424 protein-coding genes, 3 tRNA genes, 1 other RNA gene, 2 pseudogenes, 4 riboswitches and 11 other annotated features are annotated in these 414,448 nt (G+C 40.8%); of the genes and pseudogenes, 350 read left to right on the top strand and 80 right to left on the bottom strand.

Annotated elements, in window-relative coordinates:
- Nucleotides 1–248, bottom strand: a 248-nt coding sequence (locus H538_RS0105230; protein ID WP_026676713.1) for a transposase, incomplete at its 3' end; no start/stop codon positions are given.
- A 399-nt stretch (nucleotides 249–647) separates the two neighbouring features.
- Here H538_RS0105230 and H538_RS0105225 point away from each other — a divergent pair.
- Nucleotides 648–932, top strand: a complete 285-nt coding sequence (locus H538_RS0105225) for an alpha/beta-type small acid-soluble spore protein (RefSeq protein ID WP_026676712.1) — start codon at nucleotides 648–650, stop codon at nucleotides 930–932.
- A 146-nt stretch (nucleotides 933–1,078) separates the two neighbouring features.
- Here H538_RS0105225 and H538_RS25980 read toward each other — a convergent pair whose 3' ends face one another.
- Together H538_RS25980 and H538_RS0105215 are read right to left on the bottom strand one after the other, a co-directional pair.
- Entirely contained in the window at nucleotides 1,079–1,252 is a 174-nt protein-coding gene (locus H538_RS25980; RefSeq protein WP_154657902.1) for a hypothetical protein, read from the bottom strand.
- A 116-nt stretch (nucleotides 1,253–1,368) separates the two neighbouring features.
- Nucleotides 1,369–2,349, bottom strand: a complete 981-nt coding sequence (locus H538_RS0105215) for an NAD(P)/FAD-dependent oxidoreductase (protein WP_026676711.1) — start codon at nucleotides 2,347–2,349, stop codon at nucleotides 1,369–1,371.
- Nucleotides 2,350–2,656: 307 nt separating this feature from the next.
- Between H538_RS0105215 and H538_RS0105210 the strand changes: the two genes are divergently transcribed.
- From H538_RS0105210 to H538_RS0105190, 5 genes are all read left to right on the top strand, one after another.
- Entirely contained in the window at nucleotides 2,657–3,865 is a 1,209-nt protein-coding gene (locus tag H538_RS0105210) for an NAD(P)/FAD-dependent oxidoreductase (protein ID WP_026676710.1), read from the top strand.
- A gap of 60 nt (nucleotides 3,866–3,925) precedes the next feature.
- On the top strand, nucleotides 3,926–4,411 hold the full coding sequence (locus tag H538_RS0105205; RefSeq protein ID WP_026676709.1) for an NUDIX hydrolase: 486 nt from the start codon (nucleotides 3,926–3,928) through the stop codon (nucleotides 4,409–4,411).
- Nucleotides 4,412–4,551: 140 nt separating this feature from the next.
- Nucleotides 4,552–4,680: a YuiA family protein gene (locus H538_RS26365; protein ID WP_161627195.1), complete on the top strand. Its 129-nt coding sequence runs from the start codon at nucleotides 4,552–4,554 to the stop codon at nucleotides 4,678–4,680.
- 109 nt (nucleotides 4,681–4,789) lie between these two features.
- Nucleotides 4,790–5,107, top strand: a complete 318-nt coding sequence (locus H538_RS0105195; RefSeq protein ID WP_026676708.1) for a YuiB family protein — start codon at nucleotides 4,790–4,792, stop codon at nucleotides 5,105–5,107.
- Nucleotides 5,108–5,220: 113 nt separating this feature from the next.
- Entirely contained in the window at nucleotides 5,221–5,805 is a 585-nt protein-coding gene (locus tag H538_RS0105190) for a 3D domain-containing protein (protein ID WP_035350109.1), read from the top strand.
- 29 nt (nucleotides 5,806–5,834) lie between these two features.
- Here the strand turns inward: H538_RS0105190 and H538_RS0105185 are convergent, their stop codons facing one another.
- Nucleotides 5,835–6,626, bottom strand: a complete 792-nt coding sequence (locus H538_RS0105185; RefSeq protein ID WP_026676706.1) for a cobalamin-binding protein — start codon at nucleotides 6,624–6,626, stop codon at nucleotides 5,835–5,837.
- Between the two features lie 103 nt (nucleotides 6,627–6,729).
- Between H538_RS0105185 and H538_RS0105180 the strand changes: the two genes are divergently transcribed.
- Nucleotides 6,730–7,122, top strand: coding sequence for a DUF309 domain-containing protein (locus H538_RS0105180; protein ID WP_026676705.1), 393 nt, complete (start codon nucleotides 6,730–6,732; stop codon nucleotides 7,120–7,122).
- A 50-nt stretch (nucleotides 7,123–7,172) separates the two neighbouring features.
- Complete coding sequence (locus tag H538_RS0105175) at nucleotides 7,173–8,657, top strand: leucyl aminopeptidase (protein ID WP_026676704.1); 1,485 nt, start codon at nucleotides 7,173–7,175, stop codon at nucleotides 8,655–8,657.
- Nucleotides 8,658–8,699: 42 nt separating this feature from the next.
- Here H538_RS0105175 and H538_RS0105170 read toward each other — a convergent pair whose 3' ends face one another.
- On the bottom strand, nucleotides 8,700–9,473 hold the full coding sequence (locus tag H538_RS0105170) for a polysaccharide deacetylase family protein (RefSeq protein ID WP_026676703.1): 774 nt from the start codon (nucleotides 9,471–9,473) through the stop codon (nucleotides 8,700–8,702).
- A 205-nt stretch (nucleotides 9,474–9,678) separates the two neighbouring features.
- On the opposite strand from H538_RS0105170, the gene H538_RS25975 reads away from it, so the two are divergent.
- Nucleotides 9,679–9,831 carry a hypothetical protein gene (locus tag H538_RS25975; RefSeq protein ID WP_154657901.1) on the top strand — a complete coding sequence of 51 codons (153 nt, stop codon included), beginning with the start codon at nucleotides 9,679–9,681 and terminating at the stop codon, nucleotides 9,829–9,831.
- Between the two features lie 26 nt (nucleotides 9,832–9,857).
- Here H538_RS25975 and H538_RS0105160 read toward each other — a convergent pair whose 3' ends face one another.
- Nucleotides 9,858–11,030 carry a CapA family protein gene (locus tag H538_RS0105160; RefSeq protein ID WP_026676702.1) on the bottom strand — a complete coding sequence of 391 codons (1,173 nt, stop codon included), beginning with the start codon at nucleotides 11,028–11,030 and terminating at the stop codon, nucleotides 9,858–9,860.
- A gap of 345 nt (nucleotides 11,031–11,375) precedes the next feature.
- Between H538_RS0105160 and H538_RS0105155 the strand changes: the two genes are divergently transcribed.
- The 4 genes from H538_RS0105155 to H538_RS0105140 all read left to right on the top strand — a co-directional run bounded on the left by H538_RS0105155 (nucleotide 11,376) and on the right by H538_RS0105140 (nucleotide 13,989).
- Entirely contained in the window at nucleotides 11,376–11,615 is a 240-nt protein-coding gene (locus H538_RS0105155; protein WP_035350103.1) for a hypothetical protein, read from the top strand.
- A 346-nt stretch (nucleotides 11,616–11,961) separates the two neighbouring features.
- A complete protein-coding gene (locus H538_RS23095; protein WP_051291278.1) occupies nucleotides 11,962–12,522 on the top strand; it encodes a signal peptidase I in 561 nt (186 codons plus the stop codon).
- Nucleotides 12,523–12,586: 64 nt separating this feature from the next.
- Nucleotides 12,587–13,300: a hypothetical protein gene (locus tag H538_RS0105145; RefSeq protein WP_026676700.1), complete on the top strand. Its 714-nt coding sequence runs from the start codon at nucleotides 12,587–12,589 to the stop codon at nucleotides 13,298–13,300.
- Between the two features lie 62 nt (nucleotides 13,301–13,362).
- Complete coding sequence (locus H538_RS0105140) at nucleotides 13,363–13,989, top strand: hypothetical protein (RefSeq protein ID WP_026676699.1); 627 nt, start codon at nucleotides 13,363–13,365, stop codon at nucleotides 13,987–13,989.
- Between the two features lie 20 nt (nucleotides 13,990–14,009).
- Here H538_RS0105140 and H538_RS0105135 read toward each other — a convergent pair whose 3' ends face one another.
- A complete protein-coding gene (locus H538_RS0105135; protein ID WP_026676698.1) occupies nucleotides 14,010–14,336 on the bottom strand; it encodes a helix-turn-helix domain-containing protein in 327 nt (108 codons plus the stop codon).
- A 124-nt stretch (nucleotides 14,337–14,460) separates the two neighbouring features.
- Nucleotides 14,461–14,583 (bottom strand): anti-repressor SinI family protein, encoded by a 123-nt coding sequence (locus H538_RS25425; protein WP_154657900.1) that lies wholly within the window; start codon nucleotides 14,581–14,583, stop codon nucleotides 14,461–14,463.
- Nucleotides 14,584–14,607: 24 nt separating this feature from the next.
- Nucleotides 14,608–14,695, bottom strand: a riboswitch (cyclic di-GMP riboswitch).
- A 203-nt stretch (nucleotides 14,696–14,898) separates the two neighbouring features.
- Between H538_RS25425 and kynB the strand changes: the two genes are divergently transcribed.
- The 7 genes from kynB to H538_RS0105090 all read left to right on the top strand — a co-directional run bounded on the left by kynB (nucleotide 14,899) and on the right by H538_RS0105090 (nucleotide 23,166).
- Entirely contained in the window at nucleotides 14,899–15,549 is a 651-nt protein-coding gene (gene kynB / locus H538_RS0105125; protein ID WP_026676697.1) for an arylformamidase, read from the top strand.
- A 4-nt stretch (nucleotides 15,550–15,553) separates the two neighbouring features.
- Nucleotides 15,554–16,687, top strand: coding sequence for a conserved virulence factor C family protein (locus tag H538_RS0105120; protein ID WP_026676696.1), 1,134 nt, complete (start codon nucleotides 15,554–15,556; stop codon nucleotides 16,685–16,687).
- Between the two features lie 405 nt (nucleotides 16,688–17,092).
- Nucleotides 17,093–17,275: a hypothetical protein gene (locus H538_RS0105115; protein ID WP_026676695.1), complete on the top strand. Its 183-nt coding sequence runs from the start codon at nucleotides 17,093–17,095 to the stop codon at nucleotides 17,273–17,275.
- A gap of 460 nt (nucleotides 17,276–17,735) precedes the next feature.
- Complete coding sequence (locus H538_RS0105105) at nucleotides 17,736–19,118, top strand: class II fumarate hydratase (RefSeq protein WP_026676693.1); 1,383 nt, start codon at nucleotides 17,736–17,738, stop codon at nucleotides 19,116–19,118.
- Between the two features lie 185 nt (nucleotides 19,119–19,303).
- The gene (gene asnB / locus H538_RS0105100; RefSeq protein WP_026676692.1) at nucleotides 19,304–21,214 is read left to right on the top strand and encodes an asparagine synthase (glutamine-hydrolyzing); all 1,911 of its coding nucleotides are present in this window, start codon (nucleotides 19,304–19,306) and stop codon (nucleotides 21,212–21,214) included.
- A 117-nt stretch (nucleotides 21,215–21,331) separates the two neighbouring features.
- Nucleotides 21,332–21,730: a S1 domain-containing post-transcriptional regulator GSP13 gene (gene yugI, locus H538_RS0105095; protein ID WP_026676691.1), complete on the top strand. Its 399-nt coding sequence runs from the start codon at nucleotides 21,332–21,334 to the stop codon at nucleotides 21,728–21,730.
- A gap of 77 nt (nucleotides 21,731–21,807) precedes the next feature.
- Nucleotides 21,808–23,166, top strand: a complete 1,359-nt coding sequence (locus H538_RS0105090; protein ID WP_026676690.1) for a glucose-6-phosphate isomerase — start codon at nucleotides 21,808–21,810, stop codon at nucleotides 23,164–23,166.
- Nucleotides 23,167–23,224: 58 nt separating this feature from the next.
- Here H538_RS0105090 and H538_RS23090 read toward each other — a convergent pair whose 3' ends face one another.
- A complete protein-coding gene (locus H538_RS23090; protein ID WP_035350101.1) occupies nucleotides 23,225–23,989 on the bottom strand; it encodes a potassium channel family protein in 765 nt (254 codons plus the stop codon).
- 397 nt (nucleotides 23,990–24,386) lie between these two features.
- Nucleotides 24,387–24,527, bottom strand: coding sequence for a hypothetical protein (locus tag H538_RS25970; protein WP_154657899.1), 141 nt, complete (start codon nucleotides 24,525–24,527; stop codon nucleotides 24,387–24,389).
- Between the two features lie 186 nt (nucleotides 24,528–24,713).
- Between H538_RS25970 and H538_RS0105075 the strand changes: the two genes are divergently transcribed.
- The gene (locus tag H538_RS0105075; RefSeq protein ID WP_026676689.1) at nucleotides 24,714–25,802 is read left to right on the top strand and encodes a CotH kinase family protein; all 1,089 of its coding nucleotides are present in this window, start codon (nucleotides 24,714–24,716) and stop codon (nucleotides 25,800–25,802) included.
- Between the two features lie 42 nt (nucleotides 25,803–25,844).
- Here the strand turns inward: H538_RS0105075 and H538_RS25420 are convergent, their stop codons facing one another.
- Entirely contained in the window at nucleotides 25,845–25,994 is a 150-nt protein-coding gene (locus H538_RS25420) for an anti-sigma factor domain-containing protein (protein ID WP_161627194.1), read from the bottom strand.
- Between the two features lie 264 nt (nucleotides 25,995–26,258).
- On the opposite strand from H538_RS25420, the gene H538_RS0105065 reads away from it, so the two are divergent.
- The 4 genes from H538_RS0105065 to H538_RS0105050 all read left to right on the top strand — a co-directional run bounded on the left by H538_RS0105065 (nucleotide 26,259) and on the right by H538_RS0105050 (nucleotide 29,085).
- Nucleotides 26,259–26,765, top strand: coding sequence for a DUF3189 family protein (locus tag H538_RS0105065; RefSeq protein WP_026676688.1), 507 nt, complete (start codon nucleotides 26,259–26,261; stop codon nucleotides 26,763–26,765).
- A 133-nt stretch (nucleotides 26,766–26,898) separates the two neighbouring features.
- A complete protein-coding gene (locus tag H538_RS0105060) occupies nucleotides 26,899–27,315 on the top strand; it encodes a hypothetical protein (protein ID WP_211235549.1) in 417 nt (138 codons plus the stop codon).
- Nucleotides 27,316–27,425: 110 nt separating this feature from the next.
- The gene (locus H538_RS0105055; RefSeq protein ID WP_026676686.1) at nucleotides 27,426–28,205 is read left to right on the top strand and encodes a DeoR/GlpR family DNA-binding transcription regulator; all 780 of its coding nucleotides are present in this window, start codon (nucleotides 27,426–27,428) and stop codon (nucleotides 28,203–28,205) included.
- 16 nt (nucleotides 28,206–28,221) lie between these two features.
- Nucleotides 28,222–29,085, top strand: coding sequence for a Cof-type HAD-IIB family hydrolase (locus H538_RS0105050; protein ID WP_026676685.1), 864 nt, complete (start codon nucleotides 28,222–28,224; stop codon nucleotides 29,083–29,085).
- 107 nt (nucleotides 29,086–29,192) lie between these two features.
- Here the strand turns inward: H538_RS0105050 and H538_RS0105045 are convergent, their stop codons facing one another.
- Nucleotides 29,193–29,420: a CotD family spore coat protein gene (locus H538_RS0105045; protein WP_026676684.1), complete on the bottom strand. Its 228-nt coding sequence runs from the start codon at nucleotides 29,418–29,420 to the stop codon at nucleotides 29,193–29,195.
- Nucleotides 29,421–30,024: 604 nt separating this feature from the next.
- On the opposite strand from H538_RS0105045, the gene H538_RS25415 reads away from it, so the two are divergent.
- Together H538_RS25415 and H538_RS23085 are read left to right on the top strand one after the other, a co-directional pair.
- Nucleotides 30,025–30,183 carry a DUF1540 domain-containing protein gene (locus tag H538_RS25415; protein ID WP_081412577.1) on the top strand — a complete coding sequence of 53 codons (159 nt, stop codon included), beginning with the start codon at nucleotides 30,025–30,027 and terminating at the stop codon, nucleotides 30,181–30,183.
- Between the two features lie 181 nt (nucleotides 30,184–30,364).
- Complete coding sequence (locus tag H538_RS23085) at nucleotides 30,365–30,841, top strand: hypothetical protein (RefSeq protein ID WP_051291276.1); 477 nt, start codon at nucleotides 30,365–30,367, stop codon at nucleotides 30,839–30,841.
- Nucleotides 30,842–31,025: 184 nt separating this feature from the next.
- On the opposite strand, the gene H538_RS0105025 is transcribed toward H538_RS23085, so the two are convergent.
- Nucleotides 31,026–31,101: transfer RNA gene (locus H538_RS0105025), tRNA-Ala, on the bottom strand.
- Between the two features lie 156 nt (nucleotides 31,102–31,257).
- Here H538_RS0105025 and H538_RS0105020 point away from each other — a divergent pair.
- The 7 genes from H538_RS0105020 (at nucleotide 31,258) to nagE (ending at nucleotide 37,101) form a co-directional block, all read left to right on the top strand.
- Nucleotides 31,258–31,566, top strand: a complete 309-nt coding sequence (locus tag H538_RS0105020) for a hypothetical protein (RefSeq protein ID WP_026676682.1) — start codon at nucleotides 31,258–31,260, stop codon at nucleotides 31,564–31,566.
- 19 nt (nucleotides 31,567–31,585) lie between these two features.
- Nucleotides 31,586–31,918: a spore coat protein gene (locus H538_RS0105015; protein ID WP_026676681.1), complete on the top strand. Its 333-nt coding sequence runs from the start codon at nucleotides 31,586–31,588 to the stop codon at nucleotides 31,916–31,918.
- A gap of 103 nt (nucleotides 31,919–32,021) precedes the next feature.
- The gene (gene nagA, locus H538_RS0105010) at nucleotides 32,022–33,209 is read left to right on the top strand and encodes an N-acetylglucosamine-6-phosphate deacetylase (protein ID WP_026676680.1); all 1,188 of its coding nucleotides are present in this window, start codon (nucleotides 32,022–32,024) and stop codon (nucleotides 33,207–33,209) included.
- Complete coding sequence (gene nagB, locus H538_RS0105005; RefSeq protein WP_026676679.1) at nucleotides 33,206–33,958, top strand: glucosamine-6-phosphate deaminase; 753 nt, start codon at nucleotides 33,206–33,208, stop codon at nucleotides 33,956–33,958. The genes nagA and nagB overlap by 4 nt, the downstream gene beginning before the upstream one ends.
- Nucleotides 33,955–34,680, top strand: a complete 726-nt coding sequence (locus tag H538_RS0105000; protein WP_026676678.1) for a GntR family transcriptional regulator — start codon at nucleotides 33,955–33,957, stop codon at nucleotides 34,678–34,680. The genes nagB and H538_RS0105000 overlap by 4 nt, the downstream gene beginning before the upstream one ends.
- A gap of 68 nt (nucleotides 34,681–34,748) precedes the next feature.
- Nucleotides 34,749–35,657, top strand: coding sequence for an N-acetylmuramic acid 6-phosphate etherase (gene murQ, locus H538_RS0104995; protein ID WP_026676677.1), 909 nt, complete (start codon nucleotides 34,749–34,751; stop codon nucleotides 35,655–35,657).
- Nucleotides 35,658–35,709: 52 nt separating this feature from the next.
- Nucleotides 35,710–37,101 carry an N-acetylglucosamine-specific PTS transporter subunit IIBC gene (gene nagE / locus H538_RS0104990; protein WP_026676676.1) on the top strand — a complete coding sequence of 464 codons (1,392 nt, stop codon included), beginning with the start codon at nucleotides 35,710–35,712 and terminating at the stop codon, nucleotides 37,099–37,101.
- 95 nt (nucleotides 37,102–37,196) lie between these two features.
- Here nagE and H538_RS25410 read toward each other — a convergent pair whose 3' ends face one another.
- On the bottom strand, nucleotides 37,197–37,325 hold the full coding sequence (locus tag H538_RS25410; RefSeq protein WP_081412576.1) for a YjcZ family sporulation protein: 129 nt from the start codon (nucleotides 37,323–37,325) through the stop codon (nucleotides 37,197–37,199).
- Nucleotides 37,326–37,569: 244 nt separating this feature from the next.
- Between H538_RS25410 and H538_RS0104980 the strand changes: the two genes are divergently transcribed.
- From H538_RS0104980 to H538_RS23080, 6 genes are all read left to right on the top strand, one after another.
- Nucleotides 37,570–38,223 (top strand): 3'-5' exonuclease, encoded by a 654-nt coding sequence (locus tag H538_RS0104980; protein ID WP_026676675.1) that lies wholly within the window; start codon nucleotides 37,570–37,572, stop codon nucleotides 38,221–38,223.
- 180 nt (nucleotides 38,224–38,403) lie between these two features.
- Nucleotides 38,404–38,631, top strand: coding sequence for a hypothetical protein (locus tag H538_RS0104975; RefSeq protein WP_154657898.1), 228 nt, complete (start codon nucleotides 38,404–38,406; stop codon nucleotides 38,629–38,631).
- Nucleotides 38,632–38,846: 215 nt separating this feature from the next.
- Nucleotides 38,847–40,733 carry an OPT family oligopeptide transporter gene (locus H538_RS0104970; protein ID WP_026676673.1) on the top strand — a complete coding sequence of 629 codons (1,887 nt, stop codon included), beginning with the start codon at nucleotides 38,847–38,849 and terminating at the stop codon, nucleotides 40,731–40,733.
- Nucleotides 40,733–41,089 (top strand): PqqD family protein, encoded by a 357-nt coding sequence (locus H538_RS0104965; protein ID WP_035350098.1) that lies wholly within the window; start codon nucleotides 40,733–40,735, stop codon nucleotides 41,087–41,089. Before H538_RS0104970 ends, H538_RS0104965 begins: the two co-directional genes overlap by 1 nt.
- A gap of 92 nt (nucleotides 41,090–41,181) precedes the next feature.
- Nucleotides 41,182–41,346, top strand: a complete 165-nt coding sequence (locus tag H538_RS25965; protein WP_154657897.1) for a hypothetical protein — start codon at nucleotides 41,182–41,184, stop codon at nucleotides 41,344–41,346.
- A 100-nt stretch (nucleotides 41,347–41,446) separates the two neighbouring features.
- Nucleotides 41,447–42,178, top strand: coding sequence for a GDSL-type esterase/lipase family protein (locus H538_RS23080; protein ID WP_051291274.1), 732 nt, complete (start codon nucleotides 41,447–41,449; stop codon nucleotides 42,176–42,178).
- Nucleotides 42,179–42,200: 22 nt separating this feature from the next.
- Here the strand turns inward: H538_RS23080 and H538_RS0104950 are convergent, their stop codons facing one another.
- A complete protein-coding gene (locus tag H538_RS0104950) occupies nucleotides 42,201–42,389 on the bottom strand; it encodes a hypothetical protein (RefSeq protein ID WP_026676671.1) in 189 nt (62 codons plus the stop codon).
- A gap of 162 nt (nucleotides 42,390–42,551) precedes the next feature.
- On the opposite strand from H538_RS0104950, the gene H538_RS0104945 reads away from it, so the two are divergent.
- The 6 genes from H538_RS0104945 (at nucleotide 42,552) to ytkD (ending at nucleotide 45,847) form a co-directional block, all read left to right on the top strand.
- A complete protein-coding gene (locus tag H538_RS0104945) occupies nucleotides 42,552–43,250 on the top strand; it encodes a hypothetical protein (protein WP_026676670.1) in 699 nt (232 codons plus the stop codon).
- 153 nt (nucleotides 43,251–43,403) lie between these two features.
- Nucleotides 43,404–43,568, top strand: coding sequence for a hypothetical protein (locus tag H538_RS25960; protein WP_154657896.1), 165 nt, complete (start codon nucleotides 43,404–43,406; stop codon nucleotides 43,566–43,568).
- Between the two features lie 186 nt (nucleotides 43,569–43,754).
- The gene (gene abbA, locus H538_RS0104935; protein WP_026676669.1) at nucleotides 43,755–43,949 is read left to right on the top strand and encodes an antirepressor AbbA; all 195 of its coding nucleotides are present in this window, start codon (nucleotides 43,755–43,757) and stop codon (nucleotides 43,947–43,949) included.
- Nucleotides 43,950–44,318: 369 nt separating this feature from the next.
- Nucleotides 44,319–44,576 (top strand): holin, encoded by a 258-nt coding sequence (locus H538_RS0104925; RefSeq protein WP_026676667.1) that lies wholly within the window; start codon nucleotides 44,319–44,321, stop codon nucleotides 44,574–44,576.
- Between the two features lie 164 nt (nucleotides 44,577–44,740).
- On the top strand, nucleotides 44,741–45,265 hold the full coding sequence (locus H538_RS0104920; protein WP_026676666.1) for a hypothetical protein: 525 nt from the start codon (nucleotides 44,741–44,743) through the stop codon (nucleotides 45,263–45,265).
- Between the two features lie 111 nt (nucleotides 45,266–45,376).
- Entirely contained in the window at nucleotides 45,377–45,847 is a 471-nt protein-coding gene (gene ytkD / locus H538_RS0104910; RefSeq protein WP_035350161.1) for an RNA deprotection pyrophosphohydrolase, read from the top strand.
- Nucleotides 45,848–45,877: 30 nt separating this feature from the next.
- Here the strand turns inward: ytkD and H538_RS0104905 are convergent, their stop codons facing one another.
- The 3 genes from H538_RS0104905 to H538_RS0104895 are packed head-to-tail and all read right to left on the bottom strand — an operon-like array spanning nucleotide 45,878 to nucleotide 48,467.
- Complete coding sequence (locus H538_RS0104905; RefSeq protein WP_051291272.1) at nucleotides 45,878–46,681, bottom strand: ABC transporter permease; 804 nt, start codon at nucleotides 46,679–46,681, stop codon at nucleotides 45,878–45,880.
- Entirely contained in the window at nucleotides 46,659–47,438 is a 780-nt protein-coding gene (locus H538_RS0104900; RefSeq protein WP_026676663.1) for an ABC transporter ATP-binding protein, read from the bottom strand. Before H538_RS0104900 ends, H538_RS0104905 begins: the two co-directional genes overlap by 23 nt.
- 18 nt (nucleotides 47,439–47,456) lie before the next feature.
- Nucleotides 47,457–48,467: an ABC transporter substrate-binding protein gene (locus tag H538_RS0104895; protein ID WP_026676662.1), complete on the bottom strand. Its 1,011-nt coding sequence runs from the start codon at nucleotides 48,465–48,467 to the stop codon at nucleotides 47,457–47,459.
- Nucleotides 48,468–48,623: 156 nt separating this feature from the next.
- On the opposite strand from H538_RS0104895, the gene H538_RS0104890 reads away from it, so the two are divergent.
- Nucleotides 48,624–49,424, top strand: coding sequence for an alpha/beta hydrolase family protein (locus H538_RS0104890; RefSeq protein ID WP_026676661.1), 801 nt, complete (start codon nucleotides 48,624–48,626; stop codon nucleotides 49,422–49,424).
- Nucleotides 49,425–49,427: 3 nt separating this feature from the next.
- Here the strand turns inward: H538_RS0104890 and H538_RS0104885 are convergent, their stop codons facing one another.
- From H538_RS0104885 to pckA, 4 genes are all read right to left on the bottom strand, one after another.
- Nucleotides 49,428–50,069 (bottom strand): TetR/AcrR family transcriptional regulator, encoded by a 642-nt coding sequence (locus H538_RS0104885; protein ID WP_026676660.1) that lies wholly within the window; start codon nucleotides 50,067–50,069, stop codon nucleotides 49,428–49,430.
- Nucleotides 50,026–51,294 (bottom strand): MFS transporter, encoded by a 1,269-nt coding sequence (locus H538_RS23075; protein ID WP_051291270.1) that lies wholly within the window; start codon nucleotides 51,292–51,294, stop codon nucleotides 50,026–50,028. Before H538_RS23075 ends, H538_RS0104885 begins: the two co-directional genes overlap by 44 nt.
- Before the next feature lie 118 nt (nucleotides 51,295–51,412).
- On the bottom strand, nucleotides 51,413–51,664 hold the full coding sequence (locus H538_RS0104875; protein ID WP_026676659.1) for a DUF3949 domain-containing protein: 252 nt from the start codon (nucleotides 51,662–51,664) through the stop codon (nucleotides 51,413–51,415).
- A gap of 113 nt (nucleotides 51,665–51,777) precedes the next feature.
- Nucleotides 51,778–53,361 carry a phosphoenolpyruvate carboxykinase (ATP) gene (gene pckA, locus H538_RS0104870; RefSeq protein ID WP_026676658.1) on the bottom strand — a complete coding sequence of 528 codons (1,584 nt, stop codon included), beginning with the start codon at nucleotides 53,359–53,361 and terminating at the stop codon, nucleotides 51,778–51,780.
- A 274-nt stretch (nucleotides 53,362–53,635) separates the two neighbouring features.
- Nucleotides 53,636–53,763: riboswitch (SAM riboswitch) on the top strand.
- Between the two features lie 149 nt (nucleotides 53,764–53,912).
- Here pckA and metK point away from each other — a divergent pair.
- Entirely contained in the window at nucleotides 53,913–55,118 is a 1,206-nt protein-coding gene (gene metK, locus H538_RS0104865; protein ID WP_026676657.1) for a methionine adenosyltransferase, read from the top strand.
- Nucleotides 55,119–55,185: 67 nt separating this feature from the next.
- Here the strand turns inward: metK and H538_RS0104860 are convergent, their stop codons facing one another.
- The 3 genes from H538_RS0104860 to H538_RS0104850 are packed head-to-tail and all read right to left on the bottom strand — an operon-like array spanning nucleotide 55,186 to nucleotide 56,283.
- Nucleotides 55,186–55,755, bottom strand: a complete 570-nt coding sequence (locus H538_RS0104860) for a manganese catalase family protein (RefSeq protein ID WP_026676656.1) — start codon at nucleotides 55,753–55,755, stop codon at nucleotides 55,186–55,188.
- A gap of 34 nt (nucleotides 55,756–55,789) precedes the next feature.
- Entirely contained in the window at nucleotides 55,790–56,050 is a 261-nt protein-coding gene (locus H538_RS0104855) for a spore coat protein CotJB (RefSeq protein WP_026676655.1), read from the bottom strand.
- Nucleotides 56,051–56,064: 14 nt separating this feature from the next.
- Nucleotides 56,065–56,283 (bottom strand): spore coat associated protein CotJA, encoded by a 219-nt coding sequence (locus H538_RS0104850; RefSeq protein ID WP_026676654.1) that lies wholly within the window; start codon nucleotides 56,281–56,283, stop codon nucleotides 56,065–56,067.
- Nucleotides 56,284–56,457: 174 nt separating this feature from the next.
- On the opposite strand from H538_RS0104850, the gene H538_RS0104845 reads away from it, so the two are divergent.
- Nucleotides 56,458–56,829 carry a VOC family protein gene (locus tag H538_RS0104845; RefSeq protein WP_026676653.1) on the top strand — a complete coding sequence of 124 codons (372 nt, stop codon included), beginning with the start codon at nucleotides 56,458–56,460 and terminating at the stop codon, nucleotides 56,827–56,829.
- Here H538_RS0104845 and H538_RS0104840 read toward each other — a convergent pair.
- A complete protein-coding gene (locus tag H538_RS0104840; RefSeq protein WP_026676652.1) occupies nucleotides 56,819–57,337 on the bottom strand; it encodes a gamma carbonic anhydrase in 519 nt (172 codons plus the stop codon). The genes H538_RS0104845 and H538_RS0104840 overlap by 11 nt on opposite strands.
- Before the next feature lie 78 nt (nucleotides 57,338–57,415).
- Here H538_RS0104840 and H538_RS0104835 point away from each other — a divergent pair, with 78 nt between their 5' ends.
- Nucleotides 57,416–58,195, top strand: a complete 780-nt coding sequence (locus H538_RS0104835; protein WP_026676651.1) for an alpha/beta hydrolase — start codon at nucleotides 57,416–57,418, stop codon at nucleotides 58,193–58,195.
- Between the two features lie 37 nt (nucleotides 58,196–58,232).
- Nucleotides 58,233–59,300, top strand: coding sequence for a tetraprenyl-beta-curcumene synthase family protein (locus H538_RS0104830; protein ID WP_026676650.1), 1,068 nt, complete (start codon nucleotides 58,233–58,235; stop codon nucleotides 59,298–59,300).
- Between the two features lie 33 nt (nucleotides 59,301–59,333).
- Here H538_RS0104830 and mnmM read toward each other — a convergent pair whose 3' ends face one another.
- Entirely contained in the window at nucleotides 59,334–59,906 is a 573-nt protein-coding gene (gene mnmM, locus H538_RS0104825; RefSeq protein ID WP_026676649.1) for a tRNA 5-(aminomethyl)-2-thiouridylate-methyltransferase MnmM, read from the bottom strand.
- On the bottom strand, nucleotides 59,903–60,865 hold the full coding sequence (mnmL, locus tag H538_RS0104820; protein ID WP_026676648.1) for a tRNA modification radical SAM protein MnmL/YtqA: 963 nt from the start codon (nucleotides 60,863–60,865) through the stop codon (nucleotides 59,903–59,905). The genes mnmM and mnmL overlap by 4 nt, the downstream gene beginning before the upstream one ends.
- Nucleotides 60,866–61,061: 196 nt before the next feature.
- On the opposite strand from mnmL, the gene H538_RS0104815 reads away from it, so the two are divergent.
- From H538_RS0104815 to leuS, 3 genes are all read left to right on the top strand, one after another.
- Nucleotides 61,062–62,258, top strand: a complete 1,197-nt coding sequence (locus tag H538_RS0104815; RefSeq protein ID WP_026676647.1) for an MDR family MFS transporter — start codon at nucleotides 61,062–61,064, stop codon at nucleotides 62,256–62,258.
- Nucleotides 62,259–62,373: 115 nt separating this feature from the next.
- Complete coding sequence (locus H538_RS0104810) at nucleotides 62,374–63,039, top strand: site-2 protease family protein (protein ID WP_026676646.1); 666 nt, start codon at nucleotides 62,374–62,376, stop codon at nucleotides 63,037–63,039.
- 97 nt (nucleotides 63,040–63,136) lie between these two features.
- Nucleotides 63,137–63,369: a binding site (T-box leader), on the top strand.
- Nucleotides 63,370–63,455: 86 nt separating this feature from the next.
- Nucleotides 63,456–65,873 carry a leucine--tRNA ligase gene (leuS, locus tag H538_RS0104805; RefSeq protein ID WP_026676645.1) on the top strand — a complete coding sequence of 806 codons (2,418 nt, stop codon included), beginning with the start codon at nucleotides 63,456–63,458 and terminating at the stop codon, nucleotides 65,871–65,873.
- Between the two features lie 150 nt (nucleotides 65,874–66,023).
- Here leuS and H538_RS0104800 read toward each other — a convergent pair whose 3' ends face one another.
- A complete protein-coding gene (locus H538_RS0104800; protein WP_026676644.1) occupies nucleotides 66,024–66,899 on the bottom strand; it encodes a metallophosphoesterase in 876 nt (291 codons plus the stop codon).
- 168 nt (nucleotides 66,900–67,067) lie between these two features.
- On the opposite strand from H538_RS0104800, the gene H538_RS0104795 reads away from it, so the two are divergent.
- Together H538_RS0104795 and H538_RS0104790 are read left to right on the top strand one after the other, a co-directional pair.
- Nucleotides 67,068–67,373: a rhodanese-like domain-containing protein gene (locus H538_RS0104795; RefSeq protein WP_026676643.1), complete on the top strand. Its 306-nt coding sequence runs from the start codon at nucleotides 67,068–67,070 to the stop codon at nucleotides 67,371–67,373.
- Nucleotides 67,374–67,493: 120 nt separating this feature from the next.
- Nucleotides 67,494–67,685, top strand: a complete 192-nt coding sequence (locus tag H538_RS0104790; RefSeq protein WP_026676642.1) for a sporulation protein Cse60 — start codon at nucleotides 67,494–67,496, stop codon at nucleotides 67,683–67,685.
- A 24-nt stretch (nucleotides 67,686–67,709) separates the two neighbouring features.
- Here the strand turns inward: H538_RS0104790 and H538_RS0104785 are convergent, their stop codons facing one another.
- Nucleotides 67,710–68,975, bottom strand: a complete 1,266-nt coding sequence (locus H538_RS0104785) for a BaiN/RdsA family NAD(P)/FAD-dependent oxidoreductase (RefSeq protein WP_026676641.1) — start codon at nucleotides 68,973–68,975, stop codon at nucleotides 67,710–67,712.
- 195 nt (nucleotides 68,976–69,170) lie between these two features.
- Here H538_RS0104785 and H538_RS0104780 point away from each other — a divergent pair, with 195 nt between their 5' ends.
- Complete coding sequence (locus tag H538_RS0104780) at nucleotides 69,171–70,802, top strand: putative polysaccharide biosynthesis protein (protein ID WP_026676640.1); 1,632 nt, start codon at nucleotides 69,171–69,173, stop codon at nucleotides 70,800–70,802.
- A 120-nt stretch (nucleotides 70,803–70,922) separates the two neighbouring features.
- Here H538_RS0104780 and H538_RS23070 read toward each other — a convergent pair whose 3' ends face one another.
- Nucleotides 70,923–71,348: a DUF6884 domain-containing protein gene (locus tag H538_RS23070; protein ID WP_035350093.1), complete on the bottom strand. Its 426-nt coding sequence runs from the start codon at nucleotides 71,346–71,348 to the stop codon at nucleotides 70,923–70,925.
- A gap of 109 nt (nucleotides 71,349–71,457) precedes the next feature.
- On the opposite strand from H538_RS23070, the gene H538_RS0104770 reads away from it, so the two are divergent.
- Together H538_RS0104770 and H538_RS0104765 are read left to right on the top strand one after the other, a co-directional pair.
- The gene (locus H538_RS0104770) at nucleotides 71,458–72,168 is read left to right on the top strand and encodes a pseudouridine synthase (RefSeq protein ID WP_026676639.1); all 711 of its coding nucleotides are present in this window, start codon (nucleotides 71,458–71,460) and stop codon (nucleotides 72,166–72,168) included.
- Between the two features lie 90 nt (nucleotides 72,169–72,258).
- The gene (locus tag H538_RS0104765) at nucleotides 72,259–72,912 is read left to right on the top strand and encodes a PRC-barrel domain-containing protein (RefSeq protein ID WP_026676638.1); all 654 of its coding nucleotides are present in this window, start codon (nucleotides 72,259–72,261) and stop codon (nucleotides 72,910–72,912) included.
- Between the two features lie 59 nt (nucleotides 72,913–72,971).
- Here H538_RS0104765 and H538_RS0104760 read toward each other — a convergent pair whose 3' ends face one another.
- Entirely contained in the window at nucleotides 72,972–73,190 is a 219-nt protein-coding gene (locus H538_RS0104760; protein WP_026676637.1) for a DeoR family transcriptional regulator, read from the bottom strand.
- Nucleotides 73,191–73,652: 462 nt separating this feature from the next.
- On the opposite strand from H538_RS0104760, the gene pepV reads away from it, so the two are divergent.
- Nucleotides 73,653–75,056 (top strand): dipeptidase PepV, encoded by a 1,404-nt coding sequence (gene pepV, locus H538_RS0104755; RefSeq protein WP_026676636.1) that lies wholly within the window; start codon nucleotides 73,653–73,655, stop codon nucleotides 75,054–75,056.
- Between the two features lie 44 nt (nucleotides 75,057–75,100).
- On the opposite strand, the gene coaA is transcribed toward pepV, so the two are convergent.
- Nucleotides 75,101–76,063, bottom strand: coding sequence for a type I pantothenate kinase (coaA, locus tag H538_RS0104750; protein WP_026676635.1), 963 nt, complete (start codon nucleotides 76,061–76,063; stop codon nucleotides 75,101–75,103).
- A 158-nt stretch (nucleotides 76,064–76,221) separates the two neighbouring features.
- On the opposite strand from coaA, the gene thpR reads away from it, so the two are divergent.
- The 4 genes from thpR (at nucleotide 76,222) to H538_RS0104730 (ending at nucleotide 80,851) form a co-directional block, all read left to right on the top strand.
- Nucleotides 76,222–76,788 (top strand): RNA 2',3'-cyclic phosphodiesterase, encoded by a 567-nt coding sequence (gene thpR, locus H538_RS0104745; RefSeq protein WP_026676634.1) that lies wholly within the window; start codon nucleotides 76,222–76,224, stop codon nucleotides 76,786–76,788.
- A gap of 28 nt (nucleotides 76,789–76,816) precedes the next feature.
- A complete protein-coding gene (locus H538_RS0104740) occupies nucleotides 76,817–77,554 on the top strand; it encodes a hypothetical protein (protein WP_026676633.1) in 738 nt (245 codons plus the stop codon).
- Nucleotides 77,555–77,764: 210 nt separating this feature from the next.
- Nucleotides 77,765–79,912 carry a type I pullulanase gene (pulA, locus tag H538_RS0104735; protein WP_026676632.1) on the top strand — a complete coding sequence of 716 codons (2,148 nt, stop codon included), beginning with the start codon at nucleotides 77,765–77,767 and terminating at the stop codon, nucleotides 79,910–79,912.
- Nucleotides 79,913–80,032: 120 nt separating this feature from the next.
- Nucleotides 80,033–80,851 carry a phosphotransferase family protein gene (locus tag H538_RS0104730; RefSeq protein ID WP_026676631.1) on the top strand — a complete coding sequence of 273 codons (819 nt, stop codon included), beginning with the start codon at nucleotides 80,033–80,035 and terminating at the stop codon, nucleotides 80,849–80,851.
- Nucleotides 80,852–80,861: 10 nt separating this feature from the next.
- Here H538_RS0104730 and H538_RS0104725 read toward each other — a convergent pair whose 3' ends face one another.
- On the bottom strand, nucleotides 80,862–81,146 hold the full coding sequence (locus H538_RS0104725) for a YtzH-like family protein (RefSeq protein WP_026676630.1): 285 nt from the start codon (nucleotides 81,144–81,146) through the stop codon (nucleotides 80,862–80,864).
- Nucleotides 81,147–81,299: 153 nt separating this feature from the next.
- Between H538_RS0104725 and trmB the strand changes: the two genes are divergently transcribed.
- The 3 genes from trmB to H538_RS0104710 all read left to right on the top strand — a co-directional run bounded on the left by trmB (nucleotide 81,300) and on the right by H538_RS0104710 (nucleotide 83,584).
- The gene (gene trmB, locus H538_RS0104720) at nucleotides 81,300–81,947 is read left to right on the top strand and encodes a tRNA (guanosine(46)-N7)-methyltransferase TrmB (RefSeq protein ID WP_026676629.1); all 648 of its coding nucleotides are present in this window, start codon (nucleotides 81,300–81,302) and stop codon (nucleotides 81,945–81,947) included.
- A gap of 110 nt (nucleotides 81,948–82,057) precedes the next feature.
- Entirely contained in the window at nucleotides 82,058–82,888 is an 831-nt protein-coding gene (locus H538_RS0104715) for a YtnP family quorum-quenching lactonase (protein WP_026676628.1), read from the top strand.
- Nucleotides 82,889–83,047: 159 nt separating this feature from the next.
- Nucleotides 83,048–83,584, top strand: a complete 537-nt coding sequence (locus H538_RS0104710; protein WP_026676627.1) for a hypothetical protein — start codon at nucleotides 83,048–83,050, stop codon at nucleotides 83,582–83,584.
- Nucleotides 83,585–83,623: 39 nt separating this feature from the next.
- Here H538_RS0104710 and H538_RS0104705 read toward each other — a convergent pair whose 3' ends face one another.
- On the bottom strand, nucleotides 83,624–83,932 hold the full coding sequence (locus H538_RS0104705; protein WP_026676626.1) for a PepSY domain-containing protein: 309 nt from the start codon (nucleotides 83,930–83,932) through the stop codon (nucleotides 83,624–83,626).
- A gap of 146 nt (nucleotides 83,933–84,078) precedes the next feature.
- On the opposite strand from H538_RS0104705, the gene H538_RS0104700 reads away from it, so the two are divergent.
- Both H538_RS0104700 and H538_RS0104695 read left to right on the top strand, forming a co-directional pair.
- Nucleotides 84,079–85,143 carry a M42 family metallopeptidase gene (locus tag H538_RS0104700; RefSeq protein WP_026676625.1) on the top strand — a complete coding sequence of 355 codons (1,065 nt, stop codon included), beginning with the start codon at nucleotides 84,079–84,081 and terminating at the stop codon, nucleotides 85,141–85,143.
- A 45-nt stretch (nucleotides 85,144–85,188) separates the two neighbouring features.
- Nucleotides 85,189–85,683 (top strand): DUF84 family protein, encoded by a 495-nt coding sequence (locus H538_RS0104695; protein ID WP_035350074.1) that lies wholly within the window; start codon nucleotides 85,189–85,191, stop codon nucleotides 85,681–85,683.
- A gap of 25 nt (nucleotides 85,684–85,708) precedes the next feature.
- On the opposite strand, the gene H538_RS0104690 is transcribed toward H538_RS0104695, so the two are convergent.
- The gene (locus tag H538_RS0104690) at nucleotides 85,709–87,802 is read right to left on the bottom strand and encodes a methyl-accepting chemotaxis protein (protein ID WP_026676623.1); all 2,094 of its coding nucleotides are present in this window, start codon (nucleotides 87,800–87,802) and stop codon (nucleotides 85,709–85,711) included.
- A 145-nt stretch (nucleotides 87,803–87,947) separates the two neighbouring features.
- Between H538_RS0104690 and H538_RS0104685 the strand changes: the two genes are divergently transcribed.
- The 6 genes from H538_RS0104685 to murC all read left to right on the top strand — a co-directional run bounded on the left by H538_RS0104685 (nucleotide 87,948) and on the right by murC (nucleotide 95,169).
- Nucleotides 87,948–88,277 carry a thioredoxin family protein gene (locus H538_RS0104685; protein ID WP_026676622.1) on the top strand — a complete coding sequence of 110 codons (330 nt, stop codon included), beginning with the start codon at nucleotides 87,948–87,950 and terminating at the stop codon, nucleotides 88,275–88,277.
- Nucleotides 88,278–88,372: 95 nt separating this feature from the next.
- On the top strand, nucleotides 88,373–89,191 hold the full coding sequence (locus H538_RS0104680) for a DUF1444 domain-containing protein (RefSeq protein WP_026676621.1): 819 nt from the start codon (nucleotides 88,373–88,375) through the stop codon (nucleotides 89,189–89,191).
- Complete coding sequence (ytpR, locus tag H538_RS0104675; protein ID WP_026676620.1) at nucleotides 89,188–89,805, top strand: YtpR family tRNA-binding protein; 618 nt, start codon at nucleotides 89,188–89,190, stop codon at nucleotides 89,803–89,805. Before H538_RS0104680 ends, ytpR begins: the two co-directional genes overlap by 4 nt.
- 73 nt (nucleotides 89,806–89,878) lie before the next feature.
- Nucleotides 89,879–92,383, top strand: a complete 2,505-nt coding sequence (locus H538_RS0104670) for a DNA translocase FtsK (RefSeq protein ID WP_026676619.1) — start codon at nucleotides 89,879–89,881, stop codon at nucleotides 92,381–92,383.
- 127 nt (nucleotides 92,384–92,510) lie between these two features.
- A complete protein-coding gene (locus H538_RS0104665; protein ID WP_026676618.1) occupies nucleotides 92,511–93,608 on the top strand; it encodes a nicotinate phosphoribosyltransferase in 1,098 nt (365 codons plus the stop codon).
- 262 nt (nucleotides 93,609–93,870) lie between these two features.
- Nucleotides 93,871–95,169 carry a UDP-N-acetylmuramate--L-alanine ligase gene (gene murC, locus H538_RS0104660; protein WP_026676617.1) on the top strand — a complete coding sequence of 433 codons (1,299 nt, stop codon included), beginning with the start codon at nucleotides 93,871–93,873 and terminating at the stop codon, nucleotides 95,167–95,169.
- A gap of 49 nt (nucleotides 95,170–95,218) precedes the next feature.
- Here murC and H538_RS0104655 read toward each other — a convergent pair whose 3' ends face one another.
- Nucleotides 95,219–96,334 (bottom strand): aminopeptidase, encoded by a 1,116-nt coding sequence (locus H538_RS0104655; RefSeq protein ID WP_026676616.1) that lies wholly within the window; start codon nucleotides 96,332–96,334, stop codon nucleotides 95,219–95,221.
- 241 nt (nucleotides 96,335–96,575) lie between these two features.
- On the opposite strand from H538_RS0104655, the gene H538_RS0104650 reads away from it, so the two are divergent.
- The 5 genes from H538_RS0104650 to H538_RS0104630 all read left to right on the top strand — a co-directional run bounded on the left by H538_RS0104650 (nucleotide 96,576) and on the right by H538_RS0104630 (nucleotide 99,765).
- A complete protein-coding gene (locus H538_RS0104650) occupies nucleotides 96,576–96,998 on the top strand; it encodes a DUF948 domain-containing protein (RefSeq protein WP_026676615.1) in 423 nt (140 codons plus the stop codon).
- 13 nt (nucleotides 96,999–97,011) lie between these two features.
- Nucleotides 97,012–97,422: a YtxH domain-containing protein gene (locus H538_RS0104645; RefSeq protein ID WP_026676614.1), complete on the top strand. Its 411-nt coding sequence runs from the start codon at nucleotides 97,012–97,014 to the stop codon at nucleotides 97,420–97,422.
- A gap of 95 nt (nucleotides 97,423–97,517) precedes the next feature.
- Nucleotides 97,518–97,856 (top strand): bacillithiol system redox-active protein YtxJ, encoded by a 339-nt coding sequence (ytxJ, locus tag H538_RS0104640; protein ID WP_026676613.1) that lies wholly within the window; start codon nucleotides 97,518–97,520, stop codon nucleotides 97,854–97,856.
- A gap of 172 nt (nucleotides 97,857–98,028) precedes the next feature.
- The gene (ccpA, locus tag H538_RS0104635; protein ID WP_026676612.1) at nucleotides 98,029–99,042 is read left to right on the top strand and encodes a catabolite control protein A; all 1,014 of its coding nucleotides are present in this window, start codon (nucleotides 98,029–98,031) and stop codon (nucleotides 99,040–99,042) included.
- A gap of 21 nt (nucleotides 99,043–99,063) precedes the next feature.
- Nucleotides 99,064–99,765 carry a 5'-methylthioadenosine/adenosylhomocysteine nucleosidase gene (locus tag H538_RS0104630; RefSeq protein ID WP_026676611.1) on the top strand — a complete coding sequence of 234 codons (702 nt, stop codon included), beginning with the start codon at nucleotides 99,064–99,066 and terminating at the stop codon, nucleotides 99,763–99,765.
- Between the two features lie 16 nt (nucleotides 99,766–99,781).
- Here H538_RS0104630 and H538_RS0104625 read toward each other — a convergent pair whose 3' ends face one another.
- The 3 genes from H538_RS0104625 to H538_RS0104615 are packed head-to-tail and all read right to left on the bottom strand — an operon-like array spanning nucleotide 99,782 to nucleotide 102,245.
- Entirely contained in the window at nucleotides 99,782–100,939 is a 1,158-nt protein-coding gene (locus tag H538_RS0104625) for an acetoin utilization protein AcuC (RefSeq protein WP_026676610.1), read from the bottom strand.
- Nucleotides 100,936–101,580 (bottom strand): acetoin utilization AcuB family protein, encoded by a 645-nt coding sequence (locus H538_RS0104620; protein ID WP_026676609.1) that lies wholly within the window; start codon nucleotides 101,578–101,580, stop codon nucleotides 100,936–100,938. The genes H538_RS0104625 and H538_RS0104620 overlap by 4 nt, the downstream gene beginning before the upstream one ends.
- 32 nt (nucleotides 101,581–101,612) lie before the next feature.
- The gene (locus H538_RS0104615; protein ID WP_026676608.1) at nucleotides 101,613–102,245 is read right to left on the bottom strand and encodes a GNAT family N-acetyltransferase; all 633 of its coding nucleotides are present in this window, start codon (nucleotides 102,243–102,245) and stop codon (nucleotides 101,613–101,615) included.
- 165 nt (nucleotides 102,246–102,410) lie between these two features.
- On the opposite strand from H538_RS0104615, the gene acsA reads away from it, so the two are divergent.
- On the top strand, nucleotides 102,411–104,126 hold the full coding sequence (acsA, locus tag H538_RS0104610; RefSeq protein WP_026676607.1) for an acetate--CoA ligase: 1,716 nt from the start codon (nucleotides 102,411–102,413) through the stop codon (nucleotides 104,124–104,126).
- Between the two features lie 45 nt (nucleotides 104,127–104,171).
- Here the strand turns inward: acsA and H538_RS23065 are convergent, their stop codons facing one another.
- The gene (locus H538_RS23065) at nucleotides 104,172–106,727 is read right to left on the bottom strand and encodes a transglycosylase domain-containing protein (RefSeq protein ID WP_051291268.1); all 2,556 of its coding nucleotides are present in this window, start codon (nucleotides 106,725–106,727) and stop codon (nucleotides 104,172–104,174) included.
- Nucleotides 106,728–106,849: 122 nt separating this feature from the next.
- Nucleotides 106,850–107,091 (top strand) — a binding site (T-box leader).
- A gap of 52 nt (nucleotides 107,092–107,143) precedes the next feature.
- Here H538_RS23065 and tyrS point away from each other — a divergent pair.
- On the top strand, nucleotides 107,144–108,403 hold the full coding sequence (tyrS, locus tag H538_RS0104600) for a tyrosine--tRNA ligase (protein WP_026676606.1): 1,260 nt from the start codon (nucleotides 107,144–107,146) through the stop codon (nucleotides 108,401–108,403).
- Between the two features lie 80 nt (nucleotides 108,404–108,483).
- On the opposite strand, the gene rpsD is transcribed toward tyrS, so the two are convergent.
- Complete coding sequence (gene rpsD, locus H538_RS0104595; protein WP_026676605.1) at nucleotides 108,484–109,086, bottom strand: 30S ribosomal protein S4; 603 nt, start codon at nucleotides 109,084–109,086, stop codon at nucleotides 108,484–108,486.
- Nucleotides 109,087–109,438: 352 nt separating this feature from the next.
- Between rpsD and megL the strand changes: the two genes are divergently transcribed.
- The gene (megL, locus tag H538_RS0104590) at nucleotides 109,439–110,635 is read left to right on the top strand and encodes a methionine gamma-lyase (protein ID WP_026676604.1); all 1,197 of its coding nucleotides are present in this window, start codon (nucleotides 109,439–109,441) and stop codon (nucleotides 110,633–110,635) included.
- 41 nt (nucleotides 110,636–110,676) lie between these two features.
- Here the strand turns inward: megL and H538_RS0104585 are convergent, their stop codons facing one another.
- Nucleotides 110,677–111,162 carry a GAF domain-containing protein gene (locus tag H538_RS0104585; RefSeq protein ID WP_026676603.1) on the bottom strand — a complete coding sequence of 162 codons (486 nt, stop codon included), beginning with the start codon at nucleotides 111,160–111,162 and terminating at the stop codon, nucleotides 110,677–110,679.
- A gap of 158 nt (nucleotides 111,163–111,320) precedes the next feature.
- Here H538_RS0104585 and refZ point away from each other — a divergent pair, with 158 nt between their 5' ends.
- Nucleotides 111,321–112,007: a forespore capture DNA-binding protein RefZ gene (gene refZ / locus H538_RS23060; protein ID WP_081412573.1), complete on the top strand. Its 687-nt coding sequence runs from the start codon at nucleotides 111,321–111,323 to the stop codon at nucleotides 112,005–112,007.
- On the opposite strand, the gene hisJ is transcribed toward refZ, so the two are convergent.
- Nucleotides 111,975–112,808, bottom strand: a complete 834-nt coding sequence (gene hisJ / locus H538_RS0104575) for a histidinol-phosphatase HisJ (RefSeq protein ID WP_026676602.1) — start codon at nucleotides 112,806–112,808, stop codon at nucleotides 111,975–111,977. The two genes, refZ and hisJ, sit on opposite strands and share 33 nt — an antisense overlap.
- Nucleotides 112,809–113,038: 230 nt before the next feature.
- On the opposite strand from hisJ, the gene ezrA reads away from it, so the two are divergent.
- The 16 genes from ezrA to H538_RS0104495 all read left to right on the top strand — a co-directional run bounded on the left by ezrA (nucleotide 113,039) and on the right by H538_RS0104495 (nucleotide 128,457).
- Nucleotides 113,039–114,736 (top strand): septation ring formation regulator EzrA, encoded by a 1,698-nt coding sequence (gene ezrA / locus H538_RS0104570; protein ID WP_026676601.1) that lies wholly within the window; start codon nucleotides 113,039–113,041, stop codon nucleotides 114,734–114,736.
- Between the two features lie 103 nt (nucleotides 114,737–114,839).
- Nucleotides 114,840–115,982 carry a cysteine desulfurase family protein gene (locus tag H538_RS0104565; RefSeq protein WP_026676600.1) on the top strand — a complete coding sequence of 381 codons (1,143 nt, stop codon included), beginning with the start codon at nucleotides 114,840–114,842 and terminating at the stop codon, nucleotides 115,980–115,982.
- Between the two features lie 5 nt (nucleotides 115,983–115,987).
- Nucleotides 115,988–117,199 carry a tRNA uracil 4-sulfurtransferase ThiI gene (gene thiI, locus H538_RS0104560; RefSeq protein WP_026676599.1) on the top strand — a complete coding sequence of 404 codons (1,212 nt, stop codon included), beginning with the start codon at nucleotides 115,988–115,990 and terminating at the stop codon, nucleotides 117,197–117,199.
- Nucleotides 117,200–117,303: 104 nt separating this feature from the next.
- The gene (locus H538_RS0104555; RefSeq protein WP_026676598.1) at nucleotides 117,304–117,507 is read left to right on the top strand and encodes an alpha/beta-type small acid-soluble spore protein; all 204 of its coding nucleotides are present in this window, start codon (nucleotides 117,304–117,306) and stop codon (nucleotides 117,505–117,507) included.
- 122 nt (nucleotides 117,508–117,629) lie between these two features.
- Nucleotides 117,630–119,216 carry an acyl-CoA synthetase MbcS gene (mbcS, locus tag H538_RS0104550; protein ID WP_211235548.1) on the top strand — a complete coding sequence of 529 codons (1,587 nt, stop codon included), beginning with the start codon at nucleotides 117,630–117,632 and terminating at the stop codon, nucleotides 119,214–119,216.
- Between the two features lie 65 nt (nucleotides 119,217–119,281).
- Nucleotides 119,282–120,877 (top strand): amidohydrolase, encoded by a 1,596-nt coding sequence (locus tag H538_RS0104545; RefSeq protein ID WP_026676596.1) that lies wholly within the window; start codon nucleotides 119,282–119,284, stop codon nucleotides 120,875–120,877.
- A gap of 90 nt (nucleotides 120,878–120,967) precedes the next feature.
- Nucleotides 120,968–121,972 carry a signal peptide peptidase SppA gene (gene sppA, locus H538_RS0104540; RefSeq protein WP_026676595.1) on the top strand — a complete coding sequence of 335 codons (1,005 nt, stop codon included), beginning with the start codon at nucleotides 120,968–120,970 and terminating at the stop codon, nucleotides 121,970–121,972.
- 10 nt (nucleotides 121,973–121,982) lie between these two features.
- The gene (locus H538_RS23055) at nucleotides 121,983–122,465 is read left to right on the top strand and encodes an RDD family protein (protein ID WP_035350054.1); all 483 of its coding nucleotides are present in this window, start codon (nucleotides 121,983–121,985) and stop codon (nucleotides 122,463–122,465) included.
- 179 nt (nucleotides 122,466–122,644) lie between these two features.
- Entirely contained in the window at nucleotides 122,645–123,319 is a 675-nt protein-coding gene (locus H538_RS0104530) for a DUF2953 domain-containing protein (protein WP_026676594.1), read from the top strand.
- Nucleotide 123,320: 1 nt separating this feature from the next.
- Complete coding sequence (gene ytfJ / locus H538_RS0104525; protein ID WP_026676593.1) at nucleotides 123,321–123,791, top strand: GerW family sporulation protein; 471 nt, start codon at nucleotides 123,321–123,323, stop codon at nucleotides 123,789–123,791.
- Between the two features lie 106 nt (nucleotides 123,792–123,897).
- Complete coding sequence (tpx, locus tag H538_RS0104520; protein WP_026676592.1) at nucleotides 123,898–124,395, top strand: thiol peroxidase; 498 nt, start codon at nucleotides 123,898–123,900, stop codon at nucleotides 124,393–124,395.
- Between the two features lie 80 nt (nucleotides 124,396–124,475).
- A complete protein-coding gene (locus tag H538_RS0104515; protein ID WP_026676591.1) occupies nucleotides 124,476–125,471 on the top strand; it encodes a class I SAM-dependent methyltransferase in 996 nt (331 codons plus the stop codon).
- 145 nt (nucleotides 125,472–125,616) lie between these two features.
- Nucleotides 125,617–126,810 carry an acetate kinase gene (locus H538_RS0104510; protein ID WP_026676590.1) on the top strand — a complete coding sequence of 398 codons (1,194 nt, stop codon included), beginning with the start codon at nucleotides 125,617–125,619 and terminating at the stop codon, nucleotides 126,808–126,810.
- 88 nt (nucleotides 126,811–126,898) lie between these two features.
- Nucleotides 126,899–127,732 carry an EcsC family protein gene (locus H538_RS0104505; protein WP_026676589.1) on the top strand — a complete coding sequence of 278 codons (834 nt, stop codon included), beginning with the start codon at nucleotides 126,899–126,901 and terminating at the stop codon, nucleotides 127,730–127,732.
- A gap of 4 nt (nucleotides 127,733–127,736) precedes the next feature.
- Nucleotides 127,737–128,243 (top strand): MogA/MoaB family molybdenum cofactor biosynthesis protein, encoded by a 507-nt coding sequence (locus H538_RS0104500; RefSeq protein WP_026676588.1) that lies wholly within the window; start codon nucleotides 127,737–127,739, stop codon nucleotides 128,241–128,243.
- A gap of 28 nt (nucleotides 128,244–128,271) precedes the next feature.
- The gene (locus tag H538_RS0104495) at nucleotides 128,272–128,457 is read left to right on the top strand and encodes a hypothetical protein (RefSeq protein WP_026676587.1); all 186 of its coding nucleotides are present in this window, start codon (nucleotides 128,272–128,274) and stop codon (nucleotides 128,455–128,457) included.
- 22 nt (nucleotides 128,458–128,479) lie between these two features.
- Here the strand turns inward: H538_RS0104495 and H538_RS0104490 are convergent, their stop codons facing one another.
- Nucleotides 128,480–128,794 (bottom strand): hypothetical protein, encoded by a 315-nt coding sequence (locus H538_RS0104490; protein ID WP_026676586.1) that lies wholly within the window; start codon nucleotides 128,792–128,794, stop codon nucleotides 128,480–128,482.
- A 240-nt stretch (nucleotides 128,795–129,034) separates the two neighbouring features.
- Between H538_RS0104490 and H538_RS0104485 the strand changes: the two genes are divergently transcribed.
- The 4 genes from H538_RS0104485 (at nucleotide 129,035) to H538_RS25955 (ending at nucleotide 132,854) form a co-directional block, all read left to right on the top strand.
- Nucleotides 129,035–130,240, top strand: a complete 1,206-nt coding sequence (locus tag H538_RS0104485; protein ID WP_026676585.1) for an argininosuccinate synthase — start codon at nucleotides 129,035–129,037, stop codon at nucleotides 130,238–130,240.
- The gene (argH, locus tag H538_RS0104480; protein ID WP_026676584.1) at nucleotides 130,237–131,607 is read left to right on the top strand and encodes an argininosuccinate lyase; all 1,371 of its coding nucleotides are present in this window, start codon (nucleotides 130,237–130,239) and stop codon (nucleotides 131,605–131,607) included. The genes H538_RS0104485 and argH overlap by 4 nt, the downstream gene beginning before the upstream one ends.
- A 207-nt stretch (nucleotides 131,608–131,814) precedes the next feature.
- Nucleotides 131,815–132,606, top strand: a complete 792-nt coding sequence (locus H538_RS0104475) for an alpha/beta fold hydrolase (protein WP_026676583.1) — start codon at nucleotides 131,815–131,817, stop codon at nucleotides 132,604–132,606.
- Nucleotides 132,607–132,695: 89 nt separating this feature from the next.
- On the top strand, nucleotides 132,696–132,854 hold the full coding sequence (locus H538_RS25955) for a hypothetical protein (protein WP_154657895.1): 159 nt from the start codon (nucleotides 132,696–132,698) through the stop codon (nucleotides 132,852–132,854).
- Nucleotides 132,855–132,889: 35 nt separating this feature from the next.
- Here the strand turns inward: H538_RS25955 and H538_RS0104465 are convergent, their stop codons facing one another.
- The gene (locus H538_RS0104465; RefSeq protein ID WP_026676582.1) at nucleotides 132,890–133,990 is read right to left on the bottom strand and encodes a M24 family metallopeptidase; all 1,101 of its coding nucleotides are present in this window, start codon (nucleotides 133,988–133,990) and stop codon (nucleotides 132,890–132,892) included.
- 145 nt (nucleotides 133,991–134,135) lie between these two features.
- On the opposite strand from H538_RS0104465, the gene H538_RS0104460 reads away from it, so the two are divergent.
- The 3 genes from H538_RS0104460 (at nucleotide 134,136) to H538_RS0104450 (ending at nucleotide 136,555) form a co-directional block, all read left to right on the top strand.
- Nucleotides 134,136–134,813 (top strand): metal-dependent hydrolase, encoded by a 678-nt coding sequence (locus H538_RS0104460; protein WP_026676581.1) that lies wholly within the window; start codon nucleotides 134,136–134,138, stop codon nucleotides 134,811–134,813.
- 79 nt (nucleotides 134,814–134,892) lie between these two features.
- Nucleotides 134,893–135,138, top strand: coding sequence for a hypothetical protein (locus H538_RS0104455; protein WP_026676580.1), 246 nt, complete (start codon nucleotides 134,893–134,895; stop codon nucleotides 135,136–135,138).
- A gap of 100 nt (nucleotides 135,139–135,238) precedes the next feature.
- Nucleotides 135,239–136,555 (top strand): DRTGG domain-containing protein, encoded by a 1,317-nt coding sequence (locus tag H538_RS0104450; protein ID WP_026676579.1) that lies wholly within the window; start codon nucleotides 135,239–135,241, stop codon nucleotides 136,553–136,555.
- Nucleotides 136,556–136,584: 29 nt separating this feature from the next.
- Here the strand turns inward: H538_RS0104450 and H538_RS0104445 are convergent, their stop codons facing one another.
- The gene (locus tag H538_RS0104445) at nucleotides 136,585–136,887 is read right to left on the bottom strand and encodes a YtpI family protein (protein ID WP_026676578.1); all 303 of its coding nucleotides are present in this window, start codon (nucleotides 136,885–136,887) and stop codon (nucleotides 136,585–136,587) included.
- 104 nt (nucleotides 136,888–136,991) lie between these two features.
- Between H538_RS0104445 and H538_RS0104440 the strand changes: the two genes are divergently transcribed.
- A complete protein-coding gene (locus tag H538_RS0104440; RefSeq protein WP_026676577.1) occupies nucleotides 136,992–137,939 on the top strand; it encodes a DHH family phosphoesterase in 948 nt (315 codons plus the stop codon).
- Nucleotides 137,940–137,986: 47 nt separating this feature from the next.
- Here H538_RS0104440 and H538_RS0104435 read toward each other — a convergent pair whose 3' ends face one another.
- The 3 genes from H538_RS0104435 to H538_RS0104425 all read right to left on the bottom strand — a co-directional run bounded on the left by H538_RS0104435 (nucleotide 137,987) and on the right by H538_RS0104425 (nucleotide 139,138).
- Entirely contained in the window at nucleotides 137,987–138,172 is a 186-nt protein-coding gene (locus H538_RS0104435; RefSeq protein WP_026676576.1) for a YtzJ family protein, read from the bottom strand.
- Nucleotides 138,173–138,287: 115 nt separating this feature from the next.
- Complete coding sequence (ytrI, locus tag H538_RS0104430; RefSeq protein ID WP_026676575.1) at nucleotides 138,288–138,797, bottom strand: sporulation membrane protein YtrI; 510 nt, start codon at nucleotides 138,795–138,797, stop codon at nucleotides 138,288–138,290.
- The gene (locus H538_RS0104425; RefSeq protein WP_026676574.1) at nucleotides 138,794–139,138 is read right to left on the bottom strand and encodes a YtrH family sporulation protein; all 345 of its coding nucleotides are present in this window, start codon (nucleotides 139,136–139,138) and stop codon (nucleotides 138,794–138,796) included. Before H538_RS0104425 ends, ytrI begins: the two co-directional genes overlap by 4 nt.
- A 146-nt stretch (nucleotides 139,139–139,284) precedes the next feature.
- On the opposite strand from H538_RS0104425, the gene H538_RS0104420 reads away from it, so the two are divergent.
- The 6 genes from H538_RS0104420 (at nucleotide 139,285) to pyk (ending at nucleotide 148,748) form a co-directional block, all read left to right on the top strand.
- Nucleotides 139,285–142,659 carry a DNA polymerase III subunit alpha gene (locus H538_RS0104420; RefSeq protein ID WP_026676573.1) on the top strand — a complete coding sequence of 1,125 codons (3,375 nt, stop codon included), beginning with the start codon at nucleotides 139,285–139,287 and terminating at the stop codon, nucleotides 142,657–142,659.
- A 125-nt stretch (nucleotides 142,660–142,784) separates the two neighbouring features.
- Nucleotides 142,785–144,023 carry an NADP-dependent malic enzyme gene (gene ystJ / locus H538_RS0104415; protein WP_026676572.1) on the top strand — a complete coding sequence of 413 codons (1,239 nt, stop codon included), beginning with the start codon at nucleotides 142,785–142,787 and terminating at the stop codon, nucleotides 144,021–144,023.
- A gap of 28 nt (nucleotides 144,024–144,051) precedes the next feature.
- Nucleotides 144,052–144,915, top strand: a complete 864-nt coding sequence (gene accD / locus H538_RS0104410; protein WP_026676571.1) for an acetyl-CoA carboxylase, carboxyltransferase subunit beta — start codon at nucleotides 144,052–144,054, stop codon at nucleotides 144,913–144,915.
- A gap of 2 nt (nucleotides 144,916–144,917) precedes the next feature.
- Entirely contained in the window at nucleotides 144,918–145,895 is a 978-nt protein-coding gene (accA, locus tag H538_RS0104405; protein WP_026676570.1) for an acetyl-CoA carboxylase carboxyl transferase subunit alpha, read from the top strand.
- A 117-nt stretch (nucleotides 145,896–146,012) separates the two neighbouring features.
- The gene (gene pfkA, locus H538_RS0104400) at nucleotides 146,013–146,972 is read left to right on the top strand and encodes a 6-phosphofructokinase (protein WP_026676569.1); all 960 of its coding nucleotides are present in this window, start codon (nucleotides 146,013–146,015) and stop codon (nucleotides 146,970–146,972) included.
- A gap of 21 nt (nucleotides 146,973–146,993) precedes the next feature.
- The gene (pyk, locus tag H538_RS0104395) at nucleotides 146,994–148,748 is read left to right on the top strand and encodes a pyruvate kinase (RefSeq protein WP_026676568.1); all 1,755 of its coding nucleotides are present in this window, start codon (nucleotides 146,994–146,996) and stop codon (nucleotides 148,746–148,748) included.
- A gap of 29 nt (nucleotides 148,749–148,777) precedes the next feature.
- Here pyk and ytvI read toward each other — a convergent pair whose 3' ends face one another.
- On the bottom strand, nucleotides 148,778–149,887 hold the full coding sequence (gene ytvI, locus H538_RS0104390; protein WP_026676567.1) for a sporulation integral membrane protein YtvI: 1,110 nt from the start codon (nucleotides 149,885–149,887) through the stop codon (nucleotides 148,778–148,780).
- 54 nt (nucleotides 149,888–149,941) lie between these two features.
- Between ytvI and H538_RS0104385 the strand changes: the two genes are divergently transcribed.
- The 31 genes from H538_RS0104385 to H538_RS0104230 all read left to right on the top strand — a co-directional run bounded on the left by H538_RS0104385 (nucleotide 149,942) and on the right by H538_RS0104230 (nucleotide 182,008).
- Nucleotides 149,942–150,403, top strand: a complete 462-nt coding sequence (locus H538_RS0104385; RefSeq protein ID WP_035350047.1) for a DUF441 domain-containing protein — start codon at nucleotides 149,942–149,944, stop codon at nucleotides 150,401–150,403.
- A gap of 245 nt (nucleotides 150,404–150,648) precedes the next feature.
- Entirely contained in the window at nucleotides 150,649–151,764 is a 1,116-nt protein-coding gene (gene citZ, locus H538_RS0104380; protein WP_026676565.1) for a citrate synthase, read from the top strand.
- 154 nt (nucleotides 151,765–151,918) lie between these two features.
- Nucleotides 151,919–153,187, top strand: a complete 1,269-nt coding sequence (icd, locus tag H538_RS0104375; protein WP_026676564.1) for an NADP-dependent isocitrate dehydrogenase — start codon at nucleotides 151,919–151,921, stop codon at nucleotides 153,185–153,187.
- A 67-nt stretch (nucleotides 153,188–153,254) separates the two neighbouring features.
- Nucleotides 153,255–154,193 carry a malate dehydrogenase gene (gene mdh, locus H538_RS0104370; protein ID WP_026676563.1) on the top strand — a complete coding sequence of 313 codons (939 nt, stop codon included), beginning with the start codon at nucleotides 153,255–153,257 and terminating at the stop codon, nucleotides 154,191–154,193.
- Between the two features lie 85 nt (nucleotides 154,194–154,278).
- Nucleotides 154,279–154,755, top strand: a complete 477-nt coding sequence (locus tag H538_RS0104365; RefSeq protein WP_026676562.1) for a MaoC/PaaZ C-terminal domain-containing protein — start codon at nucleotides 154,279–154,281, stop codon at nucleotides 154,753–154,755.
- A gap of 140 nt (nucleotides 154,756–154,895) precedes the next feature.
- A complete protein-coding gene (locus tag H538_RS0104360; protein WP_026676561.1) occupies nucleotides 154,896–155,864 on the top strand; it encodes a PstS family phosphate ABC transporter substrate-binding protein in 969 nt (322 codons plus the stop codon).
- A 93-nt stretch (nucleotides 155,865–155,957) separates the two neighbouring features.
- A complete protein-coding gene (gene pstC / locus H538_RS0104355) occupies nucleotides 155,958–156,914 on the top strand; it encodes a phosphate ABC transporter permease subunit PstC (protein ID WP_026676560.1) in 957 nt (318 codons plus the stop codon).
- The gene (pstA, locus tag H538_RS0104350; RefSeq protein ID WP_035350044.1) at nucleotides 156,904–157,767 is read left to right on the top strand and encodes a phosphate ABC transporter permease PstA; all 864 of its coding nucleotides are present in this window, start codon (nucleotides 156,904–156,906) and stop codon (nucleotides 157,765–157,767) included. Before pstC ends, pstA begins: the two co-directional genes overlap by 11 nt.
- Nucleotides 157,768–157,789: 22 nt before the next feature.
- Nucleotides 157,790–158,656 (top strand): phosphate ABC transporter ATP-binding protein PstB, encoded by an 867-nt coding sequence (gene pstB, locus H538_RS0104345; RefSeq protein WP_026676558.1) that lies wholly within the window; start codon nucleotides 157,790–157,792, stop codon nucleotides 158,654–158,656.
- 35 nt (nucleotides 158,657–158,691) lie between these two features.
- Complete coding sequence (phoU, locus tag H538_RS0104340; protein ID WP_026676557.1) at nucleotides 158,692–159,351, top strand: phosphate signaling complex protein PhoU; 660 nt, start codon at nucleotides 158,692–158,694, stop codon at nucleotides 159,349–159,351.
- Nucleotides 159,352–159,436: 85 nt separating this feature from the next.
- On the top strand, nucleotides 159,437–160,150 hold the full coding sequence (locus H538_RS0104335; protein WP_026676556.1) for a response regulator transcription factor: 714 nt from the start codon (nucleotides 159,437–159,439) through the stop codon (nucleotides 160,148–160,150).
- A complete protein-coding gene (pnpS, locus tag H538_RS0104330; protein ID WP_026676555.1) occupies nucleotides 160,150–161,886 on the top strand; it encodes a two-component system histidine kinase PnpS in 1,737 nt (578 codons plus the stop codon). The genes H538_RS0104335 and pnpS overlap by 1 nt, the downstream gene beginning before the upstream one ends.
- 93 nt (nucleotides 161,887–161,979) lie before the next feature.
- Nucleotides 161,980–164,616: a DNA polymerase I gene (gene polA / locus H538_RS0104325; RefSeq protein WP_026676554.1), complete on the top strand. Its 2,637-nt coding sequence runs from the start codon at nucleotides 161,980–161,982 to the stop codon at nucleotides 164,614–164,616.
- Between the two features lie 59 nt (nucleotides 164,617–164,675).
- Nucleotides 164,676–165,497 carry a DNA-formamidopyrimidine glycosylase gene (mutM, locus tag H538_RS0104320; RefSeq protein ID WP_026676553.1) on the top strand — a complete coding sequence of 274 codons (822 nt, stop codon included), beginning with the start codon at nucleotides 164,676–164,678 and terminating at the stop codon, nucleotides 165,495–165,497.
- Between the two features lie 67 nt (nucleotides 165,498–165,564).
- Nucleotides 165,565–166,203, top strand: coding sequence for a sporulation membrane protein YtaF (gene ytaF, locus H538_RS0104315; protein WP_035350041.1), 639 nt, complete (start codon nucleotides 165,565–165,567; stop codon nucleotides 166,201–166,203).
- 18 nt (nucleotides 166,204–166,221) lie between these two features.
- Entirely contained in the window at nucleotides 166,222–166,821 is a 600-nt protein-coding gene (coaE, locus tag H538_RS0104310; RefSeq protein ID WP_026676551.1) for a dephospho-CoA kinase, read from the top strand.
- Between the two features lie 132 nt (nucleotides 166,822–166,953).
- Nucleotides 166,954–167,988, top strand: a complete 1,035-nt coding sequence (locus H538_RS0104305) for a glyceraldehyde-3-phosphate dehydrogenase (RefSeq protein ID WP_026676550.1) — start codon at nucleotides 166,954–166,956, stop codon at nucleotides 167,986–167,988.
- Nucleotides 167,989–168,265: 277 nt separating this feature from the next.
- Complete coding sequence (gene speD / locus H538_RS0104300; RefSeq protein WP_026676549.1) at nucleotides 168,266–168,649, top strand: adenosylmethionine decarboxylase; 384 nt, start codon at nucleotides 168,266–168,268, stop codon at nucleotides 168,647–168,649.
- Nucleotides 168,650–168,821: 172 nt separating this feature from the next.
- Nucleotides 168,822–169,214 carry a hypothetical protein gene (locus H538_RS0104295; protein ID WP_051291264.1) on the top strand — a complete coding sequence of 131 codons (393 nt, stop codon included), beginning with the start codon at nucleotides 168,822–168,824 and terminating at the stop codon, nucleotides 169,212–169,214.
- Between the two features lie 83 nt (nucleotides 169,215–169,297).
- Nucleotides 169,298–169,759: a transcriptional regulator NrdR gene (gene nrdR / locus H538_RS0104290; protein ID WP_026676547.1), complete on the top strand. Its 462-nt coding sequence runs from the start codon at nucleotides 169,298–169,300 to the stop codon at nucleotides 169,757–169,759.
- A gap of 90 nt (nucleotides 169,760–169,849) precedes the next feature.
- Nucleotides 169,850–171,244, top strand: coding sequence for a replication initiation and membrane attachment family protein (locus H538_RS0104285; protein ID WP_026676546.1), 1,395 nt, complete (start codon nucleotides 169,850–169,852; stop codon nucleotides 171,242–171,244).
- A 25-nt stretch (nucleotides 171,245–171,269) separates the two neighbouring features.
- Nucleotides 171,270–172,208 carry a primosomal protein DnaI gene (gene dnaI / locus H538_RS0104280; RefSeq protein WP_026676545.1) on the top strand — a complete coding sequence of 313 codons (939 nt, stop codon included), beginning with the start codon at nucleotides 171,270–171,272 and terminating at the stop codon, nucleotides 172,206–172,208.
- A gap of 82 nt (nucleotides 172,209–172,290) precedes the next feature.
- Nucleotides 172,291–173,400: a cyclic dehypoxanthinyl futalosine synthase gene (mqnC, locus tag H538_RS0104275; RefSeq protein ID WP_026676544.1), complete on the top strand. Its 1,110-nt coding sequence runs from the start codon at nucleotides 172,291–172,293 to the stop codon at nucleotides 173,398–173,400.
- A gap of 120 nt (nucleotides 173,401–173,520) precedes the next feature.
- Nucleotides 173,521–174,381 carry a putative sporulation protein YtxC gene (locus tag H538_RS0104270; protein WP_026676543.1) on the top strand — a complete coding sequence of 287 codons (861 nt, stop codon included), beginning with the start codon at nucleotides 173,521–173,523 and terminating at the stop codon, nucleotides 174,379–174,381.
- A 68-nt stretch (nucleotides 174,382–174,449) separates the two neighbouring features.
- Nucleotides 174,450–174,673: a binding site (T-box leader), on the top strand.
- A 437-nt stretch (nucleotides 174,674–175,110) separates the two neighbouring features.
- On the top strand, nucleotides 175,111–177,042 hold the full coding sequence (gene thrS / locus H538_RS0104260) for a threonine--tRNA ligase (RefSeq protein ID WP_026676541.1): 1,932 nt from the start codon (nucleotides 175,111–175,113) through the stop codon (nucleotides 177,040–177,042).
- Between the two features lie 12 nt (nucleotides 177,043–177,054).
- Nucleotides 177,055–177,272: a binding site (T-box leader), on the top strand.
- 41 nt (nucleotides 177,273–177,313) lie between these two features.
- Nucleotides 177,314–179,227: a threonine--tRNA ligase gene (thrS, locus tag H538_RS0104255; RefSeq protein WP_026676540.1), complete on the top strand. Its 1,914-nt coding sequence runs from the start codon at nucleotides 177,314–177,316 to the stop codon at nucleotides 179,225–179,227.
- A gap of 143 nt (nucleotides 179,228–179,370) precedes the next feature.
- Nucleotides 179,371–179,499 (top strand) — a sequence feature (ribosomal protein L20 leader region).
- Between the two features lie 66 nt (nucleotides 179,500–179,565).
- Nucleotides 179,566–180,069, top strand: a complete 504-nt coding sequence (infC, locus tag H538_RS0104250; RefSeq protein WP_026676539.1) for a translation initiation factor IF-3 — start codon at nucleotides 179,566–179,568, stop codon at nucleotides 180,067–180,069.
- Nucleotides 180,070–180,093: 24 nt separating this feature from the next.
- Nucleotides 180,094–180,297, top strand: a complete 204-nt coding sequence (rpmI, locus tag H538_RS0104245; RefSeq protein ID WP_026676538.1) for a 50S ribosomal protein L35 — start codon at nucleotides 180,094–180,096, stop codon at nucleotides 180,295–180,297.
- A 30-nt stretch (nucleotides 180,298–180,327) separates the two neighbouring features.
- The gene (gene rplT / locus H538_RS0104240) at nucleotides 180,328–180,687 is read left to right on the top strand and encodes a 50S ribosomal protein L20 (RefSeq protein WP_026676537.1); all 360 of its coding nucleotides are present in this window, start codon (nucleotides 180,328–180,330) and stop codon (nucleotides 180,685–180,687) included.
- A gap of 112 nt (nucleotides 180,688–180,799) precedes the next feature.
- Nucleotides 180,800–181,408, top strand: coding sequence for a TVP38/TMEM64 family protein (locus tag H538_RS0104235; protein WP_026676536.1), 609 nt, complete (start codon nucleotides 180,800–180,802; stop codon nucleotides 181,406–181,408).
- Nucleotides 181,409–181,522: 114 nt separating this feature from the next.
- Entirely contained in the window at nucleotides 181,523–182,008 is a 486-nt protein-coding gene (locus H538_RS0104230) for a dUTP diphosphatase (RefSeq protein ID WP_026676535.1), read from the top strand.
- Here H538_RS0104230 and H538_RS24995 read toward each other — a convergent pair.
- Nucleotides 182,005–182,394 carry a hypothetical protein gene (locus H538_RS24995; protein WP_051291262.1) on the bottom strand — a complete coding sequence of 130 codons (390 nt, stop codon included), beginning with the start codon at nucleotides 182,392–182,394 and terminating at the stop codon, nucleotides 182,005–182,007. The genes H538_RS0104230 and H538_RS24995 overlap by 4 nt on opposite strands.
- Nucleotides 182,395–182,603: 209 nt before the next feature.
- Here H538_RS24995 and H538_RS0104220 point away from each other — a divergent pair, with 209 nt between their 5' ends.
- Entirely contained in the window at nucleotides 182,604–183,689 is a 1,086-nt protein-coding gene (locus H538_RS0104220; RefSeq protein WP_026676534.1) for a M42 family metallopeptidase, read from the top strand.
- Between the two features lie 29 nt (nucleotides 183,690–183,718).
- On the opposite strand, the gene sspI is transcribed toward H538_RS0104220, so the two are convergent.
- On the bottom strand, nucleotides 183,719–183,925 hold the full coding sequence (gene sspI, locus H538_RS0104215; RefSeq protein ID WP_026676533.1) for a small acid-soluble spore protein SspI: 207 nt from the start codon (nucleotides 183,923–183,925) through the stop codon (nucleotides 183,719–183,721).
- 99 nt (nucleotides 183,926–184,024) lie between these two features.
- Between sspI and H538_RS0104210 the strand changes: the two genes are divergently transcribed.
- From H538_RS0104210 to H538_RS23045, 12 genes are all read left to right on the top strand, one after another.
- A complete protein-coding gene (locus tag H538_RS0104210; protein WP_407636373.1) occupies nucleotides 184,025–184,822 on the top strand; it encodes a TrmH family RNA methyltransferase in 798 nt (265 codons plus the stop codon).
- Nucleotides 184,823–184,918: 96 nt separating this feature from the next.
- Nucleotides 184,919–185,150: a binding site (T-box leader), on the top strand.
- 56 nt (nucleotides 185,151–185,206) lie between these two features.
- A complete protein-coding gene (gene pheS, locus H538_RS0104205; RefSeq protein ID WP_026676531.1) occupies nucleotides 185,207–186,241 on the top strand; it encodes a phenylalanine--tRNA ligase subunit alpha in 1,035 nt (344 codons plus the stop codon).
- 14 nt (nucleotides 186,242–186,255) lie between these two features.
- Nucleotides 186,256–188,679 (top strand): phenylalanine--tRNA ligase subunit beta, encoded by a 2,424-nt coding sequence (pheT, locus tag H538_RS0104200; protein WP_026676530.1) that lies wholly within the window; start codon nucleotides 186,256–186,258, stop codon nucleotides 188,677–188,679.
- A 105-nt stretch (nucleotides 188,680–188,784) separates the two neighbouring features.
- Nucleotides 188,785–188,891, top strand: a riboswitch (SAM riboswitch).
- Nucleotides 188,892–189,025: 134 nt separating this feature from the next.
- Nucleotides 189,026–189,172 carry a YezD family protein gene (locus H538_RS25405; RefSeq protein ID WP_322786384.1) on the top strand — a complete coding sequence of 49 codons (147 nt, stop codon included), beginning with the start codon at nucleotides 189,026–189,028 and terminating at the stop codon, nucleotides 189,170–189,172.
- Between the two features lie 168 nt (nucleotides 189,173–189,340).
- Nucleotides 189,341–190,054: a phosphoadenylyl-sulfate reductase gene (locus tag H538_RS0104190; protein WP_026676529.1), complete on the top strand. Its 714-nt coding sequence runs from the start codon at nucleotides 189,341–189,343 to the stop codon at nucleotides 190,052–190,054.
- A gap of 16 nt (nucleotides 190,055–190,070) precedes the next feature.
- The gene (gene cysP, locus H538_RS0104185; protein ID WP_081412570.1) at nucleotides 190,071–191,150 is read left to right on the top strand and encodes a sulfate permease; all 1,080 of its coding nucleotides are present in this window, start codon (nucleotides 190,071–190,073) and stop codon (nucleotides 191,148–191,150) included.
- A 68-nt stretch (nucleotides 191,151–191,218) separates the two neighbouring features.
- Nucleotides 191,219–192,367, top strand: coding sequence for a sulfate adenylyltransferase (sat, locus tag H538_RS0104180; RefSeq protein ID WP_026676527.1), 1,149 nt, complete (start codon nucleotides 191,219–191,221; stop codon nucleotides 192,365–192,367).
- 20 nt (nucleotides 192,368–192,387) lie between these two features.
- Entirely contained in the window at nucleotides 192,388–192,999 is a 612-nt protein-coding gene (gene cysC, locus H538_RS0104175) for an adenylyl-sulfate kinase (protein WP_026676526.1), read from the top strand.
- 2 nt (nucleotides 193,000–193,001) lie between these two features.
- On the top strand, nucleotides 193,002–194,633 hold the full coding sequence (locus tag H538_RS0104170; protein WP_026676525.1) for a nitrite/sulfite reductase: 1,632 nt from the start codon (nucleotides 193,002–193,004) through the stop codon (nucleotides 194,631–194,633).
- Nucleotides 194,634–194,647: 14 nt separating this feature from the next.
- Complete coding sequence (locus H538_RS0104165; protein ID WP_026676524.1) at nucleotides 194,648–194,857, top strand: DUF3906 family protein; 210 nt, start codon at nucleotides 194,648–194,650, stop codon at nucleotides 194,855–194,857.
- 38 nt (nucleotides 194,858–194,895) lie between these two features.
- The gene (cobA, locus tag H538_RS0104160) at nucleotides 194,896–195,681 is read left to right on the top strand and encodes a uroporphyrinogen-III C-methyltransferase (RefSeq protein ID WP_026676523.1); all 786 of its coding nucleotides are present in this window, start codon (nucleotides 194,896–194,898) and stop codon (nucleotides 195,679–195,681) included.
- A 26-nt stretch (nucleotides 195,682–195,707) separates the two neighbouring features.
- Nucleotides 195,708–196,490, top strand: coding sequence for a sirohydrochlorin chelatase (locus H538_RS23045; protein WP_322786383.1), 783 nt, complete (start codon nucleotides 195,708–195,710; stop codon nucleotides 196,488–196,490).
- Between the two features lie 50 nt (nucleotides 196,491–196,540).
- On the opposite strand, the gene H538_RS25400 is transcribed toward H538_RS23045, so the two are convergent.
- Together H538_RS25400 and rnhC are read right to left on the bottom strand one after the other, a co-directional pair.
- Nucleotides 196,541–197,895 (bottom strand): IS3 family transposase gene (locus H538_RS25400; RefSeq protein ID WP_154657894.1). Its coding sequence is split into 2 segments (ribosomal slippage): nucleotides 196,541–197,442 and nucleotides 197,442–197,895, totalling 1,356 coding nucleotides; the frame shifts between segments, so codons are not numbered across the junction.
- Between the two features lie 86 nt (nucleotides 197,896–197,981).
- The gene (gene rnhC, locus H538_RS0104140) at nucleotides 197,982–198,926 is read right to left on the bottom strand and encodes a ribonuclease HIII (RefSeq protein ID WP_026676520.1); all 945 of its coding nucleotides are present in this window, start codon (nucleotides 198,924–198,926) and stop codon (nucleotides 197,982–197,984) included.
- 159 nt (nucleotides 198,927–199,085) lie between these two features.
- On the opposite strand from rnhC, the gene zapA reads away from it, so the two are divergent.
- The 4 genes from zapA to H538_RS0104120 all read left to right on the top strand — a co-directional run bounded on the left by zapA (nucleotide 199,086) and on the right by H538_RS0104120 (nucleotide 204,065).
- The gene (zapA, locus tag H538_RS0104135) at nucleotides 199,086–199,349 is read left to right on the top strand and encodes a cell division protein ZapA (protein ID WP_026676519.1); all 264 of its coding nucleotides are present in this window, start codon (nucleotides 199,086–199,088) and stop codon (nucleotides 199,347–199,349) included.
- Entirely contained in the window at nucleotides 199,350–199,889 is a 540-nt protein-coding gene (locus H538_RS0104130; RefSeq protein WP_026676518.1) for a CvpA family protein, read from the top strand.
- A 70-nt stretch (nucleotides 199,890–199,959) separates the two neighbouring features.
- Nucleotides 199,960–201,675, top strand: a complete 1,716-nt coding sequence (polX, locus tag H538_RS0104125) for a DNA polymerase/3'-5' exonuclease PolX (RefSeq protein ID WP_035350030.1) — start codon at nucleotides 199,960–199,962, stop codon at nucleotides 201,673–201,675.
- 29 nt (nucleotides 201,676–201,704) lie between these two features.
- Nucleotides 201,705–204,065, top strand: a complete 2,361-nt coding sequence (locus tag H538_RS0104120) for an endonuclease MutS2 (RefSeq protein WP_026676516.1) — start codon at nucleotides 201,705–201,707, stop codon at nucleotides 204,063–204,065.
- Between the two features lie 137 nt (nucleotides 204,066–204,202).
- On the opposite strand, the gene H538_RS26420 is transcribed toward H538_RS0104120, so the two are convergent.
- Complete coding sequence (locus H538_RS26420) at nucleotides 204,203–204,364, bottom strand: DUF6254 family protein (protein WP_169729196.1); 162 nt, start codon at nucleotides 204,362–204,364, stop codon at nucleotides 204,203–204,205.
- A gap of 197 nt (nucleotides 204,365–204,561) precedes the next feature.
- Here H538_RS26420 and H538_RS0104110 point away from each other — a divergent pair, with 197 nt between their 5' ends.
- The 11 genes from H538_RS0104110 (at nucleotide 204,562) to bioA (ending at nucleotide 216,907) form a co-directional block, all read left to right on the top strand.
- Entirely contained in the window at nucleotides 204,562–206,244 is a 1,683-nt protein-coding gene (locus H538_RS0104110; RefSeq protein WP_026676515.1) for an AMP-binding protein, read from the top strand.
- Nucleotides 206,245–206,422: 178 nt separating this feature from the next.
- Nucleotides 206,423–207,019: a fatty acid metabolism transcriptional regulator FadR gene (gene fadR, locus H538_RS0104100; protein WP_026676514.1), complete on the top strand. Its 597-nt coding sequence runs from the start codon at nucleotides 206,423–206,425 to the stop codon at nucleotides 207,017–207,019.
- Nucleotides 207,020–207,062: 43 nt separating this feature from the next.
- Nucleotides 207,063–207,836: an enoyl-CoA hydratase gene (locus H538_RS0104095; protein WP_026676513.1), complete on the top strand. Its 774-nt coding sequence runs from the start codon at nucleotides 207,063–207,065 to the stop codon at nucleotides 207,834–207,836.
- A 31-nt stretch (nucleotides 207,837–207,867) separates the two neighbouring features.
- Nucleotides 207,868–208,638, top strand: coding sequence for an electron transfer flavoprotein subunit beta/FixA family protein (locus H538_RS0104090; RefSeq protein ID WP_026676512.1), 771 nt, complete (start codon nucleotides 207,868–207,870; stop codon nucleotides 208,636–208,638).
- Between the two features lie 41 nt (nucleotides 208,639–208,679).
- Entirely contained in the window at nucleotides 208,680–209,657 is a 978-nt protein-coding gene (locus H538_RS0104085) for an electron transfer flavoprotein subunit alpha/FixB family protein (RefSeq protein ID WP_026676511.1), read from the top strand.
- A gap of 90 nt (nucleotides 209,658–209,747) precedes the next feature.
- On the top strand, nucleotides 209,748–210,329 hold the full coding sequence (locus tag H538_RS0104080) for a histidine phosphatase family protein (protein ID WP_026676510.1): 582 nt from the start codon (nucleotides 209,748–209,750) through the stop codon (nucleotides 210,327–210,329).
- A 147-nt stretch (nucleotides 210,330–210,476) separates the two neighbouring features.
- The gene (trxA, locus tag H538_RS0104075) at nucleotides 210,477–210,788 is read left to right on the top strand and encodes a thioredoxin (RefSeq protein ID WP_026676509.1); all 312 of its coding nucleotides are present in this window, start codon (nucleotides 210,477–210,479) and stop codon (nucleotides 210,786–210,788) included.
- A gap of 444 nt (nucleotides 210,789–211,232) precedes the next feature.
- Nucleotides 211,233–213,008, top strand: a complete 1,776-nt coding sequence (gene uvrC, locus H538_RS0104070) for an excinuclease ABC subunit UvrC (protein WP_026676508.1) — start codon at nucleotides 211,233–211,235, stop codon at nucleotides 213,006–213,008.
- A 71-nt stretch (nucleotides 213,009–213,079) separates the two neighbouring features.
- A riboswitch (Lysine riboswitch) is annotated at nucleotides 213,080–213,271 on the top strand.
- 139 nt (nucleotides 213,272–213,410) lie between these two features.
- The gene (locus H538_RS0104060) at nucleotides 213,411–214,649 is read left to right on the top strand and encodes an aspartate kinase (RefSeq protein WP_026676506.1); all 1,239 of its coding nucleotides are present in this window, start codon (nucleotides 213,411–213,413) and stop codon (nucleotides 214,647–214,649) included.
- Nucleotides 214,650–214,769: 120 nt separating this feature from the next.
- Entirely contained in the window at nucleotides 214,770–215,528 is a 759-nt protein-coding gene (gene bioD, locus H538_RS23040; RefSeq protein WP_051291260.1) for a dethiobiotin synthase, read from the top strand.
- 2 nt (nucleotides 215,529–215,530) lie between these two features.
- Nucleotides 215,531–216,907 carry an adenosylmethionine--8-amino-7-oxononanoate transaminase gene (gene bioA / locus H538_RS0104050; protein WP_035350145.1) on the top strand — a complete coding sequence of 459 codons (1,377 nt, stop codon included), beginning with the start codon at nucleotides 215,531–215,533 and terminating at the stop codon, nucleotides 216,905–216,907.
- Nucleotides 216,908–216,922: 15 nt separating this feature from the next.
- Here bioA and bioB read toward each other — a convergent pair whose 3' ends face one another.
- Nucleotides 216,923–217,912 carry a biotin synthase BioB gene (bioB, locus tag H538_RS0104045; protein WP_026676504.1) on the bottom strand — a complete coding sequence of 330 codons (990 nt, stop codon included), beginning with the start codon at nucleotides 217,910–217,912 and terminating at the stop codon, nucleotides 216,923–216,925.
- Nucleotides 217,913–218,010: 98 nt separating this feature from the next.
- On the bottom strand, nucleotides 218,011–218,484 hold the full coding sequence (locus tag H538_RS0104040; RefSeq protein ID WP_026676503.1) for a YslB family protein: 474 nt from the start codon (nucleotides 218,482–218,484) through the stop codon (nucleotides 218,011–218,013).
- Between the two features lie 332 nt (nucleotides 218,485–218,816).
- Here H538_RS0104040 and H538_RS0104035 point away from each other — a divergent pair, with 332 nt between their 5' ends.
- From H538_RS0104035 to yihA, 30 genes are all read left to right on the top strand, one after another.
- Entirely contained in the window at nucleotides 218,817–219,428 is a 612-nt protein-coding gene (locus H538_RS0104035) for a succinate dehydrogenase cytochrome b558 subunit (protein ID WP_026676502.1), read from the top strand.
- Nucleotides 219,429–219,444: 16 nt separating this feature from the next.
- Entirely contained in the window at nucleotides 219,445–221,211 is a 1,767-nt protein-coding gene (sdhA, locus tag H538_RS0104030; protein ID WP_026676501.1) for a succinate dehydrogenase flavoprotein subunit, read from the top strand.
- Nucleotides 221,208–221,966 carry a succinate dehydrogenase iron-sulfur subunit gene (sdhB, locus tag H538_RS0104025; RefSeq protein ID WP_026676500.1) on the top strand — a complete coding sequence of 253 codons (759 nt, stop codon included), beginning with the start codon at nucleotides 221,208–221,210 and terminating at the stop codon, nucleotides 221,964–221,966. Before sdhA ends, sdhB begins: the two co-directional genes overlap by 4 nt.
- 214 nt (nucleotides 221,967–222,180) lie before the next feature.
- Nucleotides 222,181–222,405: a helix-turn-helix domain-containing protein gene (locus H538_RS0104020; RefSeq protein WP_007202417.1), complete on the top strand. Its 225-nt coding sequence runs from the start codon at nucleotides 222,181–222,183 to the stop codon at nucleotides 222,403–222,405.
- 165 nt (nucleotides 222,406–222,570) lie between these two features.
- The gene (glcT, locus tag H538_RS0104015; protein ID WP_026676499.1) at nucleotides 222,571–223,413 is read left to right on the top strand and encodes a glucose PTS transporter transcription antiterminator GlcT; all 843 of its coding nucleotides are present in this window, start codon (nucleotides 222,571–222,573) and stop codon (nucleotides 223,411–223,413) included.
- Nucleotides 223,414–223,566: 153 nt separating this feature from the next.
- Nucleotides 223,567–225,615: a glucose-specific PTS transporter subunit IIBC gene (ptsG, locus tag H538_RS0104010; RefSeq protein ID WP_026676498.1), complete on the top strand. Its 2,049-nt coding sequence runs from the start codon at nucleotides 223,567–223,569 to the stop codon at nucleotides 225,613–225,615.
- Between the two features lie 23 nt (nucleotides 225,616–225,638).
- Entirely contained in the window at nucleotides 225,639–225,905 is a 267-nt protein-coding gene (locus tag H538_RS0104005) for a phosphocarrier protein HPr (RefSeq protein ID WP_026676497.1), read from the top strand.
- Nucleotides 225,905–227,617 (top strand): phosphoenolpyruvate--protein phosphotransferase, encoded by a 1,713-nt coding sequence (gene ptsP / locus H538_RS0104000; RefSeq protein WP_026676496.1) that lies wholly within the window; start codon nucleotides 225,905–225,907, stop codon nucleotides 227,615–227,617. Before H538_RS0104005 ends, ptsP begins: the two co-directional genes overlap by 1 nt.
- A 148-nt stretch (nucleotides 227,618–227,765) precedes the next feature.
- Nucleotides 227,766–228,563 carry a glutamate racemase gene (gene racE / locus H538_RS0103995; RefSeq protein WP_026676495.1) on the top strand — a complete coding sequence of 266 codons (798 nt, stop codon included), beginning with the start codon at nucleotides 227,766–227,768 and terminating at the stop codon, nucleotides 228,561–228,563.
- 91 nt (nucleotides 228,564–228,654) lie between these two features.
- A complete protein-coding gene (locus tag H538_RS0103990) occupies nucleotides 228,655–229,707 on the top strand; it encodes a GerMN domain-containing protein (RefSeq protein ID WP_026676494.1) in 1,053 nt (350 codons plus the stop codon).
- A gap of 116 nt (nucleotides 229,708–229,823) precedes the next feature.
- Nucleotides 229,824–230,597 (top strand): ribonuclease PH, encoded by a 774-nt coding sequence (rph, locus tag H538_RS0103985; RefSeq protein WP_026676493.1) that lies wholly within the window; start codon nucleotides 229,824–229,826, stop codon nucleotides 230,595–230,597.
- The gene (locus tag H538_RS0103980; RefSeq protein ID WP_035350022.1) at nucleotides 230,575–231,180 is read left to right on the top strand and encodes an XTP/dITP diphosphatase; all 606 of its coding nucleotides are present in this window, start codon (nucleotides 230,575–230,577) and stop codon (nucleotides 231,178–231,180) included. The genes rph and H538_RS0103980 overlap by 23 nt, the downstream gene beginning before the upstream one ends.
- Entirely contained in the window at nucleotides 231,177–231,695 is a 519-nt protein-coding gene (locus H538_RS0103975; RefSeq protein WP_026676491.1) for a metallophosphoesterase, read from the top strand. The genes H538_RS0103980 and H538_RS0103975 overlap by 4 nt, the downstream gene beginning before the upstream one ends.
- A gap of 84 nt (nucleotides 231,696–231,779) precedes the next feature.
- Nucleotides 231,780–231,853, top strand: a tRNA-Gly gene (locus H538_RS0103970).
- A gap of 62 nt (nucleotides 231,854–231,915) precedes the next feature.
- A tRNA-Arg gene (locus tag H538_RS0103965) sits at nucleotides 231,916–231,992 on the top strand.
- Nucleotides 231,993–232,354: 362 nt separating this feature from the next.
- The gene (ilvE, locus tag H538_RS0103960; protein WP_026676490.1) at nucleotides 232,355–233,257 is read left to right on the top strand and encodes a branched-chain-amino-acid transaminase; all 903 of its coding nucleotides are present in this window, start codon (nucleotides 232,355–232,357) and stop codon (nucleotides 233,255–233,257) included.
- Nucleotides 233,258–233,276: 19 nt separating this feature from the next.
- The gene (gene ilvD, locus H538_RS0103955; RefSeq protein WP_026676489.1) at nucleotides 233,277–234,944 is read left to right on the top strand and encodes a dihydroxy-acid dehydratase; all 1,668 of its coding nucleotides are present in this window, start codon (nucleotides 233,277–233,279) and stop codon (nucleotides 234,942–234,944) included.
- Between the two features lie 5 nt (nucleotides 234,945–234,949).
- Nucleotides 234,950–235,206 (top strand) — a binding site (T-box leader).
- A gap of 74 nt (nucleotides 235,207–235,280) precedes the next feature.
- Nucleotides 235,281–236,999 (top strand): acetolactate synthase large subunit, encoded by a 1,719-nt coding sequence (gene ilvB, locus H538_RS0103945; protein WP_026676488.1) that lies wholly within the window; start codon nucleotides 235,281–235,283, stop codon nucleotides 236,997–236,999.
- Nucleotides 236,996–237,514 (top strand): acetolactate synthase small subunit, encoded by a 519-nt coding sequence (gene ilvN / locus H538_RS0103940; protein ID WP_026676487.1) that lies wholly within the window; start codon nucleotides 236,996–236,998, stop codon nucleotides 237,512–237,514. Before ilvB ends, ilvN begins: the two co-directional genes overlap by 4 nt.
- A gap of 72 nt (nucleotides 237,515–237,586) precedes the next feature.
- On the top strand, nucleotides 237,587–238,615 hold the full coding sequence (ilvC, locus tag H538_RS0103935) for a ketol-acid reductoisomerase (RefSeq protein WP_026676486.1): 1,029 nt from the start codon (nucleotides 237,587–237,589) through the stop codon (nucleotides 238,613–238,615).
- On the top strand, nucleotides 238,602–240,143 hold the full coding sequence (locus tag H538_RS0103930) for a 2-isopropylmalate synthase (protein WP_026676485.1): 1,542 nt from the start codon (nucleotides 238,602–238,604) through the stop codon (nucleotides 240,141–240,143). Before ilvC ends, H538_RS0103930 begins: the two co-directional genes overlap by 14 nt.
- A gap of 21 nt (nucleotides 240,144–240,164) precedes the next feature.
- Nucleotides 240,165–241,277 carry a 3-isopropylmalate dehydrogenase gene (gene leuB / locus H538_RS0103925; protein WP_026676484.1) on the top strand — a complete coding sequence of 371 codons (1,113 nt, stop codon included), beginning with the start codon at nucleotides 240,165–240,167 and terminating at the stop codon, nucleotides 241,275–241,277.
- A 14-nt stretch (nucleotides 241,278–241,291) separates the two neighbouring features.
- Nucleotides 241,292–242,716, top strand: coding sequence for a 3-isopropylmalate dehydratase large subunit (leuC, locus tag H538_RS0103920; RefSeq protein ID WP_026676483.1), 1,425 nt, complete (start codon nucleotides 241,292–241,294; stop codon nucleotides 242,714–242,716).
- Nucleotides 242,703–243,293, top strand: a complete 591-nt coding sequence (gene leuD / locus H538_RS0103915) for a 3-isopropylmalate dehydratase small subunit (protein ID WP_026676482.1) — start codon at nucleotides 242,703–242,705, stop codon at nucleotides 243,291–243,293. The genes leuC and leuD overlap by 14 nt, the downstream gene beginning before the upstream one ends.
- A gap of 117 nt (nucleotides 243,294–243,410) precedes the next feature.
- Nucleotides 243,411–244,439: a tetratricopeptide repeat protein gene (locus H538_RS0103910; protein ID WP_026676481.1), complete on the top strand. Its 1,029-nt coding sequence runs from the start codon at nucleotides 243,411–243,413 to the stop codon at nucleotides 244,437–244,439.
- A 105-nt stretch (nucleotides 244,440–244,544) separates the two neighbouring features.
- Nucleotides 244,545–245,840 carry a trigger factor gene (gene tig / locus H538_RS0103905; RefSeq protein WP_026676480.1) on the top strand — a complete coding sequence of 432 codons (1,296 nt, stop codon included), beginning with the start codon at nucleotides 244,545–244,547 and terminating at the stop codon, nucleotides 245,838–245,840.
- A gap of 362 nt (nucleotides 245,841–246,202) precedes the next feature.
- Entirely contained in the window at nucleotides 246,203–247,477 is a 1,275-nt protein-coding gene (clpX, locus tag H538_RS0103900) for an ATP-dependent protease ATP-binding subunit ClpX (RefSeq protein ID WP_026676479.1), read from the top strand.
- Nucleotides 247,478–247,635: 158 nt separating this feature from the next.
- Complete coding sequence (lonB, locus tag H538_RS0103895; protein WP_026676478.1) at nucleotides 247,636–249,309, top strand: ATP-dependent protease LonB; 1,674 nt, start codon at nucleotides 247,636–247,638, stop codon at nucleotides 249,307–249,309.
- Between the two features lie 131 nt (nucleotides 249,310–249,440).
- Nucleotides 249,441–251,765 (top strand): endopeptidase La, encoded by a 2,325-nt coding sequence (gene lon, locus H538_RS0103890; RefSeq protein ID WP_026676477.1) that lies wholly within the window; start codon nucleotides 249,441–249,443, stop codon nucleotides 251,763–251,765.
- Nucleotides 251,762–252,346, top strand: coding sequence for a ribosome biogenesis GTP-binding protein YihA/YsxC (gene yihA, locus H538_RS0103885; protein ID WP_026676476.1), 585 nt, complete (start codon nucleotides 251,762–251,764; stop codon nucleotides 252,344–252,346). Before lon ends, yihA begins: the two co-directional genes overlap by 4 nt.
- 22 nt (nucleotides 252,347–252,368) lie before the next feature.
- Here the strand turns inward: yihA and H538_RS23035 are convergent, their stop codons facing one another.
- Entirely contained in the window at nucleotides 252,369–252,833 is a 465-nt protein-coding gene (locus H538_RS23035; protein WP_051291258.1) for a LiaF transmembrane domain-containing protein, read from the bottom strand.
- Nucleotides 252,834–253,034: 201 nt separating this feature from the next.
- Here H538_RS23035 and hemA point away from each other — a divergent pair, with 201 nt between their 5' ends.
- The 9 genes from hemA to ysxE all read left to right on the top strand — a co-directional run bounded on the left by hemA (nucleotide 253,035) and on the right by ysxE (nucleotide 263,259).
- Complete coding sequence (gene hemA, locus H538_RS0103875; RefSeq protein ID WP_026676475.1) at nucleotides 253,035–254,378, top strand: glutamyl-tRNA reductase; 1,344 nt, start codon at nucleotides 253,035–253,037, stop codon at nucleotides 254,376–254,378.
- 15 nt (nucleotides 254,379–254,393) lie between these two features.
- Entirely contained in the window at nucleotides 254,394–255,221 is an 828-nt protein-coding gene (locus H538_RS0103870; RefSeq protein ID WP_026676474.1) for a cytochrome C assembly family protein, read from the top strand.
- Between the two features lie 30 nt (nucleotides 255,222–255,251).
- Complete coding sequence (gene hemC / locus H538_RS0103865) at nucleotides 255,252–256,184, top strand: hydroxymethylbilane synthase (RefSeq protein WP_026676473.1); 933 nt, start codon at nucleotides 255,252–255,254, stop codon at nucleotides 256,182–256,184.
- Nucleotides 256,184–256,933 carry a uroporphyrinogen-III synthase gene (locus tag H538_RS0103860; RefSeq protein ID WP_026676472.1) on the top strand — a complete coding sequence of 250 codons (750 nt, stop codon included), beginning with the start codon at nucleotides 256,184–256,186 and terminating at the stop codon, nucleotides 256,931–256,933. The genes hemC and H538_RS0103860 overlap by 1 nt, the downstream gene beginning before the upstream one ends.
- Before the next feature lie 18 nt (nucleotides 256,934–256,951).
- Nucleotides 256,952–257,920 carry a porphobilinogen synthase gene (gene hemB, locus H538_RS0103855; RefSeq protein WP_026676471.1) on the top strand — a complete coding sequence of 323 codons (969 nt, stop codon included), beginning with the start codon at nucleotides 256,952–256,954 and terminating at the stop codon, nucleotides 257,918–257,920.
- Nucleotides 257,921–258,042: 122 nt separating this feature from the next.
- Entirely contained in the window at nucleotides 258,043–259,326 is a 1,284-nt protein-coding gene (gene hemL / locus H538_RS0103850) for a glutamate-1-semialdehyde 2,1-aminomutase (protein WP_026676470.1), read from the top strand.
- Between the two features lie 638 nt (nucleotides 259,327–259,964).
- Complete coding sequence (spoVID, locus tag H538_RS0103840) at nucleotides 259,965–261,272, top strand: stage VI sporulation protein D (RefSeq protein ID WP_026676468.1); 1,308 nt, start codon at nucleotides 259,965–259,967, stop codon at nucleotides 261,270–261,272.
- An 11-nt stretch (nucleotides 261,273–261,283) separates the two neighbouring features.
- On the top strand, nucleotides 261,284–262,207 hold the full coding sequence (locus H538_RS0103835; RefSeq protein ID WP_035350017.1) for a hypothetical protein: 924 nt from the start codon (nucleotides 261,284–261,286) through the stop codon (nucleotides 262,205–262,207).
- Nucleotides 262,204–263,259, top strand: a complete 1,056-nt coding sequence (gene ysxE / locus H538_RS23030) for a spore coat protein YsxE (RefSeq protein ID WP_051291256.1) — start codon at nucleotides 262,204–262,206, stop codon at nucleotides 263,257–263,259. The genes H538_RS0103835 and ysxE overlap by 4 nt, the downstream gene beginning before the upstream one ends.
- Before the next feature lie 69 nt (nucleotides 263,260–263,328).
- Here ysxE and H538_RS26415 read toward each other — a convergent pair whose 3' ends face one another.
- Nucleotides 263,329–263,523 carry a hypothetical protein gene (locus H538_RS26415; protein ID WP_026676466.1) on the bottom strand — a complete coding sequence of 65 codons (195 nt, stop codon included), beginning with the start codon at nucleotides 263,521–263,523 and terminating at the stop codon, nucleotides 263,329–263,331.
- A gap of 194 nt (nucleotides 263,524–263,717) precedes the next feature.
- Nucleotides 263,718–264,015, top strand: a binding site (T-box leader).
- 48 nt (nucleotides 264,016–264,063) lie between these two features.
- On the opposite strand from H538_RS26415, the gene H538_RS0103820 reads away from it, so the two are divergent.
- The 3 genes from H538_RS0103820 to H538_RS0103810 all read left to right on the top strand — a co-directional run bounded on the left by H538_RS0103820 (nucleotide 264,064) and on the right by H538_RS0103810 (nucleotide 269,919).
- A complete protein-coding gene (locus tag H538_RS0103820) occupies nucleotides 264,064–266,712 on the top strand; it encodes a valine--tRNA ligase (RefSeq protein ID WP_035350014.1) in 2,649 nt (882 codons plus the stop codon).
- Between the two features lie 88 nt (nucleotides 266,713–266,800).
- A complete protein-coding gene (locus H538_RS0103815; RefSeq protein ID WP_026676464.1) occupies nucleotides 266,801–268,096 on the top strand; it encodes a bifunctional folylpolyglutamate synthase/dihydrofolate synthase in 1,296 nt (431 codons plus the stop codon).
- 116 nt (nucleotides 268,097–268,212) lie between these two features.
- On the top strand, nucleotides 268,213–269,919 hold the full coding sequence (locus H538_RS0103810; RefSeq protein WP_026676463.1) for a GGDEF domain-containing protein: 1,707 nt from the start codon (nucleotides 268,213–268,215) through the stop codon (nucleotides 269,917–269,919).
- Between the two features lie 140 nt (nucleotides 269,920–270,059).
- Here H538_RS0103810 and H538_RS0103805 read toward each other — a convergent pair whose 3' ends face one another.
- Genes H538_RS0103805 through H538_RS0103795 form a run of 3 tightly spaced genes read right to left on the bottom strand, consistent with a single transcriptional unit; the run spans nucleotide 270,060 to nucleotide 272,416 of the window.
- The gene (locus H538_RS0103805; RefSeq protein ID WP_026676462.1) at nucleotides 270,060–271,556 is read right to left on the bottom strand and encodes a DUF7305 domain-containing protein; all 1,497 of its coding nucleotides are present in this window, start codon (nucleotides 271,554–271,556) and stop codon (nucleotides 270,060–270,062) included.
- A gap of 14 nt (nucleotides 271,557–271,570) precedes the next feature.
- Nucleotides 271,571–271,963, bottom strand: coding sequence for a prepilin-type N-terminal cleavage/methylation domain-containing protein (locus H538_RS0103800; protein WP_026676461.1), 393 nt, complete (start codon nucleotides 271,961–271,963; stop codon nucleotides 271,571–271,573).
- A 12-nt stretch (nucleotides 271,964–271,975) separates the two neighbouring features.
- Nucleotides 271,976–272,416 carry a prepilin-type N-terminal cleavage/methylation domain-containing protein gene (locus tag H538_RS0103795; protein ID WP_026676460.1) on the bottom strand — a complete coding sequence of 147 codons (441 nt, stop codon included), beginning with the start codon at nucleotides 272,414–272,416 and terminating at the stop codon, nucleotides 271,976–271,978.
- 319 nt (nucleotides 272,417–272,735) lie between these two features.
- Between H538_RS0103795 and H538_RS0103790 the strand changes: the two genes are divergently transcribed.
- The 11 genes from H538_RS0103790 to H538_RS0103740 all read left to right on the top strand — a co-directional run bounded on the left by H538_RS0103790 (nucleotide 272,736) and on the right by H538_RS0103740 (nucleotide 283,572).
- Nucleotides 272,736–273,320, top strand: a complete 585-nt coding sequence (locus tag H538_RS0103790; RefSeq protein WP_026676459.1) for a hypothetical protein — start codon at nucleotides 272,736–272,738, stop codon at nucleotides 273,318–273,320.
- Between the two features lie 27 nt (nucleotides 273,321–273,347).
- Complete coding sequence (locus tag H538_RS0103785) at nucleotides 273,348–274,667, top strand: VanW family protein (protein ID WP_026676458.1); 1,320 nt, start codon at nucleotides 273,348–273,350, stop codon at nucleotides 274,665–274,667.
- Between the two features lie 6 nt (nucleotides 274,668–274,673).
- Nucleotides 274,674–276,335, top strand: coding sequence for a GspE/PulE family protein (locus H538_RS0103780; protein WP_026676457.1), 1,662 nt, complete (start codon nucleotides 274,674–274,676; stop codon nucleotides 276,333–276,335).
- A gap of 9 nt (nucleotides 276,336–276,344) precedes the next feature.
- Entirely contained in the window at nucleotides 276,345–277,400 is a 1,056-nt protein-coding gene (locus tag H538_RS0103775; RefSeq protein WP_026676456.1) for a type IV pilus twitching motility protein PilT, read from the top strand.
- A complete protein-coding gene (locus H538_RS0103770) occupies nucleotides 277,387–278,595 on the top strand; it encodes a type II secretion system F family protein (RefSeq protein ID WP_026676455.1) in 1,209 nt (402 codons plus the stop codon). The genes H538_RS0103775 and H538_RS0103770 overlap by 14 nt, the downstream gene beginning before the upstream one ends.
- Nucleotides 278,596–278,624: 29 nt before the next feature.
- Nucleotides 278,625–279,089: a prepilin-type N-terminal cleavage/methylation domain-containing protein gene (locus H538_RS0103765; protein WP_035350009.1), complete on the top strand. Its 465-nt coding sequence runs from the start codon at nucleotides 278,625–278,627 to the stop codon at nucleotides 279,087–279,089.
- A 207-nt stretch (nucleotides 279,090–279,296) separates the two neighbouring features.
- Complete coding sequence (locus tag H538_RS0103760; RefSeq protein ID WP_026676453.1) at nucleotides 279,297–280,052, top strand: prepilin peptidase; 756 nt, start codon at nucleotides 279,297–279,299, stop codon at nucleotides 280,050–280,052.
- A 29-nt stretch (nucleotides 280,053–280,081) separates the two neighbouring features.
- Complete coding sequence (pilM, locus tag H538_RS0103755) at nucleotides 280,082–281,038, top strand: type IV pilus biogenesis protein PilM (protein ID WP_026676452.1); 957 nt, start codon at nucleotides 280,082–280,084, stop codon at nucleotides 281,036–281,038.
- Nucleotides 281,039–281,040: 2 nt separating this feature from the next.
- Entirely contained in the window at nucleotides 281,041–281,649 is a 609-nt protein-coding gene (locus tag H538_RS24990) for a PilN domain-containing protein (protein WP_051291254.1), read from the top strand.
- Nucleotides 281,646–282,449 carry a hypothetical protein gene (locus H538_RS0103745; RefSeq protein WP_026676450.1) on the top strand — a complete coding sequence of 268 codons (804 nt, stop codon included), beginning with the start codon at nucleotides 281,646–281,648 and terminating at the stop codon, nucleotides 282,447–282,449. Before H538_RS24990 ends, H538_RS0103745 begins: the two co-directional genes overlap by 4 nt.
- Nucleotides 282,450–282,543: 94 nt before the next feature.
- The gene (locus H538_RS0103740) at nucleotides 282,544–283,572 is read left to right on the top strand and encodes an SPOR domain-containing protein (protein WP_026676449.1); all 1,029 of its coding nucleotides are present in this window, start codon (nucleotides 282,544–282,546) and stop codon (nucleotides 283,570–283,572) included.
- A gap of 43 nt (nucleotides 283,573–283,615) precedes the next feature.
- On the opposite strand, the gene H538_RS0103735 is transcribed toward H538_RS0103740, so the two are convergent.
- Complete coding sequence (locus tag H538_RS0103735; RefSeq protein ID WP_026676448.1) at nucleotides 283,616–284,161, bottom strand: hypothetical protein; 546 nt, start codon at nucleotides 284,159–284,161, stop codon at nucleotides 283,616–283,618.
- A 269-nt stretch (nucleotides 284,162–284,430) separates the two neighbouring features.
- Here H538_RS0103735 and H538_RS0103730 point away from each other — a divergent pair, with 269 nt between their 5' ends.
- The 16 genes from H538_RS0103730 (at nucleotide 284,431) to H538_RS0103655 (ending at nucleotide 296,718) form a co-directional block, all read left to right on the top strand.
- Nucleotides 284,431–285,018, top strand: coding sequence for a Maf family protein (locus H538_RS0103730; RefSeq protein ID WP_026676447.1), 588 nt, complete (start codon nucleotides 284,431–284,433; stop codon nucleotides 285,016–285,018).
- 33 nt (nucleotides 285,019–285,051) lie between these two features.
- Entirely contained in the window at nucleotides 285,052–285,723 is a 672-nt protein-coding gene (gene radC, locus H538_RS0103725) for a RadC family protein (protein ID WP_081412582.1), read from the top strand.
- 74 nt (nucleotides 285,724–285,797) lie between these two features.
- Nucleotides 285,798–286,835 (top strand): rod shape-determining protein, encoded by a 1,038-nt coding sequence (locus tag H538_RS0103720; protein ID WP_026676445.1) that lies wholly within the window; start codon nucleotides 285,798–285,800, stop codon nucleotides 286,833–286,835.
- 14 nt (nucleotides 286,836–286,849) lie between these two features.
- Complete coding sequence (gene mreC / locus H538_RS0103715) at nucleotides 286,850–287,725, top strand: rod shape-determining protein MreC (RefSeq protein ID WP_026676444.1); 876 nt, start codon at nucleotides 286,850–286,852, stop codon at nucleotides 287,723–287,725.
- Nucleotides 287,725–288,240 (top strand): rod shape-determining protein MreD, encoded by a 516-nt coding sequence (gene mreD / locus H538_RS0103710; RefSeq protein WP_026676443.1) that lies wholly within the window; start codon nucleotides 287,725–287,727, stop codon nucleotides 288,238–288,240. The genes mreC and mreD overlap by 1 nt, the downstream gene beginning before the upstream one ends.
- Nucleotides 288,241–288,300: 60 nt before the next feature.
- A complete protein-coding gene (gene minC, locus H538_RS0103705; RefSeq protein ID WP_026676442.1) occupies nucleotides 288,301–288,975 on the top strand; it encodes a septum site-determining protein MinC in 675 nt (224 codons plus the stop codon).
- A gap of 39 nt (nucleotides 288,976–289,014) precedes the next feature.
- Nucleotides 289,015–289,809: a septum site-determining protein MinD gene (gene minD / locus H538_RS0103700; RefSeq protein WP_026676441.1), complete on the top strand. Its 795-nt coding sequence runs from the start codon at nucleotides 289,015–289,017 to the stop codon at nucleotides 289,807–289,809.
- Nucleotides 289,810–289,912: 103 nt separating this feature from the next.
- Complete coding sequence (locus H538_RS0103695; RefSeq protein ID WP_026676440.1) at nucleotides 289,913–290,671, top strand: M23 family metallopeptidase; 759 nt, start codon at nucleotides 289,913–289,915, stop codon at nucleotides 290,669–290,671.
- On the top strand, nucleotides 290,664–291,527 hold the full coding sequence (locus H538_RS0103690) for a M50 family metallopeptidase (RefSeq protein WP_026676439.1): 864 nt from the start codon (nucleotides 290,664–290,666) through the stop codon (nucleotides 291,525–291,527). Before H538_RS0103695 ends, H538_RS0103690 begins: the two co-directional genes overlap by 8 nt.
- A 97-nt stretch (nucleotides 291,528–291,624) precedes the next feature.
- The gene (locus H538_RS0103685; RefSeq protein WP_051291252.1) at nucleotides 291,625–293,121 is read left to right on the top strand and encodes an Rne/Rng family ribonuclease; all 1,497 of its coding nucleotides are present in this window, start codon (nucleotides 291,625–291,627) and stop codon (nucleotides 293,119–293,121) included.
- A 48-nt stretch (nucleotides 293,122–293,169) separates the two neighbouring features.
- Nucleotides 293,170–293,239, top strand: a sequence feature (ribosomal protein L21 leader region).
- A gap of 14 nt (nucleotides 293,240–293,253) precedes the next feature.
- Nucleotides 293,254–293,562 (top strand): 50S ribosomal protein L21, encoded by a 309-nt coding sequence (gene rplU / locus H538_RS0103680; protein ID WP_026676437.1) that lies wholly within the window; start codon nucleotides 293,254–293,256, stop codon nucleotides 293,560–293,562.
- Nucleotides 293,563–293,567: 5 nt separating this feature from the next.
- Complete coding sequence (locus H538_RS0103675; protein WP_026676436.1) at nucleotides 293,568–293,912, top strand: ribosomal-processing cysteine protease Prp; 345 nt, start codon at nucleotides 293,568–293,570, stop codon at nucleotides 293,910–293,912.
- Nucleotides 293,913–293,948: 36 nt separating this feature from the next.
- Nucleotides 293,949–294,239 (top strand): 50S ribosomal protein L27, encoded by a 291-nt coding sequence (gene rpmA / locus H538_RS0103670; RefSeq protein ID WP_026676435.1) that lies wholly within the window; start codon nucleotides 293,949–293,951, stop codon nucleotides 294,237–294,239.
- 79 nt (nucleotides 294,240–294,318) lie between these two features.
- Nucleotides 294,319–294,867: a Spo0B domain-containing protein gene (locus H538_RS23020; protein ID WP_051291250.1), complete on the top strand. Its 549-nt coding sequence runs from the start codon at nucleotides 294,319–294,321 to the stop codon at nucleotides 294,865–294,867.
- A gap of 24 nt (nucleotides 294,868–294,891) precedes the next feature.
- Complete coding sequence (obgE, locus tag H538_RS0103660; RefSeq protein ID WP_026676434.1) at nucleotides 294,892–296,178, top strand: GTPase ObgE; 1,287 nt, start codon at nucleotides 294,892–294,894, stop codon at nucleotides 296,176–296,178.
- A 96-nt stretch (nucleotides 296,179–296,274) separates the two neighbouring features.
- Nucleotides 296,275–296,718 carry an ACT domain-containing protein gene (locus tag H538_RS0103655; RefSeq protein WP_026676433.1) on the top strand — a complete coding sequence of 148 codons (444 nt, stop codon included), beginning with the start codon at nucleotides 296,275–296,277 and terminating at the stop codon, nucleotides 296,716–296,718.
- Between the two features lie 45 nt (nucleotides 296,719–296,763).
- Here the strand turns inward: H538_RS0103655 and H538_RS0103650 are convergent, their stop codons facing one another.
- Together H538_RS0103650 and H538_RS0103645 are read right to left on the bottom strand one after the other, a co-directional pair.
- Nucleotides 296,764–297,303, bottom strand: coding sequence for a transcription repressor NadR (locus tag H538_RS0103650; protein ID WP_026676432.1), 540 nt, complete (start codon nucleotides 297,301–297,303; stop codon nucleotides 296,764–296,766).
- A gap of 7 nt (nucleotides 297,304–297,310) precedes the next feature.
- Nucleotides 297,311–298,453 carry an IscS subfamily cysteine desulfurase gene (locus tag H538_RS0103645; protein ID WP_026676431.1) on the bottom strand — a complete coding sequence of 381 codons (1,143 nt, stop codon included), beginning with the start codon at nucleotides 298,451–298,453 and terminating at the stop codon, nucleotides 297,311–297,313.
- Between the two features lie 133 nt (nucleotides 298,454–298,586).
- Here H538_RS0103645 and nadB point away from each other — a divergent pair, with 133 nt between their 5' ends.
- The 12 genes from nadB to yajC all read left to right on the top strand — a co-directional run bounded on the left by nadB (nucleotide 298,587) and on the right by yajC (nucleotide 309,947).
- Nucleotides 298,587–300,152, top strand: a complete 1,566-nt coding sequence (gene nadB, locus H538_RS0103640) for an L-aspartate oxidase (RefSeq protein ID WP_035350003.1) — start codon at nucleotides 298,587–298,589, stop codon at nucleotides 300,150–300,152.
- Nucleotides 300,106–300,990: a carboxylating nicotinate-nucleotide diphosphorylase gene (gene nadC / locus H538_RS23015; RefSeq protein ID WP_051291248.1), complete on the top strand. Its 885-nt coding sequence runs from the start codon at nucleotides 300,106–300,108 to the stop codon at nucleotides 300,988–300,990. Before nadB ends, nadC begins: the two co-directional genes overlap by 47 nt.
- The gene (nadA, locus tag H538_RS0103630; RefSeq protein WP_026676429.1) at nucleotides 300,947–302,050 is read left to right on the top strand and encodes a quinolinate synthase NadA; all 1,104 of its coding nucleotides are present in this window, start codon (nucleotides 300,947–300,949) and stop codon (nucleotides 302,048–302,050) included. Before nadC ends, nadA begins: the two co-directional genes overlap by 44 nt.
- A 150-nt stretch (nucleotides 302,051–302,200) precedes the next feature.
- Nucleotides 302,201–303,859: a LysM peptidoglycan-binding domain-containing protein gene (locus tag H538_RS24985; RefSeq protein WP_026676428.1), complete on the top strand. Its 1,659-nt coding sequence runs from the start codon at nucleotides 302,201–302,203 to the stop codon at nucleotides 303,857–303,859.
- Nucleotides 303,849–304,835, top strand: a complete 987-nt coding sequence (locus H538_RS0103620) for a protein kinase family protein (RefSeq protein ID WP_026676427.1) — start codon at nucleotides 303,849–303,851, stop codon at nucleotides 304,833–304,835. Before H538_RS24985 ends, H538_RS0103620 begins: the two co-directional genes overlap by 11 nt.
- Before the next feature lie 85 nt (nucleotides 304,836–304,920).
- Nucleotides 304,921–305,520, top strand: a complete 600-nt coding sequence (locus H538_RS0103615) for a YhcN/YlaJ family sporulation lipoprotein (protein WP_245595191.1) — start codon at nucleotides 304,921–304,923, stop codon at nucleotides 305,518–305,520.
- 104 nt (nucleotides 305,521–305,624) lie between these two features.
- Entirely contained in the window at nucleotides 305,625–306,221 is a 597-nt protein-coding gene (gene ruvA / locus H538_RS0103610; protein ID WP_026676425.1) for a Holliday junction branch migration protein RuvA, read from the top strand.
- Nucleotides 306,222–306,234: 13 nt separating this feature from the next.
- Nucleotides 306,235–307,239, top strand: a complete 1,005-nt coding sequence (gene ruvB / locus H538_RS0103605; protein WP_026676424.1) for a Holliday junction branch migration DNA helicase RuvB — start codon at nucleotides 306,235–306,237, stop codon at nucleotides 307,237–307,239.
- 2 nt (nucleotides 307,240–307,241) lie between these two features.
- Nucleotides 307,242–307,433, top strand: coding sequence for a DUF2905 domain-containing protein (locus H538_RS0103600; RefSeq protein ID WP_081412581.1), 192 nt, complete (start codon nucleotides 307,242–307,244; stop codon nucleotides 307,431–307,433).
- A 28-nt stretch (nucleotides 307,434–307,461) separates the two neighbouring features.
- The gene (gene queA, locus H538_RS0103595; RefSeq protein WP_026676422.1) at nucleotides 307,462–308,511 is read left to right on the top strand and encodes a tRNA preQ1(34) S-adenosylmethionine ribosyltransferase-isomerase QueA; all 1,050 of its coding nucleotides are present in this window, start codon (nucleotides 307,462–307,464) and stop codon (nucleotides 308,509–308,511) included.
- Complete coding sequence (gene tgt, locus H538_RS0103590) at nucleotides 308,508–309,650, top strand: tRNA guanosine(34) transglycosylase Tgt (protein ID WP_026676421.1); 1,143 nt, start codon at nucleotides 308,508–308,510, stop codon at nucleotides 309,648–309,650. The genes queA and tgt overlap by 4 nt, the downstream gene beginning before the upstream one ends.
- Before the next feature lie 33 nt (nucleotides 309,651–309,683).
- Complete coding sequence (yajC, locus tag H538_RS23005; protein ID WP_035350001.1) at nucleotides 309,684–309,947, top strand: preprotein translocase subunit YajC; 264 nt, start codon at nucleotides 309,684–309,686, stop codon at nucleotides 309,945–309,947.
- Between the two features lie 28 nt (nucleotides 309,948–309,975).
- Here yajC and H538_RS0103580 read toward each other — a convergent pair whose 3' ends face one another.
- Entirely contained in the window at nucleotides 309,976–310,350 is a 375-nt protein-coding gene (locus tag H538_RS0103580) for a TIGR04086 family membrane protein (protein ID WP_026676420.1), read from the bottom strand.
- Nucleotides 310,351–310,526: 176 nt separating this feature from the next.
- Between H538_RS0103580 and H538_RS0103575 the strand changes: the two genes are divergently transcribed.
- Nucleotides 310,527–311,165 carry a DUF421 domain-containing protein gene (locus tag H538_RS0103575; RefSeq protein ID WP_026676419.1) on the top strand — a complete coding sequence of 213 codons (639 nt, stop codon included), beginning with the start codon at nucleotides 310,527–310,529 and terminating at the stop codon, nucleotides 311,163–311,165.
- 26 nt (nucleotides 311,166–311,191) lie between these two features.
- Here H538_RS0103575 and spoVB read toward each other — a convergent pair whose 3' ends face one another.
- On the bottom strand, nucleotides 311,192–312,742 hold the full coding sequence (spoVB, locus tag H538_RS0103570) for a stage V sporulation protein B (protein ID WP_026676418.1): 1,551 nt from the start codon (nucleotides 312,740–312,742) through the stop codon (nucleotides 311,192–311,194).
- A gap of 147 nt (nucleotides 312,743–312,889) precedes the next feature.
- Between spoVB and H538_RS0103565 the strand changes: the two genes are divergently transcribed.
- The 11 genes and pseudogenes from H538_RS0103565 (at nucleotide 312,890) to H538_RS0103520 (ending at nucleotide 326,073) form a co-directional block, all read left to right on the top strand.
- Entirely contained in the window at nucleotides 312,890–313,159 is a 270-nt protein-coding gene (locus H538_RS0103565) for a post-transcriptional regulator (protein WP_051291246.1), read from the top strand.
- Between the two features lie 159 nt (nucleotides 313,160–313,318).
- Nucleotides 313,319–315,506, top strand: a pseudogene (gene secDF, locus H538_RS23000) (protein translocase subunit SecDF).
- A gap of 70 nt (nucleotides 315,507–315,576) precedes the next feature.
- Nucleotides 315,577–317,922, top strand: a complete 2,346-nt coding sequence (gene recJ, locus H538_RS0103555) for a single-stranded-DNA-specific exonuclease RecJ (RefSeq protein WP_026676416.1) — start codon at nucleotides 315,577–315,579, stop codon at nucleotides 317,920–317,922.
- Nucleotides 317,923–317,924: 2 nt separating this feature from the next.
- Complete coding sequence (locus tag H538_RS0103550; protein WP_026676415.1) at nucleotides 317,925–318,437, top strand: adenine phosphoribosyltransferase; 513 nt, start codon at nucleotides 317,925–317,927, stop codon at nucleotides 318,435–318,437.
- A gap of 142 nt (nucleotides 318,438–318,579) precedes the next feature.
- On the top strand, nucleotides 318,580–320,757 hold the full coding sequence (locus tag H538_RS0103545; protein ID WP_026676414.1) for a RelA/SpoT family protein: 2,178 nt from the start codon (nucleotides 318,580–318,582) through the stop codon (nucleotides 320,755–320,757).
- Nucleotides 320,758–320,775: 18 nt separating this feature from the next.
- On the top strand, nucleotides 320,776–321,228 hold the full coding sequence (gene dtd / locus H538_RS0103540) for a D-aminoacyl-tRNA deacylase (protein ID WP_026676413.1): 453 nt from the start codon (nucleotides 320,776–320,778) through the stop codon (nucleotides 321,226–321,228).
- A gap of 62 nt (nucleotides 321,229–321,290) precedes the next feature.
- Nucleotides 321,291–321,464 (top strand): winged helix-turn-helix domain-containing protein, encoded by a 174-nt coding sequence (locus H538_RS26360; protein WP_026676412.1) that lies wholly within the window; start codon nucleotides 321,291–321,293, stop codon nucleotides 321,462–321,464.
- Between the two features lie 52 nt (nucleotides 321,465–321,516).
- Nucleotides 321,517–321,742: a binding site (T-box leader), on the top strand.
- A 73-nt stretch (nucleotides 321,743–321,815) separates the two neighbouring features.
- A complete protein-coding gene (gene hisS, locus H538_RS0103530) occupies nucleotides 321,816–323,084 on the top strand; it encodes a histidine--tRNA ligase (RefSeq protein ID WP_026676411.1) in 1,269 nt (422 codons plus the stop codon).
- 13 nt (nucleotides 323,085–323,097) lie between these two features.
- On the top strand, nucleotides 323,098–324,876 hold the full coding sequence (gene aspS / locus H538_RS0103525; RefSeq protein WP_026676410.1) for an aspartate--tRNA ligase: 1,779 nt from the start codon (nucleotides 323,098–323,100) through the stop codon (nucleotides 324,874–324,876).
- A gap of 74 nt (nucleotides 324,877–324,950) precedes the next feature.
- A non-coding RNA gene (gene ssrS / locus H538_RS25395) (6S RNA) lies at nucleotides 324,951–325,133 on the top strand.
- 172 nt (nucleotides 325,134–325,305) lie between these two features.
- Entirely contained in the window at nucleotides 325,306–326,073 is a 768-nt protein-coding gene (locus tag H538_RS0103520) for a tRNA threonylcarbamoyladenosine dehydratase (protein ID WP_026676409.1), read from the top strand.
- Nucleotides 326,074–326,098: 25 nt separating this feature from the next.
- Here the strand turns inward: H538_RS0103520 and H538_RS0103515 are convergent, their stop codons facing one another.
- Nucleotides 326,099–326,818 (bottom strand): RsfA family transcriptional regulator, encoded by a 720-nt coding sequence (locus tag H538_RS0103515; RefSeq protein ID WP_026676408.1) that lies wholly within the window; start codon nucleotides 326,816–326,818, stop codon nucleotides 326,099–326,101.
- A 127-nt stretch (nucleotides 326,819–326,945) separates the two neighbouring features.
- The gene (locus tag H538_RS0103510; protein WP_026676407.1) at nucleotides 326,946–328,277 is read right to left on the bottom strand and encodes an AAA family ATPase; all 1,332 of its coding nucleotides are present in this window, start codon (nucleotides 328,275–328,277) and stop codon (nucleotides 326,946–326,948) included.
- A 137-nt stretch (nucleotides 328,278–328,414) separates the two neighbouring features.
- On the opposite strand from H538_RS0103510, the gene cymR reads away from it, so the two are divergent.
- The 24 genes from cymR to H538_RS22995 all read left to right on the top strand — a co-directional run bounded on the left by cymR (nucleotide 328,415) and on the right by H538_RS22995 (nucleotide 350,382).
- Complete coding sequence (gene cymR / locus H538_RS0103505) at nucleotides 328,415–328,834, top strand: cysteine metabolism transcriptional regulator CymR (protein ID WP_026676406.1); 420 nt, start codon at nucleotides 328,415–328,417, stop codon at nucleotides 328,832–328,834.
- A gap of 25 nt (nucleotides 328,835–328,859) precedes the next feature.
- Nucleotides 328,860–329,999 carry a cysteine desulfurase family protein gene (locus H538_RS0103500; RefSeq protein WP_026676405.1) on the top strand — a complete coding sequence of 380 codons (1,140 nt, stop codon included), beginning with the start codon at nucleotides 328,860–328,862 and terminating at the stop codon, nucleotides 329,997–329,999.
- A 28-nt stretch (nucleotides 330,000–330,027) separates the two neighbouring features.
- Nucleotides 330,028–331,155 (top strand): tRNA 2-thiouridine(34) synthase MnmA, encoded by a 1,128-nt coding sequence (mnmA, locus tag H538_RS0103495; RefSeq protein WP_026676404.1) that lies wholly within the window; start codon nucleotides 330,028–330,030, stop codon nucleotides 331,153–331,155.
- A gap of 68 nt (nucleotides 331,156–331,223) precedes the next feature.
- Nucleotides 331,224–331,871: a tetratricopeptide repeat protein gene (locus H538_RS0103490; protein WP_026676403.1), complete on the top strand. Its 648-nt coding sequence runs from the start codon at nucleotides 331,224–331,226 to the stop codon at nucleotides 331,869–331,871.
- 20 nt (nucleotides 331,872–331,891) lie between these two features.
- A complete protein-coding gene (gene recD2 / locus H538_RS0103485; protein ID WP_026676402.1) occupies nucleotides 331,892–334,198 on the top strand; it encodes an SF1B family DNA helicase RecD2 in 2,307 nt (768 codons plus the stop codon).
- 37 nt (nucleotides 334,199–334,235) lie between these two features.
- Complete coding sequence (locus H538_RS0103480) at nucleotides 334,236–334,715, top strand: PRC-barrel domain-containing protein (protein WP_026676401.1); 480 nt, start codon at nucleotides 334,236–334,238, stop codon at nucleotides 334,713–334,715.
- A 22-nt stretch (nucleotides 334,716–334,737) separates the two neighbouring features.
- Nucleotides 334,738–334,935, top strand: a complete 198-nt coding sequence (locus tag H538_RS0103475; protein WP_026676400.1) for a hypothetical protein — start codon at nucleotides 334,738–334,740, stop codon at nucleotides 334,933–334,935.
- A 73-nt stretch (nucleotides 334,936–335,008) separates the two neighbouring features.
- A complete protein-coding gene (locus H538_RS0103470; RefSeq protein ID WP_407636372.1) occupies nucleotides 335,009–336,100 on the top strand; it encodes an AI-2E family transporter in 1,092 nt (363 codons plus the stop codon).
- A 29-nt stretch (nucleotides 336,101–336,129) separates the two neighbouring features.
- Nucleotides 336,130–336,342 (top strand) — a binding site (T-box leader).
- A gap of 60 nt (nucleotides 336,343–336,402) precedes the next feature.
- Nucleotides 336,403–339,039 (top strand): alanine--tRNA ligase, encoded by a 2,637-nt coding sequence (alaS, locus tag H538_RS0103465; RefSeq protein WP_026676398.1) that lies wholly within the window; start codon nucleotides 336,403–336,405, stop codon nucleotides 339,037–339,039.
- A gap of 106 nt (nucleotides 339,040–339,145) precedes the next feature.
- The gene (locus H538_RS0103460; RefSeq protein WP_026676397.1) at nucleotides 339,146–339,418 is read left to right on the top strand and encodes an IreB family regulatory phosphoprotein; all 273 of its coding nucleotides are present in this window, start codon (nucleotides 339,146–339,148) and stop codon (nucleotides 339,416–339,418) included.
- The gene (ruvX, locus tag H538_RS0103455; RefSeq protein WP_026676396.1) at nucleotides 339,418–339,840 is read left to right on the top strand and encodes a Holliday junction resolvase RuvX; all 423 of its coding nucleotides are present in this window, start codon (nucleotides 339,418–339,420) and stop codon (nucleotides 339,838–339,840) included. Before H538_RS0103460 ends, ruvX begins: the two co-directional genes overlap by 1 nt.
- 22 nt (nucleotides 339,841–339,862) lie before the next feature.
- Entirely contained in the window at nucleotides 339,863–340,168 is a 306-nt protein-coding gene (locus H538_RS0103450; protein ID WP_026676395.1) for a DUF1292 domain-containing protein, read from the top strand.
- Nucleotides 340,169–340,319: 151 nt separating this feature from the next.
- Entirely contained in the window at nucleotides 340,320–341,441 is a 1,122-nt protein-coding gene (gene mltG / locus H538_RS0103445; RefSeq protein ID WP_245595190.1) for an endolytic transglycosylase MltG, read from the top strand.
- A gap of 44 nt (nucleotides 341,442–341,485) precedes the next feature.
- Nucleotides 341,486–342,139 carry an O-methyltransferase gene (locus tag H538_RS0103440; RefSeq protein WP_026676393.1) on the top strand — a complete coding sequence of 218 codons (654 nt, stop codon included), beginning with the start codon at nucleotides 341,486–341,488 and terminating at the stop codon, nucleotides 342,137–342,139.
- A 31-nt stretch (nucleotides 342,140–342,170) separates the two neighbouring features.
- Nucleotides 342,171–342,818 carry a uridine kinase gene (gene udk / locus H538_RS0103435; protein WP_026676392.1) on the top strand — a complete coding sequence of 216 codons (648 nt, stop codon included), beginning with the start codon at nucleotides 342,171–342,173 and terminating at the stop codon, nucleotides 342,816–342,818.
- Between the two features lie 139 nt (nucleotides 342,819–342,957).
- The gene (gene greA / locus H538_RS0103430) at nucleotides 342,958–343,434 is read left to right on the top strand and encodes a transcription elongation factor GreA (protein WP_026676391.1); all 477 of its coding nucleotides are present in this window, start codon (nucleotides 342,958–342,960) and stop codon (nucleotides 343,432–343,434) included.
- Nucleotides 343,435–343,523: 89 nt separating this feature from the next.
- Nucleotides 343,524–345,245, top strand: coding sequence for a peptidoglycan D,D-transpeptidase FtsI family protein (locus H538_RS0103425; protein ID WP_026676390.1), 1,722 nt, complete (start codon nucleotides 343,524–343,526; stop codon nucleotides 345,243–345,245).
- 103 nt (nucleotides 345,246–345,348) lie between these two features.
- Complete coding sequence (locus H538_RS0103420; protein ID WP_026676389.1) at nucleotides 345,349–345,954, top strand: YrrS family protein; 606 nt, start codon at nucleotides 345,349–345,351, stop codon at nucleotides 345,952–345,954.
- 133 nt (nucleotides 345,955–346,087) lie between these two features.
- The gene (locus H538_RS0103415) at nucleotides 346,088–346,726 is read left to right on the top strand and encodes a class I SAM-dependent DNA methyltransferase (RefSeq protein WP_026676388.1); all 639 of its coding nucleotides are present in this window, start codon (nucleotides 346,088–346,090) and stop codon (nucleotides 346,724–346,726) included.
- An 18-nt stretch (nucleotides 346,727–346,744) separates the two neighbouring features.
- Nucleotides 346,745–347,449 carry a 5'-methylthioadenosine/S-adenosylhomocysteine nucleosidase gene (gene mtnN / locus H538_RS0103410; RefSeq protein WP_026676387.1) on the top strand — a complete coding sequence of 235 codons (705 nt, stop codon included), beginning with the start codon at nucleotides 346,745–346,747 and terminating at the stop codon, nucleotides 347,447–347,449.
- On the top strand, nucleotides 347,442–347,909 hold the full coding sequence (locus H538_RS0103405; RefSeq protein ID WP_026676386.1) for an S-ribosylhomocysteine lyase: 468 nt from the start codon (nucleotides 347,442–347,444) through the stop codon (nucleotides 347,907–347,909). Before mtnN ends, H538_RS0103405 begins: the two co-directional genes overlap by 8 nt.
- A gap of 65 nt (nucleotides 347,910–347,974) precedes the next feature.
- A complete protein-coding gene (locus tag H538_RS0103400; protein ID WP_026676385.1) occupies nucleotides 347,975–348,898 on the top strand; it encodes a PLP-dependent cysteine synthase family protein in 924 nt (307 codons plus the stop codon).
- Between the two features lies 1 nt (nucleotide 348,899).
- Nucleotides 348,900–350,033, top strand: coding sequence for a bifunctional cystathionine gamma-lyase/homocysteine desulfhydrase (locus H538_RS0103395; RefSeq protein WP_026676384.1), 1,134 nt, complete (start codon nucleotides 348,900–348,902; stop codon nucleotides 350,031–350,033).
- A 112-nt stretch (nucleotides 350,034–350,145) separates the two neighbouring features.
- Nucleotides 350,146–350,382 carry a YrhC family protein gene (locus tag H538_RS22995; protein WP_051291244.1) on the top strand — a complete coding sequence of 79 codons (237 nt, stop codon included), beginning with the start codon at nucleotides 350,146–350,148 and terminating at the stop codon, nucleotides 350,380–350,382.
- A 265-nt stretch (nucleotides 350,383–350,647) separates the two neighbouring features.
- On the opposite strand, the gene sigK is transcribed toward H538_RS22995, so the two are convergent.
- Nucleotides 350,648–351,361 (bottom strand): RNA polymerase sporulation sigma factor SigK, encoded by a 714-nt coding sequence (gene sigK, locus H538_RS0103385; RefSeq protein ID WP_026676383.1) that lies wholly within the window; start codon nucleotides 351,359–351,361, stop codon nucleotides 350,648–350,650.
- A gap of 276 nt (nucleotides 351,362–351,637) precedes the next feature.
- On the opposite strand from sigK, the gene H538_RS0103380 reads away from it, so the two are divergent.
- On the top strand, nucleotides 351,638–352,267 hold the full coding sequence (locus H538_RS0103380; RefSeq protein WP_035349997.1) for a nitroreductase family protein: 630 nt from the start codon (nucleotides 351,638–351,640) through the stop codon (nucleotides 352,265–352,267).
- A gap of 37 nt (nucleotides 352,268–352,304) precedes the next feature.
- Here the strand turns inward: H538_RS0103380 and H538_RS25390 are convergent, their stop codons facing one another.
- Nucleotides 352,305–352,454: a YrzI family small protein gene (locus H538_RS25390; RefSeq protein ID WP_161627193.1), complete on the bottom strand. Its 150-nt coding sequence runs from the start codon at nucleotides 352,452–352,454 to the stop codon at nucleotides 352,305–352,307.
- A gap of 531 nt (nucleotides 352,455–352,985) precedes the next feature.
- On the opposite strand from H538_RS25390, the gene H538_RS0103370 reads away from it, so the two are divergent.
- Nucleotides 352,986–354,764 (top strand): M3 family oligoendopeptidase, encoded by a 1,779-nt coding sequence (locus H538_RS0103370; protein ID WP_322786382.1) that lies wholly within the window; start codon nucleotides 352,986–352,988, stop codon nucleotides 354,762–354,764.
- A 39-nt stretch (nucleotides 354,765–354,803) separates the two neighbouring features.
- On the opposite strand, the gene pssA is transcribed toward H538_RS0103370, so the two are convergent.
- Both pssA and sda read right to left on the bottom strand, forming a co-directional pair.
- On the bottom strand, nucleotides 354,804–355,349 hold the full coding sequence (gene pssA, locus H538_RS0103365; RefSeq protein ID WP_026676380.1) for a CDP-diacylglycerol--serine O-phosphatidyltransferase: 546 nt from the start codon (nucleotides 355,347–355,349) through the stop codon (nucleotides 354,804–354,806).
- Between the two features lie 154 nt (nucleotides 355,350–355,503).
- Complete coding sequence (sda, locus tag H538_RS25385; RefSeq protein WP_081412580.1) at nucleotides 355,504–355,647, bottom strand: sporulation histidine kinase inhibitor Sda; 144 nt, start codon at nucleotides 355,645–355,647, stop codon at nucleotides 355,504–355,506.
- A gap of 393 nt (nucleotides 355,648–356,040) precedes the next feature.
- Here sda and H538_RS0103355 point away from each other — a divergent pair.
- The 9 genes and pseudogenes from H538_RS0103355 to H538_RS0103315 all read left to right on the top strand — a co-directional run.
- Nucleotides 356,041–356,559, top strand: a pseudogene (locus H538_RS0103355) (YqeG family HAD IIIA-type phosphatase); the annotation flags it as partial.
- Nucleotides 356,560–356,562: 3 nt separating this feature from the next.
- Entirely contained in the window at nucleotides 356,563–357,663 is a 1,101-nt protein-coding gene (yqeH, locus tag H538_RS0103350) for a ribosome biogenesis GTPase YqeH (protein ID WP_026676378.1), read from the top strand.
- Between the two features lie 10 nt (nucleotides 357,664–357,673).
- Nucleotides 357,674–358,513, top strand: a complete 840-nt coding sequence (aroE, locus tag H538_RS0103345; protein WP_026676377.1) for a shikimate dehydrogenase — start codon at nucleotides 357,674–357,676, stop codon at nucleotides 358,511–358,513.
- A complete protein-coding gene (gene yhbY, locus H538_RS0103340) occupies nucleotides 358,500–358,790 on the top strand; it encodes a ribosome assembly RNA-binding protein YhbY (RefSeq protein ID WP_026676376.1) in 291 nt (96 codons plus the stop codon). The genes aroE and yhbY overlap by 14 nt, the downstream gene beginning before the upstream one ends.
- A gap of 34 nt (nucleotides 358,791–358,824) precedes the next feature.
- Complete coding sequence (locus H538_RS0103335; RefSeq protein ID WP_026676375.1) at nucleotides 358,825–359,415, top strand: nicotinate-nucleotide adenylyltransferase; 591 nt, start codon at nucleotides 358,825–358,827, stop codon at nucleotides 359,413–359,415.
- Nucleotides 359,393–359,971: a bis(5'-nucleosyl)-tetraphosphatase (symmetrical) YqeK gene (gene yqeK / locus H538_RS0103330; protein WP_026676374.1), complete on the top strand. Its 579-nt coding sequence runs from the start codon at nucleotides 359,393–359,395 to the stop codon at nucleotides 359,969–359,971. Before H538_RS0103335 ends, yqeK begins: the two co-directional genes overlap by 23 nt.
- The gene (gene rsfS, locus H538_RS0103325) at nucleotides 359,971–360,324 is read left to right on the top strand and encodes a ribosome silencing factor (protein WP_026676373.1); all 354 of its coding nucleotides are present in this window, start codon (nucleotides 359,971–359,973) and stop codon (nucleotides 360,322–360,324) included. The genes yqeK and rsfS overlap by 1 nt, the downstream gene beginning before the upstream one ends.
- 10 nt (nucleotides 360,325–360,334) lie before the next feature.
- A complete protein-coding gene (locus H538_RS0103320; RefSeq protein ID WP_026676372.1) occupies nucleotides 360,335–361,084 on the top strand; it encodes a class I SAM-dependent DNA methyltransferase in 750 nt (249 codons plus the stop codon).
- A gap of 95 nt (nucleotides 361,085–361,179) precedes the next feature.
- Nucleotides 361,180–362,364, top strand: coding sequence for a NupC/NupG family nucleoside CNT transporter (locus H538_RS0103315; protein ID WP_026676371.1), 1,185 nt, complete (start codon nucleotides 361,180–361,182; stop codon nucleotides 362,362–362,364).
- Nucleotides 362,365–362,456: 92 nt separating this feature from the next.
- On the opposite strand, the gene comER is transcribed toward H538_RS0103315, so the two are convergent.
- Complete coding sequence (gene comER, locus H538_RS0103310; protein ID WP_026676370.1) at nucleotides 362,457–363,281, bottom strand: late competence protein ComER; 825 nt, start codon at nucleotides 363,279–363,281, stop codon at nucleotides 362,457–362,459.
- Between the two features lie 85 nt (nucleotides 363,282–363,366).
- Here comER and H538_RS0103305 point away from each other — a divergent pair, with 85 nt between their 5' ends.
- From H538_RS0103305 to H538_RS22990, 3 genes are all read left to right on the top strand, one after another.
- Nucleotides 363,367–363,993 carry a helix-hairpin-helix domain-containing protein gene (locus tag H538_RS0103305; RefSeq protein ID WP_035349995.1) on the top strand — a complete coding sequence of 209 codons (627 nt, stop codon included), beginning with the start codon at nucleotides 363,367–363,369 and terminating at the stop codon, nucleotides 363,991–363,993.
- A gap of 87 nt (nucleotides 363,994–364,080) precedes the next feature.
- Nucleotides 364,081–364,641, top strand: coding sequence for a ComE operon protein 2 (locus H538_RS0103300; RefSeq protein WP_026676368.1), 561 nt, complete (start codon nucleotides 364,081–364,083; stop codon nucleotides 364,639–364,641).
- A 6-nt stretch (nucleotides 364,642–364,647) separates the two neighbouring features.
- Complete coding sequence (locus H538_RS22990; RefSeq protein ID WP_051291242.1) at nucleotides 364,648–366,945, top strand: DNA internalization-related competence protein ComEC/Rec2; 2,298 nt, start codon at nucleotides 364,648–364,650, stop codon at nucleotides 366,943–366,945.
- A 47-nt stretch (nucleotides 366,946–366,992) separates the two neighbouring features.
- Here the strand turns inward: H538_RS22990 and H538_RS25380 are convergent, their stop codons facing one another.
- The gene (locus tag H538_RS25380; protein ID WP_026676367.1) at nucleotides 366,993–367,124 is read right to left on the bottom strand and encodes a YqzM family protein; all 132 of its coding nucleotides are present in this window, start codon (nucleotides 367,122–367,124) and stop codon (nucleotides 366,993–366,995) included.
- A 343-nt stretch (nucleotides 367,125–367,467) separates the two neighbouring features.
- On the opposite strand from H538_RS25380, the gene holA reads away from it, so the two are divergent.
- Nucleotides 367,468–368,505 carry a DNA polymerase III subunit delta gene (gene holA / locus H538_RS0103285; RefSeq protein ID WP_026676366.1) on the top strand — a complete coding sequence of 346 codons (1,038 nt, stop codon included), beginning with the start codon at nucleotides 367,468–367,470 and terminating at the stop codon, nucleotides 368,503–368,505.
- Nucleotides 368,506–368,564: 59 nt separating this feature from the next.
- Here the strand turns inward: holA and rpsT are convergent, their stop codons facing one another.
- Complete coding sequence (gene rpsT / locus H538_RS0103280; RefSeq protein WP_026676365.1) at nucleotides 368,565–368,831, bottom strand: 30S ribosomal protein S20; 267 nt, start codon at nucleotides 368,829–368,831, stop codon at nucleotides 368,565–368,567.
- Nucleotides 368,832–368,986: 155 nt separating this feature from the next.
- Between rpsT and gpr the strand changes: the two genes are divergently transcribed.
- The 37 genes from gpr (at nucleotide 368,987) to H538_RS0103095 (ending at nucleotide 404,681) form a co-directional block, all read left to right on the top strand.
- Nucleotides 368,987–370,099: a GPR endopeptidase gene (gene gpr / locus H538_RS0103275; RefSeq protein WP_026676364.1), complete on the top strand. Its 1,113-nt coding sequence runs from the start codon at nucleotides 368,987–368,989 to the stop codon at nucleotides 370,097–370,099.
- Nucleotides 370,100–370,211: 112 nt separating this feature from the next.
- The gene (locus H538_RS22985; protein WP_051291240.1) at nucleotides 370,212–370,562 is read left to right on the top strand and encodes a DUF3679 domain-containing protein; all 351 of its coding nucleotides are present in this window, start codon (nucleotides 370,212–370,214) and stop codon (nucleotides 370,560–370,562) included.
- A gap of 182 nt (nucleotides 370,563–370,744) precedes the next feature.
- Nucleotides 370,745–372,571, top strand: coding sequence for a translation elongation factor 4 (lepA, locus tag H538_RS0103265; protein ID WP_026676363.1), 1,827 nt, complete (start codon nucleotides 370,745–370,747; stop codon nucleotides 372,569–372,571).
- A gap of 71 nt (nucleotides 372,572–372,642) precedes the next feature.
- On the top strand, nucleotides 372,643–373,785 hold the full coding sequence (hemW, locus tag H538_RS0103260) for a radical SAM family heme chaperone HemW (RefSeq protein WP_026676362.1): 1,143 nt from the start codon (nucleotides 372,643–372,645) through the stop codon (nucleotides 373,783–373,785).
- A gap of 109 nt (nucleotides 373,786–373,894) precedes the next feature.
- Entirely contained in the window at nucleotides 373,895–374,920 is a 1,026-nt protein-coding gene (hrcA, locus tag H538_RS0103255; protein ID WP_026676361.1) for a heat-inducible transcriptional repressor HrcA, read from the top strand.
- Nucleotides 374,921–374,979: 59 nt separating this feature from the next.
- The gene (gene grpE / locus H538_RS0103250; RefSeq protein ID WP_081412564.1) at nucleotides 374,980–375,573 is read left to right on the top strand and encodes a nucleotide exchange factor GrpE; all 594 of its coding nucleotides are present in this window, start codon (nucleotides 374,980–374,982) and stop codon (nucleotides 375,571–375,573) included.
- A gap of 48 nt (nucleotides 375,574–375,621) precedes the next feature.
- Nucleotides 375,622–377,457 carry a molecular chaperone DnaK gene (gene dnaK, locus H538_RS0103245; RefSeq protein ID WP_026676359.1) on the top strand — a complete coding sequence of 612 codons (1,836 nt, stop codon included), beginning with the start codon at nucleotides 375,622–375,624 and terminating at the stop codon, nucleotides 377,455–377,457.
- Nucleotides 377,458–377,631: 174 nt separating this feature from the next.
- Entirely contained in the window at nucleotides 377,632–378,741 is a 1,110-nt protein-coding gene (gene dnaJ / locus H538_RS0103240; RefSeq protein WP_026676358.1) for a molecular chaperone DnaJ, read from the top strand.
- A gap of 26 nt (nucleotides 378,742–378,767) precedes the next feature.
- Nucleotides 378,768–379,718 carry a 50S ribosomal protein L11 methyltransferase gene (prmA, locus tag H538_RS0103235; RefSeq protein ID WP_026676357.1) on the top strand — a complete coding sequence of 317 codons (951 nt, stop codon included), beginning with the start codon at nucleotides 378,768–378,770 and terminating at the stop codon, nucleotides 379,716–379,718.
- A 12-nt stretch (nucleotides 379,719–379,730) separates the two neighbouring features.
- A complete protein-coding gene (locus tag H538_RS0103230) occupies nucleotides 379,731–380,483 on the top strand; it encodes a 16S rRNA (uracil(1498)-N(3))-methyltransferase (protein WP_026676356.1) in 753 nt (250 codons plus the stop codon).
- A 5-nt stretch (nucleotides 380,484–380,488) separates the two neighbouring features.
- A complete protein-coding gene (gene mtaB, locus H538_RS0103225; RefSeq protein WP_026676355.1) occupies nucleotides 380,489–381,841 on the top strand; it encodes a tRNA (N(6)-L-threonylcarbamoyladenosine(37)-C(2))-methylthiotransferase MtaB in 1,353 nt (450 codons plus the stop codon).
- Between the two features lie 95 nt (nucleotides 381,842–381,936).
- Nucleotides 381,937–382,611 carry a deoxyribose-phosphate aldolase gene (gene deoC / locus H538_RS0103220; RefSeq protein ID WP_026676354.1) on the top strand — a complete coding sequence of 225 codons (675 nt, stop codon included), beginning with the start codon at nucleotides 381,937–381,939 and terminating at the stop codon, nucleotides 382,609–382,611.
- 142 nt (nucleotides 382,612–382,753) lie between these two features.
- Complete coding sequence (gene rpsU / locus H538_RS0103215) at nucleotides 382,754–382,927, top strand: 30S ribosomal protein S21 (protein WP_026676353.1); 174 nt, start codon at nucleotides 382,754–382,756, stop codon at nucleotides 382,925–382,927.
- A gap of 17 nt (nucleotides 382,928–382,944) precedes the next feature.
- Nucleotides 382,945–383,388 carry a GatB/YqeY domain-containing protein gene (locus tag H538_RS0103210; protein WP_026676352.1) on the top strand — a complete coding sequence of 148 codons (444 nt, stop codon included), beginning with the start codon at nucleotides 382,945–382,947 and terminating at the stop codon, nucleotides 383,386–383,388.
- 143 nt (nucleotides 383,389–383,531) lie between these two features.
- The gene (locus tag H538_RS22980; RefSeq protein ID WP_035349990.1) at nucleotides 383,532–384,287 is read left to right on the top strand and encodes an NfeD family protein; all 756 of its coding nucleotides are present in this window, start codon (nucleotides 383,532–383,534) and stop codon (nucleotides 384,285–384,287) included.
- Nucleotides 384,288–384,290: 3 nt separating this feature from the next.
- Nucleotides 384,291–385,292 (top strand): flotillin-like protein FloA, encoded by a 1,002-nt coding sequence (floA, locus tag H538_RS0103200; RefSeq protein WP_026676351.1) that lies wholly within the window; start codon nucleotides 384,291–384,293, stop codon nucleotides 385,290–385,292.
- A 5-nt stretch (nucleotides 385,293–385,297) separates the two neighbouring features.
- Nucleotides 385,298–385,762, top strand: a complete 465-nt coding sequence (locus H538_RS0103195; RefSeq protein ID WP_026676350.1) for a hypothetical protein — start codon at nucleotides 385,298–385,300, stop codon at nucleotides 385,760–385,762.
- Between the two features lie 105 nt (nucleotides 385,763–385,867).
- Nucleotides 385,868–386,182 (top strand): sporulation protein YqfC, encoded by a 315-nt coding sequence (yqfC, locus tag H538_RS0103190; RefSeq protein WP_026676349.1) that lies wholly within the window; start codon nucleotides 385,868–385,870, stop codon nucleotides 386,180–386,182.
- 14 nt (nucleotides 386,183–386,196) lie between these two features.
- The gene (gene yqfD / locus H538_RS0103185) at nucleotides 386,197–387,393 is read left to right on the top strand and encodes a sporulation protein YqfD (RefSeq protein WP_026676348.1); all 1,197 of its coding nucleotides are present in this window, start codon (nucleotides 386,197–386,199) and stop codon (nucleotides 387,391–387,393) included.
- A 1-nt stretch (nucleotide 387,394) separates the two neighbouring features.
- Nucleotides 387,395–388,357, top strand: a complete 963-nt coding sequence (locus H538_RS0103180) for a PhoH family protein (RefSeq protein ID WP_026676347.1) — start codon at nucleotides 387,395–387,397, stop codon at nucleotides 388,355–388,357.
- Nucleotides 388,358–388,470: 113 nt separating this feature from the next.
- Nucleotides 388,471–390,591, top strand: coding sequence for an HD family phosphohydrolase (locus H538_RS0103175; protein WP_026676346.1), 2,121 nt, complete (start codon nucleotides 388,471–388,473; stop codon nucleotides 390,589–390,591).
- A 2-nt stretch (nucleotides 390,592–390,593) separates the two neighbouring features.
- On the top strand, nucleotides 390,594–391,070 hold the full coding sequence (gene ybeY / locus H538_RS0103170) for an rRNA maturation RNase YbeY (protein WP_026676345.1): 477 nt from the start codon (nucleotides 390,594–390,596) through the stop codon (nucleotides 391,068–391,070).
- Nucleotides 391,067–391,438, top strand: a complete 372-nt coding sequence (locus H538_RS0103165) for a diacylglycerol kinase family protein (RefSeq protein ID WP_026676344.1) — start codon at nucleotides 391,067–391,069, stop codon at nucleotides 391,436–391,438. The genes ybeY and H538_RS0103165 overlap by 4 nt, the downstream gene beginning before the upstream one ends.
- A 39-nt stretch (nucleotides 391,439–391,477) precedes the next feature.
- Nucleotides 391,478–391,873: a cytidine deaminase gene (locus tag H538_RS0103160; RefSeq protein ID WP_026676343.1), complete on the top strand. Its 396-nt coding sequence runs from the start codon at nucleotides 391,478–391,480 to the stop codon at nucleotides 391,871–391,873.
- Entirely contained in the window at nucleotides 391,870–392,778 is a 909-nt protein-coding gene (gene era, locus H538_RS0103155) for a GTPase Era (protein WP_026676342.1), read from the top strand. Before H538_RS0103160 ends, era begins: the two co-directional genes overlap by 4 nt.
- Nucleotides 392,779–392,894: 116 nt before the next feature.
- On the top strand, nucleotides 392,895–393,035 hold the full coding sequence (locus H538_RS25375) for a YqzL family protein (protein WP_081412563.1): 141 nt from the start codon (nucleotides 392,895–392,897) through the stop codon (nucleotides 393,033–393,035).
- 36 nt (nucleotides 393,036–393,071) lie between these two features.
- On the top strand, nucleotides 393,072–393,815 hold the full coding sequence (recO, locus tag H538_RS0103145; protein WP_026676341.1) for a DNA repair protein RecO: 744 nt from the start codon (nucleotides 393,072–393,074) through the stop codon (nucleotides 393,813–393,815).
- An 89-nt stretch (nucleotides 393,816–393,904) separates the two neighbouring features.
- Nucleotides 393,905–394,552, top strand: a complete 648-nt coding sequence (ccpN, locus tag H538_RS0103140; protein WP_026676340.1) for a transcriptional regulator CcpN — start codon at nucleotides 393,905–393,907, stop codon at nucleotides 394,550–394,552.
- A 17-nt stretch (nucleotides 394,553–394,569) separates the two neighbouring features.
- Nucleotides 394,570–395,388: a pyruvate, water dikinase regulatory protein gene (locus tag H538_RS0103135; RefSeq protein ID WP_026676339.1), complete on the top strand. Its 819-nt coding sequence runs from the start codon at nucleotides 394,570–394,572 to the stop codon at nucleotides 395,386–395,388.
- Between the two features lie 235 nt (nucleotides 395,389–395,623).
- Nucleotides 395,624–396,094 carry a YaiI/YqxD family protein gene (locus tag H538_RS0103130; protein WP_081412562.1) on the top strand — a complete coding sequence of 157 codons (471 nt, stop codon included), beginning with the start codon at nucleotides 395,624–395,626 and terminating at the stop codon, nucleotides 396,092–396,094.
- Nucleotides 396,095–396,177: 83 nt separating this feature from the next.
- The gene (dnaG, locus tag H538_RS0103125; protein WP_026676337.1) at nucleotides 396,178–397,983 is read left to right on the top strand and encodes a DNA primase; all 1,806 of its coding nucleotides are present in this window, start codon (nucleotides 396,178–396,180) and stop codon (nucleotides 397,981–397,983) included.
- A gap of 85 nt (nucleotides 397,984–398,068) precedes the next feature.
- Nucleotides 398,069–399,187 (top strand): RNA polymerase sigma factor RpoD, encoded by a 1,119-nt coding sequence (gene rpoD, locus H538_RS0103120; RefSeq protein WP_026676336.1) that lies wholly within the window; start codon nucleotides 398,069–398,071, stop codon nucleotides 399,185–399,187.
- A gap of 227 nt (nucleotides 399,188–399,414) precedes the next feature.
- On the top strand, nucleotides 399,415–400,557 hold the full coding sequence (locus H538_RS0103115) for an acyl-CoA dehydrogenase (RefSeq protein WP_026676335.1): 1,143 nt from the start codon (nucleotides 399,415–399,417) through the stop codon (nucleotides 400,555–400,557).
- Nucleotides 400,558–400,587: 30 nt separating this feature from the next.
- Nucleotides 400,588–402,204 carry an AMP-binding protein gene (locus H538_RS0103110; RefSeq protein ID WP_026676334.1) on the top strand — a complete coding sequence of 539 codons (1,617 nt, stop codon included), beginning with the start codon at nucleotides 400,588–400,590 and terminating at the stop codon, nucleotides 402,202–402,204.
- A gap of 227 nt (nucleotides 402,205–402,431) precedes the next feature.
- Nucleotides 402,432–402,785: a cytochrome c550 gene (gene cccA / locus H538_RS0103105; protein WP_026676333.1), complete on the top strand. Its 354-nt coding sequence runs from the start codon at nucleotides 402,432–402,434 to the stop codon at nucleotides 402,783–402,785.
- 74 nt (nucleotides 402,786–402,859) lie between these two features.
- Complete coding sequence (locus H538_RS0103100; protein WP_026676332.1) at nucleotides 402,860–403,567, top strand: tRNA (adenine(22)-N(1))-methyltransferase; 708 nt, start codon at nucleotides 402,860–402,862, stop codon at nucleotides 403,565–403,567.
- The gene (locus tag H538_RS0103095) at nucleotides 403,560–404,681 is read left to right on the top strand and encodes a Nif3-like dinuclear metal center hexameric protein (RefSeq protein ID WP_026676331.1); all 1,122 of its coding nucleotides are present in this window, start codon (nucleotides 403,560–403,562) and stop codon (nucleotides 404,679–404,681) included. Before H538_RS0103100 ends, H538_RS0103095 begins: the two co-directional genes overlap by 8 nt.
- A gap of 10 nt (nucleotides 404,682–404,691) precedes the next feature.
- Here H538_RS0103095 and H538_RS0103090 read toward each other — a convergent pair whose 3' ends face one another.
- Entirely contained in the window at nucleotides 404,692–405,636 is a 945-nt protein-coding gene (locus H538_RS0103090; protein ID WP_026676330.1) for a 4-hydroxy-3-methylbut-2-enyl diphosphate reductase, read from the bottom strand.
- A 110-nt stretch (nucleotides 405,637–405,746) separates the two neighbouring features.
- On the bottom strand, nucleotides 405,747–406,433 hold the full coding sequence (gene vrrA / locus H538_RS24980; protein WP_026676329.1) for a VrrA/YqfQ family protein: 687 nt from the start codon (nucleotides 406,431–406,433) through the stop codon (nucleotides 405,747–405,749).
- A 194-nt stretch (nucleotides 406,434–406,627) separates the two neighbouring features.
- On the opposite strand from vrrA, the gene H538_RS0103080 reads away from it, so the two are divergent.
- Nucleotides 406,628–407,908 (top strand): DEAD/DEAH box helicase, encoded by a 1,281-nt coding sequence (locus H538_RS0103080; RefSeq protein WP_035349978.1) that lies wholly within the window; start codon nucleotides 406,628–406,630, stop codon nucleotides 407,906–407,908.
- A gap of 24 nt (nucleotides 407,909–407,932) precedes the next feature.
- Nucleotides 407,933–408,826, top strand: a complete 894-nt coding sequence (locus tag H538_RS0103075; RefSeq protein WP_026676327.1) for a deoxyribonuclease IV — start codon at nucleotides 407,933–407,935, stop codon at nucleotides 408,824–408,826.
- Between the two features lie 39 nt (nucleotides 408,827–408,865).
- On the opposite strand, the gene H538_RS22970 is transcribed toward H538_RS0103075, so the two are convergent.
- The gene (locus H538_RS22970) at nucleotides 408,866–409,123 is read right to left on the bottom strand and encodes a DUF2624 family protein (protein ID WP_051291238.1); all 258 of its coding nucleotides are present in this window, start codon (nucleotides 409,121–409,123) and stop codon (nucleotides 408,866–408,868) included.
- Between the two features lie 157 nt (nucleotides 409,124–409,280).
- Here H538_RS22970 and H538_RS0103065 point away from each other — a divergent pair, with 157 nt between their 5' ends.
- The 6 genes from H538_RS0103065 (at nucleotide 409,281) to H538_RS0103040 (ending at nucleotide 414,357) form a co-directional block, all read left to right on the top strand.
- Complete coding sequence (locus tag H538_RS0103065; protein WP_026676326.1) at nucleotides 409,281–410,147, top strand: YitT family protein; 867 nt, start codon at nucleotides 409,281–409,283, stop codon at nucleotides 410,145–410,147.
- A gap of 107 nt (nucleotides 410,148–410,254) precedes the next feature.
- A complete protein-coding gene (locus H538_RS0103060) occupies nucleotides 410,255–411,019 on the top strand; it encodes a metal ABC transporter ATP-binding protein (protein ID WP_026676325.1) in 765 nt (254 codons plus the stop codon).
- A gap of 15 nt (nucleotides 411,020–411,034) precedes the next feature.
- Nucleotides 411,035–411,883 carry a metal ABC transporter permease gene (locus H538_RS0103055; protein WP_026676324.1) on the top strand — a complete coding sequence of 283 codons (849 nt, stop codon included), beginning with the start codon at nucleotides 411,035–411,037 and terminating at the stop codon, nucleotides 411,881–411,883.
- Nucleotides 411,884–411,902: 19 nt separating this feature from the next.
- Entirely contained in the window at nucleotides 411,903–412,316 is a 414-nt protein-coding gene (locus tag H538_RS0103050) for a Fur family transcriptional regulator (protein ID WP_026676323.1), read from the top strand.
- Nucleotides 412,317–412,496: 180 nt separating this feature from the next.
- Nucleotides 412,497–412,874 (top strand): hypothetical protein, encoded by a 378-nt coding sequence (locus tag H538_RS22965; RefSeq protein ID WP_051291236.1) that lies wholly within the window; start codon nucleotides 412,497–412,499, stop codon nucleotides 412,872–412,874.
- Between the two features lie 127 nt (nucleotides 412,875–413,001).
- Nucleotides 413,002–414,357 carry an IS1182 family transposase gene (locus tag H538_RS0103040; protein WP_026676322.1) on the top strand — a complete coding sequence of 452 codons (1,356 nt, stop codon included), beginning with the start codon at nucleotides 413,002–413,004 and terminating at the stop codon, nucleotides 414,355–414,357.
- Nucleotides 414,358–414,448 lie beyond the last annotated feature (91 nt).

Genomic DNA, 414,448 nt, shown 5'->3' with positions numbered 1-414,448 from the left:
CCAGAACGTTCCACTAAATCCTCATCCGATAAATCATAAATACTTTTTAACAATAAATATTTAAACATACAGATCGGATCGATAGCAGTTCGACCGTTATCATGACAATATTTATCTTTCAATTCCTCGTAAACAAAGGAGAAATCAACTAGCTCATTTATTTTTCGTAATAAGTGATCTTTAGGAATAACCAAATCGTAAATCCCCATAAAAGGACTGAAAACCATAGATTGTTGTTTTTGAATCATCTTTATACCACCCACGAGAATTTGATAAGTTAATTATTACATAAAAAAAGTGTTACTTCCTTATATATTTTGGGAATCACACTTTTTTCGGGGGACTTTTTCAGTGGCCTCGTCCGGAGACAGAAATCTGTCCGATAGAACCTGTTTCAAGGACAAAAATACAGTCTGGAGACGAAAATCTGTCCGATAGAACCTGTCTCAAAGACAAAAATACGGTCTGGAGACAGAAATCTGTCCGATAGAATCCATCTCAAGGACAATTTTCTCGTTCGGGGTCCTGATTTCGTCTTGCCAGAATCACTATTCACTCAAATCCCGTTTCTCCTCCAAACAAAATTGAGAAGCAATTTTGTTTTTCCTGTAAAAATGGATACATTAAGCGTAAGGGAGGTTATGAAAATGGGAAGACGTAATCGAAATCGGCGTATACTTGTCCCTGAAGCGAGAGAAGGATTGGATCGCTTGAAAGCAAAAGTCATGGCGAAGCAAGGGTATACTGTGGATCCGGATCATCCTGAACAAGTGAAATACGAGGTGGCAAAAGAAGTAGGCGTGCCGCTGGATAAGGATTACAACGGGAATTTAACTGCGAAAGAAGCAGGGAAGATCGGCGGCCCTATTGGCGGAAATATGGTGAGCGAAATGGTCAAAATGGCTAAAGCTCAGCTTGGAAAGAAACAATAAAATAAGCCCGGCAAATGCCGGGCTTATTTTCAATTTGGCCGTATGTAAAAATCCAGTGTGCCGGCACTGGATAAACATTCAATAGTTAACGGCGCTTGTCCGTTGTTTTTAGTATACTACATCGTTTTTCTTTTTGTAACTGGAAATTATTCCTTAAGATAATTCTCGATTTCATCCAGCACTTTTTTCATTTTCGGCAAATGAGTTTGAACATTTTCAAGAAAGGATTCATCGGTATAATGTAGGTGGCCTAAATGACGCTGCAAGTCTTGCAGCAATTCGGCAACATGCATTTCTTCTTCCATTGGTTGACGGTTCATAGAATACCTCCTAATTTTAACAAAGAGCCAATCCCGAAGGAAAGGCTCTTTATTTTAAATAACAGGAATCGGCAATTGACCGATTTTTTACTAAAGTTGCGAAGCCATTTTGTTTTTTAAAACATGCTTGTGCTATGCTGTGGCTGTGTTTTCGCTGAAGGATCAATATACGTTTTTGCATTATTAATGGCAGTAGGTGCTTCTCCAAATCCGGAGGCAATTAATTTCACTTTTCCATCGTATGTGCAAACATCGCCCGCAGCATAAATTCCAGGAATATTCGTTTCCATCTTTGAATTAACGACAATCGAGTTTTTCACGATTTCAAGACCCCACGTTTTAATCGGTCCAAGTGAGGAGACAAAACCGTAATTGACGATAACGGCATCGACATAAAGGGTTTCTGTTGTGCCTTCCGTCTCAAGCGTGACGGCCGTTATTTTTTCCCCGTTACCGACAATCTCTTTAATTTGGTAAGGTGTTTTTATTTCAATCTTCGAATTCATAAGCTGTTCGACGCTATGCTCATGGGCGCGGAACTTGTCACGTCGATGCGTCAGCGTTACTTTGCTGGCAATAGGTTCGAGCATTAAAGCCCAGTCAACAGCAGAATCGCCGCCGCCGCATACAAGAACTTGTTTATCCCTGAAAGCTTGCAAGTCATTGACAAAATAATGAAGATTTTTTCCTTCATATTGCCGGACACCGTCAAGCTCTAAACGTCGCGGTTGAAAAGCTCCGACTCCGGCTGTTATAAGAACGGCTTTTGAATGGTGAATAGCCTGGTCAGTAGTCAGTACAAAATGTTCCCCTTTTTTTTCTACATTTTGTACGGATTCTTCTAAAACAATAGTTGGATTAAATTGATTCGCCTGCTCTTTTAAGTTGTTCACTAAATCTTGCGCAAGCACCTTCGGGAAACCTGCTACATCATATATGTACTTTTCGGGATATAAAGCAGCAAGCTGTCCTCCTAATTGTGGCATGCTCTCGATGATTTTTACTTTCATCTGGCGCATTCCGCCGTAAAATGCAGCAAATAAACCGGTCGGTCCACCGCCGATTATTGTAATATCAAACAATTCTTGTTCCGACATTCTTCCACCCCCAATAGTATAACTTCACGTTTTTATTATAGCTTACAATCCAGGTGAAAAAAAGAATTAACAGGGCAGGCAAAGCGGCAAGAAAACGAAGTGACAGAAAATTGACACATCTATAAAGTGGTTGAAAAAACAAACAAAAAGAATTAAGATGAATATGGATATAAATAGGTATATTTATGGCAATTTGAGAATTGTCTATTCTTTTATGCTACTACGTGAAATTTATCACAAACTTTTCGGGATAATAGTTCTAACGAGAGCGGGTCAAACTAAATAAAAATGAACGGGAAGTGATTGTATGAGTAAGCCGACTATAGTCATCCTTGGTGCGGGATATGGCGGAATCATGACAGCCATCCGCTTGCAGAAAGAGCTAAGCTTAAATCAAGCAAATGTAATATTAGTAAACAAACATAATTATCACTATCAAACGACATGGCTTCATGAAAATGCGGCAGGTACATTACATCACGACAAAACACGCATTCCAATTGAGGATATTATTGATACGAACAAGATTCATTTTGTCCAGGATACTGTGAAAGAGATAAAGAAAGATGAAAAAGTGGTCATCCTTGAAAATAAAGGTGAATTAACTTACGATTATCTTGTTATTGGCCTTGGTTCGGATCCTGAAACATTTGGCATCCCGGGCTTAAAAGAGCATGCGTTCGGTATTCGCAGCATCAATTCGGTTCGCCAGATTCGTGAACACATTGAATATTGTTTCTCTTTATATAATAATACGAAGGAAAATCGTGATCAATTAGTAACGATTGTCGTCGGGGGTGCAGGATTTACAGGTATTGAGTTTGTCGGTGAATTGGCTGATCGCATTCCTGAACTATGCAAAGAGTATGATGTTCCGCGTGAGAAAGTCCGTGTAGTAAATGTTGAAGCGGCTCCAACTGTTTTGCCGGGATTTGATGTGGAACTTGTGGAGTATGCGATGTACAATTTAGAACGCCGAGGCATCGAATTCCTTGTCGGGGTACCTATTAAGGAATGTTACGAAGGCGGCGTGCTGCTTGGAAATGGAGAAGACATTAAAGCCGCTACGATCGTTTGGACGGGTGGCGTCCGTGGCAACCATTTAATTGAAGACGCTGGATTTGAAACGATGCGCGGCCGTGTAAAAGTTGAAAAAGACCTTCGTATGCCCGGACATGACTACATTTTTGTGATCGGTGATTGTGCTCTGATTATTAATGAAGAGATTAATCGTCCCTATCCGCCTACTGCCCAAATAGCGATGCAGCAAGCATATACGGTTGCTAAAAACTTGAAAGCTTTAATTGCGGGCGGATCTCTTGAAGAGTTTCATTATCATAATAAAGGTACAGTTGCTTCATTAGGTAGAGGAGAAGCAATTGGGGTTGTCGGAAACAAAAAATTATTCGGATCAACCGCAGCTGCAATGAAAAAAGTCATTGATAACCGCTGGCTCTATTTAATTGGCGGAATTCCAATGGTTCTTAAAAAAGGAAAGTTAAACTTATTTAAGTAAACAAAGGAACAGAGGCAATCTTCTGTTCCTTTGTTTTTAAATGCAAGGAGAGAGAGTTCAATGGAAAGGAAAAACCGGGGGAAAGTATGGCTGGCAGCAGCAGGTCTTGTTATTCAAGATGGCAAATGTCTCGTTGTAAAAAAAAGCTATGGCGGATTAAAAGGTAAGTGGTCTATTCCGGCTGGTTTTGTTGAACCAGGAGAAACCGTTGATCAGGCGGCCATTCGGGAAGTGTTTGAGGAAACAGGAATAGTATGCAAAACCGTTGGTGTGGTTGGAATTCGAACGGGTGTAATAAACAATGAAATCAGTGACAATATGATTGTTTTTCAATTAGAGGCGATTGAAGGAGAATTAAGGGCGGCCGAAAACGAAATTGAAGAAGTCAAATTCCTTACATTTGATGAACTAAAAACGGATCCGCAAACTTCGATGATGGTCCATTATTTTCTGCAAGACAAAAGCTTAGTTCCGTTTGAAAATGAAACCATCAACCCGGGAAAACAATTTGGCTATACGGCATATAAAATTTTTGATATCCGTTAGAAAAGTAAGAAAATTCACAAAAACATACGATAACTTGTAATGTTTCCGCTTACATGGGGGATTATCGCCCAAATGGTGCCTTTCCAACTTCAAAAATTTTTGATATATTATCAGAAAATTCAAATAAGGGAGTGCATCTTATGAAACAATCAGCGACGAAACAAGCACAAGAAAAGTGCCCGTATTGCGGCGGAAAAGGATACTTCCAATTGCTTTTAGGCGGTTCTGAAACGTGTGCTGAATGTGGCGGAAGCGGAAAAAATAAATAAAAGAAATAGAAATAATTGCGGTTCAATCAAGCGTGCCTGATTTGTGGCATGCTTGATTTTTGTTTGAATTCCCAGTAAACTTAACAGTGATTATAGGGGGTGTACATACGTGAATTTACCACAGGTGATCATTTCTATTCTTCTTTTTATGGTCTTATTTTTTGGAATTGGTTTTTTATTAAATATGCTCCTGCGGCAAACTTGGATTATGGCATTTATTTATCCGATTATTGTGATTATGATCATAGATAAAGTTAAATTTTATCAATATTTTACTGAGCCGGCATATAGTTTCAATCTTTTGGTCCACCGAATCTCCGATATTACCGTCGTCGATGGCGTGATTTTGATTAGCGGTATGATTGGAGCGATTCTTTCGGGAATAGCGATCCGAATGCTTCGTGTACGGGGCTATCAAATGTTCTAGAACCTTCTTTGACATAAAGAAAGGTTCTTTTTTTATTTTTCTCCTCTCAAGAAATTTGCATATTTTTCTCTTACTCAGGAAAAAAATAGAGAAGAGAGGAGTGAAGTGCAAACTTGTTACTGCTAAAATCCATTTGCAGAAGATTGATAATGACGCTTCTCCTTATAGGAGCACTTGTGACGACATTTCAAGCGATTTCAGGAGTAAAAGTTGAAGACATTCATGAGTGGTGGAAGACGATACATTCACAAGGGATCCTTCAAACTTCAGCTCAAGCAAAACCAATTGATTGGTCAAAGTATCCTTCAGTAAAGGTTACGGCGACAGGATATACCGCCGGTGTGGAATCGACTGGAAAAACGAAGCATCATCCAGCTTACGGCATTACAAAATCTGGCGTTCGGGTCAAGCGTGACTTATTTTCTACTATTGCGGCAGATACGAGAATTTTTCCGATTGGGACCGTTTTATGGATTCCAAATTATGGTTTCGGTGTCGTCGCCGACACAGGTTCGGCCATTAAAGGCCATAAAATTGACCTCTATTATAATACGGTGAAGGATGTTTACCGTAAATGGGGGAAGAAAACTGTTACCGTCTATATTATTGAAAAAGGAAAAGGAAAATTAACTGAGCAAGATTTAAAAAGAATGAATGAAGATAAATCGATGCAAGTTTTTCGGCAGCAATTATATTAAATGTATAATGAAGTTGAGGCTTCAAGCATTTATCGCTTGAAGCCTTTCGGTGCGTCTCCCCATAAAAGGAAAGTGAGTTTTTCAAGTCCTTCTAAAAGCCGGGGAGAAGGCCGGCAAAATAGAGCTTCCTCTAAAACATGTATTTTATTTTCCTTTACTGCCTCAAGAGATGGCCATCCCGGGCGTTTATGTACGGCTTCCGGCTTTACTTTTGTCGTTCGTACCCCAACCCAGGCAAGGCAAATTTCATCGGGTTGGCGCGTAAGAACGTCTTCCCATGATGTTTGGACACTGGCTAATTCAACATCTTCAAAAATATTGATTCCGCCGGCAAGCCTCGAAATTTCGGTTAACCAGTTGAATTTCCCCGGTGTAAAAACTGGCTTCGGCCACCATTCCCAATACAATTTTTTTCGTTTTTTTATCGTCGATGTAAATTGTTTGTAAGCATCAAGCGTAGCTTTATATTTTGCAACATACGCTTTAGCCTCTTCTACCTTCCCTGTTCGTTTCCCGAGATCAAGTAAGTTATCAGCGATTTCCTGAAGGGTATTCGGTTGATAAACAACATGGGGAATCCCTCGTTTTTCAAGCTCCTCAACGTTTTTTTCCATACCGGGAACACTTAGCGAAGCAAGCACGAGATCGGGACTGAGTTCTTCAACAAGATCCATGTTGATCGATAAGTCAGGGCCAAGCCGCGGAAGATGCTGAATGCTGTCTGGCCAGTCAGAATAATCATCGATACCGACAAGCTCCGTTGTCAGGTTAAGGTAAGCGGCAAGTTCGGTATTGCTTGGGCATATAGATATAATTCGGATCCCAATCACCCCTTCATTCGAATTTCTTCTATTATCATACCGTTTATCGAAAGTATAAGCCAACATCTTTGTTAAAATGAGAACAAAGGGAGGAAGGGATGATATGGGGACCTCATTTTATCCGGAAGAGTACTATGAATTCTTTATTAAATTCAACGAAGGGGATTATTATACGTGTCATGATTTATTAGAAGAAATATGGATGACCGATAAAGGAAATTACTTTATAAAAGGATTGCTGCAAATGACCGTTGCCATCTATCATTATGAATACGGGAATGTAAAAGGTGCGCGGCTTATGATGAATGCAGCCTATCGCTATTTACAAAATTATCGCCCTTTTTATTGGGGGATTGATTTAGAGGAAGTCAATCGCTTTATCGAGGCTTGTATAGAGCAAATGCCAACCGATATTGACTGCGTACCGTATGAACTAAAATCAACATTGCCTGCTTTGCCGAATCTTATTTTACTATTAAATGATGAATCGCAATAATCGTAATCTTCTTGAGTGGTATGTATAATAAAATAGAGGGGGGAAGAACTATGTTTACAATTAAGCAAAATTGGACCATCCAGCAGCAAGATGAAGCGTTAGTCATTGGATTACCGTCAGAAAAAGAGTATAGTGCAAAATTGAATGAAATTGATCAAACATTGAAAGGGCATATTGCCGAATTAATTCGTGAAGGTGATATATCAACAAAAGTGAAAGCGGTTACGAAAATACATACGTTTGGAATAATGGGGGCAAAACGCCTTTATTTTGTCGGCCTTGGTAAAAAAGATAACATCACGTATGAAAGCATTCGGGATTGCTTCGGCAAAGCGGTTCAGGAGCTATCTCGGGAAAAAAGAGAATCAGTTGGCGTTTTGCTTGATACATTTGAATGCAGCCAAATACCGCTTGAAAAATTAGCGCACGCATTAGCGGAGTCAGTCATTACAGCAAGCTACAAATTCGATGATTATAAAGAAAAATCAAACGAACGAGAAAGAAAAATTACTTCCATAAATATATACAGCAATAAAGGTGGGCTTGAAAATGGACTCGCGAGTGGCCTCGCTTACGGACTGGGGATTAACAAAGCTCGCGATCTTGTCAATACACCCGGGAATTTAATGACACCCTCACATATCGCGCAAGAGGCGATTGAAGTCGCTCAAAAATACAATATGGAATATGAAGTGCTAGAGCAAGAAGACTTGGAACGGCTTGGAATGGGGCTATTGCTTGCCGTAAGCAAAGGATCATCGGAAAAACCGAAACTCATTACCGTGAAATATAAAGGAAGAGAGACGTGGGAAAATGTCCTCTGTTTTGTCGGTAAAGGGGTTACGTTTGATTCAGGAGGATATTCGATTAAGCCTGCGCAAAATATGCATGAAATGAAAGGGGATATGGGAGGAAGCGCCGCCGTTATAGGGGCAATGGAAGTCGTCGGCAAATTAAAGCCTGAAGCAAACATGATGTTTGTCATTCCCACTTGTGAAAACTTAATTAATGGGTCGGCGATGAAACCGGGCGATGTTTTCACTTCATTAAGTGGAAAAACGGTCGAAGTTCGAAATACTGATGCGGAAGGGCGTTTGATTTTAGGAGATGCCATTACGTATGCAAAAGAACAAGGAGCTAACTTTATCGTTGATGTTGCCACTTTAACAGGCGGTGTTGTCGTAGCTCTTGGCGATTGTACGACAGGAGTCATGACCAACAATGAGGCGTTTTATAAAAAAGTGGAGGCGTCCGCAAAATCTGAAGGGGAACTTGTCTGGTTGTTGCCGAGCTTCAAACCGTTTAAAGACATGCTAAAAACGAGTGATGTGGCTGATTTAAATAATTCGACAGGACGGCTCGGACATGCAATTACGGGCGGATTGTTTGTCGGTGAATTTGCCGGAAATACGCCATGGGTTCACCTCGATATTGCGGGAACATCATACAGTTCAAAATCCTCGCCATTAGGGCCGAAGGGAGCGACAGGCGTAATGGTAAGGACATTGTCAACGCTTGCCCGAACCTTTAGCTAATTCACAAAAAAACCGTACACGTTAAACATAAGTGTACGGTTTCTATAAATTAATCCGGTGATACCATTCGTTTTCAAACAAATTTTTATACTTTGGACTTACCTCAAGCAATTCGGAAACCGTAATAAATCGGTACCCCCGTTTTTTAAGTTCCGGCAAAATTTCCTTCAACGCTTCCACTGTTTGTTGCCGCCTGCCGCCGGAGTCATGCATTAAAATAATATCACCATTATGCACATTATTGATGACATGGTTAACAATCGATTTTACCCCGGGATTCGACCAATCTTTTGGATCCTGGTGCCATGACCATTGAATCACTTTGTACCCTTCATCTTTAGAACTGTTAATAATTTCTTTTGTAAGTGTGCCTCCAGGAGAACGAAACAGTTTGACCTTTTTCTTCTGATATCGGCTAATTAATTTATCCGTTTTATGCAATTCGTCCAAAAATTTCTTATGGGAAACTTTATTGTAAAAGGAATGGGTGAATGTATGGTTGCCAAGTTCATGGCCTTCTCTTACTTCCCGTTTCACGATATTCGGATACCATGTCATGCGAGTCCCGACTAAGAAAAAGGTCGCTCTTGCATGATACTGCTTTAACACGTCTAAGATTTGCGGGGTATAAACAGGGTGTGGACCGTCATCAAAGGTAATCGCAACAAGTTTTTCCTTAGTGGATACCTCCCAGATGACCTCTCCCTTTTTTTCATAATAAAAACGATTCGTCTTTGCCCATGCATGAAGTGGGTGAAAACTGAATAAAAGAATACAGGCGAATGTCAGAAAAAAATTCCTGATAATTTTAATCATTTATGTGCTCTCCCTATGTAGTGAAAAATACGTCCATTACTAGTATTTGTATATCGTTTATAAACATGCAAAAAAGCATGAAGATTTCCATGCTTTTATAAGGCCTTTATTCGATTAAGAATTTCTTGAAGTAAAATATTTATTGTATCATGTAAGTTATTTTTAAACATCCTATAAGAGAACTCGAAAGTAAGGAGGAAAATTAATGGGTAAACGAAAGCAGCCAAGAGATGCCGCACGGAACAACAATTTCACGCCGACGGAAAGCATGGATGGTATGGATATAACGGATAAGTCATTTGCGGATGCTGAAATACCGAAAAGGGATACACAAAGTCCGCGTTCAAAGGAAAAATAAAAGAACTGCCGATGATGGCAGTTCTTTTAAAATTGAAAGGAAAGCTCAGGCGTCCATTGGTTCATATGTTTTTTTATTTCTTCGTATGTAGATTTCTTGTCTTTCAGTTGTTTAATCGGCAATATTTCGTAATTGCGGTTCACCCACGTTGGAAGAAACGCCGGGTGCTGGAGCTTTATCTTTTCTTTATTTCCGATCACTGTTTTCTTCACTTCAATTCTTACAATACCGCCAATATCTTTATAGTCCCAACGCTGGCCGGATAGAAAGTTCCCAAGGGAATAAGCGACAAACGTTCGTTGCCCATCTTTTCGTTTTACCCATGCTACCGGTTGAAGAACGTACGGGTGGGAGCCAATGATAATGTCCGCACCGCTATTGGCGGTTTCTTGAACGATCCGCTTCTGTTCTTTATTCGGCATCCGTTCATATTCCAGGCCAAAATGAAGGCTTACGACAACTACATCAGATAACTGTTTTGCTGCTCTAATATCCTGCTGAATCTGCTTCAAATCGATCAAATTAACGAGATACGATTTTTCTCTTGGAACTGTAATCCCGTTGGTTCCATACGTGTAACTTAAGAACGAAAAGAAAATGCCGTTTTTTTTGAGTATGCGGATACGGTCTTGATCCTTCTTCGATTGAAAGGAGCCGGTATAAGGCATGCCAATTTTATTCCAATGGCGAATGGCACTTTGAATGACCTTTTCGCCCCGGTCCAATGTATGATTGTTCGCAAGTGTTACAAGGTCAACGCCATTGTCTTTTAACGCATCTCCAATTTCATATGGAGAATTAAAGCTAGGATAGGATGAAAGCCCAAGCAGCTTTCCGCCGATCATCGTTTCCTGGTTAGCGATCGTAATGTCTGATTTGGCAAGATACGGCTTCACGAATCGGAACATTGGATTAAAATTATAAGTCCCGTCTGGTTGACGGGCTTTATAATACACTCTATCGTGAATCAAAATATCACCGACTGCTGCTAACGTTACGGTGGAAATAACCGGTTTCGGAGGGGAAGCCGGCTCTTTTACAGGTTGTATGCTTCCCTTATTTTCTTCTTCAGGCTTCTTTTTTGCCTCCGCACTTGCGAGGCTTGCTTTTCTATTATTCTTATACTCTTTTAAACTAAATGCCGTGAGGATGCCAATAAGAAGCAAGAAAGTAGCGGCTAATAAAATGATTTTTTTCATGGTCATTTGTCCCCCTATCTCCATACTAGAGCATTTTCTAGTTATTTCAACAATTTTCTGCATATAAAAGTTTTTCGTTGCAATATGGATTCTTTAAAACGAGCAAAGTGTTCGTTATTAAAAACGATATTTTGTGAAAATTAAAGAAAATGGAAGAAAACAGGGTCTCTTGTTCTTATAAAAGAACAAAATAATATAAATTAGGATTTAATAGTACAGATAAACTAGTTTATAATATGTACAATTAGTTCATTAAAAAGAACAAATCGATTATCTTCTTAAAAGGAAGAAGTGACTTGAAGAGTTTTAACAGGCTTAAAGATAAAAGCAGGGATGAGGTGGAAAATGATTAGAATGGATAACGGCATCTATATTAGTTTTCTCGGATGCCGAGTCGTTAAAATCATCTATCAGGAAAAAAATCGCTGTGAATTATACATAAATGATGAATTCAAAGGAATAGGGCCATTTGATTATACAAAAGAAAAAATAAACGAGCTTGAACGAAAAAGAAAAAATCAAAAATTTCCCTATCACCTTTATGAATTTCATCCCATATTGCCTATTATTGATCGTACGATTTAAAATAAGCCGCTTAAACGGCTTATTTGTTTGTCATTCTTTTTTCTTTATTTTAGAAAAATATTATTTCATTTTTAGCAACTGTAACTTGCATAGTTCTTTTAACCCGGGTCTATTAGCATATTTCACGAACTTTGATAAGAATGAAATGTTCTATTTAAATAACAATAATTTAAGAAATTGGAAGATAGATGAAGTATTTGCTAGATTTGTTCACTAAAATGAACGAAATCTATTGAATTTAAAGGTTTTTGATCGACTGGAAACAATATATAATGACAATGTATTGTTCTTAATAAAGAATCACCGGGGTGTGAAGTTAGAGCCAATTCAGAAATGAGGGAGATGAATGCTGAAATTCATTTCGAAAGCATTATCTTTTAGCTTACTTGGAGCAGTTCTAGCCATTATTGTTTTTTTACTGTATGTCACATTTCAATCGAATAAACATCCTGAGAAAGTACCATCCTTTTTTGGATACAGCCCGTTAACTGTTTTAACGAACAGTATGCACCCATACATAAAAGCGGGTGACATGGTCTTTATAAAAAAGGTTGAACCATTAGAAGTAAAAGTAAATGATGTGATTACATTTAAAGAAACACCGACAAAAAAACTGATCACACACAGAGTTGTCAAAATAGTCAATAAACATGGAAAACGGGGCTTTGTCACAAAAGGGGACAACAACAATGTGAAAGATTCCCGTATCGTTTCAGAGAATCAACTTGTTGGAGATTTAGCCTTTAAGATACCAAAAGCCGGTTTAATCGCAAAGTTTGTCAGCGGTCCTATTGGTTTTATACTTCTCATTCTTATTCCTTTTGCGGGTTACATTTGTCTTGAGGTATATGACCGTTTATCTAAAGGTTTAAAAAGTGACCATGCTGAAGCAGAAGTTAAAGGCTAATCTTTGTATTCGAGAAATCCGTTTTATTAAAAATGCCATTCATTAAAAAGGAGGATTTAAATCAATGAACAAGGCAAAAAAAGCACTATTAGGGACTACTTTAGCTGGTGCGTTAGTTGTATCGGCGGGTTTTGGTACATACTCATGGTTTACTTCGGAAACAAAAGCATCAGGTGAAATTACAAATGGAACATTATCGATCAATCATGGACAAGACATTACTGAAAAAGTCATTTCGGGAGAAAACTTCGCTCCCTCTCAATTAAAGTTTGGTGATTGGCTTACGATTGACAATACGGGCAGCCTGAATACGCACTTAAAAGTGACTTTAAATCAATCCCTGGATAAAAATGTTCCAATCGGCAAGTACAAAGTGGGTTACATTGCATTGAAATATAAGAAGAAACCAAATGGTGATACGTTTCAAGCTGCAAAACAAAAGCTTAAAAATCTATTTGAAGGAACGACGAATGAAGCGAAAAGTCTGGCGGCAAACGAACAAGGTGAGGAACTTGCGCCGGGTGTGTATGCTGTAACAGGTATAGTTAGTGGAAATGATGAGAGAGGATTGAGAGCAACGTCAAGCAAGGACTGGGTTCTTGGCGATGGTACAAACGGGAAATTCTGGAGAATAAAATCTGATGAGTATATAGACCTGACGTTTGGTTTCAAGCTTGATGAAAGTGCAGGAAATGATTATCAAGGTGCGAAATATACTGCAAACTTAAACGTACAGGCGAAACAAACAGACGGTGGATCACAGTATGAAAGCAAATAGACAGAAATGAAAAGGCAGCCGGGCTTCTTCGGCTGCCTTCATTCCATCAAGGGAGGATGCGCATGATAAAACGTGTGATTGCAATCGGCATTCCAGCTATGATATTTTGCCTGTCTATGATCGCAAATAAATCAAATACGTATGCCTGGTTCCATTCAGAAACGAAAGCGAGCGGCGAGCTGAGGAATGCGACAACCAATGACTTATTATTGATTGAGAAAGGCGACGTTTCATATAATAGAAGTTGTTCGATCAGGCAAAAATTATCAATTAAAAATATTTCTCATATGCCCATTCCGATAACATTTGAAAATCAACATAAAACATTAGCTCCTGGGGCCGCATTAAAAGCGAATATCGATCGAAAGGTTTCATGCAAAGCAGTTGAAGTTCGTTATAAATTAGTAGGTTTTAATCACTATATTGATGAAATGATCTATGTTCCGCTTGATAAGGAAAAACTTTTGGCGACCGTTGAAAAAAAGAAAGAAAAGATGATACCACAGTCCGGTAGGTTTCATAAGCAAGAGGATGTATTACAACCAGCTGCCGAATCTGATAGTAAAGAACAAAAAAGTGTACCAAAAAAAGAGGATGCCTCGACTGGCTCTGATAAAAAGAAAGTTCTCGAAACAGAGCCAAACAAAAAAGCCCAATTAAGCGTGGGAAAGAAGAGGATAAATAACTAAAGCCGATGTCGAACATCGGCTTAATTATGTTGATTTTTCCATTTATTGAACTCTAAAAATTCTTTAAATTGTTCTTTGCTTACTCCAGAGTTCATTGCTTCTTTTACAAGTTCGGCCCATTCAGCGTCAAGTTCGCTTGTGGTAATTGACTTTTTTTTATTGAGTAAATTTTCTACAGGTATTTCAAGTACCTTTGATAATTTTTCAAGCAATTGAACAGAAGGGTTGGTTTGAATGTTGCGCTCCAGGGAACTGAGGTATGATTTGGCGATACCTGCTTTATCTGCCAATGCTGAAAGGGAAAGGCCTTTTTCTTCGCGGTACTTTTTTACTAGCTCACCAATCATGACAATCCCTCTTTTTTACTAAAATTAATATAGTTATTATACAGGTATATCGGCAATGCTGTAAACAGAGAAATTCGGTTAAAAAGCGAACGTCACTATGACGTCCGCTTTTGTAAGAAATGCTTTATCCTTCTATAGTAGGTTTGTTTAAGAATAAACGAATTTCCTCAATGCTTAAATTCATTTCTTTCGCTTTTAAAATTAAATCGATCCATTCTTGATCTAGTTCTTCTAAAACAGCTGTCATTCTTTCCCTCCTAAACATTTATTTCTAGGTAAACCAGCCGTCATAGATTATGTAATCTTTAGACCTGTGATTTTGCGCCCACGCTTTTCAGCCATGTTTGCCTTTTGCTAGAGGGTGTCCATACGGGCAAGTTGTTATCATTGTCAATACAACTAAAAGTATACAATCACTTTACTGTAAAAGTTGTCAAAATATGTTGCGGGATCATTCGAATTTTCCGTCAATATTCGTCATTTGATAGATTATTCTTTTTTGATTACTATGAAAATTAGAATGAATAAATAAGATACGTAAATTGCATATGGAGGGAATTGAATGAAGCTTTATGATATTTCTCAGCCACTCAGAAGCTCAACACCAGGTTGGCCCGGAGATACTCCTTATCAGTATGAATTAACATGGACGAAAGAACAGTCGGGATCTGTAAATGTAGGTAAAATTATGATGAGTACTCATTTAGGCACACACATTGATGCTCCGTTTCATTTTACGAATGAAGGAGAAAAGGTGATCGACCTTGATCCGGGTCTTTTTGTTGGAAAAGCACTCATTGTAGATATGACAGGAAAAGAAAGTATCGGTGCAAGCGATATGGAGAATATTGATCTTAATGGGATCCCGCGTCTCCTTTTTAAGACGGGTTCGTGGTGCGACCGGTCAACATTTCCTGAAGCAATAACTCCACTAAGGGCGGATCTTGCTCCTTATTTGGCGGAAAAAGGAGTCCGGTTGATTGGAGTTGACGTCCCATCGGTAGATCCGCTCGACAGCAAGGAGCTCTCGGCCCATCATAGTTTGCATAAGAGTGGTATTTCTATTTTAGAAGGGATAATATTAGATCATATAGATGAAGGAGTGTATGAACTAATTGCCCTTCCTCTTCCGTTAGAAGGTGCGGATGGAAGCCCTGTTCGGGCGGTGCTACGTTCTTTGGACACAAGTAACAACTATTTGAAAAAGGAGTGAAAGCATGAAAATTAAATCGATCGAACCAACCCCAAGTCCGAATTCGATGAAAATAAACCTTGATGAAACACTTCCTGGAACGGAAAGGTATAACTATACGAAAGAAACGATAGCAGATGCACCGGATTATATTAAACGGCTCTTTGAAATTGATGGTGTGAAAAGTATTTACCATGTGGCCGATTTTATTGCGTTAGACCGCCATCCAAAAGCAGATTGGGAAGAAGTGCTGGCCGGAGTCCGCAAGGTGTTTGGCGAAACTTCCGCCATTAAAATAGAAGATGAAACGAAGCAAGAGAAAAAAGAAGAGTATGAAGAAATAACGGTTTTCATTCAAAAATTCAGAGGCTTGCCAATGCAAATCAAGTTAACGACGGAACAAGAAGAAGTCCGCGTCGGTCTGCCGGAACGCTTTATGAAGGCAGCTCTTGAAGCACAGAAAGCGTCAACTAATCTCGTAATGGAGAGGAAATGGGAAGAACAAGGGGTCCGTTACGGAACAATGGAACAAATAGGGAGAGAAGTTGCGGATGAAATTTCTGCTGCTTATGACGAAAAACGCTTACAGCATTTAGTAGAGAGAGCATTTACCCTGCATGAAGGAGAAGCCGCTCCTAATGAAGAGGTCTCAACGAGTGAAGTAGCGGAAAAAATGCAGAATGAAGATTGGCAAACACGATATGCCGCTCTTGAGAGAATGAACCCGACGGTTGATGACATTATGGTTTTAAAACAGGCATTAAAAGATCCGAAACCATCGATTCGAAGATTGGCTGTTGTTTATCTTGGAATGATTGAAGATGAGGCAGTACTTCCGTTGCTTTATGTCGCTTTAAAAGATAAAAACGTTGCTGTACGAAGAACAGCCGGCGACTGTTTATCGGATATCGGGAATCCAAAAGCCATCCCCGCTATGTGCGAGGCGCTCGAAGATAAAAATAAACTTGTCCGTTGGCGTGCAGCCCGCTTCTTATTTGAAGTTGGAGATGAAACGGCAGTGCCCGCATTAGAGCAGGCTAAAGACGATCCGGAATTCGAGGTTCGCCTTCAAGTAAGAATTGCCCTCGAACGAATTCAAAGCGGTGAAGAAGCGGCAGGCTCCGTTTGGCAGCAAATGACTAGGCATCGTAAGCAGTAGCATCTACTGAGCCGAATGAGTGAGGCGAAAATGACTAGGCATCGTAAGCAATAGCATCTACTGAGCCGAATGAGTGAGGCGAAAATGACAAAGCATCGTAAGCAATAGCACCCACTGAGCTAGTGAAGTGAAATGACAAAGTATTGTAAAAAATTAACGTAACCAATAATCCCACTATAGCCGGGCTTGAGAAAACGAAAATGACAGGGATCGCAAGAAGGTACAGCCAGAAAGACGGGCATTGTCGGGAAAAACATCAACACATAAGGAGAAGAGCCATTAGATCATCCATTCTAATGGCTCTTTTGCTTGAAAATCCGCTTTTGCCTCTATTCCGCATTTCCCCATCATTACATATTTTAATATGGAGAAAGCATGTTTAGTGAAAGAAGGAGGTTGCAGAAAATGGCCTATGGTGGATTTGGCTATGGCGGTTATGGCGGTTATGGCGGCTATGGATATGGTTACGGCTATGGCGGTGGAGGCAGCTGGTGGACCTGGGCGTTTGCATGGGCTGGATGGGCAATTGCCGTCATCTTATTTATTATTCTCGTCGTCTGTGGATTCTGGTGGTGGACGACAAGATAAAGCGAAGGGCTTGAGTTGGCACCTCAAGCTCTTTCCTATGAATACTTGCGTTACCTGTATGGAATACTAAAGAAAAAAATGGAATTCTAAAGAAAAAATTGGAGAGAAAGCAATGCACAATCGTCATACTGTACTTTATATATGTGAGGAGTATATAAGTGGCAATTGTTATTATTATAAAACCGAACTTATTACACATGACTCATGGAGAAAACCCGAATCAATTGCCTGGTCAACTCCGCGGCCAATTTCAAAAGCTACGTTTTTAAAACAGAAAAAGGCCGGGTTTCGAACGGAACACCGATTTGTAAACAAGCCTCCTGCGACCGTCATTTCCATACATAAAAGGCATGCAAGATCCCCGGAATAAAGCGGGGATATTTTTTTGGATGATAATTTTTAAAAATAGGGAATAAGAAAAATGGAGAAGACATTAAAAATGAAAAGAGGAGAGTAGCATATGTCCGAATATCGAATAGCAAAAGACACCCTTGGTGAAGTAAAAGTTCCAGCAAATGCATATTACGGGGCACAAACACAGAGAGCCGTTGAAAATTTCCAAATCAGTTCACTCCACCTGCCAGGTTCGTTTATTCGCGCTCAAGCAATTATTAAAGCAAGTGCAGCTGTCGCCAACAGAGATTGCGGAGTTCTGGATAAACAAAAGGCGGACGCGATTATTCAAGCGGCTGAAGAAATCATAGATGGAAAGCTTCATGACCAATTTGTCGTAGATGCGTACCAGGCAGGAGCAGGGACTTCGCAAAATATGAATGCGAACGAAGTCATTGCAAGCCGGGCTGTAGAGCTATTAGGAGGAGAAAAGGGAGATTGGAGCATCATTCATCCGAATGACCATGTCAATATGGCCCAATCGACGAATGATACGATCCATGTCGCAATGAACATAGCCATAGCCGAAGAGCTCCATCGCACCCTTTATCCTTCTATCGAAAAAACAATAGATGCATTAAAAGAGAAAGAAAAACAGTTTCATCGAATCGTTAAATCCGGGAGAACCCACTTGCAAGATGCCGTTCCGATGCGTCTAGGAAGTATGTTTGGCGGATATGCCGGGACGCTTTCACAAGTCTTGACATCATTGAAGCAAGCAGAAAGTTTTGTATATGAAATTGGACTGGGTGGCAATGCGGTTGGAACGGGGATTAATGCCCATCCCGATTATGCACGGCGCGCCATTAATGAAATTGCTAGAAGAACAGGATTGCCATTTACGCCGCCTTCTAACCGTTTTACATTTATGCAAAATACAGGAGCCGCCATTCAAATAAGCAGCCATTTAAAAGAGCTTGCGATTCATCTCATCAAAATCTCCAGTGACTTGCGCTTATTAAGTTCCGGTCCGCGAACAGGCATTGCTGAATTAACGCTTCCAGCCGTTCAACCAGGGTCGTCCATTATGCCTGGAAAAGTGAATCCGGTTATTTTAGAAAACGTGTATATGATCTCAGCCCAGGTCATTGGAAACGATGCGTGCGTGGCGACGGCTGGAATCGGCAGCCAGCTTGAAATTAATGTCATGATGCCAGTAATTGCATTTAACGTTCTTTCATCGATTACGATTTTATCGAATGGAATGAATGGCTTTACTGAACGATGTTTAAAAGGTCTTAAAGCGAATGAAGAACGAATTAAAGAGCTTTTGGAACAAAACAGTGCGATCGCAACTGCCCTTAACCCATATATCGGTTATGAAAAAGCGGCAGAAGTAGCGAAAGAAAGCTTCAGAGAAGGAAAGACTGTCAAGGAAGTAGCAATCGAAAAAGGCTATGTGACAAAAGAGGAAGCGGAAAAAGCGTTAAAACCGGAAAATTTAGTTTAGCCCATTTAACCACACTTTTACTGCAAAAATACAAGCCGCAATGTTTTTTATATAATTATAGTGAAAATAGTAGTTAACACTCTCAACACACGTTATAATGAAATATGTTGATTTTGACTTTAATGATTAGGACATAAAGGAAATAGATTGACACGATTGAAAAGGTAAATAGGAGGCAGTAAATTATGTGTGGTTTTATCGGTTATATGCTGGATAAGCCAGAGACAATCGAACAACCGGAAACAGACCAATTAAAGAACATGACCAATATTATTACACACCGTGGTCCAGATGATTCCGGTCATTTTGTAGATCAGCATGTCCGTTTCGGATTTCGTCGTTTAAGCATTATTGACTTAGAAAGCGGAAAGCAACCGTTGTCTTATGAAGATGATCGCTATTGGATTATTTTTAATGGTGAAATATATAACTATATCGAATTGCGCCAGGAATTAGAGGCAAAAGGGTATACCTTTAAAACGTCTTCTGACACTGAAGTCATTCTTGCCCTTTACGCAGACAAAAGAGAAGCGGCGGTTAAAGAGCTCCGCGGAATGTTTGGCTTCCTCATTTGGGACAAAGAAAAACAAGAATTATTTGGGGCGCGCGACCCATTTGGAATAAAACCATTCTTTTATTTAGAAAAAGATGGAATTCTTTATTGTGCATCTGAGAAGAAAAGTATTGTGCTTGCGACTGAAGATCAAAAGGTGGATGTTGAAAGCCTTCACCATTATTTAACCTATCAGTTTGTTCCAGAACCGATGACGATGACGAAACATATTAAAAAATTGGAGCCGGGACACTATTTTACAAAAAAAGTCGGCGGTGCGATGCAAATAAGAACGTACTGGGAACCGACTTTTTATCCAAAAATTGTTCCATTAAACGACGCAATTGAAGACATTCGCAACGTAATGCGCGATTCCGTTAAAATGCATATGCGATCTGATGTGCCGGTTGGCGCGTTTTTGTCGGGCGGGATTGACTCAAGTGCCATTGTGGCTTTAGCGAGCGAATTACATCCGGCATTAAAAACGTTTACGGTCGGATTTGAGCGAGAAGGATTCAGTGAAATAGATGTGGCTGTACAAACAGCGGCAGAACTCAATGTGGAGAACATTCATTATATTGTAAAGCCAGAAGAATACATTAAGGAATTGCCGAAGATTGTCTGGCATTTGGACGACCCTGTTGCCGACCCGGCGCTTGTGCCATTGTATTTTGTTGCCCGTGAAGCAAGCAAACACGTTACCGTTGTCTTATCAGGTGAAGGTTCGGATGAATTGTTTGGAGGATATAATATTTATAACGAACCACATTCCCTTCGTTATTTTAAAAACATGCCTGATGGATTGAAAAAGGGACTGGCATCTCTTGCTAAAATTATGCCTGAGGGAATGAAAGGGAAAAGTTTCTTTGAACGTGGTGCAATGAGCATTGAAGAACGTTACATTGGTAATGCCAAAATGTTTAGCGAAGAAGAGAAGAGCACGCTTCTAAAAAACTATAATAAAGCATTTAATTACCAGAACGTTACACGCCCGCTTTATGAAAAGGCGAAAATTCTTCACGATGTTCATAAAATGCAATATGTTGATATACACACGTGGATGCGCGGCGACATACTTGTCAAAGCCGATAAGATGACGATGGCTCATTCACTTGAGCTTCGCGTGCCGTTCCTCGATAAAGAAGTGTTTAAGGTCGCGTCGCAGCTTCATCCTGATATTACTGTGACAAATGGAACAACGAAGTATGCGCTTCGGGAAGCGATGAAGGGCATCGTTCCTGATTCCGTGCTTTATCGCAGAAAACTTGGTTTCCCTGTTCCGATTCGCCATTGGTTAAAAAATGAAATTCATGACTGGGCTGTAAATCTCATTAAGTCAAGTGAGACAGATCGTTATCTTGATAAAAATATCATTCTTGGTTTACTAGACGACCATTGCAGAGGAAAAGGGGACTACAGCCGGAAAATTTGGACCGTATTAATCTTCATGTTATGGCACCAAATTAATATTGAAAAGATATATTCATTTGGTGAGGAATGGTTAAGCAAAGATCAAGAGAAAACAATGGCTACAAACGTATAATGTTAGAAGATCTGTGTATATTTCTCTAAATGGGAAAAACACTCCATTTGTCTCATTTTGTTTTCTCAAGTGTTTATGTTATAATTAATAAGTTAAAAAATAGTTAGGAGTGTTTTCATGAATTTTGAAGTAGGCAGTATTGTAGAAGGTAAAGTAACAGGTATCAAACCGTTTGGTGCATTTGTTGCTTTAAATGACGAAATCCAGGGGTTGATTCATATTTCTGAGATTTCACATGGCTATGTGAAAGATATTAACGATGTTCTTAAGGTAGGGGATACGGTTAAAGTAAAAGTTTTATCGATTGACGAAGAGGGCAAAAAGATTTCTCTTTCCATTCGCCAAACACAAGAAGCTCCGGCTCCAGGACCTAAAAAAGAACGTCGCCCGGCTAAAAAAGCAGCTGCGGCAAACGATAGTTCAAAAGGCTTTAATACATTAGAAGCCAAATTAAAGGAATGGTTGAAAGAATCAACAGACCGTCAAGCTCAATTAAATAAACGCTTAAAGAAATAAGCGAATCTAGCTCGAAGGTTCTTCACGATGTGAAGAACCTTCTTGCGAAAAAAATACATATTGGAGGTCATGCATACATGTCGAATAAACTGCGATTTGACTACAGTAATGCACTTTCTTTTATGAGCGAGCATGAGGTGTTTTATTTATCTGATGCAGTTCAAGCAGCACATGCTAGCTTGCATCAAAAAACGGGTGCGGGAAATGATTTTTTAGGATGGATCGACCTTCCTGCGAACTATGATAAGCGCGAATTTTCACGCATTCAAAAATGCGCTGAAAAAATTAAATCCGATTCTGATGTGCTCATTGTAATTGGTATTGGAGGCTCTTATTTAGGTGCGAGAGCGGCGATTGAAGCGTTGAACCATTCCTTCTACAATATGCTTGAAAATCGCCAAACACCACAAATCATTTTTGCTGGCCAAAATATCTCATCTACATACGTGAAAGATTTATTCGATCTTTTAGACGGAAAAGATGTCTCCCTTAACGTCATTTCAAAATCAGGGACAACGACAGAGCCAGCGGTTGCTTTCCGTATTTTTAAAACGTTTATGGAGGAAAAGTACGGAAAAGAAGAGGCGAAAAAGCGAATTTTTGCTACGACGGACAAGGCTAAAGGCGCATTAAAAACACTGGCTGATGAAGAAGGATATGAGACGTTTGTCATTCCAGATGATGTCGGGGGACGCTATTCTGTCCTCACTGCAGTTGGCCTGTTGCCTATTGCTGTCAGTGGGGTAAATATAGAAGAAATGATGCAAGGAGCAGCCGATGCTAGCAGGGACTACAACAATGAAGCCCTTTCAGAAAACGAAGCTTACCAATATGCGGCCGTTCGAAATGTCCTTTATAACAAGGGAAAAACGATCGAATTGATGGTCAACTACGAACCTGGTTTGCATTATGTCTCGGAATGGTGGAAGCAATTATTTGGTGAAAGCGAAGGGAAAGACCATAAAGGAATTTTCCCGGCGTCCGTTGATTTTTCAACAGACCTTCACTCAATGGGCCAATATGTTCAAGAAGGACGACGTGACCTTTTTGAAACCGTACTTAATGTAGAAAAAGCTCGAAGAGAAATAACAATTGAAGAAGATCCGCAAAATCTCGATAAATTAAATTTTCTTGCGGGCAAAACGATGGATTTTGTCAATAAAAAGGCATTTGAAGGAACGCTTCTTGCCCATACGGATGGCGGTGTTCCGAATTTAGTCGTCACATTGCCGGAAATGACAGCTTACCATTTTGGCTATATGGTTTATTTCTTTGAAAAAGCTTGCGCGATCAGCGGCTATCTTTTAGGGGTAAACCCATTTGACCAACCGGGTGTGGAAGCGTATAAGAAAAATATGTTTGCCCTTTTAGGCAAACCCGGTTTTGAAAAAGAAAAAGAAGAGCTTGAAAAACGATTAAAAAGAAGCCCGAAGTGATTGCACTTCGGGCTTTTTGAATTGTCTTCGCCAATTCGGATCGCCATTAACGGCCAATTTAAATGTGTCCTTTAAGGATGTCGACCATTGTCTTGCTCGCAAGACGGGTTGTCTCGATCATTTTGTCAACACCGGCGCGAATGCAATTCATTTTTTGTTCTTCGGTTAAAATTTCAGCGACCGCATAAATGTTAGGATTTAATCCTTTGGCAATAAGAATGCTTAACACTGTATGCATATCTGCATCGGCTTCTTTTAAATTTTCATCTGCAGTAATTAAAATCATTTTTGCGTGTTTTACATTCGCCTTCTCCAGAACGGAATCATGTGTGGCATTGCCTTTTATAAAATGTATCTTTCGATCGGGTAATGGGTTTTCATTTAATGAGAAATCAACTAAAACAATTGGAAGAGAAGGCTGTTCATTTACGAGTTTCATAATAGTTGTTTTGGAACGTTCATTATAGCCGACAACAATTAAATGGTCTTTCTTTGTAAACATCACTTTTCCTTCCTTCCATTCATTTTGTTTTTTAAACGTAACGGAAGCAACATGACCGAAAAAAAAGACGATAAAAGCCCCGCCTGATAATACAAGCAAAATCGCCATCCATCGCCCAATGGTTGTCGTTGGTGCGTAATCGCCATAACCAACTGTTGCTGCTGTAATTACCGCCCAATAGATTCCTTCAAAAATGCTTGGGAACGTCTTTGGTTCAATAAAATGAATAATAATCCCGAAACTGATCATAAATAAAACGATAATAATCAGGATCCGAATCATCAATGGAAGCTTTAAATAAAAAAATAAATAATGCCTCAAGTCTTAGACCGCCTTTTCAAATAACACATTACTTTCAGTATGCTCATAACGGCAAAGAAAGAAACTTCATTCGCTATTAAAAAACAAGAAATTCGGTAAGGAAGAAGTTCCTTACCGAATTTTATTTAAAAAAACTTACGATGTTGTTTTCGACAAGTGCATTTAAAAACGTTAGAAGAACGGCGCTTATTACAAGTAGTAAACAATCTTCTATCAAATGTGCCTCTTACTCTACTTGTTCTTCTAAAGTTAGAAGTACGTTTAAAGCAGCTTGTTCTTTTAAAGTTAGAAGTACGTCTCACCCGGCTTGTTCTTCTACCTCTGGAAGTCTGTCTAACATTGGACGTTCTTCTAAATCCTGAAGTTGTCCTGCGGCTGCGTCTCTTGCACCAGCATACTAATGTAGACGATGATGTACGTCTTCTTCTAGAGCTTCTCCTAGAACTTCTCCGACAGCTTGAACGGGAAGTTCTTCTTCGGCTGCTGGAAGTCCTCCTTCGGCTCCTGCTAGTACGGCTTTCTCTTTCACAAGGATCATTGAAAAAATGACTCACAGAATATCCTCCTCAAACATAATCTGGAAAAGAGAATCCTTTGGTGTCCCCTTTTCTCAATCTATCATACGCACCCGTTTTGCAAACGGACTGGACAAATAAACATTCATTGAAAAATAGACGAATGAAGTGACGGAAATGGAACTAAAGTTTCAAAAGGAAGGATGTTCATGACAGAAAAAAAATTGCCGGTATTTGAAGTGTCTGTTCCTGTTAAAGGAGCAAAAATAATTAAATCAGGAAAATGGGCAATAGACCCTATTCAAGGAAATATAAAAGTAAATGGAAACTCGGTTGAAACACTCATTATGACAAGAGGAGCACATATCTTTTCATTTCCAAAAAAGTCTTATGACCTCCTATTTACTAAAAATCAACCATTCTTTGGAGAAAGGGCAATTCATCTTAACGCTGAATACAATGATCCATCCTTTATGAGGAATAAGCTGTCATTTGATTTTTTTGAAAGAATCGGCGCGATAGCGCCATCCTCACAGCATGTGCTGCTTTATATCAATGGGTTTTTTCAAGGGATTTATTTGCATTTAGATTCAGTAGATAAACGGTTTTTAGAAAAAAGAGGACTTCCAGACGGCGGGATTTTTTATGCGGTAGATGAAAACGCCAACTTTTCATTGTATAGCCCGTCTACGAAAAAGGTAAAAGAATCGTTATTATGGGGTTATGAGCAAAAGTATGGGACGGAAGAAGATGTTGAAGCGTTAAAGGGACTGATGGAAATGATTGTGAATGCTTCTGAAGAAGAGTTCCCCGCGAAAGTTAAAGAGTGGTTCAATGTGGATAATTACTTGCGTTGGCTTGCGGGTGTTGTTTGTACACAAAATTTCGATGGATTCATTCATAATTATGCATTATATCGAAACAGAGAAAACGGACTGTTCCATATTCTTCCGTGGGACTATGACGCGACATGGGGAAGAGATGTACATGGAGATATAATGGAATATGATTATGTACCGATAAAAGGGTACAATACAATGACGTCAAGATTATTGTATGTGAAAGAATTCAGGAAACAATATCAGACAATTATGGAAGAGGTGTTGGAGGAACATTTTACTGTTGATGCGATGCGGCCTTTCATTTCTGAATTGTATGAATCGTTAAGGGATCATGTAATCAAAGACCCGTTTAAACACCGCGACCTTGATTGGTTTGACGAAGAACCAGAATTTATTGAGGATTTTATTACAATGAGAAATCAATATTTAAAGGACGAACTGAAGGAACTAAACTAAAACCAGGGTGTACTCCCTGGTTTTAGTTTAGGACCATTTCAATTAAACGTGAACGACTTTTTGGATTGGAATGATAATAGAAGTTCCAACCGTGTATGATCTTTTTTTCTTCTTAAGTTTACGAAATTCGCCGCCTTCTGCCAAAACAATGAGATGCCGTTTCCCCACTTCGATAATTATACCTTTTTTCACAGTTGTTGCCTCCAATTCAGGCAAATAGCCCTAAGATGTTAGGAATCTTCAATGACAACAAGAGCGGTTGTTATGATATATGTCGAATACTTTGACTGGAATTGTTGCTAAAATGAATGACTCTCTATTAAAGTATTCGGCCATTTGTTTGGCGTTTAGGGGTTCATAAAATAACTTTTGAATGCAACAACTCAAGATGTATGTACGATGAATGTATGGAAATAATGGAGATAATAATGAATGACTAAAATAAGGATGAGAGATATGATCTACATCTATAACTGTTATGGCGGTACCCATTCTTCCGTACTTGCTGCAGCCTATCATTTAAATAAATTGCCGATACATCGTGTCCCTACAAAAGAAGAAATATTATCGCTAGATCGTTTTAATCAACTAACTTATTCAGATATGGGTAAAGTTCTTTTTCACGGTGAGGATGAAGAAGGGAATGAAGTGTATACGGTCGGCCGCGGATCTTCAAATGTTGTCATTCCCGCAATGCGAAATATTGATCTGTTGTTGCAAGAAAGGTATGAAATTGATGAACGGACCGTTTTTTCCAATACTTCTCCAACAGTGCCGATTGCAATGACATTTGGTGGTTTTTTCTCAAGAGCGTTAAAAGTTGATACAATTGGTGTTCCCTTACTCGTAAAAGGTGCTAAACAATCACATCGAAACATTATCAGGCTTGTCGAGCATACGAAAAAAATGGCAAAATCAACAAGGGCAAAAGTCCTGGTTTTGGATAATAAAGAATTTCATTGATCCACCTAAAAAAACATTGCTTAAAATTCAAAAAATAGTGCTTAAGGCTCGGATTATTGAAGGATTTTACCGGTTTATATGGAAGTAGTATTCAATTAAAGTTTCTAAAAGCTCATGGAGGGGGCTGATGGGAATGATGGATACTGCGAAAAAAGTGGTTGTCTTTTTACATGAATATAAAAAAGAAAAAAGAATAAGAAAGATAGTGGCCTGGAGAGAGGGGGGCTTCATGATTCTCCTCTTATGTTTATTGCTTTTTTCAATTGAACAATGGATATGGGGCTATTATGTCGTTAAATCCACAAAATCGTCAGAGCACCGTTTAGAAAGAAATTTCAATGAGATGACAGGGCAAGATTGGATGAACCTTGCGAAAAGCGAAAAGTTCAACCTAATAAAATCCAGGCTAAAAAAAGACCATCGTTCTGCAAGTCAATCATCGATCCAAAAAGCTATTCAGGAATTAGATATCTTTGTTAAAAATAAACAATACGGGTCCGAAAATATTGCAGCCGCAGTCGCATTGAAAGTGGAACAGCTTAAGGAATAAAGATGGAGTATGTTACTCCATTTTTCTTTTGCTTAAAAATAATTAATTTCACTTAAAATATTGCATAATAACTTAATTTGACTTATAATTTTTAACAAGGAGTGGAAACGATGTATCAAGATGAACGGATGACAGCCATTTTAAAGTATTTAAGCAATCATGACCGGATAGATATTGAAACGATTTGTGAAATGAACAATGTTTCAAGAGATACTGCAAGAAGAGACCTTGTGAAGCTGGAAGAGCTGGGAAAGATCGTTCGTACACGTGGCGGGGCAAAACTTCCTTCATTTACATATGAAGTGCATAACTATGAGCAGCGTTTGAAAAAAGCTTCGCATATAAAAAGTCAAATTGGCAAATTTGCGGCTACGCTCATTCGAGATGGAGACCATATTATTTTAGATGCATCGACAACCGTTCAATTTGTTGCTGAAAACCTGGCAAGTAGAAACAATACGGTCGTTACCAATTCTATTGATATTGCAAGTATTTTAAGTCAAAAAGAAGATACCACCATCCATTTATTGGGCGGTTCGTTAAACAATAAACACCGGTCGATATACGGCAGTCGAACAATTGAACAAGTTTCGGATTATAAAGTGAATAAACTCTTTCTTGGAGCATGCGGGATTTCAGCCGAAGGTCTGTCTGTTCCGGTTGAAGAAGAAGGTTATCTCATGCGGGAAATGATCAAGCGGTCGGACAAAGTCATTGTTCTTACGGATTCGACGAAATTTAATAAAACTTTTTTTCAAAAAGTGTGTGACTTAGATGCCATCGATATTGTCGTAACCGATGAGAAAATTGATCAAAATATGAAAGAAATAGTTGAAAACTACTCGATTGAATTGATGATCGTTCCGGGTTCAAAATCTGAAGAGAGCTAACACCATGGAGGAGAAAATGAAAGTAATTGCAATAGACTTAGACGGGACGCTTTTATCAAAAGAAGGCGTCATTAGCGGTGAAAATAAAAAAGCAATTAAGGAAGCGCAAAGAAAAGGCCATGTCGTATCCATATGCACAGGACGGGATATCGATGATGTCCGCAGGCTGCTACAGATGGCGGATCTCGATTGTCCAATCATCGCGGGCAACGGTGCGATTGTGTCAGTGGATGGAGCGATTGTCAACAGTACTCCGCTCATTCATGGCGAGGCGTTGGAAATATTACACCAGATTGAGAAACAAGAAATTTTCTATCATGTTTATACGAACGAAGGCATATTCGCTCCGAAAAATGGAGAAAAAAGCGTTGCCGTTGAGTTAGACATCTTTAAAAGCGCTAATCCGGAAGCGGATGAGGAGGAATTGAAAAATGTTGCAAAAATGTATCTTCATCAATTTGGATTGAATACTATTGACAGTGCTGCAGCTTTAAAGAGCGAATCATTGGAGTTTTTTAAAATATTACCGTTCTCTTATCAAACGAAAAAGATGGAGGATTTGCGTAAATCGCTATTGAAAAATCCAAATTTAGCGGTCACCTCATCGGCTGATCATAATCTGGAGATCAACCATATTGATGCGACAAAAGGAAACGGCTTAGCTCAACTGGCCAACCATTTTAATATTCCGATGAAGGACACAGTCGCTATCGGCGATAATTTAAATGATGTATCGATGCTGAAAACAGCCGGCTTAGCCATTGCAATGGGCAATGCGCTCGATGAAATAAAAGAGCTTGCCCACCAAACGACGTTAACGAATGATGAAGATGGCGTAGCCTTCGCCCTTAGAAAATATGTCATAACCGAAAATGAATAAATGCTTACAACACCTTTGCCGGCGTAACCTTTTTGGGCGTAACGGCATGGTTTTCTTAATAAATAAAGAGAACTTTCGCCATTAAGCGAAAGTTCTTTTATTTCTTTTTAATAATATCCGTACCCTCCACAACCGATTGGATGTCCGCAATAAAGGTCTTCTTCACAGACGGACATCGTTTGCGACTGAGTTACCGGGAAAACGTGCTTATGCTGGCATAAAAGGTGGTTCTGATGCTGAATATGAATTGGATGAACATGAACTACTTCTTCCGCATAAAAATGAGGCTGGATACAACATTGAGTCGGGTGAACAATAACATTACATGGGTACATTGCATGACCTCCTATATTTGAAATCCGTTTTCTTTAACAATGTATGTCCTGTCATAAATGATCGACACGGGGGTATTCGTGGATTTTTTGTATGTTTACCCGAGTATGTCTAAAAAGAAAAAGCACTCTTTTGACAAGAGTGCTTTTCAATACGATTAATAATCAGTGAAGTAGTAATCTCCTCTGATATCATTGTCGTTATAGTCATTATCCATATAGAAATCGTCATCCATTGCACCTGCTGTTCTTCCACAGCTCTGGTATGCAGGTCTTTGCCCAGTAGGTCTTTGCACACCCTGGCATCTTAAACAATCGCGCATGCATTGTTCTCTGTTAGAAGAAAACTGGTTACAGAAATTTCGGCAAAAACAACGGCAGCTTGCATTTCTTGATTGTGCGCCTCGCGTAGCCTGCGGTCTCATTCCATTATCATTGCACATACACATGTTTAAATCCCCCCTTTCTTGTACTATAGTATTCAGGGGTAGCGTACTAGAAACGGACGAGTATCTAAAATCTATGAAAAAGGCAAAATTACTAGAATTTTCTAAGAGTATTTTTAAAAATACACTGTCAAAACTAGAGAAGAAGGGAGGTGTGGAATATGGCAAAAGATGTACTTTGTGAAGTGAACAATTGCTCATATTGGGGAGAAGGTAATTTATGTAATGCTGACCGGATTTACGTTGTAAGCCACCAGGGAAAACAGGCTTCGAAAACGGAAGAAACTGACTGTAAAACATTTAAACCATCTGAACAGTAAAATAACATTGCCGGCATCTTAGGAGAAGCCGGCTTTATTATTGTTTTCATCATTACTTTGCGTCTGTTTCCCATTCTAGACATCGTTTTAAACCAATTATTAGTCAGTATAGATGATACCTGAGAGCACATTCTAAAAAAGTGTTCATTACACACACTTTTTAAAATGGGGAGGCAACACTATGGATAAACGAACAGAAAAACGCATTGAATCGATCGCGAAAAAATCTGCTGATACTGAAATCGCTCAAGAACTTAATGCTTTTAAAACACAACTTAACCAATTGCAAAATTCCATTTCCCAATTACAACAACCACAACAAGCGCAACAAATGAGCCAAACGAATGCACAGCAAGGGCAAGCAGGCGGGCAAGCCGGACAACAAGGCCAAAATCAGTTGATGCAACAAATTCAACAATTCAGCAATCAGGCTCTCCAACAGTTGCAGCAAACGGATCAGCAATTGCAGCAAAGTATTCAGCAAGCCATTCAAACACTGAACCAAAGCTTGCAATATGTTCAATCCAATCAGGCTTTAAATCAGGTGAACCAGGCCATTATGCAAGCGCAACAACAAATGAACCAACAGGGTGGCCAGCAGGGGAATCAGCAAGGCCAGGCGCAAAAAGCAGGACAACAAGCTCAACAATTATCGTAACTTGATTAGTTATTTTCTCCTCTTGTTCGGTTTGTTTACGTTTATTATAAGTAGTATTAGCCTTTTTACGCAGGGGATTCGAAAGTGGTTTAAGCCTAAGGCACATTCATCGAGATGAATGTGCCGTTATGTCGTAAAATAAAATCCCTCCTGCCATTTTGCAAGAGGGATTGAAAACTATGTATGGTGGAATCTAGGGGGATCGAACCCCTGACCTCATCGCTGCCAGCGATGCGCTCTCCCAGCTGAGCTAAGACCCCGAGACAAATTAAATTTTATATTATTTTTTGGGGGCTGTCAACACCCAATTTAAAAAGATGGGCTATATTGCATAATCTCCGTTAAAAGGAGGCAATCTATTATAAGATTTAGCGGCTTATTTTTTTATTGGCCGCAAAACTTAAGGAGGCTATGGTATGCAACAACAGCAACAACCGAATCAAATGCAAAATCAACAACAGCCAACGTATCAACAACCGCCAAATGTCATAACGGGAAAAGATTATAACTACTTAAAAGATATGCTTTCCTGGAATTTGCTTGGCTTTAAAAAAGCGCATTTTGCGGCAAGCCAATGCCAGGATCCAGAAATTAAAGCGGCGATTGAAAAGGCCTGTCATATGCACGAAAGCCATTACCAAAGAATATTAAAACATTTAAATCCAACCGCCAATCAAGCATATCAGACCAATCAACCAAATCAAATGAACCAAATGAATCAGTAGGGAGTTGTGTGAAATGAACATGAATCCAAATAAAATCCAAAATCCGAAAACGCAAACACCGAACACACCGCAAATGAACGACCGCGATTTTATAAATGATATTCTGGCCTATGAAAAGTATATGGTTTCGTCTTATGGTATAGCCGGAAATGAGGCAAGCCATCAAGCGCTATTCCAGGAGATTCAATCGCTATGCACCGAAGCTCACCAAATGCAACGTTCACTTTTTGACATGATGTTTAAAAAAGGATGGTATGCGCTGGAAGCAGAAGACCCGCAAAAAATTCAACAAGCTGAGCAGCAATTTACAAAATATACAGCACAGTTTCCGCACACCCCGCCAATGCAATAATTTTTTTAAAAGCCGGATCTTTATATCCGGCTTTTTTAAGTTATCTATACTGGTATAGACAACTAGATTAAAAAGATGTATTCTTTAATAGAGGTGAACCGAGATGAAATCTATACTCCTTTTAAATGGACGGATTTACGCGGAAAACGATGTTTTTGTAAACGGCTATCTTATTATTAATGAAGAAAAAATTATAGAAATAGGTAAAAAACCAGAACACTTGAATGTAGCTGAGTATGATGTGATCCAGCTTCCAGAAGATTCGATCGTTATTCCAGGAATGATTGATATGCATATTCACGGAGCGGCGGGAGCAGATACGATGGACGCTACAACGGATGCGCTGCAAACGATGGCAAAAGTGTTACCTCAAGAAGGAACGACAAGCTTTCTTGCGACTACGATGACACAAGAAAAAGGTGAAATCGAAAAAGCGCTTCAGAATGCTGCCAAGTATATTAACGAGCATACTGCTCCTGGCGAAGCAGAAGTGATCGGGATTCATTTAGAAGGCCCATTTCTATCGCCAAAACGAGCAGGGGCCCAACCGCCGGGCCAAATCATTCATCCGGATGTTGAGCTGTTTAAAAAATGGCAGTCTTTATCGGACAATCATATTAAGCTTGTGACACTCGCTCCCGAAGAAGAAGGTGGACTTGAATTGACTTCTTATTTAAAGGAAACGGGCGTTATTGCTTCTATCGGACATTCTGATGCCACATATGAAGAAGTCGTTCAAGGAATCGAAGCGGGGATTACTCATGCGACTCATTTATATAACGGAATGAAGGGAGTTCATCATCGTGAACCCGGCGTGCTTGGCGGGGTGCTCATGCATGATGAGATCACTTCTGAAATCATTGCCGATGGTATTCATTCCCGCCCTGAAATGGTGAAATTCGCCTATCGAAATAAAGGTAGTGAAAAAATGGTACTAATTACCGATGCGATGAGGGCGAAATGCATGGGCAACGGTTCATTTACATTAGGCGGACAGGATGTGACTGTTCAAGGGAATGAGGCAAGATTAGCTGATGGCACCCTTGCAGGCAGTATTTTAAAAATGAAAGATGCTGCAAAAAATATGATGGAATTTACCGGTTGCGATATTCGGGATGTCATTCAAATGACATCTGTCAATCCCGCGAAAGAGTTAGGTATATATGACCGAAAAGGAAGTCTCTTATCAGGCAAAGATGCGGATATCGTCGTTCTTAATCAAGAGATGGACGTCCTTTATACGTTTTGCCGCGGCAAATTAGTGACTGACAAAAGGAGCTGTAAGCAATGAAAGTTATTGAAGTGAAAAATTATGATGAAATGAGTAAAGCGGCTGCAAAGCTGATCATTGCAAAAATTCGTTCAGCTGAACACGTGACGCTTGGCTTAGCGACCGGCAGTACACCGATTGGGACATATAAAGAACTTATTTTGGATTTTAAAGAAAACGGTACGTCGTATCAACATGTGTCAACCATTAATTTAGACGAATATGTAGGGTTAAGCCGATCTGATGCAACAAGTTATAATCAGTATATGTATGAACAGCTTTTTAAACATATTGATATTCCTCTTAAGCAAACACATTTGCCAAATGGCGCTGCAAATAACCTTGAAGAGGAATGTAGACGCTATGATGAAATTATCGAACAGATGGGCGGCATTGATCTGCAGTTGCTCGGCATTGGACGAAACGGTCATATTGGTTTCAATGAACCAGGAACACCTTTTAGCACAAAAACACATATTGTTGATTTAACGCAATCAACCTTACAGGCAAATGCGCAATATTTTTCTGATCCATCGAAACAGCCTAAGAAAGCGATAACGATGGGCATCGCCTCTATTTTAAAAAGCAAGGAAATAGTATTGCTTGCTTCGGGTGAAAGTAAAGCCCGGGCAATCTATAATTTGCTTTATGGCGAAGTGACGGAAGAAATGCCTGCTTCCAGTTTGAAAAATCATCCAAACGTAACCGTAATCGCAGATAGCGAGGCGCTTCGTCTTGTAAAACAAGAAGAAATGGGACAAAAAATATGATTAACAAACATTCTCCTGTGCCAATTTATTATCAAATTGAACAATCTATCAAAAACTTGATTGATAAAGGGGACTTGAAGCCAGGTGATATGATTCCTTCCGAAAGGGAGTATGCCGAAAACTATCAAATCAGCCGGATGACAGTAAGGCAGGCTATCAATAATCTTGTGAATGATGGGTATTTGATTCGGCAAAAAGGAAAAGGAACGTTTGTCGCAAGTCAAAAAATTGAACAAAAATTGCTCGGATTAACGAGCTTTACGGAAGATATGAAGGCGCGTGGCCACGTGCCTTCAACCCTATTGCTTGATTTTAAAAAGATTGATGCGACAAATGAACTTGCCGTTAATTTAAATGTCCAAATGGGGGATGCTCTTTATGAAATTAAACGGATCCGTTTGGCGGATGGATTTCCTATGGCTTTAGAAACCAACTATATGCCCGTCCAACTTGTTCATCATTTAACGGAAGAAGTTGCGAAAGGCTCTATTTATCAATTTGTCGAGCAACGTCTTGGGCTTGAAATCGATTATGCGACACAGGAGCTTGAATCATCTGTCGCAAGAGAAACGGAGAGCGAACTATTGAATATAGCAAAAGGAGCACCGGTTCTCCATATTAAGCGCCGCACGTTTTTGAAAAATGGATGCCCGTTAGAATTTGTTCATTCCATTTATCGTGGAGACCGTTACAAATTTGTCATTGACATGCATCGTTCTTAAAGAAAATCGATATCTTTAAGACGAATTGAAAGCGTTTTATGACAAATGATAAAAAGAGAGGATAGACAATGGACATAACAAAACTTTCAACGGAAAAAAGGAATAGGAATACATTCGATATTGATGAGCTTTCGATGCTTGAAGTCGTCAGGAAAATTAATGAGGAAGATCGAAAAGTTCCTGAAGCTATCGGCAAAGTTTTACCTGACATAGCAGCCGTCGTTGAGCGCGTCATTCATGCTTTTAAACATGGCGGGCGGCTCATTTATATCGGTGCGGGCACGAGCGGACGCCTTGGCGTATTGGATGCATCAGAATGTCCTCCAACTTACGGCATACCGCCTGAAATGATCATCGGCATTTTAGCTGGCGGGAATAAAGCGATCCAAACCGCGTTTGAAGATGTTGAAGACGATTTAGGGTTAGGGCGAAAGGATTTAGAACATATACAGTTAACCAATAAAGACATTGTCATTGCTATTACGGCAAGCGGGAGAACCCCATATGCTATTGGGGCGATCCAATATGCCAATGCAATCGGTGCAACAACTGTTGCACTTGTCTGCACTTCCGATTCCGAGTTAGAACGAATCGCAAAATATACAATTGCCTGTTTGGTCGGTCCGGAAGTCATCACTGGTTCAACGCGAATGAAAGCGGGAACGGCACAAAAGCTCGTCCTAAATATGATCAGTACGGCTTCGATGATTGGAATGGGAAAAGTGTACAGCAATTTGATGGTCGACGTCATTCCTTCCAATGAAAAATTGGTTGAACGCGCGGTCAATATCGTGATGGAAGCAACCGGTGCAACAAGAGAAGAAGCAAAAAAAGCATTACACGAACAACAAGGGCATGCCAAATCTGCTATATTGCAGCTTTTGACAGATGTCTCATCTGAAGAAGCAAAACGTTTGCTAAGAGCGCATGATGGCAGGTTAAAGCAAGCTATTGATTCGATAAAAAATAAGAAATAAATGAATTCATCTAAGCACAATAACATACTTCATAGAAAAAGGGTGAATCAATATGTTAGGTTTTTTACAACGGATTGGTAAAGCGTTAATGTTGCCGATTGCTGTCCTTCCTGCTGCAGCATTATTAAATCGGCTGGGGGCGGAAGATGTTTTTAACATCCCGTTCATCCATGCTGCAGGAGCAGCTGTTTTTGATAATCTTGCATTAATTTTTGCGATTGGTGTTGCCATAGGGCTCTCTAAAGATAATAATGGTGCAGCCGGTCTTGCAGGAGCTATCGGTTACCTTGTTTTAACAAATGCCACTTCGGCAATCGACAAGCATATTAATATGTCAGTGCTTGGCGGAATCATTGTCGGTGTTGTAGCGGGACTGCTTTACAACCGTTTCCATAATATTAAGCTGCCGGAATGGCTCGGTTTCTTCGCGGGAAAACGGTTTGTCCCGATTGTTACGTCCGGGGCCATGATCGTTTTAGCTGTCATTTTCGGTTTCATCTGGCCGCCTATTCAAGATGGAATAAACCAACTCGGGAAATGGATCATTGATTTAGGGGCTGTAGGTACAGGACTCTTCGGGTTATTTAACCGTTTGTTAATTCCTTTTGGTTTGCACCATGTATTAAATAGTTTTGTCTGGTTTGTCTTTGGCGACTATCATGGAGCAACAGGTGATTTAAATCGGTTCTTTAAAGGTGATCCATCTGCCGGATTCTTTATGGCTGGTTTCTTCCCGGTTATGATGTTTGGTCTTCCGGCCGCGTGTTTAGCCATGATCGCTGCAGCGAAAAAACATCGTCGGAAAGCGATTGCCGGAATGTTGATTGGACTGGCCTTTACTTCATTTTTAACAGGGATAACAGAACCGATTGAATTTTCATTTATGTTTTTGTCCCCTTTACTTTACGGTATTCATGCCGTTTTAACAGGGCTTTCCATGGCTGTTGCAACAATGTTAAATATCCATCAGGGCTTTGGATTTTCGGCCGGCGCAATTGACTTTTTCTTAAATATTGGGAAATCCAATACACAGCATCCATGGCTTTTATTGGGTATCGGAATTATTTATGCGGTTATTTATTTTGTTGTCTTTTACTTCTTAATTACAAAACTGGATTTAAAGACACCGGGACGGGAAGATGAGGATGAAAAAATAACGGAAGATGTGGACAATCAAGAAGAAGGAACGACTACATCAAGCGATAAATATGCCCGTCTTGCTGACAATTATTTAACCGGCCTTGGTGGAAAAGAGAATATAACGAATCTTGATAACTGTGTCACACGTTTGCGTTTAAAAGTAGCCGATATGTCTAAAATCGATGAACCTGCATTAAAACGGGCGGGTGCAAAAGGGGTTATTAAGTTAAACCAGACCGATTTGCAAGTCGTTGTCGGTACGGACGTTGAAGCAGTTGCAGAAGCAATGAGAGAAAAAATGTAAATGAAAAACCCATCTTTTTCAAAAAGATGGGTTTTGTTTATTTGGCGTGCCTGAGTGTTTCTCGCCGTTTGAAGATTGCTTTCGGTTTTTGTTTTTTACCAATATCCATAGCCATATCCGCCGAATCCGCCGTAGCCTCCCCAGCAAACACAGCCGATAATGATAAGCAGGATGAATAATACAACTATTAAGGCAAAATTGTTAAATCCAAATCCTCCTGACATGCTAACTCACTCCCGTACTGATTTTACGAGGTTGAACCTTTTATCCTCACTATATTCTATGTATGAATAAAGAAAGAGAAACAAAGGCATGAGCGGAATTTTATGAGATAAATGAGTGAAACTTTTCTGTTGAAAAAGCAATTATTTCGGTTGGGCTCATAATATAAAAAAGAAGCGGCAGAATTGAATCGGCAATAAGTCGTTACAGCCATGAAGGAGCGGTGAACAGATTGGAGTGAAGGTGATGGATTATATTGTATATGACCTTGAAATGACAAATCGCCTATCCGAAATCATTGAAATTGGTGCAGTCAGGCTTCGTATGATAAGAGGCGAACTCCAAGCAGTGGATCAATTTCAATCTTTTGTGCAACCGAAAATGGATACGTTAAATCATCGAATCATGAGTTTAACGGGGATTACAAAAGGGGATATAATAACGGCACCGCCATTCACTGCGGTGATCAAAGACTTTCAGGAATGGATTGGCGTGAGGGAATATTACCTTTGTTCTTGGGGACCGGAAGACAAATGGGCTCTTATTACGGATGCCACCTATCACAATATACCCATCGATTGGATTATTAACCATAATGATTTACAATTTTTATTCAGTATGCTTCATGAAAGCGAAAAAGGGTTCCGCTATGGGCTTACGAGGGCATTAAATAAATTGAATATAAAGCAGGAAGGATCTCAGCACAGGGCATTGGATGATGCATTAAACACGGCAAAAATTTTTAAAGAAATTTATAAAGATATTACGCTGAAAAAGAATCCAATGTCATATTTGGAATCGAAATTGTTCGAGCCTGAAAAATTAGTTTACCAAACAAAAGATGATGAAGAAGGTTCGAGTCATTCACCTTTCGCTTCTTTAGCGAAGTTGTTTGGGTAAGTGAATGTCGGAAACGAAACGGTTATATTCCAATTCAGCGATGTTTCGAGTTCTTTTGACGGAATAGGCCGTTTTCTACTCCGCTTAATCCAAATAAAGTAATAGGTGTCGGCATTTGACGAATTATTTTTGTAGGAAAATAAACAAGCCCTGCTTAATATTATAAAGGGGGTGGTTAGGTTGATGGAAACGTATTTCATTACGAATGAAAATAATCAACTGTTAGAACTCATCAATACGATCGAGCATTGCGCCTTGGAATCCAGACTTGATGAAATGGACTGTCTTGTGAAATTAAAGGAAGAACTTATCGCAAATGATGGAATTCACATCTCTCCAGAACAATACAATATGATCATCTCGATTTTGCTTAAATTTGTGCCAACATACATAAAAAAAGTCAATTAAAAAGTGCTTTTAAATAAGGACTCGCGATGATTCGTGAGTTCTTTTTATTATTGTGATAAGGCGGTATAGTAATTGCGATAATATTGGTGAAGGCAACAGCATAATAAAATTAAAAATAGTAATAAAATAAAGTATTAAAATAGTTAGAATTTGTAGATTTATGATATACTAATTTTCGTGCATTAACTAGTTTAGTTTTAAAGGCGGTGTACATCATGAGTAATAATGAAGAGAAGTCATCCTTTGTTCCCTACGTCTCTTCTTCACGATCTCTGCCGGAATTAACGGTTACAGCGATTGTGTTCGGGGTTATTCTAGCAGTCGTGTTTGGCGCTGCGAACGCTTATCTTGGGCTGAAAGTGGGACTCACCGTTTCCGCTTCCATTCCGGCTGCTGTCATTTCAATGGGAATCATTAGAGGACTTTTTAAACGAGATTCTATTTTAGAAAATAATATTGTGCAAACGATGACAACAGCCGGTGAAGCAATCGGGGCGGGTGCTGTATTTACCCTACCTGCCTTTTTCATGCTTAATATTCAGCTCTCCCAGGCGGTTATTATTTTCATTATGTTAACAGGGGGGCTTTTAGGTGTTTTCATGATGGTTCCCCTCCGGCAAATGTTGATTGTAAAAGAACATGAAACATTGCCTTACCCTGAAGGAACAGCTTGTGCAGAGGTGTTGAAGTCAGGCGAAAAGGGCGGGGAAAATGCGAAAACGGTTGCTTTTGGATTTCTTTTCGGCGGATTGGTGAAAACGCTTGCTGACGGATTTATGCTGTTTAAATCCGAGATCGAAACAACCGTCTATAAATTTAAAAATGCCGTTATTGGAACGGACATCTATCCGGCCTTGCTCGGAGTTGGATATATTATCGGCCCACGCATTGCAGGACAAATGCTCGCAGGCGGCTTGCTTGCCTGGATTGTTCTTATCCCGGCGATTTCCTTCTTTGGTGCGGATAGTGCTAAAGCGATCTTTCCCGCTAATGTCCCGATTGGCAAATTGGACGCGTGGGGCATTTGGGATAATTATATTAAATATATCGGAGCTGGTAGCGTTGCAGTTGGAGGATTAATCACGCTTATTAAAACTCTACCAACTTTAATAGGAACTGCGGCAACTATGATGAAAGGCCTGGCATCGGGAAATGCCAATTCTCTATCAATTAAGCGAACGGAAAAAGATTTGCCGTTCCAGTATGTGATCATTGGTGTATTGGCGATCATCGTGATCATTGCGTTTACCCCAATTACAAATGTCGGGATCATTGGAGCGATTGCGATTGCCATTTTCGGCTTTTTATTTGTAGCTGTGGCCTCCCGCATTGTCGGGCTCGTTGGAAGCTCTTCTTCGCCGGTCTCCGGGATGACAATTGCCACTCTTTTAATTGTCACACTCATTTATAAAATGGCTGGCCTTCACGGTGTTCATGGAATGACAGCCGCTTTGACAGTTGCCGCTATTGTTTGTACAGCTCTTGCCGTTGCAGGGGATATTTCCCAGGATTTAAAGACAGGGTATTTAGTAGGAGGAACACCATGGAAGCAACAAGTAGCGATGAGTATAGGAGTTGTTGCTTCGGGTACGGTGATTGGCATTATCCTTATCATTTTGAACAAGTCTTACGGTCTTGGGTCGACAGCGCTTCCTGCGCCAAAAGCCTCATTAATGAAAATACTCGTGCAAGGGATTTTTGGAGGTGACCTGCCATGGACATTGATATTAATCGGTGCAGCGGTCGCAGTTTCAATCGAATTTCTCGGGCTAAATTCATTAGTTGTTGCAGTGGGACTTTACCTTCCCGTCCATACTTCGATGCCAATTATGTTTGGCGGTATTGTGCGCTGGCTTGTAGATATTACTAGCAAGTCAAAAGAAGAACGGGAAGCCCGCGGGGATAAAGGGGTATTATTCGCATCGGGCTTAATTGCGGGTGAATCACTTCTCGGTGTGATTATTGCGATTCTTATTTTCTTCAAAGTGCCTATTCCATCAGCCGCGCTTACGGATAATCGGGTCATTCCGCTTGTGATCTTTTTGGCGATTTGCACTATTTTGTATTTCGTATCAAAGAGCGCAAAGGCAGAGAGAAAGTAATGGGATTGTTATTTCACTTAAAGAAAGAAAAAAGGAATTTGCTTTTGATGGTTCCGCGAATAAAAGAAAAATACAGGTTGGAACGACTTGACAATGGAACTGTTTTTCTCGTCATTCCGCGGACAAATCCAATCGAACGATTTTCGGTCCGCTTTTTAAAACAGCCTCAAGAACGCAAAGTAAAGCTTGATCAACTCGGTTCATTTGTGATCTCTCATATTAATGGCAAACGGCCGGTAAATGAACTTGCGGCATTGGTTGAAGAACACTTCGGAAAAAGCGCGGCTCCAGTTCTCCCGCGGCTTGTAAAGTTCATGCAAATTATAGAAGCGAATGGCTGGATAGAATGGAAATGAAACTCGAAGCGGTTTAATTAACCGCCTCGAGTTTTTTTAGAATAAATTCCCTTTCTTCGTCATATGATGGTTGGACAGAGAGGGGGATAAAAATGGCTGGAATTTTTATCGTGACATTGATACCTATTCTTGCGATTTTATTTGCCATTATTTACGGACTAACGCGTTTTGGTGAAACTGATACAACCCGATACGATATTGAGAATTTGTGGGAGAATAACGATTTAAAAGCGAAAGATTATCATTTAAACGGCTAATTCATTCACGATTCTTTGACAATTGTTCCTCGAAACTTGCTATTTCCTTCAATAGTTGTTTAAATAGATAAATAGTATATGGATATAAGAGGGGATCGGTTTGAGAGGGACAAAAAAAGTCATTTTTTTAGGTGCGGCGTCGATGGCTGTTTTGCTGTTTTTCTTCAGCATGCATATATACGGCCGTGACAACCAATCGAATAAATTAAAAATCGTTGCATTAGGTGATTCCTTAACATATGGAAAAGGAGACCCAACGCGAAAAGGATATATCGGCAGGGTGAGGGACGGTTTGGCGAAAAAAAGCGGCCGCCCGGTCATCTTAAATAATTTTGGGATCAGTGGGCAACGTTCAGATCAACTACTTCTTCAATTGAGAAATGAAGTTGTCCTTAAATCGCTCAATGAAGCTGATGATATTTTTCTTTTTATCGGCACGAATGACTTTAGAAAAAGCGCAAGTTGGAACTTTTTTCATCTCGACCCGGAGCGAATGGCTGAGGGACAAAAAAGACTTCAAAAAAATTTAGCGCAAATAACAAAAATTATTCGTTCGCAAAATAAAAATGCCCCCATTTATATAATCGGGTTATATAATCCATACATGGGGAAAGTTGATGATAAACATTGTGGGCCGACGATCCGTAAGTGGAATCGGTCGATTTATAAGATCAGTCAAGAAACTCCAGGAGCTACTTATATTCCCACTTTCGATTTATTTACGCACATTAATAAGAACACTTATTTTTTTGATTATATTCACCCGAACGAAAGAGGATACACTCTCATTTCTAAACGGGTGCTAAAAGTAGTAAAACCCTTGAAGGAATAATTCTTTCAAGGGTTTTTATTTGTTATAGTTTCGCCTGAAGCTTGCCATTCATGTCAATCATAAAGCCGATCTTGCGCCCGAGCAATTGGCCTAATTCTTTTGCCTTTTTATCACTTTCTGTTTTTATTTGTTCTATCGTTAACTCACCTTTTAATTGCGAAGAACCGACAATGATGTTAAGATCGCCTTCTTCGTAGTAGACAATTTTCATAACTTAATCCTCCATTCACACGATTTATTATAAATTTCGACCGTTGCAACTGAAGTAAAGGGGTGCGGTAGCGAAAGAAATAATTAAAGGGAGAATTTACTAGATAAAAATGGTATGATAGAAATAGATATAGAGATCGTTGGGGCAAGGAGGAAACGGCTTGTGGAAGATATCATAAAACTTGTCGTACTTGTTGGAAAACTTATATGGGCAAAGGCCAGTTCCGAATATTTGACAATTAAAGAATTGATTGAAACGGCATTTCAAAATTTTTGGTTTCAGTTTGCCTGGACCTTACTCGTTATTTCTGCAGTTATCGCTGCAATAGAATTTCTTATCCGATATTATTATTTTCATAATTTCATTCACCGCAAAATAAAGAATGATTTAAGCTCCTCATACGAATTAAAATTATTTATGGAAAGTCTCTTAAAGAAAGAAAAATCTAAAGGGATGTTAATGAATCTTAAATATGTACGAAGCCAATTGCTTAGCTTAAGAACAGGAGAATTACGGTTGCTAGAAACGGAATTGGTTGCGTTAAAGCAAAGTGTGAGAAGCCTTAAAACCATTGCAAGCGCAGCGGCAATCTTTCTAGGTCTGCTATCCAGCTTCATTCTTGGAATCTTTCGTATTGATGATTTCATGTTAACACAAGAAAGTGTAGTCAAAACATTGCTATTTATGGTCAGTTGGTTCCTTATCAGCCATGTTGTACTGATAAAGCATCAACGAAGGATTGTGCAAATGCATGAACTCGTTCAAAACTGCATAGACGATAAGCGGTTGGATTCTTATTTTTTTTCCGATGATCACGAGAAGGTTTCGGCCGAGGAGGCTGCTGTTATGAAAGAGCATTAAAATCGATGCTCTTTTATTCGTTTCCGGAAAATTTTTGAACAAGGTTTTGTTCTCCAGGTCATCATTCGACATTCTTGTCAATTATTGCGATTTATTTTTGAAGGATAATTTCTGAAAATCTAGAATTTTAGTATAAAAGATAGGAGGCGATGTATGATGGATAGTATCGTAAACAAAACAGGAATTTACAGAAATCTTTCAAAAAGGCGCTATGAATACTGGTATGTCAACAATAATGGTTTGAAGACAATGGTATCCTGGCTTTGTTGGAATGCACCGCAATCTGTCTATGAAGAGTGGAGCAAGTCCTGCAGCTAAATCAGATGAAAAAGGATAGGGCATAACGGACATCTTTATAGTTTGGAATTGATAGTGAAACGAGAAGAGAGATCTTTTCGTTTCGATTTCCATTAGTTTCATAAAGCGCTTTCCCGTTGTCGCACGTATAATGAAGGTGTCAACCGCTTTAATTTTGGCGGAAAAAGCGGAAAAGGGGAGAGTTGCATGGAAAAAAGAACAATCGTTTTAAGTGACCAGGAAAAAGAGTTGCTTGTTGACGTATTATTAAATCAAAGGTATGCAAAAGAATTGGTGAGTTCAGAGCTGGCGGAAATAGAGCTTGGTTTAAAAGGTTCTGAGGAACGGCGCACCAGGCAGCTAAATGATCTGCTTGTTCGGTTACATAATGCTGGTGTTTAAAAGAATAACGGCCCTCTGCCTAAGAGGGCCGTTATGTGTCTAGTAACCCTTTTCTCCGTGCCTCCATACGCCATTCTGCTTCCTTAATTAATCGTCTTGGAATTTTCCCTTTATTTTTTAAATATGACCAATAAGTCATATATTCATTTGGCCTATTTTCGGGTAACACTTTTCTCGCGTATTCCCACCAAGATAATTCATTAGACTCTAACTTTAGAAGATAAAGATCGTCTTCTTTACACATTCGTACGTTCCACTCCTGTCTTACATGATCTTACGGTTATTAACCTATGTTTAGTATGTGCCAAAAAAAGGCATTACACACATGACACTTCATCGGTGAAAAAAGTCGAGCGAGGAGGAGTAAGAATGGAACAAATGTTGATGTTTGCCTCATTACTGACCCCCCTTGTTACAGGTTTAGTAGAGTTAATCAAACGGACATTAACCGTTAAAAAAAAGTATATTCCATTAATTAGTTTTTTTATCGGAATTTTTGTTGGGATCGTTGCTTACCCGTTTACAGATCTGCAAACGGTGCTTCGCATGTGGTCTGGCGGTATAGCGGGCCTGGCTGCGACAGGCCTTTACGAGCTTGGAAAAAAAACAAGGACAAGAAGGTGTTAAAAATCAGACACCTTTTCATATTATGCAAGCTTTCTACCAAAGTTCCATTCTTTTTATTCAAAAACATGTTTTTTTGATCCGAATAAAAGGAATGGGTAAACTATAACGGTTCATTTTTTGGCAAGCTATTATGAAGAACGAGAAAACTTTATGGGCGGTGATTCATGATGAAATTAGCAGTCAGCAGTATTCTTGCATTTTTAGTAACCTTTTCAGCAACTCCTAACACGCAAGTGCCAGTTGAAAAAACAGAGAAGGTATCTATGGTGCCTGTGGCAACAAAAGATGTAGCGACTAAAGAGAACGTGAAGCCGAAGCCCAATGTAGAACTTTTGGCAAGAGAGTTTATAAAGAAGTTAAATCCTAAGTCGAATAGCCATTATAAAGTACTTGGAGTTTCGTCAAAAAAGGAATTAATTAACCAATTGCAAAAAGTAGCTTCAAGAAGCGTAGCAAAAAAATACGTGGATTTGTTATTCGAGGAGAAGAACGATGGTTTGTACGTAATTCCAACCGATCTCCCTCCGTGGTTTAATCCTGAAGAGAATTATCATTTAAAAAAGACATCAAACACATCATACCATCTAATTCAACATAATTCCAATGAATTAGATGGTATCTATACAATAAAAATGGATTTTTTATGGAACAACGGCCGCTGGATCATTTCTTCAGTTTCTATAAAATAAAGCACATGGAGTGTATTCCATGTGCTTTTCTTCCGTAGAAATTGGACAAATGGCAGCTATTTTCATTAAAATAGAAGAAACTTACCTTGAGATGGAGTTTATCACATGGAAATGATTACGTTTAAAGATTACTACGATAACACCGTTAAACTTTCGTTTGAAGACCATCCTTTTTCGAAGGAGCCAAAACATGTTTGGGTCATTTGCCGTTTTAAAGAACAGTGGCTTCTTACTGAACACCCGAGAAGAGGGCTTGAATTTCCCGGCGGTAAAGTGGAGCCCGGTGAAACGGCCGAAATTGCAGCAAAGCGTGAAGTGTTTGAAGAAACGGGTGGCCATGTAGCGACGTTAAATTATATGGGGCAATATAAGGTGGATGGAAAGGGCGGCATTATTATTAAAAACATTTATTTTGCGACAGTGGACAAAATTTTATTAAAAGACCGTTATTACGAAACAAATGGCCCAGTATTGTTGGATGATCTGCCGAATCAGATGGAAAACAATGAACGCTTCAGCTTTATGATGAAAGATCAAGTTTTAATTCAAAGTATAGACTATGCCCGGAAAAAATTTTTATGAGAAAAAGGCTATTACTTTAGTAAATAGCCTTTAACGATTTTTTATCAGTTTTTTCTCCAGGAAATCGACGAGCTGGTACATGATTGTCGCTAAAACGGCGATGATAAGAAGACTGAGAAGGACAAGGGTAAAATTAAACACCTGAAATCCGTAAATAATCATGTAGCCAAGGCCCTGTTTAGAAACGAGATACTCCCCGACAATCACGCCAACCCATGATAGTCCGACATTTACTTTTAATGTTGAAATGATTGTTGGAAAACAGGCAGGCAGAACGACTTCTTTGAAACATTGAAATTTCGATCCTCCAAAAGAACGGACAACTTTAATATAGTTTGGATCGACATTGTTAAATGCTGTAAAAATGACGATCGTTGTAATAATGACAGAGATTAATATTCCCATCGCCAGGATGGATGAAAAGTTGGGTCCAAGGACGACGATCAAGATCGGTCCAAGAGCAACTTTCGGCATCGCATTTAAAATGACTAAATATGGTTCAAGCACTTTCGAAAGAAACGGTATCCACCATAATAATGTAGCAAGCATTGTTCCGAACAACGTGCCTAAAAGAAACCCGATAATCGTTTCCGATAAGGTCATGCCTATGTGAACAAATAAACTGCCGTCGCTGATTTTTGTTACAAATAGTCCCCAAATTTTTCCCGGTGAACTAAAGAGCAACGGATCGATCCATTTTTGTCTTGAAAACAGTTCCCAACAAACGAAAAACGCGAAGAAGATGAAAAGCTGAATAAGAAGAACATGGCGTTTTTCTTTTTTTATGTTTTTTAAAAAATCAGCATGCGTTTTAGTCACTATTGTTTTCTTCAATGTTCTTCAACTCCTTCCATATTTGCTGGAACATGACTGAGTAATCCGGGTGCTGGCGCGTCTCAAAGGGGGTAAGCTTCTTAAGCGTTTCGGGCATGTTAAACGTTTGATAAATGTACCCGGGATTTTTTGAAAATAAAATGACACGGTCGCTCATGGCGATCGCCTCCCCGATATCATGGGTGACGAGTATCGCCGTTTTATCGTACTCTGACAGTAGAAAAGAGACAAGATCTTCGAGCTTTAATTTGGTCTGGTAATCTAAAGCGGAGAAAGGTTCATCGAGCAACAAGATTTTGGGGTTCGTTGCGAGCGTTCTTACGAGTGCCACACGCTGCCGCATCCCCCCGGAAAGTTGCATAGGATATTGATCGAGAACGTGAGATAATCCAATTTCATCTAAAAGGGATAATGCATTGGATACTTGTTCCTCATTCAATTGGCCACGTAGTTTTAATCCAAGCAAAACATTTTCTTTAATCGTCTTCCACGGAAAAAGATAATCTTGTTGAAGCATGTAGCCTATCTTCGGATGCGGTCCGTTGATCGGCTGTTCTTCAAGGAAAATTTCTCCCTCTGTGGGCGCAAGGAGCCCGGCGATGATCGATAACAACGTAGATTTCCCGCATCCGCTCGGGCCAAGGAAGGAAACAAATTCCCCCTCATGAACCGATAACGTTACATTTTCTAAGGCCGTCGTGGCCGTCCGTTTCGAAAAATACGTCTGACCAATCGACTTTAATTGCAAAAAGGCCACTTCGATCCCTCCAGTTTATTATTTCACTGCTTTCTTAGCAATTTCGGAATTGACTAACGTTTTGTAATCTACTTTTTTCGGTAATTCGCCTGCTTCTTGCATGATCGTTAATAAGTGATTCCAGGCGTTTTCTTCTAAAATCGGGCTTGTTGCATAGCTGTGTTGATTTTTATAACGATCAACAACGGTTTCGATAATGTCCATCGGAGTATCCTCAAAATAAGGAGCAATAACTTTCGCCGTTTCTTTAGCGGAATGGTTTTCCACCCATAATTGCGCCTTATAAAGGGCCCTTGTAAATCGTTCAATAACGTCTTTGTTCTCTTTTAAGTAACCTTGTTTTGCCATATAGGACGTATACGGTAATTTTCCAGATTCCGAGCCGAATGAAGCGACGATGTAGCCAATTCCTTTTTTCTCAAATAAACTTGCCTGCGGCTCAAATAATTGCACATAATCACCGGTACCAGCAGCAAAAGCATTAGGAATATTCGCGTAATCGATGCTCTGGTTCAGCTTAATATCCTTATGCGGGTCAATGCCATGTTTTTTTAATGTGAATTCGCCCGCCATTTCTGGCATGCCGCCTTTTCGTTGACCCAAATATTCTTTTCCTTTAAGCTGTTCCCACGAGAAGACAGCCGGTTTTTTTCGGGCAACGAGGAATGTTCCGTCTGTCTGAGTGAGCGCGGCAAAATTAATGACCGGGTCGCTTGCCCCTTGCGCATAAACATAAATGGAAGTTTCTGATCCGACGAGAGCAATATCTGTTCCATTGGAGAGTAAGGCAGTCATCGTTTTATCCCCGCCCCACGTTGTTTTTAAGTCGACTTTAATCCCTTCTTTTTTAAAAAAACCTTTTTCAATTGCGACATATTGTGGTGCGTAAAAGATAGAGCGAGTGACTTCCGCGACCCTAACCGTTGTTTGTTTTTTAGATATGGACGATTTCGAGCAAGCGCTGATGAGAACACATGATAAAAGCACCAGGGAAACAAGAAGGGAGATCTTTGCTTTAATCCCTTTCATTGTGTTCAACTCCTTTAGATTAGGATGAAGTTATTGTTTTATGTAATACTTTATGTAGGAGCATTTAATTGTGTGTTTGCCTAGAACAAAATAGGTAACGTTATTTTGTTTGAAGTGGAAATGGGAACAAACATTGGAACGGAGGTTCTTACGGTGATACATAGCGAGAAGATCATCTATAAACAAAGATTTCCTTCACCGCATCCGAACATTGAGTTATATAAAGTGACGTATTTAAGTGAAGGATTAAAAGTGAAAGGGATGCTTTCCGTACCGATTGTATCTAAACCGCTGCCAGGGCTTTTGTACTTGCGCGGAGGCATCAAAAAAGTCGGAATGGTCCGTCCTGCAAGACTCATCGAGTTTGCCGCACACGGGTTTGTCGTTCTAGCTCCGTTTTATCGCGGAAACGAAGGTGGAGAGGGGAATGAAGATTTTGCCGGGAAAGACCGCTACGATGCATTCCATGCATATACCGTCTTAAAGTCGCTTCCTCAAGTAAAAGAAAATGATATTCATGTATTCGGTTTTTCAAGGGGAGGCCCGATGGCTCTTTTTACAGCAATAAAGTTTCCGGAAATCCGGTCGGTTGTGACATGGGGAGGAGTGACGGAAATGCGGTGGACGTATGAAGAAAGGGTTGATTTGCGGCGGATGATGAAACGGGTCATCGGCGGCAGCCCTGACAAATACTCGGAAGAATACGAATGGCGCTCTCCTTTATATTATTGTCACGACCTTCAAGTACCCCTCTTAATGATCCACGGCATGTGTGATGAAAACGTGAACGTAGAGCACACATTGCAAATGAAGCGCTGTTTAGCGAAGCTTGGAAAGGAACATGAAGAATGGCTTTACCCGCAATTTACCCATCACTTTCCGCCAAGGGAAAAACGGAAGATAACAAAAGCATTATGCGATTGGATGAAAAGCCATTCTCCAGAGGAAAACGGATAAGCGCTATTTTTGCTTATCCGTTTCTTTCTGGATACCGAGCATATATTTTAACGTTAACAAAAGTGCTTCGATTTGCTCGGCGCGTTTATGATCTTCTGCAGTTATAAAGACACCGGCCATATTCATGCCATCCGTAAAGGTAAACATATATCGGACGATGGTGTCATTTGGAAATATCGGATGAAACTCCTTTTTTTGTACACCTTTTTCAATATAGTTGCTAAATAATTTTACATACTGTTCATAACGCTCTTTTATAAATTGCCGTTTTTCAGGAATATGGCGAACCGAGTAAAAATATTCATTTTGAGCGGCAACCCAGCCTATACTACGATGTTCTTCTTCATTACTTTCATAATGATACCCTTTTAGTAGCTTTAAAAAAAATGTCCAAACAGATGGAGTTTTTTGAATATCCCGCTCCAATTCTAAAAAATTATGATGATCCATTACTTCAAGGACGGAAAGAAATAAATCTTCTTTATTGGAAAAATAGGAATAGACCGCCCCGCGGCTTAAACCTACTTCTTCTATGACATCTTGCATCGTTGCAGCTTCATAGCCTTTTTGAATAAACACTTTCTTTCCCGCTGTGATGATTTCAAGCCGTCGTTGTTCCTTGTGCTGGTGAGATACTTTCGGCATTTAAATCGCTCCGTTCCATCTTTCTTCTCATTATAAAAGCTACCATACCGATAAGAAGAAGTCCAAAGCCGGAAGCGATAAAAACAGGGATAATACCAAATACATTACCGAGAATACCGCCTGTTATGGGACCGATGATCGCGGCAAAATTGACAATGCTGTTAATTACACCCTGGACACGGCCAGTCATCGTTACAGGTGTCTTTCGCTGAATGCTGGCCTGGAAAGGGACGAAAATAAATACGGCTCCAAAGCCTGCGATAAACGTTATAATCGACCCCCATACATACGGATTAGCTATTTGTAAATAAGCAAAATACCCGTCCAAACCGTAACCGAATCCAAGCAGGATGACCCCGAAAGCCATAGCGCGAATAATTGAATTTATTTTTAATTTCGTTAACAATAAACCGGAAACTAAAAATCCGACACCAGATGCTGTAATAAATATACCGACAAGTTTCGGCGAGGCTTCTTTTAATTCTCTGATCAAAACGACAAATTGTGAATCAGCGAGTTGAAGAATGAGCATCGAGATAAACAAGAGTAGCGTACCAAACAGAATGAGCGGAACTTTTTTTACATAACATAATCCTTCTTGAAGATCTTGAAAAAAAGTTCTTTTTTCATCTGTTTTTCTTTCCTTAAAAATTTTACTTTGTGGGAGCATTAGTAATAGAGAAGCGGATAAAAAATAACTGATCGCATCGATGAGAAAAACAACTTGGGCTCCGGCAAGGGCGATTAAAAAGCCACTAATCATCGGACCTGCGATTTTTGTGACACTTTCGATTACCGAGCTAATAGATGCTGCTTCTTGCATATGTTGATCAGGTATAATTTCTTTCAACATGCCATTTTTGGCAGGGAAAAATATGCATGAAAACGTTTGGAGGGCTAATAACAACATGTACACATGCCAAATTTCAGTCGCGAAAATTAAGCCGGAAATGGCAAGTCCACGCAAAATATCAGTTATGATCATAAGCTGTTTGCGATTAAAACGATCCGCAATTACGCCCGTTATCGGTCCGAAAAGAACATTTGGCAAACATAATGCTAGCATGGTTAATGACATTTCGAGGGGTGTGGCGTGCCACTTTAGTCCCATTACCGTAAAAACAGCCATAATACTGAGCCAGTCTCCCAGGTTGGAAACCAATTGTCCGGTAATCAAATAGCGATACGGCTTAATGTGAAATAATGTTTCCGTTTTCTCTTTCACGAGAATCACCTCCGAAAATTAAAAAACGACAACAGTGTCGCTTTCATTATAATCGACACTGTTGTCGTTTTACAAGTAATTTTTTAAAATAAAAAAAGAGCACGTTTTTTTCCGTGCTTTAGTTGTTTCCATGACGTAATTTGTATATGAGATTAGCTACAATCGTTGAAGGTATATTGAACGGATTGCCTTGAATAGAAAAGTGAAGTTGTTCTTCTTCAAATGACATTTTTTCAAATAATTGTTCTTGTGAAAGATTCGTTCTTTTCAACTTGTCTTTTATGCCGGAAATGTAGGAATATTGAACGGGAATCATCACTAAAAAGTAAAATAAAGCAATGCTTCCCAAAAAAACAACAGCCGATGACATAAGCCTTTCACTCCTTTTCCATATTGTAACATAAATAACTAGAAGGAGGAGATAATCAACCTGCTTTTCTTCAAAAAAATGAAGCCCGTCAAGGACGGGCTTCATTTAATGTGTTATACTAATGGGCCGGCGTTTTGAATAGCAGCGGACACATTTTGGAATTTCTTGAAGTTTTCTTTGAATTTGTTGGCAAGTTCTCTTGCTTTCTTGTCATATTCTTCAGGATTGTCCCACGTTTTCTTCGGTTGAAGGACTTGGTCAGGCACGCCAGGGCAACGAAGCGGAACGTGAAGGCCGAATACAGGGTCAATCGCTGTTTCAACCGATTTTAATTCGCCTTCTAATGCTGCTTGAACCATCGCTCTCGTATAGTTTAAGTTCATGCGTTTTCCAACACCGTATTCTCCGCCGGACCAGCCAGTGTTCACTAAAAAGACTTCAACGTCATGCTGATCGATCTTTTCACCGAGCATTTCCGCATAAACAGTGGCTTCAAGCGGCAAGAATGGAGCTCCAAAGCAAGTTGAGAATGTTGCCTGCGGGGAAGTGATTCCGCGTTCTGTTCCTGCAAGCTTGCTTGTGTATCCGGATAGGAAATGGTACATCGCCTGTTCTTTTGTTAATTTGCTGATTGGCGGCAATACGCCAAAAGCATCAGCCGTTAAGAAAATAATCGCATTTGGATGGCCTGCTACACTCGGTTGAATAATATTATCAATCGCATCAATCGGATAAGCCGCACGCGTATTTTCTGTTAATGTTGAGTCGTTATAGTCAGCCACTCTCGTTTCAGGATCAAGAATGACATTTTCAAGAACCGTTCCAAAGCGAATCGCATTCCAAATTTGTGGTTCTTTCTCTTGAGACAAGTTGATGCACTTCGCATAGCAGCCGCCTTCAATGTTAAATACACCGGTATTGGCCCAGCCGTGTTCATCATCACCGATTAATCGGCGGTTCGGGTCAGCAGAAAGCGTTGTTTTTCCAGTGCCGGATAATCCGAAGAAAAGGGCAACGTCTCCTTCTTGACCAACGTTGGCAGAACAGTGCATTGAAAGGATTCCTTGTTCAGGAAGCAAATAATTCATCACGGAAAAGATGGATTTTTTCATTTCTCCTGCGTACTCGGTTCCGCCGATTAATACGACACGTTTTTCGAAAGAAACAATAATAAATGTTTCAGAATTTGTTCCATCAACTTCTGGATCTGCAAGAAACCCCGGAGCGGAAACGATTGTAAATTCCGGCTCTAATTCATTTACTTCTTTTTCGTTTGGACGGACGAACAATTGATGGGCAAATAAATTATGCCATGCATATTCGTTGATGACTTGAATCGGTAAACGGTATGCATGATCCGCACCGGCAAAACCTTTAAAGTGAAACAGTTCTTCTTTTTCACTTAAGTACTGAAGGACTTTCTTATATAATAGATCAAATTTTTCCGGGGCAATCGGCTGGTTGACATCTCCCCAGTCAATCTTGTCTTTGACGCTTTCATCCTCTACAATAAATTTATCTTTCGGTGAGCGGCCAGTGTATTTCCCGGTAACAGCCTGAAATGCACCAGTGGAAGAAAGCTTTCCTTCATTGCGCAGCAACGCCTTTTCAACTAAGATAGGAACAGGCAGATTATGATATGTTTTTGAACTATTTAAGATATCATTTAATGTAGTTGTGAATTCAACGGTATTCATGAACGCAAAACCATCCTTTTAAGAGAGTTTTTTAATGACTTGTTTAAGTTGGAATTAGTATAACACATTAAAACAAATGATGTATACTATTTTATTGTGATTTTTAAAAAAAGGTTCATGATTTATGGCGAAATGGTGAATGAGTAGAGACATATATAATAAGTAAAAATTAAATACAAGCATATAAAAATAATTTTCGCTTGTGATGCAAATGCTATTCATGTTTAGGTTGACATCACTATATAACTACGCTATTATAATTCGGGAACGGCTACTCTTATTCCGAGTAGGTGGAGGGACAGGCCCTATGAAACCCAGCAACCGACACTAAAAACGAAGGAGATTACTTCGAAGGTGAAAAGGTGCTAACCTGCAAGGTAACTTTACCTTGGAAAATAAGAGGTTGAAGGCTTTAAAGAATGGACCTTTTCCTCAAGTGGTTTTGTAATGGAAAAGGCTTTTTTTATGTCCATTAGAACGTTTTAAACTGTTGATATATAGGAATGAGTACCGTATCTTATATTCCCTTTTCGGAGAAGGAGGATCCTCAATTGTCAAAAAAGGTAAGTCGTCGTCTTTTTACTTCAGAATCTGTAACAGAAGGACATCCGGATAAAATTTGCGATCAAATTTCCGATGCGATCTTAGATGAAATTTTAGCAAATGATCCGAATGCCCGCGTAGCTTGCGAAACGTCTGTAACAACCGGGTTGGTATTAGTTGCCGGGGAAATTACGACATCTACGTATGTCGATATTCCAAAGGTTGTCCGTGAGACAATTAAGGCAATCGGATATGATCGTGCAAAGTATGGTTTTGACTCTGAAACGTGCGCGGTTCTTACATCCATTGATGAACAATCAGCGGATATAGCAATGGGTGTTGACAAGGCCCTTGAAGCACGTGAAGGTTCAATGACGGATGCAGAGATTGAAGCCATCGGAGCAGGTGACCAGGGGTTAATGTTCGGATTCGCGTGCAACGAAACAGCTGAATTAATGCCGCTTCCCATTTCTTTATCTCACCGTTTATCCCGCCGATTAGCTGAAGTGCGTAAATCGGAAGAAGTGCCTTATTTGCGTCCGGATGGAAAAACACAAGTAACAGTTGAGTATGATGAAAATGGAAAGCCGGTTCGTATTGATACGATTGTCATTTCAACCCAGCATCATCCAGAGATTAGCTTAGAGCAAATTCAAGCGGATATGAAAGAGAAGGTTATTAAACCTGTCGTTCCAGAGGAGTTAATTGATGAGAAAACAAAATATTTCATCAATCCGACTGGCCGCTTTGTAATCGGCGGACCTCAAGGGGATGCAGGGCTTACTGGGCGTAAAATTATTGTTGATACGTATGGCGGTTATGCTCGCCATGGCGGCGGTGCATTTTCCGGTAAGGATCCTACAAAAGTGGACCGTTCTGCTGCTTATGCGGCCCGCTATGTAGCAAAAAATATTGTTGCAGCTGGCCTTGCTGAAAAAGTTGAAGTTCAGCTTGCTTATGCGATCGGCGTTGCGCAACCGGTATCCATTTCTGTCGATACATTTGGCACTGGCAAAGTGTCCGAAGAAGTTCTCGTGGAACTCGTGCGCAACAATTTTGACCTTCGTCCGGCAGGTATTATAAGAATGCTCGACCTTCGCCGTCCGATTTATAAGCAAACGGCTGCTTACGGTCACTTTGGCCGCACGGATGTTGAACTTCCGTGGGAAAAAACAGATAAAGCGGAAGAACTAAAGAAACAGGCAAATATTTAATGTTTAAAACCATGGCTTTTATAAAAAGCCATGGTTTTTATTTTAAAAAAACCGCCTAATTGGCGGTTTAGAAAAAGACCTTCCGATCGCGCTCTTCTTTTAAAATTTCCACGGCTTCCCGGAAACGCTGGGAATGAACGATTTCTCTTTCCCTTAAAAAGCGAAGCCCGTCATTTAAATCCGGATCATCTGACATGTTGATCAACCATTGATACGTTGCCCGAGCTTTTTCCTCTGCCGCGATATCTTCGTAAAGATCGGCTATCGGGTCGCCCTTTGCCTGAATGTAAGTGGCTGTCCACGGTATTCCAGCTGCATTATGATAATGAAGCGCACTGTCATGATCTGCATAATGGCCTTCAAGGCCGGCGTCACGAAGTTGCTGTGGCGTTGCATCTTTCGTTAATTTATAAACCATTGTCGCGATCATTTCGAGATGGGCGAATTCCTCTGTACCGATATCCGTTAATAATCCAATAACTTTATCCGGAATGCTGTAACGCTGGTTTAAATACCGCAATGCAGCGGCCAGCTCTCCATCAGCCCCTCCATATTGCTCAATTAAAAATTTTGCCAGCTTCGGGTTGCACGTACTTACTCTAACGGGATATTGAAGTTTTTTTTCATAAATCCACATTGAAAACTAGCCCCCCTTGTTGTTGAATCAGAAGTTAAAGTTGCCACGGCCATGGTGGGCTGTCCCAGTTCCACGGGGCACCGGCATAGCTGTTGCCAAACTGTTGAAGCGGGCCGTATTTCGATTCAATTGCGCGTTTCAGCTTTTTTCTCGTTTGTGCAAATTGATTAAATTGATGAATGGAGTTTGTATCTTCAGGGTGTGTATCAAGATAAAGAGTTAATTCCACTAATACAAAATCAACGGCTTGCAGTTCTTCCATCAATTGATAAAATTCTGCAGGTAATTGGGCCATGTCATCTCACCCCTTTACGATTTTCTTTCATAAGGATTTTCATAATAATCATAAAAGGCGGGCCATAACGTTCCTTTTTTTAATGCTTCTTTCGGGGAGAATTGTTCAAGATTATAAGGCTGAAACCCCATATAAAGGTTTGGCGGGGTAGAATAATACTTTTTTCCGATCGGATCACACGGATCATACGGACTATGATAGGGAATGTACGTTTTTGTTCCTTTAGTGTTCATGCCTGGCTTGCACCTCCTGTTTTACACTCTCTATTATTTCTATTAGGAAGGACTTTTCCAACATGACAAAAAATCGCTAACAAAAGATTATTGAGAAGGTAAAAATTCAATCATTTATATGGAAGTATGGTAAAATAAGTGATTACCAGGGTTGGAAAATAAGGAGTGGATGGAATGTACGAAGGAATTCATCATGTGTCATTGCTTGTTACCGACTTGAAAAAGGCATTGTATTTTTATGAAGGTATACTTGGATTCAAGCAAAGCAAGGAACGTCCCCAATTCGACTTTCCGGGTGTTTGGTATGATTTTGGCAACACACAATTGCATTTAATTGTTCATCCAAAAGGAAAAGCGCGAAGGGGGACGACGGACCTGGACAGCCGGGATGGCCATTTTGCCATACGGGTGAAGGATATGGATAAGTTATTGAAAATTCTTGATCATCATCAAATTCCTTATTTAAATAAAACGAACAGCCAGACAGGATGGCATCAAGTGTTTGTTTGTGATCCTGACGGCAATCAAATTGAGTTTAACGCTTAGATTGCAATGATTTATAATATTGACCTTTTTCCTTGTATTCACGGCGAATTCGGTTCATATCCTGTATGTCTTCCGAGGTTAATTCACGAATAACTTTTGCCGGGCGTCCGAAGGCCAATGTATTGGGCGGGATTTTCTTTCCTTGAGAAACAAGGCTCCCCGCTCCAATAAAGGCACCTTCACCGATTTCAGCGCCATCCAAAATGAGTGAACCCATGCCAATTAAGGCGTTTTGTCTGATCATGCAGCTATGTAATATAACACTATGTCCAACCGTCACACCGTCCTCGAGAATAAGCGGATTGTTCGGGCTCTGGTGAAGAACGGAATTGTCCTGGACGTTGACGCCATTTCCAATAATGGTCGGGGCCACATCCCCGCGAATGACAGTATTGAACCAGATCGAGCTATAGTCGCCAATGGTGACATCGCCTGTAATTGTTACATAATCAGCAATAAAAGCGGTTTTACTAATAACAGGATTTTTATCATGAAAAGGGTAAATCATCGTCTCACATCCTCAATTTTTTTTGACTCTTATATTAGTTTACCAAAGTGAAAAATATAACAGAAGGGGGTAAAGAATATGTGGCGATGGGAATCAAAAGAACAAGCGAAAGGAGTCGTTGTGATTGTTCATGGTGCTGGAGAGTATCACGGCCGCTATGAATGGGTTATAAGAAAGTTGAATGAGTCAGGGTTTCATTGCATTATGGGCGATTTGCCCGGCCAGGGCACGACAACAAGAAGGAGAGGGCATATTGATTCATTTGATGAATATATAGAGACGATTGAACAGTGGATGCTTGAAGCTAATAAATACCAATTGCCAGTTTTCCTTTTTGGACATAGTCTCGGGGGTCTTGCAACGATCCGTGCGATTACAGAAAAAAGGTTTACAGTCAATGCCGTCGTTCTATCTTCTCCATGTCTTGGACTTGTCAATCCGCCATCCAAAGGGAAGGAAGCATTATCGAGAGTGCTTAATAAAATTGCTCCGTCCGTACGGTTTGCAGCCAATATTGAGCCTGAAAGTGCAACGAGAAATGAAGAAGTAAGGTTAAGGGACGCGGAAGATACGCTACTTGTAAAAAAAGTATCGGTTAGATGGTATAGAGAGTTAGTTCAAGCAATGAAAATCGCCAATGAAACGGTGAAGCGTTTCCCGGATGTTCCGCTTTTAATCATGCAGGCGGGAGAAGATCGCATTGTCAATAAATACGAAGTGCGCGGATGGTTTAATCGGTTAGAGTTAACAGAAAAGGCGTATAAAGAATATCCAAAGCTATATCATGAAGTGTTAAATGAGCCGGAGCGCGATGACGTTTTTCGTTATTTTGTGACGTATTTATCCATGCATTTATAGTAGGGAGACAATTGGTTTGGAGCAAGGAGTGAAAAGAATGAATGTACCAGAGCAGCCATGGACACTTATGTATAGAATTTACCGCGATATCTTTCCAACTGTCTCCTTTTATCTTAGGAAATGGAAAGAGCGAGCGAATACGATTCCGAATGAAGAATTAAGAAAACAAGCACTCGCCAGCATTGACACAAAAACGTTCCACTGTGAAGGCGGTTCCATTTTTGCATTGCTATCCGGCGAACATAAAGATGAGGTTATTCGTTTTGTCGTCGCTTATCAAACGATCAGCGATTATCTTGATAATTTATGTGACCGCAGTACGTCTCTTGATCCGGTTGATTTTGAAGCATTGCACGAGTCGATGATTCATGCGCTAACACCGGGCGCCATTCATGTGAACTATTATCGATATCGTGCGGAACAAGATGATGGCGGTTATTTATCAGCACTTGTAGAGACATGCCAGGATGTTTTAGAAAAAGCACCGAAGTTTCATTTCATACATGATGCATTAATTGAATTGGCCCGTTACTATTGCGACCTGCAAGTTCATAAACATGTGAAGGTTGATGAACGGGTTCCTCGATTAAAGGCGTGGCATTCGAAGCATCAAAAGTCTTTGCCGGAAATGAGCTGGTATGAGTTTTCGGCCTGTGCCGGCTCTACACTCGGAATTTTTTGTTTAGTGTCATATGCATTTGGCAATCAATGTTCGAAAGAGTTGGTACATACAGTTAAGGAAGGTTACTTCCCATGGGTTCAGGGCCTCCATATTTTGCTTGATTACTTAGTCGATCAAGAAGAAGATCGATTAGGAGGGGATTTGAACTTTTGTTCATACTATGATAACAATCAGCATTTACTGGAGCGTTTTACCCACTTTGTCAAACAGGCCGACAAAAGCATTCGCACTCTTCCGAACTATAAATTTCACCGGCTGATCAATCGCGGCCTTCTTGGCATATACTTAGCGGATCAAAAAGTAAGGAAAGATCAGCAAACGAAAGAAGCGGCAGATAAAATTATTCGACTTGGCGGCGGCTCAACTTTATTTTTTTATTTAAACAGAAAACTGTACGAACGACTGAAGATGTCATCAGGATAAGAAAAGCTCTTTCCTCGCCCAAAGGAAAGAGCTTTATCTTTTTTCAATCGCCACGATAAACGGCGGATTGTTTTTTTGATTAATGAATCCGTATTGGAGAACGTGAACAGCTTGTTGATCAAGGCTCTTGACATATGCCATTACTTCATCCCGTTCGACCTTCCCCTGTTCATGTCCATGATAAATGACAAGAACGATAACCGCTTCTTTTCCCATTAGCTCAAGAAGACTTTCAATTGCAGAAATGGTCGAGTCGCCTTTTGTTACGATCGTTTTATTCCCGCCGGGAAGATAACCGAGATTAAACACAGCGCCTTTTATTTTCCCTTTCATCGTGTCAGGAATATAGTTTTTTAATTCGGCGTGTGAAGCGTGGAATAAGGTTACGTTCTGGCGGCAGTTATTAACTTCCAGTTTATGATTCGTGGCCGCGATTGCCTCAATTTGAATGTCGAATCCGAAAACATGGCCATCTTTACCGACAAGTCTGGCTAAAAAGAGTGTATCATTGCCGTTACCGCAAGTTGCATCGACCGCAATATCACCTTCCCCGACAGCTGAGGCAAGCAACGTTCTTGCAAAAGGTAATATTCCTTGTAGCTTCATTGCACTTTCACCGCAGGTTGATAAAATTTGCCTTGAAAACTATCTCTTCGTTTTAATTCATCTTCAATCGCATTCAAGACTTCCCATTTCTTTAAGCTCCACATCGGTCCGATCATCAAGTCGGGAGGTCCGTCGCCTGTCAACCGGTGGATCATCATATCCGGCGGCAAAATTTCAAGCTGGTCACAAACAAGCCCGACATACGTATCGAAATCGAGAAACTCTAATAGTCCTTGTTCGTACTGTTTGACCATTGGCGTTTTCTTTAATAAATGCAAAAGATGAATCTTGATTCCTTGAACATCCAATTTTGCTACTTCACGGGCCGTTTCCATCATCATTTCCGGTGTTTCAAGCGGCAGGCCGTTAATAATGTGGGAACAGACGCGAATGTTATGCTTTCGGAGTTTATTGACGCCTTCAACATATGTTGGATAATCATGTGCCCGGTTAATAAGGAGAGCTGTACGCTCGTGAACGGTTTGAAGGCCAAGTTCGACCCAGAGGTACGTCCGTTTATTTAAATCGGCAAGATATTCGACCACATCATCAGGAAGACAGTCCGGGCGCGTTGCGATTGAAAGGCCGACGACACCTTCTTGTTCGAGAATCGTTTCATACATCTCCTTCAGCTTTTCTACAGGAGCATACGTATTGGAAAACGCCTGAAAGTACCCGAGATATTTTCCTTTTTTCCACTTTTGATGCATTCTCTCTTTTACGGTATTAAATTGAGTAATAATATCGTCCCGGCGATCTCCGGCAAAATCACCGGATCCACTCTGGGAGCAAAAGGTGCATCCGCCATAAGCTACCTTGCCGTCCCGATTCGGGCAATCAAAACCGCCATCAAGCGGAATTTTAATAATTTTTTCACCAAAGTGCTCCTTTAAATGTTGATTCCATGTATAAAAACGCTTATCGCCAAAGTGTGCTGGAACTTTTGTTACGTGAGCCACAACAAACAACTCCTTTCCATAGTAATGCTTTTGTTGAAAATAGAAAAAAGCACTACCTGCCATTGTAACATGCCAGTCTCCATATTCCAAACGGATGAGAACGAGATAATTTTTGGAAATGGAGTAAAGTTAATTGTCATTGAATAGAAAAAGAACTACAATACAGAAGGATATTGGAGAAGTGGGGGAGAGCATCATGCCAAAAGCAGTCTGGCTCTTAGTGATCGGAATGATGATTAATGTAACAGGAACATCGTTTTTATGGCCGGTAAATACGATCTACATGCATGACCATCTGGGAAGATCATTAACGGTTGCAGGAATTGTTCTTATGTTGAACTCGGGTGCGGGAGTAATCGGCAATTTAATCGGAGGAACGTTGTTTGATAAATTTGGCGGGTATAAAACCGTTATCATTGGATTAAGCATTACTACGGCATCATTAATTACTCTTGTATTTTTTCACAGCTTTCTACCGTATGCGATATTGCTCACCATTATCGGGTTTGGAAGCGGCGTTACGTTTCCGGCGATGTTTGCCATGGCGGGAACGGTTTGGAAAGAAGGGGGAAGAAAAGCTTTTAATGCCATATATGTTGCGCAAAACGTCGGCGTTGCGGTCGGTGCCGCAATTGGCGGTTTAGCAGCTTCAATTTCTTTTGAATGGTCTTTTATCGGCAATACGCTATTAGTGATCGTCTTTTTGCTTTTGGTCATTTTTGGTTATAGGGGCATGGGAACTGCTCTCCATGCGGTATCACCGGAAAGTGTGCTTACCCAAAACAAACGAATTAAAAACAAAAGCGTATTCAAAGCATTGCTTGTTTTATGTACAGGGTATTTGTTGGCTTGGATTTGTTATGTTCAATGGACTTCCTCTATAGCCTCACACACTCAGGAAATTGGCATCGACCTTAAGCAATATAGTTTATTATGGACGGTCAACGGTGCTGTTATTGTGCTCGGGCAGCCTTTTTTGAATGTAGTCTTGAAAAAGTGGATTCATTCATCAAAAGCACAAATTATGATAGGTTATTCTATTTTTATCGTCTCGTTTATCGTCGTCAGTACCGCTCACGCGTTTAGCGGATTTTTAATAGCCATGCTGATTTTGACAATTGGGGAAATGTTTGTCTGGCCGGGCATCCCTTCTATCGCAAATGAACTTGCACCTGACGGACGGGCGGGATTTTATCAAGGAGTTGTCAACAGCACGGCAACCGCTGGTAGAATGATCGGCCCGGTTTTTGGTGGATTTATTGTTGACCAATTTGGAATGAATACACTTTTTGGCATCATTTTTGGATTTTTTATTCTATCGATGCTAGTAACCCAGGCGTTTGATCGCCTGATCCCTTCTATCAAAGTAAAAGAGAAGCCTTTGGATATTTAAATAATGAAGTCCGCTGTTTCATTTAACAGCGGATTTTAATTTCGTATTTTGTCAATAGGAATATAGAAGGTGATCGCTTATAATAAATAGGAAACTAAATCGTTGGGAGAGAATTATGGAACAATTTTTAGCTTTTTCGTTGCAAGAGTTGCCTTATGTAATTATTGCTTTTGTCATCGGTTTTACCGTCCATGAATACGCCCATGCACTCGTCGCTTATAAATGCGGGGATCCGACGGCAAAAAATTTAGGAAGATTGACGCTCTCGCCGGTGTCACATATCGATCCGATTGGCACGATATTGATTCTAATTGCAGGTTTTGGCTGGGCAAGACCTGTTCCGGTTGACCGCCGAAACTTTAAACGGCCGCACCTTCATAGCATTCTTGTTTCCATCGCTGGCCCTTTAAGCAATTTAATCGTTGCGTTCATCGGTATTATTGTGTTTTATGCCCTTTTTCATACTGGCATTTTACAAAACGTATCATTAGATAAATTGCAAATGATCAATGATTTAATTACGAATATTATTAAATTGAATGTCCTTTTATTCGTTTTCAATTTATTTCCGCTTCCACCGCTCGACGGTTATCGCGTGCTGGAGGAACTGGCCCCGGATACAATCAGGCAGGCGATGATGCGTTTTGAACACTTTGGTATTTTGCTTTTCTTCATTATCATCATAACACCATTAAACCAATATTTTTTCAATGTTTTGCAAAACGCGATCACAGTCGTCATTAGCAGCTTGACTTCGATTGTATATCCTTTCTTTAGCTGATGTATAAAATATGCTAGTTCAGGCGATACTGTTTTTAAATTTTCTTGACATTTTTCTGTAACATTCATAAAATACTAATTAATAATAATGATGAATTGAAAAGACGATGATGAGGAGTAGTAAATAAGAACAGGGAAGTAGAGAATTGACGGTCGGTGCAAGTCAATCCCGGATCTTTTTGAACTCGCCTCGAAGTTGCAAGTGTGAAAATGCAAAGTAATGCTTGCCGTATATCCGCGTTAAGGGAAATTGAGCGAGCGCTCAGCTTGAGTGCTAATGTGGGTGGTACCGCGGCAGGTTTTTTGAATGAAACAACCTTTCGTCCCTATTATTGGGACGGGAGGTTTTTTTAATTCTAACAAAAAGATCGCTCGCAAGGAGCAGTGTAAGTCAATAAGATGGAGGAGAGTTTACCTATGTATTACAACCACAGAAAAATAGAGGCGAAATGGCAAGCCTATTGGGAAAAAAATAAAACGTTCAAAACGAAGGATGAGATCGGCAAAAAGAAATTTTATGCGCTAGACATGTTTCCTTATCCTTCTGGTGCCGGACTTCATGTCGGACATCCGGAAGGCTATACGGCGACAGATATCGTTTCTCGTATGAAGCGGATGCAAGATTATAATGTCCTTCATCCAATGGGGTGGGACGCATTCGGTCTTCCTGCCGAACAATACGCGCTTGATACCGGGAACAATCCGGCAGAATTTACAGAGAAAAATATAAATACGTTCCGCCGGCAAATTAAAGAGCTCGGTTTTTCATACGATTGGGACCGCGAAATCAACACGACAGATCCAAATTATTACAAATGGACGCAGTGGATTTTCATTCAATTGTTTAAAAAAGGCCTTGCTTATGTGGACGAAGTGCCGGTGAACTGGTGTGAAGCATTAGGAACGGTTCTTGCAAATGAAGAGGTCATCGATGGGAAAAGTGAACGCGGCGGACATCCGGTCGTTCGAAAGCCGATGAGACAATGGATGTTGAAAATTACCGCTTATGCTGACCGGCTACTTGAAGACCTTGAAGAACTTGACTGGCCGGAAAGCTTGAAAGAAATGCAACGCAATTGGATCGGACGTTCTGAAGGGGCTGAAGTGCACTTTGCGATCGACGGCCATGACAAAGAAGTGACTGTATTTACGACCCGTCCGGATACATTGTTCGGAGCGACGTATATGGTGCTTGCACCGGAACATCGTTACGTTGATGAAATTACGACAGACGAGCAGAAAGAAGCTGTACAAACGTATAAAGAAAAAGTGGCGTCAAAATCCGATCTTGAACGGACTGAGCTTTCAAAAGAGAAGACCGGCGTATTTACCGGGGCTTATGCGATTAACCCGGTAAACGGCAAGAAAATTCCGGTTTGGATCGCCGATTATGTGCTAGCAAGCTACGGAACAGGCGCAATTATGGCGGTCCCGGCGCATGATGAGCGTGACTATGAATTTGCGAAAAAGTTTGACTTGCCTATTATCGAAGTCGTTAAAGGCGGGGACGTTTCAAAAGCCGCTTATACGGAGGACGGAGAACTCGTTAACTCTGAATTCCTTAACGGTCTTAGAAAAGATGAAGCGATTCAAAGAATGATCGCCTGGCTTGAAGAAACAGGAAAAGGCGAAAAGAAAGTCACATACCGCCTTCGCGATTGGTTGTTCTCGCGCCAGCGCTACTGGGGCGAGCCCATTCCGGTCATTCACTGGGAAGACGGAACAATGACAACTGTTCCTGAAGAAGAGCTTCCGCTTACATTGCCTCAAGTGGATGAAATTAAGCCTTCCGGAACCGGAGAATCGCCACTTGCAAATGTTGAAGATTGGGTGAATGTCGTTGACCCGGTAACCGGTAAAAAAGGCCGCCGCGAAACGAACACAATGCCGCAATGGGCGGGCAGCTGCTGGTATTACCTTCGCTACATCGACCCTAATAATAGCGAAAAGCTGGCCGATCCAGAAAAATTAAAGCACTGGCTTCCGGTCGATATTTATATCGGAGGTGCTGAACATGCGGTCCTTCACCTATTGTATGCCCGTTTCTGGCATAAAGTGCTTTATGATCTTGGTGTAGTTTCAACGAAGGAACCGTTCCAGCGTCTATTCAACCAGGGCATGATTCTTGGTGAAAACAATGAAAAAATGAGCAAATCGAAAGGGAATGTCGTCAACCCTGACGAAATTATCGCGAGCCACGGAGCAGACACGCTAAGATTGTATGAAATGTTCATGGGACCGCTTGACGCATCCATCGCCTGGAGCACGACAGGGTTAGATGGTGCCCGCCGATTCCTTGACCGTGTATGGCGATTATATGTAACTGAAGAAGGTGAGCTTCATCCGGCGATTCAAGAGGTCGAACCGACTGAAGCGTTCGAGCGAGTGTATCATCAAACGGTGAAGAAAGTAACGGAAGATTTTGAAGGACTTCGCTTTAATACAGCTATTTCACAATTGATGGTATTTATCAATGAGGCAAATAAGCAAGAGCGATTGCCGAAAGAGATCATGGAAGGTTTTGTGAAGCTATTGTCCCCAATCGCTCCGCACATTTGTGAAGAGCTATGGGAGAAGCTAGGGCACAATGAAACAATCGCCTATAGCTCATGGCCAATCTGGGATGAGTCGAAGCTCGTTGAGAAAGAAATCGAAATCGTTGTACAAATTAACGGGAAAGTGAAAGCGAAGATTAATGTTCCTGCTGATTTGAAGAAAGAGGAAATGGAAGAAGTTGCGTTGAACCATGAAAGCGTACAAAGCAACATTGAAGGAAAAACGGTTCGTAAAGTGATCGCCGTACCAGGCAAACTCGTCAATATCGTTGCGAATTAAGTCCAAAAGACCGCTTATAATGAGCGGTCTTTTCCTTTGGCGGAATACTGCCTTAAATCGGCGGAATTATGACCAATTTCGGCGGAAATATTATTGGAATTGGCGGAATAATGAGTAGAAGATGGGTTTCCTGCAAACTAAAAAGACCGCTCACCTGCGGTCCTTAGCTTTTTCAAGGGTAATGAGCGTGATCTCGGGGCGGCATAAAAAACGAATAGGCAAATGGGTCGTTCCTATTCCCCGGTTCGTGTACACTTGCAAGTTAGAATGTTTCACCCGGTATAATCCTGAAACGTAATTTTTTCCGAGGTCAGGAGTAAGAATTGGCCCGACAAAAGGAAGACGGACTTGTCCGCCATGAGTATGGCCGGAGAGCTGAAGATCAATCCGGTATCGGCTACTAATCTCGGCAATATCAGGTTCGTGGGATAATAGAATGTGGCACGCATTATCCGGAACGTTTGCTGTTGCTTTTTCAAGAGATGGATACCCGAACAGGCTGTCATCAATCCCGCTTATAAATAGAAGATCTCCCTTTTTGCTAACTACCGTATTTTCATTAATTAATAACTGAAATCCCGACTGTCTAAGTCCTTGGGATACCCGATCAACTCCGGCCATATAGTCATGGTTCCCTAAAACAGCTAACTTGCCAAAAGGAGCATTTAGGTGCTGAAGTGAAGAAATAGAATTAGGCAATGCGTCTAGTGAATGAATAGTATCTAGTAAATCGCCGGTAAAACAAATAAGATCGGGTTCTAATCGATGAATCATATTTACGATTTTCGGCAAGTGTCCGGGCTGAAAATGAAAGCCGAGATGAATATCGCTAAAATGGATGATCTTAAATCCATCAAAAGCAGGAGGAAGGTTATTTATTTTAATATGAACTTTTTTTATTTCAATCCAAAACGGCTCGATTAAAGTAGAATAAGAGCCGGTTGCTAAAATAACAGCTGCACCAAGAAGCAATTTTTTACTTTTTTTTAAAAACTGTCTGCGTGTAATTCGTGGTTCGGGATTCATTCCATCCTCCGGGGAAATTAATGATTGTTTACATTATATCAACAAAACTAATAAGAATGTTCGAATATGAATAGTTTTAAAAATGAATTCAAACTTCAGCTGCAAACTTGACTTTCATCCTCTGAACATGAAAAATAAAGGAATGAAAACAAATGGAAGGATGATAAAATGGAACAACAAGTACCGACAATTACAACAGACGAAGTAAAAGAACTTTTGAAAGAAGGTAAAAAAGTATCTCTTATCGACGTTCGTGAAGATGAAGAGGTAGCGGAAGGGAAAATTCCGGAAGCGAAGCATATCAAAATGGGCGATATTCCGGAACGTTTGGATGAGATCGACAAAGATGAGGAACATATTATCATTTGCCGTTCCGGTGGACGCAGTGAACGGGTATGCCAGTTCTTGCAGGATCATGGTTATAAGGTAAAAAACATGGTTGGCGGCATGCTGAAATATAATAAAGCGGAGTAAGTTGAAAAACACCTTCTGTAAAGTTAGCCAGAAGGTGTTTTTTGATTGCAAAACTAGTCAATTTCCTACAAAGGATTCGACAGGCTCCTGGTTGAAATTTTCATGCAGGAGGTGCTGAAAATGCTCAAAGTGAAGCTGTTTGACGAGGAACATGAGGAAGACCTTGAAGAAGCGGTTAACGCGTTTCTTGAGACGATAACAGAACCCCAGCTTAAAGAGATCCAATACCAGGTTGCCATTAGCGATAGTTTAAAAGACGACGAAGATGAAACGATTTACTCGTATTCCGCAATGATCATTTATCGAGAATAGGGAAATCGAATAAGCCGACTTCCCTTACATGTTCTTTCCTAACGCTGCATTTGTTCCGGCCAAATGCCCGGTGACGAAAGCGACGGTAATGTTGTATCCACCAGTATAGCCGTGAATGTCGAGAATTTCTCCGCAAAAATAAAGCCCGTCTTTTATTTTGGATTCCATCGTCTTCGGATGGATTTCTTTAATCGACACCCCGCCACCCGTCACAAACGCTTTTTCAATGGAAAGCGTACCGTTTACTTGAAATGGAAACTTTTTTAAGAAAGCGACGAATTGGCGCAAGTTTTGTTTCGGCAAATGCTCAAATGTTGTTTCATGCCCGATTTCCGCCCGGTTTAATAAAAACAACAAATAACGTTCAGGCAAAAATCCTTTCAACACGTTTTTGACCGCTTTTTTCGGCTCGTTTTTCAATAGCTTTGTCACTTCTTGAAACAATTCTTCCTCATTCTTATCCGGAAATACATCGAGGCTCATCGTGATCTCATCCACATTGAATTTTTTTCGCGCTTTTACGACAAATTGGCTGCATCTGAGCGCTGTTGGGCCAGAAATGCCGAAATGGGTGAACAACATATCCCCGCGATGCGAAATGATTGGTTTGCCTTTAGGATTCCAGACGGATAACTGAATATCTCTTAATGACAATCCTTGCAACTCTTTTTTCATTATAAATTTCTCTTTTGATGTGATTGGAACTTCTGTCGGATAAAGTTCCGTAATCGTATGACCCGCTTTTTTCGCCCACGCGTAGCCGTCACCCGTCGATCCAGTATGTGGAACGGACTTGCCCCCGACAGCAACGATAACGGCCGAAGCGGATAACACTTCGCCGCTTTTTAAGACAACTTCTTTTTTTCCGGTTTCTAAAAAGTTAATCGTTTTCACAGGAGCATTCGTACGAATTAGTACATTGAGTGATTTTACTTTGTCGAGCAGTGCATCAACGACATCCTTCGCTTTATTGCTGACGGGAAACATCCGCCCATTATCTTCTTCCTTTAACCGCATTCCAAGCCCTTCGAAAAATGCGATAATGTCCTCATTGTTGAAAATTGAAAACGCACTGTATAAAAAGCGGCCATTTCCCGGAATGTGTTTAATGATTTCAGCGACAGGAAGCCGGTTTGTTACATTGCACCGCCCTCCGCCGGAAATGGCAAGCTTTCTTCCAAGTTTATCTCCTTTATCAATGAGCAGCACACGGGCTCCTTGAGTTGCTGCGGCAACGGACGCCATCAACCCTGATGGACCTCCGCCAATAACAATAACGTCTGTTTTCATTACAATCCCACCTATGTATATATAGACAAACGATATCATAGTTTCGCCAAAAAAAGAAATCGACATCTACCGCTTCCAACTAATTTTTTTGTAAGAATTATCGACATTTTTCTCGAATGCGGGAAGATGTGATACAATACTAGTATTGCCTTAAAGAAGACTTCAAGCAGTTTGGTAGTTGTAGGAGAGGAATCAATGTCTCGATTATTAAGAGGAACATTTATATTAACGATTGCAACTTTCTTTTCAAAATTCATTGGGATGATCTATATCGTTCCGTTTACGTATTTAGTCAAATTGAAAGGTGTAGCACTATATACGTATGCGTACAATCCTTATACGATTTTGCTAAGTATTGCGACAATGGGCGTCCCGCTAGCGGTTTCAAAATTTGTTTCCAAGTACAATGCGCTGGGCGATTACAATACAGGGAGAAGGCTTTTAAAAACCGGGTTATTGTTAATGACCTTAACGGGCTTTTTAGCCTTTATCGTTCTATTTACAATTGCTCCATTCCTTTCTTCGCGGATTGTCGGCGGAAGCGGAACGCAGGGGAACAGTCAGGAAGATATTACGTTTGTCATTCGGATGGTCAGCACGGCATTGATCATCGTTCCATCGATGAGCTTAATCCGCGGGTATTTCCAGGGGTTTCAGTCGATGGGTCCGACAGCGGTATCACAAGTTATTGAACAGATCATTCGGATTGTCTTTATCATTGTTGGAAGCTTCGTCGTCATTAAAGTGTTTCATGGTGAAATTACGACGGCTGTAGGGCTTGCTACATTTGCCGCAACGATTGGAGCGGTTGGCGGATTAATTGTGCTTCTCTGGTATTGGAAAAAACGAAGTCCGCATTTGCAAAAACTTTATAAAGAGAATAAAGTAAATTCTAACATTTCACTTGCGCAAATGTATAAAGAAACGATTACTTATGCCATTCCATTCGTTGCGGTCGGCATTGCAATTCCGCTTTATAAAATGGTCGATCAATTTACAGTAGTGAGGGCGCTTGAACAAGACGGATATAAGCAAAGCGCGGCAGAGAATGTTGTCGCCATTGTGACGCAGACCGCTCATCAACTGGTGATGATTCCTGTATCATTGGCAACTGCGTTTGCTCTTACACTGATTCCTATTATTACACAGGCGTATGTAAAGGATGACTATAAGGCTTTAAATAAAAACATTTCGCAAACCTTTCAAATCGTCTTATTTTTAACCGTACCGGCTGCAATTGGCTTGTCTGTCCTTGCTTATCCTGCATACGGCACATTATTTTCGATTAAAGATATGAACCATTTTGGTGGGCAGCTGCTTCAATGGTACTCGCCGACAGCGATCCTTTTTGCATTGTTTACAATTACAGCGGCAATTTTACAGGGCTTGAATAAACAAAAATTTGCATTATTAAGCATGCTGCTCGGTGTTTTATTTAAAATGGTATTTAATGAACCGTTCATTCATTGGTTTGAAGGAATCGGTTCATTAATGGCGACAAATGGCGGTTATATCGTATCAGTCGGCCTGAATTTAATCGTCATTAAAAAGTATGGGAACTTTTCGTATAAATGGGTGTATCGGAGAACAGTGCTCATCCTGCTCTTTTCGTTTATTATGGCGTTCATCGTGTGGCTCGTGAAAATACCGCTTCTTGCGATGTTTGGCGGGGAATATACAAAATGGAGCTCCATCTTCACTTTAATTGTAGGAGCTGGGCTTGGTGCTCTCGTCTATTTTTTCTTAAGCTACCGATCAGGCTTGCTCGGAATTATATTTGGCGATCGGTTGGCATTTTTGAAAAAAAGAAAACAACAGCGAGGGTAGAAAGCAGGTCGGAGCATCGACCTGCTTTCTTAAAAAGTGAAAAATTGGCATTTCACCAATTTAGTCTAATCCAACCTCTCACTTCTCACCTCGTAAGAGAAACAAGTGCTATGGTCTTTCTTACTTAATATGTAAGTCATACCAATTAAGCTGTTTTCCTATGCCTAATCCTTCTAACGGAACTTCATAGGCATACCCGTTCTTTTCGAGTTCGGGCTGCAGGAATTCACGGTACACCCAGCCGCCATGAAGGTAGATGATACAAAGATCCGGTCTCTCGAATTCACGGAGTTTGGAAATGACCTTTTTTGCCCATTCTTGTTTTTCTTTTAAGCTGAAATTTTTAATCGAAACATTATAAGGATAAATAAACTGGTTTTTCTGTAAGAGCCCTTCTTTTGCGCTAAATAAATAGAAATCATCATAGTTTTGCACGGCATATCGAACCGACTTTTGAAACAAAGGACTTATGTATAAATCGATAGCGGCTGCAGGCTCGTCCGCTTTTTTTCTTGCCGTTGCAAGCAACCCGATTTTGCGTTTCATAGTTCTTTCCCCCTTATAAGAGTAAAATACCACGTTTCATCCAGTATAAAACATAATTTTACAAATTTATAGGAAAAAATAATCATGACTTATGTATGAGGTGAGATGAGTGCGTCTTGATAAACTTTTATCGAATATGGGCTTCGGCAGTAGAAAAGAAGTCAAGCAGCTTTTAAAGTCAGGGGCCGTACAGGTTGAGGGGACTGTCATAAAAGATGGAAAGACACAAGTCAACCCCGTTGAGCAAACGATTTTTTTACTTGGAGAAAAAGTTGTTTACAAAGAGTTTATTTATTTAATGATGAACAAGCCACAGGGCGTGATCTCTGCAACGGAAGACGTGCAACAAGAGACCGTTATTGATTTGCTTTCAGAAGAGGATAGACATTTTGCCCCATTTCCTGTTGGCCGGTTAGATAAAGATACGGAAGGGCTATTGTTATTAACAAACGATGGGCAACTATCCCACGCTCTTTTATCACCGAAAAAACATGTGCCAAAAACGTACTACGCGATCATTGAAGGACGTGTCGATGAAAATGATGTGTCCGCTTTTAAAGAAGGGGTTCTATTGGACGACGGCTACAAAACAAAGCCGGGAGATTTAACGATCTTGCGTTCGGGGGGGACATCGGAGATTGAACTTGTCATAACTGAGGGGAAATTCCATCAAGTAAAGCGAATGTTTGCGGCCGTCGGAAAGAAAGTGCGATATTTAAAACGAATAAAAATGGGGAATTTGTCCCTTGATGAGTCACTTGAATTAGGGGAATACCGCGAGTTGACAGAGGATGAAGTGGAAGCGTTAAAAGAAAAGTAAGTTTGTAAAAATCTTTTTCGGGGTATATCTTCTTTAAGAGAAGCGATGGGAATGTAAGGGCTTCTGATTAGCTTAAAGGAGGAAAGGTTCATGTTGATCAAAGGGAAAGATCTGTTAAATATGAAAGTTGTACATCAACATACCGGTAAGACAAATATTGAGTTAAGCAGTATTTTACTTAACAAAAATGACTATTCCTTATGTTGTCTGGCCTTTACAGAGAAAGCCCTGATTGAAGAGAGAAAAAAAGAAGCCTTAAATGAACCGGATAACCGATTGGTTGAAAACGTGATCGCAGCGACGAATGGATTAGGTGCAGCAAATGCTGGAATTCCAGGAAGGATGCCGCCGATTGCCGGTCAGGAATATGTAAAAGAGACGTTCTATATACCAGTGGATGAAATCGTTTCGATTGATAATGTTATTTTATATAAAGGGAATGAACGGCAAACCGAAGAAACGGAAAATTGTTTCCCTGCCGGACAATTGAAAAATTGGGAAATTGAGATGGCCGATGGCGAAAAGATTGGGAAAATTAAAGATATCCTGTTTGAAACAAGATCGATGAAAGCGGTCGGATTTGAGCTTTCCGAAGGGTTCTGGTCGAAATTGTTGGGAGAAGGAACCAAATATATGCCACTGGAAGGAAAAGTGGATTGGCTCAATGAAAAATGGATCGTTTCACCGGTTATGAAGGATCAGTTAGTAGAAGAGATCAATGATATTCCGCTAAAGACAAGATAAGGAAAGCTCCCTGTGTAAAGCATAGGGAGCTTTCCTTAGTAGAAAAACGCTTTAGCGGTTTATGATACTTTAACTTTTTTTGAAGTCGGTTGCCAGATGCCCCGACTAGGACTTTTCACTAAATTATTGTATGCTAATACATTTAAATCGCGTTGGATGGTTCGTTGCGTGATTCCAAATTCTTCAACTAGTTCTCGTGTTGTAACAGTTCCTTTCTTCCGGATAAAAAGATACATGGCTTTAACACGGGTTAACATTCGGTCAGTTGAAGGACTCAAAAAACCACTCCCTACGTTTTTAATGGTTTCATACTACAGTATAGACGCTCTATTGTTAAATAAGTATGAAAAAACTGTTTAATTTTTCTTGCAATTTCATTATATTTTTTAAAAGTATTAAAAAAGCGAAGAAACCCTCTGTCGGTTCTTCGCTGCTATAGCCCACATCAATGTTCAAAACAAATTAGAGCTAGTATTGACCATTTTTGAACACGTTATTTTCGTAAATTGCATCTCTGGTGATTGTGGCTTGGCAGCTAAAACGACATCCCCGATTATGGAGCATCTGTTCATCCCATAGACCACACCTCCTATTTACGCGATATTATACAACATAATTAAAGTATTCGCAAATATTATCGGCAAATTTCTACAAATTTTCACAAAAACATTTGAAATGAGGTAAAATAAACTAGAAATTGATGATTTTCGTTACAACACTGTAAAGAAAGGAAGAGATCAATGGGGAAAATCAACTGGCGCGATGAAGTCGAGCAACGAAAAGGACAATTATTAAAAGATTTGCAGGGGCTTCTTCAAATTAAAAGTGTGCTGGATGAGGAAAATGCAAGTGAAGGAGCACCGTTTGGACCAGATATTAAAAAAGCGATGGATTATCTTTTATCCCTCGGTGAACGAGCGGGAATGGGTTCCAAAAATGTAGATGGGTATGCCGCACATTTAGAAATCGGACAAGGTGAAGACTTAATAGGCATCCTTTGTCACCTTGATGTCGTTCCAGAAGGGGATGGCTGGTCTGTTGACCCTTATAAGGGAGTAATAAAAGACGGGAAGATCATCGCACGGGGAGCAAGTGATGATAAAGGTCCAACAATGGCCGCCTTCTATGGAATGAAAATTATTCAAGAGCTTAATCTTCCATTATCCAAGCGGGTTCGCATGATTATTGGCGGCGATGAAGAAAGTAAATGGCGCTGTGTTGATCATTATTTTAAACATGAAGAAATGCCGTCTATGGGTTTTGCCCCTGATGCCGATTTCCCAATTATTCATGCGGAAAAAGGAATATGCAATGCTCAAATTACATTAAAAGCCACTAAAGAAATTCAATCGGAAACACCTGCATTATTATCATTTTTATCCGGCCGCCGCTTAAACATGGTACCGGATTTAGCGAAAGCCGTACTTTCCGACATTTCAGGAATCGAAGAAAAGTATCAAGAATTTCTTACTCAAGAAAACGTAAAAGGAACCGCCTTTCGTGAGAACGGAAACCTCGTCCTTCACCTTGAAGGAACTTCCGCCCACGGTAGCACTCCGGAATGTGGTGTCAATGCAGGTGTTATGCTAGCAAAATTTTTATCTAATATTACGCTTGATCAAACGGGAACAGCCTATTTGAAATTTATAACAGATTCCTTTTTAGATGACCATTACGGAAAAAAGTTAAATGTAGCAGCTGAGGATGAGGTAAGCGGCAAGTTGACTGTCAATCCGGGTGTATTTTCGTATACGCGGGGAGATGGCGGGCAGGTTTCGATTAATATTCGCTATCCTGTCAAGCATCGCAGTGATGTCTTGATTAGCCAATTGGACAAGGCGGCGAAAGAAAAAGGATGGAGCTGTGAGATCTTGAGTAACAGCAATCCACATTATGTAAGTGAGGATCATGTTCTTGTACAAACGTTGAAACGGGTTTATGAAGAACAAACAGGTGAGGATGGCAAGCCTATCGCCATCGGTGGTGGTACATATGCACGGTCACTTGATGCGGGAGTGGCGTTTGGCGCATTATTTCCAGGGCGGGAAGATGTCGCCCACCAGAAAGATGAATATATGTATGTGGAAGATTTAATCAAGGCTGCAGCGATTTATGCCCAGGCCATTTATGAGCTTGCTAAATAAAGGGGGGAGAAAACAGCCACTTTCCAGTTGGCTGTTTTCTCGTTTTACATTTTTCTTAACTTTACGCCGGTTACGGAATGGTCAAATCCTTTTTCTAAAATCAGTTGCGCGCGGAATTTCGTAGGCAAAATATTTTTTTGCAAGTTTACTTCATTGATGTCTTTCCAAATTTGCCGGGCTACTTTTAATGCTTCTTCATTTGATAATTGGGCATAGCGGTGAAAATAAGAAGCTGGATTTTGAAAGGCTGTTTCTCTTAAAAGTTTGAAACGCTCCGTATACCAGTGCTCTAAATCCTCTTCTTTTGCATCAACATAAATCGAAAAATCAAAGAAATCCGAAACGAAGACTTGCGGAATAGAAGCAGATTCCCCCCCTTTGGATACTTGGAGGACATTGATTCCTTCGACAATTAAAATATCGGGTTGATTGATGACTTGCATTTCATCTTGTAAAATATCGTACGCCAAATGGGAATAAATAGGAACTTCTAAATGGGAACATCCCGATTTTACATCGGATAGAAATTTTACAAGACGGCGAATATCATAACTTTCGGGAAACCCTTTACGGTTTAAAATGCCTCTTTCCTCTAAAATCCGGTTCGGATAAAGAAACCCATCTGTCGTTACAAGTTCAACTTTTGGATGATCCGGCCAGCGGGAAAGGAGAGCCTGGATGATTCTTGACGTTGTGCTTTTTCCTGCCGCAACACTGCCGGCAATCCCAATAATATATGGCACTTTTTCCGTTTTCCGCGAAAGAAACGTATTAGATACTTGATGAAGCCGCTGCGAGGCTGTTGTATAAAGATTTAAGAGCCTTGACAGCGGCAAATAAATATTTTTAACCTCTTCTACCGAGACTTGTTCATTTAATCCTTGAAGTTTTTTGATCTCCTCTTCAGTTAATGGCATCGGCGTTACATCGCGCAAACTTGCCCATTCTTCCCGTGAGAAAGAGAGATAAGGAGAGAACTGGTCTTTTGTTAAAAGTTTTTTATTCATCGTTTCACCTATATGATTAACCTAAATGTTTGATTTTTTTTTCACGCTCATAAAGTATATCAAATAGGAAACGTTATTGAAAAGAATGTCGTTTTAATCAAGTGTGTTTTCGCCGCTTTTTTTTTGCTAAAATTTAAATGAGGGAAAGAGGGATTACAGTGAATCGGCATATATTTGTAGCAATTGAACTTCCATTACTAATAAAAGAAAAAATATCATTGCAATTAGAAAAAGCAAAAAGGGAGTTGCCATTTAAACAATGGGTTCATTCAAGCGATTTACATATTACGCTATCTTTTTTAGGAAAGACAGAACCGGACCGTATTCATTCTCTTTGCCAAAACTTGCGCAGGGCGGTTATTGATCAGGAACCATTTTCTCTCCAACTTTCAGGAATCGGAACGTTTGGAAGAGAAAGGGCACCGAGGATTTTTTGGGGAAGCGTGGAACATGAACCTTATTTATACTCATTACAGGAAAGAGTCCGCCAGGCTTGTAAGCAATCCGGATTTGTGCTTGAGGAAAGAGCGTACAGGCCGCATATTACCTTTGCTAAGCGGTGGAATAGCGAAAAGGCAACGTTTGATGTGAAATGGATTGAAAATCAGCTGCTCCCCCTTAAAGGGTTAAGCTTTGAAGTCCGACATATCGTTTTATATGAAACTCACCTTAACCGAACGCCGAAATATGAAATCCTCGAAAAAATTTGCTTCAAAGGAAATTAAAAGTTCAAGAAAGGAAAGGGTTTTATAGATGGCGCAGCTCGTTAAACTTGAAGATTATGTATCTCGCTATGAATTAGATCTTTATCGCTATCAAGGGCAGTTTATTCGTCTAAAGAAAAAAAGGCTGCAACAGCTCGAGAACAAAAATGAAAAAACAATCGAGCAATTTAAAAATCAACTATATCATTTTCAATTAAATTGGGCGAGTTCAACCGTTCGGGAAATTTCGAAAGTCGATCCCCGATATGCACATAATAGGCTGTTGAAGTGGCTTACGACCGAACTGCCCGACAACTATTTTTTATTTTTTAATCCTGTATTTCTAGTAAAAAATGCTCCAGTTCAGCTCGATATAATCGTAGTAGGTCCTCGTTTGATCTGGATGATTGTTTTTCTCGAGGGGAATGATGCCATATTCCAGGAGCAATCGAAACGCTTTTGGGTCAAGCTAGATAAAGACCGAAAGTTAAAAATCGTTAATCCGCATCTTTCTCTTCAGCGAATGCACTATTGCACAAATGAATGGATCGCAGCGTTTAAAGAACAACTTCGAGTAAAAAAGGCAATTGTTGCGAAAGATGGATTTATCGATAAGCCATCAGGCTGGGAAGGGACTGAATATGTGGATAAGCGGACGTTTTCCGATTGGCTCGTTTCGGTAAAAAAAGAACCAAGCCCGATAAAAAGCCATCAGTTGAAGCTTGTTGACAGAATGTTAAAGCACTGTGTAACAAATGCACTCCTTCGTCCGGAGTGGTTGGAATAAAAAAAGATTGCCGTTGGCGCGCGTCATTGTTTAAAATGAAATAAATTTAAAATGGATTAAAGTCTTTAGTATGAGTGTATCATGTAAATAGATACACTTTTTTTACTTTTGGGCAAAAAATAGATTTTATATATGGGGCAATAACCATTCTAACAAGCAAGCAATATATTAAAAGTAAAGGTCATACATGGGGAGGGACCCTCTGTTGCTATGCAAAATGTTAAGAAACCAATACAACTTGAAGCCTATTTAGATACGTTTTCAAAAGTGACGTTAGTCATTCATGCAGATGATATAGGTGAATCCTCCTTTTTTGTAAAAGATGATACAAAGGTTTATCCTCTTCTAAAATTAGCGGAGGAAAGGGGAGATGGACGTCTTTTGCTTCATATGTATGTTCAGGAAGAACTTCCATTAGGCAAAGATTATTTTATTGTAGGATCACATGGTGAAACGTACCCGCTAAATACAGGAGCGATAGTCAGGACAGAAGAATTTGACAAGAGGTTTGCTTATGACGGAGCTGATTTAGGAGCGGTTTATACGCCCGAATGGACACAATTTAAAGTATGGGCGCCGACGGCAACGAATCTCCGTTTAAAAGTTTGGGAGTCGCCCGGGGCGGTAAAGGAATATCCAATGGAACGAGGGATTCGTGGGGAGTGGCATATTAAACTGCCTGGTGATTTCCATTTAAAAGAATATTGTTATATCGTCCGGGTTAATCATCAAACGAATGAAGCTGTTGACCCTTATGCTAAAGCGGTTACCGCTAATGGAAGAAGGGGAGTTGTAATGAACCTGGCGAAAACGGATCCGGAAAATTGGAAGCGTGCTCATCGTCTTCCCTCTATTTCAAAAACCGACAGCATTATTTATGAAGTCCATGTCCGTGATTTTTCTATCCATCCTGAGAGCGGCATTCAGTCGAAAGGGAAGTTTCTCGGGTTTACGGAAGGAGGGACGACCGGGCCAAATGGAACGGTTACAGGGCTGGATTATTTAACTTCCCTCGGGATTACACACGTAGAATTATTGCCTGTCAATGATTTTGGAAGCGTAGATGAATTGGGCAAGTACCCGAATTATAATTGGGGATATGATCCCGTTCATTACAATGCCCCAGAAGGCTCGTATTCTACTGATCCGATTGATCCGGCTTGCCGCATTAAGGAATTGAAACAATTAATTTTAGCCCTTCACGAAAGAGGCTTACGCGTCATTTTCGATGTTGTTTATAACCATACGTATATCCGCGAGGCATCTTCTTTTGAAAAAATTGTTCCGGGTTACTATTTTCGGTACGATCGTGGAGGAAATCCGATCAATGGGACCGGTGTTGGAAATGATACAGCGTCGGAACGGGCTATGATGAGAAAATTTATGATCGATTCCGTCAAATATTGGGCGACGGAATACAAAGTTGATGGTTTCCGCTTTGATTTGATGGGGATTCATGATATTGAAACGATGAATCTCATTCAAAAAGAGCTGTCAAACATTAATCCTTCGATTTTTCTTCTTGGTGAAGGATGGAATATGAATACCCTTTTGGATGAAAATAAAAAAGCGAAAATCGATTTAGCAAAAAAATTGCCTGGCATTTCCTTTTTTAATGACCGGTTTAGGGATACAGTAAAAGGAAATGTTTTCACGACTTCACGAGAAGGGTGGATTGATGGGAATCCCTCTCAAACGATCGACCTTAAAGAATGCATGACAGGAAACTGCAACTCCTTATTCCTTGACCCGGGACAGAGCATCAATTATATTGAATGTCACGATAATCATACATTATGGGATCGACTATCCATCATTCATCCGCATGAAGAGGAACAAATAAGAAGGAGGCGCCAGCGGCTCGGAATGGCTTTTGTCCTTCTTTCACAGGGGGTTCCTTTTATCCATGCCGGACAGGAATTTTTCAGAACGAAATTCGGCGATCCGAACAGTTATCAATCGGGGGATACAGTCAATCGGTTGGATTGGATGCGAAAAGCGCACTATGAAAATGATGTGCACTTCTTCAGGAAACTTATCCAGCTCAGAAAAAATCACGCCGCTTTTCGGATACGTTTCTCTGAACAAATCAAAAAGCATGTCTCTTTTTTAGAAAACGAGCAGGACGGAGTCATTGCGTATTGGATTCGGTCTGTCCAATCCATTGACAGTTGGAAAGAGATTATCGTTCTTTTTAATCAAACGCTGGAAGAAAGGACGGTCAAGTTGCCGGGGGAGACAAAGTGGATCATTGCAGTTGAAGGAGACCGGATAAATGAGGCGGGTTTATATAAACTGGATGAACCACGTATTACCGTATCCCCATTAAGCTTTACGATTGTCTTTCTGCCTTCTTAACAGCATAGATTTCGCTATTGATAAGAAAAGTGTACGATTTTGCATCGATTTATGATAAAATAATGAATTTGTAGAGGAATCTTGCTGTTAAGTAATTGGATAGAAATTTTCCGCAAAAGATTGAAGGTGAACGGGTTGGAATATATATTAGGTGAAGATTGGGAAGTTGTATCTGCAGGTGGGGCAACAGGAGAAGCTTATTTGGCACAGCAAGGAGAACAGAAATTATTTCTTAAGCGTAATTCGTCACCTTTTCTCGCTGTATTGTCTGCGGAAGGCATTGTTCCAAAGCTATTATGGACGAAACGTTTGGCCAATGGGGATGTCATTACAGCACAAGTATGGTTGGATGGAAGAGAGCTAAAGGCATCTGAAATGTTGAAAAAGCCTGTTGCGGAATTATTAGGAAAAATTCATCGTTCAACTGAGTTGTTAGGAATGTTAAAAAGACTTGGCAAAACACCGCTAAGTCCCGATCTTATTCTTAAAGACATTCAAGCGAGAATGTCGGGAATTGAGAAATTGCCGGAAGATATTCATAGCGCTTTCGATTTTTTAGCACGTGAAAAAGATCATATCGAATATGAACATAAAGTCGTTTGCCACTGCGACATTAACCATAATAATTGGTTAATTAGCGAACAGGAAGAGCTGTTTTTAATCGATTGGGATGGGGCGATGATTGCCGATCCCGCTCTTGATCTTGGAATGTTATTGTATTGGTACGTTCCGGAAGTTGAATGGAAAGCATGGCTTCATAATTATGGATTAGAGCTGACGGAAAATTTACAAAAACGCATGTTCTGGTATGTTATTGTCCAGACGATTCAATCTATTTTTTGGCATACAGAACGGGAAAAAAGTGCCGAAAAACAGTACTGGATGAATTTTTTACGTCAGCTTATGTCCTCAAAAATGATGGCGAACCATAAAAGCTGACGTACGCTTGTTAAAATGCATGGTGGGAATCAATGGTGTCTACCCAATTTTTAAGATGGGTCTGATGTTGATAAATATGGTCATCTAACTTTTGGTGAGTTGCGCCCACATAACTGTAATCATGGACGGATTGCAGTGTTTCTTTAATTTTTTCATGAACATCGCCATGGTTCATTAACTGTCTGGCTAATCGTTGCAACTGGGCGCATTCGGCTGCCGTTCCGTTGCAATCGGTTTGATGATCTTGTAATAAGTCTCGAAGTAAATTTAGTTGATGTTGGTAGTCAAGAGGCATTGTATACACCACCTTTTAATTATTGATAATAGATTATGGAATATGCAAATGTTTATTCAAAAAAGGGCCGGTAAAGATTTACCGGTTCTTTTGTTTCTCTTTTTTTCATGTTAAAATGCGAAGGGAACTGTAATGTAAAAGGAGATATGATGAATGCGTCAGCGTTTTAAGCCATGGGCGAAAGATAAATTAAGACAACATCCTGAAATTGTTGCACAACACCTTGAAGAGAGAAGAGGGAAATGGAAGGAATTTTTCTCTAATCAACATCCGATTCACCTTGAAGTCGGAACGGGAAAAGGCCAGTTTATTACTGGTATGGGCAAGTTGCATCCGGAAATTAATTATATTGGAATGGAAATTTATGATAGTATCCTCGTTTCAGCTTTAGATAACATTTTAAATGCCGGTATTCCGAATGTGAAGCTTATTCGTGAAAATGCATTGAAGTTGCCGGATATATTTGAGGCTTCTGAAGTGGATCGAATTTATTTGAATTTTTCTGATCCATGGCCAAAAAATAAACATGAAAAGCGGAGGCTTACTTCAGAAAATTTCTTAAAAATTTATGAACACATTTTAAAGGAAAATGGAGAAATTCATTTTAAAACCGACAATCAAGGTTTATTTGAATATTCATTGCACAGCTTTTCAAAATACGGAATGATCTTAAATAATATAAGCCTCGATCTTCATAAAAGTGATTTTGAAGGTAATGTCATGACCGAATATGAAGAAAAATTTTCACAAAAAGGCTTTCGCATTTATCGAGTGGAAGCTGTCTTCCGTTCAAAAAAATAATCCGGCATTCCGGATTATTTTTTTTATCGTAAAACTGTGTTACACTTAATTCAGAATTTTCTATAGAGAAAACGGCTTATTTTGAAGCCGGTGAGCCGGAGGGAAGAATGATGGATCAGTGGACGATAGGGAAAATGACGGTAACTTGGTTAAATGGAGGCGTCACTTTTATGGATGGCGGTGCCATGTTTGGTGTCGTTCCGAAGCCGTTATGGAGCAAAAAATATACGGTGAATGAATTAAACCAGATCGAACTTCGTACAGACCCTTTGTTACTTCAAGGGTTCGGAAAGACGATTTTGGTTGAATCGGGTATTGGCAAAGGAAAATTAAACGATAAGCAAAAGCGGAACTATGGGGTCATCGAAGAATCGTCGATTGAAGGAAGTCTCGCAAAGCTTGGCTTAACGCCAAAAGATATCGATATTATTTTGATGACACATATGCATTTTGACCATGCGTGCGGCCTTACGAAATGGGAAGATGGAAAGCTAGTTCCTGTTTTTGAGAACGCTGTCATTTACACTTCCAAGACCGAATGGGATGAAATGAGAGAGCCTAATATCCGTTCGAGAAATACATATTGGGAAGAAAACTGGAAGCCGATTCAGCATCAAGTAGAACCGTTTACGGATGAACTGGAAGTGGCCGATGGATTAAAGATGATTCATACCGGCGGTCATAGTAATGGCCACAGTATTATTTCAATTGATACGGGTGGTGAGAAAGTGATGCATATGGCCGATTTAATGCCGACTCATGCTCATTATAACCCGCTCTGGGTACTAGCCTATGATGACTATCCGATGGATTCCATCTTCGCAAAGCAAAAATGGATCAAGCCAAACGTTTGGTATATGTTTTACCACGATGCGATTTATCGGGCGGTCAAATGGGACGAGGATGGAACGATCATTGATCAAGTAACCCGATCACGGTAAAGAAGGCTTTATTTTATCATATTTTAATGAATGGTTTATAAAACTGTCACATTTTTTCCAGAAAACTGTTAGTTAGAAAATGATAAATTTGTGGTATGATGGAGAAGTACAAAGAATGGTAGTATTTTGATTTTATATATATATTTGAGGGGGATATGTATGAAAAAGAAATTATTTGCAGCTCTTTCTGCATTTGTATTTATTTTTTCATTTGTATCAGTAGCATCAGCAGCTTCAGTACCTGCCGGCATGGAAAAAGCGATTGAAAAAGGACTTAAAGCAGAACACTATGATTTGAAAAAAGGCTCCATTACGTTTGACAACGTACAAACCGTTTCCAACGAAGATAAAGAGCTAAAAACTGATCAAGTCGTTGTTGCGGTTGCTCATTATAAAACGGTTCGTGACAACATTTTTGTAACATCACATACTGATATTGTTGCGTATAATCCGGCTAAAAAATTAATGTTAACCGATCAAGAAACAGCGAAAATCGGTTCTGAATTTAAAAGCTATGTAAAAGCGCATGAAGACCAAAAAGGGGAACACCGTGATTCCGTTGTCATCTGCTTATTGTTAGCTCTTATTCTTATCGTGCCGATTCTCTTAATGACAGTATGGGAAAAACGTCAATATCTTTCAACGGAATGGAAGATTAAAAACAACGTCTATAACCAATCTAAATCGTTTAATTAACAGGAAAAAGCACCGTTTCACGCTAAACGGTGCTTTTTTCTAATTGATAGCTGAAAGTTCCAGGATGGATCCGCTTTTTGCATCAATAAGGAATTCATATTGGTTTAACCGGTTATTTTCCAAAGTGGAAATTCCGCCGCGATAAACGGTATAAGGGAGTTTGAAGCGCTCAATCGACTCCGGCTTAACATGAATCCATGAACCGGTTACTGTGAATTTCTTCTGGGCGGATTCTTTTAATCGTTTTAATGCACGTTCTGGAGAAATAAGCTCCCGATTTTTTTGAGCGATTGTATAGCCAATTGCGAACCCCAGTGCTCCGGCTATAAGCCATTTTTTAGTGTTCATCCCATGTTCACTCCTTTTTAAGCAAGTAGCCTGCTTTTTTTCAGTATACCAAAGTCGAAGATTCTCCTGTAGCAAATCAATAGTAAAAACTTTATAAGGAAGTTAAAATAAGTGTATACATACTTCCGTAAGGGAAAGGAGTCACTATGAATAGCGATACTTTACAATTATTTAAAACGTTAACTGAACTGCCGGGTGCACCAGGTTTCGAACATGAAGTTCGGAAGTTTGTCCGCACAGAATTGGAAGCGGTTGCGGATGAGGTCATTCAGGACGGACTTGGCAGTATTTTCGGTGTGAGGCGCGGGAAGGGTCCGAAAGTAATGGTGGCAGGTCATATGGATGAAGTCGGGTTTATGGTTACGAATATAACGAAAAATGGAATGCTTCGCTTTCAAACGCTTGGTGGATGGTGGAGCCAGGTATTGTTGGCCCAGCGGGTTCAAATCATTACAGATAACGGCCCTGTCATCGGTGTGATTGGTTCGACGCCGCCTCATTTACTGCAGGAAAGCCAGCGGAAAAAACCGATGGATATTAAAAATATGTATATTGATGTGGGAGCCGATGACAGGGAAGATGCAAAAAAGTTAGGCATTAAACCAGGTCAAATGATTGTCCCGATATGTCCATTCACACCAATGGCCAATCCGAAAAAAATAATGGCAAAAGCCTGGGATAACCGTTACGGTGTAGGACTTGCTATTGAGCTTTTAAAAGAATTGAAAGGAATAGACCTTCCGAATGAACTGTATTCGGGTGCAACTGTGCAGGAAGAGGTAGGCTTGCGCGGGGCACAGACGGCAAGCACAATGATTGAGCCGGACATTTTTTATGCGCTTGATGCGAGTCCTGCTAACGATATGACGGGGGATAAAGATGAGTTTGGCCAACTTGGCAAAGGAGTATTATTGCGAATTCTTGACCGTTCGATGGTGACCCATCAAGGAATGAAAGATTTTGTATTGGATACGGCCGAAACGCATCATATCCCTTACCAATACTTTGTTTCCCAGGGCGGAACGGATGCAGGGCGCGTCCATTTGACTGGCAGGGGAGTTCCTTCAGCTGTTATAGGAATTTGCTCCCGTTACGTTCATACGCATGCGTCTATCATTCATGTTGACGACTATGCGGCAGCAAAAGAATTATTAATACAATTAGTAAAATCAACAGACAAGGCGACGGTCGACTCCATCCGAAGCAGATAAAGGGGCCGGCCAATGGTTATCTTTTCTAGAAGGAGCTCGAAATCGATGATTGCAATAGGATCAAAAAATCCCGCAAAAGTAAAGGCAGTCAAGCAGGTCTTGAATCAAGAGATAGTTTCCTTTGAAGTTCCATCAGGCGTTTCCGCTCAGCCGTTTTCCGACGAAGAAACGAAACGTGGTGCTGTAAACAGGGCGAAGAAGTGTGTAGAAAAGGGTGCCGAAATAGGGATTGGCCTGGAAGGCGGGGTTACCAGAATGGGGGACGTGCTTTATCTGTGCAATTGGGGAGCGCTTGTCGACAGTTATGGCAATACCTTTGTTGCAAGCGGTGCAAAAATACCTTTACCTGAATCCATTGCGGCTGCACTTTATAATGGGAGCGAACTAGGAGATGTTATGGCCGAGCTCACTTCTGATCAAAATGTGAGTAAAAAAGAAGGGGCAATCGGCATTTTTACAAACGGAATCATCTCTCGTGATGAAATGTTTGTTCATATTGTAAAAATGCTATACGGGCAATATTTATGCAAAATGGGCTGACCATTCAATCAGCCCGTTTTTTACTTTATTCATTGGAAGGATTTACGGAAGCTACAGCCTCTTCTTCCCTCTGCCTGGCATCAAGAAGCAATTCGTTAGAAGCCGCCGCCTCATTCATACTATCCTCTTCTTTTTGCAGGCTGGAATCTTCAAGATTCTCGCCGAGATAAAATTGTTCTACTTCCTGTTGAAGGACGGAAGCAATTTGTTGTAATCGATTCGCGGATTGGCTAACTTCATTAATCGCTTCTTTTTGATAAATGCTTGAAGTTGTGACATGTTCACTTGTCGCTGCCGATTCTTGTGAAATCGCGCTTACTTCATGAAGCTTATTTGTTAAATCGTTATTCGCATGTTGTACCTTCGATTGAGCAAGTTGCACTTCTTGAATTCGTTTATTGATCGCTGTTACGTTCGTTAATATAGTTTCGAACGCATTTTTTGTTTTCTTTACCGCTGTTAACTGAGCAGAACGTAATTGTTCGAAATGATCCGTTTCTTTTGCGAGATTGTCCATCTGCTGCCCGATTGATTGAACAAGCTGCTGAATGCGGCGTGCTTCGTTTTTTGACCGTTCCGCAAGGTTTCGAACTTCGGTTGCAACAACAGCAAATCCCCTTCCCGCTTCCCCTGCTCTTGCAGATTCAATCGCCGCATTGAGGGCAAGTAAATGGGTGCTATCAGCGATTTCCTGAATGGTGGAAACAATCGTGTGAATTTGCTTCGATTGTTTACTTGCCCTTTGAACTTCGGCAATAATCGTATTCGCAAGTGATAGAAACTGCTCAGAATGTTCATTCAGCTGCTCGACGATTTCCATAGCTGCTCTGCCTTTTTCCTTTGCCTGATTTGAATCGTTAGCAATTTGTTCACTAACTTTAGCCGTTTCATAAATGGCTTCGGTTACTCCGTTTAAAAGAATGGTGCTTTCATGCAAATGTTCAGCTTGAGTTTGAGCACCTGCCGCTACTTGCTCCACTGATGCGGAAACCTCTTCGCTTTGTGCGGTCGTTTCTTCAGAAATGGCTGCCAGGTGGTGGGAACTTGCTGCAAGTTGTTTGGCCGCAAGTTGAACCTCACGCATGGAACGTTGCATTTTTTTCGCCATGATATTAAAGGTTTCTGCCAGCTCTCCCATCTCGTCTTTTGTCTTTGTTTCGACCCGAAAGGCAAGATTCCCTCCGCCTATAACCATTGCCCCTTTTTTTAAGGCTGCAATTGAAGAAGTGATAGAGCGGCTAAGTTTAAAGCCGACAAAGAATAAACCTGCAATCATTAAAACGCTTAAACTAATGAGAATAATAACTAACACCATTTTTGTAATGTTCTGTTTGTTGATCAATTGAGCATAACGTTTCTCATTGCTTTTTTGAATCGCGTCGACCATTTTTTCAACATTTTTCGCGGTTGCTTCAAATCGGGTTTCCATCGTTTTTATCGTTTTTGAAGACGTTTGAATTGTATCAGCTGCCATTGTATACTTTAACATTTTCGTTTTAAATTCCGATAATTGTTTTTGTGGAACCGATTGAATCGTATCGACTTTACGATCAAACTTGCGAGCTGTCTTTTTAAATTGCCCGATCGCCTGATCATCAACCGTTAACAAAAAATCTTTCTCATCATTTTGCAACATTAAATAGAGGGTTAACAATTCTTTATTTTTGATCGTGTGAACAGCCTTTTCAAAGTCAGTTGAAATTTGCTTCATGGATGCCTTAAGGCGGTCGATTTGTTTCGACATTGATGCGGTTGAGTTAAACGATTGTTCATATTGATTTAGTTCGTCTACTACCTTTTTAAAGTTTTTCTGATCCTCACGATTAGAAGTGTTTGCATAGTTTTGCACGTTTTTTTGCAAAGTAAGAAGAGCATCTTTCACCTTTTTTTGTTGCTCTTGTGAAGGGTGGTTCAAAAATTCTTGTTCCATTTTTCTTATCTTTGAAAGTTGAAGGTCTATATTTTTGCTATTTGCGTTAGCTTTTTGAAATGATGCTTTTTCCTGTTCCATTTTTGTGCTGAAAAGAACATAAATACCGATAAATAAAAGCAATACAAGCATTCCGCCGAGCCCCATAAGCAGCATCATGCGAACGCGTTTTTTTATCGTCTTGTCCATGATGATCCCTCCCTTTAATAATATCGGTATTTTTGAAATCTTCTTGATAACAATTTCGGAATTTCGTTGCAAATGAGTGGATTATTCCCGGTTGTTTTGGTACTGTCAAAGTATAGGATAAGGAATTTTGAGAGGAGTAAATAATATGAAAACGATTGAATCCAGAGAGGAATTGCAATCTTACTTAAATAGCGATAACGTGACGGTCATCTTATTTTCGGCTGATTGGTGTCCGGATTGTGTTTTTATTAAACCTTTTTTGCCTGAAATTGAAGAACAATTTTCAGACTTTACGTTCGTTTATGTCAATCGGGATGAACATATCGAACTTTGCCAGGAAATGGACATTTTTGGCATTCCAAGCTTTGTCGCATTTAAAAGCGGGAAAGAAGTTGGCCGCTATGTGAATAAAGAACGAAAAACAAAGGAACAAATCACTTCATTTTTGGAAGGATTATCAATTCCCGCTGAATAAGCCCGCAAAAGAATGGTATAATGAAGGTATTTAAGATCCAAATAAAACCTCCTTATAGGGGGTTTTATTCGTTTGAAAAAGGGGAGGTTTTAGTAATGAGTTCTCCAATCCAGTTGAAAAAGGCGTTAGAGGAAAGACTTTGCCGTCCGGAATGGACGATAACATATGACCGGGAATCGGAAAAGCTTCGAGTTGAAAATAAAGAAACGAAAACAGGAATCACCCTTTCACTTTCAGGGCTTGTCGTTAAATGGGAACGACAAAAAGACCGTTTTATCGACGAAATGGTATACACAGTAGAAGAGGCGTTAAATGCAAGCAAACAGCAAATGACAAACGTTAGCCGAAAGAATATTTATCCTGTTATTCGATCGACTTCGTTTCCAACAGAAACAACCGAAGGAAAAGTTTTGCTTTATGAAGATCATACGGCAGAAACCCGCATCTTTTTTGCTCTTGATCTCGGGAAGAGCTATCGTCTTTTAACAAAGGAAATGGCAGATCAAGAAGGTTTAACATTAAAACAGCTGAAAGAAATGGCGTTATTCAACATCCGCTCACTCGAAAATGAAATGAAAGAAGACGTTGTCGCCGGGAACACCTTTTATTTTATTAACTATAACGACGGCTATGATGCAAGCAGGATCATTAATTCTTCCTTGCTTGAGAAAATGGAACAGAAGGTCTCGGGCACGCTTGCGGTCAGCATCCCACATCAGGACGTGTTAATTTTTGCTGACATTCAAAATGATCAAGGGTATGATATTTTAGGGCAGATGGCGATGCAATTTTTCATGAATGGACGCGTGCCAATTACTGCATTGCCGTTCATCTATGAAAAAGGCGAGTTAGAGCCGATATTTATACTTGCAAAAAATAGACCTGTTGATGAAATGGAAGGAGATCGTAAATGAACATTTACTATAACAAAGATGGAATAGGAGACACGTTACTCATTCAATTAAAAGCTATCGAACTTGACGACCGTGCGACAGAACAAAAAGGCGATGTCGTCCGCATATTCCATAAGGAAACCAATGAAACGGTGGGCTACAATATTTTTCACGTATCCAATTACGGTCATGTGGAAGGAAACGGTCCCGTTGAGCGGATGGAAGATGTAGTTCAGTTATCCAATCGTATTTTGTCTGAAAATGGATTTGATGACCAATTGAAAGCCGACTTACGTCCGAAATTTATTGTCGGGTTAGTAAAAGAAAAAGAAAAACATCCGAATGCCGATAAATTAAGCATTTGTAAAGTTGATATCGGTGAGGAAACGCTGCAAATTGTTTGCGGGGCACCTAATGTGGAGCAAGGGCAGAAAGTTGTCGTTGCCCGGGTCGGAGCGATTATGCCGAGCGGCTTAGTAATTAAAGAAGCTTCTTTAAGAGGAGTCGATTCATCTGGTATGATTTGTTCGGCAAAAGAACTAGATTTACCAAATGCTCCTCAAGAAAAAGGGATTCTCGTGCTTCCAGAGGATGCTCAAGTAGGAACCGATTTTTTTCAATCGAAAAACCGCTAGAGAAATCTAGTGGTTTTTCTTAAAATTAACATTCAGTAAACAAAAATAAACGGTACGAAAAGAAGGTGAAAAAATGCCCTGGTATAAAAAATTAATGAATCTGCTATTTGGTGACGAGCCTTCAGAGCCGGATGAACGAGATCAAGCGATACATAAAGTAATGAAAGTGAAGCCGAATCAGCCCCGGGTTACCCGGAGTATTGGAAGGATTCAAAATCAAGAAAAACAAGCAAAGGCAAAGATGGTCCATCATTACCCAAACGGAAATTTCCGGTTTCCGTTAATTCCTGATGAAAAAAGAATTCCGTATCGTCCAGAGCCATTAGAAAAAAAGTATGAGGCGCCGGAAAAAAAAGAAAGTAAAATCGAACATAAGGAGACTAAAAAATACTCCGGTACGAATTTTAAGCCGACAGAAATTCCGTCTCCGGTATATGGATTCGGCAACCGTAACTTAAAAAGAGTCGAAGACAGCAAAGAACTAGCCAATGATTTATCCAGTGAAACTAAAAAACGAAGGGCTTTATCTCCCGTCTATGGATTTCGCCCAAGGGAGAACGGAATCCAATCAACAAATGATGTAAAAACAAGTTTGGAAGAAACTACCCTGGACGAGTTAAATAAAGATAGAGAGCAATTCGAAGGTTTGCTCTTTGAAGCCGAACCTGCCGATGAACGTAACGTCTTTGATGAAACGACCGGGGGAGATGAAGAGCGGGTTGAGGAAATTAATAACAAAAAAGAGGATGGAATTTCTGTTACAAAAGACGAGATCCCCGAAGCAGTGAAGATGGCTCGTGTTGAAAGTGAGCCACACGCAGAAGAAATTCAACAGGATCTATCCAAGAAAGAAAAAGTGGTATCCGGGCAGAACATACTTCCATTGGCTAAAAGGATGGAAGAAGAGAATAATGGCGCCAATGTCATGCATTCCGGAGAAATGAAGAAATCTGCCGTGAATAATGAAACGAAAGAAGAATCCTCTTTAATAGCCAAAAAAGAAGAAAAACGGGACCAGCCGAAGCGCGGTGGAACGAACATTCCATTTAACGTGATGATGTTAAAAAAAGACCGGCAAATCCAAAAACAAAAACAAACAGGTGAGGAAATAACCGTTCCATTTAAAAAAATGAGTGAAAGAGAAGTCCCGAAAGGCCATTTTCCTTCACTTGAACTGTTAAATGTTCCTCCAAAGCAGGCGGAAGATGACGCCATTTGGCTTGAAGAACAAAGGGAATTGTTGCAATTGACGCTTGATAACTTCAATGTTAATGCAAAAGTCGTTCATTTAACGAAAGGTCCATCAGTAACAAGAATGGAAGTTCAGCCGGCCCCGGGGGTGAAAGTGAACAAAATTACGAACTTAAGCGATGATATTAAATTAAGTCTCTCAGCCAAAGACATCCGGATAGAAGCGCCGATTCCGGGGAAAAACACGATAGGGATCGAGGTGCCAAACCGGATCAGCCAGCCGGTGTTTTTACGAGAAATTATCCAGAGTGAAGAATTTCGCCGGAGCGATTCGCCTTTGACAGTAGCTCTAGGGCTTGATATTTCTGGCAAGCCGATTGTGACCGATTTGCAAAAAATGCCGCACGGTTTAATTGCCGGGGCGACCGGGTCCGGAAAGAGCGTTTGCATTAATTCCATTCTTGTGTCACTGATGTATAAGGCGTCTCCGGATGATGTTCGCCTTCTTCTTATCGATCCGAAAATCGTAGAGCTCGCGCCTTATAACCAAATTCCGCATCTCGTTACACCAGTCATTACAGATGCAAAAGAAGCGACAATGGCACTCAAATGGGCCGTGGAAGAAATGGAACGCCGTTACGAGGAATTCGCAAAGACAGGGGTTCGAGATATTAAGCGGTACAATGAAAAAATGAAAGCCGAGAAGCACGAGGCCAATAAAATGCCATTTATCGTAGTTGTTATCGATGAGCTGGCGGATTTAATGATGGTTTCACCTCATGATGTAGAGGAGGCGATTTGCCGGATTGCGCAAAAAGCAAGGGCCTGCGGCATTCATTTGCTTCTTGCAACTCAGCGTCCATCCGTAGATGTCATTACCGGACTCATAAAAGCGAACATTCCTACACGTGTCGCCTTTGCCGTTTCATCAGCCGTCGATTCGCGTACGATCATTGACATGAGCGGAGCGGAACGTCTCCTTGGCCGCGGGGATATGTTGTTTATGGAAAACGGCTCAAACAAAGCGGTTCGCATTCAAGGGAATTTTGTTTCGGACGAGGAAATTGAGCGCGTCACTGAATATGTAAAAAAGCAAACGCATGTAGAATACTTATTTAGCAGGGAAGAATTAATTCAAACCAATCAAACGGTTGATCAGGAGGACGATTTATTTGAAGAAGCTTGTTATTATGTCCTTGAAATGGGGACAGCTTCTTCCTCCAGTTTACAACGAAGATTCCGAATCGGGTACAACCGGGCGGCCAGGCTAATTGATATGATGGAGGCGTTTGGCCTCGTTTCAGAAGCGATGGGAAGCAAACCGAGGAATGTCCTCATTAGCCAGGAAGAATTTGAAAACAAATTGTACAGTGAAATGGAAGTGTAAAAAGCTGGTTGTATTTACAATCAGCTTTTTCTTGTTTTCTTCCCGCCAGTTATATATCATAAGAAGGATGAAAGTTTTTAAGAAAAAATAAATGCGTTACGTTGCGATAGATAATGAGGAGTTTATGATGAAAGAAATAGAAATGAAGCTTCAAGGAAAGATAAAGCGGCTTACCAATCGGACATTTAAGTTTGATGAGCGTGTAGGTGATGGCTGGTTTTCCGCGGTATATTTTTTGAAAACGTGTGAGATTGTAAAAAAATTTAAACCGGGCAATGTTGTGACCATGCAATTTTTTCAAAAAAACGATGCTGTTCTTTGCGGAACAGATGAAGCGATTGCTCTTGTTAAAACATTTGCCAAAAATCCAGAAGAGCTAGAAATTTATTCTTTAAAGGATGGGGACAAAATTTCACCGTTTGAGACGGTGATGACGATTACCGGCCCATATGAATATTTCGGTTTCCTTGAAGGAATGATTGACGGGATTCTTGCCCGTAGAACTTCGGTGGCGACGAACGTGTATAATGTTGTAAAGGCGGCAAGTATTTCGGGGGTACAAAAGCCGGTCATTTTTATGGGTGATCGGGATGACCATTTTTCGCAACAGGCTGGCGATGGTTATGCCGCATATATTGGCGGCTCGACGGCCCAGGCAACACATGCGATGAACGAATGGTGGGGCAAACAAGGGATGGGAACGATGCCCCATGCTTTAATTCAGCTTTTTGAAGGGGATATCGTTGCAGCGACAAAAGCCTACCATGAAATGTATCCAGAAGATGAGCTTATTTCACTCGTCGATTATAACAATGATGTCATTACAGATAGCTTAAATCTTGCTAGAGAGTTCGGGGATACGCTTAAAGGAGTCAGAGTCGATACATCAAGGACGATGGTCGATCAATATTTTTTCCGGAACCAGCATGTTCTTGGTGACTTCGATCCGCGCGGCGTCAATCCACAGCTTATTTTCGCTCTTCGAAAAGCACTGGACGACGAAGGATATCACCATGTGAAAATTGTAGTGAGCGGAGGATTTACAAAAGATCGAATTACTCAATTTGAAAAACTAAATGTTCCCGTTGATATTTACGGCGTTGGCAGTAGTTTGCTTAAAATCAACATCGCCTTTACAGGGGATAATGTATTGTTAAACGGGATTCATCAAGCGAAATCGGGGAGATTTTACCGGCCGAATCCTCGGCTTGAAAAAGTCGAATAGCATCTTTAGCTGGATGCGTTCCATCATCGTATGGTGATGGACTTTATTTTTTGCTATAATGATAAATAGTGAGTTGTTCACTACATATCGAATATCATTATACTTTTGGCAGTCATATACTAAAGAAAAAGTAAACGGTTTTATATAACGTAATGCTGCCATTACTGACGCGTGAGTCCTTTTTATCAAAACGGGCCGCGTCTTATTTAACACATATAAATTAGACCTTTTGAGAAGGTGTGTAACTGCGGAGGTCCTTTAAATGACACAATACCATTTTGTTGGAATCAAAGGTACAGGAATGAGTGCACTGGCACAAATTCTGCACGATATGAAACATGATGTTCAAGGTTCGGATGTTGAAAAAGTATTTTTCACACAACAAGCTCTGGAAGAGAGAAAGATAAAGATACTTCCATTTCAGAAAGAAAATATAAAAGAAGGGCAGACGATTATCGCGGGAAATGCGTTTAGCGACGATCACGAAGAATTGATTGCCGCAAGAGAGCTTGGTTTACCGATTTACCGTTATCACCATTTCCTCGGGGACTTTATGAAAAAGTTCACAAGTATAGGTGTTGCCGGTTCTCACGGAAAGACGTCTACAACCGGGCTATTGGCCCATGTGCTGGAATGTGCAAAACCGACATCTTTTTTGATCGGCGATGGTACCGGTAAAGGGGTAAAAGACAGTGACTTTTTTGTGTATGAAGCCTGTGAATATCGCCGGCATTTTCTAGCGTATGAGCCATCGTACTGCATTATGACGAACATTGATTTCGACCATCCCGATTATTTTAAAGATATTGACGACGTGTTTGATGCGTTTCAGCAGATGGCGATGCAAGTGAAGAAAGGAATTATCGCTTATGGGGATGACCCATATTTGCAAAAACTTCACGCACAGGTCCCTATTCTTTTTTACGGTCTTGAGGACGATAACGATGTTCAAGGGAAGAATATTCGCCGCGGGGCAGAAGGTACGACATTTGATGTCTACATTCGCAATTCGTTTTTCCATACATTTACGATTCAAGGATATGGCACCCATAATGTGCTGAATGCTCTTTCAGTCATTGCGCTTTGCCACTATGAACATATACCGGTTGAAGCTATAAAAGATGGGCTCTATACATTCCAGGGAGTCAAACGGCGTTTTTCCGAGAAGCCTGTGGGGGCTCAAGTAGTGATCGACGATTATGCCCACCATCCAACGGAAATTAAGGCGACGATTGAAGCGGCCAAATATAAATATTCCGGCCGTCCGGTAGTGGCTATTTTTCAGCCGCATACCTTTACAAGAACGAAAACGTTCCTTGATGAATTTGCAGAGAGTTTAAAACAGGCGGATGCTGTTTATTTGTGCGATATTTTTGGCTCCGCCAGGGAAAACGCTGGTGCTTTAACGATTTACGATCTACAAAAGAAAATTCCGAATGCTGAAGTGATAACAGAAGAAGGAATCGATATTTTGAAAAAATATGATGCTGGTGTCCTTTTATTTATGGGCGCGGGAGATATTCAAAAGTTCCAAAAAGCTTATGAAAAAGCATTAGCATAATCCAAAGGGAAGAAGGACCTATGTGCATTGTCTTTCTTCCCTTTTATTGTTATTTTAGATTTTCCGGGTTGAGCCCCTCAAGTTCTGGGATGACAAAGCGGCCATCTTTACGGATGAGACGGTCATCAAAATAAATTTCACCGCCACCATATTCCGGACGTTGTATCATGACCATATCCCAGTGGATGTTTGAATCATTTCCGTTGTAGGCTTCGTCATATGCCTGGCCAGGTGTGAAATGGAAGCTGCCATCGATTTTTTCATCGAATAAAATATCTTTCATCGGATGTAAAATGTAAGGGTTTACACCGATCGCAAACTCACCAATGTAACGGGCACCTTCGTCTGTATCAAAGATTTTGTTAATTCGTTCCGTATCATTTGCGGTCGCCTTAACAATTTTTCCATTTTCAAAGGTTAATTGAACGCTTTCAAAGGTAAATCCATGATAAGGTGAAGGCGTATTATAGGAAATCGTTCCATTGACAGAATCTTTGACCGGAGCTGTGTATACTTCGCCGTCCGGGATATTCGCATGTCCAGCACACTTAATGGCAGGGATACCCTTGATCGAGAATGTTAAATCTGTTCCAGACCCTTTTATGTGAACGCGATCCGTTTTTTCCATTAATTCAACAAGTGCATCCATTGCCTTATTCATTTTGCTGTAGTCAAGATTGCAAACATCGAAATAGAAGTCTTCAAAAGCCTCGGTACTCATACCTGCAAGCTGGGCCATTGACGCGGAAGGATAACGAAGAACACACCATTTCGTTTTCGGAACGCGAATTTTGCGGTGGACCTTTTCGCCAACCGTTTGTTCATAAATTTTCATTCGTTCTGGCGGAACATCGGACAATTCTGCGATGTTGTCTCCGGAGCGCAATCCGATATACGCATCCATTTGCGCCATTAAATCCGCTTCTTGCTTCGCAATCAATTCAAATTGTTCTTCATTTGCGCCAAGAAGCTGTTCGCGCAATACGGAGTTATCTTTTAAAAGAACGAATGGATGGCCGCCAGCCGCATATGCTTCTTTAACAAGGGCATTAACAAGTTCCTTTTGCAGGCCGAAGTTCTCAATTAAAATCTTTTCCCCTTTTTGCAGACGTACGGAATATGTAATTAAATTTTTGGCTAATTGCCCAATGCGTGGATCTTTCATTCTATTGCCTCCCCATAGTGAAATAAACATACATTTCTATTTTATCTTAATTTAATAAATTTGTAATGTTTATTACGAATAGTTGGCAGGATTTTAAATTTATCGATAGAATAATAATGAATAAGGTTTATCGGACTGCATATGGGGTAATAGTTGAATATACTGTTGCTTTCTATTGTTCACCCAGGAAGCCTTTTTATTTTAATGTCATTGAAAAGAAGTATGGAGGTGTCTCGTTAGAATGATCATTTTATACGTAAGTGTCGCAGTTATCGCCTTAGCTTTTGCCGTACTAGTCTACTTTATAGCTAAAACATTAAAATCATTGACAGGCACATTAAACAATGTTGCAAAAACAGTCGAAAGATTAGAATCGCATTTGGAAGATGTAACAAGCGAGACGGCTCAATTGCTGAACAAAACAAACAAATTAGCGGAAGACATTCAGCAAAAATCAGAAGCTGTAAATTCAGTCTTTTTGGCGGTAAAGGATTTTGGGAATTCATTGAATCGAGTGAACCAATCTGTCCGCAGGGTCTCTGATCAAATTTCAATAGGGGCCGAGCGGCAGTCAAATCAAGTTACCCAGGTGGTTCAATGGGGCAACGCAGCTATAGAGTTATGGGAGAATTGGAGAAAGAAAAAGAAATCCGATCAAATTTAAAAGGAGGAGTTTGATGAGCGACAATCAAAACAATCAAAAAATTGACAGCAAAGATTTTTTAATTGGTGCACTGGTAGGTGGTATTGTAGGAGCAACAACTGCATTGCTCTTGGCTCCAAAATCCGGAAAAGAGCTGCGCACTAACATAGGTGAACAAGCGACTCAAATTAAAGATAAAGGCAGTGAAATTACTTCACGAGTTCGCGAAAAGTCATCTGCAATTGTTAATACCGTTTCCGAGCAATCTAACCAGGTAGCCGGAAAGGTGAAAGAATTAACTTCAAACATTCGCCGCGACATCAGCAATTGGCGGTCAAAAGGCGAAGAAGTGAAAGAGAAAGCAAATGACGCTTATATTGAAGTAGAGAATAAGATTGAAGATGAGGTCTCTCGTGAGAAAGATCTTGTTGAGCAAAAGTATTGATTTATCCTGAATAAATGTGGAATGATAGGTGAGGGAGATTAATTTCTTCCTCACCTATTTGTATTTATAAAGTCTATGGAGGGAATTAAAAAGGAATGGCTTTACAAAAATTACTTTCATCTGAGGAATTTAATCAAGCAGTAAACGAAAAAGACATTGTATTCGTGCTTAAAAATAGTACAACTTGCCCAATTAGCCAGGCAGCTTATGATGAGTATGAAAAATTTGCAAACGATCATGAAGGTATTCCGTTTTACTATCTTAATGTCCAGGATGCAAGACCGCTTTCTAATGAAATTGCCGAAACATACAAGGTAAAACATGAATCGCCTCAAGTGCTCTTGTTTAAAAACAATCAAGTGATATGGCATGATTCTCATTGGAATATTACATATTCGAAGCTTGGCAAAGCAAAAGAAGAGAAAATAGGTTAAAAAGGGGATATATTCCTCTTTTTTTCGTTTAGACTATAAATTAAAGGAATAAAAATATGGAGAAATCGTTAAAAGTGTTGGCTTTACGTTGCTACCACTACTACTTTACTGTATGATATCAATAATATTACATACGGTTGATTGGACCTGAATGTTTAAAGGAGGATTATTTTTGAATACAACGATTTATGATGTAGCGCGTGAAGCAGGTGTATCAATGGCAACTGTTTCTCGTGTTGTTAATGGAAACCCAAATGTAAAACCTTCAACAAGAAAGAAAGTGATGGAAGCTATTGAACGGCTTGGTTATCGTCCTAATGCGGTGGCAAGAGGGCTTGCCAGCAAAAAAACGACAACAGTCGGTGTCATCATCCCCGATATATCAAGCATTTTCTTTGCAGAATTAGCACGGGGGATTGAAGACATAGCGACAATGTACAAATACAATATTATATTATGTAACTCGGACCAGAACAAAGAGAAAGAAATTCATTTACTTAATACGCTGCTTGGTAAGCAAGTGGATGGAATCGTCTTTATGGGCGGGAAAATTATGTCTGAACATGTAAATGAATTTAAGAAATCTCCGGTTCCGATTGTATTAGCGGCAACAGTTGATATGAATGAAGAAATTCCATCAGTGAATATCGACTATGAACAGGCGGCATATGATGCAGTGAAATCATTATTGGATGCCGGCCACGAAACGGTGCATCTCGTCGCGGGACCTCTTGATGACCCAATTAACGGGCATTATAAAATGATGGGCTACCGCAGAGCACATGAAGATGCCGGAAAACCTGTTGACGAAAAACATATCTTTGTTGGTGACTATACGTACGATTCAGGTATTGAAGCGATCGAAACATTTTTACAAAGTGATGATAAGCCGACTGCTGTCTTCGTTGGTACCGACGAAATGGCTCTTGGTGTAATTCATGGTGCACAGGATAACGGATTGACCATTCCTGGTGACCTTGAAGTGATTGGATTTGACAATACAAGGCTTGCAACGATGGTCCGCCCTACTTTGACAACGGTCGTTCAGCCTATGTACGATATCGGGGCAGTCGCCATGCGTCTCTTAACAAAATTTATGAACAAAGAACATGTGGATAATGCAACGGTCGTTCTGCCTCACCGCATTTTGTTTAGAGGTTCAACTAAAAGGCAAAGTGAAGAATAAGGAAACATGGAGGATCGACGATTGAAAATTGGCATCATTGGCGCAATGGATGAAGAAATCGCATTTATGCAAGAATCCATTGATTGTTATGGGGAAAGTACGTATGCAAAAATTAAGTTTTATGAAGGAACGTTTGAAAATAAAGAAGTTGTTTTATGTAAATCAGGGGTAGGAAAAGTAAACGCTGCGATCACGACACAGCTATTAATTGATCGGTTTCAAGTCACACATATCGTATTTACGGGAGTGGCGGGAGCCCTTCATCCGAATCTTGAAATAGGCGATATTGTTATTTCAACTAGCTCCATGCAGCATGATATGGATGCCTCACACTTGAGTCCCGAATTCCCGCAAGGAACCATTCCGATGTTTGCTTATGATTCCGACTTTAAAGCGGATCCACGCTTAATCGAACTTGCTGAACAGGCAACCGCCATTTTTCCAGATATTAAAGTGTTAAAAGGGCGGGTATTAAGCGGTGATCAATTTATCGCCAACCCGGAATTGGTGCAAAAGTACCATGCTCAATTTGATGGAGTTTGCATTGAAATGGAAGGCTCAGCGGTAGCACAAACATGCTTTTTAAATGATATCCCATTTGTCATTATCCGTTCGATTTCGGATAAAGCGAATGGAGAAGCCAATGTGAATTTTGTTGAGTTTACAAAGCTTGCCGCACAAAGATCATCAACCCTTGTGGAACAAATCATTAAAAGAATGTAAGAAAAAAGAACCTAAATCAGGTTCTTTTTTCATTTCTAATTAGATAGAGTGCTTTTGACAAGGTTAGTGCGTTTTTTTCTGTAATTTCCTGTTTGCGCGGAATCGGTTTATAGGCGTTTTCCCTGTCCTCCCAGGTTTCTGGAAGTGTGACGGGGGACTTTTTCTGCCATTTGTTAAGCCATGTTGACGGAAGGGGGCCACTGGCTTCTATGCCATTCATGACAAGCCATATTCGCGCCCATGCCCGCGGGACGGCCCGCCAAATATCATAGCCTCCTCCGCCGACGGCAATCCATCTACCTCCGCAATATGCATCCGCAATCGTTTTGGCAAGACGAGGAATAGTATCATACGTTTTCATCGTTGAGCAAAGGTGGGTAAGCGGATCAAGGAAATGGGCATCGGCTCCATTTTGGGTAAAAATGACGTCAGGTTTAAAATAATCGGCGATCTCCAAAAGGCTTGTTTTATAAAGCTCAATCCACGATTCATCCTCAGTAAAAGCATCAATCGGGAGATTAAAGGAGAAGCCATACCCCTTCCCCTGTCCTTTTTCGGTAATTTGGCCGGTCCCGGGAAATAAATACCGCCCGGTTTCATGAATGGATAATGTACAAACATCGGCATCATCGTAAAACGCCCATTGGACACCGTCACCATGATGAGCGTCCGTATCGACGTATAGAACTTTAACTCCATACTTCCGTCTCATATATTCAATGGCGATTGAACAGTCGTTGTAAATGCAAAAGCCAGATGCTTTTCCGCGAAATCCGTGATGCAATCCGCCGCTTAAATTTAACGCGTGGGTTGCTTTGCCATCCATAACCATGTCAACTGCCTGCAATGTCGCTCCGACAATAAGTGCGCTTGCTTCATGCATATGCGGGAAAATCGGAGTATCTTCCGTTCCGAGTCCAAACGTTAAAGAAGCACTTTCATCATAATCCCCTTCTCCGGCTTTTTTCACCGCTTCAATATATGCTCTATCATGAATGAGGGCGAGTTGCTCATCGCATGCCTCAAGCGGGGGAATCACCTGCTCTTCGGTTAAAGCACCCATGCTGTTTAATAAGTCGTACGTCAGCTTTACCCGAAAATGATTGAACGGATGATCGTCATTAAATTTATAGTTCAATAACTGCTCAGAATAAATAAAGACCGGTTTTTTCATTGCTGCACTTCCGCTTCTTTTGGCCAGAGGACGTCATAGCCGGCGTTCTTTAATTCAGTTACAATTTTTTGCGGGTTGATCGTGTTGATTCGCAAGACAAGAATTTTATAATTTTCTTGTTTGGAAGGATACACTAGAACACTATTAATATTCGTTTTATGATGTTTAATGAGCGAAGCAACTTCCGCAAGCTGGCCGGCAATATTTTTGACCTTTACTTCAAGGTGAGAACTTGGTTGAAGCGCTCCTGTCAGCTGGATTAATGTATAAAGCATGTCCCGCTCTGTAATTATTCCGACTAGTTTTTTCTTTTCTAGAATAGGAATGCAAGCAATTTCATGTTCATAGAAAACGGTCGAAAGCTCCTCAACAAAATCTAGCGGGTGGGCAGTTATAACGTCCGTTACCATAATTTCAGATACAGGTTTTTGAAGTTCTTCCAAATTCCGATTTTCGTGAAAAATCGATGGGGTAGCATCTCTTAAATCGCGGTCGGAAATAATCCCGATTAACGTCCGATCTTCTTCAATAATCGGAATATGGCGAATCCGATGTTTTCGAATAAGCTTCCAGGCCGTTTCAATGGTTGCCTCTTTATGAAGGGTTACGACATCTGTTTTCATCATCTCCTGAACAATCATAGCGATTCTCTCCTCTCTATATACTTTAATAGCTAATACATCAACCGATTTTGAAACCGGAGACGATCAAATTGCTGTATGGAGTCATTATCAACACGGCTTCCAATCCGCACCATTAAACAATTGGCCGGATGAGAACTGATTTCCGGATCATCTGTTGCCATATACTGAAGGCCGCCTGCATTCATCATCTTCTCCATCATTTTTCGATAGTCCCAGACGGACAATCCGGTTCCTTTTAAATCCCAATGCCAGTAATATTCCGTCGTAATGATAATATAATCTTCCATCGCATCATCCATCATGGCTACCTTTAATAGATTTTTCCCGATGGAGCAGTTTCGATAGTTTGAAATGACTTCAATTGCGCCAAGTTCTAATAGATTTTCCAGCTTTCCCTCCGACCATCTTTCCATCGGATCAGGATAAACAAAGGTGACATAACCGATAATCGTGTCTTTGTTTCTTGCAACAATAATTCGGCCTTCATCCAAACCGGCGATTTCAATAAGTGCCTTCTTTTGAAAGGCAGGAGGTCTGAAGGCTTCAAGACCGATGTCAAAATCGTAACATGCAAGTGTTTCAGGGGAGATTGGGCCTTCAATAATGACTTTTCCTTTAACCGTGTTTAATGCAAGGCAATTGTATGTTTTAACATGAATCATCAATTCACCACCTATATAGAGTTCATTTTCTATTATTGCATAAAGTAATCCAATTGTAAGTGCTTTCAATACAGATTTTCGCGACTTTTTCTATTTCTTTAAAAATTTTGAACTGTTATGGTATAATAGACTCGAGATAGATGTACTTAGGAGGGGATTTGGCTCATGAAAGTGGAAACGCTTCCGGTAATTAAAGATGATTTTAACTTACAAGACTATGCTTCAACCTATGAAACATTTGATTGGAAAGAGGTTGAAAAAGAATTCTCCTGGTATGAAACGGGACGTGTAAATATGGCGTATGAGGCCATTGACCGCCACGCCCAATCCGAAAGAAAAAACAAAGTTGCATTATATTTCTCAGATCAAACGAGGGACGAGAAATACACGTTTAAAGAAATGATGGAACTATCGAATAAAGCGGGGAACATGTTCAAACAAATCGGGGTGGAAAAAGGAGATCGCGTCTTTATTTTTATGCCTCGATCACCAGAGCTTTATTTTTCTGTATTGGGAGCAATTAAAATCGGAGCGATTGTCGGCCCGTTGTTTGAGGCGTTTATGGAAGGGGCCGTGCGCGACCGTCTTCAAGATAGCGAAGCGAAAGTGCTAGTTACAACTTCAAATTTACTAGAACGGGTACCTGTAAATGAACTTCCACATCTTAAAAAGGTCGTTATAGTCGATGAAAAAGCGAGTGAAGAAGGACCTTACGTCAATTTCTATAAACGAATGGAACAGGCGGATAAGGAACTGGAGATCGAATGGGTAGATCGGGAAGATGGATTAATTCTTCATTATACTTCCGGTTCCACAGGGAAACCTAAGGGCGTTTTGCATGCGCACAATGCCATGATTCAACATTATCAAACAGGGAAATGGGTATTGGATTTAAAAGAGACGGATGTATATTGGTGCACGGCTGACCCTGGATGGGTAACGGGGACAAGCTACGGAATTTTTGCTCCATGGTTAAATGGCGCATCCAATGTGATTCGCGGCGGCCGGTTCAGTCCGGAAGATTGGTATTCTACCATTGAAAAATATGGCGTTACTGTCTGGTACAGCGCTCCGACTGCATTCCGCATGCTCATGGGCGCCGGTGATGAAGTCGTGAAACGCTTTGATCTATCTTCGCTGCGTCACGTATTAAGTGTTGGAGAACCGCTGAATCCGGAAGTCGTACGCTGGGGAATGAAAGTCTTTCATTTGCGTATTCATGATAACTGGTGGATGACGGAAACCGGGGGACAGTTAATCAGCAATTATCCTTGCATGGAAGTCAAACCAGGCTCCATGGGTAAGCCGTTCCCAGGCATCGTCGCTGCCATTATTGACGATCAGGATAATGTCCTTCCTCCGAATCGAATGGGGAACCTTGCTATTAAAAAAGGCTGGCCGTCCATGATGCGCGCGATTTGGAACAATCCGGAAAAATATGAATCATACTTCACTCCAGGCGGATGGTACGTTTCCGGCGACTCGGCGTACATGGATGAAGACGGCTACTTCTGGTTCCAGGGCCGCATTGATGATGTCATTATGACTTCTGGTGAGCGTGTCGGACCGTTTGAAGTCGAAAGCAAGCTGGTCGAACATCCGGCAGTAGCAGAAGCCGGGGTAATCGGTAAGCCAGACCCTGTACGCGGTGAAATTATTAAAGCGTTTATTGCGTTACGAGATGGATATGAACCAGGTGACGAATTGATTGAAGACATTCGCTCCTTTGTCAAGCAAGGACTGGCGGCTCATGCAGCTCCAAGAGAAATTGAATTCCGCGACAAGCTGCCGAAAACAAGAAGCGGTAAAATCATGAGACGTGTGCTGAAAGCGTGGGAATTGGATTTACCTACCGGTGATTTATCAACGATGGAAGATTAAAGAAAAACCCCTCTCGTAAAGTTTTCGAGAGGGGTTTTCATGATTCTATTGACCCGGTTTATCTTTCGGCTTTTCTTTAGGATGGCCGTTTCCCTGGCCATGGTCTTTATTTTCATTGCCGCTACCGTTACCGCCATTATTGCTGTTATTATTCCCGCCGTCATTACCACCATTATTATTTCCATTGTTATTTCCGTTGTTATTTCTATCGTTATTGCCATTATTGTTATTGTCGTTCTGACCCGGATCTTTTTTATGGTCGTTGTTTTTACCATTGTCATTCGAATTATTGTTCTCTTTTTTCTTTTTATTATTCTCGTTTTGTTTCTTTTCGTTTTCTTTCCGTTTAGCAGTTTCTTCTTTCTTTTTCTTTTGCTCCTCAACGATTTTTGCCCTGGCAATTTCACCTGCAAATGGATTCAAGTGAGCAGGGAATTTAAGATTATATAAGTCTCCGCTTCTTCCGATACCTGCAGGCATTTTAAAGCGTTCATTCGGCGCCATTAAATTCGGCGCGTATTTATAAGCATCGTTCGCAAAAGCGGCCCAAAGAGCAAGATGAAGATGGCGATCCGGAACAGGGGCTGGTGTATCATAACCATGCCATACACCAAGTGTTACTTTTGGGTTCGATGCGACAAACCACTCATCTTTATACTCCTGAGATGATCCTGTCTTACCGGCCCAATCGGCGGAGAAATTTAACTTTCCTGGGACGATGGATGCCGTGCCCCCTGGTTTTAATACATCTCGCATCATATCAATCAACAAGTATGAAGTTTGCGGCGAGTACACTTGGACTGGCTTCGCTTTATGTTTATAAATCACTTTGCCATTTCTGTCCGTAATTTTATCGATCATATAGGCGTCGACAAATTTGCCATCATTCGCAAACGTCGTAAAGGCATTTGTATTTTCCTCAACAGTGACACCTTTATAAAGTCCTCCGATGGCAGGAGAAGCAAGAGCTGAACGATCAGTATCGGTTATAGAAGTGATGCCCATCTTCTCTAAATTATTAAATGCTTGTTGATGATTAACTTTCAAAAAGAGTCGAATGGCCGGTATATTATATGAATGCGCCAGCGCAGACCGGGCTGTTTGAATTCCGTGGAATCGGTTATCGAAGTTATTCGGTCCGCCATTTTGGTAACCTGGTAATTCTAACTTTGTATCAGGAATTTGAGTCCCGGGCTGAATAATTCCTTGTTCCAAGGCAGGTGCATAATCAAGAAGCGGTTTCATTGTCGATCCATTTTGTCTATATGCTTGTGTCGCATGATTAAGCTGTTCTCGATGATAATCGCGTCCGCCGACAAAGCTTAAAATCGCCCCTGTCTTATTTTCGATTAAAATCGATCCAACTTCTTGCGGCTCACTCACCGTAACATTTTTACCTTTGGAATTTTTTACAGTAACGTAATGATTTGGACCGAAGTTGTAATCATTTTGCGCCGTCTTTTGCATCTCGTCATAGATTTTTTTGTTGATCGTCGTGTGAATTTTTAATCCGCCGCGCCTGATTTGCTCACGGGCATTATCTCTATATTCCTGTCTTTCACTCTTTTTAAGCTTTTTATAGGTTTTGCCGTCCTTTTTCGCATTTAACTGCGCGAGCAAGTCGATCGTTCGATCTTCAACTTCCATCACTAAATAAGGATAGCGTTCATAAGTCGTCTTTTTCCGTTTCGTTAAATGCTTTTTAATGTCATATTTCAATGCGCTGTCATATTGTTTTTTCGTAATTTGCCCGTTCGTCAGCATTCGGTTTAAAACCGTTTTCATTCTCCGGAGGCCCGGGCTTATGTCTTTTTTGACCGTTCCCTGGCTCGTAAATGGGGTATAAACGAACGGATTTTGCGGCATACCTGCTAAATAGGCGGCCTGCGGCAAATTCAGTTTATCCGCATCAACGCCAAAAACGCCCTGGGCCGCTGCCTGGATTCCGGCAATATTTCGTCCGGATGAATTTTTTCCAAACGGAACGACATTCAAATATGCTTGAAGAATTTCATCTTTCGTGAAAAACCGTTCAAGCCTGAGTGCAAGCAAAATTTCTTTCGCTTTTCGCTCAAAAGAGACTTCGTTTGTTAACAGCTGGTTTTTAATCAATTGTTGGGTCAGCGTACTTCCGCCTGTTCGTACGTCCGCCCCTGTAGCTTCTTGAAGCATCGCACGCAAGACCGCTTTTGGTACAACACCGTGGTGTTCATAAAAGTATTCATCCTCAGTTGAGATAATCGCCTTTTGAACATATGGCGAAATATCTTTCAATTTGACTTTTTCCCGGTCAAGGTCTGAACGTAATTTGCCGAGAAATTGATTGCCGGCAAAATAAACCGTACTTGTTTCTTCATAGTTGTAAATATCGTTTTTCATTGACGCATATGTACGGACCGGTTCATCCTTTACAAGCGAAGCAAAGTATCCTGCCCCTATACCGGCGCCAAAGAACCCGACCAGTATGCCGAGGACGAGCAGAACGAGAAAGGTGTTCCATGCAATCGTATATGTAAGGCGTGCTGTATGAATGATTTTTTTCTCATGCAATAGCTCGATCAATTTCTTCCATTTTTCTATAAGAGCTTCTCGTTGAGACATAAACTCCCCCCTTATTTTAATCATTATAGCATAATCGCCATTTATCGTAGAAAAAGAATTTGTGAGCGAACGGTTGACATTATTTGTTTCTATATGGTAAAAAAGAATTTAAGTAAAGATGAACGCAAACGATGATGGGAATAAGTAGTAACTGTCTCCCTGTTTTAGAAAGCTGGTGGGTGATGCAAACCAGTACAAAGGCCAGTTATGAATTACCTCCTGGAGTTTTCTTTGTGAAGAAAAAGACTGCTTCAAAAACAGTCTCTTTAGTAGCAAAGAACGGCTAAGACCGTTATTCTTTTGAGCGGAAGGCGAATCATGCCTTCAATTAGGGTGGTACCGCGGAATCAATCACGTCCCTTCTTAACGGAAGGGGCGTTTTTTATTTTTTATACGAGTGGAAGGAGAATGGATGAATGAGTATTTTACAAGAATTAGAATCAAGAGGCTTAATTAACCAGATTACGGATCGTGAAGGGCTTGAGAAACAGCTAAACGAAGGGAAAGTTACATTTTATTGCGGTTTTGATCCAACGGCGGACAGCCTGCATATCGGCCATTTGTTGGTTATTACGACGATGCGCCGCATGCAGCAAGCCGGGCACCAGCCAATCGCGCTAGTTGGCGGGGGGACAGGATTAATCGGTGACCCGAGCGGGAAGAAAAGTGAACGCACGTTAAATGAACAACATGTTGTCGAACAATGGAGTGACCGCATTAAAGACCAGCTTTCTCGTTTTCTCGATTTTGAAGCGAAAGACAATCCTGCGGTCATTGCTAATAACTATGATTGGATTGGAAAGTTAAATGTCATTTCTTTCTTGCGTGATATCGGCAAAAACTTTCCGCTAAATTATATGCTCGCGAAAGAATCAGTTGAATCGCGGCTCGAAGCAGGAATTTCGTTTACAGAGTTCTCGTACATGATTTTGCAATCGTATGATTTCCTCCAATTGTATCAACAAAAGGGCTGCAAGCTTCAAATTGGTGGCAGCGACCAATGGGGAAACATTACAGCGGGTATGGAATTAATCCGTAAAACAGGAGAAGAAGAAAAGGCGTTTGGACTGACGATTCCGCTTGTTACAAAAAGCGATGGGACAAAATTTGGGAAAACAGAAGGCGGCACGATCTGGCTAGATGCCGAGAAGACAACGCCTTATGAGTTTTATCAATTCTGGATTAACACAGATGACCGCGATGTCGTCAAATTTTTGAAATACTTTACATTCTTAAGTGATGAAGAAATCGCCGAATTGGAAGAAAAGGTGAAATCCGAACCGGAAAACCGCGCCGCGCAAAAAATGTTAGCGGAAGAAGTAACAAAGCTAGTGCACGGGGAAGAAGCGCTGAAACAGGCATTGAAAATTACAGAAGCGTTATTCAGCGGTCAACTGTCCGATTTAACAGCGGCTGAAATTGAGCAAGGCTTTAAAGATGTCCCTTCATTTACAATGGAGACAAAAGAAGAAATCGGGCTTGTCGATTTGCTCGTAGCAAGCAAAGTATCGCCATCAAAACGCCAAGCGCGTGAAGATATTTCAAATGGAGCGATTTATATCAATGGTGAGAGGTGCCAGGATCTGAATAAAGCGATAGGTGCCGAGGACCGCATTGAAGATCGGTTTGTCATTATCCGCCGCGGGAAGAAAAAATATTTCTTAATCAACTATTAAGCAAAAATCCGTTCCATTATATGGAACGGATTTTTGCTCGTAAAGAAGCCCGAAACGGAAAACCGTTTCGGGCTGTTTGCTTAACGGGAATAGAATTCAACGATAAGCTGTTCAGTGATTTCAGCAGGCAATTCAGAACGTTCTGGTAAACGAGTGAAAGTACCTTCTAATTTGTTTTCATCAAAAGTCAAGTATTCAGGAACAAAGTTATTTGCTTCAACAGCTTCTTTGATCACTTCAAGATTACGTGACTTTTCGCGAACACCAATCACTGATCCAGGTGCTACGCGGTAAGATGCGATATCAACGCGTTTTCCGTTAACAGTGATATGGCCGTGGTTGACTAATTGGCGAGCAGCACGGCGTGTGCGGGCTAATCCAAGACGGTATACAAGGTTATCTAAACGAGTTTCAAGAAGAATCATGAAGTTTTCACCATGAATTCCAGGCATTTTACCAGCATCGTTGAAAATGCGGCGGAATTGGCGCTCGTTTACACCATACATATGGCGAAGCTTTTGCTTCTCTTGTAATTGCAAACCGTATTCGGATAATTTTTTGCGTTGATTAGGACCATGTTGTCCTGGAGCGTAAGGACGCTTTTGTAATTCCTTACCTGTACCACTTAAAGAAATGCCCAGACGACGTGAAAGTTTCCACGTAGGACCAGTATATCGAGCCATGAATGACTCCTCCTTTTCACTTTGTTTTAGTTTGTAAACATAAGTGACTCTAACCTTTTCATAAGATTATTTTGCATTTATACACCTTCACTCTAGCAGCCATAGAGCTACGCGGTATACCTTTATTTTATAAAGGAACAAAATAAGAACTTATGACGGTTACAGTGCTGCCTTATTTTACACAAAGTACAGTATATGTTTTTTATTCATGAAAGTCAAGCCGGTAAATGAAGAACACGGTGGGAGATCGACATGAATATAATGGTAGCAGGAATTGTGAAAGGAATCGAGAAGTAATAAATGTAAATAGTAAGCGCTTGCATTAAAGACGAGAAAGGAGTCGGATGAGAATATGAAGTCGAAGGAATTTGAAACAGAAGTGATTCACGGTGGATTTGATAGTCTGAGGCATAAAGGGAGTCTTGCGCCGCCTCTTTATCAATCATCAACATTCGTGTTTGAAAATGCTTCTACAGGCGAGAAACGCTTTAGCGGCGAAATGGAAGGGTATGTCTATTCGAGATTGGCAAATCCAACAGTAAGCATTCTTGAAGAACGGATCGCCACTTTGGAAAACGGAGAAAAAGGGCTGGCCTTCGGCTCGGGGATGGCAGCAGTTTCAGCTGTTTTATTAGGCATGACAAAAACAGGGGAACATATTTTATGCTCGGAAGGGGTTTACGGTTGTACATTCGGATTATTAAACTTGATGAAAGAACGGTTTCAAATTGACCATGACTTTATTTCAATGGATTCAGCAGTTTCGATTCGTTCTGCGATCAAGCCAAATACAACATTAATCTATATTGAATCACCGATTAATCCGACGATGAAGCTCGTGGATTTAGAAATGGTGGCAACGGTTGCAAAGGAAAAAAATATTCCGGTTGTCGTTGACAATACTTTCTGTTCGCCATATATTCAACGTCCGCTTGACTTTGGGTGTGATATCGTCGTTCATAGCGCGACGAAATATTTGTGTGGCCATGGGGATGTGATTGGCGGCCTCGTTGTCGGAAAAGAAGAACAAATGAAAATGATCGCGATGACGACCCAAAAAGATATCGGCGGAATTATGTCGCCCTTTGATGCATGGCTCCTTCTCCGCGGATTAAAAACATTGCCGATACGGATGGACCGGCATTGCGAAAATGCGGACAAAATCGCACAATTATTAAAAGTTCACCCGGCAGTTGAACGGATCTATTATCCAAATGATTCGGATTTTGAACAATACACAATCGGCAAAAAGCAAATGAAAAAAGCTGGAGGAATGATTAGTTTTGAAGTGAAAGGTGGAAAAGATACTGCCCAAAAATTGATGGATTCTTTGCATTTAATAAAAATCGCCGTCAGTCTTGGAGATGCTGAAACGTTAATCCAGCATCCGGCAACGATGACCCATTCAGTTGTTCCGGAAGAAGAACGGGCGAAGATGGGAATTGGCCCAAATCTTTTAAGGCTGTCCGTTGGCCTGGAATCCTGGAAAGATATTTGGGAAGATCTCGAGAAGGCTTTAAATAAGATATTAATTTCGGTTAAACAATGAGCAAAAGCGTTGCGGCTTTATCTGCAACGCTTTTGCTGCTCTTAAAGATATGAAATAAGTTCGGCGACAAACTGCTCTAAATATTGTTTGTCTTTTTCATCAAAGCGGTTCGTTATCGGACTGTCAATATCGAGAACACCGATTAATTTTCCTTCTTTAATGATTGGGACAACAATTTCAGAGCGGGAGGCGCTATCACATGCAATATGTCCCGGAAATTGATGGACATCAGCCACTACGTACGTTTTTTGGTCTCTGGCTGCTGAACCGCAGACACCTTTGCCCAGTGGGATCCTGACACATGCAGGAAGACCCTGAAATGGTCCAAGGACAAGTTCATCCACTGCATCTTCATATAAATAAAAGCCTACCCAATTTGTATTGTCCAAAAATTGATTCAACAAGGAAGAGGCATTTGCTAAATTTGCGGTCACGTTCCGCTCCCCTTCAAGAAGTGAATGAAGCTGCTTAATTAGGAATAAATACGCCTCATCTTTATTTTGACTATACTTTTCGACTGTAAACATTGAAATCTCCCCTTAACTGTCAATTTAAAATATAATGATAAGCAAAATTTGTAGAAAGAACTAGGAATAAAGACCTATTTGTCGAGCGATTATTAAAGGAAAAGACAAAGAGAAGAAGAAGTCTTTTACTTGAAGCAGACAAAAAGGCGGTGCGAAATATGAAAATCGAATCTTCCGAAACGAAGAAAAAAATTGAAGAGGCGGCCATTGAGCTATTTACAACAAAAGGTTACCAGGGTACAGCGGTTCGCGATATTGCCAAAAAGGCTGGGGTAAATGTATCCCTTGTCTCCTATTATTTTGGCGGAAAAAATGGCCTTTTGGAAGAATTAATTACGTCCTTTTATGAAGGATACTTGCGTGAAATTGAAATTATTTATCATACGTATGAGGGGCTATCGGTTAAAAAAATGCTGCTTGAAATGATTGATAATGTTCTTACGTATCAACAAAAGCAACCACTTTTATCCCGGTTTGCCCATCGTGAAATGACGCTGGATTCGACTCTCGTTCGGGAAGTGATGACCACCTACTTAGCAAAAGAAAAATTTATCTATGACAGCATCTTTGAAAAGGGCATAAAAACGAAAGAATTTCAAAAACAACCCGTTATGCTATTAACTATGCAATTAAGGGATCTTCTTATTATGCCGTTTTTACATCCGCTCTATATCTCGGAAGTATATTACAGCACGCCGCATGAAACCTATTTTATTGATAAGTACCGAAAAACGATGCGCAAATGGGTCGAGCAGTTTGTTTGCATTCCGTCAAAAAAAACGCCTTTTCTATCTACTGTCCAAACTCCATTATTAGCGACTGTGCATAGTAAATGGAGCAGTTAATGTTTCTTTATACAAAAGCCGCTCAAATCCTTGACCTAATCCCTTAGTGGTATGGGCATCTGACCCATAAACGAGAGGGATTTTTCGTTTGTGCGCTTCATTTATGACCCAATCAGGAGGATAAGGTTCCTTGCAGTTTGGTTTTATAACGCCAGCTCCATTATAATCAAGCGCCATGTTTTTCTCCTTAACCATATCAAGAATAGTTAAGATTTCAGGTTCAAACGCATTTTCACAAGGGAAAACACGCTGGAATTTTTTCACTAACGTTAAGTGGCCGACCCGTTTCGGCTTATATTTTCCTAGATCCGTTTCAATTGAGAGAAGAACAGTTTTATAGTAATGCTCGTAAACGTTCTCGACGGAACCAAATAAGTGAACAAGTTCGCCAAACACTTCTTCATTAAAATCAATACAGGTGAAGTTTCCTGAATGTTGCAGAAAATGAACGGATAAAATGGCATCATCAAGCTCCGGTCCTACTTCATTTAAAAATTGTTTCGTTTCCGCTTCATAGCCCTCAATAAAATCGACTTCTAAGCCGATATTAATAGTAATGCTTTTTTTATAATATTGCTTAAGCTGTTTGATGTCGTTCAAGTAGGAAGATAAATCTGAATAGGACATGGCGCTGTCTTTTTCCGGAGAAGGATCCGTAAACCCTTTAGGCAGCGGCGCATGTTCAGTAAATGTCATTCCTTTATAGCCTGATTTCAAGGCTGCCTCGACGTAAGATTCAAGCGTGTCATCGGAGCCGTGAGGACAGTATGCTGTATGAATATGGCCATCATAAACAATCATTTAAATACTCCTCTCTTGCCAAAGAAAATGGTTAGTTACTTCTTTATGGTAAAATCTTATTTAATTTTGCATTTTTTTTAGTCAAAATTCGTGTTTACATGTTATCATAAATACATTAAGTTTTAGTGGTTAGATGCTGATTATTTAACGATACGTTTAAAATTGTATCATAAATTCAAATTTTTTTTACATAGATCGCGATAGAAAGAAAGGAAGAAGGGGTGCTTCCTATGACATATGCCATCATAATAAGCTGTATTTGTATTTTGTTTGTACTTATTGTAGTTGGATCGGTGCTCAGAAAACGAATTTATAACGAGATTGACGAATTGGAAACGTGGAAAATTGAAATAATGAACCGTCCGCTGACCGAAGAAATTTCAAAAGTAAAAGGATTAAGCATGGTTGGTGAAACCGAAGAAAAGTTCGAAGCGTGGCGGAACGAATGGGATGAAATTGTCACGGTTTCTCTTCCGAATGTCGAGGAACTTTTATTAGATGCAGATGATACTGTAGACCGCTATCGTTTTACTAAAGCAAAAGGGATATTAAAAAAGGTCTCAGATGAACTCGATCGGATTGAAAACCGAATCAAGACGATTGCAGAGGAGATCGATGAATTCATTACGAGCGAAGAGTTAAATCGCGGTGAAATCGTTGAGGCAAAAGAACAATACAATGAGGCGAAAAAGTATTTTCTAAAACATATACGTTCATTAGGAAAAACAACGGATCTCTTTGAAAAAGAATTTAACGAGATTTATGAAACCTTTACTGAATTTGATCAACAAACAGAGCAAGGTAATCATTTAGAAGCCCGTCATATTTTAGTGAGTGGGATGGAAAGGTTGAAAGCGGTTCGTGAAAAAATGGAAGTCATTCCTGAGTTGCTCGTTATGCTGCTCTCAGACCTCCCCGCCAATCTGAAGGATTTGCGTGACGGTTTTGAAGAAATGGAAGAACAGGGATATGTGTTAAACCACATTGTTATTGAAAAAGAAATTGAAGCGATGCAGGAAAAAATAAAAACATTGTTGGACAGCGTCTATCAATTGCAGACGGATGAAGCCCAGCAAGGAATTGACGCTTTAAATAGTGAAATCGATCAATTATATGACATGCTTGAAAACGAGGTTGTTTCCAAAAAGTATGTGCTCAATGAAAAAGAATTATTGGCTGCTTCCTTAGCCGATATTCGAAAAGATTTAGGCATGCTAAGAGAAGAAACGGAAATGGTATCGCTTAGCTATCAAATTGATGAATCCGATCTTGAAATGCAAAAACGATTGGAAAAAATGTATAGTAAATTGCAAAAACGTTTTATGATTATAGAACAATCCATTGAAGACAAAAAGGATTCGTTTTCCGTCATTCGTGAAATGATGGAGGAGCTGGCCGTCCAACTTGAAAGTCTAAAAAAATCAAACGTAGAATATAAGGAAATTCTTATTAACCTTCGTAAAGATGAATTGCATGCAAAAGAGAAGCTAAAAGAGCTTCGCGCTAAATTACATAAAGCGAGAAGAATGGTGCAAGAGAGCAATTTGCCAGGGTTGCCTGATCACTATTTGAATACGTTAAGTAAAGCGGAAGGCTATATTCATGAAGTATCGAAACAGCTTGACGAAAAACCATTAGATATGGGAAAAGTAACGCATGTTCTTGAAAAAGCGCTGGAGGCTGTTGAAGAAGGTTATGACGAAACGAAAGAAATAATTGAAAATGCCTTGCTGGCTGAAAAACTGATTCAGTATGGAAATCGTTATAGAAGCTCAAATCAAACCGTATCGATCCGATTGATCGAAGCGGAAATTGCTTTCCGAAATTACCGCTATGAAGAGGCACTCGAAATTGCAGCAAGTGCTGTTGAAAGTGTTCAGCCCGGCATTACAAAAGAATTAAATATTAAGTTGAAGCAAGGAATATAATCAATCCTCCAGTTGAACGCTACAACTGGAGGATTATTTTCTTTCAGGTAATTAGCCATTATGATATGATTGAGTATTGTAGACTGCCATTCGAGGTGTAGTGATGATTTACTTTGATAATAGTGCAACGACGAAACCATTTAAAGAAGTTCTTGATACATATGTCACCGTTTCTGAAAATTATTTTGCCAATCCGTCTTCTATTCATTGTAAAGGGGGGGAGACAGAACGTCTTATCCATCAAGCAAGGAAAATGACTGCCTCGCTTTTGCATGTGAAACCGTCGGAAATTATTTTTACTTCGGGAGGAACGGAAGGGAATAATCTCGCGATAAAGGGCATTGCGTTAAAACATAGCGAGAGAGGGAAGCATTTAATTACGACAATGACAGAGCATGCAGCTACATTTGAGTCATTTAAATATTTAGAATCAATCGGATTTGATGTCACCTATTTACCTGTCGATGAAAAGGGCCGCATTTCTCTTGAAAAGTTGGAAAAAAGCATGAGAAAAGATACGATCCTTGTGTCCATCATGCATGTAAATAATGAAGTGGGTACGATTCAGCCCATTTTGGAAGCGGGAAATATTATCCGGAAGTATCCAAAAGCCTTTTTTCATGTCGACAATGTCCAGGGAATTACTAAAGTTCCTCTTTCCCTTAAAGAAGCTCACATTGATTTATGCACAATGTCCGGCCATAAATTTCATGGGCTGAAAGGAACCGGCATTTTATACGTAAGGGAAGGAGTGACACTTTCTCCGTTATTTACTGGCGGTTCGCAAGAAGGAAAATTGCGGGCCGGAACGGAAAATGTGGCTGGCATCGTTGCTACCGTTAAGGCGTTGCGTATGTCATTCGATCAAATGAAGCCCGGAGTAAAAAAAATGGAGCAAATTAAAAGGTTTTTAATAAACGAGTTGTCACATATTCCAGGGGTATTGGTCAACACCCCTGAAACGTATTCGGCTCCTCACATTGTCAATTTTTCTGTTGAGAATATGAAGCCTGAAGTACTCATTCACAGCCTTGAAGAAAATAATGTATTTGTTTCGACCAGATCTGCCTGCTCCTCAAAGCAAGGGGGAGCTAGCCGCGTGCTAGTGGCAATGGGCTTTAATGAAACCCGCGCAACAAATGCAATAAGAATCAGCTTGGCTTATCAAAATACGATGGAAGAAGCGGAACGTTTTATAGAGCTACTTAAAGAATCAATTTCGAAATTACAAGAAGTGATGAGGTAAAAACGATGAATTATGATCATATTGTCGTTCGTTACGGCGAACTCGCTTTGAAAGGAAAAAACAGGAAATACTTTGAAATGCAGTTAAAAGATACAGTGAAAAGGAAACTAAAGCCTTTTCCAAAAGTAACTGTGACGAAAACCCGTGACCGGATTTTAGTGGAGTTAAACGGAGAAGAATATAAGCCAATTATTGAAAAACTTCAAGAAGTATTCGGAATCCATGCCTTAAGCCTTGCCCTTAAAGCGGAAAATGAAATCGAAGCGATTAAAAAAGCGGCATTAAAAGCATTTGAAGAGCTTGAGCCCAATCCAAAAACTTTTAAAGTATCAGCAAAACGCAGCTATAAATCGTTTCCGATTAATTCCCAGGAATTGAACCATCATATCGGCGGCTATATTTTAAGTCATACGGACAACATTACAGTGGATGTCCACCATCCTGATGTAGAAGTGAAAGTAGAGGTCAAAGATGACGGCACGTACATTAGCTGCCTTACGTTTCCTGGCCCGGGGGGCTTGCCGGTAGGTGTTGGAGGCAAAGCAATGCTTATGCTTTCGGGCGGAATCGATAGTCCTGTTGCGGGTTATTTAACGATGAGGCGCGGCGTTCGGATTGAGGCCATTCACTTCCATAGCCCGCCATTTACAAGTGAACGGGCAAAACAAAAAGTTGTTGATTTAATGCAAGAGCTGACTCGTTTTGGAGGCAGAATGAAGCTTCATATCGTTCCATTTACCGCCATTCAAAAAACAATTAAAGACAAAGTTCCAGCGAGTTACTCGATGACCATTATGCGTCGAATGATGCTTAGAATTTCAGAACGTCTTGCCATCAAACAAAATGCATTGGCCATTGCCAATGGCGAAAATCTTGGACAGGTCGCCAGTCAAACGATCCATAGCATGTACACAATAAATGAAGTAACGAATGTCCCTATTATTCGCCCTTTAATTACAATGGATAAAATTGAAATTATGGAAATTGCAAGAAATATCGGGACGTACGATATTTCGATCAGGCCTTACGAAGATTGCTGCACAATCTTTTTGCCGTCAGCGCCAAAAACAAAACCAAAGCGGGATCGGGCCAACTACTATGAACAGTTAATTGAGAATATCGATGAGCTTATTGACGAAGCCATTGAAAATATCGAAGTCCTTTATTTTGATGAAGCTAAGAAAGAACAAGATCAAGAATTCAATGACCTTTTTTAAAGGTCAAAAAGCCGAAGTGGGAGTTTCCACTTCGGCTTAATTTTACCACGGATGACTTCGCTCTAATGGAAGCAATCTATAAGTACAGAGGGGGTGAAACAATCATGGCAGATAGAAATTCTAATCAATTATTAGTTCCTGGTGTCGAACGAGTGATTGATCAAATGAAAAACGAAATTGCTTCTGAATTTGGTGTTCATTTAAGCGCTGATAACACATCTCGTTCAAATGGATCTGTTGGCGGTGAAATTACAAAACGTCTTGTTGCATTAGCTCAACAACAAATCGGCGGCGTTCAAAATAAATAATATGGCTTAAAGAGCGGTAAATCACCGCTCTTTTATTTATCTCTTTTTAAAGCTGACTATTAAAAATTTTCAAAAATTAGTTTATAATAGAACATAGACCATCTTTAAAAGGAGGAACAATTATGGCTCAGCTGCTGAATTTACAAGCACCGAACATGTATAATGCGACAGAAGAGATGGAGAAGTTTGCTGAAAATCCTACGGCAAAAGCTCTTGTCTGGAAAAATGAAAAGGGAGTTACAAAAGAACTTACCTATCGAGAACTTTTCGACGCATGCAACAAAACGGCAAATGCCTTGACGAAAATCGGATTAAAGAAAGGCGAAAAAGTTCTTGTACTTATGCCGCGAAAAATTGAAACGTATTACGTTTATCTTGCTTGCTTAAAATCGGGCTTAGTTGTGATCCCAAGTTCGGAAATGCTCAGGCCGAAGGACTTAAGCTATCGAATTAACCATAGCGAGGCAAAAGCAGTTATTGTGGACGCTGCCTTTACCTCGAGCATCGACCAAATAAAAGAAGCTGTGCCAACGTTGCAATTTAAGTTAATCGTTGGGGGAACGAAGGAGAAATGGATCTCCCTTGATGAACTCATCCAAAGTGAAAGCGCTTTATTTGAACGTGTGTTAACGAATAAGGATGATATGGCATTTTTATCATATACTTCGGGTACGACAGGGCAGCCAAAAGGAGTTGTACATACACATGGATGGGCATATGCTCATTTACGGACGGCTGCAAAAAGCTGGTTAAATATTAAAGAAGGCGATAAAGTGTGGGCTACTGCCGGGCCAGGCTGGCAAAAATGGATTTGGAGCCCGTTCGTCTCCGTGCTTGGGTGCGGGGCGACCGGTTTTGTTTACGCGGGAAAATTTGATCCGAATGCGTACTTGTCACTTTTAGAAGAACAAGAAATTAATGTTTTATGCTGTACGCCTACGGAATACCGATTAATGGCGAAAGTGGACAACCTTTCAGAATACAAGCTCCCACATTTACGAAGCGCCGTTTCAGCGGGTGAGCCGCTTAATCGAGAAGTCATTGATACGTTTAAACAGCATTTTAACATTCTTGTAAGAGACGGTTATGGCCAAACGGAAAATACCCTTTTAGTTGGAACCATGGAAGGAATGGAAATAAGGCCCGGCTCGATGGGGAAACCAACACCAGGGAATATGGTTGAAATCGTGAATGAAGAAGGAGAGCCGGCAGGCGTTGGCGAAGTCGGTGATATTGCCGTCCATAAAAGCTCTCCAGCACTTTTTAAAAACTATTATAAAGATAATGAACGGACAAAAATGGCATTCCGTGGAGATTATTATTTAACGGGGGATAAAGCTAAAAAAGATAAAGACGGCTATTTTTGGTTTGAAGGACGTGGCGATGACATTATCATTAGCTCAGGCTATACGATCGGTCCATTTGAAGTTGAGGACGCCCTTGTTAAACATCCTGCCGTAAAAGAATGCGCCGTTGTTGCAAGCCCTGATGAAATTAGAGGGCATGTCGTCAAAGCATTTGTCGTTTTAAAAGGGGCGATACCGGATGACCAGGAACGGTTAATTAAGGATTTACAGAACCATGTGAAAGAATTAACAGCACCTTATAAATACCCGAGAAAAATAGAGTTTGTGAAGGAGCTCCCGAAAACAACTTCAGGAAAAATAAGAAGGGTGGAATTGAGGCAAAAGGAATTGCAATCCAGTTAAACGTAAAGACAGGTATAAAGCCTGTCTTTATCTATGTGATGTAAAGCAGGAAGGAGAGAGTAGAAATGGGTACGCTATATAAAGGCGGAACGATTTATACGATGAAAAACGAAGGGGATACGGTTGGAGCCGTCTATGCAGATCACTCTGGAATTATAGATATTGGCTCCGAAAAGGATCTAGTTTCGAACTATCAAGATGAGATCGAAGAAGTGGTTGATTTAAAAGAAGGAGTCATGTTTCCCGGCTTTGTCGACAGCCACCTTCATTTAATCGGACACGGGGAAAAGCTGATTCGTCTTGATTTATCGAAAGCAACTTCCGCAGCCGAAATGGTCGAATATTTAGAGGAAACGGTTAGCCATACGGGATTAGAAGAGTGGGTAATTGGAGACGGATGGAACGAAAATAATTTTCCCGATCGCAAAATCTTTCATCGCTTGGAATTAGATGAAATAGCGCCAAACCGTCCGATGTTTTTATCGAGAGTATGCCGGCACGCATTTTTAGCAAACACGAAAGCGCTTGAACTCGCAGGGATTACAGCAAAGACACCGGATCCGCCAGGAGGTGTTATCGTTCGGGATGAAAAAGGAGAAGCAACAGGTCTGTTGCTCGATAGCGCGGCGGAGCTTGTGAAAAAAGTGATTCCGCCTGTAAGTGATTCGTATTTAAAACGAGCAATAACAACGTCGGTCGATGATCTTCTTTCTGTTGGATTAGTAGGGGGGCATACGGAAGATTTAAATTATTATGGAGGGTTTGAACGAACAGTTTCGGCATATAAATCATGCATTGGTGGCAGAGCGCGAAAGTTTAAAGCCCATCTTCTCGTTCATCATGAAGTTGCAGATCAATATAAGGGGTCCAATAAAGGCGTTTGCAGCCATTATCTTGAATTTGGCGCCATGAAAATTTTCTCGGATGGGGCTTTTGGAGGTCGTACGGCACTTTTAAGTAAACCATATAATGATTTGCCGGAAACGTCAGGTGTCGCGATACATACGCCCGGGCAATTAAAAAAGCTTGTTCAAAAAGCCAGGGAACATAAAATGGCGGTTGCCGTTCACACAATTGGTGATCTTTCTCTTCAATATACGATTGAAGCGATTACCTCCTGCCCACCGACAACGGATGCCCGTGATCGAATTATTCATGCCGGGCTTGTTCGCGAAGATCTTATCGGACAGTTAAAAAAGCTTCATATTATCATTGATATACAGCCAGGGTTTGTTGCCTCTGATTTTCCATGGTTAATTGAGAGGTTAGGCGAAGAACGGGTGAAATGGGCCTACCCTTTTAAAACGATGCTAGAAAACGGCTTGCATTGTGCAGGAGGATCGGATGCACCGATTGAGCCTGTTAATCCGCTGTTCGGGATACATGCGGCCATTACCAGAAGAAAACCGTACGAATCGCATGAAGGATACGTAAAGGAACAAAAATTAACACCGTATGAAGCGATCGGGCTGTATACGACTGGAAGTGCCTATGCGATCAACAAAGAAAGCAAACGCGGAATGATTGCTTCGGGGTATGAAGCGGACTTTACCGTTTTTGACCGTGATTTATTAACCATTAGCCCGGATGACCTTTTAGAAGCAAACGTATTATATACGATTGTAGACAACACAATAGTTTATAAAAAAACGAATGTTTAACACATTCGTTTTTTTATTTTTGTAGTATGAAAATTGGGTTATATGTTAAACTTTGGAGGGAATATAATGAGGGGGCTAAAGGAGGATTTCATGAGCACAAAACGTTGGGTAGCATTATTGATCGCAGCGGCCTTATTTTTCACTTCGATTCTTTTTAAAATAGCTGTATCCATTACAACAGGGACGTTCAATAATTGGGAAAATGTAGTAATGCCTGAAGATGAATTTGAAGAAAAAGTAATTGAAAAAGGAAATGCGGATAAAAAAATCGTAGTACTGGACATTTCCGGTGTCATTCAAGATACGGGCGAAGTATCAGGCCTCCTGCAAAGTTCTGAATACAATCACCGCGAATTTCTAAAAATGTTGAAAAATGCCGGAAGTGATCATGATGTTGCGGGAATCATTTTACGGGTCAACTCACCGGGCGGCGGTGTCGTCGAAAGTGAAGAAATTCATTCGAAAATCGAAGAAGTGAAAAAGAAATATAAAAAGCCAATCTATGTTTCTATGGGCAGTATGGCAGCATCTGGAGGATATTACATATCGACGCCGGCAACTAAAATTTTCGCCAGTCCTGCGACAATGACCGGCTCGCTCGGTGTCATCATTCAATCAATGAATTACGGTGAACTGGCGAAAAAGTTTGGCGTCAAATGGAATACCATTAAAAGCGGCCCATATAAAGATATCATGTCTCCTGCACGGGAGATGACGAAGAAAGAGAAAGACATCATGCAAAGCATGGTTAACAATGCTTATGATCAATTTGTCCATGTCATTTCAAAAGGAAGACATATACCGGAAGAAGAAGTAAGGAAAATCGCCGATGGTAGGATTTATGATGGTCTTCAAGCGAAAAAATTGCATCTCGTAGATGAGATTGGATCGTTTGACGATTGTCTTCAAGCGATGAAAAAGGCAACAGGCAAAAGAGATGCCAGGGTTGTAAGCTATGAACAGTCTATTGGATTGAATTCCTTACTTTCAATGGGAATGCAGAAAATGATTTCGCCAAATAAAGATTTGCTTGGTATCAAGGAACTGTTAAGCAAACCACAGGCTCCGACGATTAAATATTTGTATACGGAATAGAGGTGATAAGATGAATAAAATCACGTTAGATGAAGAGCCAAAAGACGGGTATACGATTTTTCTCCCATTAAAATATGCCGGTTTTTGGATGAGGTTTTGGGCATTTCTCATTGACTTGATTGTGGTAGCAAGTTTAAATCGATTCGTATTGGCGCCATTTTTTAAAGTGGAAAACATTACGTTTGGGCCGTACGATATTTTTTCAGTGGAAGGGCTTGTTACAACCATTGTTCTTTATCTCTATTATGTCATTATGACAAAACTGACGGGCCAAACGCTTGGGAAAATGATTATGAATATCAAAGTGTTAAGTACGACAGGTGAGCCACTTACATGGGGAACGGTATTTTTTCGTGAAGTGATCGGAAAAATGATCAGCAAGTTCCTTTTTATCGGATATATCTTCGCCGCTTTTTCAAAACGAAAGCAAGGATTTCATGATTATTTTGCGGATACATATGTTGTCCATAAAGATGTGGCAGCGAATGAATAGAAAAAATAAAAAAGCTTACATTACTAGAAAAGGGTCATTTTTCTTTTGAAAAATGACCCCTCCTTTTTGCACCAGGAAGCGGCTATACGCCCCCTTTCGCAAATTGAACTTCGCGCTTTTAGATTGATGTTTATTTCTTTTCAATGACGTTCATAATGGGTATGAAAGGAAGATTTTGTATGAACGTCCTATTCATTATAATTAGTGCCATCATTGTTTTTTTCTTTGTTTTGTTATTTTCAAAATTAACCGTTCAAGTTTATTTTTCACGAGAAAAAAACAACGATCATCTCCGTATAAAATTAAGATTATGGGGAATTCTTTCCTATACGCAAGAAATTCCTATTATAAAATTCGATCCAAAAGATAAGGCGGTTGTATTGAAACAAGAGAAACATGCCGGCCAAAAAACAATTGCCGAGAATAAAAAGAAAATTACGATTGCGGAGATTATTGATGGAATAGAACAATTTAAACGATTTCTCACACATATTGCCGGATTTTATACGATTATAAAACGATTTTTACAAAAGGTCACTGTGAAAAATATTGAATGGCATAGCCGGATAGGGTTAGGCGATGCTGCCAGTACGGCTATTGCAGCTGGAGCGATGTGGGGAGTGAAAGGGAATGCACTCGGAATGCTTTACCGACTTGTAAAGGTAAAGGGAAGACCCAATCTTTCTGTTCATCCCCTTTTTCAAGGCACTACCGTCCAAACAAGAATGTCTTGTATGATTTCCTTTAGAATCGGGCAAGCTATTGTCGTTATGATTCAATTGTTAAAACATTGGAGAGCAAGTGGAGCTCCTATACGTTCAAGTAACTCAAAATACATGACAGGAGGTACATAACATGTCCGAACATCCAATTCAAGGGTTAATGAAAACAGCGATGGAAAATTTAAAAGAAATGATTGATGTCAATACTATTGTTGGTGATCCTGTTGAAACGCCCGACGGAAGTGTCATTTTAACCGTTTCAAAAGTAGGCTTTGGATTTGCGGCAGGCGGAAGTGAATTCCAAAATCAACAGCAACACTCTTCCAATCATGGCGATCAAAGCCATCAAGGACAAGGAGAAGAACTTCCTTTTGGCGGCGGTAGCGGCGGAGGCGTATCCATTACGCCAATCGCATTCCTCATTGTAAGCAACAATGGCATCAAAACGATTCATTTAGACAACAGTACACATCTTTATGAACGTTTATTGGATCTCGCTCCAAGTGTTGTCGAAAAAATCCAACAGATGATGGGCTCAAAGAACAACAATAAAGGAAATCAAAACACTACGACCTTTATGAAGAAGGATAATGTTGATTTTTAGTTAACTGCTTTTCGCAGTTAACTTTTTTATGTGCGTTTAAGTTGCAAGATCCGCTAAAATAGAGATATGATGAACATGTACATATATCTTAAAGGGAGGCTTTTACATGGGAGTAACGTTTAAAGAAAAACCAGTTACATTGTTAGGAAGCCAGGTTAAGGTAGGGGATAAGGCGCCGGATTTCAAAGTGCTTGCCAATGATCTTTCAGAAGTGACGTTAGCTGACACAAAGGGAACTGTCCGTATTATTTCTGTCGTTCCTTCCCTTGATACGGGTGTTTGTGATGCACAAACTAGACGGTTTAACGAGGAAGCTGCCAGGCTTGATAATGTCAAGGTGTTAACGATTTCCGTTGATCTTCCATTTGCGCAAAAACGCTGGTGTGGTGCAGCAGGCGTTGAAAATGTGCAAACTCTTTCCGACCATCGTGACCTTTCGTTTGGCAGGGCATATGGTGTTGCGATTGAAGAATTACGTCTTCTTGCACGGGCGGTATTTGTCATTGACAGTTCAGATACGGTAACATACGTAGAATATGTCGATGAAGTGACAAACCACCCGGATTACGAAGCGGCGATTGAAGCGGCTAAACAGGCAAAATAAGAAAATGCCCCGGATTTCTTCTCCGGGGCATTTTTATTTGATACAATGGATCCGTAATGTTATGAGCGGAGGAAAAAAGTATGAATTCATTTTCGAAAGTGGAACAGCTCTTTACAGTCCTTGACAAGACGACAGAAAAAATAAAAAACGACTTAGATCTTACCTATTTAGATGCGCTTGCCGAAAGCGGGGAAAATCTTGTATGTAACGAAATATCTGAGCGGCTATCTCCCCTTGTTAAACAATATGTGGAGCAAAAATATCATTCGGTTCAACTCGATCAACTGTCCAGAGAAGAAATCAGGAAGGCTTTTCAACTAGCCGTTTTAAAAGGAATGAAAGAAGCGATTCAGCCACATCACGCGATGACACCGGATTCAGTCGGAATCTTTGCAAGTTATCTCGCCGGTAAGCTTGTAGAAGAAAGAAGCGAACTAACCGTGCTTGATCCGGCTGTCGGATCGGGGAACTTGCTTACAACGGTTTTAAATCAGCTGCCAATGAAAAAGCAACAAAGCTATGGTGTGGAAATTGATGATACATTACTTCGGTTAGCATCAGTCATTTGCAATTTGCAAAAGCATTACGTCGAATTTTACCATCAAGATAGCATAAGGCCATTGTATGTGGATCCGGTTGATCTCGTTGTGTCGGATTTGCCGGTCGGCTATTATCCTGATGATGATGTCGCGAAAAGTTTTGCCGTTCATTCGGAGAAAGGGCATACGTTTGCCCACCATCTGTTGATTGAACAAAGTATTAACTATTTGAAAGAATCCGGTTTTGGGGTTTTATTAATTCCTAATTCTCTATTTACAAGCGAACAGGCGCCTCTTCTGCAAGCATTTCTAAAAGAAAATGCGGTGATTTTAGGAGTTGTGCAGCTTCCTTTAAGTCTGTTTAAACAAGAAAGCCAGGCGAAAAGTATTTTATTGTTGCAGAAAAACGGCCCTAAAACAAAAAAACCAAAACAAGCGCTGCTCGTAGAACTCCCGTCATTTTCAAAAAAAGACGCACTTAGAGGTGTGATGAAGCAGATGGATGAATGGTTTCAAAATGATTGGAGAAACTCTTAATACAAACATTTAATTATTACAAATCTGTTAAAATGCTTTAAAGTCTCGAAAAATGATGGTATAAGTATGAAGTTAAGATTTTAGCGAAAAAGAAGCACTTGCTCTTTAGTAAGTACTTCTTTTTCTAATGTTAGGAGTGTCAAGTATGTCTAAAATAATGGCAATTAATGCAGGAAGTTCCTCATTAAAATTTCAATTGCTTGAAATGCCTGAAGAAAAAGTATTGACAAAGGGCATTGTTGAGAGAATTGGACTGCAAGATTCCATTTTTACGATAGAAGTAAATGGAGAAAAAATAAAAGAAATCACCACAATTAAAGATCATTCTATTGCGGTTCAAATGCTCCTGGATAAATTACTTAAACATCATATTATTTCATCTTATGATGAGATTGAAGGACTCGGCCATCGGGTCGTCCATGGTGGAGAACGATTTAGCGATTCAGTTCTCATTACTGATGAAGTAATAAAGGAAATAGAAGATTTATCCGATTTAGCGCCGCTTCATAATCCGGCCAACGTGACGGGGATCAAAGCATTTAAAACCATCCTTCCTAACGTCCCGGCTGTAGCTGTATTCGATACGGCATTTCACCAAACGATGCCGGAACAATCGTTTTTATATAGTTTGCCTTATGAGTATTATGAAAAGTACGGCATTCGAAAATATGGGTTCCACGGCACTTCTCATAAATATGTTTCAGAACGTGCGGCTGAACTTCTGGGCCGTCCAATTGAACATTTGCGGCTTATTTCTTGCCACCTTGGCAATGGAGCAAGTATTGCCGCGATTGAAGGCGGCAAATCGATTGATACATCTATGGGATTCACGCCTCTTGCAGGGGTAATGATGGGAACTCGTTCCGGAAATATTGATCCAGCCTTAATTCCATATATTATGGAGAAAACAGGGCAATCTGCTGAGGAAGTAATTGATGTTTTAAATAAACGAAGCGGAATGCTCGGTATATCAGGATTCTCTTCAGACTTGCGCGATATTGAAGATAAGGCATCCGAAGGTAATGAGCGTGCCGAATTAGCGCTAGAACTATTTGCATCAAGAATCCATAAATATATTGGGTCGTATGCGGCACGGATGGCTGGCATTGATGCGATTATTTTTACGGCAGGAATTGGCGAAAACAGTGATGTAGTCCGCGCGCGAGTTCTTCGCGGCCTGGAATTTATGGGAGTTTACTGGGACCCTAGCCTTAACAAAGTACGCGGCAAAGAGGCATTTTTGAACTACCCTCATTCGCCTGTAAAAGTCCTTGTCATCCCAACGAACGAGGAAGTTATGATCGCAAGAGACACGGTGCGGCTATCAAAAGAAAGTTAAAAATGGGAGCGGAATATACCGCTTTCATTTTTTTTATGCATATAAAAAGGTATAATAGAAACAAAACGGTTGTACTTGGAGGAATGTTATGAGCTGGACACCGCGAGAAGAAAAAGTTTGGCAAGACATAGAGAATTGGGAAGCGCGCTATTTTACATATGAACCGACAGATTTTGAAATGACATATGAACGATGGATTAACGGACAATTAGAAAGAATGAATCCTGGAGTAATCGAAAAATTAAATCAAGCGATTGATACATCGTTATTTCATATCCATTCTTTCATTCAAAACTCAAGACAACAAATGGATTTGCGCCAGCGGCTGCTGACAGGGGCGCGCACGTTCCGGGAAGATATAGAAACGATTGAAGATATGAAACGATGTACAATTGACCAGCTTGCCTTTATCGCAGAACAACAAATCGCAAGAAACCGTCTTCTCTCATTGGCGCAAGGAGGACTGTCGGGAACGGGAGGACTGCTTTTTCTAGGCGCCGACATTCCCGCTCTTATAACGATTCAAGTTCGTTCGGTGCAATATATTGCGATGAACTATGGCTATGATATTGACCGCCCGTCAGAAATGATGATGTCATTAAAAGTGTTTCATGCAGCGACTCAGCCGAAACGATATCAGGCAGAAAGCTGGCGGCAATTGCTGGAAGAAATTCAAAGAGAACGTGATCCTCTCTTTTATGAGGGGGATGATACGGTAGCCGATCTTTCCTGGATGTCGTATCCTTTAAAGCAAGGGATAAAAGGGATGGCAATTATGCTATTGCGCAAAAAAATCGTTCAGGGTATTCCGCTCTTTGGCATTGCTTTTGGGGCGGGGATGAACTACCAGCAAACGCGAACAATTACGGAATTTGCCCATAAATTTTATCAAAAACGTTTTTTGCTAGAGAAGCGAGGATAGATCAATGAGTGTTCAAGAACATAAGGCACTTGCTCCTACGTCCGTTGGCTGCAAGGTCATTACAGTTAGTGATACAAGGACTGAAAAAACGGATAAAAGCGGGAATTACATAGTAGATAAACTTAAAAGCGAAAATCATTCAGTCATCAACTATTGCATTGTAAAAGATGATCGGGTTGAAATTATGAAAGCCATTCAAGAGGGAGCGAGACATCCAGAAATTCAAGTGATCTTATTGAACGGAGGAACAGGGATCTCAAAACGGGACGTTACGTATGAGACAGTTCAAAGTCTTCTCGAAAAAGAAATCGTAGGGTTCGGTGAATTGTTTCGGATGTTAAGCTATACAGAAGATATCGGGGCAAGCGCTATGTTAAGCCGGGCCATTGCCGGTGTTTACGAGAATACCGCCATTTTTTCGATGCCGGGGTCGACAGGCGCGGTCAGGTTAGCAATGGAAAAATTAATTTTAAACGAAATCGGTCATGTTGTTCGAGAATTAAGTAAATAACCGGGTATTTCTTTCGAGGAGGCAGTTGATGAACAAACAACGAAACTTCCATTGTTGTGCCTCATGTATTCATTATCACATCGAAAAGATAGATGGACGTACTATTTACATGTGCGCAAGGCTTGGATATGAGACGAAGCCGACGTACAAGTTTAATTGCTGGACACCGAAAGAAAACGTTAAAAAGTTAATCGCAAAATATGAAAAATCCTAAACGGCACTTCGTTTAGGATTTTTCACTGATGAAATTTCAATGATAGATTCTGGTCGATTCGATACCAGAGCCACAAATCATTGATGATGGAAGCAAGCTCCGCGATCTCTGTATTTAGCAGGCACGAACGGTCGAAGTCTTCCTCACATGCGAGTTCTTCCTGTTTTTGATTAATCACTTTTTCAATGGAAAAAATTCGATCCGGTATCGTTCCCCTGATCGTTTCCCAGCGGGCGAGAATCATCTCCTGGACATTTTTCGGGTACTCTTCCCATAAAGACTCAAGTGAGGGCAATTCAATGCCAAGCCGTTCATTGTACAAAAAAGAAAAAGTCACTCCAACCACCTCTAACTTATTGTATAACAAATGATTAAAGAGGAGCCAGCCATAATTAAGGTAAGCCTGTTTTTATTAATTTTTATACAAATTTACTCATAAATATTGAAATTCAATTCAATTCTTGTTATAGTGTGCATAGAATAATTTGAAGAGGCCATTGGATGCTTCTTTTTATTTAAACATAAATGTATAAAAATACATTAATAAGAATGTATATTCATAAAGGAGATGGGAGAAATGGCGAAGAAAAAAGTGGTCCTTGCATATTCCGGAGGATTAGACACATCAGTTGCCATCAAATGGTTGCAAGAGAGAGGCTATGATGTTGTTGCATTGGGATTGGACGTCGGGGAAGGAAAAGACCTTGAGTTTGTCAAACAAAAGGCCCTCCAGGTAGGCGCTGTTCAGTCATATATTTTAGATGTAAAAAAAGAGTTTGCAGAAGAGTATGTTCTACCAGCATTACAAAGCCATGCACTATACGAAGAGAAATACCCTCTCGTATCGGCGCTGTCAAGACCGCTTATTGCGAAAAAATTAGTAGAGATTGCAGAAGAATGCGGGGCACAGGCAGTAGCTCATGGCTGCACAGGGAAAGGAAATGACCAGGTACGTTTTGAAGTATCGATAGCAGCGTTAAATCCAAACCTTGAAATCATTGCACCTGTCAGAGAATGGGCATGGTCCCGCGAGGAAGAGATTGAATATGCGAAAAAGAATAATATTCCGATTCCAATTGATCTTGATAGCCCGTATTCGATCGATCAAAACCTCTGGGGAAGAAGCAATGAATGTGGGATTTTGGAAGATCCATGGGCGGCGCCTCCAGAAGATGCGTATGAACTGACTTCTTCTATTGAAAAAGCGCCGGATACCCCGGAAATTATTGAAATTGAATTTGAAAGCGGAGTGCCTGTTGCCTTAAATGGCGTGAAATATGAGCTTGACCAATTGATTTTAGAGCTGAATAAAATCGCAGGGCTTCACGGAGTCGGACGCATTGACCATGTCGAAAACCGATTAGTCGGCATAAAGTCGCGTGAGGTGTATGAATGTCCTGGCGCAATCACACTCTTAAAAGCCCATAAAGAATTAGAAGATATTACATTAGTAAAGGAACTTGCTCACTTTAAACCGGTAATCGGGAAAAAGTTGACTGAGCTTATTTATGAAGGATTATGGTATTCCCCGCTTCGCAACGCGCTTGAAGCGTTTTTGAAAGAAACGCAAAAAAACGTTACCGGCGTTGTGAGAGTAAAATTATTTAAAGGCCATGCCATTGTTGAAGGGCGAAAATCACCTTTCTCATTATATAATGAAAAATTGGCGACATACACGACGGAAGATGAGTTTGACCATCAGGCAGCGGTAGGATTTATTTCCTTATGGGGACTGCCGACAAAAGTAAATAGCATGGTTCAGAAAAATGAGGTGAAAGCATGAGCAAATTATGGGGCGGCCGTTTTACACAAACAGCAGAACAATGGGTAGATGAATTCGGCGCTTCCATTTCTTTTGATCAGCAATTAGTAAAAGAAGATATTACTGGAAGTATCGCTCATGTTACGATGCTCTCTAAATGCGGTATTCTTGCGGAAGAAGAGGCTGAAACGATCAAAAAAGGTTTAGAGACACTTCTTGCAAAAGCGGAAAATAATGAGCTTGATTTTAAGGTTGAATACGAAGATATTCATTTAAACATTGAAAAAATGCTGACCGACGAGGTAGGCGCTGTCGGCGGCAAGCTCCATACAGCAAGAAGCCGAAACGATCAGGTTGCGACTGACATTCATTTATACATGAAAAAAGAAGTAACATCTATTATTGAGCAGCTAAACCGATTGCAATCTGTTCTCGTACAACTCGCTGAAAAGCATGTCGAGACGATCTTTCCGGGATACACTCATCTTCAGCGGGCCCAGCCGATTTCATTCGGCCACCATCTGCTTGCTTACTTCTGGATGTTCGAGCGCGATAAAGAACGATTAAGCGAAAGTTTAAAACGGATTAACGTTTCTCCTCTTGGCGCAGGAGCGCTTTCAGGTACAACGTTCCCGATTGATCGTGAGTTGACAGCAAAGCTTCTCGATTTTGGTGCGGTTTATAAGAACAGTTTGGATGCGGTTAGCGATCGCGATTTTCTTATCGAATTTTGCAGCAATGCTTCTATGATTATGATGCATTTGTCCCGTTTTTGTGAAGAGCTTATTTTATGGTCGTCACAAGAATTTCAATTCGTTGAAATAAGCGATAAATATGCGACAGGCTCGAGCATGATGCCGCAAAAGAAAAATCCGGACATGGCTGAATTAATCAGAGGGAAAACGGGCCGGGTCTATGGCAGCTTAATGACATTGTTAACAGTCATGAAAGGATTGCCACTTGCCTATAACAAAGATATGCAAGAAGATAAAGAGCCAGTTTTCGACAGCGTCAAAACGCTTAAAGGTTCGCTTGCTATTTTTACAGGAATGATGGAAGAAATTACGGTCAATAAAGATAAAATGGAAAAAGCAGTCTCGCAAGACTTTTCCAATGCGACAGAACTTGCTGATTACCTCGTCAATAAAGGCATTCCGTTTCGTGAAGCTCACGAAATTGTTGGCAAGCTCGTTCTAAGATGTATTGAAAATCATATATACTTATTGGACTTGCCAATGAACATATATAAAGAAGCTTCCTCTTGCTTTGAAGAAGATGTGTATGATTTCCTTCACCCATACAAAGTGGTAGAGCGAAGAAATTCTTTAGGAGGAACCGGTTTCAGTGCGGTCCAGGCAGCCATTGAAGAAGCAAAAAAACGAATCTAAAAATCTAAAAAGATGAGGCGTATATGCCTCATCTTTTTTGACGATACGAAGTTGAATTCGGAGAATAGCCAATTTTATCTTATTCAACAATTAACTTCAACTAGTGGCTTTAGCTATTGTTTCGTGTTTACATTTCAATTGAATAGGGTAAAGATACAATATACCCAACACCTGGATGAATTCATAAGATGAAGGAGACGATCGAAGATGGATACAAAAACACTCCTATTACCGAACTTGGAAATGGCATATGTTGATGAAGGGGAAGGAAAGACTATCGTTCTTCTTCACGGTTTTTGCGGAAGTCATAAATATTGGACAAAACAAATTGAAGAACTGGCAAAAGACTACCGCGTCATTGCACCTGATCTTAGAGGTCACGGGAAATCGACAATTACAAATGAAACAACAACAATAGAAAGCATGGCGGATGATATCAAGTGGCTACTTGATAAGCTGAACATCGAAAAAATAACGATGTTTGGCCATTCGCTCGGAGGATACATTACTCTGGCATTCGCCGAAAAATATGAAGAGATGCTAGAAGGCTTTGCGCTTGTTCATTCGACCGCCCTCCCCGATTCAGAAGAAGCGAAAAAAGGAAGAATGCTTAACATTGAAAGAGTCAAACGAAATGGTATTCATTCGTTAGTGGATCACTTAATTCCGAAGCTGTTTTCTGCAAAAAATGTAGAGGAGAAGCCAAAAGCGGTGGAAGTGGCGAAGGAAATCGGTTATGTAACTTCTCCGGAGGGCGCGATTGCCGCACTGGAAGCAATGAAAGACCGCCCGGATCGAAATAGCCTGCTTGAAAATACATCTTTGCCTGTATTATTAGTTGCCGGTAAAGAAGACAGTGTGATCCCGTTGGAAAATGCGTTTTCTGCAACAAAAGAAACCATTATTCAATATACGATAGAAAAGGCAGGCCATATGAGTATGTATGAAGAGCCGGACGAATTGATTCATGTGATGCGGAGCTTTTTGCGATCCCATTAATTGAGATGACTGTGGAATATTGGAATAGTAACATTTCCTTCGTTGATAAACAATAAGTGATGATGTCACTTTTGAGGAGGAAATGGAGAATGGAAAAAGATAAAAAAAATCAAACGATAGAATTTGATGCTGAGGGTGTTGAAACTGTCAGCCAACAAATTCAAGAAGCTTATCAAAGCGGTGTTATTGATCCAATCGGGCAAAATGAAAGAAGAACACAACTTGATGAAGAAGAAAGCTTTGATTAAAGCTTAAATAAAGAATCATCCGAAAGGATGATTCTTTATTTGATAATATGAAGTTCTTTAGGAAATTTAGTCAGGCTTTCAGGACCATTTTCAGTCACGTAAATGTCGTCTTCAATACGAACACCGCCGATATCTGGCACATAAATGCCCGGTTCAATCGTAAAGGTCATTCCCGCTTTAACTTGCTCATCATTATTTGAACTCATTGATGGGAATTCATGAACTTCCAGTCCTAAACCGTGGCCGATTCGGTGAGGGAAGTATTCGCCATAACCTGCTTCTTCAATCACTTTTCTTGCCGCCAGGTCAATGTCACCAAGCCGGGTTCCCGGTTTTGAAACAGCGATTGCAGCTTCTTCAGCTTTTTTTACAATTTCATAAATTTCCCGTTGCTTTTCGCTTACACTTTGGTAAGCAAACGTACGGGTAATATCTGAACAATATCCGTCTACTACAACACCGAGGTCAAACAATACGAAATCGCCCGGTTGAATTTCCCTTAACCCCGGGGTGCCATGAGGCCGGGCGGACTTCTCGCCAAAAAGAACCGTCGTTGAAAACGACATTTCCGATACACCTTTTTTCTTTACTTCAAATTCGATTTGTGCCACAATTTCTTGTTCCGTTTTCCCTTTTGCAATAGTAGACATGCCAACTTCTACGGCAAAATCGGCTAATCGAGCTGCTTCTCTCATCGCTTTAATCTCATCTTCAGATTTAATGATTCTCATTGCATTTAACTGATGTTCAGCAGAAACGAGCTCAGCATTTGGGAAAAGCGATAAAAGATTCAATCCGCGCTCGTACGAAATCTGTTCTTTTTCAACCGCAATGGACTCAAGGGCCCTTAAATTACGTTTGCTAACGGCTTTACCAAGCAAGTCCCATGGATTTTCAGAATCGGAATAACCGATAATTTCGTCTTTAAATCCAGCTGCTCTTGCCTGAGGAGCTTCCATGCCAGGACAAACAAGGATCGGTTCTTGATCCGGGAAGACCATTACCCCGAGCAATCTTTCATGAGGATGGCAAAGAAAGCCTGTCAAATAATATACATTTGCTGTGGAAGTAACGAAAGCACAGGAAATGTTTTGTTCACGTAACGAATTCGCAAATAATTGAATGCGTTCTTTCATGGAAATGTACTTCCTTTCTTTTAAAATAACTCCATAGTTACTGTACCACTTAGAAAATAGGTTGTAAAATGAAGCTTATTTAATACAAAATTTGCAGGAAATCGGGTATGATGGACAAAAAGATATAAGCGAAGGAGTTGATTGTATGAAGGTCACTTATCACGGCCATTCAGTTATTGAAATTCAAACGGAGAAACACAACATTTGGATCGACCCGTTTATTTCGGGAAATAAACTTTGCGATGTAGAAGCTGATCAAGTGAATCCGGATGTCATTTTATTAACTCATGGACACGGAGATCATGTTGGAGATACATTTGAAATTGCAAAGAGAACGAATGCTCTTGTCGTAGCTCCAAATGAACTTGCGAATTATATCGCAAGTAAGGGGATTGATAGTCATCCGATGCACATTGGTGGCGGCTATCAGTTTGAATGGGGCTATGTAAAACTGACTCAGGCTTTTCATGGGTCAAGCTATACGGAAGAGGACGGGACGATTATTTATACCGGAATGCCCGCCGGACTTTTGTTTACCGCCGAGGGCAAAACCATATACCACGCGGGTGATACCGCCTTATTTTCCGATATGAAACTCATCGGTGAGCGAAACAAAGTGGATGTGGCATTTTTGCCAATTGGCGATAATTTTACAATGGGTCCTGAAGACGCTTTAACCGCAGCCGAATGGATAAACGCCGGTCTTACTGTCCCGATCCACTATAATACGTTCCCGATTATTAAACAAGATCCGAATGACTTTGTATCGCGTTTAAACGTGAAAGGCAAGGTGATGGAACCAGGAGAAGCTTTGGAACTTTAAAACAAAGTTGCTAATGGCAACTTTATTCGTCTACCTCCCTCTGGACTTGCATAAAGTACTAATAGGGAGGTAATTTCATATGATCAACATGTCAATGTTTCGTATTTTAGCGATGATCGTCTTGCTTTATTATGCAATCCCTCGTTTAGATTTCTCCGGAAATGGCCTTTCATTTGCTTTTTCGGTAACCTGGTCAATTTATGCAGTTCTCGTCATCGGTGGACAAGTGTTGGCGATCAAAGAAGCCTCTAAGAAGCGGCTAAACGTCCAGTCCGGTAAATCGAAGGAAAATAAGCCACAAAAATACCGTTCGTATAGTAGATAGAATTGTCTTTCCGTTCAAATATCTGTATACTTAAACCTGTATCAGTACACTAAAGTATAACAGGTTATACAGATAGTAAACTAAAGGAACGGTGAGAAGTTTGGCAACCAAACACGAACAAATCCTTGAATATATTGAATCGCTAACGATTGGTGAGAAAATTTCGGTAAGGCAAATCGCAAAAGCGCTTTCCGTCAGTGAAGGGACAGCATATCGTGCCATTAAAGAAGCGGAGAATCAAGGCATTGTCAGCACAATTGAACGGGTTGGTACGATTCGCATTGAACGAAAAGTAAAAGAAAATATTGAGAAACTTACCTTTGCTGAAGTCGTTAATATTGTAGAAGGCCAGGTTCTTGGCGGACGTGAGGGCCTTCATAAAACGCTGAATAAATTTGTAATCGGGGCAATGAAACTTGATGCCATGATGCGTTATGTGGATCCTGGCAACCTGCTTATTGTTGGGAACCGTACAAATGCCCATCAACTTGGTTTAAAAGCGGGTGCAGCCGTTCTTATCACAGGTGGTTTTGATACGGATGATGAAGTAAAAGAACTGGCAGATGCGCTAAAACTTCCTGTTATTTCTACGAGCTACGATACATTTACAGTCGCAGCTATGATTAACCGGGCGATATACGACCAATTAATTAAAAAGGAAATTGTCCTCGCCTCCGATATCTTAATTCCCATTTCCAAAACGTACTTTTTACATGCAACGGATCGAATAGAAAAATGGCATGAATACAATCAAAAAACGAACCATAGCCGCTATCCTGTTGTGGATGACAATTTAAGGGTCGTCGGTGTTGTTACATCGAAAGATATTATTGGAATGGATAAACACCTGTTGATTGAAAAAGTAATGTCGAAATCGCCGATCACAGTCAATGAAAAAACGTCGGTCGCCTCATGTGCACATATGATGATTTGGGAAGGGATCGAACTCCTTCCGGTTATCAATCAATCACATAAATTGCTTGGCATTTTGACGAGACAGGATGTATTAAAATCGCTTCAAATGATTCAAAAGCAGCCTCAAGTTGGAGAAACGTTTGATGACCTTATTACAGCAGGTTTAACAGAAATAAAAGATTCTCATGATGTGAAATACCGCTGTGAGGTAACTCCGCAAATGACGAATTATTTAGGAACCGTTTCTTATGGCGTCATAACAACATTAGTGACAGAAAGTGCAAGCAGGGCACTCAGAAAAGTAAAAAAAGGGGACCTCGTCGTCGAGAATATTACCTTTTATTTTATTAAACCTGTCCAAATTGAACATACGATTGAGATTGTTCCAAAAGTGCTTGAAGTAAGCAGGAAATTCGGAAAAGTGGATGTCGAAGTTCATCATGAAGGGGTTGTCGTTGGAAAGGCTCTTCTAATGGCGCAAATCATTGACCATCGATCATAAGAAAACCATGCTCAGGTACATGGCTTTCCTTATGATTTTGCTTTAGTTGCTTCCTCAATCGCAAGAGGCAACAGGTGGCGGTACATTTTATAACCGAATATCATCATGACTAGCCCATATAAAGAAAAGATAATCGCTACCCATAACTGTATTCGGCCCTCCAACATGGAAAGTTGATTAAGGCCAAAAGAGAATAAGAAACAGCCTAAAGCGATTTTTCCTTTTGATCCGACCCATCTTTTTTCAAAAGGAGCTTTCGTTCGGAATTCCTTCGCTTTAAAAAAAATATAGAGACTAAAAGAAATAACGATGAGAATTACAAAAACCGGCATTCGATAACCTCCATTTCTTATTCTATTGTATAGGTTCTTAAAAAAAAATGCCAGATTCCAAAAAAGGATTTTATTAATCGCTTGCGGAAGTTAGGGGGATGCAAATGAAAGAAAAAATACTGAAAGAAATTCAAAACTATGAAACGATTATCATTCACAGACACGTTCGTCCTGATCCAGATGCTCTCGGGTCACAAGGGGGACTTGGGAAAATTATTCAAGCGAGCTTTCCGGAAAAGAACGTCTATTTGGTTGGCGAAGAGGATGAATCGTTAACCTTTTTAGTAGAAATGGACCATATTGCCGACAGTGCCTATGATGGCGCGCTTGTCATTATTTGCGATACGGCAAATGTTCCGAGAATTAGTGATGATCGCTATACGTTAGGAGACAAACTTATTAAGATTGACCATCATCCGAATGAAGATCCTTATGGCGATATTATGTGGGTTGATCCTACAGCAAGTTCGGTTAGCGAAATGATTATGGAGTTTTATGAATTTGGCAAAGATAAGGGGCTTGTTTTGTCCGATGATGCGTCAAGACTGTTATATGCAGGAATAGTTGGAGATACCGGAAGATTTTTATATTCCAACACGAGCGAAAGAACGTTCCAATATGCTGGAAAACTGATCCAAAAAAATTTTTCTCCGCAAGCGATTTATGACAATATGTATGAAGTAAGAGAAAATGTTGTACGATTAAACGGATATGTTTTGCAAAATTTTTCAATCATTGACGGGTGTGTTGGCTACATTTATCTTTCGAAAGAAATCTTAAATGAATTTAATGTCACTGTTAGTGAAGCATCACAGCTAGTGAATAGCTTTTCGAATGTGGCAGGACTTAGGGCATGGGTGTTTTTTGTAGAAGAGCCCGATCAAATTCGGGTAAGGCTCAGGTCAAAAGGGCCGGTAGTCAATAAACTGGCAGCGAAGTTCAATGGAGGAGGCCATCCGCTGGCTGCAGGAGCGACCGTTCATACGATGGATGAAACGAAACAAGTGCTCGAGGAATTGCGAATGGTATGCAAGGAATATTATAAACAATAAAAGACCTCTCAAGGTTTACTCTTGAGGGTCTTTTTTACGTGATGATTTTAGTTCTTCTCTTGAGGAATGAACCAGGAACCAAGATCTGTCACATCCTCATGAACAGGGATTTGAAGTTTCTCAATCTCCTTTTTGATTAATTGAGCTTCTTCTTTTGTATCAGCAAAAGCGGAAAACCCATTTTGAAGTTCTTTTACTTTTGCCCGGGCAATTTCTTTACGATTAATAATCATACAATTTACCCCCTTTTAAATGAGTTACTTTTATTTTATACAATAACAACTTGAATTGCTATTAATCTGTTTGAATTGTCACAAAATAGTAAAGAAAGTCTGCCAATAATCGCAATTATTTTATGAGGGGGATCACTTTCACATGAACTTCCATCGTTGTGTATAAAAATAAATGTTGGACGACCACTCTGTATTTGTTATCATCTACAATGAATTCTTTATTTTGCAACGTTCGGATCACAAGATCTTTCATTGCTGCAAGAGATTCGATATTTTGGCCAAGCAAGTTTTCTAATTCATCTTGCACTTCCTGGGAAATTTCATACATTGTGATGCCGGGCAGGTGCAGGTCGTTTTTGTTCGTAATTTGAACTTGAATTTCCTGCAGCTTTAATTTTTTTTCTTGCTCCTTGTTACTTTTTTCATATTCGCCGATCCAATGTTTGATTTTACCGTTTAAATCTTGAATTCGATCCTGGTACATTTTGATTTCGCGAATGTAATATTCCTGGAGATTGCCGAATTGAATTAAAAAAAATACCCAGCCAATTAGAAAGCCCAGGAGCACACCGGCAAAAAAACGCTGATATCCCTTTCTCGTAAAAAAGTAAGACGGAATCCTCATAAATTCAAACTCTCCTGTGTCAGCCACTTAATTAATAGCGTCGCCGTATTGGCTCCGGCCATCGCAACAAGTATAATGATGATTTGTTTAATGATTTCAGTGGAAACGCCATGGAAAAAATTCCGTTCAAATAGATTAAATGTATCAAATGTTCCGCCAATCGCTGAAACAATTGCCCAAATTTTTAGCTGATCGGCGATTTTCACCGTTTCTAAAATAGGAGCTTTACCGACTAAAAACGCTGCAAGGCCTCCAATGATTGCACCGCCAAGAATGACGCCGAATGATGTAAAGAAACTTATCACTACTTTCGCTACATAATTCGCTATCGATTCTTCCATACATCATCCCTCTCTCTTTTAAAAAGATGTTTCGTGTCTCTAGTTTATAAGTATGGGACAGGGAGAGTGAGTATGCTTGTTTTATATGTGGGCCAAAAAGTTGTACAATAGTTGTTAGAGATGCAAGAATATAAGGATGTGTACAAATGGGAATGGTTCCATTGCATATACATAGTGAATACAGTTTACTTGAAAGTTCATGCCGGATTAAAGAACTTGTCTCCCGTGCAAAATCACTCGGATACAAGGCGCTTGCCATTAGCGATAAGCTTAACATGTACGGTGTTATCCCTTTTTATAAGGAATGTGTTAAGCAAGATATTCAGCCGGTTATTGGCTTAGAGGTAAATGTGCTTTTAACGCCTGGCGAAAATCACCTTAAACCAGCAGAGATAGCGAAATTGCTCTTTTATGCAAAAAATCAAAAAGGATACGAAAATTTGTTGCAGATGAGTTCTCTTTTGTTATCGAATCCCTCTTATCGCGAGCCTTACTTGCAAAAAGAAACCATTTTTCGGCATAAAGAAGGTTTAATTGCTATTTCTTCGGGAATAGAAGGAGAAATTCAACAGCTTATTCTTCGCAACAAAAAGGAGCGGCTGCAGGAAGTATTAGAGCTTTACAAAGAGTGGTTTAAAGAGGACTTTTATCTAGGGCTTGAAGATCACGGGAGCGGAAAAGAGAGAATGCTAAACCTTGAGCTTGTCAAACTGTCCAGGGCGAATGGCATCCCGCCTGTCGTTTCAAATGAAATCTATTATTTAAAAAAGGAAGATGCGCAAGCTCATGATATACTTCTTTGCATTAAAAATGGGCAGAAAATAACCGAACAGAACCGAACATCCTTGCCAGGGAACGAGTTTTATTTAAAATCAGAAGAAGAGCTTTTTGAAAGTTTTGAATATGTACAAGAAGCGATTGATAATACAAGGAAAATTGCAGCTTCCTGCCAGCTTAACCTGGCATTTGGACAGAAGCTATTGCCAGAGTATCCGCTTCCTCCCGAAGTTTCTGCTTCCGATTATTTACGCAAGTTATGTTTAAACAATGTGAAGGAGCGCTATTCCCATGTTTCAAATGCCGTAAGAGAGCGGTTGGACTATGAATTATCGGTTATTGATAAAATGGGGTTTGCCGATTATTTCTTAATTGTTTGGGATTTTATGAAATTTGCCCATGAGTCCGGAATGATCACAGGACCAGGAAGGGGATCGGCAGCAGGATCGCTTGTCGCCTATGTGCTCTATATAACTGATGTTGATCCTCTTCAACATGAATTGCTGTTTGAGCGGTTTTTGAATCCGGAACGTGTTACGATGCCGGACATTGATATAGATTTTCCCGACACGAGGCGGGATGAAGTCTTGCAATATGTAGCTTCGAAGTACGGTAGAGATCGGGTTGCGCAAATTATTACGTTTGGGACGTTAGCTGCTAAAGCTGCTGTAAGGGATGCAGGAAGGGTGATGAACCTGCCCGCTTCATTAATCGATTCCGTCTCAAAACAGATTCCTTCTCGTCCGGGAATGTCGTTAAATCAAGCGATAGAAGAATCACCCGGGTTAAAAAAATTAATCACCGAGTCTAAAGAAGTTAAAGCATTGATGGATATCGCCATGAGCCTTCAAGGACTGCCAAGGCATGTTTCGACACATGCGGCCGGTGTCATTATTAGCGGGAAGCCATTAACGGATATTGTTCCCGTTCAATCCGGACATGATGGCATCAGCTTAACTCAGTATAGTATGGAATGGCTTGAGGAAATCGGCTTATTGAAGATGGACTTTCTCGGCCTTAGAAACCTTTCTTTAATTGAAACGATTTGTACGCTTATTGAGTCAGGCACTGGAAAAAAAATTGACCTTAAGTCCATCCCATTTAATGATCAAGCGACTTTTGAATTATTAAGCCTTGGAGATACAACAGGCGTTTTTCAACTTGAATCCGATGGAATGAGACGGGTCCTGCAGCAGCTTAAGCCGACAGAATTTGAAGATATTGTTGCGGTCAACGCTCTTTATCGGCCCGGGCCGATGCAAAACATACCAACATATATTGCTGTCAAACATGGGAAGAAGAATGTTCAATATCTTCATCCGGATCTTGAACCGATTCTCCGTTCGACACATGGGGTTATCGTTTACCAGGAGCAAATTATGAAAATCGCATCAACGATGGCAGGTTTTTCATTAGGTGAAGCTGACCTTCTGAGACGGGCCGTCGGAAAGAAAAAGCGTGAAATTCTTGACCGGGAACGCACCCATTTTGTTACGGGGTGTTTAAACAAAGGGTATGATGAGAAAACGGCGAATGATTTATATGATTTAATCGTTCGATTTGCAGATTATGGCTTTCCTCGCAGCCATGCGGTCGCCTATAGTGTCATCGCCTATCAGCTCGCCTATTTAAAAGCGAATTTTCCGCTTTATTTTATGGCTGCACTACTTTCGAGCGTAATTGGCAATGCTGATAAAGTCGAGCAATATGTCAAAGAATGCAAGGAAAAAAATATACGTGTACTTCCGCCTTCCATTTTGCATAGCCATTCTTATTTTTCGGTAGAAGGCAACAACATTCGATTTGGTTTGCTCTGCATAAAAAACGTGGGGCATCAGGCGATCGGTCATTTAATACGTGAACGGAAAAAACAACCTTTCAAAGATCTATTTGATGTTTGCGCCCACTCTCCTGCGAAGATGGTGAATAAGCGAACGTTGGAGTCCTTAATTTTCGCCGGAGCAATGGATGATTTTGGAATAGACCGGGCGAGTTTAATTGCAACATTAGATACTGCTATTGAATATGGGGAAACGGTCCAGAACGCATATGAAGAAAACCAAATGCGGTTGTTTAACGATCGTGAAAACATGAAAAAGCCGTCCTACATTGAGGTACCTCCTTTTTCAGAAACAGAACGTCTCCGTTTTGAACATGAGGCGCTGGGATTTTACTTGACAGGCCATCCAATCGAAAAGTTTACCGAAAAGATCAACCAGCTTGGCGCAATTACTGTTCGAGACGCCGTACAGTTTGAGAAAAAGGTGATGAGGATGGCAGTTATGATTATAAAAACAAGAATAATTAAAACCAAAAAAGGTGACATGATGGCGTTCTTGACAGGTAGCGACGAGACCGGGGAATTGGAAATGGTTGCATTTCCCGAGCAGTACCACATGTACCACCCCCTTTTGCAGAAAGGCGAATTTCTTTTGCTGGAAGGGAAAATAGAAACAAGAGGTGGTTCGGCCCAGCTTGTCATTCAGAAGGCAGCCCGTCTTGAAGAAATTAACATACAAAAAAAGCCGACATTATATTTAAAAATCAGAGAGCAATCGACAGACCATTTAAATAAACTTAAATCTTTGTTAGAAAATTCTAAAGGAAATACAGAAGTTGTGTTGTATTATGAAGTTAATAGAAAAACTGTGAAACTAAAAACAAAGATTCACATTTCGCAAACGTTGCTTTATCACATAAAAGAGTTAATTGGCAAAGAAAATGTCGCTTTAAAGGAGCAATAACTTCTTTACAGCAAAATGTCATCTGTTATAATGATAAGGTCAATCGTGGTTAGATCACTTTCTGTGCGAACTTGTTTACTATTAAACAAAAACAATACAAATAGATCAATTTAGGAGATGAAATAATGTCTACTTTACGCGAGGAAGCATTGCACATGCACAGGGTAAATAAAGGGAAATTAGAGTCAAAATCTAAAGTTCCTGTACGTAACGCAAAGGATTTAAGTTTAGCCTATTCACCCGGCGTTGCTGAACCGTGCAAGGATATTTATGATGACAAATCGAAAGTTTATGAATATACAATGAAAGGAAATACTGTAGCTGTAGTATCTGACGGTACAGCCGTTCTCGGCCTTGGAAACATTGGACCTGAAGCTGCGCTTCCTGTAATGGAAGGAAAAGCGGTATTATTTAAAAGTTTTGCGGGTGTTGACGCATTTCCTATTTGTTTAAATACTGCAGATGTGGACAAAGTTGTTGAAACCGTAAAATTGCTCGAACCAACTTTTGGCGGAGTTAACCTTGAAGATATTGCCGCTCCAAGATGCTTTGTAATTGAAGAACGATTGAAAAAGGAAACGAACATTCCTATTTTTCATGACGACCAACATGGAACGGCAATTGTAACGCTTGCCGGACTTGTTAATGCCTTAAAATTAACCGGCCGTGAAATAACCGAAACGAAAGTGGTGATTAACGGAGCTGGTGCTGCGGGAATCGCGATCATTAAGCTATTAAACCGCTTCGGTGTGAAAGATATCGTCATGTGTGATACGAAGGGCGCGATCTATGAAGGCCGTCCGTACGGAATGAATGCGGTAAAAAGTGAAGTGGCGAAATTTACTAACCGTACAAGGAAAGAAGGAACGCTTAAAGACGTAATTGCTGGAGCTGATGTATTTATCGGGGTTTCGGTAGAAGGAGCGCTCACTCCTGAAATGGTCAGCTCAATGAATGAAAATGCCATCATTTTTGCAATGGCCAACCCGACGCCGGAAATTATGCCTGATAGCGCAAGAGAAGCAGGGGCGAAGGTTGTTGGAACCGGGCGTTCGGACTTCCCTAACCAGGTCAACAACGTTCTTGCATTCCCGGGCATCTTTAGAGGGGCGTTAGATGTCAGGGCCACCCATATCAACGAAGACATGAAAGTTGCGGCCGTTCATGCGATTGCAAACCTTGTTTCAGAAGATGAGCTTCGTCCGGATTATGTAATTCCTGCACCATTCGATCCACGGGTAGCGCCTGCGGTTGCTGCTGCAGTTGCAAAAGCTGCTATGGAAACGGGTGTTGCGCGTATTCAAGTGGATCCGGAACAAATAGCTGAAAAGACGAGAACTCTTGCGATTATCGGAAAAGAGTAAGACGGAGTTTGAAAAAGGTGGTGTTACCTTGCTAAAAGATTTTTTCTCTAAAAACGCCAAAAAGAAAAAATATGCCACAATTCCTACAGCAAAAATAAAACATGATGTTCCAGAAGGCTTAATGTCAAAATGTCCGGAATGCAAGCACATCATGTATACGAAAGAATTAAAAAAGAACTTGCTTGTTTGCCAGTCTTGTGGCTATCATTACCCAATGAATTCATATGAGCGAATTAACAGTTTGCTCGATGAAGGCAGTTTTATAGAGTATGATAAGGAAATGATCTCTGATAACCCATTGAATTTTCCCGGCTATTTGGAAAAGCTTGAAGGAGATCGAAAAAAAACCCAATTGAATGAAGCAGTCGTTACAGGTGAAGGAACGATTAACGATTTCCCGCTTGTCATAGCGGTCATGGATTCCCGTTTTCGGATGGGAAGCATGGGGTCCGTGGTCGGGGAAAAGATCACAAGAGCCATCGAGAAAGCCGTAGAAAAGAAACTTCCTTTTATCATCTTTACGGCTTCCGGCGGCGCACGTATGCAAGAAGGCATTTTGAGCCTAATGCAAATGGCCAAAACGAGTGTTGCCTTAAAGCGATTAAGTGAAAACGGGCAGTTGTTTATATCCGTGATGACCCATCCGACTACAGGAGGGGTATCCGCAAGCTTTGCCTCGGTAGGCGATTATAATTTTGCCGAGCCGGGCGCTTTGATCGGATTTGCCGGCAGACGAGTCATCGAACAAACGATTCGCCAGGAGTTGCCGGAGGATTTCCAAACGGCTGAATTTTTATTTAAACACGGCCAATTGGATAAAGTAATAAAAAGAAGCGAATTGAAAGAAACGTTGACGAAAGTCTTGAAAATCCACGCAGGAGGGAGGGAATAGGCATGACGACGGAACTGGAATTTGAACGTCCGATTCGTGAACTGAAAGACAAGATTGCGGAATTGCAATCGTTCATGAAAGAGAAAGACATTGATTTAACCGAAGAAATTACCCGCCTAGAAGAAAAGTTAAACAATCTAGAGAACGAAACATATGAACATATGAAACCGTGGGATCGTGTGCAAATTGCCCGTCATGCTGAACGCCCGACGACCCTTGATTATATTTCGTATTTGTTTACGGATTTTATTGAGCTCCATGGAGACCGCCTGTTTGCCGATGATGAAGCGATTGTCGGCGGCATTGCCATGTATGAAGATCTGCCAGTAACAGTTATCGGTCATCAGCGGGGGAAAGATACGAAAGAAAATATTCGCCGCAATTTCGGAATGCCTCATCCTGAAGGCTACCGAAAGGCATTACGTTTAATGAAGCAGGCGGAAAAATTCAACCGTCCGGTCATTTGTTTTCTTGATACAAAAGGAGCTTATCCAGGAATGTCTGCGGAGGAGCGCGGTCAGAGTGAAGCCATTGCGCGAAACCTTGTAGAAATGGCGGGACTTACAGTGCCTATTGTCTGTATCGTTATCGGTGAAGGGGCAAGTGGTGGAGCTCTTGGGATTGGAGTAGGAAATCATGTACATATGCTTGAAAATTCATGGTATTCCGTTATCACCCCGGAAGGAGCAGCTTCTATTTTGTGGAAAGATGCGACGAAAGCGAAATTAGCGGCCGAATCATTGAAAATTACCGCACCTGATGTAAAGGAACTAGGTATCATTGATGAAGTGATTGAAGAAGTTAAAGGCGGCGCCCACCGTGATCCAAAAGAACAGGCCGAACGGATTAATGTTGTTCTTAAGGCATCTCTTCAAGAACTGTTAAAATTATCAAAAGAAGAGCTTGTTGAACAACGTTATGAAAAATACAAAAATATGGGACAATTTACGTTTGTAAACGATTCCATTGGTGTAAATTAAAGAATGTGCTTTCTCCCGGCGGAGAAAGCACATTCTTTATCGTTTTCGTTTGTTGTGTTAAAGCAGTGAAAGTGATATTTTAAAAACATGAGATTACATAAGAGGTGAAAGGATTTCATGAAACGAATTGGCGTATTGACAAGCGGCGGAGATTCTCCGGGAATGAATGCTGCCATCCGGGCGGTTGTTCGTAAAAGCATTTATCATGGCATCGAAGTCTACGGCATTTATAATGGGTATTCGGGTTTAATTTCCGGCAATATAAAAAAATTGGAGCTCGGTTCTGTCGGTGATATTATTCATCGCGGAGGAACAATGCTTTATACGGCCAGATGTGAGGAATTTAAAACAGAAGAAGGACAAAAAAAAGCTATCGAACAATTAAATAAATTTGGCATTGAAGGTCTTGTAGTCATTGGTGGGGACGGGTCCTTTCAAGGTGCGAAAAAACTAACAGAACATGGCTATCCTACTATAGGAATTCCGGGTACAATTGACAATGATATTCCTGGGACGGATTTTACAATTGGTTTTGATACAGCTTTAAATACGATTATTGAAGCGATTGACAAAATCAGGGACACAGCAACTTCCCATGAACGGACATATGTGATTGAAGTAATGGGCAGGGATGCCGGGGACCTCGCTTTATGGTCGGGACTCGCTGATGGCGCTGAGTCCATTCTAGTACCTGAGGAAAACTATGATATGAACAATATAGTCGAGCGCCTGTTGAGAGGCCATGAACGCGGCAAAAAACATAGTATCATCATCGTAGCGGAAGGTGTAGGAAGCGGTGTTGACATTGCGAAACAAATTCAAGAAGCGACAAAGTTTGAAACGCGAGTGACCGTTCTTGGCCACATTCAACGAGGCGGCTCTCCGACGGCTTTCGACCGTGTGTTAGCAAGTCGGTTTGGCGCCCGTGCAGTAGAACTGTTGCTCGAAGGAAAAGCCGGGCGTACAGTGGGCATTCAAAATAACCGGCTTGTTGACCATGATATTACGGAAGTATTAGCTAAAAAACATAGCATTGATCATCAATTATATCAATTGTCACAAGAACTTTCTATTTAATAACAAAACAGGAGGCTTTTTATGAGAAAAACGAAGATTGTATGTACGATTGGCCCGGCAAGCGAAAGTGTTGAAACATTAACGGAACTGATAAAAGCTGGTATGAATGTCGCCCGTCTGAATTTCTCTCATGGTGATTATGAAGAACACGGGGCAAGGATTGAAAATATACGAAAAGCGGCCAAACAATTAGGAAAAACGGTTGCCATTCTTTTAGATACAAAAGGCCCTGAAATCCGGACGCAGAACCTGGAAGGGGGAGAAGCACACCTTAAAGCAGGTGAAGAACTGATCATTTCGATGTCCGAAGTTTTGGGAAATGAGAAAAAAATTTCCATTACCTATCCTGGTTTAATAGAAGATGTCCATGTCGGTTCTAAAATTTTGCTTGATGATGGATTAATCGAACTTGAAGTTACAGCAATCGGAGATAATGAGATTACGACGAAAATTTTAAATAGCGGTACATTAAAAAATAAAAAGGGCGTCAACGTTCCGAATGTGAGCGTAAAATTGCCCGGGATTACGGAAAAAGATGCGAAGGATATTGAATTTGGAATTGAACAGGGCGTTGATTTTATCGCTGCATCGTTCGTAAGAAGAGCAACGGATGTGCTTGAAATTCGTGAAATTTTGGAAAAGCATAACGCAACGGACATTCAAATCATTCCAAAAATAGAAAACCAGGAAGGTGTCGACAACATTGAAGACATTCTGGCGGTATCCGATGGATTGATGGTTGCCAGAGGCGACCTTGGCGTCGAAATACCGGCTGAAGAGGTGCCGCTCGTTCAAAAAGAATTGATCAAAAAATGCAATGATCTTGGAAAACCGGTTATTACAGCAACACAAATGCTTGATTCGATGCAACGTAACCCGCGTCCGACCCGCGCTGAAGCAAGCGATGTAGCTAATGCGATTTTCGACGGAACGGATGCGATCATGCTTTCAGGAGAGACAGCTGCGGGCAACTATCCGGTTGAAGCGGTTAAAACGATGCATAAAATTGCAGAACGGGCCGAGTCTGCCCTCGACTATCGTACTATTCTTCAGCAACGAAGCAAAGAAAGCAAAACGACAATTACGGATGCCATCTCTCAATCGGTTTCGTTTACGGCGCTGAATTTGGAAGCAAAAGCGATCATTACGGCGACGGAAAGAGGGCTAACCGCACGAAATACGGCGAAGTACCGTCCGAAAGCTCCGATTATTGCGGTAACGAGCTATGAGGAAGTCTGCCGGAAATTAGCGCTCGTATGGGGGGTTAATCCGGTTCAAGGAGAAAAGGCAAAGACGACGGACGAAATGTTCCAAATTGCGGTTGAAACGGCATTGGACAACCAATTAATCGATCATGGTGATTTAGTCGTCATTACTGCTGGTGTTCCTGTAGGCGAAACAGGCTCAACGAACTTAATGAAAGTCCATGTCATCGGGGACGTATTGGCAAAAGCGCAAGGAATCGGTCAACAATCCGCGTCAGGAAAAGTTGTTATTGCAAAAAGTGCAAAAGAGGCTGTTGAAAAAATGGAGGATGGCGGGATCCTTGTAACGATAGGCACAGACCGGGAAATGATGCCTGCGATCGAACGGGCCTCTGCAATTATCACAGAGGAAGGCGGAATTACAAGCCATGCCGCCATCGTTGGAGTCAGTCTTGGCAAGCCTGTTATTGTAGGTTTGAATGATGCAACGAGGCTGTTTAAAGACGGTCAAGTGATAACCGTTGATGCTTCTAAAGGCGATATTTATGAAGGCAGGAAAAATATATTGTAATATATAAAGAAGGGAGTCCCCCTTCTTTTTTATTTTTTCATAATAAACGCATACAATTCGTGAAAAACGTTAGCCAAATATAAAGCGCGGATAACGACAAGAAGGACAGGACCAATAATGAGACCGAGAAACCCATACCATTGAAATCCGACAAAGAGTGCTATTAATGTGGCCAGCGGATCGAGGCCAATGGAAGAGGATAGAATTTTCGGCTCCATAATTTGCCTTTGCACAATAACGACACCGTATAGTATCGCAAGACCGATCGTAAGCGGGTAATCGCCGGTAAAAAAGCAATAAGCGATCCAAGGAACAAAAACAGTGCCGGTTCCGAGATAAGGCAATAAATCGACTGCGCCAATAATGATCGAGATGGTAATGGCATATTCGATCTTTAAAAGTAAAAGTCCAATCAATACAATACACGTTGTAAACGAAATTAATGTTAGCTGCGCTTTTATAAATCCAACTAACGCTTTTTTTAATTCATTGAACACACTCTGGCTGCTTTTCATCACCTTATCGGAACAAAATTTTTGAATGAGGCCAAGCAACCTGTACCAATCTTTTGAAATAAAAAAGGCGGCAAGCAATGAAAAAACAAAAACTGTTAAAAAATTGGGAAGGCTGACGATTATCGAAGAAAGGCCATTAATAACAGCTTGGGCAACATTGCCGACAGTAGTTGAAATATTGGTACCGAATCTTCCGATATTGTCCATAATTTTTTGCTGATGGCTTTCCTCTAAACTGTTAAACAATGAATGAATATTTTTATAAAGCGGCAAAATGTGGCTTTTGAAAAAATCTTCAACAAATTGCGCAAGCTCCCTAATGTAGGCAGGAAGGCTGCTTGCGAGATAGGCGAAACCTGTCATCATTTCCTTAACGAGTAGAAGAACGATTCCGGAAAGAGCCGCCATTAAAACGACAAGGGTAATCAATACAGCAATTCCCCGCTTAAATTTTGCTTTTTTTTCAAGAAAATTTACCATCGGGTTAATAAAAAGCGCAATTATTCCTCCGATGATAAATGGATAGGCTACTTTTGAAATGGAATAGATAATAAATAGGAAAAGCATGCAAATACATACAATAAGGAGAAGGCGTAAAAAACGATAGAGATACTCTATATTCAATGAACATCACCGTCCATCTTCAGCTTTCGATAATTAACAGAAAGGTTGTGGAACATGGTTGAATCGAGCTTATTTTTAATTGCATTGCTCGTTGTTGGTTTTATTGCGAAAAACCAATCGCTTATGATCGCTGTCGGTCTATTGCTTGCTCTAAAATTTACCGGCCTTGGAGAAAAAGTTTTTCCTTTTATCCAACAAAAAGGAATTAACTGGGGAGTTACGATCATCACTGTAGCAGTCCTTATTCCAATTGCTACAGGAGAAATCGGAATGAAACAGCTTCAGGAATCATTAAAATCGGTATTTGCGTGGGTGGCGCTTGCTTCAGGAATTATTGTCGCCATACTTGGAGCAAATGGCATAAAACTATTGCAAAGCGATCCGCAAATAACAACAGCTCTTGTCGTCGGAACGATCCTCGCTATCGCGGTTTTCAATGGAGTCGCGGTCGGTCCTTTGATTGGAGCGGGAATCGCTTATTTTATAATGAGTATTGTCCGATTTTTTGGATCGTAATTTTCATCATATTTTGAGTAATTATGATATAAAAGTGCATAATCGTTCACAAAGTTTATTTTTTTGTTTATAATTAATATGTATGTTGATAACCCTTTAAATAGTCTTAAGTTTTGTTGATGTCGACATGTAAGCTCTTACTTTTAAAGAGGTTACTTTTAAACTTTCTCAAATGGGGAATAGTAATTTAGACACATTTTGAATTCCCTCTTTTTGAGAAAATGATAAGAAAGGGAGAGAAAGCCATGACAACTACAAAAGGATTAGAAGGAATTGTAGCGACAACATCCTCAATAAGCTCTATCATTGACAATGTACTTACATATAGAGGGTATAGCATTGATGATCTTGCCGACCACGCAAGTTTCGAAGAAGTGGTGTACTTATTATGGAATGGCAGCTTGCCAAATAAGAGTGAATTAGAAAAATTTAAAGCGCAGATCACCGAAGAAATGGAAGTTCCGAATGAATTGTTAGAACATTTGAAATCACTTCCGCTTAAAGGCGTACATCCAATGACCGTTCTTCGGACAATGGTTTCAATGCTTGCTTTTTATGATGAAGATGCAGAAGATATGTCACCTGAAGGAAATTATAAAAAAGCCATCCGCTTGCAAGCAAAGCTGCCTACGATCGTAACAGCGTTTACTAGAATTCGTGATGGGAAAGAACCGGTTTCCCCGCGTAAAGATTTAAGTTTTGCTGGGAATTTCTTATACATGTTAACTGGAAATGAACCTGATACGATTGCTGAAACAGCTTTTAATAAGGCGCTTGTCCTTCATGCAGATCATGAATTAAATGCGTCCACTTTTACAGCGCGTGTCTGTGTAGCGACATTATCAGACATGTACTCTGGAATTACAGCCGCAATCGGCGCTTTAAAAGGTCCGCTTCACGGTGGTGCGAATGAACAAGTTATGAAGATGCTTTCAGAAATTAAAGAAGTGGAAAATGCTGAAAGCTACCTTCGCAATGCAATCGCAAATAAACAAAAGATTATGGGCTTCGGGCACCGTGTTTATAAAAATGGCGATCCGCGTGCAAAACATCTTCGTGAAATGTCTAAACAACTTACATCTATTACCGGTGAAGAAAAATGGTATAAAATGTCAGTTAAATTAGAAGAGTTAATGAAAGAAGAAAAAGGGCTATTGCCAAACGTCGATTTTTATTCCGCAAGCGTTTATCATAGCCTCGGGATTCCGCATGATATTTTCACGCCAATTTTTGCCGTAAGCCGTGTATCCGGTTGGAACGCCCATATTCTTGAACAATATGAGAACAATCGTTTAATCAGGCCGCGTGCGGAATATACAGGGCCATCTAAGCAAACGTTTATTCCTCTTGAAGAACGCTAATTTCGCATTTTTGAGTTTTTTTAAGAGAAGGGATTCCCCCCTTCTCTTTTCCTCGGAAATTCAGTAGGATAGAAGAGTGAGTTTTATACAGGTAAGTGTTTAAAAAGCCCGGTCTTTTTGAACAGCCTTAATAAAGAGATAGGAGTGACTACATATGTCTATTGGAGAACGTATTACAGTTGATAACGGGAAGTTAAATGTACCTGATCAGCCAATTATCCCTTTTATTGAAGGTGATGGGACGGGCCCTGACATTTGGGCAGCAGCTTCGCGCGTTTTAGAAGGAGCTGTAGAAAAAGCATATAACGGTAAAAAGAAAATCGTCTGGAAAGAAGTTTTAGCTGGAGAAAAAGCATTTAATCAAACAGGTGAATGGCTACCGAATGAAACACTTGAAGTCATCCGCGATTACATCATTGCGATTAAAGGGCCTTTAACGACACCGGTTGGCGGTGGGATTCGCTCATTGAATGTTGCTCTTCGCCAGGAATTGGATTTATTTACATGCTTGCGTCCAGTTCGATACTTTAAAGGTGTTCCTTCTCCTGTAAAACGGCCTGAAGATACAGATATGGTCATTTTCCGCGAGAACACGGAAGATATTTATGCAGGTATTGAATATGCAAGCGGAACCGAAGAAGTAAAGAAAGTCATCCGCTTCCTTCAAGAAGAAATGGGAGTAAAGAAAATCCGCTTCCCTGAAACGTCAGGAATCGGAATTAAGCCGATTTCATCAGAAGGAACAAACCGTCTTGTTCGTGCGGCTATTCAATACGCAATCAATGAAGGCCGTAAGAGCGTAACGCTCGTTCATAAAGGGAATATTATGAAATTCACAGAAGGTGCTTTCAAAAACTGGGGATATGAACTTGCTGAAAAAGAGTTTGGCGATAAAGTGTTCACATGGGCCCAGTATGATCGTATTGCTGAAAAAGAAGGTAAGGAAGCTGCGAATAAAGCACAGGCTGAAGCTGAAGCAGCTGGGAAAATTATCGTTAAAGACTCGATTGCAGACATCTTCCTTCAACAAATTTTAACGCGTCCGGCAGAATTCGATGTTGTGGCAACGATGAACTTAAACGGTGATTATATTTCTGATGCGCTCGCTGCTCAAGTTGGCGGTATCGGAATTGCACCTGGAGCAAACATCAACTATGAAACAGGACATGCAATCTTTGAAGCAACGCACGGAACTGCTCCAAAATATGCTGGTTTAGACAAAGTTAACCCATCATCGGTTATTCTTTCCGGTGTGTTAATGCTTGAGCATCTTGGATGGCATGAAGCAGCAAAATTAATCATGGCTTCAATGGAAAAAACGATTGCAAGCAAAGTAGTTACGTATGATTTTGCACGTTTAATGGAAGGCGCTACTGAAGTTAAATGTTCGGAATTTGCAACTGAGCTCATTAAAAATATGTAATGCCCGTAAAGTCAATTTGTATCCAGAGTTTCAAAAAATAGAGCGTATTGACATGGAGGGAAATAGAATGGGAACCCAACGTAAAAAGATTTCGGTAATTGGAGCAGGTTATACAGGAGCAACTACAGCGTTTCTCGTAGCCCAAAAAGAGCTCGGAGACGTCGTTCTTGTTGACATCCCGCAAGCGGAGAATCCTACAAAAGGCAAAGCGTTGGATATGCTTGAAGCAAGCCCTGTCCAGGGATTTGACACAAACATTATCGGGACGTCCAATTATGAAGAAACAGCAAATTCCGATATTGTTGTTATTACTGCCGGAATTGCCCGCAAGCCGGGAATGAGCCGTGATGACTTAGTGAACACGAATGCAAAAGTAATGAAAAGTGTAACGAAAGAAGTCGTCAAATATTCTCCAAATTGCACGATTATCGTTTTAACAAACCCTGCTGATGCAATGACCTATACGGTACTTAAAGAATCCGGTTTTCCGAAAAACCGTGTAATTGGCCAATCCGGTGTTCTTGATACGGCTCGTTTCCGTACATTTGTCGCTCAAGAATTAAAACTATCTGTTAAAGATATTACGGCATTTGTTCTTGGTGGACACGGTGATGATATGGTTCCGCTGATTCGCTATTCTTTTGCCGGTGGAATTCCTTTAGAAAAATTAATTCCACAAGAACGTCTGGAAGCGATTGTTGAACGCACGCGAAAAGGCGGCGGTGAAATTGTCAGCCTTCTTGGAAACGGAAGTGCATACTACGCTCCGGCTGCTTCTTTAACTGAAATGGTAGAAGCCATTCTCAAAGATCAACGAAGAGTACTTCCAAGCATCGCATATCTAGAAGGAGAATATGGATACGAAGACTTATGCTTAGGTGTGCCAACAATTCTTGGTGGTAACGGATTAGAACAAATCATCGAACTTGATTTAACAGATGAAGAGAAAGCTGCTCTCGATAAGTCTGCAAATTCTGTTCGCAATGTAATGAAAGTATTGTCATAAGGAAAGAGATTCGGGTTTCCCGAATCTCTTCTTTAGACCAAAAGGGAAAACGCTTTCAAAAGTGGACTTCAAAGGGGGGCTTGCTATGTTATTAGGAAAAAAACGAAAGTTAGGCCGTAAACTGGAAGAAATAAAAGTAGGAGAAAAGCTCCAGATGTCCGAAACGGTTGAAGATAAAGACCTTCTTCTTTATCTTGGCTTAACCGACGATAATAATCCGCTTTTTATTCAGCATGACTACGCATCCTTAACGCCTTTTAAAAAGCCGATTGTCCCGCAAATAATGCTTACTGGTTTTGTAACGTCAGCCATATCAAAATATTTGCCGGGGCCGGGAAGCAGCATTCGCTCTCACACTCTTTCGTTTCCGAAACCCGTTTACCATTATGAAAAAGTGAACTTCTTTTTTGAAGTAGTAAACATTCATACCGAATCTCACACGATTGAAATCGAAGTGGAAGGAAAAAATGAAGCTGGAGAGACGGTTTTGAAGGGGACATTGGACGTTTGCCCCCCGTATCCGCCAAAATCGATCACATCAACAACATTTGATAATTTTTAAGGAAATAAAACCCGGGGAGACTTCAACTCCCCGGATTTTATTTGTCTTTACAATATCTTAACAATTTGTTAAAACGAAATTCATAAAGAACCAGTATCCTTAATTTGTAGAGAGAAAAGAAGCTCAGGGGGACTTTAAAAATGAAAATAAAAAAGATGATGAAAGTAGCTTTTCTACTATCATCTTTTGTCTTTCTTTTGGCAATAATCACAGCTTGTACTAACGATGGAGTATTTAATTCCGACAAAGAAAAGATGGAGAGCGGCCGAATTAAAATTGATGGTTCATCGACCGTATTTCCGATCATGGAAGCTGTTTCAGAAGAATTTCGTTTAAAATATCCAAAGGTTGAGGCACCTGTTGGAATTTCCGGAACGGGCGGAGGTTTTGAAAAGTTTGTGAAAGGTGAGACGGATATAAGCAACGCTTCCCGCCCAATGAAAAAGAAAGAAAAGAAAGCGGCAAAAGAAAACAAGATCAACTACACCTCATTTGAATTGGCTTACGATGGTCTATCTGTTGTCGTAAACAAAGATAATCATTTTATTAATCATTTAACAATAGATGAGCTTAAAAAGATCTTTCTTGAAAAAAATAAAGCAAAAACGTGGGCAGATGTAAGAAAAGGATGGCCGAATAGAAAGATTGAGGTCTTTAGTCCGGGTACGGATTCAGGGACATATGACTATTTTGATGATGTCATTCTTCAAGGAAAGCCATTGCGCCGGGATGCCGAGCTTTCAGAAAATGATAACATACTCGTTCAAGGTGTATCAGGTTCAAAATATGCGATTGGATTTTTCGGGTTTGCATACTATGCAGCAAACAAAGATAAGTTAAAAGCAGTTCCGATCGATGGAGGCAGGGGGCCAGTTGAACCAGATGCAGAGACGATTAAATCAGGGAAATATTCCCCGCTTTCCAGGCCGCTGTTCACATATGTCAATAATCAATCGCTGAAAACGAATAAGGCCGTTTATGATTATATTGAGTTTACACTTGAAAATGCAGGAAGACTCGCTTCATCAGATGATATTGGCTATGTTGCGCTGCCAGATGAGAACTACAAAAAACAGCTCAAGATATTAAATGAGCTGGTGAAAAAATGAGCTTTAATAGTTTAGCCGGACAACTCATACAATTTTAGAGATGAAAGATTTCTAATCATCCTAAAGTTGCTAAAGAAGTGGAGGTCCTGGCCATTGTCCAATGACATAAGAAATTATTCGATAAAAGAATTAATAGAGAGAAAGAAAAAAAGGCGGGCAAAAGTATCATTTGTTGAAAGTTTAGCGCCGAAGCTATTAGCGTTATGTGCGATCATTTCAGTTTTAACGACTCTGGGAATTCTCGTTACATTATTAAAGGAAACAGCAACATTTTTTAGTAAAGTTTCAGTTGTGGAATTTTTAACGAGCCATAAATGGTTTCCCTTTGCATCCGGGCCGTATGCGGAATTTGGCATTTGGCCGCTCGTCTTAAGCACGTTGAAAGTAACGATGATTTCGATGTTCATCGCGATTCCGGTCGGTCTTTCGTGTGCCATTTATTTAAGCGAGTATGCATCCGTTCAAACAAGAAAAGTCATTAAACCGATACTTGAAGTATTGGCTGGTGTTCCGACAATTGTATTTGGCTTTTTTGCTTTAACGTTTGTCACACCGTTATTAAAAATGTTTATTCCGAGCCTGTCACTTTTTAATGCGCTAAGTCCCGGAATTGTTGTTGGGGTAATGATTATTCCGATGATCGCCTCACTTTCGGAAGATGCGATGAAAGCCGTTCCGGAAAGCATAAGGGAAGGAGCCTTTGCGATTGGTTCAACCCGTTTTGAAGCCGCCATAAAAGTGGTGCTTCCTGCAGCAAGCTCCGGTATTATCGCTTCATTTGTCCTTGGAATATCCCGTGCCCTTGGTGAGACGATGATCGTCACTATTGCAGGAGGTGCCAGGCCAATTGCTTCTTTGAATGTCACAGAATCGATTCAAACAATGACAGCCTATATTGTTCAAGTAAGCCAGGGGGATGCCGGGTATGGAACAACCGTATATTACAGTATATATGCAGTAGGTATGGCCCTTTTTATCTTTACATTGCTTATGAATCTATTCGCACAGTATATTTCTCGCCGTTTAAGGAGGAATCAGCATGATTCATAAGAAGGTCAAGAGGCGAAAGGCTATAAACCATCTGGCGAAATTTATGTTTTTACTTGCCACTTTGCTCACATTAAGTGTGCTTGGAATTCTTCTTTGCCAAATTTTTTTAGATGGGAAAGAATATGTAACGCTTGATTTTATAACGAGCTTTCCTTCCAGGTTTTATGAGAAGAGCGGCATTTGGGCAGCAATATGGGGAACGATCTGGGTAATGGCCGTGACTATCCCGCTATCTTTTATGATCGGAGTCGGGACTGCCATTTATTTAGAAGAATATGCAAAAAAAACGATGTTCGCCACGTTCATCCAAATGAATATTGCCAATCTGGCCGGCGTTCCATCCATTGTTTTTGGATTGTTAGGATTAACCATTTTCGTTCGTTTCATGGGGTGGGGACAAAGCGTTCTCTCCGGTGGATTGACGATGACGCTCGTCGTTTTGCCGATAATTGTCGTAGCTGCACAGGAAGCTATAAAAACAGTGCCAAAAGAACTTAAAGAAGCATCATTTGCAATGGGAGCGACAAAATGGCAGACGACTATCCATGTTGTTTTGCCTGCCGCGCTTCCCGGGATTTTAACCGGTACGATCCTTGCCATCTCCCGGGCAATCGGAGAAACCGCCCCGTTATTAGTCATTGGAGCAATGGCGTATGTCGCCTTCGTGCCGGATGGGCTTCTTTCCGCATTTACTGTACTGCCGATTCAAATCTTTAATTGGACGACGCGGCCTCAGGAGGAATTTCACGGTCTTGCTGCCGCCGGAATTATTGTCTTAATGATTATATTATTCATTATGAACGGACTGGCCATTTGGCTTCGGAATAAATTTCAAAATACGTCGAGGAAGTAGAATTACGAGGAGGATGAACAAAATGGAAATTACGATTAATCGTAAGCCGCTTGATAAAGTAACTGAATCAGAAAATGAGGGGAGACAGGCTGTCCATTCAATAAAACTTGAACAAGCGAATACAACGGAGGAACTGCCTGCGGTTTTTAAAATTAACGAGCTTAATTTATGGTACGGACAGGACCATGCATTAAAAGATATCCAGTTTACGATTCCTGAAAAACAAGTGACAGCAATCATCGGGCCGTCCGGCTGTGGGAAATCGACCTTTATTAAAACGTTAAACCGAATGGTGGAGATGGTGCCATCCGTTCGCATGTCTGGAGAAATCTTGTATCGCGGACGCAATATTTTTGACTCAAAGTATAATGTTGAGGAATTGAGGACAGAGGTCGGAATGGTATTTCAAAGACCTAACCCGTTTCCAAAATCAATTTATGAAAATATCGCCTATGGACCAAAAATCCATGGCATAAAAAATAAAAAAGTATTGGATGAAGTTGTGGAAAAAAGTCTTCGCCAGGCTGCCATCTGGGATGAGGTAAAGGATCGACTTCACGAAAATGCGGTTGGGCTATCAGGAGGGCAGCAACAGCGACTATGTATCGCCCGATGCCTGGCGGTGGAACCGGACGTCATTTTAATGGACGAACCGACTTCTGCCCTTGACCCTATCTCAACATTAAAAGTCGAGGAACTTATACAAGAACTTAAGAAAAATTACAGTATTGTCATTGTGACGCACAATATGCAGCAAGCAGCAAGAATATCGGATAAAACCGCCTTCTTTTTAAATGGGGAAGTAATTGAGTTTCGCGATACGGGCACGTTGTTCTCTACGCCATCTGATAAACGGACGGAAGATTATATAACCGGACGTTTCGGATAAAAAATAGAAACTACAAAGGATAGGAGCTTAAAAACATGGTTGTTCGTGAAAATTTCCAAACGCAATTGGATGACTTGAAAAACTCGATAGTAGAATTAGGAAAGCTGGCTGAAAAGGCATTAAGAGATTCAATCCAGGTGTTGAATTTTCAAGACTTTGACCTGGCGCTTGAAATCATTGAGAATGATCAGCGCATTAATCATCTTGAAGAAGAAATTAATGATACGGCCATCCTATTAATTGCTAAACAAGCGCCTGTAGCTTCAGATTTAAGAAAAATCATTTCGGCGATTAAAATTTCTTCGGATGTCGAAAGAATGGCTGATTTTGCCGTCAATATTGCAAAATCGACGATTCGTATCGGGAAAACAGAACGGATTAAGCCGCTTGAAGAGATTGCTATTATGGCGGATTTGGCGATACAAATGCTGTCGGATGCGATCACTGCTTACTATAATGAAGACGTCGTGCTTGCGAAACGTCTGGCTGATATTGATGATCAGGTCGATGAAATGTATGGCAAAACCATTCATGAACTTCTTACGATCATGACAAAAAATACGGAATTAGTCCCGCAGATCACTCAGCTTTCATTTATATGCCGGTATATTGAACGTACTGCAGATCATGCGACAAATATTGCCGAAAGCGTCATTTATCTCGTAAAAGGAAAGAGATATGGCTTAAATGAGTAGAAAAAGCCGCGGCTTGTTCACTTTAAACATTCGCTATAGTATGATATACGAAAAAATAGTTTTTTGATAAAAGGATGGGAAATGAATGAGCCAAAAAATTATGGTAGTAGAAGATGAACAATCAATCGCAACATTGCTGAAATTCAACCTGGAACAAGCGGGGTTTGAAGTAATCACTGCCTCCGATGGCAAGGAAGGTTTAAGCCTTGCGGAAATGGAAAAACCTGATTTGATCATTCTCGACCTTATGCTTCCAGAGATGGACGGAATGGAAGTTTGTAAGCAGCTCCGTCAAAAGCATATTTTTGTCCCCATCTTAATGCTAACAGCAAAAGATGATGAATTAGATAAAATATTAGGATTAGAACTTGGTGCGGATGATTATATGACCAAACCTTTTAGTCCACGTGAAGTGCTTGCACGGGTAAAAGCGATCCTTCGGAGAATGACTCAAATTCCCGGTGAACAAGCGGCTCCAAAGCATGCAGAACATGAAAAGATTGTAATTGGCGAAGTTGAAATTTTCCCGGATAACTATGAAGCTTTTTATAAAGGGAAAGAGCTTGAATTAACACCGAAAGAATTTGAACTGCTCGTATATTTAGCGCGCAATAAAAAGCGGGTATTAACACGGGAACAGCTCTTATCATCGGTCTGGAACTATGATTTCGTCGGGGATACGCGAATAGTCGACGTTCATATTAGCCATTTAAGGGATAAAATTGAAACGAATACCCGAAAGCCAATGTATATTAAAACGGTCAGGGGACTTGGCTATAAGTTAGAGGAACCGAAATAATGTATGATCTTCGGAATCGAGTGCTCTCTTTTTTCTTAATCGGCATTATGCTCGTTTCCATGCTTCTTGCGATTCTTGTTGGTAATAGTATGCACCATATGGTGAAAGAAAAGCGGGAACATTTCTATGAAGGAGAGCTCAATCTGTTAGCACTGGCGGCGAAATCGGAAAATACCGCACTTCTGGCCAATCAAATTACAAAAGCGGAGGAAGATTTGAAAGGAAGCGTCGTTTATTTATCCCCTGCAGGAAACGTGCTCGTATCTTCCGGCAGGAAAAAGATCAACGTTTCTGAATATCCGCTTTATGCCGATGAGAAACTGGAAAATTCAAAAGTGTATAAGACGAAAAAAGCAGGAAATGTATTTTATACACTGCCGATTAAACAATCGGGTGATGACCGCATGCAAGGTTATATGCAGCTCATTATCCCAATTCATGTCGCAGAAGCTGCTGAACATTCCATCTGGCAAACGATGTCCGTTGGCTTTTTGCTATGTTTCGTTCTCGTTCTGATCATATCCATACGTGTGATTAACCGGCTTGTGAAACCGGTAACGGATGCGGTCTTAACCGCGAAGGAATTGGCAAAAGGAAACTTCAAAGCGAGAGCATATGAATTCAAGGAAAAAGATATTGGCGAGTTAAATCATTCGCTCAATGTCCTTGCCCGAAACCTGGATCAAATGACACAAAGCTATGAATCGCAACAAAACCGGTTAACGACGTTGATTGAAAATATGGGGAGCGGATTGATTTTAATTGATGCGAATGGGTATGTAAATTTAGTGAACCGCGCCTTTAAAGAGATATTTCAAACGGAAGATTGGACTGGCCAATTATTTGAAAAAGTTTTCCCTTACCAGGAAATAAAGGAACTTGTGGAAGAAACGTTTATTGTTGAAAGCAATGTCCGAAAACAGGTCGTATTGCCAATACGGATTGTCCGGAAGCATTTTGACGTTTATAGCGCCCCGGTCCTTGACAGCCATGAAAAACTAACAGGAATTGTCCTCGTCTTTCATGATATTACGGAGTTAAAGAAGCTGGAACAAATGCGCAAAGACTTCGTTGCAAACGTGTCGCATGAATTAAAAACGCCAGTCACTTCATTAAAAGGATTTGCTGAAACATTGCTCGATGGAGCGGCGGAAAATCCTGAAGTCCGCACTGAATTTTTGAAAATTATTTGGCGTGAAAGTGAACGCTTGCAAGAATTGATTCAAGATTTACTGGAACTGTCCAAGATTGAACAAAATTTCTCACTAAATTGGGAGGAAACTGACATCGTCTCTATTGTAAACGAAGTCGTCGTCATGCTTGAACCAAAAGCGAGAGAAAAAGAAATCGAGTTAAATGTTGTGACTGAAGGAGATGCAATCATTGAAGGAGATTCGTCACGTCTCAAGCAAGTATTTATCAATTTAATTAATAATGCTCTTGTTTATACCTCAAAAGGCGGAAAAGTGACAGTCGGTTTAAAAGAAGAAAAAGAGACGGTGAAATTTTACGTAAAAGATACGGGAATCGGGATTAAAGAAGAAGAAATCCCCCGCATTTTTGAGCGTTTTTATCGGGTTGATAAAGCCCGGAGCCGAAATTCCGGCGGTACAGGACTTGGCCTTGCTATTGTCAAGCACTTGATCGAAGCCCATCATGGCCGAATTGATGTAAAGAGCAAGCCCGGCGAAGGTTCTACGTTTACCATTACGTTTAACAAAAAGAGAAAAAGTTAATAGATGTCCCCCTGATAATGAACTTATTTTCCCTTTTCACTTGTAAATGGTACAATGGAGAAAGGAAAATAAGGACTTGGGGGTTTTTTTATTTTGGCAAATAAATTAATATTAATTGACGGGAACAGTATCGCCTACCGGGCATTTTTTGCCCTTCCTTTGCTGAATAACAACAAAGGCGTATATACGAATGCAGTGTACGGATTTACGACGATGCTTTTGAAAATATTAGAAGAAGAAATGCCGACCCATATTGTTGTTGCCTTTGACGCGGGGAAAACAACATTCCGCCACAAAACATTTAGCGATTATAAAGGAGGGAGGCAAAAAACGCCGCCGGAATTATCTGAGCAATTCCCGTTCATTCGAGAGCTATTAGATTCGTTTGGGATTACACGGTACGAACTTGATAACTATGAAGCGGATGACATTATCGGAACACTTTCAACACAAGCGGAAAAAGACAATTGGGAAGTTAAGGTTTTCACAGGGGATAAAGACCTTCTTCAACTCGTGACGGACCATGTGAAAGTCGCATTAACCCGAAAAGGGATCTCTGAAGTCGAGACATATGATGTGAAGCAAGTTGATGAACGATACGGTTTAACACCGGAACAAATTATTGATATGAAAGGACTGATGGGTGATCCGTCCGACAATATTCCGGGTGTTCCCGGTGTCGGTGAGAAAACGGCCATAAAGCTTATTAAACAGTTTGGTTCGCTTGAGAAAACCCTTGAATCGATCGATCAAGTATCCGGTGCCAAATTGAAAGAAAAGCTTATGGAACATAAAGAGCAGGCGCTAATGAGTAAAAAGCTTGCAACGATTACCCATGAAGTGCCTCTTTCTATAACGCTTGCCGATTCGGAATATAAAGGGTATCAAACAGAAAAAGTGCAGGCGCTGTTTAAAGAGCTTGAATTCAACTCATTACTTGAGAGGATTGGCACAGATGCTGCGGGTCCGGAAGCTGCTGGCGAAAAGAAAGAACTTTCGTTTGAAACGGTAACAAAATGCACGAAAGAAATGTTCATTTCCCCGTCTAGCCTCATTGTTGAAACGATGCCGGAAACGTATCATAAAGCTGAAATTCTTGGGTTTGGCCTTGTAAATGATAACGGTCATTTTTATATTCCAACCGAAGTTGCCCTCTCGTCTGGCTTGTTTAAAGAGTGGGCAGAAAATAAGGAGCAAAAAAAATATGTGTTTGATGCAAAACGGGCGTACGTTGCGCTTGGCTGGAACGGTATTTCTTTAGCTGGAGTCGAATTTGACCTTTTAATTGCATCTTACTTATTAAACCCGTCTGAATCCGCCGATGATGTTGCCAGCGTGGGAAAAAGGCATGGCATTTCGGATGTCGACAGCGAGGAAGCGGTCTACGGAAAAGGGGCAAAGCTGAAAGCACCGGAAGAAGAAGTGTTAAAGGAACACATCGTTCGCAAGGCAAATGCGGTCTATCAGCTTAAAGAGGAATTTGTCAAAAACCTGAAAGCAAACGAGCAATTTGACTTATTTGCCAACCTCGAACTGCCGCTATCGCTTGTTCTTGGCGATATGGAGACAACCGGGGTAAAAGTGGACACTGACCGTTTAAAGAAAATGGGCCACGAGTTAACCGATCGCCTTCATGCATTGGAAAAAGAAATTCATGAGCTGGCCGGAGTTTCGTTTAATATTAACTCGCCGAAACAATTAGGAGAAATTTTATTTGAAAAATTGAACCTTCCTGTCATTAAAAAAACGAAGACGGGCTACTCCACATCGGTTGATGTACTTGAAAAACTCGAAGGCAAGCATGAGATCATTGGCAAAATCCTCGTTTACCGCCAGCTTGGCAAATTGAGCTCAACTTATATTGAAGGCTTGCTGAAAGTAGTGGACAACGATACGGAAAAAATTCATACCCGCTTTAACCAGGCATTGACGCAAACAGGAAGATTAAGTTCAACGGAACCGAATTTGCAAAACATCCCGATCAGGCTTGAGGAAGGTCGCAAAATCAGACAGGCCTTCGTTCCATCCAAACCTGATTGGATGATTTTCGCGGCAGATTATTCCCAAATCGAATTGCGGGTGCTGGCGCATATTTCTCAAGACGAAAACTTAATGGAAGCCTTTAAGAAAGAAATGGATGTTCATACGAAAACAGCGATGGATGTATTTCATGTTGGTGAAGATGAAGTCACACCGCAAATGCGCAGGCATGCAAAAGCTGTTAACTTCGGAATCGTATACGGTATTAGTGACTATGGATTGTCGCAAAGTCTTGGCATCACGAGAAAAGAAGCGGCTGACTTTATTGATCGCTACTTAAAAACATTCCCGGGTGTAAAGCAATATATGGAAGAGATTGTACAGAAGGCGAAACAAAATGGATATGTAGAAACATTGCTTCATCGCCGCCGCTATTTACCGGAAATTACGAGCCGCAACTTCAATTTAAGAAGCTTCGCTGAACGGACCGCGATGAACACGCCTATCCAGGGAACGGCTGCGGACATTATTAAAAAAGCGATGGTTGAAATGGATAAACGGTTGAAAGAAGAAAAAGTAGAAGCAACAATGCTTCTTCAAGTGCACGATGAGTTGATTTTTGAAGCTCCCGAACACGAGATTAAATTATTGAAACGGCTTGTACCGGAAGTGATGGAATCAGCACTTAAGCTCGATGTTCCGTTAAAGGTAGACATCAATTATGGAAAGACATGGTATGACGCGAAATAAAGAAAGAAACCAGCGCTGCTTTCTAGTAGCGCTCATTTTTTTGGCAAGGAGGAAGGAAGATGCCGGAATTACCAGAAGTGGAAAATGTCAAAAATACGTTGAATCGCCTCATTCGAGGCAAAACGATCGCTGATGTTAAAGTTTTATGGCCGAATATTATAAAATACGAAAACCTTGATGAATTTAAGCTGCGTCTTATCGGGCAAACGATTGAACTCGTCGAACGCCGAGGAAAGTTTTTGAAAATCCATTTAAATGAAGATACGCTCGTTTCCCATTTGCGGATGGAAGGCAGATACGGGTTATATGAGGCGCAAGAAGAATTTGATAAACATACACATGTCTTTTTTACCTTTACGGATGGGACAGAATTAAGGTATCGCGACGTAAGGAAATTTGGAACGATGCACTTGTTTGTTCGCGGGGAAGAGGAAAGACAGGCCCCGCTTTCCAAACTCGGGTATGAGCCATTTTCAAATGAGTTTACGGTAAATGTGTTAAAACAAGGGCTTTCGAAAACAAATCGATCGATTAAAGCCGCCCTTCTCGACCAATCAATCGTCGTTGGGCTTGGGAATATTTATGTTGACGAAGCCTTATTTAAAGCGGGCATCCATCCTGAAACAAATGCAAATAAATTATCATTGCCAAAAGTAAAAACGCTTCATCAACACATTATTGAAACATTGAAAGAATCTGTTGAAAAGGGCGGAAGCACGATCCGATCCTATGTGAATTCCGTTGGAGAAGAAGGTTCGTTTCAACTAGAGCTGTTTGTTTATGGAAAAAAAGGCGAGCCGTGCAAAAAGTGCGGCACCATGATTTCTAAAACCGTCGTAGCAGGACGTGGAACCCATTTTTGCCCGAAATGTCAAAAGTGAAAATAACAGAATAAAGGCTCCTTTCATATAATACTAAACGTTAGTAGAGAAAGGAGCTATTTGTTTAATGATGATTTCCATCTCAATGCTGTTATTAGCCGTAGCCGTTAGCCTGGATAGTTTTGGTGTAGGACTCACATATGGAATAAAAGGAATTAAAATCCCGATAAAGTCAATCCTTATCATTTCTTGTTGCTCCGCATCGACGCTCTTGATCTCGATGGGATTTGGGCATATCATTGAACAATTTCTTTCGCCAAAAGTTGGGGAAGTTTTTGGGGGACTCATTCTATTTTTAATTGGCACGTACTTTTTATTTCAAGTACTTAAACCGAAAAAAGAAAACGAACAAGTTGAACAAAGTGAAAAAACAATAGTAAAATTAGAAATAAAAAAGCTTGGGATTATGATCCAGATTTTAAAAAAACCTGTCATTGCTGACCTTGATCAATCAGGTTCGATTAATGGATGGGAAGCAGTATTATTAGGTGTGGCGCTTTCTCTTGACGCTTTCGGAGCAGGTATCGGGGCAGCTCTTATTCACCTTCCTCCGATATGGACGGCTGTTTTTGCAGCGGCCATGAGCTCGATCTTCGTCCTATTTGGAATGCGTCTTGGCTTTATTTTTTCAAAAGTAAAATGGGTGAAGAAACTTACAATCCTTCCGGGGATACTATTAATGATCATCGGATTATTGAAAATGTAGTTAAATGAAAAAGGGGATATAGTTTTGATTATTGGATTAACAGGCGGTATTGCCAGCGGAAAAAGCACGGTATCAAACATATTTAAATCGTACGGCATCCCCGTCGTCGATGCGGATGTGATCGCGAGACAGGTCGTTGAAAAAGGAATGCCCGCATATAATGAAATTGTAGCTTCATTTGGGAAAGAGATCCTTGATGAAAATGGCGACATTCATCGAAAAAAGTTAGGCAGCATTGTTTTTCATGATGACGAAAAACGCATGCTCCTCAACAGCATTGTCCATCCGGCTGTACGGCAAGAAATGAGGCGTCAAGCGGATCAGTTTTTAGCGGAAGGATATGAGACAGTCGTTCTTGATATACCTCTGTTGTTCGAAAGTAAGTTGACACATATGGTTGATGTGACACTGCTTATTTACGTCGACGAAGAAGTCCAATATGAACGATTGATGGCAAGAGATCAAATGACGTTTGAAGAGGCGAAAGCAAGAATCACATCACAAATCCCGCTAAAAGAAAAGCGTCAACTGGCCGACGCCGTCATCGAGAACAACGGAACATTGGAACAATTAAAAGAAAAAGTGATCAATCAACTGCATGAATGGGGTGTACGATAGACTCGGGATGAACCGGGTCTATTTTTGCGCCTATTTTTTTAAAAAGTATGTTCCATTTCAGTTGAAATATGTTATACTAATTACAGTCAAAGAGAGAAAACAGTATAACATATATATGGAAGGAGCAACACCATGAAAGCAAAAGTAGCGATTAATGGACTTGGACGTATCGGAAGAATGGTTTTCCGTATTATGATGGAGAAAAATGAACTAGATGTAGTAGCGATAAATGCAAGCTATCCGGCAGAGACACTTGCTCATATGATAAAATACGATTCTATTCATGGGGTTTTTAACGGTGAAGTGATTCCGTATGACGGCTATTTAATGGTAAATGATAAAAAAGTGCTATTATTAAATTCAAGAGACCCGAGAGAACTTCCGTGGAAAGAACTCGGTGTCGACATCGTCATCGAGGCAACGGGGAAATTTAAATCAAAAGAAACAGCTGGCTATCATCTTGAAGCGGGTGCGAAAAAAGTAATCATTACCGCTCCTGGAAAAGAAGAAGATATTACGATCGTAATGGGCGTCAATGATAACGATTACAATCCTGATGAACATCATATTATTTCAAACGCTTCTTGTACGACAAATTGTTTAGCGCCGGTTGTGAAGGTGCTTGATGATCAATTTGGCATTGAATGCGGCATGATGACAACGGTTCATGCGTATACAAATGACCAAAAAAATATTGACAACCCTCATAAAGACTTGCGCCGTGCACGGGCTTGCGGACAATCCATCATCCCGACTTCAACAGGTGCAGCGAAGGCGATCGCTAAAGTATTGCCGCATCTTGAAGGCAAATTAAATGGAATGGCATTACGCGTGCCTACGCCTAACGTATCTTTAGTTGACCTCGTTGTTGATTTAAAAAGAGAAGTGACGGTTGAAGAGGTTAATACTTCCTTGCAAATGGCTGCTGAAGGATCTATGAAAGGTATTCTTGCATTCAGCGAACTGCCGCTCGTTTCCATTGACTATAATGGAAATGGACATTCATCGATCGTAGATGGACTTTCAACAATGGTAATGGAAGGGAAGAAAGTTAAAGTTCTTGCCTGGTATGATAATGAATGGGGTTATTCTTCCCGTGTTGTTGATCTCGCGAACATGGTTGGAGCTCGTTTGATCAAAGGATCAAAAGTATCCATGATCTCCTAATAAGAAAAACAGAGCGCGTTTTTCTTATTTAAAAAATCAGGTGTCGCCAGCGATACCTGATTTTTTTTATAATGTCAAGAATAAAATATTAAAACTAGATGTTGCAAAACATTATAAAAGAAAGTATACTATGTTTCGTGAACTTCAATTAAGGCAATTAAGGCATTGAGTTCTACTTAAAGGGTTAGGACCTCTTTGGACTAACTTTCCCCCGTGGTAGATATTCTTTTGCCGCATGCTTGAAGGCATGATTATTATTTAAAGGGGGACTATGCGAATGGATACAATGGGAAGACACGTAATTGCTGAACTATGGGGATGCGACAGTGAAAAGCTAAATGACATGAAATTTATTGAAGAAACGTTTGTAGATGCTGCTCTTAGAGCTGGGGCAGAAATACGTGAAGTTGCTTTTCATAAGTTTGCGCCACATGGTGTAAGCGGAGTTGTTATTATTTCTGAATCACATTTAACAATTCACAGTTTTCCAGAGCATGGTTATGCAAGTATTGACGTTTATACATGCGGGGATCGAATTGATCCGAATGTAGCGGCTGATTATATTTCACAGGCTCTCGGAGCGAAAACCCGTGAGAACCTTGAGGTGCCACGCGGTATGGGTCCTGTAAAGGCTGCTAAGACAAAAGTATCAGCTCAATAAAAAATGAATGACGAAACGACGAGAGGTGTGGATAGCACCTCTTTTAATATTTAAACCGAAAGGATTGTCCCTTCGGTTTTTTTAAATGCTTTCATTTCAAAAGCAATTCTATTGGTTGAATGGGTCATTTCGGGTTACAATTATTGAAAACAATCTTTAGGAGTCGATTTCAATGTTGAAAAAAATGCGAACTTTTTTGACCAATAGTGCAGAAACGCGCGAAAATCATAACGACCCCGAATTTCAAACCCATTATTTTAAAGCGCGGCAAGCGGATGTGATGAAAGCGATAAGCGGAATCATTCAGAAAAAGCCGAGTTGCCGGTTATTGGGAATTTCTGAAGAGCGGGGGGAAATTGCTTTTGAAATGACAAAGCCAAGAAAATCCTTCGTTGTGATTACGGTAATTACCGTCAAACCTTTTAGGGTGGCCGTTGATTTAAACGTATCTACGGAAACCTCTCTTCCGTTTGATTTTGGCAACTCAAAAAAGATTATTTCTAATTTTTATCGTGAACTAAAAGAGGAACTTGAATTTATTGGCACCTCTCTTGCAGAAAAATAATAAGAGAACAACCTTGTCACATACCGTTCTTTTGACTAAGATAGAAGTAGATAAAATTGATTTCAAATCTGGGGTTGATGCAATTGCGTTGTCCGTCCTGCCAACATAATGGCACAAAAGTGCTTGATTCTAGACCTGTTCATGCGGGCAGATCCATAAGAAGGAGAAGAGAATGTGAAGAGTGCACCTATCGCTTCACAACCTTCGAAACCGTTGAGGAAATGCCTTTAATTGTTGTGAAAAAAGAAGGGACAAGGGAAGAATTCAGCCGGGAAAAAATTTTGCGAGGTCTTATTAGAGCGTGTGAAAAGCGGCCGGTTCCGCTAGAAGTTCTCGAGGACATTGTTGACAATATTGAAAAAGATTTACGTAATCAAGGAACTTCCGAAGTAAAAAGCAAAGAAGTCGGAGAAAAGGTCATGGATTATTTAGCCAAAACGGATGAAGTCGCTTATGTCCGGTTTGCTTCCGTTTATCGGCAATTTAAAGACATTAATGTTTTTATCCAGGAACTGAAAGAATTGATCAAAAAAGAAAACAGTTAAAAAGTGCGTGAGACGTGTTCGGAAGGTTTTACGCTCTTTTTTTACGACCTTTTACAAAGAGAGTTCGCTTAAAAAAGAAAGGTGAGTTTAATGAGTATACACTGGAAAGAAGTTGTACCGGTGGATACGTATGTCATACAGATGAACGGATTGCTTCATGAATATGACAGAAAAGTATTGACCTTATTATATCAGCCGCTCATAGGAGGATTCGCATATAGTCTTTATATGACGTTTTGGTGCCTTGCACAAACAAGTGTTGACGAATATACACATCAATATTTAATGAATATGACCCAGTTTTCATTAAAAGACATTATCCAGGCAAGAAAAAAATTAGAAGCGATCGGCCTTTTAAAAACATATAAAAGAGAAGACGCGACGAGCCGCAAGTATATTTATGAACTACACGCACCACTGTCTCCCCATGATTTTTTCAATGACGGAATGTTGAACGTTTATTTGTACAATCGGCTTGGAAAAACAAAATTTGTAGAGATGAAGGAAGCGTTTCTTCTTCCTGATATAAAGAAGGAAGGATTTATTGATGTCACTTCATCTTTTAGTGATGTTTTTACTTCCCTTCACCCATCCGAAATGGTTGCAGGTGTCTATTCGGAAATGAATGAAGGATTGGGAGGCACGGAAGGAAAGGTGGCGAAAAACGCCGAATCAAGCCCTCCTTCTATTGGAATGGACGAGTTTGATTTTGATTTGCTCTATGCGAACTTGTCCAGTTTTATTCTGCCTAAAGAAGTAATTACAGCATCAATTAAAGAAGCGATTATAAAATTGGCCTATGTTTATCAAATGGAACCGCTCGAGATGAGCAAACAAGTGCAAAATGCCTATTATGCAAACGGTGAATTAACGGTTGAAAATTTGCGTAAAGAAGTTCAAAAATGGTATCGGATTGAACATCAAAATGAATTGCCAATATTGGCTGAAAGGACGCAGCCATTAAAGTATAGGATGATGGCAAATAAAGAGCCTGTTAGTGAAGAAGAAAAATTAATTAAATTTTTTGAAGAGATCTCTCCGTATAAATTGTTAGAACTTCATGAAGGAGGAAGGCCTGCTAGTAGTGATTTAGCCATTGTCTCTCATTTAATGCTCGAGAAAAAAATGAATCCGGGTGTCATTAATGTTTTGTTAGATTATGTATTAAAAACAATTGATGATAAATTGCCTAAAGCTTATATAGAAAAAATAGCAAGTCACTGGGCACGCAAAAAAGTGGTTACCGTTAAAGAGGCGATGGAACTTGCGAGGAAGGAATTTAACACGTATAAAGAGACGCAAGCAAATAAAAAGAGGATGTCTGCTAGAGGCAACCAAAAAAGATCAATGCGTTTGACGGCATTGCCGGATTGGCTTCAGGAAAAAGATGACGATCAACAAGGGAATCCAAATGATGTGAACGAATTAACCGAAGAAGAGAAAGAAAATCAAAAGTGGCTTGAAGACTTGCTTAAAAATTTTTAACAACTTCAAGGAAGGAGGAACTTAGATGGAATCAATTAAAGAATCCTTCAAACAAATACCAGGGTATGCAAAATTCCAAAAGGACTATAATGCGTTAAAGTTTAAAGTCTTGAACGACCCGACAGTTGCTTCGTTTATTGAGAGCCATCCGGAACTTACGCAGGCAAGCATTGAGAGAAGCTTGCCAAGGCTTTTTGAATATATACAGGAACAGGCGAAATGTGCCAATTGCCCGGGGCTCGCCAATTGCCCGAACATGATGAAAGGCTATCAGCCAAAGCTTGGCGCAGGCAGAAATACCATTGATTTGTCGTATGAAAAATGTGAATTAAAGCTGCAAGAGGATAAACAAAAGTCGATCGTATCACTTATCAAAAGCTATTTTATTCCGAAAGAAATTTTGGAAGCGACTTTTGATAAATTGCACCGAATTGATAAGGAGCGCAAGGAAGCGATCTTTTATGCGACCCAATTTGTTACGGATGTATGTTCTGGGAAAGAAACGAAAGGACTTTATTTTTACGGCAAGTTCGGTGTCGGGAAAACATTTTTGCTTGGAGCGATAGCGAATAAACTTGCAGAACGGCAAGTGCAGTCATTAATTGTTCATACGCCGGAGTTTTTACGAGAGATTAAAAATAGCCTTTCAGAGGGAACATTTCAAGAAAAAATGGACCTTTTAAAAAAGGTGCCTGTTTTGATGCTTGATGATATTGGCGCGGAGAATATGTCGCCATGGATTCGCGATGAAGTGTTAGGCGTCATCCTTCAATTTCGTATGATGGAAAAGCTTCCCACACTTTATTCTTCAAACTTTGATTTTGATTTGCTTCAGGAACATTTTTATTGCTCGGAAAAAAGCGGCTTGGAAGAAGCAAAGGCGAAACGGATAATGGAACGTATCCGCCACATCACCATTCCTGTTTTTATTGGCGGCAGCAAGAATTTTAGAACGCTATCCTAGGAAAATCGTTACAGACGATTTTCCTTTCTTATTATGATAGAATGGAGAAGGAGAGGATGTATCCTTATTGGAGGTAAGATAAATGAGTATTGATGTCATATTACAAAAAGCATTAGACGGTATTCGTTTGACCGTAGATGATGCGATAAAGCTGTATGAGAGCGATGAAGTCGAGAAGATGGGCAAAGTCGCCGATACGATTATGAAACGCTGGCATCCCGAGCCGATTACAACGTTTGTTATTGGAAGAAATGTCAATTATACAAACGTATGTGATACATATTGCCGGTTTTGTGCTTTTTATCGGGCGCCAGGAAAAGAGGGCGGCTACGTGCTGGACGATGATGTGATTTTGCAAAAGATCCAGGAGACGGCTGATGTTGGTGGAACCGAAATTTTAATGCAGGGCGGTACGAATCCGAATTTGCCTTTTTCATATTATACCGATTTGCTAAAAAAAATTAAACAACGTTTCCCGGGAATTACGATGCACTCATTTTCTCCCGCTGAAATTTGGAAAATGGTTGAAGTGTCAGGCTTATCGCTTGAAGAAGTGCTACGCCAATTGAAAGAGGCGGGATTAGATTCACTTCCCGGAGGAGGTGCGGAAATATTAGATGATCGCACACGTAAGCGTATAAGCCGTTTAAAAGGTTCATGGACGGAATGGATCGACTGCATGAAAACCGCTAAAAAAGTCGGATTGCACTCGACAGCGACAATGGTTATTGGATTTGGTGAAACATTTGAAGAACGCGCCCTGCACCTTCAGCGGGTCCGCGATGCTCAGGACGAAACGAACTGCTTCCTGGCGTTTATTTCATGGACGTTCCAACCGGATAATACAAATTTAAAAGGTGAAAAAACCTCGCCAAGAGAATATTTAAAAAATGTAGCGATTTCTCGCATCTTTCTTGACAATATACCGAACTTCCAATCTTCGTGGGTCACAATGGGACCAGAGGTTGGAAAGCAATCGCTCCATTACGGTTGCAACGATTTTGGCAGCACGATGATGGAAGAAAACGTCGTATCAGCCGCAGGAACGACGCATAAAGTAAATACGAATCTGACCCTTCGCCTCATTCGTGAAGCCGGAAAAATCCCGGCACAACGAAATACAAAATATGAAATTCTCCATATTTTTAAAGAAGGCGAAACGGCCGAAAAAGACTTCGTCATGCAAAATTAATTTTAAGGCTTTCTAGCTCCGAAAAGAGTTAGAAAGCTTTTTAATTCTCTGTGAAAATAGTTCATGTTTTATGCTTCTATCCCATATATATTATCAAAGAAGTGAGAGGGAGGGGCAAGATTGATTGAACTCATTTTTACAGATCAAGAAGAATGTTATCAAGTACGTAAAAAAATATGTAATCAGGCGAGCCTAAAACAGATGAATCCTTCCTTTGTAGAAGTTTTACATACAGACCCGCACATTTTACATATAAAAAGCTTCGAGCATATGAATGTTATTATCGATATAGTGGCCGGCTATATCCAGGATAAAGTAGAGGAAGATCATCTTTTATATTTGATAGAAAATGTGTTTTTCTTTAAGGACAAAGATGAACAACAGGAAATTTTAGTTATCGCTAAATCGATAATGAATGGCGAAATTGAAGATATTCCAGGCACGAGCAGCATGGTGCCGGGTGAACAGTTAATTAAAAAGGAACTCAGTAAACTATTTTTAGAAAATCGAAGGAAATTTACAATTGATTCATTTATCCAGTTTCGTCTAAAAGATTATTTTCAACAGTTGCTAATGTATGTAGAATGGGCGATTGATGAATATAAAATGGAATTGGAATATCAGTCGTTTATCGATCATTTGAGAACATGTGTCAGTACCTACCAGACAAAAGTAAACGCCATTCATGTAACGTTTGATGGGGAAATTCGGATTTATGATGAGGTGCTAAATCCTTTTTCGTCTGAAAAGTTGGAAAAAATGTATGAAAAAGCACTGGTGATGACGGAAGAATTGGATTTGGACAGGATATTACTCGGTCCTTTGCTCGGGATTTCACCTAAAATGATTTATTTTTATAGTAACGAAGCCGATCATGCGATTGTACATACGATTCAAAATATTTTTGAAGAACGTTTGATTCATCAGCCATTATCATCATTTGCGGCGCTAAAGCAGCGTATAAATTCATCTAAAACATGATATACTGTCATTTGACTACTTGATTTTCAAATTTTTCACGCATATAATAGAATTACATTTTAAAATGATAATTAGCGTTGATAAGGACATGAGTTATTTATTACGGTTTACAGAGAGGGGAGCACTAGCTGAAAGCTTCCTAACACGGATAAATAATTTACCACCTTGGAGCTTCAGCGGCGAATTGAAGTAGCCGCATGACGGACAAATTACCGTTATCAAGACACGAGTGCCATAGCTTTCTTTGCTATGGAACGAGGGTGGAACCGCGAGTAGAACACTCGTCCCTTTATTAGGGACGGGTGTTTTTTATTATGCCCCGGCTTTTTGTTCAGAAGCGGAAAATAAGGTGTAATTCCACTCTAAAGGACAATTTTCCGCTTACGGATGAGGTCACTGAAAAAGTCCAAGAAATTTTCAAAAATGCTTTTTCCTAAAAAATACATCCCCACTTTGGTAAGCGAAATGCATTGTAAACACGATGCTATCCCCCACTTCCTAAGTGAAAAATACTGTTTTTTTGGGTTTTGGTTTTTCAAAAATTTTAGTTTTTTATTAAAAGGAACTTTTTCAGTGGCTTCCTTACGGATCGCATTTTTGTCCAATAGAAGCGATTCTATAGGACAGATGGCTGTTGTATATGCCCTGGCATTTTTCCTAGAAGTGGAAAATAAGAGGTGTATTTACGCTAATTTTTGTAACATGTAGATTTAAAAGGAGAGAAAAAAGATGTCATCTATTCAATTAACATTTCCAGACGGTTCGGTGAAAAGTTTTCCAAAAGGGGTAACAGCCGAACAAGTAGCCGAATCGATCAGTCCAAGTTTGAAGAAAAAGTCCATCGCCGGTAAAGTCAACGGTGAGCTTTATGATTTTACACGGCCGATTGAAGAAGATGCTTCGATTGAAATTATTCCGCAAGACTCCGAAGAAGGGTTGGAAATAACCCGCCACAGTACGGCCCATTTAATGGCGCAGGCGATTAAACGCCTTTATCCTGATGTAAAGCTCGGAATCGGACCGGTTATTGAAAACGGCTTTTATTATGATATCGATATGCCGCATGCTTTAACTCCGGAAGACTTGCCGGCGATTGAAAAGGAAATGCAAAAAATCGTCAATGAAAACTTGCCGATCGTTCGTAAAGTAGTTAGCCGTGAGGAAGCGATTAAAATTTATCAACAAATCGATGATCACTTAAAGCTTGAATTGATTCGCGATCTTCCGGAAGATGCAGTCATTACGATTTATGAGCAAGGCGAATTTTTTGATCTTTGCCGCGGGCCGCATCTTCCCTCGACAGGAAAAATTAAATCGTTTAAATTGATGAGTATCTCCGGAGCCTATTGGAGAGGTAAAAGTGACAATCAAATGCTTCAACGGATTTACGGAGCGGCGTTCCTCAATAAAAAAGATTTGGATCAACATTTAAAATACCTTGAAGAAGCGAAAGAACGTGATCACCGTAAATTAGGAAAAGAGCTTGGCATATTTACCGTTTCGCAAAAAGTCGGGCAAGGTTTGCCGCTCTGGCTTCCAAAAGGCGCAACGATTCGCCGTATTATCGAACGCTATATTGTCGATACAGAAGTCCGTCTTGGCTATGACCATGTGTATACGCCTCATTTAGGAAGCGTTGAGCTTTATAAGACATCCGGCCACTGGGATCACTATAAAGATGATATGTATCCTGCAATGGAAATGGATAATGAACAATTGGTACTTCGTCCGATGAACTGTCCGCATCATATGATGGTTTATAAAAACTCGATGCACAGCTACCGTGACCTCCCAGTCCGAATTGCCGAACTTGGCACGATGCATCGTCACGAAATGTCCGGGGCACTTGCCGGCCTGCAGCGGGTGCGTTCAATGACGTTAAATGATGCTCACATTTTTGCGAGACCTGATCAGTTGAAGGACGAATTTATTCGCGTCGTGAAACTCATCCAACGCGTCTATGAAGATTTCGGGATTAACGATTACAAATTCCGCCTATCGTATCGCGACCCTGAAGACAAAGAAAAATATGTCGATAATGATGAAATGTGGGAAAAAGCGCAAAGCCTGTTGAAAGAAACGATGGAGGACATGAACCTCGATTATGTCGAAGCTGAAGGCGAAGCGGCGTTTTACGGACCGAAACTTGACGTTCAGGTAAAAACGGCACTGGGCAAGGAAGAAACGTTGTCTACTGTTCAATTGGACTTCCATTTGCCGGAACGATTTGATTTAACGTATAAAGGAAGCGACGGCCAGGACCACCGTCCAGTCGTTATCCACCGCGGAGTCGTTTCGACAATGGAACGCTTTGTTGCCTTCTTGATCGAGGAATATAAAGGGGCTTTCCCAACATGGCTCGCGCCTGTTCAAGTTCAAATCATTCCGGTATCGAGCGTCCATGAAGAATACGCAAGAAAAATAAAAGAAGATTTACAAGAAGAAGGCGTAAGAGCGGAACTCGATCTTCGCGATGAAAAACTCGGCTACAAAATTCGCGAAGCGCAAATGCAAAAAATTCCGTATATGCTCGTTCTTGGCGACAATGAAATTAGCGATAATGCCGTCAATGTGCGCAAATATGGCGAGCAAAAATCAGAAACTGTTCCTTACGAAGAATTTAAAGCGGCAATCCTTCGCCAAATTGCTGAGCGTAAGTAGACATGTGAATAGAGAAAAGTGATGATAAGGACATGAACTATATTTTACGGTTGATAGAGAGGGAAGTCCCGGCTGAAAGCTTCCTAACACGAAAATATAGCTTACCACCTTTGAACTTCGGCGGTGAAACCAATTAGCCGCTGACGGAACTTACCGTTATTAAGCCAAGTGCTATAGCTTATTTGCTATGGAACGAGGGTGGAACCGCGAGATAAACACTCGTCCCTGTATGAGGGACGAGTGTTTTTATTTTTTATAAAGGAGAGGAACCATGATGTCATCTATTCAATTATCATTTCCAGACGGTTCGGTGCGTAAATATCCGAAAGGGGTAACGGTCGAACAAGTCGCTGAATCGATCAGTCCAAGTTTGAAGAAAAAGTCCATCGCCGGTAAAGTCAACGGTGAGCTTTACGATTTTACGCGGCCGATAGAAGAAGATGCTTTAATTGAAATCATTCTAACTGAATCTGAAGAAGGATTAAAAATTATTCGCCATAGTACGGCCCATTTAATGGCGCAGGCGATCAAACGTCTTTATCCGGATGTGAGACTCGGGATCGGGCCGGTCATTGAAAACGGTTTTTATTATGATATTGATATGCCGCACGCCTTAAACCCGGAAGATTTGCTGGCGATTGAAAAAGAAATGCAAAAAATTGTGGATGAAAACTTGTCGATTGTCCGCAAAGTGGTTAGCCGTAAAGAAGCGATCAGCATTTATCAAAAAGTCGATGATCATTTAAAGCTTGAATTGATTCGCGACCTTCCTGAAGATACGGTCATTACGATTTATGAGCAGGGGGAGTTTTTCGATCTATGCCGCGGTCCACATGTTCCTTCCACAGGCAGGATAAAAGCATTTAAATTAATGAACATTGCCGGCGCCTATTGGCGAGGAGACAGTAACAACCAGATGCTTCAACGCATTTACGGGGTGGCCTTTTTAAACGAAAAAGATTTAAAGGAGTATCAGCAGTTTCTTGAAGAAGCGAAACAACGAGACCACCGTAAGCTGGGAAAAGAGTTAGAGTTATTCATGTTCTCTGAAGAAGCTCCGGGTATGCCGTTTTACCTGCCGAAAGGGCAGACGGTTCGATTAGAACTTGAAAATTTTTCGCGTGAACTGCAAGAGCAGGCGGGCTATGAAGAAGTGAGGACACCGTTTATGATGAATCAAAGGCTGTGGGAACAGTCCGGTCATTGGCACCACTACCGCGAAAATATGTATTTTTCAGAAGTAGATGAAACACGTTTTGCAATGAAACCGATGAATTGCCCCGGGCATATGTTAATTTTCAAAAATAAGCTTCGTTCTTACCGGGAATTGCCGATCCGTATCGCTGAATTCGGCCAGGTCCATCGCCATGAATTCAGCGGTGCTTTAAACGGAATGCTGCGGGTCCGTACATTTTGCCAGGATGATGCGCATATTTTTGTAAAGCCTGACCAGATTGAAAGCGAAATAAAAGCCATCTTTCAATTGATCGATAAAATCTATCGTACATTCGGCTTTAAATATTCAGTCGAACTTTCCACTCGGCCGGACGATTCGATGGGCGATGACCGGCTCTGGGAACAGGCGGAGAGAGCACTTCAAAACGTGCTGGAAGATCTTAAGCTAGACTATCACGTAAATGAAGGAGACGGCGCGTTTTACGGACCGAAAATCGACTTTCACATTAAAGATGCATTAAGGCGTTCCCACCAATGCGCGACCATTCAGCTTGATTTTCAAATGCCGGAGAAATTTGATTTATCGTACATTGATGAACATAATGAAAAGGCGCGTCCGGTCGTCATTCACCGTGCGATTTATGGATCGATTGACCGTTTCTTCGGTATTCTGATCGAACATTTCGGCGGTGCGTTTCCAACATGGCTGGCTCCGCTTCAAGTGAAGTTGATTCCGGTCTCCGGCGTACATGCCGATTATGCTAAAAAGCTAAAAGAAGATTTGCACGAGCATGGTGTTCGAGTAGAAATCGATGATCGGGATGAAAAACTAGGCTACAGAATTCGTGAAGCGCAATTGCAGAAAATCCCTTATATGCTTGTGCTTGGGGACAAGGAAGTAAGGGAGGATGCGGTGAATATACGTAAATACGGTGAACAAACGTCAGAATCTGTTTCCTATGATCAGTTTAAAGAACGAATAGTAGAGGAAATTCAAACACGAAAATAAAAAACTGCGAATTGCTCGCAGTTTTTTATTGCACAAATCCATAGTTTTACGTTATAATCAAATTCGTTGTTGTGAAACTTTTATTATTTGACAATGATGAAAAGTCATGGTATAGTAATCTAAGTAACTAAATAAATGGAAGTTTCGATAAGCAGAAGCACCCGCTTCTCACCTGATTGACGCGAAAAGCTGTTAACTGGTAGAACGAACATACAGGCATGAATTGCCTTGTTTAGTGTGGGTGTAGTATGCACCGACGCTTTTTTTATTGGTTTACAAAAGCCTGAGCATACTTGGCTCACGTAAATTTTTGGAGGTGACTTACTATTAGTAAGGACATGTCTGTCAATGAGGGCATTCGTGCTCGTGAAGTAAGGGTCATAGGACCGGACGGAAGCCAGTTAGGAATCAAGACGCGCTATGAGGCGCTCGAGCTTGCGCAAAAATCCAACCTTGATCTTGTGCTTGTTGCCGCAAACGCAAAACCACCAGTATGCCGAATTATGGATTACGGTAAGTTTAAGTTTGAGCAACAAAAGAAAGAGCGGGAAGCTCGTAAAAACCAGAAGGTTATTACGACAAAGGAAATTCGCTTAAGCCCGACCATCGAGGAGCATGATTTCAATACGAAATTGAAAAATGCCCGTAAATTCCTTGAAAAGGGCGACAAAGTTAAAGCAAGCATTCGATTCCGTGGACGTGCGATTACACATCCTCAAATCGGACAAAAAGTTTTGGAACGATTGGCTAAGGAATGTGAAGATCTTTCCAACGTTGAAGTTAAACCAAAAATGGAAGGACGCAGTATGTTCCTCATTCTTGCACCAAAAAACGACAAATAATGATTACCAGGGAGGAATCCGATCATGCCTAAAATGAAAACACATAAAGGTGCTGCAAAGCGCTTTAAAAAGACTGGAACAGGTAAATTAAAACGTGGCCGCGCATTTACGAGCCACTTATTCGCGAACAAGTCTACAAAAGCAAAACGCAAGCTGCGTAAAGCTAAGCTTGTTCACAGTGGTGACTTCAAGCGCATTAAAACATTATTAACGTATAAGAAAAAATAATCGCGATTTAAAATATAGGAGGTTTTAATTATGCCAAGAGTAAAAGGTGGCTATGTGTCACGTCGTCGTCGTAAAAAAGTATTAAAATTAGCTAAAGGTTATTTCGGTTCGAAACATAAATTATTTAAAGTTGCTCAACAACAAGTATTTAAATCCCTTCAATATGCTTACCGTGACCGCCGTCAAAAGAAACGTGACTTCCGTAAGCTCTGGATTACTCGTATCAATGCAGCAGCGCGTACAAACGGACTTTCTTACAGCCGTTTAATGCACGGATTAAAAGTTGCGGGTATCGATATTAACCGTAAAATGCTTGCTGAAATTGCAATCACTGATGAAAAAGCATTCGCTGAATTAGCTTCTAAAGCAAAAGAAAGCTTAAACGCTTAAATGATAAGACCATTTCCACGATAGGAAATGGTCTTTTTTTAAATAAAAAAAGTGGACACAGCATAAACGGCTCGTCTCCTGTCATAAAATGACGTCAAAGGAGGGGAGGACAATGGAGCAAAAGCTTAATGAGATTATTCACATCTTACGGTATGCAGGATTGTTTGCTCCGCTTATCTTTATCGCTCTTCACGTTTTACGCCAGTTTTTATTTATTCCGATTGGTTTGATTTGTGTTATCGGCGGGTTGTTATTCGGGTCTTTGTCGGGTTCCCTGTATTCCATTATCGGCATTACATTATCAAGCATTATGTTTTATGGTCTGCGCAGGGTGATGCCAAAAATGTTTAGCAAAATTACAGGTTTGAAAAACAAATGGATCGGAAAAAGAATACCTTTTTCACTCGGGCAAATTACAATTTTAAAGCTTATTCCGTTTGTTCATTTTCAATTGCTGTCCTATTGTTTAATCGAAATGACATCCGATTTTAAAGAGTATACAAAAGCAAGCCTTATCTCAAATATACCAGTAGCCATCGCGTATACAACGTTTGGAAACTATATTTTACATTTATCGCTTCTCTGGGGTGGAGCGGCTCTTGCAGTATTATCCATATTGTTTTATTTGCTGCGGAGAAAAGAATGGATATTCAAGTGGAACGAATTTTTCGAACGGGAAGATAAAGAAGAAGTCAAACATGTTAAAGTCAGAGGTGCGTAAACAGTCGGCAGATAGCCGGCTTTTTCTTTTGGAAAAAAGCTTCTGTTTGACATATGAAAGGAAGTAATGTATTTTTTCCATGAAGCAAAAAATGAAAATATAGAAGGTGAATCCATGGGATTTGATAAATTGTTCGAACTGCAAAAAAGGCTGAACGAACGGATTGTTCGCGAGCATCATCTGGAAGAACGGTTTTTATTTGAAGAACGAATTTTAGCTTTACTAGTAGAGCTCGGAGAACTGGCGAATGAGACACGCTGTTTTAAATATTGGAGCTTAAAACCTCCTTCCAAACGCGAAATCATCCTTGAAGAATATGTGGATGGATTGCATTTTATCCTATCGGTTGGACTCGATTTAGGAATAGATTCTTATAATGGCTCTGTACATTACAGTAATGAAAGGCTAGTTCAACAGTTTTTGTCCATTTATGAAATCATTCAAAAGCTGCGGTTGTCTAAGGAAACCGCTCATTTTGAGCAACTGTTTTCAGAGTATCTTGGGCTTGGAAAATTACTTGGTTTTTCTTCAGAGGAAATTGTCGATGCATATTATAGAAAAAACGAAATTAACCATATTCGGCAGGACGAAGGATATTAAACTTGATCTGTTGAAATCAATCGTTCCTGTAAATTGTAAATTTCTTTTTCGTGTTTGACAAATCGGCTTTCAAGAAATTTGACTTCTTTATCAAGCTTCGAATGAATACTTGCAAGTTGGCTAGTTACGTTATTTTCAAGAGAATCAATGCGACCGTGAAGTTCTTTTTCAACCTGGTCAAAATGATTGTCAACCTCGTCAAAGCGTTTATCAATAGCTGTAAAACGCTTGTCAACCTCGTCGAAACGTTTATCAATAGCTGTAAAACGCTTGTCAACTTCTGCAAAACGCTTGTCCATCCGTTTGTCCATTTCTTCAAGAAGTTTCTTGTTGTTTTCTTCCAACGCTAATTTCATGGCCTCCATAATTTCTTTTAAATACTCCATTTTATAGCCTCCTTTCTACAATGGAACCGGCTGCTACTGCTGGTTCTATTTTTTATTTTAATTCATGCAGCGTAAAATAGTAAAGTTGTTAACATGCGATATGATTCATGGTCATGATATACTAAACTTGAGCAAAATTCATATTGCTCTGATAGTTTTTTGGACATACTACTTATCTATACATAACAAATGTGAAAGGAGAAAATCCAATGGCAAAGTTAGATGAAACATTGACGTTATTGAAAGATTTGACCGATGCAAAAGGGATTGCCGGGAACGAACGCGAGCCCCGTGAAGTGATGAAGCGATATGTTGAGCCTTATGCCGAGGAAGTGGTGACCGACAATCTTGGCAGCTTGATTGCCAAAAAAACAGGGGACGGAAGCGGTCCTAAAGTTATGCTCGCCGGCCATTTAGACGAAGTCGGTTTCATGGTATCGCAAATTACCGATAAAGGATTCCTCCGCTTCCAACCGGTTGGTGGCTGGTGGGGGCAAGTCATGCTCGCGCAACGAGTAACGGTAGTGACGAAAAACGGAGAAATTCCAGGTGTCATCGGTTCTAAGCCGCCGCACATTTTATCGCCTGAAGCGCGAAAGAAACCGTTTGAAATTAAAGATATGTTTATTGACATTGGAGCAACGAGCAAAGATGAAGCGCTTGAATTCGGTGTTCGGCCAGGAGACATGATTGTCCCTTATTGTGAATTTACCGTTATGAAAAATGAAAAATTTTTACTGGCTAAAGCCTTTGATAACCGTGTCGGTTGTGCCATTGTCGTTGACGTCCTTCGCCGGCTCAAAGAAGAAAAGCACGCGAATACCGTATATGGGGTAGCTACCGTTCAAGAAGAAGTCGGCTTGCGCGGAGCAAAAACAGCTGCCAACTATATCGAACCAGACATTGCGATTGCTATTGATACGGGCATTCCTGGCGATACTCCGGGAGTAACTGAAAAGGAAGCGCTATCCAAATTAGGAGATGGGCCGCAAATTATTTTATACGATGCATCTATGGTTTCCCACAAAGGGCTGCGTGATTTTGTCATTGCAACAGCAGAAGAATTGAACATTCCATATCAATTGGATACTACTCCAGGCGGTGGAACAGATGCAGGAAACATTCATTTAACAGGTACAGGCGTTCCGACCCTTGCGATGAGCGTGGCAACCCGTTATCTTCATACGAATGCCTCGATCATCCACCGTGATGACTATGAAAACAGCGTAAAATTAATCGTCGAAGTGATAAAACGTCTCAATGCCGAAAAAGTAAAAGAAATTAAATTCAGTTAAGTAAAAATCCCGGGAGAGATCCCGGGATTTTACTTTAATCCATTTGACAACGTATCGAGCATTTCATCTTTTTTTGTTTCATTGGAATTATTCCAGATGACCTCAAATAATACACCAAGGCCAGGAAGCATTTTTTCTTCGCCGCTTTGAATCGCTTCAACAATTGTACTTTCAAGTTCTTGTTTGTTATTACCCGAAACATTTGCCAGAATGGCCTTTCGTAAATCGATATTCATAGTCGTCACCTCTACGTGAAGATAATCAGTACTTCTCTAGTATGTACTTATACTTTATTTTTCATTAACAGTGAATGGATTATGCATGGCGAAAAAGATATAATAAGAAAAGATTTGAAGGTGGAGGGAATTATGAAACGAATTGAGTCAGAACAAAATGCATCGGTAAAACAATGGAAAAAGCTATATACAAAAAAAGAACGTGAAAAAACGCGTACATATTTAATTGAAGGACCCCATTTAATTGAAGAGGCGATCAAACATGATGTACCGGTCATTCATTTGATTGTGGAAGAGAGTTTCGAACTTCCAGGTACCTGGGATGCTTACGCGTTAAATACGTGGGTCGTTACTAGAAAAATTATGAAGGGCTTGAGCGACACGGAACATCCGCAAGGTATATTAGCCGTTTGTGAAATGCCGGCCGAAGAAGAAACGTTGGAACCGAAAGGACGTTTTCTTTTAGTGGACGGCGTTCAAGATCCAGGGAATTTAGGCACCATTATTCGTACAGCTGACAGTGCGGGTCTTAATGGAGTCATTCTTGGCGAAGGAACGGTCGATCTTTATAACAGTAAAGTTCTCCGGGCGACTCAAGGATCATTGTTTCACCTGCCTGTTATAAAAGGTCATTTATCAAAATGGATTTCTTCATTTAAAGAAGAGGGTGTCCCTGTTTATATAACTGCATTAAAAGGAGCGACTTCCATGAGAGAAGTGGCTTCACCGGAACAGTTTGCCCTTGTCATCGGAAATGAAGGCAGCGGTGTCCGCTCGGAAATTATGAAAGAAGCAGATGAGCTGGTTGCCATACCAATATACGGTCAGGCGGAATCTCTTAATGTTTCGGTTGCAACTGGAATACTGCTATATGAATTACAGCGGAATCGAAAATAAATCGGCATGTTTTTTTAGATAAAGAATACTATAGATGTCAAAATTTATTTGCTTCAATGACTGGATTTAGATATAATAAAAAACAGTTAAATAGGGAATAAAGCGTTGAAGGAGAATAGTAAATAACCCCTCGCCAATCAGGGAGGAAATGCCGTGACTGAAAGCGTTTCTTTGGCTCGAGCTTATTGAATTCACTCCGGAGCTGTCGCCTGAACTTTTCGCATGGCCTGAAAAAGTAGGGTGGACCGGCAAATCTGTCGTTATAGAAATGAAGTGAACAATAATGAATTGTTAATTTGGGTGGTACCGCGAAATCCTCGTCCCTTGTTTGGACGGGGTTTTTTATTTTTATAAAGAAATTGTGTTTCAAAGGAGGAACATGTTATGAAGGATCGATTGCAGGCATTAAAAGAAGAGGCATGCTTAAAAATCGAGCAAACAGAAGACTTGAAAGAATTGCAAAACATTCGAGTCGCGTACCTTGGAAAAAAGGGACCGATTACTGAAGTGCTAAAAGGGATGGGGAGACTTTCGAGCGAAGAGCGACCTATCATCGGCGCTTTTGCCAACGAAGTTCGTGATGCTATAACTGCCGCCCTTGAACAGAAGCAAGAGGAACTTGGAAAACTTGAAATTGAAAAAAAATTAAAAGCAGAATCGATTGATGTAACGCTTCCGGGCCGCCCGGTGAACAAAGGAAATAGCCATCCGCTCACAGCTGTCATTGATGAAATCGAAGATCTATTCTTAAGTATGGGCTTTACCGTTGCAGAAGGGCCAGAAGTAGAAACCGATTATTACAATTTCGAAGCGCTAAATTTGCCAAAGGGGCATCCGGCACGCGACATGCAAGATTCTTTCTTTATCACGGAAGATCTTTTATTGCGTACGCAAACGTCGCCAGTGCAGGCGAGAACAATGGAAAAGCATGAAGGAAAAGGTCCTGTTAAAATTATATCGCCGGGCAAAGTATACCGCCGTGATAATGATGATGCGACGCACTCCCACCAGTTCATGCAAATTGAAGGGCTCGTCGTAGATAAAAATATCCGGTTAAGCGACCTTAAAGGAGTGCTTACGGCGTTTGCGAAAAAAATGTTCGGTGAAGAGCGGAAAATCCGACTCCGGCCAAGTTTCTTCCCATTTACCGAACCTTCCGTCGAAATGGATATATCTTGTTTTAAATGCGGCGGAAAAGGTTGCTCGATCTGCAAGCAGACTGGTTGGATTGAAATACTCGGAGCGGGCATGGTTCACCCGAACGTTTTAGAGATGGCAGGATTTGATTCGAAAAAATATACCGGATTCGCCTTCGGAATGGGGCCTGAACGGATTGCGATGTTAAAGTACGGCATTGATGATATCCGTCATTTTTATACGAACGACATCCGTTTCTTAAAACAATTCAAAAAGGCTTAAATGGAGGGGAGCACATGTTAGTCTCATATAATTGGTTAAAAGAATTTGTGAAAATTGATATTTCTGCTCATGAATTAGCGGAGAAAATAACGAAGAGCGGCATTGAAGTAGAAATAGTAGAGTCATTAAATAAAGGAGTATCCGGGGTTGTCGTTGGTTCCGTTCTAGAATGCGTCCAGCATCCGAATGCAGATAAGCTCAGGGTTTGCCAGGTCGACATCGGTGAAGAAGCACCGGTGCAAATCGTTTGCGGCGCGCCAAACGTTGCGGCAGGTCAAAAGGTGGCAGTTGCAAAAGTCGGGGCTGTGCTTCCAGGAAACTTCAAAATTAAAAAAGCGAAACTTCGCGGCGAGGAATCGAACGGCATGATCTGTTCTTTAGAAGAGCTCGGGGTAGAAACGAAGCTCGTTCCAAAAGAATATACGGATGGAATTTTCATTATGCCGGGTGATGCTGAAGTTGGAGTAGATGCGCTTGAACTTTTGAATCTAACGGATTTTGTTCTTGAACTTGGCCTGACACCGAACCGGGCAGATTGTTTAAACATGATTGGTGTAGCCTATGAAGTGGCCGCCATTTTAAACGAGGAAGTAAAGATTGCGGACATTGAAATTACGCCGACAGCCGAAAAGGCATCCGATTATATTTCCGTTCAAATCGAATCAGAGGAAGACAATCCGTACTATGGGGCGATGATCATTAAAAACGTCCATATCGAACCATCCCCGTTATGGATGCAAAACCGTTTAATGGCTGCAGGAATCAGGCCGATTAATAATGTCGTTGATATTACCAATTACGTTTTGCTTGAGTACGGCCAGCCACTTCATGCTTTTGATTATGACCGTCTTGGTTCGAAGGAAATTGTCGTTCGTCGTGCTAAACAAAATGAAGAGATTGTTACATTGGATGATGTGAAACGACAATTAAACGAAAATCATCTCGTTATTACAAACGGTAAAGAGCCCGTCGCTGTAGCCGGAGTAATGGGAGGGGCAACATCGGAAGTTCAGCAAGATACAACGACGATTCTTTTGGAAGCGGCCTATTTTAATAGCCAACGTGTTCGTGCCGCTTCAAAAGACCTTGGTCTTCGTAGCGAGTCCAGCACCCGTTTTGAAAAAGGAATTGACCGTAACCGCGTGTATGATGCCGCTCGCCGGGCCGCATCTTTAATGGCGGCCTATGCCGGCGGAGAGGTTGTCAGCGGGATTGTTGAAGCGGGAAGCCGCATCGTTGAGGAAATCAACGTAAGCGTAACACAAACGAGGATCAACGGACTGCTTGGCACGAACATTTCCCTTGATGAAATCGGTGAAAAGTTAAGCCGCCTTAAGCTTCCATACGAACAGAGTGGTGAAACGTTCACAGTAACGGTCCCGACCAGACGACCTGATATTACGATTGATGCGGATCTTGTGGAAGAAGTCGGGCGAATCTATGGCTACGATCGTATTCCGGCCACTTATCCGTTAAGTGAAGCAAGGCCGGGCGGATTGACACCATTTCAAGAGAAACGAAGAAAGGTTCGTCGTTATTTAGAAGGAGCGGGGCTTTACCAGGCTGTCACGTATTCTTTGACAACCCCGGAAAAAGCAAAAAGTTTCTCTTTTAAGAAGGAAGATGTTTATCCGATTTCGGTTGCGCATCCGATGAGCGAAGATCGGAGTACATTGCGTTTGTCCCTCATTCCACAGCTGCTTGAAGTGATTTTATACAATCAAAATCGGGCGCTTGAAGACATCGGCTTTTATGAAATTGGCTCTGTTTTTGTGAATAAAGAGCAAGAGCTGGTTAATTTGCCTGAGGAAAGAGTTTATCTTGCCGGTGCTTTATCGGGAATGTGGAACGAACACCCGTGGCAGGGGGAAAAGAAAAAGGTCGACTTTTTTGTTGCTAAAGGCATACTCGAAGGACTGTTTGCCGAACTTGGCCTTAGCACCCGGATTAGTTTCGAGAGTGGGGACGTCAGCGGAATGCACCCGGGAAGAACAGCTATTATTAAACTCGATAGCATTAAGATTGGATTAGTGGGCCAAATTCACCCGGCAACACAAAAGGAATGGGACATTAACGAAACATATGTGTTCGAGCTCGATTTAGGAAAACTGTTAGAAGCCGAAGTAGAACCGACTGTTTATTCCACATTGCCGCGCTATCCTTCGGTAACGCGCGATATTGCCTTAGTGATTGATGAAGACCTTCCGGCGGGTGACTTATATACGGTCATTCAGGAAGCCGGCGGAAATCTTTTAAAAGAAGTGAATTTGTTCGATCTATATCAGGGAGAGCGGATGGAACAAGGAAAGAAATCGCTCGCGTTTTCATTAAAATATTTCGACCCTGAACGGACGTTGACGGACGAAGAAGTTCTAAAAGCACATGAAAACGTATTGAAGAGCCTTGAAGAACGTTTCGGCGCTACATTGCGTAAATAAGGAAAAGTGTGACGAAAAGTCACACTTTTTTATTTTGAAAAATAAATCCGATAGAAATACTTGACTTTCTATTTTGAACAAATTAAAATGTTAAACAACAAACCAAACTTATCAAGAGCGGCAAAGGGAACTGGCCCGATGATGCCCGGCAACCTGCAGATTATGTAAGGTGCCAATTCCAGCAAAATGGTTGCCATTTTGAAAGATAAGGGAAATAGATTTTGCCTTAGCCTTTCCGAAATGGGAGGTTTTTCTTTTTTTTAACGAAGTTTTCGGTTCGATGAAATAGCTTATTCTTTGCGGTTTAAATAAAGCAATTCGAATAGATCGATTGGGAGGAATGGGCATGGGGAGCAAACAAGAGCATACAGAAACCATTTTTGAGCGAATTAAAGAGATGTTGGAGACGATGAAATTTGGCTCCATTACACTTGTCGTTCAGGATGGCAAAGTCATTCAATTGGAGCGAAGTGAAAAAGTAAGAATTAAATAATGTTGCGCTGACTAGACAAACTAGAGGCGGTTTTAACCTAATTGATTTAAAGGCGAAAAGTCTAATGTGGGAACTAAACAATTTGATGCATATAGGCTTGGAAGACCACCGGATCCTATTAGGTTAAGATCGCCTTTTTTGTTTAAAAAACAAAGGGGAGAGAGCACAGTGAAAAAGCAATTAACGTATGATACTTGGAGCGGAGAACAACTTAAAATTCCGTTTGAAGATGATACAAAAGGGGCGATCGAAGTTCTTCAATGGGCGTATGACGAATACGGGAAATCAATCGTTTATGCGTGTAGTCTCGGAGCCGAAGGGATGGTTCTTATTGATTTAATTTCAAAAGTGAAGGATGATGCAAAAGTTGTTTTTCTCGATACGAATGTCCATTTTAAAGAAACGTATGAGTTGATTGATAAGGTGAAAAAGAAATATCCAAAGTTGAATTTTGTTGTTGTAGAGCCGGAAATCACACTTGATGAGCAAGCGCTTCAGTATGGGGAAGAGCTCTGGAAGACCAATCCGAATCAATGTTGCCATTTGCGAAAAGTAATTCCGCTGCAAAAAGCGCTCGAGGGCAGTACAGCATGGATCACCGGATTGCGCAGAGACCAATCACCGACAAGAAGCAAAACGGAATTTATTAATAAAGACGAAAAGTTTAAATCCATCAAAGTTTGTCCATTAATCCATTGGACATGGAAAGATGTGTGGAGATACATCTATAAACATGATCTTCCATACAATCCATTGCATGATCAAGGATATCCGAGCATCGGATGTGAAAAATGCACGCTCCCAACGAATGATGCAACAAATTTACGTGCCGGAAGATGGGCATCTCTAGAAAAGACGGAATGTGGGCTGCATCAGACGTAAACAGGAGAGATAAACGATGATCGTAACGTATATAGCTTTTGCGGTAGGTTTCTTTTTTGCGATGAATATAGGGGCAAGTGGGGCAGCTGCGTCAATGGGGATCGCATATGGAGCGGGTGCCGTCCGGCGAAAAACCATCGCCCTTTTGATTTGCGGAGGGGGCATTTTCCTTGGGGCGGCAATTGGCGGGGGAGAAGTTGTCAAAACCATCGGATCGGGAATTGTTCCATCATCTTTATTAACGGTCAAAATCGTTGTCATTATACTTGCATCAGCGGCAGTATCTCTGTTTTTTGCCAATGTGATTGGGATCCCATTATCAACGAGTGAAATTACGGTTGGATCTGTAGTGGGAGTTGGAATTGCGTACAAAGCTTTATACCTGACCAATTTAGTAACGGTTATGTTTTTCTGGCTGTTTATCCCCGTTGTCGCTTTTTTGCTCGCATTCGGTGCATCAAAATTAATTAGCAAGATTGAGAAAACGTATCCGGTGATGAAAGCAAAACAACCGAAACGCTGGCTCGCTGTTTTGCTTATTGGTGCCGGCTTTCTTGAAGCATTTTCGGCTGGAATGAATAATGTAGCTAATGCAGTGGGCCCTCTAGTTGGTGCCGGATTGTTGTCCGTATCCGCAGGAACATTAGTTGGCGGGTTATTTGTTAGTTTAGGAGCGGTTTTTTTTGGCGGCAAAGTGCTTGAGACGAATGGAAAACGGATAACTCGGTTTTCCCTTTTAGAAGGATGCGCCATTTCCGGAACGGGAGGGATATTGGTCATTATCGCCTCTATTTTTGGTTTACCGGTTCCGCTAACACAGGTCACGACATCAGCGATCATCGGTCTCGGAACGGCGCAGAACGGATTTTACTTATGGCAAAAAAGCATTATTAACCAAATGATGAAAGTTTGGATCGTGTCACCTGTATTTTCACTTGTCATCTCATATGCGATGGTAAAGGTGTTCCTGGATAGTGATTTTTACACGTTTATCGTAATTGCCAGCGTGTTTTTGGCAACAATCGGATCTATTAGTCTTTTAAAAACGATTCGAAAAGAAAAACGTACATTTCATGAAGAAGGAGGTGGCATTTGATTCGTATTGCAAGCGACGATAAAAGATTAATAGCAAGTCTCAAACATAAACAAACGGAGGGAAAATAAATGAGTTTAATTGATCCGCATGGAGGTACATTAATTAATCGCTGGAACCCCGGGTATTCCTATGAAAAAATTGAAAAGGAAATTGAGTTAGACCAAATGGCGCTTAGCGATTTAGAGTTGATTGCGATCGGTGCCTATAGTCCATTGAAAGGATTTTTGAAAAAAGAAGATTATGAATCAGTCGTACACGAAATGCATCTTACTAGCGGCGAGCCGTGGACGATTCCGATCACTCTTCCGGTTGAAAAAGAAAAGTCAATACAGTTATCCGAAGGAGATGTTGCAAAGCTCGTCAAGGACGGAAACGTTTATGGCGTCATTGAAATTGAGTCCATCTATGAACCGGATAAGATTGTCGAAGCTGAAAATATTTTCCGAACCTCGGAAGTTGCTCATCCCGGTGTGAAAAAGTTATTTGAACGGCCAGAAGTTTATATAGGCGGCCCAATTACGCTCGTTCGCCGCCCGGAAAAAGCGCGGTTTAACGAGTATTATCTTGATCCGGTTGAAACGCGTGAACAGTTTGAAGAACGCGGCTGGAAGACCGTCGTTGGCTTCCAAACGAGAAATCCGGTTCATCGCGCACATGAATACATTCAAAAATCGGCGCTCGAGATCGTCGATGGATTATTTTTAAACCCGCTTGTCGGCGAAACAAAATCTGACGATATTCCGGCAGATGTACGGATGGAAAGCTATCAAGTGCTGCTTAAAAACTACTATCCGAAAGATCGTGTATTTCTTGCTGTTTTTCCGGCAGCTATGCGCTATGCCGGTCCTAGAGAAGCCATTTTCCATGCGCTCGTCCGCAAAAACTTTGGCTGTACACACTTTATTGTCGGCCGTGACCATGCGGGTGTTGGAAATTATTATGGTACTTATGATTCACAAAAAATCTTCAGCCATTTTACGAAAGAAGAACTTGGAATAACTCCACTGTTTTTCGAACATAGCTTTTATTGTACAAAATGCGAAAATATGGCTTCGACGAAAACGTGCCCGCATGATAAAGAACACCATGTTATTCTTTCAGGAACAAAAGTTAGAGAATTGCTAAGAAACGGTGAAATGCCGCCGAAAACATTCAGCCGGCCTGAAGTGGTCGAAGTGCTAATTAAAGGATTAAAGCAGGGTACGGTAACAACGTAAACAGGCAAAGGAGATTTAACATGACGAAAAGTTTAAATATCACCTGGCATGAAGCAACGATTAAACGGGAAGACAGGCAAAAATTAAACAATCACTTAAGCAATGTCATCTGGTTCACCGGGCTTTCCGGTTCGGGAAAATCAACGATAGCCAATTTTGTAGAAAGGAAGCTTCATGAGATCGGCGTAAGAAGTTACGTGCTTGATGGAGACAATATTCGTTTTGGATTGAATAAAGATCTCGGATTTTCAGATGAAGACCGGAAAGAAAATATCCGCCGCATCGGCGAAGTGGCGAAATTGTTTGTCGACAGCGGCCAGATGGTCTTAACTGCCTTTATCTCTCCTTTTCTTGAGGATCGGGACAATGTTCGAAAATTATTTGATCAAGGTGACTTTATCGAAGTCTATGTAAAATGTCCATTAAACGAATGTGAAAATCGAGATCCGAAAGGGTTGTATAAAAAAGCGAGGAATGGAGAAATCCGTGAGTTTACCGGAATTAGTTCTCCATATGAGGAGCCATTGAACCCGGAAATTGTCATTGAGACAGATCAATACTCGATTGAAGAGTGTGCAGACAAAGTGATTGCTTACTTAATAGAAAAAGGAAGAATTAAAGGAGGGCTGTGAGGATGTCTTATGTGAAGACATGGGCTACCAATGAAAAATTGAATAAAACAGAACTGAAAAAATTGGAAAAAGACGGATTGGAAATTTTTGAAGACATCCCGGCCTATGCAAAAAATGGATTTGATTCTATCCCAAAAGAAGAGTGGGACTTATTTAAATGGGCTGGCCTTTATCTCCAACGGCCGAAAGAATCCGGTTACTTTATGATGCGCGTTAAAGTGCCTTCCGGTGTATTAAACTATGAACAAATAAAGGCGCTTGCCGGAATTAGCAAAGACTATGGCAGAAGCATATTTGACATAACGACACGCCAGGCGATTCAGTTTCACTGGCTAACGATCGAACAAATTCCGGATATTCTTGAGCGGCTACAAAAGGTTGGATTGTCAACCGCTGGAGCCTGTGGAGACATTACAAGGAATATTATCGGAAATCCGCTTGCGGGGATCGACCGGGATGAATTATTTGATACGACACCGGTCGTCAAGGAAGTGTTCGACTATTTTGAACGAAACGAAGATTTCTCAAATTTGCCGCGGAAATATAAAATCTCCATCAGTGCAAGCATTCATAACGCGGGCCATGCGGAAATTAACGACGTTGCATTCGTTCCTGCAATAAAAGAACTTAATGGAGAAATTGTGAAAGGATTTCATGTGAAGGTTGGAGGGGGATTATCGGCTGCCCCGCATTTAGCGCAAACGCTTGATGTCTTTGTGAAAAAAGAGCGGGTAAAAGATGTCGCCATCGGGATAACGACGATTTTCCGCGACTTTGGCTATCGTGAAAAACGTCACCGCGCCCGGCTGAAATTCCTTGTTGCTGATTGGGGAGTAGAAAAATTTAAAGAAAAGCTGCTTGAATATACCGGGCCTCTTCCAGAAAAAGGCGAGGAACAGACGAAGGATTGGAATGCGGGGTACTTTTACGGAGTTCATCCGCAAAAGCAAGAAGGGTTGAATTATATTGGCTTTAACGTCCCTGTCGGACGGCTCGATGCAGATGAAGTGTTCGAGATCGCGGAAATTTCGAAAAAATACGGAAATGGGGAAATCCGTACATGTAATTCGCAAAATTTCATCATCCCTAATGTTCCAAACGAAAATGTAGAAGCTTTGTTAAATGAAAAGATTTTTGAACGGATCACGATCAACCCGCCGAAATTTACCGCCTATTCGGTATCATGTACAGGGATAGAATTTTGCAACCTGGCACTTGTTGAAACGAAAGAGAAAATGCGCAGAGTTGCAGAATATTTGGATAAACATGTAGCCATTGACGTACCGGTCAGAATCCATATGACAGGATGCCCGAATTCGTGCGGCCAGCGGCAAATTGCCGACATTGGCGTTCAAGGAATTAAAATGAAATCAAAAGATAAAAGAATGGTTGAAGCCTTTGAAATTTATGTCGGCGGGACGTTGCATGATGGCGGCAAATTTAACGAAAAGCTAAAAGGGAAAGTTGAAAGCAGCCATTTGGAGCCAGTGCTGAAAGATTTGTTAACATATGTGGCGGCTACAAAACTGCCAGGTGAATCCTTTTACGATTACGTTAATCGTGTCGGCATCGCCCCGCTGCAAACGGAATTAGATCATATATTAGGGAACCTTGTTGAGTCTGTTTCATACTAAAGGTGGGGAGCCGGATGAACTTGTATCGATTCGAAGTCGTTTTTAAAACGGGGAGCGCAAACGTTGTCATTGCCGCCGAAAACGACGAATCAGCTTTTTCCCAGGTCGAAGTGGAATTAGAAAAACATTTTTTGAAAGTGCCGGAAGTCAAGGAGATTTCGTTATATGAAAAAAAGAAAATAAAAGAAGCAACGGGATTTGTTTTTTCTCTAGAACCCGTTTAAAACGAAATCATTCTGTCGCGAGAGGGGAGATCATGGACATGGGGAAGGTATATCTTGTCGGGGCGGGACCCGGCGATCCTGAACTGATTACGGTAAAGGGATTGAAATGTATTCAAGAAGCGGACGTTATTTTATATGATCGTCTCGTCAATAAGGACTTGTTAAAATATGCGAAAGAAAATGCAGATTTAATTTATTGCGGCAAGCTGCCAAACTATCATATGTTAAAACAAGAAACGATCAATCATTTCCTTGTCAAGCATGCAAAGCAAGGGAAAGTCGTCACCCGGTTAAAAGGTGGAGACCCTTTCGTATTCGGAAGAGGAGGCGAGGAAGCAGAAGTGCTGGCAAGGAACGGATTAGAGTTTGAGATTGTTCCAGGGATCACTTCAGGCATAGCCGCCCCCGCTTATGCCGGTATACCTGTTACCCACCGCGAGTTCAGTTCAACGTTTGCATTCGTTACTGGTCATCGCCGGAAAGGGCAGGAAGATGATCTTCGTTGGGAAAGTTTGGCGAAAGGGATTGATACGTTGGCCATCTATATGGGGATAAGCAATTTGCCTTATATTTGCAAGCAGCTGACGAAACATGGCCGTTCACCTGAAACGCCAGTTGCGCTAGTCCATTGGGGAACAACGGAAGACCAGCAAACGGTTATTGGAAATCTAAACACGATTGTTGACCTGGCTAACCGTCATCGTATTCAAAATCCGAGTATGATCGTTGTTGGGGAAGTTGTGAAACTTCGCGAAAAGCTAAAGTGGTTTGAACGAAAATTGGCATCAGGGGCAGCAGACATTCCATATGTCCAGGCGTATTGAAGCGTAGGTAATGAAGAGGGAGAGTGATGGGTGTGCAAGCTATATTGTATATTTGCCATGGAAGCCGGGTCAAAGAGGGGATCATTCAGGCCACTGGCTTCATCAATAAGGCGAAAAAGAAAATGGACTGCCCGATCCAGGAAATTTGCTTTCTTGAATTGGCTGAACCTACAATTGAAGAAGGTATTAAGCGCTGCATCCATCAAGGAGCGACAAAAATTGCGGTCGTTCCCATTCTTCTGCTTACTGCGACACATGCCAAAGAGGATATACCAGGTGAAATTGAAAAAGCGATGAATAAATATCCTGATGTTCAATTTTCGTACGGGCGTCCGTTCGGAGTTCATTCAAAAATAATAGACGTATTAATGGAACGAGTAAAAAGTCAAAAGGCGAAAATCGATGACGATGCAATGGTCCTCCTTGTCGGAAGAGGGAGCAGTGATCCTGACGTACGGCGGGATTTAAACAAAATTGCGAATGCACTTTATGGAAAGTTTCCGTTTCAAAAAGTGGAAACGTGTTTTTTGGCCGCAGCCGAACCGACATTTGAACAAGGGCTAAAGCGGGCGCAGGAAACCGGACATCGGCAAGTATTCGTTCTCCCATACTTGCTTTTTACCGGCATCTTAATGAAAAGTATCGAAAAAAAGCTGAAAAAGCTTTCCACGCCAGAACAAGAATTTATTCTTTGCGATTATTTAGGATATCACCCTCATTTGCAGGAAGTGTTATATGAGCGGGTCAGAGAATTGATTCAAGATGCGGTGACGGAAAATGATACACGTGAGGCATTATGTGTCATCTGAAAAAGCAATGGTTTTGAAGTGACCCCAAAAAGTTAGACACGGTTATTTCATTAGGCAGCTTGTTCAAAATGAGTTCGGTATTGTACCGGACTCATTTTGAATTTTGCCTTCATCCGTTTCGTATTATAATATTCCATATATTTTTTTAACTCTTGTTTAAAATGCTCTACACTTTCGAATTCCTTAAAGTAAAGGAATTCTGATTTCATAATCCCAAAGAAATTCTCCATTACCGAATTATCGTAACAGTTTCCTTTACGAGACATACTTTGTTTAATCCCTCTTTCTTGGAGGGCATGACGGTATTGTTTCATCTGATAATGCCAACCTTGATCTGAGTGCATCAGTAGGTTATGCTCTTCTGGCAAGCGCTCTAGAGCTTTCTCTAACATCTCTGAAACAAGTGAGTATGTTGGTCTAGAGCCGATTGTATAGGTGATAATTTCTCCATTAAATAAATCTAATACAGGCGATAAATAAAGCTTCTCACCAAATAATTTAAATTCTGTAATATCCGTTACCCACTTCTGATTTGGGGCATCCGCTGTAAATTGACGATCTAAATGATTGGGCGCAATTTTTCCTACCGTTCCTTTATACGATTTATATTTTTTCATCCGGACCAAACATTTTAAGCCAAGTTCTTTCATAATACGTTGAACCTTTTTGTGGTTTACCTTTTGCCCCCGATTCGCTAGCTCGTCACGGATTCGACGGTAACCATAACGACCTTCATGTTCCTCATAAATGGACTTGATTTCAGCCTTCAAATCGCTATCTGGATCTGGTTGATTCATTCTCTTCACTAAAACATAATATGTGCTACGTGGAATATCAGCGAGCTTCACGAGTTCTTTCACCGGGTATTTATGCCTTAATTCATAGACTACTAGTGCTTTGTCTTTTTTGGTGACTTTTCCTTGTTTTGAACTAAGGCATTCAACTTTTTTAAATATTCATTTTCCATTTCTAGTTGTTTAATACGAGCTTCAAGTGCCTCTACAGATCCCTCAACTGGTGGTTGTTTAAGTTCTTTATTAGATTTTTTCTTCATAAATAAACGCCCCTTTTGACTCGGTTCTAGGGCTTCTAAACCACCGTTCTCCATCTTTTTCTGCCAATCATACACCATTGTATAACTAGAGATTTTAAAGAGAGCTGCGGTATCCATTAATGACGCACCAGTTTGAACCATGTAGTTTAGTACGTCTAGTTTAAATCTAGTAGAACAGTTTGTACAGGTGTTTTTAAACCCATCTTCCCCATGTAATTCATATAATTTCAACCAATATTGCAATTGAGCTCTGGGAATACCCGTTTGTATTGCATATTCTTTTTGAGATATTATTTTCGCATTATAGCCTTGAATAATATTTAATTTTATATCACTTGTATATTTAGTCATAAATAAAAACTGCACCTCCAATTGTTAGATCTGTGTCTAACAATTGGGGTGCAGTTCATTTCAACATTGAAACCATTGCTTTTTTCTTACCATCGTTTTCCTGATGCTAGAGCTTCTGCCTTTTTTGTGTTTGCAAAATGAAGCTTTGCGATTTCTCTTAATTTTTCCTTTCCAAATTTACGGATGAGTTCGGCCGCCTTCACATCCACTTGTGCACCTGCCCCTTTAGGAATCGTCATACCAAGGCTATCGCCGATTTTGTCCATTTCTTTAATAAAGGAGTAGCGGGCCAGAATAGAGGCGGCAGCTACAGAAAGGTGCAGTGATTCCGCTTTTGTAGCAAAGTAAATCTTTTCTTTTACCTGCTCTTTTTCTCTTGCAATATGATTGAAATAGATTGCCGGTTCGCAAAACTGGTCGACGAGAATTCCGTCCAACGGTTTACCTTCTAACTTTTGCATCACATTTAAAAGCGCTTTATTATGTAAGACAGCTTTCATTTTCCCCTGGCTCATCCCTTTTTCTTGAAGCGAATTGTATTTTTCGTTTCTTAAAACGAGCAAACTGTATGGAATGGTATGTAAAAGATCTTTAGCGATCGAAACAATTTGTTTATCGGTTAAATGTTTAGAATCCTTGACGCCAAGTTCCCGGAGCAATTCCATTTGCTCTTTTTTTACATAGGCTGCGACTACCGTAATCGGGCCGAAATAATCCCCCGTTCCGACTTCGTCGCTTCCAATGATGGACAATTCTTCAATGTTTTCCGGAGGTGCGAATAAATGTGCGGTCTTTATTACAGCTTTTTTCTGTTCAGCTGGTAAAGCGGCATTCTCCCACCTGTAAGCTTCGTCTAGAGCCGTTTTTCCTTGAAACAAAACTTTTCCGGATTTATATGCGGTTATCGTGCATCCAGGAGGTTTTGCGACAAATATGCTGCCGGGAGGGGTAGCCGGTTGAAGGCAGGAACGATAATGTTCTTTCATTTTTTCAATGGTTATGGCAGACAATTTCAATACGCTATTTGACATGTTTATAGTCCTTTCAAAAAATTTAATGAATGATCAACAAATATTTTCATAACTTCGTTGTTTCTGATAAGATATAGGTTAGAGTTTTCTACATCGCTGTAGTAAAATAGTCCAACAAATACGTTATAAATCGATCCGGGTTGAATAGGAGGTAGTTTCGTGGCGGAAGAAAAGAAAAAGACACGGACCACAGTAGATATTTATGGTCAGACGTATACAATTGTAGGTACCGAGACTTCCAGCCACATTCGTTCTGTCGCTGCGATGGTTGACCGAAAGATGAGAGAAATACAAAGCTTCAATTCATATCTCGATACAAAGCAGCTCGCTGTATTAACAGCGGTTAATATAATGAACGAATACTTAAAGAGTAAAGAAGAGCTGGAGAAATTGCAAGAAAAGATAAAGGATGAGGATACGTAAATGCTTAGTTTAATTATAATCGTACTATTAATTATAGGTTTTTTCGTCGGGTTAAAACGCGGGTTAATCATGCAAGTTTTTCATCTTACGAGTTTTATTATTGCTTTTTTTATTGCTTATCACTTTTATGATAACATTGCTCCGCAAATCAAGCTGCTTGTTCCATACCCGTCTGTTTCAAGCGACAGTTCCATGGCGTTAATTTTAAAAAGCGTTGAAACAGAAAAAATGTACTATAACGCGATTAGTTTTGCCATTTTATTCTTTGGCACGAAAATCATTTTGCGCATTGTCGCTTCCATGCTTACATTTCTCGCCGACTTGCCGATTTTACGGACAGTCAATCGATGGCTTGGCGGTTTACTGGGATTTGTCGAAGTGTATTTAGTGTTGTTTATTCTATTGAGCATCGCTTCCCTTATTCAAACAGGACAAGTGCAGCATTATTATGAGAGTTCGTCTGTAGCCCAGGCGATGGTCAATCATACCCCTTATTTTTCCGATACAGTAAAAGAGCTATGGTCTAATCATTCGGGCTAAAACTTCTCCCCGCCGGAGAAGTTTTTTTCAAATAACGAAACGCATCGAATTAAAAGCAGGTGACTTTTTTATGGTGAATAAAAAGCAAGTCGTTAAAACATTAGAGCTAATCGCGATTTACCTTGAAATAAAAGGAGAAAATTCTTTTAAAACGTCGGCTTACCGGAGGGCTGCTCAAAGTTTGGAATCGGATGACCGAAGCCTGGAGCAAATCGGGGACCCGGCCGCACTCAAAGGGATTGGGAAAGGGACGGCAAGCGTTATTGTTGAAATGATGGCCACCGGAAAATCGTCTTTGTTAGAAGAATTGCAAGAAGAACTTCCATCCGGTTTATTGCAGTTATTAAACGTCCCTGGACTTGGCGGAAAAAAGATCGCAAAGCTTTATCAAGAGCTTGGCATAACTGACATTGAGTCTTTAAAAGTGGCATGTCAAGAAGAACGAGTGAGGGGCCTTGCCGGATTTGGGGCAAAAACGGAAGAGAAAATTTTGGCGTCACTAGAGGGGATTGGGAAGCGGCCGGAGCGGCTGCCAATCGCCTATATGCTTCCAATCGCAAAAAAAATTGAAGAGCAATTGGAAACCTTTGATCATATCGAGCGGTTTTCGAGAGCGGGAAGTTTGCGCCGCTCACGTGAAACGATTAAAGACCTGGACTTCATTATCTCAACTTTGGCTCCAGCTTCCGTCAAAGAACAGCTTTTAAAGCTTGAAGGCATTAAAGAAGTCATTGCAAAAGGAGATACAAAGGTTTCCCTTCAACTGGATTATGACTATCCGGTATCTGTCGATTTTCGAATTGTCACGCCCGAGCAGTTTGCCACTACTCTTCATCATTTTACCGGATCGGCTGAACATAATGTAAAGATGCGGCAATTGGCAAAAGAACGAAATGAGAAAATTAGCGAGTATGGAGTGGAAAATACAGAGACTGGCGAAGTGACAACATTTGCCAATGAGTCGTCGTTTTACCGCCATTTTGGGCTCGAATGGATCCCGCCGGAAGTGCGTGAAGGAGAAGAAGAAATTGAGCTGTTTCAAAAAGCCCGGCGGCTCATTACGCTTGATGACATTAAAGGCGATCTTCATATGCACTCCACTTGGAGCGACGGGGCAAATACTATTGAAGAAATGGCAGAAGCAGCAAGAAAGAGGGGCTATTCGTACATTGCCATTACGGATCATTCCCACTATTTGAAAGTTGCAAACGGGCTTTCGCCAGAGAGAATCCGGATGCAGAGAAAGGAAATTGAACGTTTAAATAAAAAATATAATGACTTTACGATTTTAGCAGGAGTGGAAATGGATATACTGCCGGATGGAACGCTCGACTATGACGATGAGCTGCTGGAGGAAATGGATCTTGTCATTGCCTCGATCCATTCTGCTTTTTCACAAGATCGAAAGACGATCATGAAACGGATGAAACAAGCGCTTGAAAACCATCATGTCGACATTATCGCCCATCCGACCGGGCGCCTCATTGGCAGAAGAGAAGGCTATGACATCGATGTAGAAATGCTCATTGAACTCGCGGCCGAAACAAATACCGCATTGGAATTAAATGCGAATCCAAACCGGCTAGATCTAAGTGCTAAGTGGCTGAAGCTTGCCCAGGAAAAAGGGGTGAAGCTCACGATAAACACAGACGCCCATTATAAAGAAACGATGGAACATATGGAGGTCGGTGTATCCTCAGCAAGAAGAGGGTACATCCGTCCTGAAAGTGTGTTAAATACGATGAACTTAAAGGAACTTAAAGCGTTTTTACATCGCCATGATTGACAAGCGCTTTACCTTGAGGGGGAATTATTTTGCAAGAACGTATTTTTCGAGTACTTGAATATACAAAGATTATTGAACAATTAAAAAAACATGCCAGCTCATCACTCGGGGTGCAGCAAATTGAAAACTTAAAGCCGTCGACCAGGCTTGATGAAGTGAAACATTGGCAAAATAGCACGGATGAAGGAGCAAAAGTCATTCGCCTGAAAGGACAGGCGCCGCTTGGCGGAATTCGGGATATTCGCGCATCGATAAAGCGAGCCCAGATTGGCGGGATGCTAAGTACGGAAGAGCTGCTCGAAATTTCGACAACAGTATACGGTGGCCGCCGGTTTAAACGGTTTATCGAGAACATGGTTGAAGATGAAATTGAACTGCCCATATTGGACGCGCTTGCCAGCCAGATTGAACCGTGTACAGAGCTCGAGCAAGAAATTAAAGCGTGCATTGATGACAACGGCCATGTTCTTGACAGCGCAAGTCCTGAACTAAGAACGATTCGCCAGCAGCTTCGAACATATGAATCACGTGTACGGGAAAAGCTTGAGAGCATTGTCAGATCGTCAAGTTACCAGAAAATGCTCTCAGACGCGATCATTACGATTCGCAATGATCGGTTCGTTATTCCGGTGAAACAAGAATACCGTGGGAATTTTGGCGGCATGGTTCATGATCAGTCCGCTTCAGGAGCAACCCTTTTTATTGAACCCCAGGCTGTTGTTGCTATCAACAATCAATTGAAAGAAGCAAAAGCAAAAGAAGCGCGGGAAATCGAGAAAATTTTAAAAGAACTTTCAGGAAAAGTCGGGGAAGCCGCTGATGTTCTTGATCAAAATATTACAGTTCTCGCAGAGATTGATTTTATATTTGCAAAAGCGCTTTACGCAAAAGAACTGAAAGCTTCTAAGCCGATCATGAATGATAAAGATTATATCCGCTTAAAAAGAGCCAGGCATCCGCTAATTGACCAAAAAGTTGTCGTTCCGATTGATGTTGAACTTGGAAACCAGTTTCAATCGTTGATCATTACGGGTCCGAATACCGGGGGTAAAACCGTTACATTAAAAACGATCGGCTTGCTTTCGCTAATGGCCCAATCCGGTTTGCATATCCCTGCCGATGAAGAATCGGAAATGGCTGTATTTGAAGCAATTTATGCGGACATCGGAGATGAGCAGTCCATTGAACAATCGTTAAGTACGTTTTCTTCCCATATGGTCAATATTGTCGACATTTTAAAAACGGTCAATCATAAAAGTCTTGTTTTATTTGACGAGCTTGGCGCAGGAACCGATCCGCAAGAGGGTGCGGCTTTGGCCATTTCGATCCTCGATAATGTAAGGAGCCGCGGGGCGAGAATAATAGCTACAACCCATTATAGTGAATTAAAGGCTTACGCTTATAATCGCGAAGGTGTCATCAATGCAAGCGTAGAGTTTGATGTGGAAACATTACGTCCGACCTACCGGCTTTTAATTGGTGTACCGGGACGAAGCAATGCGTTTGAGATTTCTCGCAGGCTTGGTTTAGATCCAAAGATAATTGATATGGCAAAAGCGCAAATTAGCGATGAAGAAAACCAGATCGATAATATGATTCGTTCCCTTGAAGATAATCAGAAATTGGCCGAGAAAGAAATGGAAGAGGCCCGGAAAATTCGCGAGGAAGCAGAACAATTGAAAGCCGACCTTGAAGCTGAGATGGAGAAATTTAATAACGAGCGGGATCGCTTGCTGCAAGAAGCGGAAATACGAGCGGAAGAAGCAGTGGCCAACGCAAAGAAAACGGCTGAGGAAGTCATATCAGAATTAAGGGAATATCAGAAGAATTTCGGAAATGTAAAAGAACACCGATTGATTGATGCGAAAAAACGGCTCGAGGACGCCGCACCGGGACTTCGGAAAACAAAGAAAAAAAAGGCGGCTGTCCCATCTCAAAACGTTGATTTTAAACCTGGTGACGAAGTGAAGGTCCTAAGTTTTGGACAAAAGGGCCATATTATCGAGAAAGTCAATGATAATGAATACCAGGTGCAAATCGGCATTTTGAAAATGAACGTTTCGAAAAATGATTTGGAGTTCATTAAACAGCCCAAGCAAAAACAAGAGCCTCGTTCTTTTGTGAAAGTTCAGGGAAATGAAGGGACGGTTCGTCCAGAACTTGATTTGCGTGGAAAACGGTATGAGGATGCGATGCTCGAAGTCGATAAATATTTGGATGAGGCAATGCTGGCTGGTTATCCGCAAGTATCGATTATTCACGGTAAGGGAACAGGTGCCCTAAGAAGCGGTGTGCAAAACTTATTAAAATCCCACCCGAATGTGAAATCGATGCGGATGGGTGCTGCAACGGAAGGCGGAAGCGGCATTACTGTTGTCGTTTTAAAGTAAAGGCAAAGTAATGGGGAGAGTATTATGGAAACATTATGGAAAGTGCTATTTGTTGTGAGCGGAATCTTTATTTTGTCTGGAATAATATACATGGTCTTTTTTGCATAAAAAGCTGTTGGGATATCCCAACAGCTTTATTAATATTCAATTTCGTCGACATCTTTCGGTTGAATGGTAGGCTTGTTTTCGGTCAATTCGTTCGACAATTCTTCAAACGATTTTACTTTTCCATGTGTCGGGTGCATTCGCTGTTTTTGTCCTTTAAACGCTGCTACACGTCTTGCTTTAGAGTGAGCCATTATAATCCCCCCTTCAACATTAGTTTGATAAAACGTAAAACAAATATACTGGCAAAATAAAGCGAAAGATGTAAAAAAAATGACCCTATTTATTCAAATTTTTAAAAAAGTATATAAAATTGAATCCGTTTTCATTATAATAGAATGTAGAAGAGAAAATTTGAAGGAAAGGCGTGAATCAAAGGAGGAGACATCCGATGGAAAGAAGATGGTTAAACCATTATCCGAAAGAGATTCCAGGTCAACTTGACTATAAGGAGAAACCTTTATTCACGTACTTGCAAGAGGCGGCCGAAGAAAAACCAGACAACGTCGCCATCTATTTTTACGGTAAAGAAATAACGTTTAAACAAGTTTACGAAAGTGCGCTTCGCTTTTCAAATGCGATTTTATCATTGGGCTTAGAGCGCGGTGACCGTGTAGCGATTATGCTTCCTAACACGCCACAAGCGGTAATTGCCTATTATGGGACATTAATGGCCGGGGGAACAGTAGTTCAAACCAATCCGTTATATACAGAAAGAGAATTGGAGCATCAGCTGAATGACAGCGGGGCGAAGTTCATAGTCTGTCTGGACTTGCTTTTTTCAAGAGTCATTTCTGTAAAAGAACATTCAAAACTCGAGCATATCATTGTTACTGGGATTAAAGATTACTTGCCATTTCCGAAAAATTGGCTGTACCCGATCGTTCAAAAAAGGCAGAACCCGATGATTGTAAACATTTCATACAACGGCTTTATTCATTCATTTATGGAATTGCTTAATCAATCTTCGAAAGAATTTGTACCGGTTTCCGTCAATCCGAAAGAAGATCTTGCATTATTGCAATATACAGGAGGGACAACTGGACCGGCCAAAGGGGTTATGCTCACCCATTCCAATTTAGTGGTAAACGCAAAACAATGCCAGGCATGGATATATAACGTAAAAGAAGGCGAAGAAACTGTTCTTGCTGCATTGCCTTTTTTTCACGTTTATGGAATGACAGTCGTCATGAATTTGGCCATTATGCTGAAGTCAAAAATGCTTATCGTTCCCCATTTTAAAGCAAAAGAAGTTCTGCAGCTTATTCATAAGCACAAACCGACGTTGTTTCCGGGGGCTCCAACGATGTACATCGCCTTGTTAAATCATCCCGACATTAAGAAATATAATTTGACATCGATTAAAGCTTGCATTAGCGGATCTGCACCTTTGCCGATCGAAGTACAGGAAAAGTTTCAATCGATCATATCAGGAAAGCTAGTCGAAGGATACGGTTTAACAGAAGCTTCGCCGGTTACTCACTCCAATTTAGTCTATGGCCGTCAAGTGAAAGGAAGCATTGGATTGCCATGGCCTGATACAGAAGCTGCCATCCTATTGGAAAACGGCGAATTTGCGGAGCCGGGCGAAGTGGGCGAATTGGCTGTAAAAGGTCCGCAAGTGATGAAAGGGTATTGGAACAAGCCGGAAGAAACGGCTGCCGTTTTCCGTGACAATTGGCTATTGACAGGCGATATGGGATACATGGATGAAAATGGGTATTTTTACATTGTTGATCGGAAAAAAGATATTATTATCGCAGGTGGTTTTAATATATACCCGCGTGAAATTGAAGAAGTTTTATATGAGCATGAAGCGGTAAAAGAAGCTGTGGTTGCCGGCGTTCCCGATCCATATCGCGGGGAAACGGTTAAAGCTTATATTGTTTTAAAAGAAAATGCTAGATGTACAGAGGACGAATTAAATCAATATTGCAGAGAGCATTTAGCCGCTTTCAAAGTTCCCCGGGTTTATGAATTTAGAGATGAACTTCCGAAGACGATGGTTGGCAAAATTCTTCGCCGCGCGCTTATCGAAGAGGAGAAAAATAAATTAAAGCAAGAAACAAGGTAAAGGTGCGGATAACCGGGATCGGCAATTTGCCGATTCCGGTAAACCTACGTCCAATGCCTTACTTCCAAACAAGCTGCAAAAGCAAATCGTTCTCAATTGACAGAAAAGGGGGATTTATTTTACAATTAAAGTATGAATGAACAATCATTCATTTTATGAACCAAGTGAGGAGATTCAATTGAAACGTAAAGGTCCGAAATATGAAAAAATTATTGATGCGGCAGTTAGTGTGATCGCAGAAAATGGTTATCACCAATCTCAAGTGTCAAAAATCGCTAAAAAGGCACAAGTAGCAGATGGGACGATCTATCTTTATTTTAAAAATAAAGAAGATTTGCTCGTGCAAGTTTTTAATGAGAAAATGGGCAGCTTTATTGAAAAATCAAGAAAGCAATTAGAGGAAAAATCAACTGCCAAAGAGAAATTGTTAACACTCATACAATTGCATTTTAAATTATTAAATAACGATAAAGAACTTTCAATTGTCACACAATTGGAGCTGCGTCAAACAAATCGGACATTAAGGGCTAAAATTGGTGAAGTATTAAAACAATACTTAACCTTAATTGACAACATTTTAAAAGAGGGCATAGAAAAAGGTGAATTTACGAAAGATTTAGATTACCGCCTTGCCCGGCAAATGATATTTGGAACCATTGATGAAACAGCAACGAACTGGGTCATGAATGAACATCACTACGATTTACCATCACTTGCAAAGCCCGTACATCAAATGTTGATTAACGGGTTAAGCAATGGTGCTTTAAAGCAATAATTGCACCAATAGATACCATAAATGGAAGGAAGGAGAGCTTAGAGTGGAATTTTTGCAAGTTCAAAAAGAAAATCATATCGCTGTTGTCCAGCTTAATCGTCCACCGGCAAATGCCCTTTCATCACAGCTTTTGAAAGAGCTTTCCATCGTGTTTTATGAGTTGGAAAATGACAGTGAAGTTAAAGTGATTCTTTTACGAGGAGAAGGAAGATTTTTCTCAGCGGGAGCTGATATCAAAGAGTTTACAACTGTAAAAGATGAATCTGGGTTCGCTAAACTCGGGGAATTCGGTCAACAGTTATTTAACAAAATTGAAAATTTCCCTAAACTCGTTATTGCAGCGATTCACGGGGCAGCGCTTGGCGGAGGATTGGAACTTGCGATGGCTTGCCATATCCGGGTTGTTTCAGAAGATGCAAAGCTTGGATTGCCGGAACTTACGCTTGGTCTTATTCCTGGATTTGCTGGAACGCAACGTCTGCCTCGTTATGTCGGCACGGCGAAAGCTTGTGAAATGCTTGTAACAAGTGAACCGCTGACGGGAAAAGAAGCTGTAAAGTGGGGGCTTGCAACTCGAGCTTATCCTGAAACGGAACTTTTTGAAAATGCTTACAAGTTGGCAGAAAAAGCCGCCCAAAAGAGTGCTCTTTCTGTAAAATATGTACTCGAACTTCTTCAATATGCGGCTCGCGCCGAATTTGAGGAAGGAACGAAAAAGGAAGCAGAATATTTTGGTAAAGTGTTCGTCTCAAATGATGGACAAGAAGGCATTAAAGCCTTTATCGAAAAACGAAAGCCACAATTTAAAGATCAATAAGTAACTAAACAATTTAAATGGAGGGGTAGAAATGAACATTTTTGTCATCTTAAAACGCACGTTCGATACAGAGGAAAAAATTTCAATCAACAATGGGAAAATTTCAGAAGACAGCGCTGAATTTATTATTAATCCATATGATGAATATGCTGTGGAAGAAGCAATTGTACTACGTGATCAACACGGCGGAGAAGTTACAGTTGTTACTGTTGGCTCTGAAGAAGCTGAAAAAGAACTTCGCACCGCGCTTGCGATGGGGGCGGATAAAGCGGTTTTAATTTCGAATGAAGATCTCGATAGCCAGGATCAATTTACAACCTCTTCTATATTGGCAACGTATTTTAAAGAGCAAGAATTTGATTTAATTCTTGGTGGAAATGTAGCGATTGATAACGGTACAGGACAAGTAGGGCCTCGTCTTGCCGAGCTTCTTAATATCCCATATGTGACGACCATTACATCAATTAAAATCGATGGTTCAACTGTATCGATTGATCGTGATGTAGAAGGAGATGTGGAAAAAATAGAAACCTCCCTACCTCTTCTCGTAACGGCACAACAAGGTTTAAATGAACCACGATACCCTTCATTGCCTGGAATTATGAAGGCGAAAAAGAAACCACTTGAGACGCTGGAACTTGACGACCTTGATATTGATGAGGACGATGTAGAAGCTAAAACTAAAACGGTTGAAGTATTCTTGCCTCCGAAAAAGGACGCCGGAAAAATTTTAAGCGGAGAAATCGCCAGCCAGGTGAAAGAACTTGTTTCCTTGCTTCGTACGGAAGCGAAAGTTATTTAATGTAGACAAAAAAGAAAAGTTGATTAAGGAGGAAATCATCCATGGGGAAAAAAGTACTTGTTCTTGCGGAAGTTCGTGACGGTGAACTAAGAAACGTGTCCTATGAAGCGATTCGAGCAGCAAAGGAAATTGCTTCAGATGGAGAAATAGTAGCCGCTATTGTTGGTGCCGGAGTTCAATCTCTAGCCGAACCGCTTATTCATTACGGGGCGGACCGCGTTTTAGTTGCTGAAGACGAAAAATTGAAAAACTACACATCAGATGGCTATTTTCAGGCACTTCTTCAAATTGTTGATGCTGAAAAACCTGAAGGAATCGTGTTCGGCCATACTGCACTTGGTAAAGATTTATCGCCAAGATTGGCGGCAAGGCTTCAGGCTGGTCTCGTATCAGATATTACGTCGCTTGAAAAAGTCGGCGAAAATGTTGTATTTACACGTCCGATTTATTCTGGTAAAGCGTTTGAGAAAAAGACAATCACTGACGGCATTGTGTTTGTTACTGTACGTCCAAACAATATTCAACCTCTTGAAAAAGATGAAAATCGTTCGGGGGAAGTTACGCCATTTTCAGTTGAAATTAAAGATTTGCGTACAATCGTAAAGGAAGTCGTTCGTAAAGCATCGACTGGTGTTGATTTATCGGAAGCGAAAATTATCGTATCGGGCGGTCGCGGTGTGAAATCGGCGGAAGGCTTCAAACCGCTGCAGGAATTAGCTGATGTTTTAAGTGCGGCAGTGGGTGCTTCGCGCGGAGCGTGCGATGCCAATTATTGCGACTATTCGTTACAAATCGGTCAAACTGGAAAAGTTGTTACACCGGATCTTTATATTGCTTGCGGTATTTCAGGCGCAATTCAGCATCTTGCCGGCATGTCCAATTCAAAAGTGATTGTAGCGATTAATAAAGATCCTGAAGCGAGCATTTTCCAGGTTGCGGACTATGGAATTGTCGGAGACTTGTTTGAAGTTGTTCCGTTGCTTACAGAAGAATTCAAGAAAGTATTAGTTAAATCCTAAATGACATTGGCTCAATCCAACCGATTGAGCCAATTGTTTTTCTAATTCATCATTATCGTATAAGATGATGAAAAAGAGGTGGTAATAGGGATGACGATGATCGCATTTGTACGACATGGTGTGACAGACTGGAATAAGGAACAACGGGCGCAGGGAACGCTTGACATACCGCTGAATAGCGAAGGAAAAGAACAGGCACTAAAACTTGCCAACCGTTTTAAAAATGAACATTGGGATAAGGTCATTTCGAGCGATTTATCACGGGCAAGAGAAACAGGTGAAACAATAGCAAATACATTGCACATTCCGTTTAGTACCGACGGTCGGCTTCGTGAAATTAGTTATGGCCGGTTGGAAGGAACGAACCATAAGGAACGTGAAGCAAAGTGGGGAGCCAATTGGCGGGAGCTCGATCACGGAATCGAAAAAGATGAGGAAGTTTTAAAAAGAGGGATGGAATTCGTTTGTGATGTGGCAGAACAATATCCGGGTGAAAAAATTATCGTTGTCAGTCATGGCGCGTTTATAAAAAAACTATTAAATGCTTTAATTGAACAAGAGGTAAGTGACGAACCTCTTCACAATACATCGGTCAGCATTGTAACGTTGAATGATAAAACATGGGAATGCAAGTTGTTTAATTGCGCCGATCATTTGAATCGAAGTTTTTAAAAGCCGCAATCTGGGTACGATAATGTTGAGCAAAGAAATAGAAGTACAATAAAAATGATGGTATACTTTGGCTAATGCAAGATTATGCGGCTTTAAATTACATATATTTTATTGACCGCAAAGCTATTTTTAAGGAGGATTTTACAAATGGCAATTGTAAACGTAACTGATCAAACATTCAATACAGAAACAAACGAAGGACTGGTTCTTGCTGATTTCTGGGCACCATGGTGCGGACCTTGCAAAATGATTGCACCTGTATTAGAAGAACTTGCAAATGAAATGCCAGATGTTAAAATTGTGAAATTAGATGTTGATGAAAATCAAGATACAGCAAGCAAATTTGGCGTTATGAGCATCCCGACTTTAATCGTTTTTAAAGACGGAGAAAAAGTCGATCAAGTTGTCGGTTTCCAACCAAAAGAGAAATTGGTTGAACTCTTGAACCAACATAAATAAAAATAAAAAAGTGTCCGGTTATGCCGGGCACTTTTTATTCGTGCGGCTATATCTTCATAAAAAGCTTCTTTTTCATCTACGGTTACATAAAGCGTTTTGATTTTTCTTTTGATTCCATACAATCCGATTGCCGTAACAGGTTGTTTAAATATAATTTCAAATTGAGGCCGTGCCTCTTCCAGCAGCTGTATGGTTCGAACATGGAAACAATGCCTATCATTTTATTCTAATACAATACTTTGCACTTATTTTTTGTGTCAATTTGGTTATGATGAGTTAGTGCATTTTAGCCAAAAAAATCTATCAATTTTAAGTTGAGGTATTCAGTAAAGTTTGACGATTATCTTATGGGATAATCGCCTCTTTCTGTTTTCCATAACTGCAAGAACGGGTGTTTCGTGCTATGATGGAGGGTAGAGAAGAAAGAAGAAAGGAGGGCGTAGCGTGAATACGATTAAAGAAAAGCTCGCTATTTTGCCGGCACAACCGGGCTGTTACTTGATGAAAGATCAATTTGGCCAAATCATTTATGTCGGCAAGGCAAAAGTATTGAAAAATCGTGTCCGCTCCTACTTTACTGGAACTCACGACGGGAAGACACAACGGCTTGTAAGTGAAATTAAAGATTTTGAATACATTGTAACCTCTTCGGAAATTGAAGCCCTTCTGTTAGAAATGAACTTAATCAAGAAGCATGACCCGAAATACAATGTTATGCTCAAAGACGATAAAAGCTATCCTTATTTAAAAATTACCGCGGAAAAACATCCCCGCCTTTTGTATACGCGCAAAGTGAAAAAAGACGGCGGGAAATATTTTGGGCCGTTTGTCAATGCCGGGGCGGCTCAAGAAACGAAAAAACTGCTCGACCGGCTTTTTCCGCTGCGTAAATGCAACACCATCCCTGATCGTGTTTGTCTCTATTACCATATTGGGCAATGCTTAGCTCCTTGCGTGAATGAAGTGAGCAAGGAAGAAAACGCGCAAATGGTGGAAGGGATTAGTAAATTTCTTGGCGGCGGGTATAAGGAAGTGAAAGAAGAGCTGACGGAAAAAATGCTTGCTGCATCCGAACAATTAAACTTTGAGCGGGCAAAAGAATTAAGGGATCAAATTCATCACATTGAAGCTGTTATGGAAAAACAAAAGATGATGACGGCTGATCTCATTGACCGTGATGTATTTGGATATACATTTGATAAAGGCTGGATGTGTGTACAAGTATTTTTTATCCGTCAGGGAAAACTGATCGCACGTGATGTTTCACTTTTTCCATTCTACGGGGAAGCCGATGAAGATGTTGTTACCTTTATTGGTCAATTTTATTTGCAAAAAAATTATCCGCTGCCAAAAGAAATTTTGTTGCCGGCTGAAATTGATGGCGAATTAGTAAAAGAATTGCTTGGCATAAAGGTGATTCAACCAAAAAGAGGCCAGAAAAAAGAACTTGTCGAGTTGGCGACAAAAAATGCAAAACTTGCTTTAGAGGAAAAATTTGCCCTTATTGAAAGGGATGAGGACCGAACAATTCGTGCGATTGAAAACCTTGGAAAACAGATGAACATCGCTCCGCCATATCGGATCGAGGCCTTTGATAATTCAAACATTCACGGAACGAACCCTGTATCCGCAATGATCGTCTTTACGGATGGGAAACCAAATAAAAGAGAATACCGGAAATACAAAATTAAAACGGTTGAAGGTCCGGATGACTATGCATCCATGCGTGAGGTCATTCGAAGACGGTATTCAAGAATGTTAAAAGAAAATGGCCCATTACCTGATTTAATCATTATCGACGGAGGGAAAGGGCAAATCGCAGCAGCGCAAGATGTTCTTGAAAATGAGCTGAACTTGTTCATTCCAGTAGCAGGGTTGGCAAAAGACGATAAACACCGCACCTCGCAATTGTGGATGGGCGATCCCCCAAAATTTATTCCATTGCCCCGGAATAGCCAGGAATTTTATTTATTGCAGCGCATTCAGGACGAAGTTCACCGTTTTGCGATATCATTCCATCGCCAGGTTCGAGCAAAGGGAATGTTTTCTTCAAGTCTTGACAATATTCCCGGGGTTGGCGAAAAGCGTAAAAAAGCATTATTGAAACACTTCGGCTCGATTAAAAAAATGAAAGAAGCGAGCATAGAAGAGATTCAGGCTGCGGGAATACCGGGGCCGATAGCAAAAACAATTTATGAGGCGTTAAAAAAAGATTCATAAAATGAATTGAAATTTGGATATAAGTTTGCTAAACTATAACCAATTTAATATATGTGCCATGCTTCAATTGAAGTGATGGTAGAGGAGCAAAAACCAACAGTATCCCATTTGAAGAGTAAGGAGCTCTTATGATAGTGGGGGAAAGGGGATTTTTGCCGAAGTTTGATGAAACTCCTTCGTTCATCAGGCTGGACCTGTATCTGAATAAGTGCAGGGCTGTCATGCATCCTTACCCAAAGGGTGTATGGAGAACTATCTCACATGAGGGGAAACAAAACTGGCTTACTGTTGCATATTCAAGCAACAATAAGGTTTTTTCCTTATTGTTGCTTTTTGTTTTCTCTAAAGAGATCGATTGGTAAAAAATACGGAAAGTAAGAGCGGGAAGAGAGGATGAAAGTAATGGCAGTAATGGTGCAAAAGTTTGGAGGAACAAGTGTAGGCAGCGTAGAACGCATTCAAAATGTTGCCAATCGCGTCATTCAAACAGTAGAAGAAGGTCACAGTGTTGTCGTTGTCGTTTCAGCAATGGGCAAAACGACGGATACGCTCGTTCGTTTGGCGGGGGAAATTTCACAAAAGCCTTCGCAAAGAGAAATGGATATGCTCTTATCAACGGGTGAGCAAGTAACGATTGCCCTTCTTTCGATGGCGCTTCAAGAAAAAGGGTATGAAGCAGTATCATTAACAGGATGGCAGGCAGGTATTGAAACAGAGAAAGTTTTTGGAAATGCGCGAATACGTAACATTCATACGGATCGAATTTGCCGTTTATTGGAAGAAGGCAAAATTGTCATCGTTGCCGGCTTTCAGGGAGTTGTTTCGGGAGCGGATGAAATAACGACACTTGGAAGAGGCGGATCGGATACGACGGCTGTTGCATTAGCTGCTGCATTGAAAGCCGAGAAATGCGATATATTTACTGATGTAACAGGGGTGTTTACAACAGACCCAAGAGTCATTGACGGGGCGAGAAAACTGGAATCGATCTCATATGATGAAATGCTTGAAATGGCTAATCTAGGTGCAGGGGTATTGCATCCAAGAGCGGTGGAATTTGCGAAAAATTATGGTGTAAAACTGGAAGTACGTTCAAGTTTATCGATGGAAAGCGGAACGATTGTTGAGGAGGAATGTACGGTGGAAAATCAATTGGTCGTAAGAGGTCTTGCATTTGAAGGAAATGTGACAAAAGTAACGGTGGAAGGCTTGCAGAACGAGTTAACAACTCTTTCACATTTATTCACAATGCTTGCAGAAAACGGGATTAATGTTGATATCATTATTCAAAATGTGAACGAGAATGAATCGATGAATATTTCATTTTCGATCGATTCAAATGTATTGGACGATACGATTTCCGTTTTGGAAACTAATCGTCACAGGCTTGGTTATGAATCGATTGTTCACGAGGATCAGCTTGCTAAAGTGTCGATTGTTGGATCAGGCATGATTTCCAATCCTGGAGTCGCCGCAAAAATGTTTAAATCATTGGCTGATCAAGGCATTATGATTAAGATGGTAAGCACTTCTGAAATTAAAGTATCGACAATTGTTGACCAGGAATTCATGATTAAAGCAATTGAAACATTACACGACGTTTTTGAATTAGATGCGAGAGAGCCTGTAGCTTACAAATAAAGTCCGGTGACCACCGGACTTTTTATTGTACCTATTGTTAACCTTATTGTTTTATAAGTTGACAATAGTCCTTTTTTTCTTTACGATAGTTTAAGAATATACTAGAAAGGAGCCTACGGAATGACTAACGCTCTTTTTATCACGGGAGTTGACACAGGCGTTGGAAAAACAGTTGTTACGGCCTATTTAACGGCTTTAATTCAAAAAGAAGGGATGAAAGCCGTTCCTTTTAAACCGATACAAAGTGGTGGAATCGAAAACTCCGGGAAGCTTATTGCCGAAGACGTTCAATTTTATAAACAGTTGGCGGCATTGTCGTATTCCCAGGAAGAATTATGTACATATTGCTTAAAAGATGCCGTTTCGCCGCACTTAGCGGCTAATCGTTCAAAAATTGAGATCGACCGCAAACGGATAATCGAACAGTTCCATCAACTGCAAAAGGAAAATGATTTTGTATTCGTTGAAGGAGCGGGGGGTCTTGTCGTTCCACTTGCTGAAGATCGAAAGGGTGTCTATATGACTGCCGACCTGATCTGCGATTTACGGTTGCCGTTATTGATCGTCACTCATCCGGAGCTTGGAACGATTAATCATACATTGTTGACCATTGCTTATGCAAAGTCTAAAGGAATTCCGATTGTGGGGCTAATTTTTAACCAGATGCCCGAAGAGCCAGGTTTTATGCAAGAAGATAACATAAACATGATCCAAAAACTAAGTGGAGTACCGGTAATAGGCTGTATTCCATCAATTGCCGCGCCTCTCATTCCCGAGATGCAAAAGAAACTCGCTTCTAAAGAACCATTGATTAATAGAGACATATTTTTCAAGCGCTTAAAACAATGTCAAAACGAGTTTATGGAGGTCACCAATTGAAAATGCATGAGTTAGAACAATGGGATAAAGAGTATGTATGGCATCCATTTACGCAAATGCAACAATACAAGAAAGAAAAACCACTCATCATTGAGCGGGGAGAAGGAAATTATTTAATCGATATCGAGGGAAATCGTTATTTAGATGGATACTCTTCTCTCTGGGTGAACGTTCATGGACATGCTCATCCGCTGCTGAATGAAGCGCTTAAGGAGCAGCTTGAGAAAATCTCTCACTCCACATTGTTAGGAGCAGCAAATGTCCCTTCGATTTTGCTCGCAAAAAAATTAGTCGAGCTAACCCCTCCTGGATTAAATAAAGTGTTTTATTCGGACTCAGGATCGACTTCTGTTGAAATCGCATTAAAAATGGCGTATCAGTATTGGAAACTGGTGGATCCCGTACGCTATGAAAAAAAGAATAAATATATTTCCTTCAAAGAAGCGTATCACGGCGATACGATCGGTTCGGTCAGCGTTGGCGGCATGGACACATTCCATAAAATATTTAAGCCGATTTTAATTGACCGTATTGAAGCACCGACACCATATGTTTACCGGATGACAGGTGTCCGAACAGAAGAAGAGGCAAAGAAGCAATGTCTTGATGCATTAGAAGCGATTTTAGCGGAACATCACGAAGAGGTGGCAGCATTAATTATCGAACCGCTTGTACAAGGAGCGGCGGGAATGATCACCCATCCTAAAGGCTTTTTATCGGGAGTTCGAAAGCTTTGCACGAAATACAATGTTCTGATGATTGCCGATGAAGTTGCCGTTGGGTTTGGCAGGACAGGAACGATGTTTGCTTGTGAACAAGAAAAAGTTCAGCCTGATTTTCTATGTGTCGCAAAAGGAATAACGGGAGGCTATTTGCCGCTCGCTGCGACAGTTACGACAAATACCGTATATGAGGTATTTCTCGGGGAACCGGAAGAGCTGAAAACGTTTTTCCACGGACATTCTTATACAGGAAACCAGCTTGCCTGCGCAGTCGCCTTAAAAAGTATTGAACTATTAGAATCGGAAGGCTTTATTCCAGCACTTGAGGAAAAAATAGATAGGCTTAAGTCGGAACTTCAAAACTTTTGGAAACTGCCATATGTAGGAGATATACGGCAAAAGGGGATGATGGCAGGCATTGAGATTGTGCAAAATAAAGAAACAAAAGAACCCTTTCCCCTGTCGTTTCAAGTCGAACATCGAATCATTTTAGAGGCTCGGAATAGGGGTGTCATTATTCGTCCGCTCGGTCCTGTCATTGTATTAATGCCACCGCTTTCGATTGAAATTGAAGAACTTCAAAAGCTGGCAAAAGTTACATACGATGCAATCAAGGCGGTCACAGAGAGTATAGGGACGGCAAAAGGAGCGGTTTAACCGCTCCTTTTGCCATTATATCGTTTGCAATGTTCCATGAAGATCGATTTCAAATCCCATGTCTTCAATCATTTGATGATCCGCTGTACTTTCCTGCCCTTCTGTCGTCAGGTAATCGCCGAGAAAAATGGAATTGGCCGCATACAATCCAAGAGGCTGAATGCTTCGGAGATTGACTTCACGTCCCCCGGATATGCGAATCTCCTTTGATGGGTTGATAAATCGGAATAATGCGAGCACCTTTAAACAAAATCTAGGATTTAATTCATCCAAATGTTCCAAAGGGGTGCCGGGAATTGCATGAAGGAAATTTACCGGAATGGAGTCAGCATCGATTTCCTTTAATGCGAAGGCCATTTTTACAATATCTTCATGCTTTTCTCCCATCCCAATGATGACACCGGAACATGGAGAAATCCCGGCCTCTTTTATCTTTGTGAGCGTTGCCACCCGGTCGTCATATGTATGAGTGCTCGTAATGTTTGAATGGTGGTCGCTTGATGTATTGATATTATGATTATAGCGATCGACCCCGGCTTCTTTTAACGCTTTCGATTGCTCATCCGTTAAAATCCCGAGACAGGCGCAAACTTTCATATTGTAATTCGCCTTTATCTCTTTTACGGCATCAATCACCGTGTTTAAATCCCGATTCAGTGGCCCTCTTCCGCTTGCGACAATACAATAGGTGCGAACGTCCTGGTCGTATGCTTTTTTGGCCCCTTCTACAATCGTTTCTTTATCCAGCATCACATATTTTTCAATCGGAGCCGTTGAAACGGATGACTGAGAGCAATACCCGCAATCTTCAGGACAGTATCCCGATTTCGTATTAATAATTTTATTAAGCTTTACTAATTTCCCAAAATAATATTTACGAATGAGAAACGCACCATGCAAAAGAGGAAGAATATCATCATCATCACTGTTCAAAATGCTTAAAGCTTCTTCATTTGTCAACTCTTTTCCCTGCAAAACTTCTTGAGCCAGTAAAGTCCAGTCCATCAAACCCCTCCAAATGTCAACTGTTTTTATTTATAAGTTAACATTAGTTGAAGCGAATAAACTTGTCAAATAAAAAAACCGGGATTGCCCCGGTTCTTCTATTCATCTGTTTGATCTTTTCGATCCCACTGCACCGTAAAGACGACTTTGTTCTTCCGTTTAATGGTTTCAAAGGTTTCGGTAATCCATTTCTTTTGCAGTTGAACCTGTTCGGCAATAAATCCGGCCTCAAGTCCGAATACAGGATTAACGTGATTTTGGAATCGTTCAGAAATCATCGGTGAAGACAATTCGAGCGTCATTTCTTTTTTGGTTGTTTCGATGATTTCTAAATTGCCCCATCCCGCTTCATGAAAAAACGAGATAACTTCCTCCATGCTCATTAATGGAAACTTTCTTGCCAGGTTCCTTCCAGCCCAATATAGTATATTCCGCTCTTGACTTCCTAAAAGTTCGGGTAATAGAACGCTTCTTATAAGCTCGTAACCGAAAGCAGGCACTTGCAATGACGGTTTTTCTTCTGGCTTTTCCTCGATCGTTTCTTCAATATTTTCCTCAAGTTTCGTACTCATGTTATCCCCTCTTTCTCTTCCTTTATTATATCTCGAAAAATACGATAACACTATATATAGCGAGTGTGTCGAAAAATATCGAAATTTAGAATCCGCATAATGGCTAGTTTTATCAACGGTTTTCGCCTATTTCTTGTCGATGTTTCCTTGACGGTGTCAAACGATGAGAGTAAAATGTACATTGTTACATAGTTGCAATGTTGGTAAAACTATTTTTTAAACGCATCTGTTTACAACACACATGAAGGAGAACCTGCTTATAAGCGCTACCAACTTATAAGTAACGCGAAACCACTATTCCACAGTAATTTTTAAAAGGGGGCAAAAAACGTATGGCAGGCAGCCGAGATTTTTTTAACAGAAGACTTCACTCATTACTCGGAGTGATTCCAGTCGGTCTTTTCCTATTGGTGCACTTAACGGTAAACCATTTTGCGACTAGAGGTGCGGGTTCCTTTAATAAAGCGGTAAACTTTATGGAAAACCTTCCGTTCCTCATCGTATTGGAATTTCTTTTAATTTATTTACCATTACTTTTTCATGCGATTTATGGACTTTATATTGTTTTTACAGCGAAAAACAATGTAGGCAGATTAAGCTATTTTCGCAACTGGATGTTCCTTCTCCAACGTGTAACAGGTGTAATCACTTTAATTTTCCTTGCTTGGCATGTGTGGGAAACGCGTATTCGCTATGCACTTGGTCAAACGGAATTAAACTATGACATGATGCACGACATTTTAAGTTCTCCCGTAATGGTCGTTATTTATTTGATCGGGGTTCTTTCAACTGTGTTTCATTTTGCGAACGGACTTTGGTCATTTATGGTAAGTTGGGGGCTTACGGTTTCGCCTCGTTCACAGAGAGTATCCACTTACTTCACAATGATCGTCTTTTTAGCGCTTGCGATTATTAGTGTTCGAACCATTTTCGCATTTATTTAAGAAGGGGTGAACCAGCATGAGTAAAGGAAAAATTATAATTGTCGGCGGAGGTCTTGCCGGGTTGATGGCAACTATTAAGGCAGCTGAAGCCGGTGTGAACGTAGATTTATTTTCACTCGTACCAGTAAAGCGTTCTCACTCTGTTTGTGCACAGGGGGGAATCAATGGTGCCGTCAATACAAAAGGTGAAGGGGATTCTCCATGGATCCATTTTGATGATACAGTATACGGTGGTGACTTCTTAGCCAATCAGACTCCAGTTAAAGGAATGTGTGAAGCAGCACCAGGGATCATTCATTTAATGGACCGTATGGGTGTTATGTTCAACCGTACACCGGAAGGTCTTCTCGATTTCCGTCGGTTCGGGGGAACACAGCATCATAGAACGGCGTTTGCCGGGGCGACGACTGGACAACAATTGCTTTATGCGCTAGATGAGCAGGTGCGTCGCCATGAAGTTGCCGGTCTTGTAACAAAATATGAAGGCTGGGACTTTTTATCCGCTGTTCTCGACGATGAAGGGGTATGCCGGGGAATTACAGCGCAAAACCTAAAAACAATGGAAATCCATAGTTTTGCTGCTGATGCCGTTATCATGGCTTCAGGCGGGCCTGGAATCATTTTCGGTAAGTCGACGAACTCCGTTATCAATACGGGTACAGCTGCATCGTCTCTTTATCAACAAGGCGTTTATTATGCAAACGGTGAATTTATTCAAATCCACCCGACGGCAATTCCTGGGGATGACAAACTGCGTTTAATGAGTGAATCTGCCCGCGGTGAAGGTGGACGTATTTGGACGTACAAAGATGGAAAACCATGGTATTTCCTTGAAGAAAAATATCCTGCATACGGTAACCTTGTGCCACGTGATATTGCGACACGTGAAATTTTCCATGTGTGCGTAGATATGAAACTTGGACTGAATGGGGAAAACATGGTCTATCTTGACCTTTCTCATAAAGATCCGCATGAGTTAGATGTAAAATTAGGCGGAATCATTGAGATCTATGAAAAATTCACGGGTGATGATCCGCGTAAAGTTCCGATGAAAATCTTCCCTGCTGTTCACTATTCAATGGGCGGCATGTGGGTTGACTTTAATCAAATGACCAACATTCCTGGACTTTTCGCTTGTGGAGAATGTGAATATCAATATCATGGAGCCAACCGTCTAGGTGCAAACTCGCTTCTATCTGCAATCTACGGTGGTATGATTACTGGACCAAATGCGGTTAACTATATTAATGGTCTTGAAAAATCGTCTGATGATATTTCTTCTTCCGTGTTTGAGCTGCAAGTCCGCAGGGAACAAGAGAAGTTTGATAACATTATGAGCATGGACGGCAATGAAAATGCTTATGTTCTTCATAAAGAGCTCGGAGAATGGATGACCGACAACGTAACGGTTGTACGTTATAATGATAAACTGCTTAAAACAGATGAAAAAATTCAAGAATTAATGGAACGTTACCAAAAAATTAATATTAACGACACTGCTAAATGGAGCAACCAGGGTGCAGCGTTTACACGCCAGCTTTGGAATATGCTTCAATTGGCCCGCGTTATCACATTAGGAGCTTATAACCGTAACGAAAGCCGTGGCGCCCATTACAAACCGGAATTCCCGGAACGTAATGATGAAGAATGGCTAAAAACAACGAAAGCGAAGTTTAATCCTGCGAAAAATGGCCCTGACTTCGAATATGAAGAAGTCGACATTCAATATATTAAACCTCGTGTACGTGACTATTCTAAAAAAAGCGAAGGGGGTAAAAAATGATGAGCCAAAAAACGGTTAAATTTATCATCACCAGACAAAATAGTCCGGAAACTGCCCCGTACCAGGAAGAATTTGAAATTCCATATCGTCCGAATATGAACGTTATTTCCGCATTAATGGAAATTCGTCGTAACCCGGTAAACTCAAAAGGTGAAGCGACTACCCCGGTATATTGGGAAATGAACTGTTTGGAAGAAGTGTGCGGTGCATGTTCAATGGTTATTAATGGCAAGCCGCGCCAATCTTGTACGGCTCTTATTGATAATTTAGAACAGCCTATTCGCCTTGAGCCGATGAAAACATTCCCTGTTGTCAGAGACCTTGCGATTGACCGGAGCCGTATGTTTGATGCGCTTAAGCGAGTAAAGGCATGGATTCCAATTGACGGTACTTACGATTTAGGAGAAGGGCCGCGCATGCCGGAGCCGAAGCGTCAATGGGCGTATGAACTTTCGAAATGCATGACTTGTGGAGTTTGCTTAGAAGCGTGTCCGAACGTTAACAGCAAATCCGACTTTATCGGTCCTGCACCACTTTCTCAAGTTCGTTTATTTAATGCCCATCCAACTGGAGCAATGAATAAAGCGGAACGCTTAAATGCTATTATGGGTGAAGGCGGTCTTGCATCGTGCGGTAACTCGCAAAACTGCGTGCAGTCATGCCCGAAAGGTATTCCGCTTACAACTTCAATCGCATCATTAAACCGTGAAACAACGATTCAATCGTTCAGAAATTTCTTTGGTAGTGATAAATAAAACGAAGGTCTCCTCTTTGAGGAGGCCTTTGTTTTATTAAAGGAAGCCCGTTTTCTAAAAAATGGGCTTTTTTTCATGAGAAATAGACACAAATTCCCGACTTTTTCGGGATTACAAGTCACTCCTAAAAACGAATTTACATACTATATGTTGACTAAATACTTCCAATCTACGTTGGCAGTTCTTTAATCCCTAGCAAGGAGGGGTGAAATCATTGAAAGAGAAACACTACCGACCGAAGCCTCTACTTACAAAAAGAGAGAGAGAAGTTTTCGAACTCTTGGTCCAGGATAAAACCACAAAGGAAATAGCAGAACAGCTGTTTATAAGTGAGAAAACAGTCAGAAACCATATTTCCAACACGATGCAAAAGCTTGGGGTGAAAGGGCGCTCTCAAGCCGTTGTAGAACTTTTGAGGCTTGGAGAACTTGAGATTTAGTCGGAAAACGGCTTTCCTTGAAAGCCGTTTTCTTTCTATTCGATCTTTATAAAGTTCATCCAATTTCCTAATTCCACGTTTTGCATTTGATAAACAAAGACAGTTAAGCTATGATGAAACCATTGTGATATTTTTTCAGGTAGATCGGGGAAAGGGTTGTATGGGATGAATGGATCATTTCAAGTGAAAAAAGTGTTAAATAACAATGTTGTTATCGCTGGCAACATGCAGTATTCGGAACTGATCATGATAGGAAAAGGAATCGGCTTTGGAAAGAAGAAAGGCGATACGATTTCAGAGGAAATGGTGGACAAGCTGTACGTGTTAAGTACGCAAAAAGAAAAAGAGCAATATTTGAATTTAATTCATTCCATCGACGACAAAGTTTTGGACGCCATTAATGAAGTCATTACCCTTATTGAAACAAGATTGCAGACGAAACTATATAAACATATTCATATTGCCTTAACCGACCATATCGCATTTGCCATTAAAAGAATCGAACAAGGGATGGATATTAAAAATCCGTTTCTTGCAGAAACAAAAACGATCTATCCAACCGAATATAAGATCGCGAAAGAAGTAATTGATATGATATGGCAAAAAATTGGGATCAGGCTTCCAGAAGGGGAAATTGGCTTTATCGCACTTCATATCCATAGTGCAATTACCAATAAAAATATTAGTGACATTAATCACCGCTCCCGATTAGTGAACCGGCTCATTCAAGTGATTGAGGATTCTCTTCAAGTCGAAATCGATTATGAAAGCATTAACTTTCTTCGGCTAGTCAGACATTTACGTTATGCCATTGAACGAATTGAGCAGGGAGACGATTATACAGAAAAACAAGAAAAATTGGCAAAGCTGTTGAAAGAAGAATATCCGATATGCTATAATCTTGCGTGGAAGCTAATGAAGATTATGCAAAATGAATTAAATAAACCAGTATCTAATGCGGAAGCGGTTTATTTAACATTGCATTTGCAAAGGCTTTCACCCCAATAAAATAAACAATCTTTATTTGCGTGTTACTGATTCGATCAGGCATGAGTGAAAAGACGATGGTGATTATTTAATGGGTAAATCAATGCCCGTTAAGTAATGACGTCTATTCATTCATGCCTTTTTTGTTTACATTACAAAAAAGGAGGATCCTAGATGTGGAAGAAGTTTTTTGGAGTCTTGCAACGTGTAGGTAAAGCATTAATGCTCCCTGTTGCGATCTTGCCTGCGGCTGGATTATTGTTAGGATTCGGCAACGCGATACAAAATCCTGCAACATTAGAAAAGTTTCCTGCCCTTGATGTTCATTGGGTACAAATGATCGCCCAGGTAATGGAACAATGCGGCAACATTGTGTTTTCAAACTTAGCGCTTCTCTTTGCCGTAGGGGTAGCGGTAGGGCTTGCCGGTGGTGAAGGGGTGGCCGGGCTTGCAGCCATTGTCGGCTTCTTAATGATGAATGTGACAATGGGTGTTTTGAAAGGGGTTACCCTTAAAGCTGCAGAATCCGGACATGATCAGGCAATTGCCTCGGTATTAGGCATTCCAACATTGCAGACGGGTGTCTTTGGAGGCATTATCATCGGTATTTTGGCCGCATCTTTATATAAACGGTTTCATAATATCGATTTGCCCCCGTATTTAGGTTTTTTTGGAGGAAAACGATTTGTTCCGATTATTACAGCGGTTACATCCATTGCATTGGGAATTATTATGATCTTTGTTTGGCCGCCTATCCAAAATGGCTTAAATGCATTTTCGCATGCCATGATTGACCAAAATAGAACACTCGCAGCTTTTGTTTTTGGTGTCATTGAACGGGCACTTATTCCTTTTGGATTGCACCACATTTTTTATGCCCCGTTCTGGTATGAATTTGGCGAGTATGTAAACAAAGCAGGACAAGTGGTTCATGGTGACCAGCGAATTTTCTTTGAGCAATTAAAGGATGGCGTTCCGCTAACTGCTGGAACATTTATGACCGGCAAATTCCCGTTTATGATGTTTGGTCTGCCAGCCGCAGCTCTCGCGATTTACCACGAAGCGCGGCCAGAACATAAGAAAATGGTTGCTGGTATAATGGGTTCCGCCGCTTTAACATCTTTTTTAACCGGGATAACGGAACCGATTGAGTTTTCATTTTTATTCGTCGCACCAGTGTTATTTGGCATTCATTGTATTTTTGCTGGTCTTTCATTTATGATCATGCAAATCTTAAATGTAAAAATTGGATTGACATTCTCTGGCGGTGTCATTGATTTTCTTCTTTTCGGCGTTTTTCAAGGCCGGACAAGATGGTGGCTCGCCATTATCGTAGGTCTCGTATTTGCAGTGATTTATTATTTCGGATTCCGGTTTGCCATTCGGAAATTTAATTTAAAAACGCCGGGACGAGAAGTAGTGGAAGAAGGAGAGGAAACAAAGGGCTCCGAATCCGAAAAAGATTCACTTGCCGCTAACATTCTTGAAGCACTTGGCGGAAAGGAAAATTTGACAAATCTTGATGCTTGTATTACTCGTCTTCGCGTATCTGTAAAAGATGCAAAAAATGTCGATAAAAACCGCTTGAAAAAGCTTGGTGCATCGGGCGTCCTTGAAATGGGAAATAACATTCAAGCCATTTTTGGAACGCGTTCTGATACGATTAAAAGTGAAATTAAAGATATAATAGATGGTAAGGTGATTATCGCCAAAAAAGATAAAGAAGAGGGAGACGAAACTGACGTGTTTTTCAAAAAGAAAAAAAAGCAAGAAAGTATTGCAGCACCGTTAGACGGAAAATTGCTTCCGATCACGGAAGTCCCGGATCAAGTTTTCTCCGAAAAAATGATGGGTGACGGCTTTGCTGTCGAACCTACAAATGGTACAGTCGTATCACCGGTTAACGGCAAAGTAGTGAACGTCTTTCCGACGAAGCACGCGATTGGACTCGAATCCGAAGATGGCCGTGAAATTTTAATTCATTTTGGAATTGATACGGTTAAATTAAATGGAGAAGGTTTTGAAACGTTTGTAAAAGAAGGCGACACGGTTAAACAAGGGCAGAAATTGTTGGAAGTGAACATTTCTGAAGTGAAGGAACGTGTACCTTCTATCATTACACCGATTGTCTTTACCAATCTGTCAGAAGGGGAAGCGATTCAACTCGAAAAAACAGGAAATGTGACAAAAGGTGAAGAAAATATAATTGCAATTAAAAAATAATGAGTGGAAAGAGGTTTTTAATTATGGCAGAAAAAACATTTAAAGTAACAAGTGATTCTGGAATTCATGCGCGTCCCGCAACATCTCTAGTAAATCAGGCGGGGCAATTCAGTTCTGATATTACGCTTGAGTATAACGGGAAAAGCGTCAATTTGAAATCGATAATGGGAGTTATGAGTCTTGGCATCCCAAGCGGTGCAGAAATTGTTGTGAAAGCGGAAGGCGCTGACAGCGAAGAGGCAATTTCAGCGATTGAAGCAATTATGAAGAAGGAAGGACTTGGTGAGTAATGTCTGAAATCATTTCAGGTATTGCTGCATCAAATGGAATTGCGATTGCTAAAGCATTTCTGCTCGAACAACCTGATTTAACGATCGAGAAAAAAGAAATAAGCGATGTGCAAAGCGAAATCGATCGCTTTACAAATGCAGTTCAAAAGGCAAAGGGAGAGCTTGAGAAAATAAAAGATCAAGCGTTTAATGAACTTGGAGAGGATAAAGCAGCGATTTTTGCTGCTCATCTCCTCGTTCTTGAAGATCCGGAGTTAATTGATGCGGTAAAAGGAAAAATCGAAAATGAAAAAGTAAATGCCGAAAGTGCGATGGATGATATTTCTTCGATGTTTATTTCCATGTTTGAACAAATGGATAATGAATATATGAAAGAAAGAGCCGCCGATATTCGCGATGTTTCTAAACGTGTGCTTGCTCATCTTTTAGGCGTGCAATTTATGACACCGGCAAATATTTCGGAAGAAGTCATCGTCATCGCCGATGATTTGACACCGTCTGATACTGCCCAATTAAACAGAAAGTTTGTAAAAGGCTTTGCGACGAATATTGGGGGCAGAACGTCACACTCCGCAATCATGGCGCGTTCAATGGAAATACCGGCGGTCGTTGGCACAAAACAAGTAACGAAGAAATTGTCTAACGGCAACATCGTCATTATCGACGGCATTAATGGAGAAGTTATCATCAACCCGAATGATAATGAAATCGCTCTTTACGAAGAAAAACAGAAAGAATATGATGCGCAAAAAGCCGAATGGGCCAAGCTTCTTCACGAAAAAACAGTGACAAAAGACGAAAAGAGAGTTGAGCTTGCTGCTAACATTGGCACACCTGAAGATGTCAAAGGGGTATTAAACAATGGTGGTGAAGGTGTCGGCCTTTACCGTACAGAATTTTTATATATGGGAAGAGACCAGCTTCCAACTGAAGAAGAACAGTATAACGCTTATAAAGAAGTACTCGTGGCGATGGAAGGAAAACCTGTTGTCATCCGTACCCTGGATATTGGCGGCGACAAAGAGTTGCCGTACCTCGATCTACCAAAAGAAATGAATCCGTTCTTAGGATTCAGGGCCGTTCGGCTATGCCTGGAAGAACAGGAAATATTCAGAACGCAGCTAAGAGCATTACTAAGGGCAAGCAGGTATGGCAATTTGAAAATTATGTTCCCGATGATCGCGACATTGGATGAGTTCAGGCAAGCAAAGGCTGTCTTAATGGAAGAAAAAGAGAAGCTCATCAATGAGGGAGTAGAAGTATCCGATTCATTTGAAGTTGGAATGATGGTAGAAATCCCTGCAACGGCCGTAATGGCTGACCGCTTTGCGAAAGAAGTGGACTTTTTCAGCATTGGAACGAATGACCTTATACAATACACGATGGCTGCAGACCGTATGAATGAACGGGTTTCATACCTTTATCAGCCATACAATCCTGCAATCCTCAGACTTGTAAAAATGGTCATTGATGCTGCCCATAAGGAAGGAAAATGGGTTGGCATGTGCGGGGAAATGGCGGGTGATCCGATCGCTATTCCAATATTGCTAGGACTTGGTTTAGATGAATTCTCAATGAGTGCTTCTTCCATTTTACCTGCAAGAAGCCAGATTTCCAGGCTTTCAAAAGCGGAAGTCGAGAAGCATATCGAGACGATCTTGAATTTAAATACAAATGAAGAAGTAATTACTTATGTCAAGGAAACGTTTTAAAAATAAGAGCTGCATTTCGCAGCTCTTTATTTATAAGACTTGAAGAATAACCAGATACATAGTTTAATTAAAAGCAGTGATGTGAAAAAGTGGGCTAAACAACCCGGAAAAACATCTAAGTATGGCGATAGAAAGAAGAGAAGAGATAATGGATAAACCAATAGGAGTAATTGATTCAGGTGTTGGAGGTTTAACGGTAGCAAAAGAAATTATGCGCCAGCTTCCGAAAGAAGAAATTTATTATTTAGGGGATACCGCGCGTTGTCCGTATGGGCCAAGACCGCTTGAAGAGGTTAGGAAATTTACTTTGCAGTTAGTGGACTTTTTGCTCCACAAAGGAATTAAAATGCTTGTCATTGCCTGTAATACAGCGACAGCGGCCGTTCTTGACGACATTAAAAAAAGCCTTCCGATCCCTGTAGTGGGAGTTATTCATCCCGGAGCCCGGACTGCTTTGAAAATGACGAAAAACAACCATGTGGCGGTAATAGGCACTGTTGGTACAATCAACAGCAAATCTTATGAAAATGCTCTTAAAAGCATTAATAGCGATGTGAAAGTGGAAAGTTTGGCCTGCCCAAAATTTGTTCCGCTTGTTGAAAATGGGGAGCTTGACAGTGAGAACACGTTCTCTGTTGTTAGCGAAACGCTGCAGCCGTTAAAAACAATGTCAATTGACACGCTTATTCTCGGTTGTACGCATTATCCTTTATTGCGGCCTGTTATTCAACAGGTGATGGGCAAACATATTCGTCTGATTTGTTCAGGTGCGGAAACAGCCCGCGAAGTTTCCACCATTCTGGACCATAGCGGGTTGCTTTTTACCGGAGGGCGCTTGCCGCAACATCAATTTTTTTCAACTACCGATAACGGACATTTCCTGGAAATTGCGAATCATTGGCTGGATATAAAAGTAAGTAAAGTCGAATTTATAACGCTGGGATAAAATCTTTAAAGATTTTATCCCTTTTTTTACTGGTCTAAATCGATCGATAGCTCGTATACATAGTAGTACAAACACTCAGGGAGGGAAACGTATGTACAAAAAGTTCCGGGTAGGGGCACCGCTCGCCGTTTTATCAGTTTCATTGCTGATATCAGGTTGCGGGTTTGGGGGGGAAAAGGCAGGAAATGAACTAGATCCCCCAAAAAAAGTGAGCTATGAAAATTCATTGGACAATAAAAAGGGGTCAAAAACAGCGGTAAAAAGTAACATGGTCAAAAGGCAGTTGTTTTTAATGGACAAAAACGGTCTCGTTGTTCCGCAAATGCTCGAACTGCCAAAGTCAAAATCACCAGCCGAAAAACAGGTGCTCGAATATTTAGTGAAAGACGGACCGGTTTCCAATATGCTGCCGAACGGTTTTCAAGCAGTTTTGCCGGCGGATACCGAAGTGTTGGGCGTCAATGTGAAAGGTGGGACGGCGACCGCTAATTTTTCGAAAGAATTTAAGGATTATGAGGCAAAGAATGAACAAAAAATATTACAGGCGATCACGTTCACCCTCACACAATTTCACTCGATTAAAAATGTGAAAATCCAAATCGAAGGCAAAGACTTGAAATCAATGCCTGTAAATAATACGCCGATCGGTAATGGTGTAAGCAGGGCGGATGGTATCAATATTGAAGCGGGAGATGTCGTTGATCTAACAAACAGTGAAAGTGTAACTCTTTATTTTATCAATGAAGATAATAATCAAAAATATTACGTTCCGGTAACGAGACGAGTTGCGAAAACAAGCGATGAGGATCTCGTAACTGAAACGGTTAATGAACTCATTAAAGGCCCTTCTTTTACAAGTAATCTCCAGTCCGACTTCCGTGAAGATGTCAAGCTTTTAACGAAACCTACTGTAAAAAATGGCGTAGTTACCTTAAATTTTAATGAAGCCGTACTGCAAAATAAACGGGATCATACGATTGCGGATGATGCGTTAAATTCCATTGTATTATCGCTGACTGAATTACAAGATATTCAAAAAGTGGCAATTCAAGTTGACGGGAAAGAACGTGTCATGAAGGAAAACGGAAAAAAACTGACTACTCCTGTTTCAAGACCGAAAATGGTAAACACGCGTGAATTTTAAATAAAGATAGAGTATGATACGATAAAGAGGTGGCTTATCGCTATCTCTTTTTCACATGATTGGAAACAGGAAGGCAATACTAAACGAAGCAAAGAAACATAACAGGAGGTTGCCATATGAGAGTAGACGGAAGAAATGGAAATGAATTAAGAACGGTTTCGATTGAAAAAGATTACATAAAACATCCGGAGGGCTCGGTATTAATCTCAGTCGGAAATACGAAAGTGATTTGTTCTGCAAGCATTGAAGAACGAGTTCCTCCTTTTATGAGGGGCCAGGGGAAAGGCTGGATTACAGCAGAATATTCGATGCTGCCTAGAGCAACGGAACAACGCACGATTCGCGAATCAAGCAAAGGAAAAGTGTCAGGACGAACAATGGAAATACAGCGCTTAATCGGAAGGGCTCTTCGCTCGGTTGTCGATTTAGACAAAATCGGCGAACGCACCATTTGGATTGACTGTGATGTCATTCAAGCAGATGGCGGGACACGAACAGCTTCCATCACAGGAGCGTTTGTTGCGATGACGCTTGCTTTAGGAAAATTATTGGAAAATAAAACGCTTGCTGAACTTCCTATTAAAGATTATCTTGCCGCTACATCAGTCGGGATTGATCCTGAACTTGGCCCGATTTTGGACTTAAATTATGCAGAAGATTCAAATGCGAGCGTTGATATGAACATCGTAATGACGGGAAGTGGTCAATTTGTAGAACTGCAAGGAACGGGGGAAGAAGCTACGTTTTCTTATAATGAGCTGCAAATATTGCTTGATTTAGGTAATAAAGGTGTAAAAGAACTTATAAATATTCAAAAGGAAACATTAGGGGAACTCGTAAATTTAATTAAAATAAAAGGTGAAGAAAATGAAAGTGATCATCGCAACTAAAAATAGAGGGAAAGTAAAGGAATTTGAGGCGCTTTTTGAAGAGAAGGGGATTCAAGTCGAATCGCTTTTAGATTTCCCGGATGCGCCGGACGTGGAAGAGACAGGGGCGACCTTTGCTGAAAACGCAAAAATCAAAGCCGAAACAATCGCAATGAAATTAAATGTGCCAGTCATCGCTGACGATTCGGGGCTTGTTATTGATGCGCTGGATGGCAGACCGGGTGTTTTTTCTGCCCGGTATGCGGGGGTAGAAAAAAACGATGAAAAAAATATAGACAAAGTTCTAAAAGAGATGGAGTCTGTGGAAAATAGCAAGCGCACGGCCCGCTTCGTCTGTGCCCTTGCTGTTGCTATTCCCGGAAAAGAAACATTGATTGTCGAAGGACGCTGCGAAGGGCAAATTACAAGAGAACGAGTGGGAACGTATGGATTTGGCTATGATCCAATTTTTTATGTGCCAAAATTGAATAAAACAATGGCAGAGCTTCCGAAAGAAGAAAAAAATAAAATCAGCCATCGAGCAATGGCTATTCAAAAGCTTGGTGAAAACATGAGTTTCCTTTTAAAGGGGACTTCAGCATGAAAGTCTTAATCGTAAGTGACAGCCATGGTCTGCATAAAGAGTTATTGGACATGAAAGAGCGGCATAAAGATGAGGTAAAGGCAATGATCCATTGTGGTGATTCCGAATTATCCGTTCATGATAAGGGATTGCAAGGTTTCATTGCAGTCAAAGGAAATATGGATTTTAGAGCACCTGAACTACCAGATGAAGCGATTGAACATATTGGTGAAACTTGTTTTTATATTACTCACGGCCATTTATATAATGTCAAAATGTCGTTTCTTTCGATTAGCTTTAGGGGAGAAGAAATTGGCGCGGACATCGTTTGTTTTGGCCACTCCCATGTTGCCCAGGCTTTTGAACGGAATGGACGGATTTTCATTAATCCGGGTAGCATTCGCCTCCCTAAAGGGCGTCAAGATAAAACGTATGCCATTTGCGACATTCAAAATAAAGAGGTCACTGTGCATTTTTATACGATAGAAGGCGAAGAGCTAACAGAGTTGCGAAACACTTTTTTTCGGGGAGAATAATTTTCCTCGAAAAAAGTGTTGACATCTAATATAAGATGCTGTATATTAAATTATGTCGCTGATAGTTATACGAAATAACAACTTGCGGGTGTAGTTTAATGGTAAAACAAGAGCCTTCCAAGCTCTGGTCGTGAGTTCGATTCTCATCACCCGCTCCATATTTTAATCTATAAGAAAATCTATACGTTTTCTAGTTAAATGAATATCATATTTTGTTCTTGTCCCAGTAGCTCAGCTGGATAGAGCATACGCCTTCTAAGCGTACGGTCGGGAGTTCGAATCTCTCCTGGGACGCCATTAACTATTACATAATCAAACCCCTTGAAACATTTACAAATGTTTCAAGGGGTTTTTTATTGGTTTTAAACACATCAGTTTCAAAACCAATTATGTTCCAAACATCGCATCTCAACGCGGCTTGGAAATTATGAAACCGCTTTAAAAATCTTTACAAATAAAAATGTTTAAACGTAAAAACCGCTTGAAATCAATAATGAAAACGCTACCAAATAACCTGAATTGTCTAAATAATTAAAAAAAGATGAAAAAGGTGGTTGACCCAAAGCGAAAATGGGCGTAAGATATTCAGCAATTACAATTCTTTTAAACTTTCATACAACTTGTGGCAACTTATGTTAGATCGGATGAGGAGGATCGAAATGGAAACACAATGGGTTTATGTAAATGGCGAATTTGTCGCTAAAGAAGATGCGAAAATATCCGTTTATGACCATGGTTTTTTATATGGAGACGGGGTGTTTGAAGGAATTCGCGTCTATGATGGAAACGTGTTTCGACTGGATGAGCATCTTCAGCGACTATACGATTCGGCTAAATCCATCATGTTAACGATTCCTCACACGAAAGAGGAACTTACAAATATAATTATCGAAACATTGCAACGAAACCAATATAGAGATGCTTATATACGTCTTGTTGTTTCCAGAGGAAAAGGAAATCTCGGCTTAGACCCATTTACGTGTCCCACGCCCGGTGTCATCGTCATTGCGGAACAATTGGCGCTTTTCCCAAAACAATTATATGAAACAGGAATTGAGATCGTGACGGTTGCGACAAGAAGGAACCGTTCTGATGTTCTTAGCCCGCAAGTGAAATCGTTAAATTATTTGAACAATATTCTTGTAAAAATCGAAGCAAGTTTAGCCGGAGCAAGTGAAGCATTAATGTTAAATGACCAGGGCTATGTCGCCGAAGGATCAGGCGATAACGTTTTTATAGTAAAAGGGAATGTAATTAAGACGCCGCCTGGCTATTTAGGGGCGCTTGAAGGCATTACACGAAATGCGATTATCGAAATCGCCGCTAATTTAGGATATGACGTACGCGAAGAAACGTTCACGAGACACGATGTTTATAACGCTGAAGAAGTTTTCTTAACAGGCACTGCGGCTGAAATTATTGCCGTTATTAAAGTGGACGGAAGAGTAATCGGAGACGGGGTTCCCGGCCAACATACAAACAGGTTGCTCGAAGCTTTCCGTAAAAAAGTTGTGGAAGATGGAGTGAAAATCTTTCCAGTATCAGAACCACAAGCGATTTAAGCAATAGGAGATGTATAGTATGCGCAGTGATATGATCAAAAAAGGAATTGACAGGGCACCACATCGAAGCCTTTTATACGCCGCTGGTGTCCGGCCGGAAGATATGGATAAACCATTCATTGGTGTTTGTAATTCATACATCGACATTATTCCGGGACATATGCATTTAAACAAACTAGGAGAAGTTGTAAAAGAAGCGATCCGGGAGGCGGGAGGCATTCCCTTCGAATTTAACACGATTGGTGTGGATGACGGGATTGCAATGGGCCATATCGGAATGCGCTATTCACTGCCAAGTCGGGAAGTGATTGCTGATGCTGCTGAAACGGTCATTAACGCCCACTGGTTCGATGGTGTATTCTTTATGCCGAATTGCGACAAAATCACGCCGGGAATGTTAATGGCAGCTGTAAGAACGAATGTGCCGGCAGTATTTGTATCCGGCGGTCCGATGGAAGCTGGCAAGACGAAAGCCGGAAAGTCGCTATCACTTAGTTCAGTTTTTGAAGGGGTAGGAGCCCATCTCTCCGGAAAAATGTCCCGCGAAGAGCTGCTGGAAATTGAAACAAGCGCATGCCCTACATGCGGGTCATGTTCCGGGATGTTTACCGCAAATTCAATGAATTCAATCATGGAAATGCTCGGGATGGCACTGCCGGGAAATGGGACGATTGTTGCGACATCAAATGAACGCCACCAATTAATTAAGGATGCGGCCCGGCATTTAATGAACTTAATTGAAAAAGATATACGTCCGCGCGATATCATCACAAAAGAAACGATTGATGATGCATTTGCATTAGACATGGCGATGGGCGGTTCAACAAATACAGTCCTTCACTTGCTCGCCATCGCGAACGAGGCGGAAGTGGACTACGACTTAAGACGAATAAATGAAGTCGCAGAACGGGTGCCATACCTTTCGAAAATAAGTCCTGCTTCTGATTATTCGATGCAGGACGTACATGAAGCCGGAGGGGTAAGTGCAATTATTCGGGAGCTTTGTGAAATTGAAGGAGCCATTCATAAAGATCGGATTACGATTACAGGAAAAAGCATTTATGAAAATGTGAAAGATGCGAAAATTCTTAACGATGATGTCATTCGCCGTAAAGATAACCCGTACAGTCCGGTTGGAGGCCTTTCCATTCTATATGGCAACCTTGCTCCTGATGGCGGTGTCATTAAAGTTGGTGCCGTTGATCCATCCATTACGTATTTTGAAGGAGAAGCCATTATTTTCGATTCGCAGGACGAAGCCATCGAAGGAATTAATAATGGTACGGTAAAAGAAGGACATGTCGTTGTCATTCGCTACGAAGGGCCAAAAGGCGGACCTGGAATGCCAGAAATGCTCGCTCCTACTTCAGCGATTATCGGAAGAGGATTAGGAACGAAGGTTGCGCTCATTACAGATGGAAGGTTCTCCGGCGCATCGCGTGGAATTGCAATCGGGCATATTTCTCCGGAAGCGGCAGAAGGTGGGCCGATCGCCTTTATTGAAAATGGAGATCGAATTTTTATCGACTTAAATCACCGTACCATTAATGTTTTATTAACCGATGAAGAATTAGAAGAACGTAAAAAGCATTGGAAACAACCTGAACCTAAGATTAAAAAAGGTTATCTCGCCAGATATTCAAAACTTGTTACATCTGCGAATACGGGTGGTATTTTAAAAGTTTAAAACCGAAAAAATCGATGATGGGGAACATTGAAGAAACAGTAGTCTGCAGAGAGCCGGTGGTTGGTGAAAACCGGTGATACGATCTTCAGGACATCACCCCGGAGAGTCTCCTTGAACGCTTCTACGCAAGTAGGGGAGGCCGAGTGTGAGCGACATACTCGTTATCAAAAGAACGATCAATTCGTTCATAAGGCGGACATTTGCAAAAATGTTCGTGAAAAAGGGTGGTACCGCGAAAAGTAAAGGCCTTTTCGCCCCTTTGATAGCAGGGATGCTGTCATTGTTGGGCGGACGGGTCTTTTTAATTGAACCAAAGTAAAGGGGAGGAGTGTAAAAATGAACACCGAAATGGTGGTTGAAGAAGAAAAACAAACAGTAAAAATGATGAACGGTGCGGAAATGGTACTTCAAGCCTTAGAAGAGGAAAAAGTAGAAGTATTATTTGGATATCCGGGCGGGGCGGTATTACCGATTTATGATGCCTTATATAAGAAAAACTTGCGTCACATTTTAACACGTCACGAACAAGGTGCCATCCATGCGGCTCAAGGATATGCAAGGGTAACTGGCAAAGTTGGAGTCGTTCTGGCAACTTCAGGCCCAGGTGCCACAAATCTCATTACAGGTATTGCAGATGCCATGATTGATTCACTGCCACTTGTCATTTTAACAGGGCAAGTCGCTACTACCGTGATCGGAACGGATGCCTTTCAAGAAGCGGATGTACTCGGAATTACGATGCCAATCACTAAACATAATTATCAAGTAAGAAGCGTCGAGGAACTTCCCGGCATCATTAAGGAAGCCTTCCATATTGCAAGAAGTGGCAGGCCGGGGCCGGTATTAATTGATATACCGAAAGATGTTTCTAACGCGATTGGCACATTTTCTTACGATAAAGAGGTTCATCTTCCGGGCTATCAACCGAAAATGACACCAAATATTTTGCAAGTTCGGCGATTAAATGAAGCGATCGCCAATGCGAAAAAACCGGTTATTTTAGCCGGAGCAGGAGTGCTCTTTGCTAAAGGGCATAATGAACTTTTACAAATGGCCGAAACGCTTAATATTCCGGTTACCAATACGTTGCTCGGCCTCGGAAGCTTCCCTGCAGACCATCCGCTTTTCTTAGGAATGGCAGGGATGCACGGAACCTATGCAGCAAATATGGCATTGTACGAATGCGATCTTTTAATTAATATAGGCGCTCGTTTCGACGACAGACTTACAGGAAATCTCAATCATTTTGCGAAAAATGCGGTCGTTTCCCACATCGATATCGATCCGGCCGAAATTGGGAAAAACGTAAAAACCCATATTCCGATTGTGGCTGACGCGAAAAAAGCGCTGGAAGCGATTCTTGAAGAATGCCAGACTCCGGCAAAATGCGAGGGATGGATTGAAGAATTGGGTGCGAAAAAAGAATCCTACCCGCTCTGGTACGAAAAAGATGGGGAAACATTAAAACCGCAGCGATTATTGGAAATCATTCATGAGGTTACAAAAGGTGAAGCGATTGTTACTACCGATGTTGGACAACATCAAATGTGGGCAGCGCAATATTACAAATTTAAAAATCCTCATCGCTGGGTAACCTCAGGCGGATTAGGTACGATGGGCTTTGGATTGCCGTCAGCAATCGGAGCGCAAATTGCCGAACCGGATTCAACGGTTGTTGCAGTTGTCGGAGATGCCGGCTTTCAAATGACGCTCCAGGAATTATCGATGATTCAGGAATTGAGCCTCCCGCTGATCGTTGTGATCGTCAACAACCTTGCTCTCGGAATGGTCCGCCAGTGGCAGGAAGAATTTTATGAAAAGCGCTATTCTGAATCGTTACTCCCGGTTCAGCCGGATTTCGTTAAACTGGCGGAAGCATATGGCATTAAAGGGGCAGTTGCGGTGAGTGAAGAAGAAGTTGAAACCCATTTGCGCACCGCTCTTGAAACGAAAACTGCATTATTGCTTGATGTCCGCGTTACCCCTGATGAGAAAGTATATCCGATGATTGCACCGGGAAAAGGATTGCATGAAATGATAGGGGTGAAACCATGAGAAGAATCGTGACAGCAACAGTCTATAATCGGAGCGGTGTTCTTCATCGCCTTACCGGGCTATTAACAAAGCGAAATTTTAACATTGAAAGCATATCTGTCGGACCTACGGATGAACCAAACATTTCAAAGATAACGCTTATTGTTCACGTTTCAGACGATACAAAGGTGGAGCAGCTTGTTAAACAAATGCATAAGCAAATTGACATTTTAAAAGTAAGCGACATTACGAATTTCTCAGTCGTCGCCAGGGAACTCGCCTTAATAAAAGTTATGAGCACCCCTGAAACAAGAAGTGAGATTACGGTGCTAATCGAACCGTTCCGGGCATCGATTATCGATGTCAGTTTAGACAGCATCACGATTGAAGTGACGGGGGACGGCGACAAGATTGAAGCGTTAATTGAGTTGCTCAGGCCATATGGGATTAAGGACCTATCCCGTACCGGGGTAACGGCCTTTACTAGAGGGATACAAAAACCGGTTTCTGATATAAAACAGTATTCATTTGTTTAAAATTTCCTTAATGGAAGTTAAAAATATACAATAATCATCTTAATTTCAATGAAAAAAGGGAGAGAGTAAATTATGGCAAAAGTAGTTTATAACAAAGATATTCAAGAAGGATTTTTAACTGGAAAAACGATCGCAGTTGTCGGTTATGGATCGCAGGGGCATGCACATGCACAAAACTTGCGTGACAGCGGATATTCAGTTGTAATCGGACTTCGTCAAGGCAAGTCATGGGAACAAGCCCAGGAAGATGGATTTTCCGTTTATTCTGTTAGAGAAGCCTGTGAACAAGCGGATGTTATTATGATTCTTTTACCTGATGAACATCAACCAGCTACGTATAAAAATGAAATTGAACCAGTATTAACAGCCGGCAAATCGCTTGTTTTTGCACACGGATTTAACGTTCATTTCCATCAAATCGTTCCGCCAAAAGACGTTGATGTATTCTTAGTAGCACCTAAAGGTCCGGGACATCTTGTAAGAAGAACGTATGAAGAAGGTGCTGGCGTTCCTGCTCTGATTGCTATTTATCAAGATGCGACAGGACATGCAAAAGAAACTGCATTGGAATATGCAAAAGGAATCGGAGCGGCACGTGCCGGTGTACTTGAGACGACGTTTGAAGAAGAGACAGAAACAGATTTGTTTGGTGAGCAGGCTGTACTTTGCGGAGGGGTGTCTGCTTTAGTAAAAGCCGGTTTTGAAACCCTTGTTGAAGCTGGCTATCAACCTGAAGTTGCTTATTTTGAATGTTTGCACGAGCTTAAATTGATCGTTGACCTTATGTACGAAGGCGGGCTTGCGGGAATGAGATATTCCGTTTCCGATACTGCACAATGGGGGGATTTCCAATCAGGACCGCGCGTAGTGACAGATCAAACAAAAGCGGCAATGAAAGAAATTTTGAAAGATATTCAAACAGGCCAATTTGCAAAAGGCTGGATTTTAGAAAATCAGGCAAATCGCCCGGTATTCAATGCAATTAATGAAAAAGAGAAGAAACATCCAATTGAAGTAGTTGGACGCGAACTTCGTGAAATGATGCCATTTGTTAAAGCGAAACAAAAGTCGAAGGAAGTGGTCGGCAGTGCGAAAAATTGATATCTTTGATACGACATTAAGAGATGGAGAGCAAACAGCCGGTGTAAACCTTAACCATAATGAAAAGCTTGAAATCGCAAAACAGCTTGAGCGTCTTGGTGTAGACATTATTGAGGCGGGGTTTCCCGCCGCCTCACCAGGCGATTTGGAATCGGTAAAGAAAATCGCGCAGACGATTAAAGGCAGCTCAGTGACAGGCCTGGCCCGGGCGAACGCTAAAGATATTGATGCCGCCTGGGAGGCTCTGCAATATTCTGAAGAGCCGCGGCTTCATGTATTTATCGCAACATCACCGATCCATATGACGTACAAGTTGAAAAAGACGCCGGATGAAGTCCTTGAACAGGCTGTAAATATGGTGAAATATGCGAAACAACGTTTCCCTATCGTTCAATGGTCTGCGGAAGATGCCTCCCGTACGGACTTGCCATTTCTTGTGAAAATTGTGGAAAAAGTAATCGATGCAGGAGCGAATGTCATCAACATTCCTGATACGGTCGGTTATACGACACCTGAAGAGTATGGCGCCATTTTTCGCTATTTAAAAGAAAATGTCCGGAACATCGACCGTGTGAAACTTTCAACCCATTGCCACGATGATCTTGGAATGGCAGTAGCGAACTCTTTATCAGCAATTGAAAATGGTGCGGATCAAGTCGAATGTACACTTAACGGAATCGGGGAACGGGCCGGAAACGCATCACTCGAAGAAATCGCAGTTGCCTTAAACATTCGCCGAGACTTTTATCAGGCAGATACTCGTTTAACTTTGCAGGAAATTAAACGAACTAGCACATTAGTAAGCCGTTTTACAGGGATTTCTGTTCCGCCTAATAAAGCGGTCGTCGGGAAAAATGCGTTTGCTCATGAATCAGGCATTCACCAGGACGGCGTGTTAAAAGAAAAATCAACGTATGAAATTATTACACCGGAACTTGTCGGCGTTGCTTCCAATGAGCTGGTACTCGGCAAGCATTCAGGAAGACATGCGTTCCGTGACCGCATCAATTCACTAGGATTTTCACCAACTGAAGAAAAGCTAAATGAAATGTTTGCAGCATTTAAACGTTTAGCCGACCGTAAAAAAGAACTGACGGAAGAGGATCTGTTTACTTTGTTGCTAGAGCACCAAATTGAGCCGCCAACGCCGTTGTATAAATTACTAGATTTCCATGTGTCGTATGGAACAACGAACATTCCTACAGCGACGATTTCCTTAAAGACACCTGAAGGAAGCGAAATTCAAGAAGCCGGAACGGGATCAGGAAGCGTTGAAGCTATCTATAACACGATTGACAAAATGTTGTCGATGGACGTTCACTTAAAAGATTACCGAATTCAATCTGTTGGCGCAGGAAGAGACGCTCTTGCACAGGTATATGTGTCGCTCGAGTTTGACGGACGTGAATTTAATGGAAGAGGAACATCTCAAGATGTATTAAAAGCATCGGCTAAAGCTTATATTCATGCAGTAAATCAAGTATTGCTCGGTCATGAGCAAAAGGAATTAATCGAGGTAAGCTTGTAAATGAATTAGGAGGGATGAACAATGAAACGTACAATCGCTGTATTGCCAGGTGATGGTATTGGACCGGAAGTTATGAAAGGAGCCATTACAGTATTAAAAGCGATCGAAAAACGCTTTCATCATCAATTTGAATTTACCACATTGCCAATCGGCGGTGACGCGATTGACAAAACAGGTGAACCGCTTCCCGCTGAAACATTAGAAGCATGTAAAAACAGTGATGCGATTCTTTTAGGGGCGGTCGGAGGAAGCAAATGGGATTCCCTCCCTCCTGAAAAAAGACCGGAAAAAGGGTTGCTTGGGCTGCGTAAGGCATTGAATGTGTTTGCCAATCTTCGCCCGGTTTCTGTAATTAATAGTTTGCAAGATATTTCGCCTTTAAAGAAAGAAAACATTCAAGGTGTTGATCTCTTATTTGTTCGCGAATTAACGGGAGGCCTTTATTTTGGCCAACCGAGCGAAAGGCGCGGGCAAGATCGCGAATTTGTTGTCGATACGCTGGAATACTCAAGAGAAGATATTAAGCGGATCGTTGAAAAAGCCTTTTCTCTTGCGCAGAAAAGAAATAAAAAAGTAACATCCGTTGATAAAGCAAATGTTCTTGAATCAAGCAGAATGTGGCGGGAAATTGTTGAAGAAACAAAAGAACATTATCCCGACGTGCACGTTGAACATATGCTTGTCGATAATGCTGCCATGCAATTAGTGAAAAATCCGAAACAATTTGATGTCATTGTCACTGAAAATATGTTTGGCGATATTTTAAGCGATGAAGCGTCGATGATTACAGGCTCATTAGGAATGCTGCCATCTGCTTCACTAAGTGAGGACGGACCGGCGTTGTATGAACCGATTCATGGTTCGGCACCTGACATTGCCGGTATGAATGTCGCCAACCCGCTTGGAATGATTTTATCCGCAGCAATGATGCTTCGCCATTCATTCCATATGGTTAAAGAGGCAGAGGCGATCGAAATGGCCGTTCAGGAAGCGGTAAATGCCGGCTATCGGACGGCGGATATTTGTACGGTTGATTCAAGCATAAGTTCAACGGAAGACATGATTCAACAAGTTGTTTATCGTTTGGAAGAGAATGCGGCAACAGCCACGATTTTGGAGTGTTATGTATCATAGGAGGTGCCGGAAGTATGGCAAAAACAATTATCGATAAAATATGGGAGAAGCATACTGTTGTAAAAGAAGAAGGAAAACCGGATCTATTATATATTGATTTACATTTACTTCATGAGGTTACCTCCCCTCAAGCTTTTGAAGGATTAAGAGAAAAGAATCGAACGGTTCGCAGGCCGGAGCTTTGTTTTGCGACAATGGATCATGCCATTCCAACCGCGAATCGAATGGTTATACAAGATTCGATAGCAAAAAAACAAGTGGAGACGCTTGAGAAAAATTGCAGGGAGTTTGGAATCAGGCTGCAAGACTTGAACTCTGAAGACCAGGGGATCGTCCATGTCATTGGGCCGGAATTGGGGCTCACGCTTCCTGGTAAAACGATTGTGTGCGGCGACAGCCATACTTCGACTCACGGAGCGTTTGGCGCCCTTGCTTTTGGAATTGGAACGAGTGAAGTCGAACACGTTCTTGCGACACAAACCTTATGGCAATCTAAACCGAAATCTTTGCAAGTCCGTATTAGCGGGAAGCTTGGCTTTGGCGTCACAGCAAAAGATATCATATTAGCACTTATTGCAAAATATGGTGTTGGCTTAGGAACGGGTTACATTATTGAATTTACGGGTGATACGATCAGAAGCCTCACGATGGAAGAGCGGATGACGATTTGCAATATGTCTATTGAGGCAGGGGCAAAAGCCGGTTTAATCAGCCCTGATGAAGTGACGTTTGACTATATTAAAGGGCGGAAATATGCGCCTCATGGCACGGAATTTGAGCAAAAAGTAGAAGAATGGAAAGCGCTGGCGACAGATAGCGGAGCGGTCTATGACAAAACGCTTGAATTAAACGCACAAGAGATTGAACCGATGATCACATGGGGGACAAATCCTTCAATGGGTGTAGGAGTAAGTCAAAGCGTTCCATCCCCTGGCCAGTTTGAGAGTGAATCGGATCAAAAAGCTGTCGGGCAAGCTTTAACTTACATGGGGCTTGAGGCGGGAACGGAAATGACGGATATCGAAATTGACCGTGTCTTTATCGGATCGTGTACCAACTCGAGAATTAGTGACTTGCGTGCAGCGGCTAAAATCGTTCAAGGGAAGAAAGTGCATCCGCGCGTGACAGCCATCGTCGTTCCAGGTTCCCAACGAGTTAAAAGGCTTGCTGAACAAGAGGGACTCGACCGCATTTTTATTGAAGCTGGTTTCGAATGGCGTGATTCGGGATGTTCTATGTGTTTAGGCATGAATCCTGATATTGTCCCTTCAGGAGAAAGATGCGCCTCGACTTCCAACCGAAATTTCGAAGGAAGACAGGGGAAAGGGGCAAGGACGCATTTAGTGAGCCCACCGATGGCAGCAGCGGCTGCTGTTTCCGGAAAGTTCGTCGATGTTCGCACATTTGAAGAAAGGGGAGCTTACTATGCGGAAGTTTAAAACATTTACAGGGAAGCCGGCCGTATTGGATCGAGTAAATGTGGATACCGACCAAATCATCCCGAAACAATTTTTGAAACGAATAGAAAAATCGGGTTACGGACAATTTTTATTTTTTGATTGGCGGTTTGATGATCAAGGAAAAGAAAATAAAGAGTTTGAATTAAACAAGCCACAGGCGCAAGGCGCCAACATTTTAGTAACAGGACCTAACTTCGGTTGCGGCTCATCGCGGGAACATGCCCCGTGGGCGTTAAAAGATTACGGGATTGATTGTATTATTGCACCGAGTTTCGCTGATATTTTTTATAATAACTGTTTAAAAAACGGCATACTCGTCATCAAATTGCCTGAAGAAGTGATAAAAGATTTAATGCAAAGAGCAAATGCATCAGATTATCAATTGACGGTAAATTTAAGTGAACAAGAAATCTCAGACGGGCAAGGATTCAACTATCCATTTGATTTCGACCCATATTGGAAAGAAATGTTGATGAATGGATGGGATGAGATTTCGCTGACTTTGAAACATGAAGATGCAATTTTACGATATGAAGAAACTAGCGGAGTGCTGTAATCTAAAACGATGAGAACCCTGTCCAATAAAAAGGACGGGGTTTTTACGATTCGCTTGTTTTCCCGCTTTGAAATTTGTTACACTAGTGCAAATAGGATCTTCAAGTGAGGAACTACCATGAAAAAAAGCAAAAATGAAAAAGGAAACGATAAAATCGTCCATTTTCCGAACTTGTCCAAAAGATTGATTGAAAAAGGTATGGCTGCATTAAAAGCAAAACAGTTTAAAGAAGCGCTCGTTTGTTTTAATCAGCTGTTACAATCAGATTCAGGGCATCCGCAGGGAAATCTGGGAGCGGTTCTGAGCTTAATTGAGCTAGGAGAGCTTCACGAAGCGAAAAAAAGATGCGAACGTATGTTAAAGCAAGGAATTGGAGAATATTTTGATGTATTGCAAATCTACTTGTCAATCCTTGTCCAGCTCTCTGAATACGAAACCGTTGTTGCGAGTATCGAAGCTGTGTTGGAAGAACAGAAGTTGCCTGCCAGCCAGGCAGAGTCTTTTTATCAATTGCTTCACTTTGGAAGGAAAATGCTTGAGCAGCCGAATGAACATAAACTTGATACTACTGGAAAAAAGGCAGTAGCAACAGAGGAAATCGAGCAACTAGAAAAGATGTTATATAATGAAGAAATACATACTGAATGGATAGCTGTTCAACAATTAAGCCATTATGATGATCAAGTTATTTTACCGATATTTCGTGAATTCCTTCGCTCAACATCCGGTCATCCGGCAGTAAAAACAATGATACTCCAATATTTTAAAGATAACGAGATTCGTGAAAAACTTATTATACATAAATTCGGCCAGACGTTGGAGTTCGATACGGAAAGGCTGTATAATATTTACGAGAATTCGTTTAATGCGGGCGTAAAAGAGAAAATAGAAGATTTATTGGAACATGAAAATCCGACGTTGGCCGAATTTGCATTGACCATATGGTGGGATTATGTCCTTGCTTTATATCCTTTAATGCCTGAGCCGCAAAATGTCTTATTATGGGCGGCGGCACTCTATAAAGCGGCAGTAGAACTAAGCGGAATGGAATGGACGGATGAAGATTATGAGAAGTTTCAAATAGAAAGGCGAATGATTGATCAAACGGCAGAGAAACTACGAAATAGCTTGATGTCCAAAAGGTGATGGGATAAGGATAGACAGTTGAAATACATAGATGGTATGTTATAATAGAGTGGTTGTAATAGACACGAATGTAATTATATTTAGAAGAATGTTGGAGGGAAATTCATGAGTGCTAAATGGGAAAAGTTAGAAGGGAATCAGGGAGTCTTAACCGTTGAAGTTGAGGCTTCTGAAGTAGATACAGCCCTTGACCAGGCATTTAAAAAGGTCGTTAAAAAGATAAACGTTCCTGGATTCCGCAAAGGGAAAGTTCCACGCAAAATGTTTGAAAAAATGTATGGCGTAGAATCTTTATATCAAGATGCACTTGATATATTATTGCCAAAAGCATATAGCGATGCAATTGTTGAAACTGGAATTGAGCCAGTTGACCGTCCAGAAGTGGACATTGAAAAAATGGAAAAAGGATCCAATCTTATTTTTACAGCTAAAGTAACGGTTAAACCTGAAGTTAAGCTTGGAGAGTACAAAGGGCTTGAAGTTACTGAGTTTGACACAACGGTTACTGATGAAGACGTGGATAATGAATTGAAACGGCTTCAAGAGCAACAAGCGGAACTTGTCATTAAAGAGGAAGGCACTGTTGAAAACGGCGATACAGTTGTCATCGACTTCGACGGGTATGTTGACGGTGAAGCATTTGAAGGCGGCAAGGCGGACAACTATCCATTAGAAATCGGATCAGGTTCATTTATCCCTGGCTTCGAAGAGCAATTAGTCGGTGAAAAAGCGGGTGCGGAAAAAGACGTAAACGTTACGTTCCCAGAAGAGTACCATGCTGAAGAACTAGCTGGAAAGCCTGCGGTATTTAAAGTGAAAATTCATGAAATCAAGACGAAACAACTTCCTGAATTAAACGATGACTTTGCGAAAGAAGCAAATACAGAAGTTGAAACACTTGACGAATTGAAAGCATCCATTCGTACGAAGCTTGAAGAAAGCAAGAAGCATGAGAAAGAACATCATGTTCAAGACTCTGTCATTGATCAGGCGGTAGAAGGAGCAGAAATTGATATTCCTGAAGCAATGATCAATACAGAACTTGATCGCATGGTTCAAGAATTTGGACAACGCCTCCAAATGCAAGGCATGAATCTTGACCTGTACTTCCAATTCTCGGGAACGGATGAAGAAGCTCTTCGTGAACAAATGAAAGCAGATGCTGAGAAGCGTGTTCGTACAAACCTTGTACTTGAAGCTATTGCAGAAGCAGAGAAAATTGAAGTAACAGAAGAAGAAATTAACGAAGAACTTCAAAAAATGGCTGATATGTACAAAATGGAAGTTGAAAAAATTAAGCAAATGCTTGCTCTTCAAGGCGGAAATGAAGCAGTTGAAGCTGACCTTAAGCTTCGTAAGGCAATCGATTTTCTTGTCGAGAACAGCAAAACTGTTGCATAATATAGTATAAGAATAAAAACAAGGCGCGGCTTTCGTGCCTTGTTTTTACTAAAAAAGCAGGAAAAAAGAGAATTTATATTGAAATAAGTAATAAGATCTCCTGGAAATGAATTTAAGGTTTTAAAATGAATAGGAATGTTCATACTTATATAAAGCAAAAGTTTTTTCAATACATACCAAAACGATGGCTTTAAGGTTTTTTATTTTCGTTTTCATAAGGAAATATGATACAATCCAATACATATACTGAAGCCCTATTGAACGGGTTTTAAGTAGAAAAAGAAAACGTTGACAGGGATCTTTTGCTTTACTTTTGTTTTTTCAGTTGGTTTCATCCATATTAATGGTTAGGGGTGATTTTGTTGTTTAAATTCAATGATGAAAAAGGGCAATTAAAGTGTTCTTTCTGCGGAAAAACGCAAGATCAAGTTCGTAAACTGGTTGCAGGACCGGGTGTATATATTTGTGATGAATGCATTGAATTATGTACAGAAATAGTGGAAGAAGAATTAGGTACAGAAGAGGATGTTGAACTTAAGGAAATTCCAAAACCGATGGAGATCCGTAAAATTCTTGATGAGTATGTAATCGGTCAGGAACAGGCGAAAAAGTCCCTTTCCGTTGCGGTTTACAATCATTATAAGCGCATCAATTCTTCGCAAAAAGCCGATGACGTCGAATTGTCAAAAAGTAATATTGCGATGATTGGACCGACAGGAAGCGGTAAAACATTGCTGGCACAAACCCTTGCCCGCATTTTAAATGTTCCATTTGCGATTGCAGATGCTACTTCATTAACGGAAGCAGGTTATGTTGGTGAAGATGTCGAGAATATTTTATTAAAATTGATTCAAGCTGCTGATTATGACGTCGAGAAGGCAGAAAAAGGCATCATTTATATTGATGAAATCGATAAAATTGCACGCAAATCGGAAAACCCTTCAATTACGCGGGATGTATCAGGCGAAGGCGTTCAGCAAGCGCTGCTGAAAATTCTTGAAGGAACGGTAGCGAGTGTGCCTCCTCAAGGCGGCCGCAAACATCCGCATCAAGAATTCATTCAAATCGATACGACGAATATTCTCTTCATTTGCGGCGGTGCATTTGACGGCATTGAACAAATTATTAAGCGTCGTTTAGGGAAGAAAGTTATTGGATTTAGTGCCGAATCAAGACAAGCTGAATTAAAAGCAGGAGAATATTTATCGAAAGTTCTTCCGGAAGACTTGCTTCGTTTCGGTTTAATACCAGAGTTTATCGGACGTCTGCCGGTAACAGCAAGCTTGACCCCGCTTGATGAAGAGGCGCTTGTTGAAATTTTGACAAAACCAAAAAATGCGCTTGTTAAACAGTATCAAAAACTGTTAGATTTAGATGGTGTTGAGCTTGAGTTTACGGAAGATGCATTGAAGGAAATCGCTAAACAGGCGATTGAACGTAAAACAGGTGCCCGTGGACTTCGTTCCATTATTGAAGGAATTATGCTGGATGTTATGTTTGAACTTCCTTCGCGTGAAGATGTTGCCAAATGTATCATCACAAAAGAAACCGTCACAGATAAAATTCCGCCGAAGCTGGAGCTTGAAGATGGCACCATTATCGAGGCGCCAAAAGAAACGCCAAAAGAAAGTGCATAATGTTTCGTACAATCGTAAATTTGTTTAAAAGCGGGAATCAGTCTTGCCGATTCCCGCTATTATATTGAAAAAAACAGCCTTTATGGCTGTTTTTTTGTTTAGTCTACGAACCTCTCGGAGATACTAGAAGCATAAATAAGAACTTATGGGAGGTAACAATGAACTGGACAGGTATCGCACTCATCATTCAGCTGTTTTTCGGAATCGTGATCGGACTATACTTTTGGAATTTGTTAAAAAATCAGCGCACACATAAAGTTAGTATTGATAAAGAATCGAAAAAAGAAATGGACCAGTTGAAAAAAATGCGGGCTATATCATTAACGGAACCTCTTGCAGAAAAGGTCAGGCCGGGGAAATTTTCTGATATTATCGGGCAGCAGGATGGCATTAAAGCATTAAGCGCTGCATTATGTGGCCCTAACCCGCAACATGTCATTATTTATGGACCGCCTGGTGTCGGCAAAACTGCCGCAGCGCGTTTAGTGCTTGAAGAGGCAAAACGGAATCAAAAGTCTCCTTTTCGCCCAACCGCTGTTTTTGTCGAACTTGATGCGACAACTGCTCGTTTTGATGAACGTGGAATTGCTGATCCTTTGATCGGTTCTGTTCATGACCCTATTTACCAGGGGGCCGGTGCAATGGGGCAAGCAGGAATTCCGCAACCAAAACAAGGAGCTGTCACAAATGCCCATGGCGGCGTTCTATTCATTGATGAAATCGGAGAATTGCATCCTATTCAAATGAACAAGTTATTAAAAGTGCTAGAAGATCGCAAAGTTTTTTTAGAAAGTGCCTATTATCATGAAGAAAATAGCAACATTCCTCCGCACATTCATGATATTTTTAAAAATGGGCTTCCGGCTGATTTCCGTTTAATAGGTGCTACGACAAGAACGCCGGAGGAAATTCCTCCTGCAATACGTTCAAGGTGCCTTGAAGTGTTTTTCAGAGAATTACAGCCAAATGAAATTAAGCAAATTGCAATGAGGGCAGCAGAAAAAATTAAAATGAAGGTACAGGATGAAACGGTCGATTTGTTATCCCAGTATGCGAAAAATGGACGTGAAGCCGTTAATATTATGCAAATTGCTGCAGGGCTGGCAATCACGGAAAACCGAAATCACATTAAAACGGCGGATGTTGAATGGGTCATCCATTCGAGCCAATTAATGCCGCGTCCGAATAAAAAAATCAACGATCAGGCGAAAGTTGGTTTAGTGAACGGTCTTGCCGTTTATGGACCAAATAGTGGAGCTTTGCTTGAAATCGAGGTAACGGCATTAAGAGCGAAAAAACAAGGATCGATTAACATTACTGGCATTGTAGAAGAAGAAAGCATCGGAAATAATGCCAAATCGATTAGAAGAAAAAGCCTTGCAAAAGGTTCGGTTGAAAACGTCATTACTGTATTGAAATATATGGGTGTTGATGCATCACATTATGATATACATGTTAATTTTCCAGGCGGGGCGCCTGTTGACGGCCCATCTGCGGGGATTGCGATCGCTACAGCCATTTATTCCGCTATTCACGAAATACCGGTTGATAACGAACTGGCGATGACTGGCGAGCTTAGTATACATGGAAGGGTGAAGCCTGTAGGCGGGGTGATGGCGAAAGTTTTAGCTGCGAAACAAGCAGGGGCTAAACGGGTTTTAATTCCTAAAGACAATGACCAGGCCATGTTGAAAGAAATCGAAGGAATAGAAATTATCACCGTTTCAAAAATAGCGGAAGTGTTTGAATTTGCATTTAATGAATTCGATACCAAGGAAGAGCAGGTTGTTCCTGCATCGTCATTTCTTCAGTCCCCTCCGACTTCAGTGTAATGAGGAGGGGGCTTTCCTTCGCAAAATGCGATTTTGAAAATAGACAAAAACGCGCTTTATAGGTAGAATTGTACAAAGACTAGGGAATTTGCAATAGCAACAAGCAATAAGCACTATTTGGAGGTGTTAATATGGGCGAAAAAAATACCCGCATCCTTCCTCTTCTTCCGCTTCGGGGCCTATTGGTTTACCCGACAATGGTGCTTCATCTTGATGTAGGAAGGGAAAAGTCAGTTCAGGCACTGGAAAAGGTGATGCTTGACGATCAGGAGATTTTTCTTTCCTCGCAAAAGGAAGTAGCAGTTGAGGAACCGACAGAGGAACAAATATATGAAGTAGGAACATTATCGAAAGTGACACAAATGCTGAAACTTCCAAATGGAACGATTCGTGTTCTCGTAGAAGGTTTGCAAAGGGGAAAAATTAAAAACTTCATTGAAAATGAAGAATACTTTGAAGTTGAAATTGAGCTTCTTGAGGAAAACAATACGGTCGATGTAGAAGGACAGGCTCTTATGCGTACCGTTCTTCAGCAATTTGAACAATACATAAACCTTTCGAAAAAAGTGACGCCGGAAACGTTTGCGTCTGTACAAGACATTGAAGAACCGGGACGATTAGCTGATGTTATTGCTTCACATCTATCACTGAAAATAAAAGAAAAGCAGCAAATCCTTGAAATCGTTGATGTGAAAGAACGGTTAAATCATTTAATATCCATCCTTAATAATGAAAAAGAAGTGCTCGGTTTAGAGAAAAAAATCGGGCAACGTGTTAAAAAAGCGATGGAAAAAACGCAAAAAGAATATTACCTGCGCGAACAAATGAAAGCCATTCAAAAAGAGCTCGGCGAAAAAGAAGGAAAATTAGGCGAGGTTTCAACATTAAAAGAGAAAATTGAAGCCGCGAATATGCCCGAAAATGTCTTGCAAGTCGCATTAAAAGAATTGGATCGGTACGAAAAAATCCCATCGACGTCTGCCGAAAGCGGGGTCATTCGCAATTATATTGAATGGCTTATCAATTTGCCGTGGAAAAATGAAACAAAAGATCAATTGGATATCCGCCGGACGGAAAAAATACTAAATGAAGATCATTACGGCCTTGAAAAAGTGAAAGAACGGGTGCTGGAATATTTAGCGGTCCAACAATTAACGAAATCTTTAAAAGGACCAATCCTTTGCCTCGTCGGACCTCCGGGCGTCGGGAAAACGTCTCTGGCCCGTTCCATCGCCCGCGCTTTAGGGCGTAATTTTGTCCGGATTTCCCTTGGAGGCGTTCGGGATGAAGCGGAAATTCGCGGGCACAGAAGAACATATGTCGGCGCCATGCCAGGAAGATTGATTCAAGGGATGAAAAAAGCCGGAACGATCAACCCTGTGTTCCTATTAGATGAGATTGATAAAATGTCAAGCGATTTTCGCGGGGATCCTTCCGCTGCTCTTCTTGAAGTGCTCGACCCTGAACAAAATAATACGTTTAGTGACCATTTCATAGAAGAGCCTTACGATTTATCGAAAGTCATGTTTATTACGACGGCGAACAGTCTGACAACGATCCCTGGCCCGCTTTTAGACCGGATGGAAGTCATATCAATCGCAGGCTATACGGAAGTGGAAAAGCTTCACATTGCGAAAAACCACCTCGTTCCAAAACAAATTAAAGAACATGGCTTGCAAAAATCAACCTTTCAGCTAAAAGATGATGCGATTATCAAGCTCGTTCGAAATTATACTCGGGAAGCGGGAGTTCGTAATCTTGAACGCCAAATCGCTGGCCTCTGCCGAAAAGCGGCCAAACAGCTTGTATCTGAGGAGAAAAAGCGTGTTGTGATCACTGCGAAAAATCTCGAAAATTATGTTGGCAAGCCAAGATTCCGTTATGGTCAGGCAGAAATGGAAGATCAAGTAGGGGCTGCAACGGGACTTGCGTATACAACGGCCGGAGGTGACACGCTTTCCATTGAAGTTGCGCTTTCACCTGGGAAAGGAAAGTTAATTTTAACTGGTAAACTGGGAGATGTGATGAAAGAATCGGCTCAGGCGGCATTTAGTTATGTCCGTTCAAAGGCTGATGAGTTAGGCATTGACCCTGATTTTTATGAAAAGACCGATATTCACATCCATGTTCCTGAAGGTGCTACTCCAAAAGACGGTCCATCTGCCGGAATTACGATCGCAACGGCTCTCGTATCTGCATTAACGGGCAGGCCAGTACGTAAAGACGTTGGCATGACCGGGGAAATTACGCTCAGAGGAAGAGTCCTCCCGATTGGCGGATTAAAGGAAAAATCGCTCAGTGCACACCGTGCAGGAATCCTTAAAGTGATTTTGCCGGAGGAAAATGAAAAAGATATTGACGACATTCCGGAAAGCGTTCGAGAGGATCTTACATTTATTCCGGTGTCGCATTTAGATGAAGTTTTAAAACATGCCTTAGTGGGAGAGAAGCAATGAAAGTAACGAAAGCAGAAATTGTCATTTCGGCAGTTAAACCGGAACAATATCCGGATGGAAACTTGCCAGAAATCGGACTTGCCGGCAGATCAAATGTCGGCAAATCGTCCTTTATTAATAAAATGATCAATCGGAAAAGCCTTGCGCGGACGTCTTCAAAACCGGGGAAAACACAAACGTTAAACTTTTATTTAATTAATGATCAAATGTATTTTGTCGATGTACCTGGATATGGATTTGCGAAAGTGTCCAAATCAGAACGGGAAGCATGGGGGAAAATGATTGAAACGTATATTTTAAAACGTTCTCAATTGAAAGCGGTCGTTCAACTGATTGATGTCCGTCATGCCCCGACAAAAGATGATGTATTAATGTATGATTGGTTAAAACATTATCAAATTCCGGTCATTATCGTCGCAACGAAATGCGATAAAGTGCCTAAAGGAAAATGGGACAAACATGTAAAAATTATTAAAGATACTTTAAATAAAGAACCAGAAGATCCGATCATATTATTTTCTTCAGAAACGGGTCATGGGAAAGATTCTGCATGGAGTACAATTGAAAGCTATTTAAAATAAACGAGGGCAAATTTGCTCTCGTTTATTTTTTGCGGATAAAAACATAATAAGCGCCTAATACTAGTAAAACATAAGGACGAAACTGTGTAATGGTCGAATACCAGACTTCTGGAAATGAATGGCTGTGAAAGAGAAGGGTTGCTCCGGAAACAATAAGAAGAACAATCCCAGCAACCAATCCATCTTTCGTATTTTTATATTGATAAAGAAAAGCTAATGAAATAATCAGGATCATCATTTCGATCCCGCCTGGCCAGCCAGCGACATTTTTCACAGCGTAAAAATGGATGCCAAGGCCAAGCAAAAGCACGCCGGAAAAAGAAGCATCTTTAGAATTTTGTTCTAATAAAAATGCAACCCCTATTAGTACAAGAATTGTCGGCCATGTTAAAAACGGTTCTAAAACTGACATATGTAATTGAGGAATGAGATAAAATAAGCCGATTCCTAATAATATGATTCCAGAAAAAATACCTTGACGTTTCATAATATCCTCCATAACAAACACCGATTTTGCTGCATTGACTCGCGTTTTTTCGTGGGGTAAACTATGATAAGAAAACGCGATTCATTTACTTATCATAGCACGTTTCAAAGTCTTTTCACATTTAAATACAATATCGATCGACAAACATGGTATAATACTCTAGGAGAATGAATTCATACATATTTAAAAGGGGGTGAGTGGATGCACATACTAGTTGTTGGGATCAATTATAAAACTGCACCAGTAGAAATTAGAGAAAAAGTTTCATTTAGCCCTGAACAATTATCAGAGGCGATGAAAGCACTTAAAGAAACCAAGAGCATACTTGAATGTGTCATCATTTCAACCTGCAATCGAACGGAAGTTTATGCAGTCGTTGATCAAATTCACACCGGCCGTTATTATATGAAAGCTTTTCTTGCGGATTGGTTTAAAATCAATAAGGACGAATTGTCGCCGTTTTTACTTATAAAAGAAAGCGATCATGCAATTGAACATTTATTTAAAGTGACATCGGGCCTTCAGTCGATGGTATTAGGAGAAACGCAAATTTTAGGACAGGTTCGTGACAGTTTCTTACTCGGCCAAAAAGAAGGAACGACAGGAACGATTTTTAACCATCTGTTTAAACAAGCCATTACATTTGCAAAACGCTGTCATTCAGAAACGGAAATTGGCGAAAATGCAGTTTCAGTGAGCTATGCGGCCGTGGAGTTGGCAAAGAAAATTTTCGGCGGATTGAATGATAAAAATATCCTTATTATCGGTGCCGGCAAAATGAGTGAATTAACCGCTAAACATTTGCATGCAAATGGAGTCGGCAAGGTGAATGTTATAAACCGGACCTTTGAAAAAGCGGAAGAGCTTGCCGGGAAATTTAAAGGCACCGCTCACCCTATGGAGAAAATGGCAGACGTTTTAATTCATACTGATATTGTAATTACATCTACGGGTTCCAAATCGTATGTCATCACGAAGGAAATGGTCCAATCGATTGTGAAGCGCCGCAAAGGAAGACCGCTATTTATGGTCGATATTGCGGTACCGCGTGATCTTGATCCGACTTTAAATGAAATCGACAGTGTTTTCCTTTATGATATTGATGACTTAGAAGGAATCGTTGAAGCAAACCTTGCTGAGCGTAGAAAAGTAGCTGAAGAAATCGAGATAATGATCGAAGAGCAAGTTGTAGCGTTTCAAAGCTGGGTCAATACGCTTGGCGTTGTTCCTGTCATTTCAGCTTTGCGAGAAAAGGCACTTGCCATTCAGGCGGAAACAATGCAAAGCATCGAACGGAAAATGCCTAATTTAAGCGACCGTGAGAAGAAAGTATTGAGCAAACATACGAAAAGCATTGTCAATCAATTATTGCGCGATCCGGTCATGAGAATAAAAGAATTAGCGGCAGAAGCCAATTCTGATGAATCGTTAGAATTATTCATTAAAATCTTTGCACTTGAAAATGATATAGAGAAACATGTGGTGGAAACGAAAGAAGTTAAGGGTCAATTAGCCCCCTTACAAGAAATTCCGCTTCGCTCCTAGGAGAGGAGTTTAGACGTGCAAAATTTAAACTGGATTTATGATGTAACGATTGTTTTATATGCATTAAGCATTACAGGATATTTTATTGATTTTCTTGAAAACAACCGGAAGGCGAACCGTTTTGCCTTCTGGTTGCTTTCTATTGTCTGGGTGTTGCAAACGATTTTTTTTGCACTAAGGATGATTGAATTTGGACGGGTTCCGATCTTTTCTCCTTTTGAAAGCCTATTTTTTTATGCCTGGATACTCGTAACGTTTTCGCTAGTGATGAACCGATTTTTTCGTGTTGATTTCCTTCTCTTTTTTACGAACGTTCTCGGGTTTGTCATCATGGCGTTAAATCTGTTTATTCCAAGAGCACAAATTAGCTGGATTTTGAAAGAGCATTTAACATCGGAATTAATGGTCATCCATATTACGATGGCGTTTCTATCTTATGGGTTGTTCAGTTTGTCCGGTGTGTTTTCATTGATGTATTTAATCCAGCATGACATGTTAAAACAGAAAAAATGGAGCAAACGGCTACAGCGGTTCGGCAGCTTATCGCAGCTTGATCAATTATCGTTTATTTTCAATATGCTCGGGGTGCCTCTTTTGCTTTTAAGCTTAATTTTAGGATTAACATGGGCATTCTTGAAAGTAAAAGCATTCTCTCTGCTCGACTTTAAAGTGGTCATGTCTTTTATCGTGCTGCTCGTTTACAGTTTTTATTTGTATGAAAAAGTTGCGAAAGGAAGGCAAGGGCGCACGCTTGCTTTTATGAATGTAGCTGCTTTTTTGATCGTACTCATTAATTATTTTTTAGCGTCAACGTTTACAGAATTTCATTTCTGGTATCAATAAATAGAGGAGAACGTTCTGGAGGTTTAGAAAATGAGAAAAATAATCGTAGGCTCTAGAAGGAGCAAGCTTGCCCTTACGCAGACGAATTGGTTCATTGATCAAATGAAAAGCCTGGGCTTACCATATGAATTTGAAGTGAAAGAAATTGTTACAAAAGGCGATGTCATTCTTGATGTAACCCTTTCAAAGGTTGGCGGAAAAGGACTGTTTGTAAAAGAAATTGAACAGGCGATGCTCGATGAAGAAATCGATATTGCTGTACATAGTATGAAGGACATGCCGGCAGAGCTTCCTGAAGGGCTTATCATCGGCTGCACGCCGAAACGGGTAGATCCGAGGGATGCGTTTATTTCGAAAAAATATGCGTCGCTTCAAGAATTGCCTGAAGGCGCGGTTGTCGGGACAAGCTCATTAAGGCGCGCTGCACAAATCTTAAATGTCCGGCCTGATATTAAAATTAAGTCCATTCGTGGCAATATTGATACGAGACTCGCTAAACTCGAATCCGGAGAATTTGACGCGATCATTTTAGCGGCTGCGGGCCTTGAACGAATGGGCTGGTCAAAGGAGATTGTTACGGAATATTTGCCTGTTACAGTCAGCATTCCTGCGGTCGGACAAGGGTCACTCGCCATTGAATGCCGTCAAAATGATGAGGACGTAAGAAACCTTCTCGAACGATTAAACGATGACGCAACGTATAAAACCGTTATGGCTGAACGCGCCTTCCTTCACACGTTGGAAGGCGGTTGCCAGGTGCCGATTGCAGGATTTGCCGAGCTTTCGGGCACGTTTGAAATCACATTAACGGGACTTGTCGCAACACCTGACGGAAAAACCATCATTAAAGAAACGGCAAAAGGGGAAAACCCGCACAAACTGGGTACCGGGTTAGCTGAACTTTTAAAAGAAAAAGGCGCCGAAGCCATTTTAGATGCGGTAAAAGATGAGTTGAATAAGTGATGGAACGTTCTGTCTTATCGGGAAAAAAAATCGTCGTGACCCGAGCAAAAGAACAAGCGGCTTCCCTGTTAAAACGAATTGAAGAAGCCGGCGGTGAGCCGATTCCGTTCCCTTTGTTATCCTTTACCGAGCCGGACGACAAAGCCGCACTAAAAACGGCCATTTGCCAGCTTAGTTCGTATGATTGGATCGTCTTCACAAGCGCAAACGGAGTGAAATTTTTTCTGAAAGAATTGCGAGACACAGGCGGTGCCATCAGACGGCAAAAAATTGCCGCAGTCGGCAAAAAAACGGCGGAGCTTTTAAAAAAAGAAAATGTAAAAGTCGACTGCATGCCGAAACGGTTTGAAGGAACTGAATTAGCAAATGAGCTTAAGGGGATCGTTCAGCCTGGTGAACGAATTTTGGTTCCAAAAGGGAATCTTGCAAAATCAACCATTTTAAACAAACTTGGTGATACATGTGAAGTAACCGAAATTATCGTTTATGAAACGAATCAGGAAGTGCCGGAAAGTCGGATGATTAGCCAGGTTGAAACAGTCGATGTTATTATTTTTATGAGTCCATCTGCAGTAAACTACTTTTCGGCATTGGGCATTTCTTTCAAAAAAACGCCGCTAGTCGCATGTGTCGGGCCAGTGACGGAAAGAGAAGCTTATAATAATGGATTCGAGCGCGTCATAGTCGCTGAAGAGTACACCGAAGAAGGTATTATTGAAGCGATATGTGATTATTTTGAAAGCGATTGAAGAGAGAGGGGCATTTCTATGATGTTTCAAAGACATAGAAGATTAAGAAGTTCGGAGAGCATGAGGGCATTAGTAAGAGAAACATATCTTCATAAAGAAGATTTGATTTATCCGATCTTTTTTGTAGAAGGGGAAAAAGTGAAAAAAGAAGTGGCCTCCATGCCCGGGGTGTTCCAACTTTCATTAGATTACTTAGAAGAAGAAATGCGGTCGATCGTTGAGCTTGGCATTCGTTCCGTCATTGTTTTCGGAGTGCCAGATCATAAGGATGAAGAAGGAACATCTGCATTTGAACAAAACGGTATTGTACAGCGGGCCATTCAGCGAATTAAAGCGGGATTCCCGGAATTAACAGTCATTGCTGATACGTGCCTTTGCCAATATACAACACATGGCCACTGCGGGGTAGTACGAGGGAATGAGATCGCCAATGACGAATCACTCGCTTTGCTGGCGAAAACGGCGGTTTCTCAGGCAGAAGCGGGAGCCGACATCATTGCGCCTTCCAATATGATGGACGGGTTCGTTATTGCGATTCGGACGGCCCTTGATGAAGCAGGATTTGCACATATCCCGATCATGTCGTATGCGGTGAAATATTCGTCTTCTTTTTACGGACCATTCCGTGATGCCGCACATGGCGCACCGCAATTTGGTGACCGAAAAACGTATCAAATGGATCCGGCGAATCGATTGGAAGCGCTGCGCGAAGCAGAATCAGATATTGCTGAAGGCGCGGACTTTTTAATCGTAAAACCGGCATTAAGCTATCTTGATATTATTCGAGAGCTTAAAGACCGTTACCCGCTTCCGCTCGTTGCCTACAATGTAAGCGGGGAATATTCAATGATGAAAGCGGCGAGTCAAAATGGCTGGATTGATGAAAAAGGTGCCGTCATGGAAGCTTTAACAGGAATGAAGCGCGCAGGAGCCGATTTGATTATTACGTATCATGCAAAAGATGTTGCCCGTTGGTTAAGCGAATAAGCAATACGCTATGTGTTTTTTCTAGATGCCACAAGCAAAAAGTCGGATAGAGTAAATTGGCGAAGGGCCAATTTATTCTTCTTAAAAAAATATATGTGATTCTTTAGGACGGAGGACTTCAAATGAGAAGTTTTGAAAAATCAAAAGCGGCATTCCAGGAAGCGAAGAAATATATGCCGGGCGGGGTAAACAGCCCTGTTCGCGCATTTAAATCCGTCAATATGGACCCGGTTTATTTTGAACGGGGAAAAGGTTCAAAAGTGTATGATATTGATGGAAATGAATATATCGATTATGTTCTATCATGGGGACCTCTCATTTTAGGGCATGCAAACCCAAGAGTTGTTGAAAGTTTGAAACAAACAGCTGAAATGGGGACGAGTTTCGGGGCGCCAAACGAATGGGAGACAAAGCTCGCTAAGCTTGTCACAGACCGCGTTCCTTCTATCGAAATCGTCCGGATGGTTAACTCGGGAACTGAGGCGACGATGAGCGTGCTTCGCCTTGCGCGTGGTTATACCGGACGAAATAAAATTTTAAAATTTGAAGGCTGTTATCATGGACACGGAGATTCGTTATTAATTAAAGCAGGATCTGGTGTTGCGACACTTGGTCTTCCGGACAGCCCGGGTGTTCCTGAATCTGTTGCACAAAATACAATCACCGTTCAATACAATGATTTGGAAAGTGTCCGCTATGCCTTTGAACAATTTGGCGAAGACATTGCCTGCATTATTGTCGAACCGGTTGCCGGCAATATGGGTGTTGTTCCGCCGCAAAAAGGGTTCCTTGAAGGCTTGAGGCAAATTACAAAACAATACGGTGCATTGTTAGTCTTTGACGAAGTCATGACCGGCTTCCGTGTCGATTACGGATGTGCACAAAGCTATTTCGGCATTACCCCGGATTTAACGTGTCTCGGCAAAGTGATCGGCGGCGGTCTTCCAGTAGGAGCTTATGGGGGCAAAAAAGAAATTATGGAGCAAATTGCCCCGAGCGGCCCGATTTATCAGGCAGGAACGTTATCCGGCAATCCGCTGGCAATGGCGGCAGGATACGAAACGCTTGCTCAACTTACGCCTGAACATTATAAAGAGTTTGTTAAGAAAGGCGATCTTCTTGAAGAAGGCTTTATGAACGCTGCGCAAAAATACAACATTCCGCTCACTGTTAACCGTGCGGGATCGATGATCGGCTTCTTCTTCACCGATCAAAACGTCGTCAATTATGAAACGGCGAAATCATCTGACCTGAATCTCTTCGCCAGATATTTTAAAGGTATGTTAGAAGAAGGAATCTCGCTTCCTCCTTCCCAGTTTGAAGGGCTGTTCCTTTCAACTGAACATAGCAAGGAAGATATCGAGAAGACGATCGAAGCTGTGGAGAACGTATTTGCCAAACTGTAAAGCAAATGTGGCTGTCCAATAAATCTTTAAAATGAACCAGAGGAGAAAAACGACTCGATATCGTTTTCTCCTCTGGTTTTTTATATTTTTTTATTTTCTTTGAAAATAGCAGGCGGGCGAAATTTTGCCTCCGATTCTCACTTTTGTCCTTGAGACAGATCCTATCGGACAAAAAAGAGCCCCAGCATGAGGCCACTGAAAAAGTTCCTTTTAATAAAAAACTAAAATTTTTGAAAAACCAAAACCCAAAAAAACAGTATTTTTCACTTAGGAAGTGGGGGATAGCATCGTGTTTACAATGCATTTCGCTTACCAAAGTGGGGATGTATTTTTTAGGAAAAAGCATTTTTGAAAATTTCTTGGACTTTTTCAGTGACCTCCCCCAGCATGTAATTTTTGTCCTTGAGACAGGATGTCGCGAGCCCGTAAAAATAAACAGATCCCCGGCTACTAAATGCACCACAGAAGGATGCTCCGTTTTTTGGAATAGACGAAATTTAAATCCCTCCGAAGATTACTACATTCTACAAACCTGTTAAGCGTTCAGAAAAATTGTAATGTGTTTTCTCAATCATATTTTGAAATTAATGGTCATAAACCTGTAATGTATGATATTTGTCTGAAAGGAGGAGAAGGGCGTGAATCAATCGAAGCTGCGTTTCTCCATTGAAGAATCGGTCTGGTTGAAGAAAGGACAGGAAGTGGCTGAAGTGCTTTCGATGTCACTTGAACCTGATATCGCCATTACAGAAGAAAACGACCATGTATACATTAAGGGAGCTTTAAAGCTTGTCGGGGAATATCGTCCATATGCTCAAGCCATTCCACCGGTAGATTTTGAAGCGGGATCGTTGCGGGAACAAGTATCCTACCGTTCATTGACGCAATTAACAATGAAAGATGATGGCATTGCTGAACTTGAACACCGTTTTCCCGTAGATATTACGATTCCTGCATCAAGAGTAACCGATTCGAGAGAAGTTTATGTTGCTGTTGAATCTTTTGATTATGAATTGCCAAACCCGACCTGTCTCGAACTGTCTGCGGCAATTTCCATTTCCGGCATTTATGAAGAAAATGTCGTAAATCAAACGGAAGAAGAGGACCCGACTAACGATGATGAAGCTCTTTATGGATACGAAGAAGAGGTGCCGGTTAATGAACCTGTAGAAATGGAAGAAGTAGAAGAGGAAGCAGAAGAGGTACCGATTGCGTCCCCACATCGGGAAGACGAGCAAATGTTCAGCACGTTTCAATTTGAAGCGAAAAAGTTCTATGACGATTTCCCGGTCGAACCGCTTACTCCGAGTTTTTTAGAACCGCTGGAAATTCCTGAGCGACCAAGAGAGACGACCGTTGAGTTTAAAGCGATGGAAGAACCCGCACGGCAAGACCAAACGGATGAATCGGTAAGCACTGAAACTTGGAGTACGCTTAAATCAATCGCTTCTGAATCGAAAAACGAATTAGAAGTACAAAACGAATTACCGTCGGAACCAAGGCCCGAAGAAATTGAAGTGGAAGAACAAGAAACTGCAATTCAGGAATCGATGGCTCATGAAGTAGAAGTAGATGAAGAAGTAGAAGTAGAAGAAAGCGTACCAGAAGCGGTAGAAGTTTCAGGCATGGTTGAAATTGAGGAAGAACCACCCGCGCAATATTCGGAACTTGCAGAAGACATTGAAGTACAAGAAATAGAGGAGAAAGAGCATGGAGCGGCCGGAAGAGATGAAAATGCACTTTATTTAACGAAAATGCTATCTGGAGGAAATGAAGAAAAATTTGCGAAAGTGAAAATGTACATTATCCAACGGGGAGATTCGTTAGATAGTGTTTGTGACAAATATGATATCACTTTGAATACATTATTACGCGTCAATCGAATTAAACAAGAAGAGGTTACGGAAGGACAAATTATTTACATTCCTGTAGCTCAAACCCGTTAGGATAACAGGTGATGACAATGGCCATTTTGGAACAAATCGCCGAGCATTATCAATTGGATCATGCCGAATGGAAAGAAGAAAATAAAGTCATTTCAACAAATTTAGGGGATAAGCAAGTAAGGTTTTGGGCGGAGGAACAACTTTTAAATTGGCATATCGAATGGCGGGATGAAGTTGCACTTGGAATGAACGTTGCCACGGATCGAATGTTACGCACAGCCAACCAGAATCCGTGGATCGCATCGGGAACTACGTATATTACGCTGCATGACCATGTGACAACGACTGTTCCGTGTGCGGGGTATGAGGAAAATTGGGGGCAATTGATCGGAGGGCTATTACAGACCGGCATAAAATTACACGATAAATATAAAGAAATAGCAGTTAAGAATGATTATTCGTTTAAAAAGTGTCTCGAGAGGTTGAGGAAGTATAAAGAAGAAGGGGCATCTTTTGAAAGTGTGAAAAAGTGTCTGCTTGAAGCGGATAAACGGCAAAAAAGAGCGCTTGAACTGACAGAAACCTTTAGAGGAATTCCCTTACCACTACTTGATCGATTGGATGGGCGGAAGGGAAAAGAAATATTTAATTTATTTTTTTATGAAGGGGGAACGGCTCGTCCGGAGCTCGGATATAGATCGTTACGCATTTTTTTAATAAAATGGCTGAACAACTCGAGCCCTTACTCGTTAAAGAAGCTGTTAACATGCATTAATGACCATTTCTCGTTAGAAACGGAACATGGCTTTTTGCTTCTTGCTGAAATATTAGCTCCGATAGAATTGTATGAATGTTTAGACCGGCTTCAAGAAAGCGAACTGTCCGAAATGATGACGATTCTGCGAAATTTTGAACAAGACTGGGAACGAAATCGGGTATTGCTGCACCATTATACGGATTGGCTGGATGAAAAAAGAAGGAAGGTGGCCCTATGAGTTTTCCAAATGAGGTTCAAAACTATGGGCCAATTCTTTTTCAATATGATCTTTATCCTGAAAGAATTGAGGCCGTTGGAAAAGTAAAGAAAGTTATTACGAAACGTGGAACATTTGCCTTAAAAGAAACAAAAATGAACGAAGAAGAACGCCGTTGGTTTACGCATGTCATTCAGCGGTTATCAGAAATTGGCTATCATCGAATGGTTCCCCTGTACCCTACGAAATATGGGGATTACACGGTTCAGTATGGAAATAATGTGTATTATTTAATGCCATGGTTTTCGGGAACACCGCGCACAAGTTTAAGCAGGGAAGATGATCTTATTGGAGAGATCGCGAAAATACATGTACTGACATTAAAAGAACAAGACTTTTCACCGGAAGTCGTGGAACAGTCATACCACTATTTAATGAATCGGTGGGAAGGGCGTCAGCTGGAAATGGAACGTTTTGCTGAAGAAGCAGAACGGAAATTGTATATGTCCCCATTCGAACTAACGTATTTAAGCCATTTTCACGAGATGATGAGGATGGCGGAAGAAGCGAAGCAGCGGTTAGGCGAATGGTATAATACATGTCAAAGTGAAAAGAGATATCGAAGTGTGCTTTGTAATGGCAAGGTGTCAAGAAATCATGTCCTTTTCAGTCATCATGGGGAAGTGCATTTATTAAACTTTGAAAAAGCCGTCCTCGATACACCGGTAAGGGACCTGGCCATTTTCTTTCGGAAAGCCGTTCATAGTCCTACCTGGAAGATTGAAGATGGAATGCGGTATTTCGGAATTTATCAGGCAAGACTGCCTTTGTTAGATGAGGAAAAAAGCCTTCTAGTCAGTTATTTAAGTTTTCCTGAGCCTTTATTTCATTCGGTTGATATGTATTTAAATAATAGAGGTAGGTTTACTCAACTTGAAATGGTTCATCGATTGGAGCGAAGAATTTCCGCTTTAAAACGTATTACCGAACTGTGCGGCTTTATTTTAATGCCGCCACCGCCTCCAGAGAACGAGGCCAATCCAAACGAACAGACGAATCAAAATCCCATATAGGGCAACCTATATGGGATCCTTTAATTTGCCGAGAAAAAAGTCATGTGCCTCCTTACAGCACATGACTTTTTAAAAAACTTCAAGCGTAAAGCATAAATGAAGGACCAACAAGATTAGTATGAGAAAAAAGTCGACCGCGGATGGGAAGATAATGGTTCTGATCAATTGAAAGACGATGAGCGGGATTGTAAATTGGGCTACAACATCTCGAATGTTTTGCAGCCAGTTCGGCATTCGATATTTCCGAAAAGCTCTCCTTGCCATCGATACCCCTCTTTTCATGTTGAATCGATCCAGGAATCTAGGTTAATACCCATTTTATGCACGATTATTTCAATGGTGAACAAAATCGAGGCACCATTTTTCCCTTAGAAGAATAGTATAATTGTTACAATCGATGGATAAGCTATTGACGATAAGTAGGGAAGAAAGTTAAAATATCTTTAAGTTTAATATAAAGGTATGCGAAGAAAGGGAAGAGTACATGTCCGGCCTTTAAGAGAGGGAAATCAGCAGCTGAGAGATTTCCTAAGTGTTCCGGTATTGGAAGGTCGCCCTGGAGCAGCTTCTTTGAAAATTTTTAAATGTGTTCACTTTTGTGAGACATCGGAAAGTAGAAGAAGCCGGGAAAACCGTTATCAAATCGAGTGTGCACTTAGCTGGTTTCGTGTTAGGGACCAAACTCCAATCCTCACATCTAACCTCTAAGCTGCAAACAAAGGTGGTACCGCGAAAATAACTTCTTTCGTCCTTTGAGGGCGGAGGGAGTTTTTTATTTGTACAATTTTTAAGGAGTAGATGAAGATGCCGACAGAGAAAAAGGAAATTTCGATGCCTACGAAATATGACCCGAAGCAGGCAGAAGCCAATTGGTATCAATTTTGGCTTGATGGGAAATTTTTTGAAGCGACAGGTGATGAGCAAAAGGAACCCTATACGATCGTTATTCCGCCGCCAAACGTTACTGGAAAATTGCATTTAGGGCATGCATGGGATACAACGCTTCAAGATATTTTATCTCGCGCAAAGCGAATGCAAGGCTATGACGTACTATGGCTTCCGGGAATGGACCATGCCGGAATTGCTACACAGGCAAAGGTAGAAGGGAAACTTCGTGAACAGGGAATTTCCCGCTATGATTTAGGGCGTGAAAAGTTTCTTGAAAAGTCATGGGAATGGAAAGAAGAATATGCTGATTTTATCCGTAAGCAATGGGCAAAATTAGGGCTCTCCCTCGACTATTCCCGTGAACGTTTCACTCTTGATGAAGGGTTGTCTAAAGCGGTTCGTGAAGTTTTCGTTACCCTTTATGAAAAAGGCCTTATTTACCGCGGGGAATATATCATTAACTGGGATCCAGAAACGAAAACGGCGTTATCCGACATCGAGGTTATTTATCAAGATGTTCAAGGTGCTTTTTATCATATGCGCTATCCGCTTGCTGACGGCTCCGGTTCGATTGAAATTGCGACAACACGTCCGGAAACGATGCTTGGTGATACTGCGATCGCCGTCCACCCGGATGATGAACGCTACAAGCATTTAATCGGGAAAAAAGCGATCTTGCCAATCGTTGGCCGTGAGATCGAAATTATTGGAGACGACTATGTCGATATGGAGTTCGGTTCCGGGGCGGTAAAAATTACTCCGGCACATGATCCGAACGACTTTGAGATCGGAAACCGCCATAACCTTGAGCGCATTTTAGTCATGGATGAATCCGGAAAAATGAACGAAAATGCGGGTAAATACCAGGGAATGGATCGCTTTGAATGCCGCAAGCAAATCGTAAAAGATCTTCAAGAATTGGGTGTTCTCTTTAAAATTGAAGAACATATGCATTCCGTCGGCCATTCTGAACGAAGCGGGGCAGTTGTTGAACCGTATCTTTCGACGCAATGGTTTGTTAAAATGAAGCCGCTCGCCGAAAAAGCGATTGAACTGCAAAAATCCGAAAACAAAGTTAACTTTGTTCCGGAACGATTCGAGAAAACGTACTTGCGCTGGATTGAAAATATTCGCGATTGGTGCATTTCCCGGCAGCTCTGGTGGGGCCACAGAATTCCTGCCTGGTACCATAAAGAAACAGGTGAAATTTACGTTGGTCGCGAACAGCCGAAAGACATTGAAAACTGGGAGCAGGATACAGATGTTTTGGATACGTGGTTCTCATCCGCGCTATGGCCTTTTTCAACGATGGGCTGGCCTGATCAAGCCTCCGAAGACTTTAAACGTTATTATCCAACCAATGTACTCGTAACCGGTTACGATATTATTTTCTTCTGGGTAGCGCGCATGATATTCCAGGGGATAGAGTTTACAGGTGAACGGCCATTTAAAGATGTATTAATCCATGGATTAGTTCGCGACTCGGAAGGAAGAAAGATGAGCAAGTCGCTCGGCAATGGTGTCGATCCGATGGATGTCATTGAAAAATACGGTGCCGATGCATTAAGGTTCTTCTTATCTACCGGAAGCTCGCCGGGGAACGATCTTCGCTTCTACTGGGAAAAAATTGAATCAACATGGAACTTCGCGAATAAGATCTGGAACGCTTCCCGTTTTGCGCTTATGAATATGGACGGAATGAAGGCGGAGGAAATCGATTTAACCGGAGATTTATCATTAGCGGACAAATGGATTTTAACCCGATTCAATGAAACGGTTGCCGATGTTACACGTTTAATCGATGCTTATGAATTCGGCGAGGTTGGCCGTCTGCTTTATAACTTTATTTGGGATGACCTTTGTGATTGGTACATCGAAATGGCGAAGCTACCACTATATGGGGAAGATGAGGCGGCGAAGAAATCGACTCGCTCGGTTTTAGCTTATGTTCTTGATCACACATTGCGATTGCTTCATCCGTTCATGCCGTTTATTACAGAGGAAATCTGGCAGCACTTGCCGCATGAAGGTAAATCCATCACGGTCAGCAGCTGGCCGAAACACCGGGAAGACTTGCATTTCCCTGAAGCGGCGAAAGAGATGAGTCTTATTACCGAACTCATCCGTTCGATCCGCAACATTCGCGCTGAAATGAATGTAGCCCCAAGCAAGCCGATTGAAATGCAGCTTAAGCCAAAAAGTGAAGAAGTATTAAAGGCGCTTCGTGCGAACCGGAACTACATCGAACGTTTCTGTAACCCGAGTTCGCTTGTGATCGCAACCGAATTATCGGCTCCAGACAAATCGATGAGCGCCGTTCTTACGGGGGTTGAAATGTATTTGCCATTAGAAGGCTTAATTAACATTGAGGAAGAAATTAAACGTTTAGAAAAAGAATTGGAAAAATACAACAAAGAGGTCGAGCGTGTTCAAAAGAAATTAAGCAATGAAGGATTCATAAAGAAAGCGCCTGAAAAAGTGATTGAAGAAGAGCGTGCAAAAGAAAAAGATTACCTCGAAAAACGTGCGAACGTTGAAGCAAGAATTCAAGAATTAAAAGGATAATGGATGTAAGGACGGGTTCTTCGTAAAAGGATTCGTCCTTCTACTCGTTCAAAAAGACCAGCGGAATAGTAAGAGAGGAAGGTTTTAAATGAACACATTTGAAGAAGCACTAAATTGGGTTCACGGATTGTTGACATTTGGAATCAAACCAGGATTGAAACGAATGGAATGGATGCTTGAACGTCTCAATCATCCTGAACGGCACATTAAAACAATCCATGTGGCCGGAACGAACGGAAAAGGATCAACCGTCACCTACTTGCGCCATATGCTGGAGGAAGCGGGCTATACAGTAGGTACGTTTACGTCGCCTTATGTCATTACGTTTAATGAAAGAATCAGTGTAAACGGGCAGCCGATCAGCAATGAAGATTTTCTGCAGCTGGCTAATCAAGTGAGGCCGCTTGCAGAAGAATTGGCCGAAACAGAACTGGGCTCGCCGACTGAATTTGAAGTGATCACCGCAATTTCGTTATTGTATTTTGCAAATATTGCTTACCCGGATGTCGTTATTTATGAAGTTGGGCTTGGAGGCTTGCATGATTCGACAAATGTCATTCACCCGATTCTCTCTATTATTACGAATGTCGGTTATGACCATATGAACATTCTAGGAAACACAATTGAAGAGATTGCCGGGCAAAAAGCGGGGATCATTAAATTTGGCATTCCCGTCATTACCGGTGCTGAAGAGCCAGCTGCCTTACAGGTCATTAAAGAAAAAGCGAAACGCCAACATGCGAATTGTTTTGTACTGAATGAGCAATTTTCATATGAGAACCGGACAGTAGAAAACGGGGAAGAAGTCTTCTCCTATGAATCTCTTTTAGTCAGACGGGAAAATCTCCATCTTTCCATGAAAGGTGAACACCAGGTAAAAAACGCGGCACTTGCACTTATGGCAATAGACTATTTGAACTTCTATTACGCGTTCTGTGTAGAACAGGAAGCGGTTCAAGAAGGGTTGAAAAAAGCGAAATGGCAGGGGAGATTTGAACTTGTTTCTTCAGACCCGACCGTTATTTTAGATGGGGCCCATAATCCTGAAGGAATAAGAAGCCTGCGTGATACATTGCAATCCCATTATCCGGAGAAAAAGATTCATCTTTTATTTACAGCATTAGCGGATAAAGAGATTGATGAAATGCTTGCGGAAATTTATGGGCTTGTTCAAACAATTACCTTTACGACATTCTCGTTCCATCGATCAAGTAGTGCAAAAGACCTATATGATCGAAGCCAATTTCCAAACAAATTTTATGATGAAAATTGGAGACATGCCCTCCAAAAACTTATGGAAAGCGCTGGAAGAGACGACATCATCGTTGTAACAGGTTCCCTTTACTTTATTTCAGATGTTCGAGGCTATTTTACAAACTCATAAAATATCGATTCCAATTTTCAAAACTATTTGATAAAATAGAGAGTGATATAAATGACCTAGTAAAATTCCGTATTATACCAAAAATATAGGTATGAAGTAAGGGGAGAGGCTTGAGTATGGTAAAGAAGAAATCGCAATATCAAATTATCCTATGTTGGCTCTTGCTCTATCCCCTTGCCCTCTGGTTAGGATTCGCCTTAACGGATTTTCCGAACACCGTCCATTTTCTTGATCTTTCTATTTTTGTCATTTTAACAATCATTGTCTCCATGTTTCCGCTGAAAATAGTAGATACGAATATTTCGCTTCTGCAAGGAATATCAATTGCGGTTTTTCTTTATTTCGGTCTTTTTACCGCTCAAATAATGATACAACTTTCAATAATTTGTGTTCTTATTGTTGTAAAGGTTCCGTTTAAAGAGTATTTCCGTTATTTGGCGATGACTTTAATGTTTGCCTGGATTTCATTGCTTGCGGGGCTAGTATACGATGCTTTAGGCGGCGAGACGGGGCCATATCAACATGAACATTTTGCCTGGATCGCTATAGTGGCATATTTTATTACATACTTTGCATTAAATCATATCCTTCTTTATTTTGTTCGAGTTTATCTCTATAAAGAGCAAAGTGTCGATTTAGTTGATAAAGATACATGGTGGGATTTAGTATCTGAATGCCTTGTTATCCCCGGGGGACTTTTGCTTTATATGCTATATTCACAAATGGGAATACCGGGTATCTTTTATGTAAGTATACCTTTTGTGGCAATTACGATTATTATTAAAATGTACCATTCAAGCCAGCAAATTAATTATTGGTTGAAGCAGGCAAGTGAAATTGGACAGCGAATGACGAAGCATTTAAGGGTGAATGACATTCTTGATGTATTTATAGAAAGTTTAGGTTCCCGGCTTCCGGTGGATGTTGCATATATCGTAGACTCGGAATCAGGGGAATATTTCCATCCGTTACGACTTTATGAAAAAACGGAAGGCATGATCGTCAAAGGAAAACGATTAAGGAAAGACGAAGGGCTCAGCGGCATCGTTTGGCTAACGCGAAAAAGCATCATGTTTGACAGGAAGAGCCGCTGGCAATCCCTTTCCGACCAATATTTTAGCGGTAAAGCGGAATCCGTCATTTCCGTGCCAATGATGCATAATCATATTGTGGTCGGGATCATTACTTTCGTTTCGAAAAAAAAGAGAGCTTATGAGAAACACCATTTGCTCATTTTGGAAATTTTATCAAACTACTTAACAGTCGCCATTGCGAATGCAAAAAACTATGAATTAACAAAACGAAAAAGTGAACAATGCCAGCTGACGGGTCTTTATAACTACCGGTTTTTCGAAAATGTATTAACGGAAATGTATACGGAATATGAGTACAAGCAACAAGATTTCTCAATTATTTTGCTGGATATTGACCATTTCAAAAGAGTAAACGATACATACGGGCACCAGAGCGGGAACGAAATCCTTATCCAACTGGCCCAACTTTTGCGGAAGTTAGTGGATACAAATGGTACAGTGGCTCGCTATGGCGGAGAGGAATTCATTATTTTATTGCCGATGACTAACATGCTTAAAAGCTATAAATTTGCAGAAGAAATCCGCATGTGCATTGCAGAAACTCCATTTACGATTAACAATGACCTGACCGATAAGAAAGAGGTTACGATCCACATAACGGCAAGCATTGGCGTCGCCACGGCACCCCATCAAGGTGAAGACCCGATGGAGTTGATCCGCAACGCCGACCGCGCCATGTACACAGGAGCGAAAAAAGCTGGAAGAAATAAAGTGGCCGTCTACAGCTAAACCCACCCAACAATTCGAGATTCGAATCTGTTGGGTGGGTTTTTTTCTTTTTTCAAAACACCCTATTCTATACAATGAAAAATTGTAGCTTAAGATCTAAATAAACCCTGCTTTCGCTTTTTCAGACCAAACTGGATAAACTATTTTTCACGGGACGGTTGAACGGAAATAATATCTTTTGCTGACAAAGGGCCACCTGTTGTTCCGCCCATGTTTGGTGGCAAGTCAGTCGCGTCAAAATTATCGAGTGTAATCGTACTTCCGCCTGATCCGGTATATGTTTTACAAATAATCGAACCTTTTATATTTCCTCCGCCGGACATATTTACATCCGCATTCGGAGCATAGAACAATTGAGTGATTGCATTTGCGCCACCACTTATATCTATCATTTTTCCACCGGTTATGATATATCCCTGAAATCCTGAGCCACCGGACATAGATATATCGGCGTTTAACGCATATAAAGAACCATATATTTTTTGATCCCCTGCCAAATTAAGATGCGAACCTTTATAATAGATATCAAGTGTTTTTATCTGTGCCTTTATCGAATTACTATTATTAGAATTTATTGCATTAATTTTACTTCCTGCGCCCATTGTTATATTAGTATTAACATAGATGGTTAGTTTTCCTGTACCAATAATATTAATTTTCCCATTCGGAATGTTTAAGGAATTGACTACTATATTTCGATTATTATTGCCAAGATTAATATTTAATGTGTAATTAGAAGAAATATAAATTTCAGTAAATTGGAGATCCTTTGTCAAATTTAAAGTATAATTATCAGCTTTATAATCATCGATCCGTAAAGCACCGTTATTAATGACATAATAAGTACTGCCATCTTTCTGTATTTTTTCGTTTGGGGGTATCGGATTACTTGGAAAAGCAGGGAATGGCGGCATATCAAATGTTTTTACAGTTTGTAATTTCACGATTTCATTATTTAATGTCATCCATTTCGGTTTATTAATGACACTATTTCCCGATTGAGGACCAACATAGATTTTATCGGAAATACCCGCACCCCCATCAAGAGCAATTGAACCATCGATTGATGAGTTTGTTCCAGCTCCACCTAAAATTTTTGCTCCACCGGATAAACTAATTATTTCTTTAACAAAAACGGCTGTATCTGGAATGGTTATGTTATTTTTGGGAACCCAATTCACTTGGATTTGTTTTTCTACGGTTCTTGAACGATTATTAATGGTACCTGTTGAAATGATTTTGTAATCTTGGAAGGTTACGCTTGAGTAATCGACCTTTTCTATTGATATTTTCGCTTCGGGTGCATACCCGAAAGAATTTTCGAAACTTTTATACGGAGGTTCTTTGTTTATAGTCGAAATCATACTTTCAATTTTTGAAAAGAAATCACTTTCATTATTGGAATTATTATAGATATCAATGATATTCTTGGTAATTTTATCCATTGTGTAAGTGATACCGGATTCAGCAATATAATAAGCAGATTGATAGGTTCTTTCGGAAGAACTCAATTTCACATTGTTAAGTGCAAATCCCATAATGGTTAAGCCTAACAATGAAATCACTGTAAGAACCAATAAAACTGTTACAAGGGCAATACCTTGTTCATTCTTTCTTAATTTTATGCACTTTTCCATAGCATCCTCAACACCTATTCTCTTAAATAAATAGTGGTTTCAGGCAGGCTGCCTATTTTTAATTTAATTTGATTCCCCGTTTTTGAAACAGTAAAATAGTTTATATTTGAAATGCACGGGTCATTATTTCTTTTTAATATGGTTCCATCAAGTCTATATACAGTTGTTCCATTAATGATTAACTCGTTAGGAGTTTTTATCTCTACTGTCCGGGCTTTTCTAATTTCTTTAGTAATAATATTGATAGCCAGCCTTTCATCGGATTGAGTTTGAATTTCTTTTGTTTGTGAATTCATTTGTTTTTGGACAAATATGTGAACGGAACTTGCAAGAAGAATGATCATTGATAAAAGCGAAAGGGCCGCCAGAAGTTCAATTAATGTTACACCTTTCTCATTCGTTTTCATTCATAACACCTTTCATTTCTGCCACGATAAAAGCATCTCCATCTGAGCTTCCTGCCTATTTTTTTTATCATCTCTATAGATTTTCAAGATGACCTTTCCTAGATCACTTGATTGATTTTTTATTTGGATGAAAACATAATGGCCATTTTTGTTTATTCCATAACAATTACTGCAAGAGGCATCATTACTATAGCCTTTTTTTAAAATTTGATTTGATAAATCCGTTATGGAAGGGGAAACAGAATTATTATTCATATTTATAATTTCTTCCATTTCTTTTTGGGCCAGGTAAGTTGAGTCCATAATATTCTTTGAAATAGCATTTGACTTAGCCGATTGAATGAACATCGGTATCATAGACACAATAATAATGGATAGTATGACGATGGAAACTAATATTTCAACAAGCGTTAACCCTTTTTCTGAGGAAGAATTTGTTGAAATGCGCTTCATTAAATTTCCTCCCTGGAGAGCGAATTTTCTAAACATCATTGGATAACCACATCATCTTGTTTCGCGTAAAATTTTTCCCAGTTTGATAGTTGAGACTATCAGGCAAGTTCTTACTCAACATTTCTTTCGCCCTGTAAACGACCAGTAAACCTTCATCATTGGATCTATTACATAAAATGGGTTGCCCCAAAAGCTAAAAAAACAATAAAAACAACCGATAGAATAGATAAGGTAGTAACCCTTTTGGAGTTATCAAAGTCGATACCTCCTCAGGGAAAAATGAATAGAGTTTTTGGCTGATGATGAAAGGGTGCTATTGATGCTTACATTTCTTTTATCGGTAGTTGTCGTCATTTTGTTAATTCCAATTCTTTATGTGCTTCCTCTCGGCAAAAGGAAGCGGGATAAATGGGTTCTTTTCGGATTGGCCGCCCTTGTTTCATGGATGGGCCTATTGGTGAAAAACTATGTTTCTTTATGGCTAACTCTCCTCTTAATGCCCGGTTTAGCGTTTATCGTGACTTTCATTTTTGAAAGGTGGATGTTTTCTTCCGATGAAGCGGAAGAGGATGATTTTGAAGCTATTTATTTCCCGCCAATAAAAGAAGAGCCGGATCGATTTATAGAGCCTCTTGACGATCAAGAGGAACCCTATAAGACTATGGAAAGTGTGGATAGCAGTAATCCGACAAATGTCTACCTTATTCGCGAAGACGAACGTAAGCTTACAGATGAGTGGGAAGATATTAGCGAATTTGACTTCTTGAGCCGCAAACATGTTGCGAATTCTGAGCGATCTTCAAACGATAAAGATATAGAACAAGAAATCATTGACCCGGGCCCATCCAACTGGTTCGATAAGCTTCAAAAGATGGAAGTAGAGGTACGATTTGCAAAGGAATAAGCTAATCGATAGGAGGAAGAGGCTGAATTGGAACAGGCTGCGATTAAACCGGTGAGTTTTTTAAAACATTTTGCGATTTTAACCGGCCTCGTTTTTATCATTTTTTCATTAACGATCGGCGGGACAACACTTTTTTCTCATTTCTTCGAAGAAAAACGGATCGCAGAAGGAACGGAAGTCGCTTCGATTCCATTAGGAAATTTAACGGAAAAAGAGGCCGTTGAAAAACTGGGCGCACAAGTGCAGCTCTGGCGTGAAAATAGTGCAATCTATCTGCAATATAAGCGGAAAAAAATAAAGATCGATCCAGCCATTTGGACATTTCATATACAGGAAACTGTAAAAACAACCGAAAGAAGCGCATTGCCCCGGCTTCTTGTTGAACTGAATGAAAAAAAGCTCAACAACGTAGTGGAGGGATTCAATGATCCAATCCTGCTAAAAAACATCGACGAAGCGCTTCTGAAAAGTAAGTTAACGGTGCTGGCGGCTTCCCTTGGCAGAACCGCAACTATCCAACTAACCAATTACGTAAAGGAAAGTCCGCTTCCATCAAAGGTCATTGCGAGTACGTCAATTCCGTATGTAGATGAATCTCCCGAATTGAAAGAGTGGGTTCATTCTTTAAATGGGACCGTGATTGATGCTGGAAAGCAACTTTCCTTTGTTTCACAAATAGAGAAAAAACGACTTAAACCTTATGAATCGCAAAGATTGAACTTATTGGCATCAGCCATTTATTCTGCCGCTTTAAAAACCAATTTTCGGATTGTCGAACGGCATATTGGGGAAACGATGCCAACCTATATCAAACCAGGACTTGAAGCCGCCATCGTACCGGGAAAACAAGATCTTGTCATTGAGAATCCGAACCCTTATCCGTATACGTTAAAGCTAGAAACAACGGGCGGAGTGATTACCGCAACGATTGAAGGGCCGCCACTACATTATCGTTATCATATCAAAATTAAGGAAGAATGGATTCAGCCGCGGACGATTGTTCATTATAATCCGGCGATTTCACCAGGGGACAAAATTTTGATCAATGAAGGAAGCTTTGGCTATGTGAGAACAGTTTATCGTAAGATGTTGGACAAGTATGGAAAAGCCGTAAAAACAACAAAAATAGCGGAAGATTATTATCCGCCACAGTACAAAATTGAAGAACGGGGGCTTCCAGTCGCAAAAGAGCAGCCATCACCAACTAATTCAGAGGATCAAGATACCACCCAAACGGCTGATAACGCGAAGAATGATGAGACTACCACTGATACGGGTAAAAAACCGGACAAGCAAACGCCGGAAAGTTCTTCAGATAAACGCGGCAATGGAACAAATAAGGAGTAGGGGAAGATGCAACATACGCGAAAACGGCTCGGGGATATATTGGTTGAACATCAACTAATTACAGAAGAACAACTGGAACTGACGTTAAAAGAAAAAAGCAAAGGCCAGAAGCTCGGAGATGCGTTAATTGAACGTGGCTACATTACAGAGCAGCAATTAATTGAAGTGCTCGAGTTCCAAATCGGGATTCCCCACATTAGCCTGTACCGGTATCCGATTGATGAACAAATCGTATCGATCGTATCAAGAGAATTCGCAAAACGAAATCAACTTATCCCGCTTAAAAAAGAAGGGGACAAGCTGCTTGTTGCGATGGCCGATCCGATGGACTTTCACGCCATCGATGATCTTCGTCTATCTACAGGCTTTCAAATTGAGCGGGCGATTGCGACGAAAGATGATATTTACCGCGCACATAAAAAGTATTATGACATGGATGATTCTATGAACGATTTACTGGAGCTTCTTCCAAAAGGCATTGATTCACTTGAGGAAAAGATGGCGGAAGAAGATTCACCTGTCGTACGTCTCGTCAATCAAATTGTTTTAAATGCGGTCGAACAAAAAGCGAGCGATATCCACTTTGAGCCGCAAGAATCAAAGTTGAATATCCGCTACAGAATTGACGGCATGTTAAGGTTTGAGCGAAGCTTGCCGAAGCATATGCAAAATGTCATTACAGCGAGAATTAAAATCATGACCAATCTTGATATTACGGAAAACAGAGTTCCTCAGGACGGAAGAATGCGGTTAAATGTAGAGTTTCATTCGGTTGATATTCGGGTCTCAACACTTCCGACCATCTATGGTGAAAAACTTGTTTTACGTATTCTTGACCTTGGCAGTGCACTAAATCATGTCGAGCATTTGGATTTCAATAAGCTGAACTACCAGCGTTTTATCAAAATGATTGAACAGCCTAATGGGATGATTTTAATTACCGGACCAACCGGCTCGGGAAAGTCATCGACGTTGTATGCGGCGTTAAACCGGCTTAATACCGAAGAAGTCAATATTGTGACAGTTGAAGATCCGGTTGAGTATCAGCTCGAAGGAATTAATCAAATTCAGGTCAATCCAAATGTAGGCTTAACTTTTGCAAGCGGATTAAGGGCGGTCTTGCGGCAAGACCCGGATATTGTAATGATCGGTGAAATTCGTGACACCGAAACGGCGCAAATTGCCGTAAGAGCATCCCTGACAGGGCATCTAGTCTTAAGCACGATCCATACGAATGATTCCATCGGAACGATTTCACGGTTAATTGATATGGGCGTGGAACATTTTCTTGTAGCGGCTTCCCTTACAGGGGTCGTCTCTCAGCGCCTTGTCCGCCGTGTTTGCCGGGACTGTCAGGAAAGACATGAAGCGACGGAAAGTGAAAAGGAAATTTTTAAAAAGCGCGGGCTGGACGTTGACTTTATCATGCGCGGCAAAGGCTGTCCAACGTGTAATATGACGGGTTATAAAGGCAGAATCGCCATTCATGAACTACTTGTCATCGATGAACCGTTGCGCAAAATGATCATGAATAACCACCCGGTATTGGAACTACGATCCTATGCTTATCAAAATGAGACGATTTTTTTACTTGATGATGGTTTATTGAAAGTAAAAAAAGGATTAACGACAACGGAAGAAGTTTTACGTGTCGTTGCCTATGAGTAGGTGCGAAAAATGAAAGAGACAATAGATAAATGGCTAACTGCTGCATTTCAAATGAAAGCATCAGATGTCCATTTGACGGTTGGAATGCCGCCTGTCATACGCATTAATGGTGAATTGAAGAAATACGGCGAACAAAAGCTTACTCCGGAAGATACAGAAGAAGTGGCAAAAGCCGTCATTCCTCCCGGACAATATGACCGGTTTGTTGAAAAAGGGGAACTTGATTTTTCGTACAGCATTCCGGGAGTATCCCGGTTTCGGATGAACGCCTATCACCAGAGGTCCTGCATTAGTCTGGCCGTTCGGATCATCCCTACCAGCATTCCAACACTTGAGGAACTCGATTTGCCGGTCGTCCTTCGGCAGCTCTCGCGCAGGCCGCATGGTCTCGTTCTCGTGACCGGTCCGACGGGAAGCGGCAAATCGACAACGCTTGCGGCGATGATTAACGAAATGAATCATACGATGAAACGCCACATTATTACATTGGAAGATCCGATCGAATATCTTCACAAGCATCAGACGTGTATTATCGATCAAAGGGAAGTAGGATTTGATACGAGAAATTTTGCAAATGGCCTTCGGGCTGCACTAAGGCAGGACCCGGATGTCATTCTCGTCGGGGAAATGCGCGATCTTGAAACGATATCGACGGCTATTACCGCAGCGGAAACGGGGCATCTTGTATTAGGAACGCTTCATACCTCAAGCGCTCCGGCAACGGTTGAACGGATTATTGACGTTTTCCCGCCAGAACAGCAAGGACAAATCCGGATTCAGCTTGCCTCCGTTCTTGTCGGAATTATTTCGCAACGTCTCTTCCCGACACCAGACCGAAAATCCCGAAAAGCGGTAACCGAAATTTTAATTAACAATTCAGCAGTAGCCAACCTAATTCGCAATGATAAAATCTATCAAATTCATAATGTCATGCAAACAAGCCGGGCAAGCGGCATGCACACCTTTGAAATGTCCATCCTCCAGGCCTTTGAGAAACAATTGATTTTAAAAGAAGAGGCGCTTGTCTACTTAGAGGAGAGAGGTCTGGCGTATGGCACAGTTTAATTATATTGGCCGCGACAGGACGGGCAAAAGAAAGAAAGGGTCACTGGCAGGAGGATCGAAACGGGAAGTCGTTTTAAAGCTTCGTGAAAAAGGAATTGCTGTTCTCGAAATCAATGAAGTGAAACAAACTCTTCTGCACAAAGAAATTCATTTCGGAAAAAGGGTGAAATCAAGAGATTTTGTTATCTATTTAAGGCAATTTGCGACATTGCTTAATGCCGGCGTTTCCGTTGTTGACTCAACGAAAATACTGGCTGAACAAACGGAAAGTAGACCATTACAAAAAGCTTTAAATGATGTAGAAAAGGAATTAAGGCAAGGGAACCCGCTGTCACAGGCTCTGGCAAAGCATAGCCGGATTTTTCCGCCGATGGTGACGAATATGATTGCTGCAGGAGAAGTCGGGGGCAGTCTAGATCAATCATACAAGGAGCTCGCAGATTATTATGAAAAGCAGCATCAAACGAGGCAAAAGATTGTGTCGGCGATGATTTATCCGATGATCCTTGGGATCGTTTCGATCGGTGTCATTATCTTCTTGCTTGCAAATGTCGTACCAACATTTGCAGCTATGCTTAAAGATGCCGGCGGGAAATTACCCGGAATTACGAGGTTCGTTCTTAGCGTCAGCAATTTTGTCCAACAATGCTGGTGGGTCTTAGTGCTTGCTCTTTTTTTAGTTCTTTTGACCTATAATTTTTGCCGAAAAAATAAAACTAGTAAATATTACCTAGATTATGCTATATTAAAAATACCCATATTCGGCAAATTACAGCAAAAATCAATACTTGCAAGAATGTCGAGGACATTAAGCTCTCTTTTTTCCAGCTCTGTGCCTATACTTCAAGCGTTATCGATTGTTGAGAGAGTCGTAGAAAATGAGGTGATAGCAAGGGTCATCATCCAGGCGAGAGGTGCCCTTGAAAAAGGACAACGGTTAACCGGGCCGATGAAAACACACTGGGCCTTCCCGCCGCTCGTCACTCAAATGATTGCAATTGGTGAAGAAACGGGATCACTCGACGCAATGCTCGCAAAAGTAGCAGATTTTTATGAAAAGGAAGTAGAGAACACAGCGGACCGCCTAAAATCGCTCATCGAGCCGGTCATGATTATCTTTCTCGCTTCTATCGTCGGAACAATCGTCATCTCCATCATTGTCCCAATGTTCAAAATTTACAATACCGTCGGCTAATAAACGGCTAAAGGGGAGAGGAAGAAAAAATGAGAAAATTACTGAAGAAACATTTACAAAATGAGAAAGGTTTAACACTCATCGAGCTGCTTGTTGTTGTTGTTATTTTGGGGATTATTGCAGCGATTGCGATTGTGGCTATTGGTAATATTTTGGATAACTCGAAGAAAGATGCGCATATCGCTAATGCAAAAACAATGGTTGATGCAGCAAGGATGTTTGTTGCACAAAATGGCACTGATGGAGTGAATGAATTAACCATGCAAAAATTAGTTGACGATGGATTTCTAGAGGGTGTCCCTAAATCTCCAGGTAAAGCTGGAGATTATGATACTGCAAAATCAAAAGTGTCAATAACAGTTGATCAAAATACCAACACGAAGGTAACATACACAGTTACACTAGTGTCTAAAGATACAGGTAAAGCCTATATTAAACCAATTGAACCTAACGATCTGGATAGATCAAAAGTATTCTTAAAAGGTGACCAATAAAAGTTATTATGGATAGATTGAGATAACCCTCCGGAAGGGTATTAAACTATATTATATTTAAAGCATAAGTGCCTCTAGCGACATCTTCATCGATAGTACAGTAGATAAACACTCATGATTTGAAAAAAGAAAATGCGAAATTGAAATAATTGTAAAACGATAACCCTCTATTCGAGGGTTATCAAACGTTTAAAAAGGGGTTTCTCTATGAACCTATTACTGTATACACTTACATTCCTATTTGGCTTGATTCTCGGCTCGTTCTTTAATGTTGTCGGGCTTCGCGTACCGAACAAAGAGTCGATCGTTCGGCCGGGGTCTCATTGCGCAGTTTGTGATCGTCTATTAACGGCGTTTGAGCTTATTCCTGTTCTTTCTTATCTTTTTCAAAAGGGGAAATGCAGAGGGTGTGGAACGAGAATTTCGCTGCTTTATCCGGCTGTCGAGCTATTGACCGCCGTTTTATTTACAGTTGCCACCATCTTCATCGGATGGTCAAAGGAATTATTCGTTGCCTGGGCATTCATTTCTCTTTTAATGATCGTATTTGTATCCGATATAAAGTATATGATCATTCCAGATAAAGTCCTGTTTTTCTTTTTACCGCTTTTTATCGTGCTCCGTCTCATTATTCCCCTTGATCCGTGGTGGGATATGATCGTTGGAGGCGCCGTCGGGTTCGGCCTTTTGTTTTTCATCGCTGTTCTTTCGAAAGGCGGCATGGGCGGCGGGGATATAAAATTAATGGGCACCCTCGGGATCGTTTTAGGATGGAAGGCGACATTGCTTACGTTTTTTTTATCAACGGTATTGGGTTCATTGATTGGTGTTGTTGGGCTATTTTTAGGTAAAGTAAAACGTGGCGTGCCGTTTCCGTTTGGCCCATTCATCGTTTTTGGAACTATTACCGCTTACTTTTTTTATGAGACGATATTAAGCTGGTATATCGATCTTATGACATAATGGTCGTTACATAGACAGAGGTGGAATCGATGGGAATTACAATCGGCAGGAAAAACAGAAGGGTTAATTTGCTCATCGCAGATCATGTCATTCGCTTTCTTGAAATGAAAGAAGCCGGTATCGTGAAAAATTATGGAGAACGCTACCTTCCGGACGGAGTCATTTCTAGAGGCGAGATAATGGATGAAGAATTGTTTGTCACCATTCTTGAACAATGCGTTGATGAATGGGGGATTAAAAAGCGTGAAGTTCAATTTCTCGTTCAGGATTCACATATTGCTCTTCGCAAACAGCTGATTCCTGTGACCATTCCCGAACATGAAATTAAAGGATACGTTTATATGGAGCTCGGCCATTCGATCCATTTGCCGTTTGAAGATCCTTTGTTCGACTATGAGGTGATTGGCAGAAATGAAGAACAGCAGGAAATTCTTTTGTTTGCCGCCCCTGATAAGGCGGTGATGGGCTATGCCGACTTGCTCGAGGAAGTGAAGCTGAAACCGGTTGTAGCCGACATTTCTTTTCTTTCGCTCTATCGCCTCTTCCACTTTACGGGACAAAGTCATCCGGGAGATCATCTGCTATGTTTACAATTTGACCTCAGCGCTATTCAATTAAGTATTTTTCATGACGACAAGCCGCTCTTTTCCCAGCATTTCCGGATGAATATCGAGATGAAAGAATGGCAAAAGCGGACAAATGGTGTCCTATACAAAAACGACGAGACCAGCTTAAATGGAGCATTGGAAGATAGCATGGTGGAGATAGAGAGGGTTCTCAATTATTATCGTTTTACGGTTCAACAAGGCAACCAGGGTGTAACCAAAATTTTGCTCACGGGCGATTTTCCTGATTTAAAGCTCGTGGAAAAGCGTTTGACAGAGACGTTTTTCCTTCCGGTGGAACGGATTGCGTTACAGGTGAATGTACCGATTGAGCCGGGCTATGAAGTGATTTTCGGCCTCGGGTTAAAAGGAGCGGTATAGCTATGTTAGTCGACATTAATTTACTGCCAAAACATGAGCGTAAATCCTTCCACTTCACCTTCTTGATCCTTTCTATAAGTCTACTAGTGCTAATTGGAATGGGAGTATGGTTGCTTCATGCGACATATAAAATGAACCAAAAACTTTCTATTGAACAGCAAAAAGTTGATACTGCCACACGCCTGATTGAAATGGCACAGAAAAAAAAGAACGTTCAAGTCAAACCGAATGCAGCTCAAATCTTGCAAACGAATATCGATTGGGTTCATTCCAATCAACGTTCGACGGTCAAGCTGTTGGACCATCTCGTTTCGTTATTGCCCAAACGGGGATATTTCATCAGCTACGAGTATATAGATGGCGGTACGGTCGATCTTTCGGTTCAATTTGATACGCTTGATGAGACTGCACAATATTTACATGATCTGACAGAATCGCCCTTTATTCATGAGGCTACACTTCTGGAAGTCACTACGGCTTCATTAGAACAAGATGAAAATAATGCAGGCTCAAACACATCTACTGATCCATTCTCGGTGCTGCCGCGATATATTGCCAAATACGAACTAAACATGAACACGAACGCGCTTCAAGCAAGGAAGAAAGGATGATTCGTTTGGCAAGACGCTTTAATTTAACAATAATCTTGACGATAAGCTGCCTCATTCTTTTACTTGGCTTAGTCAGCTATTTATACGTTGGGGTATACCGGCCGTTACATCATCAGTTAAACGAGGCGAAAGCAGAAGCGGCGGATAAGGAAAAGGAATTGCAGCGATTGGAAAATAGCAAACATAAGAAAAAGAAGGTTGCTCCAATCCACATTGCTTTGTTGCAACAGGAAGTTCCCGTTAAACCGTTAGTGGATCAGTTTTTATTGCAGTTAAAGAGAGCTGAAACCGTTTCAGGCTGCTCGATTGCAACGATGAAATTTGGAGATGGAGAAGCGGAGCAAGTGCAGCCGGATCGAAATACGGCCGAAAATAATCAGCCGGCTGCTGATCAAAACAACAAGCCGCAATCAATCACTGTAAATGGCGTGAATGAAGCGGTAACAACGAATGGCACGGAACAAAAGAAAACAAAGCTTGAGGGCATGCCTGAAGAGTTAAAGCAAGTCAACGTAAGCCTGGAAGTGAAAGTCCCTGATTATAACGCGTGGAAAAAGTTTCTCTCCGAGATCGAATCATCCAAACGGATTACCTACATTACGGCAATGAAGTTTGCGGGGCCTCAAGAGTCGACCGGGACGTCTACTGCAACGGAGCCATTAACGTACTCTGTCGAGCTCTCGGCCTTTTATTTGCCGAAACTGACGGAATTGGTTAAAGAGTTGCCAGAGTCTCATTACGAACTGCCATCAGGTAAAGAAAATCCATTATTCACTACGCCTAAAGCCGCTAATCAATAGCAAGAGGATTTAAACCTCCTGCTATTTTTCTTGTTCTATTAACTACTTCTTTTACATACGATTTAGTAGATGATAGATAAAGGAGCGGGTTTGATTGAAGGATCATCGGCAAATTACAGTGCTTATTAATGGGCAAGATAAGCCGCTTAAAGAGACAGGAGAAGGATCCGTGAATACGGCAGAAGAATTAGCTGCATCCGTTTATTCGGATTCTGTGCCTAAAACATTCACCGCCGAGGAAGAAGGGAAAGTTCTTGATTTTCAAGCGATTCTAGAGCGGAAGTCGTCAATCGAATTTCCACAAGTGAAACAAAAAAAGAAAAAGAAAATGACATGGAGACCGGGACGGTTACCGGTAAAGAAAAAAAGCACTTCTCGTTTTTCAAAGCAATTGCTTATGGCGGTTATAGGAGCGGTTGTCATCGGCTCAGGGTTCGGTGCCGTCCTTTTAATGTTATTTACGGGTGAACTTTCCGGGGCAAAAGGAGAAGTGACCGCAAGCCTGCCAGCAAGTGGTGTTGTGCAAACTTCGAAAGTAGCCATACATGATATCGCGCTTGATTTTCATGTCGCACAGGGCGGGATTTATCAATCGAAGGAGACGGCAAACCGATTGGCGAGCAGCATTCGTGCGAAAGGATATGCCGCGACTGTTTACGAACTGGATAGCCGTTATTTTGTTTATATTGGGGTGGGAAATAATGAAGAGCAGGCAAAATCGCTCGCTGACATGTATAAAAACAATGGAATTGACGTGTACATGAAGCCGTTAAATGTGACGTATAAACAACTGAAGGCCACGAACAAGCAGGATGAAGCGTTTTTTGTGAATGGGAAAATTTTGCTTCAAAACATGATAACACTGGCGAAGGCGCCATCTTCCAGCAAGGGAAGTGAACAATCGATCCAAAAAGATTTTTCCAGCTGGAAAGATTATTTAAATCAACAGAAGGGCAGCTGGAACACAAAGCAGAAGCAAGCCGCTTTACATTATGAAAAGGATCTTGAACAGACGTTGAAACAGTTAGGAAGCAAATCAAATGGGGAAGTAAATTGGAAATTCCAACAATCTGCGTTAAACAGCCTTGTCTCCTATACGAAGCTTCTTGATACGTTGAAATAAGCTCTACCGGGTAAAAAATAAATTTTACCCGGTCGCTTTAGTTTTAAAATGAAGTTTTTATTTTCGTTTCGAATTCCTGGACTGTTAAATCGTTTAATTCATTAAAACCGGAACCTTCAAGTGCAATCGTTTTACCACCGATAATCGGGTAAACCCCTTGCCATCCGCCAACAAGTATATACTGTTTCGTTCCTTTTAACGGTTTAAGGAATGCGATATATTCTCCTTCTGCCATTGGTCCAGGATACACTTTATTTAACGGATTTTCCGGAGCGGGTAGTGGATCAATGCCGGTCGATACGACAGAAATAATCTGTGGTCCGCTGCCTTTGATATATCTTTTCGTTTGAAAGCTTTGAACGAAATTTACAAGCTTGCCGCCTTGTACCGATTTCCCCAGCGGACGCTCCTGATGGGCTGTATTAAACCAGCCAAATGCGATGATGGTCGACTCATTCCGCAATTCTTTCAAATTTGCCATTGGCTTCGTATCGACAACAACTGTAGGAACGCCAGGTTGCCTGGCGTTTGCGTTTGTGTGAAAACCTAAAAAAATGAACAGACAAATAACCGTTTTCAACAGTTTCATAACGAATCACCTCTTTTTCTATTGTTCATAACCATCAGCGCCATTATGTATTACAAAGTGGTTACAATTGAAAAAAATTAGTCATAAACCGGCAGAAAATGACGAAAGACTAAAAGAAGCAATTTAACGATACAAATGATTGTCTAATTTTAGGGGATTTGATATGCTAAAGGTAAGCCCTTTTCAATTAGACATGATGTAATAACGTTTAAAAGGAGATATTTTTTCCTCAATCCTTTTAAACAACTTCTAAAAAAGGGTGAGATTTCATGCCAAACCTCATTTTAGCCTCTTCTTCTCCTCGGAGAAAAGAACTTCTATCTATGGCCGATTTTCTATTTGAAGTGATTCCAAGCCGTATTGAAGAGGTCATGGATCCTACTTTATCCCCGGACAAACTCGTTTGTTCACTTGCCGAACAAAAAGCCAGAGATGTGTTTGAGTCCCATCCGGAATGTGTCGTTTTAGGTGCGGATACGATTGTCGTCTTTGGCGGCCAAATGCTTGGAAAGCCGAAAGACCGGGAAGAAGCGATAGCAATACTTACAATGTTATCCGGACAAACCCACTCGGTTTATACGGGCAATTGCATCATTTCAAAAGACAAGATTAGTTTGTTTTCCGACCGGACGGAAGTTACTTTTTGGCCATTAACGGAAAAAGAAATTTTGCACTATGTGAATAGCGGAGAACCAATGGATAAAGCGGGAGGATACGGCATTCAAGGAAGAGGTGCGACTCTCGTTCAATCGATCAACGGCGATTTTTACAATGTGATGGGGCTACCAATCTCGAAGGTTGTTCGAGAACTTGAATCGTTTGGTATCAGCGCAGTCAGTCAAAGAGATATCAAATAAGGAGGAAAGACGTAAGTGGAAAGTACACCGCTTATGATTCGAGATTATCCCGCCCATGAAAGACCGCGTGAAAGAATGCTGAATGAAGGCCCTGAAGCATTATCGAATCAAGAGTTGCTTGCGATATTGCTAAGGACTGGAACAAAGAAGGAATCGGTTTTGCATCTGGCAAACCGAATCGTTCAACATTTTGAAGGATTGCGTATGTTGAAAAATGCGACGATTGGGGAATTAAAAGAAATTAATGGCATTGGTGATGTAAAAGCGGTAGAATTAATAGCGGCAATTGAACTTGGAAGAAGAATTAGCCGGCTTCAATTTGATGAACGTTATGCCATTCGTTCACCGGAAGATGGCGCCAATTATTTAATGGATGAACTTCGCTTTCTTGAACAAGAACATTTCGTCTGTCTCTACTTAAATACGAAAAACCAGGTCATTCACAAGAAAACGATTTTTATTGGCAGTTTGAATTCTTCTATTGTTCATCCGCGGGAAGTATTTAAAGAAGGAATTCGCCGGTCCGCTGCGTCATTGATTTGTTTTCACAATCATCCAAGCGGCGATCCCTCGCCAAGCAGTGAAGATATAGATGTGACAAAGCGATTGGTCGAGTGCGGAAAGATTCTCGGAATCGAAATGCTCGATCATATTATTATCGGTGATCGAAAATATGTCAGTTTAAAAGAAAAAGGGTATGTTTAACATTGTCTTTTTTGCCCCGCTTGTCGTATAATCATATTTATGAGTTTTGCTTGATATGAAAGGAGTTTACATAAATGTTTGGTGGATTTTCAAAAGACTTAGGGATTGACTTAGGAACAGCAAACACCCTTGTATACGTGAAGGGGAAGGGTGTTGTTGTGCGTGAACCTTCCGTTGTTGCGCTGCGTACAGATACAGGATCAATTGAAGCTGTAGGTAATGCCGCAAAAAATATGATCGGGCGTACACCCGGAAACATCGTTGCAGTAAGACCGATGAAAGACGGGGTTATTGCAGATTTTGAAACGACAGCTACAATGATGAAATATTTTATTCAACAGGCGCAAAAGAACCGTTCGGTGTTTGCTAGAAAACCAAACGTTATGGTATGTGTGCCTTCAGGCATTACAGCTGTTGAAAAGCGTGCCGTAGAAGATGCGACAAAACAGGCCGGGGCAAGAGAGGCTTTTACCATTGAAGAACCTTTTGCAGCCGCGATCGGAGCGGATCTTCCTGTTTGGGAACCGACCGGAAGCATGGTTGTTGATATTGGCGGTGGAACGACTGAAGTTGCAATCATTTCTCTTGGTGGAATTGTAACGAGCCAATCGATCCGAGTCGCCGGTGATGAAATGGACGACGCGATTATTCAATATATTAAAAAGACGTACAATTTAATGATTGGGGAACGTACAGCTGAGACATTGAAACTTGAGATCGGTTCCGCCGGTTCGGCTGAAGGTGTACAAGATATGGATATCCGTGGGCGAGATTTGTTGACGGGTCTGCCGAAAACGATTACGATTACAGCTGAAGAAGTTTCCGGTGCACTTCGTGACACGGTAAACAGCATTATGGATGCGGTTAAAGTGACGCTTGAGAAGACTCCTCCGGAACTTGCGGCTGACATTATGGACCGAGGCATTGTATTAACAGGTGGCGGGGCGCTCTTGCGTAACCTTGATAAAGTGATTAGCGAAGAAACGAAAATGCCTGTCATTGTTGCAGAAAATGCCCTTGACTGTGTAGCGATCGGAACAGGCCGCGCGCTTGAGAACTTACACCTTTTCCACTCTAAAGCGGGGATTACCGCACGTAAATCAAAGGTTTAAGAAGGTGTTAAATCATGCCACAGTTTTTTTCCAATAAGCGGCTTATTATTCTTCTCGTAAGTATTATTATTTTAGTGGCACTGATTGGTTTTTCAATGAAAGATCGTGAAGAATTAACATGGCCGGAGAAATTTTTAAAAGATACGGTAGGATTCACCCAATCTATCTTTTATAAACCCGCTAACTTAGTAGCGGGTTTCTTTGAGAATATCGGTGAAATGAAAAATATGTATCATGAAAACAAGCTCTTGAAAGCTAAATTGGACGAATATGCCCAGATGGCTGTCGATGTCAAACGATTGAATAAGGAAAATAAAGACCTCAGAAAGCAGCTAGGGATTCAAGGAGATCTCTCAGACTATAAGGTGAGACAGGCGACCGTCATTGGCCGCTCCCCTGATAAATGGAATAAATTTATTTTCATTGATAAAGGGTCAAATGCCGGTGTTCAGCCGAAAATGGCCGTTCGGACGACGGAAGGGTTCATTGGCAAAGTTGTTAAGGTTGGAGCGTTTTATTCAACCGTCCAACTGATAAGCGATAACGATCGAACCAACCGCGTTTCCGCCATTGTTCAAGGAAACAAACGTGTTTTTGGTACAATTGAAGGCTATGATGACAAAAAACGAAGATTGCTTTTAAAGAAGATCCCGATTGAAGCGAAAGTTAAAAAAGGGCAAAAAGTCGTGACGAGCGGATTGGGCGAAGTGTTCCCAAGCGGTTTATTGATCGGGGAAGTAACCGATGTGAAACCGGACGAATATGGCTTGACCAAAACGGCTTATGTAAAGCCTGCAGCTGATTTGTACGATCTCGACCATGTGATGATTTTAGATCGAACAGCGCAAAAGTTAGATGAAAACGTGTTGAACGAGAAGGGGGAAGAATAATGTACCGCATTCTTCTTCCTTTTCTTACCTATATTGCTTTTGTTTTTGAAAGTACCGTAATGCAAGTCGTTAATCCCAAACAGGATTGGGGAATTCTATTAATCCCTCATTTTTCACTCGTAATCATTATTTTCGTAGCGAGTTATTTAAAGCCTTCTTATGGGATTGTTTACGGATTGATATTTGGGTTGTTAACTGATTTAATGTACACAGATTTAATCGGCATTTACATGTTTTCAACCGCACTGGTCGCTTATATTACCGCGGTTTTATCCAGATTTTTGTTTGGGAATCTATTTGTAACGCTCGTTCTTACGATATTAGGTGTTGCCGTGCTTGAGTTTTTAGTTTATGGGCTTAATACTTTAGTTGGGGTTGCAAATGAGAGTGTCGATCTTTTCCTTTATAATCGACTAATCTCAACTCTCATTTTAAACGGAGTATTTGCGATACTCATTTATTATCCACTCGTTAAATTTTTGCGAAAAATGAAAGATAGCATCGGTGAAAATTAGGTGTGCAGAAGGTTTTTTAACATTTTCGTCGAATGTTAACATGTTGAGGTGAACGATAGGATGCAAAAACAACTCCAACATCATGTAACCATTAAAGGAACGAAAGATGGCCTCACTTTGCTCTTGGATGATACATGTTCGTTCGGGCAGCTCGTTGAAGAGCTTGAAAATAAATTATCGGCGGACCATGGTCAATTATTTAACGGGCCGCTTATTACTGTAAGGGTAAAAACGGGGAATCGCTATTTAACGGATGAACAGTGTGATACCATTCGCAAAATTATCGGTCAGAAGAAAAATTTACTTGTCGATCAATTTGAATCGAATGTCATTACGAAGGCCGAAGCCGAAGAAATGAAAAAAGATGCTACAGTCGTCACCGTTTCAAAAGTGATTCGTTCCGGCCAGGTTTTAAGCGTACAGGGGGATCTCCTTTTAATTGGAGATGTCAACCCGGGAGGTATGATTAAGGCGACGGGAAATATATTCGTGTTAGGAGCGCTCAATGGGATGGCCCATGGCGGATGCACCGGTAACAGGCAGGCAGTTATCGCGGCATCCCTCATGAAACCATCACAGCTTCGGATTGCAGAGTTGATTAATCGGGCACCGGATCATTATGACGAAGCAGGTCACGAAATGGAATGTGCTTATATTCCTGATGATGACGAGCGCATTGTAATTGAACGATTAAGTATCGTACATAAAATCAGACCCAATTTGAATCGTTTGTAGCGGATGGACTTCGCATTCATATAGAAAGGGGAATAAAGCATGGGAGAGGCAATCGTTATTACGTCTGGAAAAGGTGGAGTTGGTAAGACGACAACTTCTGCTAATATTGGTACATCTCTTGCCCTTTCAGGCAAAAAAGTTTGTTTAGTGGATACAGATATCGGTCTTCGCAATCTTGATGTGTTAATGGGTCTGGAAAACCGAATTATTTATGATCTCGTTGATGTTGTGGAGGGACGCTGCAAGCTTCATCAAGCTTTAATTAAAGATAAACGTTTTGAATGCCTGTATTTGCTTCCAGCTGCACAAACAAAGGATAAATCGTCCGTTCAGCCGGAGCAAATGAAACAAATTATTCAAGAATTAAAGCAAGATTATGATTATATCATTATTGACTGTCCTGCCGGAATTGAACAGGGATTCAAAAACGCGGTTGCCGGTGCGGATAAGTCGATTGTCGTTACCAATCCTGAAACAGCATCTGTTCGTGATGCGGACCGGATTATCGGGCTCCTGGAACAAGAAGATGTTGAGCCACCGAAACTCATTGTGAACCGCGTACGAAGCAATTTGATGAAAAGCGGGGACAGCCTCGATGTCGATGAAATCGTCTCCATTTTAGCGATTGAATTAATCGGAGTTGTTGTCGATGACGAAAATGTCATTAAAGCAGCAAATAAAGGAGAGCCAATTGCGTTAAATCCAAATAGCAAAGCATCGATCGCCTACCGCAACATCGCAAGGCGGATATTGGGCGAATCGGTTCCTTTGACGCCAATTGAAGAGGAAAAAGGCTTCTTTTCTAAGATTAAGATGCTATTAGGAATGAAGTAAGAAACGGAGAGGAATTCCAATTTCTCTCCGTTTTTTTGTAATAACTTCTCCGGACAAGTCATAGGATGAGGTAAACACTTTATGGACGGGGGGGTTGCCGGTCGTGAGAAATCGTGCTGATGAAATACGACAGCGCTACAGGGATCGAATAAAATCAAGTTCAGTAGTCGAAAATCATTATTCATATCCAAAAAACATTCATTTCGAAGAAGATGATGATCAAGAAAAAAAGAAACATCCGCTTTTTCATTTTCCATTCTTCTTATTTCAAATACTCGTTTCTATTTGTTTGTTTTTAGCAGTGGGGATTGCATTTAAAAATCATAATGATGAGGCCATAAAAGCACAGCGATTTGTGAAGAAATTATATAACGAGGAATTTCAATTTGCGTCCGTGAAAAAATGGTATGAAAACCAGTTTGGAAAACCACTTGCTCTTTTTCCGGATAAACAAAAGACATCGACATCCAACGATAAGACGAAATTGGCAAAGAAAAATGATTTTTCTGTACCAGTTAACGGAAGAGTATATGAAAGCTTCCAAAAAAACGGAAAGGGTATTTTAATTGAAACGGGCAAAAATTCAAATGTTGATACGTTGAAAGATGGCTATGTTACGTTTGTTGGCGATAAAGGGAATTTAGGGAAAACAGTCATCATCCAGCATAGCGATGGAGAAGAATCGTGGTATGGAATGCTTGATAGTGTGAAGCGCCAGGTTAAACTGTACAGCTACATTAAAAGCGGCATAACGCTTGGAAAAGTGACGCCAAATAAAGATGGGAAAACGGGTACGTATTATTTAGCGATTAAAAAAGGAGATGAATTCATCGATCCAAGCAAGGTGATCAATTTTGAATAATTTCTTTTTTTCTTATTTAAAAAAGGTGAAAATTAATCCTTTATTCTGGCTTGTCATCGGGCTTGCGCTAATGACTGGCCACTTTCGGCAAATGATTCTTTTGTTTCTGATTGTTTTTTTTCATGAGATGGGTCATTTTATGGGGGCTCATCTTTTTCAATGGCGAATTAAAAAAGTAGAATTGCTGCCATTTGGGGGCGTCGCGGAAGTAGATGAACACGGAAATCGGCCTTTTCAAGAAGAGTTTATCATTACCATTCTCGGACCCTTGCAGCACATATGGATGATTGGGGTATCCTTTCTTTTATGGCATTTTGGCGTTTGGACGAATAGCGAACATGAATGGTTCCTCCACATGAATATGACAATCGTTTGTTTTAATTTATTACCGATTATGCCACTCGATGGCGGGAAACTGCTTTTTATTTTCTTTGCCCGCTATCTCCCTTTTAAAAGAGCGCATTCTCTATTTCTTATCGTTTCATTTCTTTTTTTGCTTCTCTTTTTCATTGTGTTCGTTTCACGCAATCCGCTTCACTTAAATTCATGGATCATTTTTATTTTTTTAGTCATTACCCATTTTTTCGAATGGAAGCAGCGCCCTTATGTATTTATGCGTTTTCTGATGGAACGAATTTATCACGCTTCTTCTTCCTCACGTAAAGAAAAAAAGCTTATTTATGTTGATCGGAATACCATTGTTTCCGATGTTCTTGCCCTGTTTCAAAAAGGGGTTTACCATGTGATCGTCATAAAAGAGCCGCTTCGAAAAAAAGAGATTGAAGAAAAGCAATTGTTAGATGTCTATTTTGCTTCCAATCAAGTGCAATGTGCGATCGGCCGCCTTTTTCGATAAACGAAAAAGAGGGGTCTTTCTTTGTATTGGTCTGTTCGGCCGGAATGTTTTATTATGATAAAATAAAAGCAGTATGATTGAAGTGAGGTCTTGAAGTTTGGATATAAAAATTATTATCGATGCCCGAATGATTGAAAAGCGAATCGCTATATTGGAAAATGGCAAGCTTGTTGATTTAAAGATAGAACGGCCAAGCAGTCAGCCGATGCCAGGCTCCATCTATAAAGGGCGAGTGACAAAGGTGTTGCCCGGTATGCAGGCGGCCTTTGTCGATATTGGAACGGAAAAAAACGGATTTATTCATCGCGATGATTTAGTTTCTTTTCAACGATCTTCTTATGATCATGGAAAAAAACAGCAAATGAACATTTCATCGTTTGTTAAAGAAGGGGAAGAACTGCTCGTTCAAGTTGTGAAAGAGGAGTTTGGCACAAAAGGCGCGAAACTGACGGGAATGCTTTCAATTCCAGGCCGTCATCTTGTTTATTTGCCTAAATCCGCCCATGTAGGGGTTTCAAAGAAAATAAAAAGCAGCGATGAACGGGAAAAGTGGCGGGAAATCGGCCAAAAGTGGGTCGGAGATGAAGACGGGATGATTTTTCGGACATCAAGCGAAGGACAGAATGACAAAGCGTTGAAAATAGAATATGATCATTTAGCCCGGCAATATGAAGCGATCATTCAACAGGTGGAAGCGGCAAAATGCCCATCCCTTATTCATCAAGAAAATAATTGGTATGAGCGGATTGGCCGTTACATCGTCACTAAATCCGTTGAAGAAATAATTATAGATGATCGTGATGGATATGAAACATTATTGAAATGGGCAGAAAATGCCTCCGGCTTGAAAGAAAAAATAAAATTATATACAGGGAAAGAAAATATTTTTGCTCATTATGCTATTGAAAGTGAAATTGAAAAAGCCTTATGGCCTCACGTCTGGTTAAAAAATGGCGCTTCATTGCGAATTGATCATACGGAAGCGTTAACCGTCATCGATGTCAATACGGATAAATACATAGGAAGAACGAACAGACAGGAAACCGTGTTAAATACAAATTTGCTTGCAGCAGAAGAAATCGCCAGGCAGATCCGTCTTCGTGACATTAGCGGTATGATTGTAATTGATTTTATTACAATGAAGGAAAAAGAAGATCAGAGCAAAGTCATCGCCGCTTTAAAAAGATGGCTAACGAATGATCCAATGACAACGGTGATTTACGGTTTTACCGCAATGGGCGTCCTTGAACTTACGAGGAAGAAGGAAAGGCGCCCGCTATATGATGTATTATCAAGTAAATGCCCTGTCTGTTCGGGGACGGGTAATGTTCTTTCGGCGGAAACTATAGCGTATCAACTCGAACGTGCCTTATGGGAGCGGCGCTATATGGATGAAGAAGGAATCTGGATAGAATGCTCGGGGCAAGTGGCAGGGCTCCTTAAAGAAAAGTATGGTGAAGAGCTAAATGAGCTCGAAAATATATTAAATTATAAAATCACGATGACAGAGACGGAATATCCTTATGCGAAATTTGAAATTCGTCATGTCGGCACAATCGATGAAATACAAAAAAGAATCAACCGATATCATTGACAATCATGGATCAAACGTGGTATGATTTTTCCGTTAGTGTTTTTGGAGCACCCGCTCCAACCGCGCAGATCAGGTTTTAAGCATTGATGCACCTGTGATGGCGAGTCTGAGTTTAAGAGGAGGTGCACATCGATGTACGCAATTATTCAAACGGGTGGTAAACAACTTAAAGTTGAAGAAGGTCAAGCAATTTACGTTGAGAAGCTTGATGTTGAAGCCGGCGAAACTGTAACATTTGAAGATGTTCTTATGATTGGCGGAGACAACCTTAAAGTAGGTTCTCCTTTAGTGGAAGGTGCGACTGTAACTGGCAAAGTTGAAAAGCATGGTCGCGAAAAGAAAGTGATCGTTTACAAGTTTAAAGCGAAGAAAAACTATCGCCGCAAACAAGGTCACCGTCAACCGTACACTAAAGTTGTAATCGAAAAAATCAACGGTTAATTCCAATGATTAAAGTTTCGATTATTCGAAATCAAAATGGCGTTATCCGCTCCTTTATAATGAAAGGACATGCGGAGTCCGGACCCTATGGACAAGACCTTGTCTGTGCCGGAGCATCTGCTGTATCATTCGGAACGATTAATGCTATTGAAGAGCTCTGTCAGTTTACTCCAGATGTAGAAACACGCGAAGATGGCGGTTTCTTGCGGATGGATTTACCTGATATGGCTTGCGATGAACCTTTTCGTAAAGCTCAGGTTTTATTAGAAGGTATGATCGTATCGTTAAAGACGATAGAACGTGACTATAGTCAATATATTCAAGTCAATGAAGAAAAAAAGCGGATTTGACCGCTGAAGATACTCAAATAGCAGGAGGTGGAACAAATGCTTAAATTGAATCTTCAATACTTCGCATCTAAAAAAGGTGTTGGTAGCACAAAGAACGGTCGTGACTCCATCTCTAAGCGTCTTGGTGCGAAACGTGCAGACGGACAATTTGTAACAGGTGGTTCTATTCTTTACCGTCAACGCGGTACGAAAATCTACCCTGGAACAAATGTAGGTAAAGGCGGAGACGATACTCTTTTCGCGAAGGTAGACGGTGTCGTTCGTTTCGAACGTCTTGGTCGAGATCGTAAAAAAGTAAGCGTATATCCAATCGCAAACGAAGCGTAAGGAATTTAGCTCTAACCTGATTGGTTAGGGCTTTTTATTTTTTAAGACTTAATAAGCAATTCATGAGAAGAGGGACAATATGGCTAAAAAATGGACGACAGTTGAAGTTTTGCGCCATGCGAGACATGACTGGATGAATGATCTCCAATTAATTAAAGCGAATTTGTCATTAAATCGAATCGAGAGGGCAAATGAAATTATTGATGAGATTATTCGTTCCGCCAGAAATGAATCCAACGTAATGAATTTGAACACACCGGAGCTTTTCGAGTATTTAATTACATTTAATTGGAGCAAACATCCGATTGACTTAAAATTCCAAGTGGATGGAAAAGTCAGGGATTTGCATACATACGAAGAAACATTGCTAAATGGATGCCGGTTGATTTTGTCTTTACTTAATAGCCATGCAAGTATGAAGACGGAAAATAAAATTCGATTAACGATAGCGACTGATCCACTCCTCCTATCGTTTCATTTTACGGGTGGCTTAGAGAACCGTGAAATGATGGAAGATGCCCTGGAAGATTTCAAAAAAACACATAAAACGTTTTCCATTATCGAAAGCTATATTCGTCAAGATGAATTGTTTTTGAGTCTAACGTTTGTCGATGAAAAACATATATAGTTTTACAGAAAAGAGGTGAGGAACATGTTTGTCGATCAAGTCAGAGTATTTGTCAAGGGCGGTGACGGAGGAAATGGCATGGTTGCGTTTCGTCGCGAAAAATACGTTCCAAACGGAGGTCCTGCAGGAGGCGATGGCGGACGTGGAGCAAACGTTATTTTTGAAGTTGAAGAAGGGCTCCGTACGTTAATGGACTTTCGCTACAATCGCCATTTTAAAGCTCCCCGGGGCGAACATGGAATGTCAAAAGGGATGCATGGAAAAAATGCGGAGGATATGATCGTTAAAGTGCCTCCGGGTACCGTTGTTACAGATGCGGAAACAGGACAGGTCATCGCCGACCTGGTTCATCATGGCCAGCGCGCCATCATCGCAAAAGGCGGCCGTGGCGGAAGAGGAAATACCCGTTTTGCGACGCCGGCTAACCCGGCGCCTGAAATTGCCGAAAATGGAGAGCCCGGTGAAGAAAAAGAAGTCGTTCTCGAGCTTAAGGTTTTAGCAGATGTCGGACTTGTCGGCTTTCCGAGTGTAGGAAAATCAACACTATTGTCCGTTGTCTCAGCTGCGAAACCGAAAATCGCCGCATATCATTTTACGACGATCACACCAAATCTTGGCGTAGTCGCGGTAGAAGATGGCAGAAGCTTTGTCATGGCCGACCTTCCGGGATTAATTGAAGGCGCCCATCAGGGAGTGGGCCTCGGTCACCAATTTTTGCGGCATATTGAAAGAACGAGGGTTATTCTTCATGTGATTGATATGTCCGGCATGGAAGGCCGGGATCCTTTTGACGATTATGTGAAAATCAATCAAGAATTAAAAGAATATAACCTGCGCCTGACAGAAAGGCCGCAAATTGTTGTCGCCAATAAAATGGATATTCCGGGAGCGGAAGAAAACTTAGAGCGCTTTAAAGAGCAATTAAAAGAAGAAGTGCCGGTTTTCCCAATTTCCGCTGTAACGCGAGAAGGCTTGCGCGAAGTGTTATTTGCTACAGCTGACCTATTGGAGGAAACACCTGAATTTCCGCTTATTCATGAAGAGGAAGAAGGGACGAATCGCGTCGTTTACAAACATGAAAAAGAAGAAGCAGGGTTTTACATTACAAGAGACCCTGACGGCACCTTCGTTTTAAATGGCCCGAAAATTGAAAAACTGTTTAAAATGACGGATTTCTCCCGGGATGAATCGGTTAAACGTTTTGCAAGGCAAATGCGGTCACTCGGTGTTGATGAAGCATTGCGTGAAAGAGGCGCCGAGAATGGTGACACGATACGAATCTTAAAATATGAATTTGAATTTATTGAATAGATTGCACATTTGTGCAGTCTATTTGTCTTTTTGAGATAGACATTTTTGACCGAAATCGTTTATACTAAGGGTGAAGAATGATGGGGGTTAAAAATGATGAAGGAACACCAATTTTACATGGTTCGAGAAGATGTTTTGTCGGAATCGATGCAAAAGGCATTGGAGGCAAAATCGTTAATTGAAAGAGGAAAAGTGAAAACGGTTGCAGAAGCGGCTGCGCAGGTTGGTTTAAGCCGCAGTGCGTTTTATAAATACCGAGACGGAATCTTCCCTTTCCATACGATGGTGAGGGAAAAGATCATTACATTGTTCATTAATTTAGAAGACCGCTCAGGTGCACTATCCAGCCTGCTAACGGTAGTGGCCAGCATGGGATGCAATGTTCTTACAATTAATCAAACCATTCCGCTTCAAGGAAGGGCGAATGTCACCTTGACTATCGAAACAAATGCATTAAAAGGTGAAATTAATGACCTGTTAACAACCCTGAAAAAAATGGAAGCCGTTGAACGAGTCGAAGTGATTGGCTCAGGGGCATAAAAAAGAAGCTTAAATACAGCCTCTTTTTTATGCCCTTTGTTCTCATCAGCTTTGTTCAAACAAGTAGCCTTTTACCCTTAATGCCTCACATGCTGCATCCAGTTGCTTTTTAGAAGGTGCTTCAAGCGTATGAAGGTGGATGCCTTCTGTCAATGCGCTTAAAAGAACGGCATTGGTCTCTTTTAAGCGTTCCATGAAATCTTCCACTTCCTTGCGGTTGCTTAACATAAGAGAGGCTGTTAAATCTCCGTATATCGGATGTTCAACCATTACATCTTTTACCGTTACGCCATGATCGACGATCGTGAAAAGCTCATCTTTTGTTTGCCCGGGTGTATGAATGGAGGCGATAACTTGAATGTATGGTTTATCCTTCGGTTCGTTCTTTATATAGACATACCCTTGTGAAGTAGCGATAATCGGCTCCTTTTTCGCTTTTAAAAGAGATATGTCTTGGACAATCACTTGTCTTGATACATTCGTTTTGGAAGCTAATTCGCTTCCTTTAAGAGGCTTGTCGCTTTCTTTAAGCCATTTTAAAAGCAGCGACCGCCTGTCCTCTCCTAAAATCTTTTCTTCTTTCAATGAATGGTCAACTCCTTTTCGCTAAATAACTTTGAGCTATATCTTGAAATGCTTGTGTGACCACTTCTATATCTTCTTTCGTCGTTTGCCATCCAAGTGTCATTCTAATGAGTTCGCGTGCCTCGTCAGGTGTTCTTCCGATCGCTAGAAGAGAGGGGGAAGGGTTTTGTTTCCCGACCTGGCATGCAGAACCGGTTGAGACGGCAATTTGGCGCAGGTTTAATTCAAGCATAGCAAGCTGCCCTTCCATTCCTATAATTCGAATCGGAATATAGTGAGGTAACGAATAGTCGTTATGCCCTTCATAAAAAAATAGCTCGTCTTTATCCATTATACGCGATAAAAAATAGGAGCGCAGTTTTTCAACATGAGTTTGCCACTCCTTCATCTTAGCCACCATCGATTGGGCAGCGGTTACGAAAGAGACGATTCCCGGTGTATTGAGCGTTCCGGGGCGCATCCCTTTTTCATGGGTAACCCCGGAAAGAAACGGCCGACTGGAATGTTCAGGTGAAATATAAAGCGCCCCGACCCCTTTTGGTCCGTAAATTTTATGAGCGGAGAGAGTGATGGCATCCAGATTCATTTTTCTTACATCTAATGGAATCTTTCCGAACGTTTGGACACAGTCGCTATGAAACAATATGCCTTGTTCTTTTAAAAAGCGTCCGATTTCTTCAAGAGGTTGGATCGTTCCAATTTCACTGTTTCCATGATGAATCGTGACTAGAATTGTATCTTCACGCAGGTGCTTCTTTACTTCCGAAAGAGAAATACGCCCATCTGAACCAACATTGATATAGGTCACATCAAAACCTTGATCTTGTAAATAGCCGAGTGTATGTTTAACCGAGCTATGTTCAAGGTGGGTACTGATGATATGTCTTCCCTTATGTTGATAGCCGCGAACAAGGCTCGTAATCGCCAGGAAGTTTCCTTCTGAGCCGCCGCTTGTAAACGTAATTCCTTCCGATGTGCCGCCAAAACAGCCCGCGAGTTCCCTTCTTGCATATTCTACTAAGTCATGAGCCTTTGTTCCGATATTGTGAAGGCTTTCTGTATTTCCAAAAAAGTTTTTCGCAGTTTGAGTGTATGCATTAAGGGCTTCTTCTGACATTGGCGTCGTCGCAGCATAATCTAAATAAATCATTTTTCATCCTCTTTTCTTAAACGATGGAATTTCCAACCTTTCTTAAAAAAACTCTTGTCATAAGTTTAAATCTGTGTAAAGATAAGTGTCAAGACAGGTGTTAACTAAACCAAAAATTGGTGGTGGGATAGGCATGAATGTAACTCAAAGTGATGTACTCATCATCGGCTCTGGTGTTGCCGGTTTAATGGCAGCAGATTTTTTGCGTACGAAATTAAATGTGACAATTATCACAAAGTCAACCTTTCAACAAAGCAATTCGTATTATGCACAAGGGGGCATATCGGCTTCCATTGATCCGAATGACCATTGGACCGATCATTTTCTCGATACGATAACAGCAGGATGTTTTCATAATGAAGCAACGTTAACCGAGTTATTAGTCCAGGAAGCACCGGATATTATCGAACGGCTTGTTTCGATCGGCGTTCCTTTTGATAAAACCGCGAGTGGCGGTCTTTCTCTCGGCAGGGAAGGGGGGCACCGCTATCCGCGAATCATCCATGCCGGCGGGGACCAGACCGGTGCTTTTATCGTCAAGACGCTCTACGATCGGCTCAGGAAAAGCATAAGAATAGAAGAACACGAATTTGCTGGTGACTTGATCATACAGGATGGCAAATGTATCGGTGTTTGGACAAAAAATAAAGATGACAATATTCATTTTTACTATGCCAAACATATTATTTTGGCAACCGGGGGGATGGCCGGATTATATGAAGTGACGTCCAATGACGAAACGATTACCGGGGACGGGATAGCAATGGCTTATCGGGCCGGTGCAGCTTTATCAGATTTAGAATTTGTCCAGTTCCATCCGACGATGCTTTATTCTCAAGGAAAAGCGCACGGTCTTGTTTCTGAAGCGGTTCGCGGGGAAGGTGCACGTCTTGTGACGGAAGATGGGACGCCAATTATGGAAGGGAGGCACCCTCTTGAAGACTTAGCTCCACGCGATATCGTGGCGCGGGCGATATTCAAAAAAATGGAAGAAGGTTTGCCCGTATATCTTGATATTACGGCAGTAAAAAATTTCGCAACGCGATTTCCTTCGATTACAAAACTTTGTGAAAAAGCTAACATACCGATTAAAAACGGACGTATTCCCATTAAGCCAGGGGCCCATTTTTCGATGGGCGGTGTCATAACCGATGAATGGGGAGAAACATCGATTCCGCATTTGTACGCGATCGGAGAAGTCGCACGCACAGGGGTTCACGGCGCAAATCGGCTCGCAAGTAATTCACTGTTAGAAGGAATGGTATTTGCCAAACAGACGGCAACGCATATTTTATCTGCTGATTGTGACATGCCACAACCGGATTATCCGATTCCATCAACGTATTCGCCATTAATTCTTCCTGATAAACAGGCGATTAAAAAGACAATGGGCGAAAAGGCTGGCATCGTTCGTCATCCCGTAGAATTAAAAGAAGCGATTTCATGGTTTGAAAGCTTTGACTTTAGTAAATGTAATATGTTTTGTTCGACCTATGATCTTGAAGTGATCAATATGCTTACTGTCGGATGGCTTACCGCAACATCGGCACTTATGCGGACGGAAAGCAGAGGGGGGCATTATAGGAGCGATTACCCTGTTCCAAATGATCAAGAATGGCTGAGACGACAACTAATTAGAAAGAAGGTTAACGATGAATACGTTACAAGTGAAAAAGAAATTGCAAGAGTTCTTTCTTGAAGATATAGGAGAAGGCGATTTAACAAGCTCCACCCTTTTTTCCGAAAATGATTGGGCGGAGGGCCGGTTGATCGCCAAACAAAAAGGAGTGTTTTGCGGAGTTGACGTTTTAGGTGTAGGTTATTGCCTGCTTGATGACCGCTTTGAAATCACTCCATTCATAAAAGACGGAGATCCAGTAGAAGAAGGACAGTTGCTCGCACTAGTAAAAGGGCCGGTTCAGGCTTTGCTCACGGGAGAACGTGTCATTTTAAACTTAATACAGAGGATGTCAGGTGTGGCAACATTGACAAAAATAGCGGTTGATACCGTAAATAGTGAGCATACAAGAATTTGTGATACGAGAAAGACGACGCCAGGTCTTCGAATGTTTGAAAAATATGCGGTCACATGCGGAGGCGGCTTCAATCACCGATTGGGACTATATGATGGCGTCATGATTAAAGATAATCATATTGCGCACACGGGAAGCATTACAAATGCCGTTCGCCAGGTGAAAGAAAAATTAGGCCACATGGTGAAAATTGTAGTCGAAACAGAAAAAAGAGAACAAGTTGAAGAAGCTGTCCAGGCCGGGGCAGATGTCATCATGTTTGATAACCGTTCTCCGGAAGAAATTAAAGAATTTATAAAGCTTGTGCCTGAATCGATTATGACAGAAGCATCCGGAGGAATTACGCTTTCAAATTTGGCCGAGTATGGAAAAACGGGTGTTGATTATATTTCTTTAGGAATGTTAACCCATTCAGCTGTTTCGCTTGATATTAGTTTAAATATAAGTGGAGGAATGAAAGATGAGCGTATTGGAAGCTTTTCAACTAAAATCCAGTCTTCCTGACAACTATCTCTCAATGAATAATCGCCAGATGGAAGAGCGGGTACGAGAAATTAAAGAATTGTTCGGTGCACGTTTATATATTCCGGGCCACCATTATCAAAAAGATGAAGTGATTCAATTTGCCGATGCTACGGGAGATTCACTTCAACTTGCACAACTTGCCGCTCAAAATAAGGAAGCCGAGTATATTGTCTTTTGTGGCGTTCATTTTATGGCAGAAACGGCGGATATTTTAACTGAAGAGAGGCAAAAGGTCATTCTTCCGGATATGCGGGCGGGCTGTTCAATGGCGGATATGGCTGACATTTATCAAACCGAACGGGCGTGGGAAAAGCTGCAAACCCTTTTTGGCGACACAATTTTACCATTGACATATGTCAATTCAACAGCGGCTATTAAAGCGTTTTGCGGAAAACATGGCGGTGCAACGGTCACTTCTTCGAATGCGGAGAAAATGGTTCGGTGGGCATTCACCCAGCAAGAACGTATCTTATTTTTGCCAGATCAGCATCTTGGAAGAAATACCGCTTATCAAATTGGAATCCCGCTTAACGAAATGGCCATTTGGGACCCCATAGCCGAGCAATTAGAATATGATGGAGATGTCCAAAATATAAAAGTCATTTTATGGAAAGGACATTGTTCGGTTCATGAAAAGTTTACGGTCGAAAACATAAACGACATTCGCCGGAAAAATCCTGATATGAACGTGATCGTTCACCCAGAATGTAGCTGGGAAGTAGTTCAACAAGCTGATTTCGCAGGATCAACGAATTATATCATCCAGCAATTAGAAAAGGCTCCGGCAGGCAGCAGCTGGGCGATCGGTACGGAAATGAATCTTGTTAACCGTTTAGCAAAACACCACACGGATAAAACAGTCATTTCCCTCAATCCAAACATGTGCCCTTGTTTGACGATGAACCGAATCGATCTTCCGCATTTACTGTGGGCACTTGAATCGATTGAAGAAGGAAAATTAATAAATGAAATTAAAGTAGATAAAGAAACGTCCGAGTATGCTATTTGTGCATTAAACCGCATGCTTGATCGTGCATAATTTCGAAAAGTGAAGGCAGTCGCCTTCACTTTTCTTATGTCATAAGGGTAAAAAAAGAGGCATAAATTTGTAGAGGACGAAATGTGAGTAGCAAAATGCCTAATTTTTCATATACTGTAAAGAAATTTGGCAGGAGGGAGTTTTGTTCTCGTGAGAATTCACATTGTGCAAAAAGGAGATACGTTAGAGAAAATTGCAAATAAATACAATGTCTCCGTTGAAGAAATTAAAAATGTAAATATCGGTATTGGCACAGGGGAACTTGAACGCGGTTCGAAAGTGAAAATACCGTCACCGGAAGTTGTGATCAATCGTTATGAAAAAAAGAAAACGCCATTTAAAATGCCGGGGTTTAAAAAAGAGGCACCGAAAGAAATGCCTAAAAAGGAAATGCCGGTAAAAGAAATGCCTAAAAAGGAGATGCCGATAAAAGAAGCACCGAAAAAGGAAGTGCCAAAAAAAGAAGCTCCGAAAAAGGAACAGCCTCTTAAAGAGTTTCTAAAAAAAGAAGTGCCAAAAGCAGTGCCGAAAGTTATTCCAAAAGTTGTGCCAAAATTTATGCCGAAAAAAGAAGTGCCGAAAGAAGTAAAAAAAGAAGTACCAGCAAAAGAAATTCCAAAAAATATACCGATAAAAGAAGAGATTCCTAAAAATGTCCCACTGAAAGAAACAGTGCCTCCTAAAAAAGATGTCGTTGTTCAAAAAGAAGCGGCTAAAAAGGATATCCCTCTACCAATGCCGCCAATTGCTCATCCAATTCCGGTCATGCCAGGTAAGGCGGAAATGCCCGCCGCGCCAATTCCGGTTATGCCAGGGAAAGCAGCAATGCCCGCTGCACCGGTGCCGGGAAAAGCCGAAATTCCTGCTGCGCCGATTCATCCTTCTAAAGATATGCAGCCAATGTATATACCGAAACCATTAACACCTATGCATGAAAAAGATTTCATCGGACTTGCGGAATCTTCATCCATACCACCAAACTTGCACTGGAGTCACCCGAATCCCGCTCCTTATCCACAAAATATAAATTATGTTCCACCTATGTATATGGCGCCAAACCAGGAATATGGGAAAGATGGGATGGATCTTCATCTCGCAAAACATCCATTTCTTATTGAAGAATCTTCGACAATGATGAATCAAATGTACACAGGGATGCCAACAATGTTTGGCCAGCCTTATGGACATCTTGACCCGCCGCAAGAGTATACGATGCCTGGTCATGACTATCAGGCAATGCAGACGCCGGGAATGGATCAGGGAATGACACATGTTCAAAGCGGCCAGCCAGCGTATTCAGGAACTGCTCCTTATATGCCGCCTGCACCTTATGGAGGAGGTGCTTCACCTTATGGAACAATGGGAACAGGTCAGCAACAGGCAGGATCACCAATGGGAAGTCCATATATGCCGCAAGGGCCGCAGCAAATGTCCCATAGTCAAATACCGGGTGGACCATCATATGGCCAAATGCCGGCACCGACACATGGATCGATGTATTCTCCATCCGGACCGCAATATGACATGTATGGAAGCTATCATCCACAAATGATGCCGGGGCAAATGCCTTCAGGCGAAACGAGAATACCAATGGATTATTACGGCGGTTACCAAATGCCGTTTATGTCCCAATATAGCCAGGTTCCACAGATGTATGAACCAATGCCGACCTCTCCTGATGTGACGATGCAGCCGAGAGGATTCGCGGGAATGCATGCAAATATGTCCGAAAACATGCCAAATCCATACAGCCAGGCTCAAGCGAAAAATGAACCAGGTAAAATGCATGGAGAGAACGATGAACAATAAAGGATATGGAGACGGTTTCGGGCGAAATCGTCTCTTTTTAAACAGCTTAATTTCAATGGGATTAGATGTTCAGTCGTATTATTTTATCAAATGGAATGTTTGCATGGTTGAAACGAGATTTCAAAATTTCGTATTAAAAGGTTTTCAATCAAAAGATGAGTGCAAAAATCAATTGGAGTTATCCAATTGGTTTTCCCAATTCAAAGATCCTTCAATCGGGACATATACAATCTATCCAAATCGAAAAAGAATCATGTATTCAGAAAATATGTATTGGGGCATTATGCCTTATTATTCGGGAAGTGGTCTTGATTTAAAATATTTTCGTGATGTTAAGCACGGTCTAAGGTGCATTCATGAATTTCATAAACAAAGCACGTTGCATGGCACCGGCCCCCTTTTAGCATCGCTGCCGACTTATAATTTGTATAAAAAATGGAAGAAGCGCCATAATAAATTTGTTGAAAATGTAACGAAAACAAGAGTATCCGATTCGATGCGAAATGAATTAAAGGAAATGATGAAATGGGGGAAATGGTCGTTAGAGCATCTTCCAAAAACGGAATTAATTGAGCTTGAAAATTCCGCAAGACAACATGGGTACGTCTGTCATGGAGATGTCGCACCTCATAATTTCATTCGTCTTTCGGAAAAAAAAGTGATTCTTATTGATTATGATTTATTATCGGTTGTTCCTCACGAATATGATTATCTTCAATACGTTAATCGATGCATGCCTTATTGGAACTGGTCAAACCAACTTTTGAAAAAATTAAATCATGCCGTACTTGAATCTTGCCTTGAAAAACGCTGGTTTTTAATTGCCCTGGTTTTCCCGACGGATTTGTACCGGGAATGGAACCGCGTATTGGAAAGAAGAAATAAAAACGAATTAAGTGAAATGATCCGTTTTACGAAAGATGATTTTGGCTACCGGAAAAAATTTATAGAAAAACTCATGAAAGAATTGTCATGAGGAAAAGTTACCTAAAACTAACAGTGTAAGAAAGGTCTCCAAAAGCCATTCTATTGGTGAAAGGAGGTTTTTTGCATTGAAGAAAATGGTTTGTGGTTTAACGGTTTTAACATTGGCAGCAGGACTTGCGGGATGTAATACGAAAAAAAATGCGTTAAATACGCGTTACAATAATGATGTAAGACCGATTGGATACTATACAAATGAACCAGATAACCGTTATGATTTAACAAAAGGTCCGATTACAGATATGGCGGATAATGACCGTTATGATGTAACAAGAAGACCTGGCACAACGATTACGGATAACCGTATGAATGTCACTTCTTATGACAGGAATTATAACGGGGCCCTTGCCAAACGAATTACCGATAAAGTTACGGCTATGAAGGATGTAAACGATGCACACGTTATTATTACTGATAACACCGTCATTGTAGGATATACACCAAAACATATTCGTAACCGAACATTGGATGATAAGGTTCATGATGCGGTAAAACGTATGGTACCGAATCGAGATGTTGATGTCGTTTCCGATAAAGCGGTTGTCAATCGAATTAAAAATGTGGATAAAAGACTGCGCCAGGGACGACCATACAATGAAGTGTCTTCTGATGTCAATGCGATTTTAAATGATATAACAAATGCGGTAAAACGTCCTTTCCAAAACAACGTTAGATAAGAGAACAGTTTCGAGCTGTTCTCTTTTTTTCTTTTGTCCGAACTTCCTCTATGGTATGATAATATAAAAACATATGCTCGGCATTTTGTGGGAGAGAAGAAATTTTGATTGAAAATATAAGAGGAACGATTGAATACATATGTGCAGAATATGCTGTAATTAAAACCGGGGGAATTGGATATAAAATTCTTTGCCCTAATCCGTTTATTTATCAATTGGACAATGAAGAGACGATCTATACTTATCAATATGTCAGAGAGGACATTCTTGCACTTTACGGATTTAAAACAAGAAAAGAGCGGGATCTTTTCATTAAATTGTTAAATGTTTCGGGAATCGGGCCAAAAGGGGCTTTAGCTATTGTCGCTTTCGGTCGGCCGGAACAAGTCATTTCGGCGATCGAAAAGGAAGATGAGGCCTTTTTAATCAAGTTTCCCGGAGTAGGCAAGAAAACGGCGCGGCAAATGATTCTTGACTTAAAAGGGAAGTTATCCGATTTTGCCTCCGACGTTCCTGAAGAAGGCCTTTTTGCTAATGTACCGGTTGAACCATCGGAAAGTCTTGAAGAAGCGATCGAAGCGCTGGCGGCTTTAGGGTATGCGAAAAAAGAAATTAACAAAATATTACCTGAGCTGAAAAAAGAAGAAATGACAACGGACCAATATATCCGGTTAGCGTTACAAAAGCTTGTGAATCGTTAGGAGTGTGATTCATATGGATGAGAGGCTTTTATCTTCTGAAGGAAATCATGAAGAAGAATTATATGAACTAAGCTTAAGGCCGGAATTTTTGCATCAATACATTGGCCAAAAAAAGGTTAAAGAAAATTTGCGGATTTTCATTCAAGCGGCGAAAATGAGAAATGAGCCGCTTGATCATTGTTTATTATATGGACCTCCAGGATTAGGAAAAACGACACTGGCTGCCATTATTGCAAATGAGATGAATGTCAACTTTCGATCGACGAGCGGTCCGGCCATTGAACGGCCGGGGGATCTTGCCGCCATTTTAACTTCTCTTGAAGCGGGAGATGTTCTTTTTATTGATGAAATTCATCGGCTTTCGCGGGCGATTGAAGAAATTCTTTATTCGGCAATGGAAGACTTTTGCCTTGATATTGTAATTGGAAAAGGGGAGACAGCAAGATCTGTCAGGCTTGACCTTCCTCCATTTACGCTCGTTGGCGCAACAACAAGAGCCGGGTCCTTGTCCGCACCGTTAAGGGACCGATTTGGGGTAATGGCAAGACTTGAGTATTATACAAATGAAGACTTAACCGAAATTGTAAAACGAACCGGAGAAGTGTTTGGAATGGAGATTGAACATGAGTCTGCAAGCGAAATAGCAAGAAGGTCGCGGGGAACACCACGTATTGCCAATCGCCTGTTTAAACGGATTCGTGATTTTGCCCAGGTCGAGGGGAATAAGGTTGCAACACTTCCGCTTACCATTAAAGCGCTTGAATTGTTGCAAGTCGATCGTTTAGGATTGGATCATATTGACCATAAATTATTAAAAGGGATCATTAACCATTATAAAGGCGGTCCTGTTGGTTTAGAGACAATTGCAGCAACAATTGGGGAAGAGGCGCACACGATTGAAGATGTATATGAGCCTTACCTTTTGCAAATCGGTTTTTTGCAGCGGACGCCAAGAGGGAGAATGGTAACGGCTAACGTGTATGACTACTTTGGAATGGAGGCGCCCAAATTGCAATGAATATGTCCAAATTATTGATTCTCGTTGGTATAATCTTTATTATTATCGGGGGACTATGGACATTTATAGGAAAATTGCCAGGTGACATCGTATTCAAAAAAGGGAACACAACTATATATTTTCCCATTGTGACAAGCATTGTCGCCAGTATATTGTTATCATTGATTTTTTACATTATCGGACGTTTTAAGTAACAGAAAAAAAGTAAGGTGAAGATTAAAAATGGACATCAATTTATTTGACTTTCACTTGCCCGAAGAGCTAATTGCGCAAACGCCGCTGAAAGACCGGACTGCTTCCAGGCTGATGGTGTTGGATCCGGCGACAGGCGAAGTAATGCATGACCAATTTAAACATATTATTGACTATTTCGAGCCGGGCGATTGTTTAGTATTGAACGATACGAAAGTATTACCCGCAAGACTTTACGGTGAAAAAGAAGATACGAAAGCAAAGATCGAAGTCCTTTTATTGAAAGAAATTGGAGACGATCAATGGGAGACGCTTGTGAAGCCGGCAAAACGGGTAAAGGCCGGAACGGTTGTTTCTTTTGGAGATGGTCGTCTTAAAGCGACTTGCATAAAGGAAACCGATCAAGGTGGAAGAATTTTTAAATTTAGCTATGAAGGGATTTTTTATGAAATCCTCGATTCATTAGGAGAAATGCCTTTGCCGCCATACATAAAAGAACAGTTGGAAGAAAAGGACCGTTATCAGACCGTTTATGCCGTTCATCAGGGTTCGGCGGCGGCTCCAACTGCTGGATTACATTTTACGACCGAATTGCTGGAAGACATTCAAAAGAAAGGTGTTCATGTGACGTTCATCACCCTGCACGTCGGACTCGGTACATTCAGGCCAGTTTCGGTTGAAAAGATTGAAGAGCATGATATGCATGCGGAATTTTATCAAATGACAAAAGGAACAGCAGACCTTTTGAACCGCGTAAGAAAAGAAGGAGGACGGATCATTTCTGTCGGGACGACAAGTACAAGAACGCTCGAGACGATCGCGCAAAAATTTAATGGCGAATTCCATGAAGATTCAGGCTGGACCGATATTTTCATTTATCCGGGCTACACATTTCGAGCGATCGATGGAATGATCACAAACTTCCATCTGCCGAAATCAACATTGATTATGCTCGTTAGTGCACTTGCAGGCAGAGAAAATGTATTGAGGGCATATAATGAAGCCGTTAAAAATAACTATCGATTTTTCAGTTTCGGTGACGCCATGCTTATTTTGGAAGGGAGAAAGAATCACGAATGACAGCCGCTGTCCGCTATGAATTAATTAAAACATGTAAACAATCAGGAGCGCGTCTTGGGAAGCTCCATACCCCGCATGGAGTTATCGAAACACCAGTCTTTATGCCGGTCGGGACACTTGCCACTGTAAAAACGATGAGCCCGGAAGAATTGAAAGAAATTGGTGCCGGAATTATTTTAAGCAATACGTACCATTTATGGCTAAGGCCGGGACATGAAATTGTTCGCGAAGCCGGTGGTCTTCATCAATTCATGAACTGGGATCGGGCGATTTTAACCGATTCTGGCGGTTTTCAAGTGTTTAGCCTGAGCGACCTTCGCGAAATAACTGAAGAAGGCGTTCATTTCCGCAATCATTTAAGTGGGGAAAAGCTATTTTTAAGTCCAGAAGGTGCAATGGAAATCCAAAATGCTCTCGGGTCGGACATTATGATGGCGTTTGACGAATGTCCGCCATATCCAGCTGAATTTGAGTATATGAAGGCTTCTGTTGAACGGACAACAAGATGGGCGGAGCGCTGCCTTAACGCACATAAACGGCCTGAAGATCAAGCGTTATTCGGAATCGTACAGGGCGGGGAATATGAAGAACTTCGTAAATTGAGCGCGGAATCTCTCGTATCTCTTGACTTCCCTGGATACGCCATTGGCGGACTATCCGTTGGCGAACCAAAAGACATTATGAACCGCGTCCTCGAATTTACGACACCATTATTGCCGCAAAATAAACCGCGTTACTTGATGGGGGTTGGGTCTCCTGATTCTCTCATTGACGGTGCTATTCGCGGTGTTGATATGTTTGATTGTGTTTTGCCTACCCGCATTGCAAGAAATGGGACATGCATGACGAGCAAGGGACGCCTCGTCGTTCGAAATGCGAAATATGCCCATGACTACAGGCCGCTCGATGAACATTGCGATTGTTATGCGTGCAAAAACTATTCACGCGCATACATTCGCCATTTAGTGAAGTGTAATGAAACGTTTGGATTTAGACTTACAAGTTACCATAACCTTTATTTTTTGGTAAACTTAATGGAGCAGGTAAAACAAGCTATTCGCGAAGACCGCTTGCTTGATTTCCGTAACGAATTTTTTGAACAATACGGATTTAATAAACCTGACGCTAAAAACTTTTAATAATCATTGGACTGCTTGAAAGGGGGGAATAAAATGGGAGGCTCGTTAGTAAGCTTGTTGCCGATTCTTTTAATGTTTGTCATTTTTTATTTCTTGTTGATTCGGCCAAACCAAAAAAGACAAAAGGCCGTACAGCAAATGCAGGCTAGCCTGAAAAAAGGGGACAAAGTTGTCACGATTGGCGGTTTGCATGGAACGATTGAAGCGATTGAAGAAAACACAGTCGTCATCCGTTGCCATAACGCAACATTAACGTTTGATCGAAATGCGATCAGGCAAACAGTAGAACAATCATAAAAACTAAAACCCGCGAGTAGCGGGTTTTTTATTTTTGGCTTGAATTAACGCCCATAATGCCGCCAAGTATGCTTAAAAGCAGAAAAATGCCGTGATACATATATTGCTTGGAATTAAACGTGCTATCAAATCCAAGAAATTGAACGAGAAAAACGAGAAGAGAAAAGACAATGGCGGTCGTAGCGCCTAAAAGCCAGCCTTTTTCCTTTCCGCTTTTCCCTGAGACAAACCCGCCTATAAACCATGAAATGAGTGATAAAGCTAACGTCACCCAGTTAAGCTTCGATTCGGTAACTGAAGAAAAGCGAAGAATTAATGAAAGTATAACGCTGCTTAATAATATTAAAATAAGAATTGTGATTAAGCCTCTGACAATAGCTGATCCCATATGCCTTGTCTCCATTTATATTTCCTCCTCATTTTTTGTTTAAAAACTTGTCCTTTGTATAACCATATTCGCTTGTTTGAAAAATAGAAGTAAATATCGCCAATTTACGATTTCCAAAACCTGCGACTTATGAATAGATGTTGCAATGGTCACACTAACCATTGATATGAAAAAGGAAAGGAGGGTAGGCATTGGAATATTATACAATTATTTTGCGAACGCTTGTCATTTATTTTCTAATCATTGTCGTCTTTCGAATTATGGGAAAACGTGAAATCGGGAAATTAAGCATCGTCGATTTTGTTGTTTCGATAATGATTGCCGAAATAGCGGTCATTGCTATTGAAGACCCAAAGCTTCCAATGTTATACTCTCTAATCCCTATTTTTGTCCTGATGGCGATTCAACTGATTCTTGCTTTATTTTCTTTAAAAAGTAAAAAAGTGAGAGAACTGGTGGATGGAAAGCCGTCGGTCATTATCAACCATGGAAAAATTGATGAGCATGAAATGAGGAAACAGCGATATAATTTCGATGATCTAATGATCCAACTGAGAGAAAACAACATTAAAAATTTAACGGATGTTGAATTCGGCATTTTAGAATCGACGGGAAAATTATCCGTCATAAAAAAAGATGAAACATTAATGCTTCCCGTTATTTTAGATGGGTTAATTCAGGAAGATCATTTAGAAAAATTCGGGAAAACCCCCTTCTGGTTACGGCGCGAATTAAAGAAATTAGGAATAAAAGATATAAAAAACATCTCTTTTTGCGTAATTGATGATCATGATCAATTGATTATTGATCTAAAGGATGAAAAAAAATAACCTTTTTGTCCAAAAAAGGTTATTTTTTATATCCATCTTTTAATGATCGGGAAATGGCCTAAATCTTCGCGTTTAATTAATTTAAAGAGGAAAAGGCAAAGTAGATAAAAGAATGTAGTGATTGAAACGCACAATAATGTTCCGATGAGCTGATTATACATCGGAAATATATAACGATAAAGAAAAGCGGCAAATAAAGCAGTTACGACAATACATAAGAAGCCTTTTATATAGTCTTTTATGACAATCGTATAACTTATCGCTTTTACAACGGTTGCAAAATGAAGCAGGGTGACCACGACTGTCCCTAAGGCAATGGCAATCGCTGCTCCCATAATTCCGAATTCAGGTCTTGAAGCGATGACGAATATCGCCGCTAATTTAACGATCGCCCCAATCAAGCTATTGATCATCGCCGCTTTCGCAAGATCTAATGCCTGTAATACAGCCTGGAGCGGCCCTTGAAAATAAAGAAAAATGAAAAGCGGCGTCATCACTTTTAAATAAGAAGCGGATGAGGGTGCATCATACATTAAATCCATAATTGGAACGGCAAATACATAAGTGACAATAACTGCGATTCCACCTGAAATGAGCGAAAGACGAAGCGCCTGATTTAAACGATGTTCGATTAAAACGAAATTTTTATTTGCATTTGCTTCACTAATGGCAGGGACTAGCGAAATTGATAACGAATAAGTAATGAATGTGGGTAATAACAATAAAGGCATGACATAGCCTTCCAATTCACCGTATTGGCTCGTGGCAACGGCAGTGCTAATGCCGGCAATGGCTAAACTGCGGGCAACGACAATCGGCTCGAAAAAATAAGAAACAGAGCCGATAAGCTGGCTTCCAGTTGTAGGAAGGGCGATGTTAAGTAATTCTTTGAATGTTGATTTTCCTCCTTTCAACTGGTTGAAAAACCCTTTTCTTACTTTCATCGTCTTTTTCATTTTAAACATGGAAAACATATAAAGAAGAGAGGCTGCTTCTCCTAAAATAACGGAAATCATTGCACCTGCTGCAGCATACTCAACACCATACGGCAAGAACAGGCTGGATAATAGGGCAACTAATGTAATGCGGACAATTTGTTCAATGACCTGTGAATAAGCGGAAGGACGCATATTCTGCAATCCCTGGAAATAACCGCGCAGGACCGAAGAGACTGCAATAATAGGGATGACAGGGCTGATCGCGATCAATGGGTAAAAGGTGCGCCGGTCTGTAAAGAAATAGTTTGCTAAAATAGGGGCAGCCGAGATCATGATCGTTGTAAAAATAATACTAAGTACACCGGTAATGGCTAAGGAAACGACTAAAATCCGTTTAATTTTTTTACGGTCACCCTGTGCGTCGGCTTCGGCGACTAATTTTGAGATAGCGACTGGAAGTCCGAGCCGTGTTAATGTGATCGTTAAAAGAAAGGTGGGGACGGCCATCATATAAAGTCCAACACCTTCGCCGCCCATAATGCGGGCCATGACCATTCTATTAATAAATCCAAGCACTTTTGTAATTAATCCTGCTAAAATTAATAATAAAGTCCCTTGAACCAATGTTTGTTTTGACATGCAAACTCCCCGCCTTTAACAAATAGGAAATCTAAAGAATAGGACATCTATCCTTAACCTATTTATATGGATGAGTGGGACAAAGCATGACAAGTAGTTTTAATTTCACGGAAAGAAGCCGATGATAAATAAAGAGGGGTGAACCTGATGGCTGTAGATGAGATGGATCAGATGAAAGAGGATGTAAAGCCTGCGATTATAAGTAAGCTAGAGGAATTCCACAGTTTAGGGTATGAAAGTGTTACCGAAGATGAATTATGGGAATTTATCCTTCATCAGTCAAAAAAGAAAAAGCTTCAAGGAAGATTGTATGAAGTCGTTAACTGTATACTTACATTAAAGATCCATGATTTTATGAATTGGCTAACATTAGAGGCTTATAAAAAAGATGCGGAGCTCTATCGAGGTCAGCCGTAGGGAGGTGATCTCTTTATTTTTGCTTTAAGAGCAAAAATTGTTCATCAACCGACATAAAATTGACAGAAAAAAACACCAATCGATATAATAGTTTAGGTTACTACAATACATAATGGTTCGTATTTTAGTAAGTTCAGCATGAAGGGGGAAAGTCAGCTAATGAAGAAGAAAAAAGGCAATATCGTTACGTTTTTTATCCTTTTAGCCGCCTTTGCAATACTTATCGCATTTACAACAGGGCCAATCGTTAAAGGGATTAAGCTTGGCCTCGACCTTCAGGGAGGATTTGAAGTCCTCTATCAAGTCAAGCCGGCAAAAGAAGGCCAGAAAATCGATAAAGAAACGTTGAACAGTACTGTTCAGGCGTTGAATAACCGGATCAACGTCCTCGGCGTATCCGAGCCGAACATCCAGATTGAAGGAAAAGACCGGATACGGGTTCAACTCGCGGGTGTGAAAGATCAAAACGAAGCGAGGAAGATTTTGTCCACGCAGGCGAATTTAACGTTTCGTGATGTGAACGACAACGTGCTCCTCGACGGTTCTGATTTAAAAGGCGGCGGGGCAAAAGTCGGATATGACCAGGCCAACCGACCGATTGTTACGTTGAAATTAAAAGATGCGAATAAGTTCGCTCAAGTGACGAAAAAGGTAAAGGATATGGGTCCTGGAAAAAACTTGCTCGTCATCTGGCTTGATTTTGAAAAAGGAGATTCCTATAAAAAAGAAGCGGCGAAAAAAAAGCCGAAATTTATTTCAGCTCCCAGGGTGGATGAGGTGTTAAACACGAAAGATGTTCAAATTACGGGTGACTTCACCTTAAAAGAAGCGCAAAATTTGGCGGACATTTTAAATGCCGGTTCGCTGCCTGTAAAACTATCTGAAAAGTACTCGACGTCAGTAGGCGCGAAATTTGGACAGGAAGCATTGCATGACACATTATTCGCTTCGTTTATTGGCGTAGCCGTCATTTATTTGTTTATGTTGTTCTATTACCGTTTTCCAGGCTTTATTGCCATTATTACCTTAACGATTTATACGTGGCTCATTCTCGTTCTCTTTTATGCGATGGGCGCCGTCCTTACATTGCCAGGAATTGCGGCGTTAGTGCTCGGGATCGGGATGGCGGTCGATGCCAATATTATCACCTATGAACGGATTAAAGATGAAATGCGGAGCGGAAAATCGGTTATGAGTGCCTTCAAGGCAGGGAATCGCCGCTCGTTTACGACGATTTTTGATGCAAACATTACGACGATCTTAGCGGCAGCCGTATTATTTGCTTTTGGGACAAGCTCTGTTAAAGGATTCGCGCTCGTCTTGATCATTTCCGTCCTCGCCAGCTTTTTGACAGCGGTCTATGGAACGCGTATTTTCTTAGGACTCTGGGTGAAGAGCCGGGTTCTTGACAAGAAGCCGGGTTACTTTGGCGTAAAGGAGCGTGACATCCGTGAACTTTAAATATGATTTTGTGCACCATCGAAAAATTTTCTTCATGTTCTCTGCGATCATAACGATTGCCGGCATTTTATGCTTGTTCATTTTTAAATTAAACCTGGGGCTCGATTTTTCGAGCGGTACCCGTGTGCAAATTACGAGTGATCATCGGCTAAACGATATCGATATAAAAAATGATTTTGAAAAGATGGGATTAAAACCCGAATCGGTTGTTTTATCCGGGGCAAAAGATAATATTGCCAGTGTCTCGTTTAAAGGGGTATTATCGAAAGAAGAAATCGCGAAAGTGAAAGAGCAGTACGGGGATAAAAATACGAATGCCAACACCGTTGACCCGATGATCGGAAGGGAATTGGCACGAAATGCGCTCTTTGCCGTATTGATCGCTTCGATCGGAATCATTATTTATGTTTCCATCCGCTTTGAATGGCTTATGGCGTTAGCTTCAATCATCGCTTTATTGCATGATGCCTTTATGATCATCGCTATATTTAGCATTTTGCGACTTGAAGTTGATCTTACATTTGTTGCCGCCGTTCTAACGATCGTTGGTTATTCGATCAATGATACGATCGTTGTTTTTGACCGGATTCGGGAAAATATGAAGCTATCGAAAGTGAAAACATCTGAACAACTGGCAAAAGTGATCAACGACAGCATTCTCCAAACGTTTACACGGTCGATCAATACCGTTTTAACCGTTGTCATCGCGGCATTGGCTTTGCTTATTTTCGGAAGCGAATCGATCCGCAATTTCTCGATCGCCTTATTAATCGGCTTAGTGTTCGGAGCGTATTCATCGATTTGCATCGCTTCGCAAGTATGGTTTGTCTGGAAAAGCAAACAAATGAAAAAACAAAAATTAAAGCCCGCAACGAATAAAGCATAGGTTTCAAAACATTGTCCATTGTCACCTCCTAACTCGTCTAGTATAATAAACGAGTTAAGAGGTGATTTTTATGTTAAAGGCGAAGACGAGGTGGAATGTTCTGCCCGTTGATGAAGGAAAAGCAGCAACTATAGCCTCTTCACTAAAACTGCCAGAGCTTCTCGCAAAGCTTTTAGTGTCACGGGGAATCGACACACCGGAAGATGCAGAGCATTTTTTATTTGATGGATCGGATCATTTGTACGATCCTTTTTTAATGGACGGTATGGATGTAACTGTTAAACGTATACATAAAGCCATTTCCGATAAAGAAAAAATTCTCGTTTTCGGAGATTATGATGCTGATGGTGTCTCGAGTACATCGGTCATGGTATTTACGTTAAAGGAATTACAAGCGGATTTTGATTACTATATCCCGAATCGTTTTACAGAAGGATACGGCCCTAATGAAAATGCCCTTCGCTGGGCAAAAGAGGAGGGCTTTCAATTAATCATTACGGTCGATACTGGTATTAGCGCTGTTCATGAAGCACAAGTCGCAAAAGAACTTGGGCTGGATTTTATCGTGACGGACCATCATGAACCACCGCCTGTGCTTCCCGATGCCTATAGCATCATCAATCCGAAAAAGCCGGGCTGCCCTTACCCGTTTAAAGGTCTTGCGGGTGTTGGTGTCGCTTTTAAAGTATCACATGCGCTTTTAGGTCGAGCGCCGCTTAAGTTGCTAGATATTGCCGCCATCGGAACGATCGCCGACCTTGTTCCGCTTATTGGAGAGAACCGGATATTAGCGCGCGAAGGAATCAAGGCACTAAAACAAACGGATAAACCGGGTTTAAAAGCATTGTTAAAGGTAGCGGATTTGCATGATAAAGATTTAAATGCAGAACATATCGGTTTTGCGATCGGGCCGCGCGTCAATGCTGCTGGTCGCCTCGATTCGGCCATTCCCGCTGTTGAACTGTTTACTACTGATGATCATGAGGAAGCGAAATTGTTAGCCGAAGAAATTGATCAAATGAACAAAAGCCGCCAGACGATTGTCAATGAAATGACGAAGGAAGCGATTGATGTCGTCGAATCTAATTTTCCGCTGGAAGAAAACCGCGTGCTCGTTGTCGCAAAAGAAGATTGGAATCCTGGCGTCATCGGAATTGTCGCATCAAGGCTTGTGGAAAAATTTTATCGGCCGACGATCGTCTTAAGCATTGATCAAGAAAAAGGGGTGGCGAAAGGATCGGCGCGAAGCATTGAAGGATTTGACATGTTTGAAAATTTATCAACGTGCCGTGATATTTTGCCGCATTTTGGGGGACATCCAATGGCTGCGGGGATGACGCTTGCCATCGATGATGTTGATGAGTTGAGAGAACGTTTAAACCGGTTGGCATTTGAAAAATTGGCGGAAGAGGATTTAAAGCCAATTACACAAGTTGATATTGAATGCCGGTTGGAAGATATTACGATTGAAACGATCGAACAAATGAACAAACTTGCACCATTTGGAGTCAGTAATCCTGTTCCGAGAGTGCTGCTTAAAGACATGCAAATCCGGGAAATGAAAAAGATTGGAAGCCAGTCTAATCATTTGAAATTGCAGTTTACCGATGGACAAGCAGTGCTTGATACAATCGGGTTTCAAAAAGGAGACCTGATGGATGAAATGACATACCATTCTACTGTATCCGCCGTTGGTGAACTTTCCATTAATGAATGGAACGGTTACCGCAAGCCACAGCTAATGATTCATGATATGGCGGTTAATGAGTGGCAGCTCTTCGATTTTCGCGGAATAAGGGATGTTAAAAAGAGGATTCATGACATTCCTGAAGAAAAAGCGGTCTATATCGCTTTTCGTGAAGAAAGTCTTGAACGGTTTGGGCTTCATGAATGGAAGGGACGCGTCATTATGCCGCAGTCAAATAAGGAAGCGGCGTTTGAAGGCAAATATGTCATTTTTCTGGATGTCCCGAATACGAAAGAAGAACTCGATTGCCTGCTAGAAAACACGGCTGTGCCAGAGCGAACTTACGTCGTTTTTCATCAAGATAACGACCATTTTTTCTCGACGATTCCGTCTCGTGACCACTTTAGCTGGTATTATAAATTTCTTTACAAACGAAAAACATTTAATTTGCAAAAAAACGGAAACGAATTGGCTCGATTAAAAGGGTGGTCGGCTGAGACGATCCAATTCATGTCCAGGGTGTTTTTTGAGCTGGAATTTGTTACAATAAAGGATGGTGTGATTTACTTAAATGACCATCCGAAGAAAAAAGATTTACAAGAGTCAAATGCATACAGGAGAAAATTAGAACAAGTGGAAATCGAAAATGAACTAGTTTACTCCTCCTATAACGATTTGAAAAATTGGTTTAAAAATAAACATGCTTGTAAGATGAAACAGGAGGTTTAAAAATGAATTATAAACAGTATATTTCTGTCGTAGAAAATTTCCCGATGGAAGGGATTCGCTTTAAAGACATTACGACTTTAATGCAAGATGGAGAAGTTTACAAAAAGGCAATTGACGATATTGCCGCATATGCAGAGAAGGTCCAGGCGGACGTTGTCGTTGGACCAGAGGCGAGAGGATTTATCGTTGGCTGTCCGGTCGCTTATAAGCTAGGTATCGGTTTTGTTCCTGTACGTAAAGATGGAAAGCTTCCTCGGGAAGTGGTGAAAGTAGACTACGGGAAAGAGTACGGAAAAGATGTGTTGACGATGCATAAAGACGCGATTCAACCGGGACAGCGCGTTCTCATCACAGATGATCTTTTGGCGACTGGCGGGACGATTGATGCAACCGTTCAACTAGTAGAAAAACTTGGCGGGATCGTAGTTGGGATCGCTTTCATGATCGAGCTCACGTATCTTGACGGCCGCAATAAACTTTCAGGTTATGACATTTTTACGTTAACACAATATTAATATAATAAAAAAAGGCACTCCTCAAGTGCCTTTTTTTATTATAGGATAAAGAAAAATCGACAAATTTCGTTGTTCTCCTTTACAGCCTACAAGATTTTGAAGATAATAGAAGCTATATACTATTTCTAGACAAGGTGATCCGATGACGATTGAAGAAGTGTTACAAAAAGCGGGGAACTATTTATCTGATGAAGATTTACAATTAATTGAGCGTGCTTATGAATACGCAAAGGATGCACATGAAGGGCAATTGCGTCATTCGGGCGATCCTTATATCCAGCATCCTGTTGAGGTAGCCGGCATTCTCGTAGACTTGCAAATGGATCCGGTGACCGTTGCAGCCGGATTTCTTCATGACGTAGTGGAAGATACGCCTGTTACTTTGAAAGATATTAGCGAAAAATTCAATGAAGAAGTAGCCATGCTTGTCGACGGGGTTACGAAGCTGAAAAAAATTAAATTTAAATCAAAAGAAGAGCAGCAGGCGGAAAACCACCGGAAAATGTTTGTCGCCATGGCTCAGGACATTCGCTGCATTTTGATCAAATTAGCTGACCGCTTGCATAATATGCGGACATTAAAATATATGACGAAAGAAAAACAGATCCAAAAAGCGAACGAAACGCTTGAAATCTTCGCTCCGCTTGCCCATCGGCTAGGGATTTCAAAAATTAAGTGGGAGCTTGAAGATATTGCGCTTCGATACTTAAATCCGCAGCAATATTACAGGATCGTCAATTTAATGCAACAAAAGCGAACCGAACGGGAGCAATATGTCGAAAAAGTCATGGATCAAATCCGCGATCAATTGAAAGATGTAAATATTAAAGCGGAAATCTCCGGACGACCAAAACATATTTACTCCATCTACCGCAAAATGGCAAAACAAAACAAACAGTTTAACGAAATTTATGATCTCCTTGCCGTTCGAGTCATCGTTAGCAGCATTAAAGACTGCTATGCGGTCCTTGGAATCATCCATACATGTTGGAAGCCAATGCCGGGAAGGTTTAAAGACTATATTGCGATGCCGAAAGCAAACATGTACCAGTCCCTTCATACGACCGTTATTGGGCCGAAGGGCGACCCGCTCGAAGTGCAAATTCGAACGGCGGAAATGCATAAAATTGCCGAGTACGGTATTGCTGCACACTGGGCCTATAAGGAAGGCGTGAAAAAAACACCGCAAAACAGCTTTGAAGATAAATTGACATGGTTCCGCGAAATTCTTGAATGGCAAGACGATGCGACGGATGCTGAAGAATTTATGGAATCGCTAAAAGTAGATTTGTTTTCAGACATGGTCTTTGTTTTTACGCCAAAAGGAGACGTGTTCGAACTCCCGGCCGGATCTGTCCCGATTGATTTTGCCTACCGGATTCATAGTGAAATCGGCAATAAATGTATCGGGGCAAAAGTAAACGGAAAGATGGTAACCCTTGATTATAAATTAAAAACGGGCGATATTGTTGAGATTTTAACGAGTAAACATAGTTACGGACCAAGCCAGGATTGGCTAAAAATAACGCAAAGCTCGCATGCGAAAAATAAAATCCGGCAATTTTTCAAACGGGAACGGCGCGAAGAAAATGTCGCAAAAGGAAAGGAACTCGTTGAAAAAGAAGTGAAAAATCACGGGTTCGAATTGAAAGATGTCTTTACAAATGAAAACATCGAGGCCGTTGTCCGCAAATTTAATTTTTCAAATGAAGAAGACATGTATGCTGCGGTCGGTTATAACGGCATTACTGCCGCGCAAATTGCGACAAGGCTGACGGAAAAATTACGCCGGCAAAACCAGGCGGCGCAAAATGACCAGGTCATTGAAAAGGTTGTTGAATCAAAAAATTATCCTGCGAAAAAGAAAACGGATACCGGCATTGTCGTGAAAGGGATCGACAATTTGCTCATTCGGCTGGCCAGATGCTGCAATCCTGTGCCCGGTGATGAAATTGTCGGTTTTATTACAAAAGGACGCGGCGTTTCTGTCCATCGTGCGGATTGTGTCAACGTCAGTACAGAAGACGTGGAAGACCGGCTTCTCTCCGTTGAATGGGAAGGCGATTCTGAGCAGCCGAAAAGCTATAATGTCGATATTGAAATCAATGGTTTCGACCGCCGCGGCTTGCTGAATGAAGTCTTGCAAGCTGTTGCCGAGACGAAAACGAACATTACGGCCGTCTCGGGACGCTCTGACCGCAATAAAATGGCGACAATCCATATGTCGATTTCGATTCATAATGTAAACCATTTGCAGAAAGTGGTCGAAAGAATTAAGCGGATACCGGATATTTATGCCGTCACACGGATTATGCAATAAATGAAGAGGGGATCGGTTATGAGAATCGTTTTACAGCGTGTAAAACAGGCATCGGTAACGGTAGGCGGCCAAATTGTAGGAAAGATCAATCACGGCCTTTTACTTCTCGTCGGTGTAACCCATGATGATACAGATGACGATGCCAGAGTACTGGCTGAAAAAATTCCTAATTTGCGAATTTTTGAAGATGACGAGCAAAAAATGAATCTGTCTCTCATCGATGTTGGAGGAGAAGTATTATCCGTCTCCCAATTTACGTTATATGGGGACACCCGAAAAGGGCGCCGTCCGAGCTTTATAGGCGCGGCTAAGCCAACATATGCACGTGCTCTCTATGAAGCTTTTAATGAAAAATTGCGTGAAAAAGGCTTGACAGTAGAAACCGGAGAATTTGGTGCGATGATGGACGTTTCGCTTATCAATGATGGTCCTGTTACGCTTATTTTAGATACAAAAGAATGGCTTAAATAAAACGCTCCGTTTGAAAATTCACCTTTTGGAAACACTAAAGAAAAAGGTGAAGGAGCGGTACAATGCGTCAAGGTGATCGAGAAAATCAAACAACTAACGGACTTAATCAGATGATGGGCGTTGACTTTCATGATTTTTTACAAAAAGAACAGGGCTTAACGAATCTTGAACTTGCCGAAGAATTTAACCTGTCACTAAACCATGTCCGAAAATTAAAGAAAAAAATTAATCGCTAAAACTATTGACAGATTTCTGCTTCATGAGTAAGATAAAAGACAATTCTAAAAAATACTGCCAATGACGGAGAAAAGTAATTAAACCCCACATGTTAAGAGAGGAAATGCCTTAGGCTGTGAGCAATTCCCATGATGATTTAATGAAAGACACTCCAGAGGTTTCAATTCGAACGGATTACCTTGTAGAGTTGGACGTAAGCAAACGTTACTTGCAAGAGCGGAAGCGTAGAAAGCTTCAATTCAGGGTGGCACCGCGGGTAAATACTCTCGTCCCTATTTTTTCGGAAAATAGGGGTGGGAGTTTTTTTGTTGCTATAAAAAACCCTTTAGTAGTATCAGGAGGTTATAAGAGTGAACATTCAAATTCCAAGAGGTACGCAAGATTTATTGCCGGGTGTAGTTGAGCATTGGCAATATGTCGAACAAAAAGCACGTGAAATTTGTGCCCGTTTTAATTACAAAGAAATACGGACGCCGATTTTTGAACATACCGAACTTTTTAAACGGAGTGTTGGAGATACAACGGACATCGTTCAAAAAGAAATGTATACTTTTACGGATCGTGGGGACCGGAGTTTGACGCTTCGTCCAGAAGGGACTGCGCCTGTCGTTCGCGCATTTGTGGAAAATAAATTATTTGGGGCACCACAGCAACCGGTGAAATTATATTATAATGGCCCGATGTTCCGCTATGAACGACCGCAGGCAGGAAGAATGAGGCAATTTGTCCAGTTCGGTGCTGAAGCGTTAGGAAGCGCCGATCCTTCTATCGATGCCGAGATAATCTCACTTGCGATGACCGTTTATGAAGAGCTCGGTTTAAAAAGCTTACGTCTTGTCATTAACACGCTCGGGGATTCAGAAAGCCGGAAAGCGCATAGAGAAGCGCTGATTGCTCACTTTAAACCGAGAATTGAAGAGTTTTGCCACGATTGCCAAAATCGAATTGAGACAAACCCACTCAGGATTTTAGACTGCAAGAAAGACCGCGATCATGAGTTAATGGGAAGTGCTCCTTCCATTTATGATTACTTGAACGAGGAATCTCGCCACTATTTTGAGGCAGTTAAACAGGCACTTGATAGCATGGGAATGAATTATGTCATTGATCCAGCGCTTGTTCGCGGGCTCGATTACTATAACCATACCGCTTTTGAGATTATGAGTGAGGCGGAAGGATTCGGGGCGATTACAACGTTATGCGGCGGCGGCAGGTACAACGGACTTGCCGAAGAAATAGGCGGGCCAAAGACGCCGGGAATTGGTTTTGCGATGAGCATTGAGCGTCTGCTTTTGGCCCTTAATGCTGAAGGTATTTCGCTTCCGATTCGTGAACAACTTGATGTATTTTTAGTCACGATGGGGGAAGAGCCAAAAGCAAAAGCGCCAGGTTTGCTTTACCAATTCCGCAAAGCGGGCCTCTCGGCTGATAAAGATTATCTTGATAAAAAAATGAAAGCACAATTTAAAGCGGCCGATCGGCTGAATGCAAAATTTGTTGCAGTACTTGGTGATGACGAGCTAAATAGCGGAGTCATTTCTGTAAAAGAAATGGAAACAGGGGCACAGGAGGAAGTGCCGCTAACGAAAGTGATTCAGTTTATAAAGGAACGGATGTAGGAGGAGAAACAATATGCCAGCAAGAACACATCAGTGTGGAAAGTTACACGAAAAACAAATCGGGCAAGTCGTCCAGCTTCAAGGGTGGGTGCAAAAGCGCCGCGATCTTGGAGGGCTTATTTTCATCGATTTACGGGACCGTTCAGGAATTGTTCAAGTCGTGTTTAATCCAGAAGTGTCTAAAGAGGCAATAGAGCTTGCGGAAAAAGTCCGCAGCGAATATGTGCTATCGGTTAAAGGAACGGTTGTTGAACGGGCTCCTGAAACCGTCAATGAAAAACTAGCAACGGGTAAAATCGAAATTCAAGCGGAAGAACTCGAAATTATAAATGCCGCGAAAACACCACCGTTTTCGATTAGTGATGACATTGAAATCAATGAAGATGTGAGATTAAAATATCGCTATTTAGATCTTCGTCGCCCTATGATGCAAGAGACAATTAAGCTCCGCCATCGAGTAACGAAAATGATCAGGGATTACCTTGACAAAAACGAGTTTTTTGAAATTGAAACACCGATGCTCACCAAAAGTACACCTGAAGGAGCGCGGGATTATCTTGTTCCAAGCCGGGTGCATCCAGGCCAATTTTACGCATTGCCGCAATCGCCTCAGCTCTTTAAGCAATTATTGATGGTCTCCGGTTTTGAACGGTATTACCAGATTGTTCGCTGTTTCCGTGATGAAGACTTGCGCGCCGACCGTCAGCCTGAATTTACGCAAGTCGACATTGAAACATCGTTCATGACACAAGAAGAACTTTTAAACATGATGGAAGCGATGATGGTTGAACTCGTGAGAGAAACGAGAAATGTAGAGATCGAAACGCCGTTTCCGCGTATGACCTATAAAGAAGCGATGGACCGATACGGATCAGATAAGCCAGATACCCGCTTCGCAATGGAACTTGTCAATGTCTCAGAACTTGTGAAGGAGTCAGGTTTCAAAGTATTTGCCGATACGGTTCAAGCGGGCGGAGAGGTTAAAGCATTAAATGTGAAAGGACAAGCTGCTAACTATTCCCGAAAAGATATCGATCAATTAACCGAATTCGTGAAACGTTATGGGGCTAAAGGCCTTGCCTGGCTAAAAGTCGAAGAAAATAGCTTAAAAGGGCCGATCGCCAAATTCTTTACGGAAGAAGAGACTGTAGCTTTATTGCAGGCACTCGCAGGTGAGGCAGGCGATTTGTTTTTATTTGTCGCCGACAAACCGAAGGTAGTAAGCGACAGTCTAGGGGCACTTCGTCTGAAGCTCGGAAAAGATTTAAACTTAATTGACGAGAATCAATTAAATTTCCTATGGGTATTAGACTTCCCGCTATTGGAACATGACGAAGAAGAAGATCGTTATGTGGCGATGCATCATCCTTTCACAATGCCAAAAGATGAGGATATTCCACTATTAGAATCTGCACCCGGTGAAGTTCGAGCGAAAGCATATGACCTTGTGTTAAATGGTTATGAGCTTGGTGGCGGTTCACAGCGGATTTACCGCCGCGAGATTCAAGAGAAAATGTTTGCGGCACTTGGATTTACTCCGGAGGCAGCACGTGCGGAATTCGGCTTTTTAATGGATGCATTTGAATATGGCACACCGCCGCACGGTGGAATTGCCCTTGGATTAGACCGTCTTGTCATGTTGCTTGCCAAACGAAACAATCTTCGTGACACGATTGCCTTCCCGAAAACGGCAAGCGCAAGCTGTTTGATGACAAACGCACCATCCAGTGTCAGTGACAAGCAGTTAAATGATCTCCATCTCGAGGTGAAAATAGGAGAAAAGAACGAATAATTAGAATTTTATAAAATAAGACGCGTTTTGTCTTGTATTTCACCTTTATGTATGCTATGATTCAACCATAAGAAAGAGTCCTGAGGTGCTCGTCGCTACCGAATGTTTTGAGCCAACACTTTTTAAATGGGAGCCTGGTGTTTCTGAATGGCGTATATGCCTCTTACCTACATAGGGGACATACAAATTTCAGAACAGGGCACCCACCTGCGAGAGCAGGTTCAAAACTAGGGAATGGCGGCACAGTTGGGACTCTTTTTGTTCGTTTAAAATCCACCGGATCAATTCCGGTGGGTTTTATTTTTTAATGCTAAATCCTGCCAGCAAAAAACAAAATAGCTTTAGAATTTGTTACGCAGTTGATTTTACATAGCAAAATGGTTTATTCTTTAAAAATGATAATGGATAGACGTTTGAAAGGAGAACTATATGTTACATCAGTTTTCACGTAATGAGCTTGCTGTCGGTGAAGACGGCTTAAATGCATTAAAAAACAGCACGGTAGCAGTGCTCGGGGTCGGTGGTGTCGGTTCATTTTCGGCAGAAGCGTTGGCGCGCTCCGGAGTCGGTAAATTGGTTCTTGTTGACAAAGATAATGTAGATATAACGAATATTAACCGCCAAATCCACTCGCTACTTTCGACAATTGGACAATCAAAAGTAGAGTTAATGAAACAGCGCATTGCTGACATCAATCCTGATTGTGAAGTGATCGCTTTACAAATGTTTTATACGGAAGAAACGTATGAACAATTTTTTGCGTACGATCTTGATTATGTTGTCGATGCATCCGATACGATCACATACAAGGTTCACTTGATGAAAGAATGTCTGAAACGAAACATTCCGATCATTTCAAGCATGGGCGTGGCGAACAAATTAGATCCTACAAGGCTAAAGATTACAGATATTTCAAAAACAAGCCATGATCCAATTGCAAAAGTCGTCCGCGCCCGCCTGCGTAAAGAAGGAATCCATAAAGGAATTGATGTCGTCTTCTCGGATGAAACGCCGGTTCAAATCAGGGAAGATATTCGTGAGAAAATTGTTCCGGAAGACGCGCCCGGAATTCGCAAGGCTAAAATGCCTCCTTCATCCAATGCTTTCGTTCCGTCCGTCTCAGGACTTTTTATGGCGGGACACGTCATTAACAAGCTGCTAGAAAAACATCAAATCAAGATCAATCGTCTTCATTAAAAAAGGCCGCAACAGTGCGGCTTTTTTATTTTGCTAATTTTTCTAAATTCCCATTTTTATCCATACGGAAGCTTTGTGCAGGTTCAGTATCGTCCTGAAGAAGAACCATTCTCCTGGCCCGGTCCATAATTTGCAATAAAGCTTGATAATCTTCCTGGACGGTTTTAAACTCTTTTTCAAGCTTCAGCAATTGGTCGGTCAATTCTTTATTCTTTTGCATAAGTTCATTTGTTTGTCTGCGAAGAGTGTTGTTTTCATCTTCGAGTTTTCCGGATGATAAGCCGTTTTGACGGATATTCTCCAAAAATTGAATGCAATCGTCAAGTGTAATTTCATTTTTCGTTGATGGTTGATGAACGCTTGAGAATTCGCTCGTGTAAACGGATGATTGTGGCATGGGCCGTTCAATATAAGGCGTCTTGAAAAATTCATCCGGATTATATGTTTCTTCATCAAGCGGAGCCGTTTGCTTGACCGCCCCTTTCGGTTTTGCCTGCTGGGCTTTCGCAAGCGCCCGTTGCCGTTCTTTCCGTTGCTTTTTCGCTATTTTTAATGCTTGCTCATAACGTTTTCGAACGATTGCATTCCATCTGAAACCGACCGCAGCACTCGTCCGATCAAGCTTATCGCCAACTTCCTCAAACGCGTGAAGCTGTGTGCTTCCTTCCCGAACATGGCGAAGAACCGTTTCGGCAAGCAGTAAATCGTCTTCTTCCGACCATGCATCTTGTCTTACTTTTATCACGATTCGATCTCTCCTTATCTGGTATTGATTCATAATTTTCAAGTTTATAGTTTCATTTTTTGCCAAATAGGAGAAATCTATACGTGATTAGATAAAAAATTGCTAGATTGGATAAAAGACTGCTAGATTATTCATTTCGCTTTCGTTCATTAAAATAATCAAGGCGTTTTTGAATATTTTTTTCATACCCGCGTAAAGTCGGTTCATAAAACGTTTTTCCTTCCATATGATCTGGCAAATATTGCTGAACGACATAACCGTCCTTAAAATTGTGCGGATATTGATAACCTTCCCCATGTCCTAAGCCTTTTGCCCCTTTGTAGTGGGCATCCCGCAAGTGAAGCGGAACTTGTCCGGTTTTTTCATTTTTTACCGCATCCATTGCCCGGTCGATCGCCATAATCGTCGAATTGCTTTTTGGGGCGGTGGCTAAATAAAGGACAGCTTCTGCAAGTGGTATTCTTGCTTCGGGCATGCCGATAAAATCGACGGCATAGGCTGCGGCCTGTGCGATGAGCAGGGCATTCGGATCAGCTAGGCCGATATCTTCGGCTGCATGGACATAAAGCCTTCTCGCAATGAAACGTGGATCTTCGCCTGCATAGATCATTTTAGCAAGCCAATATATGGCGGCATCCGGGTCCGAACCACGGATGCTTTTAATAAAGGCGGATATTGTATCATAATGGTTGTCCCCTTTTTTATCATATTGGAGGACACGCTTTTGAATCGATTCTTCAGCGATTTCAAGCGTAATGTGAATCTCTCCATGTTTGCCCGGTCTAGTCGTTAAGACGGCCAATTCAAGCGCATTTAATGCCGTTCGTGCATCGCCGTTGGCAACAGATACAAGGTGGTTTAACGCGTCTTCGTCCATTTCAATATCGTATTTACCATAGCCTCTTTCTTTATCTTGTAAACTTGTAATGATAATTTGGCGGATATGATGATCCGTCAATGGCTCGAAACGAAACAGGCGGCTTCTGGAGAGAAGAGCGGGATTGATTTCGAACATAGGACTTTCTGTCGTCGCGCCAATTAAAATGATGGTTCCATCTTCGACAAACGGAAGAAGTGCATCTTGTTGACTTTTGTTAAACCGGTGGATTTCATCGATAAATAAAACCGTTTTTACCTTGTCCATCATTAATCGATCTTTCGCTTCTTGAGTGACCCGCTTAATGTCAGCGACGCCACTTGTTACGGCATTCAATTGCGAGAAATAAGCAGACGTTGAATTAGCGATAATTTTTGCAAGTGTTGTTTTCCCTGTACCCGGCGGGCCGAAAAAAATCATCGGGGTTAATTGATCGGCCTCAATCGCGCGACGAAGCAGTTTTCCCTCGCCGACGATGTGGGATTGCCCGATAAATTCATTCACTGTACGCGGCCGCATACGATTGGCAAGCGGCCCCATCTTTTCTTTTTCATTTTCATGATGTGCCGAAAATAAATCCATGTCGCTCCCCCTTGATTTAAAAACGTTATGCAAGTTTAATTTCGCTTATTGACTCTACTATACACTTCTTTTTTATGCAAGGAGAAGTCTTTCATGCTATAATAGTACGGATTTATGTATGGAACGGAGTGAGCAATATGAAAATTTCTACAAAAGGACGTTACGGATTAACGATTATGATGGCATTGGCGAAAAAGTACGGTGAAGGGCCCGTTGCGCTGAAAGTCATTGCCAAGGAGCATCATCTATCAGAACACTATTTGGAGCAGTTAATTGCACCATTGCGCAATGCAGGACTTGTGAAAAGTATAAGGGGGGCATATGGAGGTTATATTTTAGCTAAAGATGCTAAATCGATAACTGCCGGAGATATTATTCGAGTTTTAGAGGGGCCAATTACCCCGGTTGAAGTGATGGAAGATGAAGAACCGGCAAAACGGAATTTATGGATGAAGATTCGCGATGCGGTTAAAAATGTACTTGACAATACAACATTGGAAGACCTGGCAACGTATCAAGATGACGGCAGCCAAGAAGGATATATGTTCTATATTTAAAAAAATGTGAAAGGATTAGGAACAGATGAACCATATTTATGTCGATCATGCCGCCACATCTCCCGTACATCCGGAAGTTGTAGAGGAGATGCTTCCCTATTTAACAGAGCATTTTGGGAATCCTTCGAGCATTCATTTTTTTGGCAGAAAAACGAGACAAGTTCTCGATGAAGCGCGGATGATTTGCGCGAGGAGCATTGGGGCCACTGCAAATGACATTATATTTACAAGCGGCGGAACGGAAGCTGATAATGCTGCATTATTTGGAGTAGCGAACGAAAATAAGGCACGCGGCAAGCATATTATTACAACACAGATCGAACATCATGCTGTACTGCATACGTGCCATGAACTTGAAAAAAGAGGGTTTGAAGTAACGTATTTGCCTGTCGACCAATTCGGGCGCATCGCGCTTTCTGATTTACAGGCTGCACTGCGGGATGATACGATACTTGTGTCCATTATGTATGGAAATAATGAAGTCGGGACACTCCAGGATATACCGGCTATCGGAAAAATGCTGGAGGAACATCCCGCTTATTTTCATACGGATGCTGTTCAAGCATATGGTCTTGTGGACATCGATGTGAACGAACTGCATATTGATTTATTAAGTATATCAGGTCATAAAATTAATGGTCCTAAAGGAACGGGATTTTTATATGTGCGTGAAGGCATCGCCTTTCGCCCTCATCTTTTTGGTGGGGAACAAGAGCGCAAAAAGAGGGCAGGAACTGAAAATGTGGCCGGAATTCATGGACTCGCTAAAGCGGTTTCCATCATGTCCCAACAACGCCATGAACGGTTGAAAACGTACGAAAGTTTCCGAGATAAGATGTTATCGATCTTTAATGAAGAAGGAATTCAATTCGAATTAAATGGAGACAAGGAGCACTATCTCCCTCATATTTTAAACGTCAGCTTCCCGGGTATAAAAGCGGAAGTGATGCTTGTCAATCTTGATCTTGCCGGTATTGCGGCATCGAGCGGTTCCGCCTGTACGGCAGGTTCCGTCTTGCCTTCACACGTACTAGTTGCGATGTTTGGAGAAACAGACCGTGTAAAAACGGCTATTCGCTATAGTTTCGGGCTTGGCAACACACTCGAGAAAATCGAACAAGTCTCACGTGAGACAGTGAAAATTGTTAAACGGCTGCAAAAATAAAATACTTATATGAAGTGAGGTGAATCGCATGGCATCGAGAAACTTACAAAAGGCGCCTCAAGATACCCGGGTCGTTATCGGAATGTCCGGCGGTGTTGACTCCTCTGTTGCCGCACTTATGTTGAAGAAACAGGGGTTTGATGTTGTCGGCATTTTTATGAAAAACTGGGATGATACCGACGAATTTGGCGTCTGCACGGCTACGGAAGATTTTAACGATGTAATTAAAGTATGCAACCAGATCGGCATCCCTTATTATGCGGTTAATTTTGAAAAAGAATATTGGGACAAGGTGTTTACCTACTTTTTAGAAGAATATAAGGCGGGACGGACACCGAACCCGGACGTTATGTGCAATAAAGAAATTAAGTTTAAAGCGTTTCTTGAGCATGCGTTAAACCTAGGAGCTGACTATGTGGCGACTGGCCATTATGCCCGTATTCAAGAGATGGGCGATGAAGTCCAAATGCTCCGGGGAATCGATGACAATAAAGACCAGACCTATTTTTTAAACCAGCTTTCCCAAGAACAGCTCTCGAAAGTCATGTTCCCTATCGGTGAGCTGACAAAACCAGAAATTCGCGAGATCGCAGCTGAAGCTAATTTAGCGACGGCAAAGAAAAAAGACTCGACCGGCATATGCTTCATCGGCGAGCGAGACTTTAAAGAATTTTTAAGTCATTATTTGCCTGCACAGCCAGGGACAATGCAAACACTTGATGGAGAAGTGAAAGGCAAACATGACGGGTTAATGTACTATACGATCGGCCAACGCCATGGTCTTGGCATTGGTGGAAATGGCGATCCATGGTTTGTTGTCGGCAAAAATTTAAAAGAAAACATTCTATATGTCGAACAAGGGTTTCATCATGAAGCGTTATACAGTGATCGTTTAACGGCCATTAACGTGAATTGGGTGAGCGATAAACCGATGAAAGACTCGTTTCATTGCACGGCCAAATTCCGTTATCGCCAGCCGGATAGAGGGGTGACGGTTAAGGTCGGACAAACGAATACGGTAGAGGTCATCTTTGATGAACCACAACGTGCAGTCACTCCGGGACAGGCTGTCGTTTTTTACGATGGCGATGTATGCCTCGGAGGAGCGACCATCGATCAAGTGTTTAAAAATGATAGGCGCATTCCTTATTTGTAAAACCAACCTTAAAATGAAGGTTGGTTTTTTGATATACTTATTGTGAAACAAAGTCAGGAGGGTCAGTTGTGTCAGTAAATGACTATTTGAAAAAAGGTAAATTTGAAGAAGCCGCTAATATATTAAATGAACAAATTGAAAAAGACCCGGACAACCCGGTTCATTATATCAATTTTGGCAATTTACTTACAGCTGTTCATGAGCATGAAAAAGCACTCGTTTTCTTTGAAAAAGCGCTGGAGATCGATCCAGCTGCCGCCAGTGCCCATTATAGCGCAGGCATTACTTTCTATAAATTGGAGCGGTTCGATGAAGCGATTCAAATGTTTTTAAAAGGAATTGAAAAAGGCCTGAATGACGCAGATAGTTATTTTATGCTCGGCATGTGTTATGTACATAAAGAGGAATCCATCCGCGCATTGCCCCATTTTTTACGAGCTATCGAGTTAAATGATGAAGATGTTGATTCGTTATTTCAATACGGATTATGCCTGGCTCGTGTCGGTCAAGTCGACCAGGCTTCCAGTATGTTTAAAAAAGTGATTGACAAAGATTCAAAGCATGCAGATGCGTATTATAATCTTGGCGTCGCTTATTCCTTTTTTGAAAACGAAGAAGAAGCACTCGACATGTTTAATGCGGCTCTCCGAATTCAGCCCGATCATTATTTGGCAGCAAACGGGAAAAAGAAAATGGAAGAAAAGTTAGGAAAATGATGAAAATGGAGTTTTGAAGGATGGAAAAACAGCCTTCTTTTGATTTATTTGGCGAACACGGGCGTTATATTAAAGGAACATTGCTGGCAACCGTTTTTGTCAATCATGAAAATTTATATACTGTAGCTAGAATTAGAGTCCGTGAAACGAATGAAAATTACGATGAAAAAGAAGTGATGATCGTAGGAACGCTTCCGCCTTTGCATGAAGATGAAACATATATTTTTTTCGGTTCGTTTAAAGAACATCCGAAATACGGAAAGCAATATACAGTCACACATTTTCGCAAAGATTTGCCGCAATCGCGAGAAGGGATCATTCACTATTTGTCAGGTGATTTTTTTCAAGGAATCGGGAAAAAAACAGCTGAGGCGATTGTCGATACGCTTGGTGAAAATGCGATTACAAAAATACTTGAAAATCCCGATGTTTTAAATTCGATACCGAAATTAACGGAGGAGAAAGCGCAAAAGCTTTATGCTTCGCTCATCGAACATCAAGGTCTCGAGCAAGTGATGATTACATTGAGTCAGTACGGCATCGGCCCACAATTGTCGATGAAAATTTATCAAACATACGAAGAAAATGCGCTTTCGATCATACAGAACAACCCCTATCAATTAATTTATGATATCGAGGGAATCGGTTTTCAGCGGGCAGATGAAATCGGAAGGGGAATCGGTCTTTCCTTATTGCATCCTGACCGGATACGGGCGGCCTGCCTTTATATTCTTCAGGAAATCGGAGCGGAATTTGGACACGTTTACCTCCCGATGCAAACAGTCATCAAGGAAGTTCAAAAACTGCTCGGGAGCGGAAAGGACACGATTGAAGAATCGACAGTTTTTCGCGAAATTGAAGGATTGCGCGAAGAAAAGAAAATCATCATTGAGGAAGACAGGTTGTATATCCCATCGCTTTACTATGCGGAAAAAGGACTGGCAAACATCATCCGTTCCATTTCGGCTCAAGATGAATATAAGGACGCGTTTGCAACATCCGAATTTCTAAAAGCGCTCGGAGATTTAGAAGAACGACTTTCGATTGAGTACGGAGAGTCACAAAAAGAGGCCATCGAAACCGCGCTATATTCACCGATAATGATATTGACAGGTGGTCCAGGAACGGGGAAAACGACCGTTATTAAAGGAATTGTTGAGCTTTACGGCGAGCTTCACGGCGTATCCCTGGATCCTTCTATGTATAAAAAAGATGAACCTTTCCCCATTTTGCTCGTTGCCCCTACTGGACGGGCGGCAAAACGAATGACCGAATCGACAGGTATTCCGGCCAGTACCATTCACCGATTGCTTGGATGGAAAGGCGGTTCGGGATTTGAACGGGATGATGATCATCCGTTAGAAGGGAAGTTGCTTATCATCGACGAAATGTCAATGGTTGATATATGGCTCGCCTATGCATTATTTAAGGCGTTGCCAAAACAAATGCAAGTCATTATTGTCGGCGATGAAGACCAACTCCCGTCTGTTGGACCGGGGCAAGTGTTAAGTGACCTCATTTCGTCGGGTGTCATACCTACTGTTGCTTTGTCTGATATATACAGACAAGCTAAAGGGTCCTCCATTATTGATTTGGCCCACCATATTAAAAATGGCGAAGTACCTAACGATTTACTGGGCAAACACAGTGACCGGCGTTTTTTTCCATGTACGCAAAACCAGGTGATGGATGTAATCAGGCAAGTTTGTGAAAATGCGTATCGAAAAGGATATTCAAAAAAGGATATTCAAGTGCTTGCCCCGATGTACAAAGGGAATGCAGGGATTAATCAGTTAAACGAACAGCTGCAACAATTATTTAATCCAAAATCCGATCAAAAGCGGGAAATTGTAATTAATCATCTCGTATATCGGGTTGGCGATAAAGTACTCCAGCTCGTGAATCAGCCAGAAGACCATGTATACAATGGAGATATTGGTGAAATCGCATCCATTATTTATGCGAAAGAAACAGTGGATAAGCAAGACCAAATTGTCGTCCGTTTTGATGAAGTTGAAGTCGTCTATAACCGACAGTCTTTTCATCATCTTACACATGCTTATTGCTGTTCCATTCATAAATCGCAAGGAAGTGAATTCCCTATAGTCGTATTGCCGATTGTGAAAAGTTACTATCGAATGCTGCGGAGGAATTTAGTCTACACGGCTGTTACAAGAAGTAAAGAATTTTTAATATTATGCGGTGAAATTAACGCCTTTGAAATGGCCGTTAAACGAAATAATGAGGCGAATCGATACTCAATGCTAAACGAACGGCTGAAAAAACAGGGCATGGAAAACGTTTCAAGCATGAACAACCAACCATAGAGGAAAGCTAAGAAATGTTCGGAAGGGTGGGGGTACTTTGCGAACATTTTCCTTATTAAAAAGGATAAGCGTCATCGATCAAAAGAGCCAGAAGTCAGCAGGAAAAGTGGAAGACATTTTCATTGACCAAACTGGAAAAGTCCATGGCTTTGTCATATGCAAGCAAGGATTTTTTGCACGAAAATGTTTCGTTTCTTTTTCCGACGTTTCTTTTCCTAATGACCAGACGATGTTCGTTTCTGAGTGCCGAATGTCGCCTAAAGGGTTTAAAGAACAAAGATTAAAACCTTTCTTTACGATGACACTAAAGCCGCGATTTTTCCTTAAACAACCGATATATTCAAACGAAGGGGAAACGGTAGCTGTCATTGAGGATGTATATTTTTCCACTGATTGGGGCACCATTGTAGCTATTGAGGTGACGGAAGGATTGTTTTCAGATTTAATGGAGGGCAGGAAACTTAAATATGCCAACCAACCTCTATTAATTGGAAAGAATTCCTTTTTCGTCCGGTAGTTATAAAGGAGGCCTTCAATCAATGGTTTGTCCGAACTGCGGTCGAAAAGACATCGGTAAAATTGGTGTTAACCAGTATTATTGCTGGAATTGTTTTATTGAACTTTCCATTATCAACGGGCGGCTCTCTTTGCATCAAGTGGAAGAAGATGGCTCGCTCACAACACTCGATGATTTATTTGAAGATTATGATTTAACGATTGATGGACAAGCGCCATAAAGAGGGGCTCATGCCGAACATGAGCCCCTCCTTCATAGAAACATTTCCATAAGGTTAAGCTAACAGGTAGGAGGTGATCAAATTGAGTCGCCAGGAAGGGATAAAATGGATGACCCGCTTATCTGTGATGCTGCTCGCCTTTTTATGCTTTTTTGTTTTTTTGAAGCTTTCGCCGATTTGGAAGCCCATTTTATCGATTATTAAAGCCGCATTTATTCCGTTTTTTATTGCCGTATTTATTACGTATTTGCTTCATCCTCTTGTCGAAAAGCTATATGCAAAAGGATTTCCAAGGACGTTAGCTATTCTGCTTATTTATATTTTATTTTTTGGCGGAATTGGATTGGGTCTTTACAAAGGAATTCCAAATATGATCGCTCAAATGAGAGAGTTGATGACAAATATTCCTGATATAACAAAGACGTATGAGCAATGGCTCATGGAAGTAGATCATCATACATCTAAACTTCCGCATACCATCCATGTTCGGATTGAAGAATATATTCAATCGATTGAAAAATATGTCGAAAAAATGGCCTCGACAGCTGTAGATTCGATTAGAAAAATTGTTGACTATTTTTTTGTATTCATTATTATCCCATTTCTTGTGTTTTACTTTTTAAAAGATATTGAAAAAATTAAGCGAACCATCTGGTATATCACGCCCAGGAAATGGCGAAAAGAAGGAAAACGGCTTCTGCATGATATTGATGAATCGCTGGGTGGATACATACGGGGGCAAATTCTTGTCGGACTGATCCTTGGTGGAGCAGCTACACTGGCATTATGGGCAATTCATATGCCTTATCCGATATTGCTAGGAGCGCTAATAGCGGTCACGGATATTATTCCTTATTTTGGACCTATTTTAGGAGCGATTCCTGTTATTTTTATCGCATTGACGATTTCTGTAAAAATGGTCATCGTTGTTATTGTCATAATGCTCGTACTTCAATTTATCGAAGGGAATTTGCTCGGGCCGTTTATTATCGGCAGAAGCTTACAAATACATCCGGTACTGATTATTTTTGCCCTTTTAGTAGGCGGTGAAATTGGCGGAATACCCGGCTTGATTCTTGGCGTTCCGGTGTTTGCCGTTTTAAAAGTTATTTTTATGCATATTCGCAATTATCGATTGTCATTAAAGTTTGACAAAGAAAGTTAAGAATGCTTATACTACTAATTAGATATGCAGTAAAAACGATGAGGGAACTTAGTATGTGCAAGGCCTTTTTAAGAGAGGAGTGCCCGAGGCTGAAAGGCATTCTAAAAGAAGCGGCACAGAAGCTATTCCAGAGTGCAGCTAATCACTGCCGTCACCCTGCGTTAAAGGGTTTTAAGGTGATGAATGATTTTTTATTATTCATAACCAGGGTGGTACCGCGTGAAACAACTCTCGTCCCTGATTTTAGGGCGGGAGTTTTTTGTTTTCCGAATTTGTATTCAATTAAGAAGGGAGATAGGGAAATGAAACAATTAACTTCAGCACAAGTAAGGCAAATGTTTTTAGATTTCTTCCAGGAGAAAGGCCACCATGTTGAACCAAGTGCATCACTCGTTCCGCATGATGACCCGTCGCTATTGTGGATTAATAGCGGTGTCGCTACATTAAAGAAATATTTTGACGGCCGGGTCATTCCGGAAAATCCCCGTATCGTTAATGCGCAAAAATCGATCCGTACGAACGATATTGAGAATGTCGGGATTACAACGAGGCACCATACATTTTTTGAAATGTTGGGGAACTTTTCGATTGGCGACTATTTTAAGGAAGGCGCTATTCTCTGGGCATGGGAGTTTTTAACGAGTGACAAGTGGATTGGCTTCGATCCATCGAGGCTGTCAGTAACCATACATCCGGAAGATGATGAAGCATATGACATTTGGCTAAATAAAATCGGTATCCCGGAAGAACGTATTATTCGGTTGGAAGGAAACTTCTGGGATATTGGTGAAGGCCCGAGCGGACCAAACAGTGAAATTTTCTATGACCGAGGCCCGGCTTACGGAAATGATCCGAATGATCCAGAGCTTTATCCAGGAGGGGAAAATGACCGTTACTTAGAAGTTTGGAACCTTGTTTTTTCTCAATTCAACCATAATCCCGATGGTACATATACTCCGCTTCCGAAGAAAAACATTGATACGGGAATGGGTCTTGAACGGATGGTATGCGTCATTCAAGATGTGCCAACCAACTTTGATACTGATCTATTTATGCCGATCATCCGCAAAACAGAGGAAATTTCTCATGTCCAATACGGTCAGAGTAAAGAACAGGATACTGCGTTTAAAGTGATTGCAGACCATATTCGTACGGTGACGTTCGCGGTATCAGACAATGCGCTTCCGTCCAACGAAGGACGGGGATACATTCTTCGCCGCCTCATACGCCGGGCAATCCGGTTTGCGAAAAAAATCGGTTTAGATCGTCCGTTCATGTTTGAACTCGTACCAGTTGTTGCTGATATCATGGTTGATTATTATCCGGAAGTAAAAGAAAAGGTGCCATTTATTCAAAAAGTCGTGAAAAATGAAGAAGAACGCTTCCATGAAACGATTAATGAGGGTCTGGCAATTTTAGAAGAAGTGATTGCAAAAGAAAAGAAAAAAGCCAGTACGGTCATTAGCGGCGAGGATGCTTTTAAATTATATGATACATTCGGTTTCCCATTTGAATTGACCGAAGAGTATGCTGAAGAACATGGCATGACGGTTGACCGAGAAGGATTTGAAACAGAAATGGAAGCTCAGCGCGAGCGGGCGCGAAAAGCAAGACAAGACATTGATTCCATGCAGGTGCAGGGCGGCGTGCTTAGCGAGATTAAAGTCGAAAGCGAATTTGTCGGCTATGATCAGGAGAAAAGTTCCTCTGTTATTTTAGAACTCTTGCAAAACGGCGAAAGGGTTGAAGCACTTGGCGAAGGGGATGAAGGTCAAATCATTCTCGATGTCACCCCATTTTATGCGGAAAGTGGGGGCCAAATTGCCGACCAGGGAACGATTACTGGTGAAGGGCTTGAACTATTTGTAAAAGATGTCCAGAAAGCGCCTAATGGCCAAAACCTTCATACGATCGTTGTGAAAAAAGGAATCGTTCAGCCGGATATGAAAGTGAGAGCTCATGTGAACGAAGAAAAAAGAGCATCCATTGTGAAAAACCATACGGCCACACACCTATTGCATCAGGCGTTAAAAGATGTATTAGGCAAACATGTCAATCAGGCGGGCTCGCTTGTCGCACCTGATCGCCTGCGTTTTGACTTTTCGCACTTTGGCAGCATATCTCCTGAAGAATTGGAACAAATCGAAGAAATTGTAAATAAAAAGATCTGGCGAAATATCGCTGTCACGAAAATGTACAAACCGCTTGATGAAGCAAAAGCAATGGGTGCAATGGCGCTTTTCGGTGAAAAATATGGCAAAATCGTTCGTGTCGTGCAAATTGGCGACTATAGTTTAGAGCTATGCGGCGGTTGCCATGTGAACAATACAGCGGAAATCGGATTGTTCAAAATTGTTGCTGAAACAGGTATCGGTGCAGGAACGCGCCGCATTGAAGCTGTTACAGGCGAACATGCCTATCGGTTGTTAAAAGAACAAGTAAACCTTTTGAAAGACGTTTCGCAGCTTTTAAAAACAAACATGAAAGAGGTTCCTTCAAGAGTCGAAGCCTTGCAAGGTCAACTGCGCGATCTTCAACGTGAAAAAGAGTCTCTTGCAGCTAAACTCGGGTCAATGGAAGCAGGAAACCTTCTTAATGAAAAACAAGAAATAAATGGTGTTTCCGTTCTCGTAAAAAAAGTAAATGCAGCGGATATGAACAGCCTTCGATCAATCGTTGATGATTTGAAAAATAAACTCGAAAGCGGAATTATTGTTCTAGGTAGCGTCAATAATGAAAAAGTAAATATTGTAGCCGGGGTGACAAAAGATTTAATCGCGAAAGGCTATCATGCAGGAAATCTTGTAAAAGAAGTCGCAAGCCGCTGCGGAGGTGGCGGAGGTGGCCGTCCAGATATGGCTCAAGCCGGCGGGAAAAATCCGGAAAAATTAGAGGAAGCCTTGCAATCTGCAATAAATTTAATTAAAACTGTTTCCTAAATTTTCTTAGATAGGGTACAATGTGAGTATAATCTTATATTTTGTATAAAATTTAAATGAAATTTGTACAAAAAAAGGGAGAAGCTAGAGAAAGAGGTGTTGGCGTGTGAGTTCAATGGACAAGACGATGAAGTTTAGTTTTAATGATGATTCAATGGATACGAATGTCAAAAAAGTGCTGTTAACTGTTTATAATGCATTGCAGGAAAAAGGCTATAATCCAATTAACCAGATCGTAGGCTACCTTTTGTCCGGGGATCCCGCCTATATTCCTCGCCACAATGATGCAAGAAGCATGATCCGTAAACTCGAACGAGACGAGTTAATTGAGGAGCTTGTTAAATCTTATTTAGCCAATCAAAAAGAAGGAACGATGTAATGGCAAGAATTCTTGGGCTAGATGTCGGCTCGGCTACGATTGGCGTCGCGGTAAGCGACGAACTAGGCTGGACCGCACAGGGAATTGAAACGATTAAGCGAAAAAGCCATCTCCCTGATGAAGCATTTGACCGCATCGGTGAATTAATCAACGATTACGCCATTGAAAAAGTGGTCGTTGGTTTACCGAAAAACATGAATGGGACGATTGGTCCCAGCGGCGAGGCGTGCCAGGCATTCGCCGGGCAGCTGAAAGACCGTTTTGGGCTACCTGTTGAATTATGGGACGAGCGATTAACAACAATGGCCGCCGAAAGAACGTTAATTTCGGCAGATGTCAGCCGGAAAAAACGAAAAAAAGTGATAGACAAAATGGCAGCCAGCTTAATTTTACAAAGTTATTTAGATCATAGCGGTCGATAAATTGAAAGAGGTGACGAAAATCATGGCAACTGAAGAAAGAGAACAAATTGTGATTCCTGGCGAAAATGGAGAAGAAAACTTATTTGAAGTGCTGCTAACGATTGATGGAAGTACGACACCAACGGGACATTCGTATATGCTGCTTGTACCTGTCGGAGAAGACCATGACAACGATGATGAGGAAGAACAGGAAGTTTTTCCTTTCCGCTATGTTGAAAAGGGCGAGAATGACGACGATTTAGAGCTTTACCCTCTTGAAACTGAAGAAGAATGGCAAATGGTTCAAGAAGTGCTTGATGCGTTGTCTGATGAAGATTTAGAGGAATAATCGAGAAACGGCCAATGGAAAAGATTTTCCATGGCCGTTTCTTATTAAAAAAAGATCCTGTATTCTTCTGACATTTTTCGATTTTTTCTTATAAAACTAGACATGTTACCGACTTATAGTATAATAAAGCAGAATGAAAGGGGAGAATATGGTGGTTCAAGGCGACTCTTTTAACTCTGCTAAAATCCAAAAGAAACGACCTGTTTGGAAGATCTTGCTATTCGTATTTGTAGCGATTATCGGGGTCATTATCCTTTTATGTATCGCCGGATCGATTTATATAAAAAATGAACTTGGTCCAGTTGATCCTGGCAATAAAAAGCCGGTTACAGTTGAAATTCCAATTGGTTCGTCAACCCAGGATATCGGGCACCTTCTTAAGGAAAAAAACTTAATTGAAAGCAGCACGCTTTTCCGTTACTATATCCTTTATAAAGAAGAAAGCGGCTTTAAAGCAGGGGTTTATGAACTGAACCGATCGATGGACGCCGATCAAATTATTGCCGCATTAAAAGATGGGAAACATCTTAAAAAGCAAAGAAAGGTGACGATCCCTGAAGGATTTACAGTCCCGCAAACGGCTGAAGCGATTAGCAAAGCAACGGGAAAAAATAAGAACGATATTTTAAAAATAATGAATGATGAAACGTTTTTAAAAGACTTAAAAGCGAAATATCCGGTACTTGGAAAGGAAATTTTCAATAAAAAACTATACTATCCTTTAGAAGGATATTTATTCCCGGCTACCTATGAGATTGACACGAAAGGCGCAGATCCAAAAAAAATCATCGAAAAAATGGTGAAGAAAACAAATGATGTCGTAAATGAATATGGTGCTGATTTTGAGCAAAGCAAAAAATCGACGTTTACCATTCTTACACTGGCTTCGCTTATTGAAGAAGAATCGCAACGGCCGGAAGATCGCACCAAAATTTCGGGTGTGTTTTATAACCGATTAGCCAAAGGAATGAAGCTCGAATCAGATCCTACTGTTAAGTATGCAATGAAAAAATTCAATGTGAAAGTGTATTATAAAGATTTGAAAATTAATTCGCCATATAACACGTATAAATATAAAGGTCTGCCTGTCGGTCCTATCGCTTCCCCGGGAGAAGAATCCATTAAGGCGGCGCTGCACCCGACGAAATCAGATTACCTTTTCTTCTATGCAAGACCGAACGGTGAAGTAATTTATACAAAAACGTTAAAAGAACATGATGAAGTGTATAAAAAATATCACCATGAATGGGACAAGATCGCAAGGAAAAGCTAACATAGAAACAAAATGGTACGTATCTCAGAAAGAGGAGGCTTCCTATGGTCAAAACAGATGTAGAACGTTATATTGAACAGTTGATCCCGAAAAGGGGAGCTCTTATTGAAGAGATGGAAGAGTATGCGAAAAATAATGGTGTTCCGATTATGGATATTGTCGGAATCGAAGCTTTGTTACAGGTGCTTCGTTTATATCACCCAAAAAAAATTCTTGAAGTCGGAACAGCCATTGGCTATTCTGCCATTCGAATGGCTCTCTGCTTGCCGGACTCCATCATTTGGACGATCGAACGGGATGAAGAACGGTATGACCTTGCGCTTGCCAATATTAAAAAGGCAGGCTTAGATGGAAGGATCGAAGTATTATATGGTGATGCAACCGATCTAGTGGATGAAGTAGCCGAAAAAGGACCGTTCGATTTTATTTTTATTGATGCGGCCAAAGGACAATATGAACGTTATTTTGAAAATTATGGTAATGCGCTTGGGGATAAGGGAGTCATCGTTTCCGACAATGTCCTGTTTAAAGGGTATGTAGCCAATGATGAAAATCTGGAAAGCAGACGAATGCGCTCCCTTGTGAAAAAAATCCGAAATTATAATGATTTTATAATGAAGCATCCCGGATTTGTGACAACAATACTGCCTGTAGGAGACGGAATGGCAATCAGCATTAAAAAAGAAAAAGCAGATTAGACCTGAGGCCAGGGCTGGAAGGAGAAGATAAATGGCAAGAAAACCAATTATAATCGGAGTAGCTGGCGGCTCGGGTTCAGGAAAAACGACGGTAGCAAAAGAAATTTACCGCCAGTTTTCGGATCAATCGATCTTGATCATTGAACAAGATTCCTACTATAAAGATCAATCCGAAAAAACGATGGAAGAGAGATTAAAAACGAATTACGATCATCCTCTTGCGTTTGATAATGATTTGCTTATTGAGCAAATTAACCGCCTTTTGGAATATAAAACCATCGAAAAGCCAGTATATGACTATACAGTTCACACAAGAAGTGATAAAATTATTCCAGTTGAACCGAAAGACGTCATCATTTTAGAAGGAATTTTAATACTGGAAGACGAGCGGTTACGCAACTTAATGGATATAAAGGTATTTGTCGATACTGACGCAGATGTGCGTATAATACGTAGAATGGTTAGAGACATCAGGGATCGCGGGCGAACCCTGGAATCGGTAATTGACCAATATATATCCGTAGTTCGTCCGATGCATAATCAATTTATTGAACCTACAAAACGTTATGCTGATATCATTATCCCTGAAGGTGGACAAAATCGTGTCGCTATCGACCTGATGGTAACGAAAATTCGAACCATATTGGAAGAAAAGGCGATTTTGGGAAAAATGAGGTGAATGTTGCCTCATTTTTCCCATATAGTAAAGCAATTCCCGTGTAACCGCTTTATTTTTAAAGGATTGCTATACATATCTAACCGTTTGAAAAATATATAGTAATCAAGGACATTCAATTATCGAAGGAGTGAATACGCCGATGGCAGAGGAAAAAAAACACTACATGACATTAGAAGGTAAAGAGAAGTTAGAAAAAGAACTTGAATATTTAAAAACCGAAAAGCGTAAAGAAGTTGTTGAACGCATTAAAGTAGCTCGCAGTTTCGGTGATCTTTCGGAGAACTCTGAATATGATGCAGCGAAAGATGAACAAGCTTTCGTTGAATCAAGGATCGTTCAATTGGAAAAGATGATTCGCAATAGCGTGATCATAGAAGATTCGCAGGAAGCGCCGGATACCGTTACGATTGGTAAATCCGTTAAATTTGTTGAACTTCCTGATGGCGAAGAAGAAACGTACATGATCGTCGGAAGCGCCGAAGCCGATCCTTTTGAAGGGAAGATTTCAAACGACTCCCCAATGGCAAAAAGTTTATTGGGGAAAAAGATTGGTGATGAAGTAGCTGTTCAAACGCCTGGCGGGGAAATTCTCGTAAGGATTTTAGAAGTGAAATAACAAAAATAGCAGTTTCACGATTTGTGAAGCTGCTATTTTTTGTTTTAACCGAATGGTATTCGACCACAATAGTAAAAAGAGGTGGTCGGGTGAATATTCAAAAACGTCTAATCCTATTAGGGGTCATTTTTTTATGCTGCATGTCCTTGTTGATTGCGAGGCTTATGCAAATTCAACTCATTTCTACCGAGTCATTTTCTAAACATCAAATCAATTTAATAGCTGAAAGCGTGAAACAAAGGACTCATTCGTTAACGATTAACGATGGGAGAGGGCAGTTTGTTGATCGTAATGGCTTACTTATATCTGCTGAAATGAAGCCTGCGATCGTTTTATTTCCGTTTTTGCAAAATAAGCATTGGCCGATTGATAAAATAGCTGAAATATTACGTATTCGTCCGTCCTTTTTAACACAGTCATTGAAAACAAAAGATCGGCCGTTTATTTTAGATTGTCAGTTAACAGAACAGCAAATGGAACAGGTGAATGATTTGAAAATACCTGGTGTTTATGCACAATATATCGCCAGAAAAAAATCAGCCCCATTTGCCAATCATCTCCTCGGGGTCACAGGGGAAGATCCGGATTATATTCGCAAAATGTATCCTGAAAGACTAGAAAAAGGAGACATTGCCATAAACACGAAAATAGGGAAGACAGGTTTGCAAAAAGCATTTGATCCTTTTTTGCTTTCTGAAGGGGAAACGAAACTGATTTACCATGTTGATAGAGCAGGTGGGCCATTATTCGGGCTTGATGTGAAATATGCTGCACAGGCTAACCCGTATTACCCGGTTACTGTTCAAACGACCATTGACAAAAGAAAGCAGCAAATTTTAGAAAAGGCGATTGACCAACAACGGATTACGAATGGTGGGGCTGTTCTGCTTGATGTGGCAACAAGTGAATTACTTGGGATGGTAAGCCGCCCTGTAACCGATGGTTTAAGCGCAAACGAAATGTTACGAAGGCATTCACCAGGCTCTATCTTTAAGATTGTAACAGCCGCCGCCGCAATTGAAAATGACACAGTTTCATCTTGGCGGACGTTTAATTGTGATCTTGGAATCGATCAAAAAAAGGCGCGAATTCCAGCGGGCAGGCTATCGTTCAATGAAAGCTTTGCCCAAAGTTGCAACGCGACATTCGGCATATTGGCGAACGAGTTGATTTTAAAGAAACAAAACGTTATTGAAAATTATGCGAAGCGGCTCGGATTGTTAGGGATATCCGGATGGACGGGTGATATTTACCACTTTGAGCATTTTCGCCAATTTCCTGAAGAAGAGAAAGGAGTCGTATGGAAAAGGAAAAGAGATAAAACGATCCCGCTCGCTGTCAGCCAAACAGCGATTGGCCAGCTGAACGTTCAAGTGAGCCCGCTTGCCATCGCTAATATGATGGCGACCATCGCCAGGGGAGGTAAAGGTAAAGAAGTACGAGCTGTAACGTCCATTCGTTATAAAAATGGCTCAACATTGGCGAGTTTCCCTTCCCATCAATTGCACAAAGAAACGATTTCAAACTATACAGCGATGAAGCTTCAGGAACTTCTCCGCCTTGTCGTTACCCATTCTAAAGGGACAGGTAGGGCACTGAATGGTCTTCCTTATGCTGTTGCGGGTAAATCCGGGACGGCGGAAAAAGGCAAAGGTAATTCAAAAAATAATAAATGGTTTGCCGGATATTTTCCGTTCGATCGCCCAAAGTATGCTTTAGTTGTCGTTGATCTCGATCAAAAAACGGAAAACCGAACGATTAAAGCATTCTCCCAAATCGTGACTGAACTATATAAAAGTGACAGTAAGTAGTGCAGGGATCTTTCTAAGAAATCACAATGTCCGCAAAATATTTTGTTGAAAGGATGTATCGTGTTAAAATTGGGGTAGCAAATTGAAGGGGGTAGCTATCCATATGGCAAACAAACTACGATACCAATCACGACATGAAAAACGGAAACAAAATCGGATGTTAAATATAGCGATTGGAATTGTGGTCATCTTAATTCTTATTGTAGGTACCAGCATTTTTCTGGGTGGAAATAATGATTCCGCGACAGATAACAGTCATAAAAATGTCACAACGGCTACTTCACCTCGCGAGAAGGATAAAAGCAAAGATGATTTCGTCGTAGATGAAGGAAAGAAGCAAGAGGAAAAGAGTGACAAGTCGACCGATGATAAAAAGTCGAAAGATGAAAAGGAAAAGTCGAAAGATGAAGTAAAAGGAGGAGGACCCGAGGGACCGTGGGAACCTATCGGCACTTCGCAAAAAGAACCGCATACGAAATCATACGATATGAATTCCGAAGACTGGAAGGAAATGACGAAAGCATTATCTTATGCTTCGGGAATTTCCGAAAGTGACATGACCATATTATGGCTTGGGAACGGAGGGGGTCCCGATAAATCGTTAGGACGTGTAAAGTCCAAATCGGATCCATCAAAAAAATATACGATTATGCTTCAATGGGTGCCTGAAAAAGGTTGGCAGCCAACAAGCGTTGAACCTTTACAATAAACCTGCCTCAATTTGGCAGGTTTATTTCATTCTTGAAATAATAAGAAATCTATGTTATCTTGTAACCTGTAAACGATTAAAACATAGTATATTGATAGGAATTATAATATTAATTATACTGGAGATGGACATCATGGGCAGAGAATTTATCGATATGTTTGATGAGTGGGCGGATTCGTATGACTTATCCGTTACAGGCCACGATAAAGAATATAGAGAAGTGTTTGATCGTTATGATGATATTTTAACGACGGTAGCATCTAAATCAATTGGGACCGTTGTTGAGTTTGGCGTCGGGACAGGAAACCTCACCGAAAAGCTGCTTTCGTTTGGAAGGACCGTATATGGCATTGAGCCATCAAAAGCAATGAGGGAAAAAGCGAAAGCCCGCTTTCCGCAGATTTCTTTTTTTGACGGGGATTTTTTACAATTTCCTGCTCTGCCGGAAAAAGTAGATTCGATTGTAAGCACATATGCTTTTCATCATTTAACAGATGAAGAAAAGGATCAAGCCCTCCAATTATATAGCCAGCTTTTAAATGAAAATGGTAAAATTGTATTTGCAGATACGGCTTTTCTTCATGAACAAGACAGACAGGAGCGTCATGAAATGGTTAAACGGCAAGGGTATTACAATTTGTTGAACGACCTTAAAACGGAATATTATACAACCATTGATATATTGCATGACCTCTTTACAAAAAACGGATTTGACGTTTCATTTAAAAAATTGAATGTATATGTCTGGTTAATGGAGGCCGTAAAAAAATAACGTAAATGGAGTGTAATGATGAGAATCGGTATTATTGGCGCAATGGAAGAAGAAGTAATCATACTTCGCGATCAACTACAAAACAAAGAGGAAAGGCAATTGGCCGGTTGTGAGTTTTATGCAGGGCAAATTAACGGGATCGATATCGTTTTGCTTAAATCCGGAATCGGCAAGGTGAATGCGGCGATTGGAACCACCTTGCTGATTCAATTGTATCGTCCAGACTACATTATTAATACTGGTTCCGCAGGAGGATTTCATAAAGAATTAAATGTTGGGGATGTTGTCATCTCGACAGAAGTCCGTCATCATGATGTCGATGCAACGATTTTTGGCTATGAATATGGCCAGGTGCCGCAAATGCCTGCTTATTATAAGCCTGATCGCTTATTGATTGATATTGCCAAAAAAAGCGGCGAAAAGGTTAGCGGTATTCAAGTCGTAAAAGGACTCATCGCCTCAGGAGACTCGTTTATGAGCGATCACGAGCGAGTGGAATTTATCCGGACAAAATTTAACGACTTGTACGCAGCGGAAATGGAAGCGGCTGCGATCGCACAGGTATGTTACCAGTTCAACTTGCCATTTGTGATCATCAGGTCGCTTTCCGACATTGCCGGAGTCGATGCTAGATTATCTTACGACCAATTTTTAGAAACGGCTTCCAAACATTCGGCTGAGCTCGTACTATTAATGATAGAGGAGTTGAAGAAGCATGGTTAAAAAAATGAATGTAGAAAGTTTTAATTTAGATCACACAAAAGTAGCGGCGCCTTATGTTAGGCTCGCCGGGATAACGGAAGGGAAAAACGGCGATATCATTCATAAATACGATATTCGTTTTTGCCAGCCGAACAAAGAGCATATGGAAATGCCGGCTCTTCACTCATTGGAACATTTAATGGCCGAAAATATTCGCAACCATCACTCTACTGTTGTTGATATAAGCCCAATGGGGTGCCAGACAGGATTTTATTTATCGGTTATCAATCATGACAATTATGAAGAGATATTAGAAGTGCTCGAAAAAACATTGAATGATGTACTTGAAGCTGATGAAGTCCCTGCATGCAATGAAGTACAATGCGGGTGGGCGGCAAGTCATAGCCTGGAAGGCGCAAAAGATATCGCCCGAAAAATGCTTTCAAGGAAAAACGAATGGACAAAAATTTTTGCAGACTAATTTATCGGTTCGAAAAACCAGGGTCCCAGGCCCGCTTTTTGGACCTTCCATAAGGAGTCGTTTTTATGACGGTATACAAAAGCATACATGACGTCATCGGAAATACACCGCTCTTAGAAATTACTCAATTTAACTTGCCAAACAGTGTCCGTCTTTTTGCGAAACTGGAGTATTTAAATCCGGGCGGCAGCGTGAAGGATCGATTAGGAAAAGAATTAATAGAGGATGCAATGCGGACTGGAAAACTGAAACCCGGCGGAACGATTATTGAACCGACTGCGGGAAATACAGGGATTGGACTTGCACTTTGCGCCATTAATAAAAATATTTCAGTCATTTTTGTTATCCCCGAAAAATTTAGCAGTGAAAAGCAAGAATTGATGAAAGCATTAGGTGCACAAATTGTCCATACGCCGACTGAGTTAGGAATGAAGGGTGCCATTGAAAAAACAAATGAGCTGCTGGCCGAAATTCCCGGATCATACTCACCCGCACAGTTTTCCAATCCCGCCAATCCCCTCGCGTATTACAAAACGCTTGGGCCTGAAATTTGGAGGGATCTACAAGGAAAAGTGGATATTTTTGTTGCCGGTGCCGGAACTGGCGGCACATTTATGGGCTGTGCCAGCTTTTTAAAAGAAAAAAATCCGAGAGTAAAAACAGTCATTGTCGAGCCGGAAGGATCAATCTTAAATGGCGGCAAGTCCGGACCGCACAAAACCGAAGGAATTGGAATGGAGTTTTTGCCGGAATATATGGATCCAGCTTTTTTTGATTCCATTCATACCATTTCTGACAGCCATGCTTTTCAACGGGTGAAAGAGCTTGCTGAAAAAGAAGGATTGCTTGTAGGCAGTTCATCTGGCGCTGCTTTTCACGCCGCATTGATCGAAGCGGAAAATGCACCCATCGGATCAACTATCGTTACGATTTTTCCTGATGGCAGTGAACGATACTTAAGCAAAAAAATATACGAAGGGGGCATTTAATATGAAACGAAAAACAAAATTAATTCACGGTGGAATTGACGGAGATTCTCATACAGGTGCCGTTTCTGTACCGATTTATCAAGTAAGTACGTATAAACAAGAGGAAATCGGAGTTCATCGCGGCTATGAATATTCGCGAACAGGGAATCCTACCCGTTTTGCGTTAGAAGAATTAATTGCCGATTTAGAAGAAGGAAAACGAGGATTTGCTTTCGGATCCGGAATGGCAGCAATAACAGCTGTCATGATGCTTTTTAATTCAGGTGACCATGTTGTTTTGACTGATGACGTATATGGTGGTACGTATCGTGTGATGACAAAAGTATTGAATCGGCTGGGGATCGATTCAACGTTTGTCGATACAACCGATTTAAGCGAGATAGAGCGGGCGATTAAGCCAAATACAAAAGCGTTATATATCGAAACGCCGACAAACCCGTTATTAAAGGTAACGGACATTAAGGCGGTAGCGAAATTAGCCAACGAGCGGGATCTATTATTGATCGTTGATAATACGTTTAATACCCCTTACTGGCAAAATCCGCTTTCATTAGGTGCTGACATCGTTCTCCATTCCGCAACGAAGTATATCGGGGGCCATAGCGATGTTGTCGCAGGTCTTGTCGTTGTAAACAACGCTGATCTTGGAGAAGACTTGCATTTTATTCAAAATTCAACGGGAGGCATTCTTGGTCCTCAAGATTCCTGGTTGCTAATTAGAGGATTGAAAACACTCGGTTTACGCATGGAAGCACATGAAGAAAATACGAAAAAAATTGTCGAATTTCTCGTGCAACATCCATCTGTTAAAAAAGTTTACTATCCGGGACTTGAAAGTCATCCGCAGCATAAAATAGCGAAATGCCAGGCCGACGGTTTCGGAGGGATGGTCTCATTTGATGTCGGAAGCGAAGAGAAAGCGGCAGAAGTTCTAAAGAAAGTACGCTATTTTACTTTGGCTGAAAGCCTCGGGGCAGTTGAAAGCTTAATTTCCGTTCCGGCAAAAATGACCCATGCATCTATTCCAAAAGAGCGCAGGGAAGAACTTGGCATTACAGATGGACTAATAAGAATCTCGGTCGGAATAGAAGACGTGGATGATTTAATCGAAGATTTAACTAATGCTTTAAATTAATGCCGGCTCCCTTATTCGTTAAAGAATAAGGGAGCTTTATTTTGACAGTATTTACTTGACGGCAAACGGGTCGATTTATGTTATCGTAGTGGTAGAGTAGGAGGTTAAGAGCATGGAAGCAAAAACAAGACAAGCATTAAAAGCGAAAATAGCCGATTTCCGCCGATTTGGATTTATCCTTTTGGCCCTTTCCGTTATCCTTTATCTTGGACTCGTTATTCCTTTTGACGGGAAGGAAATAGGAGGATCGATCGTACTTGGCGCATCTTCGTTTGTTGTACTCATCTTTAGCATAATCATGTTCCTTGTCGAACGAAAGCTGAAAAACAAATTAAAGAAATATCAATAAACAACCGGAAGCTGAACGATTCAGCAGCCGGTTGTTTTATAAAAAGAAAACCTCTTCAATCATGAAGAGGCTTATGATTCGGCAATGCACTCATACATAAAAAATATCATTAAGATAATGCTTAATCCATAAAGTAAAGCTTCCTGCATATGAGGCGACCTCCTTTATGTGTACTTTTTCTTCTTTACCCGGATTTTTAAAATATTAATCATTATTTTGATAAAAGCAGCCCGAAAAAGGTCATTGTCAAAAACAATAGCCTTTTTTAAGCATGTTCGTTATATTGCTGCTTTCGATAAAACTCATGAAACAATTTCATTAACGCCCTTTTTTCAATCCGCGACACATAACTTCTAGAAATCCCGAGTTGCTTTGCAATTTCCCTTTGCGTTTTTTCTTTTTGCAAATCCAGGCCAAACCGTCCGATAATGACTTCTTTCTCCCGCTCATCCAGAACATGGATGTAATCGTAAATCTTCTTTTTTTGCATTTTCAATTCGATTGTATCGACAACATCTTCGGTCTCTGCCTTTAAGACATCAATTAAGGTAATTTCATTCCCCTCCTTATCAGTTCCGATCGGATCATGCAAGGAAACGTCCTTTTTTGTCTTTTTAAGTGCCCGTAAATGCATAAGAATTTCGTTTTCAATACACCGGGCTGCATATGTTGCCAATTTCGTCCCTTTTCCATGTGAATAGCTTTCGATCGCCTTGATTAAGCCGATCGTTCCGATAGAAATTAAATCTTCCGTATCTTCTCCTGTATTTTCGAATTTTTTTACGATATGTGCGACCAACCGCAAGTTATGTTCAATTAAGCGGCTTCTGGCAACTTCATCACCTTCAGCCATTTCAATTAAGTACTTTTTTTCTTCACTTTCTGACAAAGGTTGTGGGAATGCATTGTTTTTGACGTAGGAGACAAATAGCATCACTTCTTTAAAAAAATATGCAAACACGGCAAGTAAACCTGACATCATGACACCCCCCTTAAGTTTTGTTCTACGTTTTTACTCTATGTCATTCTGGGCTAGGCCGTGTCTGTACAAAGAACAATTTTGCTTTGGCGAATTTGTTCTAAAATGAAGGGTGGAAAGATAAGATATGTGCGGATACTGGAATTTATTTCGCTGAGGGCGTGTAACGTTGTCAGGGTACAATATAGTAAGAAGCAAATTATTTGACTTAAATTTAATTATTAAGTCATTATATATAAGTAACTTTTAAATAGAGGAATCAATGGAGGTAAGTAAATGACAATCTCTGCTACAAAAGCAAAAGACTTTTTTACCGTTGCAAAAGAAAGAGCTTCTGTTCGTCTTTATGATAAAAACTTCAAAATGAGTAAGGACGATATTGAAGAATTGCTCGAACTAACGATGCATGCGCCATCAGCATGGAATTTACAACACTGGCATTTCATGGTATTTCACGGAGATGATGTTCAACAAAAGCTTTTGCCGATTGCGTATAATCAGCAACAAGTTGTTGATGCGTCTGCGGTCATTGCTGTATTAGGAGACCTTGAGGCGAATAAAAATTTTGATCTTGTAATAGATATGGACATTCAAGCAGGAATGGCAACAAATGAAGTGAAGGAAACATTGGGGCGTCAAATTGCGGGTGCATATGAAAACAAACAATATGCAAGAGATGCGGCATTTAGCAATGCTTCACTTGCTGCAATGCAACTAATGCTTGCAGCGCAGGCAAAAGGATATAGTACTGTTGCGATGGGCGGATTCAATAGTGAAGCATTTATGAAAGAATTTTCCGTTTCCTCTCGTTACGTGCCAGTCATGCTTATAGCGGTTGGAAAAGCTGCTGCACCAGCCCGTCCTACACAGCGATTAGACATTAATCAGCTAACAACATGGGTTTAAAATAAAATCACCTGCCAAAAATCGGCAGGTGATTTTATTAAAATATGGTCATTGAACGATTCATTTTTTCACGCGTCGATTCATATAAACGATCGATACGTTTGTTATCCAAATATTCTTCATATGACATTTCTTTTTTCCGTACAGAAATGCTAATAGTTACAAAGAATAAGTTTAAATGTAACATACGATTCCCTCCTTTACCCATTTATTTGCCTTTCAGGTCGTATCTTTCTCCGTTAAAATCCATGCAAGTACTGCGATTCTGCTCATCATTTGTACTCCTCCTTTAACGAATTTTTAGCCGCTTTTCAATTCCCGGAAAAGCTGAAAGGTTAAGTAGCATACACTATAAGAAAAAACGCAAAAAGCCACAGGATCCCCCTGCGGCAAATCGTAAAAAGGCACAAAAAAACCGCAGGCATCGTTCGTCCTGTGGCTAACTTTTTCTCATTCATTAAAAAAGCATTCTACGCCCGCTTACGGCCGAACAAAAAGCTCATATCCAATTGTACATCTGTTGAAATTGTAAAAACGTTCATCATTTTGTTCGACCTCCTTCTTTTCCAATATTTTATGCTACGCACCAATTATAACCATTAGTTCACTATTTGTAAACCCCTGTTAAAAACATTTTTTACTAAAAATTTATCTCGATTTTTATTTGAATATTTCTTATAATGGAAAAAGACTTGGAACTTAAAAGGAGGAAACCATCTTGATCATCGAAGGGTTACGCGAAAGCTGGGATCTTGAATCGATTTTTCCAGGTGGAAGCGATTCAAAAGAGTTGCTTGCAGCTATAACGAAAGCAGAACAAGAAATCGCAACGTTAAAAAGCACGATAAAAGATTTTACATATTCTCAAGAAGGTTTTATCCAGTTCATAAAAAACATTGAACAAACATCAATGTTACTATCTGAATGCATTTCTTATGTAGGCTGTTTAGCCGCGCAAAATGTAAAAGATAAAGCCGCCTTATCTCTCCGTGGAAAATTAGAAGCGATGTTTGCTCAATTTGAAACGATTATGGTAATGCTTGATGAAGCAATCATGCAAATTGAGGAAGACGATTGGAAATCGCTTACAGAAACTGAATCGTTAAAAGGTATTGCCTTTTCGTTGAAAGAGCGCCGAAAAAACGCAGCAGATAAGCTTCCTTTTGAACAAGAAGCATTAATCAACGATCTATCAGTTGATGGCTACCATAGCTGGTCAACGCTCTATGATCGGGTTGTTGGAAGAATGAAGGTTGAGACAAAAATCGAAGGAAAAGAGGAATCCCTTTCAATCGGCCAGGCGGAAAATCGGATGACTGACCCGGATCGAAAAGTGCGTGAACACGTTTTTCAAAGCTACAGCAAGGCGTGGGAGGAAGAAGCGGAATTTTGCGCTGAGGCATTAAATCATATTTCCGGCTTTAGAAACAGTGTTTACAAAAATCGCGAGTGGTCATCTGTTTTGAAAGAACCTCTTTCGATTAACCGAATGTCTGATAAAACCCTTGAAGCGATGTGGGAAGCCATCGTGAAAAGCAAAGAAGTGTTTGTCGAGTATCTCAAAAAGAAAGCTGAGCTATTAGGAATTGAAAAATTAAGCTGGTATGATGTGGAGGCTCCGATTTCAAAAACAAGCAGTAAAATGACGTACGATGAGGCTGCTAATTTCATCATTGAACAGTTTGCTGCCTTTAGCCCGAAAATGGCAAAGTTCGCTGAAATCGCTTTTGTAAACGGTTGGATTGAAGCGGAAGATCGTTCTGGAAAACGTCCGGGAGGTTTTTGTACTGGTTTTCCGCTTAAACAGGAGTCGCGGATATTTATGACGTTCTCTGGTACAGCGGATAATGTTTCAACGCTTGCCCATGAATTAGGCCATGGATTTCATTCATATGTGATGAAAGATATGCCTTATTTTGCGCAAAATTATGCGATGAACGTGGCGGAAACGGCTTCTACGTTTGCAGAAATGGTTGTTGCTGACGCCGCAGTAGGAAAAGCAAAATCGAAAGAAGAAAAAATTGCATTATTGGAAGGAAAATTGCAAAACGCTGTCGCCTTTTTTATGAATATTCATGCGCGTTTTTTATTTGAAACGAGATTTTATGAAGAAAGGAAAAAAGGCCTTGTCCCGGTTGAGCGGTTAAATGAATTGATGCTTGAAGCGCAAAGAGAAGCTTATTGCGGTGCCCTTGATCAATATCATCCGTATTTCTGGGCTTCGAAACTTCATTTTTATATAACGGATGTGCCATTTTATAACTTCCCGTATACATTCGGCTATTTATTCAGCGCCTCAATTTATGCGAAAGCAAAAGAAGAGGGGGAAGGCTTTGAGGATAAATACATTGCCCTTCTTCGGGATACCGGAAGCATGACGGTCGAGGAGCTTGCATTGAAGCATTTAAATGAAGACATAACGAAACCGGAATTCTGGACGAAAGGCATCAAGCTTGCGGAACAAGATGTGAAAGAGTTTTTAGAATTAACCAGATAAAAAGAAAAACCATGACCAAAATAAATTTGGTCATGGTTTTTAACGTTTTTTGATCGAAATATTACTTATCATGAGAAAAGCCATAATGAGTATTAAAAACATGAAGAAAACAGTAGGCAAAAAATTGATGAATAAAAAACTCATGGCAACAATACAACCTGCAACGGTGATAGGAACACCGACAAACGATCCGGTAAATTCGGTTATATTAAATCGTGCTAAACGAATGGCACCGCAAACGATAAATAAAATCGTAAAAATAATGCCTGGTACGCCAAATTGATGCAAGCTTGCCTCATAAATTAAAAAAGATGGCGCAATCCCAAATGATATTAAGTCACAGAGGGAATCCAATTGTTTCCCGAATTCGGACTCAATGTTTAGCTTGCGTGCAACCATTCCGTCAAATCGGTCAAATAAGCCAGCTAGAAAAATAAGAATAAATCCAACCTTTAACGCATCTTTAAAAATAAATAATAGTGCCAGAGCTCCGAGCGAAAGGTTAATAATTGTTAAAACATTAGCCGTTTGACCTTTCATTTTTTTCACAGTAGAATCTACACGCTCTCTTTCAATCATAAACATCCATCATCACACTCCCTTTTTACTCTCTTTTAATAAGGGATGGAGAGCATCTTTTAGGAAATATATTTGGTTTCATTTCATTATATGTTATATTTGTCAATTTTGAAAGGGGTAAATACGAAACAAAAGTCCATTACTTTCATAATGGACTTTGTTACGGTATAGTCTTGATAAGCCTATTTTGCAATGATCGACGCTCGATTTCTTGTCTGATAAGTTGGATAAAATCTGAACTAAGCCGGAGTTCCTTCGCTTTATAATAGGATTCAATTAATAAGTCGTCAGATAAATTTTCCATAAGGTATGCCGCTGGCGGCAACTTCACCTCCCTTACTTCTTTTAAATGACGTAAAAAAATTATTTGTTTTTAACATTACCTGTACGAGGTAAGCATAAAATAGTAAGTACTATTTCTTATTTGTAGATTAACATGAAATGGGAACAAGAACAATCGTTCGAATATCCACAATAAATAGTGGATAACTTGTGAGTAACCCGTTAATAACATGAATGATGTAAGGACTACCTTATTGAAAGTATGTGTACAAAGTTATCCACAAGGTTGAAGAAGCAAAGAAATTGTCGAAAACTTTTTGTTCTAATCCTGAATCCATCGTAAAAAAAGTTGTAAGTGGAATATTTATTGGTAAAATAATTAAGTAAAGTCGAAGTTCACTTTAGAGGTGCTGTAAAAATGTTAAAACAATTTTTGCCGAATGAGCATGTGAAAAGCATATTAGATATTTCACCAGAGAAGCTCGTGGAAAAAGGAATAAAAGGAATTATTACAGATTTAGATAATACCCTTGTTGAATGGGATCGGCCTGAAGCAACCCCTGAATTAATTCAGTGGTTTAAGGCTATTAAGGAGAAAGGGATTTTAATTACCATTGTCTCAAACAATACACAGGCACGTGTAAGTTCATTTTCAAATCCGGTAGAAATACCGTTTATTTATAGTGCACGAAAGCCGATGTCGAGAGCTTTTAAACAGGCGCTATCCGATATGAAATTAAAACGCGAAGAAGTTGTCGTGATCGGTGACCAATTATTGACCGATGTGTTAGGGGGAAACAGGCTCGGTCTCCATACAATTCTTGTTGTCCCGGTTGCAAGCACAGATGGAATATGGACAAGATTCAATCGGCAAATGGAGCGTTTTTTACTTGCACGAATGAAACGAAAAGGCATGATTCATTGGGAGGAATAACGATTGGAAAAGCAGTATACATGTATCGGGTGTGGGGTTACGATCCAAACAGAAGATAAAAACGCTCTTGGCTATGCGCCGCCTTCTTCACTTGAACGCGATGTTGTTATTTGCCAACGATGTTTTCGCTTGAAAAATTATAACGAAATTCAGGATGTCTCTTTGACGGATGATGATTATCGAAAAATATTGATGGGAATCGGAGAACAAAATGCTCTTGTTGTAAAAATCGTAGATATTTTTGACTTCAATGGAAGTTGGCTCCCTGGATTGCAGCGGTATATTGGGAAAAATGAAGTCCTTCTTGTTGGCAATAAAGTGGACTTGCTTCCTAAATCGGTCAATAAAACGCGTCTTTTACATTGGATGAAAAAAGAAGCAAAAGAGCTTGGGTTGAAACCGGCAGATGTCCATTTAATTTCGGCAAGCAAAGGATATGGGATTGATGAATTGGCGGAAAGCATCGATCGCCATCGTCATGGAAGAGACGTGTACGTTGTCGGTTGTACGAATGTTGGGAAATCGACGTTCATTAACCGGCTCATTCAACAATTTGGAGCTGAAACAGATCAGCTTATTACAACGTCCCATTTTCCGGGTACAACATTAAATTTAATTGACATACCGCTGGATGATGAAAGCACGCTTTTTGATACGCCGGGTATTATTAATCATCATCAAATGGCTCATTTTGTAAATAAAAACGAATTGAAAACGATTATGCCGAAAAAAGAAATTAAGCCGATTGTTTATCAGCTTAATGAAGGACAAACTTTGTTTTTTGGCGGATTAGCGCGTTTTGATTACATAAAGGGCGATAGAAGATCTTTTGTTTGCCACGTATCAAATGATATTAAAATTCATCGGACGAAATTGGAAAACGCAAACGATCTTTACGAGCGTCACCTCGGCGGGATGTTGACACCTCCTTCCGACCCTGAATCGTTTCCTCCTTTAAAACGGCATGAGTTTATGATAAAAGAAGGAAAGACAGACATCGTTTTGTCAGGTTTAGGTTGGATCACGGTTCCCGAGGCGGGAGCGAAAATCGCAGCGTACGCGCCTGAAGGAGTGGCTGTCACCATTCGAAGATCACTTATATAGGGGGGAGAACATGAATATTGGATTAATCGGATACCCGGTCCATCATTCCTTGTCGCCGGAAATGCAAAATTCGGCGTTTCGGGAACTCGATTTAAATTACAAATATGAAAAGTTTAATGTCGAGCCCGGCAAGCTAGGAGATATCATTTGCTATTTTCAAGCAAACGGCTTTAAAGGATTTAATGTAACCATCCCACATAAGGAAACAGTGATGCCGTTTTTAGATGAAATCGATGAGGAAGCTTTAGCCATCGGAGCGGTAAATACGGTCGATATAAAGGATGGGAAATTAATCGGTTACAATACAGACGGCAAAGGCTTTGTCAACGGGCTTAAGCAAAAATTAATAAAGCCAATTTCTGAAAGCCACATTCTTATATTAGGGGCGGGAGGGGCTGCAAGGGCGATTGCGCATTCATTATATTTGCATCAACCGATGTCGATCGTGATTGCGAATCGTACAACCCGGCGGGCTGAAAAAATTATCCAGGAATGCTTAAAAGGAGACGGAAATGCCCTTACTCTTCAAGAGGCAGAGCATATGCTCAGCCGTTTTGATATTGTTGTGAATACAACGCCAATTGGAATGCATCCTAATTATAATGAGATTCCGCTAGATTTAAGAAGGTTAAACGAAGGCACGGTTTTATCAGATATTATTTATAATCCGTTAAAAACGAAATGGCTTAAACTTGGAGAACAAAAAGGAGCTATTATCGATAACGGACTGTCCATGTTCGTTCATCAAGGGGCACTGGCGTTTGAAATTTGGACCGGAAGGAAGCCAAATGTCGATTTAATGAAAGAAACGGTAATAAAGCAATTAGGAGGAAGTTATGTTAACAGGTAAACAAAAACGGTATTTGCGTTCCGAAGCGCATCATCTCAATCCTATTTTTCAGGTCGGAAAAGGCGGCGTGACCGAAAATATGATCAAACAAATAAATGAAGCATTAGAAGCGCGAGAATTGTTAAAAGTGAGCGTTCTTCAAAATTGTGAAGAGGACCGCGAAACAGTGGCTGAAGCTTTAGTCAAAGGAACAAAAGCGGAGCTTGTTCAAATTATCGGGAATACAATTGTTTTATATAAGGAATCAGTGAATAATAAAGAAATCGAACTTCCGTAAGTAACTGGCAAAGCGAGAGAGGGATAATCAGAAAATGGCGAAAATCGGTATTTTAGGTGGGACGTTCAACCCACCTCATAACGGCCATCTATTAATTGCCCAGGAAGCATTGGCCGCCTTTTCCCTTGATGAAATCTGGTGGATCCCAACAAACATTCCACCTCATAAAGAAACGAAGGATCTTGCGAGCAATGAAGCGCGAATTGAAATGATTAAGCGGGCGATTTCAACGAATGAGCAATTTGCCCTTTCATTAATCGAGTTTGAAAGGGAAGGTCCTTCATACACTATTGATACGATAAAAGAATTAAAGAAGAGGTATCCTTATCATGACTTTTTTTTCATTATGGGCGGAGATATGCTTTATACCTTACATAGCTGGCATAAAATCGATCAGTTAAAACAGTTAGTTACCTTTATCGGTGTGAATCGCCAAAATTATCCCGTGGACCAATTTGAAAATCCGTATCAAGTAAAATTGCTGACGGTTCCATTATTTGATATATCTTCTTCCATGATAAGAGAGCGGTTCGCCACCGGGAAAAACACAAAATATTTAGTGCCGGATGAAGTGAGAGGGTTTATTGAGGAGAGTGAACTATATGGAGCGGGAAAAAGCACTTGAATTAGTAAAGCGGCAACTAACCGACCACCGCTATGAACATACGTTAGGCGTTGTTGATACAGCGGTGAAATTGGCTGAACATTACAATGCGGATAAAAAAAAGGCGGAAATAGCCGCTATTTTTCATGATTATGCCAAATTCCGCCCAAAAGAAGAAATGCGGCAAATTGTCCGCGACAAACAAATGCCGCTTGACTTGCTCGAATTCGGAACGGAATTGCTCCATGCTCCTGTTGGCGCCTATCTTGTCGAGCAGGAAGCGGGTATTTATGATCAAGAGATTTTAAATGCGATCCGTTATCATACAACGGGCCGACCAGGTATGAATTTGCTTGAGAAAATTATTTTTATTGCGGATTACATTGAGCCGGGCAGACGTTTTCCGGGTGTCGAAGAAGTAAGGCAACTTGCATTTGAAAATTTAGATAAGGCCTGCACCCAGGCTTTGAAAAATACGATGCAATTTCTTATGAGACAAAATCAGCTGATTTACCCTTTAACGGTAGATACATATAATGATTTCATCTCCACCATAAAAAAACGGGAGGAAACGTAATGAAGGAACAAGAACTAGTTGAACTTGTCGTAAAAACAGTTGATGATAAAAAAGCAGAAGACATTATCGTCCTTGATATGAAGGGAATTTCATTAGTGGCGGACTATTTCCTAATTTGTCATGGGAATTCTGAAAAACAAGTTCAGGCAATTGCGAAAGAATTAAAAGATGTATCGATGGAACATCAAATTCCTCTTCGCCGAATGGAAGGATTTGACCAGGCAAGATGGGTTCTTGTTGATTTAGGCGATGTAGTTGCACATATCTTTCATCGTGATGATCGTTCCTATTATAATCTTGAAAAACTCTGGGGTGATGCGCCTCAGCTAAATATTAATAAAATGCTTTCGTAAAGGAGATTGTATGAGTTATCAACAATTTGCGTATTATTACGATCGGCTGATGCAAGATGCTCCTTATGAAAAGTGGATTGATTTTTTGGAACGTACGGCGGATTGCAAAGCCGCCCGCATTCTTGATATCGGCTGTGGGACAGGGGCCGTATCGATTCGTCTGGCAGAAAAGGGGTTTGATGTTACGGCTGTTGATTTATCCGAGGACATGCTGGCAATGGCAAGAGAAAAAGCGGAAAATCAAAAATTAAACGTTCGTTTCTTTCACCAGGATATGCGGGAGCTTGACGGATTAGGGGTTCATGACATTGCGGTTATTTTTTGTGACTCGTTAAACTATCTTCTATCTGAAGAAGATGTTTATCAAACCTTTCAATCGATCTATAACCATTTACATATGGATGGCAAACTGTTATTTGATGTCCATTCGCTTTATAAAATTCACCATATTTTTTCGGGGAATACATTTGGGAGCAACGAAGAACATCTATCCTATATTTGGCAATGCTTTGATGGCGAGTTGCCGGATAGCATTGAACATGAATTAAGCTTCTTTGTCCAGAAAGATGGAGCGTATTATGAAAGATTTGATGAAATACATATTCAACGTACATTTTCGATAGAAACGTACGAACATTTGCTTCAAAAAGCAGGGTTTGTTGTCGAACGAGTAACGGCCGATTTTTTGGAAACGCCACCGGATCATCAATCCGAACGATTATTTTTTGTCGCGAAAAAAGCAGAAAAACCATCTTTTTGATGGTTTTTTGTTTTGAAGAAATCTATCGCTGCATTTTTAAGGTGAAAAAGACGCATTCTAAAGAAAGAAGGCATACGCGATAGAGGAGGATAAAAATGAGTGTCGTTTTTCTTCTGACGGGCCTAGCTCTCGTTTTCATACTAGCCTTTTTAGCAAGTTACAATCGGAAAGGAATTAAATATAAAGCGATTGCAGTTATGATTGTCATCCAGCTCGTATTATCATTTGTTTTATTAAATACGAGGATAGGGGTAGCAATCATCCGGTCAATATCGAAAGCTTTTGACCAATTAATGAAAATTGGGATCAGTGGTGTCGATTTTGTTTTTGGAGGACTGGAAAATAAAGGGGTTTCCACTTTCTTTTTGGATGTTTTATTACCGATTATTTTTATTTCGGTTTTAATCGGCATTTTGAATTACTTTAAAATTCTTCCTCTAATTATTAAATATGTAGGGCTTTTGTTAAGCAAAGTGAATGGAATGGGCAAGCTGGAAAACTACATCGCGGTTTCTTCCGCATTTTTAGGGCAATCTGAGGTTTTTTTAACGACAAAGGAACAATTGCCGCATGTTTCGAAACGGCGTCTTTATACATTATGTACTTCTGCTATGAGTGCCGTTAGTATTGCCATTGTCGGTGCATATATGACAATGATTCCTCCAAAGTATGTTGTAACGGCCATAGTGCTTAACATATTGTCGGCCTTAATTATTGCCAATATAATTAACCCATACGATTTAAAAGAGGAAGAAGATTTATTGATTGTCGATCATGACAAAAAAAAGCCGTCCTTTTTTCAAATGATTAGCGAAAGCATTATGGACGGATTTAAAGTAGCGGTCATTGTCGGGGCGATGCTTATCGGTTTTATTGCCTTAATCAATTTAATCAACTATTTATTCGATTTTATTTTTGGGATTTCATTCCAAAATCTATTGGGATATGTATTTGCGCCAATTGCGTTCTTAATGGGCATTCCATGGGCAGAAGCGGTCAAAGCGGGAAGTGTGATGGCGACAAAATTAGTAACAAATGAATTTGTCGCTATGGGTGATCTTGGGAAAATGGCACATTCGCTATCTGAAAAAACGCTTGCGATTACATCGGTCTTTTTAGTCAGCTTTGCGAATTTTGGCTCGATCGGAATCATTACAGGATCCGTTAAAGCATTAAGCGAAAATCAAGGGGACATCGTCGCAAAGTTCGGACTAAAGTTATTGTACGGTTCCACTCTAGCTTCTATTTTATCTGCAACCATCGCGGGCCTGTTTTTCTAAAACGCCAAAAAACCATCAAATATTTTTTTGATGGTTTTTTGGTTTTTTAGAAGGAAAATAAATGTTTATGTCGAATCAAAATAATCGACGGGTTATATTTTTTTAAATTGTTCTCTAATTTTCTCCCGTTCTTCATCGTATTTTTCATGCGTGCGGGCAATCAGTTTATTAAATACATCACCGATTTCCTCGTTTAATATTTTTATGCCTTCTCCCGTTATACCGCCTTTTACACAAACTTTTTCGATAAGAGTAGGGAATGTATAAATATCTTTTTCCAACAATTTTCCGAGCCCAATGAGCATTTCGCTGGCCAATTTTGTCGCTTTGTCTTCCGAAATGTTTGTTTCGCTTGCTGCGCTTTTGATGAAGCATTGAACGATGAACCCGATAAATGCGGGCCCACAACTGGCAATATCGGATGAAATTCTCGTAATAGAATCATCGATAATGACCGGATTAGAGATGGATTTCATTAATTGAAGCAGCTTCTTTCGGCAGTCTTCACTGCAATTTTTTCCGAAAGTGATAAGAGATGATCCAGAAAGTGCCTGGTTCGTAATGCTTGGGATGGCCCTTGCAATGTTGCAGCTTAATTCATCTTCTAATTGTTCGCACGTAATGGGACTAGTAATCGAGACGATCAATTGGTCTTTTGAAATGTTGCTTTTATGCTTGGACAATAAAGGATAAAACTCATGCGGTTTAACACAGAGGAATATAATATGGGCAAAGTTTATGACATCTTCAATTGAAGAAGTAATTTGGATTCCAGGATATGTTCTTTTTAAACGCTCCGCTTTCGAAATCGTTCGATTTGTGATCATCAACTGCGGGGGCGCAACGGCTGAAGAATCGATAAAGGAAGAAATCAACATGCTTCCCATATTACCAGTGCCTATTACTCCGATATTCAAAACGAGCTCCTCCTTTCCCCTGCTATTTCTACCTTCAAATGTATGACGGGAAACTTTCTTTTATGTTTAAAAAAGGGTGGATGAGATGAAATTGTGGTTCAAGCAAAATCTCCGTTACATTATTCCAGGTCTTTTATTGTTCGTTGTTTTTATTTTTGCTGTATCAAAAACGGCAACGAAAGAAGAAAAAAATACACTGCCGGTTGAGTTATCGGGAGAGAAAACGATCAGCAATAAAGCGAATGCCTCATCTTTACACGGGAAAAATGGAAAAGAAATTATGGTCGATGTTAAAGGGGCCGTTGTTCATCCGGGCGTTTATAAAATGAGCACTGGAGACCGGACAATTCATGCGATTCACCAGGCCGGCGGTTTTCTAAAAGAAGCGGATGAACGAGCGGTTAATTTAGCCGCCGTCCTTCAAGATGAAATGGTCATTTATGTCCCGAAAAAGGGGGAAGTGCAGCATTCAACCCCCTCCGAACCTGATGCCACCAGGGCAAATGAAAGTCAATCGGCGAAAATTAATGTCAATATCGCTACAGCGGAAGAGTTGCAAAAAATTACTGGAATCGGTCCTGCAAAAGCTGCCGCCATCATTAGTTATCGCGAAGAAAACGGGCCATTTCAAAAAGTTGAAGATTTATTAAATGTTACTGGAATCGGAGAAAAGTCGTTAGAAAAAATGAAAGATGAAATTACGATAAATTAAAACGCAAAGAAAAAAAATTGACTGTAAGACGAGCCCATTCTACACTTATAGAAGTGAGCTAAGCTTTTATGGAAGAAAGGAGATAAAATGAGCCGAATCTCTTGGAATGAATATTTTATGGCACAGAGCCACTTGCTTGCCTATCGAAGTACATGTACAAGGCTGGCGGTTGGAGCTACCATCGTTCGAGATAAACGAATTATTGCCGGAGGATATAATGGATCAATTTCTGGTGGAGTTCACTGTATTGATGAAGGCTGTTATGTCATTGACGGACATTGTGTCCGCACCATCCATGCCGAAATGAATGCCCTCTTGCAATGTGCAAAATTTGGTGTCCCAACTGCCGGAGCGGAAATGTATGTTACCCACTTTCCATGCCTACATTGCTGTCGTTCGATCATTCAAAGCGGCATAAAAAAAATATATTATGCGAAAGATTATAAAAATCATCCATACGCGATTGAGCAATTTAAAGAAGCCGGCGTCTACTTGGAGCAAGTAGAATTTAATGAATATCAACTTCACCCGGCCTATAAAGAACAGGCAGAATTAGTTAAAGAATTGCTTGAAGCTTTGAAAGAACAAACAAGCGGGGAAAAATATGAAAAATTCAAGGAAAAAGCGAACCAACTTTTTCCGAATTAATACGATATGTTTCCCTACTTATATGTTTATGCTCTTTGTGCCATTTTCGGAATTGTGTCTGCAAGATTCGAATGGTTTTGGGCAATTTTTATAATTGCCCCTTTTTATTTTTTAAAAAAATATTCCCCGCAACAAACGACAATCTGCATCTGTTTTTTTCTCTTGTTCTATGCTTACTTTCAGTTCATCGATACTCATAATCATACGGGTTTATCTCCTTCAACCACTTCATTTAAAGGAACAATCGCTTCGATTCCTGAAATTAATGGCAATTTTTTAACCTTTCGATTTCAAGTTCAAAGCGAAACCCTCCAGGTAAACCATTCGATTCATTCAGAATCTGAACAAAGACTTCTTAAAAAACGCCTTAAAATGGGCATGATCTGTTCATTTACGGGACGATTAAAAGAACCGCGGGCAAAAGAAAACTTTGCCGGAATGGATTACAGGCTCTATTTAAAACAGGAACATATTCATTGGCTCGTTCAAACGACAAACGTTCGCCTGTCCAATTGCACTCTTTCCAATCCGGATCGATTCGATGAAATATGGAAAATTAGAGAAAGCGGCATTCGTTACATTGAAACGAATTTTCCTGAAGAGATGTCAGGACTTATGAATGCCCTCATTTTTGGGTATAGAAATGGGATTAGTCGTGAAGTAATCAACGCTTATCAGCAAATGGGGCTGACTCATATTCTTGCCGTATCGGGTTCAAATGTTGCTATTTTAGCGGCGGCTTTCTTTTTTGTATGTATTCGATCAGGACTAACACGGGAGGCAGCTATCCATCTAATTGTGGCAATTATTCCGGTTTATATGCTTTTAACGGGTGGGGAGGCATCGATTATACGGGCCGGTTCGATGAGTATATTTGTCCTTCTTTTTGTTAGATTAAGATGGAAAATGCACCCTTTAGAAGCGATTAGCTTTGTTTGTCTTCTAATGCTGCTTTATAACCCGTATTTTGTTTTCAATCTTGGTTTTCAGCTTTCTTTTTTAATTTCGATGGGCTTGTTGCTTTCAGCGAATTCGATTATGAAACATTGTCGCTATTTTCTTTCGAAGCTAATCGCTACTACTTTTTTATGTCAATTGATCTCGTTTCCGCTTCTTATTTACTCTTTTTACGAATTTTCTATTTGGTCCATTCCGCTAAATGTATTGTATATCCCATTAATTTCAATTGTTATCTTGCCTTTTTCGATTGTAACATTCATCATCCATCTCATCATTCCTCAGGTGAGCTATCTACTTGTCATCTTGCTCAAGTACCTCATTCGCTTGTCCAGCGAATTTCTTCTTTATATGACTGAACATACGGGAACTTTTATTTTTGGCAAACCGCCTATTTTCTTTCTCCTTTTGTACTATGTCGCCATTCTATATTATCTCATCCAATGGGAAGCAAACGGAGTAAGCAAAAAACTTGTGCGGCCGGTCTCTGCCATTAGTTTAGTGCTTCTTTTACACTGGTTTTATCCTTTTTTACTTCCGTTTGCGAACGTAACATTTTTAAACGTTGGCCAGGGGGATAGCATATTAATTGAGCTTCCTTTTAGAAAAGGTGTGTATTTAATTGATACAGGGGGGACGGTTTCTTTTCAAGAAGAGAAATGGGAAGAGAAAAAATCAGAGTACAACGTTACCGAACAAGTTGTACTTCCCGCATTAAAGTCGCGAGGGATCCGCGCGGTCGACAAATTGATTTTAACACATGGCGACCTCGACCATATCGGCGGGGCAAACATTATCTTATCTGAATTGAATGTCAAAGAGGTATTGTATCCAACAGGAAAACTTAAAGAAAAAGTGGAAAAAAAGGTGTTGCAATATGCAGTCAATCAACATATCCCTATCCAAGTGGCACGTAAGGGATTGTCCTGGAAAGAAGGTAACGATCAATTCTTCATTTTATCGCCTTATGGCAATGAAGAAAAATCGAATGATCGCTCAATTGTAATTTATGCCAGGATCGAAAACGTTTATTTTTTATTTACGGGAGATCTTGAAAAGAGTGGAGAGAAACGTATCGTTCAGGATACAAAACCATTTAAAGTAAATGTTTTAAAGGCAGGACATCACGGCAGTAAAACTTCTTCATCGTTTGAGTTGATAAAGCATATCGGACCCGATTATGTAATTATTTCGGCCGGGAAAAATAACCGCTATGGACATCCTCATGAAGAAGTTTTAAAGCGATTGAAAGAGCAAGGTACAACTATTATACGAACGGATGAATCAGGCGATATATCATTTAAACTTGAAGGGAAAAGAATGAAAATTATAACAACAAAAAAGTAAAAAGGGATCCGAACCTATTGGGATCCCTTTTATGTATGAACTTAGTATTAACTTAAAGCTTTCATAAGTACACCAATTGCAAAAATGATCGTAAAGAAAAGAAAGGAAAACGTAAATCCATTGCCGGCATCAATTAAATCATTCCGTTTACATTGAACGTCTTTTTCAAATTCATTCATTTTTCAGACCCCTCCTATTTCGATTTTAGTATAAGCTATTTTTTCATAAAAATCCATAAACAAAAATGGAAAATTAGAAGATCCGATATCTGGTCTCCGGCTTTAGATGCAAAGTTTCGGCTTTTTAAATTTGTTCTTCCTTTTTTGCTAAGAGTTGTCACCAATAGATTGAATTTGCATAGGATATCCTAACATATAAGAAGCTATAATTCGCTAACGGTCGGGAGTCCCGGGGTCTTGGCGGTTAGCGTTTATTATAAATGAAGGGATGGCGAAAGCCATTCCTTCTTTTATCTTGAAATAATGTGGCAGAACGACTACGATTAATGTAGAGGTGAAGACATTGTCACTGTCCAATATAGTAAAAAAATTAAAACAACAGAAAGTTGCCCCATTTTATCTTATTACCGGAACGGAAGGATACATTATCGATGAGGCGCTATCGTCTATAGAGAAGGCCGTTTTAAATGATGAAGAAAAAGATTTTAATTTATCTGTTTACGACTATCAGGAGACGCCAATCCAGGTGGCGGTTGAAGATGCGGAAACACTTCCTTTTATGGGCGAAAGGCGCATTGTCATTTTAAAAAATGCAATTTTTTTAACAGGCGCAAAAGAAAAAAGCAAAGTGGAACATGATTTGACATCATTTGAACAGTACGTCAATCATCCTGTTGATTATACGATATTCATCATTGTTGCACCTTACGAAAAACTAGATGAACGAAAGAAAATAGTCAAATTATTAAAAGCAAGGTCTGAAATGATTAATGCTTCATCCGTTGGTCATGATGCGGCTAGCGATTGGGCAAAAAATCGAGCGGCGGAACAAAATGTTCAAATGGAAAATGATGCCGCCCAATTCCTTATTTCAAAAATTGGCACGGAATTAAGTTTACTGGCGCAGGAAATTGACAAAATGGTATTGTATGTTGGTGAGAATGGGGTAATTTCCGTAGATACAGTTAATGAACTTGTAAGCAGAACGCTTGAAGAAGACATTTTTTCTCTCATTGACGACATTGTACATAAACGGATTGATCAAGCGTTACGTACGTTTTATGACCTTTTAATCCAGAATGAAGAGCCGATCAAAATATTATCGTTAATGGCAAGGCAATTCCGCATTATTTTCGGAGTTAAGGAACTTTCCCAGAGAGGCTATGGAGAAAAACAAATCGCGAGCATGTTAAAGTTGCATCCTTATGTGGTAAAGCTTGCGGGAGGGCAAGCTCGTTTATTCACTGAAAAAGAATTATTGTCGATTTTAGACCGGCTGGCAGAAGCAGATTACGAAATGAAGACGGGAAAAATGGATAAAGTGCTGCTATTAGAATTAATTATTATGGAAATGAATCATGTAAAAAGCAACGGAGCATAACGTCCGTTGCTTTTTTGCAATAAAAAAACGACCTTTAAATAGAGGTCGTTCTTTCATATTTAAGCAGTAATCCCGTTTAATGATTTTGCAAGACGAGATTTATGACGAGAAGCTGCATTTTTATGGATAAGTCCTTTAGTTGCCGCTTTGTCAAGCTTTTTAGTCGCAACAACAAATGCTTCTTTTGCACCTTCAACATCGTTGTTTGCAACTTTCACTTCGAAGTTTTTAATCGCTGTGCGCATTGCAGATTTAATAGATGCATTATGGGCACGACGCTTTTCGTTCGTTTTTACGCGTTTAATTGCAGATTTAATGTTAGCCAATCCATTCACCTCCCTATGCCATTTGCAACCGAGATTGCCAAAAAAATAGGACACACAGTATTCTATCAAAGTCGCCTTTTAATTGCAATACAAGAATGAAAAGGTTCGTACACGGAAAGAATATTAACAGTTTGGAAAGGGCGGTGTTTTTCGGAATGAATAAAGAGTTAAACCTGGATAAATATGCTGTGCGAACTGATCTTGCCATCGAAGCGCGGGAAATGTTGATTGACGAACAAAAGCTTGAAGAAAAAGAAAGTGCGATCCAGGGAATTATTATTAAAGAACGTGACGAGGAAGGCATTAAATTTACACGGGTTGAAATTGATGAAAAAGGGGCGGAGGCAACGGGTAAAAAAGCGGGGACGTATTTAACCTTTGAAGTGCAGGGTATTCGTGAAAAAGATTCCGCCTTGCAGGAAAAAGTGCAAGAAGTATTTGCTCACGTTTTTCATTCGTTTTTGAAAGAGTTAGGAATTACCGAAGAGCAAACATGTCTCGTTGTCGGTCTTGGAAACTGGGCAGTGACACCGGATTCGCTTGGTCCTCATGTTGTTGAAAACCTTTTAATAACAAAGCATTTATTCGATTTAGCCCCGGAAAATGTCCAGGAAGGGTTCCGGCCCGTTTGTGCGATTGCTCCGGGAGTTATGGGAACGACGGGTATTGAAACGAGCGACATCATTGATGGTGTAATAAAAAAAGTAAATCCTGATTTCGTTATTGCCATTGATGCTCTTGCCTCCCGTTCCATTGAGCGTGTCAACACAACGATCCAAATTTCTGATACCGGCATTCACCCGGGTTCCGGAGTCGGGAATAAACGAAAAGAACTAAGTAAGGAAACACTCGGAATTCCAGTCATTGCAATTGGGATTCCAACTGTAGTGGATGCCGTCACAATAGCGAGTGACACTATTGATTTTATTTTAAAACATTTTGGTCGTGAAATGAAAGAAATCGATAAACCATCAAAAAAGCTGACACCTTCGGGAATGACATTCGGAGAGAAGAGAAAGCTGACAGAAGAAGATTTACCGCCTGAGGAAGAGCGGAAATCGTATTTAGGTATTATTGGGACGTTAGATGATGAAGAGAAGAGAATGTTCATTCGTGAAGTGTTAAGTCCGCTCGGGCATAATTTGATCGTCACTCCGAAAGAAGTAGATATTTTTATTGAAGATATGGCCAATGTCATTGCCGGAGGATTAAATACGTCGCTGCATGGACAGGTAAATCAAGGAAACAGTTCATTATATACACATTAAGCGGCCTTTTTAAAAAAACACCTCAGCGTTTTTCTTAAGTCATAATTGGACAAGCGTTGCATAAGGTAAGAGTAATACTGTTGTACAACCCAATAAAGTGAGGGTAGTCGCGATGATTAAATTTATGATGATTTGCTTTATGCTGACATCCATACTGTTATTTGGTGTCCTATTAGGTATGCAAAAAGCGAATGAGGGAATAAAGCATTTAAAAGGAAGCACAAGCGAAATGGACGCTTTGACGATCGAAAAAAAAGACGGAAAAATGGAAGCGGAAGTGCTAGGGAAAAATATTTCAAGCCACGAACTGGAAGAAAAACAAAAAAAACTTGAAAAACTGCATTCATATAATTTTTTCTCGAGCATTGGCGAAAAAATTTCAAATGCGGTTAGTGCACTCGTTAAAGGCGTTGTTTCATTGATTGTTACTCTATTCGAATTCGCCTTTGACTCGGTATTATAAGGTCATTTCCCGGACAAGGGGAATGACTTTTTTATGATTGAATAAGAACGGGGGTATTGCTATAATCAATGCCAGTAGTACTTTGCTTAAATGTGGTTGTTTAAAAAGTCCGGGAATATAAAGCATTATGATCTCGAAGGAGCTAACTTTTTAAACACGCACTAATTGTAGGAGTGAATCGAATGAATCGAGAAGAAAAATTAGCCCGGCAATCGCGTATTCGGAATTTTTCCATTATCGCACACATTGACCATGGGAAATCCACGCTTGCAGACCGGATTCTTGAACAAACAAGCGCGTTATCACAGCGGGAAATGAAAGAACAGCTTTTAGATTCGATGGATCTTGAGCGTGAGCGCGGAATAACGATTAAATTAAATGCTGTTCAATTAAATTATAAAGCGAAAGACGGGGAAACTTATATTTTTCATTTAATCGACACCCCGGGACATGTTGATTTTACGTACGAAGTGTCGCGAAGCCTTGCCGCTTGTGAAGGAGCACTGCTTGTTGTAGATGCGGCCCAGGGTATCGAGGCACAAACGCTTGCCAATGTCTACCTGGCTTTAGAAAATGACCTTGAAATCGTACCGGTCATTAATAAAATAGATCTTCCAAGTGCTGAGCCGGAACGTGTTCGCCAGGAAATTGAAGACGTGATCGGTCTTGATGCATCAGATGCGGTTTTAGCTTCTGCGAAAGCGGGAATCGGGATTGAAGAAATTTTAGAGCAAATTGTTGAAAAAGTGCCAGCGCCAACAGGCGACCCGGACGGCCCGCTGAAGGCCCTTATTTTTGATTCTCTTTATGATCCTTATCGCGGGGTAGTAACGTATATTCGGATAGCAGAAGGGACCGTCCGTGTAGGAGACAAAATCAGGATGATGGCAACTGGCAAAGAATTTGAAGTAGTGGAACTCGGCGTTTTCACGCCAAAAGCAGTACAGAAAGATTTCTTGACCGTTGGGGATGTTGGATTTTTAACAGCATCAATCAAAAACGTAAGCGACACTCAGGTCGGGGACACGATTACAAGCTCGAAAAACCCGGCAACAGAACCGCTTCCTGGCTATCGCAAAATGAATCCGATGGTTTATTGCGGTCTATACCCAGTCGATACGGCAAAATATAATGACTTGAGGGAAGCTCTTGAACGTCTTGTCTTAAATGATTCTGCCCTGCAATATGAACCGGAAACATCGCAGGCGCTCGGCTTTGGATTCCGTTGTGGATTTTTAGGGCTTCTTCACATGGAAATTATTCAAGAACGGATCGAACGGGAATTTAATATTGAATTGATTGCGACCGCACCAAGCGTAATTTATAAGGTGAATTTGACCAGCGGGGAAGATATTATTGTAGACAACCCTGCCAATATGCCGGAATCACAGCTTATCCAGCGCGTGGAAGAACCTTATGTCAAGGCATCTATTATGACACCAAATGATTACGTTGGAACGATCATGGAAATATGCCAGAAAAAGCGCGGAAACTTTTTAACGATGGATTATTTGGAAAACAATCGCGTCAATGTTATTTACGAAATTCCGCTATCAGAAATCGTTTATGATTTTTTTGACCAATTGAAGTCTAATACAAAAGGATATGCTTCATTAGATTATGAACTTATCGGGTATAAGCCTTCGAAGCTTGTTAAAATGGATATTTTGCTAAATGGAGAAAAGATTGATGCACTCTCGGTGATTGTTCACAAAGATTTTGCTTACGAGAGAGGGAAAGTAGTCGTTGAAAAATTAAAAGAGCTTATACCGCGTCAGCAATTTGAAGTGCCTGTTCAAGCGGCAATCGGGAATAAGATTATTGCCCGGTCTACCATTAAAGCGCTCAGGAAAAATGTCCTTGCCAAATGCTACGGTGGAGATATTTCGCGTAAACGCAAGTTGCTTGAAAAGCAAAAGGAAGGTAAGAAGCGGATGAAAACGATTGGCCGTGTCGATGTCCCTCAGGAAGCGTTTATGGCCGTTTTACGCATGGACGATGATAATTGAATAATCGGATGAAAAAGACCGCGATTGCTTAGCGGTCTTTTATAAATCATAGCAGGAAAAGAGGGAGAACAATGCCAGAAGCGGTTTATCTCCATATTCCGTTTTGTGTGAATATTTGTCATTATTGTGATTTTAATAAAGTTTTTTTACAAGGTCAGCCGGTTGCTCGGTATTTAGAAATCATGGAAATGGAAATGAAGAATACGGTAAAAAAGTACCCTTATGACTTTATTGAGACCATTTTTGTCGGCGGAGGCACACCTACTGCGTTGGATGAGAAACAATTAGAATACTTTTTGCAATCGGTTAAAAACCACTTTATAACATCTAAATTAGCGGAATTTACAGTAGAAGCAAATCCGGAGCAAACGACGAAAAAGAAACTTGAAATCATGAAAAAATACGGCGTCAATCGATTAAGTATAGGGGTGCAGGCGTTCCAAACATCATTGTTGAAAGAACTTGGAAGAACGCACCGGCAAGAAGATGTATTTGCGACGATTAAAAATGCGAAGGAAACCGGGATTGAAAACATTTCGCTTGATATAATGTTCGGGTTGCCGAATCAAACGGTTGATATGTTAAATGAAACGCTGGACATCGCATTTTCACTTCAGATCCCTCATTTTTCTGCGTATTCATTGCAAATAGAAAAGAAAACAGTCTTTTATAACCGGTTCAGAAATGGAAATTTGCCGCTTCCAACCGAAGAACAAGAAGCCGAAATGTACAAACTGTTAATTCATAAAATGCAGCAAAATGGGTATCATCAATATGAAATCAGCAATTTTGCCCGTCCAGGTTATGAAAGCAAGCATAATCTCCAATACTGGAATAATAACGAGTATTATGGGATCGGTGCTGGTGCCCATAGCTATGTTGAAGGCGAGCGCAAAGTCAATGCAGGTCCGCTGAAAAAATATATGGCATTAATTGAGGAAACTGGATTTCCTTATATAGAGAGCCATAAAGTGAGCTTTCAAGAAAAAATGGAAGAGGAGTTGTTTATGGGCCTGAGAAAAATAGCAGGCGTGTCTGACTCAACATTCAAAAGAAGATATGGAAAATCGATGTTTGAAATCTTTAAGCAGCCCATCCATTCTTTAATGCAAAGAGGCTTGCTTAAAAAAGAAGGCGACACAATTGCGTTGACAAAAAAAGGAGTATTTCTCGGGAATGAAGTATTTCAGGAATTTATAACGTTGGAATCGTGAGAGGAATTTTCATCATGCCTAAATCATTGACAATTTGATTTCAGGTTGGTAACTTTATAATAGATTTAGCACTCAGAGTTAAAGAGTGCTAACAAAGGGAGGTGGAGGGATGTTATCAGAAAGACAATTGTATATTCTTCAAGTATTAATTGATGACTATATTCAACACGTTGAGCCCATTGGTTCAAGAACAATTTCTAAACGCGATGATATTCCTTATAGTCCGGCCACGATTCGAAATGAATTGGCTGATTTAGAGGAGATGGGATTTCTTGAGAAACCCCATACTTCTTCAGGAAGAATTCCGTCAGAAAAAGGGTATCGGTTTTATGTCGACCATCTGCTTCCTCCACCGGCTTTATCACCAGTTGATGTGCAAAAGATGCGGTTACTATTTAATAAAAAAGTGGAAGATACGGAAAAAATCTTTGAACAATCAGCCAAAATATTATCGGAAATGACGAATTATACGTCGATTATTCTCGGCCCGGAAGCGCTCGAAACAACGTTGAAACATATGCAAATTATTCCATTAACGACGCATTCTGCGGTCGCGATATTTGTCACGAGCACCGGACATGTGGAAAACCGGCAATTCACTTTGCCTGAAGGAATCGAACTAAATGAAATTGAAAAACTCGTCAATATTTTGAATGAGCGGTTAAGCGGGGTTCCGCTTTCAGAGTTAAGCTCAAAAATCCATCACGAATTAGCTGTGGTGTTTAAAAACCATTTGACGAATTATGAGAAAATCGGAAAAGTTCTTGACGGCATTATGAAATGGGGCAAAAAGGATAAAATTTTTTATGGCGGAAAAACAAAAATTTTATCACAGCCCGAATTTCGCGATGTTGATAAAGTAAAGAGCCTCCTGGAAGCATTAGAAGAAAAGACGATCGTTGAACGATTAATTTCTTCTGATACTGACGGAGTCATTGTTACGATCGGTCATGAGAATAAGATTGAAGCGATACAAAATTGCAGTATTATAAAAGCATCTTATTCAGTCGGCGGAAATCATGTCGGTTCGATTTCGTTAATTGGTCCCACACGAATGGAATATAAACGTGTCATCAGTTTAATTGATACGCTTGCTAACGAATTCTCCAAAGCATTTAGCGATCAGTATAACTAAATTCGGGGTGGATATTACATTCGCCTCGGCTATTCATTCCTTTTAGGGAGGTGACAACAATGGAAAAGAAAGAATTGGATGAACAGTTAGTGTCTGAGGAAACGACCCAAACCGATAACGTTGAATCGGAACAAGAAATAGAGGTGTCGGAAGAAGTTGAATCAGCTGTCCAGGAAGAAAAGGAAGAAGAACTTTCTGAAGAACAGCAGAAAATTAATCAGCTAGAGCAGCAGCTTGAGGAAACGACTCAGCGGATGCTTCGTATTCAAGCAGACTATGAAAACTTCCGTAGACGAACACGGGAAGAAAATGCGAAACAGCTCAAATATAAATCGCAAAGCTTAATTGAACAAATTTTGCCTGCTTTAGATAACTTCGAAAGAGCGCTGAACGTAGATGCCGGTCAAGATCAAACTAAAACGCTCCTGCAGGGAATGGAAATGGTATATAGGCAGCTTAAAGAGGCGCTTAAAAGTGAAGGCCTTGAAGAAATTCAAGCAGTGGGAGCAGCATTTGACCCGAACCTTCATCAGGCTGTTATGCAGGTCGAAAGTAATGAACATGAAGCTAACACGGTAGTGGAAGAGCTTCAAAAAGGTTATATGCTAAAGGATCGCGTGATACGGCCGTCGATGGTAAAAGTAAGCAGTTAAAAGGCAATTGAAGAACAGCACTACATATTGACTTGGAGGGAAAAAGGCATGTCTAGAATTATTGGTATAGATTTAGGTACAACAAACTCATGTGTAGCTGTAATGGAAGGCGGTGAAGCTGTTGTTATCCCGAACCCTGAAGGGAACCGGACAACACCTTCCGTCGTAGCATTCAAAGATGGGGATCGTACTGTAGGTGAAGTTGCAAAACGTCAGGCGGTAACGAACCCGAATACAATCATTTCCATTAAACGTCACATGGGAACAAACTATAAAGTAAATGTAGATGGAAAAGAATACACACCTCAAGAAATTTCCGCCATCATTTTGCAAAAGTTAAAATCCGATGCGGAAAGCTATCTTGGTGAAAAAGTAGATCGTGCCGTTATTACGGTTCCTGCATATTTCAATGATGCTCAGCGTCAAGCGACTAAAGATGCGGGTACGATTGCCGGATTGAAAGTAGAACGCATCGTGAACGAACCGACTGCTGCTGCCCTTGCATATGGACTTGAAAAAGGCGAAGATCAAACAATTCTAGTATTTGACCTTGGGGGCGGAACATTTGACGTTTCTATCCTTGAACTTGGCGACGGCTTCTTTGAAGTAAAAGCAACTTCGGGGGACAACCAACTTGGCGGCGATGATTTTGACCAGGTGATTATTGATTATTTAGTGGATCAATTTAAAAAAGAAAATGGCATTGATTTATCGCAAGATAAAATGGCGTTGCAACGACTTAAGGATGCTGCGGAAAAAGCGAAAAAAGACCTTTCCGGCGTTTCTCAGACGCAAATTTCATTACCGTTCATCACGGCGGATGCAACCGGGCCGAAGCATCTTGAGTTAACGCTTTCCCGCGCAAAATTTGAAGAATTATCTTCTCATTTAGTTGAGCGTACGATGGGACCGACTCGTCAGGCGTTAAATGATGCTGGTTTATCGCCAAGTGACATCGACAAAGTCATCTTAGTCGGCGGTTCTACCCGTATTCCTGCTGTTCAAGAAGCGATCAAGAAATTTATAGGTAAGGAACCTCATAAAGGTGTAAACCCTGATGAAGTTGTGGCACTTGGAGCAGCCATCCAGGGCGGAGTGCTCGCAGGTGATGTGAAGGACGTTGTCTTGCTTGATGTTACCCCGCTTTCACTTGGGATTGAAACAATGGGTGGTGTATTCACTAAATTAATTGAAAGAAATACAACCATTCCAACATCGAAATCACAAATTTTCTCCACAGCCGCTGACAACCAAACATCGGTTGATATCCATGTACTTCAAGGGGAACGTGAAATGGCTGCGGATAATAAAACGCTTGGACGCTTCCAATTATCCGATATTCCGCCAGCACCTCGCGGGGTTCCGCAAATTGAAGTTTCCTTTGATATTGACGCAAACGGCATTGTTAATGTTCGCGCAAAAGATCTTGGAACGAATAAAGAACAATCGATTACGATTAAATCTTCTTCAGGACTTTCAGAAGAAGAAATTGAACGTATGGTGAAAGACGCTGAATTAAACGCAGAAGCGGATAAAAAGCGCCGTGAAGAAGTGGATCTCCGCAACGAATCGGATCAATTGATTTTCGCAACGGAGAAAACGTTAAAAGAACTTGAAGGAAAAGTTGACGATGCGGAAGTCAAAAAAGCGAACGATGCGAAAGAAGAGCTGAAAAAAGCGCTTGAAGGAAAAGATATCGAAGATATTAAAAATAAGAAAAATGCATTAAATGAAATTGTGCAACAACTTTCCGTTAAGCTTTATGAACAAGCCGCCCAGGCAGCCGGTGCCGCGCAGCAAAACGGAGCGGAAGAAGGAAAAAAAGCCGGCGACAATGTTGTAGATGCTGAATATGAAGAAGTAGACGATAACGATAAAAAATAAGTTTTCTTTTAAAAAAGAAAGTCAAAGTCAGGCGGTTTCTTGGCTTTGACTTTTTTAATGATTATCACTTATGTTTTACAAATAATGACATGTTACGAATCGTTGTCGCATCTTGCATCGTGATAAGTGAAAATGATATGATAATTTTTATGTGAATAGTCGGGAGTGGAATGGATGAGTAAACGAGATTACTATGAAGTGCTCGGTTTAACGAAAGGTGCCTCCGCAGACGAGATAAAAAAAGCATACCGGAAATTAGCTCGGCAATACCACCCGGATGTTAATAAAGAACCGGATGCGGAAGCAAAATTTAAAGAAGTGAAAGAAGCGTATGAAACGTTAAGCGATCCTCAGAAAAAGGCGCATTATGACCAGTTTGGCCATACGGATCCAAATCAAGGATTTGGTGCGGGTGCCGGGGATTTTGGCGGTTTCGGCGATATTTTCGACATGTTTTTTGGCGGAGGAGGTAGACGAAATCCGAATGCGCCAAGACAGGGAGCAGATCTTCAGTACTCCATGAGGCTAGAATTTGAAGAAGCTGTTTTTGGCAAAGAGACGGAAATCAGCATTCCGAAAGAGGAAGATTGTGATACATGTCATGGAACGGGAGCCAGGCCGGGAACGAAACCGGAAACGTGTAGCCATTGCGGTGGATCGGGACAATTAAACGTGGAACAAAATACGCCGTTTGGCCGAATTGTAAATCTCCGTGTTTGTCATTATTGCAGTGGAAAAGGAAAAATCATTAAAGAGAAATGTATGACTTGCCATGGCACTGGAAAAGTGAAAAAGACGAAAAAGATTAGCATTAAAATTCCAGCTGGCGTCGATACTGGCCAACAAATTCGAATGGCAGGGCACGGAGAGCCGGGTGTGAACGGAGGTCCTCCTGGAGATTTATATGTCGTCTTCAAAGTTGCTCCGCACGAATTTTTTGAACGAGACGGGGATGACATATACTGTGAAATGCCGTTAACGTTTGCGCAGGCGGCGCTTGGAGATGAGATTGAAGTTCCAACATTATATGGAAAGATTAAATTGAAAATTCCTGCCGGGACGCAAACTGGAACAAATTTCCGTTTAAAAGGAAAAGGAATTAAAAACGTTCACGGACGAGGTCAGGGAGATCAGCATATTCAAGTGAAAGTCATCACACCGACAAGATTAACCGAGAAACAAAAACAATTATTGCGTGACTTTGCGGATATAAGCGGTTCGGTTCCGGATGAACAGACGGAATCCTTCTTTGATAAAGTAAAAAGAGCATTTAAGGGCGAATAACGAAATTAGGAGTGGAGTTGATAGATATGAAATGGTCTGAAATTAGTATTCATACGACACAAGAAGCGGTTGAGCCGGTATCTAACATATTGCATGAAGCGGGTGCAAGCGGAGTCGTTATTGAAGACCCACAGGACCTCGTTAAAGACAGAGAATCTGTTTTTGGGGAAATCTATCAACTCGACCCTAATGATTATCCTGAAGAAGGGGTCATCGTTAAAGCTTATTTGCCGGTAACAAGCTTTTTAGGGGAAACAGTTGAGGAAATTAAAGCATCTATCAATAATTTAGTGCTTTATGACATTGATCTTGGATTTAACAAAGTAACAATTAGCGAAGTGAATGAAGAAGAGTGGGCAACTGCCTGGAAGAAATATTATAAACCTGTCAAGATTTCCGAAAAGATTACGATTACCCCTACGTGGGAAGATTATACACCTGTCAGCTCGGATGAAGTGATTATTGAACTTGATCCGGGAATGGCTTTTGGAACAGGGACACATCCCACGACGGTCATGTGCCTTCAGGCCATTGAAAAGTATATTAAAAATGGAGATACGGTCATTGATGTTGGCACGGGGTCTGGAGTATTAAGTATCGCTGCCGCAAACTTGGGCGCAAGCAAGGTAAAGGCATATGACCTGGACGAAGTTGCCGTCAATAGCGCCAGGTTAAATGTGAAATTAAATAAGGCACAAGACCGCGTTGAAGTCGGGCAAAACAATTTATTGAACAATATTGACGGACCCGTAGACATGATTGTCGGGAATTTGCTGGCTGAAATCATTCTTCGCTTTGTTCAAGATGCGGCAAGGGTGCTTAAAAAAGGCGGATTATTTATTACTTCAGGAATCATACAGGGGAAAAAGCATGAAGTGAGAGAAGAACTTATAAATAGTGGCTTTTCAATTGTAGAAACGCTGGAGATGGAAGATTGGGTAGCGTTTATTGCAAGAAATGAAAAGCGATCGATTTAGGCGGTGGGGGTTTTGCAGCGTTATTTCGTTAAACCTGAACAAAAGAGTGACACTTTCGTCACGATTGCCGGCGATGATGCAAACCATATTGAAAAAGTAATGCGAATGTCAATTGGTGATAAAATCATATGCAGTGACGGTAAGTCGCCGGCAGTACTGTGCGAGATTGCAAACATAAACCGGGAAGTTGTCAATGCCCGGATACTTTCGGAGATTGAGCAAATATCGGAACTTCCTATTTCCGTCACTATCGCTCAAGGGTTGCCAAAAGGGGACAAGCTCGACTTCATCGTTCAAAAAGGAACGGAACTCGGAGCCAGTAGCTTTTTGCCATTTTCATCAACAAGGTGTATTGTAAAATGGGATGAAAAAAAAGGTGAGAAAAAGACGGCAAGGCTGCAAAAGATAGCGAAAGAAGCAGCCGAACAATCTCATCGCAGCTTCATTCCTGACGTGCTCTTGCCAGTTTCATTTCAACAATTGCTGAAGGACGCACAAAGGTATGATATAAAAATCGTTGCTTATGAAGAAGAGGCAAAAACAGGTGAGACTAGACAGCTTCATAAAACATTAAATGCCGCAAAAAAGGGGCAATCACTACTTTGTGTGATTGGACCTGAAGGGGGGCTGACCGACAATGAAGTGCAGGCACTTCGCGAGAGCGGCTTTATTGCATGCGGATTAGGCCCCCGCATTTTACGGACAGAAACAGCAAGTTTATATTTATTATCAGCATTATCTTATCATTTTGAACTAATGGGGTGATCATTATGCCACTCGTTGCTTTTCATACACTTGGCTGTAAAGTCAATCATTATGAGACGGAAGCTATTTGGCAGCTGTTTCAAAATGCAGGCTATGAACGAACGGACTTTGAAAATATGGCAGACGTCTATGTTATCAACACTTGTACAGTAACCAATACAGGGGATAAAAAAAGCCGCCAGGTCATTCGACGTGCGATCCGAAAAAATCCGGATGCCGTTATTTGTGTAACGGGTTGTTATGCCCAGACTTCACCAGCGGAAGTTATGGCCATTCCCGGAGTAGATATTGTTGTTGGAACACAGGACCGCTCCAAAATGTTAGCCTATATTGAGCAATTTAAACAGGAGCGTCTGCCGATTAATGGGGTAAGCAATATTATGAAAGCCCGCGTTTATGAAGAACTTGATGTGCCTCAGTTTACTGACCGCACACGGGCATCGCTAAAAATCCAGGAAGGCTGCAACAATTTCTGCACATTTTGCATTATACCGTGGGCAAGGGGACTCTTGCGCTCCCGCCAGCCGGAGGAAGTTATTAAGCAGGCGCAGCAATTAGTAGATGCCGGGTATAAAGAAATTGTTCTTACAGGCATTCATACGGCCGGTTATGGCGAAGATATGAAAGATTATAGCTTCGCTAAACTTTTATCCGATCTTGATGAAAAAGTCGCAGGCCTTAAACGACTCCGCATTTCTTCCATTGAAGCAAGCCAGATTACGGAAGAAGTGATCGAGGTGATGAATCGATCTGAAAAAATCGTTCCGCATCTTCACATCCCGCTTCAATCCGGCTCGAATACAGTTCTTGAGCGTATGCGCCGCAAATATACGATGGAAATGTTTGCAGAACGTTTAAACCGGTTAAAAGAAGCATTGCCCGGGCTTGCCGTTACTTCTGACGTGATTGTCGGATTCCCGGGAGAAACGGAAGAAGAATTTATGGAGACATATAATTTTATACGTGATCATAAATTTTCCGAGCTTCACGTCTTCCCGTATTCGAAACGAACGGGAACTCCGGCCGCGCGTATGGAAAACCAGGTGCCGGAAGACGTTAAGAATGAGCGCGTGCACCGTTTAATCGCTCTATCTGATCAATTGGCGAAAGAATATGCTTCACATTATGAAAATGAAGTTGTCGAAGTCATTCCGGAAGAAGAATATAAAGATGAGCCAAATACTGGATTGTATGTCGGTTATACGCCAAATTATTTAAAAGTCAAATTCCCGGCAACAGAGGATATGATCGGGAAAATTGTAAAGGTAAAAATTACGAAAGCAGGGTACCCTTATAATGAGGGACAATTTGTAAAAGTAGTCGATGAGGATTATTTGAAGCAAGCTGCTAATGCATAAAAAGTCCGGGTTTACCGGACTTTTTTTTGTATCTGTCTTTTGATACAATACTTGTGAGAGGTCTGACAACTAATTGAATGAAAAGGATGGGAACTATGTCGAATTTAAATATCGCCCGAATGATCGATCATACTGCACTTAAACCAGAAACAACAAAGGAGCAAATTATAACGCTTTGCCAGGAGGCAGCAGAACATCACTTTTTTTCAGTATGTGTTAATCCGACATGGGTTAAAACAGCTTCTGAGCAATTAAAAGGGACGGGCGTAGCTGTTTGTACTGTAATCGGATTTCCGCTCGGCGCAACGACTCCTGAAGTGAAAGCGTTTGAAACGAAAAATGCGATTGAGAACGGTGCAACTGAGGTTGATATGGTTATTAATATCGGCGCTTTGAAGGACAAAAATTATGATCTCGTTGAAGAAGATATTCGTGCGGTAGTTGAAGCCGCAAAAGGGAAAGCATTAACAAAAGCAATCATTGAAACCTCTCTTTTAACCGATGATGAAAAGGTTAAAGCGTGTGAAATTGCTGCAGGCGCAGGGATCGACTTTGTCAAAACGTCAACAGGCTTTTCTTCAGGAGGAGCAACAGTCAAAGATATTCGATTAATGCGAAAAACAGTCGGTCCTGACATCGGTGTGAAAGCTTCTGGCGGAATACGTAATCGTGAAACTACATTGGCCATGATTGAGGCCGGGGCAACGAGAATCGGTGCAAGCGCCGGAGTTTCGATTGTCAAAGGAGAAGAGTCCGATTCTAGCTATTAATGAATTCGTACGTCCTAATATTCCCTCGAAGTCTTCCAAATTAAGTTGACCACAAACAGTTGTTATATTATAATTGCAAAAGATATGTGACGCATTCTTAACATGATTTATTGTTAAGGTGGTCTGGAGGGAGGGAAAGAGAATGGCAGAAACCCGTGTTCGCAAGAACGAATCCATTGATGATGCTCTTCGTCGTTTCAAAAGATCCGTTTCCAAAGAGGGAACGTTGGCTGAAATTAAAAAGCGCAAGCATTACGAAAAGCCAAGCGTGAAGCGTAAGAAAAAGGCTGAGGCAGCAAGAAAGCGCAAGTTCTAAGAGAGGGTGTAGGTTTTATGAGTCTTCTTGAACAACTCAATCAAGATATGAAACAAGCGATGAAGGACAAAAATAAGCAAAAACTATCCGTGATTCGAATGTTGAAGGCTTCTCTTCAAAACGAATCCATTAAATTGGGACATGAATTGAATCCGGAAGAAGAGCTCACTGTCCTTACACGCGAAATGAAACAAAGAAAAGACTCCCTCCATGAATTTGAAAAAGCCGGCCGGGATGATCTCGCTGCCGGTGCAAAGCAAGAAATTGCTGTATTAACAGAATATATGCCTGAGCAGTTATCGGAAGACGAACTGAAAGACATTATTTCTGCAACGATTCAAGAAGTTGGAGCTACTGCGCGTAGCGATATGGGGAAAGTCATGGGTGCTTTAATGCCTAAAGTAAAAGGCAAGGCAGACGGCGCCGAAGTCAATCGCCTCGTCCAACAATATTTATCTTAAATGTGAACAACGCCTTGAAGGGCTTAGCCCATCAAGGCGTTTTTAATTTGTTCAGGAAACGAAGTAATATGATTCCAACAAAAAATGAAACTGTTTAACATTTCTTTCGTAATATATAATGAATTGGAAAGGAGGGAAAATAAATGAAAAAGTGGAGAGGGCTCATTCTTTTATGTTTCTTCGTTTGTCTTCTGTTTGTGTACATAGGTATATCGGAAATGACAGACGGTGGCTTTGTCCATTTCAATAACGAGATCGCCGAATTTGTCACTCATCCGATCGTTGTTACGGTTTTATTATCGTTAGGCTGTCTTGGTCTCGTTCTTGAATTGTTTACGTCCGGTTTTGGCATTCCAGGGTTTATCGGCCTATCATCACTATTTTTATTTTTTTTCGGACACGCTCTAAAAGGGCTTGCCGGGTGGGAATCGTTCATTTTTTTCGGAGTCGGTTTAATATTGCTTGCTCTAGAAGTGTTTCTGCCCGGGGGAATGGTAGGGATGATTGGCCTTATTTCTGTAATCACAGGACTTGTCATGGCGGCTGGATCGCTCACGACCATCCTCATTGCATTATTCATTGCCCTTTGTGTGACGGCAATAGGTTCTTATTTATTTTATAAAACTTTCGGATACAATGGCCCTCTTAAAAAAATGGTATTGTATGATAGAACAACAAATGAAAAGGGTTATGTTTCAAATGAAAGCCGGATTGAACTCATCGGGAAATGCGGTGTTGCCATAACGGACTTAAGACCGGCTGGCACGATAACGATGGGCCAGGAACGCCTGGATGTGGTGACAGAAGGAAGCTATATTCGAAAAGGGATTGTCGTTGAAATTATTAAAGTGGAAGGTTCTCGGATTGTTGTCCGTGAACAAAAAGAAGAGGAGGAATAAAAAATGGAACCGGGTTCAATTGCAACACTATTAATAATCGGACTGATCATTATCGCATTAATTATTCTTTTTACTTTTGTGCCTGTAATGCTCTGGATCTCTGCATTAGCAGCAGGCGTACGTGTCGGAATCTTTACATTAGTCGGGATGAGGCTTCGCCGTGTCATTCCATCACGTGTTATTAATCCATTAATTAAAGCGGTGAAAGCGGGGCTTGATTTAAGTACGAACCAGCTTGAGAGCCATTATCTCGCAGGAGGGAATGTCGATCGCGTTGTTAATGCGTTAATTGCCGCACATCGCGCAAATATTGAACTTTCTTTTGAGAGGGCGGCTGCAATCGACTTAGCTGGCCGGAATGTTTTAGAAGCCGTTCAAATGAGCGTAAATCCAAAAGTCATTGAAACTCCGTTTATTGCCGGTGTAGCGATTAATGGAATTGAAGTAAAGGCAAAAGCAAGAATTACAGTACGGGCAAATATTGACCGACTTGTTGGAGGTGCGGGCGAAGAAACCGTCATTGCCCGTGTCGGTGAAGGAATTGTAAGCACGATTGGCAGCTCAGATAGCCATAAAACCGTATTGGAAAATCCAGATACCATTTCTCAAACAGTACTTGCAAAAGGACTTGATTCCGGAACGGCGTTTGAAATTTTATCAATCGACATCGCCGATATTGATATTGGAAAAAATATTGGGGCTGAATTGCAAACCGATCAGGCATTAGCGGATAAAAACATTGCACAAGCAAAAGCGGAAGAGCGAAGGGCGATGGCTGTTGCGACAGAACAAGAAATGAAAGCGAAAGTACAGGAGATGAGGGCAAAGGTGGTGGAAGCAGAAGCAGAAGTGCCGTTAGCTTATGCAGAAGCGCTTCGTTCCGGGAAGTTGGGTGTAATGGATTATATGAATTTAAAAAATATTATGGCTGATACAACAATGAGAGATGCCATCAGCAAATCCACCGATCCAAAAAATACGGATGATACACCTGGAAGGAAATAAAGCATATGAATATCGATCAATGGATGGAAAGAGTGTTTGACCTTTTGGATCATTTTATTCCTTTCATCATCGTTATCCTTGCCGGTATTTTCAGCTTTATAAAAAAATGGTTTCAAGATAGCACGGCAAATGAACGCAGCAAGACAGGCACTTTGCGGGAGAAAAGAAAGAAAAGCCCAACACGTCATCCGAACTATAAAATAAAACAAAAAACAAAAACGATTGACCACCATGCCCATATCCATGATGAAGTAAGCATGATTACAAATGCAGATCATGACCCTCATCGCGCTTCATTGAAAAAGGAAGCATTAGAAGCAACGGGAATAGGCGAGATGAGGGAACGCTATACCGATCGAAGTGAAGAAATTCTTGTTCCATCGATTCAAATTGATCCGAAAAACGTCCGTGAAGCAATCATCTGGGCAGAAATAGTAGGGAAGCCAAAAGCATATCGAAAAAATAAGTAAACGAAAAAATCGAAATGGGAAATAAGATCCATTTCGATTTTTTCGTTTGTAAAGTGATAGTTTAACTCAACCATTCATAAAAATGAGATGAGAGGGGGTTCGCAAATGGTGAAATGGCGGCAACAAGTATCGAAATGGATGATGCAAAAATTAGAACTTCCTGCTGATATCGTGATGGATCTGCCTCGTATTACGATGATCGGCCAGCTCCATATTTATATTGAGAATCATAGAGGGGTAAAGGCATTCTCAAAAGAGGAGCTGCGGCTTAATTTAATCAATGGAGTATTAATCGTAAAAGGTAATGATTTTGTCATTAAAACGATCTTGCCTGAAGAAATACTGCTCGAAGGGAAGATCGATGGTGTTTATTATGAAGAATTAAACAACAAAGATCCTGCTCAAAAAAAGACGAAGTAATACAGGAGGCCAATATGAAAAAATTCCCGATTGAGCCGATCTATGGGTATGTGAAAATTGGAATCATTGGAGAACACGGGGAAAGCATTATCAATGAATGCGTCGCGCGGGACATTCCAATTTGGGAAATTGAGCGAAAAGATGATTATTCAATGACGGCTAATATTTTCGTACGGGATATAAAACAGGTGAAACAACTGCTTAAACAGAAAAAGTGCAAAATCCGTTTCCTTAAAAAAAGAGGGTCCCCGTTTTTTCTTCTCCGCCTTTGGAGGCGAAATGGTTTTTTGCTTGGACTTGCAGGCTTTATTCTAATTATTTTCCTATTGTCAAACATGGTATGGAATATAAATGTAACTGGTGCAGATCCTAAAACAGAGTTCGAGTTACGAAAAGCTGCCGCTGAGCTAGGCATTAAAAAAGGGCAATTCATTTTTCTCTTGCCTAATAGCAGGCAAATTCAGCAAAAACTGACGGATAAAATGGATAATGTCACATGGATTGGTGTGACCCAAAAAGGGACGACCTATCAATTTCAAGTAGCGGAGAAAGAAATACCTGAGAAGGCAAAACGGCTCAAACCAAGAAATTTAATCGCGAAAAAGAAAGCAATCATTCATGATATTTTTGTGAAAAGAGGACAGCCTCTTGTTTCGCCAAACGATTATGTTCAAAAAGGACAAACATTAGTATCAGGATTTATCGGAAAAGAAGGGGAGGAAAAACTCGTTCCTGCTGAAGGGACTGTCCTTGGTGAGACGTGGCACGTCGTCCATGTAACGGTTCCGTTAGAAACTAATTTTAAGACGTATACAGGAGATAGCAAGAAAAGGCATTATGTTTCTATTTTCGGTTTGAAAGTTCCGGTCTGGGGACTTTCTAACGGGAATTTTAAACATAGCAAAACGGAAGAAAATAAAACTCCGTTTCGGTTTATTAAATGGGAGCTGCCGATCGCTTACGTCAAAAAAGATATTCGTGAGACCGATGGAGTGAAACGAATATATACGAAAAATGAAGCCATTTCAGTAGGAAAAACGATGGCGAAAAAGGAATTGCAAAAAAAATTGCCTGATGATGCAAAAATAATTGGGGAAAATATTTTGCAAGTCTCGGTTTCGAATGGTAAAGTTAATTTATCGATGCACTACCAGGTTATAGAAAATATTGCATCTGAACAACCTATAACATCCAGCAAGGAGAATGAATAGTTTGTCAGAACCAATTAAATTGCAATCATTACAACTAGAAAATCAAAATGAGGCACTTTCGTTATTCGGTCCAAATGATGCGCATTTGAAAATCATTGAAGACGTCCTTCATGTGACGATCGTCACGAGAGGAGAGGCTGTTTCGGTAACGGGAAATCCTGAATCGGTACAGGTAGTTGAAGAAGTGCTGGCTGCCCTTCTCGTTCTTGTGCGTCGCGGAATTCATCTTTCAGAACGAGATATTGTTTATGCGCTAAATTTAGCCGAAAGAAATATGCTCTCTGTCTTAACGGAATTGTATGAAGAAGAAATTGCAACAAATGTAAAAGGGAAACCGATCCGGATTAAAACGTTGGGTCAGCGTCATTATGTATCTTCGATGAAGAAATATGATCTCGTGTTTGGAATAGGGCCTGCAGGAACGGGAAAAACCTTCTTAGCCGTGGTTATGGCAGTTAGCGCATTGAAAGAAGGTAGTATAAAGCGAATTGTCTTAACACGCCCTGCCGTTGAAGCGGGGGAAAGCCTCGGCTTTTTGCCGGGAGACCTGAAAGAGAAGGTGGACCCTTATCTCAGACCTTTATATGACGCCCTTCACGACCTATTTGGCGTCGAACATACGGAGCGTTTAATCGAGCGAGGTACTATTGAAATTGCTCCGCTTGCCTATATGAGAGGGCGTACGTTAAACGATAGTTTCGTCATTTTGGACGAGGCGCAAAATACGACTCCAGAACAAATAAAAATGTTTGTCACTCGCTTAGGTTTCGGTTCCAAAATGGTGATTACCGGTGATTTAACGCAAATTGATTTGCCTAAAGGAAAAGAGTCCGGCTTAAAAGTTGCCGAGAGAACACTTCAATCCGTACAGGGCGTAGACTTTATTTATTTAAAAGAATTGGATGTTGTGCGCCATCCGCTTGTACAGCGTATTATTACGGCATATGATGAAAAGGAACGGTAAGAATGGACCTCATTTTTTGAGGTCCATTCTATTGAAAGGCAAGTTTTACGGTATCTTATTTGTCCATATTTTGTTAATATACATATAAATATGGTACCGCAAAGGAGGAACCGATTTTGAAACGGCTGAAACCAATATTGAAATCAAAACCAAAATTGAATTTGAATAGCATATTATTTGGTTTGGTGGCCGTCGTACTTTATCTTCTTCTTTTAAGCAATGTAACGCCAAATACAGTCAATGTTGACATGTATTCCATTTCTCCCCGCGATATTCAATCCCCCATCCGGATTGAGATGAAAGAGGAAACGCTAAAAAAGCAAAATGAAGCCGCGGAAAAAGTAGAGAACCGATATACGTATAAAGAAGATAATGCCCTTCAGCAGGCAGAAAAAACAATCGATATTTTTAAAACCATTCAAAAAATAAATGAAGAATCTGATAAGAAAACGAATAAAAAAGATGCGTTAACACTTGATGAAAAGATTGACCAATTAAAAGGGATGGTCAATTTTGACGAGGTGTCGCCGGAAGCGTTCAAGGCGCTATTTAATGCTACGCCAAATGAATTGGAAACGGCAAAAGATTTAACAAGTTCTGTTATAAATGACACGATGAGCAATAAAATTAAAGTGGACGAGGTAGGACTGTATCGGGAAAGGGCGGAAGAAAAGATTCGCCAGAATACAAACTTTTCAGGCGCATTAAAAAATGCTGTTATTGAACTAACAAGAGCGGCGATCGTTCCAAATTATGTCTTTGATGCTGAAAAAACGAGAATTGCAAGGCAAAAGGCAATTGATGATGTTGACCCGGTTGAGATAAAAGAAGGGGAAATTATTGTTCGCGAAGGAGAAGTCATTACTCCTGAAATATTTAAACAGTTAAAATTAGTTGGTCTGCTTGATAAAGATTTATCGGTTTATCCATATATTGGATTGCTCATTTTTGTTATTGTTATCGTCAGCGGTTTATATTATTTAACAAAGGATCATTTAAGCGATCAGAAAAAACAGGCAAGCCTTACTATATATACGATGTTATTTGTTTTCTCGCTTTTGTTGATGAAACTTGTAAGCTTAACAGAAAAAATGGATGTGTCCGGAATTTATTATGTCGTTCCGATCGCCTGTGGGACGATGATGATTAAAATCCTTCTTGACGAACATGTCGCAATCATTACAAGTTTAGTTTTGGGAATTTGTGCAGCCCTTATTTTTAATGAAAGCACATCCGGCACGTTTAATTTTACGATGTGCTTATATGTGGCATTAAGTGGCGTTGCGGGTGTCATTTATCTCGGCAAGCGGCATCAGAAAGCAAAAATCGTCAAAGCCGGCTTATTTGTCGCTTTAGTGAACATATTGTCGATCGCCATTATTTTGCTATTGCAAAACGGGAAGTATTCACTCATTCAAGTGGGGATAGACGTTGCTTTTGCGATTTTATCAGGCTTTTTAGCTTCCATTTTAACGCTTGGCTTTATGCCGGTAATGGAATCCTGGTTTAGCATTTTATCGCCGACGAAATTGATCGAGTTATCCAACCCAAATCATCCTTTATTGAGAAAAATATTAACAGAAGCGCCGGGGACGTATCATCATAGTGTTATGGTCGCAAATCTTTCAGAAGCAGCGTGCGAATCAATAGGCGCCAACGGTCTTCTTGCCAGGGTTGGATCGTACTATCATGATGTAGGCAAAACGAAGCGGCCGCATTTTTTTATTGAAAACCAGATGAACATGGAAAATCCTCATGATAAAATCGCTCCGCAATTAAGCAAGACAATTATTATTGCACATCCTTATGACGGCGCAGAAATGTTAAAAAAATATAAAATACCGAAAGAAATTATTGATATCGCGGAGCAGCACCACGGAACAACGTTATTAAAGTTTTTTTACCATAAAGCAGAGCAACAAAGTGAAAAAGAAATTCCTGAATCGGATTTCCGTTATCCGGGCCCGAAAGCGCAAACGAAAGAAGCAGCTGTCGTTGGAATTGCGGATAGTGTGGAAGCGGCTGTTCGTTCGCTTTCCAAACCGACACCGGTTAAAATTGAAAGCATTATCCGGAAAATTATAACGGACAGGCTGGAAGATGGGCAATTTGATGAATGTGATTTAACATTAAAAGAGCTGGATACGGTAGCCAGAGCCTTATGCGAAACATTACAGGGCATTTTCCATTCACGAATTGAATATCCAGAAGAAGGAAAGAAAAAGGTGGAGTAACAATGGCACTACAAATTGATTTTACCGATGAAACAAACTTAATTTCTGAAGAGCAACTACACACACTTAGAGAGCTGTTTGATATAGCCGCTCGGATGGAAGGGATTGCAGGCGATGCCGAGCTTTCCGTAACATTTGTAACGGATGAGAAAATACAAGAAATCAATAAAGAATATCGCCATAAAGACCAACCGACAGACGTTATTTCATTTGCATTAGAAGAAATGGTGGAGGATGAAGTTGAGATTATCGGCGCAGACTTGCCGCGAATGCTTGGAGATATCATTATATCGGTTGAAACTGCTAAAAGGCAGGCTGCGGAATATGGCCATTCAATCATGCGCGAGCTCGGGTTTTTAGCTGTTCATGGATTTTTACATCTGATAGGCTATGATCATATGAACGAATCCGATGAAAAAAAGATGTTTGCCCGTCAGGATGAAATTTTAAATGAGTACGGATTAACAAGAGAACAATGAAATTTTCTTTCGCTAAATTTCTTAAAAGCTTTGGATTTGCTTTTGAAGGAATTGTTTATGCCTATAAAAATGAACAAAATTTCAGGATTCATCTTGGAGCAGCTACGATTACCATTCTTTTAGCATTCTGGCTTGACTTTTCATCCATTAGAATGTTATTGCTTTTTATCGTCATTGGCGTCGTACTTGCTTTAGAGCTTGTTAACACCGCAATTGAACGAGTGGTTGACCTGGTGGCTAAACATCATCATCCTCTGGCGAAAGAGGCAAAGGATGCGGCATCAGGCGCAGTTTTGGTTTTTTCCATAATTGCTGTTATAATCGGAGTACTACTGTTTATTGAACCATTAATAAACAGAATGAAATAAACTGAATATTGTAGGATTGGCGAAAGGTGGAAACAAAAAATGGATAAGGAAATGCTAATAGAAGAGGCAAAACGTGCTAGAGAGATGGCATATGTCCCTTATTCGAAATTTAAAGTTGGAGCAGCGCTTCTCACGAAAGACGGAAAAGTATACCGCGGGGCGAACATCGAAAACGCAGCATACAGCATGTGCAATTGCGCCGAACGAACCGCGCTTTTTAAAGCGTATTCAGAAGGTGACAAAGATTATAAGGCGATGGCTGTCATTGCCGACACCCCCCGTCCAGTTCCTCCATGTGGCGCTTGCAGACAGGTGATGAGTGAACTTTGTCCTCAAGAGATGACCGTTTTCTTAACGAACTTAAATGGAGATGTCAAAGAAGTAACGGTTAAAGACCTTCTCCCGGGCGCATTTTCACCGGAGGATTTAAAATGATGAAAGAAGGGTATAAGTCAGGTTTTGTTTCCATTATCGGCAGGCCGAATGTTGGAAAGTCAACTTTGCTTAATTACATTGTTGGACAAAAGATCGCGATTATGAGTGATAAGCCACAGACGACGCGAAACAAAATCCAGGGTGTTTATACGACGGATGAAGCGCAAGTCATTTTTATCGATACACCAGGCATTCACAAACCGAAGCATCGATTAGGTGACTTTATGACGAAAATCGCTCAACAAACATTAAACGAAGTTGACTTAATATTATTTGTTGTGAATGCAGACGAGGGCTATGGCAGAGGAGATCAATTTATTATCGACCGATTGGAAAAAGTGAACAAACCGATTTTTTTAGTCATTAATAAAATTGATCTTGTCCATCCTGATGAGCTACTTCCGTTGATCGATTCCTACCGTTCAAAAGTCGATGTGGATGAAGTGATTCCGATCTCTGCAGCACAGGGGAATAATGTCAATACATTAATGGAGCAAATTATTCACTATTTGGACGAAGGTCCGCAATATTATCCGGAAGACCAGGTAACTGATCATCCGGAACGATTTATTACGGCTGAATTAATCCGCGAAAAAGTGCTTCATTTAACACGAGAAGAAGTTCCCCATTCCATTGCGGTAGTTATTGAACAAATGGAAAGACGAAAGGACAGCGATGTCGTTTATGTCAATGCGACCATCATTGTTGAACGCTCTTCGCAAAAAGGAATTGTTATTGGAAAGCAAGGCAAAATGTTAAAAGAAATTGGAGCCCGGGCAAGAAAAGACATTGAAGCGTTATTGGGATCGCGTGTCTTTCTTGAATTGTTTGTCAAGGTGCAGGCAGATTGGCGAAATAAGCTGAGGAATTTAAGAGAATATGGCTTTAATGAAGATGATTATTAACTTCCTTTTCTGTTCGCTGAATTAAAATGTCAAATTTTCCTTCACATGAAAACCGTATTAAAGGTCAACCTATTAACACGAGAGTTAGACAACAAATAGAAAGGTGGAGCATTCCCATGAAAGAATTTACCTGGAAGGTATTTTGTGAAACGGGCAGCATCGATACCTATTTGTTATTTAAAGAACTTGAAAAGGATGGTACTGGGAATCCATTAGATCCGGATATTTCGGTACAAACGGACTCTCCCATTCAGTAAAATTAGGTTGCCTTCATTAAACTGGTGGTGATGATATTGCTGCAAAAAGTTGAAGGAATAGTGATGAAAACCATTGATTACGGTGAATCCAACCTAATTGTCACAATGTTTACAAGAGAAAATGGAAAAATTGGTGTAATGGCAAGAGGGGCGAAAAAACCAAAAAGTCGCCTCTCTTCTGTTGTGCAATTATTTACATATGGACAATATGTTTATCAAAAAGGCTCGGGGCTCGGGAGTTTAAGCCAGGGAGAAATTCTTTCTACATTTCGCCATGTGAAGGAAGATTTATTTAAGACCGCCTACTGTGCGTACATGCTCGAATTTCTTGATAAAGTAACAGAGGAGAAAAAAAGGAATCCGTATTTATTTGAATTGCTCCTTCAATCATTGCAATTGGTCGATGAAGGAGTTGACCCTGAAGTGATCGCTTTTATTTTTGAAATGAAAATGCTTAGAGTCGCTGGAGTAGGCCCTGAGGTGAACCAATGTGCAAATTGCGGAAGCCGGGAGGGACAATTCTCATTTTCGATCCGGGAAGGTGGCCTGCTTTGTGAACGCTGTGCTGAAATAGATCCTCACCGGATAGTCATCTCCTCTCAAGTGGCCAGGTTACTCAGGCTCTTTTTTCATTTTGATTTAAACCGGCTTGGCTCCATTTCTTTAAAAAAGGAAACGAAGAAACTGCTGCGGATGATTTTATCACTCTATATTGAAGAATTTACAGGGATCACATTCAAATCGAAACGCTTTCTTGATCAATTATCGAAACTTGAATAAGAACACTTTTTTCAAGCTAGTTATTTCGCTTGTTCCACTTATTAGTATATAATGTTTAGTAAAGAGTATAACACATTTCATTGTGTAAGGTGGTGCGAACGATCGAACTGAATAAAAGACAAGAAACGATATTGCGTATTGTTAAAGAAAATGGACCTATCACCGGCGAACATATTGCCGAACAATTGAAGTTAACCCGGGCCACTCTCAGACCAGATCTGGCGATTTTAACAATGGCGGGTTATTTAGATGCAAGACCACGTGTCGGTTATTTTTATACTGGGAAGACCGGTTCTCAATTATTAACTGAAAAAATCAAAAAAATCAAAGTTCACGAATTTGCTTCAATACCTGTCGTAGTAAGCGAATCGGCAACCGTTTATGAAGCAATTTGTACAATGTTTCTTGAAGATGTCGGTACATTGTTTATTGTTAACAAAGATGCCCATCTCGTCGGCGTTGTTTCGAGAAAGGATTTGTTGCGGGCAAGCATGGGAAACCAGGATTTAAATTCAATTCCGATCAACATTATTATGACAAGAATGCCCAATATTACGTATTGCTTTAAAGATGATTATCTTCTTGATATTGCGCAAACGTTAATCCAAAAACAAATCGACGGTGTCCCGGTCGTAAAAGCTTCTGAAGATCAAGACGGTTTAGAGGTCGTCGGCAGGCTAACGAAGACGAATATTACGAAAGCCTTCGTAGAACTTGCATCTGATGAAATTATATAATTTGAATGGAGGTTACAATGACCAACACACGACGAATCATTTATTTAGTCTCTGATTCCGTAGGGGAAACGGCAGAACTAGTCGTTAAAGCGGCAGCAAGTCAATTTAACTCTCAACAGCTAGAAATAAGACGTATTCCTTATGTCGAGGATACAGGAACTGTCCAAGAAGTTATTGACCTTGCCAAAGAACAAGGGGCGCTGATCGCATTTACACTGGTTGTTCCGGAAATTAAATCCTATTTAGTTGATCAAGCTCATAAAGAAGGCGTTATTGCGGTTGATATTATCGGACCAATGATGAATCAAATGGAACATTTTCTTGGTCAGGTACCCCGATATGAACCAGGAATTGTCCATCAATTGGATGATGATTACTTTCGCAAGGTAGATGCGATTGAATTTGCTGTTAAATACGATGACGGAAGAGACCCGAGAGGAATCTTAAAAGCGGATATTGTTCTTATCGGCGTGTCCAGAACTTCGAAAACTCCGCTTTCCCAATATCTCGCCCATAAGCGATTAAAGGTCGCCAATGTTCCTTTAGTGCCTGAAGTGGAGCCGCCAGAAGAAATATTCAACGTTCCGAGCGAAAAATGCTTCGGTTTAAGTATAACACCCGAAAAGCTAAATGATATAAGAAGAGAAAGGTTGAAAGCACTCGGGCTTGATTCAGGGGCAAGTTATGCGAATATTGAACGGATTAAAGAGGAATTAGCGTATTTTAAAAAAATCGTAGATCGAATCGGCTGCAGGGTAATCGATGTTTCAAATAAAGCTGTCGAAGAGTCTGCTAATTTGATCTTTAATATCTATCAAGGTAAAAGCTACCGGTAGCGTGTAACGTACAAAATTCATTGAATTTTGTACGTTTCTTCTTGATCAAAAAAAATATAAATTAGTGGAATTATTATTTCTTTTTGATTATAATATAACATTGTGATTAAAAAGTATAACATTGATCTAAAATAGAAGATGATTAACGAAAAACAGTAGATCTGTCAAAATCAGGTTTTGTTCGACAAATTGAAAACATAGAAGGATTCCGGTAAAGGATGTAGAAATTAAAACTATGACGAAACGAAATCCATTAGTGTTGATTGATGGAGATGCGTGTCCTGTTCAAATCAAGCAATCAACTTTTGAAATTTGCAATGACTATCAATTAGAAGCAGTAATGGTCATTTCTTATGCACATATGTCAGAACAAACATACGGTATGCGATATGTATTGGTCGATTCAAACAGAGAGGAAGTCGATTTATACATCATGAACCATGTTAATCAAGGTGATGTCGTCATTACCCAGGATCACGCACTGGCAAGTATTTTAGTAGCGAAAGGAGTTTACGTCATCTCTCCAAGAGGGAAAGTGTTTCGTGAGGAGGAGATGGAGAGGATGCTGTTTGAACGTTTCGTTTCTGCAAAACAAAGGAGGGCAGGGAATCGGACAAAAGGACCTTCCAAATTTACAGAAACAGACCATGGCAATTTTTGCTTCGAATTTAAAAAAATATTGTCGAATCTTGAAGGATTTTATTAATTTATAACGAATAAGTATAACTTGTCTGCTTTTTTTCTTTATTTTTTAAGGGCTAGAAGCAGGAAGTAAGTACGGTGATGAACATGGCTGAACGGATTCCTGAAGAAACTATCGAACGAATAAGAACATCAATGGATATTGTTGACCTTGTCAGTGAATACGTTCCATTAAAAAAGCAAGGCCGAAATTATTTCGGACTGTGCCCGTTCCATGGGGAAAAATCCCCATCTTTTTCTGTCTCGCCTGAAAAGCAAATATATCATTGTTTCGGTTGTGGGGCAGGTGGAAATGTATTTTCGTTTCTAATGAATATTGAAGGGTATACTTTTATTGAAGCCGTCCGACATATCGCTGAAAAGAACGGCATCGATTTGCCTCAGTTAAAGGTTCAAGAGTTTTCCGATAAAGAAGACTTTCGAACCAAAATGGTCGAAGCCCATGAACTCGTTGCAAAGCTTTATCATCATTATTTAGTCAATACTAAACAGGGGATAAAAGCTCTTGGCTATTTAAAAAATAGAGGGTTTACGGATGATGTGATTCAAACCTTTCAAATCGGCTACGCTCCTGATTCATGGGATGCTGTTACCAACTTCCTCGCCAAACGGGGGTTTTCCCTCGAAGTTGTCAAAAACGCAGGTCTACTTGGCAAACGGGAATTTGACGGTAAGTTTTTTGACCGTTTCCGAAACCGCATTATGTTTCCGATTTGGAATCGCAATGGCAAGGTAATCGCATTCGGTGGAAGGGTATTGGGAGAAGGTGAACCGAAATATTTAAACAGCCCGGAAACGAAGATTTTTAATAAGGGCAAAAATTTATATGCCTTTCATTTAGCCAGAGCCGAGATGAGAAAGAAGCAACAGGCGGTTTTATTTGAAGGATATGTTGATACAACAAGTGCTTTTAGGGCCGGAATAACAAATGGTGTGGCTACACTTGGAACTTCATTAACGGAGGAGCAGGCGGCGCTGCTCGCAAGAAATGTTCAAAGCGTCACAATATGCTATGATTCTGACCATGCAGGGATTGAAGCGGCATTTCGAGCCGCGAAAATATTAGAAGAAGCGGGCTGTTTCGTAAAGATAGCCCAAATGCCAGGCGGATTAGATCCCGATGACTACATTCAGACCTATGGACCTGAGAAGTTTCAAAAGGATGTAATAGGGACGAGTTTAACCGTAATGGCCTTTAAAATTCAATATTACCGCAAGGGAAAAAATCTCAATGACGAAGCGGAACGAATGCTCTATATCGAAGAGGTAATCAATGAGATAAGCAGGCTTCCGAAAGCTGTTGAACGAGACCATTATTTGCGGCAGCTTGCTGATGAATTTCATCTTTCCCTTGAAGCGTTAAAGCAACAACAATCCCAAGTCTATAAGCAGATAAAGCGGCAAAAGGATAACGTTAACCAAAATAGGAATAATAATTCTAGGTTTCATTCATTTATTAATAAACCTCTATTGCCAGCTTATCATAATGCTGAAAGAATTCTTCTTGCCCATATGCTGAAAGACAGAGAAATTGCTTTTGCAATTCAAGAACGTCTTCCCGGAGCATTTAATATAGAAGAGCACAATGCGATTGCAGCATATTTATATGCCTTCTACGAGGAAGGAAATTTGCCGAATGTCGGCCTTTTGCTTGAGCGCATTGATGACGAGAAGTTACGTAAGATTACGTCTGAACTGGCGATGATGACAGTAACTGATCACCTTTCTGACCCTGAGTTAAACGATTATGTTAAACAAATCAGTTCCTATCCAAAAAAATTGGAAATACAGGAAAAAGAAAGGCAAAGAAAAGAAGCGGAACGACAGCGAGACTACACCCTGGCAGCCCGCATTGCAATGGAAATATTGCAAATGAAAAAAGCATTGAAATAAGTGCTCGATAAGGCAGAGTTTAAAAATCTTTTAACGTTTATAAGGTTTATAATTTGTTGGTTGAAGTGTGGAAGGAGGGGATCGAATGGCTGAGAAACCGAACCGTGAAAAAACGGAAGGCGAATTAACCATCGATCAAGTTAAAGAACAATTAATCGAAACAGGAAAAAGACGAGGTGCACTCACTTATTCAGATGTGACAAACAAATTAGCGCCGTTTGATCAAGATTCTGAGCAAATGGACGAATTTTTTCATTACCTTGAAGAACAGGGCATTGAAGTTATTGACGAGCCGGATGACGATGAAGAGCCGAAATTTGAAGAAAAAGACGAAGAAGAATTCGACCTTAACGACCTTAGTGTACCGCCCGGTGTTAAAATCAACGATCCGGTAAGAATGTATTTAAAAGAAATCGGACGGGTTGATCTTCTCTCTGCAGAAGAAGAAATTGAATTGGCGAAACGGATCGAAGAAGGCGATGAAGAAGCGAAGCGCCGATTGACCGAAGCCAACTTAAGGCTTGTCGTCAGCATCGCCAAACGTTACGTAGGGCGGGGCATGTTGTTTCTTGATTTGATCCAGGAAGGAAATATGGGCTTAATTAAAGCCGTTGAAAAGTTCGATTATGATAAAGGGTTTAAATTCAGCACATATGCAACATGGTGGATTCGCCAGGCGATAACAAGAGCGATTGCTGACCAGGCGAGAACCATTCGTATTCCAGTTCATATGGTCGAAACGATCAATAAATTAATTCGAGTTCAACGTCAACTCCTTCAAGATCTAGGGCGTGATCCATCACCTGAAGAAATTGGAGCGGAAATGGACTTATCGCCAGACAAGGTAAGGGAAATCCTTAAAATTGCTCAAGAACCTGTATCGCTTGAAACACCAATTGGTGAAGAAGATGATTCCCATCTTGGTGACTTTATTGAAGACCAGGATGCGCTTGCCCCTTCTGAAGCTGCAGCATATGAATTGTTAAAAGAACAGCTTGAAGATGTTCTGGATACGTTAACGGACAGGGAAGAAAATGTGCTCAGACTCCGCTTTGGACTTGATGACGGCAGAACGCGAACGCTCGAAGAAGTAGGAAAAGTGTTTGGAGTAACGAGAGAGCGTATTCGCCAAATTGAAGCAAAAGCATTGCGGAAATTACGCCATCCTAGCCGAAGCAAGCGTCTGAAAGACTTCCTTGAATAATTGTTGAAAAATAAGTCTGCCTTTTGAGCAGGCTTATTTTTTTATGTCTAAGTTCCTTTAGTAACTTTCGTCTTTGTATATATTTTACTGATTCTTTTTCTGTAATGCAAATGGCCTTCTAAAAAAAGCTTATTAGAATAAAAATATTGTAAAAATTCAGCCTTTAACTCTATAATAAACTTGAAAGCGTATACAAACAATATTTTTTTTACAAAAAGGAGGTCAATATGAATTTTGCTTTAACGGATGAACAATTGATGATCCAGAAGATGATTCGCGAGTTTGCAGAAGAAGTAGTAGCCCCCGATGCAGAAAAACGGGATAAGGAGAAAAGGTTTCCGAAAGAAGTGTTTCATAAACTATCCGAATTAGGGATGATGGGGCTTCCTTTTCCTGAAGAATACGGAGGAGCCGGGGCTGATACCGTTAGTTTTGCAATTGTTGTCGAAGAACTGAGCCGTGCCTGCGGATCTACAGGCATTACATACGCGGCACATATTTCTCTCGGCGGTGCTCCTTTGAATATGTTTGGCACAAAAGAGCAGAAAGAAAAGTATCTCGTTCCGATTTGTACCGGGGAATCACTTGGAGCATTTGGATTAACGGAAGCGGGGGCGGGATCTGACGCCGGCGGTACGGAAACAACGGCAGTGCAGGAAGCGGGTGATTGGGTCATTAACGGAAGCAAATGTTTCATCACAAACGCAAGTTATGCAAAGCATGTGGCCTTAACAGCTATTACAGGACGGAATGGCGGAAAAAAAGAAATAAGCGCCATTATTGTTCCAACCGATACGAAAGGATTTTCCGTTCTGGATAACTATGAAAAAATGGGACTTCATGCCTCCAATACGACAGAACTTGTTTTGGAAGATGTCAGGGTGCCCGCAGACCATCTTCTCGGCAAACGGGGCGAGGGCTTCAAACAATTTTTAGTGACGCTTGATGGGGGAAGGATCGGAATCGGTGCAATGGCGGTTGGGATCGCCCAGGCGGCCTATGAAAAAGCGATTCAGTATGCAAAGGAACGAAAACAATTCGGCCGTCCGATTTCCAACTTCCAGGCGATTCAATTTAAACTGGCGGATATGGCGATGAAAATTGAACTGGCAAGAATGATGGTTTATAAGGCAGCATGGTTGAAGGATTCGGGCAAGAAGTTTTCAAAGGAAGCCTCTATGGCGAAGTTGTTTGCTTCTGAAGCATGTACATCTATTTGTTCAGACGCTGTTCAAATTCATGGGGGGAACGGCTATATGAGAGACTACCATGTTGAACGTTATTATCGAGATGCGAAGCTATTAGAAATCGGAGAAGGAACATCGGAAGTTCAGCGAATGGTTATTGCGAGAGAAATTGGCTGCCGATAATAAAAAAATTGTTCCAGGTAGAGGTGAACTATGGGGGATCTATGGAATAAAACGGTTGGCGAATGTTTAAAAGAGCAAGTTCAAAAGTATGGCGGACAAGAGGCGGTTGTATATAGCAGCTTAAATTTACGGTACACGTATAAAGCGTTTTATGATATGACAACAAAAGTGGCAAAAGGACTGTTGGCGTTAGGTATACAAAAAGGGGATCATATCGCGGTGTGGGCGACCAATGTTCCGGAATGGCTCCTTTTGCAATTTGGATCGGCCAGAATTGGCGCCGTTCTCGTCACGGTAAATACAAATTACCAATCTTCAGAGTTGCACTATTTATTAAATCAATCGGATACGAAAGCATTATTTTTAATCGAAGGCTACCGTAATACTTCCTATGTAAAGATCGCTCTAGAAACAAAGGAGCAGGCTGAGAGGTTCCCGTATCTCGAACATTTAATCTATCTTGGAAAAGGTGCGCCTGAAGGAATGCTCGGTTGGGAAGAGATGCTCAAGAAAGGGGAACAGCTTTCGGATGATGAGCTCATGCAATATGAGAAAACCCTTCATCCTGATGATGTCATTAACATGCAATATACATCAGGGACAACCGGCTTTCCAAAAGGGGTAATGCTCACACATAACAACATTGTAAACAATGCCCATCAAATAGCCGAAGCTATGAACTTAACAAATGACGACCGACTATGCATTCCTGTACCTTTTTTTCACTGCTTCGGCTGCGTGCTCGGAGTGCTGGCGGCCGTTTCAGTCGGGGCGACGGTAGTTCCTCTCGTTCAATTTGATCCGGAAGAAGTGCTTGAAACCGTACAGCGTGAAAAATGTACAGCGCTCCACGGTGTTCCAACGATGTTTATCGCCGAATTAAATCATCCAAGATTCAACGAATTTGACCTATCTACATTAAGAACGGGGATCATGGCAGGATCTCCTTGCCCGATCGAAGTGATGAAAAAAGTTATTCATTTAATGGGAATGGCGGAAGTTACAATTGCTTACGGACAGACGGAATCGTCTCCTGTCATTACGCAAACACGAACGGATGACCCAATTGAACGAAAAGTAGAAACAGTTGGCAGAAAACATCCAAATGTCGAAGTGAAAATTATTGATCCTGTTACCGGAAAAGAAGTTCCCTTTGATGTACAAGGAGAACTTTGTACACGAGGCTATCATGTCATGAAGGGCTATTATAAAATGCCGGAAAGCACAGAAGAAGCAATTGATCAGGACGGTTGGCTTCACACCGGTGACCTTGCAACAATGGATAAGGAAGGTTATATAAAAATAACAGGACGGCTGAAGGATATGATTATCCGCGGAGGAGAAAATGTGTATCCGAGGGAAGTGGAAGAATTTTTGTACACTCATCCTGATATTCTCGACGTGCAAGTCATTGGGGTTCCAGATCCGAAATATGGGGAAAAAGTAGCCGCCTGCATTCGCTTAAAAGAAGGCGCCAATTTAGAAAAAGAAGCAATTAGAGATTTTTGCAAAGGTCAAATCGCAAATTTTAAAATTCCTGAATACATCTTTTTCGTTAATGAATATCCGATGACAGCTTCAGGGAAAATTCAAAAATATAAGCTCAGGGAAAGTGCCAAAAAGTGGGTAGAAGAAATTAATGTTTAATTGAAAATACCGCCAAGAATGGCGGTATTTTTTCCATTCAATAGGAAAGGATAATGATAGCAGATAGATTTTCTGGGAAATGATAGAATGTTGTGACAAAACGAGTAAAAATCGTCTTGCCTCTTTTCTTTGAAACTTATTTCAGATACAATAGGAAATGGATTATATTTTACATAACCAGAGCAAAAGAGAATCAGCAAAGTGTGACAGTTGAAGGAGGAAATAAGATGAAACGTAATCCGCTTGTGCCTTTTTATGTAATCGCAATAATAGGAATTGTTGCCATTATTTCGGTATCCGGTTGGGGAATCCATAATAAAAATGAGGCACAAAAAGCAAAAGAAAAAGCGGCATTAAATCCGGAAACAATTGTTAAGAAAAATTGTACTTCATGCCATGGACAAAATTTGGAAGGTGCAGTCGGACCTAACTTACAACACATCGGAAAAGAGCTGTCAAAAGATGATATTTTAAATACCATTAAAAACGGTAAAAAAGGTGCAAAAGGGCAAATGCCTGCCGGTGTAATCCAGGGGGATGAAGCGAACATTGTGGCTGACTGGCTCTCAAAGAAAAAATAAGAGAGAAAGCTTTCTGTTTATTTCGACAGAAAGCTTTTTTATTCAATACATTATTAAAATTCAGGTGAAGAAAAATGAATGTTGAAAAACTATCATTACGTTTGGAAAAAGTGGCGAAATATGTTCTTGATCACTCGATTGTTGCTGATATTGGATCGGACCATGCGTATTTGCCATGTTACCTTGCCGTAAATAAGCGAATAAAAGGTGCCATTGCAGGCGAAATCAATGAAGGTCCGTATCAATCGGCTAAAAAGCAAGTGGAAGAATCGGGACTCGAACATGTCATTACTGTTCGAAAAGGAAACGGTCTTGCGGTTATTTCCGCAAATGAGGCAGAGGTCATTACCATTTGCGGAATGGGTGGACAATTAATCGCCACTATCCTTGAAGAAGGAAAAGAAAAGCTCGAGGGTGTAAAACGTCTGATTCTACAGCCAAATGTTGGATCAGAGTCGGTAAGAAAATGGCTGTTAAAAGAAAATTGGATTTTAGTTACGGAAGAAATATTAAAAGAAGACGGAAAAATTTATGAAGTTCTTGTGGCCGATCGAACCGGGGTACAGCCTTATAGCGGAAATCCTACATATGAGTTACTGTTAGGACCATATTTATTAAAAGAAAAAAGTGACGTTTTTCGCGAAAAATGGCTTGGAGAAATTGCCCAATGGACTAACATTTTAAAGCAAATGAAGAAAAGCGGTTCACCAGGGGTGGGGTTGAAAATCGCAGAGTTGAAAGAAAAAATAGAAACAGTAAAGGAGTTGATTAATTATGGTTAAACCAGCGAATGGACAATGGATCATATCAATTATGGAAAAGTTTGCGCCAAAATCATTGGCTGAAGAAGGAGACCCGATCGGACTACAAGTTGGAACATTAAATAAGCCGGTCAAAAAAGTGATGATTGCGCTAGATGTGCTGGAGACTGTCGTTGATGAAGCGATCGAAAAGGGTGTCGATCTCATTATTGCACATCATCCGATGATTTATCGCCCGTTAAAGCGGATTGATACGTCCCGTTCGCAGGGGAGGGTCATTGAAAAGTTAATCAAAAATGATATAACGGTTTATGCTGCCCATACAAACCTTGATGTTGCTCAAGGGGGGGTTAATGATTGGCTGGCTGAAGCATTAAAGCTTACCAATACGACTGTATTAAAGCCAACGACCATGGCTAAATATATAAAACTTGCTGTATTCGTTCCAAAAAGCCATGTGGACAAAGTGAGAGATGCGATTAGCTCCGCGGGTGCCGGCCATATCGGAAATTACAGCCACTGTACATTTAATTCAAGCGGGCTAGGAACTTTTAAACCTTTAGAAGGCACGAATCCGTATATTGGCAAACTAGGGGAATTAGAAATCGTAGATGAGGTAAAGATTGAAACAATTGTCCCTGAAGCATTAAAAAAAGCTGTTATTTCGGAAATGCTTCACGCACACCCATATGAAGAAGTAGCTTACGATGTATACCCACTTGAAAATGAAGGGGAGTTTCTCGGAATTGGTAAAATCGGCCAATTGGAGAAAGCGATGACACTTGAAGAATTCGTTCAGCATGTGAAAAACAGTCTTCATGTAAACGCGTTAAGGGTAATCAAAGGACACAATCGCCCGATTCAAAAAGTAGCCGTTGTCGGAGGAGATGGAAATAAATTCATATCAGCCGCTCAATTCAAAGGAGCCGATGTCCTTGTTACAGGTGATATTTATTACCATAATGCACATGATGCACAGGCAGAAGGGTTAACGATTATTGATCCAGGGCATAACATCGAGAAAATCATGAAAAAAGGATTGCAACAAGTCATCGCCCAATCTGTAAAAGAAAAAAAATACGATACGGAAGTCATTTGTTCTGAAGTCAATACTGATCCATTTATGTTTATGTAAAAAATCCCCTTTATAGGGGATTTTTTACTTTAGGTAAAATTCGATCAAGGCTTACTTTACGTTCGCGTTTCCATGTGGATGGATCATTTTCATCATATTGGGTAAGAAATTGAATAACTTCTTTTGTGATCGGTGTTGGGGTTGATGCACCGGATGTCACTCCGACTTTTTGAACTCCTTTTAACCAATCGAGCTCAATTTCTGTAACATCTGCAATACGATACGCTTTTGTTCCGGCAATTTCTTCAGAAACTTGTGCTAGCCGGTTCGAATTATTACTTCTCGGGTCTCCTACAACAATGACAAGATCACAGTCTTTTGCCTGCTCAGCTACCGCTTCCTGGCGAACCTGTGTGGCTAAACAAATTTCTTTATGAACTTCGGCATGTGGATATTTCTTCAAAAGCTGTTTAATAATTTCTGCAACATCCCATTGGCTCATAGTCGTTTGGTTCGTGATTAAAATTTTCTCGCTAGTAATTTTAAGATGATCAATATCTTCAGGTTTCTCAATTAAATGCACAATCTCCGGAGCGATGCCGATTGCTCCTTCAGGTTCGGGGTGGCCCTTTTTCCCGATATAAATGACTTCATACCCTTCACGTTCTTTTTCACGGATAAGGTCATGTGTCTTCGTCACGTCAGGACATGTTGCATCAATTTCATACAATCCTTTTTCATGGGCGATTCTTCTCACTTCGGGTGAAACCCCATGTGCGGTATAAATAACTGTTCCGGAATCAATGTTTTTGATTAAGTCAAGCCGGCTTTCGCCATCAAGTGTAATAATTCCCTCTTCATTGAAGGCTTCGGTCACATGCTTATTATGGACAATCATACCCAATATATAGATAGGTCTTGGTAAAGTCGGATTTTTCGCTGCCTGTCTTGCGAGTACCATGGCGTCAACGACACCGTAACAATAGCCCCGAGGAGATATTTTGATGACTTCCATTATGATCTCTCCCTTATAGTGAAAACTTTTCGTACGATATAAATTTATGGTTTACTTATGCATCTTCACTTCATTATAAAGGAGAGAGAGGTTGAACACAATGAATGAGATTATATATAGAGCTTCGGACGGGGCTGAGATTTTTCAATTATTCCTTTTGCTTCGATTTTACGTGATAAAGAGGGTGCTTTATATCCTTTAGGACCCGTGATTTTCATTAATTCATTTTCATCACTTTTTTGAAATTCCTTATTTTTATTCTCGTCTTTAATGTTGCTTGTTTTTTTGCGTTTTTTATGCGTTACAATGTTTGTATCCGGCAAGCTTTTCCTCTTCGTTTGCTTCGTTTGGATCGTTTCCTCATTGATAGAAATTGACTCATTTAAATTTTTATTTTTTTCAGGCCGGCTACGATTGATTTTTTCTTTTAGTTTTTCTTTAAAAGATAGACTCTCTTCAGCTTTTGGACCGTCGCTTTGACTTTCACTTTCTTTTTCTTTTGGCATAAAACTTGTTAGGCCGTTTTGGAATTTTTTCACTAAATTCGGCAAGTTTTTTACTGCAGGTCCATACTGTCTGAACATTGGCCCCATTGTTTCAGCCACTTGAAGCATTTTTTGGACATTTTCAAGCACCGTCATAATATTGACAGGAGCTCTTGCAGCACCCCCTGTCCCGATTAATCCGGGGGCACGGGCGAAATTAGTAAGTCCGCCAGTTCGTGCGGGAAACATTTGCCCTGGAGGAAAAGAATTAGGTGCTCTCATTTGTGGGCCGGGTGAAGGAAATGGATTCATCTTGCATAACCCTCCTTTCGAAAAAAATACTCTCATTTAAGGATATGAAAAATCAGGCTAAAGGTGTGTCTTTCATTTGGGAATGGGTATTTACCTGGTTCAATCGGTCAAAAATATTATTCATAGCTTATTTTTACTACTTCCTCTATAATACTTAAAGGAGCAGCACAACAAGAAAACAGGTGATAAAGAAAATGAGTAGTCCTTTTGAACGATTAAATATATCGGATTTTTTAATTAAAGCGCTGGAAAAACAAAATTTTAAAAAACCGACTGAAATTCAGGAAAGGGTAATTCCCGGTGCGATTAATGGCCACGATATAATCGGACAATCACAAACCGGATCGGGAAAAACATTGGCCTTTTTGCTTCCGGTCATTCACCGGGTTGACCCTTCAAAAGATGAAATACAGGCGATTATTACAGCGCCGACTCGTGAACTAGCGCGGCAAATTTATCAAGAATATGAAAAGCTGGCACAATATTTCCCGGAAGATCAATATGTAAGGGCCAAGACAGTAGTTGGTGGTACGGACAGGAAACGAATGGTGGACAAGTTGAAAAATGTCCCGCATGTGTTGATCGGAACCCCCGGCCGCATTAAAGACATGGTCATAAACGAAGGTATCAATGTTTATACCGCTACTGCTTTAGTCGTGGATGAAGCCGATCAAATGCTTGATATGGGCTTTATTGAAGATGTTGACCAGGTGGCAGCCCGAATGGCAGCTAATCTGCAAATGCTTGTTTTTTCTGCTACGATACCTGAAAAATTGCAGCCATTCTTGCGTAAATATATGGAAAATCCACGTTACGTGCATGTAAATCCGGAACAAGTGACGGCACAGGACATTAAACATGTACTCATTCCAACGAAGCACCAGGATAAAACGAAACTTCTGATTAAAGTAGCAAAAGCGTATAATCCGTACCTGGCAATTATTTTTGTAAACACGAAAAAGACAGCCGATGAGGTGGCGGATGCAATGCTTGCCGAAGGAATGAATGTTGAACGCCTGCATGGGGATGTGCCGCCAAGAGAACGAAAGAACATTATGAAACGGGTCCAAAATGCGGAGTTCCAATATCTTGTCGCGACCGATCTTGCCGCAAGAGGCATTGACATTAAAGGAATCAGCCATATTATTAATTATGAATTACCCAGAGATCTAGACTTTTACATTCATCGAACGGGCCGTACAGGACGTGCGGGGATGTCGGGAATTGCGGCTACCCTGTTTGAGCCTTCGGATCAATTAGCCATCCAAAAGCTTAAAAGCTGCAACATTCATTTTGTACTGGAAGAGCTAAGAGGCGGTGAATGGGTAGAAATAAAAACGCGGACGAGAAAAAACGCATCCAATCGCGAGAAAGGGATTGTTCTCCCAAAACCAAAGAAAGTAAAGCCCGGCTATAAGAAGAAATTGTTAGAAGAGAAAAAGAAATTGGCGAAAAAACGTAAAGGTTTTAAATAGAATTTTGGGGGAGAGGGGATTAATATGCTTAAATTAGGTTCACATGTATCAATGAGCGGTAAAAAAATGCTTCTTGGAGCTAGCGAGGAAGCCGCATCATACGGTGCCAACACATTTATGATTTATACCGGAGCGCCGCAAAACACAAGACGCAAGGCAATTGAAGATTTAAATATTGAAGCTGGAATCCAGCATATGAAAGAACATGGGATGGTCGATATTGTTGTGCATGCACCTTACATCATTAATATCGGCAACTCTGTAAAACCTGAAACGTTTCAATTGGGTGTCGATTTTCTTCGTTCAGAGATTGAACGGACAGCGGCAATCGGGGCAAAACAAATCGTCCTGCATCCCGGAGCCCACGTTGGTGCAGGATGCGAAGAGGGAATTAAGAAAATCATTGAAGGATTAAATGAAGTATTAACGCCTGATCAAGATGTTCAAATTGCATTGGAAACGATGGCTGGAAAAGGCTCGGAATGCGGAAGGTCGTTTGAAGAATTAGCAGCCATTATTGATGGCGTTACACATAATGAGAAATTGTCAATCTGTTTTGATACGTGCCACACACACGATGCAGGTTATGACATTGTTAATGATTTTGATGGCGTGTTAAATGAATTTGATAAAATTATCGGCATTGATCGGATCAAAGTTCTTCATATTAATGATAGTAAAAACGAGCGGGGAGCGGCCAAAGACCGCCATGAAAATATCGGGTTTGGAAAAATCGGCTTTGAAGCATTAAATTATATTGTGCATCATCCGCAATTAATGGAGCTACCGAAAATTCTTGAAACGCCTTATGTCGGTACAGATAAAAATAACAAAAAGCCGCCTTATAAACTTGAAATTGAAATGTTGAAAAATAAAACATTTGATGAAAGCCTTCAGGAAAAATTGCTAACGGTTTAAAGAAAGAGCCGAAGTGAACGTTCACTTCGGCTTTCCCTGTTAATTTAAGTAGTTGTCAATTAAATATTGCACCATGTTCGCTTTTTCTCTGCTAACCTCTCTAGCGATCGTCTCAACAATCATTTTTCGTTGTGTTACATTTTTAACATCTATTTTTTGTCTTCTTAAGATGGCCACTACTTTTTGTGCCTCTGCCTGCGTAATGTGGACATTATATTGTGCTGCCAGATTCATCAATTCCTGTGGAGTCAAACTATTAATTTTTTGGTTTAAAAAATGAAGTGTTATTGGATTCATTTTATAATAACCTCCCATCTTCCATATCATATGAAGGAGCCCAGAGAATGTGAACTTAAAAAATCACTGTTTTGCAAGGACGGAGCACCGGGAAAGGAATTGATTAGTGTTTTATGTCATAATGGATAGAGAAGCTAACTTTACGAGGGGGACTAGAATGACAAAAAAACAACATAAAAAAGAAAGTCTTTCGCATTTGATTTATCGTTTCATTATGATATTGCTAGGTGCAGCGCTTGCGGCTGTCGCTATCGAACTTTTTTTAATTCCAAATAAAATCATTGATGGTGGAATTATCGGCATTTCCCTCATATTGGATTATTTAACACCTCTAAACTTCGGAATTCTCGTTTTCCTTCTGAATTTACCGTTTGTTCTTTCGGGCTATAAACAAATTGGAAAAACGTTTGTCATTTCGTCATTATTCGGCATCCTTTGTCTTGCTGTTATCGAAACGTTTTTACATGGCGTTCAACCGTTTACCGATCAGCCTGTACTTGCTACCGTGTTCGGCGGACTGCTTTTAGGAGCGGGCGTCGGAATTGTTATCCGACATGGCGGAGCAATGGATGGGACGGAAATGCTCGGCATTATGTTGACGAAAAAAATTCCATTTTCCATCGGCGAGTTTGTTATGTTTATCAACATTTTCATTTTTGCCTGGGCGGGGTTCGTGTTTGGTTCAGAACATGCAATGTATTCAGTCATGACGTATTATATTGCCTTTAAAACGATTGATACTGTTATTCAGGGGCTTGATGAAACGAAGGCTGTTCTTATCGTGTCAGACCATTATGAAGAAATTTCAAGTGGCATACTTGACCGTCTCGGCCGGGGAACAACGAAGCTAAAAGGAAAGGGCGGCTATACGGATGAAGAGAAAGAGGTGATTTATGCTGTTGTAACCCGCCTTGAAGTGACAAAATTAAAAAATATTGTGTATGAAATTGATAGCAATGCATTTATTACGATTATGAATACACAAGAAACGAGAGGGGCAAAGTTCAAATCCCCAATCCATTAGCGTATCTATTATGGATACGCTTCTTTTATTTACAATAGGGTCAGCGTAATGTATACTAAATGCGGAATATAAATCGTAATTATTACTATTTATTGTTGGAGGAATATATGAAAGGAAAAGAAGAGGCAGCCATTTCAATAAGAAACCTTTCGTATCATTATGGTGAGCGAAATGTGCTTGAAAATATATCATTAACTGTGCAAAAGGGGGCATTTTTAGGGCTGGTTGGTCCAAACGGTTCCGGAAAATCAACCTTGATTAAATGTATTCTTGGCTTTCTTAAGCCGCAAGAAGGAAGCATTTTTTTGTTTGGCGAAAAGGTGGAGCGGTTTAAGGAATGGAATAAAATAGGGTACGTTTCACAAAAAGCTAACAGTTTTAATACGGCGTTTCCGGCAACCGTATTCGAAGTCGTATCGATGGGTCTCGTGGGCAAACTCGGGCTTTTTCGCTTTTTTAAAAAACAGGATAAAGAAAAAGTAATGAAGGCGATTGAAGCGGTAGGGATGGAAGAGTTTGCCCGCCGTAACATTGGAGAATTATCAGGCGGTCAACAACAACGTGTTTTTATTGCAAGAGCGCTTGTAAGTGACCCTGAGCTCTTGATTTTGGATGAGCCGACAGTTGGTGTCGATGCACAATCGGCAACTGATTTTTACGGTATGCTAAAAACTTTGAACGAAGAGCGGCATATGTCGCTGCTTCTAGTGACCCATGATGTCGGGGTTATGAGCGACTACGTAACGGATGTTGCCTGTTTGAATCAAACCATTCATTTTCATGGAAATAAAGAAGAATTTAAGAAAAACAAAGAAGAAGGATTATCCGGCGTTTACGGGCACCATGTTCATGTTTTAAACCATCAACATTAAGCGAGGTCATTTTGAATGGATTTACCGTTTTTAAAATATACGTTTTTACAAAATGCTTTTTTAACCGGTGTAATGATTGGTCTTTTGGCACCTATTCTCGGCGTCTTTATTGTCGTAAGAAAACAATCGCTAATTGCCGATGCGCTTTCCCATATTTCATTGGCTGGGATTGCAGCAAATTTAATGCTTGGAAAAAAATATTCATTTTTTGACGGATTGAACCCCATTTATATGGGAATGTTCTTTTCGGTCGCCGGTTCATTATGTATAGAAAAATTGCGAAAGGTATACAAACATTTTGAAGAGTTGGCGATTCCGATTATTATGTCAGCTGGAATCGGGTTAAGCGTCATTTTTATTTCGATTGCACAGGGATTCAATACAGATTTGTTTAATTATTTATTTGGGAATGTTCTTGCGGTTAAGCAATCGGATGTTATAACGATCTTTTTCATATTGATCGCCGTTGTGCTTGTGATCTTTTTATTATATAAGGAGCTATTTGTCTTATCGTTTGATGAAGAGCAGGCTGTTGTATCTGGAATAAAGGGGAAATGGATTCAATTCGCATTTATTGTAATGGTCGCTCTAGTTATTGCCGCTTCTATGAAAATTGTCGGGATCTTGCTTGTTTCTTCACTAATGACATTACCAGTTGCTGCAAGCATCCGGATTGCGACAGGATTTAAACAAACCTTTTTTATTGCTGTTTTGTTTGGCGAAATAGAAGTAATTGGAGGATTAATTTCTTCGTATTACCTCGATTTAGCCCCTGGTGGAACGATTGTCATTCTCGGCGTGTTGATCTTACTGCTATCAATTTTATGGAAAAAAAGAAAAGTAACAAGAAGATTATCACATTAACCGTTTGGAGGATACCTTCATGGATGTTTTGCGCGCGATCAAATTGCTAAAAGAGGAAGGCTATAAATATACAGATAAACGAAAACATATGTTGCAGTTATTTGCAGATGAAAAAAGATATTTATCGGCGAGAGAGGTGCAGGAGTTTTTAAAGACGAATTTCCCTGGTTTAAGCTTTGACACAATCTACAGGAATTTATCCATTTTTGTTGATCTTGGGATATTGGAAGAAACTGAACTCGATGGGGAAAAGAAATTTCGATATACTTGCCCCTCAGGAAAGCATCACCATCACCTGATTTGCTTGAAATGCGGGAAGACGAAAGAAATTGATGCATGCCCGATGGAAAAAGTGACGACCGATTTGTCCGAATTTCAAATTACCGGCCATAAATTTGAAATTTACGGGTATTGCAGCCAGTGCACCGCATAAAAAAACCGGATTCTCAACGTAAGGAGAATCCGGTTTTTTTTATTTATTTATACTGATTTCAGATCGAACTGCCAACAATGCCCACCTTTACCGGTGAAAAGATGGTCATTGTTTTTATGAAAAGGAGATATATCGGTCATACTAAAAACGCTCCTTATTCTTGGAAAGAGAGGGATCTACATGGCTGATGATACTCGAGATTTAAACCGCAATGAAGATGAGAGAACAAACGATTATCGCGAGGAAACGGCGGCTGAAGTTGTACCGCTTACTGGAACAACATGGGATAGAGTAAATGACCGCCGGGAAGAGCGAGAAGAAAATATAGAAAGAAATGAAGTTGAAGATCGGGAAGAAGTTGGAGGAAGAGGACTTGGAGTATTTTCAATTATTGCTTCGATAGCGTCCCTTTTCTTTTTACCCGTCATATTAGGTGCAACAGGGATTATACTCGGATTTTTTGCTGTAGGCCGAGGAGCGCGTACTTCTGGATGGTGGGGCATTGGCATTGGAATTGCCTCTATCGTTATTTCCTTATTGTTTGCACCTTTCTTTTAACACACAAGGAGCAAAAAAACGGGACATTTTGTCCCGTTTCAGCTTGTAGACAAAGTCCATAATGTGGACTATGTCTACAAGCTTTTTTTATAATTAAAGTAGAATTTTCTTTGTGGGGGTTAGGTAGATGTTATCAAAGCGAAAGGAAAATAATCGTCATCAAATTGAAATGGTGGCTCTAGATGAATTGGTACCAGAGGATCATCTGGTTCGAAAAGTGGAACAAGCCATTAACTTTGATTTTATTTATCAACTAGTCGAGGATAAATATTCACTTGATAATGGCAGACCAAGTATAGATCCCGTTGTTCTCATTAAAATGGTGTTTGTGCAATACTTGTTTGGGATTCGTTCCATGAGGCAAACCATTAAGGAGATTGAAACCAATTTAGCTTATCGTTGGTTTTTAGGCTACGGATTCACAGAGAAGATCCCCCATTTTTCAACGTTCGGTAAAAACTATGAGCGACGCTTCAAGGATACGGATCTGTTTGAACGAATCTTTTATCGAATCCTAAAGGAAGCGATGGATAAAAAATTAGTCGATCCATCCGTAGCCTTCATTGACTCTACACACGTGAAGGCAAGTGCCAACAAAAAGAAATATGATAAAAAAGTGGTTCGAGTGGAAGCGAAAAGTTACCAAAAACAACTCGAACTTGAGATTAATGCTGATCGGGAAGCACATGGAAAAAAGGAATTTCCCCTACAAGATAAAGAAGAGACGAAAGAGGTCAAGGTAAGTAAGACGGACCCTGACAGTGGTTACTATGTGAAAGATGAACGTGAAAAACTTTTTGCTTATTCTGTTCATACGGCGAGTGATTCAAAAGGTTTCATTTTAGGAACCAAGGTAACGGGTGCCAATGTTCATGATAGTTGTATGTTGGATACGTTGTTGAATGAAGTGATAGAAAAGGTCGGAAAGCCGACAGCCGTTGCCGTAGATGCCGGATATAAAACCCCTTTTATCGCGAAGTATTTGATGGATCAAGAGATAAGACCCGTAATGCCGTATACGAGACCTCGCACAAAAGATGGTTACTTTAAAAAGCATGAGTATGTCTATGACGAATATTATGATTGTTACATTTGTCCGGAACAACAGGTTTTACCTTATAGAACCACTACCAGAGATGGATATAAACAGTACGCCTCTGACCCTGAAATCTGTAAGAATTGTCCATTTTTAGACAAGTGCACCCAAAGTAAAAATCATCAAAAATTAATTCATCGACATCTTTGGGAAGAGTACATAGAAGAATGTGATCATTTAAGACATACACCTGAAAATAAATATATCTATGCCAAACGTAAAGAAACGATTGAGCGGGTCTTTGCGGATGCAAAGGAGAAGCATGGCATGCGTTGGACAACCCTAAGGGGGCTTAAAAAATTGTCGATGCAGGCGATGCTTACTTTCGCTGCCATGAATCTTAAGAAGATGGCATGCTGGACGTGGAAGAAGCCATGTCCAGCATAAGATGACTACAGAAAAAACGTCAAAAGTGATGAAAAAAACAAACCCGTTCTAAAATCAAAGATTTAAAAACGGGTTTGTCAACAGTCTGAAA

It is taken from the genome of Fictibacillus gelatini DSM 15865 (assembly GCF_000430745.1).
Classification (GTDB): Bacteria; Bacillota; Bacilli; order Bacillales; family Fictibacillaceae; genus Fictibacillus_A; species Fictibacillus_A gelatini.
The sequence above is the reverse complement of the archived record's forward strand: the minus strand, read 5'-3'. Positions and strand labels throughout refer to the sequence as shown.

Bases quoted from the DNA above. Each gene is read 5' to 3' on its own strand.
- H538_RS0105225 (WP_026676712.1), top strand. From the start codon at position 648: ATGGGAAGACGTAATCGAAATCGGCGTATACTTGTCCCTGAAGCGAGA.
- H538_RS25980 (WP_154657902.1), bottom strand. From the start codon at position 1,252: ATGAACCGTCAACCAATGGAAGAAGAAATGCATGTTGCCGAATTGCTG.
- H538_RS0105215 (WP_026676711.1), bottom strand. From the start codon at position 2,349: ATGTCGGAACAAGAATTGTTTGATATTACAATAATCGGCGGTGGACCG.
- H538_RS0105210 (WP_026676710.1), top strand. From the start codon at position 2,657: ATGAGTAAGCCGACTATAGTCATCCTTGGTGCGGGATATGGCGGAATC.
- H538_RS0105205 (WP_026676709.1), top strand. From the start codon at position 3,926: ATGGAAAGGAAAAACCGGGGGAAAGTATGGCTGGCAGCAGCAGGTCTT.
- H538_RS26365 (WP_161627195.1), top strand. From the start codon at position 4,552: ATGAAACAATCAGCGACGAAACAAGCACAAGAAAAGTGCCCGTATTGC.
- H538_RS0105180 (WP_026676705.1), top strand. From the start codon at position 6,730: ATGGGGACCTCATTTTATCCGGAAGAGTACTATGAATTCTTTATTAAA.
- H538_RS0105175 (WP_026676704.1), top strand. From the start codon at position 7,173: ATGTTTACAATTAAGCAAAATTGGACCATCCAGCAGCAAGATGAAGCG.
- H538_RS0105170 (WP_026676703.1), bottom strand. From the start codon at position 9,473: ATGATTAAAATTATCAGGAATTTTTTTCTGACATTCGCCTGTATTCTT.
- H538_RS25975 (WP_154657901.1), top strand. From the start codon at position 9,679: ATGGGTAAACGAAAGCAGCCAAGAGATGCCGCACGGAACAACAATTTC.
- H538_RS0105160 (WP_026676702.1), bottom strand. From the start codon at position 11,030: ATGAAAAAAATCATTTTATTAGCCGCTACTTTCTTGCTTCTTATTGGC.
- H538_RS0105155 (WP_035350103.1), top strand. From the start codon at position 11,376: ATGATTAGAATGGATAACGGCATCTATATTAGTTTTCTCGGATGCCGA.
- H538_RS23095 (WP_051291278.1), top strand. From the start codon at position 11,962: ATGCTGAAATTCATTTCGAAAGCATTATCTTTTAGCTTACTTGGAGCA.
- H538_RS0105145 (WP_026676700.1), top strand. From the start codon at position 12,587: ATGAACAAGGCAAAAAAAGCACTATTAGGGACTACTTTAGCTGGTGCG.
- H538_RS0105140 (WP_026676699.1), top strand. From the start codon at position 13,363: ATGATAAAACGTGTGATTGCAATCGGCATTCCAGCTATGATATTTTGC.
- H538_RS0105135 (WP_026676698.1), bottom strand. From the start codon at position 14,336: ATGATTGGTGAGCTAGTAAAAAAGTACCGCGAAGAAAAAGGCCTTTCC.
- H538_RS25425 (WP_154657900.1), bottom strand. From the start codon at position 14,583: ATGACAGCTGTTTTAGAAGAACTAGATCAAGAATGGATCGATTTAATT.
- kynB (WP_026676697.1), top strand. From the start codon at position 14,899: ATGAAGCTTTATGATATTTCTCAGCCACTCAGAAGCTCAACACCAGGT.
- H538_RS0105120 (WP_026676696.1), top strand. From the start codon at position 15,554: ATGAAAATTAAATCGATCGAACCAACCCCAAGTCCGAATTCGATGAAA.
- H538_RS0105115 (WP_026676695.1), top strand. From the start codon at position 17,093: ATGGCCTATGGTGGATTTGGCTATGGCGGTTATGGCGGTTATGGCGGC.
- H538_RS0105105 (WP_026676693.1), top strand. From the start codon at position 17,736: ATGTCCGAATATCGAATAGCAAAAGACACCCTTGGTGAAGTAAAAGTT.
- asnB (WP_026676692.1), top strand. From the start codon at position 19,304: ATGTGTGGTTTTATCGGTTATATGCTGGATAAGCCAGAGACAATCGAA.
- yugI (WP_026676691.1), top strand. From the start codon at position 21,332: ATGAATTTTGAAGTAGGCAGTATTGTAGAAGGTAAAGTAACAGGTATC.
- H538_RS0105090 (WP_026676690.1), top strand. From the start codon at position 21,808: ATGTCGAATAAACTGCGATTTGACTACAGTAATGCACTTTCTTTTATG.
- H538_RS25970 (WP_154657899.1), bottom strand. From the start codon at position 24,527: ATGATCCTTGTGAAAGAGAAAGCCGTACTAGCAGGAGCCGAAGGAGGA.
- H538_RS0105075 (WP_026676689.1), top strand. From the start codon at position 24,714: ATGACAGAAAAAAAATTGCCGGTATTTGAAGTGTCTGTTCCTGTTAAA.
- H538_RS0105065 (WP_026676688.1), top strand. From the start codon at position 26,259: ATGATCTACATCTATAACTGTTATGGCGGTACCCATTCTTCCGTACTT.
- H538_RS0105060 (WP_211235549.1), top strand. From the start codon at position 26,899: ATGATGGATACTGCGAAAAAAGTGGTTGTCTTTTTACATGAATATAAA.
- H538_RS0105055 (WP_026676686.1), top strand. From the start codon at position 27,426: ATGTATCAAGATGAACGGATGACAGCCATTTTAAAGTATTTAAGCAAT.
- H538_RS0105050 (WP_026676685.1), top strand. From the start codon at position 28,222: ATGAAAGTAATTGCAATAGACTTAGACGGGACGCTTTTATCAAAAGAA.
- H538_RS0105045 (WP_026676684.1), bottom strand. From the start codon at position 29,420: ATGTACCCATGTAATGTTATTGTTCACCCGACTCAATGTTGTATCCAG.
- H538_RS25415 (WP_081412577.1), top strand. From the start codon at position 30,025: ATGGCAAAAGATGTACTTTGTGAAGTGAACAATTGCTCATATTGGGGA.
- H538_RS23085 (WP_051291276.1), top strand. From the start codon at position 30,365: ATGGATAAACGAACAGAAAAACGCATTGAATCGATCGCGAAAAAATCT.
- H538_RS0105020 (WP_026676682.1), top strand. From the start codon at position 31,258: ATGCAACAACAGCAACAACCGAATCAAATGCAAAATCAACAACAGCCA.
- H538_RS0105015 (WP_026676681.1), top strand. From the start codon at position 31,586: ATGAATCCAAATAAAATCCAAAATCCGAAAACGCAAACACCGAACACA.
- nagA (WP_026676680.1), top strand. From the start codon at position 32,022: ATGAAATCTATACTCCTTTTAAATGGACGGATTTACGCGGAAAACGAT.
- nagB (WP_026676679.1), top strand. From the start codon at position 33,206: ATGAAAGTTATTGAAGTGAAAAATTATGATGAAATGAGTAAAGCGGCT.
- H538_RS0105000 (WP_026676678.1), top strand. From the start codon at position 33,955: ATGATTAACAAACATTCTCCTGTGCCAATTTATTATCAAATTGAACAA.
- murQ (WP_026676677.1), top strand. From the start codon at position 34,749: ATGGACATAACAAAACTTTCAACGGAAAAAAGGAATAGGAATACATTC.
- nagE (WP_026676676.1), top strand. From the start codon at position 35,710: ATGTTAGGTTTTTTACAACGGATTGGTAAAGCGTTAATGTTGCCGATT.
- H538_RS25410 (WP_081412576.1), bottom strand. From the start codon at position 37,325: ATGTCAGGAGGATTTGGATTTAACAATTTTGCCTTAATAGTTGTATTA.
- H538_RS0104980 (WP_026676675.1), top strand. From the start codon at position 37,570: ATGGATTATATTGTATATGACCTTGAAATGACAAATCGCCTATCCGAA.
- H538_RS0104970 (WP_026676673.1), top strand. From the start codon at position 38,847: ATGAGTAATAATGAAGAGAAGTCATCCTTTGTTCCCTACGTCTCTTCT.
- H538_RS0104965 (WP_035350098.1), top strand. From the start codon at position 40,733: ATGGGATTGTTATTTCACTTAAAGAAAGAAAAAAGGAATTTGCTTTTG.
- H538_RS25965 (WP_154657897.1), top strand. From the start codon at position 41,182: ATGGCTGGAATTTTTATCGTGACATTGATACCTATTCTTGCGATTTTA.
- H538_RS0104950 (WP_026676671.1), bottom strand. From the start codon at position 42,389: ATGAAAATTGTCTACTACGAAGAAGGCGATCTTAACATCATTGTCGGT.
- H538_RS25960 (WP_154657896.1), top strand. From the start codon at position 43,404: ATGATGGATAGTATCGTAAACAAAACAGGAATTTACAGAAATCTTTCA.
- abbA (WP_026676669.1), top strand. From the start codon at position 43,755: ATGGAAAAAAGAACAATCGTTTTAAGTGACCAGGAAAAAGAGTTGCTT.
- H538_RS0104925 (WP_026676667.1), top strand. From the start codon at position 44,319: ATGGAACAAATGTTGATGTTTGCCTCATTACTGACCCCCCTTGTTACA.
- H538_RS0104920 (WP_026676666.1), top strand. From the start codon at position 44,741: ATGATGAAATTAGCAGTCAGCAGTATTCTTGCATTTTTAGTAACCTTT.
- ytkD (WP_035350161.1), top strand. From the start codon at position 45,377: ATGATTACGTTTAAAGATTACTACGATAACACCGTTAAACTTTCGTTT.
- H538_RS0104895 (WP_026676662.1), bottom strand. From the start codon at position 48,467: ATGAAAGGGATTAAAGCAAAGATCTCCCTTCTTGTTTCCCTGGTGCTT.
- H538_RS0104885 (WP_026676660.1), bottom strand. From the start codon at position 50,069: ATGCCGAAAGTATCTCACCAGCACAAGGAACAACGACGGCTTGAAATC.
- H538_RS0104875 (WP_026676659.1), bottom strand. From the start codon at position 51,664: ATGTCATCGGCTGTTGTTTTTTTGGGAAGCATTGCTTTATTTTACTTT.
- pckA (WP_026676658.1), bottom strand. From the start codon at position 53,361: ATGAATACCGTTGAATTCACAACTACATTAAATGATATCTTAAATAGT.
- H538_RS0104860 (WP_026676656.1), bottom strand. From the start codon at position 55,755: ATGTGGATTTATGAAAAAAAACTTCAATATCCCGTTAGAGTAAGTACG.
- H538_RS0104855 (WP_026676655.1), bottom strand. From the start codon at position 56,050: ATGGCCCAATTACCTGCAGAATTTTATCAATTGATGGAAGAACTGCAA.
- H538_RS0104850 (WP_026676654.1), bottom strand. From the start codon at position 56,283: ATGAACACTAAAGGAACAAAAACGTACATTCCCTATCATAGTCCGTAT.
- H538_RS0104845 (WP_026676653.1), top strand. From the start codon at position 56,458: ATGTACGAAGGAATTCATCATGTGTCATTGCTTGTTACCGACTTGAAA.
- H538_RS0104840 (WP_026676652.1), bottom strand. From the start codon at position 57,337: ATGATTTACCCTTTTCATGATAAAAATCCTGTTATTAGTAAAACCGCT.
- H538_RS0104835 (WP_026676651.1), top strand. From the start codon at position 57,416: ATGTGGCGATGGGAATCAAAAGAACAAGCGAAAGGAGTCGTTGTGATT.
- H538_RS0104830 (WP_026676650.1), top strand. From the start codon at position 58,233: ATGAATGTACCAGAGCAGCCATGGACACTTATGTATAGAATTTACCGC.
- mnmM (WP_026676649.1), bottom strand. From the start codon at position 59,906: ATGAAGCTACAAGGAATATTACCTTTTGCAAGAACGTTGCTTGCCTCA.
- H538_RS0104815 (WP_026676647.1), top strand. From the start codon at position 61,062: ATGCCAAAAGCAGTCTGGCTCTTAGTGATCGGAATGATGATTAATGTA.
- H538_RS0104810 (WP_026676646.1), top strand. From the start codon at position 62,374: ATGGAACAATTTTTAGCTTTTTCGTTGCAAGAGTTGCCTTATGTAATT.
- leuS (WP_026676645.1), top strand. From the start codon at position 63,456: ATGTATTACAACCACAGAAAAATAGAGGCGAAATGGCAAGCCTATTGG.
- H538_RS0104800 (WP_026676644.1), bottom strand. From the start codon at position 66,899: ATGAATCCCGAACCACGAATTACACGCAGACAGTTTTTAAAAAAAAGT.
- H538_RS0104795 (WP_026676643.1), top strand. From the start codon at position 67,068: ATGGAACAACAAGTACCGACAATTACAACAGACGAAGTAAAAGAACTT.
- H538_RS0104790 (WP_026676642.1), top strand. From the start codon at position 67,494: ATGCTCAAAGTGAAGCTGTTTGACGAGGAACATGAGGAAGACCTTGAA.
- H538_RS0104785 (WP_026676641.1), bottom strand. From the start codon at position 68,975: ATGAAAACAGACGTTATTGTTATTGGCGGAGGTCCATCAGGGTTGATG.
- H538_RS0104780 (WP_026676640.1), top strand. From the start codon at position 69,171: ATGTCTCGATTATTAAGAGGAACATTTATATTAACGATTGCAACTTTC.
- H538_RS23070 (WP_035350093.1), bottom strand. From the start codon at position 71,348: ATGAAACGCAAAATCGGGTTGCTTGCAACGGCAAGAAAAAAAGCGGAC.
- H538_RS0104765 (WP_026676638.1), top strand. From the start codon at position 72,259: ATGTTGATCAAAGGGAAAGATCTGTTAAATATGAAAGTTGTACATCAA.
- pepV (WP_026676636.1), top strand. From the start codon at position 73,653: ATGGGGAAAATCAACTGGCGCGATGAAGTCGAGCAACGAAAAGGACAA.
- coaA (WP_026676635.1), bottom strand. From the start codon at position 76,063: ATGAATAAAAAACTTTTAACAAAAGACCAGTTCTCTCCTTATCTCTCT.
- H538_RS0104740 (WP_026676633.1), top strand. From the start codon at position 76,817: ATGGCGCAGCTCGTTAAACTTGAAGATTATGTATCTCGCTATGAATTA.
- pulA (WP_026676632.1), top strand. From the start codon at position 77,765: ATGCAAAATGTTAAGAAACCAATACAACTTGAAGCCTATTTAGATACG.
- H538_RS0104725 (WP_026676630.1), bottom strand. From the start codon at position 81,146: ATGCCTCTTGACTACCAACATCAACTAAATTTACTTCGAGACTTATTA.
- trmB (WP_026676629.1), top strand. From the start codon at position 81,300: ATGCGTCAGCGTTTTAAGCCATGGGCGAAAGATAAATTAAGACAACAT.
- H538_RS0104715 (WP_026676628.1), top strand. From the start codon at position 82,058: ATGGATCAGTGGACGATAGGGAAAATGACGGTAACTTGGTTAAATGGA.
- H538_RS0104710 (WP_026676627.1), top strand. From the start codon at position 83,048: ATGAAAAAGAAATTATTTGCAGCTCTTTCTGCATTTGTATTTATTTTT.
- H538_RS0104705 (WP_026676626.1), bottom strand. From the start codon at position 83,932: ATGAACACTAAAAAATGGCTTATAGCCGGAGCACTGGGGTTCGCAATT.
- H538_RS0104700 (WP_026676625.1), top strand. From the start codon at position 84,079: ATGAATAGCGATACTTTACAATTATTTAAAACGTTAACTGAACTGCCG.
- H538_RS0104695 (WP_035350074.1), top strand. From the start codon at position 85,189: ATGATTGCAATAGGATCAAAAAATCCCGCAAAAGTAAAGGCAGTCAAG.
- H538_RS0104690 (WP_026676623.1), bottom strand. From the start codon at position 87,802: ATGGACAAGACGATAAAAAAACGCGTTCGCATGATGCTGCTTATGGGG.
- H538_RS0104685 (WP_026676622.1), top strand. From the start codon at position 87,948: ATGAAAACGATTGAATCCAGAGAGGAATTGCAATCTTACTTAAATAGC.
- H538_RS0104680 (WP_026676621.1), top strand. From the start codon at position 88,373: ATGAGTTCTCCAATCCAGTTGAAAAAGGCGTTAGAGGAAAGACTTTGC.
- ytpR (WP_026676620.1), top strand. From the start codon at position 89,188: ATGAACATTTACTATAACAAAGATGGAATAGGAGACACGTTACTCATT.
- H538_RS0104670 (WP_026676619.1), top strand. From the start codon at position 89,879: ATGCCCTGGTATAAAAAATTAATGAATCTGCTATTTGGTGACGAGCCT.
- H538_RS0104665 (WP_026676618.1), top strand. From the start codon at position 92,511: ATGAAAGAAATAGAAATGAAGCTTCAAGGAAAGATAAAGCGGCTTACC.
- murC (WP_026676617.1), top strand. From the start codon at position 93,871: ATGACACAATACCATTTTGTTGGAATCAAAGGTACAGGAATGAGTGCA.
- H538_RS0104655 (WP_026676616.1), bottom strand. From the start codon at position 96,334: ATGAAAGATCCACGCATTGGGCAATTAGCCAAAAATTTAATTACATAT.
- H538_RS0104650 (WP_026676615.1), top strand. From the start codon at position 96,576: ATGATCATTTTATACGTAAGTGTCGCAGTTATCGCCTTAGCTTTTGCC.
- H538_RS0104645 (WP_026676614.1), top strand. From the start codon at position 97,012: ATGAGCGACAATCAAAACAATCAAAAAATTGACAGCAAAGATTTTTTA.
- ytxJ (WP_026676613.1), top strand. From the start codon at position 97,518: ATGGCTTTACAAAAATTACTTTCATCTGAGGAATTTAATCAAGCAGTA.
- H538_RS0104625 (WP_026676610.1), bottom strand. From the start codon at position 100,939: ATGAAAAAACCGGTCTTTATTTATTCTGAGCAGTTATTGAACTATAAA.
- H538_RS0104620 (WP_026676609.1), bottom strand. From the start codon at position 101,580: ATGATTGTTCAGGAGATGATGAAAACAGATGTCGTAACCCTTCATAAA.
- H538_RS0104615 (WP_026676608.1), bottom strand. From the start codon at position 102,245: ATGATTCATGTTAAAACATACAATTGCCTTGCATTAAACACGGTTAAA.
- acsA (WP_026676607.1), top strand. From the start codon at position 102,411: ATGAAAGTGGAAACGCTTCCGGTAATTAAAGATGATTTTAACTTACAA.
- H538_RS23065 (WP_051291268.1), bottom strand. From the start codon at position 106,727: ATGTCTCAACGAGAAGCTCTTATAGAAAAATGGAAGAAATTGATCGAG.
- tyrS (WP_026676606.1), top strand. From the start codon at position 107,144: ATGAGTATTTTACAAGAATTAGAATCAAGAGGCTTAATTAACCAGATT.
- rpsD (WP_026676605.1), bottom strand. From the start codon at position 109,086: ATGGCTCGATATACTGGTCCTACGTGGAAACTTTCACGTCGTCTGGGC.
- megL (WP_026676604.1), top strand. From the start codon at position 109,439: ATGAAGTCGAAGGAATTTGAAACAGAAGTGATTCACGGTGGATTTGAT.
- H538_RS0104585 (WP_026676603.1), bottom strand. From the start codon at position 111,162: ATGTTTACAGTCGAAAAGTATAGTCAAAATAAAGATGAGGCGTATTTA.
- refZ (WP_081412573.1), top strand. From the start codon at position 111,321: ATGAAAATCGAATCTTCCGAAACGAAGAAAAAAATTGAAGAGGCGGCC.
- hisJ (WP_026676602.1), bottom strand. From the start codon at position 112,808: ATGATTGTTTATGATGGCCATATTCATACAGCATACTGTCCTCACGGC.
- ezrA (WP_026676601.1), top strand. From the start codon at position 113,039: ATGACATATGCCATCATAATAAGCTGTATTTGTATTTTGTTTGTACTT.
- H538_RS0104565 (WP_026676600.1), top strand. From the start codon at position 114,840: ATGATTTACTTTGATAATAGTGCAACGACGAAACCATTTAAAGAAGTT.
- thiI (WP_026676599.1), top strand. From the start codon at position 115,988: ATGAATTATGATCATATTGTCGTTCGTTACGGCGAACTCGCTTTGAAA.
- H538_RS0104555 (WP_026676598.1), top strand. From the start codon at position 117,304: ATGGCAGATAGAAATTCTAATCAATTATTAGTTCCTGGTGTCGAACGA.
- mbcS (WP_211235548.1), top strand. From the start codon at position 117,630: ATGGCTCAGCTGCTGAATTTACAAGCACCGAACATGTATAATGCGACA.
- H538_RS0104545 (WP_026676596.1), top strand. From the start codon at position 119,282: ATGGGTACGCTATATAAAGGCGGAACGATTTATACGATGAAAAACGAA.
- sppA (WP_026676595.1), top strand. From the start codon at position 120,968: ATGAGCACAAAACGTTGGGTAGCATTATTGATCGCAGCGGCCTTATTT.
- H538_RS23055 (WP_035350054.1), top strand. From the start codon at position 121,983: ATGAATAAAATCACGTTAGATGAAGAGCCAAAAGACGGGTATACGATT.
- H538_RS0104530 (WP_026676594.1), top strand. From the start codon at position 122,645: ATGAACGTCCTATTCATTATAATTAGTGCCATCATTGTTTTTTTCTTT.
- ytfJ (WP_026676593.1), top strand. From the start codon at position 123,321: ATGTCCGAACATCCAATTCAAGGGTTAATGAAAACAGCGATGGAAAAT.
- tpx (WP_026676592.1), top strand. From the start codon at position 123,898: ATGGGAGTAACGTTTAAAGAAAAACCAGTTACATTGTTAGGAAGCCAG.
- H538_RS0104515 (WP_026676591.1), top strand. From the start codon at position 124,476: ATGAATTCATTTTCGAAAGTGGAACAGCTCTTTACAGTCCTTGACAAG.
- H538_RS0104510 (WP_026676590.1), top strand. From the start codon at position 125,617: ATGTCTAAAATAATGGCAATTAATGCAGGAAGTTCCTCATTAAAATTT.
- H538_RS0104505 (WP_026676589.1), top strand. From the start codon at position 126,899: ATGAGCTGGACACCGCGAGAAGAAAAAGTTTGGCAAGACATAGAGAAT.
- H538_RS0104500 (WP_026676588.1), top strand. From the start codon at position 127,737: ATGAGTGTTCAAGAACATAAGGCACTTGCTCCTACGTCCGTTGGCTGC.
- H538_RS0104495 (WP_026676587.1), top strand. From the start codon at position 128,272: ATGAACAAACAACGAAACTTCCATTGTTGTGCCTCATGTATTCATTAT.
- H538_RS0104485 (WP_026676585.1), top strand. From the start codon at position 129,035: ATGGCGAAGAAAAAAGTGGTCCTTGCATATTCCGGAGGATTAGACACA.
- argH (WP_026676584.1), top strand. From the start codon at position 130,237: ATGAGCAAATTATGGGGCGGCCGTTTTACACAAACAGCAGAACAATGG.
- H538_RS0104475 (WP_026676583.1), top strand. From the start codon at position 131,815: ATGGATACAAAAACACTCCTATTACCGAACTTGGAAATGGCATATGTT.
- H538_RS25955 (WP_154657895.1), top strand. From the start codon at position 132,696: ATGGAAAAAGATAAAAAAAATCAAACGATAGAATTTGATGCTGAGGGT.
- H538_RS0104465 (WP_026676582.1), bottom strand. From the start codon at position 133,990: ATGAAAGAACGCATTCAATTATTTGCGAATTCGTTACGTGAACAAAAC.
- H538_RS0104460 (WP_026676581.1), top strand. From the start codon at position 134,136: ATGAAGGTCACTTATCACGGCCATTCAGTTATTGAAATTCAAACGGAG.
- H538_RS0104455 (WP_026676580.1), top strand. From the start codon at position 134,893: ATGATCAACATGTCAATGTTTCGTATTTTAGCGATGATCGTCTTGCTT.
- H538_RS0104445 (WP_026676578.1), bottom strand. From the start codon at position 136,887: ATGCCGGTTTTTGTAATTCTCATCGTTATTTCTTTTAGTCTCTATATT.
- H538_RS0104440 (WP_026676577.1), top strand. From the start codon at position 136,992: ATGAAAGAAAAAATACTGAAAGAAATTCAAAACTATGAAACGATTATC.
- H538_RS0104435 (WP_026676576.1), bottom strand. From the start codon at position 138,172: ATGATTATTAATCGTAAAGAAATTGCCCGGGCAAAAGTAAAAGAACTT.
- ytrI (WP_026676575.1), bottom strand. From the start codon at position 138,797: ATGAGGATTCCGTCTTACTTTTTTACGAGAAAGGGATATCAGCGTTTT.
- H538_RS0104425 (WP_026676574.1), bottom strand. From the start codon at position 139,138: ATGGAAGAATCGATAGCGAATTATGTAGCGAAAGTAGTGATAAGTTTC.
- H538_RS0104420 (WP_026676573.1), top strand. From the start codon at position 139,285: ATGGGAATGGTTCCATTGCATATACATAGTGAATACAGTTTACTTGAA.
- ystJ (WP_026676572.1), top strand. From the start codon at position 142,785: ATGTCTACTTTACGCGAGGAAGCATTGCACATGCACAGGGTAAATAAA.
- accA (WP_026676570.1), top strand. From the start codon at position 144,918: ATGACGACGGAACTGGAATTTGAACGTCCGATTCGTGAACTGAAAGAC.
- pfkA (WP_026676569.1), top strand. From the start codon at position 146,013: ATGAAACGAATTGGCGTATTGACAAGCGGCGGAGATTCTCCGGGAATG.
- pyk (WP_026676568.1), top strand. From the start codon at position 146,994: ATGAGAAAAACGAAGATTGTATGTACGATTGGCCCGGCAAGCGAAAGT.
- H538_RS0104385 (WP_035350047.1), top strand. From the start codon at position 149,942: ATGGTTGAATCGAGCTTATTTTTAATTGCATTGCTCGTTGTTGGTTTT.
- citZ (WP_026676565.1), top strand. From the start codon at position 150,649: ATGACAACTACAAAAGGATTAGAAGGAATTGTAGCGACAACATCCTCA.
- icd (WP_026676564.1), top strand. From the start codon at position 151,919: ATGTCTATTGGAGAACGTATTACAGTTGATAACGGGAAGTTAAATGTA.
- mdh (WP_026676563.1), top strand. From the start codon at position 153,255: ATGGGAACCCAACGTAAAAAGATTTCGGTAATTGGAGCAGGTTATACA.
- H538_RS0104365 (WP_026676562.1), top strand. From the start codon at position 154,279: ATGTTATTAGGAAAAAAACGAAAGTTAGGCCGTAAACTGGAAGAAATA.
- H538_RS0104360 (WP_026676561.1), top strand. From the start codon at position 154,896: ATGAAAATAAAAAAGATGATGAAAGTAGCTTTTCTACTATCATCTTTT.
- pstA (WP_035350044.1), top strand. From the start codon at position 156,904: ATGATTCATAAGAAGGTCAAGAGGCGAAAGGCTATAAACCATCTGGCG.
- pstB (WP_026676558.1), top strand. From the start codon at position 157,790: ATGGAAATTACGATTAATCGTAAGCCGCTTGATAAAGTAACTGAATCA.
- phoU (WP_026676557.1), top strand. From the start codon at position 158,692: ATGGTTGTTCGTGAAAATTTCCAAACGCAATTGGATGACTTGAAAAAC.
- H538_RS0104335 (WP_026676556.1), top strand. From the start codon at position 159,437: ATGAGCCAAAAAATTATGGTAGTAGAAGATGAACAATCAATCGCAACA.
- pnpS (WP_026676555.1), top strand. From the start codon at position 160,150: ATGTATGATCTTCGGAATCGAGTGCTCTCTTTTTTCTTAATCGGCATT.
- mutM (WP_026676553.1), top strand. From the start codon at position 164,676: ATGCCGGAATTACCAGAAGTGGAAAATGTCAAAAATACGTTGAATCGC.
- ytaF (WP_035350041.1), top strand. From the start codon at position 165,565: ATGATGATTTCCATCTCAATGCTGTTATTAGCCGTAGCCGTTAGCCTG.
- H538_RS0104305 (WP_026676550.1), top strand. From the start codon at position 166,954: ATGAAAGCAAAAGTAGCGATTAATGGACTTGGACGTATCGGAAGAATG.
- speD (WP_026676549.1), top strand. From the start codon at position 168,266: ATGGATACAATGGGAAGACACGTAATTGCTGAACTATGGGGATGCGAC.
- H538_RS0104295 (WP_051291264.1), top strand. From the start codon at position 168,822: ATGTTGAAAAAAATGCGAACTTTTTTGACCAATAGTGCAGAAACGCGC.
- H538_RS0104285 (WP_026676546.1), top strand. From the start codon at position 169,850: ATGAGTATACACTGGAAAGAAGTTGTACCGGTGGATACGTATGTCATA.
- dnaI (WP_026676545.1), top strand. From the start codon at position 171,270: ATGGAATCAATTAAAGAATCCTTCAAACAAATACCAGGGTATGCAAAA.
- mqnC (WP_026676544.1), top strand. From the start codon at position 172,291: ATGAGTATTGATGTCATATTACAAAAAGCATTAGACGGTATTCGTTTG.
- thrS (WP_026676541.1), top strand. From the start codon at position 175,111: ATGTCATCTATTCAATTAACATTTCCAGACGGTTCGGTGAAAAGTTTT.
- thrS (WP_026676540.1), top strand. From the start codon at position 177,314: ATGATGTCATCTATTCAATTATCATTTCCAGACGGTTCGGTGCGTAAA.
- infC (WP_026676539.1), top strand. From the start codon at position 179,566: ATGTCTGTCAATGAGGGCATTCGTGCTCGTGAAGTAAGGGTCATAGGA.
- rpmI (WP_026676538.1), top strand. From the start codon at position 180,094: ATGCCTAAAATGAAAACACATAAAGGTGCTGCAAAGCGCTTTAAAAAG.
- rplT (WP_026676537.1), top strand. From the start codon at position 180,328: ATGCCAAGAGTAAAAGGTGGCTATGTGTCACGTCGTCGTCGTAAAAAA.
- H538_RS0104235 (WP_026676536.1), top strand. From the start codon at position 180,800: ATGGAGCAAAAGCTTAATGAGATTATTCACATCTTACGGTATGCAGGA.
- H538_RS0104230 (WP_026676535.1), top strand. From the start codon at position 181,523: ATGGGATTTGATAAATTGTTCGAACTGCAAAAAAGGCTGAACGAACGG.
- H538_RS24995 (WP_051291262.1), bottom strand. From the start codon at position 182,394: ATGGAGTATTTAAAAGAAATTATGGAGGCCATGAAATTAGCGTTGGAA.
- H538_RS0104220 (WP_026676534.1), top strand. From the start codon at position 182,604: ATGGCAAAGTTAGATGAAACATTGACGTTATTGAAAGATTTGACCGAT.
- sspI (WP_026676533.1), bottom strand. From the start codon at position 183,925: ATGAATATCGATTTACGAAAGGCCATTCTGGCAAATGTTTCGGGTAAT.
- pheS (WP_026676531.1), top strand. From the start codon at position 185,207: ATGAAGGATCGATTGCAGGCATTAAAAGAAGAGGCATGCTTAAAAATC.
- pheT (WP_026676530.1), top strand. From the start codon at position 186,256: ATGTTAGTCTCATATAATTGGTTAAAAGAATTTGTGAAAATTGATATT.
- H538_RS25405 (WP_322786384.1), top strand. From the start codon at position 189,026: ATGGGGAGCAAACAAGAGCATACAGAAACCATTTTTGAGCGAATTAAA.
- cysP (WP_081412570.1), top strand. From the start codon at position 190,071: ATGATCGTAACGTATATAGCTTTTGCGGTAGGTTTCTTTTTTGCGATG.
- sat (WP_026676527.1), top strand. From the start codon at position 191,219: ATGAGTTTAATTGATCCGCATGGAGGTACATTAATTAATCGCTGGAAC.
- cysC (WP_026676526.1), top strand. From the start codon at position 192,388: ATGACGAAAAGTTTAAATATCACCTGGCATGAAGCAACGATTAAACGG.
- H538_RS0104170 (WP_026676525.1), top strand. From the start codon at position 193,002: ATGTCTTATGTGAAGACATGGGCTACCAATGAAAAATTGAATAAAACA.
- H538_RS0104165 (WP_026676524.1), top strand. From the start codon at position 194,648: ATGAACTTGTATCGATTCGAAGTCGTTTTTAAAACGGGGAGCGCAAAC.
- cobA (WP_026676523.1), top strand. From the start codon at position 194,896: ATGGGGAAGGTATATCTTGTCGGGGCGGGACCCGGCGATCCTGAACTG.
- H538_RS23045 (WP_322786383.1), top strand. From the start codon at position 195,708: ATGGGTGTGCAAGCTATATTGTATATTTGCCATGGAAGCCGGGTCAAA.
- rnhC (WP_026676520.1), bottom strand. From the start codon at position 198,926: ATGTCAAATAGCGTATTGAAATTGTCTGCCATAACCATTGAAAAAATG.
- H538_RS0104130 (WP_026676518.1), top strand. From the start codon at position 199,350: ATGCTTAGTTTAATTATAATCGTACTATTAATTATAGGTTTTTTCGTC.
- polX (WP_035350030.1), top strand. From the start codon at position 199,960: ATGGTGAATAAAAAGCAAGTCGTTAAAACATTAGAGCTAATCGCGATT.
- H538_RS26420 (WP_169729196.1), bottom strand. From the start codon at position 204,364: ATGGCTCACTCTAAAGCAAGACGTGTAGCAGCGTTTAAAGGACAAAAA.
- H538_RS0104110 (WP_026676515.1), top strand. From the start codon at position 204,562: ATGGAAAGAAGATGGTTAAACCATTATCCGAAAGAGATTCCAGGTCAA.
- H538_RS0104090 (WP_026676512.1), top strand. From the start codon at position 207,868: ATGAACATTTTTGTCATCTTAAAACGCACGTTCGATACAGAGGAAAAA.
- H538_RS0104085 (WP_026676511.1), top strand. From the start codon at position 208,680: ATGGGGAAAAAAGTACTTGTTCTTGCGGAAGTTCGTGACGGTGAACTA.
- H538_RS0104080 (WP_026676510.1), top strand. From the start codon at position 209,748: ATGACGATGATCGCATTTGTACGACATGGTGTGACAGACTGGAATAAG.
- trxA (WP_026676509.1), top strand. From the start codon at position 210,477: ATGGCAATTGTAAACGTAACTGATCAAACATTCAATACAGAAACAAAC.
- H538_RS0104060 (WP_026676506.1), top strand. From the start codon at position 213,411: ATGGCAGTAATGGTGCAAAAGTTTGGAGGAACAAGTGTAGGCAGCGTA.
- bioD (WP_051291260.1), top strand. From the start codon at position 214,770: ATGACTAACGCTCTTTTTATCACGGGAGTTGACACAGGCGTTGGAAAA.
- bioA (WP_035350145.1), top strand. From the start codon at position 215,531: ATGCATGAGTTAGAACAATGGGATAAAGAGTATGTATGGCATCCATTT.
- bioB (WP_026676504.1), bottom strand. From the start codon at position 217,912: ATGGACTGGACTTTACTGGCTCAAGAAGTTTTGCAGGGAAAAGAGTTG.
- H538_RS0104040 (WP_026676503.1), bottom strand. From the start codon at position 218,484: ATGAGTACGAAACTTGAGGAAAATATTGAAGAAACGATCGAGGAAAAG.
- H538_RS0104035 (WP_026676502.1), top strand. From the start codon at position 218,817: ATGGCAGGCAGCCGAGATTTTTTTAACAGAAGACTTCACTCATTACTC.
- sdhA (WP_026676501.1), top strand. From the start codon at position 219,445: ATGAGTAAAGGAAAAATTATAATTGTCGGCGGAGGTCTTGCCGGGTTG.
- sdhB (WP_026676500.1), top strand. From the start codon at position 221,208: ATGATGAGCCAAAAAACGGTTAAATTTATCATCACCAGACAAAATAGT.
- glcT (WP_026676499.1), top strand. From the start codon at position 222,571: ATGAATGGATCATTTCAAGTGAAAAAAGTGTTAAATAACAATGTTGTT.
- ptsG (WP_026676498.1), top strand. From the start codon at position 223,567: ATGTGGAAGAAGTTTTTTGGAGTCTTGCAACGTGTAGGTAAAGCATTA.
- H538_RS0104005 (WP_026676497.1), top strand. From the start codon at position 225,639: ATGGCAGAAAAAACATTTAAAGTAACAAGTGATTCTGGAATTCATGCG.
- ptsP (WP_026676496.1), top strand. From the start codon at position 225,905: ATGTCTGAAATCATTTCAGGTATTGCTGCATCAAATGGAATTGCGATT.
- racE (WP_026676495.1), top strand. From the start codon at position 227,766: ATGGATAAACCAATAGGAGTAATTGATTCAGGTGTTGGAGGTTTAACG.
- H538_RS0103990 (WP_026676494.1), top strand. From the start codon at position 228,655: ATGTACAAAAAGTTCCGGGTAGGGGCACCGCTCGCCGTTTTATCAGTT.
- rph (WP_026676493.1), top strand. From the start codon at position 229,824: ATGAGAGTAGACGGAAGAAATGGAAATGAATTAAGAACGGTTTCGATT.
- H538_RS0103980 (WP_035350022.1), top strand. From the start codon at position 230,575: ATGAAAGTGATCATCGCAACTAAAAATAGAGGGAAAGTAAAGGAATTT.
- H538_RS0103975 (WP_026676491.1), top strand. From the start codon at position 231,177: ATGAAAGTCTTAATCGTAAGTGACAGCCATGGTCTGCATAAAGAGTTA.
- ilvE (WP_026676490.1), top strand. From the start codon at position 232,355: ATGGAAACACAATGGGTTTATGTAAATGGCGAATTTGTCGCTAAAGAA.
- ilvD (WP_026676489.1), top strand. From the start codon at position 233,277: ATGCGCAGTGATATGATCAAAAAAGGAATTGACAGGGCACCACATCGA.
- ilvB (WP_026676488.1), top strand. From the start codon at position 235,281: ATGAACACCGAAATGGTGGTTGAAGAAGAAAAACAAACAGTAAAAATG.
- ilvN (WP_026676487.1), top strand. From the start codon at position 236,996: ATGAGAAGAATCGTGACAGCAACAGTCTATAATCGGAGCGGTGTTCTT.
- ilvC (WP_026676486.1), top strand. From the start codon at position 237,587: ATGGCAAAAGTAGTTTATAACAAAGATATTCAAGAAGGATTTTTAACT.
- leuB (WP_026676484.1), top strand. From the start codon at position 240,165: ATGAAACGTACAATCGCTGTATTGCCAGGTGATGGTATTGGACCGGAA.
- leuC (WP_026676483.1), top strand. From the start codon at position 241,292: ATGGCAAAAACAATTATCGATAAAATATGGGAGAAGCATACTGTTGTA.
- leuD (WP_026676482.1), top strand. From the start codon at position 242,703: ATGCGGAAGTTTAAAACATTTACAGGGAAGCCGGCCGTATTGGATCGA.
- H538_RS0103910 (WP_026676481.1), top strand. From the start codon at position 243,411: ATGAAAAAAAGCAAAAATGAAAAAGGAAACGATAAAATCGTCCATTTT.
- tig (WP_026676480.1), top strand. From the start codon at position 244,545: ATGAGTGCTAAATGGGAAAAGTTAGAAGGGAATCAGGGAGTCTTAACC.
- lonB (WP_026676478.1), top strand. From the start codon at position 247,636: ATGAACTGGACAGGTATCGCACTCATCATTCAGCTGTTTTTCGGAATC.
- lon (WP_026676477.1), top strand. From the start codon at position 249,441: ATGGGCGAAAAAAATACCCGCATCCTTCCTCTTCTTCCGCTTCGGGGC.
- yihA (WP_026676476.1), top strand. From the start codon at position 251,762: ATGAAAGTAACGAAAGCAGAAATTGTCATTTCGGCAGTTAAACCGGAA.
- H538_RS23035 (WP_051291258.1), bottom strand. From the start codon at position 252,833: ATGAAACGTCAAGGTATTTTTTCTGGAATCATATTATTAGGAATCGGC.
- hemA (WP_026676475.1), top strand. From the start codon at position 253,035: ATGCACATACTAGTTGTTGGGATCAATTATAAAACTGCACCAGTAGAA.
- hemC (WP_026676473.1), top strand. From the start codon at position 255,252: ATGAGAAAAATAATCGTAGGCTCTAGAAGGAGCAAGCTTGCCCTTACG.
- H538_RS0103860 (WP_026676472.1), top strand. From the start codon at position 256,184: ATGGAACGTTCTGTCTTATCGGGAAAAAAAATCGTCGTGACCCGAGCA.
- hemB (WP_026676471.1), top strand. From the start codon at position 256,952: ATGATGTTTCAAAGACATAGAAGATTAAGAAGTTCGGAGAGCATGAGG.
- hemL (WP_026676470.1), top strand. From the start codon at position 258,043: ATGAGAAGTTTTGAAAAATCAAAAGCGGCATTCCAGGAAGCGAAGAAA.
- H538_RS0103835 (WP_035350017.1), top strand. From the start codon at position 261,284: ATGACAATGGCCATTTTGGAACAAATCGCCGAGCATTATCAATTGGAT.
- ysxE (WP_051291256.1), top strand. From the start codon at position 262,204: ATGAGTTTTCCAAATGAGGTTCAAAACTATGGGCCAATTCTTTTTCAA.
- H538_RS26415 (WP_026676466.1), bottom strand. From the start codon at position 263,523: ATGGCAAGGAGAGCTTTTCGGAAATATCGAATGCCGAACTGGCTGCAA.
- H538_RS0103820 (WP_035350014.1), top strand. From the start codon at position 264,064: ATGCCGACAGAGAAAAAGGAAATTTCGATGCCTACGAAATATGACCCG.
- H538_RS0103815 (WP_026676464.1), top strand. From the start codon at position 266,801: ATGAACACATTTGAAGAAGCACTAAATTGGGTTCACGGATTGTTGACA.
- H538_RS0103810 (WP_026676463.1), top strand. From the start codon at position 268,213: ATGGTAAAGAAGAAATCGCAATATCAAATTATCCTATGTTGGCTCTTG.
- H538_RS0103805 (WP_026676462.1), bottom strand. From the start codon at position 271,556: ATGGAAAAGTGCATAAAATTAAGAAAGAATGAACAAGGTATTGCCCTT.
- H538_RS0103800 (WP_026676461.1), bottom strand. From the start codon at position 271,963: ATGAAAACGAATGAGAAAGGTGTAACATTAATTGAACTTCTGGCGGCC.
- H538_RS0103795 (WP_026676460.1), bottom strand. From the start codon at position 272,416: ATGAAGCGCATTTCAACAAATTCTTCCTCAGAAAAAGGGTTAACGCTT.
- H538_RS0103790 (WP_026676459.1), top strand. From the start codon at position 272,736: ATGCTTACATTTCTTTTATCGGTAGTTGTCGTCATTTTGTTAATTCCA.
- H538_RS0103780 (WP_026676457.1), top strand. From the start codon at position 274,674: ATGCAACATACGCGAAAACGGCTCGGGGATATATTGGTTGAACATCAA.
- H538_RS0103775 (WP_026676456.1), top strand. From the start codon at position 276,345: ATGAAAGAGACAATAGATAAATGGCTAACTGCTGCATTTCAAATGAAA.
- H538_RS0103770 (WP_026676455.1), top strand. From the start codon at position 277,387: ATGGCACAGTTTAATTATATTGGCCGCGACAGGACGGGCAAAAGAAAG.
- H538_RS0103765 (WP_035350009.1), top strand. From the start codon at position 278,625: ATGAGAAAATTACTGAAGAAACATTTACAAAATGAGAAAGGTTTAACA.
- H538_RS0103760 (WP_026676453.1), top strand. From the start codon at position 279,297: ATGAACCTATTACTGTATACACTTACATTCCTATTTGGCTTGATTCTC.
- pilM (WP_026676452.1), top strand. From the start codon at position 280,082: ATGGGAATTACAATCGGCAGGAAAAACAGAAGGGTTAATTTGCTCATC.
- H538_RS24990 (WP_051291254.1), top strand. From the start codon at position 281,041: ATGTTAGTCGACATTAATTTACTGCCAAAACATGAGCGTAAATCCTTC.
- H538_RS0103745 (WP_026676450.1), top strand. From the start codon at position 281,646: ATGATTCGTTTGGCAAGACGCTTTAATTTAACAATAATCTTGACGATA.
- H538_RS0103735 (WP_026676448.1), bottom strand. From the start codon at position 284,161: ATGAAACTGTTGAAAACGGTTATTTGTCTGTTCATTTTTTTAGGTTTT.
- H538_RS0103730 (WP_026676447.1), top strand. From the start codon at position 284,431: ATGCCAAACCTCATTTTAGCCTCTTCTTCTCCTCGGAGAAAAGAACTT.
- radC (WP_081412582.1), top strand. From the start codon at position 285,052: ATGATTCGAGATTATCCCGCCCATGAAAGACCGCGTGAAAGAATGCTG.
- H538_RS0103720 (WP_026676445.1), top strand. From the start codon at position 285,798: ATGTTTGGTGGATTTTCAAAAGACTTAGGGATTGACTTAGGAACAGCA.
- mreC (WP_026676444.1), top strand. From the start codon at position 286,850: ATGCCACAGTTTTTTTCCAATAAGCGGCTTATTATTCTTCTCGTAAGT.
- mreD (WP_026676443.1), top strand. From the start codon at position 287,725: ATGTACCGCATTCTTCTTCCTTTTCTTACCTATATTGCTTTTGTTTTT.
- minC (WP_026676442.1), top strand. From the start codon at position 288,301: ATGCAAAAACAACTCCAACATCATGTAACCATTAAAGGAACGAAAGAT.
- minD (WP_026676441.1), top strand. From the start codon at position 289,015: ATGGGAGAGGCAATCGTTATTACGTCTGGAAAAGGTGGAGTTGGTAAG.
- rplU (WP_026676437.1), top strand. From the start codon at position 293,254: ATGTACGCAATTATTCAAACGGGTGGTAAACAACTTAAAGTTGAAGAA.
- H538_RS0103675 (WP_026676436.1), top strand. From the start codon at position 293,568: ATGATTAAAGTTTCGATTATTCGAAATCAAAATGGCGTTATCCGCTCC.
- rpmA (WP_026676435.1), top strand. From the start codon at position 293,949: ATGCTTAAATTGAATCTTCAATACTTCGCATCTAAAAAAGGTGTTGGT.
- H538_RS23020 (WP_051291250.1), top strand. From the start codon at position 294,319: ATGGCTAAAAAATGGACGACAGTTGAAGTTTTGCGCCATGCGAGACAT.
- obgE (WP_026676434.1), top strand. From the start codon at position 294,892: ATGTTTGTCGATCAAGTCAGAGTATTTGTCAAGGGCGGTGACGGAGGA.
- H538_RS0103655 (WP_026676433.1), top strand. From the start codon at position 296,275: ATGAAGGAACACCAATTTTACATGGTTCGAGAAGATGTTTTGTCGGAA.
- H538_RS0103645 (WP_026676431.1), bottom strand. From the start codon at position 298,453: ATGATTTATTTAGATTATGCTGCGACGACGCCAATGTCAGAAGAAGCC.
- nadB (WP_035350003.1), top strand. From the start codon at position 298,587: ATGAATGTAACTCAAAGTGATGTACTCATCATCGGCTCTGGTGTTGCC.
- nadC (WP_051291248.1), top strand. From the start codon at position 300,106: ATGAATACGTTACAAGTGAAAAAGAAATTGCAAGAGTTCTTTCTTGAA.
- nadA (WP_026676429.1), top strand. From the start codon at position 300,947: ATGAGCGTATTGGAAGCTTTTCAACTAAAATCCAGTCTTCCTGACAAC.
- H538_RS0103620 (WP_026676427.1), top strand. From the start codon at position 303,849: ATGAACAATAAAGGATATGGAGACGGTTTCGGGCGAAATCGTCTCTTT.
- H538_RS0103615 (WP_245595191.1), top strand. From the start codon at position 304,921: ATGGTTTGTGGTTTAACGGTTTTAACATTGGCAGCAGGACTTGCGGGA.
- ruvB (WP_026676424.1), top strand. From the start codon at position 306,235: ATGGATGAGAGGCTTTTATCTTCTGAAGGAAATCATGAAGAAGAATTA.
- H538_RS0103600 (WP_081412581.1), top strand. From the start codon at position 307,242: ATGTCCAAATTATTGATTCTCGTTGGTATAATCTTTATTATTATCGGG.
- queA (WP_026676422.1), top strand. From the start codon at position 307,462: ATGGACATCAATTTATTTGACTTTCACTTGCCCGAAGAGCTAATTGCG.
- tgt (WP_026676421.1), top strand. From the start codon at position 308,508: ATGACAGCCGCTGTCCGCTATGAATTAATTAAAACATGTAAACAATCA.
- yajC (WP_035350001.1), top strand. From the start codon at position 309,684: ATGGGAGGCTCGTTAGTAAGCTTGTTGCCGATTCTTTTAATGTTTGTC.
- H538_RS0103580 (WP_026676420.1), bottom strand. From the start codon at position 310,350: ATGGAGACAAGGCATATGGGATCAGCTATTGTCAGAGGCTTAATCACA.
- spoVB (WP_026676418.1), bottom strand. From the start codon at position 312,742: ATGTCAAAACAAACATTGGTTCAAGGGACTTTATTATTAATTTTAGCA.
- H538_RS0103565 (WP_051291246.1), top strand. From the start codon at position 312,890: ATGGCTGTAGATGAGATGGATCAGATGAAAGAGGATGTAAAGCCTGCG.
- recJ (WP_026676416.1), top strand. From the start codon at position 315,577: ATGTTAAAGGCGAAGACGAGGTGGAATGTTCTGCCCGTTGATGAAGGA.
- H538_RS0103550 (WP_026676415.1), top strand. From the start codon at position 317,925: ATGAATTATAAACAGTATATTTCTGTCGTAGAAAATTTCCCGATGGAA.
- H538_RS0103545 (WP_026676414.1), top strand. From the start codon at position 318,580: ATGACGATTGAAGAAGTGTTACAAAAAGCGGGGAACTATTTATCTGAT.
- dtd (WP_026676413.1), top strand. From the start codon at position 320,776: ATGAGAATCGTTTTACAGCGTGTAAAACAGGCATCGGTAACGGTAGGC.
- H538_RS26360 (WP_026676412.1), top strand. From the start codon at position 321,291: ATGCGTCAAGGTGATCGAGAAAATCAAACAACTAACGGACTTAATCAG.
- aspS (WP_026676410.1), top strand. From the start codon at position 323,098: ATGCCAGCAAGAACACATCAGTGTGGAAAGTTACACGAAAAACAAATC.
- H538_RS0103520 (WP_026676409.1), top strand. From the start codon at position 325,306: ATGTTACATCAGTTTTCACGTAATGAGCTTGCTGTCGGTGAAGACGGC.
- H538_RS0103510 (WP_026676407.1), bottom strand. From the start codon at position 328,277: ATGGATTTATTTTCGGCACATCATGAAAATGAAAAAGAAAAGATGGGG.
- cymR (WP_026676406.1), top strand. From the start codon at position 328,415: ATGAAAATTTCTACAAAAGGACGTTACGGATTAACGATTATGATGGCA.
- H538_RS0103500 (WP_026676405.1), top strand. From the start codon at position 328,860: ATGAACCATATTTATGTCGATCATGCCGCCACATCTCCCGTACATCCG.
- mnmA (WP_026676404.1), top strand. From the start codon at position 330,028: ATGGCATCGAGAAACTTACAAAAGGCGCCTCAAGATACCCGGGTCGTT.
- recD2 (WP_026676402.1), top strand. From the start codon at position 331,892: ATGGAAAAACAGCCTTCTTTTGATTTATTTGGCGAACACGGGCGTTAT.
- H538_RS0103475 (WP_026676400.1), top strand. From the start codon at position 334,738: ATGGTTTGTCCGAACTGCGGTCGAAAAGACATCGGTAAAATTGGTGTT.
- alaS (WP_026676398.1), top strand. From the start codon at position 336,403: ATGAAACAATTAACTTCAGCACAAGTAAGGCAAATGTTTTTAGATTTC.
- ruvX (WP_026676396.1), top strand. From the start codon at position 339,418: ATGGCAAGAATTCTTGGGCTAGATGTCGGCTCGGCTACGATTGGCGTC.
- H538_RS0103450 (WP_026676395.1), top strand. From the start codon at position 339,863: ATGGCAACTGAAGAAAGAGAACAAATTGTGATTCCTGGCGAAAATGGA.
- H538_RS0103440 (WP_026676393.1), top strand. From the start codon at position 341,486: ATGGTCAAAACAGATGTAGAACGTTATATTGAACAGTTGATCCCGAAA.
- udk (WP_026676392.1), top strand. From the start codon at position 342,171: ATGGCAAGAAAACCAATTATAATCGGAGTAGCTGGCGGCTCGGGTTCA.
- greA (WP_026676391.1), top strand. From the start codon at position 342,958: ATGGCAGAGGAAAAAAAACACTACATGACATTAGAAGGTAAAGAGAAG.
- H538_RS0103420 (WP_026676389.1), top strand. From the start codon at position 345,349: ATGGCAAACAAACTACGATACCAATCACGACATGAAAAACGGAAACAA.
- H538_RS0103415 (WP_026676388.1), top strand. From the start codon at position 346,088: ATGGGCAGAGAATTTATCGATATGTTTGATGAGTGGGCGGATTCGTAT.
- mtnN (WP_026676387.1), top strand. From the start codon at position 346,745: ATGAGAATCGGTATTATTGGCGCAATGGAAGAAGAAGTAATCATACTT.
- H538_RS0103405 (WP_026676386.1), top strand. From the start codon at position 347,442: ATGGTTAAAAAAATGAATGTAGAAAGTTTTAATTTAGATCACACAAAA.
- H538_RS0103400 (WP_026676385.1), top strand. From the start codon at position 347,975: ATGACGGTATACAAAAGCATACATGACGTCATCGGAAATACACCGCTC.
- H538_RS0103395 (WP_026676384.1), top strand. From the start codon at position 348,900: ATGAAACGAAAAACAAAATTAATTCACGGTGGAATTGACGGAGATTCT.
- H538_RS22995 (WP_051291244.1), top strand. From the start codon at position 350,146: ATGGAAGCAAAAACAAGACAAGCATTAAAAGCGAAAATAGCCGATTTC.
- sigK (WP_026676383.1), bottom strand. From the start codon at position 351,361: ATGTCAGGTTTACTTGCCGTGTTTGCATATTTTTTTAAAGAAGTGATG.
- H538_RS0103380 (WP_035349997.1), top strand. From the start codon at position 351,638: ATGACAATCTCTGCTACAAAAGCAAAAGACTTTTTTACCGTTGCAAAA.
- H538_RS25390 (WP_161627193.1), bottom strand. From the start codon at position 352,454: ATGTTACATTTAAACTTATTCTTTGTAACTATTAGCATTTCTGTACGG.
- pssA (WP_026676380.1), bottom strand. From the start codon at position 355,349: ATGTTTATGATTGAAAGAGAGCGTGTAGATTCTACTGTGAAAAAAATG.
- sda (WP_081412580.1), bottom strand. From the start codon at position 355,647: ATGGAAAATTTATCTGACGACTTATTAATTGAATCCTATTATAAAGCG.
- aroE (WP_026676377.1), top strand. From the start codon at position 357,674: ATGAATATTGGATTAATCGGATACCCGGTCCATCATTCCTTGTCGCCG.
- yhbY (WP_026676376.1), top strand. From the start codon at position 358,500: ATGTTAACAGGTAAACAAAAACGGTATTTGCGTTCCGAAGCGCATCAT.
- H538_RS0103335 (WP_026676375.1), top strand. From the start codon at position 358,825: ATGGCGAAAATCGGTATTTTAGGTGGGACGTTCAACCCACCTCATAAC.
- yqeK (WP_026676374.1), top strand. From the start codon at position 359,393: ATGGAGCGGGAAAAAGCACTTGAATTAGTAAAGCGGCAACTAACCGAC.
- rsfS (WP_026676373.1), top strand. From the start codon at position 359,971: ATGAAGGAACAAGAACTAGTTGAACTTGTCGTAAAAACAGTTGATGAT.
- H538_RS0103320 (WP_026676372.1), top strand. From the start codon at position 360,335: ATGAGTTATCAACAATTTGCGTATTATTACGATCGGCTGATGCAAGAT.
- H538_RS0103315 (WP_026676371.1), top strand. From the start codon at position 361,180: ATGAGTGTCGTTTTTCTTCTGACGGGCCTAGCTCTCGTTTTCATACTA.
- H538_RS0103305 (WP_035349995.1), top strand. From the start codon at position 363,367: ATGAAATTGTGGTTCAAGCAAAATCTCCGTTACATTATTCCAGGTCTT.
- H538_RS0103300 (WP_026676368.1), top strand. From the start codon at position 364,081: ATGAGCCGAATCTCTTGGAATGAATATTTTATGGCACAGAGCCACTTG.
- H538_RS22990 (WP_051291242.1), top strand. From the start codon at position 364,648: ATGTTTCCCTACTTATATGTTTATGCTCTTTGTGCCATTTTCGGAATT.
- H538_RS25380 (WP_026676367.1), bottom strand. From the start codon at position 367,124: ATGAATGAATTTGAAAAAGACGTTCAATGTAAACGGAATGATTTAATT.
- gpr (WP_026676364.1), top strand. From the start codon at position 368,987: ATGAATAAAGAGTTAAACCTGGATAAATATGCTGTGCGAACTGATCTT.
- H538_RS22985 (WP_051291240.1), top strand. From the start codon at position 370,212: ATGATTAAATTTATGATGATTTGCTTTATGCTGACATCCATACTGTTA.
- lepA (WP_026676363.1), top strand. From the start codon at position 370,745: ATGAATCGAGAAGAAAAATTAGCCCGGCAATCGCGTATTCGGAATTTT.
- hemW (WP_026676362.1), top strand. From the start codon at position 372,643: ATGCCAGAAGCGGTTTATCTCCATATTCCGTTTTGTGTGAATATTTGT.
- hrcA (WP_026676361.1), top strand. From the start codon at position 373,895: ATGTTATCAGAAAGACAATTGTATATTCTTCAAGTATTAATTGATGAC.
- grpE (WP_081412564.1), top strand. From the start codon at position 374,980: ATGGAAAAGAAAGAATTGGATGAACAGTTAGTGTCTGAGGAAACGACC.
- dnaK (WP_026676359.1), top strand. From the start codon at position 375,622: ATGTCTAGAATTATTGGTATAGATTTAGGTACAACAAACTCATGTGTA.
- dnaJ (WP_026676358.1), top strand. From the start codon at position 377,632: ATGAGTAAACGAGATTACTATGAAGTGCTCGGTTTAACGAAAGGTGCC.
- prmA (WP_026676357.1), top strand. From the start codon at position 378,768: ATGAAATGGTCTGAAATTAGTATTCATACGACACAAGAAGCGGTTGAG.
- mtaB (WP_026676355.1), top strand. From the start codon at position 380,489: ATGCCACTCGTTGCTTTTCATACACTTGGCTGTAAAGTCAATCATTAT.
- deoC (WP_026676354.1), top strand. From the start codon at position 381,937: ATGTCGAATTTAAATATCGCCCGAATGATCGATCATACTGCACTTAAA.
- rpsU (WP_026676353.1), top strand. From the start codon at position 382,754: ATGGCAGAAACCCGTGTTCGCAAGAACGAATCCATTGATGATGCTCTT.
- H538_RS0103210 (WP_026676352.1), top strand. From the start codon at position 382,945: ATGAGTCTTCTTGAACAACTCAATCAAGATATGAAACAAGCGATGAAG.
- H538_RS22980 (WP_035349990.1), top strand. From the start codon at position 383,532: ATGAAAAAGTGGAGAGGGCTCATTCTTTTATGTTTCTTCGTTTGTCTT.
- floA (WP_026676351.1), top strand. From the start codon at position 384,291: ATGGAACCGGGTTCAATTGCAACACTATTAATAATCGGACTGATCATT.
- H538_RS0103195 (WP_026676350.1), top strand. From the start codon at position 385,298: ATGAATATCGATCAATGGATGGAAAGAGTGTTTGACCTTTTGGATCAT.
- yqfC (WP_026676349.1), top strand. From the start codon at position 385,868: ATGGTGAAATGGCGGCAACAAGTATCGAAATGGATGATGCAAAAATTA.
- yqfD (WP_026676348.1), top strand. From the start codon at position 386,197: ATGAAAAAATTCCCGATTGAGCCGATCTATGGGTATGTGAAAATTGGA.
- ybeY (WP_026676345.1), top strand. From the start codon at position 390,594: ATGGCACTACAAATTGATTTTACCGATGAAACAAACTTAATTTCTGAA.
- H538_RS0103165 (WP_026676344.1), top strand. From the start codon at position 391,067: ATGAAATTTTCTTTCGCTAAATTTCTTAAAAGCTTTGGATTTGCTTTT.
- H538_RS0103160 (WP_026676343.1), top strand. From the start codon at position 391,478: ATGGATAAGGAAATGCTAATAGAAGAGGCAAAACGTGCTAGAGAGATG.
- era (WP_026676342.1), top strand. From the start codon at position 391,870: ATGATGAAAGAAGGGTATAAGTCAGGTTTTGTTTCCATTATCGGCAGG.
- H538_RS25375 (WP_081412563.1), top strand. From the start codon at position 392,895: ATGAAAGAATTTACCTGGAAGGTATTTTGTGAAACGGGCAGCATCGAT.
- H538_RS0103135 (WP_026676339.1), top strand. From the start codon at position 394,570: ATGACCAACACACGACGAATCATTTATTTAGTCTCTGATTCCGTAGGG.
- H538_RS0103130 (WP_081412562.1), top strand. From the start codon at position 395,624: ATGACGAAACGAAATCCATTAGTGTTGATTGATGGAGATGCGTGTCCT.
- dnaG (WP_026676337.1), top strand. From the start codon at position 396,178: ATGGCTGAACGGATTCCTGAAGAAACTATCGAACGAATAAGAACATCA.
- rpoD (WP_026676336.1), top strand. From the start codon at position 398,069: ATGGCTGAGAAACCGAACCGTGAAAAAACGGAAGGCGAATTAACCATC.
- H538_RS0103115 (WP_026676335.1), top strand. From the start codon at position 399,415: ATGAATTTTGCTTTAACGGATGAACAATTGATGATCCAGAAGATGATT.
- H538_RS0103110 (WP_026676334.1), top strand. From the start codon at position 400,588: ATGGGGGATCTATGGAATAAAACGGTTGGCGAATGTTTAAAAGAGCAA.
- cccA (WP_026676333.1), top strand. From the start codon at position 402,432: ATGAAACGTAATCCGCTTGTGCCTTTTTATGTAATCGCAATAATAGGA.
- H538_RS0103100 (WP_026676332.1), top strand. From the start codon at position 402,860: ATGAATGTTGAAAAACTATCATTACGTTTGGAAAAAGTGGCGAAATAT.
- H538_RS0103095 (WP_026676331.1), top strand. From the start codon at position 403,560: ATGGTTAAACCAGCGAATGGACAATGGATCATATCAATTATGGAAAAG.
- H538_RS0103090 (WP_026676330.1), bottom strand. From the start codon at position 405,636: ATGGAAGTCATCAAAATATCTCCTCGGGGCTATTGTTACGGTGTCGTT.
- vrrA (WP_026676329.1), bottom strand. From the start codon at position 406,433: ATGAATCCATTTCCTTCACCCGGCCCACAAATGAGAGCACCTAATTCT.
- H538_RS0103080 (WP_035349978.1), top strand. From the start codon at position 406,628: ATGAGTAGTCCTTTTGAACGATTAAATATATCGGATTTTTTAATTAAA.
- H538_RS0103075 (WP_026676327.1), top strand. From the start codon at position 407,933: ATGCTTAAATTAGGTTCACATGTATCAATGAGCGGTAAAAAAATGCTT.
- H538_RS22970 (WP_051291238.1), bottom strand. From the start codon at position 409,123: ATGAATCCAATAACACTTCATTTTTTAAACCAAAAAATTAATAGTTTG.
- H538_RS0103065 (WP_026676326.1), top strand. From the start codon at position 409,281: ATGACAAAAAAACAACATAAAAAAGAAAGTCTTTCGCATTTGATTTAT.
- H538_RS0103060 (WP_026676325.1), top strand. From the start codon at position 410,255: ATGAAAGGAAAAGAAGAGGCAGCCATTTCAATAAGAAACCTTTCGTAT.
- H538_RS0103055 (WP_026676324.1), top strand. From the start codon at position 411,035: ATGGATTTACCGTTTTTAAAATATACGTTTTTACAAAATGCTTTTTTA.
- H538_RS0103050 (WP_026676323.1), top strand. From the start codon at position 411,903: ATGGATGTTTTGCGCGCGATCAAATTGCTAAAAGAGGAAGGCTATAAA.
- H538_RS22965 (WP_051291236.1), top strand. From the start codon at position 412,497: ATGGCTGATGATACTCGAGATTTAAACCGCAATGAAGATGAGAGAACA.
- H538_RS0103040 (WP_026676322.1), top strand. From the start codon at position 413,002: ATGTTATCAAAGCGAAAGGAAAATAATCGTCATCAAATTGAAATGGTG.